We start from the raw sequence: 456,834 nt of genomic DNA, 5'->3' as shown, positions 1-456,834 counted from the left end.
ACGGGATGGGCGAGTCCGGAGACACGGCGGTCATGCCCCTATCGTGTCAAAGGTCGGGGCGTCGTGAGCGGGCCGCCCGCAGCGCTTCCGGGGAACGTCCGCATCCGCCCTCCGGGCACGTCCGCATCCGGCGTCCGGGCAGGTTGGCCTCGGCCCTCCGCAGTCCCGTACACTGGCGGCCCTGGGGTGGTCGACCCCGCCACCGGCGTGCCCCGGAACCTCCCGAGGTCGTGGCTGCCGTGGTGAGGTGGACGGTCCCGGGTCCGGTCCGGGCTCTCGATGTCCCGGGGGCCGGGCTCTAGGGGTGTAGCTCAATTGGCAGAGCAGCGGTCTCCAAAACCGCAGGCTGCAGGTTCAAGTCCTGTCACCCCTGCCACGACAGACCAGGCACGGCCGACCGCCCCCGCCGGGGACGGCACCCACCACGAGGCGAGCGAGGCGCAGTGAGCGAGAAGCCGGAACGCGGGGACGACACCCCCGACGTCCCCGACGCCGAGCTGACCGACGAGCAGCTCGACCGCGAGGCTCCGGGCGTCGACGACGCCGCCGAGCTCGAGGCGGCCGAGGATGCCGTGGCTGCCGACGCCGCGTCCGACGAGGACAAGGTCGTCACGACCCCGGCCCGCCGCCGGGGCGGTCGGATCACCGCCGGCGAGGACGACGACGAGCCCGCGGAGGCCGGTTCACGCCGCGCCGCCCGCACCGCCGCGGGCGTCGGTGGAGGCACCCGCTCGCGCGCCGAGGCCGAGCGGGCCCGCGCCGAGCAGATCCGCCAGAAGCGTTCCATCGGCCGCTTCCTGCGGGAGGTGATCGCCGAGCTGCGCAAGGTCATCTGGCCGGGCCGCCGTGAGCTGATCACCTACACGACCGTGGTGATCGTCTTCATGGCGGTCATGGTCGCGCTGGTGGCCGGGATGGACCTGCTCTTCTCCCGGGGCGTGATCGCCGTCTTCGGCTGACCTCCGCCCCGCCCGCCCATCCGACAAGGAAGAGATCTCTGTGACAGACCCCCGCGAGCCCGACGAGCGCGACAGCTCGGTCGAAGGCATCGACCTGGACGACGCCCGCCTCGAGGCGCGCGGCACCGCCGACGTCGAGACCGGCGCCGGTGAGACCGGCGCAGCCGAGGGCTCCAGCGACACCGCCGACCTCGAGCTCGACGCCGAGAACCCGGAGGCCGACGCCGCCGAGGAGTCCCCCGTCGCCGCCGAGGAGCCGGTCGCCGCCGAGGAGCCCGTCGCGGCCGAGGAGCCGGAGGACGAGGACCCGGCCGAGGCCATGAAGAAGGCGCTGCGGATCGCCCCCGGCGACTGGTACGTCGTGCACAGCTACGCCGGCTACGAGAACAAGGTGAAGACCAACCTCGAGGCGCGCATCCAGTCCCTCGACGTGGAGGACTACATCTACCAGATCGAGGTGCCCACCGAGGAGGTCACCGAGATCAAGAACGGCAAGCGCGCGCAGGTCAACCGCAAGGTGCTGCCGGGCTACCTGCTGGTGCGCATGGAGCTCAACGACGAGTCGTGGGGCGCCGTGCGCAACACCCCCGGCGTCACCGGGTTCGTCGGCGCGACGTCCAAGCCCTCGCCGCTGACCCTCGACGAGGTCGTCAAGATCCTCGTCCCGGCCACCGCCCCGCAGGCCGCCCGCACCGCCGGCGGCGACGCGGCACCCGCTGCCGCTGCGCCGGCCGCTCTCGTGGACTTCGAGGTCGGCGAGTCGGTCACCGTGATGGACGGGCCGTTCGCGACCCTGCCCGCCACGATCAACGAGATCAACGCCGAGCAGCAGAAGCTGCAGGTGCTGGTCTCCATCTTCGGCCGCGAGACGCCCGTCGAGCTGTCGTTCAACCAGGTCAGCAAGATCTGACGCCCAGCGGCGCCAGCTGATCCACCACCGATAGAAGGAAGTCATGCCCCCCAGGAAGCGGTTGACCGCGGTCATCAAGCTCCAGATCAAGGCCGGTGCGGCCACCCCCGCCCCGCCCGTCGGTCCGGCGCTCGGCCAGCACGGCGTCAACATCATGGAGTTCTGCAAGGCCTACAACGCCGCCACGGAGTCGCAGCGCGGCGACGTGGTCCCGGTCGAGATCTCGGTCTTCGAGGACCGGTCGTTCACCTTCGTCACCAAGACGCCGCCGGCCGCGCGCATGCTGCTCAAGGCCGCTGGTGTCGAGAAGGGCTCGGGCGAGCCGCACAAGACCAAGGTCGCCACGGTCACCCGTGACCAGGTCCGCGAGATCGCCACCACCAAGATGGTCGACCTCAACGCCAACGACCTCGACCAGGCCGAGCGGATCATCGCCGGCACCGCCCGTTCGATGGGCATCACGGTCGTCTGACCGAGCACCACCCCAGCACCTGTGGGAGGGCCACGCCTGGCCCGGCAACCACACCATCCCCGGCGACGTCCGGGGGAGAGGAACCACCATGGCGAAGCACGGCAAGAAGTTCCGGGCCGCGGCCGAGAAGGTCGACCGGGACAACCTGTACTCCCCGCTCCAGGCCGCCGCGCTGGCGAAGGAGACGTCGACGACGTCCTACGACGCCACCGTCGAGGTCGCGATGCGCCTCGGCGTCGACCCGCGCAAGGCCGACCAGATGGTCCGCGGCACGGTCAACCTGCCGCACGGCACCGGCAAGACCGCCCGCGTCATCGTCTTCGCGACCGGCGACAAGGCCGCCGAGGCCGAGGCCGCCGGCGCCGACGTCGTGGGCTCCGACGACCTGATCGAGAAGATCCAGGGCGGCTTCCTGGACTTCGACGCCGCCATCGCGACGCCGGACCAGATGGCCAAGGTCGGCCGGATCGCCCGCATCCTCGGCCCCCGCGGCCTGATGCCGAACCCGAAGACCGGCACCGTGACCCCCGACGTCACCAAGGCCGTCAACGACATCAAGGGCGGAAAGATCAACTTCCGCGTCGACAAGCAGGCCAACCTGCACCTGGTGATCGGCAAGGCCTCCTTCGACCAGGACAAGCTGGTCGAGAACTACGCGGCCGCCCTGGACGAGGTGCTCCGCGCCAAGCCGTCCTCGGCCAAGGGTCGCTACGTCAAGAAGGTCACCATCTCCACGACGATGGGCCCCGGCATCCCGGTGGACCCGAACCGCACCCGCAACATGCTGGTGGACGAGCCCACCAACTGATCCACCGCACTCCCGGAGGCCCCGCAGCGCACGTCGCTGCGGGGCCTCTGTGCGTCCCGGGGCCGGCATCGCGTACTCTTGGCCGCGTTCCCCCCAAGACCGTTGGTCGTCGCACGTCCGCGTGCGATCGAAGGTCCCGGAGATCCGGGCGACCCGCGCAGGAGGACGGTTCGATCAGCGGTGCCGCGGCACGAACAGCGCGCATCCCGCTCCTCGCCCCGTGCGCCTGCGCCGGGGCGTTCCTCGTCTCCGGGGCCACCCGATCGCCCGCGTTCGCGCGATGGCCAGTGGTCGCCCGACAGACGAGAGGAGGCCCATGCCCACGCAGGCGAAGGCCGCGGTGATCGACGAGATCACCGAGCGGTTCCAGAGCTCGAGTGCGGCGGTGCTCACCGAGTACCGCGGGCTGACCGTGGCGCAGCTGACCCAGCTGCGTCGTTCCCTCGGTGCGGGCAGCACGTACGCCGTCGTCAAGAACACCCTGACGAAGCGGGCCGCGGACTCGGTCGGTTACTCCGACCTGGCCCCGCTGCTCAACGGCCCCACGGCGATCGCCTTCATCGAGGGCGACCCGGTCGAGGGTGCCAAGGCGCTCCGCGACTTCGCGAAGGCCAACCCGCTGCTCGTCGTCAAGGGCGGCGTGGTCGACGGCCGCACGGTCGACGCCTCCGAGGTCACCCGCCTCGCCGACGTCGAGCCCCGTGAGGTCCTGCTGGCCAAGCTGGCCGGCGCGATGAAGGGCAACCTGACCAAGGCTGCCGGGCTGTTCCAGGCCCCGCTGTCGCAGGTCGCCCGCCTCGCCGCCGCGCTGCAGGAGAAGAAGGCCGCCGACGCTCCGGCTGCCGAGGCTCCTGCCGCTGACGACGCACCTGCTGCTGACACCACCCCCGAGACCGACGCTGCCGCCGCCGACGCGGCCAGCGACGACTGACCCAGAAGGAGATCGACATGGCGAAGCTTTCCAGCACGGAGCTGCTCGACGCGTTCAAGGAGATGACGCTCCTCGAGCTGTCCGACTTCGTGAAGCAGTTCGAGGAGACGTTCGACGTCACCGCCGCTGCCCCCGTGGCCGTCGCGGCTGCCGGCCCCGCCGGTGGCGGCGCTGCCCCCGAGGCCGCTGCCGAGCAGGACGAGTTCGACGTCATCCTCGAGGCTGCCGGCGACAAGAAGATCCAGGTCATCAAGGAGGTGCGCACGCTGACCTCCCTCGGCCTCAAGGAGGCCAAGGACCTGGTCGACAACGCGCCGAAGCCGGTCCTGGAGAAGGTCGCCAAGGACGCCGCGGAGAAGGCCAAGGCCGCCCTCGAGGGCGCCGGCGCCACCGTCACCGTCAAGTAACACCTTCCCCGGCCTGGCGCCGGGGACAGCACCACCAGCACGGCAGCAGGGGCCGTCCTCCTCCGGGAGGGCGGCCCCTGTCGCGTCCCCTGAGCGGGGGAACGCGGCGCACCGCAGGAGGAATGCATGGAGACCGGGGTCACGTGAAAGCCGTGACACTCGTAACCTCTTGGCCGCGTGGTCGTTACCGACGAGTAGTCAGTGTGCGCACGGCTTCTCCGGATGCGGAGGTGGCGGTGAGCCAGCACACTGCCGGGGCTCGTCGATGCGGCGGGACGGGGACCCGGTACCAGTACCGGAGCGGGAGGCGGGGAACGTGGGCGTCGCAGTCGAGGTCGAGGGTCTGTCGAAGTCGTTCGGCAGCCAGAACATCTGGAGCGATGTCACCCTGACCCTGCCGCCAGGGGAGATCTCCGTCCTGCTCGGTCCCTCCGGCACGGGCAAGTCGGTGTTCCTGAAGTCGCTGGTGGGCCTGCTGAAGCCCGAGCGGGGCTCCATCGTCATCAAGGACACCGACATCGTCCGGACCAGCGAGCACAAGCTCTACGAGATCCGGAAGCTCTTCGGCGTGCTGTTCCAGGACGGCGCCCTGTTCGGGTCGATGAACCTGTTCGACAACATCGCCTTTCCTCTGCGCGAGCACACGAAGAAGAGCGAGTCCGAGGTCAAGTCCATCGTCCTCGAGAAGATGGACATGGTCGGTCTGCAGGGGGCCGAGGGGAAGCTCCCCGGCGAGATCTCCGGCGGCATGCGCAAGCGCGCCGGGCTCGCCCGTGCCCTGGTGCTCGACCCCGAGATCATCCTGTTCGACGAGCCGGACTCCGGTCTCGACCCGGTCCGTGTGGCCTACCTCAACCAGCTGATCGTCGACCTGAACGCGCAGATCGACGCCACCTTCCTGATCGTCACCCATGACATCGGCACGGCGCGGACGGTCCCCGACAACCTCGGCCTGCTGTTCCGCAAGAACCTGGTGATGTTCGGCCCGCGCGAGCAACTGCTCACGTCGCAGGAGCCGGTGGTCCGGCAGTTCCTCAACGGCCGCCGCGAGGGGCCCATCGGGATGAGCGAGGAGAAGGACGTCGCCCAGGTCGAGGCCGAGATGGCCGCCCTGGAGGCCCGTGGCGGCGACTCGCACAACGGCGTCGGCCCCAAGGGTGCCAGCGGTGGTGAGGCCGTCCCGCCGCAGCTGACTCCCTCCGAGGGGCTGCCCGAGCGCCAGGCCGAGCGGCGCCGGCAGGAGCGTGTCGCGCGCATGCTGCACGAGTTCGACGACACCACGCAGGCCGCCATCCGTCAGTCGCTGCCCGAGGAGCTGCTGGCGCAGGCGGACGCGGGCGTCTTCGCTCCCACGCGGGGCGAGGGTGGGCGGCACTGGGCGCCGGAGGCGGGTTCCTCCGCCACGACTGTCCTGCCTCGGTCGGGCGGCAGCTCGTGAGCACCGGTGAGGAGCCGAAGGCGCCCGGCCTCCTGGACGGGCGCTTCTCGCCCACCCGACCGTTGGCCGCCAGCGGCAACCTGTTCGCCTTCGCGCTCGACGTCCTCAAGGCACTGCCCAAGCGGCCGTTCCAGCTGCGCGAGTTCATCCAGCAGGCCTGGTTCGTCGCGAGCGTGACGATCATCCCCACCGCGCTGGTCGCGATCCCGTTCGGCGCGGTGATCGCCCTGCAGCTGGGGTCGCTCACCCGGCAGCTGGGTGCCCAGTCGTTCACCGGCTCGGCATCGGTCCTCGCCGTGCTCCGCGAGGCCAGCCCCATCGTCACCGCCCTGCTCATCGCCGGGGCGGGTGGCTCGGCCATCTGCGCCGACCTGGGGGCCCGCAAGATCCGCGACGAGATCGACGCGATGGAGGTCCTGGGCATCAGCCCGATCCAGCGCCTCGTCGTCCCCCGGGTGCTGGCCGCCATGCTGGTCGCGACCCTGCTCAACGGGCTGGTCAGCGTCGTGGGGGTCGCCGGCGGCTACTTCTTCAACGTGGTGCTCCAGGGCGGGACACCGGGCGCCTACCTCTCCTCGTTCAGCGCGCTGGCCCAGATCGAGGACTTCTGGGCCTCGGAGTCGAAGGCGCTGGTCTTCGGGCTCATCGCCGGCATCGTCGCGTCGTACAAGGGGCTCAACGCAGGCGGTGGCCCGAAGGGCGTCGGTGACGCGGTGAACCAGTCCGTCGTCATCACCTTCATCCTGCTGTTCGCCGTGAACCTCGTCATGACGGCGATCTACTTCCAGCTCGTCCCGCCGAAGGGGTCGTGATGGCGCTCTTCTCCCCGGTGGACCGGGTCAAGGTCGGCCTGCGACGGCTCAAGCGCGTGGGCAGTCAGCCGCTGGACACGCTCGAGAACCTCGGCGACCAGCTCGGCTTCTACGGCCGCGCGCTGGCGTGGACCCCCCGCACTCTGCGGCGCTACAAGAAGGAGGTCATGCGGCTGCTGGCCGAGGTGACCTTCGGGACCGGCGCACTGGCGGTCATCGGCGGAACGGTCGGCGTCATCGCCGCCCTGTCCTTCTTCACCGGCTCCGCCGTCGGCCTGCAGGGCTACGCCGCCCTCGACCAGCTGGGCACGTCGGCGTTCACCGGCTTCCTGTCGGCCTACTTCAACACCCGCGAGATCGCCCCGCTGGTCGCCGGGGTGGCGCTCTCGGCGACGGTCGGCTGCGGATTCACCGCGCAGATCGGCGCCATGCGGATCAACGAGGAGATCGACGCCCTCGAGGTCATGGGCGTGCCCTCGCTGCCGTTCCTCGTGACCACCCGCATCATCGCCGGCTTCATCGCCGTCATCCCCCTCTACGTGCTGGGTCTGCTGACCAGCTACTTCGCCACCCGCACCGTCGTCACGCAGGTGTACGGGCAGTCGGCGGGGACCTACGACCACTACTTCAACCTGTTCCTGCCCCCGGAGGACGTGCTCTGGTCGTTCCTCAAGGTGATGGTCTTCGCCGTGGTGGTCATCCTGACCCACTGCTACTACGGCTACCGGGCCAGCGGGGGCCCGTCGGGCGTCGGCATGGCGGTCGGCCGGGCGGTGCGCTTCTCCATCGTGGCGATCAACGTCATCGACCTCTTCCTGTCGCTGGCCATCTGGGGCTCGACCACGACCGTCCGGATCGCGGGGTGACCGGCCGATGAGCAGGAGCAAGGTGATCCGCACGCGCCTGCAGGGCGTGGCGTTCCTCGCCGTCCTCGTGCTGCTCCTCGGCCTGGCCGTGGCGCAGTACAACAAGGCGTTCGCCGACGTCGTCCGGGTGACGCTGGAGGCGGACACGGCCGGCAACCAGCTCCAGGCGGCCTCCGACGTGAAGGTGCGCGGCGTCATCGTCGGCGAGGTGCGCGACGTGGAGGCCAGTGCGGACGGCGCCGTGATCGAGCTCGCGATCGATCCGGAGCACCTCGAGCAGATCCCCGCCGACGTGACCGCACGGCTGCTGCCCAAGACCCTCTTCGGCGAGCGCTTCGTGTCCCTCGAGCTGCCGGAGAACCCGAGCGCGGAACGGCTGGCCGACGGCGACGTCATCGGCCAGGACCGGACGAGCAACGCCATCGAGCTGCAGCGGGTGATCGACGACACGCTGCCGCTGCTCCAGGCGGTGCAGCCCGAGGACCTCGCCTTCACCCTGGGTGCCGTCGCGGACGCCGTCCGCGGCCGCGGTGACCAGCTGGGCGCGAACCTGGCCGCGACCGGCGAGTACATCGGGGAGCTCAACACCGTGCTGCCCGAACTGCAGGCGGACATCTCCGGCGTGGCCGACTTCGCCGAGACCTACGAGGGCGCCGCCGACGACCTGCTGGCCGTGCTGGACAACCTCGCCGTCACCAACACGACCGTGGTCGACCAGGAGGAGCAGCTGCGCCGCACGTTCACCGTGGGGACCAGCTCCTCCAACGTGGCCGCGGGCTTCCTCGAGCGCAACGAGCGCAACCTCATCTCGCTGGCGGAGACGTCCCGGCCGGTGCTCGGGCTCTTCGCCCAGTACTCGCCGGTCTACCCCTGCCTGCTCGACGGGCTGGCCTCCTCGGTCCCCCGCATCGGCGAGACCTTTGGCACCGACGGCGACCCGGCGCTGAACCTGAACATCGTGTTCACCCTGCCGCCGCGCAACCCCTACGTCCCGGGCGACCAGCCGATCTACGCCGACACGGCGGCGCCCGACTGCCGCGGCCTGGACGACATCGAGGGAGAGATCGCGCAGGCGCAGGCGGGGGAGTACTACTGCCCCTACCCGCCCCTCGACGGCATCGAGTCGCCGGAGAGCGAGCTGCGCGAGGAGCCGGTCTGCTACGAGGGCGGCGCCGACGACGGCGGCAACCCGAACAACGTGCCCGGTCGCGCGCGGGCGGGGAAGTCGCTGCCGGACGTGCTCGCCGGGTCCTCGGCCGAGCTCGACTTCGTGCGCAACATCCTCGCGGTCCAGACGGGCGACGCGCCCGGTGACGTGTCCGACCTCGGTGCCGCGACCCTGGCGCCGGTCCTGCGGGGGAAGAACGTGATGTTCCGATGAGGGGTCAGATGAGAGGCCTCGGCGCACCGCTGATCAAGCTGATCGCGTTCGCGCTCGTCACGACCATGGCGGCCTACGTGCTGATCACGACCATCACGAACGCCGGCTACGGGGAGCAGCTGACCTATCGGGCCCAGTTCACCGACGTCGCCGGGCTGGTCGAGGGCGACGAGGTGCGCATCGCCGGCGTCCGCGTCGGCCAGGTGGTGGGCATCGGGCTGGCGGAGGAGACCGAGCGCCCGGTCGCCGAGGTGGAGCTGGAGGTGGGCGAGTCGGTGCCGCTCCCCAGCAGCGTCGAGGCGACCATCCGCTTCCGGAACCTCGTCGGCCAGCGGTACATCGCACTCACCGAGGGCGAGGGCGCCGGTGGGGACACGCTCGAGTCCGGAGCGGTGATCCCGGTCGCGCAGACGACGAACGCCCTCGACCTGACGATCCTGTTCGGGGGCTTCCAGCCGCTGCTGCAGGCGCTCTCGCCGGAGGACGTCAACCGGGTGTCGTTCGAGATCATCCAGGTCTTCCAGGGGGAGGGCGGGACCGTGGAGAGCCTGCTCGGGCACGTCGGCTCGCTCACCAACAGCCTGGCCGACCGAGACCAGGTGATCGGCAGCGTCATCGACAACCTGACGACCGTCATGGGGACCCTGGCCGCCCGCGACGAGCAGCTGTCGGGGCTGGTGGTCAGCCTCCAGGAGTTCGTCACCGGTCTGGCGGGCGACCGCGAGGTCATCTTCGACTCCCTGGCCACCATCGACCAGCTGGCCACGGCCACCAGCGGCTTCCTGGAGGACGCGCGCGCTCCGCTGACCGCCGACATCAAGGCGCTGGACGACCTGTCCCGCAACCTCGGCGACACCGGCGACGTAGTCGAGCGCTTCCTGCAGACCGTGCCGGCCAAGCTCGACCTCACCACCCGGACGGCCATCAACGGCAGCTGGTTCAACTTCTTCCTGTGCCGGGCCGGCGGCACCGTGACGCTGCCCGCGACCCCGCTCGGCGGGGCACCGGTGGCCCAGACGTTCGAGTTCGAGAGCGGCGCGGAGGGGTGCAGCTGATGGCTCGCCGGTCCACGAACTTCCGAGACCGCAACCCGGTGATCGTCGGGGCGGTCAGCCTCAGCGTGATCGCCGCCGTCGTGCTCCTCACGTTCAACGCGCAATCGCTGCCGCTGATCGGCGGAGGAACCGTCTACGAGGCGCAGTTCTCCGAGGCCGCCGGCCTGCAGGCCGACGACCCGGTCCGGGTCGCCGGGGTCAAGGTGGGCAACGTCGAGAGCCTCGCGCTCGAAGACGGGGCGGTCACCGTGGAGTTCCGGGTGAAGGACGCCTTCGTCGGAGACCGCTCCGAGGCGGCGATCAAGATCGAGACCGTCCTCGGCGCCAAGTACGTCGCGCTGGTGCCTCGGGGATCGCAGGAGCTGGACCCCGACGAGCGCATCCCCCTGGAGCGGACGGCGTCGCCCTACGACGTCATCGAGGCCTTCGCCGACCTCTCCACGACGGTGCAGGACATCGACACCGGTCAGCTCGCGGCCAGCTTCGAGGTGCTGGCGGACACCTTCGCCGAGACCCCCGAGGAGGTGCAGACCTCGCTCCAGGGTCTTGCGCGCCTCTCGGACACCATCGCCTCGCGGGACGCCGAACTGCGCCAGCTGCTCTCCTCGACCCGCCAGGTCACCCAGGTCCTCGCGGACCGCAACGGGGAGTTCACCCAGTTGATCCTCGACTCGAACACGCTGCTCACCGAGGTGCAGGAGCGGCGCGAGCTCATCGACTCCATCCTGGAGACCACCCAGGAGCTCGCCGGCCAGCTCTCCGGCCTCGTGGAGGACAACCGCGAGGTGCTCACGCCGGCCCTGCAGCAGCTCTCCCGGGTCACCGAGATCCTGTCCCGCAACCGGGCCGCGCTGGCCGAGACGGTGAAGGAGCTGGCGCCCTTCGTCCGCGTCTTCACCAACACCCTCGGCAACGGCCGCTGGTTCGACAGCTTCGTCAACGACCTCGTCCCCACCGTCGTCGGCGCTGCCGTCTGCGGCGCGGCCAGCACCCCGCTGGCCGGCTGCACCCCGACCGAGGGAGGTCGCTGATGAGCGGCAGCCTGCAGCGCGCCGTGGCCCTGACTGCGGCGTTCGTGCTCCTCGTCGCCGTCGGGTGGACCGTCCTGCGCCCGGGCGGTCAGTACCGGGTGACCGCCTTCTTCGACGAGACGGTCGGCCTGTACCCGGGCTCGGACGTCCGGGTGCTCGGCATCGCCATCGGCACGATCGACGACGTGGTGCCCCTGGGCGACCAGGTACGCGTCGAGATGAGCATCGACGAGGACTACGACGTCCCCGCCGACGCCAACGCGATCATCCTGGCGCCCTCGCTGGTCTCCGACCGCTACGTCCAGTTCTCCCCGGTCTACGACGGGGGCGCCACGATGCAGGACGGCGCGGAGATCCCGCTGGACCGCACTGCCATCCCGGTCGAGCTCGACGCGGTGTACGGCGCGCTCGACGAGCTGTCGGCGGCCCTCGGCCCGACCGGCGCCAACGCGAACGGAGCGCTGTCCGACCTCGTCGACGTCGGGGCGGCCAACCTGGAAGGCAACGGTGACGAGCTGAACCGCACCCTCACCGGCTTCTCGCAGGCGGTCGAGACGCTCGCCGAGAACCGCGACGACCTGTTCGGGTCCCTGGAGAACCTCCAGACGTTCACCAGTGCGCTGGCCACGATCGACGCGCAGGTGGGCCAGTTCAACGACAACATGGCCGCGGTCGCCGACCTGCTCGAGGGGGAGCGCGCCGACCTCCAGGAGGCGGTCGCCCTGCTCAGCGATGCCCTGGGCGACGTGGCCGGCTTCGTGCGGGACAACACCGCGCTGCTGACGACCAACGTCGACCGCCTCGCGGACGTGACCCTCGTGCTGGTGCAGCAGCGCGCCAAGCTCGCCGAGGTGCTCGACGTGGCTCCGGCGGCGCTGAGCAACCTGGCCCGCGCCTACAACCCCGACTTCGGCACGCTGGACACGCGGGACAACGGGCTCGGCTCCCTCAACGCCGAGGTGGTCGTGTGCGGTCTGCTGGCACAGGCCGGCCGGATCGAGCTGCAGCCGCCCTTGCCGCTCCCCGACCTCACCGGTCCGCTCCGCGACACCGTCCAGGACGTCTGCTCGCGGCTGCTGTCCGGTGACGCGGACGCCAACGGCACCATCGACGACCTCAACGGCAACGGCGTCCCCGATTACGAGGAGCTGCGCAACGCGCTCCTCGGCGGGGGTGGCGGCGGCGGCGGAGGCGGCGGCGTCCTCCCGGGCCTGCCCTCGGTCCTCCCGGCGGGTGCCCCGTGACCGGCCGGTGGCAGCGGGCCGGCGCGCTCGCGGTCGGGGTGCTGCTCCTCGGCGGCTGCGGCTTCCGCGGCGCGTACTCGGTGAGCCTGCCGGGCGGTGCCGACCTCGGTGACGACCCGTACTCGGTGGAGGTCGAGTTCCTCGACGTCCTCGACCTCGTGCCCCAGTCCGGCGTGCGCGTCGCCGACGTGCCCGTCGGCCGGGTGGACGACATCGAACTGGACGAGAAGAACTGGACGGCGGTCGTCACCATCAAGGTCAACGGTGACGTGGACCTGCCGGCCAACGCGGTGGCGGCGATCCAGCAGTCCTCGCTCCTCGGCGAGAAGTACGTGGAGCTGGCCGCTCCGGGCAACGAGGAACCGCAGGGCCGCCTGGACGACGGGGCGCGGATCACGCTGGACCGCACCAACCGCAACGTCGAGGTCGAGGAGCTCCTCGGGGCGCTCTCGCTGGTGCTCAACGGCGGTGGGCTGACCCAGCTCCAGACGATCAACCGCGAGCTCGGGAACGCGCTGGAGGGCCGCGAGGCCGAGATCAAGGACACCCTGGACCAGCTGGACACCTTCATCGGGGGTCTGGACGAGCAGCGGGCCGAGATCAACCGCGCCCTCGACCGCGTCGACGAGCTCGCGGCCACGCTCGCGGAGCGGACCGCGACCATCGAGACGGCCCTCGACACCATCGGCCCGGGGCTCGACGTCATCAACGAGCAGCGCGGGCTGCTGGTGTCGATGCTCGAGGGCCTGGCCCGGCTCGGCGACGTCGGCACGCGGGTCATCGACGCGTCGGCGGTCAACACCATCGAGGACCTGAAGCTTCTGCAGCCGATCCTCAGCCAGCTCGCCGCGGCCGGCCCGGACCTGGCGAACTCGCTGGAGCTGCTGCTGACCTACCCGTTCCCCGACAGCTCCCTGTCGGCGCTGAACTACCGCCAGGCGCAGTCCGGTGGCATGGCGCTGTTCACGAACATGACCGCGACGGTCGACCTGGACCTCACCCAGCTCCTCTGCCGGTACGTCGTCGACCAGAGCGGCGCGCTGCGCGAGCTCCCGCTGACGGAGGCGCTGGGGCAGGGGAAGTGCGGTGCCGAGGGCGGGACGGCCTCGCCGGCCGGTGGCGGTCCCGCCCCGGCGCCCGCGCCGTCCCAGGGCGGCCTGCCCGGGCTCGGCGACCTCCCCGGCCAGGTCCTGGACCAGTTGCCGCAGGCCGACCAGGCGACCGGTCGCCCGGGTCTGCCCCTCGTCACGGAGGTGGGACCGTGATCGCCCGCGCGACCAGGATCAGGCTGATCGCCTTCGTCACGCTCTCCGTCGTGTCGATGGCCTACCTCGGCTTCACCTACGTCGGCCTCGACCGCGTCCTCTTCGGGGGCAGCTACGAGGTGGCGGCCGACTTCGAGCAGTCCGGCGGGATCTTCGTCAACGCCGAGGTGACCTACCGCGGCGTCGCCGTCGGCCGGGTCACCGACATGCAGGTCGTGGAGGACGGCGTTCGCGTGGTCCTCCGCATCGACCCGGACGCCGAGCCCATCCCCGCCGACACCGAGGCCGCGGTCGCCACCCGCAGCGCCGTGGGGGAGCAGTACGTCATCCTGCGGCCCACCGGCGAGGGGAAGCCCTACCTCGAGGACGGCGCGGTCATCCCCAAGGAACGCACCAGCACCCCCGTGCCGGTGGAGCAGATGCTGCTCAACCTCGACGGGCTGGTCGGGTCGATCGACCAGGACAACCTCCGGATCGTGGTCGAGGAGCTCGGGCGGGCCTTCGAGGGCGCCGGGGACGACCTCGGGCGCCTCATCGCCAACGGGGACCTGCTCCTGGCCCGGGCCACCGAGTCCCTCCCGCAGACCCTGGCGCTGATCACCGACGGCCAGACGGTGCTGGACACGCAGCGGGACAGCCGGTCGGCGATCCGCGCGTGGGCGGCGGACCTGCGCCTGGTCACCGACACCCTGGTCGACATGGACCCCGACCTGCGCGAGATCCTGGTTAACGCGCCCGACGCGGGGGAGTCCCTGCAGACGCTCGTGGAGGACGCCGGTCCGGGCCTCGGCTCGCTGGTCCGCAACCTCGACATCCTCAACGGGGTGACGATTCCGCGCCTCGACGGCGTGCGCCAGATGCTGGTCACCTACCCGGACGCGGTGACCGGAGGCTTCACCGTCGTCCGCCGCGACGAGGACGGCGTGCTGCGCTCGCACTTCGGGTTCGTGCTGAACGCGGGGGACCCGCACGCCTGCACCACCGGCTACGTGCCGAGCTCGTCCACCCCGACGCAGGGGGCGGTCGAGTCCGTCGACACCGACGCCGTCCGCTGCGGCGTCGTCAACGGTGTCGACCCCGCGCCCGGGGACGGCTACGACGAGAACGGGTCTAACATCCGCGGCGAGCAGAACATCGGCCGCGACGGCGGCCAGACCGGCGCCCCGCAGGAGGGTCCGGGCGGAGCCGGGGGCCTTCCCGCTGCGCCCGGTCCGCTTGCGCCGCTCACCGACCTGCTGGGCGGACTGGTCTCGGCCAGTCCCTTCTCCAGCGTCGCGGGGTGAGCAGGATGCCGACGCCCGACACCGCCCACCGACCTGGAGGAGTGCCCGCGTGACCAGCGATGCGCGGACCGGCGCGCGGGCCGGGGGAGCGACCGCTCCCGTTCCCGGCGACGGCGCCTCCGGCGTTCCGGCCGACGACCTCACCACGCGCGCGGCCGCCGACGAGCAGGGGACGGACGAGGCGGCAGGCGGCGGCGGGCCGTCGCGGACCGGACGGCTCGCCCGGCTGTCCATCCCGCTGCTGCCCGCACTCGCGGTCCTCCTGGTCCTGCTCCTCGCCGGGGTGGCCTTCCTCTGGTTCACCCGCCCCGGGGACTCCTCCGTCCGCACCGGCGAGTACGGGGCGGCGCTGCAGGCGGCGCGCTCCGGCATCGTGGACCTGACGTCGTTCGACTACCTGACCCTGGACGACGACATCGAGCAGATCCGCCGGATCGCGACCGGCGACCTGCGCGACGACTCGGTGTCCGAGCTCGAGGACCGGCGGCAGGAGATCACCGAACTGGAGGCCGTCGTCAACACCGAGATCATCGGTGCGGGCGTCACCCGTGCCGACACCGAAGACGCGACGGTCCTGCTGGTGATCCAGGCGACGCAGGAGAGCGCGGCGAGCGAGCAGGTGCAGGTCTCGCGGTACCGCCTCGAGGTGAACCTGGAGAAGTCCGGCGACCGGTGGCTCCTGTCCGGGATCACGGGAACGGGGTCCGCAGGCGATGAGTGACGACCGCATCCCCGACGAGCGCCCACGGTCCACGCCGCGCGCCCGCCCCACGGCCCCGCGCCCCAGCCCTGCTCCCCGGGCCCGCGTCGCCGGCAGCCGCCGCGACCGCGAGGACGCCGTGGAGCCGGCCCGTGCCGCGACGGCGGAGCTCCCGGCGACCGCCGGCGCGCCGGTGCAGGAGGACGCAGCGCCTGCGCCGACGCCGCGGGCCCGCTCGAGGCGCGCCCCGTCGTCCGCCGGCGCGGACGCCGCTGCCGGCACCGCCCGGCGCCGACTGCCGGCCGCCCTGCTCGTCCTGGCGCTGCTCTGCGTGGCGGCGGCCGCCGGTGCTGGTGTGCTGCTCTGGCAGAGGCTGAACCCCACGCACGTCGACCCGGAGATCGTCGCTGCGGCCCGCAGCGGCATCCAGGCGGTCTACGCCTACGACTACGAGGACTCCGAGGGCAGCGTGCAGGGCAAGCTCGACGCGCTCACCGGCGACCTGCGCGACCAGTACGAGCAGGACCTCACCGACGGCGGCATCATCAGCTCCTACGAGCAGGTCTCGGCCACGACCCGGTACGAGGTGCTCGACGTCGGCGTGCAGCAGGTGGACGACTCGCAGGAGTCCGCGACGGTGGTGGTCTTCGGCCAGTACGTGCTGAAGTCGGTCAACAGCGGCACCCAGCCGGCCCCCGAGGGTTCCGAGTGCCAGGTGACGCCCGAGGGGGCCCAGTCCTGCGTGCAGACGGTCCGGGCGACGCTCGTCGACGTCGACGGCGACTGGAAGATCAGCGAGCTCACGGTGCTCACCACGAGCTGAGCCCTCGGCGTGGCGGTCGGACACGGTCGGGCCGGCTGGCATCATGAGCGCACCGCCCCGGTGCGCGGACCGTGTCGCGCCTGCTGTGGCGCCGGTCGCACCGGTACCCCTGGCGTGGACATCACGCAACAGCAGGGGTAGGGTCTCCTGTTGCGCTGCCCTCTGACTGCCTGCCCGTTGAGACGGGTCACGACGGGTGCCCGGGAACCTACCGGGTGAACCCTCGCTGACCGTCGATCCGGGCGTCGCGGCCGTCGCGGACAGCCTCGCCATCACCGACGACGACCCAGGACGACCCGCACTCCCGCCCGCACGTCGTGAGGTCCTTGGAAGGACGCATCTTGGCAGGCTCTCGCCCCACCAGCATCAACCCCAGCACCACCGAGTCCGGCACCATCAGCACCGCCCCGCAGGACGGCCCCCGCACCGGCGAGGCCGACCAGCAGAAGATCCCCGGCGCCCCGCTGCGCGTCTCCTTCGCCAAGATCTCCGAGCCGCTCGCGGTCCCGGACCTGCTGGCCCTGCAGACCGCGTCGTTCGACTGGCTGATCGGCAGCCCCGAGTGGCGAGCGACGCTCTCCCCCGAGGAGCAGGAGGCCGCCGTCGGTGGTCTGGCCGAGATCCTCGAGGAGATCTCGCCGATCGAGGACTTCAGCGGCTCGATGTCGCTGTCCTTCTCCAACCCGCGCTTCGAGGACGTCAAGGCGTCCCTCGAGGAGTGCAAGGACAAGGACATGACCTACGCGGCGCCGCTGTTCGTCACCGCCGAGTTCATGAACAACACCACCGGCGAGATCAAGAGCCAGACGGTGTTCATGGGCGACTTCCCGATCATGACGAACAAGGGCACGTTCGTCATCAACGGGACCGAGCGCGTCGTCGTCTCCCAGCTCGTCCGCAGCCCCGGCGTCTACTTCGACAAGTCGCTGGACAAGACCTCCGACAAGGACGTCTTCAGCGCCAAGGTCATCCCCAGCCGCGGTGCGTGGCTGGAGTTCGACGTCGACAAGCGCGACACCGTCGGTGTCCGCATCGACCGCAAGCGCCGCCAGCCGGTCACCGTGCTGCTCAAGGCGCTCGGGTGGGGCGAGGACCGGATCCGCGAGCACTTCCAGTGGTCGCCCACAGTCCTGGCCACGCTGGAGAAGGACCACATCGCCGGGCAGGACGAGGCGCTGCTGGACATCTACCGCAAGCTGCGCCCGGGCGAGCCGCCGACGCGTGAGTCCGCGCAGGCGCTGCTGGAGAACCTCTTCTTCAACCCGAAGCGCTACGACCTCGCGAAGGTCGGCCGCTACAAGGTCAACAAGAAGCTGGGCGTCTCCGTGGCGCAGGGCACCAGCACGCTGACCGAGGACGACATCGTCGCCACCATCGAGTACGTCGTGCGTCTCCACGCCGGCGAGCCCGACCACGGCGTCGACGACATCGACCACTTCGGCAACCGTCGCCTGCGCACCGTCGGCGAGCTGATCCAGAACCAGATCCGGGTCGGCCTCTCCCGCATGGAGCGCGTGGTCCGCGAGCGGATGACGACCCAGGACGTCGAGGCGATCACGCCGCAGACCCTGATCAACATCCGGCCGGTCGTCGCCTCCATCAAGGAGTTCTTCGGCACCAGCCAGCTGTCGCAGTTCATGGACCAGACCAACCCGCTCGCGGGCCTGACCCACAAGCGTCGTCTGTCGGCGCTGGGCCCGGGCGGTCTGTCGCGTGAGCGCGCCGGCATGGAGGTCCGCGACGTCCACCCGAGCCACTACGGCCGCATGTGCCCGATCGAGACGCCGGAAGGCCCGAACATCGGCCTGATCGGCTCGCTGTCCTCGTTCGGCCGGGTCAACGCCTTCGGCTTCATCGAGACGCCGTACCGCAAGGTCGAGAGCGGCACCGTCACCGACCAGATCGACTACCTGACCGCCGACGAGGAGGACCGCTTCGTCGTCGCCCAGGCGAACTCCGTCCTCGACGGCAACCGGCTCTCCGAGGACCGCGTCCTGGTCCGTACCAAGGGCGGTGAGGTCGACTACGTCGCCCCCGAGAACGTGGACTACATGGACGTCTCGCCGCGGCAGATGACCTCGGTCGCGACCGCGATGATCCCGTTCCTCGAACACGACGACGCCAACCGCGCGCTCATGGGCGCCAACATGCAGCGTCAGGCGGTGCCGCTGCTGCGCAGCGAGGCCCCGCTGGTCGGCACCGGCATGGAGCTGCGTGCCGCCGTCGACGCCGGCGACGTCGTCGTGGCGGAGAAGGCCGGTGTGGTCGAGGACTCCACCGCCGACTACGTGACGGTCATGGCCGACGACGGCACCCGGCAGACCTACCGGCTGCTGAAGTTCCGTCGCTCGAACCAGGGCACCTCGATCAACCAGAGCCCCGTCGTGGACGAGGGCCAGCGGGTCGAGGTCGGCCAGGTCATCGCCGACGGGCCGTGCACCGACCAGGGCGAGATGGCGCTGGGCAAGAACCTGCTCGTCGCCTTCATGCCCTGGGAGGGCCACAACTACGAGGACGCGATCATCCTGTCGCAGCGCCTCGTGCAGGACGACGTCCTGTCCTCGATCCACATCGAGGAGTTCGAGGTCGACGCCCGCGACACCAAGCTCGGCGCCGAGGAGATCACCCGGGACATCCCGAACGTCTCCGAGGAGGTCCTCGCCGACCTCGACGAGCGCGGCATCATCCGCATCGGTGCCGAGGTCGTCCCCGGCGACATCCTCGTCGGCAAGGTCACGCCCAAGGGCGAGACCGAGCTGACCCCCGAGGAGCGGCTGCTGCGCGCGATCTTCGGCGAGAAGGCCCGCGAGGTCCGCGACACGTCGCTCAAGGTCAAGCACGGTGAGTCCGGCAAGGTCATCGGCGTCCGCGTGTTCTCGCGCGAGGACGGCGACGAGCTCCCCGCCGGCGTCAACGAGCTCATCCGGGTCTACGTCGCCCAGATGCGCAAGATCTCCGACGGCGACAAGCTCGCCGGACGCCACGGCAACAAGGGCGTCATCTCGAAGATCCTGCCGCAGGAGGACATGCCGTTCCTCGAGGACGGCACCCCGGTCGACATCGTCCTGAACCCGCTCGGCGTGCCCGGCCGCATGAACGTCGGCCAGGTGCTCGAGATGCACCTCGGGTGGATCGCCAAGCAGGGCTGGGACGTCGAGGGCACCCCCGACTGGGCGGCCAACCTGCCCGAGGCGGCCCGTTCGGCCGGACCGGGCACCCGCACCGCGACCCCGGTGTTCGACGGCGCCAAGGAGGACGAGCTCATCGGTCTCCTCGGCTCGACGACGCCGAACCGCGACGGCAACCGGATGGTCAAGGAGACCGGCAAGGCCCGGCTGTTCGACGGTCGTTCCGGGGAGCCCTTCCCCGAGCCGATCGCCGTGGGCTACGTCTACATCCTGAAGCTCCTGCACCTGGTGGACGACAAGATCCACGCCCGTTCCACCGGCCCGTACTCGATGATCACGCAGCAGCCGCTGGGTGGTAAGGCGCAGTTCGGTGGCCAGCGCTTCGGTGAGATGGAGTGCTGGGCGATGCAGGCCTACGGCGCGGCCTACGCGCTGCAGGAGCTGCTCACCATCAAGTCCGACGACATCCTCGGCCGCGTCAAGGTGTACGAGGCGATCGTCAAGGGCGAGAACATCCCCGAGCCGGGCATCCCCGAGTCGTTCAAGGTGCTGCTCAAGGAGCTCCAGTCGCTCTGCCTGAACGTGGAGGTCCTCTCCAGCGACGGCAACGCGATCGAGCTGCGCGACACCGACGACGAGGTCTTCCGGGCCGCGGAGGAGCTGGGCATCGACCTCAGCCGCCGCGAGCCGTCGTCCGTCGAAGACGTGTGATCGGCGGTCGGCCGGCCCCGCTGAGGCGGGGCCGGCCGACCTCTCCACCACAGCCATAGAAGCGAAGCACTAGCCCCTGAAAGGGGTCACCACCTTGCTCGACGTCAACTTCTTCGACGAACTGCGCATCGGGCTGGCCACCGGCGACGACATCCGCCAGTGGAGCCACGGTGAGGTGAAGAAGCCCGAGACCATCAACTACCGCACCCTCCGCCCGGAGAAGGACGGTCTCTTCTGCGAGAAGATCTTCGGTCCCACCCGGGACTGGGAGTGCTACTGCGGCAAGTACAAGCGCGTGCGCTTCAAGGGCATCATCTGCGAGCGCTGCGGCGTCGAGGTCACCCGCGCCAAGGTGCGTCGTGAGCGGATGGGCCACATCGAGCTGGCCGCGCCGGTCACCCACATCTGGTTCTTCAAGGGCGTCCCGTCCCGCCTGGGCTACCTGCTCGACCTGGCGCCCAAGGACCTCGAGAAGATCATCTACTTCGCGGCCTACATGATCACCTCGGTCGACGACGAGGCGCGCCACCGCGACCTCCCGACCATCGAGGCCGAGATCAGCGCCGAGAAGTCGAACCTGGAGGGCCAGCGCGACGCCAACGTCGAGGCCCGCCAGCAGAAGCTCGAGGCCGACCTGGCCGAGCTCGAGGCGGAGGGCGCCAAGTCCGACGTCCGCCGCAAGGTGCGCGAGGGCGGTGAGCGCGAGATGCGCCAGCTGCGCGACCGCTCCCAGCGGGAGATCGACCGCCTCGACGAGGTGATGGACACCTTCCGCAAGCTCGAGGTCAAGCAGCTCATCGCCGACGAGGGCCTCTACCGCGAGCTGCGCGACCGCTTCGGTGAGTACTTCGAGGGCGGCATGGGCGCCGCGGCGCTGCAGAAGCTGCTCGCCGGCTTCGACCTCGACGCCGAGGCCGCCTCGCTGCGCGAGACCATCCGCAGCGGCAAGGGTCAGCGCAAGCTGCGCGCGCTCAAGCGGCTGAAGGTCGTCGCGGCGTTCCAGCAGACCCGGAACTCGCCCATGGGCATGGTGCTGGACTGCGTCCCGGTCATCCCGCCGGACCTGCGCCCGATGGTGCAGCTCGACGGTGGCCGCTTCGCCACCAGCGACATGAACGACCTGTACCGCCGCGTGATCAACCGGAACAACCGGCTGAAGCGTCTGCTGGACCTCGGCGCGCCCGAGATCATCGTGAACAACGAGAAGCGGATGCTCCAGGAGTCCGTGGACGCGCTGTTCGACAACGGCCGTCGCGGCCGGCCGGTCACCGGCCCGGGCAACCGCCCCCTGAAGTCCCTGAGCGACCTGCTCAAGGGCAAGCAGGGCCGGTTCCGCCAGAACCTGCTCGGCAAGCGCGTCGACTACTCCGGCCGTTCGGTCATCGTCGTCGGCCCGCAGCTGAAGCTGCACCAGTGCGGCCTGCCCAAGCAGATGGCCCTGGAGCTCTTCAAGCCCTTCGTCATGAAGCGGCTGGTCGACCTCAACCACGCCCAGAACATCAAGTCCGCCAAGCGGATGGTCGAGCGCGCGCGCCCGGTCGTGTGGGACGTGCTGGAAGAGGTCATCACCGAGCACCCGGTGCTGCTGAACCGCGCGCCGACGCTGCACCGTCTGGGCATCCAGGCCTTCGAGCCCCAGCTGGTCGAGGGCAAGGCCATCCAGATCCACCCGCTGGTCTGCACCGCGTTCAACGCGGACTTCGACGGTGACCAGATGGCGGTGCACCTGCCGCTGTCGGCCGAGGCGCAGGCCGAGGCCCGCATCCTCATGCTGTCGAGCAACAACATCCTGAGCCCGGCCGACGGTCGTCCGATCACCGCGCCGACCCAGGACATGGTGCTGGGCCTGTACCACGTGACGACCCTCGTGCCGAGCCGGCACGAGGTCGACGGTGGCAAGCCGGCGGCCTTCTCGTCCGCGTCGGAGGCCCTCATGGCCTACGACATGGGCGCGCTGGGCCTGCAGGAGCGCGCGCTCATCCGTCTCGACGAGGTGTTCGGCGTCGACAACGGCAAGGCCAACGAGGCCTGGGTGCAGCCCGAGGACTGGACGCCCGGCGCTCCCGCGCTGGTCGAGACCAGCCTGGGCCGGGTGCTGTTCAACGAGGCCCTGCCCGAGGACTACCGCTTCGTCAACTACCAGGTGCCGAAGAAGGAGCTCGGGGCGATCGTCAACGACCTCGCCGAGCGCTACCCCAAGGTGCAGGTGGCGGCGACGCTGGACGCCCTCAAGGCGGCCGGCTTCCGCTGGGCGACCCGTTCGGGCGTCACGATCGCCATCGACGACGTCGTCACCCCGCCGGCCAAGCGCGAGATCATGGACCGGCACGAGGCCGAGGCCGCCAAGATCGAGAAGCAGTACGAGCGCGGTGTCATCACCGACTCCGAGCGTCGTGGCGAGCTGATCGAGATCTGGACCCGCGCGCGGGCCGAGGTCTCCCAGGCCATGGTGGACAACTTCCCGACCACCAACCCGGTCTGGGTCATGGTCAACTCGGGTGCCCGAGGCAACATGATGCAGATCAGCCAGATCGCCGGTATGCGTGGTCTGGTCGCCAACCCCAAGGGCGAGATCATCCCGCGGCCGATCAAGGCCAACTTCCGGGAGGGTCTGTCGGTGCTGGAGTACTTCATCTCCACGCACGGCGCCCGCAAGGGTCTCGCGGACACCGCCCTGCGGACCGCCGACTCCGGGTACCTCACCCGTCGTCTGGTGGACGTCTCGCAGGACGTCATCATCCGCGAGGAGGACTGCGGCACCGAGCGCGGCGTCGTCATGCCGATCGGCACCGTCGTCGACGGCAAGGTCACGCGTGACGCACACGTCGAGACCAGCGTCTACGCCCGCGCCCTGGCCGCCGACGTGGTGGCCGAGGACGGGACGGTCATCGCCCCGGCGAACGCCGACCTGGGCGACGTGCTCATCCAGACGCTGATCGACGCCGGCGTGGCCGAGGTCAAGGTCCGCTGCGTGCTCACCTGCGAGTCGCTGCTGGGCACCTGCGCGACCTGCTACGGCCGCTCGCTGGCCTCGGGCAAGCTCGTGGACGTCGGCGAGGCCGTCGGCATCATCGCCGCCCAGTCCATCGGTGAGCCCGGCACGCAGCTGACGATGCGCACCTTCCACACCGGTGGTGTGGCCGGCGCGGACATCACGCACGGTCTGCCGCGTGTGGTCGAGCTCTTCGAGGCCCGTGTCCCCAAGGGCAAGGCGCCGATCGCGGAGCTCGCGGGCGCCGTCCGGATCGAGGACAGCGAGCAGTTCCGCAAGCTGACCATCACCCCGGACGACGGCTCGGACGAGGTCGTCTACGAGAAGCTGTCGCGTCGCTCGCGGCTGCGGGTCGAGGACGGCGCGCACGTCGAGGTGGGCGAGCAGCTCACCGAGGGTGCGGTGGACCCGCACGAGGTGCTGCGGATCATGGGCCCGCGCGAGGTGCAGCTGCACCTCGTCCGCGAGGTCCAGGAGGTCTACCGCTCGCAGGGCGTGTCGATCCACGACAAGCACATCGAGGTGATCATCCGCCAGATGCTGAAGCGGGTGACCATCATCGACTCGGGCGCCACGGAGTTCCTGCCGGGTGCGCTGGTCGAGCGGACGCTGTTCGAGACCGAGAACCGCCGCGTCGTCGCCGAGGGCGGCGAGCCGGCCTCGGCCCGTCCGGTGCTCATGGGCATCACGAAGGCCTCGCTCGCGACCGAGTCGTGGCTGTCGGCCGCCTCCTTCCAGGAGACGACCAAGGTGCTCACCGACGCCGCGATCCAGGGCAAGAGCGACAGCCTGCTCGGGCTCAAGGAGAACGTGATCATCGGAAAGCTGATCCCGGCGGGTACGGGCATCAGCCGCTACCGGAACATCACGGTCGAGCCGACCGAGGAGGCGCGTGCCGCGGTCTACACGATGGCCGGCTACGACGACGGGCAGTACTACAGCCCCGACGTCTTCGGTCAGGGCACCGGCGAGGCCGTGCGTCTCGAGGAGTACGACTGGCGGCAGTGATGCCACCTAGCACGTGACGAAAGGGCCCCCAGATCCGAGTACGGATCTGGGGGCCCTTTTCGTGTGTGCGGACTTTCGGTGCAGAAAGTCCGCCGTGGGATCAGCCGGCCAGCTTCTTCATGGTCTCGACGGTCTTCAGCCGGCCCTCGCGGCTGCCGTCGAGGGGCTGGAGCATCAGCGTCGTGACGCCGGCCTCGGCGAAGGCGGCAACCCGCTCGGCGACGTGCGACTCGGGGCCGATCAGCGAGGTGGCGCGCACCAGCTCGTCGGGCACCTTGGCCGCGGCCTCGTCCTTCCTGCCGTCGAGGTAGAGGTCCTGGATCTCCTTGGCCTCGGCCTCGAAGCCGTAGCGGACGGCCAGGTCGTTGTAGAAGTTCTTGCCGCGGGCGCCCATCCCGCCGATGTAGAGGGCCAGGCCGGGACGGACCCGGTCCATCAGCTGCGCCTCGTCCAGGCCCTCGCCGATGGCCACCGGCACACCGGTGATGACCTGCAGGTCACCCAGCAGCGGGTCGCGCTTCGCCTTGCCCGCGGCGAGGGCGTCGCCCCACACCGACTGCGCCCGCTCGGGCATGAAGAAGATCGGCTCCCACGCCTCGGCGATCTCGGCGCACAGCTCCACGTTCTTCGGGCCGAGCGCGGCGAGCATCACCGGGATGCGCTCGCGCACGGGGGTGTTGATGAGCTTCAGCGGCTTGCCCAGACCCGTGCCCTGGTCGGCCGGCAGCGGAATGTCGTACTTCTTGCCGTGGTGCTCGACGCGCTCGCGGCGCCAGACCTGGCGGCAGATCTCGACGATCTCCCGGGTGCGCTGCAGCGGCGCGTCGTAGGGGACGCCGTGCCAGCCCTCGATCACCTGCGGGCCCGAGGCGCCGAGGCCGAGGGTGAAGCGGCCGTTGGAGACGTAGTCCAGGCCGGCGGCGGTCATGGCGGTCAGCGCCGGCGTGCGGCTGTAGAGGGGGAAGATGGCGCTGAGCAGCTCGACCCGCTCGGTCACCGCCGCCAGGTAGCCCAGCTGGCTGACCGCGTCGAACGTGTAGACCTCGGCCACCGCCGCGACGTCGAGCCCTGCGGACTCGAGGTCGCGGATCTCGGACGCGGTCTGGGTGAACCCACCGCTGTAACTGGCTTGGGTGCCGATGCGCACGTGCCCTCCTCAGGTGTACGGGCCCGCTGCGGTGCGGCCCCTGAGGGCACGCTATCGGCCCGCTACAACGGGCGGACGGCGCCGATGACCGCGGTGACCACCCGGACGCCGTCGACGACGCCGGGCACGCGGGTCCCGACGGCGGGATCGGTGAGCTCGACGGTCAGCACGTAGCCGTCGTCGCGCCGGGCGAGGCCGATGCCGACGACACCGGGATCGCCGGAGAGGCGCTCGACGAGCACGCTCTTCGCGGCGCGTGCCGCCGCCCGGTCGGTCATGACCCCATCGTGCCCCTCCCGGCGTCCGGAGGACACCGGCCGGCGCCGCGGGAGGTCAGCCGGAGAGCCACTCCCCGCCGAGCAGCCGGAGGACCGTGGCCAGCGGGTTGGCGAAGGTGACCCCGGAGCCGTCCACGCCGCCGGTCGTGCTTCCCGCGAACAGCAGCGCCAGAGGGGCGCGGTCCCGGCTGCGCCAGATCACCGACCCGCTGTCGCCGCCCGCGCTGAACCCGCCGGCCCCCTGGATCTCGATCTGGTCGTCGAAGCGGTGCACTCCCTGGGGGGACGACGGAGCGTCGTACTGCACGGCCACCGCGTCCACCTCGACCGCGGTCACCACGCCGCGGGTGTGCCCCGTCGTCCTGCCGACCTTCTCCACGGCCTCGTCCGGGTCGACGTCCGTGGTCGCCACCACGGGGCCCCCTAGGGGCCCGCCGGGCAGATCCCGGGGGCAGGTGTCGACGCCCGGGTCCAGCAGGGCCACAGCGGCGTCCACGAGGTTGGGGCGACCCTCGACGAAGCGCTGGAAGGCGGTCAGCGAAGCCACCCGGTCGCCCGGGACGCCGCCGTCCGCCGGCCCGGGCTGCAGGACGGCGTCGCCGGGCCTCGCGGCGTCGCTCGCCGCGAGGACGTGGTTGTTGGACAGGATGGCCCGGCCGCCCGCGATGCGGACGAACCCGCCCAGCGTCCCGGCCGTGACGTCGGTGTGGGCCACGGAGAGGCCGGGACGGAGCGGACGCACCCGCCGCTGCAACTCCTCGGGTGTGGGCCAGCTCAGTGCCCGCACCGGGCCGATCACGCGGATCTCCACCTCGGCCGCGGCCGCCCGCCCCAGGTCGGGGAGCAGCGCCCGGTCACCGTCGCGCTGGAGCCGCACAGCGACCCGGGCGCCCGAGGGGCCGGCCGGGGTGAGCCCGACAGCGACCCAGGGCCACGGCGCGTCGGTTCCGGCGTCGGAGGCGACCACGGGGGCCGAGGGCAGCCGGTCGAGGATGCGGGCCTTGAGCTCGCGGGCGGAGTCGGGGTGCACGGGGTCTCCTGGCGCGGGGAGCGGGACGGGCGGGACGCTAGGTGCCGGGTACGACAGATCCCGGCGCCGAACCGCTGCCCGGCGCAGCGAGTCCGCTCCCGCGGCCGCGGTGCAGCAGGTACCGTCCGAGCCGCTCCAGCGGTGCATCCGGACGACGGTGCGCCCGGGAGGAAGAAGACCGGGCGGCCCGCCGTTGCCCGGATGTCACCCGCCTCCGGTGGGTGGCGGCCGGCCTCCGGCCGTGCGTGTGAGGGACCCGGCTTTGACCGGTCCTCCAGGCGCGGGTATCGTGGTCAGCCGTGCCCAGGGTGCCCTGGGCCAGCTCCCGTTCGCGGTGCGCCTGGGCGACGAATTCGGTCGCCTGGACCGCCCTCCGGCCCCCGGCCGGAAGGTGGCGGCGCCGAGTCGCGAGGGGCTACCGAGTTCGGTCCGACCACGGACCGGTCCCGGATCGGGCGACACGCCCGACCGCGGGGGCCGGACAGTGGCTGGTGGCCGGGATCGGGTGGGCTTCCGCAGGGCGGCCCGGCACCCGTGCACGACCAGCAAGCACCACACCCAGAGCACGACCCCAGCGCAGGTAGGAGATCCAGGCCACCCATGCCCACGATCAACCAGCTGGTCCGCAAGGGCCGCGAGGACAAGGTCGAGAAGACCAAGACTCCGGCGCTGAAGGGTTCGCCCCAGCGCCGCGGAGTCTGCACGCGCGTCTACACGACGACGCCGAAGAAGCCGAACTCGGCGCTGCGCAAGGTCGCCCGTGTGCGCCTCACCAGCGGGGTCGAAGTCACCGCCTACATCCCCGGTGTCGGCCACAACCTGCAGGAGCACTCGATGGTGCTCGTGCGTGGCGGCCGGGTGAAGGACCTGCCGGGCGTGCGCTACAAGATCATCCGCGGCTCGCTGGACACGCAGGCCGTCCGCGGCCGCAAGCAGGCCCGCAGCCGCTACGGCGCCAAGAAGGAGAAGAGCTAATGCCTCGCAAGGGCCCCGCGCCGAAGCGGCCGCTGGTCATCGACCCGGTCTACCAGTCGCAGCTGGTCACCCAGCTGGTCAACAAGGTGCTCGTCGACGGCAAGCGCTCGATCGCAGAGGCGATCGTCTACGGCGCCCTCGAGGGTGCCCGCGCCAAGAACGACACCGACCCGGTCGTGACGCTCAAGCGCGCGCTGGACAACGTCAAGCCGAGCCTCGAGGTCCGCAGCCGCCGCGTCGGTGGCGCGACCTACCAGGTCCCGGTCGAGGTCCGCGCCTCGCGCAGCACCACCCTCGGTCTGCGCTGGCTCATCCAGTACAGCCGGGCCCGTCGCGAGAAGACGATGACCGAGCGCCTGATGAACGAGCTCCTCGACGCCAGCAACGGCCTCGGTGCCGCCGTGAAGCGCCGCGAGGACACGCACAAGATGGCCGAAGCGAACAAGGCCTTCGCGCACTACCGCTGGTAACGCACGCGACCAGCGCCCGCCGTCGGCGGGAATCCCGGGACGCACTCACGAGGTCGTAGTCCCGGCACCCGCACACGGACCTGAACCAAGAGGAGAAGCAATGGCCAGCAACGAGGCCCAGCTCCGCAAGACCCGGAACATCGGGATCATGGCGCACATCGACGCCGGCAAGACGACCACCACCGAGCGCATCCTCTTCTACACCGGTATCACGTACAAGATCGGTGAGGTCCACGACGGCGCGGCCACGATGGACTGGATGGAGCAGGAGCAGGAGCGCGGCATCACCATCACGTCCGCCGCGACGAAGTGCTCCTGGAACGACCACGACATCAACATCATCGACACCCCCGGGCACGTCGACTTCACCGTCGAGGTGGAGCGCTCGCTCCGCGTGCTCGACGGTGCGGTCGCGGTGTACGACGGTGTCGCCGGCGTCGAGCCCCAGACCGAGCAGGTCTGGCGCCAGGCCGAGAAGTACGGCGTCCCGCGCATGTGCTTCGTCAACAAGCTCGACCGCACCGGTGCCGACTTCTTCCGCTGCGTCGACATGATGGTCGAGCGGCTGGCGGCCAACCCGCTGGTGCTGCAGCTGCCGATCGGGGCCGAGGCCGACTTCATCGGCGTCGTCGACCTGGTCCAGATGCGCGCGCTCACCTGGCGCGGTGAGACCAAGCTGGGCGAAGACTACGAGATCGAGGAGATCCCGGCCGAGCTCGCCGACCAGGCCGCGGAGTACCGCGAGAAGCTGCTCGAGAACATCGCGGACTTCGACGACTCGCTGATGGAGGACTACCTCGCCGGCGAGGAGATCGCGGTCGACCGCCTCAAGGCGGCCATCCGGAAGGCCACCATCGGCGGCCAGGTCAACCCGGTCCTCACCGGCACCGCGTTCAAGAACAAGGGTGTGCAGCCCCTGCTCGACGCCGTCGTCGACTACCTGCCCAGCCCGCTGGACATCGAGGCGATCGTCGGCACCGCGCTGGACGGCGAGACCGAGGTCCTGCGTCACGCCGACGAGGACGAGCCGTTCTCCGCGCTGGCGTTCAAGATCCAGACCGACATCCACCTGGGCAAGCTGACCTACGTCCGCGTGTACTCGGGCCGGCTCGACTCCGGGACCGCGGTGCTGAACAGCACCAAGGACCGCAAGGAGCGGATCGGCAAGATCTACCAGATGCACGCCAACAAGCGCGAAGAGCGCGCCGGCGTCGGCGCCGGTCAGATCGTGGCGGTCAACGGCCTCAAGCAGACGACGACGGGTGACACCCTCTGCGACCCGCAGAACCCGGTGATCCTCGAGTCGATGTCCTTCCCCGCTCCCGTCATCTCGGTCGCGATCGAGCCGAAGACGAAGAGCGACCAGGAGAAGCTCGGCACCGCGATCCAGAAGCTGGCCGAGGAGGACCCGACCTTCCAGGTCAAGCTGGACGAGGAGACGGGCCAGACGGTCATCTCCGGCATGGGCGAGCTCCACCTGGAGATCCTCGTCGACCGCATGCGCCGCGAGTTCAACGTCGAGGCCAACGTCGGCAAGCCGCAGGTCGCCTACCGCGAGACGATCCGCAAGGGCGTCGAGCGCTACGACTACACGCACAAGAAGCAGACCGGTGGCTCCGGCCAGTTCGCGAAGGTGCAGATCGCTCTCGAGCCGCTCGAGATGAGCGCCGACTCGGCGACCTACGAGTTCGAGAACAAGGTCACCGGTGGTCGCATCCCGAAGGAGTACATCCCCTCGGTCGACCAAGGCATGCAGGACGCCATGCAGTACGGCGTCCTGGCCGGGTACCCGATGGTCGGCGTCAAGGCGTCGCTGCTGGACGGCCAGTACCACGAGGTCGACTCCTCGGAGATGGCCTTCAAGATCGCCGGATCGATCGCCTTCAAGGAGGCGGCACGCAAGGCCAGCCCGGCCCTGCTGGAGCCGCTCATGGCGGTCGAGGTGACCACGCCCGAGGAGAACATGGGCGACGTCATCGGCGACCTCAACTCCCGCCGCGGCACCATCCAGGCGATGGAGGAGCGCTCCGGCGCCCGCATCGTCCGGGCCCTGGTCCCGCTGTCGGAGATGTTCGGCTACGTGGGCGACCTGCGCAGCCGCACCCAGGGACGGGCGAGCTACTCGATGGTCTTCGACTCGTACGCCGAGGTCCCGGCCAACGTCGCCAAGGAGATCATCGCCAAGGCGACCGGCGAGTAACGGCAAGACCGGACGCGGGCCCAGCCCGCGGCCGGCGGGCCCCGCCCGAAACCCCAGAGCACGCACCACCTGCGTAACCACGAGGAGAGGAACCCAGTGGCCAAGGCCAAGTTCGAGCGGACCAAGCCGCACGTCAACATCGGCACCATCGGGCACATCGACCATGGCAAGACGACGCTGACCGCGGCGATCACCAAGGTCCTGCACGACAAGTACCCGGACCTCAACGAGGCGTCTGCGTTCGACCAGATCGACAAGGCGCCCGAGGAGAAGGCCCGCGGCATCACGATCTCGATCGCGCACGTCGAGTACCAGACGGAGAACCGTCACTACGCGCACGTCGACTGCCCCGGGCACGCCGACTACATCAAGAACATGATCACCGGTGCCGCGCAGATGGACGGCGCGATCCTCGTGGTCGCGGCGACCGACGGCCCGATGCCGCAGACCAAGGAGCACGTCCTCCTGGCCCGCCAGGTCGGCGTCCCCTACATCGTGGTGGCCCTCAACAAGGCCGACATGGTGGACGACGAGGAGATCCTGGAGCTCGTCGAGCTCGAGGTCCGCGAGCTGCTCAGCGAGTACGAGTTCCCGGGCGACGACCTCCCCGTGATCCGCGTCTCGGCGCTCAAGGCGCTCGAGGGCGACAAGGAGTGGGGCGACAAGCTCATGGAGCTGATGAACGCCGTCGACACCGCGATCCCGGAGCCGGAGCGCGACATCGACAAGCCGTTCCTCATGCCCGTCGAGGACGTCTTCACGATCACCGGTCGTGGCACGGTCGTCACCGGCCGCGTCGAGCGTGGCATCGTGAAGGTCTCCGAGGAGATCGAGATCGTCGGCATCCGCGAGAACTCGACCAAGACCACGGTCACCGGCGTCGAGATGTTCCGCAAGCTGCTCGACCAGGGTCAGGCCGGCGACAACGTGGGCCTGCTGCTGCGCGGCATCAAGCGCGAGGACGTCGAGCGCGGCCAGGTCGTCGTCAAGCCCGGCTCGATCACCCCGCACACCAACTTCGAGGGTTCGGTCTACATCCTCTCGAAGGACGAGGGTGGCCGTCACACGCCGTTCTTCAACAACTACCGTCCCCAGTTCTACTTCCGGACGACGGACGTGACCGGCGTGGTGACCCTGCCCGCCGGCACCGAGATGGTCATGCCCGGTGACAACACCGAGATGACGGTGGAGCTCATCCAGCCCATCGCCATGGAGGAGGGCCTGAAGTTCGCCATCCGTGAGGGTGGTCGGACCGTGGGCGCCGGTCGCGTCGTCAAGATCCTCAAGTAACACCCCCGGTGGGTGGCGGCCGCTGGCCGGCCGCCACCCACTCCGGGTCCGGAGTTGAACTCGCCGGACCCACCCCGGGTCAGCAGACCCACTCGAACTTTCACAACCGATCGGCAGGAGCAGAAGACAGCGATGGCGGGACAGAAGATCCGCATCCGGTTGAAGGCCTACGACCACGAGGCGATCGACGCTTCGGCGCGACGCATCGTCGAGACGGTCACCAAGACCGGAGCGCGAGTGGTCGGCCCGGTGCCGCTGCCGACGGAGAAGAACGTGTACGCGGTGATCCGTTCGCCGCACAAGTACAAGGACTCGTTCGAGCACTTCGAGATGCGCACGCACAAGCGGCTCATCGACATCCTCGACCCGACGCCGAAGACGGTCGACGCGCTGATGCGCATCGACCTCCCGGCCTCGGTCGACGTCAACATTCAGTAAGGGCAGTCAGCAGACATGGCGAGCACATTTCGCGGTCTCCTCGGCGAGAAGCTGGGGATGACCCAGGTATTCGACGAGAACAACCGCCTCGTGCCGGTGACCGTCGTCAAGGCGGGCCCGTGTGTGGTGACCCAGGTGCGCACCCCCGAGGTCGACGGCTACTCAGCCGTCCAGCTCGGGTTCGGTGAGATCGACCCGCGGAAGGTGAACCGCCCCGAGGGCGGGCACTTCACCAAGGCGGGCGTGACGCCGAGGCGGCACCTGGTGGAACTGCGCACCGAGGACGCCGGCGACTACACGGTCGGCCAGGAGCTGAACGCCGACGTCTTCGACGGCGTGGCCAAGGTCGACGTCATCGGTACGAGCAAGGGCAAGGGAACCGCCGGTGTCATGAAGCGTCACGGCTTTAAGGGCCTCGGCGCGGGACACGGCGTCAAGCGCAAGCACCGCCACCCCGGTTCCATCGGTGGCGCGTCGACCCCCGGTCGCGTGTTCAAGGGCCTCAAGATGGCCGGCCGCATGGGCCACGTGAAGACCACGACGCTGTCGCTGGTCGTCCACAAGGTCGACACCGAGCGCGGCCTGCTGCTGATCAAGGGCGCCATCCCCGGCCCGAAGGGCGGGCTCCTGCTCGTTCGTTCGGCCGTCAAGGGCGGCCCCGTGGGGAGTGACAAGAAGTGACCACGACCATCAACGGCGGGGCACCCGAGCGCACCGACCGTCAGGTCGACGTCCGCACGCCGGCGGGGGAGACCTCGGGCAGCGTGACGCTGCCCGGCGCTCTCTTCGACGCCGACGCGAACGTCTCCCTGATGCACCAGGTCGTCGTGGCGCAGCTCGCCGCGGCCCGCCAGGGCACGCACTCGACCAAGACGCGGGCCCAGGTCAGCGGTACCGGCGCCAAGCCGTACCGCCAGAAGGGCACCGGTCGCGCCCGCCAGGGTTCGCTGCGCTCGCCGCAGTTCTCCGGCGGTGGCGTCGCCCACGGCCCGGTGCCGCGTGACTACACGAAGAAGACGCCCAAGAAGATGAAGGCTGCCGCGCTCCGCGGTGCCCTCTCCGACCGGGCACGCGAGGGCCGGGTCCACGTCGTCTCGGCGTTCGTCGACGGCGACGCCCCGAAGACCAAGTCCGCCATGGCGACGCTCAACGCGATCACCTCGGCCAAGCGGGTCCTCGTGGTCCTCGACCACGACGACGTCCTCAACTGGGTGAGCCTGCGCAACCTGCCGCAGGTGCACCTGATCGAGGCCGGCCAGCTCAACACGTACGACGTGCTGGTGTCCGACGAGGTCGTCTTCACCGAGACCGCGCTGGCCGAGTTCGTCTCCGGGCCCGCCAAGGGGAAGCGCTCCGGCGCCGACCTGCCCGACCTCGCCACCCGCGAGATCTCCGGTGGCGTCCCGTCCATCGCCCCCGCCGCCGGCGAGGGCACCGTCGAAGAGACCACCGAGGAGAAGGCATGAGCGTCCGCGACCCCCGGGACGTGCTCCTCTACCCGGTCATCTCCGAGAAGAGCTACGGGCTCCTCGACAGCAACCAGTACACGTTCATCGTGCTGCCCGAGGCCAACAAGACCCAGATCAAGATCGCGGTCGAGCAGATCTTCAACGTGAAGGTTCTCGGCGTGAACACGATCAACCGCCAGGGCAAGCGCAAGCGCAGCCGTGGCACGCAGATGGGCAAGCGCAAGGACACCAAGCGCGCCATCGTCTCCGTCGCCCCCGGCGACCGCATCGAGATCTTCGGCGGACCGGGCGCCTGACGGCACCCGACCACCGACCGGACCAGAGAGAACAGACAGGGACTCACGACCCATGGCTATCCGCAAGTACAAGCCGACGACGCCGGGCCGCCGCGGCTCCAGTGTCGCCGACTTCGCCGAGGTCACCCGCGACCATCCCGAGAAGTCGCTGGTCCGGCCGCTGCACGGCCGCGGTGGACGCAACGTCCACGGCAAGGTCACCGCTCGCCACCAGGGTGGTGGTCACAAGCGCGCCTACCGGCTGATCGACTTCCGCCGGGCGGACAAGGACGGCGTGCCCGCCAAGGTGGCGCACATCGAGTACGACCCGAACCGCACCTCGCGGATCGCGCTGCTGCACTTCGCCGACGGCGAGAAGCGGTACATCATCGCGCCGGCGAAGCTGAAGCAGGGCGACACGGTCGAGTGCGGCCCCGCGGCCGACATCAAGCCGGGCAACAACCTGCCGCTGCGCAACATCCCCGTCGGTACGGTCATCCACGCCATCGAGCTCCGGCCCGGTGGCGGCGCGAAGATCGCCCGGTCGGCGGGCACGAGCGTCCAGCTGGTCGCGCGTGAGGGCCGCTTCGCCCAGCTGCGCATGCCGTCGGGCGAGATCCGCAACGTCGACGTGCGCTGCCGCGCCACCGTCGGCGAGGTGGGCAACGCCGAGCAGTCGAACATCAACTGGGGCAAGGCCGGCCGCATGCGGTGGAAGGGCAAGCGCCCGACCGTCCGCGGTGTCGCCATGAACCCGGTCGACCACCCGCACGGTGGTGGTGAGGGCAAGACCTCCGGTGGTCGTCATCCGGTGAACCCCAAGGGCAAGCCGGAAGGCCGTACGCGCAAGCGCAAGGCCAGTGACGCCCTGATCGTGCGCCGCCGGCGCGCCAACAAGAAGCGCTGAGCGGGATAGGAGCCGACAGACATGCCACGCAGCCTGAAGAAGGGCCCGTTCGTCGACGACCACCTGCTCAAGAAGGTGGACGCCCAGAACGAAAAGGGCACCAAGAACGTGATCCGTACCTGGTCACGCCGCTCGACGATCATCCCGGACATGCTGGGTCACACCCTCGCGGTGCACGACGGCCGCAAGCACGTCCCGGTGTTCGTGACCGAGGCGATGGTCGGGCACAAGCTCGGCGAGTTCGCCCCCACGCGCACGTTCCGTGGGCACATCAAGGACGACCGCCGCTCGCGGCGGGGCTGACCAGGTAGAGAGAGATTCAGATGACTTCCCAGTTGGGACAGGAGGCACCGGTCGCCCGGGCTACGGCCCGGTTCGTCCGCGTGACCCCCATGAAGGCCCGTCGGGTGGTGGACCTGGTCCGCTACCTGCCGACCGACGAGGCGCTGGCGCTGCTGCGCTACGCCCCCCAGAGCGCCAGCGAGCCGGTCGCCAAGGTGGTCGCCAGCGCGGTGGCCAACGCCGAGCACAACCTGCAGCTCGACCCGGCCGCGCTGGTCGTCAGCGCCGCCTACGTCGACGAGGGCCCCACGCTCAAGCGGATCCGTCCGCGTGCGCAGGGTCGTGCGTTCCGCATCAACAAGCGGACCAGCCACATCACCATCGAGGTGAGCGAGGTCGCCTCCAGCGCCGACCTCGCGCAGAAGTCGCGCAAGGCCCGCCGGGACACCGGCATGGTCGGCCCCGCGACCCAGCAGTCCACCAGCAACTCGAAGGGAGGGACCCGCTAGTGGGTCAGAAGGTCAACCCGCACGGGTTCCGGCTCGGGATCACCACCGACTACAAGTCCCGGTGGTACGCGGACAAGCTGTACGCCGACTACGTCAAGGAAGACGTCGCGATCCGCAAGCTCATGTCCAAGGGCATGGAGCGGGCCGGCATCTCCAAGGTGGAGATCGAGCGCACCCGTGACCGGGTCCGCGTCGACATCCACACCGCCCGCCCGGGCATCGTCATCGGTCGCCGTGGCGCCGAGGCCGACCGCATCCGTGGCGAGCTCGAGAAGCTCACCGGCAAGCAGGTGCAGCTGAACATCCTCGAGGTCAAGAACCCCGAGTCCGACGCGCAGCTGGTCGCCCAGGGCGTGGCGGAGCAGCTCTCCTCCCGCGTGAGCTTCCGCCGTGCCATGCGCAAGGCGATGCAGTCGGCGCAGCGCAGCCCGCAGGTCAAGGGCATCCGCGTGCAGTGCTCGGGTCGCCTCGGCGGCACCGAGATGAGCCGCTCGGAGTTCTACCGCGAGGGTCGCGTCCCGCTGCACACGCTCCGGGCCAACATCGACTACGGCATCTACGAGGCCCGCACCACCTTCGGTCGCATCGGCGTCAAGGTGTGGATCTACAAGGGTGACGTCAGCGGATCGCGCGCCGAGCGCGCCGCCCTCGAGGCCCTGGCCGAGCGTCAGGGTCAGCGCCGCGAGCGCCCCCAGCGCCCGCGCCGTTCGGGCTCGTCGGGCACCACCGCCGGCGGCACCGAGGCCGGCCGCGCTGCCGCGACCGAGGGGACCGGCCCCGCGGCCGAGGCTCCCGAGGCCGTCGTCGCGCAGACCTCCGGTGAGGTCGCTCCCGAGCAGACCGTCGCCGAGGCTGCCGGCCCCGAGGCCACCGCCGCCGTCGAGACCGCGGCTGCCGAGAACACGGCGGCCGAGACCACCACGGCTACCAGTTCGGAAGAGGGGGCCTGACGCCATGCTCATCCCACGGCGCGTCAAGCACCGCAAGCAGCACCACCCGAGCCGTTCGGGCAAGGCCAAGGGCGGTACCGAGATCAACTTCGGTGAGTTCGCGATCCAGGCCCTCGAGCCCGCCTACGTGACCAACCGTCAGATCGAGTCCGCTCGTATCGCGATGACGCGGCACATCAAGCGTGGCGGAAAGGTGTGGATCTCGATCTACCCGGACCGTCCGCTGACCAAGAAGCCGGCCGAGACCCGCATGGGTTCCGGTAAGGGTTCGCCCGAGTGGTGGGTGGCCAACGTCAAGCCCGGCCGCGTCCTGTTCGAGCTGTCCGGCGTCGCCGAGCCCGTGGCCCGCGAGGCCATGCGCCGCGCGATCCACAAGCTGCCGATGAAGTGCCGCTTCATCACGCGAGAAGGAGAAGTGTGATGGCCGCCGGTCTGACCGCTCCCGAGCTGCGCGAGCTCTCCGCCGACGAGCTGGCCTCGCGGCTGCGTGAGTCGAAGGAAGAACTGTTCAACCTGAGGTTCCAGGTGGCCACCGGCCAGCTGGACAACAACCGGCGACTGCAGACCGTCCGCCGCGACATCGCCCGGATCTACACGATCATGCGCGAGCGCGAGCTGGGTCTCTCGGTCGCCCCGAACGAGGGTGTGGCATGAGCGAGACCCAGGAAGCGTCGGGCCCCGGCCTGGCCGGTCGTGGGTACCGCAAGGTCCGTGAGGGCCTGGTGGTCAGCGACAAGATGGAGAAGACCATCGTCGTCGAGGTGGAGGACCGCGTGAAGCACCCCCTCTACGGCAAGGTCATCCGCCGCACGAACAAGCTCAAGGTCCACGACGAGCAGGGGGTCGCCGGCATCGGTGACCGCGTGCAGATCATGGAGACCCGGCCGATGTCTGCCACCAAGCGGTGGCGCGTCGTCTCGGTCATCGAGAAGGCCAAGTAAGAGGCGGCCCTCCGGGGCCGTATCGGGTAGGAGTACCCTGGACCATCGGCGCGCATCTCACCGCTCAGCGGTTCGCGCGCCGCATCCCGGTACCCGTGCGACGGTGCGCACCGGCGGCTCACGCCGCCGGTGCGTCCGCACGCGGTACCGGACAGCCGGTTCACCGTTCCGGCCCGGCTGTCACCACAAGTATTTGGGAGTAGCACGTGATCCAGCAGGAGTCGCGACTGCGTGTCGCCGACAACACCGGTGCGAAGGAGATCCTCTGCATCCGGGTTCTCGGGGGCTCCGGGCGACGCTACGCGGGAATCGGCGACATCATCGTCGCCACCGTGAAGGACGCGTTGCCGGGTGCCGGTGTGAAGAAGGGTGACGTCGTCAAGGCGGTCATCGTCCGCACCGTGAAGGAGCGCCGTCGTCCCGACGGTTCCTACATCCGCTTCGACGAGAACGCCGCGGTCATCATCCGCGACAGCGGCGACCCGCGCGGGACCCGCATCTTCGGGCCGGTCGGCCGGGAGCTGCGCGACAAGCGCTTCATGCGGATCATCTCGCTCGCCCCGGAGGTGCTGTGATCATGGCTGCCACGAGCAACGGCAAGACGCCGTCCATGAAGGTCAAGAAGGGTGACACCGTCCTGGTCCTCGCGGGCCGCGACAAGGGTGCCAAGGGCCGCGTCATCGCTGCCTACCCGAAGCTCCAGAAGGTCCTGGTCGAGGGCGTGGGGCGGGTCAAGAAGCACACCCGCATCAGCTCCAACCAGCGCGGCGCCCAGCAGGGCGGGATCGTCACGCAGGAGGCTCCCATCCACGTGAGCAACGTGATGGTGATCGACTCCGAGGACAAGCCGACCCGGGTCGGTTACCGCAAGGACGAGGAAGGCCGCAACATCCGGGTCTCGCGGCGCACCGGTAAGGACCTCTGATCATGAGCGCACCCTCCCGCGAGCTGCCCCGCATGCTCGCCAACTACCGCGAGACCATCGTGCCGGCGCTGCAGAGCGAGTTCGGCTACGAGAACGTCATGCAGATCCCGCGTCTGACCAAGATCGTGGTCAACATGGGTGTCGGCGAGGCGACCCGCGACGCGAAGCTGATGGACGGCGCGGTCCGCGACCTCACCGCCATCACCGGTCAGAAGCCGGCCGTCGTCCGGGCCCGCAAGTCCATCGCGCAGTTCAAGCTGCGCGAGGGCATGCCGATCGGCGCCAAGGTGACCCTCCGCGGCGACCGCATGTGGGAGTTCCTCGACCGCCTGCTGTCGCTCGCCCTGCCCCGCATCCGTGACTTCCGCGGCCTGAACTCCAAGCAGTTCGACGGCCACGGCAACTACACGTTCGGGCTGAACGAGCAGTCGATGTTCCGCGAGATCGACGTCGACAAGATCGACCGGCCGCGCGGTATGGACATCACGCTGGTCACCACTGCCACGAACGACGAGGAGGGTCGCGAGCTGCTCCGCCAGCTCGGCTTCCCCTTCGCCGGGTCGCCCGTCATCACGACCGTCCGCTGAGTCGGGCAGGAGAGAAGCAATGGCCAAGAAGGCGCTGATCAACAAGGCGGCCCGCAAGCCCAAGTTCGCGGTCCGTGGCTACACCCGCTGCCAGCGGTGCGGTCGTCCGCACTCGGTGTTCCGCAAGTTCGGCCTCTGCCGGATCTGCCTGCGGGAGATGGCCCACGCCGGGGAGCTCCCCGGCGTGAAGAAGTCCAGCTGGTAACTGCACCACCCCCCTGCACCACTCACGGCTCCACCGATCGCCGAAAGGCCCACGCGCCAAGTCCCGGAGACCCGGCGCATGAGGAACCGCGGCGAGAGAGGCACCACCACCCATGACCATGACCGACCCGATCGCGGACATGCTGACGCGTCTGCGGAACGCCAACCAGGCGTACCACGACTCCGCGGCGATGCCGTCCTCGAAGCTGAAGACGCACATCGCACAGATCCTCCAGGAGCAGGGCTACATCGCCGGCTGGAGCGTCAAGGAGATCGAGAAGGACGGCAGCACGTTCAAGCAGCTCGTCATCGACCTCAAGTACGGCCCGAACCGCGAGCGCAGCATCGCCGGTGTCCGGCGCGTGTCGAAGCCCGGTCTGCGGGTCTACGCGAAGTCCACCTCGCTGCCCAAGGTGCTCGGCGGCCTGGGCGTGGCGATCATCTCCACGTCCACCGGACTGCTCACCGACAAGCAGGCGAACAAGAAGGGCGTGGGTGGGGAAGTCCTCGCCTACGTCTGGTAAGGGAGCGAGCGAAGATGTCACGGATCGGACGACTCCCGATCGCCGTGCCCGGTGGCGTGGACGTCGCCATCGACGGTCAGACGGTCAGCGTGAAGGGGCCCAAGGGCGAACTCCGCCACACGGTCGCCGCGCCGATCACCGTCGAGCACGACGAGGACGGCACGCTGCGGGTGCAGCGCCCCAACGACGAGCGACAGAACCGCGCCCTGCACGGGCTCTCGCGGACGCTCATCGCCAACATGATCACCGGCGTCACCGAGGGCTACACCAAGACCCTCGAGATCGTCGGCGTCGGCTACCGCGTCCAGGCGCGCGGCTCGGACCTCGAGTTCGCCCTGGGCTTCAGCCACCCGGTGCCCGTCAAGGCACCGGACGGCATCACCTTCGCCGTCGAGACCCCGACCCGTCTGCGGGTCACGGGAATCGACAAGCAGCTCGTCGGTGAGGTCGCAGCCAAGATCCGCAAGATCCGCAAGCCCGACCCGTACAAGGGCAAGGGCGTGCGGTATCAGGGCGAGGTCGTCAAGCGCAAGGTCGGGAAGACGGGTAAGTGATGGCTCAGGCAGAGAAGGCCGCTCGGGTCCACAAGCCCGTCGGAACCGACATCAGTACGGCGCGCCGCACGTCGCGGCTGCGTCGCCACAACCGGCTGCGCAAGCGCGTCTCCGGTACCGCCGAGCGTCCGCGCCTGGTGGTCAAGCGGAGCACGCGCCACATCCACGTGCAGCTGGTCGACGACACGCTCGGCCGCACGCTGGTCAGCGCCTCCACGATGGATGCCAGCCTGCGCGGCGCCGAGGGCGACAAGTCCGCCCTCGCCCGTCAGGTCGGTGCCCTGGTGGCGGAGCGGGCGAAGGCCGCGGGCGTCACGGCGGTCGTGTTCGACCGTGGTGGCAACCGGTACGCCGGGCGGATCGCCGCTCTGGCCGACGGTGCCCGCGAGGGTGGGCTGGACTTCTGATGACCACCCACACCAGCAGCACGAGCGAGCAGATCGAGAGGGACGTCTGATGCCAGGACCACAGCGACGCGGCGGCGGCGCCGGCGGTGCCGGTGGCGCCGGCGGTGCCGGCGGCAACGACCGTCGGGACCGTCGTGACGGCGGCCGGGGCCCCGGTGGCGCGCCCGCCGAGAAGAGCAACTACATCGAGCGCGTGGTCGCCATCAACCGCGTCTCCAAGGTCGTCAAGGGTGGTCGTCGCTTCAGCTTCACCGCCCTGGTGATCGTGGGCGACGGTGACGGCACCGTGGGCGTCGGCTACGGCAAGGCCAAGGAGGTGCCCGCGGCGATCGCCAAGGGTGTCGAGGAGGCCAAGAAGCACTTCTACAAGGTGCCTCGCATCGCCGCCACCATCCCGCACCCCGTGCAGGGTGAGGCGGCGGCCGGTGTCGTGCTGCTCAAGCCGGCCAGCCCGGGTACCGGTGTCATCGCCGGTGGTCCGGTGCGCGCCGTCCTCGAGTGCGCCGGCATCCACGACGTGCTCTCCAAGAGCCTCGGGTCCTCGAACCCGATCAACATCGTGCACGCCACGATGCAGGCGCTGAAGGACCTCGTCCGTCCCGAGGAGATCGCGGCCCGCCGCGGTCTGCCCCTGGAGGACGTCGCCCCGGCGGCCATGCTCCGTGCCCGTGCGGGCCAGGGAGTCTGAGATGGCGCAGCTGAAGGTCACCCAGATCAAGTCGGGGATCGGCACCAAGCCGAACCAGCGTCAGACGCTGCGTTCGCTGGGCCTGAAGCGGATCCACGACTCGGTCGTCCAGGAGGACCGTCCCGAGATCCGCGGGATGGTCGCGACGGTGCCGCACCTGGTCACCGTCGAAGAGGTCTGAGGAAAGACTCGCTATGACTCTGAAGGTCCACCACCTGCGTCCGGCCCCGGGCGCTCACACCGCCAAGACCCGTGTGGGTCGCGGTGAGGGCTCCAAGGGCAAGACGGCCGGTCGCGGCACCAAGGGCACCGGGGCGCGCGGCAATACCTCCGCCCGGTTCGAGGGTGGGCAGACCCCGCTGCACATGCGGCTGCCCAAGCTCTCGGGCTTCAAGCCCCCGAACAAGATCGTGTTCCAGGTCGTCAACCTCGACCGGATCGCGGCGCTGTTCCCCCAGGGCGGCACGGTCAACCCGGACACCCTCGCCGAGGCCGGCGCGGTCCGCCGCAACCAGCCGGTGAAGGTGCTCGGCACCGGCGAGCTCGGCGGCGTCAAGGTCGACGTCTCGGCCCACGCCTTCTCCTCGGCCGCGGCCGAGAAGATCGGCGCAGCCGGGGGCAGCACGACCCGCATCTGACCCGGGTCCCGGCTCCCGCCGCGAGTGCGCTCGCGGCGGGAGCACGCCGGGATCCACCATTCGGCCCGCCCCTGCACATGTGCGGGGCGGGCCGATTGCTAATGTCGTCCGACCGAGAAGGGGAGGGCACGTGCTGCAGGCGTTCGCCGCGGCGTTCCGGACGCCAGATCTCCGGCGCAAGCTGCTGTTCTCCCTGGCGATCATCGCCGTCTACCGGCTGGGCGCCCAGGTGCCCGGTCCGGGGGTGTCGGTCGAGGCCATCAACAACTGTCTCGACATCGCCCAGTCGGGCTCCCAGCGGGACATCTACTCGCTGGTCAACCTCTTCTCCGGCGGCGCACTGCTGCGCCTGTCGGTCTTCGCGCTCGGCATCATGCCGTACATCACCGCGAGCATCATCGTCCAGCTGCTGGTCGTGGTCATCCCGCGCTTCGAGCAGCTGAAGAAGGAAGGGCAGTCGGGTCAGGCCAAACTGACCCAGTACACCCGGTACCTGACGATCGCCCTCGCGGTGCTGCAGAGCACCGGCATCATCGCCCTGGCCCGCAGCGGCCAGCTCTTCCCGGGCTGCTCCGAGCCGATCATCCCGTCGGACTCGGTCTGGACGACGATCGTCCTGGTCATCGCCCTGACCGCCGGCACCGCGCTGATCATGTGGCTCGGCGAGCTGCTGACCGAGAAGGGGATCGGCAACGGCATGTCCGTGCTGATCTTCACCTCGATCGCCGCGCGCATCCCGGCCGAGGGCGGCGGCATCCTGCAGAGCCGCGGCGTGCTGGTCTTCACCGTCGTCTGCGCCTTCGCAGTGCTGATCATCGGCGCGGTCGTGTACGTGGAGCAGGCGCAACGGCGCATCCCCGTCCAGTACGCGAAACGCATGGTCGGGCGGCGCATGTACGGCGGGACGTCGACCTACCTGCCGCTGAAGGTGAACCAGGCCGGCGTCATCCCGGTCATCTTCGCCTCGTCGCTGCTGTACCTCCCGCAGCTGATCAGCCAGCTCCAGGGTGACGAGTCGGGCTCGGTCCGCCAGTTCTTCGAGACGTACATCATCGACCAGAGCAGCCCGGTGCACGTGGCGCTCTACTTCGCGCTGATCGTCTTCTTCACGTACTTCTACGTGTCGATCACGTTCAACCCGGAGGAACGGGCCGACGACATGAAGCGCTACGGCGGCTTCATCCCCGGCATCCGCCCGGGTCGCCCGACGGCGGAGTACCTGCAGTACGTGCTGTCCCGGATCACGCTGCCGGGCGCGCTCTACCTCGGCATCGTCGCCGTGCTGCCGAACTTCTTCCTCGCGGTGACGCAGGAGGGGCAGAACCAGAACTTCCCGTTCGGCGGGACCGCAGTGCTGATCATGGTCGGAGTGGGGTTGGAGACGGTGAAGCAGATCGAGACGCAACTGAACCAGCGCAGCTACGAAGGGTTCCTGAAGTAGTGCGCATCGTCCTGCTGGGGCCCCCCGGAGCGGGCAAGGGCACCCAGGCGCAGTTCATCGCGGGCCGCCTCGCCGTCCCGGCCATCTCGACCGGGGACATCTTCCGGGCGAACGTGAGCGGGGCGACCGAGCTCGGCCAGAAGGCCAAGGTCTACATGGACGCCGGCGACCTCGTCTCCGACGAGATCACCGTGGCCATGGTCAAGGACCGCCTCGCCGAGCCGGACGCCGAGGGCGGCTTCCTGCTGGACGGCTTCCCGCGGACCATCGCGCAGGCCGAGCAGCTGGCCGCGTCGCTGGCCGATCTGGGTCACGGCCTGGACCGCGTGCTCGAGCTCGTCGTCGACGAGGAGGAGCTGGTCCGCCGGCTCTCCGGTCGCCGCATGCTCGTCGACGGCGAGATGGTGCAGCGGGACGACGACAAGCCCGAGACGGTGCGGCACCGCCTCGAGGTCTACCGGGAACAGACCGCGCCGCTGTCGGGGTTCTACGAGGGCGAGGGCCTGCTGTCCCGCATCGACGCGATCGGTGCGGTGGACGAGGTCACGGCCCGGGCGCTGCGCGCGCTCGGCGTCGACCCCGAGGACACGCACGCGAGCGCGGCCCCGGCCGACGCCTGAGGTCGGTCGGCAGTGCACGGCGATCGCCGCGAGGCGCTGCTGGCCCGGGTGCCGCTGCTGGCGAAGTGGAGTGGACGGATGATCCAGATCAAGACGGCGCACGAGATCGAGCTCATGCGCGCCTCCGGGCTCGTGACGGCCGGGGCACTGGCGGCGGTCAGGGCCGCCGTGCGGCCCGGTGTCACCACCGGTGAGCTCGACGCGGTCGCCGAGGACCACATCCGCTCGGAGGGCGCCGTGCCGAACTTCCTCGGCTACCACGGCTTCACCGGCACCATCTGCGCGTCGATCAACGACGAGGTGGTCCACGGGATCCCGAATCCCGACCGGCAGCTGGCCGAGGGCGACAACATCTCGATCGACTGCGGGGCCATCCTGGCGGGCTGGCACAGCGACTCCGCGATCACCGTGACGGTGGGGGAGGCCTCTCCGGAGGACGCCGCCCTCATCGAGGTGACCGAGCGCTCGATGTGGGCCGGCCTGGCGCGGGCCGTGGCCGGTGGCCGGCTCACCGACATCAGCGCAGCCGTGGAGGAGTCGATCCGGTCGCACGCGCACCCGTACGGGATCGTCGACCACTACGGCGGGCACGGCATCGGTACGGAGATGCACCAGGACCCGCACGTGCTCAACTACGGCCGGGCCGGCCGCGGACCGAAGCTGGTGCCGGGGCTCGCCCTGGCGATCGAGCCGATGGTCACCGTGGGCGATCCGGCGACGGTCGAGCTGGACGACGGCTGGACCGTGGTCACCAAGGACGGCTCCCGGGCCGCCCACTTCGAGCACTCCGTGGCGATCACGCCCGAGGGCCCGTGGGTGCTGACGGCGGAGGACGGCGGGGTGGCCGGACTGGCTCCCTTCGGGATCACGCCGCGATCCTGATCGGCACCGCTGCCGATCGGCCGCCGTGGGCTGTAGCGCAGCCCTCATGGGGGCCGGTTGGGAACCGGCGGGTCGTCAGGTACGATTCCCTGTGGCGCTAGCGCCGTTCTTTCGTCGTGCTGTGGCCGCGTGACGGGGAGCGCCCTCGCGAGAGCGCCAGCACCACCTGTTCTGCGACATCACCGAGTCCGTCGTCCCGGGTACACCCGTGGGCGCGGACGAGGACCGAGTACCACCGAGTCAAGGAGTGCGTGTAGGGCATGGCGAAGAAAGACGGGGCCATCGAGGTCGAGGGTCGCGTCGTCGAGCCGCTGCCCAACGCGATGTTCCGGGTCGAACTGCAGAACGGGCACCGGGTGCTCGCCCACATCAGCGGCAAGATGCGTCAGCACTACATCCGCATCCTGCCCGAGGACCGCGTGGTCGTGGAGCTCTCGCCCTACGACCTGACGCGCGGTCGCATCGTCTACCGCTACAAGTAACCGCTCGGTCAGCGACTGCCCACCGGCAGAGACGCGGCCGGCACACGATCGAGGAATGAGGGGCGGCACCGGTGAAGGTCCAGCCGTCGGTGAAGAAGATCTGCGACAAGTGCAAGGTGATCCGCCGGCACGGCCGGGTCATGGTCATCTGCGACAACGCCCGGCACAAGCAGCGCCAGGGCTGAGGGAGTACCAGAACATGGCACGACTGGCAGGCGTCGACCTTCCCCGCGAGAAGCGGATGGAGGTCGCCCTCACGTACATCTACGGCATCGGCAAGACCCACGCCAAGGAGACCCTGGCCGCGACGGGCGTCAGCCCGGACCTGCGCGTCAAGGACCTCGGTGACGAGGATCTGCTGAAGCTCCGCGACTACATCGACGAGCACTTCCGCGTCGAGGGTGACCTCCGCCGCGAGGTGGCCGCCGACATCCGCCGCAAGGTGGAGATCGGTTGCTACCAGGGGCTGCGTCACCGTCGTGGACTCCCCGTCCACGGCCAGCGCACCAAGACCAATGCGCGCTCGAGCAAGGGCCCGCGCAAGACCATCGCGGGCAAGAAGAAGGCCCGCTGACCCACAGCACGTCGACGTGCGGTCGCAGCTACCCGTGAGGGCGGGAGCGATGGCGCGACACGTGTGCTGCCTCGCGGCAGCAACCCCAGGCCACAGCAACTGAAGGAAACCGGAGAGACATGCCTCCCAGGGCTCGCACCGCGGCTGGTGCCAAGAAGGTCCGCCGCAAGGAGAAGAAGAACGTCGCCCACGGCGCCGCGCACATCAAGAGCACGTTCAACAACACGATCGTGTCGATCACCGACCCGGCCGGGAACGTGATCAGCTGGGCCTCCGCCGGCCACGTCGGCTTCAAGGGCTCGCGCAAGTCCACGCCGTTCGCGGCGCAGATGGCTGCCGAGAACGCCGCGCGCAAGGCGCAGGAGCACGGCATGCGCAAGGTCGACGTCTTCGTGAAGGGCCCTGGCTCCGGTCGCGAGACGGCCATCCGCTCCCTGCAGGCCACGGGCCTCGAGGTCGGGCAGATCCAGGACGTGACGCCGCAGCCGCACAACGGCTGTCGCCCCAAGAAGCGCCGCCGGGTCTGACCGGTCACTGACGAGACGATCTAGGAGTATTTGACGTGGCCCGTTACACCGGAGCCGACTGCCGCCTCTGCAGGCGCGAGAAGATGAAGCTGTTCCTCAAGGGCAGCAAGTGCGAGTCCGCGAAGTGCCCGATCGAGATCCGGCCCTACCCGCCGGGCGAGCACGGCCGTGGCCGCACCAAGGACAGCGAGTACCTGCTCCAGCTTCGCGAGAAGCAGAAGGCCCGCCGCATCTACGGCGTGCTGGAGAAGCAGTTCCGCGGTTACTACGAAGAGGCCAACCGCAAGAGCGGCAAGACCGGCGAGGTCCTGCTCCAGATCCTGGAGTCGCGCCTGGACAATGTGGTCTACCGGGCCGGCTTCGCCGAGTCCCGCGACATGGCCCGTCAGCTGGTCCGCCACGGGCACATCCGGGTGAACGGCCGCAAGGTCGACATCCCGTCGTACCGGGTGACCGACAACGACATCGTCGAGGTGGCTGAGAAGTCCCGCACGATGCTGCCGTTCGAGATCGCCCAGGCCCGCGCCGGCGAGCGCCCCGTGCCCCCGTGGCTCGAGGTCATCAGCAGCCAGCTGCGCGTGCTCGTGCACAGCATCCCGGCCCGTCAGGTGATCGACACCCCGGTCCAGGAACAGCTGATCGTGGAGCTCTACTCCAAGTAAGCGCAGCACCTGCACGACGGCGGGGCGGGCGGACCGATGTCCGCCCCGCCGGCACCACCCCCCTCACGGCGTCATATGGCGGTCGCCGGAGGACCTCAAGGAGACACCATGCTCATCGCACAGCGCCCCACCCTCACCGAGGAGACCATCTCGGAGCAGCGCTCGCGGTTCGTCATCGAGCCGCTCGAGCCGGGCTTCGGCTACACCCTCGGCAACTCCCTGCGCCGCACCCTCCTGTCGTCGATCCCCGGCGCTGCTGTCACCAGCATCCGGATCGAGGGCACCCTGCACGAGTTCACGACCGTGCCGGGGGTCAAGGAGGACGTGACCGAGCTCATCCTCAACCTCAAGGGCCTGGTCGTCAGCTCCGACTCCGACGAGCCGGTGACGATGTACCTGCGCAAGCAGGGCCCCGGTGAGGTCACCGCCGCGGACATCGCGCCGCCGGCCGGCGTCGAGGTGCACAACCCCGACCTCCACATCGCCACGCTCAACGGCAAGGGCCGCCTCGAGGTCGAGCTCGTCGTCGAGCGCGGCCGCGGCTACGTCCCGGCCCCGCAGAACAAGCAGCCCGGCCAGGAGATCGGCCGCATCCCGGTCGACTCGATCTACTCGCCGGTCCTCAAGGTCACCTACGCCGTCGAGGCCACCCGCGTCGAGCAGCGCACCGACTTCGACCGCCTCGTGGTCGACGTCGAGACCAAGCCCTCCATCGCCCCCCGGGACGCCATCGCGTCCGCCGGGTCGACGCTGGTCGAGCTCTTCGGTCTGCTGCGCGAGCTGAACATCGACGCCGAGGGCATCGAGGTCGGGCCCAGCCCGTCCGAGGCCGCCGACATCGCCAACTTCTCGATGCCGATCGAGGACATGGACCTCACCGTCCGGTCCTACAACTGCCTCAAGCGCGAGGGCGTGCACACCGTCGGTGAGCTCGTCACCCGCTCCGAGGCCGACCTGCTCGACATCCGCAACTTCGGCGCGAAGTCGATCGACGAGGTCAAGATGAAGCTCGCGGCGATGGGTCTGGCCCTCAAGGACAGCCCGCCCGGATTCATCCCGACCTCGGTCGAGAGCTACGACGAGGGCTACGAGACCGACGCCTACCAGGGCACCGGCGAGTTCGCCCCCGGCTTCGAGCAGCAGCCCCAGTACGACGAGGGCTCCTACCAGGAGACCGAGCAGCTCTGATCCACACCGGGCGGCGGGGGAGACCCCGCCGTCCGGACGGGCTCCCGGGCCCGGCACGCTGATCAGCAACGACAGCACCACCATGGAACGCAGCCGCCCCTCGCACCGGCCGGCAGCCTGAGGAAGGACCGACATGCCCACCCCCACCAAGGGTCCCCGTCTCGGCGGATCCCCCGCGCACCAGCGGCTGATGCTGGCCAACATGGCCACGTCGCTGTTCGAGCACGGGCGGATCACCACCACCGAGGCCAAGGCCAAGCGGCTGCGCCCCTATGCCGAGAAGCTGGTGAGCTTCGCGAAGCGGGGTGACCTGCACTCCCGTCGCCAGGTGATGACCGTCATCCGGGACAAGGACGTGGTGCACACCCTGTTCGCCGAGATCGGTCCGCGCTTCGCGAACCGGCCGGGTGGCTACACCCGCATCACGAAGGTCGGCCCCCGCAAGGGCGACAACGCCCCGATGGCCGTCATCGAGCTCGTCGAGGCGCTCACCGTCGGCCAGCAGGCCGTCGGCGAGGCCGAGCGGGCCCGCGGCACGCAGTTCGCCACCGGGGCCGGTTCTGCCGCTGCCGCCGGCGAGGTGACCGCGGACGCCGCCGAGGAGTCCGCCGACTCGGCGGACAGCGCGGACTCGGCCGACAGCGCTGACTCCGCCGACTCGGCGGACAGCCCGGACGAGGCCGACGACGCCTCCGCGGAGGCGGAGACCGAGACGGGGACCGAGTCCGACACGGACGGCACCAAGTGACCAGCGGCGGCCGCGACGAGGCGCAGGAGATCGTCACCGACGTCTTCGTGCCCGACGGCGAGCGTCAGGACGACGGGAACGTCGAGCGCGAGCCCACCGCGGAGAACGGCATCGTCGTCGACGGCGACAACGTCTCCCCGGAGCTCGCCGACGCGGCCGCGGCCGAGCTCAACGCCGCGGAGCAGGGCGACGCGGCCACCGCGAGCCTGCACGCTCCCGGCGGCGAGTCGGCTCCCGACCCGCGCTGACGCTCCGAGCACGCTGAACACCGAACACCCGGACGAGCCCGCCACCCACGACGGTGGCGGGCTCGTCCGTCTTCGTCTGGCGGTGAGCTACGACGGGACGGCGCTGCACGGCTGGGCCCGCCAGCCCGACCAGCGCACCGTGCAGGGCGACCTCGAGGAGGCGCTCGGCACGGTCCTCCGCACCCCCGTCCAGCTGACCGTCGCCGGCCGCACGGACGCCGGGGTGCACGCCACCGGGCAGGTGGCGCACTGCGACGTCCCGCGGGCGCTGTGGGACCGGCAGCGCGACCGGCTGGTGCGGCGGTTGCGCGGGATCCTGCCGCCGGACATCGCCGTCCCGTCGGTGGTGGAGGCGCATCCGGACTTCGACGCCCGCTTCGCCGCCCTCGGCCGGCACTACGTGTACCGGCTCACCGACGCCGACTGGGGTCCGCCGCCGCTGCGCCGGTCCGACACCGTCGCCTGGGGGCGCGCGCTCGACACCGACGCCATGGCGGTGGCCGCGGCGCTGCTGCTGGGCGAGCACGACTTTGCCGCCTACTGCCGGCGCCGCGAGGGCGCCACCACGATCCGCGCCCTGCTCGCCCTGCAGGTCGTCCGCACCGGTGAGCTGGTGACCATCTCGGCGTCGGCCGACGCGTTCTGCCACTCGATGGTGCGCAGCCTGGTCGGTGCGCTGACGGCGGTGGGCGAGGGACGGCGCACGCCGGACTGGCCGGCCACCCTGCTCGCCCGCGACGAACGGGCCAGCGAGGTGCCGGTGGCGCCGGCCGGCGGGCTGACGCTGGTCCGCGTCGACTACCCGCCCGACGACATGCTGGCCGACCGCGCGCTCCTCACCCGGGCCCGGCGCGGCTGACCTCGCCGGGGCCGCTCACGGCAGGGCGGTGACCGCCTCGGCGATCGGCGTCTCCCCGCTGACGAGCTCCACGACCGCGCCGTCGCGTCCGGCGTCGAGCAGCGCGACGAGCACCGCGGCCACGTCGTCCCGGGGCACGCTGCCGTAGCCGATGCCGTGGCCCAGCGTCACCCGGCCGGTGCCCGGGTCGTCGGTGAGCCCGCCGGGCCGCAGGATCGTGGTCGCCAGGGCCTCGCGGGGCAGGACGTCGTCCTCGGCGCGGAGCTTGGCCTGCAGGTAGACCGCCATGACCGGGTCGACGCCCTGCGGCGTCCCCGCGCGGGCCTGCTCGACGCCCATCGAGGACACCAGGACGTACCGGCGGACGCCGGCCTTCTCGGCGGCATCGGCGAGGAGCACGGCGGCGCCGTGGTCGACGGTGTGCTTGCGGGCCTCTCCGCTGCCCGGGCCGGCCCCCGCGGCGAAGACGACGGCGTCGGCGCCGCGGGCCAGGTCGGCGAGCTCGTCGACCGACGCGGACTCGAGGTCGAGCACGGCGGGCTCGACCCCGTCACCGCGCAGGTCGGCCGCGTGGTCGGGGTTGCGGATGAGGCCGACGACGGTGTCGCCGCGGGCGGAGAGCAGGCGGCCGAGGCGGCGGGCGACCTGCCCGTGGGCCCCGGCGAGGACGATGCGCATGACCGGCCCCTACCCGCCGAGGCCGGCGGCTACCGCCCGGGCGCGGGCGAGATCGGCCGGGGTGTCGCAGTCCAGCCAGGGCGGGGGCGTGCCGGGCGGCACGAGGGGGCGGAGCCGGTCCACCCGCAGCGGGGCGAGCACCCGGCGCAGGGAGGTGGGGCCGTCGTCCTCGGGGAGCGCCGCCCGCAGGGCGTCGGTGCGCCACACGCCGAGCAGGTACTGGTCCCGGCCGCCGTCGTCGACGACGAGCACGCCGTCGGCTGCCAGGGCGCTCCGGAGCAGGGCGATCACGGTGGCGTCGAGGAAGGGCAGGTCGCCGGCCAGGACGGCGACCACGCCGGTGGGAACCGACGGCAGACCCGCGCGCAGCGCCGCCACCGGCCCGCCCCCGGGCGGCTGCTCGCGGACGACGACGACGTCGTCGGGCACCGGCTGCGGCGGACCGACGACGATCCGCCGCTCGGCGTCGGCGACGGCGGCGAGCACGGTGCCGAGCATGGTGCGCCCGCCGACCTGCAGCTGCGGCTTCGCCTGCCCGCCGAGCCGCGCGGCGCGCCCGCCGGCGAGCACCAGGGCGGAGTACGGCGGCAGCTGATCCACGGCGTCACCGTAGAGGCGTGGGTACCGTCCCTGCCGTGGGACGAGTCACCAGCCGGACGCCGGTGCTGCGCATCCGCGGCGCGCAGCGCACCACCCGACCAGACACCGTGGCCGCGGAGGAGCCGCTGGAGATCCGCCTGGCCGGCACGCCGCTGGCGGTCACCATGCGCACGCCCGGCGACGACTTCGACCTCGTGCACGGCTTCCTCGCCACCGAGGGCGTCATCGCCGGCCCGGACGACGTCGCGGGCCTGCGCTACTGCGACTCCGTCGACGCCGACGGCCGCAACACCTACAACGTGGTGGACGTCGACCTCGCCCCCGGCGTGCCGATCCCCGACACCGGGTTGGAGCGGAACTTCTACACCTCCAGCTCGTGCGGGGTGTGCGGCAAGGCCAGCATCGACGCCATCCGCACGAAGACCGCGTTCGACGTCGCCGCGGACGAGGTCCGGCTGCCGCTGGCCACCCTGCTCGCGCTGCCCGACCGGCTGCGGGCGCAGCAGGAGGTCTTCGAGAAGACCGGGGGGCTGCACGCCGCCGGACTGTTCACCGCCGACGGCGAGCTGGTGGCGCTGCGCGAGGACGTCGGCCGGCACAACGCGGTGGACAAGGTGATCGGCGACGGCGTGCGGGCCGGGCGGCTGCCGCTGGCCGGCCACGTGCTGATGGTGAGCGGCCGGGCCAGCTTCGAGCTGACCCAGAAGGCGGCGATGGCCGGCATCCCGGTGCTGGCCGCGGTCTCCGCCCCGTCGTCCCTCGCGGTGGAGCTGGCCCGCGAGGTCGGCATCACCCTGGTCGGCTTCCTCCGCGGCGACGGCTGCAACGTCTACACCCGCACGGAGCGGATCGAGCTGGACTAGTGGTCGCCGCCGCGGAGCTGGCTGATCACGTGGGGGAGCAGCGGGCCGAGCACGGCCAGGCCGTCCTTCACGCCGCCGGTCGAACCGGGCAGGTTGACGATCAGCGTGCGCCCGGCGGTGCCGGCCAGCCCGCGGGAGAGCACCGCCGTCGGCACCCCGTTCTCGGCGCCGTACCGGCGGACCGCCTCGGCGATGCCGGGCGCCTCGCGCTCGAGCACGCGGCGGGTCGCCTCCGGCGTCACGTCGGTGGGGGAGAGCCCCGTGCCGCCGGTGGTGAGGACCAGCTCGATGCCGGCGTCGACGGCGGCGCGCAGCACGTCCTCGATCTCGACGGCGTCGTCCGGGAGCACCTTGGGCCCCTCCACCTGGAAGCCCAGCTCGGCCAGCCCCGCCGCGAGCGCCTGCCCGCTGCGGTCGGCGTAGACGCCGGCGGCGGCGCGGTTGGAGGCGGTGACCACCAGCGCCCTCGCGCCGGCCGGGAGCTCGCTCACCGGGTCCACAGCCCGCTCTTGCCGCCGGACTTCCGCAGCAGCCGGACGTCGGTGATCGAGGCGCGCGGGTCGACCGCCTTCACCATGTCGATCATCGTCAGACCGGCGACGGTGACGGCGGTGAGCGCCTCCATCTCCACGCCGGTCCGGTCGGCGGTGCGCGCGGTCGCGGTGATCTCGACGGCGTCGTCGGCCACCTCGATGTCCACGGTCACGCCGTGCAGCGCAATGGGGTGGCACAGCGGCACGAGGTCCGGCGTCCGCTTGGCCCCGGCGATGCCGGCGATCCGCGCGACGGCGACCGCGTCGCCCTTGGGCACCCCGGTGCCGCGCAGCAGGCCGACGACCTCGGGGCTCACCAGCACCCGCCCGGCGGCGGTCGCCTCCCGGGCGGTCACCTCCTTGGCGCTGACGTCGACCATGCGCGCCGCGCCGGTCTCGTCGACGTGGGTCAACCGGTTCATCGCAGAGCTCCTTCGATCAGCACGACGTCGACCTCGGCGCCGGCGGCCAGTTCGGTGACGTCCTCGGGGACGACGACCAGGCAGTTGGCCCGCGCCAGGTGCGCGACCAGGTGCGAGCCGGGCCCGCCCACCTGGGAGACCTCGCCGCCCTCGACGTACCCGCGCAGGAACTGACGGCGGCCCGCGGGCGAGCGCAGCGGGCCGGCCAGCCGGGCGGGGACGCGCAGCCGGTGCGGCGCGGCGTAGCCCAGGGCGCGGCGCAGCGCCGGTCGCACGAAGACCTCGAAGGAGACGAAGGCGCTCACCGGGTTCCCGGGCAGCGTGATCACCGGGACGCCGTCGACGGTGCCGGCGCCCTGCGGGCCGCCCGGCTGCATCGCGACCTTGCCGAACTCGACGGTGCCCAGCCCGGCGAAGGCGTCCTTGACCACCTCGTAGGCGCCCGCGCTCACCCCGCCGCTGGTGATCAGGAGGTCGGCCCCCGCGAGCTCGGCGCGCACCGTGGTGAGGAACTGGTCCACGTCGTCGGGCACGAAGTGCAGCCGGCGCGGCAGACCCCCGGCCTCCTCGACGGCGGCGGCGAGCAGCAGGGAGTTGGACTCGTAGATCTGCCCGGGCGCCAGCGGCTCCCCGGGGGCGACCAGCTCGCTGCCGGTCGAGAGGACCAGCACCCGCGGCCGGCGCCGGACCGGCAGCTCGGTGACGCCCACGGCGGCGGCCAGGCCGAGCTGCGCGGCACCCAGCGGCGACCCGGCGGACAGGGCGACGTCGCCGGCGGCGATGTCCTCCCCGGCCCGCCGCAGGTGCGTGCCGGCGGCCGGGCAGTCGCGGATCTCCACCACGTCGACGCCGCCGTCGGTCAGCTCGACGGGGACGACGACGTCGGCGCCCGGGGGGAGCGGTGCGCCGGTCATGATCCGGTGCACCGTGCCCGGCGACAGGGGGACGACGTCGGTGCGCCCGGCCGGGATGTCCTCGGCCACCGGCAGCCGGACGGCGACCTCCGCGGCGGCGCCCACCTCGGCCCAGCGCGCGGCGTAGCCGTCCATCGCGGAGTTGTCGAAGCCGGGCAGCGCGACCGCGGCCACGACGTCCCGGGCGAGCACGCGGCCGTGCGCGGTGGCCAGCGGCACGGACTCCTCCGGCAGCTGGGGCAGCAGGGCGTCGACCGCCGCCTGGTGTTCCTCGACCGTCCGCACGGGCCCATCCTCGCCGGTGTCCGGCCGGCTCGGGCCGCGGCCCCCCGGCTCCCCGGTTAGTGTCCCAGTCGATCAACGACGGCAGAGGAGGACGCGTGGCCGAGATCGACCGGATGCTCGAGGCGAACGAGCGGTGGGCGGAGAGCTTCCCCGGCAGCAAGCCGGTGCGCCCGGGCCGCAAGGTGGCCGTGGTGGCGTGCATGGACTCCCGCATCCCGCTGTTCGGCGTGCTCGGGCTGGAGATCGGTGACGCGCACGTCATCCGCAACGCCGGCGGCGTGATCACCGAGGACGTCATCCGCTCCCTGACGATCAGCCAGCACGCACTGGGCACCCGGGAGATCGTGCTGGTCCACCACACCGAGTGCGGCCTCCAGTCGACCGACGACATCTCCTTCGCCGACGCCGTCGAGGCGGCGACGGGCCGGCGCCCGCCGTGGGCCGCCCGGGCCTTCACCGATGTCGACCAGGACGTGCGCGAGTCGATGCGGCTGATCCGGGAGAGCCCGTACCTGCTCTCGCGCGAGGTGCGCGGCACGGTGTTCGACGTGACCACGGGACGGCTGCGCGAGGTCCAGGAGGCCTGACCCGCCCGCACGGCGAGGCCGCGTCCCCGCGGCTGGTATCGTGACCGGCTGGCGCGCGTCAGCTGGTTGGTGCCCGCGCGTCGCGACGTCTCCCGTACTCGGTGAGGCGATCCCACCAGCCTTCCCGACAACGACGGAGGACACGAGCGCCGTGCGCACGTACACCCCCAAGCCCGGCGAGATCGACCGGGCCTGGCTCGTCATCGACGCCACCGATGTGGTGCTCGGCCGACTGGCCAGCCAGACCGCGCAGATCCTGCGCGGCAAGCACAAGCCGCAGTACGCCCCGCACGTCGACGTCGGTGACTTCGTCGTCATCGTCAACGCCGGGAAGGTCGCCCTCACGGGCAACAAGCGTGAGAACAAGGTGGCCTACCGCCACTCCGGCCACCCGGGTGGCCTGAAGACCATCAACGTCGGCGACCAGCTGCGCACCCACCCGGACCGCGTCATCGAGCGCGCGGTCAAGGGCATGCTGCCGCACAACAGCCTGGGCCGTCAGATGCTCAAGAAGCTCAAGGTCTACGCGGGCCCCGAGCACCCCCACGCTGCGCAGCAGCCCCAGAACTACGAGATCAAGCAGGTGGCCCAGTGACCAGCGCTCTGACCGTGACCGACGCCGACGGGCGTCCGATCCAGACCGTCGGTCGCCGCAAGGAGGCCATCGTCCGCGTGCGCCTCCTCCCCGGCACCGGCCAGTTCAAGCTCAACGGCCGCACCATCGAGGACTACTTCCCGAACAAGGTGCACCAGCAGCTCATCCGCGAGCCGTTCGTCATCCTCGAGAAGGCCGACCAGTACGACGTCGTCGGCCTGCTGCACGGTGGCGGCGTCTCCGGCCAGGCCGGTGCGCTGCGCCTGGGCATCGCCCGCGCGCTGATCGAGATCGAGCCCGACGACCGTCCGGTCCTCAAGAAGGCCGGCTTCCTGAACCGTGACCCGCGGGTCGTCGAGCGGAAGAAGTACGGACTCAAGAAGGCCCGCAAGGCGCCTCAGTACTCCAAGCGCTGACCGGTACGTCCGTGGGTCGCCTGTTCGGGACCGACGGCGTCCGGGGTCGTGCCAACGCCGACCTCACGCCGGAGCTGGCGCTCTCGGTGGCTCGCGCCGCCGCAGGCGTGCTCGCCGACCGCGACGGGACCTCGTGTCCCGTCGCGGTCGTCGGCCGTGACCCCCGGGCCAGCGGGGAGATGCTCGAGGCCGCCGTGGTGGCGGGGCTGACGAGCGCGGGGGCCGAGGTGCTCCTCGCCGGCGTCGTCCCGACGCCGGCACTGGCGCACCTCACCGCCTCGACCGGCGCCGACCTCGGCGTCATGATCTCGGCCAGCCACAACCCGATGCCGGACAACGGCATCAAGCTGTTCAGCCGGGGTGGGCACAAGCTGCCCGACGCCGTCGAGGTCGCGATCGAGGCCGCGGTCGCCGATGGCCACCAGCACGGGCTGCGGCCCACCGGCGCCGCCATCGGCCGCGTCCGGGAGCTGACCGGCGCGGTCGACGAGTACGTCACCCACCTGCTGTCCACCGTCGACCAGCCGCTGAGCGGGATCTCGGTCGTCGTCGACGGGGCACACGGTGCGGCCGCCGGCGTCGCGCCCGAGGTCTACCGGCGCGTCGGTGCGACGGTGCACGCCATCGGCTGCGCGCCCGACGGTTGGAACATCAACGACGGGATCGGCTCGACGCACCTGGAGCCGCTGATCGAGGCGGTCCGGGCCCAGGGTGCCGACCTCGGTCTCGCCCACGACGGGGACGCCGACCGCTGCCTGGCGGTCACCGCCGACGGGCACGTCGTCGACGGCGACGCGATCCTCGCGATCTGCGCGCTGGCGCTGCACGAGCGCGGCGCCCTCAGGGACGCCACCGTCGTCGCCACCGTGATGAGCAACCTCGGCTTCCACCTCACGATGCGCGACGCCGGCATCGCCGTCCAGACCACCGCCGTGGGGGACCGCTACGTCCTCGAGGCGCTCCGCGCGGGCGACCTGAGCCTCGGCGGGGAGCAGAGCGGCCACCTGGTGTTCCTGGACCACGCGACCACCGGCGACGGCGTGCTCACCGGCCTGGCGCTCATGTCACGCATGGCGGTGACCGGGAGGTCGCTGGCCGAGCTGGCCGGGGTGGTACAGAAGCTCCCGCAGGTGCTGATCAACGTGCCGGTGCGCGACCGCATCGCCGTGGTGGAGAGCGACTCGGTCGCCGAGGCGGTCAACGCGGTGGAGGCGGGGCTGGGCAGCACCGGCCGGGTGCTCCTGCGGCCCTCCGGCACCGAGCAGCTCGTGCGCGTCATGGTCGAGGCGCCCACCCAGGAACAGGCCGACCGGGTGGCGCAGCGCCTGGCGGGCGTGGTCGCCGCCGTCGACTGACCCGACGGGTGTGACGACTGGGGCCCACGGGTGCCCCTGAGGCGCTGCCCTGCGCCGTTCGCGCGTGGTGGACGGATCGGTCCGCCACTGCCGGTAGCCTGGCTCAAATGTGCGGAATCGTTGGTTACGTCGGTCCTCAGGACGCCACGGAGGTGGTCCTGCAGGGTCTGCGGCGCCTGGAGTACCGGGGCTACGACTCGGCGGGCATCGCCGTCGTCGCCGAGGGTGAGCTGAGCTCGGCGAAGAAGGCCGGCAAGCTCGCCAACCTGGAGAAGGTGCTCGCCGACCGGCCGCTGCCGGCCGCGACCGTCGGCATCGGCCACACCCGGTGGGCCACCCACGGCGGGCCGACCGACCGCAACGCCCACCCCCACGTCTCCACCGGCGGTGACGTCGCGGTCGTCCACAACGGGATCATCGAGAACTTCGCCTCGCTGCGCGCCGAGTGCGAGGCCGCCGGCATCGAGTTCAGCTCGGACACCGACACCGAGGTGGCCGCGCACCTGCTGACCGCCGCCTACGCCGACGCGCCCGAGGGCGAGGGCCGGCTGGCCGAGGCCATGCGTGCGATCTGCCGCCGGCTGGAGGGCGCCTTCACCCTCGTCGCCACGCACGCCGCGGAGCCCGACACCCTGGTCGCGGCCCGGCGCAGCAGCCCCCTGGTCGTCGGCGTCGGAGAGACAGCCGACGGGACTGCCGAGTACTTCCTGGGTTCCGACGTCGCCGCCTTCATCGGGCACACCCGCAACGCCCTCGAGCTCGGGCAGGACCAGATCGTCCAGATCGACCGGACCGCCGGCGTCACCGTGACCGATTTCGCGGGCGCCGCCGTCGAGCCCACCGCCTACACCGTCGACTGGGACGCCGCGGCCGCCGAGAAGGGCGGCTACGACTGGTTCATGCTCAAGGAGATCGCCGAGCAGCCGAAGGCCATCGCCGACACCCTGCTCGGCCGGCTCGGTGACCACGGCAACCTGATCCTCGACGAGGTCCGCCTCTCCGACCAGGAACTGCGCGACATCGACAAGATCTTCGTCGTGTCCTGCGGCACCTCCTTCCACGCCGGGCTCATCGCCAAGTACGCCATCGAGCACTGGACGCGCATCCCGGTCGAGGTCGAGGTGGCCAGCGAGTTCCGCTACCGCGACCCCGTCCTGGACCGCTCCACGCTGGTCATCGTCATCAGCCAGTCGGGCGAGACGATGGACACCCTCATGGCGTTGCGGCACGCCAAGGAGCAGAAGGCCCGCGTCCTGGCCATCTGCAACGCCAACGGGTCGACCATCCCGCGGGAGTCCGACGCCGTCCTCTACACCCACGCCGGCCCCGAGATCGCCGTCGCCTCGACCAAGGCCTTCCTCAGCCAGATCGTCGCCTGCTACCTCGTCGGCCTGTTCCTGGCCCAGGTGCGCGGGATGAAGTACGAGGACGAGGTCGCCGCCATCGTCGAGGACCTGCGCAAGCTCCCGGACGCCGTCGCGCAGGTGCTGACGGGCATGGACGAGGTCCGCGCCCTCGGCCGCTCGCTGGCCGACGCGGACACGGTCCTCTTCCTCGGCCGGCACGTCGGGTTCCCCGTCGCGCTGGAGGGAGCGCTCAAGCTCAAGGAGCTGGCCTACATCCACGCCGAGGGCTTCGCGGCCGGCGAGCTCAAGCACGGGCCCATCGCCGTCATCGACCAGGGGACGCCGGTCGTCGTCATCGTGCCCTCACCCCACAGCCGCGAGTCGGTGCACGGCAAGGTCGTCTCGAACATCCAGGAGGTGCGGGCCCGGGGTGCGCGCACCATCGTGATCGCCGAGGAGGGCGACGAGGACGTCGTCCCCTACGCCGACCACCTGATCCGCGTGCCGCGCACCCCGACGCTGCTGGCCCCCGTGGTCACCACCGTGCCGCTGCAGGTGCTGGCGTGCGAGATCGCCACCACCCGGGGTCTGGACGTCGACCAGCCGCGCAACCTGGCGAAGTCGGTCACCGTCGAGTAGGTCGCGCCGGGATCAGGTGACCTGATCCCCGAGCGTCCTCCCTCGTGGTGTGCGGTGAGGGAGGACGCGCTGCGGTGAGGGAGGACGGCGTGCGGCGGGCCGGACGGCGGCGCGGCAGACTGGTCGCGTGATCATCGGGGTCGGGATCGATGTGGTGCCGGTCGAGCGGTTCGCCATGTCGCTCGAGCGCACCCCGGGTCTGCGCGACCGGCTGTTCACCGCGGCCGAGCAGTCCACCCCGTCGGGGGCCCCCCGCAGCGGTGAGTCGCTGGCCGCGCGGTTCGCCGCCAAGGAGGCGCTGGCCAAGGCCCTCGGCGCCCCGGGTGACCTGCACTGGCACGACGCCGAGGTCACCGTCGGCGATCACGGCCGCCCGCACCTCGAGGTGCGCGGCAGCGTCGCCGGCCGTGCGGCCCAGCTCGGCGTGACGAGCTGGCACCTCTCGCTCAGCCACGACGGTGGGATCGCCTCGGCGATCGTCGTCGCCGAGGGAGTCGTCCGCGGGGACGCCGGATGATCGGGCTGTTCACCGCCGACGAGGTGCGCGCCGCCGAGGCGCCGCTGCTGGCCGCCACCCCGCCCGGCACCCTCATGCAGCGGGCTGCCACCGGCCTCGCGACGGTCTGCGCCCGGCTGCTCGGCTCCACCTACGGGCGCCGGGTCGTCCTGCTGGTCGGGGGCGGCAACAACGGCGGCGACGCGTTGTTCGCCGGCGCCTCCCTGGCCGGCCGCGGTGCCCGGGTGACCGCCGTCCTGCTCGACCCCCAGCGCGCGCACCCGGCCGGGCTGGCCGCGCTCCGCCGCGCCGGTGGGCGCGTCGCCGCGGCGGGGGACAGGGGCACGGATCAGCTCATCGCCCGGGCCGACCTCGTGCTCGACGGGATGCTCGGCATCGGCGGCCGCGGGGGGCTCCGTCCCGACGCAGCCGAGCTCACCCGGGCGGCGGCCGAGGGCGCGGGCATCACGGTCGCGGTCGACGTCCCCAGTGGCGTGGACGCCTCGACCGGGGCGGTGGACGGCGTCGCGTTCCCGGCGATGCACACGGTCACCTTCGGGGCGGTCAAGCGCGGCCTGGTCGTGGGGGAGGGGCGGGGGCACGCCGGGCGGGTGCACCTGGTCGACATCGGTCTGGCTCCGCACCTGCCCCCGCCGGGCGTCCGGCAGCTCACCGACCCCGACGCGGCCGCCCGCCTGGAGCCGCCGTCGGCCGGCGACGACAAGTACTCGCAGGGCGTCGTCGGCGTGGTCGCGGGCTCGGCCACCTACCCGGGCGCCGGGGTGCTGTGCACGGGCGCTGCGCTGCGCACCCGGCCCGGGCTGGTCCGCTACGCCGGAGCCGCGGCCGAGGGCGTGCGGGCGGCGTGGCCGGAGGCCATCGTCACCGCGGGGCGACCCGGCGAGGCCGGACGGGTGCAGGCGTGGGTGGTCGGCCCCGGGATGGGCACCGACGACGCGGCGCGCGACGTGCTCGCCGAGGTGCTGGCCACCGACGTGCCGGTGCTCGTCGACGCCGACGCCCTCACCCTGCTGGCCCGTGAGCCGGGGCTGGTGCGGCGGCGGAGCGCTCCCACCGTGCTCACGCCGCACGACCGCGAGTTCGAGCGGTTCGGTGCGCCCGTCGGCGCCGACCGGATCGGCGCCGCCCGCCGGCTCGCCGCCGAGCTCGGCGCCGTCGTGCTGCTCAAGGGCGACGGCACCGTCGTCGCCGATCCCGACGGGACGGCGTTCGTCAACGGGACGGGTACCGCGGACCTGGCCACCGCCGGTACCGGCGACGTCCTGAGCGGCATCGCCGGCGCGCTCCTGGCCACCGGCTTGCCCGCGGCAGAGGCCGCCGCGGTCGCCGCGCACCTGCACGGCCGGACCGGCCAGCTCGCCGCGCGGCGCGGACCGCTGATCGCCGGGGACCTGGTGCGGCGGTTGCCGGAGGCCGTCGGGCGTGTGCGCGGGATCCCGGTGGACGGGCTGGGAGACTCGGGCGCGTGACCTCGACCCCTGGATCCGGCCGCGCCGAGGTGGTGGTCGACCTCGACGCCATCGCGGCGAACACCGCCGTGCTGCGCGCGCGCGTCGATCGGCCGCTCATGGCCGTGGTCAAGGCCGACGGCTACGGGCACGGTCTGGTTCCCGCCGCCCGCGCGGTGCTGGCCGGGGGCGCGGACGCGCTCGGCGTCGCCGTCGTCGACGAGGCGCTCGCCCTGCGGGCAGCGGGAGTGACCGCGCCGGTCCTCGCCTGGCTCAACGGCCCCGGCGCGGACGTCGCCGCGGCCCTGGCGGCCGACGTCGAGCTCTCCGTCAACGCGGGCTGGGGCCTGGACGAGGTCGTCGCCGCCGCGCAGGCGGCCGGGCGGACCGCACGCGTGCACCTGGCCATCGACACGGGGCTCTCCCGCGAGGGCGCCACCCCCGGCGAGTGGCCCGGGCTGGTCGCCGCCGCGGCGCGCGCGCAGGCCGACGGCGACGTCGCCGTCGTGGGGCTGTGGAGCCACTTGGCCTACGCCGACGCGCCCACCCATCCCACGATCGGTGCGCAGGTGCGGGTCTTCGAGGAGGCGACCGCGGTCGCCCGCGACGCGGGACTCACCGACGCCCGGCGGCACCTGGCGAACTCGGCCGCCACCATCGCGCTGCCCGAGACGTGGTTCGACCTGGTGCGCCCCGGCATCGCCCTGTACGGCCTGGACCCGCTGGGCGGTGACCCCCTGCAGTACGGCCTCCGCCCCGCCATGACCGTGCGCGCGCAGGTGGCGCACACCAAGCGCGTGCCCGCCGGCTCGGGCGTCTCCTACGGCCACACCTACGTCACGGAGCGGGAGACGACCCTGGCGCTCGTGCCGGTCGGCTACGCCGACGGCATCCCCCGCGCTGTGGGCAACCGGGCGCCGGTCCTGGCCGCAGGCGCGCAGCGGCGCATCGCCGGCCGGGTGTGCATGGACCAGTTCGTGCTCGACGTCGGGGACGACGCCATCGGCGCCGGCGACGACGTGGTGCTGTGGGGCCCCGGCGACGACGGCGAGCCGACGGCGCAGCAGTGGGCCGACGCCGCCGACACCATCCACTACGAGCTGGTCACCCGGGTCGGGGGCCGCTTCACCCGCCGCTACGTCGGCACGGCCGGCACGCGCTGATGGCCCGCGAACCGCACCACCTCCCGCACCCCTCCGCGCACACCGTCGGCGTCGTCGGCGCGGTCGTCGGGCTCGCCGCGGCCGGCACCGCGGCGGGCGTCGCCCTCACCCGCATCGCCCGGCGCCGGCTGGACGTCGGCTGGCCCCGCGCGGCCGATCTGGCGGAGGTGCCCGAGGCGGAGCTGCGCGCGAGCGACCCGCTCGGTCCCGACGCCCGCCGCGCCGACCGCACGGCGTTCGTCCGCGCCGACGACGGCGTGCTGCTCAACGTGGAGGAGGTCGGCCCGCACGACGCCCCGCTGACCGTCGTCTTCGTGCACGGCTACGCGCTGTCGCTGCACTCCTGGGCCTTCCAGCGCCGGACCCTCGGGGCGCAGCTGGCCACGGCGAACGGGCACCGGCCCACGGCCCGGCTGGTCTTCTACGACCAGCGCGGGCACGGGGCCTCGGGCCGCGGGGCCAGCGAGAACTCGACCATCGCGCAGCTGGCCGGCGATCTGGCCGCCGTGCTCGAGGCGCGGGTGCCGCGTGGCCCGGTCGTGCTGGTCGGTCACTCCATGGGCGGCATGACCGTCATGGGGCTGGCCTCGCTGCGGCCGGACCTGTTCGGCACCCGGGTCGTCGGCGCGGCACTGATCTCGACCTCCAGCGGCAACCTGGCCGAGCTGAACTTCGGGCTGCCCGAGTTCCTCACCCGCGTCCGGGCGGCGGTGCTCCCGGTCGCGGCGTGGACGATGCGGCGGCGTCCCGCCTTCGCCGAGCGCACCCGCCGGGTGACCGCCGACCTCGTCTCGATCGTCACCCGGTCGCTGTCCTTCGCCTCGGCCGACGTCGACCCGGCGCTGGTGCACTACGTCGACGCGATGATCGCCGGGACGCCGGTCGAGGTGATCGCGGAGTTCTACCCCTCGCTGGCCGGCCTGGACGAGACCGGCTCGCTGGACCCGCTGCGCCGCGTCCCGACCCTGGTGCTCACCGGCGATGCGGACCGGATGATCCCCAAGGAGCACAGCGAGCTGCTCGTGGAGCGACTCGGGCCGGAGGGCGACGGCAGGGTCGAGTTCGTCGTCATCCCCGACGCCGGGCACATGGTGCTGCTGGAGAAGCCCGGCGTGGTCGGCGATGCGCTCACCGCCCTGCTGCGCCGGGTCACCGCCGTGCAGGCGGGGAGCTGACGATGGCCGCACCGCGCCCCCCGCGGCTGGACGCGCCCGCCGAGGAGGTGGCGCGCACCGCGGCCGCGGCGCCCGACTGGGCCGCGCTGGCCACCGCCGCCCGCGGGTGCGTCGCCTGTCCCGAGCTGGCCGCCACCCGGCAGCACGTCGTCGTCGGCGACGTCCCGGCGTCGGGCCGGCCGCGCCTCGTCCTCGTCGGCGAGGCGCCGGGCGCGACCGAGGACGAGACGGGCCGGCCGTTCGTGGGGAGGTCGGGTCAGCTGCTGGACCAGCTCCTCGGCGAGGCGGGACTGGACCGGGCGGAGGTGGCCGTGCTCAACATCGTGAAGTGCCGGCCGCCGGCCAACCGGACGCCGAAGGCCCCGGAGGTGGCGCGCTGCAGCGGCTGGCTGCGCCGCCAGCTCGAGCTCCTGGACGCCCGGGTGGTCGTCGCGCTCGGCCTGTCGTCGGCGAAGTGGTTCCTGGGGCCGCGGACCGTGCTCGCCACCGTCCGCGGCCGCCCGCACGACGTCGACGGGCGCGCCGTCTGGGCCACCTACCACCCGTCGGCGGCGATCCGGTTCGGCCCGAAGGGGGCGCCCCGGGCCGGGCTGCTGGCCGACCTCACCGCCGTCGCGGCGTCGTCGGAGGGGACCGCGTGAAGCCTGAGCACCTGCTGCCCACCGTCGAGGACACCGAGCGGCTGGGCGCCGAGCTGGCGGGGATCGTCGTCCCCGGTGACCTGGTGATCCTGGTCGGACCGCTGGGGGCGGGGAAGACCGCCTTCACCCGCGGCTTCGGCCGCGGTCTGGGGGTGACCGAGCCGGTCACCTCCCCGACCTTCGTCATCGCCCGCGTGCACACCGGCGGCCGGCTGCCGCTGGTGCACGTGGACGCCTACCGGCTGGGCGGAGCCGCCGACGTCGACGACCTGGACCTCGACGTCACCGTGGCCGACTCGGTGACCGTCGTGGAGTGGGGACAGGGCCTGGTCGAGCAGCTGGCCGACGAGCACCTCGAGGTGCGGCTGGCCCGCCGTGACGACGACGTCCGCACCGCGCTGCTCGTGCCGCACGGCCCCGGCTGGGAGCAGCGGATCGGCTGAACGGCCGGCCCGCTCAGTGCCGGAAGACGACCAGCCGCAGCATCACGAAGTTCCAGGCGGTGCCCAGGCCCTGGGAGATCGCCCAGGCCAGCGTGATCTTCCAGGACGACTCGGGCAGCACCACCAGCGCGAGCGCGTTCACACCCAGGATCAGGAAGAACGTCGTCCCGTAGAGCAGCGCGAAGCCGCCGGCCCGCCGCGCGCCGCCCTCCACCTGGAAGGCCCAGCGCCGGTTGAGCGCGTAGGCCGTCGTCGTGCCGACGACGAAGCTGAGCGCGCGGGCGACGTAGGTGGACAGCCCGAGGTGCAGCCCGAGCGAGTAGACGGACAGGTCGACGACGGCGCTGAAGCCACCGACGAGCGCGAAGCGGACGAGCTGGCCCACCAGCCCCGGGCGTGCCGCTGCCGCCGCGTCGTCCCGGGCCGCGTCGTCCCGGGCCACGTCGTCCTGGGCCACGACCACGTCCTCCCGATGCGTCCGGCCCGTCGCCGGTCCCGGGCATTCTCACCCACCCGGTTCCGCGCACTACCCTGGCCTCCCGTGCTCGTCCTCGCGCTCGACACCGCCACCCCGACCCTCGTCGCGGGCGTGGCCCGGTGGTCGCCCGAGGCGACCGAGGTGCTCGCCGAGCGGGCGGTGCCGTCGGGCACGAAGCACGCGGAACTGCTCACCCCCGCGATCCGGGCGGCCCTGGACGACGCCGGGGTGGCGCTCGCCGAGATCGACGCCGTCGTCACCGGGCTGGGCCCGGGTCCGTTCACCGGGCTGCGGGTCGGGATCGTGACGGCCGCCGCGCTGGCCGACGCCCGCGGGCTGCCCGTGGTGGGCGTCTGCTCGCTGGACGCCGTCGGCTCGGGAGCGCGCACGGTCGTCACCGACGCGCGACGCAAGGAGATCTACTGGGCCGCCTACGACGCGGCGGGGGTCTGCGTCGAGGGGCCCGACGTCGTCCGCCCCGCCGAGCTCGGCCGGCCGGGACCGTTCGTCGGCGACCCTGCGTTCGCGGAGCGGCTCGGGGCCGAGGTGGTCGAGGCCCAGGTGACGACGGCGGGACTGCTGCGCGCGGCGTCGGCCCAGCTGGCCGATCCGGCTCTGTTCGACGGCCCGACCCCGCCCGCGCCGCTGGTGCCGCTGTACCTGCGCCGCCCGGACGCCGTGCCGCCGACGACGATCAAGGCGGTGACGCAGTGATCGCGCTGCGGCCGATGCGCCTGACCGACCTGGCCGCGGTCATGGAGCTCGAGGAGGAGCTCTTCGCGCCCGACACGTGGACGGCGGCGATGTACCGCGAGGAGCTGGCGCTGACCGACACCCGCCACTACCTCGTCGCCGAGGACGACGGCGCGGTCGTCGGGTACGCCGGCCTCATCGCCTACGACGACGAGGCCCATGTCGCCACCATCGGCGTCACCGGCACCCGCCAGGGCGAGGGCATCGGTGCCCAGCTGCTCGACGCGCTGCTCGCCGAGGCCGACCGGCGCAGCCCCGTGGTGCTGCTCGAGGTGCGGGCGGACAACGAGCACGCCCAGGAGCTCTACCGGCGGCGCGGGTTCGCCGAGATCGGCCGCCGACGCGGCTACTACCAGCCCAGCGGCACCGACGCCGTCGTGATGAAGAGGACGAAGCCGTGAACGAGCCGCTGGTCCTGGGGTTCGAGACCTCGTGCGACGAGACCGGGGTCGGGATCGTGCGCGGGCACACCCTGCTGGCCGACGCCCTGGCGACCTCCATGGCGGAGCACGAGCGCTTCGGGGGCGTGGTGCCCGAGATCGCCTCGCGGGCGCACCTGGAGGCGATGGTGCCGACCGTGCACCGTGCCCTGGCCGAGGCCGGCATCGCCGCCTCCGACATCGACGCCGTCGCGGTCACCAGCGGCCCGGGGCTCACCGGCGCGCTGCTGGTCGGGGTCGCCGCCGCCAAGGCCTACGCGCTGGCGCTGGACAAGCCGCTGTACGGCGTCAACCACCTCGCCGCGCACGTCGCCGTCGACGAGCTGCAGCACGGGCCGCTCGCCGAGCCCTCGATCGCGATGCTGGTCTCCGGCGGGCACAGCTCGCTGCTGCTCGTGCCCGACCTCGCGCAGGACGTGCAGCCGCTGGGCCGGACGATCGACGACGCGGCGGGGGAGGCCTTCGACAAGGTGGCCCGCGTGCTCGGGCTGCCCTTCCCCGGCGGACCGCCGATCGACAAGGCCGCCCGAGAAGGCGATGCCTCGGCGATCGCGTTCCCGCGCGGGCTCACCGGGCGCGGGGACGCGCCCTACGACTTCTCGTTCTCCGGGCTGAAGACCGCCGTCGCCCGCTGGGTGGAGGCGCGGCAGCGCGCCGGGGAGCCCGTTCCGCTGGCCGACGTCGCGGCGTCGTTCCAGGAGGCGGTCGCCGACGTGCTGACCGCCAAGGCCGTGCGGGCCTGCCGCGACCACGGCGTCGACCACCTCGTGCTCGGCGGGGGAGTGGCGGCCAACTCGCGGCTGCGCGCCCTGGCCGAGGAGCGGTGCGCTGCGGCCGGCATCGTGCTGCGGGTGCCCAGCCCGAAGCTGTGCACCGACAACGGCGCCATGGTGGCCGCGCTCGGCTCGCGGCTGGTCGCCGCCGGCGTCGCGCCGTCGGCCCCGGACCTGGGCGCCGACAGCGCCCTGCCGATCACGACCGTCAGCCGCTGACCCCCAGGGCAGGAATGGCCGTCTCTGCCCTCAGGGGGTGACGTCGCAGACCAGCACGGTGGGCGCACCGGCGACGCGGGTGACGACGACGGTCGCCGTGCCGCGGGCGTCGGTGCGCAGCTGGCGGGCGAGCTGCTCGGGCTCGATGGGGGAGCCGCGCTTCTTCACCACCACGCGGCCGACGCCGCGCGCCCGCAGCAGCGCCTTGAGCTTCTTGAGGTTGAACGGCAGCACCTCGTCCACCCGGTACGAGCTCACCCAGGGGGAGTCGGTGGGGGCGTCGGAGCAGAGGTAGGCGATCGTCGGGTCGACCAGCGTCGCGCCGAGGTCCGCCGCGACCAGCGACATCAGCCCGGAGCGGATCAGCGCCGGGTCCGGCTCGTGCAGCCAGTCGCGGACCGGGCCGGCCTCGGCGTGCCCGGGGTCGGCGTCGGCGGTCAGCTCGTGCACGACGCCGTCGCGCACCTGGGCGGCCCGCCGCCAGGTCGTCGCCACCGCCGGGCCCCAGAGCAGCGCCTCGACGATCGAGCCGCCGACCGACACCCACTCCGCCTCGATGCCGGGCGGCACGCGGTCGTGGTCCAGGCCGGGCGCCACCTTCACCACCGACGTCGGCACCTTGGCGAGCAGCATCGCGACCGTCGACCACGGCGGCGACCAGCGGTCGGGGTCCAGCTGGCGCCGGCCGCCCGCCCGTCGCGCGGGATCGAGGACGGCGGCGCCGCAGCCGGCCACCTCGCCGCCGCGCGCCGCCTCGACCAGCTCGACGGCATCCCCGGCGACCACCCACACGTCGTCGGCGACGCCGAGCGCCTCGACGTTGGCGGCGGTCAGCTCGCGGGCGACCGGGTCGCGGTCGACGGCCAGCACGCGGGCGCCGGCGCGAGCGAGCGCGATCGTGTCCGTGCCGGCGGCGCAGCCGAGGTCGGCGACGGAGTCGGCGCCGCCGGCCAGGAGCCGGGCGGCGCGGCGGGCGGCCAGCTCGGGGCGGCCGGCCTGCTCGAGGGCGTCCGCGGTGAACAGCAGCCGGTCGGCGTCCTCTCCGAAGGTGGATCGGGCCTTGAGCCGCTGGCGCGCGATGCCCCATGCCGGCCCGGCCAGGTCCGCGCCGACCTCGGCGCGCAGCCGCGTCAGGCCGGCGACCGCATCGGTCCCGGCGTCGAGCAGCGCCCCGGCCCGGGTCAGGGCCGCCGCGCCCTCGGGCGTGGCCAGGGCGCGCAGCTGGCGCACCGTCTCGGCGGCCTGCGCGTCGGTGTCCGGGTCCACGGGCACAGCGTGGCGCACGGACCGAGCCGCTCCGCCGTCACCCACCCCGGGGACCGGGTTGAACGGCTGGCACTCTCGTAGGTAGAGTGCCAACCGACACGGGCTGGCGCCCGACCCCCGCGACGGCGGGTGCCCGGATCCCGTGCCACAGCATCAGCACCACCAGCACCTGCCACCTGCCGTCCTACACCGAAGGGGGCGCCACATCGTGACGACCGCTACCAAGGTCAACATCAAGCCGCTCGAGGACCGCGTCGTGGTCCAGGCCAACGAGGCCGAGACCACCACGGCCTCCGGCCTGGTCATCCCGGACACCGCCAAGGAGAAGCCCCAGGAGGGCACCGTCGTCGCCGTCGGCCCCGGCCGCATCGACGACAACGGCAACCGCGTCCCGCTCGACGTGAACGTGGGTGACGTCGTCATCTACTCGAAGTACGGCGGCACCGAGGTCAAGTACGCCGGTCAGGACTACCTGGTCCTCTCGGCGCGCGACCTGCTCGCCGTCGTGGAGAAGTGACCTCCTAGTCACCGGCTCCACCAGCACTCCGACCGCCCCGGGCGACCCGAACTCGGGTCCCGGGGCGGTCGTCTTTTCGGGTGCCTCGTACCCGCCCGACCCACCCACTGATCGAGAGGCTCCTTCATGGCCAAGATCATCAAGTTCAACGAGGACGCCCGGCGCGGCCTCGAGCGCGGCGTCGACAAGCTCGCCGACGCCGTGCGCGTGACCATCGGCCCGCGCGGCCGCAACGTGGTCATCGACAAGAAGTTCGGTGCGCCCACCATCACCAACGACGGCGTGACCATCGCCCGCGAGATCGACCTCGAGGACCCCTTCGAGAACCTCGGGGCCCAGCTCGCCAAGGCCGTCGCCACCAAGACCAACGACGTCGCCGGCGACGGCACCACGACCGCCACGGTGCTGGCCCAGGCGCTGGTCCACGAGGGCATGCGCAACGTCGCGGCCGGGGCCAACCCGATGGCGCTGGGCCGGGGCATGCGCGCCGCCCTCGAGGCCGTGCACGGCGCGCTGGACGCCGCCGCGATCCCGGTCGTGGACCGCGCCGCGATCTCCGGCGTCGCCACCATCTCCGCCCAGGACGCCACCGTCGGCGAGCTCATCGGCGAGGCCATGGAGCGGGTCGGCAAGGACGGCGTCATCACGGTCGAGGAGAGCAACACCCTCGAGACCGACCTGGACGTCACCGAGGGCGTGCAGTTCGACAAGGGCTACCTCTCGCCGTACTTCGTCACCGACCAGGAGGCCATGGAGGCCGTCCTGGACGACACCCTCGTGCTGCTGGTCAACGGCAAGATCGGCGCCCTGGCGACCCTGCTCCCGCTGCTGGAGAAGGTGCTCGGCGCCGGTGCGCGCCCGCTGCTGATCGTCGCCGAGGACGTCGAGGGCGAGGCGCTCTCGACCCTCGTCGTCAACTCGATCCGCAAGACGATCAAGGTCGTCGCGGTCAAGTCGCCCTACTTCGGTGACCGCCGCACCGCGTTCATGACCGACCTCGCCGTCGTCACCGGCGCGCAGGTCGTCAGCGAGGACGTCGGCCTGTCGCTGGAGTCCGTCGGCCTGGAGGTGCTCGGTACCGCGCGTCGGGTCACCGTCACCAAGGACACCACCACGATCGTCGACGGCGGCGGTGCCTCCGACACGATCGCCGACCGGGTGGCCCAGATCCGTCGCGACATCGAGAACACCGATTCCGACTGGGACCGCGAGAAGCTGGCCGAGCGGCTCGCCAAGCTCGCCGGTGGCATCGGCGTCATCCGCGTCGGCGCTGCCACCGAGGTGGAGCTCAAGGAGCGCAAGCACCGCATCGAGGACGCCATCGCGGCCACCCGCGCGGCGGTCGAGGAGGGGGTCATCCCCGGCGGTGGCTCGGCTCTGGTGCACGCGGCCGAGGCGGTCGACGCGCTGTCCCTCGAGGGTGACGAGCTGACCGGTGCCCGCGCCGTCCGCACCGCCCTGGACGCCCCCGCGGTGCAGATCGCGGAAAACGCCGGCTTCGAGGGCCGCGTCGTCGTCAGCAAGATCCGCGAGGCCGGCAAGGGGCAGGGCTTCAACGCCGCGACCGGCGAGTACGGCGACCTCTCCGCGCAGGGCGTCATCGACCCGGTCAAGGTCACGAAGGCCGCGCTGGAGAACGCCGTCTCGATCGCGGCGATGATCCTGACCACCGACTCCGCCGTCGTCGAGGCGCCGGAGGAGGACGACGAGCACGACGGTGGGAACCACACCCACGGCCACTCGCACGGCGGCCACGGTCACTCGCACTGACCTGAGCCCCGCTGGGATCAGGTGACCTGATCCCAGCGCGTCCTCCCTCACCGCACACCGTGAGGGAGGACGCGCTGCGGTGAGGGAGGACGCCGTCCCGCACCGCACCGAGCACGCGAGAGGGCCCGGTCCAGGAATCCTGGACCGGGCCCTCTCGGCGTTCGTGGGGTGCCGGCTAGACCCCGGCGGCGACGGCAGCCGGCTCGGCGGCGATCAGCCGGGCCCGCTCCTCCTCGCTCATCCCGCCCCAGACCCCGTAGGGCTCGCGCACCGAGAGTGCGTGCTTGAGGCAGGCGTCGAGGACGGGGCACCGCCCGCAGACGGCCTTGGCCGCGGCCTGACGACGAGCCCGGGCGGGCCCGCGTTCACCGTCGGGGTGGAAGAAGAGGGACGTGTTCTCGCCACGGCAAGAACCGTGGAGCTGCCAGTCCCAGACCTCGGCTACGGGAGTCGGGAGTCTGCGGATGTCGGCCATGTCTCCTCCAGGCGTCGATCGAGCCGGAGGACTGTCCGGCTGCAAGGGGCCGGTGCCCGAGGCCCTGGATGGTCAAACACGTCGTGATCGCAACTTTTCGCGCGAACCACCCGTCCGTGGCCCTCACCCCCGGGGGTGAGGGGTGCTGTTGCCCGCCTCGGAAGGCGCTCAAGGTGGAACAGCGTCGTACCGGAAACGGGAGGGGGACCAGCCCGGATCCGGTGCGCGCAGCGCGGAGGCGCGGGGTTCCCCGGACGGGGAGCCCCCGCCCGAGCGGAACCCGGCCGGGGTCAGCCCCGGCCGGTACGGACCCGGCACCGACCGCCGGGCGGAGCGAGGAGCAGGCCTTGATCGACGACAGGATGCGCGCCACCGGCAACCCCGGTGCGACCGTGTGGGTGTACGACGAGCGCCGCCGGGTCCGGGACGACGTCGCCTCGCGGCTGGTCGCACTGTCCTTCGTCGGCCGGGTCGAGGTGGTGGGTGACCCCGCCTCGCTGATGTCGCGGCTGGACACCCGCACCCCCGACGTCCTCATCGTCGGCACGCAGCGCGCCGTCGACACCGGGCTGACCGCCGCCACCCAGGCGCTGCGCGCCCACCCCGGCCTGCCGGTGCTGGTGCTCGGAGCGCCGGACGACGCCGAGAGCGTCCGCGCGGCCGTCGCCTTCGGTGCACGCGGCTACCTGCGCTGGGACGCCAGCCCCATCGAGATGGGCCTGGGCCTGTCCCGCGTCGGTCTGCGTCCCGAGGGCGCCCGCATCCCGCAGCAGCACAACGGCAACGGCTCGCTGGTCAGCGCGTCGGCGTGGAGCGGCGCCGCCCCACTGGCGGGCTCCGCCCCGACCACGGTGCGCTCGACCGTCCGGGACGCCGCGCCCCCCGCCGCGCTGTCGATGCGCGAGATGCAGGTGCTCACCGGCATGAGCCAGGGCAAGAGCAACGCCCAGATCGGCCGCGAGCTCTACCTGTCCGAGGACACGATCAAGACCCACGCCCGCCGGTTGTTCCGCAAGCTCGGCGCCAAGGACCGCGCCGAGGCCGTCGCCATCGGCTTCCGCCGGGGGGTCATGTCCTGAGAGCGTGATCGCGCCGAGTGGGGCCCGGAGGGTCCCGCGCAGGCGTGATGGACGCGCTCAGCTCAGCAGGGGTACGGCACGTGGTCGCGGTGCGATCCGGAGGATCGCAGTGTCACGGCCCCACTCGGCGTGATCATGCCGGGTGGGGGTCACTCCTCGCGGGCGGCGGCCGCGGCCACGCCGTCGGCGTAGCCGCTGGCGTAGTCCCAGCTGACGTAGTCGTCGGGGTCGGGGTCGAACGGCGGCTCGTGCCGGCCGGTCTGCCCCTCGTCGAGGAGCTGGCGCAGGTTGGCCTGCATGAGCGGCCAGTCGACGTGGTGCTCCTCGTCGCAGTCGGGGCAGTCGACGACGATGCCCTTGACGCCCGTGGGCTCCAGCAACGTGCGGAACACCTCGAGCTCGGCGAGGTCGTCGAGGACGCCGGCGCGCTCCTCGATGGTCAAGGGCGGCGGACCCCCGTCGCCCGGACCGAAGTCCGGGTCGTGGGCCCCGAAGTCGAGGCCGGAGCCGTCGTCGAACGCAGACACGAGGCCAACGGTAGCCGCCTGGCAGGCGGAGCACCGCCCGCCCGGCGGTGCCGCCTACGATCGAGCCTGGACTTCCTGCGCCCGGTCGGGGTGCCGGCCGGAGTCCGTTCCCGATGGTGGAGGGGTGGCGGCCCACATGCAGCCCGATTACGTGCCCGAGCTGCCGGCGAAGTTTGCCCCGCTCGGACTGACCTACGACGACGTGCTGCTGGTACCCGGCGCCTCCGACGTCGTCCCCGCCGAGGTGGACACCAGCAGCCGGGTGACCCGGCGCATCCGGCTCGCCGTGCCGCTGCTGTCCAGCGCCATGGACACCGTCACCGAGTCGCGCATGGCGATCGCCATGGCGCGCGTCGGCGGCATGGGCGTGCTGCACCGCAACCTCTCCGCCGAGGACCAGGCCAGCCAGGCCGACCTGGTGAAGCGCTCCGAGGCCGGCATGGTCACCAACCCGGTCACCTGCTCGCCCGAGAACACCCTCGCCGAGGTCGACGCGCTCTCCGCGCGGTACCGCATCTCCGGCGCCCCGGTCGTCGACGCCGACGGCGTGCTGGTCGGCATCGTCACCAACCGGGACATGCGGTTCGAGACCGACTACAGCCGCCTCGTCCGCGACGTCATGACCCCGATGCCGCTGATCACCGCCCCGGTCGGCGTCGACGCCGACACGGCCCTGCAGCTGCTCTCCAAGCACAAGGTCGAGAAGCTGCCGCTGGTCGACGAGGCCGGCCGGCTGCGCGGGCTGATCACCGTCAAGGACTTCGTCAAGCGCGACCAGTACCCGCTCTCCACCAAGGACGCCAACGGCCGCCTCGTCGTCGGCGCCGCCCTCGGCGTGGGCGAGGACGCCTACAAGCGGGCCGGCCTGCTGGTCGACGCCGGCGTCGACGTGCTCGTCGTCGACACCGCGCACGGCCACCAGCGCGCGGTGCTCGAGATGGTCGCCCGGGTCAAGAAGGACTTCGGTGGTGACGACGGCATCGAGGTCGTCGGCGGCAACATCGCCACCCGCGCGGGCGCGCAGGCGCTCATCGACGCCGGTGCCGACGCGGTCAAGGTCGGCGTCGGGCCCGGCTCCATCTGCACCACCCGCGTGGTCGCCGGCGTCGGCGTCCCGCAGGTCAGCGCCATCTACGAGGCCTGGCTCGCCGCCGGTCCGGCCGGCGTCCCCGTCATCGCCGACGGCGGCCTGCAGTACTCCGGCGACATCGCCAAGGCCCTGGTCGCGGGTGCGGACACCGTGATGATCGGTGGCCTCTTCGCCGGCGTCGAGGAGGCGCCGGGCGAGCTGGTCTTCATGAACGGCAAGCAGTACAAGACCTACCGCGGCATGGGCTCGCTGGGCGCGATGCAGAAGCGCGGCAGCCAGTCGTTCAGCCGCGACCGGTACTTCGCCGACGACGTCCTCTCCGACGACAAGCTCGTCCCCGAGGGCATCGAGGGCCAGGTGCCCTACCGGGGCGCGCTCTCCGGCGTCGCCCACCAGCTCGTCGGCGGGCTGCAGGCCTCCATGGGCTACGCGGGCGCCGCCACCATCGACGACCTCAAGGAGCGCGGACAGCTGACCCGCATCACGTCGGCCGGGCTGGTCGAGAGCCACCCGCACGACATCCAGATGACCGTCGAAGCCCCGAACTACCGGGGGCGCTGACCATGAGCGCACGCGACACCGTCGAGATCGGGCTCAACCGCTTCGCCCGCCGCGGCTACGACCTCGACGAGGTCTCGATCGTCCCCTCCCGGCGCACCCGCGACGTCGACGACGTCTCGACCGCCTGGCAGATCGACGCCTTCCGCTTCGGCATCCCGCTGGTCACCAGCCCGTCGGACGCCGTGGTCAGCCCGGCGGCGGCGATCGCCGTGGGGGAGGCCGGCGGCCTGGGCGTGCTCAACGCCGAGGGTCTGTGGGCCCGCTACGAGGACCCGCTGCCGGTCTACCGGAAGCTGCGCGAGGCCGCCGACGGTGGGGCGCCCCCGGTGGCGCTGCTCCAGCAGGTCTACGCCGAGCCGGTGCGGCCCGAGCTCATCGCCGACCGGATCCGGGAGATGCGCGACGCCGGCGTCACCACCGCCGTCCGCGTCTCGCCGCAGCACACCGTGCAGCTCGCGCCGACGGTGCTCGCCGCCGGCGTCGACCTGCTGGTCATCCAGGGCACGATCGTCTCGGCCGAGCACGTGACCAGCAACGGTGACGCCCTCAACCTCAAGGAGTTCATCGCCGACCTCGACGTCCCGGTGATCGTGGGCGGCGCGGCGAACTACACGACCGCGCTGCACCTCATGCGCACCGGAGCGGCCGGCGTCATCGTCGGCGTCGGCGCCGACAGCTTCTCCACGACCGACGCCGTCATGGGCATCCGCGTGCCGCTGGCCAGCGCGATCGCCGACGCCGCCGCGGCCCGGCGGGACTACCTGGACGAGACCGGCGGCCGCTACGTGCACGTCATCGCCAACGGCCGGATCGAGACCAGCGGGGCGATCGCCCGCGCGCTGGCCTGCGGTGCCGACGCCGTCCAGCTCGGCGAGCCGCTGCGGGTCGCGGCGGAGGCGCCCGGCGGCGGCATCTGGTGGGACTCGGTGGCGGCGCACCCGCGGCTGCCGCGCGGGACGACGTCGGCCCCGGTCGAGCCGGTGGGATCGCTGCACGACGTGCTGCACGGGGCGGCGGAGTCGGCCGACGGCCGGACCAATCTCTTCGGTGCGCTGGCCCGCACGATGGCCAAGACCGGCTACCGCGACCTCAAGGAGTTCCAGCGCGTGGACCTCGTGATCGGTGGGTCCGAGGACTGATGGACTTCCCGACCGTCCTCGTCGTCGACTTCGGCGCCCAGTACGCGCAGCTGATCGCCCGGCGGATCCGGGAGGCCGGGGTCTACTCCGAGATCGTCTCCTGCGAGGTCCCGGCCGAGGAGATCGTCGCCCGCAAGCCGGCGGCGATCGTCCTGTCCGGCGGGCCCTCCAGCGTGTACGCGCCGGAGGCCCCGCAGGTCGACCCGACCTTGTTCGAGTCCGGCGTCCCGGCCTTCGGCATCTGCTACGGGTTCCAGGCCATGGCCGCCTCGCTCGGCGGCACCGTGGCCCGCACCGGCGACCGCGAGTACGGCGGCACCCCGCTGACCGTCACGACCGGGGGCCGGCTGTTCGGCGACCTGCCGCTGGAGCAGAACGTCTGGATGAGCCACGGGGACGCCGTCAGCGCCGCCCCACCCGGGTTCACCGTCACCGCGACCTCCACCGGCGCCCCGGTCGCGGCGTTCGAGGACGTCGACCGCAGGCTCGCCGGGGTCCAGTTCCACCCCGAGGTGCGGCACACCGCGCACGGGCAGACCGTGCTCGAGCACTTCCTCTTCGACATCGCCGGCCTCGAGCCCACCTGGACGATGGCCAACATGGTCGAGGAGCAGGTCGAGCGGATCCGCACCCAGGTCGGCGAGGGCCGGGCGCTGTGCGCGCTGTCCGGTGGGGTGGACTCCGCCGTCGCCGCCGCGCTCGTGCAGCGCGCCATCGGTGACCGGCTCACCTGCGTCTACGTCGACCACGGGTTGATGCGCGAGGGTGAGACCGAGCAGATCGAGCGGGACTTCGTCGCGATCACCGGGATCGACCTGCGGGTGGTCGACGCCCGCGAGCAGTTCCTGGACGCGCTGGCCGGGGTGTCCGACCCCGAGCAGAAGCGGAAGATCATCGGCCGCGAGTTCATCCGCGTCTTCGAGCAGGCGGCGCTCGACGTCGTCGGTGACGCGAAGGAGCACGGCGACCAGGCCGACTTCCTCGTCCAGGGCACGCTCTACCCCGACGTCGTCGAGTCCGGCGGCGGCTCCGGGACGGCGAACATCAAGAGCCACCACAACGTCGGCGGCCTGCCCGAGGACCTGCAGTTCACCCTCGTGGAGCCGCTGCGCACCCTGTTCAAGGACGAGGTGCGCGAGGTCGGCATCCAGCTCGGGCTGCCCGAGTCGATGGTGTGGCGCCAGCCCTTCCCGGGCCCGGGCCTCGGCATCCGGATCGTCGGCGAGGTGACCCAGGAGCGGCTGGACATCCTGCGCAAGGCCGACGCGATCGTCCGCGCCGAGCTCAGCGCGGCCAAGCTGGACCGCGAGATCTGGCAGTGCCCGGTCGTGCTGCTGGCCGACGTGCGTTCGGTCGGCGTGCAGGGCGACGGCCGCACCTACGGGCACCCGATCGTGCTGCGGCCGGTGTCCAGCGAGGACGCCATGACCGCGGACTGGACCCGGCTGCCCTACGACGTGCTGGCGAAGATCTCCACGCGGATCACCAACGAGGTGGCCGAGGTCAACCGGGTCACCCTGGACGTCACCAGCAAGCCGCCGGGCACCATCGAGTGGGAGTGAGTCACCCGGCCCGGTAGACCAGGCCGCGCCCGTCGGGAGCGGTGAGGGTCAGCCGGTCCTCGGTGATCTCGACGGCGGGACCGGCCTGCAGCACGGCGGTGACGTGCGCGTCCTGGCCCACCAGGTCCGGCGGGCACGCCGCGCCGTCGGGGAGCAGGTCGTCGAGGACCAGCGCCTCGTCCTCGAGCAGCCAGGTGGCGGTGAGCGTTCGGCAGCCGGTGGTCGCCTCGGCCCGGCGGTCGGCGCCCAGCACCAGGACGGCGGGGTCCCCGGTCGTCGACGACGCCGTCTCCCCGTCGACCAGCGACTCGAGCAGCCAGCGGGCGCCCTCGAGCGGGCTGTCCGGCACGGCCGGGACCGGCCCGAACCGCAGTTCGACGCCCGCACCGGTGAGCAGCAGGTCGGCGCCGTCCAGCACCGCGGTGTCGACGGCGGCCAGCGCGGCCAGGTAGGTGCTCTCGGCGGACATCACGTCCGGCTCGCAGCCCATCTCCGTCTGGCCGATGTCGCCGATCGAGAAGGTCGCCCCGTCCAGCTCGTAGGAGGCGAAGAAGCGGTTGCAGAACGCCACCCCGTCCGCCTTCCCGCCCGAGAGCGCCAGGGTGGCGGTCGTTCCGGGAGGGATGGGCAGCTCCGCGCCGAGGGCCGTCCCGGACGTCAGCTGCCACTCGCCGGTGACGTCGGGATCGTCCGAGGCGGAGTCCGTCCCGCAGCCGGCGAGCACCAGCACTCCGGCGAGGAGCAGCACGAGGCGGCGCATGCCTGCTCGACGCCCGGGCGCCGGACCTGGTTCCCGCGACGCGGCGAGGGCCCGGGGAGCGGATCGCTCCCCGGGCCCTCGACCCTGCCCGTCCGCGGACGAGCGGATCCTCAGCGGCGGCGGCGCGACCGGCGCAGCTCGCTCACCATCAGCGCGATCCCGGCGACGATCACCACGATCCACGCCAGCACGCCGTCGAACAGCTCCTCCGGCAGGTCCGCCGGCGACATGAGCACGATCGCCAGGGCGATGAACACCAGCCCGGGGATCAGGGCGCCGAGGTCGGGGCGGCGACGCGGAGGTGTGCCGTCCTCGGTCTCCAGCGGGGTCACTGCTTGCCAGTCAGCCACGGGTCACCTCCACGTTCCCGACGCCGGCGTCGACGTCCAGGATGATCTCGAACTCGTCGTCGCCGACCCACGAGCCGGTTCCGGTGCCGTCGAACGTGCCGTCGGTGAGCCCGTCGCGGCCGAAGATGCTCACCTCACCCATCCCGGAGTCGACGGTCACCTGCACGTCGGCGTCGCGGGGCAGGACGATCTCGACGTCGCCGAGCCCGTGGTCGACTCTCGTGCGGATCGGCCCGTCCAGGTCGCTGACGTCGACGTCGGACAGGTCGACGGTCATGTCGCCGACCCCGCCCTCGTAGACCGGGCGCACCTCGGCGGCGCTGCTGGGCGCGAAGGTGCGGTCACCGAACCCGCCCCCGGCCTTGTCCCACGGCACCGACTCCGCGGCGATCAGCGCCAGCGAGAGGACGGCGCCGAGCGCGATGAGCCCGCCGCGGGCGGTGCGGCCCCCCGTGAACGACGCGGCGACGAGCCCGGCGCCGACGACGAGCAGCCCGCCGCCGAGGAAGACGGTGGCGTCGAGGTCGAGGTCGGTGAACCGGGCGACCAGGGCCAGCGCGCCGACCACGATGAGCACGCCGGCGAGGGTCATGCCCGGCACCGGGGAGCGCGGCCCCGCCGGCGGGCGGGGCGTCGCCGCCTCGGCGCCCGCCCGGCCGGCGTCGGCAGGCATGAGCAGCCACAGCAGCAGGTAGACGAGGACGCCGGTGCCGCCGGCGAGCGCCAGCGCGACGAAGCCGACCCGCCACAGCAGCGCATCGATGCCGCTGTACTCGGCCAGCCCCCCGCCGACGCCCCCGATCACCTTGTCGCTGCGACTGCGGCGCAGCTGGGGGCGGTCGACGGGGCCGGGGGGCGGCGGAGGCGGTTGCCAGGCCGGCGGCTCGAGCGGCGGCGCCGGTGGCGGAGGAGGGGTTGCCGATGTCATGGCACCGAGACTGCCGACCGTCGCGTCCCTGGACCATCAGGGAAGGCCCCCAACCGACCCTGGTTCCTCTCCGGGGGTGATCACCGGTACCGGTCGCCCACGACGCGGTGCGACGATTCCCGGCGTGACCACCACCCTGTCCGCACCACCGCGGCGCCCGCCGCTGGTGCGCCCGCGGTCGGGGCGGGCCATCGCCGGGGTCGCGGCGGGCACGGCCACCCACCTGCGGCAGGACCCGCTGGTGGTGCGGGTGGCCTTCGCCCTCCTCGCGACGACGGGCATCGGCATCGTCGCCTACGGGCTGCTGTGGTTGACCATGCCGGTGGCCGCGCCCGGCGACGAGCACGACGCGCCGCCGCCGATCCCCGGCTGGCGGCCGAGCGGCGCCCGCCAGTGGATCGCCACCGTGGTCCTCGGCCTGGTCGCGGCCAGCCTGCTCGGCCAGCTGACCCGCTGGACGAGCTCCGACGTCGTCCTGCCGCTGGTGCTGGTCGGGGCAGGGCTGGCGGTCATCTGGCGGCAGCTGGACACCGATCGCACGCTCGCCGTCGCCGGAACCCGCTGGACCCTGGCCGGAGGCGTGCTGCTGGCCGGCGCCGGGCTGGTCTTCCTCCTGGCGACGACGGGGCAGCTGGCCAACGCCCGCAACGGGTTCGCCGCCACCCTGGTGCTGCTCACCGGCCTGGTCCTGGCCACCGCCCCGCTGTGGCGGCGGCTGCTCGACTCCCGCGACGAGGAGCGCGCGGCCCGGATCCGCTCGGAGGAGCGCGCCGCGGTCGCCGCCCACCTGCACGACTCGGTGCTGCAGACCCTCGCGCTGATCCAGCGGCACGCCGAGGACCAGCAGGCGGTCAGCCGGCTGGCCCGCAGCCAGGAGCGGGAGCTGCGCGCCTGGCTCTACGACCCGAAGGTCGTCCGCGAGGGCGGCACCTGGGCCGGCCTGGTGGCGGCCATGGTGGCCGAGGTGGAGAGCGACCACGCCCTCGTCGTCGACCACGTCGTCGTCGGCGACGCCCCGGTCGACGACGCGCTGGCCGCGCTCGGTGCGGCCACCCGCGAGGCGCTGGTCAACGTGGCCAAGCACTCGGGGGTGACCGCCGCGGACCTGTACACCGAGGTCACGCCGCAGCGGGTGTCGGTGTTCGTGCGCGACCGCGGGGTGGGCTTCGACGCCGACGCGGTGCCGTCGGACCGGCGCGGCCTGCGCGACTCGGTGACCGGCCGCATCACACGCCTGGGCGGGACGGCGCACATCCGCTCCGCCCCCGGAGAGGGGACCGAAGTGGAGCTCGAACTGCCGGTGGGGACCTCATGACGCGGGTGTTCCTGGTCGACGACCACGCGATGGTGCGCGCCGGCGTGCGCGCGGAGCTCGGCGACGACGTCGACTTCGTGGGCGAGGCGCCGGACGTGCCGACCGCCGTGGAGGGCATCCGCGCCACCCGCCCCGACGTCGTCCTGCTCGACGTGCACCTGCCCGGGGGCGGTGGCCGCGCCGTACTCGAGACGCTGCGCGCCGAGCTGCCGGACGTGAAGTGGCTGGCGCTCTCGGTGTCCGACGCGGCGGAGGACGTCATCGCCGTGATCCGGGCGGGCGCCAAGGGCTACGTCACCAAGACGATCTCCGGCCCCGACCTGCTCGACGCCGTGCGGCGGGTGGCCGACGGCGACGTCGTCTTCAGCCCCCGGCTGGCCGGGTTCGTGCTGGACGCCTTCTCCGCCGCCGGTGCCGCGCCCGTTCCCGCGGAGGAGGCGACCGACCCCGGCCTGGACCTGCTCAGCGCCCGCGAGCGCGAGGTCATGCAGCTGCTCGCCCGCGGCTACACCTACCGGGAGATCGGCTCGCGGCTGTTCATCTCGGTGAAGACCGTGGAGTCGCACGCCTCGAACGTGCTGCGCAAGCTCCAGCTGTCCAACCGCAACGAGCTCACCCGCTGGGCGGCGACCAACCGGTTGTTGTGAATGCGGCGGAGCGGAACGCGTCGAACAGCGGCGGGGGCTGCGGGGAGGCCCACATCTGGTTGGTGAGCAGCACGGCGGTCACCCCGGTGACCGGGTCGGTCCACCACGAGCTGCCGAGGCCGCCGTCCCAGCCGTAGGAGCCGGCGTGCCGGCCACCGGGCTCGTCGGTGATCCGCACGCCGATGCCCAGCCCCCAGCCGCCACCCTCGTCGTCGACCGGGCCCACCTGCTCGGTGGTCATCGCGCGCACGGCGTCCCCGGTCAGCACGCGACGCCCGTCCGGAGCGCATCCGCCGGTCTGCAGCATCCGCGCGAAGGCGGCCACGTCGTCGACGGTGGACACCAGCCCGTCGCCGCCGTCGGGGAAGGCGGGCGGCCGGGCCCACTGGCCGTCGGCGGCGTCGTAGACCTCCCGCCGGCCGTCGGGGCCGGGCGGGGTCCAGTGCGGACCCAGCCGGTCGCGGGCCGACGGTGGCACCCCGAAGCCGGTGCCGTCCATGCCCAGCGGTCCGAGCACCCGCTCGGCGAGGACCTCGGGCAGCAGCCGGCCGGCGGCGCGGGCGATCAGCACGCCCAGGACGCCGGCGCCCAGGTGGTAGAGCCAGCGCTCGCCGGGCTGGGCGGCCAGCGGGACGGTGCCGAGCAGCCGCAGCCACTCGTCCGGCGGTGGAGCGGCCTGCGGTGCCGGCGGACCGACGGGCAGCCCGGCCCCGGCGAGGGCGGTCATCGTGGGGGAGGGCCACGGCCCCGTGAAGTCCAGCCCCAGCCCGAGCCGGAAGGTGAGCACGTCCCGCACGCTGATCGACCGGGCGGCGGGCACCGTGCCGGCGGCCGCGTCGGTCGGGTCGAGGAGGACCCGCCGGTCGGCGAGCTCCGGCAGCAGCTCGTCGACCGGCTGGTCCAGCTCGAGCAGGCCGTCGTCGACCAGCGCCATGGCGGCCGCGGCGACGATCGGCTTCGTCGTCGAGGACAGGCGGAAGACCGTCTCCGGGTCGATCCCGTCGCCCGCCGCGCCCCGGGACAGCACCTCGCCGTGCCGGTCCACCCGCCAGGCCGCGCCGGGCACCTGCCCCTCGGTCACCGCCTCGGTCACCGCCGCCGCGATGCGCTCCACCTGACCCATGCCGCCTCCTCGCCGTCCTGTCGGGGAAGGGACCGCCGGGCCGGCCGGATCTGAGCGGTCAGGCGGTGTGGACCACGTGGAAGGCCTCGGCCAGGCGGCCCTCCGGGAGGCCGAACCGCTGCGCCGTCTGCCGCATCCACCCGCCGACGAACTCCTCGAGCTGCCCCGCGGGCTGGTGGCTCACCTGGGTGACGTGCGACCGGAGCGCGGCGAACTTGCGGTCGACGACGTCGGTGACGTCGACGGCGTGGTCGGCGCGCGGGCTGGCGCCCAGCCACACCTCGGGCACCGTCCAGGCCTCCAACCCCTCGTCGGCGAGCAGTTCGGGGAAGGCGAACGGGTTGCGGGCGTCGGGGTAGACCGCCCGCAGCGTCGTCTCGCCGACGGTCATGTGGTCGGGGTGGCTGGCGCCGATGCGCTCCCAGAACCGCTCGGGCGAGCTGGTGAGCACCCGCTGCGGACGCACCTGCCGGATCACCCGGCTGATGGCGCGGCGCAGGTCGAGCGTCGGCTCCAGCCGGCCGTCGGGATAGCCGAGGAAGCGGACGTCCTCGACCCCGACCTCCTTGGCGGCGGCGCGCTGCTCGGCCCGCCGCAGCGGGCCCATCTGGTCGCGCGGCGTCTCGTCGAACCCGCCGGCGTCGCCGTCGGTCACGATGCAGTAGGTGACCTCGGTGCCGGCGGCCGTCCAGGTCGCCACCGTCCCGGCGGAGCCGAAGTCGACGTCGTCGGGATGCGCCAGGACGCAGAGCACCCGCTCGACGTGCGTGGCGGGCAGGGGTCCGGTCATGGGCGCTCCAGGGTCAGCTCGGGTCGGTACCGGGCCGCAGGGCCAGCAGCGCGATGTCGTCGTCGTTCGCTCCGGGCGCCACGTCGGCCAGGATGCGGTCGCACAGCTCCTCCGGTGCGAGGTCCCCGTGCCGGGCGAGGGCGTCCGCGAGCCGGCCGATGCCCTCGTCGAGGTCGGCGGTCCGGGTCTCGACCAGGCCGTCGCTGTAGAGCAGGACGGTGCTGCCGGGCTCCAGGTCGAGCACGCGCTCGCTGCGGCGCGCCTGGGGGTCCAGGCCCAGGAGCAGCTCGGGTCGGCCGTCCAGGACCTCGACGGTCCCGTCCGCGTGGCGCAGCAGCGGTGGGAGGTGGCCGGCACTGGACCAGCGCAGCCGCCAGGTCGGTCGCTGCGCCGAGCCGGACTGCTCGAGCCGCCCCAGCACCGCGGTCGCCAGCGCGCCCACGTGCAGCCCGTCCATGGCCGCGTCGAGCCGGGCGAGCAGCGCGGCCGGGCTGTCGTCGGAGTCGTAGGCCATGCCGCGCAGCAGGTTCCGCAGCTGTCCCATGGTGGCCGCGGCCTCCACGTCGTGACCGGTCACGTCACCGACGACGAGCATGGTGGCGCCACGGGTCGTGACGAACGCGTCGTACCAGTCCCCGCCGACGTGGGCGCCCTGGGACGCGGGCTGGTACCGCACCGCCAGCTGCAGGGAGCCCGTCGTCGGCGGCTGCTGGAGCAGGCTGCGCTGCAGCGTCTCGGACATCACCTGCGCCGCGACCGCCGCCGCACGCTGCGCCGCCGTCGCCCGGATCCGCACCAGCACCTGCGCGCACTGGGCGGCGAACACCCGGAGAAGCTCCAGCTCGTCACCGCTGAACGGGTGCTCCTCGGCCCACGCCACCGCCAGGCTGCCGACGCAGGTCTCGCTGACGGTCAGCGGGAGGAAGGCCCAGCCGTACCGGCCGATGTCGGTGTAGACGTCGCTCATCGAGTCGTCGAACGCCAGCCCCGACTTCTCGGTGGGGAGGAGCAGCTCCCGTCCGGTGCGCGCCACCCACGGTGCGGGGAGCGGGCTGTCGTAGGGCACGTTCCCGTAGCCGAGCTGCACCTGCTCCCCGAGGGCCGCGCTGAGCGTCGCCCGCCAGCCCCCGCGCCCGTCGGGGGAGATGATCCCGCCGCCGTCCGCGCCGAGGACGGCCAGCCCCCGGCTGACCACGATGCGCTCGAGGTCCTCGACCGTCTCGGCCGTCGTCAGCTGCAGCGCCACCTCGGCGAGGCTGGACAGGCGTCGGGCGGCGGTGTCGCGGGCCTCCTGGGCCGCCGCCAGCTCCCGCACGCGGGCGTACAGGTCGGCCTCCACGGCCTCGAGGGCGCGGCCGTCCCGGCCGGGCGGCGGCCCGGACCGCAGGGCCGACCGTTCCCGGACGTAGGCCGTCACGTCCTCCACGCGCTGCAGGACCAGTGCGGTGCGGCCGTCCGGATCGAGCACCGGAGCGCTGATCAAGGACCAGAAGCGCTCGCCGAGCTCGCCGGTGGCGGGGTCCAGCACGTCGTACTTAGCGATCGGCATCGGATCGAGCTGGCCGGTGTCGCGTGCCCGCTCGAAGGAGGCCTGGACCGGGTTGCGGCCGTCCTCGTCGAGCGCGTCCGGTGCTGGTGGGAACGCCTCGAAGACCGGCCCGCCGACGAGCTCGTCCCGCCGGCGCCCGAGGAGCTCGAGGTAGGCGGCGTTGGCGTCGACGATGACGAGATCCGGGTCCATCACCAGGAACGCCGTGGGCAGGGCACCGAACAGCAGCTGGAAGTCGATCGGCACCGTGAGGAGCGCCGCCTCGACTGCCGACATGCACGCCTCGCATCCCTGGGAGCCCGGTCGGGGGAGTAGCACCGGCCGTGGTCGCGCGCGCCGACGTGATCCGAATGTTACCGAGCGCCGGGACCGGCTGCCCGTGGAGGACGGGAAGAGGTGCGCCAGATCACGTCGTGTGCCATCTGGTGGGAAGCCAGGCCGGACAGCTTGTCGGGGTTGCGCACCACCAGCACCTGCTCGACGCGGCCGCCCGCCACCACCAGCGACATCGTCAGCTCCGGCTCGTCCGCGGACCAGACGACGACCGCCGGCGCGCCGTTGACGTCGAGGATCTCGATCCGGAGATCGGGCAGCGCCAGGCCCTGCGCGGCGATGCCGAGCGAGAAGCGGGCCACCTTGTCCGCGCCGGTGATCGGCCGGAGCGCGGCCGAGACCTTGCCGCCGCCGTCGCTGATCAGGACCGCGTCGGGAGCCAGCACGTCGAGCAGCGCCGCCATGTCCCCGCCGGCGCACGCGGCCAGGAACCGCTCGGTGACCTCCCGCTGCGCGCGCCGGTCGGCGTCGAACCGGGGGCGGCGGGCCTGCACGTGCTCGCGCGCGCGGTGCGCCATCTACCGGACGGCGGACTCGGTGCGGCCCAACGCCTCGGCGACCTCGGCCACCGGCAGCCCGAAGACCTCGCGCAGCACGAAGACCGCGCGCTCGGCGGGGGTGAGGGTCTCGAGGACGACGAGCACGGCCATGGACACCTGCTCGCCGAGCTCCGCGGCGTCCGTGGGATCGGTCGGGGCGGGGGCGGCGGCGACCGTGTCGCGGCCGGTGATCAGCGGCTCGGGCAGCCACGGGCCGACATAGCTCTCGCGCCGGGCCCGCGCCGTCCCTGACCGGTCGATCGCGAGCCGGGTGATCACCTGCACCAGGTATGCGCGGGGGTCCGTGACATGGTCGCGGTCGGCCGCCGACCAGCGCAGCCAGGCGTCCTGCACGGTGTCCTCGGCGTCCGCGACGCTGCCGAGCATCTGGTAGGCCACGGAGAACAGCAGCCTCCGGTGCCGGTCGAAGGCGTCGAGGGGATCGCTCGTCGCGTCCGGATCCGGGGAGTCGTCCACGGAGATCATCATGACCCGGCAGACTCGCCACGTGCCGACCTACACCGTCTACGCCGTGCTGCGGGCCACCACCGCCGTGGACGACGCCACCGTCGAGACCGTCGCCGCGGGGCTGCGCCCCGGCGACGAGGAGCTCCGGGTCTGGCGCGAGCCCGACCGTGCCGCCCTGCGTGCGTCCACCGAGTGCGAGGCCGCGGACCTGGAGGCGGCGCTCGAGCTGGCGCACGCGCTCGGCGAGGACCTGCGCGAGCGCTGCCCGGGTGACGTGCTGGAGGCCGCGGCGCTCAGCGACGACGACTCGCTGGTCTGGCGCGCCTGGCTCTGACCGACGGCGGCTCTGACCTGACGGCCGGCTCAGAGCCGTCCGCGGCCCTGCCGGAGCAGCAGCATGCCGAGCGTCGCGCCGTCGGCGCCGAGGGCGGTCTGGAACCGGGCGAGCACCTGCTGCTCGCGGGCCAGGTTCAGCCGGGTGCCGCCGGAGGCCTTGCGGACGACGCCGATCTCCTGCGAGACGGCCAGCCGCCGCTGGACGAGCTCGATGATCGCGGCGTCGCAGGCGTCGATCTGCTGGCGGAGCTCGCCGATCCGGTCGACGTCGGAGCCGGTGACGGCGGCGGGGGAGGAGGAGGTGGTGCTCATCGGTCGTCCTTCGGGGGTTCGGTGGACCGGCCCGGAACGACGAAACGCCCCGGAGCCTGTGGCCCGGGGCGTCTGGTGCGGCTGTGCTCAGCCAGCGGTGACGGCGACCGGAACCCGGTGGCCGTAGGCAAAATCAACCGCGAGGGGGCTGATCGTCGTGGCGAGCACGTCGAGGAGTCTGCCACAGCGGTCGGGAAGCGTCACCCGTCCGGCTTACAGTGAGGTGGCTATGAGCAGCGTCCAGCAGGCCCTCCCCGGTACAGCCGCACTCCAGCGTTCCACCCCCGGGTCCCTGGGCCGGGAGCTGGACCGCATGCTCGCCGGGCTCAACGGTCCCCAGCGGCAGGCAGTGGTCCACGAGGGCGGCCCGCTGCTCATCGTCGCCGGCGCCGGCTCGGGCAAGACGCGGGTGCTGGCGCACCGCATCGCCTACCTGCTCGGCGCCCGGCACACCCAGCCCGGCGAGATCCTCGCGATCACCTTCACCAACAAGGCCGCGGGCGAGATGAAGGAGCGGGTGGCGCACCTCGTCGGCCCGCGCGCCCGGGCGATGTGGGTGTCGACGTTCCACTCGATGTGCGTGCGCATCCTGCGCGCCGAGTCGGCCAAGCTGGGCCTGAAGTCGTCGTTCACGATCTACGACCAGGGCGACTCGGTCCGGCTGATGACGATGGTGGCCCGGGACCTCGATCTCGACGCCAAGCGCTTCCCGGGCCGCAGCCTCGCCGCGCAGGTCTCGAACCTGAAGAACGAGCTGGTCGACGAGGAGAGCTTCGCCCCGGTCACGCCGCCGGAGAAGGTGCTCGCGCAGGCCTACACGCTGTACCAGCAGCGGCTGCGCCAGGCGCACGCCATGGACTTCGACGACCTGATCATGAACACCGTCCACCTGCTGCAGGCGTTCCCCGACGTCGCCGAGCACTACCGGCGCCGGTTCCGCCACGTGCTGGTCGACGAGTACCAGGACACCAACCACGCGCAGTACATGCTGGTCCGCGAGCTGGTCGGCACGGGCGACGGCCCGGTCCCGATGGCCGAGCTGTGCGTCGTCGGCGACGCCGACCAGTCGATCTACGCCTTCCGCGGCGCGACGATCCGCAACATCGACGAGTTCGAGCGCGACTACCCGCAGGCGACGACGATCCTGCTCGAGCAGAACTACCGCTCCACTTCTCGCATCCTCAAGGCCGCGAACACGGTCATCGCCAAGAACACCGGCCGCCGTCCCAAGAACCTCTGGACCGACTCCGGCGACGGCGAGCTCATCGAGGGCTACGTCGCCGACAACGAGCACGACGAGGCGGCGTGGGTCGCCGAGCAGATCGACGCGCTGGTCGACGAGGGCGCGGCCCAGCCGAAGGACATCGCGGTCTTCTACCGGACCAACAACGCCTCCCGCGTGTTCGAGGAGGTGTTCATCCGGGTCGGCATGCCCTACAAGGTCGTCGGCGGAGTGCGCTTCTACGAGCGCAAGGAGGTCCGCGACGCGCTGGCCTACCTCAAGGTGGTGGCCAACCCGACCGACATCGTGAGCCTGCGCCGGGTCATCAACACGCCCAAGCGCGGGATCGGCGAGCGGGCCGAGGCGTGCATCGAGAACTTCGCCGACCGCGAGCGGATCCCGTTCGCCTCGGCGCTGCGCCGCTGCTCCGAGGTGGGCGAGCTCGCCACCCGCTCGCTGAAGTCGATCCAGGAGTTCGTGGCGCTGCTCGAGGAGTTCGAGCAGCTCGTCGAGACCGGCTCCGGGCCGGCCGCGCTGCTGGAGAGCATCCTCGACCGCACCGGCTACCTCACCGAGCTGCAGGCGAGCACCGACCCGCAGGACGAGGGCCGGGTCGACAACCTCAACGAGCTCATCTCGGTGGCCGCCGAGTTCGAGGCGGCCAACCCGGAGGGGACGGTCACCGACTTCCTCGAGCAGGTCTCGCTGGTGGCCGACGCCGACCAGATCCCGGTCACCGGTGACGACGCCGGCGTGGTCACGATGATGACGCTGCACACCGCCAAGGGCCTGGAGTTCCCGGTGGTCTTCCTGACCGGCCTGGAGGACGGCGTCTTCCCGCACCTGCGCGCGCTCGGCGATCCCCGCGAGCTCGAGGAGGAGCGCCGGCTGGCCTACGTGGGCATCACCCGCGCCCAGCAGCGGCTGTTCATCTCCCGGGCCACGGTGCGCACCAGCTGGGGGCAGCCGGCCTACAACCCGCCGTCCCGGTTCCTGGACGAGATCCCGGCCGAGACCATCCACTGGGAGCGCCTGGACCCGGCGCCCGTCCCGTCCACCGGCTACAAGTCGGCGCAGACGCGGGTGGCGGCCACCGGCCTGTCCACCGGCGGGCTGCGCGGCGGCGCCGGGAACCGGCCGATCATCTCGGTGGACGTCGGCGACCGGGTCAGCCACGACGCCTTCGGCCTCGGCACGGTGGTCGAGGTGACCGGCGCGGGCGACAAGGCCCAGGCCACCGTCGACTTCGGCTCCGGCGGCACCAAGCGACTCGTCCTGCGCTACGCCCCGCTCGTCAAGCTCTGAGCCCCGGAGGGGCTCAGAGACTCACTCCTCTGTCGGCGAGCCAGACCTTGGGGTCGGTGGGCTTGCCGGTCATGCCCCCGCGGTGGATCTCGTAGTGCAGGTGCGGGCCGGTGGACTGGCCCTCGTTGCCGACCTTCGCGATCTGGTCGCCGGCGTGCACGATGTCGCCGGCCGTGACGCTGTAGTAGCGCATGTGCCCGTAGATGTGCACGTTGCCGTCGGCGTCCTGGATGTAGACGGCGTTGCCGTAGCCGGAGGCGCGGCCGGCCTTGAGCACCACGCCGTCGGAGGCCGCGTAGATCGGCGTGCCGAGGGGGGCGGCCAGGTCCAGGCCGTAGTGCATGGTGCCCCAGCGCTTGCAGAAGCAGGTCGTCAGCCGGCCGCTGACCGGCAGGACCGTCGTGGGCTGGCGGGCGGCGCGGGAGGCGGCCAGTTCGCCGAGGCGGGCCTGGGCCTCGGCCTCGGTGATCCCGCGGCGGACGCCGGCGTCGTCGAGCCCGCCGCTGAAGCTGTGGTCCGGGGCGGTACCCAGGCCCAGGTCGGAGGCGGTGACGCTGACCTGCTCCGGGTCGCCGCCCAGGGCCGACGGGGCGCCGGCGACCAGCGCGCCGATCACCAGGGCCGCGAACCACATCGGGGCGCGGCGGCCGGGCGGGTGGGGGAGCCGGCGGACCGCGGCCAGGCGGGGGGTGCGGGCGGGCGCAACGGTCTCGGCGGGGTCGGGCGGCTCGAGGGCGGTGGCGGAGCTCTCGTCGACAGCGGCGGTCTCGCGGGCCTCGGCGTCCGCGGCGGCGGCCCGGACCAGTGCGGCGGTCGTGCCGCGGGGGACGGGGATGACCGGGGTCCGGCGGCCGTCCGGCAGCTCGATCCGGCCGGTGGCCCCGTCCGCGACACCGGGCCGCCCGAGCAGCGGAGGTGCACTGGGAGCGGTCACGGCGCACCTTTCCGGACGACTGGTTGGCGCCGGTGGGTACCAGCGCCGTGACCGAACCGTAACGACCAGTGAGGGCGCGACAGCGGATTGAACGGGTCGTGTCGCTACCTGTGCCGCAGGTAACGGATCGAGACCGGCTGCCGGCTCAGGCGACGGCGCGTACCGCTTCGTGACCCGCGACCGGGGAGCCGGCGAGCGTCAGCGCCACCTCGTCGAGGATGCCCCGGTGGATGGGCAGCGACATGTGCCCCACGCCCCGCACGAGGACGTTCCGCGCGCCGAGGTCCGGGTGGTCGCAGCGGCCGGCCGACGTCGGCAGCACCAGCTGGTCGAGGTCGCTGTAGACGGCGGTGATCCGGGTGGCGCACCGGTCCACCGGCTCGGCCAGCTCCCGGAGCACCGCGGACCCCGGCCGGAGCTGACGGACCAGCGGCGTCGGGAGGGCGTGCGCGAGCAGTGACCCGCCGTGCGGCGTGCCCAGGGTGACCAGGGAGTCGACGCGCTCGTCGCCACCCATCCGCTGCACGTAGTAGCGCGCGATGAGCCCGCCGAGGCTGTGCCCGACCACGTGCACGCGGTCGTGGCCGGTCTGCGCGCAGATGCGCTCGACGTGCGCGCTCAGGTCCTCCGCCGCCCGGGAGACGTCGCGCAGCAGCGGGCTGTAGTTCCAGGAGCACACGGAGGCGAAGCCGCGCCGGCGCAGGCTGCGGCGCATCACGGCGAAGATGGAGCGGTTGTCGATCAGGCCGTGGACCAGCAGGACCGGCGTGCGCGCGGCCAGCGGATCGGCGGCGAACAGCGCCCGGACGGCCGGCGACTGGCCGGGCCGGGAGCCCGGGTCGGTCTGCAGCTGCTCGGCCCGCGCGCCCAGCGGGTACAGGAGGACGTGTGCGCCGACCCAGGCCAGCTCGGTGAGGCTGCCGCTGAGGGCGGCGGGGCTGCAGAGGCTGCGCAGCGCACTCCGTGGCGCGCCTTCCGGGGCGGCGGACGTGTGCGACGCTGGATCGGAGACCGGAACGCTCGTCGGTCGCATGGCCTTCGTCTCCCGTGTGTTCTCCGCCGGCGGTGCCGGGGCTCGGCCGAGCCGGTGGCGGTGCACGCTCAGTGCTCCGTTCACCCGACGGTAATGCGCATGTGTGGTGCTCGTCACACCAACGTCTCCGGAACGCGGCCGATCGAGGCCGGTTCGTGACCTGATCCGAAGGGAGACCCGTGCCTGCCCGCGACGCCCGGACAGGGGCATCCCGGAACGCCCGCACCCGGCCGCCCCGCACGACCCGCGCCACGCCACCCGTCGACGGCGAGGGGCTGGTGATCGGCACCGTGCCGCCCGGCGCGCGGCTGGCCGGCGTGCTGCTGGTGCTCGCCGGCGTCGCCGGGGCGCTCTCGGCCTTCCCGACCTACCTCGAGGTGGACGGCCGGGACCTCGTGCTGGGCTCCAGCGTCGCCGGCGCGGTGGTCGCCCTGCTCGGCCCGCTGGTCACCGCGGCGGTGGGCGTGCAGCTCGCCCGCTCCGCCGTCCCCAAGTTCGGGCTGGCCTACGCCGCGGTCGCAGGCGCGCTCTCGGTCGGGCAGCTGCTCATCGAGCTCTACCGGGGCCGGGGCTCCGTCACCCGCCCGGGGGTGGAGGTGCTCGCGGGCGAGCGGGTGCTCACCAGCGACATCCACGTCGGTCCGGGCTGGGTGGCCGGCGTCGTCGCGCTCGTGCTGACCGTGCTGGCCGGGGGCGTCGCCGCGGCGGTCTGGGGGCGCACGGTGATGGACGACGCCGGTGCGCTGGAGGCCGTCCGCGGGCCGCTGGCCGGCGCCACCGTGCTGCTGGGCGTGGGCACGGTGCTCTGCCTGACCCTGCCGGCCGCCGACGTCCCCGACGACCTGGTCACCGACCCGGCCACCGGGCTGCAGGTGGTGGTCCCGCGCGAGGGACCGCAGGCGCTGCTCGAGCGGCCCGGCCTGGCGCTGCTGGGCGGACTGCTGCTCGCGGGTGCCCTGGTGCTCTGCTCGGTGACCGCGCCGTCCCTGCGCCCCCGCCTGGCCGCCGTCGGCGGCCTCCTGGCCATCTCGGTCGCGGTGCTCGGCGCGGGGCTCGCCGGGGTGCGCGACGCCGTCGTCTCCGAGGACCTGGAGTGGACGGTGCCGGGGGCCGGGCTGCTCGTCGCCGGCCTCGGCTTCTGTGCCCTGACCGCGTTCGCCTGGCGGCTCCGCCGCCGGCCGGTGCGGGCCGGCTCCTAGGCTCCGCGGCGTGGAGGAGCGCATCAGGGTCGTCGTCGCCGGGCCCGGCCCGGCCGACGAGGACCGGGTGGCCGAGATCCTGGCCCGCGCGCTGCGCGACGCCGGTGTGGAGGTCGTCTACACCGACCGGCCGCAGACGCCGGAGCAGCTCGTCGCCACGGTCGTGCAGGAGGACGCCGACGCCGTCGGGATCGTGCTGGCCGAAGGGGACGTGGCGCCGCTGGCCCGGGTGGCGGGGCTGATGGCCGAGCGGGGGATCGACGACGTCCTGGTGTTCGCGGGTGGCGTCGCCCCGGCCGACGCCCCGACGGCGGCCGGGGACGGCGTCGCACGGGTCTTCCCGCGCGACGCCGCACCGGACGAGGTCGTCGACTGGGTGTGCGACCGCCTCAGGGGCTGACGACCGGCAGGGTCAGCTGCTGCACGCGCCCCGGCCCGGTCGCCAGCGCGACCTGCTGGGGGAGCGTCGACCCCCGGTAGGCGAGGTCGCCGCCGGCCAGCACGACCGCCAGCCGGTGGCCCGGGGCGAAGCGGTGCACGATCCCCGGCAGCTCGATGGTGACCGGCTTCGTGACGTCGGTGACGCGCGCGGGGGAGATCAGCCGGTGCGGCAGCTCCACCGCGCCGTCCGGGCCGACGTCGTAGACCTTCGCGTAGACCACCAGCTGGCCGCCCGGCCCCAGGCCCTGCGTCGCGGCGACCGCCGGCGCGTCGAGCTGCACGGTCAGCCGGGGGGAGCCCACGACGTCCAGCGGCTGGGTCAGCGGCGGCGTGGAGAACCGGATCGCCGTCCCGGGCGGGTCGGTGACCGGGCCGGACTGGTCGAGGAACGCCGTCTCGGTGTAGTTCGGCCCGATCGGCGCGACGCTGCCGTACGCGCTGACCCCCGGGACCACCTGCGCCGGGCTCTCGACCAGGGAGCCGCCCAGCAGGCCGCCGCCGGACAGGTGCAGCGTCCGCTCGGTGCCGGCGGGGTAGGACGGCGCCGACGCGTACGCCTGCTCGACGTCGCCGGTCTCGGCCATGACCCAGTCGCGGTAGTACTCGAACACCGGCTCGGGCGCCGGGCCGCGGTCACGCACGTAGTGGTCGAACCAGGCCAGCGCCTTGCGGCCCTGGTAGGAGTTCTCCGGGTTGCGCTCGTCGAGCTCGCCGGCCTGCGGGTCCAGGCCGCTGTGCCCCCAGGACTGCCACATGAGCGAGACCGGGGTGCCCTGCGCCTCCAGGGCCGCGTACGTGGCCACCGACTCCTGCAGGTTGAACAGCGTGTCGGCCTGCCCCTGGGCGATGAGCGTCGGCACGCGGACGTCGGAGGTGTAGCTGCCCACGGAGTTCGACCGCAGGAAGTCGACCGAGCCCTGGCCGGCGTAGCCGGTCGCGGCGACCTCGGCGAGCGCAGTGCACACCGGTGCGTCGAAGTTGAGGCAGTTGTCCTGCGCGAGGTTGCGCACCTGGGCCGGGTCGGCGAGCGCCGGGAGGTCCTGCAGGCCGCTGGCCAGCCCGAGAGCGGTGAACAGCAGCGACCACTGGTACTTGAAGACGCCGGTGTTCGGCGAGGCGAGCGAGCCGCTGAGGGCGGAGCCGCCGGGGATCGCGCTGTTGTCTGGGTTGAGCGAGTAGGAGAGGTCGTTCCAGGTGATCATCGGGACGATCGCGTCGAGCCGGTCGGTGCCGGCCGCGTGCTCGACCGCGGCCGCGGCGAACTGGATCTGGCCGCCGTAGGAGCCGCCGACCATGCCGACGGCGGGATCGTGGGCGACCTTCGTGCGCCGGTCCTCGCGGACGACCTGGTCGACCCGCACCCGCTCGCCGGTCGCGTCGTCGACCGCGACGATCGAGGAGTCCCCGCCGAGGAAGCGCAGCAGCTGGGACGCCGCGGCGCCGTCGTGCTCGCGGTCGTCGAGCGTGATCGGGCAGAGGTCGCCGTCGACGAAGCCGAGCCCGGTGTAGGAGAGCGTCACGTAGCCGTGCTCACCGAAGCCCTGGGCGAAGTCGGCCTGGTCGGCCTTGGTGCCGCCGAAGCCGTTGGTCGCCAGGAGGGCGGGGCCGGGCCTGCGGGCGGTGACGCCGGCGGGGACGTACAGATCGGCGTCGATCTGGCAGGTCCGGTTCTCCGGCCCGAGGCCCGTCACGGTGATCGTCAGGTCGCGCGGGACGATCTCGGTGGCGGCGGCCGGAGGGGCCAGGGCGACCGTTCCTCCGGCGGCCAGCAGAGCGGTGAGCAGGGCAGTCGTGGCGCGGCGCACGGGGGCTCCTCGTCGGTCGGCGATCGGGCGGCGGTGCGTCGGGCCGGCTCGATCGCTGACGCGATGGGGTGAGGAACCCTGTGATGCGCCCCACGCCGTACCCGTCTCCTCAACGCCCGGGGCAGCGTTCGGGTTACGGGCGGGCTACGGTCCCTGTTCGTGGATCTCTTCGAGTACCAGGCCCGTGACCTGTTGGCCTCGCACGGCGTCCCCGTGCTCCCCGGCGGAGTCGCCGAGACGCCCGAGCAGGCGGAGGCGATCGCCCGCGAGATCGGGCAGACCGTCGTCGTCAAGGCGCAGGTGAAGGTGGGCGGCCGCGGCAAGGCCGGTGGCGTCAAGCTCGCCGACAACCCCGAGGACGCCCGGGCGCGCGCCCAGGACATCCTCGGGCTGGACATCAAGGGGCACATCACCCACAAGGTGATGGTGGCTCAGGCCAGCGACATCGCCGAGGAGTACTACTTCTCCTACCTCCTCGACCGCTCCAACCGCACCTTCCTGGCCATGGCCAGCGTCGAGGGCGGCATGGAGATCGAGCAGCTCGCCGTGGAGCGCCCCGAGGCGCTGGCCCGCATCCCCATCGACGCCAGCGTCGGCGTGGACGCCGCCAAGGCGGCCGAGATCGTGGACGCCGCCGGGTTCGCGCCCGAGGTGCGCGACCAGGTCATCGCCATCGCCATCTCGCTGTGGGACGTCTTCACCAAGGAGGACGCCACCCTGGTCGAGATCAACCCGCTCGCCAAGGCCCCCGACGGCACCGTCCTCGCGCTGGACGCCAAGGTCACCCTCGACGAGAACGCCGCCTTCCGGCAGGCCGGGCACGCCGCGCTCGAGGACACCGCCGCCGCCGACCCGCTGGAGGCGGCGGCCAAGGAGAAGGACCTCAACTACGTCAAGCTCGAGGGCGAGGTCGGGATCATCGGCAACGGTGCCGGCCTGGTCATGAGCACCCTGGACGTCGTCGCGTACGCAGGCGAGGAGTTCGGCGGCGTCAAGCCGGCCAACTTCCTCGACATCGGTGGTGGCGCCTCGGCCGAGGTCATGGGCAACGGCCTGCACATCATCCTGTCCGACCCGGCCGTGAAGAGCGTGTTCGTCAACGTCTTCGGCGGCATCACCTCCTGCGACGCCGTCGCCAACGGCATCGTGTCGGCCCTGCAGCACCTCGGCGACGAGGCGACCAAGCCGCTGGTCGTGCGTCTCGACGGCAACAACGTCGAGGAGGGCCGGCGCATCCTCGCCGAGGCCAACCACCCGCTGGTCACCGTCGTGGACACGATGGACGGCGCCGCCCGACGGGCCGCCGAGCTCGCCGCCGCCTGACCTCCCCGACTCCCGACAGGACACCAGACAGATGTCGATCTTCCTCAACGAGAACAGCAAGGTCATCGTCCAGGGCATGACCGGCTCCGAGGGCATGAAGCACACGTCGCGCATGCTCGCCTCGGGCACCGCGATCGTCGGCGGCGTCAACCCCCGCAAGGCCGGCACCAGCGTGGACTTCGACGGCACCAGCGTGCCGGTGTTCGGCTCGGTCGCCGACGCCATGAAGGAGACCGGCGCCGACGTCAGCGTCATCTTCGTGCCGCCGCCGTTCGCCAAGGGCGCCGCGATCGAAGCCGTCGACGCCCAGATCGGCCTCGCGGTGATCATCACCGAGGGCATCCCGGTGCACGACTCGACCTTCGTCTGGGCGCACGCCCAGGGCGGCGCGACGCGCATCATCGGCCCGAACTGCCCCGGCCTGATCAGCCCCGGGCGCAGCAACGCCGGCATCATCCCGGCCAACATCACCAAGCAGGGCAAGATCGGCCTGGTGTCGAAGTCGGGCACGCTGACCTACCAGATGATGTACGAGCTGCGGGACCTCGGCTTCTCCACCGCCGTCGGCATCGGTGGCGACCCGGTCATCGGCACCACGCACATCGACTGCCTGGAGGCCTTCGAGGCCGACCCGGAGACCGAGGCGATCGTGATGATCGGCGAGATCGGTGGCGACGCCGAGGAGCGGGCCGCGGACTTCATCAAGGCCAACGTCACCAAGCCCGTCGTCGGCTACGTCGCCGGCTTCACCGCGCCCGAGGGCAAGACCATGGGCCACGCCGGCGCCATCGTCTCGGGCTCGGCCGGTACCGCTCAGGCGAAGCAGGAGGCCCTCGAGGCCGCCGGCGTCCGGGTGGGCAAGACCCCGTCGGAGACCGCTCGGCTCATGCGCGAGATCATCGCCGGCTGACGCCTCCTGCACGTCCCACTGCCCGGTGGCCGCTCTGCGGTCGCCGGGCAGTGGCGTTTCCGGGCCCGGGGCTTCCCCGAACGGGGATACTCGTGACGATGCGGTTGCTCTCGCCCCGCGACTGCTCGACCATGCGGTCAGTGATCGACCGACTACTGAGGAGTGGCTCGAGATGACCGGTCAGCCTCCGCAGCCACCGCCCGGCGGGTACGGGCAGCAGCCCCCGCCGCCCTGGGGGCAGCAGCCGCCGCAGCCCCACGGCCAGCCTCAGCCGTCGCCCTGGGGGCAGCAGCCTCCGCCCGGCCCGCAGTGGGGCCCGCCGCCGCAGCAGCCGTGGGGGACGCCGCCGCAGGATCCCTACGGCCGGCCGCCCTATGGCCCGCCCGGTCAGCCGGGCCGCGGCACGACGTCGGTGGACTTCTCGAAGGTGGGGCTGCTCGAGCGGATCATCGCCGGGTGCGCCCTGCTGTTCACGCTGTTCATGGTGCTGCCCTGGTACGGATTCGACGGCGCAGGCCTCGACGGCTTCGACACCTCGACCAACGGGTTCAGCGACGCGGTCGGCGGGCGTGGGCTGTTCACCTTCGAGATCGGCTACACGACCGGGCCGGCGGTGCTCGCCTGGTTGCTGCTGCTGGCCACCGCCGTCTGGGTCCTGCTGCCGGCGTTCACGACGGTGCACGTCCCCGTGCCGCGCGCGGTCGTCACGGCGGGGCTGACCGGGCTGGCGCTGCTGCTCTTCCTCATCACCTGGATCGACCAGCTCGCCCTGGCCGACGGACCGGACGACGACGTCGGCTTCAGCGTCGTCGCGTTGCTGGCGCTGCTCAGCGTGCTCGCCGCCGTCGTCCTGGCCGTGCTCGCGCTCCTGCCGGACCTGCGCGCCCGGAAGGCGTCCGGTGCCGCGCCGGACGACGGGAACGGTCCGCCGCAGCACGGGAACCAGCCCTACGGCCGGCCGGCGCAGCAGCCCGCCGAGCCGCAGCCGTACCAGCCACAGCCGTACCAGCCACAGCCGTACCAGCCACAGCCCTACCAGCCGCCGCCCTACCAGTCCCAGCCACAGCCGTACCAGCCGCAGCCGTACCAGCAGGCGCCGCCTCCTCCGCCGCCGCCCGCTCGGCCCGACACGCCGCCGCCGGCCGATCCGGGCGGGCCCGACCGCGAGGTCTGACGGGCCCGCAGGCCGCTTTGTCGCGCTCCCGGGCGCGTGCGCCGACCACCGGCGGGGCGGACTTGGGAGAGTGGACCCGTGGTCTCGTTGCTGGCACGTCTTCCCCGCTGGGGTCCGGGCGGCGGGACGACGGCCCGTCCGCTGCCGCGGGCGGGCCTCGCGCTCGCCGGGGCCGGGACCGTGTCGGCCGCCGGCCTCCTCGTCCTGGCGCTCGCCGTCGGCGTCGTCGCCACCCTGGATCCCACGGGCGGGCAGGGGGCCGGCGGATCGCTCGTGCTCGCCGGCCGGTTGTGGCTGCTGGCGCAGGGCGCGGAGATCACGGTCGACTCCGGCCCGATCGTGCTCGCGCCGCTGCTGCTCACCCTGGGCATCGCCTGGTGCCTCTCCGGCGCCGCCCGCGTGGTGGTCCGGATCGCCGGGGTCACCGGCGCACGGGACGCCGCAGGGATGACGGGGCTCCTGGTGGCGGCGCACGTCGTCCTCACGGCGGTGCTCGCGCTGCTGCTCGACGGGCCCGGCGCCGAGGTCGGCCTGCTCCGCGCGCTCCTCGGGAGCGCCCTCCTGGCGGTCGCGGCGGCCGGGTGGGGAGCGGGGCGGGAGTCCGGCGCGCTGGACTCCGGGCTGGACCGGCTGCCTCCCCAGACCCGCCCGCTGCTGCGCGCGGTCCTCGCCGGCGTGCTGACCGCGCTGGCCCTCTGCCTCGCGGTCGTGGCGATCGCCGTGGCCGCCGACGCCGACGGGTACGCCGCCGTCTCCGGTGGGCTGGGGGGTGCCGGTGCCGGCGCGCTCGGCCTCCTCGGGCTGTGCGTCCTGCTGCTCCCCAACGCCGCCGGCGCCGTCCTCGGGCTGGCCGCCGGACCGGGCTTCGCGGTGGGCAGCGGCACCTTCGTCTCGGTGCACGGCGTCACGCTCGGCTCGGTGCCGGCGCTCCCGCTGCTCGCGGCGCTGCCGGACACCCAGGCGGTGCCGCTGCTCGCGTTCGCCTCCCAGGCGGTGCCCGTGCTGGCCGGCCTCGCTGCCGGCCGCACCCTGGCCCGCCGGCTCGCCCCGGGCGACGGCGGTTCGGTGGTGGCGGGGCTCGGAGGCGTGCTGGCCGGGGTGCTGACCGGGGTGGGCTGCGGCCTGCTCGTCTGGATGGCCGGTGGCTCGCTCGGCGACGGCGCCCTCGCCGACGTCGGGGCGCCGGCGATCGCCACGGGCGTGGCCATCGCGGCGCAGGCCGGCATCGCCGGGGCGCTCGCGGCCGCGTTCACCCGCTGGCGCACCGCCTCCTGACCCTCCCTTATAGGGTCGCGGGGTGGGCGACCCGGGGCGATCGATGTCGCGGGCCCGGGTCGTCGTCCTGCTGTCGGGCACCGGCTCGCTCTGCGCGGCACTCCTCGACGCGACCGACGACCCCGCCTACCCCGCGGACGTCGTCGCCGTGGGGGCCGACCGCCCGGCCGCCGGCCTCGAGCACGCCGCCCGGCGCGGGATCCCCACGTTCGTCTCCGCGCTGGGCGACCACCCCGACCGCGCCGCCTGGGACCGGGCGCTCGCCGCGTCGATCGCCGCCTTCGAGCCGGACCTGGTCGTCTCGGCCGGCTTCATGAAGATCGTCGGGCCGGCGGTGCTGGACGCGTTCGGCGGCCGGCTGATCAACACCCACCCGGCGCTGCTGCCCGCCTTCCCCGGCGCCCACGCCGTGCGGGACGCGCTGGCCGCCGGCGCCACCGTGACCGGCTCGTCCGTCCACGTGGTCGACGCCGGGGTGGACACCGGCCCCGTGCTGGCCCAGCGCGAGGTGCCGGTGCTCCCCGACGACGACGAGCCCCGACTGCACGAACGCATCAAGGCCGTGGAGCGCGAGCTCCTGGTGGAGACGGTGGCCCGACTCGCGGCCCCCGGAACGAGAGGAACCAGCTCGCCATGAGCGACCGCAGCCCGATCCGTCGCGCCCTGCTCGGCGTCTACGACAAGACCGGCATCGAGGAGCTGGCCCGCGGGCTGGCCGGTGCCGGGGTGGAGCTGGTCAGCACCGGTGCCACCGCCCGCCGCATCGCCGACGCCGGCATCCCGGTCACCCCGGTCGAGGAGGTGACCGGCTTCCCCGAGTGCCTGGACGGGCGGGTGAAGACCCTGCACCCCGCCGTGCACGCCGGCATCCTGGCCGACCGCCGCCGGCCCGAGCACGTCGCCCAGCTCGACGAGCTCGGTATCGCCGCCTTCGACCTGGTCGTGGTCAACCTGTACCCGTTCACCGAGACGGTCGCCTCGGGCGCCTCGCCGGACGAGTGCGTCGAGCAGATCGACATCGGTGGCCCGGCAATGGTGCGGGCCGCGGCCAAGAACCACCCGTCGGTCGCCGTCGTCGTCGATCCGGCGCGGTACGCCGACGTGCTGGCCGCCGTCTCCGGGGGCGGCTTCACCCTCGAGCAGCGCCGCCGCCTGGCGGTGGCCGCCTTCCGGCACACCGCCTCCTACGACATCGCCGTGGCCTCGTGGATGGGCAGCGTCCTGGCGCCCGACGAGACGTCCGACTTCCCGGAGTGGGTGGCGGCGAGCTGGGAGCGCGCCGACGTGCTGCGCTACGGCGAGAACCCGCACCAGGGCGCCGCCCTCTACCGCGGCAGCGTGCAGCCCGGGCTGGCGCACGCCGAGCAGCTGCACGGCAAGGCGATGTCCTACAACAACTACGTCGACACCGACGCCGCCTGGCGGGCCGCGCACGATCACACCGAGCCGTGCGTGGCGATCATCAAGCACGCCAACCCGTGCGGGATCGCCGTGGGCACCGACATCGCGGCCGCCCACCGCAAGGCACACGCGTGCGACCCGCTCTCGGCGTTCGGCGGGGTCATCGCGGCCAACCGCGAGATCGACCTGACGATGGCCGAGCAGGTCGCCGAGGTGTTCACCGAGGTCGTCGTCGCGCCGTCGTTCACCGACGACGCGGTCCGCGTGCTGACCGGGAAGAAGAACATCCGGCTGCTGCGTCTGCCGCACCTGCCGGGAGCGCCCGTGGAGCTGCGGCCGGTCAGCGGCGGGCTGCTGCTGCAGGCCACCGACCGCATCGACGCCCCCGGCGACGACCCGACCACCTGGACCCTCGCGACCGGCGAGCCGCTGGACGCCGCCGGCCTGGACGACCTGGTCTTCGCCTGGCGGGCGGTCCGCGCGGTGAAGAGCAACGCGATCCTGCTGGCGCACGACCGCGCGACGGTCGGCGTGGGCATGGGCCAGGTCAACCGGGTGGACTCGGCGCGGCTGGCCGTGGCGCGCGCGGGGGAGCGGGCGGCCGGGTCGGTCGCGGCCTCGGACGCGTTCTTCCCGTTCGCCGACGGCCTGCAGGTGCTGCTGGACGCGGGCGTGCGCGCCGTCGTCCAGCCCGGCGGGTCGGTGCGCGACGAGGAGGTCGTCGCGGCGGCCGCCGCCGCCGGTGTGCCGCTCTACCTGACCGGTACGCGCCACTTCGCGCACTGATGGTCTCCTCGCGGCCGCACGCCGGTCCGCCGGAGGCGGGGGCGGAGGTGGAGGGCGAGGACTTCGCCCGCGTCGACTGGTGGGGCGCGGAGCTCGACGGCGTCACCTTCACCCGTTGCCGGTTCGACGACGCCTTCCTCGAGGAGGTCGTGACCCGGCGCTGCGTCTTCGACCAGTGCGTGCTCACCGGCGTCCGGCTGAGCGGCTCGCGGCACTCGGGGACGGCGTTCCTGTCCTGCCGGTTCGACCGGGCCCGGCTCATCGACGTGACGTGGGACGGCTGCAAGCTGACCGGCTCGCAGTTCCCGGGCGCGCAGCTGCGGCCGATGACCTCGACCGAGTGCGACTGGAGCTACGTCAACCTGCGAGCCGCCGACCTGTCCGGCCTGGACCTGTCGGGTCAGCGGTTCCGGGAGACCGACTTCACCGACGCCGACCTGCGCGAGTGCGACCTCACCGGGGCGGTCCTGGACCGGGCGCGGCTGCAGGGCACCAAGCTGCGCGGCACCGACCTGCGCGGGGCGTCCATGGACGAGGTCAACTGGCTCGCCTTCGAGCTCACCGGCGTCCGCGTCGACCTGGTGCAGGCGGTTCAGTTCACCCGCGCCCACGGCGCCCTCGTCGCTGATTGACGGCTCGCCTCGGGGCGGTCACGCCGAGTGGGCCCGGAGGGTCCGCGCAGGCGTGACGGGTCCGCTCAGTGCGACAGGGGGACGGCACCTGGACGCGGTGCGGTCCGGAGGACCGCAGTGTGATGGCGGTGTCGTCCGGAGGACGACGGTGTCACCGGTAGCGCCGACCGGTGAGCAGGGCCTTGAGGCTGCCGAGCACGCCGAGGACGGCGACGGCGATCGCGCACCAGAAGCCCGGGCCGAAGGTGTCGAGCTCCCAGTTCGCGTCGTCGAGCGGCACGATCAGCGCCCAGACGATCACGCCGCTCACGATCAGCCCGAGCAGGCCGAGGAAGCGGTGCGAGCGCGCCGGCAGCCACATCAGGATCCCGAGCACGAGCAGCACGCCGCCGCCGAGGACGACCGCCATCGGCTGCCACAGCCCGTTGTCGACGATCGCGTCGAGGTCCTCGAAGCCGTCGCGCACGAGGTCCAGGCCGGTGCCGTCGACGTCGGCCAGCCAGTCGAGCACCAGGCTGAGCGCGGCAGCGATGCCGGCCAGGATCAGCAGCAGCCCGCCCAGGCTCTCCGGGCCGCGGAACGCCACGGGCTCGGCCGAGTAGGCCGGCGTCGTCGTCCCGTAGCTGGTGGTCGCCCCGGTGGGGCTCTCGTCGCGTTCGGTCACGTCGCACCTCCGGCATGGGCGGGCGAGGAGGCCCACCACGACGGAGCCTAGGGCGGCGCCCCGGGTCGTGGGGGCTTTCGGGCACACTGTCCGGGTGCCCGCGACGATCCTGGACGGCAAGGCGACGGCGGCGGCGATCCGCTCCGAACTGACCGGGCGGGTGGCGGCGCTGACCGCCGCGGGCCACCGGCCCGGACTGGGCACGCTGCTGGTGGGCGACGACCCGGGCAGCCGCTGGTACGTCAACGCGAAGCACTCCGACTGCGCGCAGGTCGGCATCGCCAGCATCCAGCGCGAGCTGCCGGCCACGGCGACGCTCGCCGAGGTGCTCGCCGTCGTCGAGGAGCTCAACGCCGACCCGGCCTGCACCGGCTACATCGTCCAGCTGCCGCTGCCCGCCGGCATCGACGAGAGCGTCGTCCTCGAGGCGATGGACCCGGCCAAGGACGCCGACGGCCTGCACCCGGTCAACCTGGGCCGGCTGGTGCTGAACGTCCCCGGACCGCTGCCGTGCACGCCGGTCGGGATCGTCGAGCTGCTGCGCCGCTACGAGGTGCCGATCGCCGGCGCCGAGGTCGTCGTCGTCGGCCGCGGGATCACGGTCGGCCGCCCGCTGGGGCTGCTGCTGACCCGCCGGACCGAGAACGCCACCGTGACGCTGTGCCACACCGGCACGCGGGACCTCGCCGCGCACCTGCGGTCCGCCGACATCGTGGTCGCCGCCGCCGGTGTGCCCGGCCTGGTCACGGCCGACCTGGTCAAGCCGGGGGCCGCCGTGCTGGACGTCGGTGTCAGCCGGGTCGACGGGAAGATCGCCGGCGACGTCGCGAAGGACGTCCTCGAGGTGGCCGGGTACGTGGCCCCGAACCCCGGCGGTGTGGGCCCGATGACCCGCGCGATGCTGCTGCAGAACGTCGTCCTGGCCGCCGAGCAGGCAGCCGCCGCCGAGGCTCTTCGCGCGTGAGCGGGAGCCGGCCGCCGCTCTACGTCCGCCGGCCGTTCGTGGCCGGTCTGGTCCGGCAGCTGCCGCTGCTGGCGGTGCTGGCGGCGGTGGCGATCGGCCTGCTGCTGGTCACCGTCGAGCACTGGCGGACGGGGCTGGTCGTGATGGGCCTGGCGCTGGTGGGGGCCGCGCTGCTGCGGCTGTTCCTGCCCGAGCGCCGGGTGGGCTTCCTCGCCGTCCGCAGCCGGCCGGTGGACGTCCTCCTGCTGACCGCGGCGGGTCTCGCGCTCGCCGTCGCGGCCGCCGCCGTTCCCGGACCGTGAGACGGCGGAGCGCCCCCGCTGGCGCGCGACGGCGTTCGCGGCACTAGGTTGGCGGCCATGGCAGAGAAGCCTCGGAACGGCAAGGTCACCGTGGTGGGCGCCGGGTTCTACGGCTCCACGACCGCTCTCCGTCTCGCCGAGTACGACATCTTCGAGACAGTCGTCCTCACCGACATCGTCGAGGGCAAGCCCGAGGGCCTGGCCCTCGACATGAACCAGTCGCGGCCGATCGAGGGCTTCGAGACCCGGGTGGTGGGCATCGGGGGCGGCTCCTACGAGGGCACCGAGGGCTCCGACGTCGTCGTGATCACCGCGGGCATCCCGCGCAAGCCGGGCATGAGCCGGATGGACCTCATCGAGACCAACGCGAAGATCGTCCGCGAGGTCGCGGAGAAGGTCGCCGCCGGCTCGCCCGACGCCGTCCTCATCGTGGTGTCCAACCCGCTGGACGAGATGACGGCACTGGCGCAGCTGGCGAGCCAGTTCCCGAAGCACCGGGTGATGGGGCAGGCGGGGATGCTCGACACCGCCCGCTTCACCAACTTCGTGGCCGAGGAGGCGGGCGTCCCCGTCTCGTCGGTGCGGACGCTGACCCTGGGGTCGCACGGCGACACCATGGTCCCGGTCCCGTCCCGGTGCACGGTCGACGGCAAGCCCCTCACCGAGGTGCTCGCCGCCGACCGCATCGAGCACATCGTCGACCGCACCCGCAACGGCGGCGCGGAGGTCGTGGCCCTGCTCAAGACCGGCTCGGCCTACTTCGCACCGTCGGCGGCCGCGGCCCGCATGGCCCGCGCGGTCATGGAGGACTCCGGTGCGGTGATGCCGGTGTGCGCGTGGGTCGACGGCGAGTACGGGATCAACGGCGTCTACCTGGGCGTCGAGGCCGAGATCGGCCGAGAAGGAGTGCGGAAGGTCGTCGAGGGCGACCTGTCCGAGAGCGAGCTGGCCGGGTTGCGGGAAGCCGCCGAGGCCGTGCGCGCCAAGCAGGCTGACATAGCCGACCTCTGAGCGAACGCTCGGAGAAGCAAGCAGAGAGAAGGAACGTGCACGTGGCGAAGATCAAGGTCGAGGGCACCGTCGTCGAGCTCGACGGCGACGAGATGACCCGGATCATCTGGCAGTTCATCAAGGACCAGCTGATCCTCCCGTACCTCGACGTGAACCTGGAGTACTACGACCTCGGCATCGAGTCGCGCGACGCGACCGACGACCAGATCACCATCGACTCCGCCAACGCCATCAAGAAGCACGGCGTCGGCGTCAAGTGCGCGACCATCACGCCGGACGAGGCGCGGGTCGAGGAGTTCGGCCTGAAGAAGATGTGGCGCTCCCCGAACGGGACGATCCGCAACATCCTCGGCGGCGTCATCTTCCGCGAGCCGATCATCATGCAGAACGTGCCGCGCCTGGTGCCGGGCTGGACCAAGCCGATCATCGTCGGCCGCCACGCCTACGGCGACCAGTACCGGGCGACGGACTTCACGTTCCCCTCCGCCGGGCGGCTCACCGTCACCTTCACCCCGGAGGACGGCTCGCAGCCGATCGAGCACGAGGTGTTCCAGGCGCCGGGCGCCGGCGTCTCGCTGTCGATGTACAACCTCGACGCGTCGATCTTCGACTTCGCCCGCGCCTCGCTGAACTACGGCCTGGACCGCGGCTACCCGGTCTACCTCTCCACGAAGAACACGATCCTCAAGGCCTACGACGGCCGGTTCAAGGACATCTTCGAGGAGGTCTTCCAGGCCGAGTTCAAGGAGAAGTTCGACGCCGCCGGCATCACCTACGAGCACCGGCTGATCGACGACATGGTCGCCGCCTCGCTCAAGTGGGAGGGCGGCTACGTCTGGGCCTGCAAGAACTACGACGGTGACGTGCAGTCCGACACCGTGGCCCAGGGCTTCGGCTCGCTGGGCCTGATGACCTCGGTGCTCGCGACCCCGGACGGCCGCACGGTCGAGGCCGAGGCCGCCCACGGCACCGTGACCCGGCACTACCGCCAGCACCAGCAGGGCAAGGAGACGTCGACCAACCCGATCGCGTCGATCTTCGCCTGGACCCGGGGCCTCGCGCACCGCGGCAAGCTGGACGGCACCCCCGAGGTCACCCGCTTCGCGGAGACCCTGGAGCGCGTCTGCATCGACACCGTCGAGAGCGGCCAGATGACCAAGGACCTCGCGCTGCTCATCTCCAAGGACAGCCCGTGGCTGACGACCCAGGACTTCCTGGGCGCGATCGACACCAACCTCAAGAAGGCCATGGCCTGACGGCCCGAGCCGACCGACGGCCCCCTCACCCGCTCCGGGTGAGGGGGCCGTCGGCTTCCCGGCGCACCCACGAGTCGCACCCGTCCCGTGACGCGCACCCGACACCCGGCGTCCGAGAGATCAAGCCGAACTCTGTCACGATTCGTACATGGCTTCTCTACGGGCAGTGCGCTTCATCGGGGGTGAGACGAAGCAGTCCCTGCGGGAGCGCCTCGTCGCCTGGGGCGCGCTGCTGGTCGTCGGATTCTTCGGGCTGGTGTCGTACGGGCAGTTCGAGCGCGATGCGCGCGCGGGCGCCTTCGGCGATGCCCTGAACTACATCGCGATGTCCGAGCGGACCTTCGCGCCCGTCGACGCCCCCTTCTCCTTCCGGCTCCTGACGCCGTGGCTGGTCCGGCACGCCTCGGCGCTCACCGGCATCGCGCCGGACACGGTGTGGCTCGCGCTGACGTTCGCCGCGACGACCGGCGCGCTCGTCGTCGTCTACGAGTGGATGCGGGGCCCGCTGCGGGTCAGCCCGTCGACCAGCCTGTTCGTCACCCTGCTGCTCTCGGTGACCTTCTACTACACGTCCTACAGCTACGGGAACTTCTGGTTGGTCGACCCGCTGAACAACCTCGCCTGCGCCCTGGCCCTGTACTTCGCCTTCCGCGGCAGGCTGGTCCTGTTCGGTCTGGTGATCGCCGTCGGTTTCCTCAACAAGGAGGCCGTCCTGCTGATGGCCCCGCTCTACCCGCTGGTCGCGTGGGGCCGGGCCGGTCGGCTGCGCGATCGCGCCGTGCTGTCCGGCGGCGGCGTGGCAGGCGCGCTCGTCCTGGCGTACCTCGGCTTCCGGGCGTGGGCCGCAGCCCAGATCGGCCCGCACGGCACCCACCTGGACGGCGACGTCGTGGCGCTGGCCCGCGAGGTCCTCGGGTCGAGGGCGGGGCAGGAGCACCTGGCGGTGTTCGGGGTGTTCGGCTTCCTGTGGGTGGTCTTCGCCTACGGGCTGCACCAGCAGTTCCAGCGCGCGGGGATGCGCAGTGAGCTGCTGCTGGCCAGCGGGTACGTGTTCGCCATCTGCGCGGCGAGCCGGCTGCAGGCCACGGACACCGAGCGCGTCTTCGTCATGCTGGCGCCGGTGGTCGCGGGCGTGGCGGCCACCGTCTTCGACTCGTGGCGGGGCGAGGCCCGGACGCTGTGGCTGTACGTGCTCGGTGCCTTCTACGCCGCCCTGAACTTCTCGTGGGTCACCGGTCAGACCGCCGTCCTGGTCTCTCTCGGCACCGTGGTCGGCTTCGCGTACCTCGTGCACACGCAGTCCGCCCGATCCGGCACGGACGACACAAACGACGCGGACGGCACGGACGGCACGGACGACGCGGACGACCGGAGCAGCCGGGCCGACCTCGCGGCAGTGCTGGGTGCCCGGACGACGCGTCCGGCGCCGGTGCACCACCGCCCCCGGACTGCCGACAGCCTGGTTCCCCAGGTCTAGCGCGGGCGGCCTCCCGGCTGCCCGCGAGGGGGGCGGCCGCTCAGCCGAAGAGCTGGGTCCACCAGGGGCCGCCGCCGCCGTCGGCGATGCCGACGCCCAGGCGGGTGAGGCTGCAGTCGAGGATGTTCGCCCGGTGGCCGGGGCTGTTCATCCACGCGGTCATCACGGCCGCGGGGTCGGCCTGGCCGCGGGCGATGTTCTCGGCCCGGGCGGACACCCCGGCGGCGGAGGCCCGGTCGAACGGGCTCTGTCCCGCGAGGTTGGTGTGGTCGAAGTAGCCGCGGTCCCGCATGTCGGCGCTGTGCGCGGCGGCCACGGCAGCCAGGCCGCCGTCGGCGCTCAGCGGTCGGCAGCCGGCGTCCGCGCGCTCCTGGTTGACCAGCGCCAGGACCTGGGCGGCACGGTCCGAACCGGCCGGGGCCGGGGCCGGGGGAGCGGGGGCAGCCGCCTGGGTCGCCTTGGGAGGAGAAGCGGGAGCGGGGGCGGGAGCCGGCGCGGGCGCCGGAGCCACGGGCTCCTCGACGGCGGCCGGCGGGGCCTCCGCAGGCGCGGGCGTCGTCGAGGACGGCGCAGCGGCCGGAGCGGCCTCCGCGGCGGGCGTCGCGGCGGGCGCGGGCGCGGGCACCGGTGTGCGCGCGGAGCGGCTCGCCGGCTCCTCCACCCGCACGCCGTCCGGGCCCATCGACAGCCGTGCGGAGGTGCTGGCGAACGACGCGGAGGTCGCGCGGCCGTCGACCCCCATGACCACGAGCGAGTCGTCGGCCCGCTCGGTGCCGGCACCGGACCCGGAGACGACCGGCGCGGCGAGCACGAAGCCGGTGACCAGGGCCAGCACGAGCAGGGTCAGCCCCAGCCGGCCGCGCCGGGCGGGCGCGGCGGCGGTGCTGCGGAGGCGCGCGCGTGCGGCGGCCCCCGCGAGGCGGGCGGACAGCGGCGGACGGGTCTGACGGTGGTGCACGGGACTCCCCGGGTGATCACGATTCGTTATCAACTCGAGACTAACCGTAAGCGCTCGAAAACCGACAGTTCACTCGAAAACCGACAGTTCACGAGACGCAGGTCACGTGCAGCAGTTCCCGAGCGTGCGAGGCCCGGGGGCGCTCCCGCCCGGCGGCCGGGAGCAGGCACCATGGGGCCCGCACCCTGCACCGCACCCCGCACCGCACCCCGCACCCGAGTTCCCGAGGAGTACGCCGCCGGTGAGCGACGTCTGGCTCAGCATCGTCATGGTCGTCGTCTTCATCCTGATCGGTGGGGTGTTCGCGGGAGCGGAGATCGCCCTGGTCTCGCTGCGCGAGTCCCAGGTCCGCGCGATGGCCGAGACCGGCCGCCGGGGCAAGGCGGTGCAGAAGCTGCTCAGCGACCCCAACCAGTTCCTGGCGGCGGTCCAGGTCGGCGTCACTTTCGCGGGCTTCTTCTCCGCGGCGTTCGGTGCCAGCACGCTGGCCCAGCCCTTCGCCGACTGGCTCGAGGGGCGGGGCGTCTCGGAAGGACTCTCCGGCACCCTCGCCCTGGTGCTGGTCACCGTCGCGATCAGCTACGTCTCCCTGGTCGCCGGGGAGCTGACCCCCAAGCGGCTCGCGCTGCAGCGCGCCGAGGGGTTCGCCTTCCTCGTCGCCGCGCCGCTGAACGCGATCGCCAAGCTGTTCCGCCCGATCATCTGGCTGCTGTCGAAGTCGACGAACGCGCTGGTGCGGCTGTCCGGTGGTGACCCCACGCAGAGCGGTGAGGCGATCAGCCAGGAAGAGCTGCGCGACCTGGTGGCCGCCCACGAGTCGCTCAGCAGCGACGAGCGCCGGCTGATCGACGAGGTGTTCCGCGCCGGCGAGCGCGAGGTGCGCGAGGTCATGACGCCGCGCACCGAGGTCACCTTCCTCGACGCCTCGATGACCGCCAGCCGGGCGGCGAAGCTCGTCGTCGACAGCAACTACTCGCGGTACCCGGTCGCCGGCCGCGACCAGGACGACGTCGTCGGCTTCGTGCACGTCCGGGACCTGTTCCTGCCCAGCCATCCCGCCGGCCGGGCCGCGACCGTCGGCGACCTCGCCCGTGAGGTCAAGCGCCTCCCCGGCACGGCCGGCGTGCTGACCGCGCTGAGCGAGATGCGGCGGGAGAACCACCACCTGGCGATCGTCGTCGACGAGTACGGCGGCACCGACGGCATCGTGACCCTCGAGGACCTCATCGAGGAGGTCATCGGGGAGATCTACGACGAGTACGACGCCGAGGTGGAGCCGGAGGCGCGCCAGTCGCCGGACTCCCCGCGCGAGGTCGACGGGCTGCTCAACCTGGACGACTTCACCGAGGCCACCGGGCTCGAGCTGCCGGAGGGCCCCTACGAGACCGCCGCCGGCTACGTGCTGGCCGGCCTCGGCCGGCTGCCCGAGGTCGGCGACGCCATCGAGGTGGAGGGGCGCGCGGTCACCGTCGTCGAGCTCGACGGACGGCGGATCGCCCGGCTCCGGGTCGACCCGCCGCCGCCCGCACCCGACGACGACGGGGCCGGCGACGGCCCGCTGCCCGCCTAGCGGGCCTGCGCGACCGTCCAGGCGTCGGAGACGATGCCGACCAGGTCGGGATGCCGCGGCGTCCAGCCCAGCTCGGCGCGGATCCGGTCGCTGGAGGCCACGAGCTGCGCCGGGTCGCCGGCCCGCCGTGGCCCGTCGGTGGTCGGGATCGCGTGCCCGGTGACCTCGCGGGCGGCGTCGAGGACCTCCTGCACGGAGAAGCCGGTGCCGTTGCCCAGGTTGTAGACGCGGTGCTCGCCGGCCGACGGCGCGGGCAGTGCCAAGAGGTGCGCGTCGGCGAGGTCCGCCACGTGCACGTAGTCGCGGATGCAGGTGCCGTCCGGCGTCGGGTAGTCACGGCCGAAGACGGTCAGCGAGCCCCGCTGCCCGGCCGCGACCTGCAGTGCGAGCGGGATCAGATGGGTCTCGGTGGCGTGCCGCTCGCCCAGCCCGAACGCCGCCCCGGCCACGTTGAAGTAGCGCAGGCTGACCGCGGCGAACCCGTGCGCCACCGCGTACGAGGTGAGCATGTGGTCGACGGCGAGCTTCGAGGCGCCGTAGGTGTTGGTCGGCCGGGTCGGTGCGTCCTCCCGGATGGGGAGGGCGTCCGGTTCGCCGTACGTCGCCGCGGTCGAGGAGAAGACGATGCGGCGGCAGTCGACGGCGCGCATCGACTCCAGCAGCGCCAGCGACCCCCCGACGTTGGTCGACCAGTAGTCCTCGGGCTGCTGCTGGGAGACCCCGACCAGCGACCGGGCGGCGAAGTGCAGCACCGCCTCGGGCCGGACGTCGGCCAGCACCGGCGCCGAGTCGTGCAGCGACACCTCCGCCAGGGCCGCTCCCTCGGGCACGGCGTCGGCGTGGCCCGTGGAGAGGTCGTCGAGCACCGTGACCTCGTGGCCGTCGGACAGCAGGGCAGCGGTCACTACGCTGCCGATGTAGCCGGCTCCGCCGGCGACCAGGACGCGCATGCCGCCACCCTAGGGCGGACGAGGAGGTCCCTGCCGTGGTGAGTTGCCCGTGGTGAGCCCGCGCCCCGCGGTCCAGGCGCTGCCGGCCTACCGGCCCGGCCGCAATCCGGCCGACCTCGCCCGGGAGATCGGCGTCGAGCGCGCGGTCAAGCTGGCCAGCAACGAGGTGGCCTTCCCGCCGCTGCCCGCCGTCGTCCGGGCGATCGCCGCCGCGGCGGCCGAGACCAACCGCTACCCCGACAACGGGGCGGTCGTCCTGACCGCCGCGCTGGCCGAGCGCTACGGCGTCGACCCCGCCCAGATCTCCACGGGCTGCGGCGCGGTGACGCTGTGCCAGGAGCTGGCCCAGGCCTACACCGAGCCCGGCACGAGCATCGCCTTCGCGTGGCGCTCGTTCGAGATGTACCCGCTGCTCGCCCAGGTCGCCGGCGCCCGCGCGATCCAGGTGCCGCTGGTCCCCGGCCGGGAGGGCGGCCCGGCCGACACCCACGACCTCGACGGCCTGCTCGCGGCGATCGACGACACGACCCGGCTGGTCTTCGTCTGCAACCCGAACAACCCCACCGGGACGGCGGTCCGGCGGGCGGAGCTGAAGCGGTTCCTCGACGCGGTGCCGGCGACGACGCTGGTCGTGCTGGACGAGGCCTACCGCGAGTTCGTCAGCGACCCCGACGTCCCCGACGGCGTCGAGCTCATGCGCGGCCGGCCCAACGTCGCCGTCCTGCGCACCTTCTCGAAGGCCTGGGGGCTGGCCGGGCTGCGGGTCGGCTACCTGATCGCCGAGGACCCCGCGGTCGCCGAGGCGGTGCGCAAGACGCACGTCCCGTTCAGCGTCTCGATGCTGGCGCAGGCCGCCGCCGTCGCCGCGCTGGCCAGCGAGGACGAGGTGCGGGACCGCTGCGCCGCCGTCGTCGCCGAGCGCGCCCGGCTGACCGCGGCGCTGCGCGAGCGCGGCCTGGACGTCGCCGACAGCCAGGCGAACTTCGTCTGGCTGCCCCTGGGGGAGCAGGCCGGCTCGCTGGCCGCCGGCCTCGAGGCGCGCGCGGTCATCACCCGGCCCTTCGCCGGCGAGGGGGTGCGGGTGAGCATCGGCGCACCGGAGGAGAACGACGCCTTCCTCGCCGCGCTGGACGCCGTGCGCGGCCGGCAGCCGGACGACGCCCCGCTCCGCTGAACTCGCGGGCTGGTTTGATGGGAGTCGTGCCTCTTCCGCGTGTGCTCTCCGGTATCCAGCCGACCGCGGGCTCGTTCCACCTCGGCAACCACCTGGGCGCGCTGCGGCAGTGGGTCGCCCTGCAGGACACGACCGAGGCGTTCTACTGCGTCGTCGACCTGCACGCGATCACGATGGACTGGGATCCCGAGGAGCTGCGGCGCAACTCCCTGGCTTCCGCCGCGCAGCTGCTGGCCCTCGGCGTCGACCCGGCCCGCAGCACGCTGTTCGTGCAGAGCCACGTGCCGGAGCACCTCCAGCTGTCGTGGGTGCTGGAGTGCATCGCGCGGTTCGGCGAGGCGAGCCGGATGACGCAGTTCAAGGACAAGAGCCAGCGCGAGGGGGCCGACGGCTCGTCGGTCGGGCTGTTCACCTACCCCGTGCTCATGGCCGCCGACATCCTCGTCTACCAGGCCGACCAGGTGCCGGTGGGCGACGACCAGCGGCAGCACCTCGAGCTGACCCGGGACGTCGCCACCCGGTTCAACAACCGCTTCGGGGAGACGTTCACCGTGCCCACCGGGTTCATCCCGGAGGCCGGCGCCCGGGTCATGGACCTGCAGACGCCGGAGAAGAAGATGAGCAAGAGCCTTCCGCCGGCCGGCTGCGTCTTCCTGCTCGACGACCCGAAGGTGACGGCGAAGAAGATCCGCTCCGCGGTCACGGACACGGGCCGCGAGGTCGTGGCCGACGCGCAGAACAAGCCGGGGGTGACGAATCTGCTCGCCATCCACAGCGCCCTGTCCGGCCGCACGATCCCCGAGCTCGAGGCGCACTTCGCCGGCCGCGGCTACGGCGACCTGAAGAAGGAGCTGGCCGAGGTCGTCACCGACTTCCTGGAGCCGGTGCGGCAGCGCACCGCGGAGCTCCTCGACGACCGCGCCGAGCTCGAGCGCATCCTGGCCGGCGGTGCCGAGCGGGCCCGCGAGGTCGCGAGCCGGACCGTGGCCGACGTCTACGAGCGGGTCGGCTTCCTCGCCCCGGGCGCGCGCGCATGACCGAGGGGGCCGGAACGGAGGAGGCCGAGGCCGGCGGGACGGCCATGATCGGCGTCGTCGTCCCGGTGCCCGAGCCGTGGGCGCAGTTGCTGGTCGACTGGCGGACCAAGGTGGGGGACCCCCAGGCCGCGCTCGTGCCGCCGCACGTCACGCTGCTGCCCCCGACCGAGGTGCCGGTCGCCGACCGGGCCTCGGTCGCCGAGCACCTCGCCGGCGTGGCCCGGGCGCACCCCGCGTTCCCGATGCACCTGGCGGGCACCGGCACCTTCAGCCCGGTCACCGAGGTGGTGTTCGTGACCGTGGCCCGCGGCATCGGCAACTGCGAGCTGCTCGCCACCGACGTCCGCCAGGGCCCGCTCGCCCGGCCCCTGGCCTACCCGTACCACCCGCACGTGACCGTGGCCCACGACGTGGCGCCGGACATGCTCGACCTCGCCTACACCGGGCTGGCCGAGCTCTCCGCCGAGTTCCGGGTGGAGCACTTCACCGAGTTCGAGCAGCTGCCCGACGGGTCGTGGGCCGTCGCCCGCGAGTACCCGCTCACCGGCTCTCCTCGCTGACCGGCACGCGGCGCACCGCGCGCCGCCGGCCGATCGCCGTGGCGGCCACGACGAGCACGGCGGCCACGGCCAGCCCCGCACCGACCAGCGGCGAGGGTGCGTCGTCGTCCGGTCCGGGTGCGACCGCGGCGGCGGGCTCGGCGGCCCGCGGCTCCGGCCGGGGCGCCCGGGTCGGCCGGGCCGGGACGACCAGGTCGGCGGGCTGCACCAGCCGGCCCACGCCGGGAGTTCCGGACGGGACGGTGAAACCCCAGTCGAGCAGCAGCGCGGCCTGGTCGGCGGCGCGCAGCGGCTGGTTCTCGGTGTCCAGCACGCTCACGACCAGCCGGCGGCCGTCCCGCTCGGCCGCGGTGACGAACGCGTGCCGGGCGGCGTCGGTGAAACCGGTCTTGCCGCCCAGCGTGCCTGGGTAGCCGGCGAGCGGGTTCTGGTTCTGGATCTGGAAGCCCGGGGCGCGGCCCGGCACCTCCGGCACCTGGACGGTCGGCGTCGTCAGCACCGCCGCGGTGACCGGGTCCGACACGAGCTCGCGGAAGATCAGCGCCAGGTCGTAGGGCGAGCTGGACTGACCGGCGACGTCGAGCCCCGACGGCCCGCCGACGACGGTGTCGAACGCGCCGATGGATTCAGCCGTCTCGGTCATGGCGGCGACGGTGGCCGCCGTGCCGCCGGCGGCCCGGGCCAGCGCGGTGGCGGCGTCGTTGCCCGACTGCAGCATCAGCGCCCGGAACAGGAACTCGACGGGGTACTGGCCACCCGTGACCAGGCCGACCCGGCTGCCCTCCGCCTGCTCGTCCTCCGGGGTGCCGGCGACGACCTGGGCCGGGTCCAGCCGGGGTGCGAGGGCGAGCAGCGTCAGCGCCTTCAGCGTGCTGGCGGGGTAGTAGCGGCCGTGCGGATCGCGGGCGGCGAGCACGGCCCCGGAGCCCGCGTCCGCCACCAGCCAGCCCGACGCCGCCAGCGGCACCGGCAGCGGTGGGGCGTCCGCGGCCACGACGAGACCACGGGTGTCCAGGTCCTCGCCGCCGACGGTGGAGCCGTCGGGCGCACTGCCCTGCGGTGGCCGCTCGGTGCGGGGCGCCGTCGGTGTGGGTGCGGTGGGGTCCGCGGTCGGCCGCGGCGCCTCCGCGGAGGCCGCCGCCGCGGGCAGCAGGACCAGACCCACGCCCAGGCCCACGGCCAGCAGCACGGCCAGCAGCGCGCCCAGCAGCCCGCGCGCGCCGCCCCGTCGTGCCATGCGCCGAACCGTAGAGCGCGCCGGCGCCGGTGTCGCGCGTGACCCAGGACACCGATCCGGCCGGGCGGCGCCGTCCTTCGCAACGATCGGGTCTCAGTCCTCCCCGCGGCCGGTGGAGGTCCGCGGCAGCGCGGTTAGCGTTCTGCGTCGTGCTCCGCCGCGGTGCGCTCCGGCGTCCCGGGAGGAGCACGCGGAAGAACCCATCGGGACGCGTGGCCTCCGGGCCGGCGGGTCCCCCCAGAGAGGAGATCGTCTTGCGCCGAGCGCGGATGACGAAGGCTGCGGCACTGCTGCTGGCCGGCGGCCTGGCCCTGTCGGCCTGCGCCAGCGACGAGGACGACAACGGCAGCAGCGCCAGTGGCGGGAGCGACGGCGAGCTCAAGATCGGTGTCGCCTACGACACCGGCGGCCGCGGCGACAAGTCCTTCAACGACTCGGCGATCGCCGGCGTCGAGGCGGCCGTGGACGAGCTCGGCGGTGAGATCGAGGAGCTCTCGCCCAACGACGACGGCTCCAACCGCGAAGAGCTGCTCACCCAGCTGGCCGACGCCGGCTACAACCCGGTGATCGCGGTCGGCTTCGCCTACGGCGACATCATCGGCGACATCGCCGCCGAGTACCCCGACACCGAGTTCGCGATCGTCGACACCTCGGTCGAGGAGCTGGGCGCGGACAACCTCACCGGTCTGGTCTTCGCCGAGGAGGAGGGCAGCTTCCTCGCCGGCGTGGCCGCCGCGTCGAAGAGCGTGACCGGTCACATCGGCTTCGTCGGCGGCTCGCAGAGCCCGCTGATCGAGAAGTTCGAGGCCGGCTACGTGGCCGGTGCGCAGGCCGTCAAGCCGGACATCATCGTCGACGTCACCTACCTCTCGCCGGCGGGCGACCCCTCCGGCTTCGGTGACCCCGAGGGCGGCAAGGTCGCGGCGCAGGGCATGTACCAGGCCGGTGCGGACATCGTGTTCCACGCCGCCGGCGGTTCGGGCGAGGGCGTCTTCGAGGCGGCCGTCGAGGCCGGCCAGCGCGCCATCGGCGTCGACTCCGACCAGTACCTGACCGCGTCCCCGGACCAGCAGGCCGTGATCATGACGTCGATGCTCAAGCGCGTCGACAACGCGGTGGAGACCTTCGTGACCGACTTCGCCGAGGGCGACCTCGAGGGCGGCACGGACATCCTCAACGACCTCTCCACCGAGGGCGTGGGCCTGTCCGACTCCGGCGGCTACATCGACGACATCAACGATGTCCTCGAGGACTTCCGCCAGCAGATCATCGACGGTGACATCGAGGTCCCGACCTCCCCGTGATCCATGCGCGGGCCCGCTCCGGCGGGCCCGCGCTCACGGGCGGTCCCACGGCGGGCCCGGGCGCACTCCGCCCGGGCCCGCCGTTGCCGTGAGGCCTGCCGCACCGGCCGGCCCCGGCGTGCGGAATCATCCGCACAGCACCAGCCGTGCCCCCGCCACCCGCGGGAGCACCGGAAGAGAGAGGCCCACCCATGGCCGAGCAACCAGCGGGCGCGCCCGCCGACACGGGCACCGGGAACGTCCCGTACGCGGTGGAGCTGCGCGGCATCACCAAGCGCTTCCCGGGGGTCGTCGCCAACCGCGACATCGAGCTCCGGGTCCGCCGCGGCGAGGTGCACGCGATCGTGGGCGAGAACGGCGCCGGCAAGTCGACGCTGATGAAGACGCTCTACGGCATGCACCGCCCCGACGAGGGCACGATCCTGCTCGACGGCCGCGAGACGACGCTGCGCAGCCCGGCCGACGCGATCGCCGCGGGCATCGGCATGGTGCACCAGCACTTCATGCTGGCCGACTACTTCACCGTCCTGGAGAACATCGTCCTGGGCAGCGAGCCCACCCGGGGCGGCCGGCTGGACCGCGCCACCGCGCGCCGCCGGATCAGGGAGATCTCCGAGCGGTACGCCCTGAACCTGGACCCCGACGTCCTGGTCGAGGACCTCGGCGTCGGCGACCGCCAGCGCGTCGAGATCGCCAAGGTGCTCTACCGCGGGGCGACGACGCTGATCCTCGACGAGCCCACCGCCGTCCTCGTCCCGCAGGAGGTCGACGAGCTGTTCGGCAACCTCGCCGAGCTCAAGCGCGAGGGCCTCACGGTCATCTTCATCTCGCACAAGCTCGACGAGGTGCGCAAGGTCGCCGACTCGATCACCGTCATCCGCCGCGGCACCACCGTCGGCACCGCCGACCCGCGGACGACGACGTCGCGCCAGCTGGCCGAGATGATGGTCGGCTCCGAGCTGCCCTCCCCGCAGACCCGCACCTCCACCGTGCGCGAGACGCCCGTGCTGCAGCTGCGCGGGCTCACCGTCGCCTCGCCCGGCGGCCGGCTCGTCGTGCAGGACGTCGGCCTCACCGTCCACGAGGGCGAGGTCGTGGGCATCGCCGGCGTCGAGGGCAACGGCCAGGCCGAGCTCGTCGACGCGATCATGGGGCTCCGGCCGCTGTCCGGTGGAACGGTCCTCCTCGGCGACCAGGACATCACCGCCTGGAGCACCCGCGCCCGCCGCGAGGCCGGAGTCGGGTTCGTCCCCGCGGACCGGCACCGGCAGGGGATGCTGCTCGAGGCACCGCTCTGGGAGAACCGCATCCTCGGCCACCAGACCCGCCCGCCGGCGGTCAAGGGCCCGTTCATCGACCGCGCGGGGGCCCGCGCCGACACCGCGCGCATCATGCGCGAGTACGACGTCCGCGCCCCCGGGCCGGACACCCTCGCCGTCGCACTGTCCGGCGGCAACCAGCAGAAGCTCATCGTCGGGCGCGAGATGAGTTCCAGCCCCCGCCTGCTGATCGCGGCCCACCCGACCCGCGGGGTCGACGTGGGTGCGCAGGCGGCCATCTGGGAGCTGCTCAAGGATGCCCGCGCCGAAGGGATGGGGATCCTGTTGATCTCGGCCGACCTCGACGAGCTGATCGGCCTGTCCGACACGCTGCAGGTCATGCTCCGCGGCCGGCTGGTCGCCACACTGGATCCGGGGTCGCTGACCCCGGAGCAGCTGGGTGGGCACATGACCGGCGCCCACGACGCGGCCGGAGACGCCGCGTGACCGTCCTCCGCCGCATCGGCTCGGCGCTGTTCGCGCCGGCCATCGCCGTCGTGTTCGCCGCGGTCATCACCACGCTGGTGATCCTCGCGATCGGCGAGAACCCCTCGACCGCCGTGCGCGTCCTGTTCGACTTCGGGGACACCCCGGCGCAGCAGACCCAGGCGATCGTGGTGATCCTCAACCGCGCGGTGCCGCTGTTCCTGGCCGGCCTGGCCGTCTCGGTCGCCTTCCGCATGGGCCTGTTCAACATCGGCGTCGAGGGCCAGTACCGGATGGCGACCGTGCTGGCCGCCGGCGCGGGCGCCGCCGTCTCGCTGCCCGCCCCGCTGCACGTCGTGTTCGTGATCGTCGTGGCGATGCTGGTCGGTGCGTTCTGGGCCGCGATCGTGGCCGTCCTCAAGGTCACCCGCGGCGTGAGCGAGGTGATCAGCTCGATCATGCTCAACTTCATCGCCCTGGGGACGGCGTCCTGGCTGCTCACCGGCCCGCTCCGCGGCAGCGAGGAGGGCGCGGCGATCATCACGACGAAGGACCTGCCGGAGTCCGGCCAGTTCCCCGGCCTCAACGGACTCTTCGACCTGGTCGGCCTGGCCCAGCCGCGCGGCGAGCTCTACGGCTTCCTGGTCGTCGCCCTCGTCGCCGGCATCGCGATCTCGGTGCTGCTCAAGCGGACCCGGTTCGGGTTCGACCTGCGCGCGACCGGCCTGTCGGCCTCGGCGGCCACGGCCAGCGGTATCGACGCCCGCGGCATGGTTCTCAAGACGATGCTCATCTCCGGGGCCGTCGCCGGGCTGATCGGGCTGCCCGACCTGATGGGCAACACCCACCACTTCGGCACCGAGTTCACCGCCGGGCTGGGCTTCCTCGGGATCGCGGTGGCGTTGCTCGGCCGCAACAGCCCGCTGGGCATCGCCTTCGCCGCGCTGCTGTTCGCGTTCCTCGACCGGGCCGCCGTGCCCCTGCAGTTCGCCGACATCCCGGCCTCGGTTGTGACGATCATCCAGGGCACGATCGTGCTCGCCGTGGTCATCGCCAACGAGATCGCCCGGCAGCTCACCCGCCGCCGCGCGGAGGGCGAGACCGGCCAGGCCGCATCGCCCGCTCCGGAGAGCCCACCCACCGGCCCGGCGGGCACCGCCGGCAGCCGCATCGACGAGCACCAGGGGGCCGGGGCATGAGCGCCGCGACGACCACCGGGCCCACCCGGACCCGCGGGCCGCTGGCCGAGCTGTTCCTCGGCGGAGGCGCCGCCCGCCGGGCCCTGTGGATCCTCGTCGGCCTGATGCTGCTGCTGTCGGTCGTCCGGGTCATCTCCGGCGAGCAGGCGCTGACCTCGGCATCCACGTTCTCCACCGCGCTGCTGCTGGCGGTCCCCATCGGACTGGCCGCCCTCGGCGGGCTGTTCTCCGAGCGCGCGGGCGTCGTCAACATCGGCCTCGAGGGCATGCTGATCCTGGGCACCTGGGGCGCCGGCTGGGCCGGCTACCAGTGGGGCTGGGCCGGCGCGATCGTCGGCGGCATCCTCTTCGGCGTGGCCGGCGGGCTGGTGCACGCCATCGCGACGGTCACCTTCGGCGTCGACCACGTGGTCTCCGGCGTGGCGATCAACATCCTCGCCGCCGGGATCGTGCGCTTCCTCTCCGAGCTCGTCTACGTCGGCAACGAGCTCGGCGGTGGCGCGACGCAGTCGCCGGCCCTGTCCAGCCGGCCACCGAGCTTCTCCCTGCCCGTGCTCTCCGACGGCCCCGACCTGCTCGGCGACCTCGCCGACCAGGGTTGGTTCCTGATCTCGGACGTCGCCGGGCTGCTGCGCGGCGTCACCAGCGGCGTCGGCGTCCTCACCCTCATCGCCGTCCTGCTGATCCCGATCAGCTACGTGGTGCTGTGGCGGACGGCGTTCGGCCTGCGGCTGCGCTCCTGCGGCGAGAACCCGGCGGCGGCCGACTCGCTCGGTGTGCCCGTCTACCGGATGAAGTACATCGCGGTGCTCATCTCCGGCGGGCTGGCCGGCCTCGGCGGTGTGGCGCTGGTCTTCGTCGCCAACATCTTCAAGGAGGGCCAGACCGGCGGGCGCGGCTTCATCGGCCTGGCCGCGCTGATCTTCGGCAACTGGCGGCCCGGTGGGCTGGCGGCCGGCGCGGGGCTGTTCGGCTTCGCCGACGGGCTCCAGCTGCGCAGCCGCACGGCCGTCGTCGCGCTGCTCCTGCTGCTCGCGCTCCTCCTGCTGGCCGTGGCGGTGTTCCAGACCGTCCGCGGCAGGTACCTGCAGGCGGTGCTGGCCGCGGCGTTCGCGGGACTGAGCCTGGTCGGGTTCCTCACCATCGACGAGCTGCCCACCGGCATCGTCTCGTTCACGCCGCACCTGACCACGCTGCTGGTGCTGTCGCTGGCCTCGCAGCGGCTACGGATGCCGAAGGCCGACGGACTGGTCTACCGGCGAGGGGAGAACTAGTGGGCGACGGCGCAGCCGCTGCGGTGAACTGGGACGTCCTGCGGGCCGCGGCCCGCGCGGCGATGACCCGCGCGTACGCGCCGTACTCCAGGTTCCCCGTCGGCGTCGCCGGCCTGGTGGACGACGGCCGGCTCGTCACCGGGTGCAACGTCGAGAACGCCTCGTACGGGCTGAGCCTGTGCGCCGAGTGCGGGATGGTGAGCGACCTCGCGCGCTCCGGCGGCGGCCGGCTGGTCGCGGTGGCCTGCGTCGGTGGGGACGGGCAGCCGCTCATGCCGTGCGGCCGGTGCCGGCAGCTGCTGTGGGAGTTCGGCGGCCCGGAGATGCTCATCGAGACGGTCTCCCTGGGGATCGTCCCGATGCGCGAGGTGCTCCCGGACGCCTTCGGTCCCGACGACCTGGTGGCGGCGGCCGAGCGGGAGCAGGGCTGATGGCCGGGTCCTCGCCCCCGGCGCACGACGCGATCGACGTCCTCCGGGCCAAGCGGGACGGCGTCGAGCTGACGTCGGACCAGATCCGCTGGATCATCGACACCTACACCGCGGGCAGGGTGCCCGACGAGCAGATGAGCGCGCTGCTCATGGCGGTGTTCTTCCGCGGCATGACCCCCGCCGAGCTGGCGGTCTGGACGCAGTCGATGATCGACTCCGGCTCCCGCAAGGACCTCTCCTCGCTCGGCCGCCCGACCGCGGACAAGCACTCCACGGGCGGGGTCGGGGACAAGATCACCCTCCCGCTCGCGCCGCTGGTCGCGGCCTGCGGGGTCGCCGTACCGCAGCTCTCCGGCCGCGGGCTGGGGCACACCGGCGGCACGCTGGACAAGCTCGAGGCGATCCGCGGCTGGCGGGCCGACGTCGACGAGCGGGCCTACCTGGCCCAGTTGCGGGACGTCGGCGCGGTGATCTGCGCGGCCGGCGACGACCTCGCCCCGGCCGACAAGCTGCTCTACGCGCTGCGCGACGTCACGGCCACCGTCGAGTCCATCCCGCTGATCGCCAGCTCGATCATGAGCAAGAAGATCGCCGAGGGCGCCGACGCGCTGGTGCTGGACGTGAAGACCGGCTCCGGTGCCTTCATGAAGGACGCCGACGCCTCGCGCGAGCTCGCCCGCACGATGGTCGGCCTGGGGGAGGCGGCCGGGGTCCGGACGGTCGCCCTCGTGACGGCGATGGACCGCCCGCTGGGCCGGGCGGCGGGCAACGCCGTGGAGGTCGCCGAGTCGGTGGAGGTGCTCGCCGGCGGCGGGCCGGCCGACGTCGTCGAGCTGACGCTGGCGCTGGCCCGCGAGATGCTCGCCGGGGCCGGGCGCCCCGACGTCGACCCCGCCGCGGCCCTGGCCGACGGGCGCGCCATGGACGTCTGGCGCCGGATGATCGCCGCGCAGGGCGGCGACCCCGACGCGCCCCTGCCGCAGCCGGCCGAACGGCACGTGGTGACCGCCCCGGCCACCGGGACGCTGACCCGGCTCGACGCGTTCTCCCTCGGCGTCGCCGCCTGGCGGCTGGGGGCCGGCCGGGCGCGCAAGGAGGACCGCGTCTCGGCGTCGGCCGGGATCGTCTGGACCGCCGGCGTGGGGGAGCAGGTGACCGCCGGTCAGCCCCTGCTCGAGCTGCACACCGACGACGCCGGCCGCATCCCGCGTGCCCTGGAGGCGCTCGAGGGTGCGATCGGGGTCGACACCGACGACCGCCCCCTGCCGCTGATCCTGGACCGGATAGAGGTGTGACTCGTCACGGGAGCACACTGTTCTCCCGTGACGAGTCCTCCTGCGGTGGCCCCCGTGGCCGACCGTCCGCGTCCCGGTGACCCGCTGGACCCGGACGCCGCGATCTCCGTGCGCGGCCTGGTCAAGCGGTACGGCGACTTCGTCGCGGTCGACGGCCTGGACCTCGACATCCGGCGCGGGGAGATCTTCGCGCTGCTCGGCCCCAACGGTGCCGGCAAGACGACGACGGTGGAGATCTGCGAGGGCTACCGGTCCCGCGACGCCGGCGAGGTGCGGGTGCTCGGCGAGGACCCGGCCGACGGCGCCCGCGCGTGGAAGGCCCGGCTGGGCATCGTGCTGCAGTCCGGCTCGGGCGACAGCCAGCTGACCGTGCGCGAGCTGGTCACCGCGCAGGCCTCGTACTTCGCCGATCCGCGGGACGTCGACGAGGTGCTGGCGCTCGTCGGCCTCACCGAGAAGGCCGGGCTGCGCGGGCGCACGCTCTCCGGCGGTCAGCGCCGCCGGCTCGACGTCGCCCTGGGCATCGTCGGCCGGCCGACCCTGCTCTTCCTCGACGAGCCGACCACCGGCTTCGACCCCGAGGCCCGCCGGCAGTTCTGGTCGCTGATCCGCTCGCTGCGCGACCTGGGCACCACGATGCTGCTCACCACCCACTACCTGGACGAGGCCGAGGCGCTGGCCGACCGCGTCGGCGTCATCGCCCGCGGCAAGCTGGTCGAGGTCGCCGTCCCCAGTGCCCTGGGTGGGCGGGAGACCGCGCCGGCGACCGTCACCTGGACCGAGGACGGCGCCCGCCGCACCGAGGCGACGTCGACCCCCACCGCGTTCGTGGCCGACCTGGCCACCCGCTTCGACGGCGAGGTCCCCGACCTCGCCGTCACCCGCCCCACGCTCGAGGACGTGTACCTGCAGATGATCGGCGACGACCGATGACCGCGACCCGCGAGTCCACGCAGCTCCCGTCGCTGGCGTCGGTGTACCGCTCGCGCAGCTCGGTGGAGCTCAAGGAGTTCTTCCGCCAGCGGGAGTCCGTCGTCTTCACCCTGCTGCTGCCGGTGCTGCTGCTGGTCGTGTTCGGCGCGGTGCTCGACTTCGACCTGGGGTCCGGCGTCAGCTTCACCCAGTACTTCATGGCCGGGATCATCGCCGCGGGCATCCTCGGCGCCAGCCTGCAGAACATGGCGATCAACATCGCGACCGAGCGGTCCGACGGGACGCTCAAGCATCTGGCCGGCACCCCGATGCCGCGCAGCGCCTTCTTCGTCGGCAAGGTCGTGCAGGTCCTCGCGGTGACGCTGGCCAGCATCGTCGTCCTGCTGCTGATCGGCGTCGTCTTCTACCGGATCGACCTGCCCTCGGGCACCGACTGGCTGACCTTCGCCTGGGTGGCGGTGCTGGGCGCGTCCGCCTGCACGCTGCTGGGCATCGCGATCTCCAGCATCGCGAAGAACGGCCGCTCGGCCTCGGCCACCGTGACCCCGTTCGCGCTGCTGCTGCAGTTCATCTCCGGTGTCTTCTTCCAGTTCAGCGAGATCCCGAGCTGGATGCAGACCTTCGCCGCGCTCTTCCCGCTGAAGTGGATGGCGCAGGGGCTGCGGTCGGTGTTCCTGCCCGACGTCCTGGCCGCCGACGAACCGGCCGGGTCGTGGGAGCTGGGCCGGGTCGCGCTCGTGCTCGGCATCTGGTGCGTCCTGGGCCTGATCCTCTGCGTGCGCACGTTCCGCTGGCAGGACAGGTGAGTGCGCCGCTGGACGCCGACGCCGTCCGCCGGGCTCCGAAGGTGCTGCTGCACGACCACCTCGACGGCGGGCTGCGGCCGCAGACGATCCTCGAGCTGGCCGACGAGACCGGCTACCGGGGGCTGCCCGAGAGCGAGCCGGAGCCCCTGGCCCGCTGGTTCCGGCAGGCGGCCGACTCGGGTTCGCTCGTGCGGTACCTGGAGACGTTCGCGCACACCGTCGGCGTGATGCAGACCGCGGATGCCATCCACCGGGTGGCCCGCGAGTGCGCGCTCGACCTCGCCGCCGACGGCGTCGTGCACGCCGAGGTGCGCTTCGCGCCCGAGCTGTCGACGGCGGGTGGGCTGCCCATCGAGGCCGTCGTCGAGGCGATGGTCGCCGGCTTCGCCACCGGCGGCGCCGAGGCAACCGCGGCGGGCACCCCGATCCGAGTCGGGGCGCTGCTGTGCGCGATGCGCCAGGAGGACCGCTGGGCGGAGGTGGCCGGGCTCGTCGTGCGGTACCGCGACGCGGGCGTGGTCGGCTTCGACCTGGCCGGGCCGGAGATCGGCTTCCCGCCCGACCGCATCCCGGCCGCGATCGAGCTGCTCGACCGGGCCGGCGCGCACCGCACGATCCACGCGGGCGAGGCGGCCGGCGTCGACAGCATCCGCGCCGCCCTGGACGGGGCGCGGGCCGAGCGGCTCGGGCACGGCATCCGGATCGCCGACGAGGTCGCGCCGGACGGCACCCTGGGCCCGGTGGCGCAGCGGGTCCTCGACGAGCAGGTGCCGCTGGAGGTCGCGCCGTCGTCGAACGTGCAGACCGGCGCCTACCCGTCGCTGGCCGAGCACCCGGTCGACCGGCTCCACCGGCTCGGCTTCGCCGTCACCGTCAACACCGACAACCGGCTGATGAGCGGGGTCTCGACGAGCAGCGAGCTGGCCGCCGTGGCGGCCGCGTTCGGCTGGGGCTGGGACGACGTCCGGACGGTCACCGAGCGTGCGGTGGCGGCGGCCTTCCTGGACGACGCCGAGCGCGCGCGCCTGCTCACCGACGTCGTCCGCCCCGGGTACGCCGACCTGCAGGGCTGACGGAGGGTGACGGTCCCCACCCCCTCGCGGGGAATCGTTGGGGGGCCGACGCTGCTAACCTGGGAGTACCGGCACAACGCCGGTCATCCTCCCGGACGGTTTGTCCGGGCATGAGCGCATCCGTGCAGATCACGCGTTCCACCCCTGGGCGCACACGATCGCCAGTGAGGACGCCGGTACCTGCGGCGCTTCCTTCTTCCACGGGACGCGCTCCGAGCAGTATCGGAGCCCCACCCCGCATGACTTTGGTCAACCCTGTCTCGTTCGAGTCGAACGACGCCGACACCACCATCGAGAACACCGTCCCGGACACCGCTGCGGCGGAGACCGAGACCACCGTGGAGGTCGCCCCCGAGGCGGCCGAGGAGCCCACCGGCCCCACGTTCGGCCAGCTGGGCCTGCCCCAGCCCCTGGTCACCGCGCTCGAGCGGCGCGGCATCCGCCGCCCGTTCGCCATCCAGACCTCCGCCCTGCCGGACGCCCTCGCCGGGCGCGACGTGCTCGGCAAGGCCGCCACCGGCTCGGGCAAGACGCTGGCCTTCGGCCTGCCGCTGCTCGCCCGCATCGGCAACGAGGTCAAGCAGGGCCGCCGCGCCCCCCGCGGGCTGGTCCTCGTGCCGACCCGTGAGCTGGCGCAGCAGGTGCACGACAACCTGGCGCCGCTCGGCCAGGCCACCGGCGTCCAGCTGGCGACCGTCTACGGCGGCGCGCCCATGTACCGCCAGATCCAGCAGCTCCGCCGTGGCGTCGACGTCATCATCGCCACGCCCGGCCGCCTGCAGGACCTGATCAGCCAGGGCGAGGCCACTCTCGCCGAGGTCGTCATCACGGTCCTCGACGAGGCCGACTTCATGGCCGACCTGGGCTTCCTCCCGGTCGTCAAGGAGCTGCTCGACCAGACCGCCCGCGACGCCCAGCGCCTGCTGTTCTCGGCGACGCTGGACGGCGAGGTCGACTCGCTGGTCCGCCGCTACCTCAAGGACCCGGCCCGGCACGAGGTCGTCCGCCCCGGCGGCGAGGCCCCGCCGGCCGAGCACCTGGCCTTCACGCTGGCGTTCCGCGACAAGCTGCAGGTGGCCACCGAGCTGGCCTCCCGTCCGGGCCGCACGATCATCTTCGCCCGCACCCAGCTGGGTGTGGACCGGCTGGCCGACAACCTCAAGGCTGCCGGCATCAAGGCCGAGGCGATCCACGGCGGACTGCCCCAGGCGGCGCGCAAGCGTGCGCTGGAGGAGTTCACCGACGCCCGCTCGCCGGTCCTCGTCGCCACCGACGTCGCCGCCCGCGGCATCCACGTCGACGACGTCTCGCTGGTCCTGCACTACGACCCGCCGACGGACGCCAAGACCTACCTGCACCGCTCGGGCCGCACCGCCCGCGCCGGTGCCGCCGGTGTCGTCGTCTCGCTGCTGCTGCCCGACCAGGTCGGCCAGGCCAAGCGCCGGTTCCGCACCGCCAAGGTCGACCCGCCCATCGACCGGACCCGCCCCGGTGACAAGCCGATCCTCGAGCTCGTCGCCGCCGGCATCCCGGTCGAGCCCAAGGAGCGCACGCAGCGCGACATGCGCCGCGGCGGTGGCGGCCCCGGCGGCCGTCCGCGTCGCGACGGCGACCGCCCCACCGGCGGTTCGCGTGGCGGCCCGCGTCGCTCCTTCGGTGACCGTCCCCGGCCCGCCGGCGAGCGGCCCGCGGGTGAGCGGTCCTACGGCGGCGGCGAGCGCTCGGCGTCGTCCGGCGAGCGCTCCTACGGCGACCGCGGTCGCCCGGGTGGGCGGCCCAGCCGCCCCTCGCGCTACGGCGCGTAAGCACACCTGAACGACGAAGCGGCCGGCCCCGGGAACTCCCGGGGCCGGCCGCTTCGTCGTGCGGGTCAGTCGCGGAAGACGAGCTTCCCGCTGATCAGGGCGACGACCTCGTCCCACGCGGGGCGGACGGCGGCGGCGTCGGCCTGGTGCAGGGTGGCGTCGGGCTCCCGCTCGCCCCGGGCCACGGCCTGGCCCAGCGGCGCGGACGGGGCGAGCAGCTCCTCGACCCGCGGCAGCCGCCCGTACTCGGCGAGGTCGCGGGCGCCCTCCACGGGCTGGGCGAGCGCGGCGTGGGTGACCAGCCCGGCGGCGCCGTCGGCCACCTCGCCCAGCACCTCGGCGAGCGCGGCGAGGTCGTAGCGGTCCTGGTCGGCGGGCAGGGGCCGCGTCCCGGTGGTGGCGACCTCGGGCCAGGAGGCGATCTCGCTCAGGTCGTGGGGCTCGGAGCCGGCGCAGAAGCGGGAGAGCTGGGCCGGGGTGTCGAAGAGGAAGACCTCGCCGTCGCGGCCCAGGAAGCGGGCGACGTCGTCGACGTAGCAGCGCAGGGTCACCCCGGCGCCGTCGGGGACGACGACCTCCACGGGGAGGATGCCGACGGCCTCCCAGAACTCGGCCGCCGCGGCGACCTCGGCGGGGTCGTGGGTCAGCCGTCCGCCGCCGCCGTCGATCGTCCGCACGCCGGCGGTCGCGGCGGCCGGGGTGCCGACGTCGACCGGCTCGATGTCGTCGTCGTCCTCGTCGTCGCTCTCGTCGACGACGATCGGGGCCGACTCGGAGGCCGACGGGTAGTCGGCCACGGCCACGGTGCCCGCGCCGGTCCAGTCCAGGTGGTCGCCGAGCTCCTCGACGACGTCCTCCCACAGGTCGTCGAGGACGCCGCCGACGCCGGCCCAGGCGTCCTCGCCGGAGCGGCCGATGAACGCGTCGGGGCCGAGGCCCAGCGAGCCGATCTCGGGCTTGCCGACCAGCTCGGCGACTGCCTCGAACTCGGTCTCGTCGTCGAGGTCGTCCTCGTCCTCGTCGTCGGCGTCGGCGTCGAGGCACTCGGCCAGCCGGCTGACGATGTCGATCGTGGCGGCGAGCTCCTCGACCGCCCAGCGGTCGGGGTCCTCCGCGGCGATGTCGTAGACGCCGTCGAGGTCGAAGCGGTGGTCGTCGTCGGGGGTCAGGTCGGCGGCACCCAGGCCCGCGACGACCGGCCAGACCGGGTGGTCGGCGAGGTCGTGATCGGTGTTGGCGCGGCAGAAGGCGGCGAGCGCGGCGGGGGAGGGGAAGAGGTGCACGACCGCGGTGGGGACCGGGGCCTCGGGGTCGTCGTCGTTGATGTCGGCGCGCACCTCGACGGTGGTGCCGAGGAACGCCTGCCACTCCTCGCCGTCCTCCTCCCACGGAGGAGCCCACAGCGTGTAGCCCGTGCGGTCGTCGAGGGTCAGTGCGATGGGAACGATGCTCGGCCTGGCCACGGGGTGACTCTGCCAGATGGAGCGCCGTGCGCTCCCCACCCTTTCGGCTCAGGCGCCCGCGGAGGGCGTGCGCCAGACCAGGGCCACCAGCGCGGCGGCGGCGAGCATCACGGCGACCCCGATGCCGGCGGTCAGGTCCATGCCGGCGGTGAACGCCTCCCGGGCGCTGTCGGTGAGCGCCGTCGCGGCAACCGGGGGCAGCCGGTCGGCGACGTCGAAGGCGCCGCCGAGGGTGCCCGCGGCCTCCCGTTCCCCGGCGTCCAGGTCTGCGGGCAGCACCAGGTGCGCGGTGTAGACCGCGCTCAGGACGCTGCCGAGCACCGCGACGCCCAGGCCGGTGCCCAGCTCGTAGGCCGTCTCGCTGACCGCGCTGGCCTGGCCGGCGCGCTCCGGGGGAGCGGCGGTGAGGATGGCGTCGTTGGTCAGGGTCTCGGCGAGGCCGGCGCCGGTCGCGACCAGGCCGAACGCCACGACGACGAGCGCGGCCGAGCTGCCGGTGCCCAGCCGGGTGGCGACGACGTAGCCGAAGGCGGCGAGCAGCAGGCCGGTGAGCACCAGCCCGCGCACCGGGAACCGCCGCGCCAGGGGCACCGCGGCCAGCCCGCCCGCGACCGAGGCGAGCAGCCCCGGGACGAGCAGCAGGCCGGCGTCCATCGGGCTGCGGCCGAGCACCAGCTGCAGGTACTGCGAGGTGAGCAGCAGCAGGCCGGAGAGCGCGGCGATGATGAGCAGGTTGGCGCTGATGGCCGCGGTGACGACCCGGTCGCGGAAGAGCCGGAGGTCCAGCAGCGGGGCCGGGCGGGTGAGCTGGCGGCGGACGAAGGCGACGCCGCTGCCGAGCCCGAAAACGGCGGCCGCCGCCACGACCGGGCCGGGCGATCCGCCGGCGAGGGTCTTGATGGCGTAGACCAGCGGCAGCATCGTGGTCAGCGACAGCGCGACGCTGGCGAGGTCCAGCGGCCCGGGTGCGGGATCCCGCGACTCCGGCAGCAGGCGGCCGGCCGCGAGGAGGACCGCCAGCACCGGCACGTTCACCAGGAACACCGAGCCCCACCAGTAGTGCTCGAGCAGCGCCCCGCCGAGGACCGGGCCGAGCGCGGCGCCGCCGGCGAACCCCGACGCCCAGATGGCGATCGCCAGCCGGCGCTGCTGCTGGTCCAGGAACAGGTTGCGCAGCAGGGAGAGCGTCGAGGGCATGAGCGCCGCGCCGAAGACGCCCTGCAGGGCGCGCGCGGCGATCAGCCACCGGATGTCCGGCGCGTAGGCGGCGAGCACCGAGGCGGCGCCGAAGCCGGCCGCCCCCAGCAGCAGCAGGCGGCGTCGGCCGAAGCGGTCGCCGAGGCTGCCGGCGGTGACCAGCAGCCCGGCCAGCAGCAACGGGTAGATGTCGACGGCCCAGAGCAGCTCGGTGCCGCTGGGCGCCAGGGCCCGGGTGATCGACGGGACGGCGAAGGTGAGGACCGTGCCGTCGACCGAGACCAGCAGGACCGGCAGCATGAGCACCGCCAGGCCGAGCCACTCCCGCCGCCCGGCGCGGACCTGGGCCGGGGCGGTCACAGGCCGATCGGGTGCCAGACCGTCTTCGTCTCGAGGAACGGCGTCATCCGGGCCAGGCCGGGATCGGCGGTCCAGTCCGGCTCGGTCACCGGCGGACGCAGGACCCGCTTGATGGTGCCGGCCGCCTCCCGCTCGAACTCCATGGCGCGGTGCGACGGGGCGCCCGTGAGGTCGATGGCGTCGACGTCGGCGTGCTCGGCCAGCCAGGTGCCGAGCTCCCCGGCGTCGCCGGTGAGCAGGTTGACCACGCCACCGGGGACGTCGCTGGTGGCCAGCACCTCGCCGAGGGTGACGGCGGGGAGCGGTCGCTCCTTCGAGGTGACGACGACGGCGGTGTTGCCGGTGGCGAGCACGGGTGCGAGGACGCTGACCAGGCCGAGCAGGCTCGACTGCTGCGGTGCCAGCACCGCGACGACGCCGGTCGGCTCCGGCGTGGAGAAGTCGAAGTACGGGCCGGCCACGGGGTTGGCCCCACCGAGGACGGCGGCCAGCTTGTCGGTCCAGCCGGCGTACCAGACCCAGCGGTCGATGGCGGCGTCCACGGCGGCACGGGCCTTCGAGGCGCTGAGCCCCTCGCCGGCGGCGACCTCCTCGCAGAACTGGACGTGCCGGCCCTCCATGACCTCGGCCACGCGGTAGAGCACCTGGCCGCGGTTGTAGGCGGTCGCGCCCGACCACTTCGCGAAGGCGCCGCGGGCGGCGACGACGGCGTCGCGGGCGTCCTTGCGGCTGGCCTCCGCGGCGTTGGCGAGGAAGTGCCCCTTGGCGTCGGTGACCTCGTAGGTACGGCCGGACTCCGACCGCGGGAAGGCGCCGTTCACGTACAGCTTGTAGGTCTTGCGGACGGCGAGCCGGTCGTTCCCGATCACTTGCTGTCAGCTCCCGTCAGGTAGGCGGCCAGCCCGTGCCGGCCGCCCTCGCGGCCGTAGCCGGACTGCTTGTAGCCGCCGAAGGGCGACGTGGGGTCGAACTTGTTGAACGTGTTGGCCCACACCACGCCGGCGCGCAGATGGCTCGCGATCTTCAGGATCCGGGAGCCCTTCTCCGACCAGATCCCGGCCGACAGGCCGTAGGTGGAGTTGTTCGCCTTGGCGACCGCCTCGTCCGGCGTGCGGAAGGTGAGCACGCTGAGCACCGGGCCGAAGACCTCGTCGCGGGCGATGCGGTGGGCGGAGGAGACGTCGGTGAAGACGGTCGGGGGGAACCAGAAGCCGCGCTCGGGCAGCTCGCCGGCCGGCTGCCAGCGCTGCGCGCCCTCGGCCTCGCCGATGTCGGAGAGCTCCCGGATCCGTTCCAGCTGCTCGCGGGAGTTGATCGCGCCGATGTCGGTGTTCTTGTCCAGCGGGTCACCGACGCGCAGCGTGCCGATGCGCCGCTGCAGGCTCGCGACGACCTCGTCGTGGATCGACTCCTGCACCAGCAGCCGGCTGCCCGCGCAGCAGACGTGGCCCTGGTTGAAGAAGATGCCCTGGACGATGCCCTCGACGGCCTGGTCGATCGGGGCGTCGTCGAACACGATGTTCGCCGCCTTGCCGCCGAGCTCCAGCGTGAGCTTCTTGCGCGTACCGGCCACGGCGCGCGCGATCGACCGGCCGACGTCGGTGGACCCGGTGAACGCGACCTTGTCGACGTCGGCGTGCTCGACCACCGCGCGGCCGGTGTCGCCGGCGCCGGTGACGATGTTGACGACACCGGCGGGGAGGTCGGCCTGCCGGCAGATCTCGGCGAAGAGCAGCGCGGTGAGCGGCGTGGTCTCGGCCGGCTTGAGGACGACGGTGTTGCCGGCGGCCAGCGCCGGGGCGACCTTCCAGGCCAGCATCATCAGCGGGAAGTTCCACGGGATGACCTGGCCGGCGACGCCGAGCGGGCGCGGCTGGGTGCCGAGGCCGACGTGCTCGAGCTTGTCGGCCCAGCCCGCGTAGTAGAAGAAGTGCGCCGCGGCGAGGGGCACGTCGACGTCGCGGGACTCGCGGATCGGCTTGCCGTTGTCGAGGGACTCCAGGACGGCGAACTCGCGGGCGCGCTCCTGCAGCAGGCGGGCGATGCGGAACAGGTACTTGCCGCGGTCGGCCGGGCGCATGGGGCCCCAGGTCTTCTCGAACGCGCGGCGGGCGGCCCGCACCGCGCGGTCCACGTCGGCCTCGCTGCCGGCGGAGACCTCGGTGAGGACCTCCTCGGTGGCGGGGTTGATCGTCGGGAACGACTCACCGGTGCCGTCGACGAACTCGCCGTCGATGAACAGGCCGTAGGACGGCGCGATGGTGACGATCGACCGGGACTCGGGTGCCGGGGCGTACTCGAACAGGCTGGTCATCAGTCCACGCTCACGTAGTCGGGGCCGGAGTAGTGGCCGGTGCGCAGCTTCTGGCGCTGGAGCAGGAGGTCGTTGAGCAGGCTGGAGGCGCCGAAGCGGAACCAGTCGGCGTGCAGCCAGTCCGGGCCGACGGTCTCGTTGATCAGCACGAGGTGCTTGATCGCATCCTTCGTCGTCCGGATGCCGCCGGCGGGCTTGAAGCCGATCTGGCGGCCGGTGGCGGCGCGGAAGTCGCGGACCGCCTCCAGCATCACCAGGCCGACCGGGAGGGTGGCGGCGGGGCTGACCTTGCCCGTGGAGGTCTTGATGAAGTCGCCGCCGGCGAGCATCGCGATCCAGCTGGCCCGGCGGACGTTGTCGAGGGTGACCAGCTCGCCGGTCTCGAGGATGACCTTGAGGTGGGCGTCTCCGCAGGCTTCCTTGACCGCGACGATCTCCTCGTAGACCTCGAGGTACCGGCCGGACAGGAAGGCCCCGCGGTCGATGACCATGTCGATCTCGTCGGCGCCGTTCTGCACGGCGTCGCGCACGTCGGCGAGCTTGACCGCGCGGCTGGCCCGGCCGCTGGGGAAGGCGGTGGCGACGGCGGCGACGTGCACGCCGCTGTCGCCCAGCGCCTCGCGGGCGACGCCGGCGAGGTCGCCGTAGACGCAGACCGCGGCGACCCGCGGGCACGTGGGGTCCGTCGGGTCGGGGCTCTTCGCCTTGGCCGCGAGGCTGCGCACCTTGCCGGGGGTGTCGGCGCCCTCGAGCGTGGTGAGGTCGACCATCGAGATGGCGGTGTCGATCGCCCACGCCTTGGACGTGGTCTTGATCGAGCGGCTACCGAGCTGGGCCACGCGGGCCTCGGCGCCGACCTGGTCGACACCGGGGAGGCCGTGCAGGAAGGCGCGGAAGGCGGAGTCGGAGCGGGTGACGTCGCGGTACGGGGGCAGCGGCACGGACAGCGCCCGGGCGTCGTCCGACAGTGCGTCGGGGTCGAGCACGTGGGTCATGCCGGCCATTCTCCCCTGTCCTGCGACAGGTGTTCCCTCCCGTCCACCCCGATCGGGTGCGTGCGTTCGCGCACGGCCGCCCGCGCGTGGCTGCCCGATGCGCTCCCGCGGGAGTGTCGATCCCCGTGCGAGTGGCGATCGGCGCCCCTCCCGGGGGGCAGGGGTCGGGACGCTCCCGCGGGAGCGTCCCGTCGTCGTTCTCCGTGTGCGGGCCCTTCGTGAGCCACCCGGATCTGTCAGACCCTCTCGCTAGCTTCGATCATACGTTCGAAGGAGGTCGTCCATGCCCGCAAGACCGCTGCCCGAGCTGGCGCGTGACATCACCGCCGGTGCCGTCCGCCTCGCCGCCGCCACCGCCGCCTGGCTCCAGCTCGTCGCCGAGTTCGATCGCCGCGACGGGTGGGCCGCACACGGGATCAAGTCCTGCGCGCACTGGCTCGCCTGGCAGTGCGGCATGTCGCCGACCACGGCCAGGGAGCACGTCCGCGTCGCCCGCGCGCTGGTCGATCTGCCGCTGCTGTCCGCGGCCTTCGCCGAGGGCCGGCTCTCGTACTCCAAGATCCGCGCGGTCACGCGGGTCGCGGAACCGGAGACCGAGCAGATGCTCCTCGAACTGGCCGTCGAGGCGACTGCCTCGCAGCTCGACCGGGTGGTGCGGGGCTGGCGCCGCAGTGACCGCGTGGACGACGAGGTCGTGGCCGAGAAGCGGCAGTTCCAGCACTGGTGGGACGACGACGGGATGCTCGTCGTCCGCATGCGCCTCGGGCCCGAGGAGGGCGCCGACTTCCTCGCGGGGGTCGAGTCGCGGGCCGAGGCACAGGCCCGCCGCGACCGGGCGGAGGCCAAGCGCGCAGCCTCTGCCGGCGCACCCCCGGCTGGAGCCGCGACGGAGACCGCGGGCGACGAGGCGGTCGAGCGGGAGGAGATCGCCTGCGCCCGGGAGCGCACGTCGGCTCGGCGCTGCGCGGCCGTGGCCGCCCTGGCCCGTGCGGGCGACGGTGCCGACCGCCGACCGGGGGACCCGCCGTCGCGGGAGGTCGTCGTGCACGTCGACGCGGCCGTTCTCGCCGACGACGCCGCGGCGGGGCAGGCGTACCTCGAGGGTGGTCCGGCCCTCCACCCGGCGCAGGTGCGGCGGATGCTCTGCGGCGCGACCGTCGTGACGATGCTCGAGCGGGACCGGGAGGTCCTCGGAGTGGGGCGCACCCGGCGGCTCGCCACCCGGGCGCAGCGGCGCGCACTGCTGCGGCGGGACGGTGGTTGCGCGCGGCCGGGGTGCACCGAGACCAGGATCGAACGGCTGCACGCACACCACATGCGGCACTGGCTGTTCGGGGGCGGCACGGACATCGACAACCTCGTGCTGCTGTGCGACGTCGACCACGGCCTGGTGCACGACCACGACCACGACCACGACCTCGTCATGTCCCGTCGCGACGGGCGGCTGATCGTCCTGGCCCCGGACGGACGCCGCGTGTGGGGTGCCGGCGACGCTGCCTTCGTCGCAGGACTGGCCGGCCTGCCCGGCACCGGTGAGTCGGTGGGTGACGTCTTCGTCGGCGTCCAGCCGATCGACGAGCTCGCCGCCCGGAGACCGACGAGCGCGGCGGGGGCCGGCGCCCGAGGGGCGGTCGAGGACCCGCTGGACGGCGACCTGACGCGGCTGCTGTTCCCGGACGGCCCACCGGTGCTGTCGGAAGCGATGCACGTGAACGGTGAGCGGATGAACCTCGATCACGTCGTCTGGGTGCTCCTGCACCAGCGGGATCTCCAGCGGCGCCTGGCGGCCGAGGCGCGCGGTCGTCCGCTCGCCGCCGCGTGAGCGGTGGCAGCGCGGGGCGGGCGGGCGTGTGGCCGGTCCGGGCGGGGCCGCTACCGTTCTGGCGTGCAGCTGACCGTCGTCGACCATCCGCTGGCCCGAGCCCGGCTGAGCCGGATGCGCGACGAGCGCACCGACAACGCCGCGTTCCGCGCCGCCCTCCGCGAGCTCACCCAGATGCTGGTCTACGAGGCCACGCGCGAGCTCACCGTCGCCGAGGAGACGATCCGCACGCCGGTCGTCGAGACCACCGGCTTCCGGCTGGCGGCCCCGCCGCTGCTCGTGCCGGTGCTGCGGGCCGGCCTGGGCATGGCCGACACCGCGCACGGCATGCTGCCGGAGTCGCAGATGGGCTTCGTCGGCCTGGCGCGCAACGAGGAGACCTTCCAGCCCGAGGCCTACATGGCGTCCCTGCCGGAGTCGCTGGTCGACCGGCACGTCTTCGTGCTCGACCCGATGCTGGCCACCGGCGGCTCGCTGGTGCACTGCTGCCGCTTGCTCACCGCCCGCGGCGCCACGCAGATCACCGTGCTGTGCGCGCTGGCGGCGCCGGAGGGCATCCAGCGCCTCGAGGAGAGCGGGCTGCCGCTGCGCGTCTTCACCGCCAGCGTCGACGAGGGGCTCAACGAGAACGCCTACATCGTCCCGGGTCTCGGCGACGCCGGGGATCGCCAGTTCGGCTCGGTCTGACGGTGCGCTTCGGGCTGCTCGGCACCGGCCCGTGGGCGCGGGGCGTGCACGCCCCGGCACTCGCCGCGCACCCGGCGACGGAGTTCGTCGGCGTCTGGGGACGCGACCTGGCCAAGGCCAAGGCGGTGGGCGCCCGGTTCGAGGTGCCGGGCTTCGCCGACGTCGAGGAACTGCTCGACCAGGTCGACGCGGTGGCGATCGCGCTGCCGCCCGACGTCCAGGCGCCGCTCGCCGAGCGGGCCGCGGCGGCGGGCAAGCACCTGCTGCTGGAGAAGCCGGTCGCGCTCACCACGGCCGCGGCCGACCGCGTGGTCGACGCCGTGGCAGCAGCCGGAGTGGCCTCGGTCGTCTTCCTCAAGTTCCGCTTCCAGACCGCGACCTCCACCTGGCTGACCCAGGCCGGGCGCACCCACCTCGCCGGCGGTGCCGCCTCCTGGCTGTCGTCGGTGGCCGGGACGCCGTTCGCCGGCTCGACCTGGCGGCAGGAGCACGGCGCGCTGTGGGACCTGGGCCCGCACGCGCTCTCGGTGCTCGTGCCCGCCCTGGGCCCGGTCGTCGAGGTGCAGGCCACCGCAGGTCGCGGCGACACCGTGCACCTGGCGCTCGTCCACGAGTCCGGCGCCGCGTCGACGGTAACGCTCTCGCTGACGGTGGCGCCGATGTCGGCCGGCACCGAGTTCTTCGTGCACGGGGACGCGGGCCGCCTGGTGCTGCTGCCCGACGGTGACCGGCCGGTGGACGACCTCACGGTCGCCGTCGACGAACTGCAGGCGGCCGCCCTGACCGGCGGGACGCACCCCTGCGACGTCGGGTTCGGCCGCGAGCTCGTCGTCGTGCTGGAGACCGCCGCGCGGGCGTTGGGCTCCGGATGCCGGGAGCCCGTCCCGCACTGAGCCCTCGGGTCAGCGCTCCACCTCGTACCGCAGCATGACGACGCCGTTGCCGAAGACCCTCGTCTCGACCAGCCGCAGGTCGGCGGGCGGGCCCTCCTCGAACAACCGGCGTCCGTGCCCCAGCAGGACGGGGGTCACGAAGATCCGGTACTCGTCGATCAGGTCGTGCCGGCGGAACGCCTCGGCGAGCGCGGGGCCGCCGACCACCATGTCCCCGCCGGGCTGCGCCTGCAGCGCCCGCACCTCCTCGGGGACGACGTCGCGCACCAGCGTGGCGTTGGGGCCGGGGGCGTCGAGCGTGCGCGAGTAGACGACCTTCGGCATGCGCCGCCAGATCGCGGCGAACTCGGCGACGGCGGGCTCGACGTCGGGGCCCTGGTCGGCGTCGGGCCAGAACGCCTCCATCAGCTCGTAGGTGACCCGGCCCTCGAGGAAGGCGCTGCTCTCGGCCAGCAGCTGGTTGAAGAAGGTGTGCAGCTCGTCGTCAACGCGGTGCCAGCTGATGTCGGCGTCCGGACCCTCGAAGTAGCCGTCCAGGGAGATCCCCAGGTGCATCACGATCCTGCGCATGGCCGTCCTCTCACGGGCCCCGCGGCCCTCGGGTCTCTGACCGCGGACGGCCGCCGCAGTCATCGGTCAGTCGAAGGGGTTCGTCAGGACCGGCCGGGCCTGGAGGACGGCGAAGGTGACGGGGGTGCCGTCGGTGGTGGTGCTGCCGGGCACGGGGGCGGTGATCCCTCCGTCGACGCTGAAGGTGGCGGTCCAGGTGGTGGTGAGCGCGGCGGTGTAGGTGCCGGTGGCGTAGTCGTGGCTGATCGTGTGGCGGGGGTAGGGCGCGCCGGGAGTCGTGGTGGTGAGGTCGGTGCCGTCGCCGGTGTGCCAGGTGAAGCCGGTCGCGGTGGCGGTGATGTCGACGGTGAACCCGCGGATGTCGAGGGTGAAGGTCTGGGTGGTCGGGCCGTCGGTGAAGAAGATGACGGGGAGCCCGACCAGCGCGTTGCCCGGTGGCTGCTGCCTCGTGGGGAGCTGGGGGAGCGGGAGCGTCTGGAAGTAGCGGAACACCTCGCCCGGCGACGGCGGCGGGTTGAGCGCGGTGATGTCGACGCACCCGCGGTCGAGACGTTCCCACGGGCCGATGGGGGAGCCGGGCGGCGTTCCCGCGGGAACGCCGAGGTCGCCTGCGGTCCCATCCTGCTGGACCAGTCGTTGCCGCTCGATGACCAGGTCTTGCACCACGCGGTCGGGCGGCGCAGGGCAGGAATCGAAGTCGAGCCCTTGGCACGCTCCGGTTTCTCGGTCATCGACTACGCATGGGTGCGACAGCTGATAGCGAAATTCAGAGACGGCCAATGCGGCATTGGTCGCGACCCACGGGCCACTACCCGGACTTCGATCTACGGCTGCGGCGGTCAGCGTCCCGGGGGAGAAGCCAACTGAGGCGCAGGAGCGCCTCGAGCACCCGGCCTCGTCCGCCCCTGCCTGCAGATGACCGATGGTGAGCAGAAGGAGGGCGCCCAGGACCGAAATGACAAATCGGCGCATCTGTCAGCCGAGCGTGAGTGTGGTCATGAGCCATGTGCTGCGAGTGGAGTTCCAGGTAGTAAGCGCCCCGCCGGTGAGATCGGTCAGGGCGCTGGAACTGAGATCCGCATTTCGTGCTCCACCAGCATCGACCACCATCAGCGGGGCTTGGTCGACTGTGAATGCGATGCGGGCCTCCTCGCCCGTAACCGTTACTGACCCTGCCGCTTTGATCACGAGGTCGCCGCCCTCGTAGTGGTAGCCAGCGTCGGCGTCGGCGTCGGTGTTGTCGGCGATGCGGTCGCAGTCGCGGCAGCCGTCGCTGAGGTCTCGGAGCGGCTGGGCGTCCATGACCGTCGACGTCCGGTTGATCAGCTCGATGTAGTAGCGGACGAAGGCTTCCGCGCCGGCGGCGTCCTGGGTGCGGGCCTCGGCGGGCATCGGCAGGTCCGCGGGGCCGAGGGGCGGGAGCGCGTCCTCGGTCGGCGCGGCGCTGCTGCTCGACGGCAGGGTCTGCGCGGCCTCCTGCTTCTCCGAGCACCCGGTGAGCACCGCCGCCCCGGTGACGAGGCAGGCCGCCAGGCGCAGGGTCCAGCGTCGCGTCATGTCGTCACTCCCCGTGCTGATCACCGGTCGCCGGGAGACTACGCAGATCCGGAATCCGGCCGCAGCCCCGCTGTGGACAACCACCCGATCGCTGCACGGGCGCTACAGCCCGAGCGCCGTCGACATCTCCGCGCGCAGCTGGTCCAGCTCGTCCTCGCCGCGGCCGCGCGCGGCGATCAGGCCGGCGTCCTGGTGCACCGGCACCACGGTCTCCAGGTAGGCCTTCAGCTTCGGCTCGGTCCCGCTCGGCCGCACGATCACCCGCACCCCGTCGCCCAGCAGCCGCACCGCGTCCACCGGCGGCGACTCCAGCGCCAGGTCCGCGAACGCGACCGGACGACCCAGCAGCGAGGTCGGCGGCACAGCGCGCACCCGCGCCATCGCGTCGGAGATGACCGAGAGATCCTCCACGCGCACCGACAGCTGCCCGGTGACGAACAGCCCGTGCTCCACCGCCAGCTCGTCGAGCCGGTCCAGCAGCGTCCGGCCCGACTCCTTCAGCTCCGCGGCCAGCAGGGCCACCGCCAGCGCGGCGGAGATGCCGTCCTTGTCCCGCGCCACGGACGGCGACACCGAGTACCCGAGCGCCTCCTCGTAGCCGTACACCAACGGCGCCGCGTCGGACCCTGCTCGCATGATCCACTTGAACCCGGTCGGCGTCTCCTCCGACGGCACCCCGTGCGCAGCGGCGACCACGTGCATCAGCGAGCCGCTCACCAGCGACGACGCGTACGTCCCGCGCACCCCCCGGCGCAGCAGCCAGTCGGCCAGCAGCGCACCGACCTCGTCGCCGGTCAGCTGCCGGCCGTCGCAGACCACGGCGCACCGGTCGGCGTCCGGGTCCTCGGCGATCGCCACGTCGGCGTGGACGCGCACCGCCAGTGCCTTCAGCAGGTCGGTCGCCCCCGGCTCCTCGGGGTTCGGGAAGGCCACCGTGCGGAACGTCGGGTCCGGCTCGTCCTGCTCGGGCACGCTCACCGGCTCGGCCAGCCCCGCGGCGGCGAACACCGCCCGCGTCGTCTCCGCGCCCACCCCGTGCATCGCGGTGTAGGCCACCCGCAGCGAACCGCGCGAGGCCACCCGCGCCGGCTCCAGCGCGCGGACCACCGCGGCCACGTAGTCGGCGGCGACGTCGTCGTCGAGGGTCAGCCACTCGTCGGACAGCGGCACCTCGCGGGCCGGTCCGACCGCGGCGATCGCGGTCTCGATCTCGCCGTCGGCCGGCGGCACCAGCTGCGCACCGTCGCCCAGGTAGACCTTGTAGCCGTTGTCGTCGGGCGGGTTGTGGCTCGCGGTCACCATGATCCCGGCGGCGCAGCCGAGGTGCCGTACCGCGAAGGACAGCACCGGCGTGGGCAGCGCGCGTGGCAGCACCTGCACCGCGAAGCCGGCCGCGGCGAGCACCGACGCGGAGATGCGGGCGAACTCGTCCGACCGCCGCCGGGCGTCGAAGCCGATGACGATCCCGCCGCCGGCCGAGCCCGACGCAGTCAGCCAGGCGCCCAGCCCGGCAGCGGCGCGGGTCACCACCGCCGCGTTCATCCCCGCCGGCCCCGCGCGCAGCGGGCCGCGCAACCCCGCCGTCCCGAAGGTCAGCGGGCCGGCGAACCGGCGGCCGAGCTCCGCGACGTCCCCGGCCTCGATCAGGGCGAGGATCTCGGCGCGGTCGCCGTCGTGCGGATCGGCCCCGGCCCAGTCGCGGGCGGCGGGAAGCAGGTCGTCGGTCATGCCAGGAGGTTCCCGTTCACACGTCGAAGTTGTCGGAGTCGAACTCGGCCGTCGCGTACTCGCCGCCCACCCGGGCGTGCACCGGATCGGTGAGGTCGGGCTCGCCGTGCACTGCGACCAGCGCCGGGGCGTAGACCTCGGCGTCGTCCTCCGGCTCGTAGCCGAGCGCCCGGGCGGCGGTGAGGTCCCACCAGCGGCGCGTGTTGGCCGACACGCCCCAGACCACGGCGAAGCCCGGCGACGGCGTCCGCAGCGCGGCGTCGACCAGCCGCACGGTGTCGCCGGGGGAGAGCCAGGTGGAGAGGTGCCGGGTCGTGGTCGGCTCGGGGAACGCGCTGCCGATCCGCAGGCACACGACGTCGAGGCCGTACCGGTCCGCGTAGAGCGAGCCGAGCGCCTCCATCGTCACCTTCGAGACGCCGTAGTAGGTGTCCGGCCGGGGCGGGGCGTCCACCTCGCGCAGCAGGCCGCCGTCCGGGCGCGGGGTGTACCCGGTGGCGTGGTTGCTGCTCGCCAGCACCACCCGGCCGACGCCGGCCCGGCGCGCGGCCTCGAGCGCGCAGTACGTGCCGTCGATGTTGGTGTGCGCGATCGCCGGCCAGGTGGACTCGGTGGCGATGCCCGCCAGGTGCACGAGCGCCCCGGCGCCCCGAGCGGCCTCGGTCAGCGCCGCCAGGTCGGTCGTGTCGGCGACGACGTGCTCCTCGCCCGGCCGCGGCTCCGGCACCGGGACGACGTCCAGGCTGCGCAGCGACCACCCGCGCTCCGGCAACCCGCCGCGCAGGACCGTCCCGATCAGCCCCGCCGCGCCGGTCACCAGGACCGGCCCGGTCACGAGGGCAGCTGCCCGATGAAGCGCACCAGGAACTCCCCGAGCCGGCCGGCTGCCTCGCGGCCGGCGGCGATGACCTCGTCGCCGTCGAGCTTCTCGCCGGTGACGCCCGCCGCGGCGTTGGTGACCAGCGACAGCCCGAAGACCTCCAGGCCCTCGGCCTGGGCGGCGATCGCCTCGAGCGCCGTCGACATGCCCACGAGGTCCGCGCCCATCGTGCGCAGCATCCGGATCTCGGCCGGCGTCTCGTAGTGCGGGCCGGGCAGCGCGGCGTAGACGCCCTCGACCAGCGTCGGGTCCAGCTCGCGAGCCAGGGCCCGCAGTCGCGCCGAGTAGAGGTCGGTGAGGTCGACGAAGTTCCCGCCCACCAGCGGTGAGCGCGCGGTGAGGTTCAGGTGGTCGGAGATGATCACGGCCTGGCCGACCCGGTGGTCGGCCGCCAGCCCGCCGGCGGCGTTGGTGAGCAGGACCGTCTTCACGCCGGCGGCCGCCGCGGTGCGCACCCCGTGCACGACCGGTTCCACCCCGCGGCCCTCGTACAGGTGCGTCCGGCCGAGGAAGAGCAGCACCTTCCGGTCGCCGACCCGCACCGAGCGCACCTCGCCGCCGTGGCCCATCGCGGTCGGGGCGGCGAACCCGGGCAGCTCGCCGATGGCGACGCTGTACTCGGCGGGGCCGAAGGCGTCGGCCGCGGGAGCCCAGCCGGAGCCCATCACGACCGCGACGTCGTGCGGCCCGCCGAGGGCGGTGGTGAGGTCGTCGGCCGCGAGCGCGGCGATGGACTGGGGGTCGGTGCCGGGGCGCTGGTCCACGTAGGGACGCTAACGGGTGACGGTGCTCCGTCGCCGGGTGGCCGCCGACGCGGCTCCCTAGACTCCGGCAGGTGGAGATCCCCTTCCGGTCGTCCGAGCGGTCCAGCCTGGGCGTGGAGTGGGAGCTGCAGCTGATCGACCTGTCGAGCCGGGAACTGGCACCCGGCGCGATCGAGATCCTCGAGCAGCTGCGCCCCGACGGCGCCGAGGAGCACCCGAAGGCCAAGCACGAGCTGCTGCAGTCGACCGTCGAGATCATCACCGGCATCTGCACCACCGTCGCGGAGGCCAAGGCCGACCTCGCCGGCACCCTCGCCGAGGTGACGGCCGCCGCCGAGCAGCGCGGCCTGGGCGTGATGTGCGCGGGCACGCACCCGTTCACCGACTGGCAGAGCCAGCTGATCTCGCCCAAGGAGCGCTACCTCGAGCTGGTCGAGCGGATGCAGTGGATGGCCCGCCGCATGCAGATCTTCGGCGTCCACGTGCACGTCGGCGTGCGGGCGCCGGAGAAGGCGATGCCCATCGTCAACGCGCTGTGCCAGTACATCCCGCACTTCCTCGCGCTCTCGTCGTCCTCGCCGTACTGGGTCGGCTGCGACACCGGCCTGGCGTCGTCCCGCACCAAGATCTTCGAGGGCATGCCGACGGCGGGGCTGCCGTACCAGCTGGCCGACTGGGCCGAGTTCGAGGAGTACATGGAGACGCTGATCTCCACGAAGTCGATCGAGAGCGTGCGCGAGGTGTGGTGGGACGTCCGCCCGCACCCCGACTTCGGCACCGTCGAGCTGCGCATCTGCGACGGCCTGCCCACCCTCGACGAGATCGGCGCGGTCGCCGCGCTCGCCCAGTGCCTGGTCGAGCAGTTCGACACCCAGCTCGACCGCGGCTACACCCTCCCCACCCCGGCCTCCTGGGTGCTGCGGGAGAACAAGTGGCGCGCCTCGCGGTACGGCCTCGACGCCGACATCGTCGTCGACGACAAGGGCACGGTGCAGCCGGTGCGGCAGGCGATCCTGGACCTGGTCGAGGAGCTGATGCCCACGGCCAAGCGGCTGGGCTGCGAGGCCGAGCTCGGCGACGTGCTGCGCGTCCTCGACGTCGGCGCCTCCTACCAGCGGCAGCGGGCGGTCGCGGCCGCCTCGGGCGGCGACCTGAAGCCCGTCGTCGACAGCCTGCTCGCCGAGATGCGGGACGGGCTGCCCGCGACCGGGCCGGTGGGGCGGCCGACCGAGCCGTCGCCGGGTCCGGGCGACTGCGCCGGGGGGCATGCGGCGTGACCCCCGTCGTCGAGAAGCTCGGCGCCGCGGTGGACGAGTGGGTCGCGACCCACGCACCGCGGCTGGTCGCCGTCCGCCGGCACCTGCACGCCCACCCCGAGCTGGCCTACGCCGAGGTGGAGACGACGTCCTTCCTGGAGCAGCGGCTGCGCGAGGCCGGGCTGTCGCCGGTGCGGCTGCCCAGCGGCACCGGGCTGGTGGTCGAGGTGGGGGAGGGCCCCGGCCCGACGGTCGTGCTGCGCGGCGACATCGACGCACTGCCGCTGGCCGACCTCAAGGACGTCCCGTACGCCTCCACGACGCCGGGCATGTGCCACGCCTGCGGTCACGACGTGCACACCACCGTGGTGCTCGGGGTCGCCCTGGCGCTGGCGACCGTCGACGGGCTGCCCGGGCGGGTGCGCTGCATCTTCCAGCCCGCGGAGGAGACCGTCCCCGGGGGCGCGACGCAGGTGGTGGCCTCCGGCGTGCTCGACGGCGCCACCCGGGCCTTCGCACTGCACTGCGACCCCTCGGTCCCGGTGGGGCAGGTCGGGCTGCGCACCGGCGCGATCACGGCGGCCTGCGACCGCATCGACGTCACGCTCACCGGCCCCGGCGGGCACACCGCGCGGCCGCACCTGACCGTCGACCTCGTCGACGCCCTCGGCCGGCTGATCACCGAGCTGCCGGGGCTCCTCTCCCGGCAGGTCGACCCGCGCGCCGGGATGTCCCTGGTCTGGGGCTCGGTGGACGCCGGGGTCGCGGCCAACGCCATCCCGCAACGGGGCACGCTGCGCGGCACCGTCCGGGTGCTCGACCGGGACGCCTGGCAGGGCGCGGAGGAGATCATCCGGGCGCTCGTCGCCAAGGTCGCGGCCGCCACCGGCGCCGCCGTCGAGGTCGACTACATCCGGGGCGTGCCGCCGGTGGTCAACGACCCCCGCTCGGTCGCGCTGCTGCGCTCCGCCGCCCTGGAGACGGTGGGGCCCGAGGGCGTCGTGCTCTCCCCGCAGAGCATGGGCGGGGAGGACTTCGGCTGGTTCGCAGACGTCCTGCCGATCGCCCTGGCCCGGCTCGGCACGCACGGCGGGGGAGCGGAGCTGGACCTGCACCGCGGCACCTTCGACGTGGACGAGCGGGCGCTCGAGGTGGGCGTCCGGCTGCTCGCCCGCGCCGCGCTGCACGCGCTCGAGGCCGACGCCGCCTCCCCCGCAGGGGTCGGCCTACCGGCACCCGGCCGCACGGGGCGGCACGCCCCCGGAGACACTGCTGCGCGACGATCCGACGAGGAGTCCCACCGAGCATGAGTTCCACCGAGCAGCACAGCAGCGACGCGGCGCCGGCGCCGGCGGACGCGCAGGTCCCCAGCGAGCACGAGGTGCCCGAGGACCTCGGCCTCGCCGCCGAGTTCCCCGCGGTCACCCGCGACCAGTGGCGCGACCTGGTCGCCGGTGTCCTGCGCAAGGCCGGTCGGGAGGACCTGCCCGAGCCGGTCGAGGAGGCCCTGCGCCGTCCCGTCGCCCCGGGCGTCACCGTCGCCCCGCTGTACACCGCCGAGGACGCGACGGACCTGCCGACGACGGCCGGCGTGCCCGGGCTCCCGCCCTTCGTGCGCGGCTCCCGGGCCGGCGCGACCGGCGCCGCCGGCGGTGCGGACGGCGACGTGCCCGCCGGCTGGGACGTCCGCCAGCGGCACGCCCACCCCGACGCCGCCGCCACCAAGGAGGCGATCGCCGCCGACCTGGAGAACGGCGTCACCTCGCTGTGGCTGGTCGTCGGCGACGGCGCGGTGCCGGCCGACCGGCTGGGCGACGTGCTCGCCGACGTCTACCTCGACCTCGCCCCCGTCAGCGTCTCGGGCGTGGGGGAGGGCGGGGGAGTCAGAGCCGCCGAGGCGTTCCTCGACCTCCTGGACGCACGCAGCGACACCGACGAGCCGATCGCGCCCGGCGGCTCGCTCGGCCTCGACCCGCTCGGCGCGCACGCCGCCTCGGGGCAGGCGCAGGACCTCTCCGGGCTGGCCGGCCTCGCCCGCCGGGCCGCGGCGTACCCGGACCTGCGCAGCGTCGTCGTCGACGGCACGGTCTTCGCCGACGCCGGGGCCTCCGCCGTCGAGGAGCTGGGCTGCTCGCTGGCCGCCGGCGTCGCGTACCTGCGGGCGCTCACCGATACCGCGGACGGGCAGCAGGGCCTGAGCGTCGACGAGGCGTTCGGCCAGCTCGAGTTCCGCTACAGCGCCACCGCCGACCAGTTCACGACCATCGCCGCGCTCCGCGCCGCCCGCCGGCTGTGGGACCGCGTCGGCGAGGTGAGCGGCGCCGCCCCGGAGGTGCGCGGCCAGCGCCAGCACGCCGTCACCTCCTCGGTGATGACGACGAAGCGCGACCCGTGGGTCAACATGCTGCGCACCACCGTCGCCTGCTTCGCCGCGGGCGTGGGCGGCGCCGACGCCGTCACCGTGCAGCCCTTCGACGCCGCCCTCGGCCTGCCCGACTCCTTCGCCCGGCGGATCGCGCGCAACACCCAGAGCCTGCTCGTGGAGGAGGGTCACCTGGCCCGCGTCCTCGACCCCGCCGGCGGCTCCTGGTACGTCGAGTCGCTGACCGACGAGCTGGCCCGGGCGGCCTGGGACTGGTTCACCGAGATCGAGCGGGCCGGCGGCCTGGCCGCGGCCCTGGACTCCGGTCTGGTCCGCGACCGGATCGCCACCGCCTGGGACGCGCGGGCGAAGCGGCTGGCCACCCGCGCCGACGCGATCACCGGCGTCAGCGAGTTCCCCAACCTGACCGAGAAGCTGCCCGAGCGGCAGCCCGCGGCCGCGCTGCACCCCAGCGGCGGGCTGCCCCGCGTCCGCGCCGCGCAGGAGTTCGAGTCGCTGCGCGACGCCGCCGACACCGCCGGTGAGCGGCCGACCGTCTACCTGGCCACGATCGGCCCGATCGCCCGGCACACCGCGCGGGCGAGCTTCGCCGGCAACCTGTTCCAGGCCGGTGGGCTGGCCACGCCGGCCGGCGACCTGGCCGAGGGCCTCCGCGAGGCCGGCACGATGGTCGCCTGCATCTGCGGGACCGACAAGGACTACGCCGAGCAGGCGGCCGGCCTGGCTGCCGCGCTCAAGGACGCCGGCGCCACGCAGGTGTGGCTGGCCGGCAAGCCCGACCTCGCCGTCGACGGCGTCGACGGCTACGTGTACGCCGGGTGCGACGCCCTGGACGTGCTCCGCACCGTCCACGCGCAGCTGGGCCTCGAAGGAGTGCAGGCATGACCGCCATCCCCGATTTCAGTGGCGTCGAGCTGGGCCGCCCGACCGGCGCCGGCTCGGCCGACGAGTGGGCCAAGGCGTTCGAGGAGACGACCGGCCGCAGCGTCCAGGAGGCGACCTGGGAGACCCCCGAGGGCATCGCCGTCCCGCCGCTGTTCACGCCGGCCGACCTGGACGGGCTCGACTTCCTCGAGACGCTGCCGGGCCTCCCGCCGTTCCTGCGCGGGCCCTACCCCACGATGTACACGACCCAGCCGTGGACCGTCCGGCAGTACGCCGGGTTCTCCACCGCCGCGGAGTCCAACGCCTTCTACCGGCGGAACCTGGCCGCGGGCCAGAAGGGCCTCTCGGTCGCCTTCGACCTGCCGACCCACCGCGGCTACGACTCCGACCACCCGCGCGTGGTGGGCGACGTCGGCATGGCGGGCGTCGCGATCGACTCGATCCTGGACATGCGGCAGCTCTTCGACGGCATCCCGCTGGACAAGATGAGCGTGTCGATGACGATGAACGGCGCCGTGCTGCCCGTGCTCGCGCTCTACATCGTCGCGGCCGAGGAGCAGGGCGTGTCGCCCGCGCAGCTCACCGGCACGATCCAGAACGACATCCTCAAAGAGTTCATGGTGCGGAACACCTACATCTATCCGCCCAAGCCCTCGATGCAGATCATCAGCGACATCTTCTCCTTCACCTCGAAGGAGATGCCGCGCTACAACTCCATCTCGATCTCCGGCTACCACATCCAGGAGGCCGGGGCGACGGCCGACCTCGAGCTGGCCTACACCCTCGCCGACGGCGTCGAGTACCTGAAGGCGGGCAAGGACGCCGGGATCGACGTCGACGCGTTCGCGCCGCGGCTGTCGTTCTTCTGGGCCATCGGCATGAACTTCTTCATGGAGGTCGCCAAGCTCCGCGCCGGGCGGCTGCTGTGGGCCCGGCTGGTCAAGGAGGCCGGCGCGCAGAACCCGAAGTCGCTGGCGCTGCGCACCCACTCGCAGACGTCGGGCTGGTCGCTGACCGCGCAGGACGTCTACAACAACGTCGTGCGCACCTGCCTGGAGGCCATGGCCGCCACGCAGGGGCACACCCAGTCGCTGCACACCAACGCCCTGGACGAGGCGCTGGCGCTGCCGACCGACTTCTCCGCCCGGATCGCCCGCAACACCCAGCTGCTGCTGCAGCAGGAGTCGGGCACCACGCGGGTCATCGACCCGTGGGGCGGCTCGGCCTACGTCGAGAAGCTGACCTACGACCTGGCCCGCCGCGCCTGGGCGCACATCCAGGAGGTCACCGAGGCCGGCGGCATGGCGCAGGCCATCGACGAGGGCATCCCGAAGCTGCGCATCGAGGAGGCCGCCGCCCGCACCCAGGCCCGCATCGACTCCGGCCGGCAGCCGGTCATCGGCGTGAACAAGTACCGGGTCGACGCCGACGAGGCCATCGAGGTGCTCAAGGTCGACAACGCCGACGTGCTGGCCCAGCAGAAGGCCAAGCTCGAGCAGCTCCGGGCCTCCCGCGACGCGGGGGCGGTGCAGGACGCGCTGCGCCGGCTCACCGGCGCCGCCCGCGCCGCGGCCGAGGGGCGGCGGGAGAGCGGGCTGGAGCACAACCTGCTCAAGCTCGCCGTCGACGCCGCCCGCGCCCAGGCCACCGTCGGCGAGATCTCCGACGCCCTGGAGGAGGTCTACGGCCGGCACGCCGGGCAGGTGCGCACCATCTCCGGCGTCTACCGCGACGAGGCGATGGCCGGGCACAAGGCCGGAGAGGACAGCCCCATGGAGGAGACCCGCCGCATGGCGGCCGAGTTCGAGGAGGCCGAGGGGCGCCGTCCCCGCATCCTGGTCGCCAAGATGGGCCAGGACGGCCACGACCGCGGCCAGAAGGTCATCGCCACCGCCTTCGCCGACCTCGGCTTCGACGTCGACGTGGGCCCGCTGTTCCAGACGCCCGACGAGGTCGCCCGCCAGGCGGTGGAGGCCGACGTGCACGTCGTCGGCGTCTCCTCGCTCGCGGCCGGTCACCTCACGCTCGTCCCGGCGCTGAAGACCGCGCTGGCCGAGCTCGGTGCCGACGACGTGCTGATCGTCGTCGGCGGCGTCATCCCGCCCGACGACGTCCCCACGCTCAAGGAGATGGGTGCCGCGGCGGTCTTCCCGCCCGGCACGGTCATCGCCGAGGCGGCGCAGGAGCTGCTGCGGACCCTGTCGCAGCGCCTGGGTCACTGATGGCGAGGGACGTCGACGTCCCCGCGCTCGTCGAGGGGGTGCTCGCGGGCGACCGGCGGGTGATGGCGCGCGCCATCACCCTGGTCGAGTCGCGCCGCGGGGATCACCGCGAGCGGGCGCAGGAGCTGCTCGTCGAGCTGCTGCCGCACGCCGGGGGAGCGCGCCGCGTGGGCATCAGCGGCGTCCCCGGCGTGGGGAAGTCGACGTTCATCGACCAGCTCGGCGTGACGCTGACCGCGGCCGGTTCGAAGGTGGCCGTGCTCGCCGTCGACCCGTCGTCGGCTCGCTCCGGCGGGTCGATCCTCGGCGACAAGACCCGCATGTCCCGGCTCTCGGTCGACCCGGCCGCCTTCATCCGCCCGTCGCCGACGTCGGGGACGCTCGGCGGCGTCGCGCAGGCGACCCGCGAGTCGATGGTCGTCGTGGAGGCCGCCGGCTACGACGTCGTCCTGGTGGAGACCGTCGGCGTCGGGCAGTCGGAGATCACCGTCGCCGAGATGGTCGACTCCTTCCTCTTCCTCACCCTGGCCCGCACCGGCGACCAGCTGCAGGGCATCAAGCGCGGCATCCTCGAGATCGCCGACGTCATCGCCGTGAACAAGGCCGACGGCGACGGTGCGCCGGGCGCGCGCAAGGCCGCCCGCGAGCTGGCGCAGGCGATCCGGATGCTGCGCGGCCACGGCGAGACCTGGGACGTGCCGGTGCTCACCTGCGCCGGGCTCACCGGGGAGGGCCTGGACGAGGTCTGGGCCGAGCTGGTCGAGCACCAGGACCGCATGAAGGCCTCGGGGGAGTTCGACGAGAAGCGCCGCAACCAGCAGGTGCGCTGGACCTGGCAGCTGGTCCGGGACGGCCTCGAGCACGCGCTGCGGGCGCACCCCGGTGTCCGGGCGATGGCGCCGACGCTGGAGAAGGCGGTGCTCGCCGGCGAGCTCACGCCCGCGCTGGCCGCCCGGCAGATCCGCGACACGTTCCTGGCGGCACCCGGCGCGTAGCCGGCCGGCCCGCCCCGCCGCCGTGCCCGGAAGAGCCGACGACCGTGTCGACTCTTCGGCACATCTCGCCCAGCAATGATGCGGTGACACGCAGTTCCGAGGGTGACCGTTCCGTCTCGCCGCTGGTACTTTCTGCACCTAGAACGTAGCGCTGAGTAACGCTTTCTCGTGCGCCGCTGGGTGCTCCGTTCCGTCGCCACACGAGTCACAGGCCCGCGTGTCCGGCCCTCGGAACGAAAGCGTTCCGGCAATCATGACGGCGGGCAACGGCGCCGTTACACAACAACACCGGCTGCCCGCACTGCGGACGGTCGGGCAAGGGGGACAAGTGGGTCACAGCGAGCGCGAGCTCCCCGACCTCAGCGTCGTGATCCCGTCCTACAACTCCGCCGAGTGGCTGCCCTCCACCCTGGAGGCCTGCGCCACCGCGCTCGCGGCCACCTCGTGGACCGCCGAGATCCTCGTCGTGGATGACGGGTCGACCGACGGCACCGCGGACCTGATCACCTCGATGGCCGCCGGCTTCCCGGTCGCCCTGCGCGTTCTGCGCCAGGAGAACAAGGGCCGGTTCCTCGCCCGCTGGGCCGGACTGCAGGAGGCCCGGGCCGAGCAGGTGTTCCTCCTGGACAGCCGCGTCCTCATGGGCCCGGGCAGCCTCGCCCACGTCGAGGCGGTCATGACCGCGGACCCGCGGAAGACCGTCTGGAACGGCCACTGCGTCACCGATCCCGAGGCGCCCCTCGTGGGGCACTTCTGGGAGGTCCTCACCCACGTCTTCTGGGGCAACTACCTCGGTGCGCCGCAGCCGGTCGAGTTCGGCCTCGAGACCTTCAACCAGCACCCCAAGGGCACGGGCGTCTTCATCGCCCCGCGCCAACTGCTGGTCGACGCCTGCCGCGTGGCGTGGCCGACCGGCGACGCCGCCCTGGCCAGCGACGACACCAAGCTGATCCGCCACATCGCCGTGCAGATCCCGATCCGCCTGGACCCGGGCTTCCTCGCCGTCTACCGGCCGCGCGGCAACGTGCGTGACTTCGTGCGGCACAGCTTCGGTCGCGGCACCTTCCTGGTGGACAGCTTCGCCGGCACGTCGGCCGGCTGGAACGCCGCGCTCGTCGGCCTGGCCGCCGCTCCGGTCGTCGGGCTGGCCCTGCTCGCCGGCCTCGTGGCCGCCCAGGCGTGGACCGTGCTGGGCGTGCTCGCCGCCGTCGCCGTCCTCGGCCTCGCCGCGCCGGCCGCCCTGGCCGCGCGCCGGCACTGCCCCGCGAAGGGGCTCCGGGCCTACCTCGCCTACGTGCCGGTCTTCGCCGGCCCGTACTGGGCCGGGCTGCTGCGCGGCCTGGCCGTGCACGGGCACCTGCTGCGCTCGACCCGCCGCAACCTGCCCGTCCGCGCGGAGGTGGCGGCGTGATCGTCTTCGTCTACGGCACCACGGCCGAGGCCATCAAGCTGGCCCCGGTCGCCCGGCGGCTCGCCGACCAGGGCGTCGACTACGAGCAGTGGCTGACCCTCCAGCAGTCCGACACCGTGCTGCGCGCGCTGCCCGGCCTGGGGCTGCCTGCCCCGGACCACGTGCTGGCCAACGGTCGCGGCGGCAAGCCCCTCGCCGGGCCCGCCGACGTGGTCGTGTGGCTCGGCCAGATCCTCGCCTGGGTGGTGCGCTCCGGGTGGTCCGCCCGGCGGCGGCTGCGCAGCGGCGGCGGGCGCAGCGTGCTCGTCGTCCACGGCGACACGATGACCAGCGTCGTCGGGGCCGTCCTGGCCAAGCTGCTCGGCGCGGACTGCGCGCACGTCGAGGCCGGGCTCCGCTCGGGCAACTGGCGGCACCCGTTCCCCGAGGAGCTGGACCGGCGCATCGTCGGCCGGCTCGCCGACGTCCACTACGCCCCCTCGGACGCCGCGGCCGCGGTGCTCGCCGGCCGCCGCGGTGTCGTCCCCACCGGCGCCAACACCGTCGTCGACGCCGTCCTGGACCGGGCTCCCTCCGCCCGGCCGTCGGAGACCGACCCCTACGGGCTGGTCCTCCTGCACCGCTTCGAGTTCCTGACCGCCGCCGGGCTGACCGACCGGACGCTCGCCGCGCTGCAGCAGCACGCGCCGCACCGGATGGTCCTCGTGGCCGACGACCAGGCGCGGCACGTCCTGGGCAGCCGGCTCGACGCGCTGCCCCCGGAGCTCTTCACCGTCCTCGACAAGGTCCCGCACGCCGAGTTCACCGACCTGCTCGCCGGCGCCTCGTTCGTCGTCACCGACAGCGGCGGCGTCCAGGAGGAGGCCGCGCTGCTCGGCGTCCCGACGCTGGTGCACCGCAAGGAGACCGAGCGGCAGGACGGGCTGGGCGAGAACGCGGAGCTCTCCGGGTGGGACGTCGACGTCCTCCAGCGCTTCCTGCGGTCCCACGCCGAGCGGCGCCGCCCGCCCCAGACCCTGCGCATCTCACCGTCGGACATCGTCGTGAAGGACCTGATGACCCGTGAATACCACTGAGCTCACGGCGGTCTCCGTCGTCGTCCCCGCCTACCAGGAGGCCGCCAGCATCGGCCCCGCGGTGACGCGCCTGGCCGAGGTCCTCGACGGCACGGGCCGGCCCTACGAGATCCTCGTCGTGTCCGACGGGAGCTCCGACGGCACCGCGGACGAGGCCCGCGCGCTGAACCTGCCGCAGGTCACCGTCCTGGAGTACTTCCCCAACCAGGGGAAGGGGCACGCGCTCCGGTACGGCTTCCGGCACGCGACCAACCCGCTGGTCGCGTTCATGGACGGCGACCTGGACCTGCACCCCTCGGTGCTCCCCGGCTTCTTCGACCGGCTGGACGCCGACGTCGCCGACGTCGTCGTCGGTTCGAAGGTGCACCCGGAGTCGGCCGTCAGCTACCCGCCGGTCCGGCGCGTGGCCAGCCGCACGTTCCGCCTGCTCACCCGCCTGGCGCTCGGGATGGACCTCGGTGACACCCAGACCGGCATCAAGGCGATGCGCCGGTCGGTCGCCGCCCCGGTGATCGCCGACCTGCGGGTCACCGGCTTCGCCTTCGACCTCGAGATGATGTGCTGGCTCGCCGAGACCGGCGCCCGCATCCAGGAGGCCCCCGTGGTGCTGGACTACGAGTTCACCAGCCGGATCGGCGCCGGCTCGATGTGGGAGGCGCTGCGCGACCTGCTCGCCGTCGCCTCGCACAGCCGGGCCCGCCGCCAGGCCGCCGCCCGCGCCACCACCGCACCGGCCACCGTTCCCGTACCCGCCCCGGCCCTCGCCCTCGTCGAGCCGCTCGCGCCGGCCGGCCCGGCCGCGCCGGTCGGGCAGATCGCGCCCGTCGTGCCGCTGCCCGTCCCGCGCGCCCGCGCGGAGCGTTCCGACGAGCGGCTGCCCCGGGCAGCGACCCGGTGACCACCGTGCAGTCGGAGGTCGCAGCCCTCCGGGCGCCCGTGACCCTGGAGGCGGTCCGGGCGGAGGGCGTGTCGGCCGAGGCCGCGCCGTCCGCCGAGGAGTCGCCCGTGTCGTCCCGCCAGATGTCGCTGGGCTACCTCCGCCGGCACGCCTGGCCGCTCATCTCGGTCGGGGGCCTCGCGGCCATCGGCATCGCCTCCACGTCGGGCTTCCACGTCGTCACCGGCCGCGGCCTGGGCCCGGCCGGGTTCGGGCTGCTGGCCGCCTTCCTGGCCATCGTCAACATCGCCAGCATCGGTGCCTCCGCGCTGCAGAACTCCGTCGCGGTGGTCACGGCGGCCGCCCTCGCCTCGCCCGCGGACGCCGCCCCGCGCCGTCGTCTGGACGGCGCGACGGTCGAGGCCCTCGTGCTCGGCAGCGGCTTCGCCGGGGCCGTGGTGCTGGCGTCCCCGCTGCTCGCCGACGCCCTCGACACCAGCCGGCTGGCGGTGAACCTCGCGGCCGCGACGATCGTGCCCAGCTTCCTGTTCAGCGTCGCGCTCGGCCGCCTGCAGGGCGCCGGCAAGGCCCGGCTCGTCTCCGGCTACTCCACCGCCTCCCAGGTGCTCCGGCTGCTCCTGGCCGTCGCCGCCCTGGCCGCGGGGCTCGGTGCGGTGTCCGTCGTGGTCGCGGTGCTCGTCGCGATCGTCGCCGTCGCGGTGCTCGCCGGCTGGCACACCCGGGACGTCCAGGTCCAGGGCAACGGCGCCTTCTCGCGCAAGAGCACCGTCCTCATGCTCATCACGCTGTCCTTCGCGTGGCTGACGAACATCGACGTCGTGCTCGTCCGCATCTACAGCGTCGACGACGCCTCCGGCGCCTTCGCCGCGGCGGCCGTGCTGGCCAAGATGGGCCTCCTCGTGCCCACCGTGCTGTCGCTCTACCTGCTGCCGCGGTTCGTGTTCCGCGGCGCCGACGCCGGCGCGGTGCGCTTCGGGGTCAACATCGTGCTGGCCACCGTGCTCGCCAGCGGCCTGGTCCTGGCCGCCGTGGTCGCGCTCGTCGGCGACCTGCTCGTCTCGATCCTGTTCGGCTCCGGCTCGGGCTACGGTCCCGCCGCGGCGCTGCTGCCCTGGATGACCGTGGCCTACCTGCCGTGGGCCCTGGCCCAGGGGCTGCTCATCAACCACACCGCACGCGCGTCCTCCCGCGCCGTGCTCGTGCTCCTCGTGGCCGGCGTGCTGCAGTGGGCCGCGGCCACGATGCTGCTCCCGGACCTCCGCGCGATGATCGTGGCCATCGGGATCATCGGCGTGGGAACGGCCGCGGCGCTGTTCGTCCTCGACCGCGCGGACGTCGCCCGGGAGGCCAGGCGTGGATGAGCGTGCCGGCTCCACGGCCGTCCTGGGGGACCATCCCGAGGTGACCGACGAGCTCCTGCGCACCACCGGGCCGGACGAGCCGGAGACGCGCGGGCGCGGGCTGCGGAACGCGGGCTGGGCGCTCTCCGGAGCCGCCGTCCTCGGCGTCGGCTACATCCCGGCCGCGCGGGTGCCGATCATCGCCGACGACTTCCAGGCCCTCCAGGAGACGTTCGCGATCACCGACGGCAGCCTCTGGGAGGCGCTGACCTTCGGGTTCTCGGCGGGGCAGCAGGCCGGCCACTCGAACCCGGTCGGTCAGACGCTCGGTGCGCTGTACCACTACCTGGCGTACTGGGTCAGCGCCTCGTTCGGCGTCTCGCCGCAGTACTTCGACGTCCTGGCCACCCTCGCGATGATCGCGCTCGGCGTCGCCGGCGCCGCCTCGGCGGTCGTCTGGAGCCTGGCCCGGCTGCCGGCGCTCCGGGTGTCGTTCTGGCCCACGTTCGCCCTGCTGGCGGCCGTCACCGCGGCCACCCTCCAGCTGCACGTGCCGTGGTCCGACGACCCGGTCGTCTCCTACGGGCCCGCGGGCTGGGGCTCCACCGCCATCGGTTTCTGGATGATCGCCTGGGCGCTGCGCGCGATCGCCCCCGGCGTGCGTGACACGCGCTCGATCGTGATCTGCTCGCTGCTCGGCGTCGTGGCGGTCTGGTACTACGAGATGCTCGTCGGCGCCGTCGCGGCGGTCGCCGTCGCGCTGGTGCTCACCGCGCTCACCGCGGTCGACCGCGCGCAGATCCGGCGGCGCTGCCTGGTGCTGATGGGCACCGCCGTCGTGCTGCCCGCGGTGATGTTCGTGGCCGGCCGCGTGCTGCTCGCCGTCCCGTCCGAGGAGGCCGGCTACGGCGGGACGACGCTGGCCCTGGGCCGGGCCGGGGTCTCCGCGTGGGGCAACGGCATGCTCAGCGCCCTCCCCGGCGGCGGCTGGGGATACCTCACCGAGACCGCCGGTGCGCCGGCCCTCGACTGGGACTCCCTCCACCTGGGGGCCGGACTGGTGCTGCTCGTCGGGGCCATCGGCTTCGCCTGGGTGCGCTCCACCGGGCTCGACGTCCTCCGGGGCGACGTCGTCGCGCCGGCCTCCGACGAGCCGCTGCCGGCGTGGCGGAGCCCCTGGCTGGTGCCCGTCGCCACCCTGCTGACCTTCTGGGCCGGCGCCACCGCGACCCACGCGATGACCGTCAAGTACAGCGAGAAGATGGCCCGCCCCGGCCAGGTGTACCTCTCCTACGCGGTCGGCATCATCTGCGTCGCGGCCCTGATCGTGCTGGCGCTGGTGGCCCTGCGACGCCACCGCTCGGCCCGGCTGCTCGTCGTCGGACTCCCGCTGGTCGGCGCCTTCGTCCTCGGCCAGGTCACGCTCAACATGACGCTGGCCGAGATCACGCAGACGCACTACCCGATCAACGCCCAGCTGGTGGCGCAGTCCGCCGACGGGGACGTCTCCGAGGTCGTGCGCTGCGGGACGCTGTTCGACTGGATGACCAAGCAGGGCTGGCCGGAGTACTACCTGGTGGCCGTCCGCGACGGCGTCCAGGAGAACTACGAGCGCATGTACGGCGAGCCCTTCTGCGCGGACCTGGACGAGCGCGTCGACTGAGCCGGCGGGGGCCCGGACGGCGGCGCTGCCGGGCCCCTGAGCCCGGACACCGCTCAAGTCGGTGCCCGCTCCGGCCGATGTAGGGAGAGTTCCCGGCAATCTGGAGTTCTCCTGTGGCGCTCGCCCCCCTGTCCCGTCGTGCCCGGGTCGTCGTCCTCGCGGTGGTCGCGGTGCCCGTCCTGGCGCTCGCGTCCCCGGCACGGAGCGAGGACGCCCCCGTCCGACCCGACGGTGACACCGTCGTCGGTGAGCTGGTGCAGGCGTGGCCCGAGCACGCCGAGCCCGCCGAGCACGCCGAGAACGGCCCGCTCAGCTGGGTCACGACCGAGGACGGCGGCAGCGTCCGGATCGACACCGAGGCCGCCGCGGACCTGCCGCTGGGTGCCACGGTCGAGGTCACCGTCGGGGCGGAGGTGCAGGACGAGGCCTCCGAGGAGCTCGGCCTCGCCCCGGCCCGCGAGCTGCTCGAGGCGGAGGTCCTCGATCCGGACGGCCCGCCGGCCGCGGCACCCGCGGTCGGGCCGTACACCAACGAGGTCACGGTGGTGCTGGTCCAGCCGCCGGGCACCACCCCCGACGGCATGACGGCCGCGCGCGTCGTGGACGCGCTCAACGGTCCGGTGGCCGGCTTCTGGGAGAGCGAGAGCAACGGCGCCGTCCGGCCGCACGGTTCCGCCCCGACGCCCGACTGGATCCCCACGACCGCCGGCTGCGACGATCCGTTCGCCCTGTGGGCGGAGGTGGCCGCCCACCCCCTCGTCGGGTTCACCCGGGGCGCCGGCCGGCACCTGCTGCTCTACGTCCCCGGCTACCCGGGGCAGCAGCCGGGCTGCAGCTACGGGCTCGCGGAGCTGGGCTCCACCCCGGGGACCGGCGGGTACCTCCTGGTGCGCGCCGCCGAGCTGTCGGTGATGGCCCACGAGCTGGGGCACAACTTCGGTCTCGGGCACTCCTCGGCGTACCAGTGCGACGGGGCGCTGGACTCCGGCACCTGCCGGATCCGCGCCTACTACGACCTGTACGACGTCATGGGTGTGTCCTGGGAGCAGACCGGCTCGCTCAACGCCGTCCAGGCCGCCCGGCTCGGCGTGCTGCCGCCGGCCTCGCGGGCCGACGTCGCCGTGGACGGCGCCGCGCAGACGATCACGCTCTCCCCGACGTCGGGCCGTACCGGCACCCGGGCGGTCCGGCTCACCGACGCCGGGGGCGGGCAGCACTGGCTGGAGCTCCGGACGGCGAGTGGACGGGACGGCTGGCTGGGGACGTCGGCGAACGGGCCGGGGCTGCAGACCGGGGTGCTGCTGCGGCGGGCCGGCCAGCGGTCGGACAGCTCGCTGCTCCTCGACGGCACCCCGTCGCCGGCGGCCGGCTGGGACGGCGACCTCAAGCAGGCCCTGCCGCCCGGCGTCCCCGTCCGGGTGGCCGGCGGCGACTTCGTCGTGACGGTGGAGAGCCAGACCTCCTCGTCCGCCGTGGTCCGGATCGCGACCCGTGCCTCGCAGTTCAGCCCCGTGGCGGTCGCCTACCGGGACGCCGGTGGGTCCGGCGGCCCGCTGGGCCCGGCCGCGGGGGCGGAGGCCTGTGGCCTGGCCGGCGGGGGCTGCTACCAGGTGTTCCGCTACGGCAGCATCTTCTGGTCACCGGCGACCGGTGCCCACATCGTCCAGGGGGCCATCGCCGGGCGGTGGGTGTCGCTCGGTGCCGAGAACGGGATCCTGGGCTACCCCGTGCGGAACCCGACCTGCGGCCTGCTGTCCGGCGGGTGCGCGCAGTCCTTCCAGGGCGGGGACGTCTACTGGTCCGCCGGCACCGGCGCCAGGATGGTCGGGGGGGCCATCGCCGCCCGGTGGGACGCCTACGCCCGGGAACGTGGCGCGCTCGGCTACCCGGTCATGGACCGCGCCTGCGGGCTGGCCGGCGGAGGCTGCTACCAGGTGTTCCAGTACGGCACCGTCTACGACTCGCCCGTGGCCGGCACGACCGTGGCGAAGGACGGCATCGGGTACACGTGGATGAGCCGGGGCGCGGAGAACGGGCTGCTCGGGTACCCGGTGGCCGACCAGGTGTGCGGGCTGCCCGACGGTGGCTGCGCGCAGGCCTTCGAGCACGGCCGCATCTCGTGGTCGAGCCGGACCGGCGCGCGGCTGGTCACCGGAGCCGTCGAGGACCGGTACGACGCGCTGGCCGACGAACGGGGGCACATGGGGTACCCGGTCACGGACACCATCTGCGGCCTGGCCGGCGGTGGCTGCTTCCAGGTGTTCCAGTACGGGTGGCTCTACTGGTCCCCGGCCACCGGCGCGCACGCCGTCAAGGGCGGGATCGGCTACACCTGGCTCGTCTCCGGGGCCGAGAACGGCGCGCTGGGGTACCCGGTGAGCGACGAGGTCTGCGGGTTGCGCGACGGCGGGTGCTCCACCCACTTCTCCGGCGGCTCGATCTACTGGTCGCCGGCCACGGGCGCGGGCATCGTCAGCGGCGCCATCCGCGACGCCTGGGCGGCCGAGGGCTCCGAGGCCGGCAGCCTCGGCTACCCCGTGGGTCGCGAGTACGCGGTTCCCGGGGGACGCGCCCAGCGCTTCCAGGGCGGGACGCTGACGTGGCACCGGGAGACCGGAGTGGTCGACCGCGTCTGACGCCGCGCGGCCGGTCGGCGGTCAGCCCAGGAGCGGGGCCAGCTCGTCGGAGACCATCGAGCCGAGGCTGCGGGCGTAGGTGGCCGTGAGGTGGTTGCCGTCGCGGTAGACGACCACGCCGCCGATCACGGCCGGGCAGGTGTCGTCGGGGCAGATCCACCGCGTCAGGTCCAGCAGCTCGACGCCGGGGGTGCCGGTCGCCGCGGTCACCTCCGGACCGTCCGCCCACAGGATCTCGTCGCGGTCCATGGCGCACCGGCTCAGCTCGTCCTCGTGCTCCGCGATGCACTCGGGGACCAGCACGTCCGGGCGCGGGGTGTCGCGGATGGACACCACCGGGATGCCGGCGGCCACGAACGGCGCCCAGGCGTCCCGGTAGCCCTCCGCGAGCAACGGCTTGCTCTCCTCGAGGGACGGGACCGGGCGGTCGGGGAGGGAGACCGCGTAGCGGCTCCCGGTGACCAGCAGGGCGTCCGGCGGATCCGCGAGCAGCGCGGCGGTGACGTTGATGTTGTGGGCGTCGCACGGGATGTTCGGGGCGCCCTCGTTGTCGACGGTCAGGGCGTTGAACGGGCAGGAGCCACGGGTGTAGACGTCGAGCCGCCAGCCGCGCTCGATCGCCGCCACCTCGATGGCCGGGACGTACTGGTCGGCGTGCGAGTCCCCGACGAGCGCGATCGTCGTCTCGCCGTCCAGGTTCCCGAACGAGCAGGGGTTCGCCGCGACCGACCCGAGGTCGACGACGCACTCGTGCCCGTCCAGGACGGGCACGTCACCGAACGCCACGGTCGGGGCCGGGAAGATCACGGGGAAGGAGTCCCGCGGGGTGCCGTTGGCCGGGTCCCAGCGCAGCGCGTTGGCCCCGGGCGTCACCGACGGGTCGAAGGCGGGGGTCACGACCTCCGCGGCGGTGACCTGCTGGTGGTTCCGCAGGCCGAAGCCCGCCAGGAGGGCGACCAGGGTGCACACAGCTCCCACGAGCAGGGCCTGGCTGCTGGAGCGGCGCAGCGCGGGGGAGGAGAGCAGGGGGCGCTCCACCAGCCGGAGGCTCAGCCACGCCGGCACGACGGAGGCCGTGACCAGCAGCAGACCCCAGCGGAGCCGCAGGTCGCCGTCGACGGTCTGGGCCGCGGCGATGATGAGCACCGGCCAGTGCCAGAGGTAGAGCGAGTAGGAGAGGCTCCCGACCCAGGTCATCGGGCGCGTGCGCAGCAGCGGGTTCTGGCGGCGGGCGTCCCCGGAGAGCGCGGACCACAGCACGGCGACGGCCCCGAGGGTGGGCAGGAGCGCCGCCGAGCCGGGGAACACGGTCGCGTCGTCGAACGTCGCCGCGGCATAGACGATCGCGGCCAGCCCGGCCCAGCCCACGGCCTGGCTCAGCCGGGCGCTCGCGGGCGCGACGACCGGGACGACGGCGAGCGCCGCCCCGAGCGCGAGCTCCCACATGCGCGTCGTCGTCACGAAGTACGCGCGGCCGGGGTCGGTCGCCGACAGGGAGACCGACCAGGCGAGCGAGGGCACCGCGATGAGCAGCAGCGGCACCACCAGGTGCAGCCGCGACAGCCCGGCGGATCCGGCGGGCCGGGGGCGGCCGCGGCGGGCCAGGCGCACGAGGCCCACGACGGCGAGGATCGCCAGCGGCCAGACGAGGTAGAACTGCTCCTCCACGGCCAGGGACCAGAAGTGCTGCAGCGGCGAGGAGGCCTGGTCGCGCGCCGAGTAGTCGACCGCCCGGTCGGCGAGGTCCCAGTTGACCAGGTAGATCGAGCTCTGGATGAGGTCCTGGGCCACCTGCAGCCACCGCTGCTCCGGCAGGAACGCGACGGTGAGCGCCGCGGTCCCGGCGAGTGCCACGGCCGCCGCCGGGAGGATCCGCCGGGCGCGACGGGCGTAGAAGCCGGCCAGCGAGATGGTGCCGCGGCGCTCCAGCTCGGCCACGAGTCCCTGGGTGATGAGGAAGCCCGAGAGGACGAAGAAGACGTCGACGCCGACGAAGCCGCCCGGCAGCCAGGGGAGACCTGCGTGGTAGAGGACGACCAGGCCGACCGCCACCGCGCGCAGGCCCTGGATGTCGGCGCGGAAGGAGGTGTCCCCCGTCCCGGCCGTGGACGGGAGTCCGGGGAGCCCGGAGATCCGCGCGGTGCCGCGCTCGTCCAGGATCTGTGCAGTCATCGACTTCCTCAGCAGCTGTGCGGACGCCACCCGCAGCGCGGGACCGGCGGTCGCGCGCGGAGGGCGGCTGACGGCGCGGTGCGACTCGTGCGACCCCCGCGCCACTCACCGTGCGTCACGACGAGTGTGCGTCGAGTGTGACACGAGGGCGCCGTTCTCCGGCAGCGCGCGAGGACGCGTCGGACCCCTCCGTCACACCTGCACCAGCAGCCCGTCGACGGCGGCTGGTGCAGGTGCCGGCGGCCTCAGCCGAAGGTCACCGTGCCGGTGCTGGTGGTCCAGGTGGCCGTGCCGCGCTCGAAGCGCTGGGTGGTCCCGTCCGCGGTGCCCTGGGGCTTGCCGGTGGGGTAGCCCCACCAGCCGTTCTCCGCGCCCTGGGCCAGCCAGGCGTCGCGGATGGGCCCGTCGACGGGGAAGGCGCCGAAGGCCGGCGCGTAGTACACCGAGCCGTTCTCGAACACCTGGAAGCAGCCGTTCTCGCGCAGGCCGCAGAACTCGTCGGCCACCGGGTACCCCATCGAGCCGTTCTCCGCGCCCAGCAGCATCCAGGTGTGGCCGAGGCCGCCCTTGGCGATGTAGGTGCCGACGGGTGACTGGTACGTGGTCCCGTACTGGAACACCTGGTAGCAGCCGCCGCGGACGAGCCCGCACGCCATCTCCGTGGTGGGGTAGCCCAGGAAGCCGCGCTCCCGGCCGACGGCGTTGTACTTGTCCCGGGTGAGGCCGCTCACCACGTGGGCGCCGGTGGGAGGGGACCAGAAGACGCTGCCGCGCTCGAAGTCCTGGGCGCAGCCGCCTCCGGGGAGCCCGCACGTCTCGTCGGCGACCGGGTAGCCCAGCGGACCGTTCTCGGCGCCTCCTCGCATCCAGGTGTAGCCGATGCCGCCCTTGGCGACGTACGTGCCGGTGGCGGGAGCGGAGTACAGGGTGCCGAACTGGAAGATCTGGTAGCAGCCGCCGGCGACCAGACCGCAGGCGCGGTCCATGACCGGATAGCCGAGCGCGCCGTTCTCGCGGCCGAGCGCGCTCCACTTCGCGCCCATGTCACCCGCCACGACGTGCGCCCCGGTCCCGGAGGTCCAGTGGACGAGGCCGTACTGGAAGGCCTGGTAGCAGCCACCGTCGCGCAGCCCGCAGCCCTGGTCGCCCACGGGATAGCCGAGCGTCCCGTTCTCGGCCCCGGTCGAGATCCACTTGCTCCCGACGAGGCCGTGCACCGCGAAGGCGCCGGTCGTCGCGGTCCAGTACATGGTCCCGCGCTCGAAGACCTGGTAGCAGCCGCCGCCGCCCAGGCCGCAGTTCGCATCGGAGCGGGGATAGCCCAGCGTTCCCCATTCCCGGCCGAGCCCACCCCACTTGTCCTGGATGGCGCCCGTGACGCTCCAGGCGCCGGTGCCCGGGGTCCAGTAGATGACGCCCTTCTGGAACACCTGGTAGCAGCCGCCGTTCGCCAGGCCGCACAGGTAGGGGGACTGGACGGTGCCGAGGCTGCCGCTCTGGCCGCCGAGGCTCTGGTACTTCGCGTACAGGGCCGCGCCCTCCGAGGACTGCGTCGACCCGAACCAGTCGGTGAAGTAGTTCCAGAAGTTCCGGTTGCCGTACGAGGAGCAGCCGTCGCCGGTGCCGTACCCGGCGTTGAGCGCCGCCTGGTTCGGGCGGTAGGGCGTGTAGATGTAGAGGCCCGCGGTCGCCTGGTTGGCGATGTAGACCGTCGAGCTGCCGCACCCGCTGTTGGGGTGCCACCCGATGATGTTGTTGCGACCGGCCTTGTACTGGTAGTTGCCCGGGACGGCGGCGTACCGCTGGTACTGCCAGGCCGAGCGGTACAGCTGGTTCTGCAGTCCGGCGTAGGTCGGGTCGCACCCGCCGTTGGCGGTGTCGGGGCAGGCGTAGCCGGCGGCGCGCTCGTACTTCTTGGCGGTCGGGTTGGTGGTGGTGACCAGCCCCATCTCCTTCTGGAGGAGGACGAGCAGCACCCGCGGGTTGACCTGGCAGGTGGCGGCCACCCGTGCGATGACCGTCGCTGCGCTCTCGTTGTAGGCACCCCGGTAGCCGCCGCACAGGCTGTCGGCTGCGCGGTCGGTGGTGTTCATCCGGTAGTTCTTGAGGCACGGGCTGCCGTCGGCGCCGACGGTGCAGCCGGCGCCCCGCAGGTTCAGGAAGTCCTGGATCGCGCCGGCGTCCATGGCGAGCCCGTCGAAGAACACCGCGTCGCTGATGATGTTGCCCGGGTCGAAGTACCGCGTGTCCGCGGCCTGCGCGGGTGCGGTCGGGGAGCTCGTGGCCACCGGGGCCACGAGCACCGCGCCGACGACGGCGGCGATCAGCCCCAGCGTGACCAGCAGACGGGAGAGTGCGGCGGTCACGGGACCTGCACCTCGACCGCCTCCGTGGCACCCGTGGAGCTGTCCGACTCGTAGGCCAGGACCGCGCTCCAGGTGCCGGGGGCCAGCTGGTCGCCGGGCACGACCAGCTCACCGCACGCGGTGTTGCTGACGTTGGGCGTGGCCTCCCGCGTCACGGTGGCGCTCGCCGATCCCTGGGTCAGGGTGAGCGTGCAGGTGCCGCCGTCCTCGACCAGGAAGGGGACGAAGCCGCCGACCTCCACCACGCTGCTGCCGGGGTTCCAGCCGTAGTAGGTGATCTGGACCGTGGCCTCCCCGCGCGCGCCGTCGGTCGGCGTGGGGGCGGTGCTCGGCGCCGGGTCGGTGGCGACCTCGGTCGGGTCGGGCGCCGTGGTGTCCAGCGGCACCCCGTAGGTGCCGGGAGGAGCCGTCGAGAGCGGCGACCCGGAGGAGGCCTCGTCGGACGAGGAGGAGCAGGCGGCCAGCAGCGTGAGGGAGGCGCAGATGGCGAGGCGGCCGGCGCGTCGACTGGTGAGCATGAGCGAAGTCCTTGTCAGATCGTGACGCCGACCTGTGCGTACGCGGCGCCGGAGTCAGGTGGCGAGGCACCCGCGACCACGGTCAGGAGTTAGGTTCTCACGCACTGTTATGCACACCGGGGCGACACGCTCGTACGGCGTACCTGTGCCGGGGGCCACCGACCGACGCTGGGATGACGGGACCCCGCTGCCGCGCGTTAGTCTCAGCGCTCCTGCCTCCGTCGGCGGGCCGACGTGGTGTCGGGGCAGAGTCGGTCCAACGGGAGCAGTCGGGAGATGACCGTCAGCACGAGCGTGGCCGGTGCGGCGTCGCCCGCAGCGACGACCGCCGCTCCCGAGCGGCCGGCGCGCGCCGGCGTCGGGACCGTCGTCCTCCTCGTGGCCGGGGCGCTGCTCGGCCTGGCGGGCACGACCTACCTCGCCGTGGCCGGCAACAGCCTGGGGCAGCACCTCCGGGCACCGCACCTGTGGTTCTACGACGACAACCCCGACCTCACCCCCGCCGCGCTCGGTTTCGAGGCGGCGCGGTGGTGGAGTTCCGCGGCCCTGGGGGCGTGGGCGGTCGCCTGGCTGCTGGTCGGGCTGGCGCTGCGCCGCGGGGTCCGCGCCCGGTGGTTGCTGGTCGTCGGCCTGGTCTGGTCCGTGCCGCTGGTGATCGGACCGCCGCTGTTCACCGGGGACCCGTGGTTCTACACCGCGATCGGCGCCGCCGTGCAGGCAGGCGTCGACCCGTTCGAGTACGGCCCCGGGGTGCTCGGGAACGTCGAGTCGGTGCGCGGCGCCGAGGATTTCTGGCGGTTCAGCCCGACGCCCTACAGCCCGCCGTTCGTCGCCCTGCTCAGCGGCCTGTCGTGGCTCTTCGACGAGCGGATGCTCCCGGTGCTGGTCGCCGTGCGGGCGCTCTGCGTCGCCGGCTGGGCCGTGTGCGCGCTGATGGTCTGCCGCATCGCCGCACGCCTGGGCGGCAGCCCCGCCGTCGCCATGTGGCTGGGTGCGATCAACCCGCTGGTGCTGCTGCACCTGGTCTCGGGCAACCACAACGACGCCCTGATGCTCGCCCTGCTGCTCCCGGGGCTGCTGCTCGCGCTCCTGGACCGGCCGTTGCTGGGCATCCTGCTGTGCGTGGCCGCGGGTGGCATCAAGGCCACCGCGCTGCTCGCCGTCCTCGTGATCGGGGTCGACTGGGCGCAGCGGCAGGACGGCTGGCCCGCCCGGATCCGGGCTCTCGTCCTGGCCGGCGCACTCGGCGCGGGGACCTTCGCCCTGTCGGTCCAGCTCTCGGGCTGGGGATGGGCCTTCCTCGGCAACCTCGACACCCCGGGGCGCGCGCTGGAGGCGCTCACCCCGACGACGGCGCTGGCGTTCACGCTGGACGTCGACGACCCGCCGATCGACGGCGCCCGGCAGGCCGGGATCGTCGTCGCCGTCGTCCTGAGCCTGCTCTTCCTGACCCGGCTGCGCCGCTGGGGGCTGGTCCGCGTCACCTCGTGGATCGCCCTGACGGTGATCCTCACCGGCTCGGTGGTCTGGCCCTGGTACCTGATCTGGCCCACGATGCTGTTCGCGGCGGCCGGGGTCGCGGCCGAACGCCTCGTCGTGGTGCTCTGGTCGGTGGTGCTGCTGTTCACCGTGCTGCCCGGCGGGCACCCGGTGCTGGCCCTGTACGAGCGGCCGGGCCCGGACCAGATCGTCCTCGTCGTCGTGGGGGTGGCGGTCGCGGCCGGGCTGGTCCACGTGCTCGTGCGCCGGCTCCGCCGTCCGCAGCCCGCCGAGGTCACCCCATGACATCCGCCCCCGCTCCGGGAGAGAAGAGGCAGACCGTGCGCGTCCTGGTCGTCACGCCGACGTACAACGAGGCGGACAACGTGCGCCAGCACGTCGAGGCCGTCCTCGCCCGACCCTCCGCGCCCGACGTCCTCGTCGTCGACGACGGCTCCCCGGACGGCACCGGCGATCTCGTGCGGGCTCTCGCCGAGGAGCACCCCGGACGGGTCGAGCTGCTCGAGCGCTCGGGCAAGCTGGGCCTGGGCACCGCCTACGTCGCCGGCTTCAAGCAGGCGCTGGCCGCCGGGCGGTGGGACGTCATCGTCCAGATGGACGTCGACGGCTCGCACGACCCGCGCGCCATCGACGCCCTGCTGGCCGCGATCGAGGACGCCGACCTGGTCCTGGGCTCGCGGTACGTGCCTGGCGGCGAGGTGGCCGACTGGCCGTGGAGCCGCCGGACCGTGTCCTGGATCGGCAACCTCTACGCCCGGACCGTCCTGCGCACCCGGACCCGTGACCTGACCGGCGGCTTCAAGGCCTGGCGGACCGAGCTGCTGGCCCGCCTGGACGTCGACTCCTTCGAGGCCAACGGCTACGGCTACCAGATCGAGACGACCTACCGCGCGCTGCAGGCCGGCGCCCGCGTCGTGGAGGTGCCGATCACCTTCCGCGACCGCGAGCTCGGCGAGTCCAAGATGAACACCGGGATCGCCGTGGAGGCGGTCTCCGCGGTCTGGCGCATCCGCCGCGAGCCCGCGCCCTCGGCCAGGCCGGTGAACCCCGGGGGCGACGCCGCCGGGCGGCGCTGACGCCGGACCGCTGCCGGGCGGGGACAATGACTGCGACGTCCGTCCGACACCCGAAGAAGGATCCATGACCCGCATCGTCATCATCGGCGGTGGACCGGCCGGCTACGAGGCCGCACTGGTCGCCGCACAGCTCGGTGCCCAGGTCACCGTGATCGAGCGCGACGGCATCGGCGGCGCCAGCGTCCTGACCGACTGCGTCCCGTCCAAGACCCTGATCGCCGCCGCCGGCGCCATGACGTCGGTGCACGACTCCGCCGTCCTCGGCGTGCACGGCGCGGAGCCCGCCGCCGTCGGCCTGGACCTCGCCGCGGTGAACCAGCGGGTCAAGGGCCTCGCCGTCGCCCAGTCCGCCGACATCCACTCCCGGCTGATCGCCGAGGGCGTCCGCATCGTGGCCGGGCAGGGCCGGCTCACCGATGACGTGCGCGGTCTCGCCGCGCACCGCGTCCAGGTGCTCGACACCGACGGCGGGGTCGCCGAGGAGCTCGAGGGCGATGTCGTCCTCATCGCCACCGGCGCCGACCCGCGCGTGCTGCCCGGCGCCGAGCCCGACCACGAGCGCATCCTCGACTGGCGCGACGTCTACGAGCTCGTCGCGATGCCCGAGCACCTCGTCGTCGTGGGCTCGGGCGTGACCGGGGCGGAGTTCGCCTCGGGCTACCTCGAGGCCGGCGTGCCGGTCACCCTCGTCTCCTCCCGTGACCGGGTGCTTCCGGGCGAGGACTCCGACGCCGCCGAGGTGCTGGAGGAGGTCTTCCAGTCCCGCGGCGGGCGCCTGGAGCGCGGGCGGGCGGCCGCGGTCCGGCGCAGCGAGAAGGGCGTCGTCGTCGAGCTCACCGACGGCCGGGCGGTCGAGGGGTCGCACGCCCTGATGACGGTGGGCACCGTGCCGAACACCGGTGGCCTGAACCTGGAGAACTGCGGCGTCGAGCTCACCGAGGCCGGTCACGTCGTCGTCGACCGGGTGTCGCGGACGTCGGTGCCGGGCGTGTACGCGGCCGGCGACGTCACCGGCGTGTTCCAGCTCGCGTCGGTGGCGGCCATGCAGGGGCGGATCGCCATGTGGCACGCGCTCGGCGAGGCCGTCACGCCGATCAAGCTCAAGACGGTCGCGGCGAACGTGTTCACCCACCCGGAGATCGCGACCGTGGGCGTGCAGGAGCAGAGCCTGCCCGAGTACACCGATGTGGACGTCGTCCGGCTGCCGCTGGCGACGAACGCCCGCGCGAAGATGAGCGACCTGCGGGACGGCTTCGTGAAGCTGTTCGCCCGCCGCTCGACCGGCGTGATCATGGGTGGGGTCGTCGTGGCGCCCGGTGCCTCCGAGCTGATCCTCCCCATCGCCCTGGCGGTGACGAAGGGGCTGACCGTCGCCGACCTGGCCCAGACGTTCGCGATCTACCCCTCGCTCTCGGGGTCGATCACCGAGGCGGGACGCCGGCTGATGGGCGCCGACCACCTGGCCTGACCCGCGGCTGCGGGTGCGCGCGAGGGCTGCGGGGCGGCCGGGACGGGTGTGACGCCGGATTCGGCTTGATCCGTCGCTGACGGTGCCGACGCGCGCGGGTCCCGCCGATGAACGGGGGGATGTCCGCTCCCCGTGCTCCCCGCCGTCCCGCCGCCCTGCTGCGCACCCTCCTGGTCGCCGGCGTGGTCGCCGGGACGACGGCCGGCCCGCTCGCCGCGGTCGCGCACGCCGACGAGCCGGCCGGCACGGCCGTCGTCGGCCGGCTGGTGCAGGCCTGGGCCGAGGAGGGCCCGGAGGGGGAGCACGATGCGCACGACGCGGCGGCCGCCCCGCTGAGCTGGGTGCAGACCGCCGACGGCGCGGTGCGCGTGCCGACCGCGGACCTGACCGGCGTGCCCGCCGGTGCGACCGTCGAGCTCACCGTCGGTGGCGACGTGCGCGACGAGGGCGTCGTCGAGCACGGGCTGGACCCGGCCCAGAAGGTGCTGAGCACCGGCTCGGTCACGCCGGCCGAGATCGCGCCGCCGGTGCGCGGGACGGTCACGAACGCGGTCACCGTCGTCCTGGTCGCGCCGGCCGGCACGCAGCCGGATGCCGGCGTCACGGCGCAGGACGTCGCCGGCCTCGTCGACGACGCCGTCTCGGCGTTCTGGTCGGAGCAGACCGGCGGCGCCGTGCGGTTCGGGGTGGCCGCCGCCCACGACTGGATCAGCACCGCCGCGGGCTGCGCGGACCCCACCGCCCTCTGGGACGAGGCGGCCGCCGCCGTCGGCTTCGAGGCCGGCCCCGGCAAGCACCTGATGCTGCACCTGAGCAGCCGGACGGCGGACCAGCCCGGCTGCTCCTACGCCCTCGCCGAGGTCGGCAGCGGTCCCTCCTCGGGTGGCCGGCTGTACGTCCGCGACCGCCTGGCGTCGGTCATCGCCCACGAGCTCGGGCACAACCTCGGGCTCAGCCACTCCTCGGCCCTGCAGTGCGACGGAGCGGTCGAGGCCGGCGACTGCCGCACCGCCGGCTACCGCGACCTGTACGACGTCATGGGCGTCTCCTGGCGGGAGCTGGGCTCGCTGAGCGCTCCCCAGGCGGCGCTGCTCGGCGCGCTGCCGGCCGGCTCGACCCACGACGTCGGCGTGCTCGACGGCCCGCTCGACGTCGTCCTGGCGCCGATGGCGGGCCGCACCGGCACCCGCGCGCTCCGGCTCGTCGACGCGGAGGGCACCGCCTACTGGGTCGAGTACCGCACCGCGACCGGCCGGGACGCCTGGCTCGGCCGCCCGGAGGACAACCGGTACCGCCTGGAGACCGGCGTGCTGCTGCGCCGCGCCGCCGAGTTCCCCGACACCGCGGTGCTGCTCGACGGGACGCCGACGGCGGCGGCCGGCTGGGACGCCGACCTGCAGGCCGCGCTGCCCGTCGGCGTGCCGGTGGAGCTGTCCGGCGGGGACTTCACGGTCACGGTCCGCTCGCTCGACGACGGCGGCGCCGCGATCTCCGTGCTGCCCGTCGCCCCGGCGGCGGAGACCGCTGCGGCGGCTCCCCGGGAGCCGGGCGCGGGCCGTGTCCTGGCCGGCACCGCCCGTCGTGCCGGCGGGAGCATCGTCGGCTCGGCCGTGGAGGCCACGGCGGCCGGAACCCCCGCGGTGCCGCCGGCCCTGCCGCAGACGCCCGGCCCGGGCTCGGTCCAGCCCGCCGCCGCGACGCTGGCGCCGGCGTCGGGTTCGACGCCCACCGGGACGCTGATCGTGGCGGTGGCCGGCGCCGGGCTGGCCGGCGCGACGCTGCTGGTGGTCCGGCGGGCTCGTCGGCTCCGCCTGCGCTGAGCCCCCGTACGACGACAGGAGGCCGGATCCGCGAGCGCGGATCCGGCCTCCTGGTGCGTGCTGGGGTCTACTCGGCGGCGTCGGCGATGGTGCAGATGACCGCACCGCTGGTGACCGAGGCGCCCACCTCGGCCGACAGGCCGGTGACGGTGCCGGCCTTGTGCGCGGTGATCGGCTGCTCCATCTTCATCGCCTCGAGGACGACCACCAGGTCACCGGCCGCGACGGTGGCGCCGTCCTCGACCGCGACCTTGACGATCGTGCCCTGCATCGGCGAGGTGAGGGAGTCGCCCGAGGCACCCGAGCCGCCGCCACCGCCACCGCGCTTGCGGGGCTTGGCCGGGGCGCCCGCGGCAGCACCGCCACCGGCGGCCAGCCCGGCGGGCAGCGACACCTCGAGCCGGCGGCCGCCGACCTCGACGACGACGGTCTGCCGCGGAGCGGCCTCGTCGGCCTCCGACGGCGCGGCGTCGTACGGCGGCACCTGGTTGTCCCACTCGGTCTCGATCCACCGCGTGTGCACGGTGAACGGCTCCGAGGTGAACGCCTCGTCGCGGACGACGGCGCGGTGGAAGGGGATGACCGTGGGCATGCCCTCGACGACCAGTTCGTCCAGCGCGCGGCGGGCCCGCTGCAGGGCCTCCTCGCGGGTGGCGCCGGTGACGATGAGCTTGGCCAGCATCGAGTCGAACGCGCCGGCGACCTCGCCGCCGGTCTCCACGCCCGAGTCCCAGCGGACGCCGGGTCCCTGCGGGACCTCCAGCCGGTCCACCGGTCCGGGGGCCGGCATGAAGTTGCGGCCGGCGTCCTCGGCGTTGATCCGGAACTCGATGCTGTGACCGCGCGGCTCGGGGTCCTCGGTGATCTCCAGCGGCAGGCCGTCGGCGATGCGGAACTGCTGGCGCACCAGGTCCAGGCCGCTGGTCTCCTCGGAGACCGGGTGCTCGACCTGCAGGCGGGTGTTGACCTCGAGGAAGGAGATCGAGCCGTCGGTGCCCACGAGGTACTCGACGGTCCCGGCACCGTGGTAGCCGGCGCCCTTGCAGATGGCCTTCGCCGACTCGTGGATGCGGGCCCGCTGCTCGTCGGTGAGGAACGGCGCGGGCGCCTCCTCCACGAGCTTCTGGTTGCGCCGCTGCAGGGAGCAGTCGCGGGTGCCGACGACGATCACGTTGCCGTGGGTGTCGGCCAGCACCTGCGCCTCGACGTGCCGGGGCTTGTCCAGGAACCGCTCGACGAAGCACTCGCCGCGACCGAAGGCCGAGACGGCCTCGCGCACGGCGGAGTCGAACAGCTCGGGGATCTCCTCGATGGTGCGGGCGACCTTCAGACCGCGACCGCCACCGCCGAACGCGGCCTTGATGGCGACGGGGAGGCCGTGCTCCTTCGCGAAGGCGACGACCTCGTCCGCGCCGCCGACCGGGTCCTTGGTGCCGGGCACCAGGGGAGCGCCGGCCTTCATGGCGATGTGGCGGGCGGCGACCTTGTCGCCGAGGTCGATGATCGCCTGCGGGGAGGGGCCGATCCAGGTCAGCCCGGCGTCGATGACGGCCTGGGCGAAGTCGGCGTTCTCCGACAGGAACCCGTACCCGGGGTGGATCGCGTCGGCGCCGGACTGCTTGGCGGCGTCGAGGATCTTCTCGATGACGAGGTAGGAGTCGCCGGGCGTGGTGCCGCCCAGCGCGAACGCCTCGTCCGCGACGCGCACGTGCAGCGCGTCGCGGTCCGGCTCGGCGTAGACGGCCACGCTGGTGAGACCGGCGTCCTTGCACGCACGCGCCACTCGCACCGCGATCTCACCGCGGTTGGCGATCAGGACCTTCTGCACCGGACTCTCCTTCGTCTGTGGACCGGTCGGACTGTAATGGGGGTGGAACGGTGGTTCAGCGTCGCCACAGGTCGGTGATGGCCAGGCCGCGCTTGGCCAGCTGCGTGCGCAGCACGGTGAGCGAGAGCCCGACGACGGCGGCCGGGTCGCCCTCGACGCGGCGGACGAACGGGGCGCCCAGACCGTCGAGGGTGAAGGCGCCGGCCACGGCGAGCGGCTCGCCGGTGGCGAGGTAGGCCTCGATCTCCGGCTGCGTGGGTTCGGCGAAGTAGACGACGGTCGAGGCGACCGCGATGTCCCGGCTGGTGACGGCGCCGTCGCGGACGTCGAACAGCGCCTGGCCGGTGTGCAGGACGCCGGAGCGGCCGGACATCCGGCGCCAGCGGTCCCGCGCGTCGGCGGCGTCGGCCGGCTTGCCCAGCGGCTTGCCGCCGAACTCCAGCAGCGAGTCGGCGCCGATGACGAGCGCGTCGGTCTCCCGCTTCGCCACGGCGGCGGCCTTGGCCGCCGCGAGCAGCGCGACCTGCTCGGCCACCCGCGGAGCGGCATAGGCGGACTCGTCGACGTCGCTCACCACGACCTCCGGCGCGAGACCGGCCTGGCGCAGCAGCGACAGCCGGGCCGGGGACGCCGAGGCCAGGACGAGCCGGCGGTCGACGCTCATGCCGGGCTCCCGGCCGCGCGCCAGCCGCCCGGACCGGCCTGGACGGGACGGCGGTGGCTGCGCCCGTAGGACGCCCACGCACCGACCGGCACCGGGCGCTTGCGCTCCCGGCGCTGCGAGAGCGCCGCGACGACGACGGTCAGCGCGGCGAGCTCCTCGGCGGAGGGCTCGCCCCTGACGACGCGCAGCAGAGGAGGAACCTGGTCCTGTCGTCCGGAGTGGAGGCCCGAAGGGTCTCCGGGATCGGACGACGGGCTCGCTCCGCCTTCAGGGGACGGCAGTTGGCCGCGGTGCGGCCCGGAGGGTCGCGATGTCATAGCGGGATGTTGCCGTGCTTCTTGGCCGGCAGGGTCTGGCGCTTGTTGGCGAGCACGCGCAGCGCCTTGGTCACCTGGACGCGGGTGTGCGAGGGCGGGATCACGGCGTCCACGTATCCGCGGTCGGCGGCGATGTAGGGGTTGGCGAGGGTGTCCTCGTACTCCGCGATCAGCTCTGCGCGGCGGGCGTCCGGGTCCTCGGCCTGCGCGAGCTCCTTGCGGTACAGGATCCCGACCGCGCCCTGCGCGCCGACGACGGCGATCTGCGCGCTCGGCCAGGCCAGGTTCACGTCCGCGCCCAGGTGCTTGGAGCCCATGACGTCGTAGGCACCGCCGTAGGCCTTGCGGGTGATGACGGTGACCAGCGGGACGGTGGCCTCGGCGTAGGCGTAGATCAGCTTGGCGCCGCGCCGGATGATGCCCTCCCACTCCTGCGAGGTGCCCGGCAGGAAGCCCGGGACGTCGACGAAGGTGAGCACCGGGATGTTGAAGGCGTCGCAGGTCCGCACGAAGCGGGCGGCCTTCTCGCTGGCGTCGATGTCCAGCGTGCCGGCGAACTGGGTGGGCTGGTTGGCGACGACGCCGACCGGCCGGCCCTCGACCCGGCCGAAGCCGATCAGCAGGTTGGGCGCGAACAGCGGCTGCACCTCGAGGAACTCGCCGTCGTCGAGGACGTGCTCGATGACGGTGTGCATGTCGTAGGGCGAGTTCGCCGAGTCCGGGATGAACGTGTCGAGCTCGAGGTCCTCCTCGGTCAGCGCGTCCGGCAGGACGACGTCGACCGGGGGTACGTCCAGCGCCGGCAGCGGGTCGAGGTTGTTGCTCGGGAGGTAGGAGAGCAGCGCCTTGACGTAGTCGAGCGCGTCGGCCTCGTCCTCGGCCAGGTAGTGCGCGACACCGGACTTGGTGTTGTGGGTGCGGGCGCCGCCGAGCTCCTCGAGCGTGACGTCCTCGCCGGTCACGGTCTTCACGACGTCGGGGCCGGTGATGAACATCTGGCTGGTCTTGTCGACCATGACGATGAAGTCGGTGAGCGCGGGGGAGTAGACGTGCCCACCGGCGGCGGGGCCCATGATCAGCGAGATCTGCGGGATGACACCGGAGGCGTGCACGTTGCGCTGGAAGATCTCGCCGTAGAGGCCGAGGGAGACCACGCCCTCCTGGATGCGCGCGCCGCCACCCTCGTTGATGCCGATGACCGGGCAGCCGTTCTTGATCGCGAAGTCCTGGACCTTGACGATCTTCTCGCCGTAGACCTCGCCGAGCGCGCCGCCGAAGACGGTCACGTCCTGGCTGAAGATCGCCACGGGGCGGCCGTCGACCGTTCCGTAGCCGGTCACGACGCCGTCGCCGAACGGGCGCTTGGCGTCCATGCCGAAGTTGGTGGAGCGGTGCCGGGCGAACTCGTCGAACTCGGTGAACGAGCCCGGGTCCAGCAGCGCCTCGATCCGCTCGCGGGCGGTCATCTTGCCGGCGGCGTGCTGCTTCTCGACCGCGCGCTCGGACCCCGCGTGCTGGGCCTCCTGGACGCGCCGCTCGAAGTCGGCCAGCTTCCCGGCGGTGGTGTGGATGTCGATGTCGTCGGGGACCTGCTCCCCGGCGTTCTCGAGTTCAGCCGCGCTCACGTTTCCTCCTCGCAGACGCACCCCGGCCGCGGTCGCGGACCGCCGTGCTCATCCCTGACCGGGCGCGCCCGGTCACGGGTTACGTAGCGTAGGGGAGTGCCCGACGACTCCTCACCTCGATGGTCGGATCTCGGCCGCCCGCCGCTCGATGCGGCGGTCCTCGGAGCTGCCCTCACCCGCGACAGCGCGCTCTGGCGCTCGCTCGAGGTGGTGCCGGAGGCGGGCTCCACCAACGCCGACCTGATCGCCGCGGCCGGGCGGGACGCCCCCGAGGGCGCGGTGCTGGTGGCCGAGCACCAGGTCGCGGGCCGCGGCCGGATGGACCGGGTGTGGACCTCCCCGCCCCGCGCCGGGCTGACCGTCTCGGTGCTGCTGCGCCCCGACGTGCCGGCCGCGCGCAGGGGCTGGCTGCCGCTGCTCACCGGCGTCGCGCTGGCGGAGGCCGTGGGGGAGTCGACCGGCGTGCTGGCCTCGGTCAAGTGGCCCAACGACCTGCTGGCCCGCGACGGGCGCAAGCTGGCCGGGATCCTGGCCGAGAGCTCGGGTCAGGCCGTCGTCGTCGGCACCGGGCTGAACGTCTCCACGACCGCGGCCGAGCTGCCGGACACCGGCACGTCGCTGGCCGAGGTCACCGGCGGCACCGTCGACCGGGGGCCGGTCCTGCTGGCCTTCCTGCGGGCGCTCGAGCAGCGCTACCGGCGCTGGGTCGAGCACCTCGGCGACCCGGTGGCCTCGGGGCTGGCGACGGACTACCTGCGCTGGTCGTCCACGGTCGGGTCGGCCGTGCAGGTGCACCTGCCCGACGGCTCGCTGCTCGACGGCGTCGCCGAGGGCGTCGACTGGGACGGCCGGCTGGTCGTGCGGACCCCCGCCGGCACGGTCGAGCTGGCCAGCGGCGACGTCCGACACGTGCGGACCAGAGCCGCGGAGGCATGACGCCGGCGGCGGCGTCCACCATCCTGTCCCGATGCCCTACCCGGACAAGCTGCTCGCGGACGACGAAGAGGTCGTCCGCCACCTGCACCCGCACTGGCTCACGGTCTTCTGGCCGGTGGTGCGCTTCCTGCTGATCGTCGGCGCGACGTCGTTCGGTCTCGCGGTGATCCCCGACGGACGGCAGCAGGGCATCTACCGGATGCTCGTGCTCGCGGTCGCCGTGGTCCTGCTGGCCGTCACCGTGGTCGTGCCGCTGGCGCGCTGGCGGGCGACGCACTACGTCGTCACCACCCACCGGCTGCTCTTCCGCGAGGGAATCCTCGCCCGCCGGGGCCGCGACCTGGGCCTGGCGCGGATCACCGACGTCTCCTACACCCAGACGCTCTGGGACCGGATCACCAACTCCGGCACGCTGACGATCGAGACGGCCGGCGACAGCGGCGCGACGGTGCTCCGGCAGATCCCCGACAGCGACGGCGTCCAGCAGCTGCTCAACCACATGATCGAGGAGGACGCGGACCGCCGGGCGCAGGAGAGCGCGAGCTACATCCGCGACGACCCGGCGACGTAGTCGGGCGCGGAGGAAGAGCCGGCGCCGCAGAGCTCCCGATGGCGGCGGTCCGGCCGGCGCTGAGAGCCCCCAGTCCGACGCGCCCCCGGCCGCACCACGCGGCCCTCCCGCCACGTGCGGCGCGGAACTGTCAGCGGCCCCGCCTACGGTCGGGGCATGCGGCTGCTGCACACCTCCGACTGGCACATCGGCCGGACCCTGCACGGCACCGATCTGCTCGCCGAGCAGGAGGCGGTGCTCGGCGGGCTGGCCGAGGTCGTGGCCGCCGAGTCGGTCGACCTGGTCGTCGTCGCCGGTGACGTCTACGACCGTGCGGTGCCCTCGGCCGACGCGACGGCGGTGCTGGACCGGGTGGTCGGGCGGCTGCTCCGGGCGGGCGCGCAGGTCGTCCTCACGCCCGGCAACCACGACTCCGCGCGCCGGCTCGGCACCTTCTCCGGGCTGCTGTCGGCCGCCGGCCTGCACGTCCGGGCCGCCACGCCGGCGCTCGACGAGCCGGTGCTGCTGGCCGACGAGCACGGCGAGGTCGCCGTCTACGGCATCCCGTACCTGGAACCCGAGGTGGCACGGCACGAGCTCGGCCTCACCGGGCGCGGCGAGGCGGCGGTCCGAGGGCACGAGGGAGTGCTGACCGCCGCGATGGAGCGGATCCGGGCGGACCTCTTCCTGCGGCCGGGCGTCCGGTCGGTGGTGCTCGCCCACGCGTTCGTCGGTGGTGGTGTGCCGACCGAGAGCGAGCGCGACATCTGCGTCGGCGGGGTGGACCTCGTGCCGGCAGGGGTCTTCGGCGGCGTCGACTACGTGGCGCTGGGGCACCTGCACCGGCCGCAGACGCTCAGCCCGCGGCTGCGCTACAGCGGTTCCCCACTGGCCTACTCGTTCGGGGAGGCCGGTCAGCAGAAGCAGGCCTGGCTGGTCGAGCTCGGCGCCGACGGCCTCGGCGAGGTCACGCCCGTGCCGCTGCCGGCTCCCCGTCAGCTCAGCGTGCTCACCGGCGAGCTCGCCGAGCTGCTGGCCGCACCGGAGCACGCGGCAGCCGAGGGCCACTTCGTGTCGGCGCGGCTCACCGACACCGTCCGCCCATCGGACCCGATGCGCCAGCTGCGCGAGCGCTTCCCGCACTGCGTGCACCTGGAGTGGGCCGGCGCGGGCGCCACGGCCGACGGGCGGAGCTACCAGGAGCGGCTGCGCGGGCGCAGCGACCTGGAGGTGGCCGAGGAGTTCGTCGACCACGTCCGCGGCGCCGGCGCGAGCGAGACCGAGCGGGAGCTGTTTGCCCGCGCGCTCGCCGCCGCCGCCCGCGAGGACGCCGCGTGAGGGTCCACCAGCTCGCCCTGACCGCCTTCGGCCCGTTCGCGACGAGGGTCGACGTCGACCTGGACGACGTCGGCCGCGACGGGCTCTTCCTGCTGTGGGGGCCCACCGGCGCGGGCAAGACGACCCTGCTCGACGCGGTGGTCTTCGCCCTGTACGGCACCGTGCCCGGCGCGCGCGGCGAGGAGAAGCGGTTGCGCAGCGACCACGCCGCCGACGACGTCCGCACCGAGGTCGAGCTCGAGCTGACCCTCGGCGGCGAGCGGCTGAGCGTGGTCCGCCGGCCGGAGCAGCAGCGCCCCAAGCGCCGCGGCGAGGGCTGGACGACCGAGCAGGCCCGGCTGACCGTCCAGCGGTGGGTCGGGGAGAGCTGGGAGCCGGTCAGCACCCGTATCGACGAGGGCTCGGAGTACCTGCGCGCGCGCCTGGGGCTCTCGGCCGAGCAGTTCTGCCAGGTGGTCCTGCTGCCGCAGGGCGACTTCGCGCGGTTCCTGCGCGCCGAGCCGGAGGACCGCGGCCGCCTGCTGCGCACGCTGTTCGACGTCGGCCGGTTCGCCCGTGTCGAGGACTGGCTGGCGGGGGAGCGGACGGCCGCCCGCGAGAGCCTCGACCGGCTCCGCGCGCGCACCGGCACGCTGGTCTCCCTGGTGGCCTCCGCCGCCGACGTCACCGTGCCCGAGGAGTTCGCCCCCGAACTGGTCGGGGCGGCTCCAGGTACGCCGGTCACCGCGTGGGTGCGCCGCGTCCGGTCCGAGGCGGCGCAGGCCGCGGTGCGTGCCGAGGCGGCCGCCGATGCCGCGGGGGAGCGGGCCCGGGCCGAGGAGGCGGCGCTCGTGGCGGCGCGGGCGGAGGAGGAGTGCCACCTCCGCCGGGACCGGGCGCGGGTCGAGCGGGCCCGGCTGGAGTCGGCCGCGCCGGAGCTCGAGCCGGTGCGGGCCGCCCTGGACGCCGCCCGCCGCGCCGAGCCGGTGCGCGACGTGCTGGAGGCCGCGGGCCGCGCGGCGCTGGAGGCGGAGCGGGCCTCGGCGGCGCTCGCGACGGCGCGCGCCGCCTGGGCATCGGTCGCCGCCGGCCGCGAGGCCGAGGTCTCGCTCGCCCGCGGGCTGCGCGACGAGGCGGCCGCGCTGCGGGCCCTGCTGCCGGAGGTCGCTCGCGCCGCCCGCCTGGAGCGGGACGTGGCGGCGGGCGAACGGGCGCTCGACACCCTGACCGCACGCTGCGCGGCGGCCGAGGAGGCCATGGCCGGCCGGCCGGCCCTGCTGCAGCAGCACCGCACGGCGCTGGACGCGGCCGCGGAGGCGGCCGCCCGGCTGCCGGGCCTGCGCACCGCCGCCGGGCACCGCCGGAACGCCCTGGAGGCGGCCCGCGCAGCGGTCTCGCTCGAGGCGGCGCTGACCGTCGAGCGCGCCGCCGCCGACGTCGCGCGGGTGGCCTGGCTGGACGCCCGGGAGCACTGGAACGACCTGCGCGCCCAGCGGCTCGACGGCATGGCGGCCGAGCTGGCCGCTGGCCTGGCCGCCGGCGACTCCTGCCCGGTGTGCGGGTCGGCCGAGCACCCGGCGCCCGCGCGGCCCGGGACGACGGTCGTGACCCGCGCCCAGGAAGATGCCGCCCGCGTCGCGGCCGAGCAGGCGGAGGTCCGCTGGTCCGGGGCCCGGGACGCCTGCGCCGGGACCGAGCGCGAGCTCGCCGCCCGGCGGGCGCAGGCCGGGCCCGAGCCGGTGGCGGCGCAGGAGACCGACCTCGCCGGCCTGGTCGCCGCGCAGCGTGCGGCGGAGGTGCTCGCCGACGGTCTGGAGGCTGCTCGCGCGGCTCTCGAGGGCGCGCTGGCCGAGCAGGAGGCGGCCTCGGCGGCGCTCGCGGCGGACCGCGAGGAGCTGGGCCGGCAGGAGGCCGCGCTGGCCGCCGTCCGGTCCGCCCTCGCCGATGTGACCGGGCAGCTCGCCGCCGCCTGCGGGATCGACGCGGACCTGCCGGCCAGGATCGAGCGGCTGACCGGCGAGGCCGAGCGCTGCGAGGCGCAGGTGGAGGCCGCCGCCACCGAGGGCCGCGCCCGGCTGGCGGAGGAGGCCGCCCTGGCGGTGGCCCGCGCGCGCGTGCAGGCAGCCGGGTTCCCCGACCTCGACGCGGCCGCGCAGGCGCTGCTGCCGCCCGGCCGGGCCGACGAGCTGGGCCGCCGGGTCGAGCAGCACGACCGGGCGCTGGCCGTCGTCATGGGCGTCCTCGCCGAGCCGCAGCTCGCGGAGCTCGGTGCCCGCCCCGACCTCGCGGCCCTCACCGACGCGTGCCGGTCGGCGACCGCGGCTCGGGAGGCCGCCGTCGCCACGCTGGAGCACGCCCGCCGCCGGGCGGCCCGGCTCGAGGAGCTCTCCGGCGAGCTCACCGCCGTGGAGGTGGAGCTCGACGAGCAGCGCGCCGTCACCGAGCAGGTCACCTCGCTGGCCGACCTCGCGACCGGGCGCGGCGCGAACCGGCTGAAGATGCGGCTGCAGTCCTTCGTGCTGGCGGCGCGCCTCGAGCAGGTGTCCGAGGTGGCCAGCCGGCGGCTGCAGGACATGTCCGGCGGGCGTTACACCTTCCTGCACAGCGACGCGCAGGGCCGCCACGGCGCCCGCGGCGGCCTCGGCCTGGAGGTGCTCGACGAGTACACCGGCACCCGGCGACCGACCAAGACCCTGTCCGGCGGGGAGAGCTTCATGGCCTCGCTGGCCCTCGCGCTCGGCCTGGCCGACGTCGTCACCGCGGAGAGCGGCGGCGTGCAGATCGACAGCCTCTTCGTCGACGAGGGCTTCGGCACGCTGGACCCGCAGGCCCTGGACGCGGTGATGAACGTGCTCGACGACCTGCGCCGAGGAGGGCGCACCGTGGGTGTGATCAGCCACGTCGAGGAGCTGCGGACCCGCATCACCAGCCGGCTCGAGGTGGTCCCGGGCCGGAACGGCTCCCGGCTCGCCGGCTGATCCGGGCGGGGAGCGGTCAGGCGCCGCGGGTGCCGCTCGGCAGGACGGGATCGGCCCCGGCCGGGTCGGCGGCCGGCGCGGCCTCGCCGCCGGCGAGCGCAGGGAAGACCCAGCGCCGGTAGGCCAGGTAGCGCACGACGCTGTTCAGCCCGATCGAGCCGATGTTCGCGATCTGGATGATCAGCAGGCGCTCCTGGTCGAGCGGGTACCGCACGAACCAGATGATCGCCGCGCCCAGCACCAGCGTGGCCAGGTTGATGAGCGTGAAGAGCGCGAACGACCGACGGATCGTCGTCCGGTCGCGGTGGGCGAAGGCCCAGTTGCGGTGCCCGAGGAAGGCCACCGTCATGGAGACCAGCGTGGCCAGCGTCTTGGAGGTGACGGCGCCGACGTCGAGGTAGCCGTAGAGGAGCTGGAACAGGCCGACGTCGACGACGAAGGCGAAACCGCCGACGACACCGAACGCGCCCAGCTCCTTCAGCCGCCGGCGCGCGCGGCTGCCGGAGAGGGCCGAACGGCCGCGGGGGGAAGGCACCCCGCGATTCTAGGCAACTCGTTCTCGGTCCGGGTGTGCGTCGTTCCGCGCCGATCCCCGGATCAGCGCATCTCGGGGCGGTGTCGCGGGCCGGTTCGGCGGTGACCGCTAGGCTCGACGGGCCATGCCCGGTCCCGCGCCCCTCTCCGCCGTCACCGGCCTACCCGTGGTCGCGATGGTCGGGGGCGGGCAGCTCGCCCGCATGACGCACCAGGCCGCGGTTGCGCTTGGCCAGTCGCTGCGGGTGCTCTCCGCCGGTCCCGACGAATCGGCCGCGCAGGTCACCGGGGACGTGCGGATCGGCGCGCACGACGACCTCGCCGCGCTGCTGGACCTCGCCGAGGGCGCCACCGTGGTCACGTTCGACCACGAGCACGTGCCGACCGACCACCTGCACGCCCTCGAGCGGGCCGGTCACCGGGTGGCCCCGGGCCCGGCGGCCCTCGTCCACGCCCAGGACAAGCTGGTCCTGCGCGAGGCGCTGGCCGCCGCGGGGGAGCCGCAGCCGGCGTGGGCCCGGGTGTCCACCGTCCACGGCGTCACCGCGTTCGCGGACGAGGTCGGCTGGCCGGTCGTCCTCAAGACCCCGCGTGGCGGCTACGACGGCAAGGGGGTCTTCGTCGTGCACGGTCCCGACGAGGTGGCCGACCTGCTGGAGCGGCACGGCGTCCTCCTGGCGGAGGAACGGGTGGGCATGGTCCGCGAGCTGTCGGCGCAGGTCGCCCGCTCGCCGTTCGGGCAGGTGGCCGTCTGGCCCGTGGTCGAGACCGTGCAGCGCGACGGCGTCTGCGCCGAGGTGATCGCGCCCGCCCCGGACCTCGCCGAGGAGCGGGCGGCCCTCGCCCAGGAGCTGGCCGTGCGCATCGCCGACCGGCTGGGGGTGGTCGGCATGCTGGCCGTCGAGCTGTTCGAGACCGCGGACGGCGTCCTGGTCAACGAACTGGCGATGCGCCCGCACAACTCCGGGCACTGGACCATCGAGGGCTCGCGCACCAGCCAGTTCGAGCAGCACCTGCGCGCGGTGCTGGACTACCCGCTGGGCTCCACCGCGATGACGGTGCCCGTGGCGGTGATGGCCAACGTCCTCGGCGGGGCGGCCTCGGAGCCGGAGTGGACCGGACCGGGCCTCGACGAGCGCATCCACCACCTGATGGCGCACTGGCCGGACGTGAAGCTGCACTGGTACGGCAAGGCCCAGCGGCCCGGTCGCAAGCTCGGCCACCTCACCGCCCTGGGGGACGACCTCGCCGAGGTCCGCGCCCGCGCCGTCGCCGCGGCCCGGTACCTCGCCGACGGCGTCGTGGATCCCGCATTCGCCTTCGCAGAGGAGCACTGACGTGGACAGCGACGAACCAGCGGTCGGCATCGTCATGGGCAGCGACTCCGACTGGCCGACGATGCAGCCGGCCGCGGAGGCGCTCGAGGAGTTCGGCGTCGTCTACGAGGCGCACGTCCTCTCCGCCCACCGCACGCCCCGCCGGATGCTGGACTACGCCGAGGTGGCGGCCGGCCGCGGGCTCCGCGTGATCATCGCCGGCGCGGGGGGTGCGGCCCACCTGCCCGGCATGGTCGCCGCCGCCACGCCGCTGCCCGTCATCGGCGTCCCGCGGGCGCTGGGCCGGCTCGACGGGCTGGACAGCCTGCTGTCGATCGTGCAGATGCCGGCCGGTGTGCCGGTGGCCACGGTCGGCATCGACGGCGGGCGCAACGCCGGGCTGCTCGCCGTCCGCATCCTGGCCGCGGGGGATCCGGACCTCCAGGCCGCGGTGGTCGCCTTCCAGGCCGACCTCGCCGCGTCCGTCGTCGCCCGCGACCTCACCCTCCAGGAGCGGCTCGCTTCCGAGGGATAGTGGGGCGCCCTACGATCTACTCGTGGGTAACAACGCCGCCGGGCTCTACGCGCTGACCGAGGAACACGACGCGATCCGCGAGGCGGTGCGGGACATCGCCGAGCGCGAGATCGCTCCGTACGCCGCCGAGGTGGATGCGGACGCCCGCTTCCCGGCCGAGGCGCAGAAGGCGCTGACCGCGGCCGGTTTCCACGCCACGCACATCCCCGAGGAGTACGGCGGCGAGGGCGCCGACGCGATCGCGACCTGCATCGTCATCGAGGAGGTGGCGCGGGTCGACGTCAGCGCCTCGCTCATCCCGGCGGTCAACAAGCTGGGCTCGATGCCGATCATCCTGTCGGCGTCGGACGACGTGAAGCGGGCGGTCCTGCCGTCGATCGCGTCGGGCGAGGCGATGATCAGCTACGGCCTGTCCGAGCGCGAGGCCGGCTCCGACGCCGCTGCCATGCGGACCCGGGCCCGGCTCGAGGGCGACAGCTGGGTGCTCGACGGCACCAAGGCCTGGATCACGAATGCCGGCATCTCCGAGTGGTACACGGTCATGGCCGTCACCGACCCGGAGAAGGGTGCCAACGGCATCTCCGCGTTCGCCGTCCACCGCGACGACCCGGGCTTCGCCGTCGGCCCCAAGGAGCGGAAGATGGGCATCAAGGGCTCGCCGACCTGCGAGCTCTACTTCACCGGCTGCACCATCCCGGCGGACCGCATCATCGGAGCACCGGGCACCGGCTTCAAGACGGCGCTGCGCACGCTGGACTTCACCCGCCCGACCATCGGGGCGCAGGCCGTCGGTGTCGCCCAGGGTGCGCTGGACGCGTCGGTGGCCTACGTCAAGGAGCGCAAGCAGTTCGGGTCGAGCATCGGCAGCTTCCAGGGCGTGCAGTTCATGCTCGCCGACATGGAGATGAAGATCCAGGCCGCCCGGCACCTGGTCTACGTCGCGGCCGCCGCCGGCGAGGCCGGCCGGCCCGACGTCACCCGCGTCTCCGCCTCGGCCAAGGCGTTCGCCTCCGACGTCGCCATGCAGGTGACCACCGACGCCGTCCAGCTCTTCGGCGGCGCCGGCTACACGCAGGACTTCCCGGTCGAGCGCATGATGCGCGACGCCAAGATCACCCAGATCTACGAGGGCACCAACCAGGTGCAGCGCATGGTGATCGCGCGGAGTCTCCTCAGGTAGGACGTCGAGCGGAGGCAGGCGGACGCCGACCGCACCTCCGCGTCGGACTCGGTGCCGGCCGCCGGCTCGACAGTGCGGCGCTCTCACCGCACTCGGTGACAGCGGGGTCACGCTCACGGCGCTGCTGCCCCCCGAGCCCACCGGCCGGTGGCCGTCGGGCCCGGATGTCCTCGTACCCCCGGGGGTACCGTCGACGACGGGGCCCCCGCAGCGGCTGCGTCGGCGTCGACCTGACGGACGAGACGAGAGGCAGGGGCCGTGGGATACGACATGGACATGGGCATGGGCTGGATGTGGCTGTTCTGGCTGCTGCTGATCATCGGGGTCGCGCTGCTGGCCGTGGTCGCCGTCCGAGCGGCGGGCGGCGGTGTCACCCGGGGTGGCGGCAGGGAGGTGCCGCGGGAGCAGAGCCGCGCGCGGCAGGTCCTCGACGAGCGCTACGCGCGGGGTGAGATCAGCACGGAGGAGTACCAGGAGCGGCTGCGGGTGCTGGGCGGGGACGCCTAGTGCGGCCGATCACCCGGCGCGGGGCCCTCCAGCTGGGCGGGCTCGGACTGCTCAGTGCCGCGGTCGGCGGTACCGGCCTGGCGCTGGGGGGCGGGTCGCGGCTGGATCCCGACGTCGGCGTGGAGCTGACCGAACCGGAGACCCTGCGCAGCGCGGACGGCGCCTTGCGGGTGCAGCTCGAGGCGGTCGTCGGCCGGGTGCGCATCGCGGGTCGCGAGGCGACCGCCTACGGCTACAGCGGTGGGGTCCCCGGTCCCACGCTGCGGCTGCGCCCCGGTGACCGGCTGCAGATCCGGCTGGTCAACCGGCTGGACGCCCCGACCAACCTGCACGTGCACGGACTGCACGTCTCCCCGGAGGGCAACGGCGACAACGTCTTCGTCACCGTGGCGCCGGGGGAGTCCTTCGACTACGACTACCGGTTGCCCGAGGATCACCCGACCGGGGTGTTCTGGTACCACCCGCACCATCACGGAACGGTCGCCGACCAGCTCTTCGGCGGCCTCTACGGCGCCATCGTGGTCGAGGACGCCGAGGAGCTGCCGGTGGCCCGGGAACGTGTGCTGGTGGTCTCCGACATCAGCCTCGATGCGGCCGGGCGGCTGCGGCAGCCGTCGGCGATGGAGCGGATGATGGGCCGCGAGGGCGAGCTGGTCCTGGTCAACGGTCAGGCGCGACCGGCGTTCGCCGCCCGCCCGGGGGAGCGGGAGCGGTGGCGGGTGGTCAACGCCTGCACCTCCCGCTACGTCCGGTTGCGCCTGGACGGCCAGCAGCTGGATCTGCTCGGTATCGATGGCGGTCGCTTCGCCGAGCCGCGTCGCGTCGAGGAGGTCGTGCTGGCCGCGGGCAACCGTGCCGATCTGCTGGTCACCACGGCCGCCGGGACCAGCAGATTGCGGGCGCTGAGGGTCGACCGCGGCGGTATGGGCGGCATGATGGGCGGCTCGGTGAGCGGGGACGTCGTACCGCTGGCCACGCTCGACGTCGCCGGCGCGGAGACGGGCGCGCCACCGCCGCTCCCGCAGCAGCCCCGGCCTCGCGACCTGCGCGGGGCCGAGGTGACCGAGCGACGTCGGCTCACGTTCGCCATGGGCATGGGCATGGGCGGCGGGATGGGCGGTGGCAGGGGGCCCGGCGGGATGACCTTCACCGTCGACGGCCGGGAGTTCGACCCCGACCGGGTCGACCAGTCGGTTGCGCTCGGGGCGGTGGAGGAGTGGACGATCACCAACACCTCCCCGATGGATCACCCGATGCACCTGCACGTGTGGCCCATGCAGATCGTCGCCGAGAGGGGCCGGCCGGTGGACGACATCCGGTGGCAGGACGTCGTCAACGTCCCCTCCGGCGGCGAGGTCGCCGTCCGGGTCGCGTTCGACGACTTCGGAGGCCGGACCGTCTACCACTGCCACATCCTCGATCACGAGGACAACGGCATGATGGGCGTCGTCGAGGCCGGCCGAGCCGGCTGACGAAGGGCGAGGAGGGGGCGGCAGGGGGCCCGTCCGTGGTGCACGGGTGGTCGCGGATCATCGGCGATGGGTCTCGTACATGCGCACGGCCACGACGACGGCGGAGGCGGCGCTGATGCAGGCGGCGGCCCAGACGGCGGCGTGCAGGCCGAGGAGATCGGCGACGATCCCGCCGAGGACGGCTCCGACGGCGTAGCCGAGGTCGCGCCAGACCCGGTAGACGCCCACGGCCCGCCCGCGCCAGGCCGGGTGCGCGACGTCGCCGATGACGGCGAGCAGGGTCGGGTAGACCAGCGCGGTGCCGGCACCGAGCAGCACCGTGCCGGCCGCCCAGCCGCCGAAGCTGTCGGAGGCGGCGATGACGGCGAGGGCGGCGGCCTGGGTGGCCATGCCCGTGGTGACGAGATGCTTGCGCCCGACCCGGTCGGACAGGGCGCCGGTGATCAGCTGGCCCACCCCCCACACCCCCGGGTAGAGGGCGAAGAGCAGGCCGATCTGGCCGACCGCCAGGTCGGCGGTGGCGAACAGCAGCGGGAACAGGCCCCAGGAGAGGCCGAAGTTGAGGTTGTTCACCAGCCCGGCCTGACTGGCCGAGGACAGCGCGGGCTCCCTCAGGCTGGTCTGCGCCCAGATCTGGCGATCGGTCAGCCCGGCGTGCAGGTGGTCGTGCAGACCGTCGGCCCGGGGCGTGTGCTGCCCCGCCTCGAGGTGGGCGTGGGCGCGGGTCTCCCGCACGAACGCGCCGGAGAGCAGCAGGGCCAGGGCGATGTAGAAGAGGCCGAGCAGGAAGGGCGCCGGGCGCAGGCCGAACTCGCCGGCGAGGTAGCCGGCGATCAGCGAGGTGACCGCGACCGCGCCGTAACCGGCTGCTTCGTTCAGTCCCATCGCCAGCCCGCGCCGGCGAGGACCCACCAGGTCGATCTTCATCACCACGGTGGTGGACCAGGTGAGCCCCTGGTTGATGCCGAGCAGCACGTTCGCCGCCACGACCCAGCCCCAGTTCGGAGCGGCGATCAGCATCAGCGGCACGGGGACGGCGAACAGCCATCCGGCGAGCAGCACGGGCTTGCGGCCGTAGCGGTCCGACAGGGTGCCGGCGAACCAGTTGGCGGCGGCCTTGGTGACCCCGAAGGCTGCGACGTAGGTGAAGATGACGGTGTAGCCGGTCAGCCCGAACTCGTCCTCGGCGAGCAGCGGCAGCACGGTCTGCTGCTGGCCGACCATGCCGCCGACCAGGGCGTTGACGGCGACCAGCAGCGCGAACTGGGCGGCGTTCTCGCGCAGCCCCAGCCGGATCGGCGACGGTGGTGAGGTCGCCGCCCCACCACCGTCGCCGGCCTCGTCGTCGCCGATGGTCACCGCTCGTCCGCCTGGTGCACCTGGCTCAGGCCGTGCGGCGCTGCTCGGTCAGGTCGGCGCGCACCTGGTCCATGTCCAGCGCACGCACCGCGGTGACGAGCTCCTCGAGCGACTCGGCGGGCAGAGCGCCGGGCTGTGCGAACACGAGGACCCCGTCGCGGAAGGCCATCAGCGTCGGGATCGACCGGATCCCGGCCGCGGCGGCCAGGTCCTGCTCGGCCTCGGTGTCGACCTTGCCGAAGACGATGTCGGGGTGGCGCTCTGCAGCGGCCTCGAAGACGGGCGCGAATGCCCGGCAGGGACCGCACCAGCCGGCCCAGAAGTCGACCAGCACGATGCCGTCGCCGCTGACGGTCTCCTGGAAGGTCGATGCGGTGAGAGCGGTCGAGCTCATGATGGGGTCCTTTCGTCGGCTGATACCCACGGGGGTATTAACCGGATACGGGGTGCGTCCTGTTCCCGGGTCAACCGAGGAGCGAGATCAGGCTCGACGTGCCGGTGTAGACGGCCACGGCGAGCAGGAGGACGGCGAAGGCGCGGGTGAGGGTCGTGCCGGAGACGCGGTCGGCGACCATCTTCCCGCCCAGAGAGCCGGCGACAGCGGCCAGCGTGAACGGGACGATCACCGCCCAGTCGAAGTGCGCAGTGCCCGCGCGGGCCAGCAGTGCACCTGCGGAGTTGATCGAGATGACGACCAGCGACGTGGCGACCGCCTGTGGCATGGACAGGCCCAGGGCGAGGGTGAGTGCCGGGACGATCACGAAGCCGCCGCCGACGCCGAAGAAGCCGGTCATGAAGCCGACGAGCAGGCCGGCACCGGCGATCCGGCCGACCCGCCCGGCTGTCCAGCGGCGAGCGGGCTGCGGTGCGTCGCCCTCCTGTGGTGCGGGCTCCTCCTCGTGTCGGCTGTTCAGGAGCATGCCCACAGCGGCGACGACGATCACCGCGGCGAAGGCGAGCAGGAGGACGTCGGGGTCCACGAGCCGGTTGACCGCGGTCCCGGCGAAGCCGGCCGCGATGCCGGTGACGCCGAAGACGATGCCGATGCCCCAGCGCACCCGTCCACTGCGGGCGTGGCCGAGCGCGGCGATGACCGAGGTGATCCCGACGATGAACAGGCTGCTGGTCGTGGCGGCCCGGGCGTCCTGGCCGATGACGTAGACCAGGGCGGGCACGGTGAGGATGGAGCCGCCGCCGCCCAGTGCGCCCAGGCTCAGGCCGATGACCAGTCCCAGCCCGAGCGTGGCGGCGAGCATCACGCGACGGTGCCGGGCTTCCCGTCGTCCGTGACGACCGGGAGACCGGTCCGTGTCCACGCCTTCATGCCGCCGGCCAGGTTGTGCACTCGCCTGCCGGCTGCGGCCAGGGTGTCGGCGGCCTGGCCCGAGCGGTTGCCCGACCGGCAGACGGCGATCACCGGGCGGTCCTGCGGGACCGCCTCCGGGGTGAGCAGACCGAGCGGGAGGTGTCGGGCCTGCGGGGCGTGGCCCGCTGCCCACTCCGCCGGCTCCCGGACGTCGAGGATCACGGCCTCGCCCCGCTCGAGCAGTTCGGCGGCCTGGCCCGGGTCCAGGTCGGGGAGCCGGGTGGTGGAGGACGGCTCGGTCATCGTCGTTCCTTCCGGTGGGTCAGCCGAAGCTCGGCGTGAGCGCTGAGGTGGGGGTGTCACCGTTGCGCGGCTCGGTGGCTCCTGGCCGAGGGTCCAGCGTGCTGGTCAGGGTGAAACGGTCGGCCCGGATCAGGGTGTGCCGCCACTCGACGGGGACGCCGGAGCTCGTGCCCGTCCGCTCGACGGAGAACACCGCCGACGGCGGCTGCAGGTCGAGGGCGTCGTGCTCGGCCCTGCCCGGGATGACCGCTCGGACGGTCTCCTGGCCGCCAGTGACCGGGATGCCGGTCCGGGCGAGCTCCTCGTACAGGCTGGTGCGGCGGAAGTCGACGCCCAGCAAGGGCTCGCCGATCGAGGCAGGGAGCCACACGCGGTCGAGCGCCAGTGGCCGCCCGTCGGCCAGGCGCAGGCGCTCGAGGTGGACCAGCGGCGTCGACTCCTCCAGCCCCAGTCGTGGGGCGATGACGCCGTCCGCCCGCACGGTCAGCACCCGCACCACCGACGTCTGCACCAGCCCGCAGGCCTCCACGGAGGAGAAGAGCGAGTAGGCGATCCCCGTGGGCTGGGCGATGACCGGGTCGGGCGCGGCGAGCCGGGGTCGCCGTCCGCGCCCGGTGCTGATCACGCCGTCGGCACGGAGCTGGCGCAACGCCTCGCGCACCGTGTGCCGGCTGACCGAGTACCGGAGACCGAGCTCGACCTCGCCGGGGAAGCCCCCGGCGAACTCACCCTCGTCCAACCGGTCGCGGAGATCGACGGCCAGCTGGCGCCACAGCGGTGTGCTCGCACGGCGGTCCAGCCGCGCTGCCGGTGGGGTGCGCGGGAGCTCCGGCATGGCTCCTCCAGATCGGGTCGCGGGGAGGCGGTCGCCGGCCTCCGGACTTCTTGTACGGTCAACTGTAGCCGAGTTGTCCGGACAACCATCGGTGCCATCGACGCTCCAGGGGGAAGTACTCGTGCCCAGCTCTGCTCCATCTCCGCGGTCGAAAGCCGAGGCCGGTCGATCCTCGACGGCGCAGGCCCTGCGCGGACCGCTCATCGCCCTGGCCGTGGTCGTCGCGCTCGCCGTCGTCGCCGTCGTCTGGGGTGTCGGTCGCGGCGGGAACGACGGCGGCGGCCCGGTCGCGGACGTGAGCCAGGAGGGTGGGACGGCGCAGCCGTCGGACACCCTCGCCCGGCGGGTCCCTGGCGACCCGCTCGCGCAGGGGGACGCCGATGCGCCGGTCGTGCTGGTCATGTGGGAGGACTTCCAGTGCCCCTTCTGCGCGAAGTTCGCCCAGGAGACCGAACCGGTGCTGGTCGAGCGGTTCGTCGAGGCCGGCATCCTGCGGCTGGAGTGGCGGGACTTCCCCTACTTCGGTGAGCAGTCGGTGCAAGCGGCACGTGCCGCACGCTCGGCGGGCGAGCAGGGTGCTTTCTGGGAGTTCCACGACGCGGTCTACGCGCTGGGCTTCCCGCCGAACAGCGGTCAGCTGACCGACGACGTGCTGATCGGGCTCGCCCGCGATCTCGACCTCGACGTCGAGCGGTTCACCGCGACCATGCAGTCGCAGGAGACCCTCGACGCGGTCACCGCCGACTTCCGGGAGGGGCAGCAGCTCGGCATCTCCGGTACGCCCGCCTTCCTCCTGAACGGCCGGCCGATCATGGGCGCGCAGCCCACCGACACGTTCGTCGCGGCGATCGAGCAGGCGGCCGACGCGGCCGGGGACGATGGGTGAGCTGGGGCTCGCGGCGGCGTTCCTCGGCGGCGCGCTGACGCTCATCAGCCCCTGCAGCGCGCTCCTGCTGCCGTCGTTCTTCGCCTACGCGTTCGCCCACCCGCGCGAGCTGCTCGCCCGCACGGTCGTCTTCTGGCTCGGGCTCTGCCTGACCCTGGTGCCCCTCGGGGTGGGGTCGGCGCTGGTCTCGACGCTCTTCTACGGCCACCGCGAGGTGCTGATCGCCGTCGCCGGCTGGACGATCATCGCCCTCGGCGTGGTCCAGATCCTCGGTGGTGGCTTCGGCCTGCCCGGAGCCGACCGGCTCCGGGCCCGGGTCGCCACCCCGGGCCGGGCCCGCGGGTGGGCGGGGACCTTCGCGCTGGGTGCGGTCTACGGCCTCGCCGGGTTCTGCTCGGGACCCATCCTCGGCGCCGTCCTCACCCTCGCCGCGACCGACGGCGGCGTCGTGGGCGGAGGGGTTCTGCTGGCCGTCTACGCACTCGGGATGGCGGCGCCGATGTTCGTCCTCGCGCTGCTCTGGGACCGGTTCGACCTCGGCCGCCGCCGGTGGCTCCGTGGCCGCCCGCTGCGCATCGGCGGCCGGCAGCTGCACACGACCCAGCTGATCTCCGGCGGGCTGTTCGTCGTCGTCGGCTGGCTCTTCCTCCGCTTCGACGGCACCGCCGGCATCACAGGGGTCCTCGGGTTCGGGGACACCGCGGACCTCGAGTTCGAGGCGCAGAGCTGGATCACCGAGATGTCCGCGCGCCACCTCGACGTCTGGGTGCTGGCGGCCGCCGCGGCCCTCCTCCTCGGCGTCATCGCGCGCCGCCTGCACCGGCTCCGCACCCAGGCCCCCGCTGCCCGGCCGGACGACGACATCATCGACGCGCTCGACCGACAGGAACCCCGATGACCTCGATGTACCTGGCGCTCCGGTCCTGGGACCGCCGTCGCGGGCTCACCGCGCTCGCGATGACCGTCGTCGGCGTGCTGGTGGTCGCCGTGCCGACCGACCTCATCGACACGCCCGTCTTCGGCCGGGAGGTCCCGCCCACGTGGTGGTCCTGGCCGGCGCTGCTCGTGAGCGCGGCGCTCGCCGGGTTGCTCGTGGCCACCTACGTGCGGGAGCCGGGCTCGCCCGACCCGGCGCCGGCCGAGGAGGAGCGCCGATCGCGGCTGTGGGGCGGTGCCGGCGGACTGCTGACCTTCTTCGCCGTGGGCTGTCCGGTCTGCAACAAGCTCGTCCTCCTGGCGCTCGGGGCCAGCGGCGCGATGACGTACTTCGAGCCCGTCCAGCCGGTGCTGTCGCTGCTCGCTGTCGTGCTGCTCGCCTGGGCGCTGGCTCGCCGGCTGCGGGGGCAGATCGCCTGCGCCGTGCCGGCGCTGCCGTGCGCTGGATCACACGACTCTTCTACGCCGTGTGGAACTCCACCGTCGTGCGGGACGACTTCTACGACATGAGAGTCCGCGCGCTGTTCGGCGTGCCGCCGATGGCGGTGGCCCTCGTCCTGGCCGTCGCTGCGCCCGCGTTCGCGCACGTCGAGGTGACGGCCGGCGGCGCGGAGGCCGGTGATCCGGCGACCCTGCGGTTCTCCGCGGCCGCGGAGCACCCGTCCTCCGGGATCGTCGAGGTCGCGACGCGGTTCCCCCGAGGGATGCCCGGCGATGGTCTCGTCCTCGAATCGGGCCCCCCGGGATGGAGGCTGACGGTCGCTGACGACGTGGTCACCGTCGGCGGGAAGCCCCTGCCGGTGGGCCGGGACGCGGAGTACTCGATCGCAGTCCCTGCCCTGCCCACGACGGACGGGGAACTGCTCCTCCCCACCGTCCAGCGGTACGCCGACGGCCGGGAGGACGCCTGGATCGAGCCGGCGACCGCAGCAGTCCCCGATCCTGCGATGCCTGCCCCCGTGCTGGTGCTCGGCGTCGGTCGCGGGGCCGGCGACGCCGAGTCCGACCGTGGTCCGGTGGCCGTCCCCTCGGACCGCGCCGACAGCCGATCGGGTGCCGGGGCTGCCTGGTACGCGGCAGCCACCGCCCTGGGGGTGCTCGCCCTGGCGGGCGGAACCGTGTTCTGGCGGCGCCTCGCCGGCCGGGCGGAACGGTGACTGCCCGCCGGCGCCGGCTCGCAGCGGTTGCCGTCGCCACCGTCCTCGTCGTGCTGGTGTCCGCCGGCTCCGCGCGGGCGCACGACGACGTCCTGGCCTCGAGCGCGCCGGCTGCCGGTCAGGCACTGGACAGCCCGCCGGCCGAGGTCCGACTCCACGTCACGCGCGGACTCGCCCCCATCGACCCGCTCGTGGTCGTCCGTGCCGCCGACGGCACCTCGGTCGTCGATGGCCCGCCGCAGGCGGCCGACGGTGTCGTCGTCCAGGCGCTGGTGCCGGACATCTCCGACGGCAGCTACACCGTGAGCTGGCGCGTGGTGGTCGATGACGGTCATCCCGCCTCCGGGACGTTCGCCTTCACCGTCGGGGGTGCGGCGCTCGCCACTCCCACTGCGGCGGCTGCGCCAGGAGCGACGGAACCGTCGTCCACCTCGTCCGGCCGGCCCGGAGCGGCCTGGTTCGCCGTCGCCGCTGCCGTCCTGGCCGCCCTGTTCCTCCTGCCGGCGCTGGTCTGGCGCCGTCGCAGGTCCGCCGTCCCGACCACGGTCACGGCGTCCCCCCGCCCCGATCCCGGAGAACTTCGATGACCTCCTCGTCCCGGTCCCGCCGCCCCGTCGTCCAGCTCGCCGTCGGCGGCATGGCCCTGGCTCTCGCACTCGTCGGTTGTGGCGCCGACACCGCGACGAAGGACCCGTCCGCTCCGGCGGCGCAAGCCGACGCGGCCACGCCGGAGGTGTCGGTGGCCCTGGCGGACGGCTGGGTGAAGGCGGCGGACACCGGGATGACCGGGGTGTTCGGGACGCTGACCAACCGCGGCGACGAGGACGTGACGCTGGTCGCCGCGAGCTCGCCCGTGGCCCGGACGGTCGAGATGCACGAGACGGTCATGGGTGCCGACGGCGCCATGGTCATGCAGGAGAAGGCCGGCGGCATCGTCGTCCCCGCCGGCGGCGAGTACGAGCTGAGGCCCGGCGGGGACCACATCATGCTGCTGGGCCTGGACGCGCCCGTGACCGTGGGGGACGACGTGACCGTCACCTTCGAGACCGCCGGCGGCGGGACGATCGAGATCACCGCGAACGGGCGGGAGTTCTCCGGTGCCGAGGAGTCCTACACCCCCGGGAACGGCGCGGAGGACGACGGCTGATGGTCTCGCAGCTGAGTCGACGGGGGTTCCTCGTCGGCGGGGGAGCCGTGGCGGGCGGCGCCACCGTCGCCCTGGCCGGGGCGGCGCTGGGAGCTGACCCCGGCCGGCCGGCGACGCCGCCCGAGGACGCCGTCGGACGGGCGACGGTGCCGTTCCGCGGTCTCCACCAGGCCGGCGTGCGGACGCCACCGCAGGCGGCGGCGACGCTGGTGGCCGTGGACCTCGCCGAGGGCACCGGTCCCGCCGACCTCGCCCGCCTGCTGCGGGTCTGGACCGAGGACGCCGAGCGGCTGACCGCGGGGGCGCCCGCGCTCGGGGACACCGAACCCGAGCTGGCCGCCGTACCGGCCAACCTGACGGTCACCGTCGGGCTGGGGCCGGGTGCGTTCGACCGCATCGGGATGGCCGGCCGCCGGCCGGACTGGTTGGCGCCGCTGCCCGCCTTCGGCATCGACCGGCTGGAGCAGCGCTGGTCGGGTGGTGACCTGGTCGCTCAGGTGTGTGCCGACGACGCGCTCACCGTCGCGCATGCGGTGCGGACGCTGCTGAAGCAGGCCCGGCCGTTCGGCTCGCTGCGGTGGGTGCAGCACGGATTCCGCAACAGCGCCGGATCACTGCCCGGCGGCTTCACCCAGCGCAATCTCATGGGCCAGGTCGACGGCACGGTGCAACCCGTCGACGGCGCCGAGGACGACCTCGTGTGGATCGGGGACGACGGGCCCGGGTGGCTGCGCGGCGGCACCGGGATGGTGGTGCGCCGCATCGCCATGCACCTGGACACGTGGGACGAGCTGGACCGGCCCGCGAAGGAGCGGGTGATCGGCAGACGGCTCGCCACCGGAGCACCGTTGACGGGCAGCGAGGAGCAGCACCCGGCGGACCTCACCGCGGTCGGCCCGGACGGACTGCCCGTCATCGACCCTGCCTCCCACATCGGCCGAGCAGCACCGCTCGACCGCAGGGAGCGGATGCTGCGTCGCCCGTACCACTACGACGTCCCCCCGCCACCGGGGCAGCTCAGCGACAGCGGGCAGGTGTTCATCTCCTTCCAGGCCGACGTGCGCACCCAGTTCGTGCCCGTGCAGCAGCGGCTGGCCGAGGTCGACCTGCTCAACCGGTGGACGACGCCGATCGGATCGGCGGTCTTCGCCGTCCTGCCGGGGTCGCTCCGGGAGAGCACCTGGGGCAGGTGCTCCTGGAGAGCTGATCCGGGTTCCGGGGAACCCGACGCGCACGGTCAGAACGGGACGGCAGCCCGGTGCGTGTCCACGACGGCGGAGGCCAGGCGCCGCAGCCGCGATCCGCGGGCCGGGGCGGAGCTGTTCGCGGCCGACGTGGTCGGCGTGACCGCGTCGGTCACCCGGGCGGACGGCAGGGCTGCGGGAACGGGCGCGGCGATCTCGGTCAACGGGAATCCTTCGACGGACGTGCGGGCGGACACGGGGCCGCTGAGCGTTCGCTCAGCGGGAGGGCGTGCCGCCGGGACAGAGTCGGTCGTCGACCAGCAGTGGGGTCACCCCGAGGAGGCACACGCAGAACGCGGGCCTGCTCGGTCGATTACCCCAGTACACAGGTCGAGATTACGCAGAAATCCAGGACGGGGGCAACGTCCCAGTTCAGGTGGGCAGTCGGGACACTTCCCGGACCGGACAGGGTCGGCGGTACGAGGCCGGCGCTGCGGGTACCGGGAGGGAGACCTCGCCGCTCCGACCTGCGGTCCGACCTGGAGGGCCGCTGCGCAGCGTCGGGCGACGGACCGGAAGGAACTGCGCATGGAGTACCGACGCACCCTCGACCTCGCCGTCCCGTTCGCGGAGGCGGTGGCGCGCACCAGGGAGGCCCTGGCCGAGCAGGGCTTCGGCATCCTCACCGAGATCGACGTGCAGGCAACCCTGCGGCAGAAGCGGGGTGTGGAGATGGAGCCCTACCTGATCCTGGGCGCCTGTGCCCCCGACCTCGCGCAGCAGGCGCTGGAGGTGGACCGCGGCGTCGGCGTCCTGCTGCCGTGCAACGTCGTCGTCAGCCAGGCCGGCGATGGCTCGACGGTGCAGGTCCTGGATCCGCAGACCATGGTGTCGATGACCGGGCGGCCCGAGCTCCAGCCCATGGCCGACGAGGCCGGACGCCGTCTCGACGCGGCGCTGGCCGCACTGGGGAGCTGACATGTTCGAGGTGCAGACGATCGAGACCTCCAGCCTGGGCGACCGCAGCTACCTGATCGACGACGGCGAGGTGGCCGTCGTGATCGATCCCCAGCGCGACATCGACCGCGTGCTGGAGGTGGTGGCCGGCCGAGGGGTGCGGGTGACGCACGTGCTCGAGACGCACGTGCACAACGACTACGTGACCGGTGGCCCGGAGCTCGCCCGGGAGACCGGCGCCGACTACGTCCTGCCGAGTGGGAGCGATGCCGAGGTCGAGCACGTGGCGGTCTCGGACGGCGACGTGGTCGAGGCCGGCCGGCTGCGCCTGCGGGTGCTGCACACCCCGGGCCACACCCACCACCACGTCAGCTACGCGCTCGCCGACGGGGATGGAGAGGTCGAGGCGGTGTTCACCGGGGGATCGATGCTCTACGGCGCCACGGGCCGCACCGACCTGGTCAGCCCGGAGGCCACCGACGAGTTGACCCACGCCCAGTACCACTCGGTGCGGCGGCTGGCCGGGGAGCTCCCGGACGGGGCGCAGGTGTTCCCGACCCACGGCTTCGGCAGCTTCTGCTCGGCCACCCCGACCAGTGGGACGTCGTCGACCATCGGTGAGCAGCAGCGGGTCAACCCGGCGCTGACGCAGGACGAGCAGGACTACGTCGACACCCTGCTCGCCGGGCTGGACGCCTACCCGGCCTACTACGCACGCATGGCACCGATCAACCGGCGCGGCCCGGCACCGGTCGACCTCTCCATGCCCGAGAAGGTCGACCCCGCGGAGCTGCGCCGGCGTATCGAGGCGGGGGAGTGGGTGGTCGACCTGCGGGAGCGCACGGCGTTCGCGGCCGGCCACCTGACCGACTCGATGAACGTCGAGCTCGGCACCAACTTCGTGACCTACCTGGGCTGGCTCTACCGCTACGGGGAGCCGCTGACGCTGATCGGCGAGAGCGAGGAGCAGGTGGCCGAGGCCCGTCGCGAGCTGGTGCGGATCGGCGTCGACGAGCTGGCCGGTGCTGCGATCGGGGACATCGAGGACCTCGCCGACGGGCGGCCCCTGCGGTCCTACCCGGTGTCCGACTTCGCCGGCCTGGCCGAGGCGATGGAGCGCGGGCCGGTGCAGGTCCTCGACGCCCGGCGCAACGACGAGCGGGCGAACGGCTTCGTCCGCGGCTCGCAGCACATCCCGCTGCACGAGCTCGCCGACCGGCTCGACGAGGTCCCGCAGGGCGAGGTGTGGGTCTACTGCGGCTCCGGCTACCGGGCGTCGATCGCCGCGTCGGTGCTGGACCGGCCCGGCCGGTCCGTCGTCCTCGTCGACGACTCCTACGAGTCGGCCGGGAAGGCCGGACTCGAGGTGCGACCCGCCGACGGCTAGGGGTCAGGCGAGGGAGAGGAACAGCTTCTCGAGACGGGCGCGGTCGAGGGCGGCGTTGCCGTCCTCGCCGGCGGTGATGCACTGCTCGAGGCCGGTGGCGATGATGGCGAACCCGGCCTTGTCCAGTGCGCGGGACACCGCGGCCAGCTGCGTGACGACGTCCTCGCAGTCGCGGCCGGCCTCCAGCATGCGGATCACGCCCGCCAGCTGACCTTCCGCGCGCCGGAGCCGCTTGATGACGTCTCCGACGACCTGGGTGTTCTCGAGCTGCATGTTCCTCATCCTCTCGCGTCCACCGGGTCATACCCCGGCGGGTACTGCGTCCTGGAGCGCCGCGCGGTGCGTGGGCATTCCCGGACGCACCGCGCGGCCGTCTGGGTCAGGCCCCGGCGGGGCGCGGGCCGACGATCCCGGCGTGGCGGAGCGGGCAGCGGGGCACGAACGCCGTGCAGGTCCCCATCGCGCCGGCCACGCCGAGCACGGCGACCAGAGCCGGCAGCCGCGCGCCTTCGGGTGCCTCCTGGACGAGGACGAAGGCGCCCATGGTCAGGACGAACCACCCGAACGCCCGGCGCAGCGCGTCGGCCGGGATGCGGTCGACCAGTCGGGCCCCGAGCAGGCTCCCGACGACGGCGGCGGCGGTGATCGCACCCACGAGGGCCCAGTCGATCGACACGGTGGCCAGGTAGCCGGTCAGCCCGGCGAAGGACTTCATGGCGATGACCAGCAGCGAGGTGCCCACGGCGACGCCCATCGGCAGCCCGCCGAGCAACGCCAGCGCGGGGACGACGAGGAATCCGCCACCCGCGCCGACCAGGCCGGTGACCAGGCCGACGACGACGCCGTCCAGCAGGACCCGGCCCACGGGCAGCTCGGCGTGCGCCTTGGCCGGGTCGACGTCCCGGCGGCCGCGCAGCATGGCCACCGCCGTGGCGACCATCATGAGGGCGAAGGCGATCATCAGCAGCTGCCCGGGAAGGTGGCCGCCGACGAACCCGCCGGCCAGCGCGCCGGCCATGCCGGCAGTCCCGAAGAGCAGCCCGGTGCGCCAGCGGACGCGCCCGGCGCGGGCGTGGCCGACCACGCTCACCGCCGCGGTGACGCCGACGACCACGAGCGAGGCGGCGATCGCCTCCTTGGCGTCCATGCCGGCCACGTAGACCAGCAGCGGCACCATCAGGATCGACCCGCCACCGCCGAGAAGACCCAGGGTCACCCCGACGACGACGGCCAGCGCGACGGTGAGCGCGATCAGCATGCCCGTCACCTCTCCCTGGTCAGCTGGTCCAGAGCAGAGCCGGTGGGGCGGGCGCCGCGCCTGTTCCACGGCATCCGCGCCAGCACCATGCCCATGGCGCAGGTGTCGGTCAGGGCGGCGACGGCGAGCCCGCCCCCGACGGCCCCGGACAGCCACTTCGCCTTCGGCGCGACCGTGCTGGCCAGGACCCCGGCGGCGACGAGCGACCCGGCGGCCAGGCGGACCTGGCGCTCGAGCTCCCAGCTCTGGCGGCCACGGTTCACCGCGCCGCCGGTCCTCTCCCAGTTCACGATGCCGCCGGAGAGGACGGTGGGGGAGGTGAGGCCGGCTGCCTGCAGAGCCTCCTGCGCCTGTCCCGCCCGGGCGCCGGAGCGGCAGACCAGGACGACGTCGTGGTGATCGTCCAGGACCGTGCGGAGCTGGTCGAGCGAAGCCTTCAGCTCGTCGAGGGGGACGTTGACGGCGCCCGCGATGTGGCCGGCCTCGAACTCCGCCGGAGTGCGGACGTCGATCAGCGTGGGGTCGGAGCCGTTGCCGAGGCGCTCGGCGAGGGTGGGGGCGTCGACGGTGGGAGTGCTCATGCGGGGATCTCCTGCCTGACCGCGTCGGTGGAGAGGTGGAGACCGGCGGGGCCGGCGTTGTCGAAGGAGTCGTCGATGGCGACGACGTCGATGCCGTGGGCGTCGAGCAGGGCGGCGACGACGCCGGCGCGGTAGCCGCCGGCGCAGTGCACCCACACCGGCCCGGCCGGGACCTCGTCGAGGCGCTCGAGCACCTCGTGGATCGGGATGTGCAGCGAACCGGCGATGTGCCGCTCGGCGCGCTCCTGGTTGCGCCGCACGTCGAGGACGACGGGGCCGCGGCCGGCGGCGCCCTCGGCGGCGAGGTCGGCGAAGGTGGCGGTGCGGTAGGCCCGCAGCGGCTGCCCGCCGGACCAGTCCTCGACGCTGCCGGTGGCCATCGCGGCCGGCCGGTCGATGCCGACGCGGACCAGCTCGCGCTGCGCCTCGGCGACGTCCTCGGCGGTCTCGCCGAGCAGGGTCACCGGGGTGCCCCACGGCATGAGCCAGGCGAGGTAGGTGACGAACTGGCCGTCCAGGCCGAAGTTGACCGTCCCGCCGACGTGCCCGGCGGCGAAGGCGGTGCGGGTGCGCAGGTCGACGACCCACTCGCCGGCCTCGATGCGCCGGCGCAGCTCGTCCGGGTCCGCCTCGGTCGGCAGGGAGAGGTCGGCCTCCCCGGGTCCGGCGGAGTTGGCCGGGCCCATGTGCGCGTAGTAGGCCGGGTAGGCATCCAGGCCGGCGAGGAGGTCCTCGACGTAGCGGGCCTCGTCGGTGGTCAGCGCGGGGTTGGCGAGCTTCTCCTGCCCGATGGTGCTGGCGGTGCCGCCGGACTGGGTGGCCGAGCAGAAGCTGCCGAAGCCGTGCGTCGGGTAGACGGCGGTCTCGTCCGGGAGCTCGGCGGCCAGCCGCTGGGCGGAGTGCCACTGGGCGTGGGCAAGGGTCTGGGTGTGATCCGGACCGAGCAGGTCCGGGCGCCCCGTGGAGCCGAAGAGCAGCGAGCCGCCGGTGAACACCGCCACCGACTCGCCGTCGGCCTCCAGTGCGAACGACAGGTGGGTGTGCGTGTGACCGGGGGTGAGCAGCACCCGCACGCGCATCCGGGCCCCCACCTCGACGACGTCGCCGTCGGAGACCCCGGTCCGTTCGAAGGAGACCGGGTCGTCGGCGTTCAGCAGGTACCGGGCGCCGACCTCGCGGGCCAGTTCCAGTCCGCCGGTGACGTAGTCGTTGTGGATGTGGGACTCGAAGACGTGGGTGATGCGGACACCGGCCGCCTCGGCGATGCCGAGGACGCGGTCGTAGTCGCGCTGCGGGTCGACCACGAGCGCGACCTCCCCGTCGTGGGCGAGGTACGTGCGGTCACCCAGGCCGGGGGTGTCCAGGGGGAGGACGGTGATGGTCATCGGGTTTCCTCTCGGGGCCGTGGTGTCGTGGTCGGGGTCAGGCGGCGGTGGCGACGGGCCGGCCGGACTCGATCCAGGCGCCGGTGCCGCCGGTGACGCTGGTGGCGTCGATGCCGACGGCGCGCATCAGCTCGGTGGCCTGGGCGCTGCGACCGCCTGCCTGGCAGATCACGTAGACCGGCCGGTCCTTCGGCAGCTCCGGCAGCCGGGCCGGCAGCACGCTCAGCGGAAGGTTCTGTGCGCCGGGGACGTGGCCGGGGCGGTACTCGCGCGCCTCGCGCACATCGACGACGTGGGCGTCGCCCTCGGCGAGCCGGGCCGCGAAGGTGTTCTGGTCGATCTCGGGGATCACGTCAGCTCCTGAAGGTCGGTGGCTATACCCGGGGGGGTATGCACGGACCAACGGTAGCCCCATCGAAGGCATTCCCCCGGGGGTATGCCGGGGGAGTGGTGAGGCTCACCAGGCCGGCGCTGCCTGCACGCCGTCCTGCGCGACCACGTGGGCCGGCCGCGGTCCTACGAGGGCACCGACCAGGTGCAGGGCACGGCGAGCGCCGGCGGCCTCCTGCCCTGACCGCGGAGGTCCTCCCTCAGTCCTCCTCCGGCGACGGGCCCGGGCCGGCCTCCGGCCACCAGCCCCAGCCGGCGATGGTGCGGCTGCCCTCCTCGACGCGGAAGGCACCGGTCGGCAGCTCGTAGTCCAGCGCCACGAGCCGGCCCCACTCGACGTCCGGGGAGGTGCCCGGGAGGAAGCCGCGGTACGTGGTGAACCGCGCGACCTCCTCCACGGTCCCGTACGCCCCGCCCCGGTCGTCGATGATCGTGATGTCGGGGGAGTCGGCGAAGGTGTCGCTGAAGACCAGCCAGTTGACGGGTTCGACCATGCCGTCGGCGACCCTCGGGGGATCGACGCACGGCATGTTGAACCCGATCGGCCAGTCGAGCCCGACCGCCGTCCCGTCGAACAGCTCGCTGAGCGGCTGCCCGACCACCAGGTAGGGCGCCGTCACGGTCAGCCATCCCTCGGCCGTCAGGTTCCGGTCGGTCAAGCGGAACCGCACCAGGGACGCGTCCGCGGGGAGTTCCTGCCGCGCGCCGAGGTTCTCCCGGGTCCACGCGCCCGCTGCGAGGTCCTCGACCTCGTCCGGGTCCACCGCGAACACCTCGGGCAGCACGCGGACCTCGGCGTCGGCGTACTCGGCGACGACCGTCGTCCCGCCGTCGGGGTTCCCGGCGATGCCCATCGCCAGCACGTCCCGCACGGTCATCTCCGCCAGGTCGAACCACGGTGTCACCAGCTCGACGGTCTGATCGACCGGCTCGTCGGTCCGTGTGGTCCACCGGTCGACGTCCTCCGGGACCACCTCGCGGTTCTCGAACGAGTTCTGCAGCGAGGTGTCGTCGTCGGACGGCGGTGCGGCCGGGTCGCCCACGTCGGTGCTGGGCAGCCGGGCCGTGCCGGTGAGCGCGACGGCGTCGTCGGCGAAGCCGCACCCCGGGTCCCCGCGCAGGACCGACGTGGTGTCGCCGACCATCGACCAGGTGTCCCGCAGCAGGATGTTGGACGCCGAGGCGCTCGCGGTCTGCACCAGGACCGACGCGACCAGCGCCGTCACCACGACGGTGATCGCCGCCTCGGGCCACGGGCGGTAGGCAGCGGCACCCGGCTCGGAGGAGCGGCGGGCGCGCCACCAGAGCGCCCCGATGACCGCGAGGGTTCCCGCGACCCAGGCGGCCGGGTTCCCGAGCACCCCGGGGACGTCGCGCAGCACCCGGTAGGCGGAGTACTCGACCTGGTGGTTGCCGGCGTGGAACGCGGTCGTGGCGGCCAGGAGCAGGCCGACCGCGAGAGCGGCCGCCGCCCATCGGTCGGGGCGGCGGCGGACGAGCACCGCGACGCCGACGGTGAGCAGCAGCGCGCCCGGTGCCGCCAGCGCTCCGAAGTGGTGGGTCCACTTCGTGGGCGAGGGCAGGAAGGCGAGGTTGGCGGCGACGTAGGCCAGTGCCGGCACCGCCCACGTGGTGCGCAGCGCCCCGGGACGGGTGGTCCGCGTCAGGGTCACCGAGACGCCGATGAGCACGGCGAGGGTGAGCACCACGGCGAGCTGGCGGCCGAAGGTGCGCTGCGCCGGGTCGTCGCCCAGCGTCAGGTAGTAGTAGCGCAGCACCTCCTTGTACCAGGGCTCGACCGGCGGCACCTCGCGGTGCACCCGCAGGGCGGTCAGCGCGCTGGCGAGGGTGGCGTCGGAGAAGACGATCGTGGCCGCGACGCTGGCCGAGGCCACCATCAGCGCGAGCGTCGCCCACAGGCCGAGCGCCGAGCGGCGCAGCAGCGGCCACAGCCGGGGGAGCAGCACGACGAGGGTGGCCGCGCAGGACAGGCCGGAGGCCGTGATGGTCACGGCCGTGCCGGCGACGAGCGCGGCCGCGCCGAGCAGCCACACGCGCTCGCGGCGGATCGCCTGCAGGGCCAGGGTGAGCGTGGCCGCCCAGGCGAGCGTGATCAGGAACTCGGGCCGTGCGCCGATGTTCCACGGCAGCCACCAGGCCAGCAGCGCGACGCCGGCCACGACCCGCAGGGCCGGGTGCGGCCGGTCGACCAGGAGCGGCACGAGCTGACGGGTGAGCAGCCACCAGACCAGCAGGCCGGCGGCCAGGGAGGGCAGCCGCAGCACCAGCGGCTGGGTGGAGAGCTCGGTCAGGGGGGCGAGCAGCGTCTGGTGGAGGATGAACGGGATCTCGGGGACGTTGAAGAAGCGGAACTGGTTGCCGACGTACCCGGCCGAGTCCAGGGTCCGGGCCTCGGCGCTGTAGTAGTAGTCGTCGGTGTTGATGAACCCGATGAGGGTCCACACCACGAGCGTGACCACGACGCCGACGTCCGCGAGCAGGGCCCAGGTCCGCCCGCCACGCCCGGTCGGGGGCTCCACCAGCGCGGGCAGCGGCTCCCGGCGCCGGCGGGGGGCGGCCGGGCCGGCCCGCCACAGCAGCCAGAGGCAGCCGAGCAGCGCGGCGACGTGGGCGACGACGAGCGCCGTCTTCCACGCCGTCGGCGAGGTCTGGAACCGCGCGTCGGGATGCGCGGTGACCGACGGAGACGAGCCGTCAGCGGCCGTGAGGTCGGTGGTGAACGCGGTGACCTCGGGGACCCCGAGGCCCGGCCGGTCGGCGAGCACCTCCGGATCGGAGCCGGGCCGCTCGAGCGTCACGGTCGTCCCGGACTGGAGCGCCGCGATCACGAAGGTGCAGTCCGAGGATGCCGGGAGGCCGCCGCTGTAGAGCTCCTCGCCCGAGGAGAGGATGCGCATGTTCGTCTCGGTGACCGTCGCACGCAGCCCTCGCGCGCTGCCGCGCTCGGACCCGGGCAGTGCCGTGGCGAGCAGCACCGCCGGGGCCGCGCCGGGCTCCTGCCGCCCGGCCAGGGCGGTGACCGCCGCGCACGGGATCTCGGCCTGCAGGTCGATCGGCCGGTAGGGCATGAACAGGGCGACGGTCGACTGCGGATCACCCGGGTCCAGCGGCCACTGGACCTCCGGCGTGTCCACCCGCACCGGCGCGAGGGGCAGCGTCACCGCGAGCAGCAGGGTGAGCCCGGCGAGCACCCAGGCCAGGACCCGCCGTCGGTCGCGCCCCCCGGGCGCCGCGTCGGTGTCCGCGGGGGTCGTCACGCGGGGGAGTGTAGGTGTGACGCGCGCGACCATCCGTCAGCCGCGGCGACCGAGCTCGCGGACCCCCTCGACCCGTATCCCGAGGGTGGCCGTCACCCGTTCCGCCGCCGCGCGGGACGCCAGCCGGTCGGGTGCGGCGTTGCGGCACAGGACCAGCGAGGCGCCGGCGGCCAGCGGCGCGAGCAGCCACGCCACCGGGCCGGCCTCGGCGGCGGTCCGCTCGTCGACCAGGATGCGGTCGCCCTCGGTCAGGCCGAGCCGGCCGGCGAGCTCCGCGGCCGCCGAGGTCAGGCTGCCGAGGCTCAGCGACGCCTCGCCGACCAGCAGTCCGGGACCGGCCGGGTCGGGCTCCCGGTAGGGGAAGAAGACGTCCCCGTGCGTGCGCACCTCGACGGCGAAGTCACGGGCGGCGCCCGAGTACCCGGTCATGCCCAGGCCCAGGGGGTGCAGCGACAGCCCCCAGAGCTCGGTCGCGGAGGCGTCGTCGTGCGCCTCCTCCAGGGCTGGGAGCCGGTCCTGGGCGGCGAGCACGACGTCCGCGCCCGCCGCCCGGCCCTCGTCCTCGAGCGCGGTGTCGAGCACCGCCGCCCCGCAGCTCCAGGCGCCCAGCAGGACCGCCGCCGTCTGCCAGTGGACCGGCAGGGCCAGCGCCACCGTGCTGCCCGGGCCGACGTCGCACTCGTCCTGCAGCAGGTTGGCCGTCTTGGCCACCCAGTTGGCCAGCGTCGCCGCCGAGAGCTCGACCCGCTCGTCGGTCGCGTCGTCGTAGGAGGTGAGCAGCGGGGTGGCCGAGGACCGGCGCAGCGCGGCCGCCAGGAGGCCCGCCGGCATCGTCTCCTGCGGGCGTCCGGCGTCGGCGGCAGGCGAGGGGGTGGTGGGCACGGGACAAGAGTGGCAGGGCGGGTTGCGACGGATCGGTCCGCCCCGCGTCGTCCCGGCGACGGCGCAGGTGCCCGTCTACAGTCGGCACCCGATGACCGCACCGAGCGCTGCCCTCACCCGATTCGACCACGCGGTCCTGCGCTCGACGCGCCGCACGCTCGGCGGCACGCCGGCCGTGCCGGTCGCACGGGGGCTGTCGCACTTCGGCGAGCACGCCCTCGGCTGGCTGGCGCTCGGCGCTGCCGGCTGGGCCACCGGCCGCCGTCGCGACGAGTGGGTGTCCGGGATGGTCGGGGTCGTGGCCGCGCACGCGGCCGGCGTGGCGGTCAAGCGCGTCGTGCGCCGGGTCCGGCCCTCGCTGGAGGACGTGCCGCCGCTGGTCGGGACGCCGAGCCGGCTGTCCTTCCCGAGCGCGCACAGCTGCTCCACCGCCGCGGCGGCCGTCGGGTTCGGGCCGATGGTCGGCGGGCCGCCGATGGCGGCGGTGACCGTCGTCATGCTGGTCTCCCGGGTCCTCCTGGGCGTCCACTACCCGTCGGACGTGGTGTCGGGCGCCGCCCTCGGCGCCGGCGTGGCCACGGTCGTGCGGCGTCGCACGACCGGAGACGCAGGGAGGAAGGCGTGACCGTGCACCCCCAGTCGACCCCCGCACCGGCACCCTCGACGATGTCGGGGGAGCTCGTCGAGGAGTCCCCGCCGCCGCTCGCTCCCCGGCTCCCCGGCTTCCGGGGCACCTTCGCCTGGGGCCTGGTCCGGGCTCTGCGGCCGCGGCAGTGGGTCAAGAACGTCCTGGTGCTGGCCGCGCCGCTGGCCGCCGGGGAGATCTTCAACGCCGAGGTGATGCGGCCGACCGCCGTCGCCTTCGTGCTGTTCTGCCTGGCCGCCTCCGCCGTCTACCTGGTCAACGACACGATCGACGTCGAGGAGGACCGCCGGCACCCGCGCAAGCGGTTCCGGCCGATCGCCGCCGGGATCGTGCCCCGCTGGCTGGCGCTGGCGATGGCCACCGTGCTCTGCACCGTCGCGCTCGTCGCCGCCGTGCTGCTGACCCGGCCGGAACTGGCGTTCGTGCTGGCCAGCTACGTGGTGATCCAGCTGGCCTACTGCGTGTTCCTCAAGAACCAGCCGGTCATCGACCTCGCCGTCGTGGCCTCGGGGTTCCTGCTGCGCGGCATCGCCGGCGGTGTGGCCGCGGGCCTGCTGCTCTCGCAGTGGTTCCTCCTGGTGGCGGCCTTCGGGTCGCTGTTCATGGTGGCCGGCAAGCGGTACTCCGAGCTCGTGCTGGTGGGTGACGCCGCCGCGACGCGCAAGACGCTCAAGGAGTACTCGGCCAGCTACCTGCGGTTCGTGTGGAGCCTGTCCGCCGGCGTGGCCGTGACCGCCTACAGCCTGTGGGCGTTCGAGATGGGCGAGACCCAGGACGGCGTCCCGTGGTCGACCATCTCCATCGCCCCGTTCGTGATGGCGATCCTGCGGTACGCCGTCGACGTCGACAAGGGCGCCGCGGGTGCGCCCGAGGAGATCGTCCTGCACGACCGCGTCCTGTTCTGCCTGGGTGTGCTGTGGGTCGTGACCATGGCGTTGGGAGTCTTCGATGTCTGAGACCACGCTGCTCAACGGCTGGGGCCGCACGGCGCCCACACCCGCCGTGCTCACCCCCGTGCACGACGACGCCGAGGTGCGCGCCGTGGTCCAGGCCGCGGCCGCCGCCGGGCGCGGCGTCGTGGCCCGGGGCCTGGCGCGCAGCTACGGCGACGCGGCGCAGAACGCCGGCGGCCACGTGCTCGACATGACCGCGGCCGACGCGGTGCTGGCCTTCGACGCGGAGACCGGCCTGGTCGACGTCGAGGCGGGCATCTCGCTCGACGAGCTCATGAACCGGTTCGTCCCCCAGGGCTTCTTCGTGCCGGTGACCCCGGGCACGAGGCTGGTGACGGTCGGCGGGGCGATCGGCGCGGACATCCACGGCAAGAACCACCACGTGGCCGGCAGCTTCGCCCAGCACGTCCGCTGGCTGGACCTCCTCACCGCCGACGGCGAGGTCCGCCGGGTCGGCCCCGAGTCCGACCCCGACCTCTTCTGGGCCACCGCCGGCGGCATGGGCCTGACCGGCGTCATCCTGCGCGCGCAGGTGCAGCTGAAGCGGATCGAGTCCTCGCGCTGCCTCGTCGACACCGACCGCACGCCGGACCTCGACTCGCTCATGACCCTGCTGGCCGAGACCGACCACCTGTACGAGTACTCGGTGGCCTGGATCGACACCCTGGCCAAGGGGAAGCGCATGGGCCGCTCCGTGGTGACCCGCGGGCGTTTCGCGACGCTCGACGAGCTGCCGGCCAAGCGGCGGGCCGACCCGCTCAAGTACCACGGCTCGATCAAGATCTCGGTGCCCGACGTCTTCCCGCCGGGGCTGCTCAACCTGGCGACCGTGGCCGCCTTCAACGAGGTCTGGTACCGCAAGGCGCCCACGCGCAAGCGCGACCAGCTGCAGAGCATCCCCACGTTCTTCCACCCGCTGGACGCGGTGGGTGGCTGGAACCGCATCTACGGCCCGCGCGGCTTCGTGCAGTACCAGGTCACCGTGCCCTTCGGGCAGGAGGAGGCCATGCGGGAGGTGCTGGACCGGCTCAGCTCGTTCGGGACGGCGTCCTTCCTCGCGGTGCTCAAGCGCTTCGGTCCCGGCAACCCCGGCATGCTGTCCTACCCCTCGCCCGGCTGGACGCTGGCGCTGGACATCCCCGTGATGAAGGGCCTGGCCGGCCTGCTCGACTCCCTCGACGAGGTCGTCGTCGCCGCCGAGGGGCGCACCTACCTCGCCAAGGACTCCCGGGTCCGCCCCGAGACCTTCGCGGCGATGTACCCCCGGCTCGACGACTTCCGCGCCATCCGCAGGCGCGTCGACCCCGACGGCGTCTTCACGTCCGACCTGGCCAGGAGGCTCTCCCTGTGATCGACGCCCTCGGATCCCCGAGCTCGCTGCTGCTCGTCGGCGGCACGTCCGACATCGCCGTCGCCACCGCCCGCCGGTACCTGCAGGAGCGGCCGCTGCGCGTCGTCGTCGCCGCCCGGGACACCCCGCGGCGGGCCGCCGTCGCCGACGAGCTGACGGCCGCCGGTGCCGCGGTCGAGGTCGTGGACTTCGACGCCGACGACGCGGGCTCGCCCGAGCGCGTGGTCGCCGCCGCCGCGGCCGGCGGCGACATCGACGTCGCCGTGGTCGCCTTCGGCCAGCTCGGCGACCAGGACGCCCTCGCCACCGACCCCGCCGCGGCCGCCGCGCTCGGCCAGGTCAACTACGTGGCGCCGGTCGTCGTCGGCACGGTGCTGGCCAACCGGATGCGCAGCCAGGGGCACGGGGCGATCGTCGCGCTGTCCTCGGTCGCCGGGGAGCGGGCCCGCCGGTCCAACTACGTCTACGGCTCGACCAAGGCCGGCGTCGACGCCTTCTACTCCGGCCTGGCCGACTCGCTCGTGGGCACCGGGGTCTCCGTGCTCGTCGTCCGCCCGGGGTTCGTCCGGTCGAAGATGACCGAGGGCCTGCCCGAGGCGCCGCTGTCCACGACGCCCGAGGCGGTGGCCGAGGCGATCGTGACCGGCGTCCGCAAGGGCCGGCACACCGTCTGGGTGCCGGGCGCGATGCGCTTCGTCATGAGCGGGCTGCGGCACACGCCGCGCGCGGTCTTCCGCCGCCTGCCCTTCTGAGCCCGGCACGACGGGAGAGGCCCCGACCGCTGCTGCGGTCGGGGCCTCTGCCGTTCCGGTCGGCGCCCGGGGCGCCGGCGCTCAGTTGATGCAGTCGGTGTTCGCGGCGGTGAACGTGTCCTCGGGCACGGCGGGCGCCGTGGGCTCGGGGGCGGTGACCGGCTGCCCGACACCGTTGAAGTCCGCACCGAGCACGAGGTGCACGGTGCCCTCCGCCGGCTCGTCGGACTCGACGACGACGGCGCCGGGGATGGCCGCGGCCAGGGTGGCGGCCAGCGTCTCGTCGCCGGCGGCGTGGCGGATCTCGGTGGCCTCGTAGTCCCGGCTGTCCGCGTTCCCCGTGGTGACGATCGGGAAGCCCTGTTCCTCGAGCTCCGCGGTGGTGGTGGCCGCCAGACCCGAGGTGCCCGAGCCGTTGTAGACCGCCACGGACACGTCGGCGGCCGGCACCGGCTCGGCGGCGGGCTCGGCCGCCGGGGGAGTCGTGCCCGGAGCGGGCTCCGGCTCGGCGGAGAGGTCGGCGAAGAAGGCCTTCAGCGCCTTCGGGTCCTCCAGCCGGACGATGGAGCCGGCGTCCGGGTCCCGGTCGGTGCCGAGGTTGGGCACCGTCTGGAACTGGATGCTGTCGGGCTTCACCGACTGCATCTGTGCCGCCAGGTCGAGCAGCTTGAGGTTCTCGTCCACGGTCAGCGAGTCGGCGGCGGCCTCGACCAGCCGGCGCTGCTTGCCGAGGTCCAGCAGCACGTTGTCCGACATCATCTTGCGGATCATCCCGGCCATGAACGTCTGCTGGCGGACGATCCGGTCGAAGTCGCCGCCCGGCAGCCCGTGCCGCTGCCGGACGAAGGCCAGCGCCTGCTCACCCTGGATCGTCTGCACGCCGGCGGGCAGGTCGACGCCGGAGTTGGGCTCCTTGGCCGGTGCGCAGAGGTTGACCTCCACGCCGCCGACGACCTCGGAGAGCTTGAAGAACCCGAGCAGGTCGACCTCGGCGTAGTGGTCGATCGACAGCCCGGTCAGGCCGCTGATCGTCTTGATGAGCAGCTGCGCGCCGGAGGCCTGGCGCTCGCTGTCCGTCGCGTCGTCGCCGGCCTCCTCGTAGTAGCCGTAGGCGTAGGCGGCGTTGAGCTTGTGCTCGCCGTAGCCGGGGATCTCCACGAAGGAGTCGCGCGGGAACGAGACGAACGACGCCTCCGACCCGTCGGCCGGCACGTGCACCAGGATCATCGTGTCGGTGTTGACGCCGTCGTTCGCCTCGGTGTTGAGCTGGGTCAGCTCCTCCTCGCTGGCGCTGGCCCGGCTGTCGCTCCCGACGAGCAGCATGTTCATCGCGTCGCCGATGCCCTCGTTGCCGCTGGTCGGGATGGCGTCGGTGCGGTTCATGCTCGCGTCGGCGACCTGGCCGAGGTACCAGCCCCAGCCGCTGCCGGCCAGCAGCACGGTGGAGGCCAGCGCGGTGACGACCCGCCCGGCCGTGACGGCCCGGCGGCGCCCGCCGCCGCCCCGCTCGGCGCGGGCGTCGGCCCGGCGCTCGCGGCGCGAGGGCACGCCGGCGCGCGGGTCCAGCCGGGCCGGGAGCGGGCGGCCGGTCCCGGGGCGGTCGGCGTTGTCCGTCATGCACGTCCTCACGTCGGGCGGGCCGGCTCGGTGGAGCATTCGGGAGCCAGGGTCCCGCGGCGAAGTCCTTCCCAGGGTAGGGCCGCGGGGGCGGGGAACCGTGGAACGGAGCTGTCGCGGCGCCCACCGTCGGGGACCACCTGACCGTTCCGTCACGCTCCGCCACAACCGTCCCGGTGCTGCGGCCCCGGTGCGCTAGCGCGACACGCGGAGCAGGACCGAGGTGGGCCCCCACTCCGTGGGCGCCGTGCCGACGTCGGTGACGCCGGCCTCCCGGAGGAGCCGGTCGTGCGCCCGGGAGCCGGTCGTCACGAACACCAGGTCCACGGGCTCGTCGCCGGCGCTCACCCGGTCCGCGCCGAAGAGCTCCTCGGAGCCCCGGTCCACGGTGACGTCGAGGCCGTCGGCGACCAGCTCGTTGACCACCCCGGCCGCGACCGGCCAGAGCGCCGGCGTCTCGATGTCCACGTGCACCGTGCTCGTGTCGACGTCCCCGAGGGCGTCGTCGACCAGCCGGGACGCCTCGACGACGCCGTAGTCCGACGGCAGCTCCTCGGCCGCGTCGCCCAGCGACATCGCCGCCACCACCGACCCGGCCACCACGACCACCGCGAGGGGCAGCAGGACCGGTGCACGGTCGAGGGCGAGCCGGGGGCCCGGAGCGCCGGCCCGACCCGCGGCCACGCGGTCGAGGACCAGGTGCAGCGCGCCGATCGCGGTGGCTGCGGGCAGCACCGCGACCCAGACGATGAGGTACCAGTACAGGACACCGGTGACGGTGACGGCGGAGACGACCGCCGCCGCCAGGGCAGCGCACAGGACGGCACCCCACCAGGTGCCGGCGCGCGATCCCCAGCGACGGCCGAGCAGCACCAGGGTCACCGCGGCGAGCGCCTGCGCGGCCAGCGCGAGGCCCACCGGTGCCGGCAGGGTCGAGACGTCCATCTCCCACGGGCCGGGGCCCCAGTCGTACGGCGTCATGGCGAGGATCCGGCCCACGGCGATCAGGGCCTGGGGTGGCGTCGGGCTGCCGCCGGGGTCCTCGTGGTTCAGGAAGAAGCTCACCAACCGGACCAGGTTGCCCTCCCGCACCGGCGACGAGAGCTGCTCGACGACCGGCGGGATCCAGACCGCGACGAGCAGCACGCCCAGCACCACTGTCCAGCGGCCCGGCCGTGCGCGCGGTGGCTCGCCGGCGTCGGTCCCGGGCTCCGTGGTCGCGCGGCGGGCGCGGCGGGCGAGGACGAACGAGACGCCACCGGTCGCGCTGACGAGCGCGACGAGAGGTGCGGTGCCGACGTGGGTCTGCGCCAGGAAGCTGCCGGCGAGCAGCATGCCCAGCAGCGCCGGCCAGCTGCCCGAGTGCACCCGCGCCGCGAGCACGAGGAAGAGCAGCGTCCCCATCAGCAGCGCGTAGGGGCTCCACACGTCGACGAACATCTCCGCGGGCATGCGCAGGACGAACGCCAGCAGCACGGCCGACACGCCCAGGGTGAGCAGCGGGCGGCCGGCCCGGTGGACGGCGAGCACGACGGCCACCGCCAGCAGCCCGTTGATCAGCACGCCGGCGGCCATGAGCGCGATGTCGTCGCCGCCGAGGAGCCGCATCGGCGGGGCCAGCAGGTAGAACCAGAGCGGCCCCGGGTGCGACCAGCCGTAGCGCGAGTACGGGCCGAGGTCCCGGTCGAACGAGCTCGCCTCGTGCACCGACAGCCCGGTCAGCGCCTGGTCGCCGCCGAAGCGGAAGGAGTCGTCCACGTCGCCCAGGACCCGGGCGACCGTGACGCCGAAGGCGGCCGCGACGGCCACCGCGGCCACCAGGAGCGCCCAGAACCCGTGCCGCGACCGGCGCACGGTCGCTCCCTCCGCCGACGGGGGGACGTCGACGGCCGTCGAGCTCCGGGTGGCCACGGGTGCGCCGGTCAGGACTCGGGGGCCGGCGGTGTCCGGGCGATCACCGCGTAGTCCTGCGGGCCGAAGAGCACCTCGTTGAGCGTCGAGAAGCCCTTGTTCACCGACTCGGTGAGCTCCCGGGCCCACGCCGGGGCGTCCTCGTCGACCGCGGTCATCGGCAGGTGGTAGTCCTCCGCCGGGCTGTAGAACCGCAGCCGGACGTCCCGGAAGCCGGCCTTCTCGCAGAGGAACGCCAGCAGGCTCGGGTGCAGCGGCCGGACGTGCGTCGGGTCGAGCAGGTAGGAGTTGCCCAGCACGATCAGCGAGGCCGGGTTGGGCGTCTCGCTGATGAAGACCGAGTCCGGCCCCAGCTTCACCGCCGCCAGCTCCAGCAGCTCGATCATGTCGTCGAGCTCGAGGTGCTCGAGGACGTGCGTGGTGATGATCGCCCCGAGCGAGCCGTCCGGGACCGAGCGCAGCCAGTCGCCGGCCAGCTCCTCGTGCACGGTGATGCCGCGCGCCTGGGCCTCCGCGGCCATCCCGGGGTCGGGCTCGACGCCGATGACGTCGATCCCGCGCTCGGCGAGCATCCCGAGCAGCTCGCCGCGGCCGCACCCGACGTCCACGACCGGCTGGTGGTCCTGCAGCAGGTCGGCGTAGCGGTCGACGAGGGTGGTCAGGATGGCGTCCGGGTCGCCCCGGAACCGCCGCTCGAAGCCGACGTAGTCGAACAGGGTCGAGGACAGCACCGCCGGGGTGCCCTCCGCCGGCGTCGCCCGCGCGATCGGCGCGGCCGCCGGGGCCGCCGGGTCCGGGGGAGTCGTCGGTGCGTTGCCGGCGGTCCGCAGCCGCCGCTCCAGCGCGTACACCGATTCCCGCAGCTCGGCGTAGCGGGCTCCCGCGCCGGCCAGGCCGGTCCCGGGCGCGAACGCCATGCCGAGCTCGTCGAGCGTGGTCTGCACGTGCCGCAGCTCGCCCTTGAGCAGCTCCAGGTTCACGTGGGCGCTGTGCACCGTCGCGTCGCGCTCGCGGATCAGCTGGGGGTCCAGCCCTCCGCGTTCGGACACCTCGCGCAACTGGGCGAGAGCGGGATCCCCGTCGAGGGCCTCGGTGACCATCCGCTGCACCCGGGAGCCCACCTCGACCTCGGCGCGGCGCAGCACGGGCTTCAGGCCCCGCCGGGCCAGCCCGGCGGCGGCGCGCCGGCCACGACCGGCCACGCGGGCGGCGGTGCGCTCCCACCGGCGGGGAGCCGGAGCCGGTTCCGGCGCCGCCGGGGGCGCGTCCACGGCGCGGAGCCGCTCGACGGCCTCGGCGCTGGTCGGGTCGGGGGTGCTCACGAGTGCTCCTCTCGGTGGGGTCGCCAACCGGCGGTCACGGCGCCCGGCAGAGCGGCGGTCGCAGCCCGGGCGCGGCGGCGGACGAGGCTGTGCGGTGGGGTGCCCAGCGCGTCCAGGGCCGCGGTCAACCCTGACACGGAGCTGTGCGGGGCCGTCCGGACGCCCAGGCGGCGGCACAGGTCCGCGGCCACCCCCGGAGGCAGGTGCGACCGGGCGGTCTGCCAGCCGCTGCGTGCCAGCCGGGCGGCACGGAGGTCGTCGTCGGCCAGCTCGGCGGCGAGCCGGGACCGGGCGGCCGGGTCGTCGCCGACCAGCACGTCCTCGTCCGGCGTCAGACCGAGCAGTCGGGCACCGGCGGCGTCGGTCACCGCGGGCGCGGCCCAGGCGAGGGCGGTCCACAGCTCCTCGCCGGTGGCGACCACGGCCGAGGACAGGGCGGCGAGCGTCGGCCAGGTGTCCAGCGGTGCCGCGGCCGGTTGCCCGCCGGGGACGCCCCACCAGACGCCGTCGGGTCGTGCCTCCCCGACGAGGCGGCCGGGCAGGTCGCGCACGCGGCGCAGGCCGGCGCGGGTGAACGGCAGGATCGGCCGGGCGGCCTCGGGCCAGGCGCGGAGGGACACCTGCAGGTCGCCGGGGCGGACGTGCTCGGCCCCCGCGTCGGCGAGCACCGGGACGTCGCCGAGGTCGCCGGCATCCGCCCCGGGCACGCGCCAGACGGCGTACGGGGTCGCCGGGCGACGGGGCAGGACGTCGCTGCAGTAGAGGTGCGCCACCGTGCCCTCCGGCAGCGCCTCGCGTTCGGAGGCGGCGACCGGCTGCACGTCCGGGGGAAGCGCGGCCAGCACCGCGGTGAGGCCCTCGGGGACGTCGCGGCCGACGTGGACGGCCAGGCGGACGGGGGCGGTCACGGCGCCGTGAGCCGCGCCACGACGTCGGCCCAGGACAGGTCGGCGATGCGTTCGCGGCCGGCCGCGCCGAGCCGCTGCGCCAGCGCCGGGTCGTCGGCCAGCCGGCGGATCGCCGCGGCGAGGCCCGCGGGGGTCCCGTCGCAGACCAGCCCCGTCACGCCGTCCTCGACCCAGTCCAGCACCGCCCCCGAGTCGGCTGCGCAGATCACCGGCTTGCCCGCGTAGAAGGCCTGCAGCGTGGTGTAGCCGTAGTCCTCGTCCTCCGGCACGTACACGACGGCGAGCGCGCCCGCGTACAGCTCGACCAGGTCGGCGTCGGGCACGAAGCCGGGGAGCTCGACCTTCCCGGCGAGGCCGGCGTCCTCGACGTGCCGGCGGACCTCGTCGAGGAGCTCGCCCCGGCCGGCCATGACGGCGCGGACCGGCGACGGGACGTGGGCCATCGCCTCGACGAGGAGGTGCGGCCGCTTGTTCTCCTCCTGCCGCTGCACGGAGAGGACGTAGTCGCCGAACTCCCCGGGGTGCAGGACCTCGTGCAGCGGCGGGGGATGGGCGAGGGGGGTGCTGTCCAGGCCGTTGAAGCGGGCCAGCCGCCGGCTGACCACCCCGGAGTTGCTGAACACCGTGCGCGCCTCGGACAGGGCGGCGACGTCCCACTCCGTCAGCAGCCGCTGCTCCTCGAGGCTGACGTCGTCCCAGGCGAAGTCCGACCACGAGGCGCCGGCCTCGAAACCGTCGTAGGCGCCCCGGTGCTGGTGCAGGAGCCAGACGACCTTGTTCGGGTGCTGCACGAAGTACGACGGGAAGTTGGTCGCGATGACGAGGTCGGCGTCGATCGGGACCATGCGCCAGGCGAGGGGGGAGTCGAACAACCGGCCCTTCTCCCAGGCCACGGGCAGCCGGACCAGGTCGACGCGGTGGCCGGCGGTCTCGAGCGCGGCCACCAGGTTCTCCTGGTGCTGCTCGGCGCCGCCTCGCACGAAGGGCTTCTGCGCCCCGCACACGACGATGTCCACGTGACCGCCCTCCGCACCCGGGGCGTCCCCCCGCATCTGTCCCGGACCAGAACCCTAGCCGCTGCGGCGTGGGGCCCGCGGGACGGGCGAGGGGTCTGAGCCCGCTGTTCTGTGGCGCATCCCCCAACCGGCAACGCGCCTCCCTCGGCGCGGTCGTGCGAGGGGGACCGGTACGTACGATCGCTGCCATGCCACATCAGGAACGGGGTGCCGCCGCCCCGGCCGTAGCGACGCGGACCATCGGGCCCGCCGTCGGAGCCGGCGAGGCGCCCCTGGAGGACCAGCCGCTGGAGCGCGTGAACCAGCCGGTGTCCTTCTGGCGGGGCTTCGTGCCGACCGTCCGCGACATCTGGGCCTACCGCGAGCTGCTCGGGCAGCTGATCCGCAAAGAGCTGAAGGTCAAGTACAAGGACAGCGTCCTCGGGTTCGTCTGGACCCTGCTGCGGCCGCTGCTGTACCTGCTGGTCTACGCGGTCGCGATCGGCGTCTTCCTCGGGTCGGGCAAGGTCATCCCGCAGTTCGGCATCTACCTGTTCACCGGGCTCCTGGCCTGGACGCTGTTCACCGACATCATCGGCGGCTGCACCGGGTCCATCGTCGGCAACGCCGGCCTGGTGAAGAAGGTGTACTTCCCGCGCGAGCTGTTCCCGCTGTCGGTCGTCGGCGCGGCGCTGGTGAACGTGCTGCTGCAGGCGGTCATCCTGATCCTCGCCTACATGGTGACCTGGAGCTTCCCGTCGCCGGGGAACCTGGGCCTGATCCCGCTGGCGCTCCTGGCCCTGATCTTCTTCTCCGTCGGGCTGGGCCTCATCCTCGCGGCCAGCAACGTCTTCCTCCGCGACGTCACCCACCTCGTCGAGGTCGGCCTGCTGCTGTGGTTCTGGATGACGCCGATCGTCTACGACTGGACCAAGGTCCGGACCACGCTGACCGTCGACAACGACCTCGCCTGGCTGTTCCAGGTCTACCTGGCCAACCCGATGGCGAACATCGTGCTGGCCTTCCAGCGGGCGCTGTGGCCCGGTGGCCAGACCGAGGCCGGCGCGGCGTTCTACTACGACGGCAACCTCTACCTCCGCCTCGGGGTGCTGATCGCGGCGGGGCTGGTCTTCGTCTGGGTGGCCCAGCGGCTCTTCGCCCGGTCCCAGGGCAACTTCGCGCAGGAGCTCTGACCGCCATGACCGACGTGATCCGCGTCCACGACGTCTCCAAGCAGTTCGCCCTGCGCAAGGACAAGTCGCTCAAGGAGCGGCTGGTCAACGCCCGCCGCTCCCGCGAGAACGCCGAGGCCTTCTGGGCGCTGCGCGACATCGACCTGACCTTCGCCTCGGGCAGCACGACCGGCCTGATCGGGCACAACGGCTCCGGCAAGAGCACCCTGCTCAAGATCATCGGCGGCATCCTCACGCCGTCCAGCGGGTACGTCGAGCGGCGTGGCCGGCTGGCCGCGCTCCTCGAGCTCGGCGCCGGGTTCCACGGCGACCTCACCGGCCGCGAGAACGTGTACCTCAACGCCGCGATCCTCGGTCTCACCCGCAAGCAGACCGACGGGTACTTCGACGAGATCGTCGACTTCTCGGGCATCGAGAACTTCATCGACACCCAGGTCAAGTTCTACTCCAGCGGCATGTACGTGCGCCTGGCGTTCGCCGTCGCGGTGCACGTCGACCCGGAGATCCTGCTGGTCGACGAGGTGCTGTCGGTCGGCGACGAGCCGTTCCAGCGCAAGTGCCTGGACCGGATCCGGCGCTTCCAGCGCGAGGGCCGCACCATCGTCTTCGTCAGCCACGGCCTGGACCAGGTGCGCCAGCTCTGCGACCGGGCCGTCCTGCTCGACCACGGCAACCAGCTGGTCGACGGCACTCCCACCGAGGCGGTCCGCGCCTTCCGCGACCTGAACCAGGCCGTCGAGGAGGCGGACGAGGAGAAGAACGTCGACCTCGCCGCCCAGGGCACCCGCCGGGTGACGATCTCCGACGTGTCGGTGGCCGACCTCGACGGGCGGCCGGTGCGCACCCTGCCGTCGGGCGCCGGCCTCCAGGTGCGCTTCCGGGTGGACCCGGGAAGCCGGCTGGACGACTGGATCGTGGGGGTCGCGCTCGAGGACAGCGGGGGTCAGGTGGTCTGGGGAGCCAACAGCGACATGCAGGGCTTCTCGCTGCCCGAGCTGACCGGCGCACCGGAAGAGGTCACGGTCGAGTTCCCGGAGGTGCCGCTGTCCGAGGGCGTCTACCAGGTCAGCATCGCCGTCGCCTCGACCGGCAACAAGACCGTGTACCACCGCGTCAACCGGCTGGCGACGTTCCGGGTCGTGACCGACGCCTACGAGGACGGTGCCGTGCACCTGCGGCCGGGGTACCGGGTCGGCGACCAGGCCGTCCCGCGCGGTGGCGTGCCGCTCGAGAGCGCCGCGGGTGAGCGCTGACGTGCCTGCTGCAGCAGCCGACCGACCGACCGAGGGAGACGACGACATGAGCTCGATCGAGCCGATCGACCGTCGCGGCCGGATCGCCGTGGTGCCCGCCCGCTACGGGGAGGGGATGGTCGGCGGCGCGGAGATCGTGCTGGCCGAGATGGGCCGCCGCCTCGCTGCCCGCGGGTGGGACGTGGAGGTCCTGACCACCTGCGCACTCGACCACTTCGGCTGGAAGAACGTCCTGCCGGCGGGGGAGTCCGTCGAGGGCGGTCTGAAGGTGCGCCGCTTCCCCGCGGTCTTCGAGGACGACCCGGAGCGGGGCTGGCTCGACCACGCCGTCGCCACCGGCCAGCCGCTGGGCCTGGTCGAGCAGCAGCGGTGGATCAACGCGGGCATGCGGTCCCCGGAGATGTACCACCACCTGCTCGACCACGGCGAGGACTACCGGGCCCTGATCTACGGGCCCTACGTCTTCTGGCCCGCGTACGCCGGCAGCCAGCTGCTGCCGGAGAAGAGCGTGCTGTGGACCTGTCTCCACGACGAGCCGGCCGCCTACCTCGACGTCTTCCAGCCGGTGCTCTCCGGCATCGCCGGGCTGTTCTTCCAGACCGAGCCCGAGCACGAGCTGGCGCACCGCGTGTCGCGCAAGCTGGCGCCGCACGGGGTCGTCGGCTGCGGCGTCGAGGTGCCCGAGAGCTACGACCCCCAGGGCTTCCGCGAGCGCTACGACCTGCCGGAGCGGTTCGTCCTGTACGCCGGGCGGCGCGAGGGGGCCAAGGGCTGGGAGGAGATGCTCGCGGCCTTCGGCCGGGCGGTGGAGGGCGGCCTGCCCCTGTCGCTGGTCACCTTCGGCTCGGGCGAGGTCAACCCGCCGCCGTCGCTGGAGGGCCGGGTGTTCGACCTGGGCTTCCTGCCCGACGCCGAGCGTGACAACGCCTTCGCCGCGGCAGAGGCCTACATCCAGTCGAGCCGGTTCGAGGCGTTCTCCCGCACGGTCATGGAGGCCTGGCTGGCCGGTACCCCGGTCATCGCGAACGGGGGCAGCGACGTGGTGCGCTGGCACTGCGAGCGCTCCGGGGCCGGCCTGGTCTACGACGACGAGGCCGAGTTCGTCGAGTGCCTCCGGCTGGTCGCCGAGGCGCCGGACATGGCGCGCCGGCTGGCGAAGGGCGGGCGCGACTACGTGCTCGAGAGCTACACGTGGGACCGCGTCCTCGACGGGGTCGAGAAGGGACTGAGCACGTGGACGACGCCGTGACCGCCGAGCGCCGCGAGCGGGTGCTGATGATCTCGCCGTACCCGCCGGTGAGGGACGGCATCGCGTCCTACGCCCTGCAGACCGTGCGGGCGCTGCGCCGCGAGGGCCTCGACGTCGAGGTGCTCTCACCCGGGCCGAGCGCCGCCCACCACCACCTGGACCTCCGGGGACCGCGGGGCGCGCTGGCGCTGGCCAAGCGGATCCGTGAGTACGACCGGGTGATCGTCCAGTTCCACCCCGACTTCTTCTACACCGATCCGGGGAGTGCCTCGGCGCGGTTGGCGGAGAGCACGGCCCTCATGGTGCCGTTCGCCCTGGCCCGGCGTCTGGAGGTCGTCATCCACGAGATCGACGGCCGGTTCGGCGACCCCCGCCGGCCCGACGGGCAGGTCGCCCGCCGGCTGTGGCACCTGCCGCAGTCGATCAAGGTGCACACCGCCTCCGAGCGGACAGCCTTCATCGCCGACTTCGGCGTGGACCCCGCCCGGGTCCAGCTGATCCCGCACGGCGCGGACTTCCGCCCGCACACCCGCATGGACCGGGCGGCCGCCCGCGCGTCCCTGGACATCGCGGAGGACGCCTTCGTCTTCCTGGGCATCGGGTTCGTCCAGCCGTCCAAGGGCTTCGACCGCGCGATGGAGGCCTTCGACGGGCTGGCCGCCGCCGGCGCCCGGCTCGACGTCGTCGGGTCGGTCCGCACCGACGACCCGGACATGGTGCGGCACGCGAGCGACCTCGCCGACCTCGCCGACAGCGTGGACGGCGCGACGCTGCACCTCGGCTACGTCAGCGACGAGCTCTTCGACCGGTGGATCGTCGCCGCCGACGTGGTCGTCCTGCCCTACCGCAACATCTGGTCCTCCGGGGTGATGGAGCGCGCCGCGCTCTTCGGCCGGCCGGTGATCGCCACCCGCGTCGGTGGGCTGGCCGAGCAGGCGGCGGGCCAGGCCGACGTGCGTTTCGTCGACGACGACGACGAGCTGCGCCGGGCCATGATCGAGCGTCTTCCCCTCGCCGACGTGCCGGAGACCCCGAACTGGGCCGAGGAGCTCCCCGAGGGTGGTGACCTGCGCGCCGAGCTGCAGGACCGCGTGCGGCTGCGCGCCTCGAGCCGCCCCTCGCTCAGCCGGTCCACCCGCCCGGGCATGGCAGGCGCCGCCTCGGCCGCGACCGTCGCCGAGGTGGGGCTCCGGTCGGCGCCGCTGCGCCGGCTCCCGCGCGTGGGGCCGCCCGACACCAACCACGGCCGGCGCTCGGTGCGCCTGGTGAAGAAGATCCTGCGCAAGGCGACGGCGTTCCAGGTGGACCCGATCGTGGCGCGGCTCAACGAGCTGCAGGACGCGACCATCAAGGCGCTCGAGGCGGAGGCCCGTGCGGTGCAGACGCGGGCCGCCGGGACCGGTCCCGAGGGTGCGGACCCGGCGGCCCCGAGGTCAGCCGGGTAGCTCGTCGGCCAGCGCCGCGACGTCGGCGGCGACCATGGCCGCGACCATGCCGTCGAAGTCCACCGTCGGGGCCCAGCCGAGCCGCGTCCGCAGCCTCGTCGAGTCGCCCACCAGCACCTCGGCGTCGGCCGGGCGGATCAGCGCGGCATCGGAGACCACGTAGGGCCGCCAGTCGGTAATCCCGACCTGGGCGAACGCGGTCTCCACCAGGTCGAACAGGCTGTGCGCCCGCCCGGTCGCCACGACGTAGTCGTCGGGCGTCGCGGCGGCGGCCGCGAGCACCATCGCCCGCGTGTAGTCCGGCGCCCAGCCCCAGTCGCGGTGGACCGCCAGGTTGCCGAGGGTGAGCCGGTCGGCCCGGCCCGCGGCGATGGCGGCGACCCCGGCGGTGATCTTCCGCGTGACGAAGCGCGTCGGGCGACGGGGCGACTCGTGGTTGAACAGCACCAGCGAGCTGGCATGCAGGCCACGCGCCCGGTACATCCCGACCGACTGGTGCGCCAGCGCCTTGGCCGAGCCGTAGGGGTTCAGCGGGGTCACCGGGCAGGACTCGTCGATCGGCGTCCGGCCGCAGCCGGCGAACACCTCGGCGCTGGACGCCTGCACGAAGCGGGTGGGTGGCGCGCCCCGCTCCGAGCGCCGGTGCAGGTGCTCCAGCAGCCCGAGGACCGGGCGGGCGTTGACCTCCAGGGCGCCCACCGGGTCCTCCCAGGAGGCGGCGACGCTGGACATCCCGGCCAGGTTGAACAGCCGGTCGGGCTCGACGTCGTCGACCAGCGCTGTGAGCGCGGTCAGGTCGCGCAGATCGGCCTCGTGGACGACGAGCGCGTCGCCCAGGTCGCGCAGGTGGCCGGGCACGCCGTCGGGGTCCTGCGCGGACGAGACGACGCCGTGCACGACGTCGCCGGCCGCGACCAGCTGCTCGGCGAGGTAACCGCCGTCCTGACCGGTCAGGCCGGTCACCAGTGCGGTGCCCACCTCAGGCGGCCGGACCGCGCTGCTCTGCGAGGTCGGCGTCCACCATCATCGTGATCAGCTCCTCGAACCCGACCTTCGGCGTCCACCCGAGCACCCTCCGGGCCTTGGCCGCGTCGCCGATGAGCAGGTCGACCTCGGCCGGCCGCATGAAGGCCGGGTTCTGCACCACGTACTTCGACCAGTCGTCGATGCCGACGTGCCGGAAGGCGACGTCGAGGAGCTCCCGGATCGAGTGCGTCTCGCCCGTGGAGATGACGTAGTCGTCGGCCCGCTCCTGCTGGAGCATCAGCCACATCGCCTCGACGTAGTCGCCGGCGAAGCCCCAGTCCCGGCGCGCGTCCAGGTTGCCCAGCTCGACGGTCTCCTGCAGGCCCAGGTGGATGCGGGCCACCGCGCGGGTGACCTTGCGGGTGACGAACTCCGGTCCGCGGCGCGGCGACTCGTGGTTGAACAGGATCCCCGAGGACGCGTGCATCCCGTACGACTCGCGGAAGTTGATCGTCATGTAGTGCCCGAAGACCTTGGCCACGCCGTAGGGGGAGCGCGGCCACAGCAGCGTCTCCTCCGTCTGCGGGACCTGCTGCACCTTGCCGAACATCTCGGAGCTGGACGCCTGGTAGAAGCGGACCCGGTCGGGGTCGTCGCCGCAGTACAGCCGGGTCGCCTCGAGCATGTTGAGCACACCCATGCCGGTGACCTCCGACGTCAGGTGGGCGTTCTCCCAGGAGTAGGCGACGTAGGAGATCGCGCCGAGGTTGTAGATCTCGTCCGGCTGCGCGGTGCGCATCGCGCGCAGCAGGCTCGGCAGGTCGGTCAGGTCGCCGAACAGCAGCTTGAGCCCGGGGATCCGCTGGACGATGTCGACCTTCGGGTTGTTCTGCCCGCGGACCAGGCCGTAGACCTCGTAGCCCTTGCTGAGCAGCAGCTCGCTCAGGTAGAGCCCGTCCTGACCGGTGACGCCGGTGATCATGGCCGTCGGCATGCGAGTCCCTCGTCTTCCTCCCCTGCGGCGGGAAGCCGCAGCAGCCAGAGGTTAGCCAGGCCGGCCGCCGGTGTCCGGGAATCGGGGCGGTTCCTCACCCCGTCGGAAGAGCCAGCGCGTAGGCGGCGCGGGTGCGCTCGGCGCACCGCGTCCACGTGAACGCGGCCGCGTGGGAGCGGTGGGCGGCCTCCGCCGCCTCGTCCCGGTCGCGCGGCAGCCGGCCGATCGCGTCGGCGAGGGAGTCCACGTCCCCGACCGGTACGTAGCGGCCGTGCTCGCCCAGCACCTCGTGCATCACCGGGAGGTCGCTCACCACCACCGGCCGGCCGCAGGCCAGCGCCTCCAGCGGCGGGAGGCCGAACCCCTCGTAGCGCGAGGGGAACGCCAGGCCCCGGCTGCCGGCGACCACCTGGCGGAGCTCGTCGTCCCCGAGGAAGCCGGTCAGGTGGACCCGGTCGGCGGGCAGCCGGCTGAGGTCCAGCGCGGTACCCCACCCCTGGGGCCCGACGAGGACGAGATCGGGGGCCGCCGGATCGCCGGCGAGGAGGGGGACGAAGGCGTCGACGAGGGTCTGCAGCCCCTTCCGCGGCTCGAGCGTGCCGACGGCGACGACGTAGTCCTCGGGCAGCCCCCGGGCGGCCAGCCACGCGGCCTCCGGGCGCTCGGCGCGCAGCCAGTGGGGGGCGACGCCGAGCGGGGTGGCCAGGACGCGGGCCGGATCGGTGCCGTACTCGGCCGTGACCTCGTCGGCGACCGCCTGGCTGGGGGTGAGCACCACCGCGGCGCGCTCGATGCTGCGCGGCACGAGCTCCCGGTAGGCGCGCGAGGCGGCGTCGACCGCGTCCCGGGTGCGCAGGAAGGAGAGGTCGTGGACCGTCACGACGCCGGCCGCCCGGCCCACCGGCGGCAGCACGAAGTTGGTGCCGTGGAAGAGGTCGACCCGGCCGGCGGACCAGGAGACGGGCGGGAGGTCGGTCCGCCGCCACAGCTCGCGCAGCAGGCGGGCCGGCATGCGGCGCGCCCGCACCTGCACCGACGCGGGGACGGCGTCCCGGAGCCGCTCGGTGCCGCGGAAGGTGAAGGCGGTGGCGACGACCTCGTCCTCGCCGGTGGCGGCCAGCTCGCGCACGAGTTCTCCGGTGTACCGGCCGACGCCGGTGCGGGGGCCGAGCAGCGGGGTGGCGTCCAGTCCTATGCGCACCGCCGCATCGTCCCGCACCTAGGGTCGGGGGGTGCGGGTAGGAGTGGTCGTCGAGCAGTTGCTGGCCCCCGTGCCGGGCGGGACGGGCCGGTACGCCGCCGAGGTGGCCGAGGCCCTGGCGGCCACCGCCGGCCCCGGCGACTCGGTCGCCGGCTGGACGGCCTGGCACCGGGATGCCGCGGCGGCCCGGGTGCCGGGGGTGCTAGGACCCGCGCGGCTCCCGCTGCCGCGCCGGGCCCTGGTCGCGGCCTGGGAGCGGTCCGCGCGGCCCCGCCCGCGGCAGGTCGACCTGCTGCACGCACCCACGCTGCTCGCGCCGCTGGGGAGCCGGCTGCCGGTGGTGGTGACCGTGCACGACGCGGTGCCGTGGACCCATCCGGAGACCCTCACCCCCCGCGGCGCCCACTGGCACCGCCGGATGGGCGAGCGGACCGCGGCGTCCGCGGCCGCCGTCGTCGTCCCCACCGAGGCGGTCGCCCGCGCGCTGGCCGAGCACCTCGACCTGCGCTGCCCCGTGGTCGTGGTGGGGGAGGGCGTCTCCGGGCGGCTCGCCCTGCCGGCCGACTCCGCCGACCGGCTGGCCGCGCTCGGCGCCGTCCCGGGCGGCTACCTGATGACGACGGCGACCCTCGAGCCGCGCAAGGGGCTCGACGTCCTGATCGCCGCCCTCGGGCGACCGGGTGCCCCCGACCTCCCGCTGCTGGTGGCCGGTCAGCCCGGGTGGGGCGACGTCGACCTCGCGGGCCTGGCGGCCGGCGCGGGCCTGCCGACCGGCCGGGTCCGCGCGCTCGGCCGGATCCCCGACGCCGACCTGGCCGCCCTGCTGCACGGGGCCGCGGCGGTGGTCGTGCCGAGCCGGGCGGAGGGCTTCGGGCTGCCCGCACTCGAGGGCATGGCCGCGGGCGTGCCGGTGGTCACCTCCGACGACCCGGCACTCGTGGAGGTCGGGGGCGGGGCGACCGCGGTCGCGCCGGTCGGTGACGCCGCGGCGCTGGCTACCGTGCTGGCACGGGTGGTGGGCGCCGACGACCTGCGCCGCGACCTGGTGCGCCGGGGCCGGGCCCGGGCCGCGGAGTTCTCCTGGACCGGCGCGGCCGGCCGGCTGTGGGAGCTCTACCGGGAGCTGCGCCCCTAGTCCGCCCGGACGCCCTCCGCCGCGACGGGCCGCGCCGCCAGCCGGGCCCGCCGGGCGGCGATGACCCGGCGGCCCAGCGCGATGCCCGGCCGCTCGACGAACCGGTAGGTGAGGGCCGCCCCGACCACGGTGACCGCCATCAGCAGGGCGAAGTTCGCCCAGGCGCCGCCGGGCACGCGCGGGAGGACGAGCAGCAGCACCAGCGCGTGCAGCAGGTAGACCGAGTAGCTGATGGTCCCGAGGTAGACCAGCGGGCGGGGCCAGCGGAACCGGCGCAGCATCAGCGCGGCACCGAACACGGCGTACGCGCCGAGGAACGTCGCGGTCTGGGTGAGCCAGCTGGGGGTCTCCCCGCTGATCGGCTCGAGGTAGCCGACGTGCCAGGTGTACTGGCACAGGACGATGACGACCACGCCGAGGGCGTACACGGTCGCGGCGGTCCGGCCGCTCAGCTGCCCCGCCGTCCAGCGGTAGAGCACGGTGCCGACGAACATCGACCCGAGCAGGAGCAGCGAGAAGTACATCGCGTGCGGCCGGTTGGCCAGGGCCACGACCACGACGCTCCCCATGGCCAGCAGCGCCGCGCGCGAGGCGAGGCCGGGCACGCGTCCGGCGACCACCAGGAGCAGCAGGAGGCCGGCGACCGGGAAGGTCCACCAGTGGTCCGGCCGCTGCTGGATCATGAACGCGGTGGTCGTGCCGCCCAGCGCGAGGGCCGAGACCAGCAGCAGCACCGCCGTCGCCGCCGAGCTCCGGTGCACGTTGAGCAGGAAGAGCACGGACACCAGCAGGTAGAAGACGAGCTCGTAGCCCAGCGTCCAGGAGGCCCCGATCACCAGGGGCCGGGTGGTGAAGACCTGCAGCATGGTGGTGTTCAGCAGCGAGTCCTCGACGAGGCGGTAGCCGCCCGGCGCGGTCAGCCGGTCGGAGACGGCCCAGGCGCCGATGGCCACGGCGAGGACGGCGAGGTAGAGCGGCCACAACCGGAAGAACCGGCCGATCCAGAACTCGACGAGGTCGTTCCGGCGCTCCAGCGACGCCGGGATGATGAACCCGCTGCAGAGGAAGAAGACCAGGACGCCGAACTCGCCCAGCCGGAACCAGTGGTGCGACCAGCCCAGCAGGCCGACCCACTGGGTCTCCCCGAGGTGCTGCACCGCCACGACCAGCGCGGCGATGCCGCGCAGCGCGTCGAGGAACTCCAGCCGGCCCTTCCGGGTCGTGGCCGCGTCGCTGGAGGCGGGCGTGCCGGCGGCGGGCGCGGCGGCGTCGACGAGGGCGGTCGTCGCGGCACCGTCACCGGTGGTCTGGGGCAGCATGGGATGTCCTTCGACTGGGCGCGGCCAGGTGGAACGCGACACGGCAGCTCGCACGGGAGGGGGCCGGAGGCCGGGCACCCCCATCGTGACACAGCGGCCGCGGTGCTCCCGGCGCCGCGGGCGGGCATCGGCTCCGGCGCTAGGCTCCACCGGTGTCCGAGGCCATGCCCCGCGTCCTGGTCGACGCCACGGCGGTACCCGAGGACCGGGGCGGTGTGGGGCGGTACGTCGACCAGCTGCTGCCCGCGCTGGCCGAGCTGGGCACCGACCTCGCCGTGGTCTGCCAGCACCGCGACGAGGCGTACTACCGGGAGCTGCTGCCCGGCGCCCGCGTCGTCCCCGCGCCGGAGGCGATCGCGCGCCGGCCCGCCCGGCTGGCCTGGGAGCAGGTCGGTCTGCCGCGGGTGGCCCGCGAGGTGGGCGCCCAGGTCCTGCACTGCCCGCACTACACGATGCCGCTGGCCGCGGGCCTGCCCGTGGTGACCACGCTGCACGACGCCACCTTCTTCACCCACCCCGAGGTCCACCAGCGGGTCAAGCGCACCTTCTTCCGGGCCTGGACGACGGCGTCGCTGCGCCGCGCCGCCCGATGCGTGGTGCCCTCGCAGGCGACGCTGGACGAGCTGAGCCGGGTGACGCGGGGCGTGCACGGCCAGGTGGAGGTCGCCCACCACGGGGTCGACGCCGCCCGCTTCCACGTTCCCTCGGAGCAGGAGGTCGCGGCGGCCCGCCGGCACCTGGGGCTGCGCGCCGGCCGCTACGTCGGCTTCCTCGGCACGATCGAGCCGCGCAAGAACGTGCCCGCGCTGATCGAGGGGTGGCAGCAGGCGGTGGCCGGGCTGCCCGACCCGCCGGCGCTCGTGCTCGCCGGCGGCCGCGGCTGGGACGAGCGGGTGGACGAGGTGCTCGCCCGCGTGCCCGACGGGCTGGAGGTGGTCCGGCCGGGGTACCTGCCGCTGGAGCTGCTCGCCGGGTTCCTGGGCGGCGCGGAGGTGCTGGCGTACCCGAGCCTGGCCGAGGGGTTCGGGCTGCCGGTGCTCGAGGCGATGGCCTGCGGCGCGCCGGTGCTCACCACCCGGTCGCTCGCGCTGCCGGAGGTGGGCGGGGACGCCGTGGCCTACACCGGGTACGACGCCGGGTCGATCGGGCAGCGGCTGGGGGAGCTGCTCGCCGCGCCGGAGGAGCGCGCGCGGCTGTCCGCCGCGGCGGTGGCGCGGGCCGCCGGTTTCACCTGGCAGGCCTGCGCGGAGCAGCACCGGCACGCCTACGCGGCCGCCGCGAGACCCTCCCTGGGGCGCCGCGGGCCCGACGTAGGGTGACCTCCGTGCACAGCGCCCCGGTCGACGCGCCGCTCCGGGTGGTGGTGGTGACGTACTCGCCGGGCGAGACGCTCCAGGGGTTCCTCGACTCCCTCTCCGAGGCCACGGACCGGCCCTACGAGGTCGTCCTCGCCGACAACGGCTCGACCGACGGCGTCCCCGAGCGGGCGGCGCGGCAGCGCGCCGAGGTGACGCTGCTGCGCACCGGCGGCAACGTCGGCTACGGCGCCGCCGCGAACGCCGCGCTGGCCGGCGCCACCTCCGGGTACGCCATCGTGGCGAACCCCGACGTCCGCTTCGAGCCGGGTGCGGTCGACGAGCTGCTCGAGGCCGCGGAGCGCTGGCCCCGCGCGGCGACGCTGGGCCCGGCCATCCGCACCCCCGAGGGGACGATCTACCCCTCGGCCCGCGACCTCCCGTCGCTGTCGACCGGCATCGGGCACGCCCTGCTCGGCTGGGTCTGGCCGGCCAACCCGTGGACGGCGCGCTACCGCCGCGAGCGCGACGAGATCACCGAGCGCCCCGCGGGCTGGCTCTCGGGCAGCTGCCTGCTCGTCGACCTCGCCGCGTACGCGTCGGTGGGCGGCTTCGACCCCGGCTACTTCATGTACTTCGAGGACGTCGACCTCGCCCGCCGCCTCGGCCAGCGGGGCTGGCTGCACGTCTACGTGCCCACCTCGGTGGTGACCCACGAGGGCGGCCACGCCACCCGGCGCTCGGCCCGCCGCATGCAGCGGGTGCACCACACGAGCGCGCTGCGGTACCTCTCCGCCGACTTCCCGCGGCGTCGCCACGCGCCGCTGCGGGCCGCCCTCCGGGCCGGTCTCGGCGCCCGGATGCTGCTCTCCTACGCCAGCAGCCGGGTGGACGCCGGCGCGCAGCCGCAGCAGACCGTCGACCAGCTGCCGCACGACCACCCCGGCCACCCCGGCACCGGCCAGTAGGAGGACACGCGATGCGACACGCCGTGATCATGGCGGGCGGCTCCGGCACGCGGCTGTGGCCGCTGTCCCGCGCCCAGCGCCCCAAGCAGCTGCTCGACGTCGTCGCCGACGAGGACGGCGGCGCGCACAGCCTGCTGGAGGAGGCGTTCACCCGCCTCGAGGCGGTGCTGCCGGCCGAGCAGATCTGGGTGTGCACCGCCGCCCGCTACGCCGACATGGTGCGCGCCGCCCTGCCGCGGCTGCGCGCCGACCGGCTGGTCCTCGAGCCCATGGCGCGGGACACCGCCAACGCCGTCGGCCTCACCGCCGCGCTGGTGGCCGACGTCGACCCGGACGCCGAGCTCGCCGTCGTCAGCGCCGACCACGTGATCCGCCCGGTCGAGCGCTTCGTCACGGCGCTGACCACCGCTTACGACCTCCTCGGCGTGCGCCCCTCGGCGCTGGTGACGCTCGGCGTCACGCCGACCTCCCCGGCGACCGGCTTCGGCTACGTGCAGAAGGGCGCGCCGACCGAGGTCGCCGGCGCGTCGGAGGCGGCGTCCTTCCGGGAGAAGCCCGACCGCGCCACCGCCGAGGCCTACCTGGCGTCGGGGGAGTACGTCTGGAACTCGGGCATGTTCGTCTGGCGGGCGCAGACGGTGCTCGACGCGCTGGCCGACCACCTGCCCGAGAGCGCCAAGGGCCTGGCCCGCATCGTGGCCGCCCCGGCGGGTCCGGAGCGCGACGCCGTCCTGGCCGAGGTCTTCCCGACCCTGCCGAAGATCAGCGTGGACTACGCCGTGCTCGAGCCCGCGGCCGCGGAGCCGGGCCGGGTCGCCGTCGTCGACCTGGACGTGGAGTGGCTGGACATCGGCTCGTGGCCGGCGCTGGCGAACACCCTGGAGACCGACGACGCGGGCAACGCCGGCCGGGGCCTGAGGGTGCTGCTCGACAGCTCGGGCAACGTGGTCCTCTCCGACGACCCGGAGCACCTCGTGGCGCTGCTCGGGGTGCGCGACTGCGTCGTCGTGCACACCGCCGACGTCACGATGGTCTGCCCCGTGGGCGACGCGGAGCGGGTCAAGCAGTTGCTCGCCGAGGTGGAATCCCGGCACGGGGCGCGCTTCAGCTGATGTGACGCATCCGGACCGGCGCAGCCCGCACGGGGCTCCGACATCGCGGAAGATGGTCGTCGTGCGTCTCTCCCGCGACCTGCGCCCGGCCGGCGGACCGACCGACGAGCAGCCGCCGGCCCGCCTCCCCGGACGGGTCCGGGCCGTGGGCGCCACCGTCGTCCTCGCCGTGACGACGGCGGTGGTCCTGGCCCAGCTGTTCGTGAGCGGGACGGTGGGGCTCGCGGACAACGGGGACGCCGACCGGCTGGTCTGCCGGCTGGGCCTCGTCATCGGCCCGGCCTCCTCGCAGCAGGGGTTCGAGAGCGACTACGACGCGGGCAACCGCTGCCCGGGTGAGAACTGGCAGTACGCCACCTCCTGGCGGCCCCTGCTGCGGCTCACCTACTGGGTCACCCGGCTGGTGACCGGCGACGACGGCTTCGACATGTCGGTCATGGCCGGAGTCGGCGCGGTGCTGCTCGGCTTGGGGGCCGCGGCGCTGTTCCTCGCCCTGCCCGGCGGCGCGGGTGCGCGCTGGCCGCTGGTCGCCCTGGTCGTGGTGGCCGTCAGCGACATCGGGTTCGTCACCTACCTCAACTCCGGCTACACCGACCAGGGCGGCTTCATCGGGCTGCTGTGGGTGTGCGCCGCGATCGTCGGGCTGGTCGTGCACCGGACGTGGCCGTGGCTGCTGTTCCTGGGGCTGGCCGTCGTGTTCACCGGGGCCGCCAAGACCGCGCTGATCACCGTCCTCCCGGCCGTCGGGCTCGCCCTGCTGCTCAGCCGCCGGTACCGGAGCCGGCCCGCGCAGCCGGGCCGGTGGAGCCTCCGCCGTCCGATCGCGGCCCTGGTCGCGGTGCTGGCGCTCGGCGGGGGAGTGCTGGGCCTGACGGCGATGAGTCAGGGCGAGGGGCTGAGCAACGGCAACAAGTACAACCTGCTCTTCCACACCCTCCTGGTGGAGTCCGACGACCCGGAGGCGGACCTGGCGGAGATGGGGCTGCCGCCCGAGCTGGCCCGCTTCGCCGGCACGAACGCGTGGGAGGAGGACACGCCGTGGAACGACCCGGACATCGAGGACAACGCCTGGACCGTCTTCTCCTGGAAGACCTACCTGGAGTTCTTCGCCACCCATCCCGACCGGTTCCTCGAGCTGGTCCCGCGGTCGTTCGACGCCGTCGCCGACGCCCGGGTCGACTACCTGGCCAACCTCCCCGGTGAGCCCGGGGACGAACCACGGCTCGCCGAGCGCCCGAGCCCGGTGTTCTGGGTGCTCGGCCTCCTGCCGCAGGGCTGGCCGGTACCGGCGATCTCCTTCCTGTGGCTGGGTGCGGCCGTGTTCGGGGTGCGCTGGGCCCGGTCGGAGGAGGCGGGCCGCGCTGTGCGCGGCGTCCTGGCCCTGCTGCTGACGGGCTACGCGGGAAGCCAGTCGCTGCTGGCGCTCAGCGACGGCTACTACGAGCTGGCCAAGCACAACGTGCACGCCGCCTTCGCCACCGGACTGCTGATGGCGGTCCTGCTGGAGGCCGGCATCCGGACGGCCGCGGGCGCGGTCCGTCGCCGCCGTGCGGCGGAGCGCGACGGGGGTGCACCGCCCGCCGAGGAGGACTCCGTCGAGGCGGGCGTGCCGGCCGCCGGCGGCGCCCGGTGAGCAGTCCCGGCGCGACCACCACGGCCCGCTACGAGGCGACGTGGGAGCCCGACTGGCCGCTGGACCTGCGGCGGGCGCTCGCACCGCACAGCCGCGGGGCGGCCGACCCGGCGCTGCGCGTCACCCCCGAGGGCATCTGGTGGACCACCACCACGCCCGACGGCCCGGCCACGGCGCGGGTCAGGTACGTCGCCGGCCGGGTCTCGGTCGCCGCGTGGGGCCCGGGTGCGGAGCGGGCCGGCGCCATGGTGCCCCGCGCGCTCGGCGCGGAGGACCCCGTCGCGGCCTTCGACCCGGGCGACCACCCGCTGGTGGCCGACCTGCACCGCCGCACCCCCTGGCTGCGGCTGGGGAGCACGGGCCGCACGTGGGACGCGCTGGTGCCCGCCGTCCTCGAGCAGAAGGTGACCACGGTCGAGGCGCACCGGGTCTGGCGGGAGCTGCTGCGCCTCGCCGGGGAGCCCGCTCCGGGGCCGGCGCCGGACGGCATGCGCGTCCTGCCCGCAGCGCGGCGCGTCCTGGAGATCACCGACTGGCAGTGGCACGCCTGCGGGCTGGACGGCGCCCGGCGCCGGGCCCTGCGCGCGGTGGCCACGGTCGCCGACCGGCTCGAGCCGCACGACGGCTGCGACTCACCGACGTTGCAGCGGCGGCTGTGCTCGGTGCCGGGGATCGGCGCCTGGACGGCGGCCGAGGTGGTGCAGCGGACGCTGGGGTGCCCGGACACGGTGAGCGTCGGCGACTACCACCTGAAGAACCTCGTCGGCTTCGCGCTGACGGGGGCCCGGGTCACCAGCGACGACGACATGCTCGCCCTGCTGGAACCGTGGCGGGGGCACCGCCAGCGGGTCGTGCGCCTGCTGCTGGCCGGCGGCCCGCGGCGACCCCGCCGGGGGCCGCGCTTCGCGCCGACGGACCACCGCCGGATCTAGCGGTCGCCGAGCAGGCCCAGCAGGTAGTCGCCGTAGCCGCTCTTGCCGAGCGGGCCGGCGGCGGCGACCAGGCCGTCGTCGTCCAGCCAGCCGTTGCGCCAGGCGACCTCCTCGATGCAGCCGATCTTGAGGCCCTGCCGCTCCTCGACCACGGAGACGAACTCGGTGGCCTGGCGCAGCGAGGCGAAGGTGCCGGTGTCCAGCCAGGCGGTGCCGCGGTCCAGGGCCGTGACGGTGAGCCGGTCCTCCCGCAGGTAGTGCTCGTTCACCGCGGTGATCTCCAGCTCGCCCCGCGCGCTCGGGGTGATCGCCCGGGCCACCTCGACGACGTCGCCGGCGTAGAAGTACAGGCCCGGGACGGCGTAGGAGCTGCGCGGCTTCTCGGGCTTCTCCTCGATCGACAGCACCCGGCCGTCGGGATCGAACTCCACAACGCCGTACTCCTGCGGGTTGGCGACGTGGTATGCGAAGACGTGCCCGCCCGCGGGCTCGGGCAGCCGCGCCAGCGCCGTGCCGAGGCCCGCGCCGTAGAAGATGTTGTCGCCCAGCACCAGCGCCGCCGCCTCGCCGTCGAGGAACTCGGCGCCGATGAGGAAGGCCTGGGCCAGGCCCTCCGGCCGCGGCTGCACCGCGTACTCGATCCGCATGCCCAGCCGGCTGCCGTCGCCGAGCAGGTGGCGGAAGGCCTCCTGGTCGCCGGGGGTGGTGATGATCAGCACCTCGCGGACGCCGGCCATCATCAACGTCGAGAGCGGGTAGTAGATCATCGGCTTGTCGTAGACCGGCATGAGCTGCTTGCTCACGGCCTGGGTGATGGGGAAGAGCCGACTTCCCGTGCCACCGGCCAAGATGATCCCGCGCATGGGCGGGAACGGTAACGGACCGCGACGGGTCAGGCGGGCTCTGTGCCCAGCCACAGCCTCCCGACGAGTGAGGTGCCGCCAGCCGTGGTCGCCGGCTCCCAGCGGGTCGCCCACCCCTCGGCGTGCAGCTGCACGATCGCCGCGCCGAGCAGCGCGCCGAGGTTGACCGCCGTCGTGGTGGTGACCGCGTCGGTGAGGTGCACGTCGACGGCGCCGTCGCCCTCGCCGCCGTAGCGCAGCACCACGGGGAACTCGGGCAGCGAGGCGCTGGCGGTGCGGAAGGCGGCCGCCACCGCGTCCAGCTCGCCGGCCCGCGGCACGAGCTCTGCGGCGGGGGAGCGCGAGCCCACCACATCGCGGGAGCCGTAGGGGAAGAGGTCGTCGCCGGGCAGTCGCACCAGCGGTCGGGTGCCCTCGTCGTGCTCGGGCCGGTCCAGGGGCAGGCCGCGCACCACCGCGACCGGCACGCCGTCGAGCTTGCCCTTGACCAGGTCGGCGGCCGAGGCCAGCTCGTCGACGACGGCGATGCGGGTGGTCTCCAGCCGGTTGCCGTGGGCGTCGACGGCGCCCCGGTGGTCCACCAGGGCGGTGATCCCGGCGGAGCCGACGGCGACGTCGGTCAGCCCCTCCCGCCAGGTGCGCCCGAAGGTGTCGCTCACCACCACGGCGACGTCGACCCCGAGCAGCTCCGCAAGCCGGGCCCGCAGCCCGCGGGCCGAGGCGTCGGAGTCCTCCGGGAGCAGCACGAGCGAGCCCTGGTCCACGTTGGAGGCGTCGATGCCGGCGGCGGCCACCACCCAGCCGTGCGGCGTCTGCACGATCTTGAGCGGTCCGCGGCGGGCGACCACCCGCACGGTCTGCCCGTCGATCGCCGCCTGGCGGGCGGCCTCGCGGTCGGCGCCCGGCGGCACCCGCACCAGCGAGCCCTCGACCTTGGAGACCACCTTCGAGGTGACGACGACGACGTCGCCGTCGGCCAGCCACGGAGCGCGCCCGGCGATCGCGGCCGCCAGGTCGTCACCCGGCGCGAACTCCGGCAGGCCGGCGACCGGCAGCACCGAGACGCCGGGCGGCGGCTCAGACACCCGCGGCGTCCAGCGCGGCGCGGGCCAGCGCCGCCGTCGTCTCCGGGTCGGACATGAGCAGCGGCACCTGCCGGACGTCCACGCCGGCGACGTCGGCCGGGTCGCCGGGCGCGACGAGCCAGGCGTCGAGCAGGCCGCCGTCCGATCGGGCGCCGTAGTGCCGGCCCACGCCCTCGGCGCTCACCTCGATGTCCAGCACCGGCAGGCAGCGGTCGGCCATGCCGCGCACGACGGCGCCACCGACGATCGGCGAGACGCCGGCGATCCGCGCGGGCGTGGCGAGCAGCGCCTCGCGCAGGCCCGGGACCCCGAGGATCGTGCCGATCGAGACCACCGGGTTCGACGGCGCGACGAGCACCGCGTCGGCCGTGGCGAAGGCCTCGACGACGCCGGGCGCGGGGCGGGCGGCGTCCACGCCGACCTGCACGAACGCCGAGGCGTCCAGGGCGGCCCGGTGCCGCACCCACCACTCCTGGAAGTGGATGGCGCGCGGGCGGCCGGTCTCGGGGTCGTCGACGACCACGTGGGTCTCGACCCGCTGGTCGCTCATCGGCAGCACGGTGACGCCGGGCTGCCAGCGGTCGGCGAGCGCCGCGGTCACCGCCGAGAGGGGGTAGCCGGCGTCGAGCATCCGGGTGCGGATGAGGTGCGTGGCCAGGTCGCGGTCGCCGAGGCCGAACCAGTCGGGGTCGGCGCCGTAGGCGGCGAGCTCCTCCTTGACCGTCCAGCTCTCGCCCGCCCGGCCCCAGCCGCGCTCCTCGTCGATGCCCCCGCCGAGGGTGTAGACGACGGTGTCGAGGTCCGGGCAGATGCGCAGCCCGTGCATCGTCACGTCGTCCCCGGTGTTGACCACCGCGGTGATCTCCGCCCCGGGTTCAGCGGCCCGCACCCCCCTCAGGAATCGAGCCCCTCCGGTCCCACCAGCCAGCACCACGATCTGCACGAAACACATCGTGCCCGATAGGCAGTTGTGCACTGTTCCACGGGCGTGTCGAGGTAGCAGACGAGATGTGACGAACGGGGTGTGACCCCTGGGGCGTGTGTGGCGTGTCGCTTACACCGAGCAAAGTTGACGGCTGGGCAACGACACGCGTGTAATTCCGACGATGTCATCGAGTGCTGAGCGGATCGGGAGCCTCCCGGAAGCCACGCACCGGGACGAGAGCGAGAGGGGACGCATCGTCATGGCCGAGGTGTCGTGGTTGAGCGATTACGTCAACGGGAGCGACCGCGCGACCGACCGATTCGGGTCGGGCGCCGGCCAGAGCCTCGGTGCACCCGCCGGCTCGGGGATCTCCGGACTGCTGGGCATCGGCCTGGAGGCCGAGGGGCAGTCCTGGCAGGAGCGCGCCCTGTGCGCCGAGACCGACCCGGAGGCGTTCTTCCCCGAGAAGGGCGGCTCCACCCGCGAGGCGAAGAAGATCTGCACGGGGTGCGAGGTCAAGGCCGAGTGCCTCGAGTACGCGCTGTCCAACGACGAGCGCTTCGGCATCTGGGGCGGGCTCTCCGAGCGCGAGCGCCGTCGCCTGCGCCGCCGCGCCGTCTGACCACCCGCGCTTCCAGCTGCGCCCCCGGGACGGGGGCCCACTCCAGCCGCCGACGACCCCCGTCGGCGGCTGTGGTGCTATTCGGGGCATGCGCACCCGGGTCGCCGTCGGCCGGGACCGGGTGGTCCCCGAGGTCCGCGCCGCCACTCCGCTGGCCCGCCGGCTGCGTGCCCCGGTCACCGCCCGCGCGCCCTGGCTGACCGCCGTCCTCGACGTGCAGGCCGCCCGGCGCCGGGCCGGTCGCCCGGTGGCCGTCGTCGTCGGGGCCGACGGGCAGCCGCCGGCGGCCGCCGCCTTCCTGCAGCTGCGCCGCCGCGGCCTCACGACGGCGGTGACGATGCTCGGCGACGGCGTCCCGGCGCCTCCCGGTGGGCCGACCGCGCGGCTGCTGGCCGCCGACGACGACGCCTCCGCCGCGCTGGCCGAGGGCGTCCTGGAGCTGCTGGGCGGCCTGCACGGCCCGTGGTCGCTGCACCTCGCGGGCCTGCCGCTCGGCGACCGGACCGCCCGCCGGCTGGCCGAGCGCTTCCCGATGGCCCGCATGGCGAACGAGCGGACCGCGGCGCTCGTCGACGGCCTCGACGACGTCGGTCCCGTCGCCCGCAGCACCGATCCCCGCGCGCTCGAGCGGGTGCTGCCGGCCCTCCTGGCGCAGGCGCCCGACGCCGGTGCCCGCGCGTTCCTGCGCGCCGCCGCCCGGCTGCACGCCGCGGCCGGCCGGCTCGAGGTCGCCGTCCCGGCCGACCGGGACGGTGCGCTGCTGACGCTCCTCGACGGCCCGGACCGCCGGCCGTGGTGGGCGACGCCGGGCCTGCCGGGGATGCGGTCCGAGCGCGGTGCGCCCGCGGCGGCGGTCACCGTCCCGGCGCGGTCCTGGCTGCCGGCGCCGGACGTGGCCCGGCGGCTGGGCGGCCGCCGCTCCTAGCGGGGAGGGACGAGCCGGTCGCCCCAGGTCAGCTCCGGGTCGGACCGCCCGTCGCCCGTCGGGTCGAGGGTGACGGAGACGTCGTAGCTCCGCCCGGTCGGTTCCGCCGCACGGCCCGGTGGGTGCAGCTCGGTGGCGAACCGGCCGGAGAGGGTGAGCTCGTCGCCGTTCCGGACCACGTCGAGGTCGGGGGTGGCGAGCTCCGCGTACTCGGTGCGCGCCTCCCGGCAGGCGGCGTCGCCGGGCTGCGGGGGAGCGGTGGCGGCCAGGCAGTTGGCGGCAGGGAGCCGCAGCCGCGCGACGGTGCGTCCGTCGTCGGAGGTCAGCTCCAGCTCGGGATAGGCGACGGTGACGCCCACCGCGTGCTCCTCCAGGACGACGCCGCCGAAGGCGAGCCGGGCGGTGACCTCCTCGTCGCCGGAGGAGGCCGGCGGATCGGGAGGGGACGGCGCCGGCGCCGCGGCGGGCGCCGGTTCGGGGGAGCGGGCCGCGGCGGCCAGCGCGGCCGCGGCGCCGACGAGGAGGAGGGCGACGACGGCGAGCGCCGCCAGGGTCGTCCCCGGACGCGTGCCGGGGACGGCGGGGGCGGGCTCCTCCCGCGCGGGCGCGACCGGTGCGAGCACCGCCCATCCCTCGTCCGGAGTCTCCGGTGCACCCGGCGTGCCGGGGGGACGGGCCAGGAAGTCGGCCAGGTCGTCCCGGGGCTCACCGGCCGGAGGGAGGGCGTCCGGGGTTCCGGGCGGGACGCGGGTGCGGAGCCGCAGCGCGACCGCGCCGGCCGCGAGCAGCAGCAGCAGCCCGAGGGCGGCGCCCAGCGCGATCCAGGGCCCGGCGGCCATCGCGGGAACGTCCATCCCGCCCAGCATCGCAGGGGCCTCGGGACGGTCCGCTCAGCCGGTGGGGTCGATCTCCTCCGGATCGCGGCCGAGCAGGACCGCCACCTGGTCGACGACGACGTCGCGCACCAGGTCGGCGAGGTCGTCCCGGTCGCCGGCGCGGAGCTCCAGCGGGCGGCGGTAGACGATGATCCGCGGCGCCACCTCGCGGCCGTCCTCCCGGTGCGCGGGGAGGATGCGGGCCAGCGGCACGCTGGCGTCGTCGAGCACGTCGGAGTCCAGCACCACGTCGTCGGGGCTGGTGTGGTCCACCCACGGCACGTCCTCGACGGCGAACTCGACGCCGGCGAGCTCGCGCTCCCAGCGGCGCTCGAGGTCCTCGACCGCGTCGAGCACGAGGTCGTCGAACTGCTCGGCGCGGCTGCGGGCCAGCGGCACCTCGGCCGGCACCAGGCGGCCGCGCAGGCCGCGGCCGTGGCGGTCGCGACGGGAGCGGGCGGGGCGGCGGGAGAGACCGGTCATGACGGCGCAGAGCCTACGGCGGCCGACGCGCTCACCGTGGCAGCCGGCGCCAGACGGCCCGGGGGAGCAGCCGCATGAGGAAGAAGACCGGCCGCAGCACCCCGGGCACCCAGACCTCGCCGCGGCGGCCGCCCAGGCCGGCGACGACGGCGTCGGCCACCTGGTCGGGCGTGCTCGAGAACGGTGCGGGGGACATGCCCTCGGTCATCCGGCCGACGACGAAGCCGGGGCGGACCAGCAGCAGCCGCACGCCCGAGCCGGCCAGGGCGTCGGCCAGCCCGCTGGCGAACCCGTCGAGCCCGGCCTTGGCCGAGCCGTACACGTAGTTGGCCCGGCGGACCCGCACGCCGGCGACCGAGGAGAAGACGACCAGCGTGCCGCGCCCTGCCGCCCGCAACCGGTCGGCCAGCAGGGTGAGCACGTGCACCTGCGCGGTGAAGTCGGTGTGGACGACGGCGACCGCGGCGGCCGGGTCGCGCTCGGCGAGGGCCTGGTCGCCGAGCACGCCGAAGGCCACGACGACAGTGGTCGGCACGCCGAAGCGCCGTTCCACCTCGTCGAGGGCCGCGGCGTGACCGGTGAGGTCGTCGGCGTCGAACTCCACCCGGCCCACCGTGGTGGCGCCGGCCGCGCGCAGCTCGGCCTCCTGCTCGTCGAGGTCTCCCGCCCGCCGCGCGGCCAGCACGACGGTGCCGCAGCCGCGCGCGGCGAGCCGGACGGCGACGGCCGTGCCGATCTCGCTGCGCCCGCCCAGGACGAGGACCGGACCTGTGTCGATGCCCACGGGGTCATCGTGCAGGATGGGACGCCCTCCCCGAATTCCCGGTGCGCCTGCTGCGGTCGACCCGCAGGCGGGTTTACGGTGCATGCGTGAGGAACCGGTGGTGAGGCAGTCACGTCGCTGCTCGCGCAGCGGCTGCGCGCAACCGGCAGCGGCGACTCTGACCTACGTGTACGCGGAGTCCACGGCCGTTGTCGGGCCGTTGGCGACCTTCTCGGAGCCGCACAGCTACGACCTCTGCGAGTTCCACGCCGAGCGGCTGACCGTCCCCCGCGGCTGGGAGGTCGTCCGGCACGAGATCGACCTGGACGACGTCGGCCCGACCGGCGACGACCTGCTCGCCCTGGCCGACGCCGTGCGCGAGGCCGCTCGCCCCGAGCCCCCGCGCGATCCGCTGGACGACGGTCGCGGCACCCGGCGCGGGCACCTGCGCGTCCTCCCCGACCTGCCCTGACGAGTGGCCGTACGAGCGGCCGGTCGTGGGCGCCGATAGGGTCTCGGCGTGGCTGACCTCTCATCGATCATCAAGGCCTACGACGTGCGGGGGATCGTCCCCGACCAGTGGGACGAGGCCGTCGCCCGGTCGATCGGCGCCGCGTTCGCCGAGTTCGTGCACGCCGACAGCGGGGCCACCTCGGTGGTCACCGCCCACGACATGCGCGACTCGTCGGTCCCGCTCTCGCGGGCCTTCGCCGAGGGCGTGATCAGCCGCGGTCTGGACGTCGTCGAGGCCGGTCTGGGCTCGACCGACATGCTCTACTTCGCGGCCGGCTCCCTGGGCATCCCGGGTGCGATGTTCACCGCCAGCCACAACCCGGCGCAGTACAACGGCATCAAGATGTGCCGGGCCGGCGCGGCCCCGATCGGGCAGGACTCCGGGCTCGCCCAGATCCGCGCCTCCGCCGAGGCCGACAGCTACGACCGCGTCCCGGGCCGGGTCGGCTCGGTGAGCCAGCGGGACGTCATCCACGAGTACGCCGCGCACCTGCGCGGCCTCGTCGACCTCTCGGGGATCCGGCCGCTCAAGGTGGTCGTCGACGCCGGCAACGGCATGGGCGGGCACACGGTGCCGGTGGTCCTGGCCGACCTGCCGCTGGACGTCGTCCCGATGTACTTCGAGCTGGACGGCTCCTTCCCGAACCACGAGGCGAACCCGCTGGACCCGGCCAACCTGGTCGACCTGCAGGCCGGCGTGCGCGAGCACGGCGCCGACATCGGCCTGGCCTTCGACGGCGACGCCGACCGCGTCTTCGTCATCGACGAGCGGGGCGAGCCGGTCAGCCCCTCGGCGATCACCGCCCTGGTCGCCGTCCGCGAGCTGGCCAAGGGCCGCGGGACGACGATCATCCACAACCTCATCACCTCGAAGGCCGTACCCGAGATCGTGCGCGAGCACGGCGGCGAGCCGGTGCGCACCCGGGTGGGCCACTCGTTCATCAAGGCCGAGATGGCCCGCACCGACGCCGTGTTCGGCGGGGAGCACTCGGCGCACTACTACTTCCGCGACTTCTGGCGCGCCGACACCGGCATGCTCGCGGCCATGCACGTGCTCGCCGCCCTCGGCGAGCAGGGCGGCACGCTCTCCGAGCTCACCGCCGCCTACTCGCGCTACGCCGCCTCGGGCGAGATCAACTCCACCGTGGACGACGCCGCGGCGCGGACGGCCGACGTGCGGGCGGCCTTCGCCGACCAGGAGGGCACGCGCATCGACGAGCTGGACGGGCTGACCGTCGAGCTGGCCGACGGTGCGTGGTTCAACCTGCGCGCGAGCAACACCGAGCCGCTGCTGCGGCTGAACGTGGAGGCGCCGGACGAGGCGCGGATGACCGAACTCACGAATCAGGTACTGGGGATGGTGCGGGCATGACGACGAACGCGACGACCGGTGGACCGCTGGGGCTGGACCCCGAGCTGCTGTCCATCCTGGCCTGTCCGGACACCCACCACAGCCCGCTGACCGTCGACGAGGCGGCCGGCGAGCTGCTGTGCACGACGTGCGACCGGGCCTTCCCGGTGCGCGACGGCATCCCCGTGCTGCTGCTGGACGAGGCGCGTCACCGCAACTCATGATCCCGCCCGAGCTCGCCGAGGAGGTCCTCGACGACCTCGAGGTCATGCGCGCACGGGATCCCCGCGGTCTGCTGCCGGCCGTGGCCGGAGCCGGTGCCCAGGTGCGGGAGACCGCGCGGCTGACCGCGGAGGCCGGCCTCGGGCGGGTCACCGGCGGGGGCCGGCCCCGGGGGCTGGTCATCGTGGCCCGTCGCGAGGGAGCGGTGGCCGCGTCGGTGCTGCGCGCGCTGCTCGGCGCCGGCAGCCCGGTGACCGTGGACGTCGTCCCCGGCCCGGCCCTGCCCGTGTGGACCGGGCCCAGCGACGTCGTCGTGGTCGCGACCCGCACCGGAGCCGGCAGCTATGCCGTCGGCCCCGCGTACGAGGCCGCCCGCCGCGGGGTGTCGCTGCTGGGCATCGGGGCGGAGGATGCCCCGCTGCACGCGGCCTGCTCGACCGGCCGCGCGCCGTACGTGGCCCTCCCGGCGAGCCGGGTGCGGCACACGACGCTGTGGTCGCTGCTGACCCCGATGCTCCTGCTGGCCGCCGAGCTCGGGCTGCTCCCGGGGGAGGTCGCCGATCCGGAGTCGATCGCGGCCGCGCTCGACGCGACCGCCGAGGAGTGCGGCCCCGCGAAGGAGACGTTCGCCAACCCGGCGAAGACACTGGCGCTGGAGCTGCTCGACGCGCTGCCGGTCATTGCCGCCGAGGGCCCGCTGGCCGGCGCGGCGGCGACCCGGATCGCCGACCAGCTCGCCACGCTCGCCGGCCTGCCCGCCGCCGGATTCCGGCTGCCCGACCAGCGCGTCGCGGCCTGCGCCGTCCTCGGTGGGCCGCTGGCGCCGCACGACGGCGTCGACTTCTTCCGCGACCGGGCCGACGACGCCGGCCGGCGGCTCCGGCTGCTCACCATCCGGGACTCCGCGGCCGGCGGCCACGACGGTGCCGGGGAGCGCGACCCGCGCTCGGCCGGCGAGGCGATGGACGAGGTGCTGCGCACCGCCGCGGCGCGCAACGTCCCGGTCAGCGCCCTGGCCGAGCAGGGCCAGGCGGCGTCCGCCGGCCGGCTGCCGCGGCTGGCCCGCCAGCTCGCCGTCGCCGACTTCACCGCCGTCTACCTCGCGCTGGCGCTGGACGCCGAGCGGGGCCGGCTGCCGTGACGGGTTCCGGGACGGCCTCATCATGGGTAGGGCGCACGTGCTGACCGACGGAAAGGACCTCCCGTGGCGGGTGGACTCGTAGCCCTGCTGGACGACGTGGCGGTGCTGGCCAAGGCCGCGGCCGCCTCTCTCGACGACATCGGTGCGGCGGCCGGGCGGGCCAGCATGAAGGCTGCCGGCGTCGTGGTGGACGACACGGCGGTGACGCCGCAGTACGTGCACGGGCTCAACGCCGAGCGCGAGCTGCCGATCATCCGCAAGATCGCGCTGGGCTCGCTGCGCAACAAGCTGCTGATCATCCTGCCGGCGATCCTGCTGCTCAGCGAGTTCCTGAACTTCCTGCTCACCCCGATCCTCATGGTCGGTGGCGCCTACCTCTGCTACGAGGGCGCGGAGAAGATCTGGCACCGGTTCAGCGGCCACGCCGAGGAGCACGCGACGGTGGAGGACGCGCTCCCGGACGAGAAGACGATCGTCTCCGGGGCCGTGCGCACCGACTTCATCCTGTCCGCGGAGATCATGGTCATCTCGCTCAACGAGGTGGCGAGCGAGGGCTTCGTCTCGCGGGCGGTCATCCTGGCCGTCGTCGCGGTCGGCATCACCGTGCTCGTCTACGGCGTCGTGGGACTCATCGTGAAGATGGACGACGTCGGCCTGAACCTGGCGCAACGGTCGGGCAAGCGCGTGGCCGCGATCGGGCGGAGCCTGGTCAAGGGGATGCCGAAGCTGCTCAGCGTGCTGACGGTGGTCGGCACCGCGGCCATGCTGTGGGTCGGCGGCCACATCATCCTGGTCGGCACCGACGAGCTCGGCCTGCACGCGATCTACGACGTCGTCCACCACCTCGAGGAGGCCGCGCACGACGCGACCGGGGCGCTCGGCGGGGTCGTGGGCTGGATCGTCAACACCATCGGCAGCGCGCTGCTGGGGCTGCTCATCGGTGCGCTCATCGTCGTCGTGATGACGCTCACCGTGCACCGGAAGAAGGCCGGGAGCGACGCAGCCGCCCACTGAGCGGGGGACAGTAGGGCCATGCACACGGGGACGACCGACCGCACGCTGCTCTCGCCCGCCCGCCGACGTGCCGACCGCGCGCGCCTCGAGCGCGAGGTCGTCGACGTGCTGGTCATCGGTGGCGGGGTCACCGGCGCCGGGGCCGCGCTCGACGCCGCCAGCCGCGGGCTGACGGTCGCGCTGCTGGAGGCCCGCGACTTCGCCGCGGGCACCTCGAGCCGCTCGAGCAAGCTCATCCACGGCGGGCTCCGCTACCTCGAGCAGTTCGCCTTCCCGCTGGTGCACGAGGCGCTGCAGGAGCGGGCCCGGCTGGTGCAGACGATCGCGCCGCACCTGGTGCGGCCGCTGCCGTTCCTGCTGCCGCTCACCGCGCCGGTCTGGCAGCGGGCCTACTTCGGCGCCGGGGTGGCGCTCTACGACGTCCTCGGTGCCGCGTTCACCGCGCACCGACCGATCCCGCGCCACCGGCACCTCTCCCGGACCGCGACCCTGGCGGCCTTCCCCGGGCTGCGCCGCGACGCCGTCCACGGCGCGATCCGCTACTGGGACGCGCAGGTGGACGACGCCCGCCACACCCTCGCCGTCGTCCGCACCGCCGCCGGGTACGGCGCCCGGGTGCTGTCCAGTGCGCGGGTCACCGGCCTGCTGCGAGAGGGGGACGGCGGGGCGGGTGGGGAGGACGCGGCGGTGGTCGGCGTGCACGCGGCCGACCTCACCGACGGCTCGTCGTTCACCGTGCGCGCCCGCAGCGTGATCGCGGCCACCGGCGTGTGGAGCGACGACATCGGCACGATGCTCGGGGACGCCGCGCCGAGCCTGCGGGTGCGCGCGTCCAAGGGCGTGCACCTCGTGGTGCCGCGGTCGGCGATCGACGGCGGTTCGCTCGCCGCCGCGGGCGGGACGCCGGACGGCCTCATCCTGCGGACGCCGACCAGCGTGCTGTTCGTCATCCCCTGGGGCGAGGAGTGGATCGTCGGCACCACCGACACGCCCTGGAAGCTCGACCGCGACCACCCCGCGGCCAGCAGCGCGGACATCGCCTACCTGCTGGACCAGGTGAACCGGGTGCTCACCCGCCCGGTGACGACCGACCAGATCCTCGGCGTCTACGCCGGCCTCCGGCCGCTGCTGGCCGGTGAGTCCGACGAGACCAGCCGGCTGTCCCGCGAGCACGCCGTCGTCACCCCCGTGCCGGGCCTGGTGCTGGTGGCCGGCGGCAAGTACACGACCTACCGCGTCATGGCCGAGGACGCCGTCGACGCCGCCGTCGAGGGGCTTCCCGGCGTGCCGCCGTCCCGCACCGCGCACCTGCCGCTGGTGGGGGCGCACCGCTGGACCGAGGTGCGCGACGGCGCCGTGGCCCTCGCCGCCGGCGCCGGGCTCCCCGAGGACGCGGTCGAGCGGCTGCTGCACCGGCACGGGGACCGGACCGTCGACGTGCTGGCCCTCGCGGCGGCCGATCCGGAGCTCGCCGAGCCGCTGCCGGGCGCACCGGACTACCTCGCCGTCGAGGTGGTGCACGCGGTCACCGCCGAGGGCGCGCTGCACCTCGACGACGTGCTCACCCGGCGCACCCGGATCTCCATCGAGACCGCGCACCGCGGCGTCGAGACCGCGCCGCGGGTGGCCGACCTGATGGCCCGTGAGCTCGGCTGGGACGAGGAGCGCACCGGCCGGGAGGTGGCGCACTACACCGCCCGCGTGGACGCCGAGCGCGAGTCGCAGCGCATGCCCGACGACCGCACGGCCGATGCCGCGCGGCTCGGCGCGCCCGACGTGCGCGCCGGAGTGGCACGCGCGGCGTGGGCGGGTCGTTAGCCTGGAGCCCATGTGGCAGCTTCAGAACGCGGTGCGTCACTACCCCTGGGGTTCGCACACGGTGATCCCGGAGCTGCTGGGGCTGCCCTCCCCGGCCGATGAGCCGCACGCCGAGCTCTGGATGGGCGCGCACCCCGACGAGCCCAGCGTGCGCTCCGACGGCGTCCCCCTGGACAAGGCCATCGCCGCGGAGCCCGAGCTGCTGCTCGGCCGCGAGGTCGTCGGCCGGTTCGGTGCCCGGCTGCCGTTCCTGATGAAGGTGCTCGCCGCCGACCAGCCGCTGTCGCTGCAGGCGCACCCCACGAACGAGCAGGCCGCGGCCGGGTTCGCCGCCGAGGAGGCCGCCGGCGTGCCGCGCGACTCCCCGACGCGCACGTTCAAGGACCGGTCGCACAAGCCGGAGATCCTGCTGGCGCTGACGCCGTTCGAGGCGCTCTGCGGCTTCCGGCCGGTCGAGGAGTCGCTGCACTGCCTGGCCAAGCTGCAGGTGCCCGAGCTGAAGCCGACGATCGCCGCACTGGCCCGTGGCGGCCTGCGCGCCGCGATCCCGCAGCTGATCGCGCTGTCCCCGGAGACCCGCGACGTGCTCGTGAGCGCCGTCGCCGAGGCCGCGTCCGGCTTCGTCGCCGCGCACGACCCGGAGTTCATCAACACCTACCGCTGGGCCGCCTCGCTGGCCGAGACCTACCCGGGCGACCCCGGCGTGGTCATCTCGCTCATGTGCAACCACCTCAAGCTGGAGCCCGGCGAGGCGGTGTTCATGCCGGCCGGCAACCTGCACGCCTACCTGTCCGGCGCCGGCGTCGAGGTCATGGCCAGCTCGGACAACGTGCTGCGCGGCGGCCTGACCGGCAAGCACGTCGACCTCGCGGCGCTGATCGAGGTGCTGGACTTCACCGACGGGCGGGTGCCCGTGCTGCACCCGGTCCTCGGGCCCGGCGGGCTGCGCTACCCGGTCCCGGTCGAGGACTTCGACCTCACCCGCTGCCAGCTCGACGACCAGGCCGGCACGCTCACCACCCGCGGCCCGCAGCTGCTGCTCTGCACCGAGGGCACCGCGGTGCTGTCGTCGGCCGAGGAGTCGCTGACGCTGCGCAAGGGGGAGTCGGCGTTCGTGCCGGCGGGGACGCCGGTCAGCGCCCGCGGCCCGGCGGTGCTCTACCGCTCCACCACCAACATCAGCTGAGGCTGCGCCGCGACCTGCGTGTCGCGGCACCGGGGGAGCGGCGGGCCTGCCTACGGTCCGGGCGCTGCTGTCTCGCCCTGGGGGAATGTCCGTGCCCGCTCGTCCGCTCGTCCGCACCCGACGGCTGGCGCGGGCGACGGTCGCTCCGCTGCTGGCGCTCGCCCTGCTCGGCGGCTGTGCGGTGGAGGCGACGTCCGGCGACGAGACGTCCGCCGAGGCTCCCGTCGAGGCGGCTGCCCCGTCCGACGGGCCGCCCGGCACCGCGCTCGCGGCCCTCGCGGAGCTGGCGGTCAAGGGCCGTGCGCCGCGCACGGGGTACGACCGGGACCTGTTCGGCAACGGCTGGGTGGACACCGACCGCAACGGCTGCGACACCCGCAACGACGTCCTCGCCCGCGACCTGACCGGCGAGACGTTCAAGCCGGGTACCCGCGACTGCGTCGTCCTCACCGGCTCGCTGGCCGATCCGTACTCGGGCCGCACGATCGCCTTCCAGCGCGGCGAGGGCACCAGCGAGGCCGTGCAGATCGACCACGTCGTCGCGCTCTCCGACGCCTGGCAGAAGGGCGCCCAGCAGTGGGACGCCGACGCGCGCGCCCGGTTCGCCAACGACCCGCTCAACCTGCTCGCCGTCGACGGCCCGCTGAACATGCAGAAGAGCGACGGCGACGCCGCCACCTGGCTGCCGCCGGCGACGTCGTTCCGCTGCACCTACGTCGCCCGCCAGGTGGCCGTGAAGGTCGGCTACGGGGTCTGGGTGACCCAGGCGGAGAAGGACGCCATGGCCACGGTGCTCAGCGCCTGCCCCGACGAGCCGCTGCCCGCCGGTGCGGTCGCCGCGGTGCCGCCGGCACCCGCCCCGGCGGTCCTCCCGGACGCGTCGGCGTCCTACGCGAACTGCGCCGAGGTGAAGGCGGCCGGGGCCGCGCCGATCCGCGTCGGCGACCCCGGGTTCTCGCCGTCGTTCGACGGCGACGGGGACGGCGTCGGCTGCGAGTCCTGACCCGCGCGGGTGGTCGCGGGGCGACGGGGTTGCATCCGCCGCCTATCCTGGGCAACGGCACGAGCCCCGCCGAAGCCTCGGCATGCTCGCTCTCCCCGGTTCCCGGGGATCGAAGCGACCCTGCATCCGACTGCACCGCCCGGCTCCGCGCCGGGCACACCCTGGAGCTTTCATGACCGCCAGCACTGGCACCCGCACGCTGACCACCCCCACCGGCGAGGCCGACTACAAGGTCGCCGATCTCTCCCTCGCCGGCTTCGGCCGCAAGGAGATCCAGCTCGCCGAGCACGAGATGCCCGGCCTCATGGCGCTGCGCGCCGAGTACGGCGACGCCCAGCCCCTGGCCGGCGCCCGCATCGCCGGCTCGCTGCACATGACGATCCAGACCGCCGTCCTCATCGAGACGCTGACCGCGCTCGGCGCCGACGTCCGCTGGGTCTCCTGCAACATCTTCTCCACCCAGGACCACGCCGCCGCGGCCATCGCCGTCGGCGACGGCACCCCCGAGCAGCCGAACGGCGTCCCCGTCTTCGCCTGGAAGGGCGAGACCCTCGAGGACTACTGGTGGTGCACCCAGCGCCTCTTCGAGTTCCGTGACTCCTCCGGTGCGGTCGTGGGCCCGAACATGGTGCTCGACGACGGCGGCGACGCCACCCTGCTGGTCCACCTCGGCACCCGCTTCGAGGCCGACGGCGTCGTCCCCGACACCACCGACGCGGACTCCGAGGAGTACGCGGTCATCCTCGACACCCTCCGCAGCACGATCGCCGAGGACAGCTCGTACTGGACCCGCATCGGCCAGGGCATCAAGGGCGTCACCGAGGAGACCACCACCGGCGTCATGCGGCTCTACGAGCTCGCCCGCGACGGCCGCCTGCTCTTCCCGGCGATCAACGTCAACGACTCGGTCACCAAGAGCAAGTTCGACAACCTCTACGGCGTCCGGCACTCGCTGATCGACGGCATCAACCGCGCGACCGACGTGATGATCGGCGGCAAGGTCGCCGTCGTCTGCGGCTACGGCGACGTCGGCAAGGGATCCGCGGAGTCGCTCCGCGGCCAGGGCGCCCGCGTGATCGTCACCGAGATCGACCCCATCTGCGCGCTGCAGGCCGCGATGGAGGGCTACGAGGTGACCACGCTGGACGAGGTGATCGGCAAGGCCGACATCATCATCACCACGACCGGCAACAAGGACATCATCACGGCCGAGCAGCTGGCCGCGACCAAGCACCAGGCGATCATCGGCAACATCGGTCACTTCGACAACGAGATCGACATCGCCGGCCTGGCGAAGACCCCGGGCGTCGTCCGGACCACGATCAAGCCGCAGGTCGACGAGTGGCGCTTCGCCGACGGCCACACGATCATCGTGCTCTCCGAGGGCCGGCTGCTGAACCTTGGCAACGCCACCGGGCACCCCAGCTTCGTCATGAGCGCCTCGTTCTCCAACCAGACGCTGGCGCAGATCGAGCTGTGGAACAACCGGGCCGCCTACGAGGGCAAGACCCCCACCGTGACCGTGCTCCCGAAGCACCTCGACGAGCACGTCGCCCGGATCCACCTGGACGCCCTCGGGGTCAAGCTGACCGAGCTCACCAAGGTGCAGGCCGACTACATCGGCGTGCCGGTCGAGGGTCCGTACAAGAGCGACCACTACCGCTACTGACCCGGTAGAGCACCCGGCTGCACCCCATCCGCCCCACCCGGGCGGGTGGGGTGCACCCATGTTCGGCGCCGGTCAGCGCAGAATGGTCGCCGTGCCACCCACCGCTCCGCAGAACGGGCCCAGCCGCGGCCGTGTCCTCGTCGTCGACGACGACGCCGCCCTCGCCGAGATGCTCGGCATCGTGCTGCGCCGGGAGGGCTACGAACCCGCCTTCGTCTCCGACGGCAACCGCGCTCTCGGGGTCTTCCAGCAGACCCGGCCGGACCTCGTCCTGCTGGACCTGATGCTGCCCGGCCGCAACGGCCTGCAGATCTGCCAGGACATCCGCACCCAGTCGACCGTCCCGATCGTGATGCTCACGGCCAAGGGCGACACGATCGACGTCGTCCAGGGGCTGGAGGCCGGCGCCGACGACTACGTCACCAAGCCGTTCAAGCCCGTCGAGCTGGTCGCCCGCGTGCGGGCGCAGCTGCGCCGCGGCGAGACCGGTCAGGCGGAGAGCCTGGCCATCGGCGACGTGCAGATCGACGTGCCCGCCCACCAGGTCAGCCGGGACGGCGTGCCGGTCGCGCTCACCCCGCTGGAGTTCGACCTGCTCGTGGCACTGGCCCGCAAGCCGCGCCAGGTGTTCACCCGCGAGCTGCTGCTCGAGCAGGTGTGGGGCTACCGGCACGCGGCGGACACCCGGCTGGTGAACGTCCACGTGCAGCGGCTGCGCGCCAAGATCGAGAAGGATCCCGAGCGGCCCGAGGTCGTCCTCACGGTGCGGGGTGTCGGCTACAAGGCCGGGCCTCCCTGACAATGGGTGCGTGACGGCCACCCGCACGCCTCCGGCGGACACCGGCACGTCCGGGCCGCCGGGGCCGCGGAGCCCCCGCGCGCAGGAGCTCGCGCGGCTCCGCCGTGGGTTGCGCCGGAGAGCCGGTGCCGCCCGCCGACGTGTCCGGTCGACGACCCGCCGCTGGGCGAGCCGCGCGGTGCACGCCTGGCGTTCCTCGCTGCAGGTCCGCATCGGCGCCATCACGATGGTCGTGGCCGGCACCGTGGTGATCATCGTGAGCCTCGTGCTGTTCAGCCAGATCCGCGACCAGCTGCTCTCGGTCAAGCGGCAGGCGGCGATCGACCAGGCCCAGTCCGGTGTCCTCGACGCGCAGAACGAGGTGGACGGCATCGCCACCGGCGACGCCTCGAGCGTGCGCGCAACCCTGGCCAGGACGGTCACCGCGCTGCAGCAGAGCGGTGGCGCGGCCGGTGACTTCGACGTCGTCATGATCTACCGGAGCGGGGACACGGAGGTCCCGGGAACCAGCCGGGCGTTCATCTACCAGGCGCTGCCCGCGGACCTCCGGGCCGACGTCGATGCCGGCAACCAGTCCTACCGGTACGCCGAGATCCCCGACGACACCGGTGAGCCCCGGGCGTCCCTGGTCATCGGGGCGCCGGTGCAGGGCGACACCGCCAGCACCGAGCAGATCGAGCTCTACTACGTGTTCCCGCTGACGCAGGAGGCCGAGAGCCTGGCGCTGATCCGGAGCACGGTGGTCATCAGCGGGCTGGCGCTCACCATGTTCGTCGTGGGCATCGGCGTCCTGGTGACCCGGCTGGTGGTCGATCCCGTGCGCCGCGCGGCCGGGACGGCGCAGCGGCTGGCCGAGGGCCAGCTCGAGGAGCGCATGATCGTGCGCGGCGAGGACGACCTCGCCCGGCTGGCGACGAGCTTCAACGCGATGGCCGACAGCCTCCAGCGGCAGATCACCCAGCTGGAGGGGCTCTCCCAGCTCCAGCAGCGGTTCACCTCGGACGTCTCGCACGAGCTGCGCACCCCGCTGACGACCGTGCAGATGGCCGCGGAGGTGCTGCACGAGGCGCGCGGGGACTTCGCGCCGCACGTCGCCCGCTCCGCGGAGCTGCTCAGCGCCGAACTGGACCGGTTCGAGCGCCTGCTCACCGACCTGCTCGAGATCAGCCGGTACGACGCCGGGGTCGCGACCCTGGAGGCCGAGTCGACGAACCTCGGAGCGCTGGTCGCCCGGGTCGCCGCCGGGATGTACTCCCTGGCGGAGCGGCACGGCTGCGAGCTCACCGTGGACCGGCCCGAGGAGGGGGTCTTCGCCGAGGTCGACGCCCGCCGGGTGGAGCGGATCCTGCGCAACCTCGTCGGCAACGCGATCGAGCACGGCGCCGGCCGGCCGGTGGAGATCACCCTCGCCGCCAACCGCACCGCGGCCGCGGTGACGGTGCGCGACCACGGCGTCGGCCTCAGCTCGGCGGACGCCCAGCACGTCTTCGACCGGTTCTGGCGGGCCGACCCGTCCCGGGTGCGGAGCGTCGGCGGCAGCGGTCTGGGGCTGTCCATCAGCCTCGAGGACGCCCGGCTGCACGGGGGCTGGCTGCAGGTGTGGGGGCAGCCCGGAGCCGGCGCACAGTTCCGCCTGACCCTGCCCCTGACCGACGGCGGCGAGCTGACCAGCTCCCCGCTGCCGCTGCGCCCGCTCGTCATCCGCAGCCCGGGGAGCCCGGCGTGAGGCGCCGGGCGGGCCTGCCGGCGCTGGCCGCCGTGCTGCTGGGGCTCTCGGCCTGCTCCATCGTGCCGACCAGCTCACCGACGGTGCAGATCACCCAGGCGCCGGACCGGCCGTCCCAGGGCGTGGGCATCGAGCCGCTGCCCCCGGCCCCGGGCGCGACCCCCGAGGAGATCGTGCGGGGGTTCGTCGACGCGGCGGCCAGCAGCGTCCGGGAGCGTCCCGTGGCGAAGCAGTACCTCACCCCCGACGCGGCGGACGCGTGGTCCGACGCCGGCGCCATCACGATCATCAGCCCCGGCTACGCGACGGTCGCGACCGAGGCCGGCTCGGTCGGGATGACCGCCGAGCTCGTCGGCACCGTCGACACCCGCGGAAGCTTCACCGTCGCCGGGGACGACGACTTCACCTACGTGTTCCCGCTGGCCGAGGTGGACGGCGAGTGGCGGATCACAGACCCGCCGGACGGGCTGGTCATCCTCGAGACGGACTTCGAGCGGCTCTACGACCCCGTCGATGCCTACTTCCTCGACCCCACCCTCCAAGAGCTCGTGCCCGATCCCCGCTACCTGATCAGGGGCGAGGCGCAGCCCACGGCGGTGGTGGAGCGGCTGATCGAGGGTCCGTCGTCCGGGCTGGCCTCCGGGGTGCGCAACCCGCTCCTCGGCGCGCAGCTGGCGCGCCGGATCACCGTCGAGGACCAGACCGCCCAGGTCGACCTGACCAACGTGGTGCTCGACCCGAGCGCACCGCTGGAGGAGCTCTGCGCCCAGCTGGTGTGGAGCCTCAGCCAGCTGGACGGCCAGGGCATCCGCTCGGTGGCGATCAGCGTCGACGGCGAGCCGCTGGAGCTCGACGGCGTTCCCCCGCAGCAGACGACCGACGACTGGCCCGCCTTCGACCCCGATGCCGCCTCGCTGGAGACCGTGGGCCACTACGTCGACGGATCCGGCGCCCTGCGCACCGTTGCCACCGGGGACCCCGCGCCGGGACCGGCCGGGTCCCCGGGGTACGGCCTCTCGTCGGCCGCGGTCAAGGCCGACGTCCGGGACGGCAGCCTCACCTCCGTGGTCGGTGTGCGCCCGGAGCCGGACGGCGCGACGCTGCTGACCGGGCGCTACGGCCAGGAGCTCACCCCGCTGCTGCGCGGAGCGACCTTCAGCGCACCGACCGTGGCCGCGACCCGCTCCGAGGCCTGGGTCGTCCTCGACGGGAACCAGATCCTCCGCGTCCAGCCCGGGGTCCCGGCGCAGGCGATCAGCGCACCCACGCTGGGCAATCTCGGCCGGGCGCAGGTCATCGAGCTGTCCCCGGACGGCACGCGCGTCGCCATGGTCGTGGCCGGCCCGCTGGGGCCGCCCACGCTGCACGTGGGCACCGTGGTGCGCTCCGAGGACGAGGGCGGCGTGGTGGCCGTCCGCGACCTCCCCGAGGTGGCTCCCTCGCTCTCGCGGGTCGTCGACGTGGGGTGGCGCTCCAACGGCCAGCTGTGGGTGCTGGCCGGCGAGCCGGGGGAGGAGATGCCGTACTCGGTCGGCGTCGACGGCTGGGGGCTCACCACGCTCCGCACCTCGGGCCTGCCGGGCCCGCCCACGTCGCTCGGGGCTGCCCCCGGCCGCCAGCCGCTGGTCGTGGCCGGCGGCACGCTCTGGCAGTGGTCCAACGGCACCTGGCTGACCATCGTGCGCGGCCAGGAACCGCTGCAGGGATCGGCGCCCTTCTACCCGCTCTGAGCCTGCGCACCGGCCGGCCGGGGCCGCCGTCCACAGATCGTCCGCCGGGACGCCGCAGCGGGTGCCGAGGCGGCAGGGTGGACGGGTGGGCGGTGCCGCGTGGTCCGCGCTGACCGACCTGGTGCTGCCGCGCACCTGTGCGGGCTGCGGCCTGCCCGGTCCCTCGCTCTGCCGCCGCTGCGCCGCGTTGCTCGCCCGCCCGCACCTGGCCACGCCCCGCCGCTTCCCCGAGGGGTTCCCGCCCACGGTCGCCGCCGGCGCCTACGACGGGGCGGTGCGGCCGGCGGTGCTCGCCTTCAAGGAGCGCGGCCGGGCCGAGCTGGCCCGCCCGCTGGGGACGGCGCTGGCGCTGGCCGTGGCCGCGGTCCTGGCCGCCGTCCCCGGGCCGCCGCGGCAGGTGCTGCTCGTGCCGGTGCCGAGCTCCGCCGCCGCGCTGCGGGAACGGGGGCGGGACCACGTCCGGGAGCTCGCGGGCCGGGCCGTCCGCGAGCTGCGCGCCGCGGGGCTGCCCGCGGCGGAGGCCCGCCTGCTGCGCCGCCGCGGCCGGGTACGGGACTCCGCCGAGCTCTCGGCCGGGCAGCGGCGGGCCAACCTCGCCGGCACGTTCGCCCTCGCGCCGGGCGCGGGCGCCGTCGAGGGCCGGCTCGTCCTCGTCGACGACGTCGTCACCAGTGGCGCGACCCTCACCGAGGCCGGTTCGGTGCTCGCCGCGCTGGCCGGGCCGGGCGGTCCGCCGGTGCTCGCCGCGGTCGTCGCCGCGACCCCGCGGCAGCGGCGGACGGGATCGGCGGATCGACTGTCGGGACCGCGACGGAGCGACTAGCGTCGAAGCGACCCAACGCCGGATTTCTACCGGGAGGTCTCATGGAGATCGTCGTACGTGGTCGTAATGTCGAAGTCCCCGAGCACTACCGCCAGCTCGTCGAGGACAAGGTCGGGTCCACCGACCGGTTCGACCGGAAGCTGAAGATCCTGCGGATCGACGTGGAGCTCTTCCACGAGAAGAACCCCCGCCAGGCGGCCAGCGCCCAGCGCGTGGAGATCACCCTGCGCGGCAAGGGCCCCGTGGTCCGCGCCGAGGCCAACGGCGCCGACTTCTACGCCGCCCTGGACGTCGCGGTGACCAAGCTGGACGCCCGGTTGCGCCGTGCGGCCGACCGGCGCCGCGTCCACCACGGCCGGCGGACCCCCGCCAGCGTCCGGACGGCCGACAACGCCGCGCTGGGCCCGATCGTCGACGCCTCCTTCGGGGCCGACGTCCTGCCCGACCTGGACCAGGCCGGCGAGGCGCCCGCGACCGATCTGGACGAGCACCTGCCCGGGCAGATCGCCCGGGAGAAGGTCCATCCGGCGACACCGATGCACGTCGACCAGGCCCTCCACGAGATGGAGCTGGTCGGCCACGACTTCTACCTGTTCCAGTGCGCCGACACGGGTCAGCCGACGGTGGTCTACCGCCGGCACGCCTACGACTACGGGCTCATCCGGCTCGCCCCGGTGTCGCAGGACGGCGCGGCGGCCGAGCACGTCGCCGAGGCGCAGGCCGCCGGCGTCTGACCAGGGGAGGGGGTGCGCTCCGCGGTGCGCCCCCTCCCGCTCAGTCCTCGGGCAGCCGCCCGAAGAGCACCGCGTCCCCGCGGCTGCCGTCCCGGTAGTCCAGGCACGAGCGCACCACGCCCTCGCGGGTGAAGCCGGCCCGCACCGCGACCGCCTGCGAGGCGGTGTTGCCGACGTCGGCCATCAGGTGCACCCGCGGAGCGCCCAGCCCCAGGGCCCACTCGGCCAGGGCGTGCGCCGCCTCCGCCGCGAAACCGCGCCCCCGCCCCCAGGGGGCGAGCCAGTAGCCGACGGCGGGCCCGAGATGGCCGGGTGTCAGGTGCAGACCGGCCGATCCGACGAACTCCCCGTCGGCCTCCACCGCCGTGAGCAGCCCTCGGCCCTCGGCGCGCGCCGACACCGAGGTCTCGGTGACGAACTCGGCGGCGTCGGTCTCGGTGTAGGGGGACGGCACCCTCAGCCAGCGCTGGATGTCGGCGTCCTGGCAGGCGCGGTGCACCGCGGCGACGTCGTCGGCCCGGTAGGGGCGCAGCACCAGCCGCTCGGTGCGCACGACCTCGGTGGGCAGGTCGATCAGGGTGAGGTCCACCGCGGCATCCTCACGCGTTGCCGAGCACCCGGTCCACCGAGATCTCGATGACCACGCGGGCCGCGTTCTCCCGCGGCTGGCGGTAGCGCCGGGCGTAGCGCTCCACGGCGTCGGCCACCGAGGCGGCGTCGTCCTTCACCACCGCCGTCCCCTCGAGCGTCAGCCAGCGGGCGCCCTCGACCTGGCAGACGGCGACGCGGGCCTGCCCCGCGCGCACGTGCCGGACCTTCGCCGAGCCGCCCGAGGTGATCACCCGGGCGGTGGCGGTGGCGGGGTCGAAGGTGACCCCGACGGGGACGACGTGCGGGCTGCCGTCGGCGCGCAGCGTGGTCAGCGTCGCCAGGTGCCGCTCGGTCAGGAACTCGAGCGTGGCGGGGGCGAGGTCTGCGGGGTTCCTGGACACCCGCGGGAGGCTAGAGCAACGGAGCGGGCGGTTCGGACCGCGCAGGGGCCGCGTTCCCAGGTGGCACGCCTACGCTGGGGTCGTGGTGTTCCAGAAGATCCTCCGCGCCGGCGAGGGCAAGCAGGTCCGACGACTCTCCAAGATCGCGGACGCGGTCGAGTCACTGGCCGACGACTACGTCGATCTCAGCGACGCGGAGCTGCGGGCGCAGACCGACGAGTTCAAGGCTCGGTACGCCGACGGGGAGTCCCTCGACGCGCTGCTGCCCGAGGCGTTCGCCGTCGTCCGGGAGGCCGCGACCCGCACCCTGGGCCAGCGGCACTTCCGCGTGCAGCTCATGGGCGGCGCGGCGCTGCACCTCGGCAACATCGCCGAGATGAAGACCGGTGAGGGCAAGACCCTCACCGGCGTGCTGCCGGCCTACCTCAACGCCCTGACCGGCAAGGGCGTGCACGTGGTCACCACCAACGACTACCTCGCCTCCCGAGACGCCGAGTGGATGGGCCGGGTGCACCGGTTCCTGGGGCTCACGGTCGGCACGATCGTCTCCGGGCAGCCGCCGGTCACCCGTCGCGAGAAGTACGCCTGCGACATCACCTACGGCACGAACAACGAGTTCGGCTTCGACTACCTGCGCGACAACATGGCCTGGAGCAAGGCCGACCTGGTGCAGCGCGGCCACCACTTCGCGATCGTCGACGAGGTCGACTCGATCCTCATCGACGAGGCGCGCACCCCGCTGATCATCAGCGGCCCGGCCGAGACCAGCGCCAAGTGGTACGGCGAGTTCGCCCGCATCGTCCCGCTGATGAAGCGCGACGTGCACTACGAGGTCGAGGAGTCCAAGCGCACGGTCGCCGTCACGGAGGAGGGGGTGGAGTTCGTCGAGGACCAGCTCGGCATCGACAACCTCTACGAGGCGGTCAACACCCCGCTGATCGGCTACCTGAACAACGCGCTCAAGGCCAAGGAGTTGTTCAAGAAGGACCAGCAGTACATCGTCACGAACGGCGAGGTCCTCATCGTCGACGAGTTCACCGGTCGCGTGCTCTCCGGGCGCCGCTACAACGAGGGCATGCACCAGGCCATCGAGGCCAAGGAGAAGGTGAAGATCAAGGACGAGAACCAGACCCTCGCCACGATCACCCTCCAGAACTACTTCCGGCTCTACGAGAAGCTCTCCGGGATGACCGGCACGGCCCAGACCGAGGCCGCCGAGCTGCACCAGACCTACAAGCTGGGCGTCGTCCCCATCCCGACGAACCGGCCGATGGTCCGCGAGGACCGCGCCGACGTCATCTACAAGACGGAGACGGCGAAGTTCGACGCCGTCGTCGACGACATCGCCGACCGGCACGAGCACGGGCAGCCGGTCCTGGTCGGCACCGCGAGCGTCGAGAAGTCCGAGGTGCTGGCGAAATTCCTGCTGCGCCGGGGCATCCCGCACGAGGTGCTCAACGCCAAGAACCACGCCCGTGAGGCGGCGATCATCGCCATGGCCGGACGGGCGGGTTCGGTCACGGTGGCCACCAACATGGCCGGCCGAGGCACCGACATCCAGCTCGGCGGCAACGCCGAGTTCATCGCCGACGAGGTGCTGCGCGCCCGCGGGCTCTCCCCGGCGGAGACGCCGGAGGAGTACGAGGCGGCCTGGGACGACGCGCTCGAGTCCGCGCAGGCGCAGGTGAAGGCCGAGCACGAGGCGGTCGTCGAGGCCGGCGGCCTCTACGTGCTGGGCACCGAGCGGCACGAGAGCCGCCGCATCGACAACCAGCTCCGCGGCCGCTCCGGCCGGCAGGGCGACCCGGGGGAGTCGCGGTTCTACCTCTCCCTGGGCGACGACCTGATGCGCCGGTTCAACGGCCCGATGCTCGAGTCGATGATGACCACCCTCCGGGTGCCCGACGACCAGCCGATCGAGTCGAAGATGGTCAGCCGGGCGATCAAGTCCGCGCAGACCCAGGTGGAGCAGCAGAACTTCGAGGTCCGCAAGGACGTCCTCAAGTACGACGAGGTGCTCAACCGCCAGCGCACGGTCATCTACGACGAGCGCCGCAAGGTGCTCGAGGGCGCCGACCTGCACGAGCAGCTCCGCTCGATGGTCGACGACGTCGTCGCCGCCTACGTCGACGGCGCGACCGAGGCCGGCTACGCGGAGGACTGGGACCTCGACCAGCTCTGGACCGGGCTCAAGGCGCTCTACCCGGTCGGCGTCACCGTCGAGGAGGTCGTCGAGCGCCTGGGCGGTGGCGAGCAGGCGGAGCTCTCCGCCGAGGCGCTCAAGAGCGAAATGCTCGAGGACGTGGCCCGCGCCTACGAGGCGCGGGAGGCCGCGCTCGGCTCCGAGGTCATGCGCGAACTGGAGCGGCGGGTGCTGCTCAGCGTCATGGACCGCAAGTGGCGCGAGCACCTCTACGAGATGGACTACCTGCGGGCCGGCATCCACCTGCGCGCGATGGCCAACCGCGACCCGGTCGTGGAGTACCAGCGCGAGGGCTACGACATGTTCATCGCGATGCTCGACGGCATCAAGGAGGAGTCGGTCGGCTTCCTGTTCAACCTCGAGGTGAAGACCAAGGAGGAGCAGGACGCCGAGGCCAAGGCCAAGCAGGACGAGGCGGAGGCCAAGGCCCTCGCCGCGGCGCAGGAGGGGACGGCGCGGGTGCTGGCCCGCCAGGCCGCCGAGGCCAAGGCCGCCGAGGCCGCCCACGCCGGGCACACCCACGCGGGCGCGACGCCGGCGGCTGCTCCGACGGCGCGGCGTTCCGGCACCGCGCGGAAGGCCCAGCCGGCCGCCGCCTCCGCCGCTCCCGTCGTCAGCACGCCGTCCCCGTCGGGGACCGGGCCGGAGCTGCAGGTCAAGGGCCTGGACGAGGTTCGCCCGCCGGAGAACCTGACCTACTCCGCGCCGAGCCTGGACGCCTCGGCCAAGGACGCCGGCCGGGCCAAGGCCGCGAAGACGGCGACGGTCAGCGGCACCAAGGAGACCCCGCGCAACGCGCCCTGCCCCTGCGGCTCGGGCAAGAAGTACAAGCAGTGCCACGGGGCTGCGGGCGCCTGATCCGCTGACCTGACGACGCCCCGCCGACCTCCGGGTCCGCGGGGCGTCGTGCTGTCCGGGCTGCTCCTGGGGCTCAGCCGATCTGCAGGGCGGTGCAGCGCCAGCGACCGTCGATGCCCTCCAGCCGGGCGGCGACCGCGTGCGGGCGGCCACCCCGGTGGGCGACCGCGCTGACCTCGGCCACGCCGTCGACCGGCTCGCAGACGTGCACCGGGCCGACGAGGAGCGGAGCGGTGCCCTCGGTGCACCAGCGGGGCCGGCGGCCTCCGGCGAGCGCCGCGAAGACCCCGGGCGACGTGAGGGCCTGGAGCTGACCGATCGGCCGCCGGCCGGCCAGCACCTCGAGCGTGAGCGTCACCATCCGCCGCCCGGCCTCGCCCGCGGCGGGGAGATCGGCACGCACTGACCAGGTGGGCCCGAACTCGTCGTCCCGGAACGCGCCGCCGGTGAGCCGGGGACGCGGACCGGGCCGGTGCGGCGGCCGCGGCACGGCGACGCCGGGGACCACCAGGCGGACCGGCAGGCGCCGGTCCTGCAGCGGGGGTTGGGGCGTCGGCACGCGGACCAGCCGGAGGGACGGCGGCGCCGGGACGGACCGGGCGGCGGCGGCACCGGGGGACGGGTGGACGGGTGCGGTCATGGGGACTCCCGGGTCAGGGGCGGTCGGGGGAGGGTCGGAGGACGCGGCGCCTCACGGCGGCGGGCGAAGCACCTGTCCGGGCAGGAGGTGGTCCGGATCGGGCCCGATGACGTCGGCGTTCGCGGCCCACCAGGAGTGCGTGGCCCGGGCGATCTCGGCTGCCGACGGCGTCCGGCCGGACCCGTCGGACAGGCCTGCGGCGGCGATGTCCCACAGGCAGTCGCCGCGCACGACGACGTGGCTGCCGGCCGCGGGCGCGGCGAGCGCCTCGGGCCAGTCCGGGAGTCCGCCGGCCGGGGCGGCGGGCACCGGGGCGGGCCAGTCGGGGACGCCGGCCGGCGTCGGCCCGGCGGCGGCTGCCGGTGCGGTCGCGACCAGGAGCGTGGTGCCCGCGAGCGGACCGGTGAGACCGAGACCGAGGCCGAGCGCGAGGGCGGCTGCGCGACGTGCTGCGCCGGGCAGGACGACCCGCACCAGCACGAGAGAGACCCGACCGACCGCGCCGGGGAGCGCGGCCACGGCGGTGAGGACCAGACCGAGCGCTCCCCATCCCCACACGCCCCAGGCCAGCAGCCCGGCGGCGGCGGTCAGCACCGTCTCCGCGCCCGTGGTGTCCACCGTGTCCTGGGCGGCCAGCACCGCCGCGGTCATCTCCCGGAAGGGCGGCGTCAGCACGGCCAGCACTCCGGCGATGGCGGCCATGGCCATCGCCGTCCCGGTCAGTCGTCGGCCCGACATGTCGCTCCTCGCGCTCGGTGAGTGCTCACTAAAACAAGCAAATGCACGCAAACGCAAGTGAACGAGTTGATCTAGGCTGCGATGCGGAGGTGGCGCCGGTGCGGTGGCAGCAGCTGTTCGCGGATCTGGAGGCACGGTTCGAGGCCGAGCAGGACGCGGCCGACCGGGCCGAGACGGCGTCCCGGGTGCGGCACGAGGTCGGTGCCCTGCGGTGGGCGGACCGGGTGGCGGGCGCCCTCGGCGCACCTGTCGTGCTGCAGTGCCGGGGAGCCGGCCCGGTGGCCGGGACGCTGGGCGACGTGGGCAGCGACTGGCTGCTCCTGGTGGACGACCAGGGGCGGGAGAACCTGGTGGCGAGCGCTGCGGTGCGGGCGATCGGTGGCCTCGGGCGGCGCACGGCGCCGGCGGAGGAGGTCGGTCCGGTCCGGGGCCGGCTGGATCTGCGGCGTGCCCTGCGAGGTCTCGCGCGCGACCGCGCCGCGGTGCAGATCGTCCTGGACGACGGCACGTCGCTCGTGGGCACGATCGACCGGGTGGGCGCCGACTACGTGGAACTCGCCGAGCACGCCGCCGACCTGCACCGGCGGGCGGAGGCGGTCCAGGGGGTGCGCACCGTCGTCCTGGACGCCGTGGTCGTGGTGCGCTCGGTGCTGCCCGGTCCGGGCTGAGCCGGGGGAGGCGCGGTCAGGCCGAGGGGGTGGCCCCGGAGCTGTCGGCGGTGGCCTCGGCGGCCTCGTCCGGCTCTGCGGGCGGCGGCACCGTGCCGGCGCGCGCCTCGGCGTACTTCTGCTGGATGAAGCGCTCGAGCTCGTCGACCTCGACCCGCCACTGGCCGCGCCCGCCGATCTGGATGGCGATGAGCTCCTTGCGCCGCACGAGGGCGTACGCCTGGGACCACGAGACGTTGAGGATCTCGGCGACGTCGTCCAGCGTCAGGAAGCGGGGCGTGGGCATGGGGTCCTCTCCATCCGGTGCCGCCAGTCTGTCAGCCGCACCGGTGACCTGTGAGAGCCGTCCACACCCGAACGTGTGGATGACGGGAGCGGGCAGGCGCACTCCTGACGCACCATCTGCACCGTGACCGCCGTCCGGCCCGCCCCGCCACCCACGAGCCCGCTTGCCGCCGGCCCGGCACCGCGCCGGGTCCGCCCGCCGCGGTGGCTGGACCTGCGGCTGCTGCTCGGGATCCTGCTCGTCCTGGGGTCGGTGCTGCTCGGTGCCCGGATCGTGGGTGGCGCGGACGCCACCGTGCCGGTCTGGGCCGCGGCCGGGGACCTGGCCGCCGGCACCGAGCTCGGCGCGGACGACCTGGTCGCCGTCGACGTGCGCCTCGACGAGGCCGCGGACGCCTACCTGTCCACGGCGACGCGTCCGGCGGGCCGCGCCCTCGCGCGCGCCGTCCGGTCGGGTGAACTGCTCCCCGCCTCGGCCCTCGAGGAGCCGGCCGACCTGGTGCAGGTGGCGCTGCCGGTCCAGGCCGGATTCGTGCCGCCCGGCCTCCGGCGGGGCGGGCTGGTCGACGTCTACGCGGTGGCCGACCCCGCGGTCGGCGCCACGACGACCACGGGCGGGAGCGTGACGCCGGTCGTCGTGCGGGCGCCGGTCCAGGCCCTGTCCGGCCGGACCGACGGCGTCCTGTCGACCCCGACCGCGACGGTCCAGGTGGTGGTGTCGGTCGCCGAGGACGAGGCCGCCGCGGTGCTCGCCGCGATCGCCGGCCGGCCGCTCGTGGTCGTGGTGCACGAGTCGGTGGAGGGGAACGCCGACGAGGCCGGCCGGGCGCCGTCGGCGGCGGGACCGAACGGCTGATGGCCGTGCAGGTGTTCACCGCGGTCACCGGTGCCGCATGGGAGTCCGCGCTGGTGGGCGCGCTCGACCGGGCCGACCACGGCGTCACCGTGGTGCGGCGCTGCGTGGACGTGTCCGAGCTGCTCGCTGCCGCGGCGACCGGGACGGGGCAGGCCGCGCTGCTCTCGGCCGAGCTCCGCCGCCTGGACGGCGACGCGGTGGCCCGGCTCACCGCCTCCGGTGTGGCGGTCGTCGGTCTGGTGGAACCCGGCGACGACCGGGCGGCCGACCGGCTGCGCCAGCTGGGCGTGGCGCACGTGCTCCCGGCCGACGCCGAGGCCGGGGTCATCGCACAGGCGCTGCGGGAGGCGGTTGCGGGCGCCCCGGCGGCGCCCCGCGACGTCGCAGACCCGCAGGCGGCGCTGCCGGCGCTGGGCGCGCCGTCGGCGGATCGGGAGCGCCCGCTGGGGTCGGGCCGGCTGGTCGCCGTGTGGGGCCCGACGGGTGCTCCCGGCCGCACGACGGTCGCGGTCGGTCTGGCGGACGAGGCGGCGCGGCTCGGAGTGTCCGCCCTGCTGGTGGACGCCGACGTCTACGGCGGGGTGGTCGCGCAGGTCCTGGGACTGCTCGACGACTCGCCAGGGCTGGCCGGCGCGGCCCGCCAGGCGAGCGCGGGCACCCTCGACGCGGCGGCTCTGGTGCGCCTGGCGTGGGCGGTGCGGCCCGAGCTGCGCGTGCTCACCGGGCTGGCCCGGGCCGATCGATGGCCGGAGCTCCGTCCGCGTGCGGTCACGACGGTGCTCGAGGAGGCGCGCCGGCTGGCCGAGCTGACCGTCGTCGACTGCGCCTTCAACCTGGAGGACGACGAGGAGCTCTCCTTCGACACCGCGGCGCCCCGCCGCAACGGGGCGACGCTGGCGGTGCTGGAGGCCGCCGACACCGTGCTGTGCGTCAGCGGCGCCGATCCCGTCGCCCTGCAGCGCAGCGTGCGGGCGCTCGACGAGCTGCGCGAGGTGCTCCCGGACGTGGATCCGGTGGTGGTCGTCAACCAGGTGCGGCGCGGCCCGGTGCCGGGTGATCCGCGTCGGGAGATCGCGACGGCGCTCGAGCGGTTCGCCGGCCGGCAGGTCGCGTTCTTCCTCTCCGCCGACCGTCGGGCCACGGATGCGGCGCTCGCCGCGGGACGGACGCTCGCCGAGGTGGCGCCCGGATCGGCGCTGCGCGAGGAGCTGCGGGCGATGGCGGCCGTCCTCGTCGAGGTGCCCGAGCCGGCGTCGGGGCGGCGCGGGTTGCGTGGGGCCCGGAAGACGGGCTGACCGGTGGAGTGTCCGCGGACCGTCTGCCGTCGTAGCGTGACCTTCCGTCCCTACCCGTGAGGAGTGCCATGGTCGAGCGGCTGAGCCCGCTGGACGCCTCGTTCCTCTACCTGGAGGAGCCGGCCACTCCCATGCACGTGGGCGGGGTGCTCGTGCTCGAGACGCCACCCGGCGGGCTGGACGCGCTGGAAGCGCTGGTCGCGGCCCGGCTGGCGCTGGTGCCCCGCTACCGGCAGCGGGTGGTCGAGGTGCCCGGCCACCTCGCCGATCCGGTGTGGGTCGACGACCGCGAGTTCGACCTGGCCTACCACCTGCGGCGTTCCGGGCTGCCGCGGCCGGGCACGGAGGCGCAGCTGCTGGACCTCGTGTCCCGGCTGGCGTCTCGGCCGCTGGATCGGAACCGGCCCCTGTGGGAGGCGTACCTGATCGACGGGCTCAGCGGGAACCGGGTGGCGGTCATGACGAAGACGCACCCGGCGCTGGTGGACGGGCTGAGCGCGATCGACATCGGGCAGGTGCTGCTCGACGTCGATCCGGCGGCCGCGGCGCCCGAGCCGGCCGACTGGCAGCCGGCCCGCGCGCCCGGCGGGGCCGAGCTGGTCCTGCAGGCGCTCGACGAGTACGTCCGCCGCCCCTCGTCGATGGTGGGCGCTGCGCGGGCCGCGGTGACCGACGTCCGGTCCACGGCGGCGCGGGTCGGGGGAGTGGCGGGCGGGCTGCTCCGGGCGGTGCGGTCCACGGTGCTGCCGGCCCCGCACAGCCCGCTGAACGCGCCGGTCGGGCGGGCACGACGCGTGGTGGTGGCCCGCGCCCGCATCGACGACCTGGACCGGGTGCGCGCGGCGCACGGTGGCACCGTCAACGACGTCCTGCTGACCGTGCTCACCGGTGCCTTGCGGGAGTGGCTGCTCTCCCGTGGCGAGCCGGTGGTCGCGGGCACCTCGGTGCGGGCGCTGGTGCCGGTGTCGCTCCAGGACGACGAGCCGGGCTGGGGAAACCGGGTGACCTCGCACCTCGTCGACCTGCCGGTGGGGGAACCCAACCCGCGGGTCCGGCTGGCCCGGCTCGGATACGCGATGCGCGGCGTCGGCGTTCCCGGCCGCTCCGTGACCGCCGACGGTCTCATCGCGCTGACCGGCTTCGCGCCGCCCACCCTGCACGCCCTCGGCGCGCGTGCGGCGCGGGGTCTCTCCCGGCGGCTGTTCAACCTCGTGATCACCAACGTGCCCGGCCCCCAGGTGCCGCTCTACGCCGCCGGGGGCCGGATGCTCGAGGTCTTCCCCGTCGTGCCGCTGGCGCGGGGGCAGGGGCTGTCCATCGGGATGACGAGCTACAACGGCACGGTCTTCTTCGGGTTCAACGCCGACCGGGACACCGTCGGGGACGTGGACGTCCTCGCGGACCTGATCGGGCAGCAGGTGGCGGAGCTGGTCGAGACCGCCGGCTGACGGTCGCGACCGGAGCCGGACTCCACCGGACCACGTCGTGGACCACGTCGTGGACCGCCCGCCGGGGCTGCCGGCGCACGCTCCGGGATACCGTCGTCCTCCCATCGTCGACAGGAGGGATCCGGCGTGCGCGTGTACCTGCCGGCCACCACGACCGTGCTGCGGACGCTGGTGGACGAGGGGCTGCTGGCCGGCCCGCACACGGCGTTCGCGGTCACTCCGCAGCTCCGCGAGTTCTACGAGCGCAGCGACGCCGAGGCCGACCAGGAGGAGCTGGAGTACGCGGCGCTGCTGACCGCGGCCCGCGCGAGCCTCCGCCTGCTCGACGTCGACCCGACCGCTCCCCGGCGCCGGGTGGTGCTGGCCGCGGACGTGCCGGACGACCAGGTGAGCCCGATGGACGATCCGCACGTGGAGCGCGGCGCGGTACGGATCGGCGTCGACGTCCGGATGCGGGACGTCGCCAGCGCCCACATCGACGGCAGCGACGCCGAGGAGGACGTGCGGGCCGCCACGAACGTGGTCCTCGAGGCCGACCTGGGCAGCGAGGACGCGCAGTTCGTCGTCGACCAGGCGGAGGGTCACGAGCTGGGCTGGTACGCCACGCAGGAGCTGGGCGCGGCACTCGAGCTGCTCTGAGGCGCGCACCGTCAGCCCGCCGGCACCGTCGCGGGCGGAACCCGGGCGACCTGGACCCGCTCGGCGCGGCCGTCCGTGACCAGCCAGCCGCTGCCCGGCCGCGCGGGCAGCGGTAGGCGGGGCAGCCGGATGCCGAGCGTCTCGGCGTCCGCGGGGCTCGCGCAGAGCAGCAGGCCGGTGCGCGCGCGGCGGAGCGCGGCCACCGGCCCCTGGTAGTGGCTGATCAGCTGGGCCGGGCTCCCCGCCGCCAGGAGGGCGAGCCCGCTCCGGGCGCCCAGCGGCGGCAGCCCCGCCAGTCCGCCGCACTCCGGTCCGGAGCCGAGGTCGTCAGCGACGAGTACCCCGCGGCGTCCGTCGAGCCCGTCGACCCAGGCGGCGACGGCCCGGGCATCGGCCGGATCGAGGTACCCACCCGGCGCGTCGGTCGGACCCCCGGGCCGGGGCGGCGCCAACCAGGCGACCTCCGCCCCCGCGTCGGCCAGCCGTCGCGCCCATGCCTCGACCGCGGACGTGCGGCCGCTGCCCGGCGGGCCGACCACCAGGAGGCCGCCGCTGCGGCCCAGGTCGACCTCGAGCGGTGTCCCGTCGTCACCGCCGGGGCCGATCGGCAGGAGCCACCGCCCGGGGTCCGCGGCCGCGACCGGCCCGGGTGCCGGCGGCAGTGCCGGGTCGGCCGGCAACTCGACGATCCGGACGGGTGGCGCCCCGTCGGCGACGGGGCCGTCGATCCGCGGGGCGGGCGGGCCGGGGAACGCCAGCTGGCACTCCCGCGCGTCCTCGCCGAGCAGCGCCCGGCCGGGCGGCCGGGACGCCGGGACGGATCGGCCCGGCACCCCGGCGACGGCGTAGTCGGCCCGGTCGGGGAGAGGGAGGAGCAGGCGCATCCGTGCGGCCGAGGCCAGTCGCCCGCCGGGCGCGGCCCGGTCCGCGGTCAGCACGCAGGTCAGCCCGACCGCGGCACCGTCCCGGAGCAACCGCAGCAGTCCATCGGACCCGCGCCCGGGCTCGGACTCGTCCAGCAGGGACCCGACGGCCTCCAGCCCGTCCACGAGGAGGAGCAGGAGCGGACCGGGTCGTGCCGCCGGCGTGGCCCGTCGCACGTCGATCTCCCGGTTCAACCGGTCCACCAGCCGGACGGTCCGGAAGGCATCGGCGCCGCCGACCGCGGTGCCGGTGTGGGAGAGCGCGGCCGCCTCGGCGGAGAGGCCGCCGCCTCCGGCGTCGAGCACGTGGACGTGCAGCTCTCCGGGCCCGAGCCGGGCCGTTGCGGACCGCAGCACGGTGCGCAGGAGCGTGCTCCGGCCGCTGCGCGGACCGCCCACGGCCAGCACTCCACCTCCGTCGGCGAGATCGAGCTCCAGGGGCTCGCGGGACTGCCGGTCGGGCCGGTCGACCAGGCCGATCGTCAGTCGGCTGGGTGGTCCCTCCGCGGACCGCCCGGCCGTGCGGCCGTCGACGTCCTGAGGGGGGAGCAGGTCCGGCAGGGGTGGTTGCCAGGGTCTGTGCGGGGCCGGCGTGCCGCGCACCTCCGCCGCCCGGGACAGCGCCTCGACCAGTCGGGACAGGTCCGTGGTGCCGGTGGCAGCGGGCCGCCGGGCGGGCGGATTCCCCAACGGCCAGGACCAGCGCCGCACCTCGGCCGCGTTCCGCGCACCCGGGCCCGGGAGGGCCACCCGCGCCACCTGCAGGACGCGCGGCTCGGCGCTGCCGGTCCGCAGGATCGCCCGGCCGGGGAGGTGGACCGGCAGGTGGGCCGCGGCAGGAGTGCCCACGACGTCGCGGGAATCCGACTCGTCCGTCGTGCGCAGGCAGATGCGCAGCGTGCTGTTGGCCCGGATCTCGGGGGAGACGACCCCGCCGGGGCGCTGCGTCGCCAGCACGAGGTGGATCCCGAGCGAACGACCGCGCTGCGCGATGCCGACCAGACCGGGTATGAATCCGGGCAGCTCCTCGACGAGGGTGGCGAACTCGTCGACCACGATCACCAGCCGGGCCAGGTCGACGGATGCGGGCAGCGCCGCGAGGTCCGGAACGCCGTGCGCGGCCAGGAGGGCCTCGCGCCGGGAGAGCTCCGCGGTCAGGGACCGGAGGGCGCGCGCGGTGGCCGACCCGTCCAGATCGGTGAGCAGCCCGACCGTGTGCGGCAGCCGGGCCGCCTCGGCGAAGGCGGCACCGCCCTTGTAGTCGACGAGCAGGAAGGAACAGCGTTCCGGGGGATGGTTCAGCGCCAGCCCGGCGATGAGTGACTGCAGCAGTTCGGACTTCCCCGATCCGGTGGTCCCCGCGACGAGGGCGTGCGGCCCGTCGCGGCACAGGTCGATCTCCACCGGCCCGTCGACGGAGCGGCCCAGCGCGGTGCGCAGGGCGTTCCGGTCGTCCGGCCACCGACCTCCGGCGACGCCCCGGGCGTCCGGACGCATCGCCCACCCGGGGAGCTCGAGCAGCCGGACGTCGGCAGGGAGCGTGCCCGCCGAGGTCGCGGGCACGAGGTCGGCCAGCCCGCGGGACAGCTCCGCCGCCAGCTCGGCCGCCATCCGGTCGACGAGCACGGCGGTCCGGTCGGTGGCGCCGTCCTGGGCGAGGACGGCGGAGCTCGCGGTCTCGCCGGTGAGGGTCAGCGTGGCGTCGACCGCGACGGGGACCTCGCCGGACCGCTCCGCCGTGGTGAGGACCGCCACGCCCGCGCCCCGGGCGGCGCGGAGCAGTGCCGCCGTCCGCCCGTCGACCCGCCGGTCCACGACGACCAGCGGGCGGCCCGCGGTGCCGGCCAACGCCGCCGCAGCCCACGCATGCGGGGCCGTGTCGTCCCCGGGCCGACCGGGCGGGACATCGGGGACCACGTGCACCGCGCCGGCCGGCAGGTGGGGCAGCCACCGGGCCCAGGTCCAGTCGGCGAGGTGCTCGGGGCAGGTCAGCAGGAGCAGGCGCACGCCGTCCGGCGGATGCAGCGCGCCCAGCTGCGCGAGCACCGCCCGCAGCACACCGAGCGACTGCGCCCGCGGGCCGACGAGCGCCAGACCTCCGGTGGCCGCGAGGTCCACCGTCACGGGCAGGTGCTCTGCGACCGCACGCTCCCGCCGGCCGTCGTCCTCGATCCGGGTGACCCGCACCGGGCCCGGCCCCGTCCCGACCCGGACCACCAGCGGTCCACCGGCCTGCGGGCGACCGCTCCAGACCAGGGCGGTGCGGCGGCGCACGGCGGCCGCGATCGTCGCCGGGTCGGGGTGTTCCTGCTCGGCGGCCCGGACGTCGTCGGCGACCGCGTCGTCCAGCTCCCGGTGGGCCGCCGCCAGCTCCTCGCGGTAGGCGGCGCGCTCGCGCCTGCTGCTGCGCCGTCCGGACCACCGTTCCGACGCCCACGTGCCCAGCGCCACCAGGGGGCTGAGGAGAGCGAAGAACAGGAACGTCGGCGTGCGCAGGAGCCAGGCCAGCAGGATCCCGCCGACAGCCGGCAGCAGGACGGCGACCCACGCCAGCCGGCGTCGGGGCGCGTCGGCCGGAGGACGGGGGAGAGTCACCTCCCGCTCCTCGCGCAGCACGCGCAGCCGGTGCGGGGGTCGGACCCGGGTGCGCCCGCCGGCGGTCGGTTCGAGCACCGCCGGTGGCTCCGAGGAACTGCTGATCGCGAGGGTCGAGGCGCCCAGTCGCAACCGGGCCTCCGGCGGCCACCGCCGGAGCCGGTCGTCCAGCGGGACGCCCGCCAGCAGGCTGCCGTTGGTCGAGCCGACGTCGCGCACCTCGACCTCCCCGTCGCCGACCCGGATCTCCAGGTGCTGCCGCGAGACGTCGGGATCGGCGAGGCGGACGCCGCACGCCCCGTCCCGCCCGACGAGGTGCAGCCCCCGGCCGAGCGGGAGACCGCGGCCGGCATCCGGTCCACCGAGCACCCGCAGCTCCAGGGGGCTGGCGTCGGGCGAGGGTGGTGCGGACGGTCCCGCCACCCCGAGGAGGGCACCGTGCCGCAGGGGCGGTGAGCCGAGGGACGTCTCCCCGCCGAGGGGCGACGACCCGTCCCACAGCTCGGCGACCGGCACGCCCAGGGCCCGCCGCAGCAGCGGGAGCACATCGGCCAGCCGCTGGTCGTCGGCGGCGACGACCTCGACGTCGACAGCGCCCTCCTCGCCACGCAGCGTCCAGCACCGGGAGGTACGCGGGGGCCGGGAGCCCGCCGGAGGTGTGGTCACCGGCGCATGGTGCCGGTTCGGCCGGGCTCGGCGGGCCGTGCCGGCCGGGTCTGTGGACAACGGGGCGGGTTGTGGACGAGCGGGCTCGTCGGCGAGCTCGCCGACCTACCGTTCGCCGCGACCGGGACGGTCCCGGGACGGAGGAGGAAACGCCATGAAGGTCGACATCGCCACGCTGCAGTCGATGGCCGGGCAGTGCCGCAGCGAGGCCGCGGAGAGCACCGCTCGCCAGGCCACCCTGTCGGGGAACATCAACTCGTCCGTGCTCGACGGCTGGACCGACTCCCAGGCGGCGGTGCAGTTCACCCAGCTCTACGAGCAGTGGCGTCGCTCCGCCCAGAGCCTCAGCGACGCCCTCAACGGCATGGGCGGGCTGCTCAGCAGCGTGGCCGGCTCCTACCAGCAGCACGAGGCCGACATGGCCGCCCGGATCGGTGCCCTGCTCTGACCGGCCGGGCTCCCGGCGACGCCCGCGCGGGGCTCTCGGCGTGCGCGGCCGAGGGGCGTCCGTAGGATCACGACCCGTCCACGCGCGCGTCGAGTCGGGAGCGGTCCATGCAGTTCGGTCGGTACTACGAGGAGTTCGAGGTCGGGGCGGTCTACAAGCACTGGCCCGGGAAGACCGTCACCGAGTACGACGACCACCTCTTCTGCCTCATCACGATGAACCACCACCCGCTGCACATGGACGTGAACTTCGCGGAGAACACGACCGAGTTCGGCAAGAACGTCGTCGTCGGCAACTACATCTACTCGCTGCTGCTCGGCATGAGCGTCGCCGACGTCTCGGGCAAGGCCATCGCCAACCTCGAGGTCGAGTCGCTGCGGCACGTCGCCCCGACGTTCCACGGCGACACGATCTACGGCGAGACGACGGTCCTCGACAAGACCGAGTCCAAGTCCAAGGACGACCGCGGCGTCGTCTACGTCGAGACCATCGGCTACAAGCAGGACGGCACGATCGTCTGCATCTTCCGCCGCAAGGTCATGGTGCCCAAGCGCTCCTACGGCGAGGCCCGGGGCGGCGAGCAGCCCGGCCGCCCGACCCCGATCCCGCGCGGCTGAGCTCCCGGGCGCGCAGCCGGCCGGCGGTCAGGAACCTCTGGCCGGCAGCGCGCCCCACGCGCGCAGCGTCTCCAGCAGGCGCGGCGTGCACGGCAGCCGGTCCAGGGTGGCGGCGTCGGCGAACTGCACGTCCGCCGCGTCGTCCCCGGCCACCGGCTCCGCCGGGGGTCCGAGCAGCGTGCACACGAAGTCGGTCACCTCGTAGACGACGCCGTCCCCGGGGATCGAGAGCCGGCCCACGACGGCGCCCGGCCGGACGTCCAGGCCGGTCTCCTCCCGCACCTCCCGCACGACCGCCTCCGGGAGCGTCTCGCCCGGCTCGACGCGCCCACCGGGGACCGACCAGAGCCCGGCCGACGGGGCGTGGCCGCGCTGGATCAGCAGCAGCCGCCCCGCGTCGTCCACGACGACCGCACCCACGCACGGCACCACCGGGAGATCCGCAGGCATGACCGGCACGCTACGGGGCTGCTCCCGCGCTTGACGATTGCCGCCGGTCACAGGACGGTTATGCCCGATGAGCGTCTCGCCGGTCTGCCCCCGCTGCGGCGAGCCGTTGAAGGTCCGGCCTGGGGCCAGCGCGCAGGCCTGGTGCCATCTGCACGGCGCCGTCACGCCGCTGCACCACACCGTGCTGGTGGCGCACGACGCCATCGCCGCCGTCACCGCGGACGCACGGGTGCCCGCCTGGGTGCCCGATCCGATGCCCGCCGGCTGGTCGGTGACCGGGCTGGCGTGGGGCGGTGAACCGGGCGCCCGCGCGATCGTCGTCGACACCGCCGGTCCCGCTCCGCTGGGCGGCTCCGCCGAACTGGTGCTCGTCGCCGAGGAACCGGGGACCGGGGTGGGCTGCGGCTACGCCGGGCTGCCGGGGCTCGACCCGGGGGACGTCATCTCCGGACCGTCGTCGGTTGCCGTGCAGGCAGCCGGCCAGCGGGCCCCGCTGTGGGCCGTCCCCACCACCGACGACCGTGCCGCCTTCGTGGGCGAGGCCTACGGGGTCTGGCTGTGGCTGGTCACCTGGCCGATGAACGCTGCGTGGTTGCTGGCGGAGGAGCCGCGGCTGCTCGACCTGCGCGAACGCATCTACCCCGACCTCCCGCTGGGCCCGCCCAGCGAGCACCTCCTGCCGGGGACCTGACGCGCGGCCGGCCGGACCGGGCCGCCTCGGTTCATGATCGGCGCGTCGCGACCGGTGCCCGTGAGGTCTGTGTTACCCATGGGACGAACGCGTCCGCCGCATGTCCGGCGGGTCTTCCCACGCAGACCGGAGCTCCTTCCGGCCTGCCCGTTCGAGCCCCCTCGGAGGTGGCGGTGAACCTGAAGAAGGTCCTCACCTGGCTCCTGGTCGCCTTCGTGGTCTGGTACGTCATCCAGAACCCGGAAGGCTCCGCGGAGATGGTCCGCAACGCCGGCAACGCCCTCGGGGACGCCGCGACGTCCCTCTCCGAGTTCGTCGGCTCGCTCACCTGAGGCCAGGCGTGAACGCGCCCCCGGTCCTCCCGACCCGCGCCGGCAAGGACGCCGACAAGTACCTGCTGCCCGGCGAGGACGTCGTCCTGGCCACCCGGCGCCACTGGGCCGTGCTCGTCGAGCCCACGGTGCGCTTCCTGCCGGTGTTCACCCTCGGCGGCTGGCTGCTCCTGCTCGACCCCGACAACGCGGTGACCAGCGTCGTCGGGCTGGTCGTGGTGCTGGGCGCGCTCGTCTACTACGCCCTGCGCGTCGGCGAGTGGTGGATGCGGCACTTCATCGTCACGAGGCGGCGGGTGCTGCTGACCTCGGGCGTCATCGTGCGCACCGTGACGCTGCTGCCGCTGCGCCGGATCACCGATCTGACCTGGGAGGAGACCTTCTTCGGCCAGATCCTCGGCTACGGCAGCTTCCGGTTCGAGTCCGCCGGCCAGGACCAGGCGCTGCGGCACATCACCTTCATGCCCGACGCCAAGCACGTCTACAAGGAGGTCAGCGGCCTGCTGTTCAGCGCCGACTGGGGCGGCGCGGCGGCCGGCGACGACGAGGGCAACCCGGACAGCGAGCGATCGCCGCAGGCCCCGGCCCCCCGGCGCGACACCGAGCCGATCCCGCCGCTGAGGCCACCGGAGTGAGCGCCCTCCGCCGGGTGCGCCGGCCCCGTGTGCGGCAGGCTGGGCGCTGATGCGCATCGACCTGCACACCCACTCGTCGGTGTCCGACGGCACCGAGTCGCCGGCCGAGCTCATGCGCACCGCGCGGGCCGCCGGGCTGGACGTCGTCGCGCTCACCGACCACGACACCGCCGACGGCTGGGCCGCCGCGCGGGAGGCCCGCCCGGCCGGGCTCACCGTCGTCCCGGGCATGGAGCTCTCCTGCCGGTGGTTCCCGGACGACCAGCCGCCGATCAGCGTGCACCTGCTGGCCTACCTGTTCGACCCGGACTCCCCAGCGCTGTCCGCAGAGCGGGCCCGGCTGCGGGAGGAGCGGCTCAGCCGCGGGGAGCGGATCGTCGACGCGCTGGCCGCGGACGGCTACCCGGTGGTGTGGGCCGAGATCGTCGCGGCCTCCGCCGGCGGCGTGGTCGGCCGCCCGCACGTCGCGCGGGCCCTGGTGCGCGCCGGCGTCGTCGCGTCCGTCGACGCCGCCTTCGCCACCCTGCTGCACCACCGCAGCCCCTACTACGCGAGCAAGGCCGACACCGACGTCCGGCACGGCATCGCGCTGGTGCGGGCCGCCGGGGGAGTGCCGGTGTTCGCGCACGGGCTGGCCACCAAGCGCGGCCGGGTCGTCGACGACGCGGCCATCGCGGTGATGGCCGAGGCCGGCCTGCTCGGCCTGGAGGTCGACCACCCCGACCACAGCGACGACGAGCGGCGGCACCTGCGCGGCCTGGCCGCGGACCTCGGGCTGATCGTCACCGGGTCCAGCGACTACCACGGCACCAACAAGACGACGCCCATCGGCGCCTGTACCACCGCGCCCGAGCAGTTCGAGGCACTGATGGCCGCCGGTACCGGCGTCGCACCGTTCCGCGACTGACCGCCCGGCTCAGGCGCTGAGCCGCTGCGCGCCCACCCGCTCGTACCCGGCCCACACGATCGGCGAGCGCTGCGCCCGCTGCGGCAGCAGGAGCAGTCCCTGCCGGAACGCCCGCAGCGCGGGGGTGGCCGCGGCATCGGTCAGCCCCAGGCCCGGGAGCGAGTAGAGCCGCCGGGCCCAGGCCGGCAGCAGTGCGACGGCCAGCGAGGCGAGCCCGCCCCACGCCGGCTGGGCGGGGGTCAGGTAGCGCACCCACGTCGGCATCGGCGGCAGCACGACCAGGCGGTAGGCGTCCCGGGCGGCCGGGGTGGCGGACAGTTCGGGGCGCATCCGCTCGAAGTAGGCGGCCAGCTCGGCGACCGAGGCGGGCGCGTCGTCCGGGTCGGCGCCCACCAGCGCCGCCGCGGTGACCTGCTCGGCGACGTACCGGTCGGCGTCCTCGTCGGTCAGCGGCAGGCCGGCACGTCGGGCGACCGTCAGAAGCGAGTCGACCTCGCAGCAGTGCACCCAGAGCAGCAGGTCCGGATCGTCCACCCGGTAGCTGCGGCCGGTGGTCTCCTCGGTCCCGCCGAGCCGGCGGTGGATGCCGCGCACCCGGGCCACCGCGCGGACCGCCTCGGTGCGGGTGCCGAAGGTGAGCGTGTCGACGTAGGTGGCGGTGCGGATCAGCCGCGGCCACGGCTCCTCGGTGAACCCCACGGAGTTGCGCGCGACGCCGTCCATCGCCACCGGGTGCAGCGCCTGCAGCAGCAGGGCGCGCAGCCCGCCGACGGAGAACGACGGGTCGGCGTGCACCCGCCAGGTGACGCTGTCCGGGCCGAAGAAGCCCAGCCGGTCCTCCTCGGCCGTCCACTCCGTCCGCGGGGGCAGCCGGGTCATCGACCGACCGGCACGCTCGACCAGAAGTCGCACAGGATCTCGACCGTGCGCGGTGGGTTCTCGACGGCGGGGGAGTGGATCGAGTCGTCGATGACCTCGTGCCGCGCGCCCAGCCGCTGGGCCATCTCCGCCTGCACGTGGGGCATCCACGCGTCGTCGGCCTCGCCGTGCGCCACCAGCACCGGCAGGCCGGTCGCCTTCAGCTCCTCGACCCGGTCCGGTTCGGCGAGCATCGCGTCGGCCATGCCCCGGAGCCCCGCCCCGGAGTTGCGCAGGAAGCGGCGCGCGTAGAACTCGCGGGTGGGCGCCGGCACCGCCTGCGCCTTGGGGTCGGTCATCGCCAGCTGCTCCATGGTCTCGTGCACCAGTTGCACGCCCCCGGACTCGAGCAGCGGGGCGAGGTGGTCCAGCAGCTCCGCGCGGCCGCCGGTGAGCTGCGCGGGACCCGAGCCCAGCAGGGTGAAGGAGCAGAACAGCTCGGGCACGGTGAGGACCGCGGCGCGGGTGACCAGGCCGCCGAAGCTGTGGCCGAGCAGGTGCACCGCTCCGCCGGTCTCCGTCGCGAGCACGCGGGCCACGGCGACGACGTCCTCGGCGAGCTCCGCCACCGAGTAGCGGTCCGGGTCGTCCGGGCCGGGCGACTCGTACTGGCCGCGCTGGTCGATCGCCACGACCTGGTAGCCGGAGGTGGCCAGCGGCGCGAGCAGCGGCGCGAAGTCCTCCTTGCTCCCGGTGTAGCCCGCGACCATGAGCACCGTGCCCTCGGACGCCGGCCCGGTGTCCAGCGCGGCGAGCGGGCCCGCGCCGCCCTCGAAGGTGCGGGCGGCCGCGCCGTGATCGGCCAGCTGGCGCAGATCCGTGGGCGCGACGGAGGGGGACGGGTCGGGACCGGAGGGCAGGGCCATGTTCCCCAGTGAACCGCGCTCCGCCGGTCCCCGTCACGCGGGGTCACCGGTAGGTGCGGACCTCGTCGGCCAGCCGGAGGACGACGGCGGGCCCGACGACGGTCGCCGTCCCGTCCGGGGGCACCTCGCCGGCCGCCCAGCGGCCGAGTTCGTCCCCGGTCCGCGCGTCCCGGCGCACGAACCCGTCGGCCGTCGGCACGACCACCTCCGGTCCGTCGGCGCCGGTCGCGGCGGGCAGCCCGTCGGCCGGGGCGGTCCAGCGCACCGCGCCGCCGGCCGGGTCGACCGCCGAGAGCGTGCCCCCGACGCGGACGAGCACGAGCCCGGCCGCCGTCGTCTGCTGCACGGTGTCCCCGGGCGCCGCCGGGAGGGTGGCCCGCAGCGCAGCGCCGTCCGGCGCGAAGAGCCGGACCTCACCGCCCACCCGCAGGCCGACGAGCGCGTCGGCACCGAGCAGGGCGACGTCGACGTCCTCCGGCACGGGGACGTCGACGGTCCAGTGCTCGGACCCGTCGAAGCCGTCGTAGAGCCGGAGCTGGACCACCTGGGCGCCCGCGCAGCGCTGCAGGACCGCGACCCCGGTGTCCCCGGCCACGGCGGACAGCCACGTGCAGCCCCCTGGCGCCCCGGCCCGCCAGCGCACGTTGTTGCCGACCGGGTCGAAGGTCAGCACCCCGGTGGGGCTGGTGGCCAGCACGATCGAGGCGGTCGAGGTCAGGACGGCGTCGCCGCGCAGGCTGAGGTTGCGCGTCCAGGTCCGCACCCCGGTGGCCGCGTCCAGGGCGACCGCCTCGTCGCAGCGGTCGGCGGTGCGGAACACCGCGACCGCCACGCCGTCGGTGACGGTCAGCCCGCAGAGCCGGGCGTTGCTGCGCGTGTAGTGCCAGGCCTCGTCGCCGGTCAGCGGATCCAGGGCGCGCACGCCGGAGTCCGAGCCGAGCAGCACCCGGCCTTCCTCGACGACGTCGGCAGGCGGACGGCCGCCGGCGGACCAGGCAGGGGAGAGGTCACCGGCCGGCGCCCCCGCGGGGACGCCGGCCGGTGCCGCGGTCGTGCTGTCGGTGGCCGCCGCCTCCGAGCCGCGCCACAGCAGCGCGGCGACCACGACGACGGCCAGGGTGGCCGCGATCCAGACCCACACCCGCAGGGGCGGGCGGACCGTCGACCGCTGCATCAGGCGCCGGCGGCCGGCTCCGCGCCACCGCGCCCGGCGCCGCCACGACGGCGACGACGGCGGCGCGGCTTGGCGTCGCCACCGGCGGCGCCGTCGGCTCCACCCTCGGCGCCGGCCTCGGCGCCCTGCGGAGCGGCGGACCCGGCCGGGGCCGTGGTCTCGCCGTCGGCGCCCGTGCCGCTGCGGGTGCGGCGACGCGGCCGGCTCTTCCCGGCGCTGGAGGAACCCTCGTCGCCGGCGGGGCCGTCGCCCTCGGACCGGCCGCGGGGGCCACGGTCGGAGGAGCCGCGGTCGGCGGCGGTCGTCGGACGGTTGCGCTTGCCGGTCTCGCCGAGGTCCTCGAGCACCTCGGCCTCCAGCCCCTCGCGGGTGCGCTGCGAGCGCGGCAGCCGGCCCTTGGCGTTCTCGGGGACGTCGAGGTCGGTGTAGACCCACGGCGAGGTGGAGTAGGTCTCCGGCGGGTCGTCGAACCCGAGGTCCAGCGCCTTGTTGATCAGCTGCCACCGCGGGATGTCGTCCCAGTCGACCAGCGTGACCGCGACACCCGTGCTGCCGGCCCGGCCGGTGCGGCCGATCCGGTGCACGTAGGTCTTCTCGTCCTCGGGGCACTGGTAGTTCACGACGTGGCTGACGCCGGTGACGTCGATGCCACGGGCGGCGACGTCGGTGGCGACGAGCACGTCGACCTTGCCGCTGCGGAAGGCGCGCAGCGCCTGCTCGCGGGCGCCCTGGCCCAGGTCACCGTGCACGGCGGCCGCGGCGAACCCGCGGTCGACCAGCTCGTCGGCGACCTTCTGCGCGGTGCGCTTGGTGCGGCAGAACACCATCACCAGGCCGCGGTCGCGCGACTGGAGCACGCGCGAGAGCAGCTCGGGCTTGTCGAGGTTGTGCGCCCGGTAGATGAACTGCGTGGTCTGCGGGACCGTCGAGCCCTCGTCGTTGCCGTGCGCGCGGATGTGCGTCGGCTGCGTCATGAACGAGCGGGACAGCGTCACGATCGGGCCGGGCATGGTCGCCGAGAAGAGCATCGTCTGGCGCTTGTCCGGGACCATCGCGAGGATCCGCTCGATGTCGGGCAGGAAGCCCAGGTCGAGCATCTCGTCGGCCTCGTCGAGGACGAGGACCTTGACCTTGCCCAGGATCAGGTCGCCGCGCTGGGCCAGGTCGAGCAGCCGCCCGGGGGTGCCGACGACGATCTCGACGCCGGCGCGCAGCGACTCGACCTGCGGCTCGAACGCGCGCCCGCCGTAGATGGCCTGCACCCGGATGCCGCGCTTGGTTCCGGCGGTCGCGAGGTCGCGGGACACCTGGACGCACAGCTCACGGGTGGGGACGACGACCAGCGCCTGGGGCACGCCGTCGCCGCCCTCGGCCGGCGGGACGACGCGCTGCAGCATCGGGACGCCGAAGCCGAGGGTCTTGCCGGTACCGGTGCGGGCCTGGCCGATCAGGTCGTGCCCGGCCAGCGCCAGCGGGAGGGTGAGCTCCTGGATGGCGAAGGTGCGGTGGATCCCGGCGTCGGCCAGCGCGGCCACGATGTCGGGGTGCACGTCGAAGTCGCTGAACAGCGGGCTGTCGGGCGCCACGGGGGCGCCGCCCAGCTCCTCGACCTGCGACTCGAGCTCCTCGGGAGCGGGAGCGCCGGTCTCGGCGTGCTCGAGGGCGGTCACCTCGGCGACGGCCGGGGACGTGGGGGGAGTGTTCTCGGTGGAGGTCAGCGGTCTCGCCTCTGGTCTGCTGGGGGCCGGCTCCGGCGGCGGGGATCCGCAGCGTCGGACCTGCCCCGCGTCGGTTGTCGCGGGATCGGTTCCAGCGCCGACGCGGCCAGCATGACCGGGCGTCCCTGCGGGACCTGCCCGGGAGACGGCCCCGGCAGGGGCGTCGTCCGACGGTCGTCAGCGCACGTGTTCACGGTGAACCGTGTGGTCCACCGGCGCCCATGGTAGCGCGGGCACGGGTTAGCCTCTGCGGCGCCGCACGCATGATGTGGTCTGCCCCACTCGCCCGGGACGGCGTGCCGCCCCGCCCACGTCGAGCCCCGAGTCCCAGGAGACCTGTGTGAGCCAGCCCGAGCCCGGAGCCGTCGTCGACCTGCTGGGCGTGCTGGCCTACGCGGAGCTGACCGCCTTCGACCGGCTGGCCGAGGACGCCCGCCTGGCGCCCACCCTCACCGGCCGTGCCGCGCTGGCCCGGATGGCGGCCGCGGAGATCGCCCACCACGTGCGGCTCACCGACCGCCTGGTGGAGCTGGGCGCCGACCCGGCCGCGGCCATGGCCCCGTTCACCTCCGCCCTGGACACCTTCCACGAGAGCACCCGGCCGAGCACCTGGCTCGAGGGCCTGGTCAAGGCCTACGTCGGTGACGGGCTGGCCGCGGACTTCTACCGCGAGATCGCCGCCTTCCTGCCCGAGCCCGACCGGCTGCTCGTGCTCGAGGTGCTCGACGACACCGGGCACGCCGACTTCGCCGTCCGCGAGGTCCGCGCCGCGATCGTCGCGGACCGCCGGCTCGCCGGGCGGCTGGCCCTGTGGGGACGGCGGCTCGTGGGCGAGGCGATCAGCCGGTCGCAGGCGGTCATCGCCGAGCACGACGGGCTGGCCGACCTGATCATCACCGGGACCGGCGACCTGGCCGGCGTCGGCCGGCTGATCGAGCGGATCACCAGCGCGCACACCGAGCGCATGACCACCCTGGGTCTGAACCCGTGACGAAGGGGACGTCTCCGCGGTAGCGGAGACGTCCCCTTCTGTCGTTCGGTTCTGTCGTGGCGAGTGGGGCCCGGAGGGTCCCGCGCAGCCGCGACGCAGCGGCTCAACGACCGTCGGGGACGGCCATTGGTCGCGGTGTCGGCCGGAGGCCGACAGTGTTACTGCGCGCCGGCGATGAAGCCGACCCGCCGCTGGTCGGGCTGCGCGATCTCGACGTAGGCGATGCGGTCGACGGGGACGACGACGCGACGACCCCGCTCGTCGACCAGGGTCAGCAGGCCGTCCTTGGTCGTGCCGGACATGGCTGCCGACACCTCCGCAGCGATCTCGTCAGGGGTCTTGGGGCTGTCGATGACCAGCTCCCGGGGGGAGTGCTGGACGCCGATCTTGACTTCCACGTGGGCGATGCCTCCTCGGTTCGCGCGACTGGGACCAACGCTAGTCCAGCCGCAGGGTGACGGGCCGCCGGAGCGGGTGCGCCGACAGCGAACGTCAGTCGAGCGGCAGGCCGCCATCGACCCGCGGGAAGCCGGAGATGCCGCGCCACGCCAGCGAGGACATGAGGGCGACGGCCTCGTCGCGCGAGACCGTGCCCTTGCGGGGCAGCCACCAGCGGGCGCTGGCCTCGGCCAGCCCGGTGAGCCCGGAGGCCAGCAGCAGCGCCCGCTCCGCGTCGGCGCCGGTGTCGGCGGCGATGACCTCGGCGATCGCCTCGACGCACGCGCCGGTGCCGCGGTCGACGATCGCCCGGACGTCGGCGTCGTTGCGCAGGTCGGACTCGAAGACCAGGCGGAACGCCTCGCCCTCGGCGTCGATGAAGTCGAAGTAGGCGCCGACGGCGGCGTCCACGCGGGCCCGGTTGTTGTCGGTGGCGGCCATCGCCTCCGCGACGCGGTCGGCCAGCTCGGAGACCTGCTCCTCCAGCAGCGCCAGGTACAGCTCCCGCTTGCCCGGGAAGTGCTGGTACAGCACCGGCTTGCTCACCCCGGCGCGGTCGGCGATGTCGTCCATGGCGGCCGCGTGGAAGCCCTGGGCGACGAACACGTCCTGCGCCGCGCGCAGCAGCTGGATGCGCCGGGCCCCCCGCGGCAGTCGGGCGGTGCGCCGGTTGGCGGCGGGGGCTGGGCGTGAGGGCTGCATGGCACCGGGATGCTACCGGCGGCTCGCTCTCCGCCATCGCGCGATCGGCGCTGGATTACCGTCGAGGTGATGTCCGAGATGACCAGCGCCGACGGCGACGGCGCCCTGGCCGCCGCCGATCCCGCCGTCGACTCCTCGACCGCCCTGCCCGGGCTGGGCACCCTGCTGCCGCCGTGGCCGGGCGGGCAGCTGCCGGTCGGCGGCGGGGACGTCTTCGTGCGGTGCACGCCGTGGACCGGGCCGGTCGACGGCGGCCGGGACGGCGCCCCGCGCGAGCGCGCCCTCTACGTGCACGGCCTGGGTGGCGCCTCGACGAACTGGACCGACCTCGCCGCGCTGCTCGCCGTCCGCCTCGAGGGCTGGGCGCTCGACCTGCCGGGGTTCGGGCAGTCCACGCCGCCGCCGCGGGGGCGGTACTCCATCCGCGGCCACGTGCGGGCCGTCGTCGACGTCCTCGAGCACATCCGGCAGCAGCCGGGCGATGCCCAGGGCCAGCCGGTGCACCTCCTCGGCAACTCGCTCGGAGGGCTGGCGAGCCTGCTGGTCGCCGCCCGGCGGCCGGACCTCGTGGGCTCCCTGACGCTGATCTCCCCGGCGATGCCGGTCTACCGCGTGCCGCCGGCGTTCAGCCGCGCGCTGCTGCTCCTGCTGCTGCCGGGAGCGACGTCGCTGGCCGAGCGCCGCCTGGCCGGGATCACCCCGGAGCAGAACGTCCGGTCCATGATCCGCATGTGCTTCGGGCAGCCCGACCGGGTGCCGAGGGAACGGGTCGAGCAGGCCGTGGCGGAGATGCGCGCCCGCGCCGAGCAGCCGTGGGCCGATCGTGCGCTGGCCGGCACGATGCGCGGGCTCATCACCTCCTACCTGCGGGTCGGCCGGGCCAACGCGTGGCGGATGGCCGGCTCGCTGCAGCGGCCGGCGCTGGTGGTCTGGGGCGACCGCGACCGGCTGGTCGACCCGGCGATGGCCCCGCGCCTCGCGGCGGCGATCCCCGACTCGCGGCTGCGGATCCTCGAGGGCATCGGCCACGTCGCGATGCTCGAGGCGCCGGAGCCGACCGCGCGCGCCGTGCTCGGCATGCTCGAGGCCCTGCCCGCCGGCTGAGCCCGACCGGCGTCTCCGGCTGCGGCCGCCACGCCACGCAGCGTGAGACCCTGACTCCGGACATCGGAGCAGAGCCAGGAGGTCGGAGTGTCGGGACGCCGCACCGACGGCCGGGTCGACCTCTCCGGTGGCCCGGGCCGGCCGGTCCGCGTCCGCCCCGCGCCGCTGGCCGCTGCGGCGGACCCCGTCCGTGGCCGGGCGCGCGCCCGGACGCCCGAGGGCCCCGTCCGCGGCTTCGTCCGCCGGTACGGCTGGCGGGCCTACGCCATCCCGTTCCTGACCCTGGTCACCCTGTTCGCCCTGGTCGACGTCGCGGTCGACGCGACGCCCGGCGCCGAGGTCGGCGCGACCAGCAGCGAGGCAGGGCTGTCGAGCAGTCAGGACGCCCCGGCCGCCGTGGCACTGCCCGATCCCGGCACGCCCCCCGCGGCTCCTGCCCAGGGAGACGCCGAGCCGAGCGAGCAGCCGGCCCGCGCGGAGGCCGACACCTACGTCGAGCAGGGCGCCGGCACCGTCTCGGTCGTCGACGGCAGTTCCCCGGTGTACGGCAGCGGCCCGCTGCGACGCTTCGTCGTCGAGGTCGAGGACGGCATCGAGGTGGACGGCGCCGTCTTCGCCCAGGCCGTCGAGGGAACGCTCGCCGATTCTCGCTCCTGGGGAGGGCGCGGTGACATGTCCTTCCAGCGGGTCGGGGTCACCGCGGCATCGGCGGGGGAGTTCGACTTCCGGGTGTCGCTGGTCAGCCCCGGCAGCATGGAGACCTACTGCCCCGGCGTGGGCACCGGCGGCTACACCTCCTGCCGCTACGGCGAGCGCGCGGTCATCAACCTCGCCCGGTGGATGACGGCGGTGCCGCACTACGAGGGCGACGTCGAGACCTACCGCCGCTACGTCGTCAACCACGAGGTCGGGCATGCGCTCGGGAACCGGGCGCACCCACCCTGTCCCGGCCCGGGGCAGCTCGCCCCGGTGATGCAGCAGCAGACCCTCGGCCTGGAGGGCTGCACGAAGAACGCCTGGCCTTACCCCTAACCCCGACCCCCAGCCCCGCGCTCGGCGCCGACCGCGGGGAACTGCACCCCTCCGCTGTCCGTCAGGCGTGTCGATCCCCGCGCTCGGCGAGCACCGCGCGGATCGTGACCAGGATGGTGTCGGGCCGGTGCATGTCGGCCGCCGTCACGTGCACGACGCGCCAGCCCGCGGCGACCAGCCCGTTCAAGCGTCTCCGGTCCCGGGCCAGCTGCCCGGGCTGTCCGTGCCAGGCGCCGTCGTACTCCACCGCCACTCGCTCGGCCACGAACGCGAGGTCCACCCGCGCCAGGAACCGGCCGTCGGCGTCGCGGACCACGAACTGCGGGACCGGCGTCAGTCCGGCCAGGCGCAGGAGGACCCGCAGCACGCTCTCCGGCGGGGATTCCGCCCGCTCGTCGGCGAGCTCCGCTGCCCGGCGCGCCCGGCGGCACCCTCGCCCGGTCGGGAGCGCGGTCACCGCCTCGTCCAGTTCGCCGGGCGTCAGGAGACCGCGCCCCAGGAGCACGTCGAGTGCGACGACCGAACCGGGGAGCGGTTCGGAGCGCGCGATGTCGAGCGCCGTCCTTGACGGTGTCGTGCACCGGTACCGGCCGGCGGTGCGGACCGACGACGGCGGCAGGGGGGAGCGGCGGATGCGCAGACCCGTCACGGGTCCGAAGCGGTCGCCCTCGGGCACGGTCACCTCGACGGGCATCCCGTCGTCCACCAGCGTCTCGGCGCCCAGCAGGAAGGCGGCGGACCGGCCGCTGAAAGCCGCGCTCGACGGCACGAGGAGAGCGGCGCCCGCGAGGGCGACGGCGTGGTCGTGCGGCAACCCGGCATCGGCGTAGACCCCCCGGTACAGCCGGCGCCAGGCGCGCGAGGACAGCTGGCGCCGGGTGAGCAGGCCGGCCGCAACGGCGTCCCGACCGCGGAAGACCCGGCCACGGAGCGGGGTGGGCCGGGCAGGGTGCACCGGGAGAGCCTGGCGCGACCGCGCCTCGCGCCGCTTCGCTCGTCCACAGCCCCGCCGAGCGCGGGGAACCGCACCTCTCGGCAGGCCGTCAGGCGTGCCGGACCCCGCGCTCGGCGCCGGGACGACGGGGCTGCGTCGGGCGGGAAGGTTCCCGGCTGTCACGCTGTTGGGAAGCGTGAACGACGGCCCCGTCGCGGGCCGCTGTCGACCGAACGAGGAGCAATCGTGTCCCTGCCACCTCTGGTGGAGCCCGCCGCCGACCTGTCCATCGACGAGGTCCGCCGCTACAGCCGCCACCTGATCATCCCCGACGTGGGCATGGACGGGCAGAAGCGGCTCAAGAACGCCAAGGTGCTCGCCGTGGGCGCCGGCGGTCTCGGGTCGCCGGTGCTCATGTACCTGGCCGCGGCCGGCGTGGGCACCCTCGGCATCGTCGAGTTCGACACCGTCGACGAGTCCAACCTGCAGCGCCAGATCATCCACGGGCAGTCCGACATCGGCCGGTCCAAGGCCCAGAGCGCGCGGGACTCCATCAAGGAGATCAACCCGCTGATCGACGTCCGGCTGCACGAGACGCGGCTGGACAACGAGAACGTGATGGAGATCTTCAGCCAGTACGACCTCATCGTCGACGGCACCGACAACTTCGCGACCCGCTACCTGGTCAACGACGCGTGCGTGCTCCTCGGCAAGCCCTACGTGTGGGGCTCGATCTACCGCTTCGACGGCCAGGTGTCGGTCTTCTGGAACGAGCACGGCCCGAACTACCGCGACCTCTACCCGGTCCCGCCGCCGCCCGGCATGGTGCCCAGCTGCGCCGAGGGCGGCGTGCTCGGCGTGCTGTGCGCCACCGTCGGCGCCATCCAGGCGACCGAGGCGGTCAAGCTGATCACCGGCATCGGCGACACGCTGCTCGGCCGGCTGATGGTCTACGACGCCCTGGAGATGACCTTCCGCACGATCAAGGTGCGCAAGGACCCGGAAGGCGAGCCGATCACCGAGCTCATCGACTACGACAACTTCTGCGGCGTCGTCTCGGTCGAGGCGCAGGAGGCGGCGGCCGGCTCGACGATCACCGTCGACGAGCTCAAGGACATGATGGACTCCGGCAAGGAGTTCGACCTGATCGACGTCCGCGAGCCCAACGAGTACGAGATCGTCTCGATCCCGGGCGCGCGGCTGATCCCGAAGGACGAGATCCTCTCCGGGCGGGCGCTGTCCGAGCTGCCGAACGACAAGCCGATCGTGCTGCACTGCAAGACCGGCGTGCGCTCGGCCGAGGTCCTGGCGGCGATCAAGGCCGCCGGCTTCAAGGACGCCGTCCACGTGCAGGGCGGCGTGACCTCGTGGGCCACGCGCATCGACAAGGCGCTGCCCACCTACTGAGCCCCTCCTGCTCAATCTGACGGCCCGGTCCGCCCTCCCCCGGGGAGGCGGGCCGGGCCGTCGGCATGTTCACTGGCGGCATGGCCGACTTCTCCCATGTCGAGCTGCTCGAGCTCTTCCAGCGTGCGCAGGCGCAGTTCACCGACCGGGTGGACGCCGTCGAACCCGGCCAGTGGGAGGACGAGGCGCTCCCTGGCTGGACGGTCGCCGACCTGGTCGCGCACCTGATCAGCGAGCAGCTGTGGGCGGTGCCCCTGCTGGCCGGGGAGCCCTACGCCGAGGGGCGCTTCCCCGACGACACCGGTGACCTCCTGGGCGACGACCCGCTCACCGGGTGGGAGACCGCCGCCGACGGGGCGCTGACCGCCTTCGCCCAGGACGACGCCCTGCGGCACACCGTGCACCTCCAGCGCGGCCCCACGCCCGCCGGGCAGTACATCCTCGAGATGACCGCGGACCTCACGGTGCACGCCTGGGACCTGGCCCGGGCGACCGGCGGCGACACCGAGCTCGACGGCGAACTGGTGACGGCGGCGCTGATCCTGGGCGAGCAGCTGCCGGAGGACGGCCTGCCGGGGTTCTTCGACCCGCCGCTGGACGTGTCGGCGTCGGCTCGGCCGCAGACCCGCCTCCTGGCCCGCTTCGGCCGCAAGGACTTCTGAGCCGCCCGTCGGGCGGGCACGATGCGCGGGTGGACGACGCCGTGCTCGACGTGGACGAGGCCGTCTTCGACGTCGTGGAGCAGATCCCGCGCGGGCGGGTCAGCACCTACGGCGCGATCGGCCGGCTGGTGGGGGTTGGCCCGCGCCGGGTGGCGCGGGCGCTGAGCTCCGGCGGGGGAGCGGTGCCCTGGTTCCGGGTGGTGCGGGCCGACGGCACGGTCGCCGAGCCGGTCCGGGTCCGGCAACTGGAGCTGCTCGCGAGCGAGGGCGTGCCGATGCGCAACGGCCGGATCGACCTCGCCGCCGTCGGCTGGCCCGACCGCGACACGGACGTCGTCCCCAGGGATGACGCGGCGTCGAGCACGATCATCAACCGGGACGACGCGGGAGGAGGGCCCCGCGCGATCGGATGAGGGGGTGCAGAACCTGAGCTCGCAGCGCAGTGCTCCCTCCGCCCGTCCCGTCCGCTGGGTGCGGCGCGGCCGCCGGCTGGTCGTGACCCTGGTCGTGGTGGTCGCGGTCGCGCTGGGCGCCGCCTGGTCGGCCACCCCCGGAGTGGGCGACGCCCGGGCGCGGGTGGACGCGCGGCTGGCCGCCTTCGCCGGGACGCCGGTGGCAGCCGAGGTGCCCCCGCGGATAGCCGCCGCACTGCTGGCCACCGAGGACAGCCACTTCGCCGATCACATCGGCATCGACTGGCGGGGCGCGCTGCGGGCGCCGCTGGGCTTGGTCAGCGGGCGCGACCGCGGCGGTTCCACGCTGCACCAGCAACTGGCCCGGATCCTGTACGAGGACGGCGCCACCGATCCGCTGGCCAAGGCGCGGGCCGTCGTCCTGGCGGTCAAGATCGACCGCGGGTGGAGCAACCTCGACATCCTGCGGATGTACCTCGACGCCGCCTACTTCGGGCACGGCTTCTACGGCGTGGGAGCCGCGGCGCGCGGCTACTTCGGGCTCGCACCGGACGAGCTGGACTGGGCGCAGGCGACGGTGCTCGTCGGCCTCGTGCAGGCGCCCAGCGCCTACGACCCGCTGGTGCACCCGGAGCTGGCGAAGGCTCGCCAGGCGCACGTGCTGGACCGGCTGGTCGCGGTCGGCACGCTCGCGCGCGCCGACGCCGAGGCGATCGCCGTCCAGCCCTGGCGGCTGGCCGAGGAGTGACCGGCGGGAGGTCACCGCTACAGCTCCGGCCCGGATCTGCCGACTTCCGGCCCATGAACGCGATCGCATGCCGAGCGGTGGCCCAGGCCGGGCTCGTCGCGGCCACGGCGTCCCTGGACGACGAGGGCCCCTGGCCGCTCCTGCAGGTCGCCGGCTGGCTGACCACCGCGGCGGGCCTGATGGTCGAGGCCGCGCTCCGCGAGGCCGCGCTCGCCTGAGCCGGGACGGGCGCCCCCCGCCCGTCCCGTCCGCACCGGAACTGTCGGTGCGGCGTGCTTCCATCGAGAGGTGGCACAGGGGGGAGCGCCGGTCTACCGGCTCGTGCAGGGGGAGCGGCCGCGCGTCGCGCCGCCGTCGCTCGACCCGACGCAGCAGGCCGTCGTCGACCATCCGGCGGGGCCGCTGCTGGTGCTTGCCGGGCCGGGCACGGGCAAGACCACCACGATCGTCGAGGCGGTGGCGACGCGGATCGAGGCCGGCGTCGATCCCGAGCAGATCCTGGTCCTGACGTTCAGCCGCAAGGCCGCCGCCGAGCTGCGCACGCGGATCACCACCCGCGTCGGGCAGACGATCCGCGAGCCGCTGGCCCGCACGTTCCACTCCTACGCCTACGGCGTGCTGCGCCGGGCGGCCCTGCTGCGCGGCGACGTGCCGCCCCGGCTGCTCACCTCGGCCGAGCAGGACGCCGTCATCGCCGAGCTGCTGCGCGGCGACGTCGACGAGGAGGGCGCGGTCCGCTGGCCGGCGGACCTGGCGCCCGCGCTGGGCACCGAGGGCTTCCGCACCGAGCTCCGCGAGCTGCTGCTGCGGGCGGTCGAGCGCGGCGTCGCCCCCGATCAGCTGGCGGCGTGGGGGCGGGAGACCGGCCGCGAGCACTGGGTGCACGCTGCCGCCTTCCAGGAGCAGTACGAGGCGGTCACCGCCTTCTCGACCTTCGGGCGGGGGGACGCGTCCGGGTTCGACCCCGCCGAGCTGGTGCGGCAGGCCATCTTCGAGCTGGACGGCGATGCCGAGCTGCTCCGGCAGGAGCGCGAGCGCGCCCGCTGGCTGTTCGTCGACGAGTACCAGGACACCGATCCGGCGCAGGTCGAGCTGCTCGCGCTGCTCGCCGGCCGCGGCGGCAACCTGGTCGCGGTCGGCGACCCCGACCAGTCGATCTACGCCTTCCGCGGCGCCGAGCCGCGGGGCATCAGCGAGTTCCCCGACCGCTTCCTGCACACCGACGGGCGGCCGGCCGGCCGGGTGTCGCTGGGGGTGTCCCGCCGGTCCGGCGCGGAGCTGCTGCGGATCAGCCGGCAGGTCGCCGACGGGCTGCCCGGCCCGTGGGAGCATCGTCGCCTGGCGGCGGGGGAGTCCCCGGACCCGGGCGCCGCCGAGGTGCACGTCTTCGGCTCCGCCGCGATCGAGGCCGTCTACCTCGCCGACCGGCTGCGCCGCGCCCACCTGCTCGACGGCGTGCCCTGGTCGCAGATGGCCGTGATCGTGCGCACCGCCGCGGCGCTCGGTCCGCTGCGCCGGTCCCTCGCGTCCGCGGGCGTGCCGATCGGGGTGTCCTCCGACGACCTGCCGCTGGCCGGGCAGCCGGCGGTCGCCCCGCTCCTCGGCGCGCTCCGGGCGCTGCTGCCCCGGCCCGGCACCGAACCCGCGGACGGCGTCCCGACCGGGCTGGACGAGCCGGCGGCCGAGGCGCTGCTGGCCTCGCCCCTCGGCGGCGCCACCGTGCTCGACCTGCGCCGGCTGCGCCGCGCCGTCCGGATCGAGCTGGCCCGCCGGGGCGTCGACGCCGCCGAGCGCGGCGCCCCGCTGGCGATGGCGCTGGAGGACGACGCGCTGCTGGAGGCGCTGCCCGACCACGTCGCCCGCCCGGCGCTGCGCGTCTCGGCGGTGCTCGGCGCCGGCCGGTTCGCGCTGGCCCAGGACGGCACCGCCGAGGACGTGCTGTGGGCGATGTGGCAGGCCAGCGGGCTGGCCGCGAAGTGGGCCCGCGCGAGCGCCGCCGGCGGGCCGCCCGGAGCGGTCGCCGACCGCGACCTCGATGCCGTCGTCGCGCTGTTCGACGCCGCGGCGGGCTTCGTCGACCGGCTGCCGAAGGCCGACGTCCGTGCCTTCCTCGCCCACCTCTCCGCGCAGGAGCTGCCCAGCGACACCGGCGCCGCCCGCGCCGCGGCGGGGGAGACGGTGCGGCTGCTGACCGCGCACGCCTCCAAGGGCCTGGAGTGGGACCTGGTCTGCATCGCCGGGGTGCAGGAAGGCGTGTGGCCCAACCTGAGCGAGCGCTCCTCGCTGCTGGGCGCCGAGGTGCTCGTGGAGCGGGCCGCCGGTATCGACGGGGCGTCGGTCGACCGGCGTGCGCTGGCGCTGGCCGAGGAGCGGCGGCTGTTCTACGTCGCGGTCACCCGCGCCCGCAGCCGGCTGCTGGTCACCGCGGTGCAGGGCGCCCTGGACGGCGCCGACGCCGGGGCCACCGCCTCGCGCTTCCTCGACCTGGTGGAGCCGGCGCCGGAGGACGGACGGGCGCTCACCGAGCTGCCCCGCTCCCTGACGCTGCCGGCGCTGGTCGCCGAGCTGCGCCGCGCGGTCACCGACCCGGCCACCGCTGCCACCCGACGGTCCGCGGCCGCGTCGGTGCTGCGCCGGCTCGCCGACGAGGGCGTGCCCGGCGCCTCGCCCCGGCACTGGTGGGGCCTGGCCCCGCTGTCGGACGACGCCCCGCTGGTCCCCGAGGAGGCCGACGTGCGCGTCCGCCCCTCCCACATCGAGACCTTCCAGCGCTGCCCCCTGCGCTGGGTGCTCGGCGCCGTGGGGGCCGAGGCTTCGCCCGACTCGACCCGGACGGTGGGCACCGCGGTTCACGCGATCGCCCAGCAGGTCGCCGAGGGGCTGCCGCCCGCCGAGGCGCCCGCCGCGCTCGACGGCGAGCTCGACCAGCTCGACCTCGGTCCCGGCTGGGCCGACCAGCGCCAGCGCCAGTCGGCACAGGACATGCTGGCCCGGTTCCTGCGGTGGCACGCCGCCAACGACCGCGAGCTGGTCGGCGTGGAGGAGAACTTCGACGTGCTCGTCGGCCGGGCCCGGCTGCGCGGCCAGGTCGACCGGCTCGAGCGGGACGCCGACGGGCGGCTCGTGGTCGTCGACCTCAAGACCGGCAAGACCGTCGCCAAGAACACCGAGGAGCACGGGCAGCTGGCCGCCTACCAGGTGGCCGTGGCGGCCGGGGGCTTCGGCGAGCACGGCGCGGTGCCCGGCGGTGCGGCGCTGCTGCAGGTCGGCAGCGGGGCGAAGGCCAAGGAGCAGCACCAGCCGCCGCTCCCGGCCGACGTGCCGGTGGAGACCACGTGGGCGGGCGAGCTGATCACGGAGATGGGCGAGGGCATGGGGGCGGCGACGTTCGAGGTGCGCACCGGCAGCCACTGCGCGCGCTGCCCGGCGCGACGCAGCTGCCCCATGCACGAGCGCGGCCGGCAGGTGACCGGATGAGCCAGCTCTCCTTCGACGACCTCCTGGGCGACGCCGCTCCCGACCCGGTCGAGCCGCGCCGGATCCTCACCCCGGCGGAGGTCGCGGCCCGCTGCGGCCTGTCGTACGCGCCGTCGGCGGAGCAGGCCCGCGTGGTCGAGGCGCCCGCCGACCGGCCGCTCGTGGTCGTCGCCGGCGCGGGCTCCGGCAAGACCGAGACGATGGCCGCACGGGTCTCGTGGCTGGTCGCCAACCGTGTGGTCGAGCCCGAGGAGATCCTCGGGCTGACCTTCACCCGGAAGGCCGCCAGCGAGCTCAACGAGCGGGTGCACCTGCGGCTCGGGGCGCTGGCGCGGCACCCCGACACCGAGCCCGGGCTGCGCGACCGCCTCGCCATCGCCCAGCCGACCGTCGCGACCTACCACGGCTACGCCGCCGCGCTGGTCGCCGAGCACGGGCTGCGGATCGGCGTCGAGCCCGGCGCCGGCGTGCTCGGCCCCGCGATGTGCTGGGGCCAGGCAGCCACCGTCGTCTCGGCCTGGACCGGCGACATGAGCGACGTCCCGCTCACCCCGCTCACCACGGTCGAGGACGTGCTGGCGCTGGCGGGCGAGATGGGCGAGCACGACGTGACTCCTGAACGGCTGCGCAGCTGGACGGCGCGGCTCGAGGCGCAGATCGCCGGCTACGCCGACGCCCCCAAGAAGCGCGGGCCCTACGCTGCGGTGAACGAGATGCTCGCCCGGCAGCGGGCCCGGGTCGCGCTGCTGCCGCTGGTGGAGGCGTTCGAGGCGCGCAAGCGGGCGATGGGCTCGATCGACTACGCCGACCAGGTGGCCCACGCCGCGCGCATCGCCGTCGCCGCGCCCGAGGTGGGTCGCCGCGAGCGGGCGCGCTGGAAGATCGTGCTGCTCGACGAGTACCAGGACACCAGCGTCGGGCAGCTCCGCATGCTGGAGGCGCTGTTCGGGGGGAGCACCGGGCACCCGGTGCTCGCCGTCGGTGATCCCCGGCAGTCGATCTACGGGTGGCGCGGGGCCTCGGCCGGCACGATCGAGCGCTTCGACCGCACCTTCCCCGGGCGCGGACCGTTGCGGGCCCAGCGGCTCACCCTGGCCACGAGCTGGCGCAACGACGAGACCGTCCTCGCGGTCGCCAACGCGGTCTCCGGGATGCTCCCGCCGCCCAAGCAGTCCCTGCCCGACCTGGCACCGGCGCCGACGGCCGGCCGGGGGGCGGTCACCGTCGGCCTCTACGACACGATCGCCGACGAGACCGTGGCGCTCGCGGACCGGCTGGCCGCCTGCTGGCGGAACGAGGACCCGCTCGTCGCCCGCCCCGACGGCGCGCACCCCACCGTGGCCGTGCTGGCGCGTACCCGCAAGCAGCTGCCCGGCATCGCTGCAGCACTGCGCGAGCGCGGCCTGCCGGTGGAGGTCGTGGGCCTCGGCGGGCTGCTCGAGGTGCCCGAGGTGTCCGACGTGGTGGCCACCCTGACCGTGCTGGTCGACCCGACGGCGGGCGACGCGCTCGGCCGGCTGCTCACCGGTGCCCGCTGGCGGATCGGGCCGCGGGACCTCGCCGCCCTGGAGGCACGGGCCCGGGCACTCGTGCACGCCCGGCGCCCGGCGCCGGCGGACGGCGAGGGCGCCGGGCCGGTCGTCGAGGCGCCGGTCGAGCGCGGCTCGATCGTGGAGGCGCTGGACGACCTCGGCGAGGCGGGCGACTACTCACCCGACGGGCACCGCCGGCTGCGCCGCCTGGGCGCCGAGCTCGCGCACCTGCGCAACCGGCTGGGGGAGTCGCTGCCCGACCTGGTCGACGAGGTCGCCCGCACGCTGGGCCTGGAGACCGAGCTGGCCAGCGCGCCCGAGGCCAGCCCGGCCGGTGCGCGCGCCCACCTGGACGCGCTGCACTCCGTCGCGGCGGAGTTCACCGAGCTCGCCGACCTGCCCTCGCTGCCGGCGTTCCTCGGTTACCTGCGGGACGCCGAGGAGCGCGAGCGCGGCCTGGAGCCCGGCGAGGTGGCGGTCAACCCCGAGGCGGTGCAGCTGCTCACCGGCCACTCCGCCAAGGGCCTGGAGTGGGACGTGGTCGCCGTGCCGGGGATGACCGTCGACCAGTTCCCCTCGCGGAGCAACGCCAGCGACTCCTGGATCAAGGACCCGGGCGCGGTCCCGGCCGACCTGCGGCTCACCGACCGCGCCGAGCTGCCGGAGCTCGTGCTCCCGGTGCCCGGCTCCGGCGACCAGGCCGCCGTGCGGGACGCGCTCGAGCAGTACGTGCAGGACTGGAAGGACTTCGGCCGGGACGAGGAGATCCGGCTGGGGTACGTCGCGGTGACCCGCGCCCGGCACCTGCTGCTGTGCTCGGGCAGCTGGTGGCGCGACGGCGTCAACCCCTGCGGCCCGTCGGTGCTGCTGCACACCGCGAAGGAGGCCTGCGAGGCAGGCGCGGGTGAGGTCGTGCACTGGGCGCCCGCGCCCCCCGACGGCGCCACCAACCCGGCGCTGGAGGAGTGGCCGATCGGGAGCTGGCCCACCGACCCGCTGTCGGCCCGCCGGCGCCGCGCGCTCAGCGCGGCCGCCGAGCTGGTGGAGGCCGCGGCTCCGCACCCGCTGGACCCGGAGCTGTCCCTCGGCGACGACGACCCGCTGGTGGCCTCCTGGGTGCGCGACGCCGACCTGCTGCTCCGCGAGCGCGCCCGGCACGCCGGGTCGACCGTCGACGTCCCGTTGCCCTCGCACCTGTCGGTGTCCGCCCTGGTGACGCTGCGCCGCGACCCCGGCGAGCTGGCCCGCCGGCTGCGCCGGCCGATGCCCGCTGCGCCGGCACCCCAGGCCCGGCGGGGAACCGCGTTCCACACCTGGCTGGAGGAGCGTTTCGGCGCCGCGCGGCTGGTCGACCTCGACGAGCTGCCCGGCTCCGGGGACGAGTTCGCCGCCCCCGACGCCACGCTGGCCCAGCTGCAGGAGGCGTTCCTGGCCGGCGAGTGGGCCGACCGCCAGCCCGTCGAGGTCGAGGTGCCCTTCGAGACGCCGCTGGGGCCGCTCACGCTGCGCGGGCGGATCGACGCGGTGTTCCGGCGCGAGGACGGCGGCTACGAGGTCATCGACTGGAAGACCGGCCCGACGCCGACCGGCGCGGAGCTCGCCGCGGCCGGCGTCCAGCTCGCCGCCTACCGGCTGGGCTGGTCGCGGCTCACCGGCGTCCCGGTGGAGCAGGTGAGCGCCGGGTTCCACCACGTCGCCGCCGGGCTCACCGTCCGCCCGGTCGACCTGCTCGGGGAGCAGGCGCTGCTGGACCTGGTCACCGGGGCCGGCACCTGAGCCGGTCACAACCCGGTGACCGGCCCGGGACAGTGACCCTCTGACCGGTCAGCTGGCGGCGATCCGGTCCAGGATCGCCGCGGCGAGCTGCTCGGGTGCCTGCTCCGGGATCCAGTGCGTGACGCCGGGGAGCGTCACCATCCGGTAGTCGCCGGTGACGAACCCCGCGCAGGCGTCGGCGGCGGTGGCGCCGATGGCGACGTCGCGGTCGCTCCACACGTAGGTGGTCGGCACCTGCACCTCGTCCAGTCGGACGCCCGAGCTCATCGCGCGGTACCAGTTGAGTGCGGCGGTGAGCGCTCCCGGCGCGGACAGCGCGCTCACGTACTCGTCGACCGTCTCGGCGGAGATGCCGCTGTTCTCGACGTCGTACATGCCGCGCAGCCGGCGGGCGCCGTCGGCCAGCAGGACCTCCTCGGCCTTGCCCTCCTGCCAGAACAGCCGGATGTAGGCCGAGCGTTCCTTCTGCTCCGGGTCCACGCGGAAGGCGGCGGTGTAGGCGGCCGGGTGCGGCACCGACACCGCGGTCAGCGACCGCACGCGATCGGCGTGCCAGGCGGCCAGCGTCCACGCGACGTTGGCGCCCCAGTCGTGGCCGACGACGTCGGCGACCGGGATCTCCAGCGCGGTCATCAGGTCCGCGGTCACCTGCGCCAGGTTCTGCATCGAGTAGGCGTCGACGTCGGCCGGGCGGGCGCCGGGGGAGTAGCCGAGCTGGTCGGGCGCGTAGGTGCGCAGCCCGGCCTGGGTGAGCAGCGGGGTCACCGCGGCCCAGCACGCCGACGTCTCCGGGAAGCCGTGCAGCAGGAGCACCGGCCGCCCGTCCTCGGGACCGTCGACGCGCACGTCGAAGGTCAGGTCGCCGACATCGGTGCGCAGCAGTTCTCCGGCCATGCCCCGGACGCTAGCCGGGAGCCGGTGATGCCGCGCACGGCACTACGGTCGGATGCCGTGACCAGCAGTCCGGAACGCGCCTTCGTCTCCGCCCACCTCGACGACCTGCACGCCGATCTGGGCGCCTGGCTGCGCATCCCGTCGATCTCGGCCGACCCGGCGCACGCCCCCGACGTCGCTGCCAGCGCCGAGTGGCTGGCCGACGCGCTGCGCCGCACCGGCTTCCCGACGGTCGAGATCTGGCCCACCGCCGGGGCGCCGGCCGTCTTCGCGGAGTGGCCCAGCGCCGACGCCGGGGCACCGGTCGCGCTGGTCTACGGCCACCACGACGTGCAGCCGGTCGACCCGCCCGAGCTGTGGGTGCACCCGCCGTTCGAGCCCACCGTGGTCGAGGGCGAGGACGGGCCCGAGCTGCACGCCCGCGGCGCGATCGACGACAAGGGCAACGTCGCCTTCCACCTGCTCGGCATCCGGGCGCACCTCGCCGCGACCGGCCGGGACACTCCGGCGGTCACCGTGAAGCTGTTGATCGAGGGCGAGGAGGAGTCCGGGTCCCCGCACTTCGCGGCGCTGCTGCAGGAGCGCCGCGACCGGCTGGGCTGCGACGTCGTCGTCGTGTCCGACACCGGCATGGCCGCCCCCGACGTGCCGAGCGCGGTCACCGCCATGCGCGGCCTGGCCGACGCCGAGATCACCCTGCGCGGCCCGGCGGTCGACCTGCACTCCGGCTCCTTCGGCGGTGCGGTCCCCAATCCGCTGCACGCGCTCGCCGAGCTGCTGGCGAAGCTGCACGACGAGCACGGGCGGGTCACCCTGCCCGGCTTCTACGACAAGGTCCGCCCGCTGTCCGACCGCGAGCGCGCGCTGATGAGCCGGGTGCCGTTCGACGAGCAGGCGTGGCTGGCCGGCCCCGCCGCCTCCCGCGCCACCTACGGGGAGGCCGGCTACAGCACCCTGGAGCGCACCGGCGCGCGGCCGACCGCCGAGGTCAACGGCATGTGGGGCGGGTACACCGGCCCCGGCCACAAGACGATCATCCCGGCCGAGGCGCACGCCAAGGTCACCTTCCGGCTGGTCTCCGACCAGCGCCCGGAGGACGTCGGGCCGCAGCTGCGTGCCTGGGTCGAGGCGAACGTCCCCGACGGCATCGTGGCCGAGGTGCACACCCCGCCGGGCGGCGTCGCGCCCTGCGCCAGCGATCTGGACTCCCCGGCGATGGGCGCGCTCCTGAGCGCGATCGGGCAGGCGTTCGACACCGACCCCGCGGACGTGCTGTTCACCCGCGAGGGCGGCAGCGGCCCGGAGGCCGACCTGGTCGAGGCGCTCGGCGCACCGCTGCTGTTCCTCGGCGCGGGGCTGCCCACCGACCGGATCCACTCGCCGAACGAGCGGGTGCTCCTGTCGATGGTGCACCGGTGCGCCGAGGCCGCCGCCCACCTGTGGCGGGAGCTGGCCGGCCTTCGGCGGCAGCCCTCCGGGGTCAGCCGCTAGCCCTCCGGGGTCAGCGGATCCACCCGGCGGAGGAACGACCGGCTCGCCAGGTGGTGCGACAGCTGCTCGCGGTGCTCCGCGCAGGCCAGCCAGACCTTCTCCCGGTCGGGCGTGTGCACCTTCGGGTTGTTCCAGACCAGCGCGTAGCCGGCCAGCGCCCGGCAGCCCTTGGCCGAGCAGATCGGCGCGTCGTCGTCCACCCGCCCAGTCTCGACCCCGCGGCCCCCGACCACGACGGTCGCCCCCCGCTCGTCGTCGTTCACCACCCGCGGCCGCAGCCCGGCGGCGGTCAGGGCGGCGACCGCCGCGGGGAGCTGCGCCTCGCCCGCCTCGAACAGCAGCGAGCCTCCGGGAGCCAGCCACTCCGCGGCGCCGCCGACGACGCGCCGGGCGACGGCGAGCCCGTCGTCCCCGCCGTCGAGGGCGGTCCGCGGCTCGTGGTCCCGCGCCTCCGGCGGCATCAGGGCCAGCGCGAGGGTGGGCACGTAGGGCAGGTTGGCGGCCAGCACGTCCACCCGCCCCCGCAGGCCCGCGGGGAGGGCGGCGAACAGGTCGCCCTCGTGCACCGGGACAGCCGGCAGGTTGCCCCGGGCGCAGCGCACCGCGACCGGATCGACGTCGGCGGCGTGCAGGTCGATGCCCGGGTGCCGGGCGAGCAGTGCCGCGCCGACCGCACCCGATCCGCAGCACAGGTCGACGACGACGGCGCCCGGCCGGACCAGTGCGGCTGCCTCGCGCACCAGCAGCTCGGTGCGCCGGCGCGGCACGAACACGCCCGGCCCGACGGCGATCCGCAGGCCGTCGAAGGCAACCCAGCCGACCAGGTGCTCCAGCGGCTCCCCGGCCACCCGGCGGCGCACCAGCTCCTCGAGCCGGCCGGGCGGACCGGCCTCGGCGACCAGCAGCTCCGCCTCGTCCTCGGCGAAGACGCAGCCGGCCGCCCGCAGCCGGTCGACGACGAGCGCGACGTCCACGGCGTCCTCCTCGAATCGTCGACGGCACGGTACGCGCGCCGCCTAGGGTTGGAACGTGACCTCCTCCGGCCAGCCGACCCCGCCGCCGGGCTGGTACGCCGACCCCGATGGCACGCCGGGCATGGTCCGCTGGTGGAGCGGGTCGGCGTGGTCGGACGTCGCCACCCCGGCCGGCCCGGGCGTCGCCGTCCAGAGCTCGCCCTCGGCGCCGCAGCGCACCGCCGTCCAGGCCCCCTGGACGCCGGCTCCCGGGCCGGCGCCGAGGCGTCCGCGCCGGGCGGCGTGGGTGGCCGCCGGCGTCGTGGGCCTCGTGCTCGCGGTGGTGCTGGCGCTCGTCGTCGGGACCGGGGGAGAGGACGACGCCGTCGCGGGGCGCGACCCGCTGCCCTCGACCGGCCAGTCGCCGTCGGGGCCCTCCTTCGCGCCGGGCACGGTGCGGATCGTCGACGAGGAGGCGGGGATCGCCTACCCCTACCTCGGCACCGGCTGGCTCGAGTACGGCCTCGCCGCCATGCCCGAGACCACGGCGGTCGCGGGCCAGTACTTCACGACCCAGGAGGACACCCCGGTCGGGCAGTTCATCGCCCAGGTGACGTCGGGACCGGTCGCCGAGGGCTACGGCTGGTCCGGGCCGGGCACGCAGGCCACCACGGTCGCCGCCCTCGCCGACAGCGTCCGCGGCAACTACTACCCGCAGCCCAACGAGCGCCGGATCCTCCGCGACGAGGCGACCACCGTCGACGGGCGCGCCGCGCACGTCCTCGAGTTCCAGCTCGCCTGGGACGTCGAGGGGTACGACGCCTCGGGGGAGCGGGCCGCGCTGCTGCTCATCGACGTCGGCCGCCCCGCCCCGGCGCTGCTCTACATCTCGATCCCCAACACCCACGCCGAGCTCTACGGCGTCATCGACCGCCTCATCGCCGCGGTCGAGGTGCTGTAGGAGCCGCTCGACGATCAGGTGACCTGATCGTCGAGCGTCCTACCTCAGCGCAGACCGTGAGGGAGGACGCTCCACGGTGGAGGAGGACGGCGGCGACGCCCACCGCACGGGCGGTCCGGGGGCGCCCGCGATTACTGTCGAGAGCGTGACAGCAGCCGGAACCGAACTGATCCTCAGGCATCCGGTCGAGCGGTTCACGCTGGACAACGGGCTGCGCGTCGTGCTGGCGCCGGACCGCAGCGTGCCCGTCGTCGCGGTGAGCGTCTTCTACGACGTCGGCATGCGCAACGAGCCCGAGGGCCGCACCGGGTTCGCCCACCTCTTCGAGCACCTGATGTTCCAGGGTTCGGCGCACGTCCCGAAGATGGAGCACGCCCGCCTGGTGCAGGCCGCCGGTGGCACCTTCAACGGCTCGACGCACCAGGACTACACGAACTACTTCGAGGCGCTGCCCGCCGAGGCGCTCGAGCGCGCGCTGTTCCTCGAGGCCGACCGCATGGCCGCCCCGGCCATCACCGAGGAGAACCTCCGCAACCAGATCGACGTGGTGAAGGAGGAGATCCGGGTCAACGTGCTGAACCGGCCCTACGGCGCCTTCCCCTGGCTGCAGCTGCCTCAGGTCGCGTTCGAGAGCTTCGCGAACACCCACGACGGCTACGGCTCGTTCGTCGACCTGGAGTCCTCCACCGTCGACGACGCCGCCGACTTCTTCTCCACGTACTACGCACCGGGCAACGCCGTCCTCTGCATCGGCGGGGATCTCGACGTCGCCGAGACCGAGCGGCTGGTGCAGCGCTGGTTCGGCCCGGTCGCCACCCGCGACGTGCCGCCCACCCCGCGCACCGGTGAGCCGATGCCGACGTCGGTGCGCTCCGTCGTCGTCGAGGACCGGCTGGCCACCGCGCCGGCCGTGGCGCTGGGCTGGCGGGTGCCCGACCCGGTCGCCCGGTTCGACGAGTACCTCGGCACCGTCCTGCTGGCCGAGCTGCTCAGCGAGGGCGACGCCTCGCGGCTGGAGCGCCGGCTGATCCACGACGACCGCACCGCCATCGCGCAGAGCAGCTACGTCGGCCTGTTCGGCGACCCCTTCGACGTCCGGGACGCCACGTTGTTCACCACCCAGGTGCACCACCCGGCCGGCGTGCCGGTCGAGCGGGTCACCGCCGCGGTGCACGAGGAGATCGCGCGGATCGCCTCCGACGGCGTCCCGGCCGACGAGTTGCGGCGGGTGCAGGCCCGCACCGAGGCGCAGCTGCTCCGGCAGGCCGACTCCGTGCTCGGCCGCACGCTGGCCTTCGCCGCCGCCGAGCTGGTCCACGGTCGGGCCGAGCTGGCCGGTGAGCTGGCCGCGCGGCTGGCCGCCGTCACCCCCGAGCAGGTGCAGGCCGCGGCCCGCGGGCTGGATCCCGGCACCGTCGCCGTGCTCGAGCTGCGCCCGGCGGGAGGACGGCAGTGACCGCGACCCTGGACCTGTCCCTCATCCCGCCGCTCGGCGAGCCCCGGCCGCAGCCGGTCCCGGCCGCCACCGAGACCACCCTGGACAACGGCCTGAAGCTGGTCGTCGTGCCGCGTCCGGGCGTCCCGCTGATCGAGCTCCGCCTGCGGGTGCCGTTCGCCCCGGCGGACGCCGGCGCCGCCGAGGGGCACACCGCCGAGGCTTCCGTCCTCTCCGGCGCGGTGCTGCTCGGGACGGCCTCGCACGACCAGGCGGGTCTCGCGCAGCTGCTGCAGGGCCACGGCGCGGAGATGTCCGTGTCCGCCGACAGCGACCGCCTGCTGTTCGGCACCACGCTGCTGCCCGGCGGCCTGCGGCCGGTCCTCGGCGTGCTCGCCGAGCTGCTCACCTCCGCCACCTACCCGGCCGACGGCGTCGAGGGCGAGCGGGACCGGCTGGCCGAGCGGATCACGATCGCCCGGTCGCAGCCCGCCGTCATCGCCCGCGCGGCCCTGGGTGCCCGCCGATACGCCGGGCACCCGTACGCCATCGCGCTGCCCGACCCGGCGCTGGTCTCGGCGGTCACCGGTGCCGACCTCCGCGCGCTGCACCACGGCCGGGTGCTGCCCGCCGGCAGCACGCTCGTGCTCGTGGGCGACCTCGACCCCGCGGACGCCACCGGCGCCGTCGCCGAGGCGCTGGCCGGCTGGACCGGCACGGAGCGGGCCACCGAGTCGGCCCGCGCGACCTCGCTGCACGCCCCGGTGCTCGACCTCGTCGACCGGCCCGGTGCCGTGCAGTCCAACATCCGGCTGGGCGGCCCGGCGCCGGGCCGCACCGACCCGGACCTGCCCGCCGTGCGGCTGGCGGCGATGGTGTTCGGTGGCTACTTCTCCTCCCGGCTGGTCGAGAACATCCGGGAGCGGCGGGGCTACAGCTACAGCCCGCGCAGCTCCGTGGAGCACCTGGCCGCCGCCTCCTCCGTCCTCGTCGAGGCCGACGTCGCCACCGAGGTCTCCGGCCCGGCGCTGATGGAGACCGTCTACGAGCTGGGTCGGATGGCGCTGACCCCGGTGACCGAGGCAGAGCTCGACGCCGCCCGCCGGTACGTCCTGGGCAGCATGGCGCTGTCGACAGCCACCCATGCCGGCCTGGCGAGCACCCTGTCGGCGCTGGTCGGTGCGGGCCTGCCGGTCGGCTGGCTGGCCGCGCACCAGAAGGCGCTCGAGGCGGTGACCGTCGAGCAGGTGCAGGACGTCTCGCGCCGCTACCTCGCCCCCGGCGCGCTCACCGGCGTCGTCGTCGGCGACGCCGGGGTGGCCGAGGCCCAGCTGGCCGCGCTGGGGCCGGTCACCGTCCGACGGGACGTCGAGTCGTGACCGTTCCGCCTCCCGGGGACCCGGACCGCATGCGGCGCCCCTCGTCGGCCTGGCCGGACGGCGCGACCCCGTCGTCCGGCTCGGTCCCCGTGCTGTCCCGCGTGGCGCACGACCGGGCCCACCTGGCCCGCGCGCTGCCCGACCCGACCGGCGGCCGGCCCGTCCTCGTCCTGACCGTGGACATCCAGCGCACGGTGCCCGTGCGCGAGGCGTCCGACGGGCCGCAGCTGGTGTGGGACGAGCAGCCGGCGCTGCCGCTCGGCGCGGTCTTCCTCGGCGAGGCCGACGGCGTCCCGTACGCCGCGGTCAGGGGAGAGCGCTCGCTCACCGTGAACGGGCAGCCGGTCGACTCCTGGGCCCACCTGCGCGACCTGGGCACCGTGCTCGGCGACCTCGACGCCGGCCTGCTGGTGCAGGCCATCGGCATCCTCGAGTGGCACGAGCGGAACCGGTTCAGCCCCCTGACCGGCGCACCCACCACCATCGAGCGGGCCGGCTGGGTGCAGCGCGACCCCACCACCGGCACCGACATCTTCCCGCGCACCGACCCCGCGGTGATCATGCTGGTCCACGACGGGGCCGGGAACGTCGTCCTGGGCCGCCAGGCGATCTGGCCGCCCGGCCGCTACTCCGTCCTCGCCGGGTTCGTGGAGCCGGGGGAGTCCCTCGAGGCCGCGGTCGCCCGCGAGGTCGCCGAGGAGGTCGGGCTGGAGGTCACCGACGTCCGCTACGTGGGCAGCCAGCCGTGGCCGTTCCCGCAGTCGCTCATGCTGGGTTTCGTCGCCCGGGCGGAGCAGGGCGGCGAGCTGGTCCTCGACCCGACCGAGATCGAGGAGGCGCACTGGTTCTCCCGCGACCAGCTCCTGGCCGGCGACGGGCTGTCCGCCCTGCCGCCGGCGGTGTCGATCGCCCGGAACATCATCGACCGCTGGCTGGCCGGCGAGTTCGACGACTGAGCAGGGTCAGCCCCAGCGGCCGCTGAGCACGAGGGCCGGGCGGTCGGCGTGGTCGGTGAGCACGACCGCGTCGGCGAGCGCGACCGGGTCCACCTCGTCGTCGTAGCGGTCGAACGCGGGCAGCACCCACGCCTGGTCGGCCGGGATGCGCCGCCGGCGGGCGGCCGGCGCGACGCGCAGGTGGACGACGACGTCGAAGGCCAGCCCGATGCCCTGCAGCAGCGTGCCCGGGACCAGCAGGATCCCGCCGGGCGGCGCGGGCTCGGGGCGGGTGCGCACGGCGCGGTCCCGTTCCAGGTCCCAGAGCACCGGCAGGTAGCTGCCCGGCCCCCCGGGCCCCACCGGTGCGAGCACCTCGCGGGTCAGCGCGCCGGCGTCCAGCCAGTCGGTGTACCGGGCGTCCGGATCGGTGCGGCCGTGCTCCAGCCGCAGCGACGCGGGCCGGTAGAAGCCCTCCGCGGGGACGACGACGGCACCCCGGCCGCGCGCCGGCAGCCGCTCGGCGATCGCGGTGGCCAGCGTGCCGGGAGCGGCCAGCTCGGGGCCGTCGACGGCGACGCGCAGGGCGGTGGCGCCGGGCTCGGGCGGCGTTCCGGCGAGCAGGTCGGCGAGCCGGTCGGCCAGTGCGGCGGGGCTGAGCGGAACGGGGGAGGTCAGGACCGGCCGTCCGCCGCGGCCAGCGGGACCACCGGCTCGGCGGCGGCGGGAGCCGGCGCGTCGACGGCCAGTCCGTCGAGGACCGTCCGGGCGAGCTCGGCGACGGGCCGTCCCGAGGAGCGGGCGTCGCGGCGCATCGTCTCGAAGGCGGCGCGGGCGCTCACGCCCAGACGCTCGGCCAGCACGCCGATCGCCCGCTCCGTGGCCACCCGTGCGGCCAGCGCGTGCTCGAGCTGGGCGACCGTGCGCTCCAGCGCGGCGATGCGGAGGGTCGCCTCGTCGACGACGGGCGCGGCGGGGCCGTCCACGGCGCCGCGGGCCGACCGGCGGGCGGAGCGGTCGGGCTCGGGCAGCAGCCCGAACTCCTCGGCGATCAGGTCGGCGAGCGACATGCCCTCGACGACGTCGCCCACGACGTCGTCACCGGCGGCCGACCGGACGACCCACCCCGCCGGGGTGCGGGTCAGCGCCACGGCGGCGGGCGGGGCGGTCACGGGAGGATCGACGGCGTTCCCCGACCCCGCGAGCAGGCGGAACTGCCCGTCCGAGGGGCGGGGACCGGGGATCACGGCTGCGTCACGCCTCCGCGGCCGCGGCGAGCTGCGCCTTGACCTGGTCGATGCTCGGGTTGGTCAGCGCGCTGCCATCGGCGAAGATCAGCGTCGGGACGGTGCGGTTGCCGCCGTTGGCGTTCGCCACCAGCTCGGCGGCGGCGGGGTCGGTCTCGATGTCGACCTCGCCGAAGGAGATGCCCTCGATCTGCATGAGCTTCTTCAGCCGTACGCAGTAACCGCACCACGTGGTGGTGTACATCGTCACGGCGGTGCTGTCGGTCGTGGTCATCGGGTCGATTCTCCCTGGTCGGTCCTGGCCGGTCCACCCCCCGAGAGGGCGTACCTCGGTGTGTCGGTGAACGCGGCCGTCCTGGGGATGCTTCCCCACCACGTCGGTGGAGGCTGGGAGGATCGCCCTGTGACACGAGCGCGGAGCACCCGATGAGCGCGGCGACCCGGTCGGGATCCCGCGCGGAGGACGTGCTCGCCGGGCTCGACGAGGAGCAGCGGACCGCGGCGCAGGCCGTCACCGGCCCGGTCTGCATCCTGGCCGGTGCCGGCACCGGCAAGACCCGGACCATCACCCACCGCATCGCCTACGGCGTGCACACCGGCGTCTACGTGCCCGAGCAGGTCCTCGCGGTGACGTTCACCGCCCGTGCGGCCGGCGAGCTCCGCACCCGGCTGCACGCCCTCGACGTCGGCGGGGTGCAGGCCCGCACGTTCCACGCCGCCGCGATGCGGCAGCTGCGCTACTTCGCGCCGCGGGTGCTCGGCGGCCCGATGCCGGCGCTGATCGAGAACAAGCTGCGCGTGGTGGCCACCGCCGCCGCGCGGAACCGGCTCACCACGGACCGGACCAGCCTGCGCGACCTCGCCAGCGAGATCGAGTGGGCCAAGACGACGCTGGCGACGCCGGAGGACTACCCGGCGCGCGCCAAGGCCGCGGGCCGGGAGACGCCGTTCGAGGCCGCCGCGGTCGCCGCCGTCTACGCCAGCTACGAGTCGGCGAAGGAGCGGGACGGAGCGCTGGACTTCGAGGACCTGCTGCTGGTCACGGCCTACGCCCTGGAGGGTCACCCCGACGTGGCCCGCACGGTCCGCGACCAGTACCGGCACTTCGTCGTCGACGAGTACCAGGACGTCAACCCGCTGCAGCAGCGGCTGCTGGACGCCTGGCTGGGCGGTCGCGCCGAGGTCTGCGTCGTGGGCGACCCGAACCAGACGATCTACTCCTTCACCGGCGCCGACCCGGACTACCTGCTCGGCTTCGCCGACCGCTACGCCGACGCCGAGGTGGTCAAGCTCGAGCGCGACTACCGGTCCACGCCGCAGGTGGTCGGGCTGGCCAACCGGCTGATCGGCATGGCGCCGAAGCGCAAGGGGCTGCCGGGCCTGCGCCTGCTCGGTCAGCGGGCGGACGGCGTCGAGCCGCGGTTCGAGGAGCACCCCGACGAGCCGGCCGAGGCCGCGGCCGTCGCCAAGCGCTGCCGGGCGCTGATCGACGAGGGCCTGCCGGCGAGCGAGATCGCCGTCCTGTTCCGGATCAACGCGCAGTCCCAGGTGTACGAGTCGGCGCTGGCCGATGTCGGCGTCCCCTACGTCCTCCGGGGTGGGGAGCGGTTCTTCGAGCGGCCCGAGGTGCGCGAGGCGGTGCTGCTGCTGCGCGGCGCGGCCGCGGGCGGCAGCGAGCCCGGGATGCTCGTGCCCACGGTGCGCGACGTCCTGGCCTCCACGGGCTGGGCCGAGCACCGCCCGCCGGCCGGGGGAGCGGCGCGGGACCGCTGGCAGTCGCTCTCCGCGCTGGTCGACCTCGCCGTCGACCTCGTGGAGGAGACCCCGTCGCTGGACCTCGCCGGCTTCGTGTCGCACCTGGCCCAGCGCGCCGATGCCCAGCACGCCCCGACCGTGCAGGGCGTGACGCTGGCGTCCATGCACGCGGCCAAGGGCCTGGAGTGGGACGCCGTCTTCGTCGTCGGGGTGGTCGACGGCGTCCTGCCCATCGCGCAGTCGCTGTCCCGGCCCGATGCGGTGGAGGAGGAGCGGCGCCTGCTCTACGTCGCCATCACCCGCGCCCGCGAGCAGCTGACCCTCTCCTGGTCGCTGTCCCGCAACCCGGGGGGTAAGCGGGCCCGGCCGCGCAGCCGGTTCCTCACCGGCCTGGCTCCCGATTCCGGCCCCACGGCGCCGCACGCCCGCAAGACGGCGAAGCGGCCCAAGGTGGTGCTCGAGGGCGAGGCGGGCGAGCTGTTCGAGCGGCTGCGCGCCTGGCGCAGCCAGGCCGCGCAGACGCAGTCGGTGCCCGCGTACGTCGTGTTCACCGACGCGACCCTGCAGGCGATCGCCGAGACCCGCCCCGCCAACCTGCGCGAGCTGTCCGCGCTGCCCGGCATCGGGTCGCGCAAGCTCGAGCTCTACGGCGAGGACGTGCTGGCCGCCGTCACCGGCTGAGAGAAGTCCCGGTTAATTCGATTGACCGCCCCGTCGCCCCCTTCTAATGTCCTGAACCACACGAGCTGCACCCAGCCCGAGCGCCGCCACCCGGCCTCGCTCGCTACCCGGAAGGAGGGGTGAACGTGAACAGCACGACGTGGACCGACGCCCCCGCCGGGTTCTCCGGCCCGGGCAGCATCGGCATGCCTCTCTCCGCCTGCTCCTCCGCCGTCGGCGGCACCCGGGTCCTCACGGCCCCCACCGCAGCTCCGATCCACGGGAGCGATCTGCCCGTCGCCGTCCGCCTGCGCCCGATCGATGAGCGCGGCGGAACCGTCGAGTCCTACCTCGTGCAGGCACTCGCCATCGCCGGCACCGCTCCGCTGAGCGCCACCGACAACTTCGACACCACCCTCGGGATCCACTCCCCGGGGAGACCGCAGAGCTAACCGCTCGCCGGTCCTCCTCGAGGCCGCGGAACCCGAACCCCGGGATCCGCGGCTTCTTCGTTTTCGCCGCGGCACCCGGCCCCGACTTCGGTCGGCGGGCCCCCGCCGGCCGTCAGACGACGAACACGAGGAGGAGCGGCAGTGCTGCAGACGATCGACCGCCCGGCGTCCCTCCGCCGGACCCCGCCCGGGTCCGGTGGCACGACGCCGCGGCGGCCGCAGCCGCCTCTGTCACCCGCACCGGTACGGCATCCCGTGCCGTGCCGCGAGGAGGACCCGGAGCTCTGGTTCGCCGAGAGCCCCACCGATCTCGAACTGGCCAAGACCCTGTGCGCTCAGTGCCCGGTCCGCGACGCCTGCCTCGCCGGCGCCCTGGACCGCGCCGAGCCCTGGGGCGTCTGGGGCGGCGAGATCTTCGACCGCGGCGTGGTCATCGCGCGCAAGCGGCCGCGTGGCCGTCCCCGCAAGGTGACCGCCGCATGAGCACCCGAGGGCAGTCCGTGCCCGCCGCACCGGCGCGGGCCACCACAGCACCGACCACAGCACCACTGACTCCAGAGGAACCCGTCATGCTCATGTACGAACACGCACTGGCGCAGAGCCGGATGCAGGAGATGCGCGAGGAGGCGCTGGCCGCCTCCCGCGCGCACCGGCTGTACGTGGCCCGCCGGGCCGCCCGTCGCGCCGAGCGGGCGGTGCGCCGTGCCGCTCGTCTCAGCGCCTCGGTGTACTGATCACATCGCGACCCTCCGGGCCGCACCGCGGCGATGACACCGTCATCCTCCGGATGACACCGCGGCCCGGAGGCGTCCCCCTGCTGCGCTGAGCGTGTCGGTCGTCCCTACGCGGACCCCTCCGGGGTCCACTCGGGACGACACGGCCTCACTTCGCGAAGCCGGGGAGCCACTCCTCGAGGACGCCGCGGAACCCGCCGGCGGCGTCCAGCTGGCACAGGACGCCGATCGACCCGATCGTCACCCGGTGGATGAGCAGGTAGGCCGGGGGCAGGTTGAGCTGGCGGCCCAGCCTGCTGGCCTCGAGACGCGGGTCGGCGATCCGCGCCGCCTGCTCCTGCATCCAGGCGCGGGTGAAGTGGAACCGGGTCTCGGCGATCGGGTCGAGCATCGGCCGCAGGAAGTCGTGCACCCCCTGCGCGTCGATCTGCGCGTTCGGCAGCACGAAGCCCTCGGCGCGCAGGTCGGCCAGCACCTCCTCCGCCTTGCCGTCCAGTGCCCAGCGCAGCAGCCGGCCGATCGGCTCGGGGTGGCCGTCGGGCAGCCGCGCCGTCGCCCCGAAGTCGATGACGCCCAGCCGGCCGTCGGCCAGCAGGCGGAAGTTGCCCGGGTGCGGGTCGGCGTGCAGCAGGCCGGCGCGCTGCGGGGCGGAGAAGTGCAGCAGCGCCATCAGCATGCCCGCACGGTTGCGCTGCTCGGGCGTGCCGCCGGCGATGATGCGTGACAGCGGGGTGCCGTCGAGCCACTCGGAGACGATGACCTTCGGCGCGCTCGCCACCACCCGCGGCACCACGATCTGCGGGTCGTCCGCGAAGGCCGCGGCGAAGCCGCGCTGCGCGTCGGCCTCCAGGCTGTAGTCCAGCTCCTCGACCACCCGGGCCTTGAGCTCGGCGATCAGCGGCTTCACGTCCATGCCCGGGAACAGCACGGCGAACATCCGGGCGAACCGGCTCAGCTGGTTGAGGTCGGACATCAGCGCGGTCGCCGCGCCCGGGTACTGGATCTTCACCGCGACGTCGCGACCGTCCCGCCAGGTCGCACGGTGCACCTGGCCGATGCTCGCCGCCGCGGCCGGCTGGTCGTCGAACTCCCTGAACCGCTGGCGCCACGTGCCACCGAGCTGCTGGGCCAGCACCGCGTGCACGGTGCGCACCGGCATCGGCGGGGCCTCTTCCTGCAGCTTGACCAGCGCCTCGCGGTAGGGGGCAGCCATCTCCTCGGGCACCGCGGCCTCGAAGACCGACAGCGTCTGGCCGAGCTTCATCGCCCCGCCCTTGAGCTGCCCCAGGACGGCGAACAGCTGCTCGGCGGTGCGCTGCTGCAGCTCCGCGGAGACCGCATCCGCCGACTGGCCGGACAGCCGCTTGCCGATGCCGAGAGTGGCTCGACCGGCGGCGCCCAGCGGAAGGGATGCCAGCCGCGCGGTCCGGGAGACCGAGCCCCGCGGCATCACCGGTCGGTCGTCGCTCACGCGGCCTCCTCGCTGGCGCTCGTCAGCCGCGTTCGCGGAGCTGCTGTGCCCATTGGTGAGCTCGCGAGCTCGCTCACAGATCCTCCTCGTCGGCGCCGTGCCCGCCCCCGCGGCGGCGCGGAGACGTCTCGGGCGAACCCGCGAGCGCGCTCACGGGCCATTGTCCCCTGTCGTTCGGTCCTCCCGCTGGGCGCAGCCGCACTCCGGGTGTGCCGTCCAGCGCCGCACCCGGGGGGCCAGGTCGGGAGGGACCAGCTCCAGGGTCGCATCCAGGGCGGCCGGGGCGGCGCTGCCGTCGAGGTAGGCGAGCACCTGCACGGCGGCGGTCGCGGCGGTGAGCAGGCAGGTGACGGTCGCGCCGCTGGGTGGCGGTTCGGCGGCCGTCAGCTGGGCGGCGAGCTGCGGCCAGCGCGGATCCGCGTCGCGGCGGTGCAGATCGGCGCAGCGCAGGCAGCTGGTGACCCCCGGCAGGACCAGCGGCCCGACCACGCCGGTCGAGCCGCGGACGGTGGCCACCAGGTGCGGCACACCGGCCCGGAACCAGCCCGCGGCCGTGGGATCGGACGCCGCCCACGGCCGGGCGAGCACCACGAGGTCAGGGGTGGTGCCCCCGGTCGGCGGACGCAGGTCGGCCAGCGGGTTCGCCCGGCGCACGGCGTCGGCGGCGGCCAGCGACCGCGGGCGCCCCTCGTCGGCGGCGGTGGCTCCGCCCACGACGACATCGCCGGCCGCGGTCAGCCCGGCGTCCCGGACGCTCACCCGGCCGACGCCGCTGGCCGCCAGCACCGCCGCCAGCGGGGTGCCGACGCGGGTCGCCCCGTCGACCACGACGACGGCGGCCCGCCGGGCCCCCCACCCGCCGGACGGCGGCGTCTCCACGGCGTGGCGGGCGGTCGCGGCCGGCCCCGCGTCCGTGGCCAGCAGGTCGACGGCGTCGACATCGACCAGCAGGCCCGCGGCGCGCAGTCCCTCGAGGACGGCCGCCACCGCACCGGCGTCCGCCCCCTGGCGCGCGGCGTCGGCCACCACCGCGCGCTGCGCCCGCCGCCCGTCGAGGCCGCGGAGCACGGCGGCGAGCCCCTCGGGCTGGGGGCTCACCAGCAGACCCTCAGCGGTGTCCACGCCACCCACCTGGAGGTCGACGGCGTCGCTGCGCAGCAGGGGCGTGCCCGCGGGGAGCAGGGGATGGGCGGTGTCGCTCACCGGGGGAGCGTGCCAGCGCCGGGCCGGTGGTGGGAGCTCCGTCCACAGGGGACCCCGGGACGACGACGGCGGCGCCCCGAGGGGAACGCCGCCGTCGTCGGCCCCTCAGCGGGGCCCGGGTCTCACGCCTTGCCGAGGATCCGGTTCATCTTGGTGCCGCACACGGGGCAGGTGCCCTGCGCCATGCGGCGACCGGACTCGCTGACCTTGACCTCGCCGTCGAAGTCGCGCTTCTCCTTGCACTTCACGCAGTAGCCGTTGTAGCTCTCAGCCACGGGATCTCCTCGTCTCGGGGGGCGTCCCGGCACGCACGCCGGGCGCCGTTGCGCAGGAACGCTACCCGTGTCGGCGTGTCCCGATACCGGGGGCGGGCCCCGGGTGCAGGACCCCTGCCCACAGCCTGTGGACAACGTTGTGGAGCAGGTGGGGAACCGTCGGCGTGTCCCTGTGCGTGGACGGGGGGCGGAGCCGGGGACAACGCGGCTCGGTGACCGCTTCCACCCCGGTCCACCTGCGCGGATACCCCCGCTGGGGTTGTGGAACGGCACGGTCGGACGCGGAGGTGACCGATCCGGAGCACGCCGTGTCCACCGTCCGTGCGACGTGTACCCGAGAGGGTGGCCTCGGGCAGGCGCAGGAGCGCCCGGGTGCCTTACGGTTCCCCCGTGCACGGAACGCCCCCCGACGCCTCCGCACACCCAGGTCCCCGCGGCGTGCCGCCGGCGCCCACGGGTGCGCCTCGTGCCGTGCCGATGGCGCGGAGCAGGGCGGCGGGCGACGGCGCGGAACCGCTGCCCGGCGGGAACGGCGAGTCCCTCGTCGAGGTCCGCCGAAGTGCCCGGCGCCGGCGCACGGTGACCGCCTACCGGGAGAGCGGGCGCACCGTCGTGCTCATCCCCGCGGCGTTCAGCCCGGCCGAGGAGCGGCGCTGGGTGGCCCAGATGGTGGCCAAGCTGCAGACCCGCGAGGAGCGGCGCCGCCGCTCGCTCGGCGGGGACGACGAGCTCATGGCACGGGCCCGTGCGCTCTCGGCCGCCCACCTCGACGGGCTCGCCGAGCCCGCCTCGGTGCGCTGGGTGGACAACCAGCAGCGCCGCTGGGGCTCGTGCACCCCGGCCGACCGCAGCATCCGGCTGTCCAGCCGGCTGCGCTCGATGCCCGAGTACGTCGTCGACTACGTGCTCGTGCACGAACTGGTGCACCTGCTCGAACCCGGCCACGACGAGCGCTTCTGGACGCTGGTCGCCCGCTATCCGCGCGCCGAGCGGGCGCGCGGGTTCCTCGAGGGCGTCGAGCTGGCGAACACCGCCGGCGCGGCCGGCGCCGCGGACGAGCCGGACGCCGACGTCGTCGACTAGTCCTGGGGCTCGTCCGGCTCGGCGTCGTCCGCGGTGAGCGCCCGCAGCTCGTCGTCCATGCCCTGACGGGCGACGAAGTCCATCGGCTCGTCCAGGTCGTCCGACGTCGGCAGCAGGTCGGGGTGGTTCCAGAGCCGGTCGCGGTCCTCGGCGCCGTGCTGCTGGGTCATCGCGGCCCAGACCGTGGCCGCGTCGCGCAGTCTCCGGGGACGCAGCTGCAGCCCGACCAGGGTGGCGAAGGTCTGCTCGGCGGGGCCGCCGGTGGCGCGCCGCCGCCGCATCGTCTCGGCCAGGGCCGAGTGGCCCGGCAGCCGGTCCTTCGCGGCGGCGGCGACGACGGTGTCGATCCAGCCCTCCACCAGTGCCAGCAGCGTCTCCAGCCGCCGCAGCGCCATCGCCTGCTCGGGGGTCTCCTCGGGCTCGAGCAGCCCGCTGCCGAGCAGTCGCTGGATGCTCTCCGGGTCGCTGGGGTCCAGGCCCTCGAGCCCGCCTCCGGACATGGCCTCGGAGATGCCGCGCTCGATGGCGTCGCGGTCGATGGTGATGCCGCGGGCATAGGCGTGGACGGCGTCCTGCAGCTGCTGCCGCAGCCAGGGGACGTGCGCGAACAGGCGCTGGGCGGCGGCCTCGCGCAGCGCGAGGAACAGTCGGACCTCGTCCGCCGGGCGGTCCACGCCCGCGGCGAACTCGGCCACGTTCTGCGGCACCAGCACGGCGGTGCCGGCCGGGGCGAGCGGCAGGCCGACGTCGGTGCTGGTGAGCACCTCGTCGGCGAGCTTGCCGAGCGCCGAACCGACCTGGGCGCCGAACATCAGCCCGCCCATCCGGCCCATGATCCCGGCGATGGGGCCGAACGACATGGCCGCTTCCTGCGGAAGGGCGCTGGTCATGGCGGCGACGACGCGCTCGGCCAGCGGATCGATCAGCGCGCCCCACGCGGGCTGGGTCTGCTCCACCCACTCGACCCGCGACCAGGCCGCCGTCCGCTCGATGCCCGACGGCAGCTCGGTCACCTGGTCCAGCCACAGGTCGGCCAGCCGCAGCGCCTCGGCCACGGCGGTGCGCTCGCCGTCCGAGGAGGGCTGGTGACCGACGCCGAGCTGGCTGATGGCGCTCTGCCGGGCGAGGTCCCAGTTCACCGGGCCGCCCGACCAGCTCATCAGCTTCTGCAGCTCGGCGAAGAGCGGCATCTTGCCCAGCACGTCCTCGGGGTTGCCGCCACCGGCGACACCCCCGAACAGCGCGCCCAGCCCGAACGGGTCACCGCCGGGGTTGCTCCCGCCGCCGTCACGGCGCTCGGGATCGCGGTCGGAGGGACCGAAGCCGAAGGGGACGTCGCTCATGGGTCCACGGTAGACGCGTGATCTTCGACGGGGGGCCGGGAGCGCTCCGCCGACAGCGCATCCTCCGTCGCAGGGTGCGGGGCGGGCCCTAAGCTGGCCCGTCGTGACCCGTCGCATCGCCGTCCTGAGCGCCGGTGGCTTCCTCCTGGTGCTGTTCGGCGTGCTCGGCACGACGCTGCCCGTGCCGTACGTCGCCCAGGTGCCCGGGCCGACCTACGACACGCTGGGCGACATCGACGGCGAGCCGATCATCGCCGTCGAGGGCCGCGAGCGGAACGACGTCGAGGGCAACCTCAACCTCACGACCGTGGGGGTCAGCCGGGGCGGGCTGAGCCTCGTGCAGGCGGTCCGCGGCTGGTTCGACGACGAGGTCGCCGTCGTCCCGGAGGAGTCGGTGTACCCGCCCGACCGGACCGAGGAGGAGACCCGTCAGCTCAACCGCCAGGCGTTCGTCACCTCCGAGCAGGCGGCCGAGTCGGTGGCGCTGGGTCACCTGGGCTATCCCGTGAAGGTCGTCGTCCGGGCGGTTCCGGAGGGCTCGCCCTCGGAGTCCCTCCTCGAGGAGGGCGACGGGCTCGACTCGGTCGACGGCCGCCCCACCCCCGACTTCGCCGCCCTGGACTCGGTGCTCACGTCGATCCCGCCGAAGACCCCGGTGACGGTGGGCTACACGCGGCTGGGCCGGCCGGGCACCACCACGGTCACCACCCGTGCGGCGGAGGAGGGCGAGGGCTCGGCGCTGGGGGTCAGCGTGCTCGAGCAGCCGCTCGCGCCGTTCGACGTCGACATCCAGGTGGAGGACGTCGGTGGCCCCTCGGCCGGGCTGATGCTGACCCTGGGCATCCTCGATCTCGTCGGGGACCAGGACCTGACCGGGGGCGCGCTCGTCGCCGGCACCGGCACGATCGACCTCGAGGGCGAGGTGGGCCCCATCGGTGGGATCCCGCTGAAGATGGTGGCCGCCCGCGACATCGGCGCCGATCTCTTCCTCGTGCCCGCCGCGAACTGCGACGAGGCGCTGGCCGCCGCGGACCCGGGCTTCCCGCTCGCGCGGGTCGCCACCCTCGACGACGCGCTCACCGCCCTGGCCGACCTCCGCGCCGGGCGGACCCCCGCCGGCTGCTGAGCCGCGACCCCCGGGAACCCCGGGGCCCGTGGCGCGTTGTGCTGGGATGAGCGGGGGAGCGCCGAGGGTCGGGCGTCTCCCCGTCATCGGTGCCGCGGTCGTGACTGCTGCACCGGAGCATCCGCACCTGACGACCCGTAACTGAAGGAGACCGCTCGTGGCCATGCGGCCCCCCGTGCCGGTGCCGACGCTGTCGCGGCGCGCGAAGTTGGCCCTCGGCGCCATCGCCGTGCTGCTCGTGCTCTTCACCGCGATCGGCACGCTGACCAACGTCTACGTCGACTACCTGTGGTTCGACGAGACCGGCTACACCGAGGTCTTCTGGACCGAGCTGCAGAGCCGGGCCCTCCTGTTCGCCGTGGCGGGGGTGGCGACCGGCGGTCTCACCGCGCTGGCCATCTACCTGGCCTACCGTTTCCGGCCGACCTTCCGGCCGATGTCGCTCGAGCAGCAGAACCTCGAGCGCTACCGCCAGTCGCTGGAGCCGCGCGCCGGGCTGGTCCTCACCGCCGTCGCCGTCGTCCTCGGGCTGTTCGCGGGCTTCGCCGCCCAGGGCAGCTGGGAGACCTGGCTGACCTTCCGCAACAGCACCGACTTCGGGCAGACCGACCCGCAGTTCGGCCTGGACCTGTCCTTCTTCGTCTTCGAGTACCCGTTCTACCGGCTGGTGCTCGGCTTCGGGTTCGCCATCGTGATCCTGGCGCTGATCGGCTCGCTGCTGACCCACTACGTGTTCGGTGGCCTGCGGCTGCAGACGCCGGGGCAGAAGCTGACCGCGGCGGCGCGGGTCCAGATCTCGGTCCTGCTGGGCGTCTTCGTGGCGCTCAAGGCGATCGCGTACTGGCTGGACCGCTACGGGCTCGTCTACTCGAACCGCGGTGACGTGTTCACCGGCGCCAGCTACACCGACGTCAACGCGCTGCTGGTGCCCAAGACGATCCTGGTCTTCGTCGCCGTGGTCTGCGCGATCGCGTTCTTCGCCAACATCGTCGTCCGCAACTTCCTGCTGCCGGCCGCCGCGCTGGTCCTGCTGCTGGCCTCGAGCCTGGTCATCGGCGTGGCCTACCCGGCGATCGTGCAGCAGTTCGTGGTCAAGCCGAGCGCGAACGAGAAGGAGGCGCCCTACATCGAGCGCGCCATCGAGATGACGCGGCAGGCCTACGGCCTCGACGAGATCGAGTACGTGAACTACGCGCAGGAGACGACCGGCGAGGAGGCCGACCCGGAGGTCGCCCTGGCCGAGCTCCGCGGGGACACCGAGACGATCCCGAACGCCCGTCTCCTGGACCCGAACGTGCTGGCCGACACCTTCACCGCCCGCCAGCAGATCCGGAACTGGTACGGCTTCCCGGAGAAGCTCGACGTCGACCGCTACACCGTCGACGGCGAGCTGCGGGACTACGTCGTGGCGGTGCGCGAGCTCGACAGCTCCGCGCTGTCGGAGAACCAGAGCACCTGGATCAACCGGCACACCGTCTACACGCACGGGCACGGCTTCGTCGCCGCGCCCGCGAACCAGGTCGTGGCCGGCTCCGACGGTGGGGAGCCGAACTTCACCACCCTCGACCTCCCGGTCCGGGGTGACATCGAGGTCGAGCAGAGCCGGATCTACTACGGCGAGCTGATCGAGGACTACTCCGTCGTCGGCGCCCCCGACGGCACCGCACCCCGCGAGTCCGACCTGCCTGAGGGCGGCTCCGAGGACCGGCAGCTCAACAACACCTACGACGGCGAGGGCGGGGTGTCGGTCGGCAGCTTCTTCCGCCAGCTGACGTTCGCGACCTACTTCCGGGAGCGCAACTTCCTGCTCTCCAGCGCGGTCAACGACGAGTCGAAGGTCCTCTACGTCCGCGACCCGCGGGACCGGGTGGAGAAGGCGGCTCCGTTCCTGGAGGTCGACGGCGACCCGTACCCCGCGGTCCTCGACGGCCGGACGGTCTGGATCCTCGACGGCTACACCACCTCGGACTCCTACCCCTACTCCGAGCAGATGGAGCTGGGCGAGGCCGCGGCCGACGCGCTGACCGGCACCGGCACCACCGCGCTGCCCAACGACACGTTCAACTACATCCGGAACTCGGTGAAGGCCACGGTCGACGCCTACGACGGCACCGTGACGCTCTACGAGTGGGACCGCGAGGACCCGGTCCTCCAGACGTACATGAAGGCGTTCCCGGGTGTGGTCCAGCCCTACGAGGACATCCCCGACGAGCTGCGCGAGCACGTCCGCTACCCGGAGGACCTGTTCAAGGTGTAGCGGGACATCCTGACCCGCTACCACGTCGACGAGCCGATCTCGTTCTACGAGGGCAGCGACCGCTGGCAGATCCCGGACGACCCCACGCAGGACGTCGAGGAGGACCAGCCGCCGTACTACATCCTGGCCCAGCGGCCGGGTGACCCGGAGGCGAGCTTCCAGCTGACCAGCGCGCTGAACGCGTTCCAGCGACCGAACCTGTCGGCGTTCGTGTCCGCCTCCAGCGATCCGGACCCGGAGCGGTACGGGAAGATCCAAGTGCTGCAACTGCCGGGGAGCACTCCCTTCCGCGGTCCGCAGCAGGTGCAGCAGTCGTTCAACACCTTCGACCAGGTCGCCCGGGACCTCACCCTGTTCAACAGCCAGAACAGCCAGGCGGTCTTCGGCAACCTGCTCACGTTGCCCATCGGCGAGGACGGGCTGCTCTACGTCCAGCCGCTCTACGTGGAGGGGACGTCGGACAACTCCTTCCCGCTGCTGCGGAAGGTGCTGGTCAACTTCGGTGGGCAGGTCGGGTACGCCGACACGCTGGCCGAGGCGCTGGACCAGGTGTTCGGCGCAGGCGCCGGTGAGGTGGCGACCGACAGCGGGGAGACGCCGGCCACGACCCCCGAGGACGACGGCGAAGAACCTGCTCCCGAGGAGCCCGCGCCGACTCCGGAGGGCGGGGACGGCGCCGCGCCCAGCCCGGATCTCGAGCAGGCGGTGACCGATCTGGACGCCGCCCTGGACGCCCTGGCCGACGCGCAGCGCAGCGGCAGCTTCGCCCAGCAGGGCCAGGCGCTCGAGGACCTGGAGACCGCGGTCGAGGCCTACCGCGCGGCTCAGCAGGCCGCCGGCGCCACGGCGACACCCGGCGGCTGAGCGAGGGGGAGGGGGCGGCGCCCACCGGCGTCGCCCCCTCCCGCCCGCCTGGTAAGGTGGTCCTGCCGACGCGGGGTGGAGCAGCTCGGTAGCTCGCTGGGCTCATAACCCAGAGGTCGCAGGTTCGAATCCTGCCCCCGCTACTCACACGTCGGGCCCGGTCACCACGGTGACCGGGCCCTTCGTCGTTCCCGGCCCCGTCGCCGCCCGTGGTCGGATACGGTCCGCCTCGACCTGCCGGCACGCGCATCGGACCTCCGGGAGCAGCAATGGCGCTGACGCGAGACGCAACGATCGAGGAAGCCGTCGAGGCCGTGGACCGTGACGGCTACGTGCTCATCGAGGGACTGATGGACGCCGAGTGGGTGGCCGGCGCCCGGGCGGACCTCCAGCGGGTGCTCGCGGAGACGTCGACGGGGCGCAACTCCTTCGAGGGCTTCTCCACGCAGCGCATCTACGCGCTGTTCGCCAAGACCCGCTGGTTCGACGCGCCCGGCACCCATCCGCTGGTGCTCGGCGTCCTCGACCACGTGCTGGGCCACTACCAGTTCAGCGCGCCGGTCGGCATCCAGATCGGACCGGGCGAGGTGGCGCAGGTGCTGCACCGCGACGACGACGTCTACCCGCTGCCCCGGACGGGGAAGGACGTCGTCGTCAACACCATGTGGCCGCTCGACGACTTCACCGTCGAGAACGGCGCGACGAGGTTCGTGCCCGGGAGCCACCGCTGGGAGGCGGGCCGCACCGCCACGGAGGAGGAGACGACGGCGGCGGTCATGCCGGCGGGCTCGGTGCTGATCTACGTCGGGAACCTCATCCACGGCGGGGGTGCGAACAGCACGGACCGGCCGCGGCTCGGCGTCATCCTCGAGTACGCCGCCTCCTGGCTCCGACCGCAGGAGAACCACACCCTGGCCGTGCCCAGGGAGATCGCGAGCGAGCTGCCCGAGCGGCTGCAGGAGCTGCTGGGCTACAACATCCACCCGCCGTTCCTCGGCTACGTGGACGGCCGCCACCCGCGGCGGGTGCTCTCCTCGTCCTAGCCGGGGTTGCGGCGCTCCGGCACTGCCGGCAGGGGCCCTTCGACCCGGTCGTCCCGGCCGGACCACGGGCAGGCTCGGTCCGTGACGAGCCCAGCCCCCGCCGCGGGCCGGCTGCCGCTCCGGGCGGCCGCCCCGGCGCTGGCGCGGTCGGTCGTCGTCACCGCCTGGCTGCTGGTGCGCGGCCGCGTCCACCACCCGCGCCACGCGGTGGGTACCCGGCTGCGGTTCGCCGGCGGGTCGTCGTCCTGGGTGTACCGGGAGACCGTGATCGAGCGCCCGCCGGCCACCGACGTGTGCGTGCTGGTCGTGGAGTTCCGGTTGCGGTGGGTACGCGGCCGGGCGCACGCGCTGTTCCGGGCCGAGAGCTGGCTCAACCTGCCGTTGTTCGCCGGCTTCCCCGGGCTGGTCACCAAGTGGTGGATCGCGGCGGACGAATGCGGCGTCTACCGCGGCGTGTACGAGTACGACGGGCCGGAGCGGGCGGATGCGTACGCGCGGGCGCTGTGGTGGGTGCTGGCAGCGGTCAGCGAGGGTGGCTCGATCCACCACCTCGTCGTCCCGGGAGTGCGTCGGGCCGACGTCGTCGTCCCCCCGGCCGACGGGAGCGGCCCGTCCGTCCTGCGGCCGCCGTCGCGCGCCGTGGCATGAGCACCGACGTCGCGGTCGTCGGAGCGGGGCCGGTGGGGCTGGCGCTCGCCCTCCAGGCGGCCGATCACGGTGCGGCGGTCCGGATCGTGGAGCGGCGCACCGAGCGGTTCCGCCCCTCCCGCGCCCTGATGGTGCACGCCCGCACGCTCGAGCTGCTCCGTCCGCTGGGCGTCACCGCGGCCCTGCTGGACCGGGCCGACACCGCCCCGCGCGCCCGGCTGCACCTCGGCGCTCGCGCCGTGCCGGTGGAGCTGGCCTCGCTCGACCTGCCCGACACCGCATTCCCGCACCTGACCCTGGTGCGGCAGATGGACGTGGAGACCGTGCTCGAGGAGGCGCTGGCGGCCCGGGGTGTCCGCGTGGAGCGGGGGGTCGAGGTGCGGGCGGTCCGCGACGGGCGGGACACCGCCGTCGTCGAGCTCGGCGGCCCGTCCGGCCACGGGGACCTCCGGGCGGCGGCGGTGGCGGGCTGCGACGGCGTGGACAGCACCGTCCGGGAGGCCGCCGGGATCGGCTGGCGCGGCGGCACCTACGACCGGGAGGTCGTGCTGGCCGACGTCGACCTCGACGGGGATCTCGAGCCCGGTGTGGCGCACGTCGTCGCCGGACGGCGCGGGCTGGTGTTCGTGTTCGCGCTGGGGGAGCGGGCCCCGTGGCGCCTGCTCGCCACCCGCCCGTGCTCGGCGACGACACCGGAGCCGGGCCGGCCCGGCCCGCCCGTGCCGCTGCCGGAGCTGCGGCGGCTGCTCGCGGATGCGGGGCTCGCCGCGCGCATCACCGCGGTCGCCTGGTCGAGCAGCATCCGGCTGCAGCACCGCACGGCCACCCGGTTCCGGAGGGGCCGGCTGTTCCTGGCCGGCGATGCCGCGCACGCCTCGTCGCCGGCGGGCGGCCAGGGCATGAACGCCGGACTCCACGACGCGACGAACCTCGGCTGGAAGCTGGCGCTGGCGCAGGCGGCGACCGCGTCGGAGTCGCTCCTGGGGTCCTACGACGTCGAGCGCCGGCCGGCCGTCGAGCAGGTGCTGGCGCTGACCCACCTGCTGTTCTGGGCCGAGTCGTCGACGGGCCGCACGGCGGCACTGCTGCGGGGGCGGGTCGCGCCCCTGGGGGCGCCGCTCGTGCCGTTCCTCCTGCGCCGGCGCCGGCTCGTGGCCGAGGGTGCCCGGCTCCTGGCCCGTCTGGACGCCGGATACCGCGGCAGCCCGGTGTCGGCTGTCGGCGACCCGCCGCGGCGCGGTCGTCCCCGCCCGGGCGACCGGCTGCCGGACGCGACCGTCGTCAGTGGCGGCCGCGAGGTGCACCTGCACGCTCTCATCGCTCGGCCGGGTGTCCACCTCCTGCTGGACCGGGACGCTCCCGAGCCGGCGTGGGGCTCCCCGCTGGTCCACGTCCACCGGGTGGACAGCTCGCCCGGCACCGGCGCACTGGCGCTGCGGCCCGACGGGCACGTCGGCTGCTCGGTCGGGGACGCCGGCGACCCGGCCCTGACCGGCTGGCTGCGACGGATCGGGGCCGGCCCGGTCACCCGCCCGGAGGTGGGCATGCGCGAGCAGCGCTCGGGGGGCGAGCTGATCTAGGTTGGCGCGGTGGCTACCGAGACGGTCGAGAAGCAGGTCGAGGCCGGCGGCCTCTCGTTCACCTATCTGACGGCGGGGCCGGAGGACGGGCCGCTGGCGCTGTGCCTGCACGGGTTCCCCGACACCGCGCACACCTACCGGCACCTGCTCCCGGAGCTGGCGGCGGCGGGTTTCCGGGCGGTGGCGCCGTTCTCCCGTGGCTACGCGCCGACCGCAGTCCCCGCCGACGGGCGGTACCAGACCGGCGCGCTCGCCCGGGACGCCGTCGCGCTGCACGAGGCGCTGGGGGGCGACGAGCGGGCGGTCCTGATCGGCCACGACTGGGGCGCCCAGGCGACCTACGGCGCGGCGGTCGGCGCCCCGGAGCGCTGGCGGAAGGTCGTGGCGATGGCCGTCCCGGTCGGCCCCGCGCTGGCCGGCTCGTTCTTCACCTACGACCAGATCAAGCGGTCGTTCTACATGTACTTCTTCCAGAACCCGCTCGCCGACGTCCTCGTCGCGGCCGACGACCTCGCCTTCATCGGGCGGCTGTGGGCGGACTGGTCACCGGGCTACGACGCGACCGAGGACCTCGCGTTCGTCCGCGCCGCCCTCGGGACGCCGGAGAACCTGGCCGCGGCGCTCGGGTACTACCGGGCGCTCTTCGACCCGAGCCGGCAGTCGCCCGACCTGGCCGCGGAGCAGCAGGCCGTCAGCGGGGTCCCCCCGCAGCCGACGCTCTACCTCCACGGCGCCCAGGACGGGTGCATGGGTGCCGACGTCGTCGACGCGGTGCGTGCCGCGCTCTCGCCGGGCTCGGAGGCCGGAGTGGTCGACGGCGCCGGCCACTTCCTGCACCTCGAGCAGCGGGCCGAGGTGAACCGCCGGATCCTCGGGTTTCTGAGGGCCTAGCAGCCCTGATCAGACCGGACTGAGCTCGTCGCTGTGCCGCCGACGGTTGGGGTTCGACGACAGGGCCGGGCGCGGAACCGCCGCGAGCCCGATGCCGGTCGCGCGGGCCGGGGGAGGGGTCCGGGCGTAGCGAGGCTTCTGCGGGCGGGCGTGCTGTCCGGCCAGCAGGGCGTGCGGACGGGTGGCGTCGTCGTCCCGGTCGTCGGCCCCGGACGGCGAGGCAGCAGCCGGGAAGCTCTCGCGGCGCGGCGGGTGCGCCGGGTCCGGCAGCCGCAGCTCGTCGAGGTCCTTCCACGTCGAGTGCCGCAGCCCGTCGACGACGCAGCGGACGCGGGCGAGCACGCGGCCCTCGACGTGCGTCCAGCCGAGCAGCGAGCCTGCGAACCACAGGCCGCGGTGGTGGATCTCCACCGGCTGGGGGTCGCCGGCGAAGAGGATCACCTCCGGGTTCCCGGTCACGAGCGGACTGTAGGTCTGGAGAACGATCCCGGCCGGAAGGCGCGCGTGCACCCCGGGGGCGGGCGCGACGGGCCCGTCCCACCACTCACTCCGGTGCCTGCCGCCACCCCCGGAGCCGGACCGCCGGGACGCGTGTACAGTGACAACTACCGACGCGGGGTGGAGCAGCTCGGTAGCTCGCTGGGCTCATAACCCAGAGGTCACAGGTTCGAATCCTGTCCCCGCTACCACGTTGGAACGGCCCTCACAGTCGCACTGTGGGGGCCGTTCTTCGTTCGGCCGACGTCGGCACCGCCTCGGCGCGCGCTCTCCTGCGCGCTCCGCCGGGGCGAGCGTGCCGGCAGTCACGAGGAGGAGCAGTGGCTCGACGAGGCCAGCCCCAGACGGGGGCTCGCCGCACGCCCGCGCGCAACCAGCGGCGTGCCCGCGGTCCGGAGGACGTCATCGCCGTGCTGGCCCGCGCCGTGCGCGAGGTCGAGGCGGCCGTCCAGCGGGGCTCGGTGACGGCGAGCGTGCGGACCAAGTTCCAGGCCGTCGCACTGGTCGCCCGCGAGGAGCGCGCCCGGGTGCGCTCCGACCAGGAGGGCAGCCCGAGCCACCGGACCGAGCAGCTCAAGCGGCTGGACGGCATCGCGACGATCCTGGCGCGCACCGCGGTCCGCGACGCCGGGCTCCTGGCGCTGCTCGGCGAGGACGCGGTCGTCTCCGACTCCGCTCGTGCGCTCCGGCTGGAGATGCTGCGTGCGGCCGGCATCGAGCCGGAGCCCGTGGAGGCCCCGGTCGCGGCGCCGGTCGAGACGCCCGCGGCTCCCGAGCGCCGCGTCGTCCCCCAGTCGGTGGTGTCCCGGCAGCTGGCCAACCCCTTCCTGGCACCGGACTTCGAGGCCGCGCGGCAGAGCGCGCCCCGCCCGCACCGGCTCGCCGGGTGGGAGCTGATGGCTCCGCTGCTCAACTCCTTCGAGCGCGCCGGCGGCGGAGCTCCGGCGTGCATGGACCTGCCGTTCCCGACCGACCGCTTCACCCCGGCGGGCTCGGAGCTGATGCCGCACCAGGGCCAGCTCGTCGCCGGCGCCGCGGCCGGCCACCGCACGTTCCTGCTCGCCGACGAGCCCGGCCTGGGCAAGACCGCGCAGGCGCTGCTCGCCGCCGAGGCCGCGGACGCCTATCCGCTGCTCGTCGTGGTGCCCAACGTGGTCAAGACCAACTGGGCCCGCGAGGCCGGCCGCTGGACGCCGCACCGCAAGGCGACCGTCGTGCAGGGCAACGGGGACACCGTCGACGGCTTCGCGGACATCGTCGTCGTCAACTACGAGGTGCTCGACCGGCACGTGGGCTGGCTCGGGGAGTTCGGGTTCCGCGGCATGGTGGTCGACGAGGCGCACTTCATCAAGAACAAGACCTCGCAGCGGTCCCAGCACGTGCTGCAGCTCTCCGAGCGGATCCGCTCGCGCACCGCGCGGCCGTTGCTGATGGCGCTCACCGGCACCCCGCTGATCAACGACATCGACGACTTCCGGGCCATCTGGCAGTTCCTCGGCTGGATCGACGACAGCAAGCCGCTGGGCGAGCTGATGGACGCGCTCGAGGCGACCGGTCTGACGCCGGCCGACCCGGGCTTCTACCCCGCGGCACGGAAGTGCGTGATCGACCTCGGCATCGTCCGCCGTCGCAAGGTCGACGTCGCCGCCGACATCCCGGCACGCCGCATCGCCGACCTCCCCGTCGAGCTCGACGACAAGGCCGGCCGCTCGATCCGCGCCGCCGAGCGCGAGCTCGCCCGCCGGCTGGTGAAGCGCTACGAGAGCGCGCTCGCCGCCCGCGAGTCGGCCACCGTGGTGGAGGGCATCGACGCCGACCTGGTGCGCAAGGTGGCCGGGTGGGAGCTCAAGGACGCGTCGTCGTCCACGACCGGCGAGAACGTGTTCGGCATGATGCGGCGCATCGGCCAGGCGAAGGCCGGACTCGCCGCCGACTACGCCGCCCAGCTCGCACGCAGCGCCGGCAAGGTCGTCTTCTTCGCCAAGCACGTCGACGTCATGGACGTGGCCGAGGAGTCGTTCGCCGGTCAGGGCATCCGGTACGCGTCCATCCGCGGGGACCAGACGCCGTCGGCCCGCCAGCGGAACATCGACGCCTTCGTCAACGACCCCGAGGTCTCGATCGCGGTGTGCTCGCTGACCGCGGCGGGCGTGGGGCTGAACCTGCAGGTGGCCTCCAACATCGTGCTGGCCGAGCTCTCCTGGACCGACGCGGAGCAGACGCAGGCGATCGACCGCAGCCACCGCATCGGGCAGACCGAGCCGGTCACCGCGTGGCGGATCATCGCCGCGCAGACCATCGACGCCCGCATCGCCGAGCTCATCGACAGCAAGGCCGGGCTCGCCGCCCGGGCGCTGGACGGCTCGGACGAGGTGTCGTCGTCGACCGACGTGCAGCTCGAGGCGCTCGTGGCCCTGCTCACCGCGGCCCTCTCGGAGCCGTCCGCCCGCTGAGCAGCCCGGGGGTGACGCACAGCACTTCGGGTGCCCCGAGTGTTGTGCGTCACCCCTCCGCTCATTTAGCGTCAGCGCTGACCGTTTTTCTCTGCCCGACAGTGAGGCGCCCCGTGTCCGTGAACACCCCCGCCGGCCCCGTCGACTCCCCGGAGCTCGACATCGAGGCGATCGACCTCTCCGACCGCGATTTCTGGGCGGAGCCTCCGGCGGTCCGGCACGCGGTCTTCGACAAGCTGCGCGCCGAGCGCCCCTTCGCCTGGTTCGCCGAGCCGACCATGGAGGGGATGGAGGCCGGGCCCGGCTACTGGGCCGTCACCCGGCTCGCCGACCTCGACGCCATCAGCTCCGAGCCGGCGATCTTCTGCTCGGGCCAGGGCGCGGTCTCGATCCAGGACATCCCGGCCGACCTCAGCGAGTTCTACGGCTCGATGATCAGCATGGACGACCCCCGGCACGCCCGGATCCGGCGGATCGTCGCCAAGACCTTCACCCCGCGGATGCTGGAGCAGGTCGTGGACTCCGTCGTCGGCATCGTCGACGACGTGCTGGCCGAGGCGCGGGCCAAGGCCGAGGCGGGCGACGGGACCCTCGACGTCGTCGCCGACATCGCCGCCCCCATCCCGCTGCGGATCATCTGCGACATGATGGGGGTCCCCGAGGAGGACCGCCTCCTCGTGCTGAACGCCTCGAACACGATCCTCTCCGGTGGTGACCCCGAGCTCACCGACGAGGCCGACCCGCTGACCGCGCTGCTCGAGGCCGGCATGGCGATGGCCGAGCTGATGGGCCGCCTGGCCGCCGAGCGGATCGAGAACCCCACCGACGACCTGACGACGGCGCTGGTGAACAGCGAGGTCGAGGGGGAGAAGCTCACCCACCAGGAGATCGCCTCGTTCTTCATCCTGCTGCTGGTGGCCGGCAACGAGACCACCCGCACCGCGATCGCGCAGGGCCTCCTCGCGCTGTCCGAGAACCCGGAGCAGCGCGCCCGCTGGATGGCCGACCCGTCGATGGACAAGACCGCGGTCGAGGAGATCGTCCGCTGGGTCAGCCCCGTCACCTGGATGCGCCGCACCGCCACCCAGGACGGCGAGCTCAACGGCCACTCCTTCAAGGAGGGTGACAAGTTCCTGCTCTTCTACGCCGCGGCCAACCGCGACGCGGAGGTGTTCGAGAACCCGCACCAGCTGGACCTGAGCCGCAATCCCAACCCGCACGTCGGCTTCGGTGGCCACGGCCCGCACTTCTGCCTCGGCGCGCACCTGGCCCGCCGGGAGCTCGCGGTGACCTTCCGCCGGTTGTTCGAGATCTGCCCCGACCTGGAGATCACCGGCGAGCCGGCCCGGCTGCGCTCGTCCTTCGTCAACGGCCTCAAGCGGCTGCCGGCGCGGCTCACGGGGCAGCGATGAGCCGGGTGCAGGTCGACCGGGACCGCTGCGTGGGCTCGGGGGTGTGCGAGTCGCTGGCCCCGGAGGTCTTCGAGCTCGACGACGACGGCGTGCTGCAGGTGCACCGGGAGGAGCCCGGCCCCGACGACCTCGACGCCGTGCGCGACGCGGTGCAGTCCTGCCCCGCTCGGGCCCTGGCCCTGGCCGAATGATCGAAGCGGCCGCGCGCGGGTAGGGGCTGACCATGGAACCCACGGTCACGAACGCCCCGGACGCCAGCCGCTACGAGATCCGCGACGGCGACCGGCTGCTCGGCCACGCCGACTACCAGCGGGACGGGTCCACCTTCGTGTTCACGCACACGGAGGTGGACCCGGACGCCGGGGAGTCCGGTCTCGGCAGCACCCTCGTCCGCGCCGCCCTGGACGACGTGCGCGGGCAGGGTGGGTCGGTCGTCCCGCAGTGCTCGTTCGTGCGCGGCTGGATCGGCAAGCACGAGGACTACGCGGACCTGGTCGCCGGCTCCGAGAACTGAGCCACCCCGTCCCCGCACCGCGAGCCGTACCGTCGGCGCCGTGATCCTGGAGCACGCGCTGCTGACGGTACGGCCGGCGGAGCAGGCGGCCTTCGAGTCGGCCTTCGCCCGCGCCCGGCAGCTGATCGCCGCCTCGCCCGGCTTCCGCGGGCTGCGGCTGTCGCGATGCCTGGAGCGCGACGACGGCTACCTGCTCCTCGTGGAGTGGGACCGGCTGGAGGACCACACCGAGGGCTTCCGCGGCAGTGCCGCCTACCAGGAGTGGAAGGCGCTGCTGCACGGTTTCTACGACCCGTTCCCGGTCGTCGAGCACTTCACCACCGTGCTGACCGCCGAGCCGCCGGCCTGACTCAGGCGGTCAGTGCCGTCCGGTCGGCGGGGTCGGCCAGTTGCCCGACCAGCTCGTCCAGCGGGAGGCCGAGCGCGTTCGCGAGCGCGGCCACGGTGAAGAACGTCGGCGTCGGCACGCGCCCGGACTCGATCTTGCGCAGCACCTCGAGGCTCACGCCCGAGCTCGCCGCCACCTCGGCCGGCGTCCGGTCGGCACGGGCCTGTCGCAGCAGGGCACCGAGCCGGCGGCCGCGCTCCCGTTCCTCGGGTGTCAGGGGCGGTCGGACCATGCCGTGATAGTAATACCGGGACAGTGTTGACCGGAAGCTGCTGCGAGGAGAACACCGTGATCGAGCTGCGCACGCCCGGCGAGATCGAGGCCATGCGTGCCGCCGGCGCGGTCGTCGCCGACATGCACGCCGCCGTGCGGGCCGCGGCCGAGCTCGGCGTCCGGCTCACCCAGCTGGACGCCATCGCCCGGGACGTCCTGGCCGACGCCGGGGCGACCTCGCCGTTCCTCGGGTACGCGCCCCTGTCCACGACTCCGCCCTTCCCGGGGGTGCTCTGCCTGTCGGTGAACGACGTGGCCCTGCACGGCATCCCCACCCCCGAGGTGCTCGAGGACGGCGACCTGCTCAGCGTCGACGCCGGCGCGGTGCTGGACGGCTGGGTCGGTGACGCGGCGACGACCTACCCGATCGGCACCCCCCGGCCCGAGGACGTCGCGCTGGTGGAGACCACCGAGCGGGCGCTGGCGGCCGGCATCGCGGCCGCCGTCGTCGGCAACCGGATCGGCGACATCTCCGCCGCCATCGGCGCCGTCGGCCGGGCCGGCGGGTGCGGCATCAACACCGACCAGGGCGGGCACGGGGTCGGGCGTTCGATGCACGAGGCGCCGTCGGTGCCGAACGAGGGGCGGGCCGGCCGTGGCGTGAAGCTGCGGGCGGGTCTGGTCATCGCGATCGAGCCGTGGTTCCTGGCCGGGGGCAGCGACGACTACCGGGTCGACGCCGACGGCTGGACGCTGCGCAGCGCCGACGGCAGCCGTGCCGCCCACGTCGAGCACACCGTCGCCGTCACAGAGGACGGCCCGCGCATCCTCACCGCTCCCCGCTGAGGTCCCTCTCCATCTCGCGCTCGGTGCCCGCCACGGTCGTGATCAGCGTGCCCGTGGAGCGGAAGCCGCACTTCTCGTAGGCCCGCTGCGCCCGGGCGTTGTCGACGTGCACGAAGAGCCGGGCGCGGGGGAGCCCCTGACCGCGCAGCCAGTCGGTGGCCGCCGTGAACAGCTCGGCCAGCAGCCCCTGCCCGCGGTGGCCGGGCGCCACGTGGACGGCCACGACGTGGCCGACCGGCTCGGTCACCGCCGCGCCGCCGATGTCGACGTCGCCCACGCGCTCGACGAGCGCCACGGCGGTCCCCACCCAGGTGCCGTCGTCGGCGACCGCCACGAACTGGCGGGCGGAGGCGTCCTCGCCGGCGTCGAGCGAGGACCGCCGGGCACGGTCCTGCCAGAACTCGTCCGGCCTCGTCGCGGCGTCGGCGTACGACTCGAGGAACGCCATCGCCGCCACCTCGTCGGACAGGGCGGCCAGCCGGACCGTCCTGACCTCCCGCCACTCGTGCGCCCGGACGGGGCGGACGACGTACCCCGGCGTCACGGCGTCAGCCGAGGGCGCGCTCGAGGTCGGCGAGCAGGTCGTCGACGTCCTCGATGCCGACGGAGAGGCGCACCAGGTCGTCCGGCACCTCCAGCGGCGAGCCGGCGGCGCTGGCGTGGGTCATCCGGCCCGGGTGCTCGATGAGCGACTCGACGCCCCCCAGCGACTCCGCGAGCGTGAACAGCTCGGTCCGCTCGCAGACCCGCAGGGCCGCCTCCTCGCCGGCGCGCAGCCGGAAGGAGATCATCCCGCCGAAGCCGGACATCTGGCGTGCGGCGACCTCGTGCCCGGGGTGGTCGGGCAGGCCGGGGTAGAGCACCGTGGCGACGGCGTCGTGCGCCACGAGGAACTCGGCGATCCGGGCGGCGTTGGCGCAGTGCCGGTCCATCCGCACGCCGAGCGTCTTGAGGCTGCGCAGCACCATCCACGAGTCGAAGGGCCCGGCGACGGCGCCCATCGCGTTGTGGTTGTAGGTCAGCCGCTCGCCGAGGCCGGCGTCCCGGGTGACCAGCGCCCCGCCGACGACGTCGGAGTGCCCACCCAGGTACTTCGTCGTGGAGTGCACGACGACGTCGGCGCCGAGGGTCAGCGGCCGCTGGAGGTAGGGGGAGGCGAAGGTGTTGTCCACGACCAGCAGCGCGCCGGTCTCGTGGGCGATGGCCGCCGTCGCCGCGATGTCGGTGATGTTCAGCAGCGGGTTGCTGGGCGTCTCGCACCAGACCACGCGGGTGGTCGGGCGGATCGCGGCGCGCAGCGCATCGGGGTCGGACAGGTCGACGGGGGTGTGCTCCAGCCCCCACTCCGACAGCACCCGGGAGATCAGCCGGAAGGTGCCGCCGTACGCGTCGCCGCCCAGGACGACGTGGTCGCCGGGCCGGCACGTGGTGCGCAGCAGGGTGTCCTCGGCGGCGAGGCCCGAGGCGAACGCCAGCGCCGTCGTGCCCTCCTCGAGGGCGGCCAGCGCAGCGTGCAGCGTGTCGCGGGTCGGGTTGCCGCTGCGCGAGTACTCGTAGCCGCCGCGCAGTCCGCCGACGCCGTCCTGCTTGTACGTCGTGGTCAGGTGCAGCGGGGGGATGACCGCGCCGGTCGCCGGGTCGGGGTCCTGGCCCGCGTGGATCGCGCGGGTGTTGAAGCCGTGCTCGATGGCTCGACTCCGCCCTCGTTCCGCTCCTCGCTCGCCGGCGCTCGCTGCGATGCTCGCTCGGGCGTCGTTCTCGCGGCTCATCGCTCGACCGTAGGCGCGCCGACCGGGGCCAGCCCGGCCAGGTGACCCAGCACGTCCTGCCGCGTGACGACGCCCGCGGGCTTGCCGTCGACGTGCACGAGCAGCGCGTCCGCGCCGCCCAGCTGGGCCACCGCGGCACTGACCGCCTCGCCGGAGCCGACGATCGGCAGGGGAGGGGACATGTGCTTCTCGACCCGGTCGGCCAGCGAGGCCTTGCCGGCGAACAGCGCGTCGAGCAGCGTCTTCTCGTCGATCGAGCCGACGACCTCGCCCGCCGTCACCGGCGGCTCCGCGCGGACGACCGGCAGCTGGCTCACGCCGTACTCGCGGAGGATGTCGATGGCGTCGCGGACGGTCTCGTTGGGGTGCGTGTGCACCAGCGTCGGCGTCTCGCCCGACTTGGCGCGCAGCAGCTCGCCGACGGTCTCGCCGGCGGAGGCCTCGAGGAACCCGTAGTCGGCCATCCAGGCGTCGTTGAAGATCTTGTTGAGATAGCCGCGGCCGCCGTCGGGCAGCAGCACGACGAGGACGTCGTCCTTGGTCAGCCGCTCGGCCACCCGCAGCGCCGCCACGACCGCCATGCCGCAGGAGCCGCCGACGAGCAGGCCCTCCTCGCGGGCGAGCCGCCGGGTCATGGCGAAGGAGTCGCCGTCGGAGACGGCGATGATCTCGTCGGCGACGTCCCGGTCGTAGGTGGTCGGCCAGAAGTCCTCGCCGACGCCCTCGACCAGGTACGGGCGGCCGGTGCCGCCGGAGTAGACCGAGCCCTCGGGGTCGGCGCCGATGATCTGCACCCGGCCGCCGGAGACCTCCTTGAGGTAGCGGCCGACGCCGCTGATCGTCCCGCCGGTGCCGGCCCCGGTGACGAAGTGGGTGATCCGGCCGTCGGTCTGCGCCCAGATCTCCGGCCCGGTCGTCTCGTAGTGCGAGCGCGGGTTGTTCGGGTTGGAGTACTGGTCGGGCTTCCACGCGCCGGGGGTCTCGCGGCTGAGCCGGTCGGAGACCGAGTAGTAGGAGCGCGGGTCGGCGGGATCGACGGCGGTGGGGCAGACGACGACCTCGGCGCCGTAGGCCCGGAGCACGTTGACCTTCTCCTGCCCGACCTTGTCGGGGCAGACGAAGATGCACTTGTAGCCGCGCTGCTGGGCCACGAGGGCCAGGCCGATGCCGGTGTTGCCGCTGGTGGGCTCCACGATCGTGCCGCCCGGCTTCAGCTCACCGCTGGCCTCCGCGGCGTCGACCATGCGGACCGCGATCCGGTCCTTCACCGAGCCGCCGGGGTTGAGGTACTCGACCTTGGCCAGCACCAGCGGTGCGTCGGGGCCCAGGTGCCGGGTGACCGACGACAGCCGCACCAGCGGGGTGTTCCCGACCAGGTCGATGACGGACTCGGCGTACTGCACGGCGTGCCTCCTCGGCGGGCCCCGACCACCGCGGCCCGTCGTCCACCATCCCATCAGAGGTGCTCGCGCTGGTCACCGGGACGAAGATGCGGTCATGACCTCTCCCGCACCCGGCACCCGCACCCTCGGCGGCCTGACCGTCTCCGCCCTCGGCCTCGGCTGCATGGGCATGAGCCAGAGCTACGGCGCCGCCGACCGGACGGAGTCCGTCGCGACGATCCACCGGTCCCTCGACCTCGGGATCACCTTCCTCGACACCTCGGACGTCTACGGCGACGGGCACAACGAGGAGCTCGTCGGCGAGGCGATCGCCGGCCGCCGGGACGAGGTGCAGCTGGCCACCAAGTTCTCCATCTCGCGGGACGACCGCGGCCGGATGCGCATCGACGGCCGGCCCGAGAACGTGCACGCCCGCGCCGAGGCCAGCCTGCGGCGGCTGGGCGTCGACGTCATCGACCTCTACTACCAGCACCGGGTCGACGCGAAGGTGCCGATCGAGGACACCGTGGGCGCGATGGCCGAGCTCGTGCAGCAGGGCAAGGTCCGGTACCTCGGCCTGTCCGAGGCCAGCGCGGCCTCGATCCGGCGCGCGGCGGCCGTGCACCCCATCGCGGCGCTGCAGAGCGAGTGGTCGCTGTGGACCCGCGACCTGGAAGGTGAGGTGCTCGGGGTCGCCCGGGAGCTCGGTATCGGCATCGTGCCGTTCAGCCCGCTGGGCCGCGGGTTCCTGACCGGGGCGATCACCAGCCCCGACGACTTCGACGACGACGACTTCCGCAAGAACCAGCCGCGCTTCCAGGGGGAGGCGTTCCAGGCCAACCTGCGCCTGGTCGAGGCGGTCCGGGAGATGGCCACCGAGAAGGGGGTCTCGGCCGGCCAGCTGGCGCTGGCGTGGGTCATGGCCCAGGGGGACGACGTCGTCCCGATCCCGGGGACCAAGCGGCGCAGCTACCTCGAGGAGAACGCGGGCGCCGCGGCCGTGCAGCTCACCGCCGACGACCTGGCGCGACTGGACGCGATCGCGCCGCCCGGGGTGGCCGAGGGCACTCGATACCCCGACGGCGGCTACGCCTACGGCGACAGCCCGGAGCGCTCCGCGTGAGCCCGCCGGCGACCAGCCGGGTCCGCGGCCGGGACGGCGTCGAGTTGGCCGTGCACCGCTGGGGCGCGCCGGGGGACCGGCCGCCGGTCGTGCTGCAGCACGGGTTCGCGGCGGACAGCCTGCGGAACTGGGAGCAGAGCGGTGTGGTGGCCGCGCTGCTGGCCGACGGCCGCGAGGTGGTCGCCGTCGACGCCCGCGGGCACGGCGCCTCGGACAAGCCGCACGACCCGGACCGCTACGGGGAGCGGGCCATGGCCGGGGACCTCGGGTCCGTCGCCGACGCCCTGCAGCTGGACCGGTTCGACCTGGCCGGGTACTCCATGGGCGGGATCGTGTCGCTGGTGCTGGCCGGCACCGACCCCCGGGTGCGCCGGCTGGTGGTCGGCGGCATCGGGGCCGGCGTGGTGGAGCGGGGCGGCCTGGACACGCGGGCCGTCCGCACCACGGCGCTGGCGTCCGCGCTCGAGACCGAGGACCCGGCGTCGATCCCCGACCCGATGGCGGCGGCCTTCCGCACCTTCGCCGACAGCACCGGTGCCGACCGGCTGGCGCTGGCCGCGCACGTCCGCGCGGTCAACACCGAGCCGCTGCCGCTGGGCGACATCGCGGCGCCGACGCTCGTGATCGCCGGCGTCGCCGACCCGCTCGCGGCCCGGCCGCAGGTGCTCGCCGACGCCGTCGCGGGCGCCCGGCTGGTGACGGTCCCGGGCGACCACCTGGGCGCCGTCCGGACGCCGGAGTTCACCGGTGCCCTCGTCGGCTTCCTGGGGGACGACGGCGGCTCGTGACGGGCCGGTCGTGACGGAGGCGGTGTTCCTCGGCGCCGACGTCGGCACCAGCGGGCTGAAGCTGGTCGCGCTCGACGGCGCCGGGCTCGTCGTGGCCCAGGCCGAGCGGGAGTACGCCTACGACCGCCCGGAGCCGGGCCGGGCCGAGATCGACGTGCGCGTGTGGCGGGCGGCCCTCGACGCGGCGCTCGCCGAGGTCGGAGCGGCGCTCTCCGGGCGGCGGGTCCGGGCGCTCGGCCTGTCGGGGCAGATGCACGGCACCGTGCTCGTCGACGCGGCGGGACGGCCGGTGCGCCCGGCGGTGCTGTGGCCCGACGCCCGGGCCGCCGCCGAGCTGGACCGCTGGCGGGGCCTGCCGGACGGCGAGCGGGCGGCGCTGGCCAACCCCCTCGCGGCCGGCATGACCGGGCCGGTGCTCGCCTGGCTGGCCGCGCACGAGCCGGGAGCCGTGGCCGGCGCCGCCGCCGTGCTCCTGCCCAAGGACGCGCTGCGGGCGGATCTCCTGCCGGGCGGCCCCCTGGTGACCGACCGCAGCGACGCCTCGGCCACGCTGCTCTGGGACGTCGTCGCCGACCGCTGGTCGGGCGCGGCGACGGAGGCCGCCGGGGTGCCGGCGGACCTGCTGCCCGACGTGCGGCCGGGCACCGAGGTGGTCGGGACGACGCCGATCGCCGGCGCCGAGGTGCCCGTCGTCGTGGGCGGTGCCGACACCCCGCTGGCGCTGCTGGCGGCCGGGACGACCGCCGGGCTGCAGGTCAACCTGGGCACCGGTGCCCAGGTGCTCCGGCCCGGGGCGGCGCCGCGACCGGCCGCCGACGCCGTCACGCACACCTACGCCGACGTGACCGGCGGCTGGTACGCGATGGCGGCGCTGCAGAACGGCGGCTCGGCGTGGGCCTGGGTCCGTGGCGTGCTGGGGCTGAGCTGGGCGGAGCTGTTCGACGCCGCGGCGGCCGCCGCCCCCGGCGCCGGGGGAGCGCTGTTCCGGCCGTTCCTCACCGGTGAGCGCGGGGGCGTCGCCGGAGCCGACGACCGCGGCGGCTGGACCGGCCTGGGCGCCGGCACGACCCGGGCCGAGCTGGCCCGGGCGGCGGTCGAGGGGGTGGCGTTCGCCGTCGGGGCCGCGGCGCGGTCCCTCGACGTCCCCGGCGGGGTCGAGCACGTCGTCCTCACCGGGGGAGGAGTGCGGGCGCCGGTGGTGCAGCAGGTGCTGGCCGACGTCCTGGGCCGCCCCGTCCGGCACCTGCCCCTGCGCAGCGCGTCGGCGATCGGTGCCGCGGTGCTCGCCGCCTGCGGGGTGGGTGCCGACGTCGAGCCGCAGCGACCGGCCGGTCCGCTCGTGGAGCCGCGTCCCGACCCCCGGCTGGCCGAGGCCGCCCGGCGGTGGGCCGACGGGAGCCGCTGACCCGGCGGAACGGGTCCGGTGCTGCGACCGTTGGACCACGAGACGGGCCGGTCCACCGGCCCGCAGGCACGGAAGAGGAGGCGGGCCGTCATGGCGTCGCTGTTCAACAAGGTCGTCCAGCTCGCGAACAGCCCCAAGGGCAAGCAGGCGATCAAGCAGGCCACCGAGAAGGCCCAGCAGTTCGCCAACGACCCGAAGACGAAGGCGAAGATCGACGAGGCGCGCCGCCGGCTCCAGGGCGGCGGCAAGGGCGGCACGGGCACCGGGACCGGCACCGGCCTCTGATCCGGCCGCCCCGCGGTCCGGCCGCGGGGCTCAGCCGGTCGCGGTGCCGAGGGTGCGCAGTGAGGCGTCGTGCAGCGCGCCGTTCGTGGCCAGCGCGCTGCCGCCCGCGGGCCCCGGGGTGCCGGAGAGGTCGGTGAACCGGCCCCCGGCCTCGCGGACGATGACGTCGACGGCGGCGAGGTCCCAGAGCGACACCTCGGGCTCGCAGGCGATGTCGACCGCGCCCTCGGCGAGCAGCATGTAGCTCCAGAAGTCCCCGTAGGCCCGGGTGCGCCACACCGACCGGGTCAGGTCGAGGAAGCCGTCGAGGGCGTTGCGCTCCTCCCAGCCGGACAGGCTGGAGTAGGACAGGCTCGCGTCGCCCAGCGTGCTGACCCCCGAGACGGTGCAGCGGGTGGCGTTCTCCAGCCGGCGGCCGGTCCACGCGCCGACGCCCTTCGCGGCCCACCAGCGCCGGTTGAGCGCCGGCGCCGAGACCAGGCCCACGACCGCCTCGTCGCCGTCCATGAGCGCGACCAGGGTCGCCCACACCGGCACGCCCCGTACGAAGTTCTTGGTGCCGTCAATCGGGTCGAGCACCCACTTGCGGGAGCCGTGCCCGGTGGTGCCGAACTCCTCGCCCATGACCGCGTCACGGGTGCGCGCGCGGCTCAACGAGATCCGCAGCTGCTCCTCGATCGCCCGGTCGGCGTCGGTCACCGGCGTCAGGTCGGGCTTGGTCTCGACCTGCAGATCCTGCGCCTTGAAGCGCTCCATGCTGATCGAGTCGGCCTGGTCGGCCAGCACGTGTGCCAGCCGCATGTCCTCTGAGAAGCCCCGGCCCGATGTCATGAGCACCGAACCTAGTGGGGAGGCAGGGGGTCCCGCTCACCGCGCGCCGTCGGAGGCGTCGTTGTCGCACGGCTGGATACGGTCGGGACGTGGACGCCGCGACGATCGCCGGGCTGCTGGCCGACCCCGCGCGGCTGAAGGTGGTCGCCGCGCTGGCCCTGGGCGCCGAGACGATCGAGCAGGTCGCGGCGGCCTCCGGGCTCCCGCTCAAGGATGTCGCCCTGGCGGCCCGACGGCTGGCCCGGGGCGGGCTGGTGCTCCGCGACGGGCACGCGCTCGCGCTGCGCACCGAGCAGTTCGGCGTCGCCGCCCGGGCCGCTGCCGAGGCCGCCCCGCCCCCGGAGCCGCTGTCCGACGACCCGGCCCAGGACGCCGTCCTGTCGGCGTTCGTCCGCGCCGGCCGGCTCACCTCGATCCCGGCGCAGCGCAGCAAGCGGCTGGTCGTCCTCGACCACCTGGTGCGCGTGTTCGAACCCGGGGTCCGCTACCCCGAGCGCGAGGTCAACGTGCTGCTGGCCGTCTGGCATCCCGACACCGCAGCGCTGCGCCGCTACCTCGTCGACGAGGGCTTCCTGACCCGCGAGGCCGGCGTCTACTGGCGCAGCGGGGGCACCGTCGAGGTCTGAGGTCAGTAGCCGGGGCCGACCTGACCGACGGCGCCCAGCAGCACCCGCAGCGCGGCGAGCTGCTCCTGGCGTTCCGGAGGACCGGCCGCGGCCCAGGCGTCCAGCGCGCAGTCGGGGTCCTCGGCGGTGTGGCCGCAGCCGGGCGGGCAGTCCGCGGCGACGTCGGCCATCTCGTCGAACGCCGACAGGACGTCCTTGGCCGTCACGTGGGCCAGGCCGAACGACCGGATGCCCGGGGTGTCGATGACCGTGCCGCCGCCGGGCAGGTCGAACAGCACGGCCGAGGACGACGTGTGCCGCCCCTTGCCGATCTTGCTGACGTCGCCGACGGCCCGCAGCGCGTCCGGGACGAGCCGGTTGACCAGCGTCGACTTGCCCACCCCGGACTGACCGACGAACACGCTCATCCGGTCGCGGATGTGGCCGAGCAGCTCGTCCAGCGGCTGCTCACGCGACATGGGCACCGCGTCCAGCCGCAGGCCGGCGTACCGGTCCAGCAGCGGCTGCGCGGACGCGAGGTCGGTCTTGGTCAGGCACAGCAGCGGTTCCAGGCCACCGGCGTACGCAGCGACGAGGCAGCGGTCCAGGAATCCCAGCGCAGGCTCGGGGTCGGTGACGGAGGTGACGATCACCAGCAGATCGGCGTTGGCGACCACGATGCGTTCGGTGGGGTCGGTGTCGTCGGCGGTGCGGCGCAGCGACGTCGTCCGCTCCTGGATGGTGACGATCCGCGCCAGGCTGTCGGTGCGCCCGCTGGTGTCGCCGACCACCCGCACGCGGTCGCCGACCACGACCCCGTGCTTGCCGAGCTCCCGGGCGCGCATGGTGGTCACGTCCACGGCGCCGTCCGGGCCGTCGACGCGCACGGTCATCCGGCCGCGGTCGACGGCGATGACCAGCCCCGGAACGGCGTCGTCGTGGGCGGGCCGCGTGCGTGTGCGCGGGCGGGAACCCCGCCGGCCCGGGCGGATGCGGACGTCGTCCTCGTCCATCCGCCGGGCGTCGCGCTGGTGGCCGCTCAGCGGTGCGCTCCGACCGCGTCGCCGAGCAGCCGCGCCCACCGCTCGCGGAAGTCGGGCAGCGTCTTGGTCACCGCTCCCGGGTCGGCGACCTCGACGCCGTCGATCGCGAGGCCCAGCACGGCGGCGGCCATGACCATGCGGTGGTCGGCGTAGGAGTCCAGGCGGGCGGGTCGCCGCGGGCCGGGTTCGATCTCCAGCCCGTCGGGCAGCTGGCGCACGGTCGCCCCGACGGCGGTGAGCACCTCGTCGAGGGCCTGGAGCCGGTCGGTCTCGTGCCCGCGCATGTGGGCGACACCGGTGAACCGAGAGGGGCCGTCCGCGAGGGCGGCGAGCGCGGCCAGTACCGGCACCAGCTCGCTGACCTCGCCGAGATCGGCGACGAGGGGCCGGATCGAGCCGGTGCCGGTGACCCGCAGGCCCTCGGGGGTCCGCTCGGCCTCGGCTCCCATCAGCGTCAGCAGCCGGTCGAGCTGGGCGCCGGGCTGCGTGGTGACCGCGGGCCAGTCGGGCACGGTCACCCGCCCGCCGCACACCAGGGCCGCGGCCAGGAAGGGAGCGGCGTTGGAGAGATCGGGTTCGAGGACGCGGTCGAGCGCGGCGATCGGCCCGGGGGCCACCCGCCAGCCGCGGTCCGTGGCGGCCACCTCCACGCCGTGCTCGCGCAGGGTCGCCACCGTCATGTCCACGTGCGGCAGCGACGGCAGCGCGCCCGCCAGCGTCAGGTCGATGCCCTCGTCGAAGCGGGCGGCGGCCAGCAGCAGGCCGGACACCATCTGCGAGGACTCGCTGGCGTCGACCTCCACCGCACCCCCGCGCACCCGGCCGGTGCCGTGCACGGTGAACGGCGCTCGGCCGCGGCCGGCGTCGTCGATCCGGACGCCGAGCCCACGCAGCCCGTCGAGCAGGCCGGCGTTGGGGCGGTCGTGCAGGCGGGGGTCGCCGTCGACGGTGACCGGGCCGTCGGCGAGCGCGGCCACCGGAGGGAAGAACCGCAGGACGGTGCCGGCCAGCCCGGCGTCCACCGTGGCCGGACCCCGCATCGGGGCCGGGGTGACCAGCCAGTCGTCGCCGTCGTCTTCGATGCCCACCCCGAGGGCGCGCAGCGCGCCGGCCATGAGGTCGGTGTCGCGCGCCCTCAGGGGGTGCACCAGACGGCTGGGCCCGTCGGCGAGCGCGGCGAGCACCAGGGCCCGGGCGGTCAGCGACTTGGACCCGGGCAGGGGGACGACGGCGTCGACGGGCGCCGGGTGGTGCGGCGCGGACCAGACATCACTCACGTGATCAGTCTGCCCGCCCGCGCCGCACCTCCGTGCACGTGCTCAGCCGGCCTGCGGCTTGTCCGTCTTCTTGACCGGCACCGTGCGCAGCAGACGCCGGTTGGCGAACTCGAACATGGCCAGCTCGGAGAGCTCGCGGCCGTAGCCGGACCGCTTGATGCCACCGAAGGGCAGCTCGGGGGAGGAGCCGGTCGGCTGGTTGATCCAGACCATGCCCGCCTCGAGCTGCTCGGCCACCGACCGCGCCTGCTCGGGGTTGCTGCCCATGACGGTGGCGCCGAGGCCGAAGTCGCTGTCGTTGGCCAGGGCGACCGCCTCGGCGGCGTCCTTCACCTTGTAGACGACGGCCGCGGGGCCGAAGAGCTCCTCGCGGTAGGCCCGCATGTCGGGGGTGACGTCGGTGAGGATCGTGGCCGACACGAACGCGCCCGCGTGCTCGGGGCGCTGGCCGCCCGCGACGACGGTGGCGCCCTTGTCGATGGCGTCCTGGATCTGCGCCTGCAGGTCCTGGGCAGCCTTCTCGCTGGACAGCGGCGCGAGCGACGTCGCCGGGTCAGCGGGGTCGCCGGGGGCGAAGATGCCGAATGCCTGCTTGAGGCCTTCGACGAAGGGCTCGTAGGCGTCTTCGGTGACGATCAGCCGCTTGGAGGCGGTGCAGGCCTGCCCGGTGTTGCCCATGCGCCCGGCGGTGGCCGCCTTGACGGTCGCCTCCAGGTTCTCACCGTCGAGGACGATGAACGGGTCGCTGCCGCCGAGCTCCAGCACCGACTTCTTGAGGTGCTTGCCCGCCAGCGCGGCGACCGAGGAGCCGGCCCGCTCGCTGCCGGTCAGCGTCACGCCCTGGATGCGGGGGTCGGCGATGACCTGCTCGACGTCCTCGATCTTGAGGAAGGTGTTGATCAGTGCGCCCTCGGGGGCGCCGGCGTCACGGAAGAGCTGCTCGATCGCCACGGCGCACTGCGGGGTGATCTCCGAGTGCTTGAGGATGACGGTGTTGCCCAGCACCAGGTTCGGGCCGGCCACGCGGACGACCTGGTAGAAGGGGAAGTTCCACGGCTCGATGGCCAGCAGCACGCCGACGGGGCGCGTCTCGATGACGGCCTCTCCGCCGCCCATCATCGGCTCGATCGAGGTCGGCTCGAGGAACTTCGGGCCGTTGCCGGCGTAGTACTTCAGGATCATCGAGCAGAGGAACAGCTCGCCGACGGCCTCGTCGCGGCGCTTGCCCATCTCCTTGGTGATGAGGGCGGCGAAGTCCATGATCCGCTCGTCGAGCAGCTCGGCGGCCTTCTGGACGACGGCGGCGCGCTCCTCGACGGAGCGGTCACGCCACTCCTGGTAGGCGCTGTGCGCCTTGCCGATGATGCCGTCGATCTCCGACGTCTCGGTGAAGGGGAACTCCTTCTCCGTCTCGCCGGTGAAGGGGTTGACGGTCGCGTAGCGCCGGGAGGCGCTGGTGGTTGCGGGGGCGTTCTGCGTCACGGTCACGCGGTGATCCTCGTCTCTCGTCGGCTGTTCGACCAGAGGGGTACCCCAAACGCCGCCCGCTGTCACGGTCGGGCGCGGTGTCAGGGGACGGACCTAGAGTGCGGGAGGTCAGCAGATCCGGTTCGAGGAGACGCCCGTGTGCGGTCGCTACGCCGCCAGTCGCAAGCCCGAGGACCTGGCGCTGGAGTTCGAGGCGGTGCCCGCCGGCGGGCAGCCGCCCGTGCCCGCGGACTACAACGTCGCGCCCACCAAGGACGTGCACGTCGTCCGCTGGAAGAAGGAGCGCGACGCCGAGGGAGCGCTCACCGGCGGCGGCCACCGCGAGTTGCGCGCGGTGCGCTGGGGCCTGGTCCCGTCCTGGGCCAAGGACGTGTCGATCGGCAACCGCATGATCAACGCCCGGGTGGAGTCGCTGACCGACAAACCTGCCTTCCGGACGGCGGCCCGCACGCGGCGCTGCCTGGTGCCGGCCGACGGTTGGTACGAATGGGCCAAGCGGCTGGACCGCCCCGGCAAGCAGCCGTACTTCATCACCCCGCAGGACGGTTCGGTGCTGGCGCTGGCCGGGTTGTGGGAGGTGTGGGGCCGGGGCGAGGACCGGCTCTACACCTGCACGGTCGTCACCTCGCCCGCCGTCGGGGCGCTGCACGAGATCCACGACCGGATGCCGTTGGTCCTGCCGCGTGACCGCTGGGCGGACTGGCTCGACCCCGCCCGGGAGGATCTCGAGCAGCTGGTGGAGCCCACGCCGCCCGAGGTGGTCGAGGGCCTCGAGCTGCGTCCGGTGAGCACCGCGGTGAACAACGTCGCGAACAACGGGCGCGCGCTGACCGAGCGGGCCGAGACGGTGGCGGAGCCGGCCGACCAGCCGGCGCTCTTCTGACGTGTCCCGAGTCGAGACGACCACCGGACCGGCCGCCACGGGGTCCCCGGCGGGGGGCCCGCTGCCCGCGTGGGTGGCCGCATCCGTCACCTTCCTGAGCTCCGGCGCCGTCCTCGTGATGGAGATCGTGGGGCTGCGGCTCATCGCGCCCTACGTCGGCGTGACACTGCAGACGAGCACCGCCGTCATCGGCTTCGCCCTGGCCGCGATCGCGCTCGGGGCGTGGACCGGTGGTGCGATGGCCGACCGCGTCGACCCGCGGCGGCTGATCGCCCCGCTGATGGTGGCCGGCGGCGCACTGGTCATCGCCGTCCTGCCGCTCGTGCGCTTCACCGGCTCGTGGGTGAACGGAGCGGACGCGGGCGCGGTGCTCCTGCTGGCCGCGGTCGCGATCGTGGTGCCTGCAGCGCTGCTCTCCGCCGTCCCGCCGATGGTGGTGAAGCTGCAGCTGTCGAACCTCGACGAGACCGGCGCGGTGGTCGGCCGCCTGTCCGGCATCGGCACGCTCGGCGCGATCGCGGCCACGTTCGTCACCGGGTTCCTGCTGATCGCGATCCTCCCGAGCAGCGTGATCCTGGTCGGCACCGGCGCGGTCACGGTCGTCGCCGGCCTCGTCCTCGGGCTGCGGCTGCGCCGGGGGGGCGGCCGGGTGCCGGTGGGCCTGGCCGTCCTCGCGGTGGCCGGTGCGCTGCTCGCGGCGGTCGCGCCCACCCCGTGCGAGGAGGAGACGGCCTACCACTGCGCCCGGGTGGTGGCCGATCCCGAGCGGGAGTCGGGCCGGGTGCTGATCCTCGACACCCTCCGGCACTCCTACGTCGACCTCGAGGACCCCACCCACCTGGAGTTCGAGTACGTGCGGGCCATCGCCGCGGTCGCCGACGCCTCGTTCCCGGACGGCGAGCCCGTGTCGGCGCTGCACGTCGGCGGCGGCGGTCTGACGCTGCCGCGCTACCTGGCCGAGGTCCGCCCCGGCACGCGCAGCCTGGTGCTCGAGGTCGATCCGGGGGTCGTCGCGATCGACCGGGAGCAGCTGGGCCTGGAGACCTCGGCGGACCTGCAGGTGCGGGTGACCGACGGCCGGGTCGGGCTGGCCGACGAGCCGGAGGGGGAGCGCGACCTGGTGGTCGGGGACGCCTTCGGCGGTCTGTCCGTGCCGTGGCAGCTGACCACCCGGGAGGCGCTGCGGCTGGTCGACCGCGCGCTGGCCGACGAGGGCGTCTACGCGGTGAACCTGATCGACCACCCGCCGCTGGGCTTCGTCCGCGCCGAGCTCGCCACCCTGCGCGCGGTGTTCGAGCACGTGGTCCTGCTGGCCCGGGTGCCGGTCCTCACGGGGGAGGACGGCGGCAACGTCATCGCGGTCGCCTCGCAGCAGCCGCTGGACACCGAGGCGATCGCCGCCGCGATGAGCGACCACGACCTGGCCTGGCGGGTTGCCTCGGGCGCCGACCTGGACGACCTCGTCGGCGACGCCGACGTCCTCACCGACGACCACGCCCCGGTCGACCAACTGCTGACGCCGTACGGCCGCCCCTGACCCTCGTGCGTCGCCCCCGTCGGTCGCGAGGTCAGTGGCCGATCGGGGCGGTGCGGGCGCGGGTCAGCCGGACGAGGTCGGCCGGCGGCAGCTCCACCTGGAGCCCCCGCCGACCGGCGCTCACCAGGACGGTGGCGAAGTCCAGCGCGCGCTCGTCGACGACCGTCGGGAGCGCCTTCCGCTGGCCGAGCGGGCTGATCCCGCCGCGCACGTAACCGGTGGCGCGCTCCGCATCGGCGGGCTCGGCCATGACGGCCTTCCGGCCGCCGGCGGCCGCGGCCAGTGCCTTGAGGTCGAGGCTGCCGCTCACCGGGACGACGGCGACGGTGAGCGCTCCGTCGACGCGGGTCACCAGCGTCTTGAGCAGTCGCCGGGGATCGGCTCCGAGCGCCGCGGCGGCCGCCTCGCCGTAGCCCGCCTCGCCGACGTTCCCGACCTCGTAGGGGTGGAGGGTGTGCGGCACGGCAGCCTTCTCCAGTGCCCGCACCGCGGGGGTGGACGCCACGGCCGGGAGCCTAGGTGGCACGACCTTTCCGGCAGTGGCCGGGAATCGGGGCGCAGTCGGTCGGCGTTGCACCGGCCGTGAGCAGCACCGTCTCCAACGTCCGCCCGCGGGTCGCGCCCCGACGGCCGCCAGGCCGCCCGGATGCGGCGCGGCTAGGATCGACCGATGTGGCGCCCCGTGTCCGGGGAGCCCAGAGAGGACGGTCGGTGCCCGAGGAGCCCGTGATCGACGAGCCCGGTCAGATCCCCGCCGCGCCGGTGGAGGTCCCCGAGGCGCGCGAGGGCGGCAGCCGCACGGAGGTCGCCGAGACCCGTGCCGAACGGGACGCCCGCTTCGAGCGCGACGCCCTGCCGTTCCTCGACCAGCTCTACCCGGCCGCCCTGCGGATGACCCGCAACCCGGCCGACGCCGAGGACCTGGTCCAGGAGACGTTCGTGAAGGCCTACTCGGCCTTCCACCAGTTCGCCGAGGGCACCAACCTCAAGGCGTGGCTGTACCGGATCCTGACCAACACCTACATCAACAGCTACCGCAAGAAGCAGCGTCAGCCGCAGCAGTACCCCACCGACCAGGTGCAGGACTGGCAGCTGTACGCCGCCGAGGAGCACAGCTCCAGCGGGCTGCGGTCGGCCGAGATCGAGGCGCTGGACCACCTGCCGGACTCCGACATCAAGGAGGCCCTGCAGCAGTTGCCGGAGGACTTCCGGCTGGCCGTCTACCTGGCCGACGTCGAGGGGTTCGCCTACAAGGAGATCGCCGAGATCATGGGCACGCCCATCGGCACGGTGATGTCCCGGCTGCACCGCGGTCGCCGCGGGCTGCAGAAGCTGCTGGCCGACTATGCCCGCGAGCGCGGATTCGTCCGTGCCGGAGCCGGTGAGGAGGCGAGCTCCTGATGGCCGACGACGTCTCTCGGGCCGGCGAGCCGATCGAGATCAACTCCTGCGACGACGTGCTGACGCACGTGTTCGAGTTCCTCGACCACGAGACGCACGACGACCGCCGCGCGGTCATCGCCGAGCATCTCGAGGACTGCTCCTCGTGCCTGCGCGAGTTCGGCATCGAACAGGAGTTCAAGGCCCTCGTCCGCCGCCGCTGCGGTGGCGACGTCCCGCCTCCCTCGCTCCGCGAGCGGATCAAGATGCAGCTGACCAGCGTCTCCTTCGAGGAGGACGGCACGCAGGTCACCGTCGAGCGGATCACCGTGGAGCGCTCCGGCGACTAGCACCGCCCGGGCAGGAATGGCCATGTCTGCCCTCCTGACGACGACGAAGGCCCCGTACCCGCAGCAGCGGGAACGGGGCCTTCGAGCGTTCGCAGCTCTCGACGAGAGCGCGAGCTCAAGCGTTGGGGCGCTTGCCGTGGTTGGCGCCGCTCTTCTTGCGAGCGCGACGCTTGCGTCCACGCTTGGACATCGCTGCCCTCCTCTCTCTGCCGGTGGGCCGCGGGACCCGGGGATTCGTGGCCCGGCGCGACGGCGCACGTATCGTGCGCGGCGTAGCCGGAGCCGCCAAGCTGACGGCTCCAGCCTCTCACGGGGCGGCGGTGCGCATGCGCCGGGCGGGGGGAACGCAGGAGGAGCCGTGGCACACCTGGGGATCGAGAGCGTGCTCGTCGCGGGCCGGGGGCCGGCCGCGTGCGGGGTCATCGCCTCGTGCGCGCGCCTGGGCGTGAAGGCCGTCGCGGTGCACTCCGAGGCCGAGCGCTCGGCCCGGCACGTGCGGCTGGCCGACGAGGCCGTCCTGCTGGGTCCCGCGCCCGCCACCGAGTCCTACCTCGCCGTCGACCGCATCGTCGAGGCCGCGCGGCGCAGCGGCGTCACCGCCGTCCTGCCGGTGCCGCCGGCGCTGGCGGGCAACGCCCGGCTGGCCGCCGCGGTGCGCGAAGCGGGCCTGCTCTGGGTGGGCCCCGACCCCGACGTCCTGGAGCGGCTGGGCGGCGACGGCGTGGAGCCGGCCAGCGAGCGCGGTCTGCTCGCCTGGGTGACCGCCGACGGACTCCGCTTCCCGACGCCGGTCTCGCGCGACCGGGCCGCAGGCATCGCCCGGGTGTCCTGGACCCCGGACGGGCGGGCGACGGTCCCGGCCGCGGCCGGCCGGCTGGCCGAGGTCGGCTGGCGCGGGCTGGTCACGGTCGGCATCTCGCCCGACGGCGAGCTGGCCGAGGTGGCCGCCGGCTTCTCCCTCGACATCGCCGTCCTCGAGCGGGCGCACGGCGTCGACGCCGTCGAGCTGGCCCTGCGCAGCGCGGTCCCGGCCCGGAACGACGCCGGCGATCCGGCGTCGTCGCCGTGGCGGTCCGCGGTCGCGGTGCAGTTGCGCTCCACGCTGCCTCCCGGGGAGGCGGGCCGGATCGCCGGACGGCTGCCGGGAACGGGACGTCCCGAGCCCCGCCCGGAGGCGGGGGTGGACCTCGTGGCCGTCGGCGGCTACGAACCGGGCGACCGGCTGGACGGCTGGTACGACGCGCTGCTGGCCACGGTCAGCGCCGCCGCCGACGACACCGCGACCGCGGCCCGCGCCGCGAGCCAGGTGCTGTCAGGGCTGCCGGAGCTCGGGGTGCCGCACGACGGGTCCGACGTCCGCGCCGTGCTGCGGCGGCTCGCCGCCGGTGAGGCCGTGCCGGGCACCTGAGCCGCACGTCGTGCCAGGATGACCGCAGCCCCCGGGATCCCGGTGCGGCCCGCGCGAGAGGAGGCCCGGTGGCGGTCGAGGAGATCCACGCCGAGATGGTCTCCAGCGTCTGGAAGGTGCTGGTCACCGCCGGCGCGCAGGTCGCTGCCGGTGACACGCTGGTCATCCTCGAGTCGATGAAGATGGAGATCCCCGTCCTCACCGAGCTCGCCGGCACCGTCGAGGCGATGCACGTCGTCGAGGGCGAGGTCCTCCAGGAGGGCGACCTCATCGCCACCGTCGCGTTCGACTGACGGTGCCCCGGCGGGTGCAGCGCCGGGACGTGCTCGATGCGTCTTCCTGTCGACGGACGACTGACGGGAGCGCGACGTGACGATCGAGGGGTCCGGGAGCCGCCGGCGGGCGGGAGGCGTCCTCGTGACGCTCGCAGTCCTGGCGCTGACTGCGTGCACGTCCTCGGACGGGGAACGCGAGGAGGCCGCCGAGGCCCCGGCGGAGTGCCTCGACGCGGCCGACGCCACGCGGGACGGCGTCGACGGGACGCCGGTGTGGGCCCGGTTCTGCCCCGGACCGGAACGGGCCACGATCCCCGCCGAGGTGCCCTCCGATGCGCTGACCACGCACCTGGATCTCCTCGCCGGTCTCGCGGAGCGGGAGGCCGAGGACGCCCCCGTGGGCTGGCCGTGCGCGGCGTTGGCGGGGGGCCGCAGCTACGAGGTCCAGATCGGCTACGCCGACGGCGCGGTCGCGACGATCACCGGCCGCACCGATCCCGACTGCACCGGGTGGTTCGGAGCCGGCCAGGGAATCGACGGGCCCGACGGGCTGGGCGTGTACGACGGCCAGGGGGTCGGCGGGCCCGACGGGCTCGGGGTGTACGGGCTGCTCATGGCCGCATTCGGTCGCCAGCACGCCGATGCGTTCGAGGACGCCCCGAGCAGCGCACCGCTCGTCTGCCCGGACGACCCGGGTGATCCCGACAGCGTCTCGGTCGACGGGCCGTCGGCCGAGGTCGACACCGGCTACCTGCTGGGCGAGCGCTCGCCGATGGTCATGCCGCTCACCGCGGAGCGGGGGATCGTCTGCACCTGGCCGGCCGGAGTCGCGGGCGGCGAGCCGGAGGTCCGGCAGCTGACCGGCGAGGAGGCCGAGCGGGTCCGCATCGGCGTGCACGCGATCACGGGCGGCGTCGCCGAGTGCGTCGCCGGCCCCGCACCCGTCCGCACCGCGGTCGTCGAGGACCGCACCGGCACCCGCCGCGCGGTGACCGTCGACGACGCGGCGTGCTCCGTCGTGCGCAGCGACCGAGGACCGTTCGGGTCGGGGAGCGGCAGCGGGGGCTTCGGGTTCGCCTGGCTGGACCGGTGAGTCAGAGGTCGAGCGCGTAGACCAGCAGGTCGACGCCCTGCACCGGGGACCAGTCGCGCTCGGGCAGCCGGGTGAAGCCCAGCCGCTCGTAGAGCCGGTGCGCCGCGGTCATGACCGTGCTCGTGGACAGCACCATGCGGTGCTTGCCGGCAGCCCGCGCACGCCGGAGGCACTCCGTCATCAGCAGCGCCCCGATGCCCTGCCCCTGGGCCGCCGGGTCGACGACCAGCATGCGCACCGCGGCCTCGTCGTCGGACTCGGTCACCTCGCCGAACTCGCCGTCGAGGACCAGGGCGACGCTGCCGACGAGGCGCCCGTCCCCGTCCCGGACGACGAGCAGCTCCGCCAGCTCCGCCCGGCGCGCCACGTCGGCGAGCTCCGCCCCGTAGTCGGGGCCGGCCAGGCCGCCCCCCACGTAGACCGCGACGGTCAGCTCGGCGATGTCGGCGTGGTCCGCCGGGGTGGCGGGCTCGATCCGGACGGCGGGCGGGGCGGGGACGTCGACCACACCGAGCAGCGTAGGAGCCCGCCGCTGGTCTCTACGCTCGGCGGCACCATGAACAGCCTCTCCGAGCGCCTCACCCGTGGCACTGCCTCCGGTCCCGCGCAGATCGACCACTGCCGCCGGCTGGTGGCCGACTGGCAGCTGCTGGCCGACCTCTCCTTCGCCGACCTGACGCTGTGGGTGCCGCTGCCGCAGCCGGGCGGCTCGTGGTGGTGCGTCGCCCAGGTGCGGCCGCTCACCGCGCCCACCAGCCGCCCCGAGGACCTGGTGGGGGTGGAGGTCGCCGGCGAGGACGCCCATCCCTTCGAGGTCGCCTACCTCGAGGGCCGGCCGGTCACCGAGGGTGCTCCCGACTGGTCGGGGCCCGCGCCCCGCCGCCGCGAGGTCGTCCCGGTCCGCCACGACGGCGTCGTCGTCGCCGTGCTGGCCCGGGACACCAACCTCGCGGTGACCCGCGCGCCCTCCACCCTCGAGCACACCTACCTCGACATCGCCGCCGACCTCTGCCTGATGGTCTCCGCGGGCACCTTCCCGCCGGAGAAGCTGCAGGACGCGGAGATGAGCCCCCGGGTCGGGGACGGGCTGGTGCGCCTGGACGGCCGAGGACGGGCGGTCTACGCCAGCCCGAACGCGCTGTCGGCCTACCGGCGGATCGGCGTCGCCGGCGACGTCGTCGGCCGCGACCTGGGCGAGGTGACGCGGGCGGCGGCGCGGGAGCGGGTGGCGGGGGAGGAGGTCGCGGCCGGGATCGCGGCGGCCGTCGCCGGGCGCTTCCCCGGCCCGATGGACGTCGAGGCGGCGTCGGCCACGATGCTCGTCCGCGCCCTGCCCCTGCAGGCGCCCGGCGGCGAGGCGGGCGCGCTGGTGCTGGTCCGGGACGTGACCGACGTCCGCCGCCGCGACCGCGCCCTGCTGAGCAAGGACGCGACGATCCGCGAGATCCACCACCGGGTGAAGAACAACCTGCAGACCGTCGCCGCGCTGCTGCGGCTGCAGGCCCGCCGCATGACCGTGCCCGCCGCGCGCGACGCCCTGGAGGAGTCGGTGCGCCGGGTGGCCTCCATCGCCGTGGTGCACGAGACGCTGGCCGGCAGCCGGGAGGACGTCGTCGACGTCGACCAGGTGCTCGACCAGGTGCTGCCGATGCTGGGCGACCTCACCTCGGTGGGGCCGGCCGCCCGCACCCGGCGCACCGGCTCGTTCGGCGAGCTGCCGGCGGCCACGGCCACACCGCTGGTGCTCGCGGTCACCGAACTGCTGCACAACGCCGCCGAGCACGCGTTCCCCGAGGGCGAGCCGGGGGTGATCGAGCTGCTCGCCGAGCGCACGGGGGACGACCTGCTCGTCCGGGTGCGCGACGACGGCCGAGGGTTGCCGGTGGGGTTCGACCCGTCGGTCAGCGAGGGGCTCGGCCTGCAGATCGTCCGGACGCTCGTCGTGAGCGAGCTCGGCGGCAGCCTGCACATGGGCGTGCCGCCGGGCGGGCGGGGGACCGAGGTGGTGCTGACGCTGCCCGGAGCGGGGCTGCCGCGGCGCTGATCCCGGGAACGCGCCGAGGCCGGTCCGGGAGATCCCGGACCGGCCTCGAGGCGATCGGTGTGGCCGCGATGCGGCCGGATGGTGCTCTGCGGTCAGGCGGTGCGGACCCGGGTGCGAGCCTGGCGGCGCTTGAGGGCCCGCCGCTCGTCCTCGGAGAGACCGCCCCAGACGCCGGAGTCCTGGCCAGAGCTCAGCGCCCAGTCCAGACACGACTGGACGACGGGGCAGCGCTGGCACACGGCCTTGGCCTGTTCGATCTGGACGACGGCGGGGCCGGCCGTCCCGATCGGGAAGAACAGCTCCGGATCCTCGTCCCGGCAGAGCGCGCGGTGGCGCCAGTCCATGGCGGTGTTCTCCTCGGTGTCGTCTACGGTTTCTACGTCAGTCGCTGAACCCGGTCCGGCCTGCGGCCGGGCCGACGCGGCCGGGATGACACCGGGATTCCCAGCGCCTCGACGGCAGCGACTGCCTGCTGTGTGTTACCGGCAGGTTGCGTTCCTGCAGCGATGCTTTCACGCGGGGAGCGCCTGTCAAGCGAAACCAGGCCAGCGCCGACCCCCGCGTGAGCAAGCTCACCACGGTCGTGATAGGCCCGCCACTCGGCAGGGCGAGGGGCCTTGCATTCGCCGGCCTTTCCTGCGACGCGAGGTCAGGAGACGACGCGCAACGCGTACGGCACCGACCGCAGGCGCAGGCCGGTCGCCGTGCCCAGGTGCTCGCCGTCGACCTGCCATCCCTGAGGGCGGTCGGCGGTCAGCTCGAGCTCGGCCAGGTCGTGCCTGCGGTACAGCCCACGGCCGCGGAGCCGCGGCTGGGCGGCGAGCGCCTGCCGCAGCACGCGCAGCATCGCGACAGGGTCCGTGCGACCGAGCGCGAAGACGTCCAGGCCGGTGTCGAACGACGCCTCGGGGGACGGGTTCACCGGTCGCGCACCCAGGTAGGTCCACGGGCTGACGTTGGACACCAGGCAGAGGAACAGCTCCTCGACCGCGGCCTCACCGGGAGTCCGCAGGGTCATCGCCGGGCGACGCCGCTCCCGGCCCCGGAGGAACGCCGTGGTCGCCTCCCGCACGTACAACGCCCCCGTCGACCGGTGTCCGCGGGCGCGCTGCGCCTCCACCCGCGCGATCACCTCGGCGTCGAACCCGAGCCCGGCCGCGAAGACGAACCAGCGGGGCGCCGTCCACCCGGCCTCGGTGCCGGTGCCGGTGGCGCTGGCCGTGCCCAGGGAGACCGTCCGGGTCCGGCCGGCCCGCACCGAGGCGAGGATCTCCGCGGTGGCCTCCACCGGGTCCCGGGACCGGCCCAGCGCGCGGGAGAAGACGTTCGTGGAGCCACCCGGCACGACGGCCAGCGTGGGCAGATGCCCGCCGGGCCCGTTCTCGAGCAGGCCGTCGACCACCTCGTTCACCGTGCCGTCACCGCCGAGGGTGACCACGAGGTCCAGGCCGTCGGCCGCCGCGAGGGCGCCGAGCTGCCGGCCGTGGCCGCGGTGCGTGGTCTCGGCGACGTCGACCTTGAGCTCGCTGGCGAGCGCGCCGACGAGGACGTCGCGCATCTTGGCCGTGGTGCTCGTCGCCGCCGGGTTGACCACCACGAGCGCGCGCATGAACTCCAGGCTAACTGCGGACCCCGGGCCGGCGTGGGAGGTGCACCCGGCAACGGGGCGGACCGGCCGGCGGCGCCGCGTAATCTCGCGGGCGTGACCGAGCAGACGCCGCAGCCGCGCCGGCTGGCCGACCGACTCTTCGGCGCGGTCACGCCCGCGCCCGCGGCCCGGCCGCAGGCACCCCGCCCGGTCGCGCCCCGATCCGTGCGGCAGGCGGCCGCGCTGGTCGCCGTCGAGGCCGCCGGGTTCGTCGTCCTGGCGCTCGTGCTGCTGTGGCTCACCGTCACCGGCGACCCGGAGAGCGTGCCCCGTGCGCTGGCCGAGGTCGTGCTCGTCGGGCTCGTCGCGGGCGTCCTCGGCGCCGCGGCGGCCGGGCTGCGCCGGCTGGCGGGCTGGGCGCGCGGCCCGGTGATCGCCCTGCAGGTCTTCTTCGGCGCCTCGGGCATCGTCGCGGCGTTCCAGGCCGGCCGCCCGGACATCGGCGTCCCCGTGCTGGCGCTGGTCGCCGCGGTGCTCTACCTGCTCATGACGCCCGAGGCCCGGCTGGCCTACCTCGACCGCTGATCAGACCAGGTCGATGACGTCGGCGATCGAGTCGAGGATCCGGCCGGGACGGAACGGGAACCGGGCGACGTCGGCGGCCGCGGTGGACCCCGAGAGCACCAGGATCGTGTCCAGCCCGGCCTCGATGCCGGCGACGACGTCGGTGTCCATGCGGTCGCCCACCATGACCGTGGACTCCGAGTGGGCCTCGATCCGGTTCATCGCGCTGCGGAACATCATCGGGTTCGGCTTGCCGACGAAGTAGGGCTCGGCCCCGGTGGCGCGGGTGATCATCGCCGCGACCGACCCGGTGGCCGGCAGCGGGCCCTCCGGCGAGGGTCCGGTCACGTCCGGGTTGGTGGCGATGAAGCGTGCCCCGCGGCCGACGAGGCGGATCGCCCGCGTGATCGCCTCGAACGAGTACGTGCGCGTCTCGCCGAGGACGACGTAGTCGGGATCGGTGTCGGTCATGACGTAGCCGACCTCGTGCAGGGCGGTGGTCAGGCCGGCCTCACCGATGACGTAGGCGGACCCGCCGGGGAGCTGGGTGTGCAGGAAGTCCGCGGTGGCCAGCGCGGAGGTCCAGAGCGACTCCTCCGGGACGTGCAGCCCGGTGCGGGCCAGGCGGGCGGCGAGGTCGCGCGGGGTGAAGATCGAGTTGTTGGTCAGGACGAGGAAGCGGCGGCCGCGGTCGACGAGCCGTTCCAGGAACTCGGCCGCGCCGGGCAGCGCCTTCTCCTCGTGGACCAGGACGCCGTCCATGTCGGTCAGCCAGCACTCCGCGGGCACGCGCTCGGTGGTCACGCCGGCAACGCTATGCCGGGGGGAGCCGCCCGGCCCGCGGAGCGGCACCTACCGCGGGCGGGCGAAGGTCGCCAGGGCGTCGTCGGTCAGCCGGAAGACCGTCCAGTCGTCCATCGGGGTGGCGCCGGCCGCCCGGTAGAACTCGATCGACGGGGTGTTCCAGTCCAGCACCGACCACTCCAGGCGCGAGTAGCCGCGCTGCACGCAGACCGCGGCCAGGGTGCGGAGCAGCTCGCGGCCGAACCCCCGTCCCCGGTGCCCGGGCTGCACGTAGAGGTCCTCGAGGTAGATGCCGTGGGTGCCCCGCCAGGTGGAGAAGTTGAGGAACCACAGCGCGACGCCGACGACCCCGGCCGTCGTCGTCCTCGGCGACGTGGCCGAAGAGCGCGGGCGCCTCGCCGAACAGGCAGGCGGTGAGCTGCTCCTCGGTGAGGCGCACCTCGGACAGGGCGCGCTCGTAGTCGGCGAGCTCGCGCACCAGCCCCACCGCCGCGGGGACGTCGTCGGGACGGATCGGCCGCACGCTCATGACAGCGCCTCCTTCAGGGCGGCCGGCACGAGCCGGGCCAGCGGGGACAGCGCCGGCACGAGGACCGGCGCGAAGAGGTAGCCGTAGGCCAGGACGATCCCGGTGACGACGGGGGTCCACGCGAAGGCGACGACGAGCAGCACCGCGACCGCGATCGGGCCGTAGGGCCGGCCGCTGCGCGGGCTGACCAGGGAACGGAAGGACCGGTACCGGACGTTGCTGACCATCAGCAGCGCCGGCACGGCCATGACCAGCAGCACCCAGAGCCGGTCCCGGCCCTGCATCTGGTCCCCGAACGCGAACACCGACGCCAGCACGACCCCTGCCGCGCCGGGGCTGGGCATGCCGATGAAGTACCGCTTGTCGGCGGTCGGGTCGATGGTGACGTTGAACCGGGCCAGCCGGATCGCGGCGCACGCCACCCACAGGAAGCAGGCCACCCAGCCCAGCACGTCCCACTCGTCCCGGCCCTCCGAGAACAGCGTGAAGGCCACGAGTGCGGGAGCCAGGCCGAAGGAGACCAGGTCGGCCAGCGAGTCGAACTGCAGGCCGAACGGGGTGACGGCGCCGACCTTCCGGGCCACCGCGCCGTCCAGGATGTCGAAGAGCACCGACAGGCCGATGAGGACGGCGGCCAGCCCGTGCTCGCCGCGGATCGAGACGAGGATCGCCCCGAAGCCGCAGCCCATGTTGGCCAGGGTGAACAGGCTGGGGAGGGTCGCCAGCGCGCGTCGGCGGGATCCCTTGACCGAGCCCCGGACGAACTCGACGGTGGCGGTGCGCCGCGTCGGCACCGGTGGCCTCAGCGGGAGGCGGGCCAGCGCGCGATGACGGTCTCGCCGCCCCGCACGCGCTGGCCCTTCGTCACGGTGAGCTCGCACTCGGGGGGAACGAAGACGTCCATCCGCGAGCCGAACTTCATCAGGCCCATGCGCTCGCCGGTGGCCAGCTGCCGGCCGACCCCGGTGCGGGTCACGATCCGGCGGGCCAGGACGCCGACGATCTGCCGGAAGACCACGGTGCGCTCGCCGTCGCGCAGCCAGAGCTCGCTGCGCTCGTTGCGGTGCGCCGACTCGCGCCGGTAGGCGGCCAGGAAGCTGCCCGGGCGGTAGGAGCTCTCGACGACCTCGCCGCGGTAGGGCGACCGGTTGACGTGCACGTCGACGACGGAGAGGAAGACGCTGACCTGCTGCCAGGCTCCCTCCGGGGCCACGCCCTCCTGCGGCTCGCCGGCGACCATCACGACGCCGTCGGCGGGGGAGAGCACCTCGTCCGGCCCGGCGGGCTCGTGGTCGCACCGCCGGTCGGGGTCGCGGAAGAACAGCGCCATGTAGGCGGACAGCCCCAGCAGCGGCCAGGCGGCCGCACGGAGGCCCCGTCGTCCGGTGCGGCGTCCCAGGGCCGCGAGAGCGGCGGCGGGGATCAGCGGTCCGGTGAGGAAAGGCCACCCGGCCCGGTCGATGCGCATCGTGGCTGAACGGTACCGGCCGCGCACCGGGTCAGTCCGTGCGCGCTGCGGATCCGGGCGCCGAGGCCCGCGCGGGGTCGGCGCCGTACTCGGTGCGGCGCTCGCGGGGCGGCCCGCCGTACCAGTCGAGGCAGACCATCGTGGCGTCGTCGCGCAGGTCGTTTCCCGTGGCCCGGAGCACAGCCGCCCCGAGGTCCTGCACCACCTCGCGGGGATGGAGGGCGGCGCTGTGGGCCAGCGCGGCCGCCACGTCGAAGGCCGCGGCGTTGCGCTCCAGCATGCCGTCGGTCAGGAAGACGATCCGGTCCCCGGGCTCGAGCGGGAACGGCTGCACCTCGAAGGTCTTGCCCGGGAGGACACCGAACGGCGCCTCGACCCGGAGGTCGACCTCCTCGACCGCCCCGTCGCGCAGCCGCAGCGGGAGGGTGTGCCCGGCGTTGACGACCAGCGCGGTGCCCGTGCGGAGGTCGATGTCCATCAGCTGACCGGTCACGAACCGGCCCGGCGGGGAGTTCTCGGCCAGCGCGTCGTTGGCGTAGGCGGCCTGGGCGCCGATGTCCAGCCCCCGCCGGCGGCCGTTGCGCAGGCTGCCCACCAGCAGGGTGGCCAGCAGCGCGGCCTCCACCTGGTGGCCGACGGCGTCGGTGATCGAGATCTGCAGCCGGTTGCGCTCGAGCGTGTAGTCGAACGTGTCGCCGCCGACGGCGCTGGCCGGCTCCAGCCAGCCGGCGAGGGTGAACTGGCCGGCCTCGCAGGTGTAGGAGGCCGGCAGCAGGCGGCGCTGGATCTCCGCTGCGAGGGCGAAGGGCGCCGAGCGCTGCCCCCACTCGAAGACGTCGGTGTACCGGCGGGCGGCGATGACCACGTACGCGAGGGCGTGGCCGGCGCCGCAGATGTCGACGACCTCCGCCTCCGACGGGATCTTCGGCAGCTCCATCTCCAGCAGGCCGATGGCGTCCCCGCGGTCGGTGACCGGGACGATCATGCGGGCGCCGTCGTCCACCACCTCGACGTCGGCGCGCTGCGTGCGCAGCACCTGCTCGTACCGGGTGCCTTCCAGCGGGAGCGTCTCGGCCTGCTCGACGCCGTGGCTGCGGGCTCCGGAGACCGGGTCGGCGGAGGTGAGGCGGACCACGGCCCGGCCGGTGAAGTCGGTGATGAGCAGGGCGACCGTGCGGGCGCCCACCATGGCGCCGAGCTCGGCCGCGACCACCTCGACGGCCTCGATCGGGGGCGCCGCCTCCACCTTCTGCAGCAGTGCGCCGACGTCGATCACCATGTCCTCCGACCCGCGCATGGGCAGACCCTAGGCGCACGCGCGATTGCGCCGAGGGGCGGAGGACAGACGACTGCCGGGCCACCCGCGAGGGCGGCCCGGCAGCGGTGTCTTCGCGGCGAGCTTACGGCGTAAGCGGCGCGAGCGTCAGGTGGAGGTGGACCGCGTCAGGCAGCCTTGGTCTCCCAGAAGATCTTGTCGATCTCGGCGATGTAGTCGAGCAGCTTCTGGCCCTCGGCCGGGTCCATGCTGCCCTTGCCGCCCGCGGCGCCGGCCTGCTTGGTCGCCTTGTTGAACAGGTCGTGCAGGTGCGGGTACTTCTCGAAGTGCGGGGCCTTGAAGTAGTCGGTCCACAGCACCCACAGGTGGTGCTTGACGAGCTCGGCGCGCTGCTCCTTGATGAGCACGCAGCGCATCTTGAAGACCTCGTCGTCGCTGCCCTGGAACTTCTCCTGGATGGCCTTGACGGACTCCGCCTCGATGCGGGCCTGGGCCGGGTCGTAGACGCCGCAGGGGAGGTCGCAGTGCGCGGTGGCCTCCACGGCGGAGAACATGCGGAACAGGCGCATGGAATTGCCTCCGGTGTCGTGGGTCGGTTCGTCTGCGACCCTACTCCGGGTGACGACGGGCGACAGCGGGGACGACCTGGGGGTTCAGGCCCTGGACGCGGTGTGGACACGGATCCGGGTGCGCGGACCGTCCATGTCGCCGACCCTGCGCGACGGCGATCAGGTGCTGGCCCGGTGGGTGCGGGATCCGGCGCGGGTCCGGTCGGGGGACGTCGTCGTCGCCCGGTTCCCCGCCCGGCCGGGGCTGCTGGTCGTGAAGCGGGTGCACCACGCCGTCGAGGGCGGCCACTGGGTGCAGGGCGACAACCCGTTCGTCACCGACGACAGCCGGGCGTTCGGCCCCGCGGTGGTCGTGGGCCGCGTGGTGGCCCGGCTGTGGCCGCGACCGGGCCGGCTGCCGCCGGCGCCCCCGGGCGGGTGAGTCAGGCGCCGCGCAGCGCGGCGTAGCGGGCGGTGCTCTCGGCGTAGGTGGGCAGCAGGCCCTGCGCCTGCGCCTCCGCGAGCGTGGGTGCCGCGCGGTCCTTCGCGGACAGCTCGAACTCGAGGTCGGCCGGCCAGGGCAGGCCCAGCGCCGGGTCCAGCGGATGGATGCCGAACTCCCGCGTGGGGTCGTAGCCGCTGGACACCAGGTAGGTGAGCGAGCTCCCGTCGGCCAGGGAGACGAACGCGTGCCCGAGGCCCTCGGCGAGGTAGACGGCGCGCGGCTGTGCGCTGTCGAGGACCACTGCGTCGTGCACCCCGAACGTGGGCGAACCGACCCGCACGTCGACGACGACGTCGAGCACCCGCCCGGCCGGGCAGTACACGTACTTGGCCTGCCCCGGCGGGACCAGGGCGAAGTGGACGCCGCGCAGCACGCCCCGCGCGGAGACGCTGTGGTTGGCCTGCGCCAGGGTCAGCGGGTGTCCCACTGTCTGGGACAGGACGTCGGCGCGGTACCACTCGGTGAAACTGCCGCGCTCGTCCCCGTGGGGGACCAGGTCGAAGGCGAAGCTGTCGGGCACGGCGAGTTCGCGGGTCTCCACGGAGGGCACGGTAGCGAAGAGAGCTCCTGCGGCCCCCGTTACGCTTCTGCACCCATGAGCGGCAATGGGCGTGGGCACGACGACCGGACCGACCGCTTCGCCGACGACCCGGCGTTCGCGGTGCACGAGGGCGGCAAGCTCTCCGTGGTGCCGACCCGCCGGATCGAGTCGATCGCCGACCTCTCGCTGACCTACACGCCCGGCGTCGCGCGGGTCTCCAGCGCCATCGCCGCCGAGCCGGAGCTCGCCCGCCGCTTCACCTGGGCATCCCGGGTGGTCGCGGTCGTCTCCGACGGCACCGCCGTCCTGGGGCTGGGGAACATCGGCCCCAAGGCCGCCCTGCCGGTCATGGAGGGCAAGGCCTGCCTGTTCGCCGAGTTCGCCGGCCTCGACGCGGTGCCGATCGTGCTGTCGACCACCGACGTGGACGCGATCGTCGAGACCGTCGTCGCGATCGCCCCCTCCTTCGGCGGCATCAACCTCGAGGACATCAGTGCGCCCCGGTGCTTCGAGATCGAGGCGCGGCTCCGCGAGCGGCTGTCCATCCCGGTCATGCACGACGACCAGCACGGGACGGCGATCGTCGTGCTCGCCGCGCTGCGCAACGCGGCGAGGGTGACCGGGCGGACGCCGGGTGACCTGCGGGTGGTCGTCTCCGGTGCGGGGGCCGCGGGCGTGGCCTGCACGAAGATCCTGCTCGAGGCGGGCGTCGGGGAGCTCGTGGTGGCGGACTCCCGCGGCGTGCTGCACGCCGGCCGGAGCGACCTGACCGCGAGCAAGCAGTGGCTGGTCGAGCACACCAACCAGTCCGGTCACGCCGGGACGATGGCCGACGCGCTCGCGGGCGCCGACGTCTACCTGGGGCTCTCCGGTGGCACGGTGCCGGAGTCGGCGATCTCGGACATGGCCGACGACTCGATCGTCTTCTCCCTGGCCAACCCGATCCCGGAGGTGGACCCGACGATGGCCGCCCGGCACGCCGCCGTCGTCGCCACCGGGCGCAGCGACCTGCCGAACCAGATCAACAACGTGCTCGCGTTCCCCGGTGTCTTCCGCGGGGCCATCGACGCCGGGGCCACCAGCATCACCGAGGAGATGAAGCTGGCCGCCGCCGGCGCGATCGCCGACGTCGTCGGGGACGACCTGCGGCCGGACTACATCGTGCCGAGCCCCCTGGACCGCCGGGTGGCGACCGCCGTCGCCGAGGCCGTTGCCGCCTGCGCCCGGGAGCAGCACGTCACGGTCTGACGCGGCCGGCGCTCAGCCGGCGCTGACGAACCGGTCGACGATCGGGTCGAAGGTGTCCCGGATGTCGGTGTTGATCCAGATGAACGCCACCGTGGCCGCCAGGAACAGCGGCACGAGCACGACCTTCTCGAACACGGTGCCGGTGCGCATCGGCGAGAACGCGATCCGGGTGCGCCGGAGCAGCCAGAGCACCGGGAAGGGGACCCCGGCCGTGGTGAGGGCGTCGCCGGCGATGTGGGTGAGCACCCCGAGGGCCACCGCCCAGGGCAGCCAGGTAGGTGCGGGGCTGTGCTCCAGCAGCCACCAGGCGCCCGCCCAGGACAGGACGATGTTGCCCACGATCGTCGTCTCGGTGGTGCCTGGGATGACGAAGTGCAGCGCGCGCAGGGCCAGGCCGATGGCCAGCGCCATGAGCAGCAGGCTCGACCAGTAGGCGTCCGCCGCCAGGATCGCCAGCCCGCCGAGGGCCAGCGGCGCCAGCACGGCGTCGTGCGTGCCCCAGCGGTGCCCGCCGGTGACGTTGCCGACGAGCCCGGAGGGGACGTCGGTGACCGGGCCCCACATGTCCGAGACGGTCGACCCGCGGTGGTCGAGGTCGGGGAGCATCGCGAAGCCGCCCGCCGCGGCGATCCAGGACATCTGCGCGACGGTGCCGTGGACCGGAGCCCACGGCAGCGTCGCGGCACCCGCCGCCAGGCCGGAGAGCGCGTGGGAGTGACCGAGCATCCACCCAGCGTGCTTCGCCGAACGCGACCTGTGACGGAGGCGCGCCCGGCGGCGGTGCTACCTCAGTCGTCCTCGGCGTCGGGGTCCGCGCCGCCGCGGGCCAGCCAGGTGGCCAGCCGCTCGACGGGCACCTCGAAGTCGGGGTGCTGGTCGACGAACGCCTGGAGCTGGTCGGCCAGCCAGGCGAGGGTGACCTCCTCCTCGCCCCGCCGCTGTGCCAGCTCCTCGAGCCCCCGGTCGGTGAAGTACACGGTCGGCTACTTCGCGAGGGCCTCGGCGACCAGCTGACGCTGCTCGACGTCGTGCACCTTCGCCGAGCCGACCGCCGGGCTGGCCGACGCGCGCCGGCTGACCCGCCGGAACGTCCGGCCCGAGGGCAGGTGCTCGGGGAGGTTCACGGCCATGAACTGCCAGGCGCCCATGTTGGCCGGCTCCTCCTGCACCCACACCACGTCCTCGGCGTTCGGGTACTGCTCGAGCGCCTCGGCGATCTGCCCGGCAGGCAGCGGGTAGAGCTGCTCGACCCGGACGACGGCCACGTCCGCGGAGCCCTCGGACTCCCGCTGGGCCATCAGGTCGTAGGCGACCTTGCCGCTGCACAGCAGCACCCGGCGCACGGCCGAGCCGTCCAGCGCCTTGCCGCCCACGCCCGGGTCGGGCAGGACGGGCCGGAAGCCCTGGTCGGTGAAGTCGGAGACCGGGCTGACCGCCACCTTGGCCCGCAGCAGCGACTTCGGGGTGAACACCACCAGCGGCCGGTGCACGTCCGAGAGCGCCTGACGGCGGAGCAGGTGGAAGTAGTTGCCGGGCGTCGTGCAGTTGGCGACGGTCATGTTGTTCTCCGCCGACAGCTGCAGGAACCGCTCGATGCGACCGCTGGAGTGGTCCGGGCCCTGGCCCTCCAGGCCGTGCGGCAGGAGCATGACGACGCCGGAGCGCTGGCCCCACTTCGCCTCGCCGGAGCTGATGAACTCGTCGATCACCATCTGGGCGCCGTCGACGAAGTCGCCGAACTGCGCCTCCCACAGCACCAGGGCCTTCGGGTCGGCCACCGAGTAGCCGTACTCGAAGCCGAGTGCGGCGTACTCGCTCAGGAGCGAGTCGTAGACGAAGAACTTGGCCTGGTCGTCGGAGAGGTTGGCCAGCGGCGTGTACTCCGCGGCGGTCTCCCGGTCGATGAGGACCGAGTGCCGCTGCACGAACGTGCCGCGGCGCGAGTCCTGCCCGGCCAGCCGGACGGGCACGCCCTGCATGAGCAGCGACCCGAAGGCCAGCAGCTCGCCCATCGCCCAGTCGACGCCGCCCTCGGTCACCATCGCCGCCCGCCGCTCGAGCATCTTCTTGAGCTTGGGGTGCGGGGTGAAGTCCGGCGGGAAGGATACGTGGGCGTCGCCGATCGCCTTGAGCACCTCGGGGGTGATCGCGGTGGGGAGCTGCGACTCGTGCGCGGTGCGCGGGTCCATGACCGGCTCGGGGCCGGAGGAGTCCTTCGAGTCGTGCGTCTCGGCGAAGGCCCGCTCGAGCTGTCCGCGGTAGTCCTTGAGGGCCTCCTCGGCCTCCTCGAGCGTGATGTCGCCCCGGCCGACCAGCGCCTCGGTGTAGAGCTTCCGGACGGAGCGCTTGCGATCGATGATGTCGTACATCAGCGGCTGGGTCATCGAGGGGTCGTCGCCCTCGTTGTGCCCGCGGCGGCGGTAGCAGACCAGGTCGATGACGACGTCCTTCTTGAACGTCTGGCGGTAGTCCACGGCCAGCCGGGCCACCCGCACGCAGGCCTCGGGGTCGTCGCCGTTCACGTGGAAGACCGGAGCGCCGATCATCCGCGCGACGTCGGTCGAGTAGAGGCTCGACCGGGCCGACGCCGGACTGGTGGTGAAGCCGACCTGGTTGTTGACGACGACGTGCACGGTGCCGCCGGTGCGGTAGCCGCGCAACTGGGAGAGGTTCAGCGTCTCCTGGACCACGCCCTGGCCCGCGAACGCAGAGTCACCGTGCAGCAGGACCGGCAGCACGGTGAAGCCGTGGTCGCCCTTGTCGATCATGTCCTGCTTGGCGCGCACGACGCCCTCGAGCACGGGGTTGACCGTCTCCAGGTGGCTGGGGTTGCTGGCCAGCGAGACGGAGATCTCGGCGCCGTCCTTGAACGGGTTCTTGAAGGTGCCCTCGGCGCCGAGGTGGTACTTCACGTCGCCGGAGCCCTGGACCGTGCCGGGGTCGATGTTGCCCTCGAACTCGCCGAAGATCTTGGCGTAGCTCTTGCCGAGGACGTTGGCCAGCACGTTGAGCCGGCCGCGGTGCGGCATGCCGATCGCGACCTCGTCCAGGCCGTGGTCGGTGCCGGCGATCAGGACCTCGTCGAGGACCGGGATCAGCGACTCACCGCCCTCGAGGCTGAAGCGCTTCTGGCCGACGTACTTGGTCTGCAGGAAGGTCTCGAACGCCTCGGCGGCGTTGAGCCGGCCGAGCACGTGCTTCTGCTTCTCGCGGTCGGGCTGCTCGTGCGCGACCTCGACCCGCTCCTGGAGCCACTCGCGCTCCTCGGGGTCGGTGATGTGCATGTACTCCACGCCGACCGTGCGGCAGTAGGAGTTGCGCAGCACGCCGAGGATGTCCCGCAGCGCCATCATCCGCTCGCCGGCGAACCCGCCGACCGGGAACTTGCGGTCGAGGTCCCACAGGGTCAGGCCGTGCTCGCGGATGTCGAGGTCGGGGTGGGTGCGGACCTTGAACTCGAGCGGGTCGGTGTCGGCCATGAGGTGGCCGTTGCGCCGGTAGGACTCGATGACCTCGATGACCCGGGCTTCCTTGTCGATCTGCCCCTCGGTGCTCACCCGCGCGTCCGGCATCCAGCGCACCGGCTCGTAGGGGATCCGCAGCGAGCGGAAGACGTCGTCGTAGAAGCCGTCCTCGCCCAGGAGCAGCGCATGCAGTCGACGCAGGAAGTCGCCGGACTCCGCGCCCTGGATGACGCGGTGGTCGTAGGTCGAGGTGAGCGTGATGATCTTGGAAATGCCGAGCTCGGTGAGCGCCTCGGGGCTCATCCCCTGGAACTCGGCCGGGTACTCCATCGCACCGACGCCGAGGATCGCGCCCTGGCCCGCGGTCAGCCGCGGCACCGAGTGGTTGGTGCCGAGGGTGCCGGGGTTGGTCAGGCTGATCGTGGTGCCGGAGAAGTCCTCCATCGTCAGCTTGTTGGCGCGCGCCCGGCGGATGATGTCCTCGTAGGCGGCCCAGAAGCCGGCGAAGTCCATCTCCTCGGCGGCCTTGATCGAGGCGACGACCAGCGACCGCGAGCCGTCGGGCTTCGGCAGGTCGATGGCCAGGCCGAAGTTGACGTGCTCGGGCTGGACGTGGACCGGCTTGCCGTCGACCTCGGCGAACGCGCTGTTCATGTTCGGGAAGTCGTCCAGCGCCCGGACCAGCGCGTAGCCGATGAGGTGCGTGAAGGAGATCTTGCCGCCGCGCGCCCGCTTGAGGTGGTTGTTGATGACGATGCGGTTGTCGGCCAGGAGCTTGGCCGGCACCGCGCGCACGCTCGTGGCCGTCGGCACGGTCAGCGAGGCGTTCATGTTCTTCACGACCGCCGCGGCAGCGCCGCGCAGCGGCGACTGCTTCGCGCCCGTCGCCGGTGCGGGGGTGGACGGCTTCGCCGGCTTCGGGGCGGGGGCGGCCGGCTGCTGCTGGTCGGCCCGGTCCGCGGCGCGCGCGACGACGGTCCCCTCGGACTTCGGCTCCGGCCGGGACGGCGTGGGGGCGGCGGGAGGAGCCGCCTGCGGTGCCTTCGCGGCCGGTGCGGGCGCAGCCGCGGCGGGCGCCGGGGCGCTCTCGCGGACGCCGCCGTCGACCGGGCTGCCCGGCCGGTAGTCGGCGAAGAACTCGTGCCAGGCCTGGTCCACGCTCGACGGGTCGGACTGGTACTGCTGGTACATCTCCTCGACCAGCCACTCGTTGGTACCGAAGCCCGTCACCGGGGACTGGGCGGAGGGCCGGGTTGAGTTCTCGCTTGACACGGGGTCGAGTGCCTTCTTCGTCTCTGGGCTGCGTCTTCGGGGCATGAACGGCTGAACGGGCAGTCTACGCCCGTGCGGGTGAGGCGACCGGGTGTGACGGCGGCCGCGTCGGGCGCCCGCCGGAGCCGCCGGGCGGGTCAGACGATGTCGCGCCGGACCGCCAGGAGGGTGCCGAGCAGCGCCGCCAGGAGTCCGTAGCCGATCAGGAGCAGGCCGCCCTGCCAGGCGCCCAGGAGGTCGGGCCCGTCGAACGTCGCGGTCATGGCCTCCAGGCCGCCGCCCGGCAGCCACTTGTAGGCGCCGGAGGTGGCCGGGATGGACCGGATGACGCCCTCCACGACGAACAGGTAGACCAGGGCGGCCACGATGGCGCCGACCTGGTTGCGCATCAGGGCGCCCAGACCCACTCCGATCACGGCGTAGATCACCAGCGCGAGCCCGGAGGTGGTCATCACCTCGAGGTTGTCCCCGGTCAGCGAGGGAGCAGCGCCGCGCGCACCGGCGTACACCGCGACGACGAGGTAGTTGACCGCGACCACGACGACGGCGAAGGGCACCGCGGCGAGCGCGTAGGCGATCAGCTTGGCGACGATGACCGAGCCGCGGCGGGGGGTGGTGAGGAAGGTCGGCGTCGCCGTGCGGTGCCGGTACTCCTGCGTCGCCCCGATGATCCCGAGGATCAGCGTGAGGATGGTGGCGCCCGAGGCCTGGGCGAGGGCCGTCTGCTCGAACTCCGCCGTGCCGACGGGAGCGATCCCGCTGTCGGCGTTGCCGGCGAAGGCGGTCATCAGCACCGCGAACCCGGCGGTGAGCAGGACGCCTGCCGCCAACATGCCGATCCAGACGCGGGTGGTGAACAGCTTGGTCCACTCGGCGCGGACGAGCCGGGTCATCGGGAAGCCCCTTCGGGGTCGGTGGTGCCGGGGGAGGGGGCGGCGAACTGGCCCTGCCCCGCGGTGAGCTGGAAGTAGATCTCCTCGAGGCCGCTGGTGTGCGAGCGCAGCTCGTGCAGCTCCACCCCCGCGGCGAAGGCGCGTGCGCCGATCTCGTCGGTGGTCCGGCCGGTGACGGTCAGCGCCGCGCCGTCGAGGGTGAGCGGCACGCCGTCGGCCCGCAGCAGCTCGGCCAGCCGGGCCACCTCCGGGCTCCGGACCAGGACGGTGCCGGCGCCGTCGGCGCCGGCGCGCAGGTCGGCCATCGACCCCTCGCGCACCAGCCGTCCGGCGCCCACGATGACGACGCGGTCGACGGTCTGCTCGACCTCGGAGAGCAGATGGCTGGACACCAGGACCGTGCGTCCCTGGTCGTGCGCGAGGTGGCGCAGGAAGCCGCGCAGCCACTGGATGCCCTCGGGGTCCAGGCCGTTGGCCGGCTCGTCGAGCACGAGCACGCCCGGATCACCGAGCAGGGCGGTGGCCAGCGCCAGCCGCTGCCGCATGCCGAGGGAGTAGCTGCCGGCGCGGCGGCCGCCGGCGTCGGCGAGGCCGACCTGGAGCAGCACCTCGTCGGCGCGCTCCACCGGCAGCCCGGCGGCGCGGCAGTACACCCGCAGGTGGTTGCGGCCGGAGCGGGCCGGGTGGAAAGCGGTCTCCAGCACCGCGCCCACGGTGCGGATCGGGTCCGGCAGCGCCGCGTAGGGGACGCCGTCGAAGGTGGCCGTCCCCGAGTCGGGGGTGATGAGCCCGAGCACCATGCGCAGGGTGGTGGTCTTGCCGGCGCCGTTGGGGCCGAGGAAGCCGGTCACGGACCCCGGTTCGACCGTGAACCCCAGATCGGTCACGGCGCGGACGGCGCCGAACGACTTGGTCAGTCCGCGCACGTCGACCCGTACGGGGCCGGTGGCGACGGGTGATCCGGTGCTGATGGCGTACTCCTCGTCGTCGGGGAAGGCACCCCATCCAATCGCACCGGACGCCTGCGACCAGGACTATCCCGGCCCGGTGGCGTGCCGCCGAGGTGCGTCGACCGCCGGGCGGGGCAGCGACCGGGCGAGCAGCGCCGTGCCCAGCCCCGCCACGACGACGGCCAGCAGCGCGACGCGCAGGCTCGTCGCGTCGGCGACGACGCCGATGAGCGGCGGGACGACGAGGGAGCCGATGCGCAGCAGCACGTTCACCAGCGCGAGGCCCAGACCCGGCCGCAGCCCGGGCAGCTCGTCGGCCGCCGAGTACGCCGCCGGCACGAGCGTGGCCACGCCCAGCCCGGCCAGCGCGAAGCCGGCCAGCGTGGCGGGCACCGACGGCAGCGCCAGCGCCGCACCGAGCCCGACGGCCGACAGGAGCCCTCCGGCCTGCACGACCCGGCGCCGGCCGAAGCGGTCGACGGCGCGGTCGCCGGTGAACCGGCCGAGGGTCATGGCCAGCGAGAGGGCGACGAAGCCGAGCCCCGCCACGGCCGGTGCGGCGTCCAGCTCGACGCGCAGGTAGAGGGCGCTCCAGGAGCTGCCCGCGTCCTCCACGACGACGGCGCAGGCCGCCAGGGCGCCGAGCGCCGCGAGGCCGACGCCGGCCCGCGCTCGCGCGCGGGGACGCCGTGTCGCGCCGGGGGAGGGGGTCGCCCCCGGGCCGTCGTCGGAGCCGGGGAGCAGCAGGCGGGCACCGAGCAGCGCGGGGGCGCCGAACAGCACGGCCACCACCCCGAGGTGGAGGGACAGCGGGACGCCGAGGCCGGCAGCGGCCGCCCCGACCAGCCCGCCGGCGAGCGAGCCGACGCTCCAGGTGCCGTGGAAGGCGTTGATGATCGAGCGGCCGTAGCGCCGCTGGACGCGCAAGCCCTGCGCGTTCTGGGCGACGTCGACGGCGGCGTCCACCGCGCCGGCCACCAGCAGGGCGCCGGCGAGCACGCCCCACTGCGGAGCTGCCGCCGCCGTCCAGATCGCCGCCGCCAGGACCGGAAGCCCGACGCCGGCCACGCGCGCCGAACCGAGGCGGGAGATCAGCGGCGCGACGGTCAGCCCGGCGAGCAGCGCGCCCAGCGGCTGGGCGGCGAGCGCGGTACCGAGCGCCGTGTTGCTGAGACCGAGCTCCGCCTTGAGCTCCGGGAGGCGGGGGACCAGGTTCGCGTAGAGGACGGCGTTGACGAAGAAGCAGGCACCGACCGCTGTCCGGGCGCGCCGCAGCCGCGCGTCGGGCCCGTCGGTGCTCGTCGCGGGCACGCGGCGTCGTCCCCTCCCGCTCGAGTGCAGTCCCCGGTTCCGGGTGACCCCCGGCACACGGTCACATAGAGTGCGCGCCGTGAGCGAGAGCGCCTACCGCACGGTCGTCGTCGGCACGGACGGTTCCGAGTCGTCCCTGCGAGCTGTGGCACGGGCGGGTGCCATCGCCGGTGCCACCGGGGCGACCCTGGTGATCGCCTGCGCCTACCTGCCGACCGAGGCCGACGACCGCGAGCTCTCCCGCGCGCAGGACGTGCTGCGGGACGAGGCCTACCAGGTCGTCGGCTCGCACCCGGCCGAGGACACCGTGCGCACCGCCGCCGAACGGGCCGGGGCGGCCGGGGCGAAGGACGTGCGCACCGTCGCGGTCCAGGGCTCGCCGGTGGAGGCGCTGCTCGACGTCGTCCGCCGCGAGGACGCCGACCTGCTCGTCGTCGGCAACCGCGGCCTGAACGGGATCAAGGGCCGGCTGCTCGGCTCGGTGCCGGCCGACGCCACCCGCCGCTCGACGTGCGACGTGCTCGTCGTCCACACCACCGGCTGAGCCAGGGCTGGTCATGGACGAGCCCGGCCCGCCCCCCGGCACCGACGCCCGGGACGCGCTGGAGCGGCTGCTGCTCGACGGTCCGCGCCGGTACACCCGGCTGCAGGTCGCCGCGATGTCCGGGATCGCGCCGGAGCGGACGCAGCGGCTCTGGCGGGCGCTGGGCTTCCCGGACGCAGCCGACGACGACCCCGCCTTCACCGACGCCGACGTCGAGGCGCTGGCGGTGCTCACCACCCTGATCGACTCCGGCTTCGTCGACCCCGCGACGGAGGCCTCGATCGCGCGGGCGATGGGGCAGTCGCTGTCCCGGCTGGCCGACTGGCAGACCGACATGCTCGCCGACTCCCTGGCCCGCAGCGCCGGTCCCGGCGGGCGGGCGGTCTCCCCGGACGACGCCGTCGAGGCCGCCCGGGCGCTGCTGCCCAAGCTCCGCCAGGTGCAGGACTACGTGTGGCGCCGGCACCTGGCGGCCAACGCCGGACGGCTGGCCACCGCCGTGGGCCAGGGCGACCGCCGGGAGCTGACCGTGGGCTTCGCCGATCTCGTCGGCTACACCTCGCGCAGCCGGGGGATGGGCGGGCGGGAGCTCGGGGCGATGGTCGAGGACTTCGAGAGCATCGCCGCGGAGGTCATCGCCCGCCACCACGGCCGGGTGGTGAAGACCGTCGGCGACGGCGTGCTGTTCACCGCGGCCTCCCCGGCGGACGCCGCCGGGATCGGCCTGGCGCTGCCGGACGCGTGGACCGCGCCCGAGCGCCCCCTGCTCCGGGTCGGCGCCGCCTACGGAGCGGTGCTCACCCGGCTCGGCGACATCTACTCGCCGGTGGTGAACCTCGCCAGCCGGCTCACCTCGATCGCGCGGCCCGGCACCTTCCTCGTCGACCGGGAGCTCGCCCAGCGGATCCGCGACCTGCCCGAGTACCGGGTGCGCCCGTTGCGGCGGGTGTCGGTGCGCGGGTACGACCACCTGCAGCCCTGGCTGGTCCGCCGGCGGCGGGCGGACGATTCCCCCGACGACTTCGCCCCCGACGACTTCGCCCCCGACGAGAGCGGCTACGACGAGGACTCCTTCGACCTGGAGTGACCCCGCGCGAGCGGATGGCACCCTGGGCGGCGTGAGTGCCACCCTCGTCGCGCGCGGCCTGGCCGCCGGTCACGGCGCCCGCGTCCTGTTCGCCGACCTCGATCTCGTCGTCGCCCCCGGTGACGTCGTGGGCCTGGTCGGGGTCAACGGCGCCGGCAAGTCCACGCTGCTGCGCACGCTGGCCGGCGAGCTGCCCGCCGAGTCCGGCAGCATCGTCGTCAGCCCGCCGGCCGCGACGCTGGGCTACCTGCCGCAGGAGCACGAGCGGCACCCCGGGGAGAGCGTGCTCGGCGCGCTGGCCCGGCGCACCGGGGTCGCCGTCGCCCAGGCCGCCCTCGACGACGCGACCGAGCGCCTGACCGCCGGGGAGGACGGCGCCGACGACGCCTACGGCGAGGCGCTGGAGCGCTGGCTCGCCCTCGGCGGCGCCGACCTGGAGGAGCGCGCGGCCGAGGTGGTCGCCGAGGTCGCGCCCGGTGTCGCTCTCGACGCCCCGATGACCGGTCTCTCGGGCGGGCAGGCGGCACGCGTGGGCCTGGCCTCGCTGCTGCTCTCGCGGTACGACCTGCTGCTGCTCGACGAGCCCACCAACGACCTCGACCTCGGCGGCCTGGACCAGCTGGAGCGCTTCGTGGCCGGCTCGCGGGCCGGGATCGTCGTGGTCAGCCACGACCGCGAGTTCCTCTCCCGCACCGTCACCCCGGTCGTGGAGCTGGACCTCGCCCAGCAGGTCGTCCGGGTCGTCGACGGCGGCTACGAGGCGTACCTGGCCGAGCGCGAGGTCGCCCGCCGGCACGCGCGCGAGGAGTACGAGGAGTTCGCCGACACCAAGGCCGGTCTGGAGTCCCGGGCCCGGATGCAGAAGAACTGGATGGCCAAGGGCGTCCGCGACTCGATCAAGAAGTCGAAGGACGGCGACAAGCACATCAAGGCCGCCAACCGGGCGTCGTCGGAGAAGCAGGCGGCCAAGGCGAAGCAGACCCTGCGGATGATCGAGCGGCTCGACGTCGTCGAGGAGCCCCGCAAGGAGTGGGAGCTGCGGATGGAGATCGCCGCCGCTCCCCGTGCCGGCGCGGTGGTCGCGACGCTGAGCGGCGCCGTCGTCCGCCGCGGCGGCTTCACCCTGGGCCCGCTGGACCTGCAGGTGGACTGGGGCGACCGGGTGGCGATCACCGGGGCCAACGGCTCCGGGAAGTCCACCCTGCTGGCCGCCCTGCTGGGCCGGGTGCCGCTCGACGAGGGGACGGCGTCGCTGGGCCCCTCGGTGCGGATCGGGGAGATCGACCAGGCCCGCGGGCTGTTCTTCGGCGCCCAGCAACTGCTCGACGCCTTCGGGGCCGAGGTGCCCGACTGGCCGACGGCGGAGGTGCGCACGCTGCTGGCCAAGTTCGGGCTGACCGCCGAGCACGTGCTGCGCCCCGCCGAGACGCTGTCGCCGGGGGAGCGGACGCGGGCGGCGCTGGCCCTGCTGCAGGCCCGCGGCGTCAACGTGCTGGTGCTCGACGAGCCGACCAACCACCTCGACCTGCCCGCGATCGAGCAGCTGGAGCGGGCGATGGCCGAGTACCAGGGCACCCTGCTGCTGGTCACCCACGACCGCCGCATGCTCGACGCGGTGCACACCACCCGGCGCCTCGAGGTGACCGCCGGGCAGGTCGCCGAGGCCTGAGCTGGGTTAGGTTCGCCCGGTGACCGACCGGACGATCCTGGACATGTTCCGCCTCGACGGCCGCGTCGCCGTCGTCACGGGGGCCTCCTCGGGCCTGGGGGCGGTGTTCGCGCGGGCGCTGGCCGAGGCCGGTGCCGACGTCGTCCTCGGTGCGCGCCGGGTCGACCGGCTGGCCGAGACTTCTCAGGCCGTGGAGGCCACGGGACGGCGCGCGCTCGCCGTCCGCACCGACGTCTCCGTGCCGGAGGACTGCACGGCCCTCGTCGAGGCCGCCATGGCCGAGTTCGGGCGGGTCGACATCCTGGTCAACAACGCCGGGATCGGGACCGCGTTCCCGGCGACCCGCGAGACCCCCGAGCAGTTCCGCTCGGTGATCGACGTCAACCTCAACGGCTGCTACTGGATGGCCCAGGCCTGCGGGCGGGTGATGCAGCCGGGCAGCTCGATCGTCAACATCTCCAGCATGCTCGGCCTGACCACGGCCGGGCTGCCGCAGGCCGCCTACGCCGCGAGCAAGGCGGGCCTGATCGGCCTGACCCGAGACCTCGCCCAGCAGTGGACCGGACGCAAGGGCATCCGGGTGAACGCGCTGGCCCCGGGCTTCTTCGTCTCGGAGATGACCGAGCAGTACCCCGACGAGTACATCGACTCGCAGATGCACCGCATCCTCGTGGGCCGCAAGGGCCACCCCGAGGAGCTCGCCGCCGCGCTGATCTTCCTGGTCAGCGACGCCGGCGGCTACGTCACCGGCACGACCATCCCGGTCGAGGGCGGGATGCTCACCAGCTGAGCCCTCGTGCGGTCAGACCCGCCCCTCGACGCGGCTGATCAGGGCGGTGATCCGGTCGGTGATCTCCGGCCACAGCGGGCGCGGCAGGTCGTGGCCCATGCCGTCGATGACCACCAGCTCGGCGCCCGGGACCGCGGCCGCGGTGGCCCGGCCGCCCGAGACGTTCACCAGGGCGTCGTCCGAGCCGTGGATCACCAGGGTGGGGACGGCCACCCGGCCGAGGTCGGCGGTCCGGTCGGGACTGGTGACGATGGCGGCCATCTGGCGCGCCACCCCGGCCGGGTCGTGCCCCCGGTCGTAGGCGAGGCCGGCCCGGGCGCGAACCGCCTCCTCGTCGAGCGGGAAACCGGGGGAGCCGATGACCCGTGAGGTCTCGAGCTGGCGCTGGATCGCTCCCTCCCGGTCCTGTGCCGGCGGTGCGTACAGGACGCCCTGGGCCGCCTCGGACGCGCCGCCCACCGACCGGTCCCCGGTGGTGGACATGATCGAGGTGAGGCTGCGGACCCGCTCCGGGTACGTGATGGCGACCCGCTGGGCGATCATGCCGCCCATGGAGACCCCGACCAGGTGCGCCGAGTCCAGACCGAGGGCCTCGATCAGCCCGGCGGCATCGGCCGCCATGTCGGCCAGCTCGTAGTGGACGCTCGACCGGTCCCCGCGGCGGACGTCGCCGAGGCGGGGGATGCCGGCGGAGTGCAGGTGGGTGGACAGGCCGACGTCCCGGTTGTCGAACCGGATGGCGAACAGGCCGCGCGCGGCCAGGCCGGCGCAGAGCTCCTCGGCGTAGCTGATCATCTGCGAGCCCAGCCCGCTCACCAGCAGCAGCGGGGTGTCCGCCGGGTCGCCGAAGGTCTCGTAGGCCAGCTCGATGTCGCCGACGGTGGCCTTCTCGATGCCGTTGCTCTCCATGCCGCGGAACCTAGTGCAGCGGGAGGAGATGTCCGTCACTGCCCCGCGGTGGAAGTGGAAGAGAGAGTGCCCCCGGCAGGATTCGAACCTGCGCCCCTGCCTCCGGAGGGCAGTGCTCTATCCCCTGAGCTACGGGGGCTCGTCTCGTTCGGTGGAGAACCTATCAGCCGCGGACGAGCGGACGGGCGGAGGGCCTCAGGGCGCCGGGAGGGGAGTGCCACCGCGGGCGGTGAGCATCGCGGCCATCGTCCGCGTCTCCGCCGACTGCGCCCCGGCGATCGCCTGGGCCAGGCTGCGCACGGCCGGCAGGCCGGCGTGCTCGTCGGCGTACTCGGCCATCTCGAACCCGCCCTGGTGGTGCCGGATCATCAGCCGGAGGAACTCGACGTCGAACGCGGTGCCGGTCAGCCCGCGCAGGTTCGCCAGCTCCGCCGAGGTCGCCATGCCCGGCATCAGGCCGCCGTCGGCCATGTCGTGGCCGTGTGCGCCGGTGTCGCCGGACGACATCCACGCCATCGTGTCCCCGCCGCTCTGCGGCACGCCCCAGAGGGCGAGCCAGCCCTGCATGCGGCCGGCCTGGTTGGTCTGCGTGGCGGAGATGTCGAAGGCGATCTGGCGGACCTCGGGATCCGTGCTGCGCTCGGCCACCATGTTCGCCATCTCCACCCCCTGCAGGTGGTGCGCGCCCATGTCGCGGGCGAAGCCGGCGTCGACCGAGTCGGCCGACGGCGTGTCCGGGCCGCCGCCGATGCCGAGCGCCACCGCCAGGCCGCCGCCGAGCAGGAGCAGCCCCACGCCGATGACGGCGAGCAGGGCGGTGCGCAGCGCGCGGCCTCCGGAAGGGCCCGTCATGTGCTCAGCCCTGGTCCTCGGTCGGCATGTCGCTCGGGCCGATCGGGGTGCTGACCTCGCCCTCGACGAGCGGCGCGGCGGCGAACGCCGGGTTCTCGCAGGAGGCGCCGGGCTCGGGGAAGGCGAGCGCGTTGCGGTCGTCACCGTCGCCGTAGGGGGAGCGCTGGTAGGTCATGAAGTCCGCGAACTGCTCGATCCGCTCGTCGGAGGCGCTGTCCACGGTCAGCGAGTGGTTCCAGGCCTGCAGGCTGATCGGGGTCCCGAGACCGGCGTACGGCGACAGCATCCGGCCGGACTCGCCGTCCACCAGGTCGGCCAGCGTGTCGACGTCGGCGTCGGACAGCGCCTCCGGGTCGTAGGTGATCCAGACCGCGCCGTGCTCCAAGCTGTGCACCGCGTTCTCGTGCCGGATGTCGACGTCGTAGACGGTGCCCGTGCAGTCGGCCCAGTTGCCGTCGTGCGGGCCGCCCACCGGAGGCGTCTCGGTGTAGTCCACCTCGGTGGTGACGTGGTCCTGGCCGGGGGAGTACTCGGCCGCCTCGACGCCGGAGATCTCCTCGATCGAGGCCAGCTTGTCCGCGTTCGCCTCGTTGACCTGCACCACGGCGTAGGTGATGACGGCCGCCGCGAAGACGACCACCGCCACGGCCCCGGCGATCAGGGCCCACGGGCGCTTGTGCGCGTTGGCCACCACCTGTGTCGGCGGGCGCGTCCGGCCGCTCTTGCCGGTGGGACGGGCGCGGTGGGGGTTGCCGCCTCCGGACCGGGTGGCGCCGCCGCTGGGGCGGGCGTCGTCGGGCTTTCGGTCCTTGGCCAAGGCCACTCCTCTGGTGCGGGTGCACGGTGCGGCCGCGAGTCTAGGTCGCGAACCTGGGCGTTCCCTGCATCCGGCGGGCAGGGGCGGCGAGCGCCGCGGGCGCGGTCAGTACGCTCGTGCGGTGACACCGGAGCAGCTGCAGGACGTCGTCCGTACCGCCGTGGGCGCGGTCGTCGACCGCGGCGCGCTGCCCGTCGAGGTGCCCGACGAGGTCGTCATCGAGCGGCCCAAGAACCCCGAGCACGGCGACTACGCCACCAACGTCGCCCTCCGGCTGGCCAAGCCCGCCGGCCGGCCGCCCCGCCAGGTCGCCGAGGTGCTCGCCGAGGAGCTGCGGGCGCACGAGGGCATCGCGACGGTCGACGTCGCCGGTCCCGGCTTCCTCAACATCACCCTGGCCAAGGGTGCGCTGGGCGGCCTCGCGGTGCGGGCGGTGACGGCGGGCGCTGCCTACGGCCGCACCGACGCCTTCGCGGGCCAGAAGCTCAACCTCGAGTTCGTCTCCGCGAACCCCACCGGCCCGGTCACCCTCGGCTCGACCCGGTGGGCCGCCGTCGGTGACGCCCTGGGCCGGCTGCTCGAGGCCACCGGCGCCCAGGTCAGCCGCGAGTACTACGTCAACGACGCCGGCGCGCAGATCGAGCGGTTCGGCCGCAGCCTGCAGGCCGTCGCGCACGGCCGCCCGGTGCCGGAGGACGGCTACCAGGGCGACTACGTCGAGACCGTCGCGCAGCAGGTCGTGGCGGAGAACCCGGGCCTGCTCGAGCTCCCCGACGACGAGCAGCTCACCGTCTTCGCCGACCGGGGCGTCGCCGCCATGGTCGCCGAGATCCGCAGCACCCTGGACGGCTTCGGCGTCCACTACGACCGGTTCTTCTCCGAGCGGACCCTGCACGAGTCCGGAGCGCTGGAGAAGGCGGTCGGCCGGCTGCGCGAGCAGGGGCACGTCTTCGAGGCCGACGGCGCCGTCTGGCTGCGGACGACGACGTTCGGCGACGACAAGGACCGCGTGCTGGTGAAGGCCGGCGGGGAGCCCACCTACTTCGCCGCCGACTGCGCCTACTACCTCGACAAGCGCGCGCGCGGGTTCGAGCGGGTCGTGATCATGCTGGGCGCCGACCACTCCGGCTACGTCGGCCGCTACAAGGCGCTGGTGGCCGCCACCGGCGACGACCCCGAGCACCACCTCGAGATCCTCATCGGCCAGCTGGTCAACCTGGTCAAGGACGGCGAGCCGGTCCGGATGAGCAAGCGCAAGGGCAACTTCGTGCTGCTCACCGACCTGGTCGACGCCGTCGGCATCGATGCGGCCCGCTACGCGCTGGCCCGCGCCTCGGTGGACCAGCAGATCGACATCGACGCCGACCTCTGGAGCCGGAAGACCAACGACAACCCGGTCTTCTACGTCCAGTACGCGCACGCGCGCATCTCCTCGCTGCTGCGCAACGCCGCCGATCTGGGCCTGCCCCTCGGCGAGGCCGCGGACGTCGACGTCGCGGCGCTGGCACACCCGCGGGAGAGCGACCTGCTCCGCGCGATCGGCGAGTTCCCCCGGGTGCTCGCCTCCGCCGCCGAGCTGCGCGCACCGCACCGGGTGGCCCGGTACCTCGAGGAGCTGGCCGGCACCTACCACCGCTTCTACGACTCGTGTCGCGTGCTGCCGCGCGGTGACGAGGAGGCGACGTCGCTGACCACCGCCCGCCTGTGGCTGTGCGCCGCCACCGCGACGGTGCTCCGCAACGGCCTCGACGTGCTCGGCGTGACCGCCCCGGAGCGGATGTGAGAGCGCACCCGGCCGGTCCGCTGCACGGCAGCATCCAGCAGCCGACGGGCGCCGGCGCACCGCCGGCGGAGCTGGGCGCCCTCGACGCGCACGTCTGGCCGCGGTCGGCCACCCGGGTGGACGGCGAGCTGCACCTGGCCGGCCGCGCGGTCACCGACCTGGCCCGCGAGCACGGCACGCCGCTGTTCGTCCTCGACGAGGGCGACTTCCGGAGCCGCGCGGCCGACTTCGCGACCGCGTTCCACGGCGCCGACGTGCACTACGCCTCCAAGGCGTTCCTCTGCGGCCAGGTGGCCCGGTGGATCGCCGAGGACGGCCTGCACCTCGACGCCTGCAGCGGCAACGAGCTGGCCCTGGCGCTGGCGGCCGGCTTCCCGGCCGAGCGGATCGCGCTGCACGGCAACAACAAGTCGCTCGTCGAGCTGCGGCTCGCGGTCGACTCGGGGATCGGGCACGTGGTGCTCGACTCCTTCGACGAGATCGACCGGCTGGCGCCGCTCGCCGCCGCACGCGTCGCCGCCGGCGGGGCGCCGGTGCCGGTGCTCATCCGCGCCACGGTCGGCATCGAGGCGCACACCCACGAGTTCATCGCCACCGCGCACGAGGACCAGAAGTTCGGCTTCTCGCTGGCCACCGGCGACGCCCTGACCGCCGCGGTGCGGGTCATCCGCGAGCCGGCGCTGCGGTTGGCCGGCCTGCACAGCCACATCGGCTCGCAGATCTTCGACACCGCGGGCTTCGAGGCGGCCGCGCACCGCGTCGTCGGCCTGATGGGCCAGATCCACCAGGCGACCGGCGAGCTGCTGGGGGAACTGAACCTCGGCGGCGGCTTCGGCATCGCCTACCTGGCCGACGACGACCCGGTCAGCCCCGGCGACGTCGCGGCGAAGCTCCGGACCGTCGTCGCTGCGGAGTGCGCCGCACTCGGGCTGCCGGTGCCGCGACTGGCGGTCGAGCCGGGTCGCGCGATCGCCGGCCCGGGCACGGTCACGCTGTACGAGATCGGCACGATCAAGCCTGTCCGCCTCGGTGCCGGCGGCGGCCCGGGCACCCCGCCGGTGCGCAACTACGTCTCGGTCGACGGCGGGATGAGCGACAACATCCGCACCGCGCTCTACGACGCCGACTACACCTGCGTGCTGGCCAACCGCACCTCCGACGCCCCCCCGGCGCTGTGCCGGGTCGTCGGGAAGCACTGCGAGAGCGGCGACATCCTCGTGCGCGACCTGTGGCTGCCCTCCGACGTCGCCCCCGGCGACCTGCTGGCGGTCGCCGCCACCGGCGCGTACTGCTGGTCGATGGCGAGCAACTACAACTACCTGCTCAAGCCGCCGGTGGTCGCGGTACGGGACGGCGTTGCGACGGAGATCGTGCGACGGCAGACACTGTCGGACGTGTTCGCCCTCGATGCCGTCCTCGCAGACAGGCCCGCGCCGTCCCCGGCGCCCGACCAGCCGGCCCCCGAGCACGCCGCGGGAGCCCGTTCGTGACCGCCGCCCCGCCCGTCCCCCTGCGGGTCGCGCTGCTCGGCTGCGGCACCGTCGGCAGCGCCGTCCTGCGGTTGATCGAGGACCAGGCCGATGACCTGACCGCCCGCATCGGCCGGCCGGTCGAGGTCGTCGGCATCGCCGTCCGCCGCCCGGCGCACCACCCCGACGTGCCGCAGCACCTGCTGACCACCGACGCCGCCGCGCTGGTGGCCCGGGACGACGTCGACCTCGTCGTCGAGGTCATCGGCGGCATCGAGCCGGCCCGCAGCCTCATGTACGCGGCCTTCGCGTCGGGCAAGTCCGTGGTGAGCGCGAACAAGGCGCTGCTGGCCGAGGACGGGCCCGCGCTGCACGCCGCGGCCGCCGAGGCCGGCGTCGACCTCTACTACGAGGCCGCCGTCGCCGGCGCCATCCCGCTGCTGCGGCCGCTGCGCGAGTCGCTGGCCGGCGACCAGCTGCGCCGGGTCGTCGGCATCGTCAACGGGACGACCAACTACATCCTGTCGCGCATGGCCGAGACCGGCGCGGGCTTCGCCGAGGCGCTCGCCGAGGCCACCGAGCTGGGCTACGCCGAGGCGGACCCGACCGCCGACGTCGACGGCTTCGACGCCGCGGCGAAGGCGGCGATCCTCGCGTCGCTGGCCTTCCACACGCCGGTGTCCTCCGCCGACGTCTACCGCGAGGGCATCTCCGCGGTGTCGGCGACCGACGTCGCCCGCGCCGCCGAGATCGGCTGCACCGTCAAGCTGCTGGCCATCTGCGAGCGGGTGCCCAACGGCGCCGGCACGGACACCGTGGCCGTCCGGGTGCACCCCGCGATGATCCCCACGACCCACCCGCTCGCCGCGGTCGGCGGCGCCTTCAACGCCGTCTTCGTCGAGGCCGAGGCCGCCGGGCAGCTGATGTTCTACGGCCAGGGCGCCGGGGGAGAGCCCACCGCGAGCGCCGTCCTCGGCGACCTCGTGGCCGTGGCGCGCAACCGGGTCGCCGGAGCCTCCGGCCAGGGCCCGACCGGGTACGCCGACCTCGCGATCCGCCCGATGGCCGAGACCCCGACGCGGTACCACGTGAGCCTCGACGTGGCCGACCGCCCGGGCGTGCTCGCCGCCGTCGCGCAGGAGTTCGCGCGGCAGGACGTGAGCATCTCCACGGTCCGCCAGACCGGCCGGGGCGACGCCGCCACGCTGGTCATCGTCACCCACAGCGCGCCCGACGCGGCGCTGTCCGCCACCATCGCCGCCCTGCGGGACATGCCCGCGGTCCGCGGCGTCACCAGCGTCCTGCGCGTGGAAGGTCTCTCATGAGCGTCACCAAGGCGAACGTCTCCCCGGGGTGGCCGGGGCTCATCGAGGCCTACCGGTCGCGGCTGCCCGTGAGCGAGGCGACGCCCGTGGTCACCCTCCAGGAGGGCAACACCCCGCTGCTGCCCGCGCCCGAGCTGTCCCGCCGGACCGGCTGCGACGTCTACCTCAAGGTCGAGGGCCTCAACCCGACCGGGTCGTTCAAGGACCGCGGCATGACGATGGCCATCACCAAGGCCGTCGAGGAGGGCGCCAAGGCGGTCATCTGCGCCTCCACCGGCAACACCAGTGCCAGCGCCGCCGCCTACGCCGCCCGCGCCGGCATCACCTGCGCCGTGCTCGTGCCCCAGGGCAAGATCGCGATGGGGAAGCTGGCCCAGGCGCTCGTGCACGGCGCTCAGCTGCTGCAGGTCGAGGGCAACTTCGACGACTGCCTGGCGCTGGCCAGCAAGCTCGCCATCGACTACCCGGTGAGCCTGGTCAACAGCGTCAACCAGTACCGCATCGAGGGCCAGAAGACGGCGTCGTTCGAGATCGTCGACGTGCTCGGCGATGCTCCCGACATCCACTGCCTCCCGGTCGGCAACGCCGGCAACATCACCGCCTACTGGCAGGGCTACCGCGAGTACCGCACCGATTCCGCGGCCCCCGGCCCTGCCACCCGCACCCCGCGGATGTGGGGCTTCCAGGCCGCGGGCGCCGCACCGATCGTGAACGGGGCCGTGGTCGAGAACCCGAGCACGATCGCCACCGCGATCCGGATCGGCAACCCGGCCTCCTGGACCAAGGCGCTCGCCGCCCGGGACGAGTCCGGCGGCCGGATCGACGCCGTCACCGACCGGGCGATCCTCTCGGCCTACCGGCTGCTGGCCCGCAGCGAGGCGGTCTTCGTCGAGCCCGCGTCGGCGGCCTCGGTGGCGGGTCTGCTGCAGGTGCACGCCGCGGGCGAGCTCGAGCCCGGCCAGCGGATCGTCTGCACGGTCACCGGCAACGGGCTCAAGGACCCCGAGTGGGCCATCTCCGGCGCACCTGCTCCGGTCACGATCCCCGTCGACGCGGCCGCGGCGGCTGCCCAGCTCGGCCTGTGACCTCGCCGCGCGGCGCCTCGGTCCGGGTCCGCGTGCCCGCGACCAGCGCGAACCTCGGACCGGCCTTCGACTGCGCCGGGCTGGCGCTGTCGGTGCACGACGAGCTCGCGTTCTCCGTCACCGACGGCGGGCTCGTGGTCGAGATGACCGGCGAGGGGGCGGACACGCTCCCCACCGACGAGTCCCACCTGGTCGTGCGCGCCTTCCGTGCCGCGTCCGCCGAGCTCGGCTGGACGCCTGCCGGGCTGCGGATCGTCACGGAGAACGGCATCCCGCAGGGGCGGGGGATGGGGTCCTCCGCGGCCGCCGTCGTCGCCGGGGTGATGGGCGCCTGGGCGCTGTGCCCCGACGTCGCCGCCGTCGACCTGGACGCGGTGCTCCGGCTGGTCACCGAGATCGAGGGGCATCCCGACAACGTCGCCGCGTGCCTCCTCGGCGGGGCGACGCTGAGCTGGATGGCCGCCTCCGGTGCGCGCGCGGACCGGCTCGCCGTCTCCGACGAGGTCCTGCCGGTCGTGCTCGTCCCGGAGGCGACCCTCTCCACGCACGTCGCGCGCGGGCTGCTGCCGGAGCTGGTGCCGCACGGTGACGCCGCCTTCAACGCCGGCCGGTCGGGCCTGCTGGTGCACGCGCTGACCGCGCGACCGGCGCTGCTGCTCGAGGCGACCGAGGACCGGCTGCACCAGGCGCAGCGCGGCGCGGCGATGCCGGGCTCGCGGGACCTGCTCGCGCTGCTGCGCGCCGAGGGGCACGCGGCGGTCGTGTCCGGCGCCGGACCGAGCCTGCTCGTCCTCACCCGCTGGCACCCCGACGACCGGCCGGGACAGCCGGCCGCGGCGGCCCGCGTCGGCGAGATCCGGGCGCTCGTCCCGGACGGCTGGCGGGTGCTGCCGCTCGAGATCGATCGCAGGGGCGCGTCGGTGCTGGACGAGCCTCAGGTATCGTCTCGGTAACGAGGAACACGCTGGAAACAACCGGTGTTGTCCAGTCAGTGAGCTGCGTCTAGGCTCACGGCGTAGCCGCCCACTCGGGCGAGCCTCGCGTGGGGGCGAAGCCGGCGATTCCGCCGCTGATCCGCTCCGCTTTTCACCCCGCTCCTCATCACGACCCCCGCCTCATGCCCGGGTCCGCATCGGAGCGGTGCACCCCCTGCGCTGGAACGCGCAGGTCACCGCAGGGAAGGACCTGTACGTGAGCGAAAGCACCGACCTCGCCATGACCGGCGCGCAGGACGCCGCCGGCTCGAGCGAGGCACCCGCCGCTCCCGAGACGGCGGGCCGCGCCCGCCGCCGCGGCGCCGGCCTGTCCGGGATGCTGCTGCCCGAACTGCAGCGACTGGCGGCCGAACTCGGCATCTCCGGCACCGGACGCATGCGCAAGGGCGATCTCGTGGCCGCCATCTCCGCGCGCCAGGTCGGCGGCGACAGCAGCACCCCGGCGCCCCGCGTCGAGAGCCAGGCCGACGGAGCCGACGGCGCCGACCGCGCCCGCGGCGTGGCCGCGACGGCCGCCCCCCTCGAGGCGCCGATCAGCGGTGGCGCCAACGGCGGACCCGTCACCACGACCGACGCCGACGCCGACACCCGTCCGGCCCGGTCCCGCCGCGGCGCCAGCCGTCCGGCCGGCTCCCCGACCGCCGAGTCGGCCGGCAAGCCCGTTCCCGCGAACGACCGGTCCACCGAGGCGCCCGCGGCGGAGGTCGCCGCGCCGGCCGAGCCGGCGCAGCGGGACGCCGAGCCGCGCGATGCCGAGCAGGCCGACGGCGAGCAGCGCGACGGCGACCGGCCGCAGCGCAACCGCGACCGGAACCGCAACCGCGCCGACCGGGACGCCAACCGCGAGAACAACCGCGACACCGCCAACCGCGACACCGCCAACCGCGACGGCGCGAGCCGCGACGGTGCCGACCGCTCCGAGCGGGGCGACCGCCCGGAGCGGGCCAACCGCGACGGCAACGAGCGCACCGACCGCGGCGACCGGCCCGAGCGCGGCAACCGCGACGGTGCCCGCGAGACCAACCGCGACACCAACCGCGACGGTGCCCGCGAGGGCAACCGGGACGGCAACCGCGGCCCCGACCGCAGCGAGCGCGGCGACCGGGACGGCCGTCCGGGCAACCGGAACGACAACCGCACCGAGGCCCCTCGCGGGCCCAACGCCGACGAGGACGACGACGACTTCGAGGGCGGCCGCGGCCGTCGCGGGCGTCGCTACCGCGATCGCAACAAGCGCGGGGGCGCCGTCGGAGGCCGTGAGCGCTTCGACCAGGGCGAGCCCACGATCAGCGAGGACGACGTCCTGCTGCCCGTGGCCGGCATCCTCGACGTGCTCGACAACTACGCGTTCGTGCGCACGTCGGGCTACCTCACCGGCCCGAACGACGTCTACGTCTCGCTCTCGCAGGTGCGCCGCTACGGCCTGCGTCGCGGTGACGCCATCACCGGCGCCGTCCGCCAGCCCCGCGAGGGCGAGCGCAAGGACAAGTACAACGCGCTGGTCCGGCTGGACACGGTCAACGGCCTGGACCCGGAGCAGGCGAAGAACCGCCCCGAGTTCACCAAGCTGACCCCGCTCTACCCGCAGGACCGCCTGCGGCTGGAGACCGAGCCGCACCTGCTCACCACCCGGGTCATCGACCTGGTCATGCCGATCGGCAAGGGGCAGCGCGCGCTGATCGTCTCGCCCCCCAAGGCGGGCAAGACGATGGTGCTGCAGGCGCTGGCCAACGCGATCACGACGAACAACCCCGAGTGCCACCTGATGGTCGTCCTCGTCGACGAGCGGCCCGAAGAGGTCACCGACATGCAGCGCTCGGTGAAGGGCGAGGTCATCGCCTCCACCTTCGACCGGCCGCCGTCGGACCACACCACGGTCGCCGAGCTCTCCATCGAGCGGGCGAAGCGTCTGGTCGAGATGGGCCACGACGTCGTCGTCCTGCTGGACTCGATCACCCGGCTGGGCCGCGCCTACAACCTGGCGGCTCCCGCCAGCGGGCGCATCCTCTCCGGCGGCGTCGACTCCACGGCGCTCTACCCGCCCAAGCGCTTCCTGGGTGCTGCCCGCAACATCGAGAACGGCGGCTCGCTCACGATCATCGCCTCGGCGCTGGTCGAGACCGGCTCCACGATGGACACGGTCATCTTCGAGGAGTTCAAGGGCACCGGGAACGCCGAGATCAAGCTCGACCGCCGGCTGGCGGACAAGCGGGTCTTCCCGGCCGTCGACGTCAACGCGTCGGGCACGCGCAAGGAGGAGATCCTCATGTCGCCCGACGAGCTGGCCATCGTCATCAAGCTGCGCCGGGTCCTCGGTGCGCTGGAGCCCCAGCAGGCGCTGGAACTGCTCCTGGACAAGCTGAAGAAGACGCGCAACAACGTCGAGTTCCTCATGCAGATCCAGAAGACGACGCTCGGTCCCGACAAGGACTAGCAGGGGGCCACGGTCGGCCGGTCTCCCGATCTGGGAGACTGGTCGACCGAGCCCCGCCGTCGCACCGGAAATAGCCGTCCGGTCCTCGGCGTTCACAGCACTGAACGACCCAGACTTCGTAGAAGAGGCAGCAGCCATGAAGCCCGACATCCACCCGGCCTACAACGTCACCACCGTGACCTGCGGCTGCGGCAACACCTTCACCACCAAGAGCACCTCGCCCACGGGCACGCTCACCGTCGAGACCTGCTCGGCCTGCCACCCCTTCTACACCGGCAAGCAGCGCATCCTCGACACCGGTGGCCGCGTGGCCCGCTTCGAGAAGCGGTTCGGCAAGCGCTCCGCCGGCGCGCCCGCCGAGGCGCCCGCAGACGCCAAGTAGCACCTCCGACGGCGCCCGTCCCACCTCTCGGTGGGGCGGGCGCCGTCGTCGTGTCCGGACCCGACCGCAGGCAGGAGGAACCCGATGAGCAGCCCCGCACCCGACATGCTCTCCGGCCTGCTCGCCGAGCACGCGTCCCTCGAGCAGGAGCTCGCCGATCCGGCGGTGCACGCCGATCAGGCGCGTGCCCGCCGGCTGAGCCGTCGCTACGCCCGGCTGGCCCCGCTCGTGGAGACCGCCCGCGCCCTCGACGAGGCCCGCGGCGATCTCGGCACCGCCCGGGAGCTCGCCGCCGAGGACGCCTCCTTCGCCGCCGAGGCGAGCGCTCTCGAGCGCCGGATCGAGGAGCTCACCGGCCGGCTGAACGAGGAGCTGCTGCCGAAGGACCCCGACGACGACAAGGACGTCATCCTCGAGATCAAGGCGGGGGAGGGCGGCGCGGAGTCCGCGCTGTTCGCCGGAGACCTGCTGCGGATGTACCTGCGCTACGCGGAGCGGCGCGGCTGGTCGACCGAGGTGCTCGACGCCCAGGACGCCGAGCTCGGCGGGTACAAGGACGTCGCGGTGGCCATCAAGAGCCGCACCGACGAGGGCATCTGGTCGCGGCTGAAGTTCGAGGGCGGCGTGCACCGGGTGCAGCGCGTGCCCGCCACCGAGAGCCAGGGCCGCATCCACACCTCCGCCGCCGGGGTGCTGGTGCTGCCCGAGGCGGAGGAGGTGGACGTGACGGTCGACCCGAACGACCTGCGCATCGACGTCTTCCGCTCGTCCGGGCCCGGTGGGCAGAGCGTGAACACCACAGACTCCGCCGTCCGCATCACCCACCTGCCCAGCGGGATCGTGGTGAGTTCGCAGAACGAGAAGAGCCAGCTGCAGAACCGCGAGTCGGCGCTACGGGTGCTGCGCTCCCGGCTCCTGGCGGCCGCCCGCGAGGAGGCCGCGGCCACCGCGAGCGACCAGCGGCGCAGCCAGGTGCGCACGGTCGACCGCAGCGAGCGGGTGCGGACGTACAACTTCCCGGAGAACCGGATCTCCGACCACCGGGTCGGCTACAAGTCGCACAACCTGGACGCCGTGCTCGACGGCGAACTGGACGCGGTCATCGACGCGCTGAGCAGCGCGCACACCGCCGAGCTGCTGGCGGCCGGCTCCTGAAGGGCGGGTCCGGGGTGAGGTGCAGAACGCTCCTGGGCGACGCCGCCCGGCGGCTCGCCGAGGCCGGGGTCGAGTCGCCGCGGGTGGACGCCGAGCTGCTGCTGGCCCACGTGGTCGGCCGGTCGCGCGCGGGGCTGCTCACGCTGACCGACGTCCCCGACGACGACGCGGCCCGGTTCGCGGCGCTGCTCGACCAGCGCGCCGACCGGGTGCCCCTCCAGCACCTGACCGGCCGGGCGCCGTTCCGGCGGCTCGAGCTCGCCGTCGGCCCGGGGGTGTTCGTGCCCCGCCCGGAGACCGAGCTGCTGGCCGAGTGGGCGCTCGAGCGTCTCGCCGGGCTCGACGGGCCGGTCGTCGTGGACCTCGGCAGCGGCTCCGGTGCCCTCGCGCTGTCCATCGCGCACGAGCACCCCGGCGCACGGGTGACCGCCGTCGAGCACGATCCCGGCGCCATCGCCTGGACCCGGCACAACGCGCTCGACCGGGTCGGCGCCGGCGACACCCCGGTCGGCGTCGTCGCCGGCGACATGACCGACGCAGGCCTGCTGTCCGAGCTCGACGGGCGGGTCGACGTCGTCGTCTCCAACCCGCCCTACGTGCCCGACGGCGCGCGGATCCCGCGCGAGGTCGCCGACCACGACCCGCCGTTGGCGCTCTGGGGCGGGCCGGACGGGCTCGACGTGGTGCGCGGGATGCTCGGCGTCGCCGCCCGGCTGCTCCGGCCCGGCGGCTGGCTGGGCATCGAGCACGCCGACCAGCAGGGGACGGCGCTGCCCGCGGTCGTCCGGTCGCACGGCGGCTTCACCGACGTCGAGGACCATCCCGACCTGGCCGGGCGCCCGCGCTTCACGACCGCGCGGCGAGGCGGGCGGGAGGACCGGTGACGGCACCGCAGGCGCTGCTCGCGAACCGCTACGTGCTGGCGTCGCTGATCGCCGGCGGCGGCATGGGCCAGGTCTGGCGCGGGCGCGACACCCTGCTCGACCGCCCGGTCGCGGTCAAGGTGCTGCGCGACCAGTTCGCGGCGGACCCGACCTTCCGCGCCCGGTTCCGGGCGGAGGCGCAGCACGCCGCCACGCTCGTCCACCCGCACATCGCCGCGGTGTTCGACTACGGCGAGCAGCCGGTCGGTCCGGGGGCGCCGCCGGTGGCCTACCTCGTGATGGAACTGGTGGAGGGGGAGTCGCTCGCCGACGTGCTCCGTCGCGAGGGGCGGCTGGACGAGCGCCGCACCCTGGACGTCCTCCGGCAGGCCGCGGACGGCCTGGGTGCCGCCCACGCGGCCGGGGTCGTGCACCGCGACATCAAGCCGGCGAACCTCCTCGTCGCCCGCGACGGCCGGGTGAAGCTGACCGACTTCGGCATCGCCCGCTCGACCGGCGGCGTCGCCGTCACCGCCACGGGGGAGGTGATGGGGACGGCGCACTACCTCTCCCCGGAGCAGGCGTCCGGCCGGCCGGCGACCCCGGCGAGCGACGTCTACGCGCTCGGGGCGGTCGGCTACGAGTGCCTGGCCGGTCGGCGGGCGTTCGAGGGCGAGAGCGCCGTCCAGATCGCGGTGATGCAGATCCGGGAGCAGCCCGACCCGCTCCCGGCGGACGTCCCGCTCGCCGTGCGCGGGCTGGTGGAGCGCGCGATGGCCAAGGATCCCGCCGCCCGGTTCCCGGACGGATCGGCGCTGCGCGACGCGGTCGACACCGTGCGGGCCGGCGGCGTCCCAGCGGGCGCACCCCGGACGGCCGTCCTGCCGCGGACCGGAGCCCCGCCCGCGACCGCGGTCCTCCCGGTCGTGCCGGCGCCGTCCCCGGCCGACGCCGGACCGGTGCGCCGACGGCGCCGCCGCAGGTGGCCGGTGGCGGTCCTGCTGACCGCGCTCCTGCTCGCGGTGGGTGGAGCCGTCGTCGCGACGGCGCTCCGCGACGGCTCGACGTCCACGGCGGCGCCGGCCTCCGAGACGCCCGAGCCGACGGGAGCCGCGCCGAGCCTGCCCGCGGGCGTCGACGTCGTCGCCGCCGACCTGCTCGGCCGTCCGGTCCGCGAGGTGCAGGCGGAGCTGGTCGCCCGCGGGCTCCGCGTCGAGCTGCTCCCGGTCGAGACCGCGGACGTGGCCGCCGGACAGGTCACCGCCGTCGACCCCTCCGGCACCCTGCCGCCGGATGCGCTGGTCCAGCTCGGCTACGCCGTGCCCCCGGTGCCCGCCCCGGCCCCCGCGCCCGCCCCGGTCGACGAGGGCGACGGCGGCGACGGCGGCGACGGCGACGGGAACGGCAAGGGTTCCGACGAGAAGAAGCCGGGCAACGGCGGCAACGGCAACGGGCGCGAGGGCAGGGACCGGGACGACGACTGAGCCACCGGGCCGGGGGAGCGGTCGGCGACGGTGACAGACTTCCTCCCCGTGGCCCAGATCTACGACTGCAGCGACCCGGAGGCGCGCGCCGCCGGCCTGGACGCCGCCGCGGCGGCGCTGAGCACCGGGAGGCTCGTCCTGCTGCCGACCGACACCGTCTACGGGGTCGCGGCCGACGCGTTCACCCCGTCGGCGGTGACCTCGCTGCTGGCCGCCAAGAACCGCGGCCGGACCATGCCCGTCCCGGTGCTGATCGGCGAGGCCTCCACGCTGGCCGGGCTCGTGACGGACCTGCCCTCGACCGCGACCGCGCTGGCCCAGGCCTTCTGGCCGGGTGGGCTGACCCTCGTCGTCGAGCACGCGCCGTCGCTGGCCTGGGACCTGGGTGACGCGGAGGGCACGGTCGCCGTCCGGCTGCCCGACGACGACCTGACGAGGGACCTGCTCCGGCGCACCGGCCCGCTGGCCGTGTCCAGCGCCAACCGCTCGGGCCGGCCGGCCGCCACGACGGCCCAGGAGGCGGCCGCCCAGCTGGGGGAGCACGTCGCCGTCGTCCTGGACGGCGGGCCGCGCAGCAACTCGGCCGCCAGCACCATCGTCGACTGCACCGGCGCCACGCCTCGTGTGCTGCGGGTGGGGGCGATCCCGGTCGACCGCCTCCGCGACGCCGTCCCGGAGCTCACCGACTGACCACCGCGTGCCCCGGGCCACGGCGCCGGTCGGCGATGCGTCGCACGGCGTTGCCAGGAGCTCGCGCTACCGTGGACCGATCGCGGCCCCGCTCACCGGCGCCGCGGGTGATCACGAGGTTCGGGAGGGCGGCTGGATGAGCACGCCTGTCGTCCGGACCCGTCCCGCTCCGATCCGCGCCGGCTGAGCCGATGCGCGAGTACGCCGTCGTCATGCTCACCGCCGCGCTGGTCACCTTCCTGACCACCCCGGTGGTCCGGATGCTGGCGATCCGCTTCGGGGTGATGTCGGCCCTCCGGGCGCGCGACGTGCACGCCATCCCGACTCCACGCGGCGGCGGCGTGGCCATGTACCTCGGGGTGGCCGCCGCGATCCTGGTCGCCACCCGGTTGCCGGCCCTGCAGCGCACCTTCGACGACTCCCAGACCTACGCCGTCCTCGTGGCCGGCGGGCTGATCTGCGCCCTGGGGCTGATCGACGACAAGTGGGATCTGGACTCCCTGACGAAACTCACCGGGCAGATCGCCGCCGCGGGCGTCATGGTGCTGCTGGGCGTCCAGCTGGCCTTCCTCTTCCTGCCGGTGGCCGACATCGGCACGATCTCGCTGGGCCCCGACCTCGGGGTGCCGCTGACGGTCCTGCTCACCGTGCTGGTGGTCAACGCCGTCAACTTCATCGACGGCCTGGACGGGCTGGCGGCCGGTGTCTCGGCGATCGCGGCGCTGGCCTTCTTCGCCTACAGCTACCACCTCGGCCTGGTCGGGTACGACGACGTCGCCAGCGCCCCGGCGCTGATCACCGCCGTGCTCGCCGGCGCCTGCCTGGGCTTCCTGCCGCACAACTTCAGCCCGGCGCGGATCTTCATGGGCGACTCCGGGGCGATGCTGGTGGGCCTGATGCTGGCGGCCGCCGCCGTCACGGCGACCGGGGGAGTGGACCCGCAGTCGTTCGACTCGGCGGCCACGCTGCTGCCGCTGACCCTGCCGCTGCTGGTGCCGGTCGCGGTGCTCTTCATCCCGTTCCTCGACCTGGTGATGGCGGTGATCCGCCGCACCCGGCGGGGGCGCTCGCCGTTCGCCGCCGACAAGATGCACCTGCACCACCGGCTGCTCTCCATCGGCCACTCGCACCGGCGTGCGGTGCTGGTCATGTACTTCTGGGCCGCGCTGCTGTCCTTCGGGGCGGTCGCCCTGTCGATCACCGGTGGGACGGCGGAGCTGCTGGTGGCGATCGCCGTGCTGCTGGTCGTGGGGCTGGTCGTCGTCCTCAGCCCGCGTGCCCGTCGCGCCGCCCGCGAGGCCCGCGCGGCCGAGCTCGCCGCGCAACGGGAGCGCAGCCGTGCCGACCATCCCACCGCCCGGGCGGTGCGCACCCGGGGCAGCGAGGCGCGCGCCAACCGGGCCGCCGCCCGCGCGGCCGAGACCAGGAAGGTCCTGAGATGACCGCCGCACCGAGCCCCGCCACGGACCGCGCCCCCTGGGACCTCGCCTTCCTCCGGGTGGGATCGCTGGTGTCCCTCGCCGTGACCGCCGTGGCGGCCCCCGTCGCCGGCATCCTCGGCGGCTGGGGGAGCGCGGTGGCGGTCCTCGTCGGCGCGGCCACCGTGGTCGGCTTCTTCGTCGTCAGCGGCGTGGTCATCGCGTGGGCCGGCGGGATCGACGACGCGTTCGCCCTGCCCGCGGCGCTGGGGACGTTCCTGGTCAAGCTGCTGGTCCTCTTCGCCCTGCTGGGCTCGCTGCCCGAGGACGGGTGGCTCGACCGGCTGGTGCTCGCCTGGACGGTCATCGCCGGGGCCCTGCTCTGGAGCGGGGTCCAGATGCGCTGGGTGTGGACCCGGCAGGTGTTCTACGTGCCGCCGCCCGCACCGCCGGCCGCTGCCCCCGCGGACACCCGTGCGGGTGGACCTGACGACGGTGCTCCGGACCCGGCCCGCCCGGCGTCCGCGGGCTGAGATAGTGTCCCGAGTGATGGCCGAGAACACCCCTGCAGGCTGGGAATCTCGACCGCGCACCGCAGATGCCGAACGTCATCCCTCCGGGGCCGACGTCGGCTGGGGCATCACCGGGACCATGCTCTCGGGGATGCTCGTGTGGGGCGGGGCCGGGTGGCTGCTCGACCGCTGGTTGGAGACGCGAGTCTTCACCCTCGTCGGCGTCCTGCTCGGTCTGGGAGTGGCCATCTACCTGGTGGTCGTCAAGTACGGTGCCGTCGAGCCGCCCTCCGGGGCCCGGCCGCACACACGCACGACCCCGGGCGGGCAGCGGAGCTCGCCCCGGACACAGGGCCCGACGCAGAAGGGACAACGGTGACCTCCAGCGCCTCAGCGCTCGGCAGCGTGCTCGCAGCCGAAGGATCCGGCGGAGATGGGTTCAACGCTCCGACGATTGCGGAGTTCTACCCGGAGCCCATCGCGGAGTTCTCGCTCCTGGGCGTCGATTTCGCGATCACCCGCATCACGATCATCTCCTGGATCGCCACCGCAGCGATCCTCGCGTTCCTGGTCCTCGCCTCGCGCAAGGCCTCGATCGTGCCGAGCAGGCTGCAGTTCCTGGGCGAGAGCGGTTACTCCCTCGTCCGCGACGGCATGGCCCGTGACGTGATCGGCCCCAAGGGGCTTCCGTTCGCGCCGTTCCTGGCCTCGCTCTTCTTCTTCATCCTGGCGAACAACGCGATGAGCATCATCCCGTTCGCGCAGATCTCGCCGATGTCGAAGTTCGCCCTGCCGCTGGTCCTCGCGGTGCTCGTGTGGATCCTCTACAACTGGGTCGGCATCCGGGAGCAGGGCGCCGGCAAGTACTTCAAGGACGCCGCCATCCCGCCGGGCGTGCCGATCGGTGCGCTCATCCTGGTGACCCCCATCGAGCTGCTGCAGGTCTTCGTGATCCGGCCGTTCACCCTGGCCGTCCGACTCTTCGCCAACATGTTCGCCGGGCACATGCTGCTCGTCGTCTTCTCCCTGGGCACCGTCTACCTGCTCCAGGTGGGCAACTTCTCGATGATCTTCAGCCCGTTCGCGTTCGCCATGGCCCTGGCCATGACGTTCTTCGAGGTGCTCGTGATCATCCTGCAGGCCTACGTCTTCACCGTGCTGACCGCCACGTACCTCAACGGCGCCGTCGAGCCCGCCCACTGACCGCTCCACCCCCGCCAGCCGTCCGGAACGATCCGGGCGACCGACACAGGAGGAAGACCCCCCAATGATCGAGGTTCTCGCAGAGCTCGAGGGCAACATCGGCGCTGTCGGCTACGGCCTCGCCGCCATCGGCCCCGGTATCGGTGTCGGTGTCGTGTGGGCCGCCTACATCCAGGCGACCGCGCGTCAGCCCGAGTCGGCCGGCCTCACCCGGACCTACGCCTTCCTCGGTGCCGCCCTCTCGGAGGCGCTGGCGCTCATCGGTCTGGTCGCGCCCTTCATCTACGGCTGACCCAGCCGGTCCGGTCCAGCTGACGTAGGGACGTGCAGAGCATGAACATCCTGGCTGCGGAGAGCGCCAACCCGCTCCTCCCACCCGTGGGCGAGATCATCGTCGGCCTGATCACCTTCGCGATCCTCGCGTTCGTGGTGATCAAGTACGTGGTGCCGAGCTTCGAGAAGGCGTTCGTCGCCCGCCGTGAGGCGATCGAGGGCGGGCTCGAGCGGGCCGAGGCCGCACAGGCCGAGGCCAAGGCGGCCCTCGAGCAGTACCGCGCGCAGCTGGCCGAGGCACGTGGCGAGGCCGCGCAGATCCGCGACGCCGCTCGCGCCGAGGGCCAGCAGATCCTCGAGGAGCTGCGCACCCAGGCTCAGGAGGAGTCGGCTCGCATCGTCGCCCGCGGCGAGGAGCAGCTGACCGCGCAGCGGCAGCAGATCGTCCACGAGCTCCGTGGTCAGATCGGCACGCTCGCCGTCGACCTGGCCGGCCGTGTGGTCGGCGAGTCGCTGGCGGACGACGCCCGTCGCAGCGGCACCGTCGACCGGTTCCTCGCGGAGCTCGACGGCATGGCCGCGTCGGGCGACGGTCGGGGCGCCGTGGCGGAGAGCAACCGCTGATGGAGGCCTCCACCCGCGCGGCCACCGTCGAGGTGCGCGAGCGCCTCGAGCAGCTGACACGTCCCACCGCCGGCCTCCTGGAGAAGGCGCGGGACCGGATCACCGGCCAGCCCGCGCGTGCCGCCACGGGCCCGGAGCTGCTCTCCCTCGCGGACGAGCTCTTCGCGGTGTCGCGGGTGCTGGACAGCCAGCTCACCCTGCGACGTGCCATGGCCGACCCGGCCGGGAAGCCGGAGGAGCGCGCCGCCCTGGTGCGCCGCCTCTTCGCCTCCCAGCTGTCGTCGACCGCGCTGGACCTCGTCGAGACGATCGCCCGGCAGCGCTGGTCGCGGCCGCTCGACCTGGTCGAGGCCACGATCACCGTGGCCACCGAGGCGGCGCTGGATGCCGCCGACGTGAACGGTCAGCTCGACAGCGTCGAGGACGAGCTCTTCCGCTTCGGGCGCATCGTCGCCGGGGACCGGGAGCTCAACCGCGTGCTCAGCGACCGCAAGGCGTCCGTGGAGGGCCGCAAGGCGCTCCTGGACCGGCTGCTGTCCGGCCGGGTGAACCCGGTGACCGAGCAGTTGCTGCGCAACCTCCTCACCGGTTCGCACGTCGGCACCGCCGAGATCGCCATCGAGCGCCTGTCGGAGGCGGCCAGTCGCCGCCGCGGGCAGTCGGTCGCCCGGGTGACCACCGCGGTCCCGCTCACCGGAGCCCAGGAGCAGCAGTTGAGCGACGTGCTCGGCCGCCTCTACGGACGTCCGGTCGGACTCCAGGTCACCGTCGACCCCGACGTGCTGGGCGGCCTGATCGTCCAGGTGGGCGACGAGGTCATCGACGGCAGCATCGCCCATCGGCTGGAAGCCGCCCGCCGGCGGCTGGCCGGCTGACCGCCCCCTCCGCACCCCACAACGACACGACCCCCGCAGGGAAGAGGACCAGAGCCATGGCCGAGCTGACGATCTCCGCAGACGAGATCCGCAGTGCCATCCAGAACTACGTCACCGAGTACCGGCCCGACGTCTCCCGCGAGGAGGTCGGAACGGTCACCGAGGCCGGCGACGGCATCGCCCGTGTCGAGGGCCTGCCCTCGGTCATGACCAACGAGCTGCTCGAGTTCGAGAGCGGCGTCCGCGGACTGGCCCTGAACCTCGACGTGCGCGAGATCGGCGTCGTCGTCCTGGGCGACTTCTCCGGCATCGAGGAGGGCCAGCAGGTCCGCCGGACCGGCGAGGTCCTCTCGGTCCCCGTCGGCGACGGCTACCTGGGGCGCGTCGTCGACCCGCTGGGCAACCCGATCGACGGTGGCGGCCCCATCGCGACCACCGGCCGCCGCGCTCTCGAGCTGCAGGCGCCCACCGTGGTGCAGCGCCAGTCGGTGCACGAGCCGATGCAGACCGGGATCAAGGCCATCGACGCCATGACCCCCGTCGGCCGCGGCCAGCGCCAGCTGATCATCGGTGACCGCCAGACCGGCAAGACGGCCGTGGCGACCGACACGATCATCAACCAGAAGGAAGCCTGGGCCACCGGCGACCCGGCCCAGCAGGTGCGCTGCATCTACGTGGCCGTCGGTCAGAAGGGCTCCACGATCGCGGCCCTCAAGACCGCCCTCGAAGAGGCCGGCGCGATGGAGTACACGACCATCGTCGCGGCTCCCGCGTCCGAGGCCGCCGGCTTCAAGTACATCGCCCCCTACACCGGCTCGGCCATCGGCCAGCACTGGATGTACGAGGGCAAGCACGTCCTCATCGTGTTCGACGACCTGTCGAAGCAGGCCGAGGCTTACCGCGCCGTCTCCCTCCTGCTGCGCCGCCCGCCGGGCCGCGAGGCCTACCCCGGCGACGTCTTCTACTTGCACTCCCGCCTGCTGGAGCGCTGCGCCAAGCTCTCCGACGAGCTGGGTGCCGGCTCGATGACCGGTCTGCCCCTGGTGGAGACCAAGGGCAACGACGTCTCGGCGTACATCCCGACCAACGTCATCTCGATCACCGACGGCCAGATCTTCCTCGAGACGGGTCTGTTCAACTCCGGTGTCCGCCCCGCCATCAACGTCGGCATCTCGGTGTCCCGCGTCGGCGGCTCCGCGCAGGTGAAGGCGATGAAGTCGGTCGCCGGCCGCCTGCGTCTGGACCTCGCGCAGTTCCGCGAGCTGGAGGCCTTCGCCTCGTTCTCCTCCGACCTCGACGCCACCAGCCGCGCGACGCTGGACCGCGGCATGCGCCTGGTGGAGCTGCTCAAGCAGGGCCAGTACTCGCCCTACCCGGTCGAGAAGCAGGTCGTCTCGCTGTGGCTCGGCACCACCGGCAAGCTCGACCGCGTGCCGGTCTCCGACGTCCGTCGCTTCGAGTCCGAGTTCCTCGACTTCATCGGCCGCGGTGACAACGGCGTGTTCGACGCCATCCGCAGCACCAAGAAGCTCGAGGACGACACCGTCGCGAGCCTCGAGCGTGCGGTGGAGACCTTCTACGGGCAGTTCACGACGGGCGACGGCGAGTCGCTCCAGCTGAACGAGCCCGAGGCCGAGGCCATGGACGCCTCGGAGCGTGGCCAGGAGCGCGTCCAGGTCAAGAAGAAGGCCTGACCCATGGCCGCCTCTCTGCGCGCCCTGCGGCGCCGCATCCGCTCCACCCAGTCGACGAAGAAGATCTTCTCGGCTCAGGAGCTGATCGCCGGTGCCCGCATCGTGCGCGCCCAGGCCCGGGTGGAGGCGTCCAAGCCCTACGCCCGGGAGATCACGCGTGTGCTCTCCGCCCTGGCGTCCTCGGCGTCGCTGAACCACCCGCTGCTCACCGAGCGGGAGAACCCGCGGCGCGCGGCCGTCCTGGTCATCACCTCCGACCGCGGCTTCGCCGGCTCGTACAACGTGAACGTCCTCCGTCGCACCGAGGAGCTGCTCTCGCTGCTCCGCCAGGAGGGCAAGGAGCCGGTGCTCTACGTCGTCGGCCGCAAGGGGGAGACGTACTACTCCTTCCGCGACCGCGAGATGGCGCAGACGTTCACCGGCTTCTCCGAGCAGCCCCGCTACGAGGACGCGCAGGAGATCGGCTCCGCGCTGATCGACGTCTTCACGGCCGGGGCGGACGACGACGAGCAGGGCGGCGCCGGCGACGACGGCGTCCTGGGCGTGGACGAGCTGCACATCGTCTACACCGAGTTCCGCTCGCTGCTCGCCCAGGTGCCGGTGGCCAAGCGCATGGCGCCGCTGGAGGTGGAGGAGGTCGAGGAGTTCGACTACGAGCGGGAGGATCGCGAGAGCGGTGCTGCCGGCGACTCGGGCGTCCCGACCTCTTACGAGTTCGAGCCGTCGGCCGAGGGCCTGCTGGACGCCCTGCTGCCGAAGTACATCACCACCCGGATCTACGCGGCGATCCTCGAGGCGGCAGCCTCGGAGTCGGCGTCGCGCCGCCGGGCGATGAAGTCCGCCTCGGACAACGCCGAGGAGCTCGCGAAGAACCTCTCCCGGCAGGCGAACCAGGCCCGCCAGGCGGAGATCACCCAGGAGATCAGCGAGATCGTCGGCGGCGCCGACGCGCTGGTCTCGGCCAATGCGGGCGACTGACCCGCTCACCACCGTTCCATCACGCAGCACGAGCCCGAGGGCAGGAGAGCAGCACAGATGACCGTCACCGAGGACCGTCCGACCAGCTCGCAGACGCAGGCCAGCACCGGCCGCGTCATGCGGGTCACCGGGCCGGTCGTCGACGTCGAGTTCCCGCGCGACGCGATGCCCGACCTGTTCAACGCCCTGAAGGTCGACGTCACGCTCGCCGACCTGAGCAAGACCCTGACCCTCGAGGTCGCCCAGCACCTGGGCGAGAACGTGGTCCGGACCATCTCGATGGCCCCGACCGACGGCCTCGTCCGCGGGTCCGAGGTCACCGACACCGGCAGCGCGATCAGCGTGCCCGTCGGCGACGTCACCACCGGCCACGTCTGGAACACGCTGGGCGAGTGCCTGGACGAGCCCGGCTACGGCCTGGACGCGCCGCGGTGGACCATCCACCGGAGCGCGCCGCGGTTCGACCAGCTCGAGGGTCGCACCGAGATGCTGGAGACCGGCATCAAGGTCATCGACCTGCTCACGCCCTACGTGGCCGGCGGCAAGATCGGCCTGTTCGGCGGTGCCGGCGTCGGCAAGACGGTGCTCATCCAGGAGATGATCCGTCGCGTCGCCCAGGAGTTCGGTGGTGTGTCGGTGTTCGCCGGTGTGGGTGAGCGCACCCGTGAGGGCAACGACCTCATCACCGAGATGACCGAGTCCGGGGTCATCAACTCGACCGCCCTGGTGTTCGGCCAGATGGACGAGCCGCCGGGCACCCGTCTGCGGGTCGCGCTCTCCGCGCTGACGATGGCGGAGTACTTCCGCGACGAGCAGAACCAGGACGTGCTGCTCTTCATCGACAACATCTTCCGGTTCACGCAGGCCGGGTCCGAGGTGTCCACGCTGCTGGGCCGCATGCCCTCGGCCGTGGGTTACCAGCCCACCCTGGCCGACGAGATGGGTCAGCTGCAGGAGCGGATCACCTCGACGCGGGGTCGCTCGATCACCTCGCTGCAGGCGATCTACGTGCCCGCCGACGACATCACCGACCCCGCACCGCACACCACGTTCGCCCACCTCGACGCGACGACCGTGCTCTCGCGGCCGATCTCGGAGAAGGGCATCTACCCGGCCGTGGACCCGCTGGACTCCACCAGCCGGATCCTCGACCCGCAGTACGTGGGCCAGGAGCACTACGACACCGCGCAGCGGGTCAAGCAGGTGCTGCAGCGTTACCAGGAGCTGCAGGACATCATCGCGATCCTCGGCATCGACGAGCTCGGTGAAGAGGACAAGGTCACCGTGAACCGGGCCCGTCGTGTCGAGCGGTTCCTGTCGCAGAACATGTTCGTCGCCGAGGCCTTCACCGGTCAGCCCGGCTCGTTCGTGCCGCTGGCCGAGACGCTGCAGTCGTTCAAGGCGATCACCGAGGGCGAGTACGACCACGTCCCGGAGCAGGCCTTCTTCATGTGCGGTGGACTCGAGGACCTCGAGGCCAACGCGGCCAAGCTCAAGAAGGCCTGAGCACCCGCTCAGCCCTGACCGACGGCCGGGTCTCCCTTCGGGGAGGCCCGGCCGTCGGCGTTCCGTCACCCGTCCGTGTGCTCTTCTGCGGGCGGGGCTCCAGTTCCGTCGCCGCAGTGCCGACCATCAGGACGGAGCGCCCGACCGGCGGGCGCCGTCGCAGGGGTTCGGCGTGGACGCGATCAGCAGACTGGACGGGCGCACCGGTGACGGCGGCGACCCCGACTGGACCTGGGCGCCGTTCGCGCCCGAGGAGCCGGTGGACATCGCCCGCTTCCGCATCGAGGAGTGGGCGCCGGCGTCCACCGTCCGGCACCCGTGGGTCCGCGTCGGCCGGTTCACGCTGCTCTACCGCCGCGCCGCCTGACGCCCTCCGAGCAGGGGGGCCGGGCAGCCGCCCGCCCCTCGACGCTAGGGTGGAGACCCGTCCGCAAGAACCGAGGAGTGTCGTGGCGACCCTGCAGGTCGAGTTGGTGGCCGTCGAGCGCAAGATCTGGTCCGGCGAGGCCACGATGGTCATCGCCCGCACGACCGAGGGCGAGCTCGGCGTCCTGCCCGGTCACGCGCCCCTGCTGGGCCAGCTGGCCCCCGGCGGTGTCGTCACCATTCGCACCGAGACCGGTGAGGACCTCACCGTCGCCGCCCACGGTGGCTTCCTCTCGGTGAGCGAGAAGGGCGTCTCCATCCTCGCCGAGACGGCCGAGATCTCCACGGAGATCGACGTGGAGCGCGCTCGCACGGCGCTGTCCCGCGCCGAGGACGCCGGGGACGACCCGGAGGCGCTCGACGCCGCGCGTCGCGCGATCTCCCGGCTGCGTGCGGCCGGCGAGACCGTCTGATCTTCCCGGCACCACCCGGCCCGGCTCCGAACCGCCCGTGACCACGGCCCTGCTGGTCCTGCTGGGACTGCTGCTCGTCGTGGTGGCCGTCGTGTTCCTGCTGCGCCGCCGGTTCCTGCTCTCCGGGCTCGGTGCGGTCACCATGTGGCTGCGCACCCCGAGCTCGTCGCGGTGGTCCGTGGGCGTCGCCTGGTACGGGGGCGACGCCCTGCTCTGGTACCGGGCACTGTCGCTCTCGGTGCGGCCGCAGCACCGGCTGGAGCGGTCGGGCTTCACCGTCGAGTCCCAGCGCCGTGCCGGCCGGGCCGACCTCGCGCTGCCCGAGGACGTCGTCGTCCTCTCCTGCGCCACCGCCGAGGGGCACCGCGACCTGGCGATGGACCCCTCGACGGTGACCGGCTTCCTGTCCTGGCTGGAGTCGGCCCCGCCGGGTCGCTGACCGCGGGAACTACCCGGCCGTGGGGCCGCCGGGCACCCAGAGGATGTCGCCGCCCGGGTTGGCCACCCGCGACAGGATGAACAGCAGGTCCGAGAGCCGGTTGAGGTAGCGCGCGGTCTCGGTGTTGGTGACCCCGGTCCGGCCGTTCGCCTCGTCCGCCTCGAGCAGCGCCCAGACGCTGCGCTCGGCCCGCCGGGCCACGACCCGGGCCTGGTGCAGCAGGGCGGCCAGCGGCGTGCCGCCCGGCAGGATGAAGCTGTTCAGCTTGGGCAGCGTCTCGTTGTACTCGTCGCAGGCCGCCTCGAGCCGCTCGGTGTAGGCCGCGGTGATGCGCAGCGGCGGGTACTCCGGGTCCGGCGTGATCGGGGTGCAGAGATCGGCGCCGACGTCGAACAGGTCGTTCTGGATGCTGCGCAGCAGGTCGGCGAGCGCCGGCTCGGGGGAGCCGAGGGCCACCGCCGTCCCCAGCACGCTGTTGGTCTCGTCCACGTCGGCGTAGGCGACCAGCCGCGGGTCGGTCTTCGCCACCCGGCTCATGTCGCCCAGGTGGGTCTGACCGGCGTCGCCGGTCTTCGTGTAGATGCGCGTGAGCCGGACGGTCATGGGCGCGAGCCTAGGACGTGCCGCCGCCGACGACCGGCCGGAGGGTCCCTTCGACCCTGCCGCGAAGGACCGTTCAGCCGGTGCGCGGACCACCGCAGGGACGGCACGGTCGCTGCATGGCCCAACCGGTGCGGGACGACGCGAAGCCGGTCGTCGACGCCTCGCGCGCGGCCGCCGGGACCCGCGTCGACCTCGACGGCGTGAGCCGGCGCTACCGGATCGGCGACGTGACGGTCACCGCCCTCGAGCAGGTGGACCTGCACGTCGACGAGGCGGCGTTCGTGGTGATCCTCGGCCCGTCCGGCAGCGGCAAGACCACGCTGCTCAACCTCATCGGTGCGCTCGACGTCGCCACGGAGGGGCGCGTCCGGGTCGGCGGGCAGGACGTCACTGCCGCCTCCAGGTCCGAGCGGGCCAGGCTGCGGCGGCACACGGTCAGCTTCGTCTTCCAGTCCTTCAACCTCTTTCCCGGGCTGACCGCGCTGGAGAACGTGCAGTTCGGTGCCGACGTCGCCGGGCGCGCGCAGGCGCGGCAGACCGCCGAGAGCACGCTGGCCGGGGTGGGGCTGGCGGGCCGGGCGAACCACTTCCCGCACCAGCTGTCCGGCGGCGAGCAGCAGCGGGTGGCCATCGCCAGGGCGCTGGCCACCGGCAACCCCGTCCTGCTGGCCGACGAGCCCACGGGTGAGCTGGACTTCCGCACCGGGGTGGCGATCCTCGACCTGCTCCGGAAGCAGGCCGAGGCAGGGACGACGGTCCTCGTCGTCACCCACAACCGGGAGATCGCCCGGGTGGCCGACCGGGTCATCGAGCTCTCCAGCGGGCACATCGTCGCCGACGGGCCGCCGCCCGGCGGGCGGGCTCCGGTGTCCGAGCTGCACTGGTAGCCGGCCGTGCGGACCCGGGGACTGCTGCTGCGCTGGGCCCTGCGTGACCTGCGCCGGCGCTGGGTGCTGGTGACCGCGATCGCCCTGGTGCTCGCCCTGGGCACCGGCACCTACGCAGCCCTCCTCGGCACGTCCGACTGGCGGCGGGCGTCCAACGACCGCAGCTTCGAGCTGCTGCGGATGCACGACGTGCGGGTCACCCTCAGCGAAGGACTGACCGCCGAGGCCGGAACGCTGGCCGCCGCGGTCGGCCGGATCCCACAGGCCGCGCAGGTGCAGGCTGTGGCCGAGCGGCTGATCCTGCCCACGCTGGTCGACGTCTCCAGCGCCGGGCAGCAGGTGTTGGTGCCGGGGCGCATCGTCGGGATGCCGGTGGACGCCCCGGTCGACCGGCTGTCGGTGAGCAGCGGCCAGGGACTGCGGGCGGGCGATCCCGCGGTGGTCCTCGAACGGTCCTTCGCCGACTACTACGACCTGCCCGACGCGGGGACGCTGCGGGTGGCGGGCGACCGGTCGCTCTCCTACGCCGGGCACGGCCAGCTGCCCGAGTACTTCGCCATCGCCGGGGGCGGGGGTGGTGCGTTCACCACCGAGGCGGGCTTCGGTGTCGTCTTCGCGCCCCTGGAGACCGCCCAGGCCCTGGCCGACGCGCCCGGCCGGGTGAACGAGGTGGTGCTCCGCCTGGCGTCGGGGGCTGACGACGGCGCCGTCGCGGCGGCGCTGCAGCAGGAGCTGGACGCCGAGCAGCTGGCCTCGACCGCCGTGGTCAAGGGCGAGGAGATCGTCTACCGCACGCTCTACGAGGACATCGAGGGCGACGCGCAGTTCTGGCGGATCATCGCCGGCCTGCTGCTCGCCGGCGCGGCCTTCGCCACGTTCAACCTGACCACCCGCGTGGTGGAGTCCCAGCGGCGGGAGATCGGCGTCGCCATGGCGCTGGGGCTGCCGCGGCGGCAGCTGGCGATCCGGCCCCTGGCGCTCGGCGTGCAGATCTCGGTGCTCGGCGTGCTGCTCGGCATCGGGGTCGGCGTGGTCACCGGCAGGCTCTTCGGCGGGCTGTTCCGGACGCTGCTGCCGCTGCCGGTGTGGGAACAGCCGTTCCCGTACGCGACCTACCTCCAGGCCGCTGCGCTGGGCTTCCTGCTGCCGCTGCTGGGCGTCGCCTGGCCCACCTGGCGGGCGATCCGGGTGGAGCCGGTGGAGGCCATCCGCGTCGGGCACCTGGCGGCCCGGCAGGTGCGGTTCACCCCCCTGCTGCGGCGGCTCGCCCTCCCGGGGCGCTCCTACTCCCGGATGCCGCTGCGCAACCTGGTCCGCACGCCGCGCCGGACGGTGCTCACCTCGCTGGGGGTCGGCGCGGCCATCGCGACGCTGGTCGCCGTCTTCGGCATCCTCGACTCCTTCACCGGAACCCTCGACGACTTCGACGCGGAGGCCACCCGGTCGGCTCCCGACCGGGTCACCGTCCAGTTCGCCGACGTGTTCCCGGAGGACGCGCCGCAGGTCGCCGCGGTCACCGGTGCGCCGCAGGTCGGCGACGCGGCGACGACGCTGCTGGTGGACGGGACCGCCCGCAGCGCAGGCGAGGAGATCCCGCTCGCGGTCTCGATCCGGGACCTCGGCGGCGGGCTGTGGCGGCCCACGATCGATGGCGGTGGCGCGGACGCCGCGCGGTCCGGGATCGTCCTGAGCCAGGTCGCAGCGCGGGACCTCGGGGTGCAGCCGGGCGACCGGATCGAGCTGGACCACCCGCAGCGCACCGCCGCTGGGTTCACTCGTGCCACCACGACGATCGTCGTCGGCGGCATCCATCCCGGACCGATCCGGGCGGTCGCCTACCTCGACCGCTCGCAGGCGGCGGCCTTCGGGACGTCCGGCCTCGTCAACGCGCTCGAGGTGACACCGGCGGCGGGAGTGAGCCGGGACGAACTGACCCGCGCGCTGTTCGCCGTGCCCGACGTCGCCTCGGTGCAGGCGGCCACGGCCGTGACCGACAGCTTCCGCGACGCGCTCGGCGCCTTCACCAGCGTCCTCGGCGTCGCGGCCGCGGTGACGCTGCTCCTCGCGCTGCTCATCGCCTTCAACGCCACGAGCATCGCCACCGACGAACGAGCGCGGGAGAACGCGACGATGTTCGCCTTCGGCCTGCCCCGACGCGCCGTCGTCACGATGGGCGTGGTGGAGAACGCGTTCATCGGACTGCTGGGCACCGCGGTCGGGCTGGGGCTGGGCTACCTGTTCACCCGGTACACGGTCGAGGTGCAGCTGCACCGGACGCTGCCGGAGTTCGGCATGCCGGCCAGCGTGTCGCCGACGACGGTGGTCGTGGCGCTGGCCCTCGGCGTGGGCGCGGTCGCCCTGACGCCGCTGGTCACCCTGCGGTCGCTCGGCCGGATGGACATCCCGGCCACGCTGCGCGTCGTGGAGTGAATCCGGCGCTCTCGTAGGGTGGCCCGGTGGAGTGCTTCGAGGTGTCCGGTGGAGCGGCGTTGTCCGGCCGGGTGCGGGTCACCGGGGCCAAGAACAGCGCGCTGAAGCTCATGGCTGCCGCCCTGCTGGCGCCGGGGCGCACCGCGATCGACGAGGTGCCCGACATCCTCGACGTCTCGATCATGAGCGAGGTGCTCCGCCGGCTCGGCTGCGGGGTCACCTACACGCCCACGCCCGGCAGCGGTGGCGGTGGCCGGGTCGTGGTCGACGTGCCCGAGCAGCCCTCGACCGAGACCGACTACGACCTCGTGCGCCGCATGCGCGCCTCGATCAGCGTGCTCGGCCCGCTGGTCGCCCGCTGCGGCAGTGCGCGGGTCGCCCTTCCGGGCGGCGACGCCATCGGCTCCCGCGGGCTGGACATGCACATCGCCGGCCTGGAGCGGCTCGGCGCCACGATCATCAGCGAGCACGGCTTCCTCGTCGCCACCGCGCCGCGGCTGCGCGGCACCTCCATCTGGCTGGACTTCCCGTCGGTGGGAGCGACCGAGAACCTGGTCATGGCCGCGGTCCTGGCCGAGGGGACGACGGTGATCGACAACGCGGCCCGCGAGCCGGAGATCGTCGACCTCTGCGCGATGCTCACCGCGATGGGGGCGCGGATCGACGGCGCCGGCACCTCCACCCTCACCGTGGACGGCGTGGAGAACCTCTCGCCGGTCACCTACACGACCGTGCCCGACCGGATCGTGGCCGGCACGTGGGCCATCGGGGCGGTGATGACGCGCGGCGACGTGGTCATCGAGCGCGCGGTCGCCGGGCACCTGCGGGTGGCACTGGACAAGCTCGTCGACGCCGGCGCCACGGTCGAGGAGCTGCCCGACGGGCTGCGCGTCGCGATGGCCGACCGGCCGCGCGCCGTCGACGTCGTCACCCTGCCCTTCCCCGGGTTCCCGACCGACCTGCAGCCGATGGCGGTGGCACTGGCGGCGGTCTCCACCGGCACCGCCCTGATCACGGAGAACGTCTTCGAGGGCCGGTTCATGTTCGTCAACGAACTCGTCCGCCTCGGTGCCGACGTGCGCATCGACGGCCACCACGCCGTCGTCCGCGGCCGGGAGCGGCTCTCCAGTGCGCCCGTCGTGGCCACCGACATCCGCGCCGGCGCCGGCCTGGTCCTGGCCGGCCTGCTCTCCGACGGCGTGACCGAGGTGCAGGAGGTGCACCACGTCGACCGCGGCTACCCGCACTTCGTCGAGCAGCTGCGCGGCCTGGGCGCCCAGGTCGAGCGGACGCAGCGGCCGGGCTGACTCAGCCGGAGAAGGACGCCGCCAGCATCCGGGCGCGGGCAGCGTCGTCGGGGAAGACCAGCACGTCGGTGCGATGCGGCGCCGGTGAGCGCTGGGTGGACCGGATGCCGGCGTCGGAGAGCACGGCCCGCAGCGCCCGCGCGGTCTGCGGCGCGGTCACCGTGGCCACGAGCACGAGCAGCCCGTCGCCGGCGGGCGCCGCGGGGGCGGCCGTCCGGCCGTAACCGGGGCCGAAGGCCCATCGCGTCACGAGTGCCAGCAGGCCCACGACGAACAGGATGACCACGATCGGTCCGAGCCCTCCGGACACCGGCGTCCCCCTTCGATGCGACCCGATCGAGTGTGCCACCGGACACCGTTGCCCGGGCGGGGCTGCTGCTGTACCGGGACCGCCCTAGACTCCGCCGGTATGCCGTTCCCGTCATCGCCGGAGGAGCGTGACCGTCCCTGGGTCATGCGCACCTACGCCGGCCACTCCTCGCCGGCCGAGTCCAACGCGCTGTACCGGCGCAACCTGGCCAAGGGCCAGACCGGCCTCTCGGTGGCCTTCGACCTGCCGACGCAGACCGGGTACGACCCCGACGACGAGCTCGCCGTCGGCGAGGTCGGCAAGGTCGGCGTCCCGGTCACCCACATCGGCGACATGCGCGCCCTGTTCGACGGCATCCCGCTCGACGAGATGAACACGTCGATGACGATCAACGCCACCGCGATGTGGCTGCTCGCGCTCTACCAGGCGGTCGCCGAGGAGCACGGGCACGACGTCAGCAAGCTGGCCGGCACGACGCAGAACGACATCATCAAGGAGTACCTGTCGCGGGGGACCTACGTCTTCCCGCCGGCTCCGTCGATGCGGCTGATCACCGACATGGTCGCCTACACGGTGACGACCATGCCGAAGTGGAACCCGATCAACATCTGCAGCTACCACCTGCAGGAGGCCGGGGCGACGCCGGAGCAGGAGATCGCCTACGCGATCAGCACCGCGATCGCCGTCCTGGACTCGGTCCGCGACTCGGGCCAGGTGCCGCAGGAGAAGTTCGGCGAGGTCGTCGCCCGCATCTCCTTCTTCGTCAACGCGGGCGTCCGCTTCGTCGAGGAGATGTGCAAGATGCGCGCCTTCACCCAGCTCTGGGACGAGCTGACGCAGGAGCGCTACGGCGTGCAGGACGCCAAGCAGCGTCGCTTCCGCTACGGCGTGCAGGTCAACTCCCTCGGCCTGACCGAGGCGCAGCCGGAGAACAACGTCCAGCGCATCGTGCTGGAGATGCTGGCGGTCACCCTGTCCCGCGACTCCCGCGCCCGCGCGGTGCAGCTGCCGGCCTGGAACGAGGCACTGGGCCTGCCCCGCCCGTGGGACCAGCAGTGGTCGCTCCGGCTCCAGCAGGTGCTGGCCTACGAGACCGATCTGCTCGAGTACGAGGACCTGTTCACCGGCTCGGTCGTCGTGGAGAAGAAGGTCGCCGACCTGGTCGAGGGCGCCAAGGCCGAGATGGCCCGCGTCGAGGAGCTCGGCGGCGCGGTCGCGGCCGTCGAGTCCGGCTACATGAAGAGCGCGATGGTGGGTTCGCTCGCCGAGCGCCGCCGCCGGATCGAGAGCGGTGAGGACGTCGTCGTCGGCGTCAACAAGTTCCAGACCACCGAGCCCAACCCGCTCACCGCCGACCTCGACGCCGCGATCATGACCGTCGATCCGGCCGTGGAGGCGTCCGCGCAGGAAGCCGTCCGGACGTGGCGGGCCGAGCGCGACCAGGCCGCCGCCGACACGGCGCTCGACGCCCTCCGCGCGGCGGCGGCGACCGACGTCAACCTGATGGCCGCCACCCTCGACTGCGCCCGTGCGGGCGTGACGACGGGGGAGTGGGCCGGGGTGCTGCGCGAGGTGTTCGGCGAGTACCGCGCACCCACCGGCGTGGCCGCGGCCAGCAGCGGCGGCGAGGCCGACGCGACGCTGATCGACATCCGCGAGCGGGTGCGGTCCACGGGCGAGGAGCTCGGCGGGCGGCTGCGCTTCCTGGTCGGCAAGCCCGGCCTGGACGGTCACTCCAACGGCGCCGAGCAGATCGCCGTCCGCGCGCGCGACGCCGGCTTCGAGGTCATCTACCAGGGCATCCGCCTGACCCCGGCGCAGATCGTCTCGGCCGCGGTCGAGGAGGACGTGCACGTCGTCGGTCTGTCGGTGCTCTCCGGCTCCCACCTGCAGGTGGTGCCGGCGGTGCTCCGCGGGCTCAAGGAGGCCGGCCTGGACGACGTCCCGGTGGTCGTCGGCGGGATCATCCCCGACAGCGACGCGCGCCGGCTGCGCGACCAGGGCGTGGCCCGCGTCTTCACCCCGAAGGACTTCGGCCTGACCGAGATCATGGGGTCGGTGGTCGACGTGATCCGCGAGGCGAACGACCTCCCCGCCCACGAAAAGGTCCCCACTCCGGCCTGAGGTCGCTAGCGTCGTCGCATGGCTGACGGCGCACCCCGGGTCGAACGCGACGGCGACGCCGTCCGCATCACGATGGTGCGGGCGGCGCGCCGCAACGCGCTCTCCCGCGAGCACCTCACGCAGCTGCTGGCTGCCGTCACCGAGGCCGGCTCGAGCGACGCCACCGGCATCGTCCTCGCCGCCGAGGGGCCGGTGTTCAGTGCCGGCCACGACTTCGCCGATGTCGCGGGCAGGCCGGTCGCCGAGGTGCGCAGCCTCCTGCTGCTGTGCACCGAGCTGATGCAGACCGTCCAGGACGTGCCGCAGGTGGTCGTGGCCCGCGTGCACGCGCTGGCGACCGCCGCGGGCTGCCAGCTGGTCGCGTCGTGCGACCTCGCGGTGGCCGCGGAGTCCGCCGGCTTCGCCGCGCCCGGCGGCAAGGGCGGGTGGTTCTGCCACACGCCGATGGTCGCGATCGCGCGCAACGTCGGGCGCAAGCGGGCGATGGAGCTCGCGCTCACCGGCGACGTCATCGACGCCCGGACGGCGCTGGACTGGGGACTGGTCAACCGCGTCGTCCCCGACGCCGAGCTGGACGCGGCGGTCGACGACCTCCTGGCCCGGGCCACCCGCGGCTCCCGGGCCAGCAAGGCGTGGGGCAAGCAGACGATGTACGCACAGCTCGACCGCCCGGAGCGGGACGCCTACACGACGGCCGTGGAGGTGATGGCCGCTGCGAGCCAGCTCGACGGCGCCCGGGAGGGCATGGCGTCGTTCCTGGAGAAGCGCCGGCCGGTCTGGACCGACTGAGTGAACCCGGACACACGCGGGCATGGCCGCGCCGCCGCGTGCCTTGACCCCTCCGTGCACAACGTGTGGGGCCTGACGCGCAGGCGTGCCCTCGACTACGGGCGGATGACGACCGCGAGCTGTTGACGCTCACCGTTCCCGTCGTCCTCCCTCCCACCCGTAGATCGGTCGTCCCCTCGTGCTCGCTCGTCTCCGCCGCGTGCCCTTCGGCGCGCAGGTCCTCCTCGCCCTCGTGGTCGGCGTCGCCCTCGGCTTCGTCGCCCGCGAGATGGGCACCGTCTCCGACGGCTCGCCCAACTGGCTGACCAGCACCCTCCAGACCATCGGCAGCAGCTTCGTCACGCTTCTCAAGGCACTGGTCCCGCCGCTGATCGTCACCGCGGTCATCGTCTCGATCGCCAACCTCAAGCAGGTGTCCAACGCCGCGCGGCTGGCCGGCCAGACGCTGCTCTGGTTCGCCATCACCGCGCTGATCGCCGTCGCGATCGGCATCGGCCTGGGCCTGCTCACCGAGCCCGGCCGCAACAGCTCGGTCGACGCGTCGTCCGCGACCGACCCGGCCACCACCGGCGGCTGGTGGGACTTTCTCACCGGCCTGGTGCCCGGCAACGTCCTGGGCCTGCAGGCCTCCGCGGGGAGCGACGGCTCGATCGGCCTGTCGTTCAACGTGCTGCAGCTGATCGTCATCTCGGTCGCCATCGGCATCGCCGTCCTCAAGGTCGGCGAGCCGGCCGAGCCCTTCCTCGGCCTCGTCCGCTCCGCGCTGGCGATCGTCCAGAAGGTGCTCTGGTGGGTCATCCTGCTGGCCCCGATCGGCACCGTCGGCCTGATCGGCAACGCCGTCGCCAGCTACGGCTGGGGCTCCCTCGGCTCGCTCGGCGTCTTCGCCGGCGCGGTCTACGCCGGCCTGGCCCTGGTGCTCTTCGTCGTCTACCCGGTGCTGCTGAGGGCGCACGGCCTCTCGCCGCTGCGCTACTTCGCCGGTGCGTGGCCCGCGATCCAGCTGGCCTTCGTGTCCCGCTCCTCGATCGGCACCCTGCCGGTGACCGAGCGGGTGACCGAGCAGAACCTCGGCGTCCCGCGGTCCTACGCCTCGTTCGCCGTGCCGCTGGGCGCGACCACCAAGATGGACGGCTGCGCCGCGATCTACCCGGCCCTGGCCGCGATCTTCGTCGCCCAGTTCTTCGGCGTGGACCTCGGCGTCACCGACTACCTGCTCATCGCGCTGGTCTCGGTCATCGGCTCGGCCGCCACCGCCGGCGTCACCGGCGCGGTGGTCATGCTGACCCTCACGCTGTCGACCCTCGGCCTGCCGCTGGCCGGCGTGGGCCTGCTGCTGGCGATCGACCCGATCCTCGACATGGGCCGCACCGCGGTGAACGTGGCCGGCCAGGCGCTGGTGCCGACGATCGTCGCCAAGCGGGAGGGCATCCTCGACCTCGAGCGGTACAACTCGACCTCGCCGGTCGAGCCGCTCGCGAAGGCCGACGAGCACGGCGGCGTGGACGCCGACCTGCGGACACCCGCCACGGTCTGACCTCTGCACCGCCCGACGGGCCCGGTCCTCTCCTCGAGGGCCGGGCCCGTCGCCGTCTCAGGCCTGGAGGTCGGCGCAGCCGGTCTCGTCCGGCAGCAGCGGCCGGAAGGCCACCGACCACAGCGCGCCGTCGGGCGTGGCCCAGGGGGTGAGCATGTTCGCGCCCTGAGCCGCCGTGACGACGGCGCCGGCCACCTCGCCGGTGGCGACGACGCAGCTGATCCCCGGGCCGATCGGCTCGCCGGGCAGCGGCGGCCCCGGCCACGGCAGGGGCTCGGGGGACAGGCCCTGGGCGGTGTCCTCCTCCCGCGCCGTCCACGGCTCGACGACGGCGGCCACCGCGGCCGGCGTCCACGACTCCGGGACGTCCTCGGGGGTGGAGGCGGACGACAGGTCCTGGACCTCCGTGAGCAGTTCCAGCAACCTCTCCCGGGCGGCCAGCTGGTCCTCGGTGAGGCCCGTGCCGGTGGTCTGGGTGAGGGCGTACACCTCCCGGACGTGCGTCCCCTCGGCCGTGCGCAGGGTGAACCGGGTGGAGGGCATGTCGGTCACGTGTGGGGCGCCCAGGTCGCCCTGCTCGGCGACGCCGGCCGCCAGTGCGTGGTCGACCAGCTCCTGCACGCCGTCGGCACCGAGGTCGAGCACCTGGATGTTCGGCCAGGCGAAGGCCGGATAGATGGCCGGCACCGGTCCCTGGAGGATCGCCTGCCCGTCCGCGTAGACGCTGACCACCGGGAGGCGCGCGGCGAGGTCCTGCGGCGTGGTGTACCCGCCGACCTGCTCGACCCGGAGCACCAGGGCGTCCGGATCGGCCGGCGGCTGAGCGTGCGGCGGGGGAGCGCTTCCGGGGGACGGTTCGGCGCACGCGGCCACCAGAAGGACGGCCAACAGGACTGAGGCGGTGCGGACTGGACCCACGGGCCGCATGCTCCCAGCCCGACGGGGGCGCCGGGGCGGTTGCCGCGCCGGGTACCGTCGGCGCCCGTGCGTCTGGTCATTGCCCGCTGTTCCGTGGACTACATCGGGCGGCTCACCGCCCACCTGCCGATGGCGACCCGGCTGCTGCTGGTCAAGGCCGACGGCTCGGTGTCCATCCACGCCGACGACCGCGCCTACAAGCCGCTGAACTGGATGACGCCGCCCTGCACGCTGCGGGACGAGGTCGCCGACGGCACGGGCACCTGGACGGTCACCAACAAGGCCGGCGAGCAGCTGATCATCACCATCGAGTCGGTCGAGCACGACCACGCCCACGAGCTCGGCGTCGACCCCGGCCTGCAGAAGGACGGTGTCGAGGCCGAGCTGCAGCGGCTGCTGGCGATGCACGTGGAGACCTTCGGCGCGGGCTGGTCGCTGGTGCGGCGCGAGTACCCCACGGCGATCGGCCCCGTGGACCTGCTCTGCCGGGACGCGGCCGGGACCACCGTCGCGGTGGAGATCAAGCGCCGCGGGGAGATCGACGGCGTCGAGCAGCTGACCCGCTACCTCGAACTGCTCAACCGGGACCCGCTGCTCGCCCCGGTGAAGGGTGTCTTCGCCGCCCAGGAGATCAAGCCGCAGGCCCGGGTGCTCGCCGCTGACCGTGGCATCGACTGCGTGACCGTGGACTACGCCGTTCTGAAGGGCACCGACGACCCCTCCCAGCGCCTGTTCTGAGGCGTCACCTCGGGGTGCCGGTGGTGCGGATGAGAGACTGCCCACCGATCACCGACGGTGGAGGGACTGCAACGTGGCCAGGGAATTGAACGAGGTCGGCATCGTGGGGCTGGGCACCGCGGGTGCCGCCATCGCGGAAGCATTCGCCCGGGCGGGCCTGTCGGTCACGGCCGTCGAGGTCAGCGACGAGGCGGCCGCGCGCGGCCGCGCCGCGATCGAGCGCTCGGTCGCCGCCGGTGAGGCCGACGACGCCGCACTCGGCCGCATCCGCTACACCACCGCGCTGGAGGACCTCTCCGCCGCCGAGCTGGTCGTCGAGGCCGTCCCCGAGCGGGCCGGGCTGAAGGCGGAGATCCTCGCCCAGCTCGACAAGATCACCGGACCGGACGCGATCCTGGCGACGAACACCTCGAGCCTCTCGGTCACCGAGCTCGCGGTGGGCACCGGCCGGCCGAGCAAGGTCGTCGGGCTGCACTTCGCCAACGCCGTGCCGACGGCGACGCTGGTCCAGGTCGCCCGCACCGCCGTCACCGACCCGACGGTCGTCGAGGACGCGGTGGCCCTGGTCGAGCGCCTGGGCAAGGTCGCGGTGACCGTGGGCGACAACCCCGGCTTCATCACCGACGCGCTGCTGTTCGGCTACCTCAACCATGCCGTCTCGATGTTCGAGAACGGCTACGCCAGCCGCGAGGACATCGACGCCGCCATGCGGTTCGGCTGCGGCCTGCCCATGGGCCCGCTGCAGGTCCTGGACCTCATCGGCATCGACACCGCCTACGACGTCCTCGACTCGCTGCACGCGGTCTCGGGCAAGCGGCTGCACGCGCCCAGCCCGGTCCTCAAGCAGATGCGGACCGCCGGTCTGCTCGGCCGGAAGTCCGGCCGCGGCTTCTACACCTACGCCGAGGCCGGCTCGGCCGAGGTCGTGGCCGACGCCGCGACCCCGACTCCCGGCGGTGCCGCCGAGGGCGCCCGCCCGGTGCAGACCGTCGGCGTCGTCGGCTCGGGCACGATGGCCACCGGCATCATCGAGGTCGTCGCCAAGGCCGGCTACGACGTCACCTTCATCGCCCGCTCGGACGAGAAGGTCGCCGGCGTCGAGAAGGCCCTGGCCAAGTCGCTGGACAAGCAGGTCGAGCGCGGCCGGCTCGAGCAGTCCGTCCGCGACGAGGTGCTCGGCCGCGTCACCGGCGCCAGCTCCGTCGAGGCGCTGGGCGACGTCGACCTGGTCATCGAGGCCGTCGTCGAGTCGCTCCCGGTCAAGGAGGCGCTCTTCGCCGACCTGGGCCGGATCGCCAAGCCGGGCGCAGTGCTCGCCACCACGACCTCCAGCCTGCCGGTGATCAAGTGCGCCCTGGCCAGCGGTCGCCCGGCCGACGTCGTGGGCATGCACTTCTTCAACCCCGCGACGGTCATGAAGCTGGTCGAGGTGGTCTCCACCGTCTCCACCGCGCCGGACGTCGCCGCCACGGTGCACGCGGTGACGGCGAAGCTCAAGAAGGTCGCGGTCTCCTGCAGCGACCGGGCCGGCTTCATCGTCAACGCGCTGCTCTTCCCGTACCTGAACGACGCGGTGAGCATGCTGGCGGCGCACTACGCCTCGACGACGGAGATCGACACGGCCGTCAAGGCGGGCCTCGGCTACCCGATGGGCCCCTTCGAGCTGCTGGACGTGGTCGGCAACGACGTGTCGCTGGCCATCGAGCAGGAGCTGCACACCGAGTTCCGCGACCCGGCCCTGGCGCCGGCGCCGCTGCTCGAGCACCTGGTGACCGCCGGCTACCTGGGCCGCAAGACCGGTCGTGGCTTCCACGACTACGCCCGCCGCTGACGATTGCCCCGTAGGCGCCCACGGCCCGGTTCCCGACCAGCAGGTCGGGAACCGGGCCGTCGCGCTGAGCAGGTCGAGGAAGCCGCGGACGGCGACTGGGTGGTCCGGCCCCTCACGGGCGCCGGTACCGGCAAGACCTACCGCTGCCCGGGCTGCGACCAGGAGATCCGTCCCGGCACGCCGCACGTGGTGACCTGGCCGGCGTACGCCCGCGACTCGGACCTGGATCCCTGGGACACCGACTCGGCAGCCGATCGGCGGCGGCACTGGCACACCGCCTGCTGGCGGGCCCGCGACCGGCGGCGCTAGCCGATCAGCCGCGCGAAGACGACGACGTCGTCGGCATAGCTCCCGACGACGGGGTCGAACGACCCGCCGCAGGTGATCAGCCGGAGCTCCGACCCGGGCGCCGGCCCGTAGACCTCTCCGGTCGGGAACGCGCTCTTCGACACCCGCGCCACCCGGTCGACGGCGAACCGCGCGCTCGTGCCGTCGGCGTGGTCGACGACGACCACGTCCCCGGGCGCGAGCCGGTCCAGCCCGGCGAACGCTCCCGGGGCGCCGGCCCAGTCGACGTGCGCGGTGAGCACGGCCGGCCCCGGCTGCCCCGGTGACGGGCCGGCGACGTACCAGCCGGCCACGGAGGCGTCGGCCGGCACCGCCAGGCCGCCTCCGGCGTCCAGGCCGGTGCCGGTCACCGGGGCGTCGACACCGGCTGCGGGCGCGCGGACCCGGACCGGGGGCACCGCTCCGGGAGCCGGGGGCGCAGGGGTGGCGACGAGCCGCGGGAAGCGGGCTGGCGGCGGGGCCGAGCCGCCTGCCTCCACGGCGCCGGCGGGCACCACCGCCGGGGCGGTCGCGTCGATGAGCGGGCGCACGGTGAGTCCGCCCCCGGGGGTGTCGAGCACGAGCAGGCTCACGACGGTGCCGGCGACGACGTCCACGGGCACGTCCGTCGCCCCGGTCGCGCCCGCCAGCCGCAGCACGACGGAGCCGGCCGGGACGGGGGTGTAGTCCGACACGGCGGGGAGGGAGAGCCCGCTCGCCAGGACCGGGCCACCGACGACGGCCACGTCCAGCGCCGCCGCACCGCCGGCCGCGGCCACGACCCGGACCCGTGCGGTCCCGGTGGCCGGCGCGGTCGGGTCGTCGGGCAGGGGAGAGAGCGTCAGATCGGCGAAGCCGCCCGACAGCGCGAGCGTGCGGGCGCCCTCGGCCGGCACCTCCACCCGGGCCGAGAGGGCGGGTGCCGTGGCGGGCGAGGAGCCTGCCGGGCGCACGCTGACCGCGTAGCTGCCGGCGGCGAGGTCGCCGAACCCGCTCACGTCGCCGTAGCCGAGGCCGGTGGCCACGTCCGTGCCGGCGTCGACCGCGGGACGCCCCGCCGGCGCCGCCGTCACGGCGACGTCGACGGCCGGCGAGTCGGGGGAGAGGTGGGCGATGCGCAGCCGGCCGGTCTCGCCGTCCGCGTGCGCGTGCGGGCTCGCGACGGCCAGCAGCGCGGTCCAGAGCAGGCCGGCCAGGAGGCCGGCCCACGCCCGCCGACGAGCCGTCAGGAGCGGCCCTGCCCGACCGGCTGGTCGATCGACTGCGTGGCCGGACCGGCGACCGGTGCCGCGGTCGACCCGCCGGCCGTCTGGGACGGCCGCGGGGGCAGCGGGAGCTGGCGGGTGGTCGGGCCGGACGTCGCGGGGGCCTGGGCAGGCTGCGCGGGTGCGGTCTGCTCCGTGGTCGCAGGAGCGGCCGCGGCAGGGGCGGCCGTCGTCGCCCGCGGAGTGGGCTGCGGCCGCTGCTCCGCCTCGGGGCGCTGACCCTCCGGACGCTCGGCCTCCGAGCGGGCGGCCTCCGGGCGCGCGGGTGCGGCCTGCTCGGCCTCGGGGGCTGCCGGCTGCTCCGGGCGGTCGCCGAGGTCGGGCAGGTTGTCCAGCAGGCGGCGGGCCTGGAGCAGCCGGCCGGTGAGCTCGTCACGGACACCGCGGATGGCCTCGGCCTTCGCCTCGCCGTCGGCGACCAGCGCGGCGGCGTGCTGCTCGGCGGCGGCGACCCGCTGGCGGGCGGCCTGGGTGGAGATGCGCTCGCGCTCCTCCTCGGCCCGGGCGGCCTCGGCCCGGCGGGCGCGCTGGGCGATGTCGAAGTCCTCCTCGACCTTGGCCCGGCGGGCCTGCGACTCGGCGTCGAGGCGGGCCACCCGCTCCTGGGCCTTGGCGACGAGCTCGTCGGCCCGCAGCTGGGCCTTCTGCATGATCTGCTCGGCGGCCTGCCGCGCCTCGGCGATCATCCGCTCGACCTCGGCCTGCCCGGCGGCGTGCCGCTCGAGCAGGGCGCGCTCCTCGGCGTCGGTCTGCTCGCGGACGGCCTGGGCGTCGAGCTCGGCGGCGCGGCGGATCTCGCCGGCCTCCTCCTCGGCGAGCTGCAGCATGTGCTGGATGCGCTCGCTGATGTTCTCGAAGGTGGGAGCCGAGGCGGTGGCGGCCTTGCGGCGCAGCGCCTCGATCTCGTTGTGCATCGCCGACAGCTGGCCGACCATGTCCGCCGAGCGGGCGACGGCGGCGTCGCGGTCGGCCAGCGCGATGCGGAAGTCCGCCTCGAGCCGCTCGATGGTGTCGGCGACCTGGCTGCGGTCGTACCCCCGCAGCACCACGTCGAACGAGTGCTGGGCCTCGTGCATCGGCAGTTCGTGGCGGGGGTCGCTCATGTCCACATCCTCGCAGAAGGGGATCGGTCGGTCACCGTCTCGGGTGCGCCGGATCCCAATGGTCCCGGACGCCCCGGCAGTCACCGTAGGCCGGTCGATGCACCGAGGGCCCGGCCCCCCGGAACGGGAGGCCGGGCCCTCGGGCGCGGAACGGGGAGGTCAGACGCCGCGGAAGCGGTTGATCGCCTCGAGGTGCTGCGCGCGCTTCTCGGCGTTCTTCACACCGAGCCCCTCCTCGGGGGCGAGGGTCAGCACGCCGACCTTGCCCTGGTGGGCGTTCTTGTGGACGTCGAGGGCGGCCTGGCCGACCTCCGCCATCGGGTAGACCTTCGACAGGGTCGGGTGGATGAGGCCCTTGTCGATGAGCCGGTTGGCCTCCCACGCCTCCTTGTAGTTGGCGAAGTGGGAGCTGAGGATCTTCTTGAGGTTCATCCAGAGGTAGCGGTTGTCGTACTCGTGCATGTAGCCGCTGGTCGAGGCGCAGGTGATGATCGTGCCGCCCTTCTTGGCGACGTAGACGCTGGCGCCGAAGGTCTCGCGGCCCGGGTGCTCGAAGACGATGTCGACGTCCTCGCCGCCGGTCAGCTCACGGATCTTCTTGCCGAAGCGCTGCCACTCCTTGGGGTCCTGGGTGCGCTCGTCCTTCCAGAACTTGTAGCCCTCGGCGGAGCGGTCGATGACCAGGTCGGCGCCCATCTTGCGGACGATCTCGGCCTTCTCGGGGCTGCTGACGATGCAGACCGGGATCGCGCCGCCGTTGAGGGCCATCTGCGTGGCGTAGGAGCCCAGGCCGCCCGAGGCGCCCCAGATCAGGACGACGTCACCCTGCTTCATGTTGGCGCCGTTCTTGCTCACCAGCTGGCGGTAGGCCGTCGAGTTGACCAGGCCCGGGCTGGCGGCCTCCTCCCAGGAGAGGTGGCCGGGCTTCGGCATCAGCTGGTTGCTCTTGACCAGGGCGAGCTCGGCGAGCCCGCCGAAGTTGGTCTCGAAGCCCCAGATCCGCTGCTGCGGGTCCATCATCGTGTCGTCGTGGCCGGCCGGGTCCTCGAGCTCCACCGAGAGGCAGTGCGCGACGACCTCGTCGCCCGGCTTCCACTTGTTGACGCCCGGGCCGACCCGGAGCACGACGCCGGCGAGGTCGGAGCCGACCACGTGGTAGGGCAGGTCGTGCCGCTTGGTGAGCTCCGACAGGCGGCCGTAGCGCTCGAGGAAGCCGAAGGTCGAGACGGGCTCGAAGATCGACGTCCAGACGGTGTTGTAGTTCACCGAGGACGCCATGACGGCGACGATCGCCTCGCCCGGGCCCAGCTCGGGGGTGGGGACCTCGTCGATGTGCAGGGACTTGCGGGGGTCCTTCTCCTTGGTCGGCACCCCCTCGAACATGTTCTGCTCGTCCTTGCGCACCACGACGGCGCGGTAGGACTCCGGCACGGCGAGGCCGCCCAGCGCGTCCAGCTGGTCGGCGAGGATGGCGTCCCTGATCTCGTTCACGCGAACTCCTGGGTCGTTGAAGGCCGTCGTCGGCCGGGCTCGGAGGGCGGTACTGGGGCAGTGCGGTGGCGGAGGACGTTACCGATGGGTAACGGCCCCGCCGGAGAGGTGGTGGGGGGTCAGTGCGCCGGGGTCGCCGGCTGCACGAGCTCGACGAGCACCCCGCCGGCGTCCTTCGGGTGGATGAAGTTGACCCGGCTGTCGGACGTGCCGCGCTTGGGTACGTCGTAGAGCAGCCGCAGGCCGCGTTCGCGGAGGGTGGCGCTGACCGCCTCGACGTCGTCGACCCGGAAGGCCAGCTGCTGCAGGCCGGGGCCGGACCGGCCGATGAACTTGGCGATCGTGGACTCCGGGGTCAGCGGTGCGAGCAGCTGGATCCGGGTGTCGCCGTCGCCGACGGCGAGCATCGCCTCGCGGACGCCCTGCTCCTCGTTGGTCTCCTCGTGCACCGAGCGCACGCCGAAGGCCTGGGCGTAGAAGGCGATCGCCTCGTCCAGGTCGGGCACGGCGATGCCCACGTGGTCGATGGTGGTGAACAGCCCCTCGGGCAGACCGGTGGCCGCAGCGTCGTTGGTGGTCACGTCGGCATCCTGCCGTGCCCCGGCCCGGGACGACACTCCGGGGGCCGCTGGGAGGCCCCGGTCGGGTGACGGGAGGGGGCCGGGAGTGGGCCACGCCACGTCCGCCGGCGGGTGGTTCTAACATGGTGGGCAGCCCGACGCCGCGCGAACAGCGCGGTCTGCTCTGTCTTGAACGGTCGCCGGCGTCGGCGGCCCGGCACTGGAGGCCCCCCATGAGTGAGAACAACAGAGTCCGCTCGGTCATCGTCAGCGGTGCGCGTACCCCGATGGGTCGCCTGCTCGGCGGGCTCAAGGATTTCTCGGCCGCGGACCTCGGTGGCGTCGCGATCAAGGCCGCCCTGGAGCGCGCCGGCATCACCGGCGACCAGGTCGAGTACGTGATCATGGGCCAGGTCATCCAGGCCGGCGCCGGGCAGAACCCCGCCCGCCCCGCGGCGGTGGCCGGCGGCATCCCGATGTCGGTGCCCGCGCTGACCATCAACAAGGTCTGCCTGTCGGGTCTGTCCGCCATCGCGCTGGCCGACCAGCTGATCCGTGCCGGCGAGTTCGACATCGTCGTCGCCGGTGGCCAGGAGTCGATGACCCAGGCGCCGCACATCCTGGCGAACTCGCGCACCGGCACGAAGTACGGCGACACCAAGCTCATCGACTCGATGGCCCACGACGGCCTCTCCGACACCTTCGACCAGGTGGCGATGGGCGAGCTGACCGAGAAGGCCAACTCCCGCTACAACCTGACCCGCGAGGAGCAGGACGCGTTCGCCGCGGCCAGCCACGAGAAGGCGGCGCGCTCGCACAAGGACGGCGTCTTCGCCGAGTCGATCACCCCGGTGCTCATCCCGCAGCGCAAGGGCGACCCGATCGAGTTCACCGAGGACGAGGGCATCCGCCCCGACACGACCGTGGAGAGCCTCGGGAAGCTGAGGCCCGCCTTCGCGAAGGACGGCACCATCACCGCCGGCACCGCCTCGCAGATCTCCGACGGCGCCTGCGCCGTCGTGGTCATGAGCGCGGCGAAGGCCGCCGAGCTGGGCATCACCCCGATCGCCGAGATCGGCGCGCACGGCGTCGTCGCCGGGCCGGACGCCTCGCTGCAGAGCCAGCCGGCCAACGCCATCAAGAAGGCGTGCGAGCGCGAGGGCATCGACCCCAAGGACCTCGACGTCGTCGAGCTCAACGAGGCCTTCGCCGCCGTGGGCATCGTCTCCACGCGCGAGCTGGGCATCGACCCCGAGAAGGTCAACCCCAGCGGTGGCGCCATCGCCCTGGGGCACCCGATCGGCATGAGCGGCGCCCGCCTCGTCCTCGACGTCGCGCTGGAGCTGCGTCGCCGGGGTGCCAAGGTCGGTGCCGCCGCGCTGTGCGGCGGCGGTGGCCAGGGCGACGCCCTGATCCTGCACGCGCCCTCCCAGGCGTGACCCAGGTCCCTGCGGGGACCGCGGTGCAGACCTCCGCCCCCGCCGCCCCTGGGCGGCGGGGGCGGAGGTCTGTCGACGTCCCCACGCTGGTCGAGCGGGCCCGCGAGGGCGACCCGCGATCGGTGGCCCGGCTGATCTCGCTGGTGGAGGACGCCAGCCCGGCGCTGCGCGAGGTCGCGGCCGCACTGGCGCCGCACACCGGCTCGGCCCAGGTGCTGGGGCTTACCGGCTCACCGGGCGTCGGCAAGTCCACGACGACGACGGCCCTGGTCCGGGCCCTGCGGCAGGCCGGCAAGCGCGTCGGGGTGCTGGCGGTCGACCCGTCGTCGCCGTTCTCCGGCGGCGCCCTGCTCGGGGACCGGGTGCGGATGCAGGACCACGCCGGCGACGGCGGGGTGTTCATCCGCTCCATGGCCTCGCGCGGGCACCTCGGCGGGCTCTCGTGGGCGACCCCGCAGGCGCTGCGGGTGCTGGACGCCGCGGGCTGCGACGTCGTCCTGATCGAGACGGTCGGGGTGGGTCAGTCCGAGCTGGAGATCGCCTCGCTCGCCGACACCACCCTGGTGCTGGTCGCACCGGGGATGGGTGACGGCATCCAGGCGGCCAAGGCGGGGATCCTCGAGGTCGCCGACGTCTTCGTCGTCAACAAGGCCGACCGGGACGGGGCGGACCAGACGGTGCGCGACCTCCGGTACATGCAGTCCCTCGGTGGCCGGCACGACCTGACCGGCCGCTGGCGCCCGCCGATCTGCCGCACGGTCGCCGCCCGGGACACCGACAACGGCATCGACGACGTCCTGGCGAAGATCGAGGAGCACCGGCTGTGGCTGGAGTCCTCCGGCGAGGGCGAGCGGCGGCGCACGGCGCGCGCCGCCCGCGAGATCGAGGCGATCGCCCTGGCCGAGCTGCGCACGCGGATCGGCGACCTGCGCGACGGCGCCGCGCTCGACGCGCTGGCCGCCCGCGTGGTGGCGGGGGAGACCGACCCCTACAGCGCCGCCGACGAGCTGCTCGCCCGGCTCTGAGCCGGTCGCCGTCCCGAACGGGCGGTCAGCCGCTCCCACGGCAGGATCGACAGGATCGCGATGCAGTGCGGCAGGAAGATGATCTGCACGCCCGCGTAGGTCATCACGTGGAAGCCGATGAGGAACAGCGCCAGGGCGATCCGGGCCCGGTCGCTGCGCACCAGCAGCATCAGCGGCGCGGCGAACTCCAGGATCAGCATCAGCCACTGCGCCGCCGGCAGCAGGCCGGGGACGTCGAGCGTCCAGTCCGACAGCGGCGTGCCGCGGCGCACCACCGCGCGGGTCAGCGTGGAGCCGGTCGGCCAGTCCCAGCCGCCGAACCGCACCTTGGCCCAGGCGGCGAGAAAGTAGGTGAGCATGACGGTGACGAACACCGCGGCCATCGCCCAGCCCGCGGACTCCGACAGCCGCCGGTCGCGGAACCTCGCCCGCCCGATGGTCGGCAGCACGGCCAGCGCGACCAGGAAGGCGATCCGGTCGTGGTCGACCTTCCCGTAGCTCATCGCGATCACCATCCACTCCGCGTAGAGGAGGAAGACGGCGGCGCCGAGCAGCCGGGGCGCCCGGCCGGTGGCGGCGGCCACGGCGGCCAGGACCAGCGCCCACTGCACGACGAGCACCAGCGTGTGCGTCGGGGAGGGCAGGTGCAGGATCCGGCCGACGAGCAGCGGGGCGTACCACTCGGTCGGGACGTCGGCGTGCGCTCGCACCCAGGCGGTGGTCAGGAAGACGTCGACCGGGATGAACAGGTAGGCGATCGTGCGGAACACCGCGATCCGTGCCAGCGGAACGGGGGCGAACCACCAGCGGGGTGTCATGGGGGCAGCGGGGGCGCTCACGGGTTCCCGTCCTCGTCGTCGAGGTCGAGGTGGACGACGACGGTGTCGGTGTAGCCGCCCGTGGGGCGGCCGTCGGACAGCTCGAACTTGCGGTGCACCATCTGCACGGCCACCAGCTCCGGCGCCCCGGGGTTGTCGTCGGCGAAGGCGTCGGCCAGCAGGCCGAGCAGCTCGGGGTGCTCGCGCAGCCGCTGGATCTGGCCCTCGAACTCCGCCCGGCGCAGCCCGACCTGCCCGCCCGACAGCTTGATCTCCTCGCCGGCCGCGGTCACGCCCACCGCCCGGGTGGAGATCACCGGGGCGTTCGGGTCGTTGCGCGTGGAGTACATGCGGAACGGGCCGAACGGGAACGCGTCGTCGTCGCCCCAGACGGTGCCCGCGAGCAGCAGGGCCAGGACGATCAGCACGGCGGAGAGGCGGCGCCGGCGCCCGGCCGGTGTCAGCCGGAGCGGCTCCGGCTCGATCGCGGGCGGATGGTCGAGGGAGGACTGCACCGGCGAAGGCTAGATCCGGTACGCGATCGGTGGCCATGAGCCCCGGCGCGACGCGCCCCAGGCGTACGGACCGACTCACCTGCCCCGGAACTTGCGGATCCGGCACCCCGTCGTGAGGATCACCGGGTGAGCGGGCGTGCTGGACGACCGGATGCCGTCGTCGTCGGGGCGGGGCCCAACGGGCTGGCCGCTGCACTGCGGCTGAGCGCCGCCGGCCTGCGTGTGCAGGTGGTCGAGGCCGCAGACCGGCCGGGTGGCGGGATGCGCACCGAGGAGCTGATGCGCTCCGGCTACCACCACGACGTCTGCTCGACCGTGCAGCCGATGGCAGCCGCGGCGCCGTTCTTCCGGGAGTTCGACCTGGCCAGCCGCGGGGTCCGGCTCGTCCAGCCGGAGATCAACTTCGCCCACCCGCTGGACGGCGGCCGGGCGGCGCTGTCCTATACCTCGCTGGAGCAGACCGCGGCGGGACTGGGCGACGACGCCGCCGCCTACCGCCGGCTCTTCGGGCCCCTGGTGGAGCACGGCACCGACGTCGTCGACTTCTTCCTGACCAGCCGGCTGCGGCGGCTGCCCACCCGCAGCCCGCTGCAGATCGCCCAGTTCGGGCTCACCGGGCTGCCGAACGTGAGCTGGCTGGCGCGCCGGTACTTCGACACCGAGGGCGGCCAGGCGCTGCTCGCCGGGGCGGCGGCGCACGGGATGCTCGACCTGAACCAGCCGCTGACGTCCGCGCTGGGGATGCTGCTGGCGATGCTCTCCCACCACGCCGGGTGGCCGCTCGTGGAGGGCGGCTCGCAGCAGTTGGCCGACGCGATGGTCACCGCGCTCGAGGAGCAGGGCGGCGAGGTGATCACCGGCCACGAGGTCACCGACCTGCGGGAGTTCGAGGGTGTGCCCGCGGTGCTGCTGGACACCACGCCGGAGGCGTTCGTGTCGATGGCCGGCGACCGGCTGAACGAGGGCTACCGCCGCTGGGTCCGCCGGTACAAGCACGGCGCCGGCGTGTTCAAGATCGACTGGATCCTGTCGGACCCGGTGCCGTGGACGAACCCCGAGGTCCGCCGGGCCGGGACCATCCACGTCGCGGGCGACCTGCAGGAGACGCTCGCGGGGGAGCGCGCCCCCAACCAGGGCCGGCTCACCGACAAGCCCTACGTGCTCGCCGTGCAGCCGACGGTGCCGGACCCGACGCGGGCGCCCGAGGGCGGGCACATCTTCTGGGCCTACGTGCACGTGCCGCACGGCGCGGACGTGGACATGACCGCGGCGATCGAGAACCAGGTCGAGCGGTTCGCCCCCGGTTTCAAGGACACCGTGCTGGAGCGGCACACGAAGACCGCCGTCCAGATGGAGCAGTGGAACATCAGCTACCTGGGCGGCGACATCTCCAACGGCCAGGCCACCCTGCGCCAGATGCTGGCCCGGCCCGTGCCCCGGTGGAACACCTACCGGACGCCGGTGCAGGGCGTGTACCTCGCGTCCGCGGCGACGCCGCCCGGGCCGGCGGTGCACGGCGCCTGCGGCGACAACGCGGCCCAGGTCGCGCTGCGGGACGTGTTCGGGGTCCGCGCGGTCCCGCCGCTGCGCCCGGCCCTGCGCTGAGGAACGAGGGAAGAGGCGGGAGGAGGGGTGCTCGGCCACCGGTAGCGTCCGGGCCATGGTGCGACCGCTGGGGCTGCCCTTCGACCCGATCGAGCGCGCCGCCCAGACCTGGGAGGAACGCTTCGGGCCGGCCGCGGCGATGCGGGCCGCGACGTCGGTCTTCCGCGTGCAGCAGATCCTGCTGGCCCGCTTCGACGAGGCGCTCAAGCCGCACGGGCTGACCTTCGCCCGCTACGAGGTGCTCGTGCTGCTCACGTTCAGCCGCACCGGGGAGCTGCCGCTCAAGGTCATCGGCAGCCGGCTGATGGTGCATCCGACCAGCGTCACCAACGCGATCGACCGCCTGGCCGCGGCCGGCCTCGTGGACCGCCGGCCCAACCCCGCCGACGGCCGTGGCGTGCTGGCCGTGATCACCCAGGAGGGGCGCGAGGTGGTCGAGCCGGCCACCCGGGGGCTCACCGGGCTCGACTTCGGCCTGGGCGACCTGCAGGAGTCCGAGCTCGACACGATCTTCGGCGTCCTGCGCCGGGTGCGCCTGGGTGCCGGCGACGTGGCCGGGCCCGATTCCTGACGGACCCGCGCGGCACCATGCCGGCATGACCGACTCCAGCGCCGCCCGGCACCACTCCATCGACTACGTCGAGCTCACCGTCACCGACCTCGCCGCCGCGAAGCGGTTCTACGCGGAGGCCTTCGGCTGGACGTTCACCGACTACGGCCCGGCGTACGCCGGCATCCGGGCGGTCACCGACGGAGCACCGGAGGTGGGCGGCCTCCGACTCGACGAGCAGCCTCTCCGCCCCGGCGGGCCACTGGTCCTGCTCTTCTCCGCCGATCTCGACCGGACCCTCGCCGCGGTGGAGGCGGCCGGTGGGCGCGTGACCGACGGTCCGTACCCGTTCCCCGGCGGCCGCCGGTTCCACTTCGCCGACCCGAGCGGCAACGAGCTCGGCGTGTGGTCGGAGCACTGAGGGCGCCGAGCGTGTGACGTAACCCACGGGCGCCCGTGTCGTTGCACCCGGCACCATCCCCGGACCCGGAGGTTCGCGTGCGACTCGCAACCGTGCTGGTGGCGGGCGCCGTGGCGCTCGCCGGACTGGCGGTCCCGACCGCCGCATCGGCGGAGGAGGACCCCGCCGGGTACGGCGGCGTGCGGAACGTCCTCCCGCCCGGTCAGTCCGGCGGCATGACGCTGCCCGGGACGGTCGGCGCGGTGCTGGGCGACCCGCTCGGCCGGCAGGCGGTGGACGGCCGGAACGCGCCGCGCAACTTCTCCGACCAGCTCGAGATGTACGACGCGCTCAACGCGGCCGACCTCGGCACGCTCACCGACGACTCGCTGGACGCCTTCTACAAGGACGCCCCGCTCACGATCTCCGACGCCGAGGCGGTGCGCATCGAGCGGCCGCGCGAGGGCGTCGTCGTCCGGCGGGACGCGTTCGGCGTCCCTTACATCGAGGCCGAGACGCGGGAGCTCGCCGCCTGGGCGTCGGGATGGGTGGGCGTACAGGACCGGATGTTCCTCATGGACGTCCTCCGGCACGTGGGTGCGGGGCGCGCCTCGGAGTTCCTCGGCCCCAGCCCCGAGAACATCGCCATGGACCGGGAGCAGGTGCGCACCGCCTACTACACCGAGGAGGAGGCGACGGCCCAGGTCGAGGACGTCGCCGCCCGGTTCGGCGAGGAGGGGCAGGCGCTGCTGCGCGCCACCGACGCCTACCTCGCGGGCATCAACGCCGGTCAGCGGGCACTGTGCCCGGGACTGGTCGTGGGCGCCGACTGCCCCGTCGAGTACGTGGCGCTGCAGAAGCTCCCCGAGGACTGGGACCGCGCGGACGTCGTCTACATCGCCTCGCTGGTCGGCGGCATCTTCGGCAAGGGCGGCGGCGCCGAGTTCGCCAACGCACGGTGGCTGCAGCAGCTGGAGGACCGTTTCGGTCCCGCGGAGGGACGGCGGATCTTCGACGACCTGCGCTCGGCGGACGATCCACAGGCGCCGACCACCTCGACGGTCCGCACGCCGAACGGCGGAGGTGCGCCCGTGGACCCGACGCTGCCCGGCGTCGCGCTGCCCGACCTCGACGGGCCGACGGCGCCCGGCTCCGGCTCCGACGTCGCGGGCGGGCTCCCGACCCCGCTCGCGGGCCTGCCGGCGCCGGAGCAGGTCACCGGACCCTTCGGCACGCTGGACCTCGGCTCCATGGCCGACGGGCTGAGCAACGCCGCCCTCGTCTCCGGCGAGCACACCGAGGACGGCCGCCCACGGGCGGTGTTCGGGCCGCAGACCAGCTACTACGCACCGCAGCTGCTCACCGAGCAGGCGGTGGTGGCACCGGGCATCCAGGCGCGGGGCGTCTCGTTCGCCGGCACCAACTTCGTCGTCCAGCTCGGCCGCGGCGTGGACTACGCGTGGTCGGCGACCAGCGCCAACCACGACAACGTCGACACCGTCGTCGTCCGGCTGTGCGACCCCGAGGGCGGGACCGCCACGGTGGAGTCGACCGGGTACCTCGACGGCGCCGAGTGCGTGCCGATGGACCGGCACGTGCACGAGCAGCTCGCGCTGCCCACCCTGGGCGGGGTGGGTGCGCCGCAGGAGCTGCGCTTCCTGGTCCTGCGCACCGAGCAGGGCATCGTCCAGCTGCGGACCACCGTGGACGGCGAGCCGGTGGGGATCGTGGCGCAGCGCAGCACCTACCACCGGGAGCTCGACTCGGTGGTGGGCTTCGAGCGGTTCGGCGACCCGGACGCCGTCCACGACGCGGCGAGCTTCCAGGAGGCCGCGGCCGCCGTCGACTACACGTTCAACTGGTTCTACGCCGACGACCGCGACATCGCCTACTACTCGTCCGGGCTGCTCCCGGTCCGCGCCGAGGGCACCGATCCGCACCTGCCGCGCTGGGCCGACGAGGAGTTCGCCTGGCAGGGCTGGCTCTCCCCGGACCGGCACCCGCAGGAGATCAACCCGCCCACCGGCTCGCTCGTCTCCTGGAACAACAAGCCGGCACCGGGCTGGGCGGCGGCCGACGACGTGTGGGGCTGGGGGCCGGTCCAGCGCAGCCTGGCGATCTCCGACCGGGTCGACGCCCTCGTCGCCGAGGGCGGGGTGGGCACCGCGGACCTCGTCGCGCTCGTGCAGGACGCAGCGACCGTGGACGTCCGGGCGGACTACACGCTGCCCGCGCTGCTCGACGCGGTCGGTGACGACCCGCAGCTGGCGGCGGCGACCGGGCTGCTGCGCGACTGGCAGGCCCGGGGCGCGCACCGCATCGACGCCGACCGGGACGGCGCCTACGACGACCAGGCCGCGATCGCGCTCTTCGACGCCTGGTGGGAGAGCACGGCCGAGGACGGCGCCCTCGGCGGGTCCGTCGCGCACGACGTGCTGCGCGGCACCCTCGGCGATCTGGTGACCGAGCTGCCGCAGCGGCTGGACGACCACCCGCGGCAGGGTCTGGGCTCGGCCTGGAACAACGTCGCCTGGTACGGCTACGTCGTCCGCGCGCTGGGCAGCGGGGATGCGGCCGAGGAGGAGGGCGGCTGGTCGCGCGCCTACTGCGGCGGTGGTGAGGAGGTGCGGTGCACCGGCGCGCTGCGGGCGTCCCTCCGCGCCGCCGTCGACCGGCTCCTCGCCGAGCAGGGCGTGGCCTCGGTGGCGGAGCTGACCTACGACAAGCACGCCGACGACATCCGGTCCACGGCCACCGGCGTCATCGGGGTGCGGGACATCGACTGGCAGAACCGGCCGACCTTCCAGCAGGTGGTGAGCTTTTCCGGGCACCGCGACCGCTGACCGACCCGCACCCGACACGCCCGTCCGCGCGGTGGGATGATCGAGGTCATGCAGCCGACCCGCCCCGGACGCCCCGACCCGCGCGCGCAGGCCCAGATGGCCGCCACCATGGCCGGGGCCGTCGATCTCGCCGCCGTCAAGGCGCGATCGGAGGCGGCCGCGCGGGCCGCGGCCGCTCCGCCGCCGAGCGCCGCGGCCCCCGCCGGGGCCCCCGGCAGCGCCGTCGTCGACGTCACCGAGGCGACGTTCCAGACCGAGGTGCTGGACCGCTCCTTCCAGGTGCCGGTGGTGCTGGACCTGTGGGCCGAGTGGTGCGGGCCGTGCAAGCAGCTCTCCCCGGTGCTCGAGCGGCTGGCCGCCGAAGGCGGCGGTTCCTGGGTGCTGGCCAAGGTCGACGTCGACGCCAACCAGGCGCTCGCCCAGGGGCTGCGGGTGCAGGGCATCCCGGCGGTGAAGGCCGTGTGGCAGGGGCAGCTGATCGCCGAGTTCAACGGCGCCATCCCCGAGGAGCAGGCGCGGGAGTTCGTCGCGGAGCTGCTCCGCGCGACCACCGGCGGCGCCCTGCCCGCCGACGGCGAGACCGAGCCCGAGGTCGAGGACGACCCGCGCCTGGACGCCGCCGAGGCGGCGCTCGAGCGCGGTGACCTCGCCGCCGCGGAGGCCGCCTACGAGGCGATCCTCGCCGAGGAGCCCACCCACCCCGACGCCGGCATCGCGCTCCAGCAGGTGCGGCTGTTCCGCCGGGCCGAGGAGGCCGGGCCCGACGCCCTGGCCGCGGCCGACGCCGCACCGGACGACATCGCGGCGCAGACCCGGGCGGCGGACTTCCTTCTCGGCACCGGCGACGTCGACGGCGCCTTCGAGCGGCTGCTGGCCGTCATCCGCCGCACCGCGGGGGAGGAGCGCGACCAGGCCCGCAAGCACCTGGTGGAGCTGTTCGCCGTCGTCGGCGACCAGGACCCGCGGGTCGGCCCCGCCCGCCGCGCGTTGACCACCGCCCTCTACTGAGAGTCGACGCCGCAGGCGTCGATGCCGTCCACGTAGCCGTTGCGGAACAGGTCGACCAGCTGGAAACCGGAGAGGTCGGCGTCCGGCACGACCGACGGCTCGCGGCCGAAGGTCAGCAGGAACTGCACGCTCTCGTCCACGTCACCGGGTGAGATGGAGGTGTCGCCGGCGCCCGCCCGGGCGAACTGCCCGGCGTACAGGCCGGTGAGGCAGACCGCCGAGCGCACCGCCTCCTCGTCGTCGATCGACAGCCCGAGCTGATCCCGAACGGCGAGGGCGTACGGCAGCGCGACGGCGGTGGCGACGGCGAAGTCGCCGATCTCCTCGTACGCCGGCCCGGCGAGGTCGGTCGCGTCGAAGCCGATCAGGTTCTCGTCGGCGCAGTAGACGAGGTCGAGGTCGGGATCAGCCGCGCAGCCGGGGGCGTCGCCGTCGAAGGACTCGATGGTGGGCGGATCGAAGTCGTCGCCCAGGACCTCCTGCCACACCGTGGGGAGAGAGGTCTCGATGATGGTCAGCAGCTGACCGGGGGAGGCGTTGCCCCCCGTCGCGATCTCCGCGTCCGTGAACTCCGCCTGGGTGAACTCGCGGTTCGGCCCGAAGTCGTCCCGGCAGGCCTCGGCGCCGCCGTCGAAGCCCTCCTGGAAGGCGGCCACCCGGTCGAAGTAGGAGCCGTGCGCCTGCTCCTCGCCGGCTCCGGTACCGACCGGATCGCGCAGCAGGAGGTAGCCGCGCAGTAGCTCGTCGAGCTCGGGCGTGCGCAGGACCGAGTGCTCGGCCTCGCCCTCGGCGACCCAGCGGGTCCAGGTGCCGGCGAAGCAGTCGGCCTGGGTCTCGGCCGCGATGGAGGCCGCCGGCCCGCCCACCCGGGCCTGCACCGCGTGGCCGAACTCGTGCGCCATCACCAGCGCCGGGAGGAAGCGGCCGAACTCCGCGCCGAGGTCGGCGAGGAAGGTGCGGTCGTAGCTGATCGAGTCGGAGTTCGGGGCGTCGGGGGCGACGCAGTAGAAGGCGTTGTCCTCGACGTCGCCGGCGACGCTGCCACAGCCGATGCCGCGCGGGTAGACGGCGGGGTCGGCGTTGCCGGGGTCGACGCTGAAGTAGCCGCCGGTGAGCGGCTCGAAGGGGGTGCCGAACACCGCGGGGAACTGCTCGCCCCAGTACGTCTCGAGGTCGGCGAGCGCGTTGCGGGCCAGCACGTCGACCTCCTCGTCGGTCGCGCCGACGACGCCGGTGTCACCGACCCCGACGTCGGTCACCGGGGGCCGTGCGGGGCTGGCCAGGCCGGTGACGACCACCGAGCAGCCGGTCAGGGAGACGAGGGAGAACGCGGCGGCGGTGAGCTCCGCCCACCGCCGCCGTCGTCGTCCTCTTCCCGTTTGCACGTGCGGACCGTTACCCCGTCGCCGCCGGGTCAGGCCTCGTGCAGGAACCAGACGGTCCCGAGCGGCGGGGCCGCGATCGTGGCCGAGTACGGCTGCCCGTGCCACGGCTCGGCGACCGCCTCGACGCCGCCGAGGTTGCCCACCCCCGAACCGCCGTAGAGCTCGGCGTCGGAGTTGAGCACCTCGCGCCAGAAGCCGGCCCGGGGGAGACCGATCCGGTACTCGTGGTGCGGCGCGCCGGAGAAGTTGACCACGCAGGCCAGCGCGGAGCGGCTCTGGTCGTCCACCTGTGCGGCGTCCTCGCCGTCCTCGCCGACGGCGGCCGGACCTGCTGCCTTCCCGTACCGCAGGAAGGACAGCGTGTTGCCGCCGGCGTCGTTCGCGTCGATCCACTGGAACCCCGAGCGGTCGACGTCGTGCGCCCAGAGCGCGTCCAGCTCCCGGTACCGGCCGTTGAGGTCGGTGACCAGCTGCAGGATCCCGCGGTGGGCGGGGTCGTCGAGGTGCCACCAGTCCAGCGAGCGGCTCTCGGCCCACTCGGAGTCCTGGGCGAACTCCGAGCCCATGAACAGCAGCTGCTTGCCGGGGTGGGCCCACATGTAGGCGTAGTAGGCGCGCAGGTTGGCCAGCTGCTGCCAGCGGTCCCCAGGCATCTTCCGCAGCATCGAGCCCTTGCCGTACACGACCTCGTCGTGGCTGATCGGCAGCACGAAGTTCTCGGAGTAGGCGTAGTGCATCGAGAACGTGAGCTGGCCGTGGTGGAAGCTGCGGTGGACCGGCTCCCGCTCCACGTAGGCCAGCGAGTCGTGCATCCAGCCCATGTTCCACTTGAAGCCGAAGCCCAGACCGCCCAGGTGGGTGGGGCGGGTGACGCCCGGCCACGCGGTCGACTCCTCGGCGATCGTGACGACGCCGGGGATCTCGCGGTAGACGGTGGCGTTGAACTCCTGGAGGAACGCGACCGCCTCGAGGTTCTCCCGGCCGCCGTACTTGTTCGGCAGCCACTCGGTGCGCGAGTAGTCCAGGTAGAGCATCGAGGCGACCGCGTCGACGCGGATGCCGTCGATGTGGAACTCCTTGCACCAGAACAGCGCGTTGGCGACGAGGAAGTTGCGGACCTCGGAGCGGCCGAAGTCGAAGACCAGCGTGCCCCAGTCGAGCTGCTCGCCGCGGCGAGGGTCGCCGTGCTCGTACAGCGGGGTGCCGTCGAAACGGGCCAGCGCCCACTCGTCCTTGGGGAAGTGCGCCGGCACCCAGTCGACGATGACGCCGATGCCGGCCTGGTGGGCGCGGTCGATCAGGTAGCGCAGGTCGTCGGGGCTGCCGAAGCGCGAGGTGGGCGCGTAGTACGAGGTGACCTGGTAGCCCCACGACCCGCCGAACGGGTGCTCGGCCAGCGGCATGAACTCGAGGTGGGTGAAGCCCGCCGCGACGACGTAGTCGACGAGCTCGTCGGCCATCTCCCGGTACGACAGGCCCTGCCGCCAGGAGCCGGCGTGCACCTCGTAGACGCTCATCGGCTTCTCGTGCCAGCCGGCCTCGGCCCGCTGGGCGAGCCAGGCGTCGTCGTTCCACTCGTGGGTGCTCTCGCTGACGACCGAGGCGTTGAGCGGGGGCACCTCGGTGGCGAAGGCCATCGGGTCGGACTTCTCCCGCCACACGCCGTCGGCACCGAGCACGTGGTAGCGGTACCGGCTCCCCACCGGGACGCCGGGCACGAAGATCTCCCACACGCCGGAGGAGCCCAGCGAGCGCATCGGGTAGGCCCGCGCCTCCCAGTAGTCGAAGTCGCCGGTGACCTTCACGCCGCGGGCGTTGGGCGCCCAGACGGCGAAGGACACGCCCTCGACGGCGCCGCGCGGGGTGTCGTATCGCCGCACGTGCGCGCCGAGCACCTCCCACAGCCGCTCGTGCCGTCCCTCGCGGATGAGGTGCTCGTCCAGTGGCCCGAGGGTGGGCAGCCAGCGGTAGGGGTCGTCGACGACGTAGCGGGACGTGCCGCCCTCGCTGTCGGGGTACTCCACCTCGATGCGGTAGTCGCCCGGCTGGGCGGGGAGCGCGGCCTCGTGGATGCCGCCGTCGTGCACCCGGCGAGCCTCGGCGCGGCTGCCGTCCTCGGCGATCACCGTCACCGAGACCGCGTCGGGGCGCAGCGTCCGGACGACCCAGCCCTCGGCGGCCTCGTGCGCGCCGAGGACGCGGTGCGGGTCGTGCGACCAGCCCTCGACGATCGCGCGCAGATCCTCCTCGCCGACCTCGGCGAGGGAGGGCTGCTCGCCCGCAGCGGAGGGCCCGCCGGCCGCGGATCCCTCGGGGGCCTGCGGCGTGCTCGGCTCGGCCGGGTCCCGGTCGGGCGCCTCCGGCGGTCCGGCCGGGCTGCCCGTCGGGTCGCCGGGTTCGGCGATCGGGGCCGGCGCGACCACCGGCGGCACCGTGGTGGGGCCGCCCTCGGGTGCGGTCGAGGCGGTGGTCGGCTGCTCGTCGGTCGTCGTCTCCCCGGGAGGGGCGACGTTTCCGGTGGCGACGGCCTTCTTCGCCGGAGCGCGCTTCGCGGTCCTGCGGGCCGGGGCCTTCGTCGCGGGAGCGGTCTCGCCGGCCGCGGCGGCCTTCTTCGCCGGCGCCTTCTTCGCGGCCGCCTTGCGGGCCGGGGCCTTCTTCGCCGGGGCGTTGATCACCGGCTCGTTGCCGGCGGCCGCCTCCACGTCGGCCACCCGCTTCTCCACGGCGCGCTGCAGGTCGTCCTTGTCGGCCACCGGGTCCTTCCGGTCATCGCTGCTCATCGTTGCGTTTCCTCCGGTGCCCTGCTCGTCGATGTGATGGCCTCGGGTTCGTGCGTCAGTCGCGGCCGGTGAGCCGGGACAGTGAGTCGAGCGGGATCATCAGCCAGTGCGGACGGTTCCGTGCCTCGTAGACGCACTCGTAAACCGCCTTGTCCGCCTCGAACGCCCGAAGGAGTGGTGAGTCGCCGCACGGGTCGAGGCCGCTGGCCTCGGAGTACCCGGCGCAGAAGGCGGCCCGGTTCCGCTCGGCCCACTCCTGCGCGCGGTAGGCGCGCTGCGAGTCGTCGGGCTGCTCGACCAGCATGTGCCGTGCCGCGTAGTCGAAGCTGCGCAGCATCCCGGCGACGTCCCGGAGGGGGCTGTCGAGCTCCCGGCGCGAGGCCAGCGGCCGGGCGGGCTCGCCCTCGAAGTCCAGCACGATCCAGCCGGTCGCCGTCCGCAGCACCTGGCCGAGGTGCAGGTCGCCGTGCACCCGCTGGCGGACGAGGGGCTCGGTGCTCCCGGCCACGGCCGCGTAGACCTGTCGGAGGCCGTCGACGTGCTCGGCGAGCTGCGGCACGATCTGGACGGCGGCGTCCAGGCGTTCGTTCATCTGCCGCGCCACGTCGGCGTACCAGCCGCTGTCGGCCGGCTCCGTGGGCAGCACGGCGGCCATGTCCCGGTGGACCAAGGCCGTGGCCGCCCCGAGCCGCTCGCTGTCGGCCGCGAAGTCGCCGCCCACCTCGTCGGCGTGCAGGTCGCCCTCGGCGTAGAGGTCGCGCACGCTCGCGGTGGCCAGCCGCCAGCCGTCGCTGGCGTTGGGCACGAAGGTCTGCAGCATCGCGACCGTCGCCGGCTCGTTCGCCGGGTCGGGGTCGTCGATCTCGATGTGCCCGAGCAGCGGCGCGATGTGCGGGTTCTCCGACCGGCGCAGCGCGTCGTGCACCTCGACGTCGGGGTTGAGGCCGGGCTCGAGCCGCCGGAACAGCTTGAAGATCGCCTCCGACCCGTACACCAGCGAGGTGTTGCTCTGCTCGGTCGAGACGATGTCGCCGGGCAGGCCCTCGGGGATGTAGGCGACGCCCGCCGGGTGGAAGTGCATCGGCCCGACGGTCGAGGCGTTGACCAGGTGGATCAGCCAGGGGGTGGTCGCGTCCCGGTCGCGCATCCCGTCGTAGGCGTGCGACGCGCGGCCCTCGTCGCCGATCACGACGCCGATGTAGGCGCTGGCGAGCTCCTCGACCTCGGAGTCCCGCCAGGAGATCGGGACGAGGTAGGTGTCGGCGCCGCCGTCGGCGTACGTGACCCGCACCCGGTGCACGGAGAGCACCGGGTCGCTGCGGTCGAGGAAGAAGCCGTCCTCGGTCACGTCGGCCCACTCGCGGCCCTTGCTCCCGAACCAGCGCTGCACCGGCATCCAGTCGCGGAGCAGGTCGGCCAGTGCCTTCATCGGGATCCTCCCGCGGAGTCGTCGGGGGCGGGGAGGTTGTCGCCGGGCCGCTCCTCCGCCGCGCTGACCACCCCCGCGGCGAGCAGGGAGTCGGCGATGGCGCTGCTGCCGGTGCTCTCCCAGTCCTCGGTCTCGTCGGCGGCGGGCTCGGCCGGCTTCGAGAGCTCGAACCAGTAGAAGCCGTGCCCGGCCAGCGTGAGCATGTACGGCAGGACGCCGATCTGCGGGAACTCGACCCGGCCGGTCAGCTCGACCGGGGTGTAGCCCTCGAACTCGCGCAGGTCCAGCTCCACCGGCTGCGGGAACCGGGACAAGTTGTTCACGCACAGCACGATGTCGTCGCCGAACCTGCGGACGAAGGACAGCACGGTCGGGTTGCGCGAGCCGATCTCCTCGAAGGTGCCGAGGCCGAAGGTCGGGTGCTGGCCGCGCACCTGGATCATCCGGCGCACCCACTGCAGCAGCGAGTTGGTGTTGCGCAGCTGGGACTCGACGTTGGTCACCTGGTAGCCGTAGACCGGGTCCTGGTTCAGCGGCAGGTACATCCGCTGCGGGTCCGCGGTGGAGAAGCCGCCGTTGCGGTCCGGTGTCCACTGCATCGGGGTCCGGACGCCGTCGCGGTCACCGAGCCAGATGTTGTCGCCCATGCCGATCTCGTCCCCGTAGTAGAGGACCGGCGACCCGGGCAGCGACAGGAGCAGTGCGTTGAACAGCTCGAGGGTGTTGACGTCGTTGTCCAGCAGCGGCGCGAGCCGCCGCCGGATGCCGATGTTGGCCTTCATGCGGGGGTCCTTGGCGTACTCGTCCCACATGTAGTCGCGCTCCTCGTCGGAGACCATCTCGAGCGTGAGCTCGTCGTGGTTCCGCAGGAAGACACCCCACTGGCAGTTGTCGGGGATGTCCGGCGTCTGGGCCATGATCTCCGAGATCGGGAAGCGCTGCTCCCGCCGCACGGCCATGAACAGGCGCGGCATCACCGGGAAGTGGAACGCCATCTGGCACTCGTCGCCGTTCTCGCCGAAGTACTCGACGACGTCGGCCGGCCACTGGTTCGCCTCGCAGAGCAGCACGACGTCCTGGTAGTTGGCGTCGACGACCTTGCGCACCTCCTTGAGGAACTCGTGGGTGCGCGGCAGGTTCTCGCAGTTGGTGCCCTCCTCCTCGAAGAGGTAGGGCACGGCGTCGAGCCGGAAGCCGTCGATGCCGAGGTCCAGCCAGAAGCGCAGGGCGTCGATGATCGCCTCGCGCACCTTCGGGTTCTCGAAGTTGAGGTCGGGCTGGTGGGAGAAGAACCGGTGCCAGAAGTACTGCTTGCGCACCGGGTCGAAGGTCCAGTTCGAGCTCTCGGTGTCGACGAAGATGATGCGCGCGTCGGCGTAGCCGGTGTCGTCGTCGGCCCAGACATAGAAGTCGCCATAGTCGCCGTCCGGATCGCTGCGGCTGGCCTGGAACCAGGGGTGCTGGTCCGAGGTGTGGTTCATGACGAAGTCGATGATCACCCGCATGCCGCGGGAGTGCGCGGCCTCGAGGAACTCCTTGAAGTCCTCGATGTCGCCGAACTCGGGCAGGACGGCGGTGTAGTCGCTGACGTCGTACCCGCCGTCGCGCAGCGGCGAGGCGAAGAACGGGGGCAGCCACAGGCAGTCGACGCCGAGCCACTGCAGGTAGTCCAGCTTGTCGATCATGCCGCGGATGTCGCCCACGCCGTCGGAGTTGCTGTCGGCGAAGCCGCGGACGAGCACCTCGTAGAAGACGGCGCGCTTGTACCACTCGGGGTCGGTGCCCGGAGGGGGCAGTGCCGAGTGCTTCGGGGCGGACTCGGGAACGGGAACGGTCATCGGTGCGGAGAGCCCTCGGTGAGTCGCGGATGGGCGGTCGGGACGTCCCTGGTCAGGAGACCGGGGGCGGGAACTGCACGGGGCGGGGGAACGTGACCGCGAAGACGTGCGCGGGCTCGCGGAAGGGATCGAGCTCCACGTAGTTGAACTGGCCCCAGTCGTAGCGGGCGCCGCTGAGCTCGTCGGTGACGGCGAAGCGCTCGTGCCAGTCCAGGCCGAGAGCGGACAGGTCCAGCGCCGTCGTCCCGATCTGGGTGTCGCGGCTGGACAGGTTCACCACGACGATCACCGCGTCGTTCGAGCCCGGGTCGGTCTTGGAGAAGCAGAGGAGGTTCGGGTTGTCGACCGGGTGGAAGTGCAGCGTGCGCAGCTGCTGCAGGGCCGGGTGCGCGCGGCGGGCCTCGTTGAGGCGGCGCAGGTAGGGCGCCAGGCTGCGGCCGGCGGCCTCGGCGCCGGCCCAGTCACGCGGGCGCAGCCGGTACTTCTCGCTGTCGAGGTACTCCTCGCTGCCCGGCTTGACCGCGACGTGCTCGAACAGCTCGAAACCCGAGTAGACGCCCCAGGTCGGGCTCATCATCGCGGCGAGCACGGCCCGGATCTTGAACATCGGCGGGCCGCCGAACTGCAGCGACTCGTGGAGGATGTCCGGGGTGTTCACGAAGAAGTTGGGCCGCATGTAGTGCGCGTTCTCGGCGAGTTCGCGGCCGTAGTCCTCGATCTCGCCGCGCTCGGTGCGCCAGGTGAAGTAGGTGTAGGACTGCGTGAACCCGATCCGCGCCAGTTGGTGCATCATCGGCGGCCGCGTGAACGCCTCGGCCAGGAACAGCACGTCCGGGTCGGTCTTCTTGACCTCCCAGATCAGCCAGTGCCAGAAGTTCAGCGGCTTGGTGTGCGGGTTGTCGACCCGGAAGATGCGAACCCCGGCGTCCATCCACACCCGGACCACCCGCAGGCACTCGGCGTAGATGCCCTCGGGGTCGTTGTGGAAGTTGACGGGGTAGATGTCCTGGTACTTCTTCGGCGGGTTCTCCGCGTAGGCGATGGTGCCGTCCGGCTTGGTGGTGAACCATTCCGGGTGCTCGGCCACCCACGGGTGGTCGGGCGCGGCCTGCAGCGCGAAGTCCAGCGCGACCTCCATGCCCAGCTCGCGGGTGCGGGCCACGAAGGCCTTGAAGTCGTCGAGGGTGCCCAGCTGCGGGTGCACCGCGTCGTGGCCGCCCTCGGCGCTGCCGATCGCCCAGGGGGAGCCGACGTCGTCCGGCGCGATCTCGTGCGGGTTGCCACCGGGGAACTGCGCGGTGTTCGGGCCCTTGCGGTTCACCGTGCCGATGGGGTGGATCGGCGGCAGGTAGACGACGTCGAAGCCCATGTCGGCGATGGCCGGCAGCCGGTCGGCGGCGGTCGTGAAGGTGCCGTGCGTCGGGACGCCGGCGACGACGGAGCCCTCGGAGCGCGGGAAGAACTCGTACCAGGCGCCGTACAGGGCGCGGGGCCGGTCGACGAACACCTCGAAGCGCTCGGTGGTGGTGACCAGCTCGCGCACCGGGTGCTCGTGCAGGTACCGCTGCAGGCCCGAGGCCAGCGCGGGGGCCACCCGGACGGTGAGTTCCTGGGTGTCGTCACGGAGCGCCGCGGCCGCGGCAGCCACCCGGTCGCGCCAGTCGGCGTCGGCGTCGGCCTCGGCCGCGACCTGGTCGAGGAGGCGAGCGCCCTCCTCGAGGTCGTTGGCCAGCTCGTCGGCGCCCTGGCCGGCCTCGATCTTCACCTCGACGGCGTGCCGCCAGGTGGCCAGCGGGTCGCTCCACGCCTCGATGCGGAAGGTCCAGGGCCCCTCGCGATCGGGGACGACTGTCGCCAGCCAGCGGTCGGGCTCCTCCCCGAAGCGCGCCATGCGGCGCAGCGGGGGAGTCGCGTCCTCCTCGCCGGGAGGACTCCAGACCACGTTCGCGGCGACCGCGTCGTGTCCCTCGCGGAACACGGTGGCGGTGACCGGCAGGTGTTCGCCGACGACCGCACGGGCCGAGAAGGACCCGCAGGAGACGACGGGGGAGACATCGGTGATGCCGAGGCGGAGGTCAGCGCGGCCATTCATCCCCGTCACGCTATCGAGGTACCGGGGTGTGGGCACCTCGGCGAGTACCCGTACGGGTGGGGGACGGGCGTGGTACGCGTGGGGCGGAGGTGACGGAGTGGTCCGTCCCCTCTGGCGGTGGCGCTGTAGCTGGATAGTCTCGACCGGGTGAGAGCCCTCCGCCGTTTCACCGTCCGCGCCGCCCTCCCGGAGCCGCTGCTCCCGCTCTCCCAGCTGGTGATGAACCTCCGCTGGTCGTGGCACCCCGAGACCCGGGACCTGTTCGAGACCCTCGACCCGGCGCTCTGGAAGCGCTGCGGGGGCGATCCGGTCAAGGCCCTCGGGGAGGTCTCGGCCGAGCGGCTGGCCGCGCTGGCCGCGGACCGCAAGTTCGTCCGCCGCCTGCAGGACGCCGTCGACGACCTGGAGGAGTACCTCTCCACCCCGCGCTGGTACCAGTCGCTGGGCGCCGATGCGCCCGCGAGCATCGCCTACTTCTCCGCCGAGTTCGGCATCACCGAGGTGCTGCCGCAGTACTCGGGCGGGCTGGGCATCCTGGCCGGGGACCACCTGAAGGCGGCCTCCGACCTCGGTGTCCCGCTGATCGGTGTCGGGCTCCTCTACCGGGGTGGCTACTTCGAGCAGGGGCTGTCGGCCGACGGCTGGCAGCTCGAGCACTACCCCTCCCTCGACCCGCACGGCCTCCCGGTCAAGCTGCTCCGCGAGCCCGACGGCACCGCCGTGGTCATCAACGTGCCGCTGCCCGAGGGACGCACCCTGTTCGCGCACGTCTGGCGCGCCCAGGTCGGCCGCGTCTCGCTGCTGCTGCTCGACAGCGACATCGAGGAGAACGCGCCGGCCGAGCGCGGCGTCACCGACCGGCTCTACGGCGGCGACGAGGACCACCGCCTGCGCCAGGAGATGCTGCTCGGCATCGGCGGCGTCCGGGCGCTGCGGGCCTACTGCCTGCGCACCGGCACCCCGGCGCCGGAGGTCTTCCACGCGAACGAGGGCCACGCCGGCTTCCTCGGCCTGGAGCGCATCCGCGAGCTGATGGAGTCGCACGGGCTGGCGTTCCCCGAGGCGCTGCAGGCGGTGCGCGCGGGCACGGTGTTCACCACCCACACGCCGGTGCCGGCCGGCATCGACCGCTTCCCGAAGGCCCTCATCGAGCGGTACTTCGCCGGGTTCGGCGTCCCGCTGCACGACCTGCTCGCGCTCGGCGCCGAGGAGGACCCGTCGAAGTACAACATGGCTCACATGGGCCTGCGGCTGGGCCAGCGCGCGAACGGCGTGAGCGAGCTGCACGGCCACGTGAGCCGGGGCATGTTCAGCAACCTGTGGCCGGGCTTCGACGAGCGCGACGTGCCGATCGGCTCGATCACCAACGGCGTGCACGCGCCGACCTGGACCGCGCGCGAGCTGGTCGAGATGGGCACCCAGACCTCGAGCCAGGGCGACCCGGTCGTCGTCGACGGGCCGGTGCACTTCGACGGCGTCGACAAGATCCCCGCGGGTGACCTCTGGGCGATCCGGCGCACCCTGCGCGGCCGGCTGGTCGACGAGGTGCGCCGCCGGATCCGCGAGACCGCGCTGTCCCGTGGCGCCACCGAGGCCGAGGTCGGCTGGACCGACACCGCCTTCGACCCCGACGTCCTCACCATCGGGTTCGCCCGGCGGGTGCCGAGCTACAAGCGGCTGACCCTGATGCTGCGCGACCCGGCCAAGCTCAAGGCGATGCTGCTGGACCCGGCCCGCCCGCTGCAGCTGGTCATCGCCGGCAAGAGCCACCCCGCCGACGACGGCGGCAAGAAGCTGATCCAGCAGATGGTCGAGTTCGCCGACGACCCCGAGATCCGGCACCGCATCGCGTTCCTGCCCGGCTACGACATCGGGATGGCCCGCTACCTGTACTGGGGCTGCGACGTCTGGCTGAACAACCCGCTGCGGCCGCTGGAGGCCTGCGGCACCTCGGGGATGAAGTCGGCGCTCAACGGCGGGCTGAACCTCTCCATCCGCGACGGCTGGTGGGACGAGTGGTTCGACGGCCAGAACGGCTGGGCGATCCCCACGGCCGACGGCGTCGCGGACGCCGACCGCCGCGACGAGGTGGAGGCGCGGGCGATCTACGACCTGCTGTCCACCCAGGTGCTGCCGCGGTTCTACGAGCGCGACGCCGAGGGCGTGCCGGCGCGCTGGGTGGAGATGGTCCGCCACACGCTGCGCGAGACCGGCCCGAAGGTGCTGGCCACCCGCATGGTGCGCGACTACGTCCAGGCGCTCTACGTGCCGGCGGCGCAGTCGGCACGCGTGATGGCGGGGGAGGGCTACGCCCCGGCGCGCGCCGAGGCGCAGTGGCGGGCGCACCTGCTGCACAACTGGTCGACCGTCCGCGTCGCGCACGTCGAGGCGACGGGCGCCGGCGACACCCCCGAGATCGGCTCGACCCTGGCGCTGCGCGCCGAGGTGGAGCTGCCCGGGCTGGAGCCGGGTGACGTCGAGGTGCAGGCCGCCTACGGGCGGGTCGACGACGCCGACGGGCTGCACGAGGTCACCTCGGTGCCCATGGCGCACGAGCAGACCGAGGGCTCCCGGCACTGGTTCACCGCCACCGTCCCGCTGGAGCGCACCGGCGCGTTCGGCTACACGGTGCGCGTGCTCCCGCACTCCGAGCACCTGGCCGATCCGGCCGAGCTCGGGGTCGTGACGACCGCCTGATCACCCGTCGCGACGCTCCCGTCACGCTCGTCCCACCCGTTCGCTGTGACGTGGTCCGGGTACGGCGTGGCGGGGGCGGCCGGGCGACGAAGTCGGTTGGGCATCACTAGGCTGGCCGCCATGCCCGACCGCTGTGAAGTCCTGCCCGGAGACGCCGTCGTCGCCCGCCGCGACGGCGGTCTGCTGTGGGTGGACGCGCCAGGTTCCCCCGCCCTCGTGGCGGCCCTGCACGCATGCCTCGGGGTCACCGGCCCCGGCGCCGAGCAGGTGCTGACCGCCGTCGCCGCGCAGGCGGGGTCGCTCGGCTCCGGCAGCGCGTCCTTCGCCCTCGTCCTGACCGACGCCGGTGCGGGCACCGGTGTCGCGCTGTGGTCCGGCAAGGGTCAGCTCTCCGTCGACGGTGTGCCGGTCTCCGGCTCCTCGGTCGACGGCGGGACCCTCGCCTCCGGGTTCGCGCTCGGCCGCACGCTCTACGTCGGCCCCGGGTCCGCCGCCTCGCAGGCCGCCTCCGGTGTGACGTTCGACCTCGTCGAGGGCACCGTGCCCGGTTCCGGGGCGACGCTGCACGGAACCGCTGCCGCTGCGGCGCCGGTCGCTGCGGCCGCGCCGTCCTCGCCTGCGGCGTCGTCGTTCCTCGCCGGGTCCGACGCCGGCTTCGGCTCGGGTGCGGCCAGCGGCTCCAGCCGGGTCGGCGCGCCCGCCGAGTCCGGCGAGCAGACCGCGTTCTGGCGGCCGGACGCCGACTCCGACGCGCCCGCGGGATCCGTGCCGCTGCTCCGGTTCGACGACGGACTGGTCGTCACCGTGGACGAGGACCTCGTGCTGGGGCGCCGTCCCGACAACCACGAGATGGTCACCGCCGGCACCGCCCGTCCCGTGCCGATCGCGGACACCCAGAACGTGCTCTCCTCGGCGCACGCCGCCCTGACCCGCTCGGGCACCGAGGTGTCGCTGGTCGACCTCGGGTCGCTCAACGGCACCCACGTCGCCGGCCCCGAGGCCACCGAGTGGACCCAGCTCGAGCCCGGCCAGCCGCACCCCCTCTCCGACGGCGACCGGCTGCTCCTCGGCTGGACCGTCATCACCTTCGAGCAGCCCGAGTAGCCGGGGCCTCGGCGCACTCTGCGGGTGTTGTGCGTGCATTGCGGGTGCTGCAGGGCCCGCAATGTGCGAACAACGCCCGCAATGCGGCGGCGGGCGCGTCGAGCGGTCAGGGGCGGCGGAGCACCTTGAGCACCCACACGCACCGGCCCGGTAGCTCCACAGGGCTGGGCGCCACGACCGCCGTCGCCGGCGGGGCTCCGGTCGCGTACTCGGTGGAGACGACGAGTTCGTAGCCATCGGCCCACGGCGCGGCCGGCAGCTCGAGGGTCACCGGCTCGGCGCCGGCGTGCAGCCAGATCAGGTACGAGTCGTCGACCACCGGCCGGCCGAGGGCGTCGCGCGCCCGGATGCCGCGGCCGTCGAGGTACATGCCGATCGTCTGCAGGCCGGTGTCGAACCAGTCGGTCGTGGTGAGCTGCTTGCCGTCGGGGGCGAACCAGGCCAGGTCGCGGGTGCCGCCGGTCCCGGGCAGCTCGTGGCCCTCGAAGAACGCCTCCTGCCGCAGCACCGGCGCCGACCGGCGGAGCGCCAGCACGTGGGCGACGAAGGCGCGCAGCTCCTCGTCGACCTGCGACCAGTCCAGCCAGGACAGCTCGGTGTCCTGGCAGTAGGCGTTGTTGTTGCCGCGCTGGGTGCGGCCGAGCTCGTCACCGGCGGTGAGCATGGGCACCCCGGTGGAGAGCAGCAGCGTGCCGAGCAGGTTGCGCACCTGTCGGCGGCGCAGCGCGGTGACGGCGACATCGTCGGTCTCGCCCTCGACGCCGCAGTTCCACCCGCGGTTGTGGCTCTCGCCGTCCCGGTTCTCCTCGCCGTTGGCCTCGTTCCGCTTGTCCTGGTACGTGACCAGGTCGCGCAGGGTGAAGCCGTCGTGGGCGGTGACGAAGTTGATGCTGGCGAAGGGGCGCCGGCCGTCGGAGCGGTACAGGTCCGAGGAGCCGGTGAGCCGGTAGGCGAGGTCGCGGACACCCACGTGCGCGCCGGACCACACGTCGCGCACGGTGTCCCGGTAGGCGGCGTTCCACTCCGTCCACGGCGGCGGGAAGTTGCCCACCTGGTAGCCGCCGGGGCCGACGTCCCACGGCTCGGCGATCAGCTTCACCTGGCTGACCACCGGGTCCTGGTGCACCACGTCGAAGAACCCGGAGAACCGGTCGAAGTCCTCCGTGGAGCGGGCCAGCGCCGGCGCGAGGTCGAACCGGAATCCGTCCACGTGCATCTCGGTGACCCAGTAGCGCAGCGAGTCCATGAGCAGGGCCAGCACCGGTGAGCGGCGGACGTCGAGGGTGTTGCCGCAGCCGGTGAAGTCGGTGTACCGCGCCGGGTTCGCCCCGTCCACGCGGTAGTAGCCGGCGTTGTCGATGCCCTTGAGCGACAGCGTCGGGCCGGTCTGGTCGCCCTCGGCGGTGTGGTTGTAGACGACGTCGAGGATCACCTCGATGCCGGCGGCGTGCAGCGCCTTCACCATCGTCTTGAACTCGGTGACCTGCCCGCCGCTGCTGCCCGAGGCGCTGTAGCCGGCGTGCGGGGCGAAGAAGCCGAGGGTGTTGTAGCCCCAGTAGTTGGTCAGCCCGCGGCGCAGCAGGTGCGGCTCGCTGACGAAGGAGTGCACCGGCAGCAGTTCCACCGCGGTCACGCCCAGGGACTGCAGGTGCTCGACGAACGCCGGGTGGGCCAGCCCCGCGTAGGTGCCGCGCAGCTGCGCGGGGACGCCGGGGTGCCGCATGGTCGCGCCCTTGACGTGCACCTCGTAGATGACGGTGTCCGACCAGGACGTGCGCAGCGCGCGGTCGCCGTCCCACGGGAAGGTGTCGTGGACGACGACGCCGCGCGGCACCGACGGCGCGGAGTCCTGGCCGTCGGGGACCGGGCTGTCGACGGCATCGACCGGGTGCCCGAACAGCGCGGGGTCCAACCGCAGCTCGCCGTCGACGGCGCGCGCGTAGGGGTCCAGCAGCAGCTTGGCCGGGTTGTACCGCTGTCCGGCCGACGGCTCGTAGGGCCCGTGCACCCGGTACCCGTAGCGCTGACCAGGGCCGATGCCGCCGACCCGGCCGTGCCAGATCTGGTGGGTGCTCTCGGTCAGCCGGTGCCGGTGCTCGGTGCCGTCGGCGTCGAAGAGGCACAGGTCGACGGCGTGCGCGCCGGCCGACCACAGGGCGAAGTTCGTGCCCGTGCCGTCCCAGTGCGCGCCGAGCGGAGTGGGGGAGCCCGGGAGGACCTCGACGGCAGGGGATGCGGTCACGCGGTGATGGTGCCAACTCCGGGGGTGTGGGGGTGCAGGTGGCATGCGCGAGGTTGGTTGGATGGGGGCGTGTCGAGCTCAGACGCCTCTGACGGGGCCGTCGTACGGATGACCGGGGTCGACGTCGTGCGCGGGGAGACCTACCTGCTGCGCGGCGTCGACTGGCGTGTGGAGGCCGACGAGCGCTGGGTGCTGCTGGGGCCCAACGGAGCGGGGAAGACGACGCTGCTCCAGCTCGCCGGGGCGCTCCTGCACCCCACCCACGGCGAGGTGCGGCTGCTCGGCGAGACGCTCGGCGCCGTCGACGTCTTCGAGCTGCGCCCCCGCATCGGGCTGACCAGCGCGGCGCTCACCCAGCGGATCGCGCCGTCGGAGAAGACGGGCGACGTCGTCGTCTCGGCGGGGTACGCCGTCGTCGGCCGGTGGCGGGAGCGCTACGACGTCCACGACCTGACCCGTGCCGGGATGCTCATGGAGCAGTGGGGCGTGGCCCAGTTCGCGCACCGGGCATTCGGGACGCTCAGCGAGGGCGAGCGCAAGCGGACCCAGATCGCCCGCGCGCTCATGCCCGACCCGGAGCTGCTGCTGCTCGACGAGCCGGGTGCCGGCCTGGACCTGGGTGGCCGGGAGGACCTGGTCTCCCGGCTCTCCGACCTCGCCCGCTACCTGTACGCACCGGCGCAGGTGCTGGTCACCCACCACGTCGAGGAGATCCCGCCCGGCTACACCCACGCCCTGCTGCTGCGCGGCGGGGAGATCGTCGCCTCCGGCGCGGTCGACGACGTGCTGACCGCCGGGAACCTGTCGGACACCTTCGGGCTCCCGCTGGAGCTGACCCGCACCGACGGCCGCTTCACCGCGCGCAGCGCTCGCTAAGGTGCGGCCATGGCGCAGACCCCGGAGTTCGTGACCCTGCAGGTGGAGGACGGGGTGGGCACGATCCGCCTCGACCGGCCGAAGATGAACGCGATCGACGAGCAGCTGCACCTCGAGGTGCGCGCCGCGGCGATCGAGGCGGGCGAGCGCGCCGACGTGCGCGCGGTCGTGATCTACGGCGGGGAGCGGGTGTTCGCCGCCGGCGCCGACATCAAGGCCATGTCCCAGCTGGACGGCACGGGCATGCAGGCCTGGGGCCGCGAGCTGCAGGACTCCTTCCGCACCGTCGCCCGGCTGCCCAAGCCGGTCATCGCCGCGATCACCGGGTACGCGCTCGGCGGCGGCTACGAGCTGGCGCTGTGCGCCGACTTCCGGGTGCTCGGCAGCCGCGCGAAGATCGGCCAGCCGGAGATCCAGCTCGGCGTCATCCCCGGCGCCGGCGGCACCCAGCGGCTGGCCCGCCTGGTCGGCCCGGCCAAGGCCAAGGACCTCGTGTTCACCGGCCGGCACGTCGGCGCCGAGGAGGCCCTGGAGATCGGGCTGGCCGACGCCGTCGTCCCCGACGCCGAGGTCTACGAGACCGCGCTCGCCATGGCGCGCAAGTTCGCCGCCGGCCCGCCGCTGGCCCTGGCCGCGGCCAAGCGCGCCATCGACGAGGGGCTCGAGCTGCCCATCGACGAGGGTCTGGCGCTGGAGAGCCGGCTGTTCGCCGAGCTGTTCGACACCGAGGACCAGGCGACCGGCATGCGCTCGTTCCTGGAGAGCGGCCCGGGCAAGGCGGAGTTCACCGGACGCTGAGGGTTCACGCGCCGTTCGGCGCGGGCGGGCGGTCCGGTCGGTCACAATGCGCCAGGCCGTCGGTGCCGGGGTCAGAGGGATCCGGGCGCGACGGCACCACACCAGGAGGACACGTGCGACGAAGCACCCTGCGGACCGCGGTCGCGGTCGTGACCGCGGGACTCACCCTGACCGCCTGCGGTTCGGACGACGGCGACTCCGGCGGTGGCAGCGGCTCGGACTGGGCCACCGCCACCTCCGTCGAGGACGGCGGCGGGATGGACGCGCTCGTCGAGGCCGCGCAGGCCGAGGGCGAGCTCAACGTCATCGCGCTGCCGCCGGACTGGGCCAACTACGGCGAGATGCTCGAGACCTTCAGCGAGAAGTACGACATCGAGATCAACAGCGCCAGCCCCGACGGCTCCAGCCAGGACGAGCTCAACGCCGTCACCAGCCAGCGCGGCCAGGACCGGGCCCCCGACGTGCTCGACCTCGGGCTCTCCTTCGCCCGCCAGGCGAAGGCGCAGGACCTCACCGTCCCGTACCAGGTGGAGACCTGGGAGGACATCCCCGAGGACCAGAAGGACCCCGACGGCCACTGGTACAACGACTACGGCGGCTACCTGTCGATCGGCTGCAACGCCACGATCGTCGAGGTGTGCCCGACGACGATGAAGGAGCTGGCCGACCCGCGCTACGCCGGTCAGGTCGCGCTCAACGGCAACCCGACGCAGGCGCAGGCCGCCTTCGCCGGTGTCTGGGCCGCCGCGCTGGCCAACGGCGGCGACCTCGACGACATCGGCCCGGGCATCGACTTCTTCGTCGACCTCAAGGCCGGCGGCAACTTCAACCCCGTCGAGTCGACGCCGGCCACCGTGCTCGCCGGTGAGACCCCCATCTCGCTCGACTGGGACTACGTGAACGCCGCGCAGACCGACGAGCTGGAGGCCGCCGGGTCCACGTGGGAGGTCCACGTGCCCTCCGACGGGCTGATGGGCGGCTACTACAGCCAGGCGATCAGCAAGTTCGCCCCGCACCCCGCCGCGGCCCGGCTGTGGCAGGAGTTCCTCTACAGCGACGAGGGCCAGAACATCTGGCTGGAGGGCGGCGCCCGCCCGGTCCGGCTCCCGAAGATGGAGGCCGCGGGCACCGCCGACGAGGCGGCGCGCAGTGCGCTCCCCGAGGTCGAGGGCGAGGCCGACTTCCCGAGCGAGGAGCAGGAGGCCGCCGCCAAGGAGGTCGTCACGTCCCGCTGGAACGAGGAGATGTCCGGCTGAGTACGTCAGCAGCGGACGCGCCCGCGCCGGCCCCCCGTCGTGGGGGCCGGCGCGGGCGCGTGCTGACGGCGCTGGGGACGGCGCCGTTCTTCCTGTACGTGGCGGTGTTCCTGCTGCTCCCCATCGGGGTGCTCGGGGTCGAGGCGTTCCGCGCGACCGACCCGGTCACCTTCGAGGAGACCTGGTCCACCGACTCGATCACCACCATCACCGGCGGGGTCTACCGCCGCGCCTACCTGGGCAGCCTGCAGCTCTCGCTGATCACCGCGGTGCTGTCGGCCGTGCTCGGTCTGGCGCTGGCCGTGGCCATCCTGCGGGCCCGCCGCGGGCTGCTGCTGCGCCGGCTGGTCCTCACCGCCTCCGGGGTGCTCGCCAACTTCGGTGGCATCCCGCTCGCCTTCGCCTTCATCGCCACCATCGGCAGCCAGGGCGTGGTCACCGCGATGCTCCAGGACACCCTCGGCATCGGGCTGGGCGGCTTCTCGCTGTACTCGATGACCGGCCTGGCCCTGGTCTACCTCTACTTCCTCGTGCCGCTGATGGTCCTCACGATCATCCCGGCGCTCGAGGCGCTGCGCCCGCAGTGGCGGGAGGCGGCGGACAACCTCGGCGCCAGCGGCTGGCAGTACTGGCGGCACGTCGGCGGGCCGGTGCTCCTGCCGCCCGTGCTCGGCGCCACGATGCTGCTGTTCGCCTCCGCGTTCGCCGCCTACGCGACCGCCAAGGCGCTCGTCGGCAGCAGCGTCCCGCTGGTCACCCTGCAGATCGCCGACGCGCTGTCGAGCAACGTCGTCGTCGGCGCGGAGAACCTGGGCAAGGCACTGGCCCTGGGCATGGTCGTCGTCGTCGGCCTGGTCATGGCGTTCTACGCCTGGGTCCAGCGGCGCACCCAGCGGTGGCTGGCATGACGGCGCTCGCCGAGGGTATCGCCGGCGCCGGGGGAGTGGCACCCGAGACCCCGGCCCGGCCCGGACGACGGGGCGGCGGCGCGTGGCGGTTCGCCGTCCTCGGCCTGCTGGGGCTGTACTTCCTGGTGCCGATCGCGGCGTCGGTGTGGTTCACCGTGCGCAACCGCGGGACCGGGGAGTTCACCGCCGAGCACTACACCGGCATCCCGGGCGCCGACGGCTTCGCCGAGTCCTTCACCCGCTCGCTCGTCCTGGCCGGGCTGACCGTGCTCATCGCGCTCGCGCTCATGGTGCCGACCGTCGTCCTGGTGGACCTGCGGCTGCCCCGCCTGCGGACGACGGTCGAGCTGCTCACCCTGATGCCGCTGGTCGTGCCGCCGATCGCCCTCGTGGTGGGCGTGCGCAGCGTGCTGTCCTGGGCGCCGGACTACTTCCTCGACACCTGGCTCGCCGAGGCGTTCTTCGCCATCCAGGAACCCGACCTGCCCTGGATCCTGGTCTTCGCCTACGTCGTGCTGGCGCTGCCGTTCGTCTACCGCGCGCTGGACTCCGGCGTCCGCGGGGCGGACCTGCGCACGCTGACCGAGGCCGCGCGCAACCTGGGCGCCTCCTGGCCGCGGGTGCTGGTCTCGGTGGTCCTGCCGGTGCTGCGCACCTCGGTGCTCAACGCCGCGTTCCTCACCCTCGCCCTCGTGCTGGGCGAGTTCACGTTCGCCAACATCCTCGGGTTCGAGACCTTCCCGACCTGGATCCTGCGGATCTCGGGCTCGGCGCCGCAGCTGTCGGTGGCGGTCTCGGTGCTCTCGCTGGTCGTCACCTGGATGCTGCTGCTGATGATCTCCGCGCTGGACCGCCGGCGCGGCACGAAGGAGAGCGCATGACCGCCGTCTCGCCGCGGACCGCGGACGCGGCCCCGGACGCCCGTCCCGGCGTGCCCATCCGGCTCGAGGGGCTGACCCGCCGGTACGGCTCGGTCGTCGCCCTCGACGGCCTGGACCTGGAGATCGTCGGCGGTGAGTTCCTCGCCCTGCTGGGCCCCTCCGGCTGCGGCAAGACGACCGCGCTGCGGGCCATCGCCGGGTTCGACCGGCCCGACGCCGGCCGGGTGCTCCTCGACGGCCGCGACGTCACCGGGACGCCGGCGAACAAGCGGGACATGGGCATGGTGTTCCAGGCCTACTCCCTGTTCCCGAACCTGACCGTCGCCGAGAACGTCGCCTTCGGGCTGCGGGTGCGCCGCCGGAGCGGCGCCGAGCAGCGCAGCCGCGCCGCCGAGCTGCTCGAGCTGGTCGGCCTCGCCGACCGCCGCGACCGGTATCCCCACCAGCTCTCCGGCGGCCAGCAGCAGCGGGTGGCGTTGGCACGCGCGCTGGCGGTGGCCCCGAAGGTGCTGCTGCTGGACGAGCCGCTCTCGGCGCTGGACGCGCAGGTCCGCGTGCAGCTGCGCGAGGAGATCCGCCGCATCCAGCTGGAGCTCGGCATCACCACCGTCTTCGTCACCCACGACCAGGCCGAGGCTTTGTCGGTGGCCGACCGGGTCGGCGTGATGCGGGCCGGACGGCTGGAGCAGGTCGCCAGCCCCGACGAGCTCTACGAGCGCCCGGCGACGGCGTTCGTCGCCGAGTTCGTCGGCACGATGAACCGGCTTCCGGCGACGCTGGCGGACGGCGCGGTCGAGCTGCTGGGCGTACGTCGGCCGGTCGCCGGGGCCACCCCGGCCGGGCCGGTCGAGGCGCTGGTCCGGCCCGAGGCGCTGGTGGTCTCCGCCGGTGGCCCGGGGCGCGTCGTCACCCGCACCTTCTCCGGCGCGAGCACCCGGCTGCTGGTCGCGCTGCCCGGCGGCGTCGAGGTGCGGGCGGACCTCGCGAGCGCCGACAGCCAGCACCTCACCCCGGGGGCGGCGGTGTCGGTCGTGCCCGCCGAGCGGCCGGTGCTGGTGGTGCCGCAGGAGTAGCGTCCGGGGCGTCCTGGGTCTCCTCGCGCACCGGCTGCCCGCCGCCGCTGCCAGGTCCAGGAGAACACCGCGGGCCGGTCGTCCGGCCCAGTCAGGTTCCTCATGACCTCCGCACCGTCCGCCACGCCCACCGTCGAGCACGCACCCGCCGACGCCTGCGGGAACTGCCCGCACCCGCTCAGCGCCCACGACGCGATCTCGCTGCGGTTCTGCCGCGCGACCCAGGCCGGCGACCTGCCGCGAGGATGCGCCTGCCCTCCGTCCTGACCGACGCGGTACGGGATCATCCGGGGATGAGCGCTCCCCGGGACCCCGCCGTCGTCGACCGGTCCGACCCGGGGGGTCGCGCCTGGGTCGACCGGGCGGTCGCCCTGGTCGAGGCCGACGCCCGGCGCAGCGCCGACACGCACCTGCTGGTCTACCCGCTGCCGCCGGAGTGGGGGGTGGACCTGTACCTCAAGGACGAGTCGACCCACCCCACCGGCAGCCTCAAGCACCGGCTGGCCCGGTCGCTGTTCCTCTACGGGCTCTGCTCGGGCCAGATCACCGAGGGCAGCCCCGTGGTGGAGGCCTCCAGCGGGTCGACGGCGGTGAGCGAGGCCTACTTCGCCCGCATGCTGGGCCTGCCGTTCGTGGCGGTCATGCCGCGCTCGACCAGCCCCGAGAAGATCGCGCTGATCGAGTTCCACGGCGGCCGGTGCCACTTCGTCGACCGCGCCGCGGAGATGTACGGCGAGGCCCGCCGGCTCGCCGACGAGTGCGGAGGGCACTACCTCGACCAGTTCACCCTCGCCGAGCGGGCCACCGACTGGCGGGGCAACAACAACATCGCCGAGTCGATCTTCGACCAACTCGCCGCCGAGCGGCATCCGGTGCCCGAGTGGGTGGTGGTCGGCGCCGGCACCGGCGGGACGAGCGCGACCATCGGCCGGTACCTGCGCTACCGGCGGCACCCCACGCGCCTCGCCGTCGTCGACCCGGAGAACTCCGCCTTCTTCCCGGGGTACGCCGAGGGCGACCCCGACGCGACCACCGGGACGCCGTCCCGGATCGAGGGGATCGGCCGGCAGCGGGTGGAGCCCTCGTTCGTGCCGACGATCGTCGACCGGATGATCCAGGTGCCCGACGCTGCGTCGCTGGCTGCCATGCGCCACCTGGCGGAGGTCACCGGGCGGCGGGCGGGCGGCTCCACCGGCACCAACCTGTGGGGCGCCTTCACCCTGGTGGCCGAGATGGTCGCGGCCGGCCGCACGGGCAGCGTGGTCACCCTGCTGTGCGACGGCGGGGAGCGGTACGCGCACACGTACTACTCGGACGAGTGGGTCGCCGGGCAGGGGCTGGACCTGGCGCCGCACGCGGCCACGCTGCGGCGATTCGCGGCGAGCGGGGCGTGGCGCCACGGAGCGTGACGTGGCTCACCCCGCCCTCGTTCCTGACAGCCTTAACGTGCAAGTAACCTCCAAGGTCGGAGCTGGCGGGCTATCTGCCCGCGCCCCATGACCCCGTCGCGGAGGTAGGTCTGGCGTGAACATCGTCGTTCTGGTCAAGCAGGTCCCGGATTCCGGGAGCGAGCGCAAGATGGATCCGGCGGACAACACCGTCGCCCGCGCCGCTGCCGACAACGTCGTGAACGAGATCGACGAGTACGCCATCGAAGAGGCGCTCGTGGTCAAGGAGGCCCAGGGCGGAGAGGTCACCGTGCTGACCGTCGGCCCGGACAGCGCCACCGACGCCATCCGGAAGGCGCTCTCCATGGGCGCCGACAAGGCGGTGCACATCTCGGACGAGGCCATCAAGGGCTCGGACGCCGTGCAGATCAGCGCCGTCCTGGCTGCTGCCCTGGGTCAGCTCGAGTACGACCTCATCATCTGCGGCGCCGAGGCGACCGACAGCCAGATGAGCGTCATGCCCGCACTGCTGGCGGAGCGGCTGGGTCTCCCGCAGCTCTCCGGCGCCCGCAAGCTCACCGTGGACGGCGGCGTCGCCAAGATCGAGCGGCAGACCGACGGCGGCTACTGGGCCGTCGAGGCCCCGCTGCCCGCGATCGTCTCCACCTGGGACACGATCAACGAGCCGCGCTACCCCTCGTTCAAGGGGATCATGGCCGCCAAGAAGAAGCCGGTCGAGACCAAGTCGCTGGCCGACATCGGCGTCGACGCCTCGACCGTCGGCCTGGCCAACGCCACCACGCAGGTGGTCGACTTCGCCGGCCGTCCCCCCAAGGGCGAGGGCGTCAAGGTCACCGATGAGGGCGACGGCGCACAGAAGTTCGTCGACTTCCTCGCCGGCCAGAAGATCGTCTGAGCCCGGTCCGGATCGAAGGAAGAGGAGAAGCTACCCATGGCAGAGGTCCTGGTCCTGGCCGAGCTCAACCCGGCCGGTGGAGGAGTCCGCAAGACGACCCTCGAGGCGCTGACCGCGGCGCGTGCGCTCGGTGAGCCGTCCGCCGTCGTCATCGCCGCCCCCGGCACCGCCGCGGGCATCAAGGACGCGCTGGCCGAGTACGGCGCGGCCACCGTCTACGTCGCCGAGGCCGCCGAGGTCGACGAGTTCCTCGTCGCCCCCAAGGCCGAGGTGCTCGCCCAGCTGGTGCAGGAGAAGTCGCCCGCTGCGGTCGTCATCCCCTCCTCGCCGGAGGGCAAGGAGATCGCCGCCCGTCTGGCGATCAAGATCGGCAGCGGTTTCCTGACCGACGTCACCGAGATCGCCGCCGACGGCACCGCGACCCAGGTCGCGTTCGCCGGATCGGTGATCGTCCACTCGAAGGTCACCGCCGGCACCCCGATCTACACGCTGCGCGGCAACTCGGTCACCCCGGAGCCGGCTGCGGCCGCGGGCGCCGAGCAGGCCGTCTCGGTCTCGGTCTCGGACGCCGCCAAGGGCGCCAAGGTCACCGACCGGGTCGTCGAGCAGAAGAGCAGCCGCCCCGAGCTCACCGAGGCCGCGATCGTGGTCTCCGGTGGTCGCGGTGTCGCCAGCGCCGAGAACTTCTCGGTCATCGAGGGTCTCGCCGACTCGCTCGGTGCCGCCGTGGGCGCCTCGCGCGCCGCGGTCGACTCCGGCTTCTACCCGCACAGCTTCCAGGTCGGGCAGACCGGCAAGACCGTCTCGCCGCAGCTCTACGTGGCCGTCGGCATCTCCGGTGCCATCCAGCACCGCGCCGGCATGCAGACGTCGAAGACGATCGTCGCCATCAACAAGGACCCGGAGGCGCCGATCTTCGAGCTCGCCGACTTCGGTGTCATCGGTGACCTCAACACCGTCGTCCCGCAGGCGACCGAGCTGATCACCGCTCGCAAGTAGCAGCACCCGTTCCACCCGTCGAGCGCCGGTCCCCCAGGGGGTCGGCGCTCGATGCGTTCCCGGGTCCGGGAAGCAGGAGCGCCGGCGGGCGGTTGGGGCGTTCGTGGAGAGGACCGTGGCACCCGGCATCTGGGACGCCGACCACCGCCGGACCACCATCGGACTGCTCACCCTCGTCACCCTCGTCGCCTTCGAGGCGATGGCCGTGGGAACGGCGATGCCCAGCGCGGTGGGCGAGCTCGACGGCGTGGCCTGGTACGCGTGGGCCTTCAGCGCCTTCCTGATCACCTCGGTCGTCGGCATGGTCGTCGGCGGCGAGGTGGGGGACCGGCGCTCGCCGCGGCCCGGCGTGATCGCCGGCGTGCTGCTGTTCGCCACCGGCCTGCTGATCGCCGGCCTCGCCCAGCACATGGCCGTGCTCGTCCTGGGCCGGGCGGTGCAGGGCCTGGGGGCCGGCGTCGTGATCGTGCTGCTGTACGTCATCGCCGGGCAGGGGTACTCCTCGGAGCTGCGCCCCCGGCTGTTCGGCGCCTTCGCCGCGGGGTGGGTGCTGCCGGCGCTGATCGGGCCGCTGGCCGCGGGCCTGATCACCACCCACCTGGGCTGGCGTGGTGTCTTCCTCCTGCTGCTGCCCCTGGTCGGTGCCGGGCTGGTGCTGCTGCTGAGCGCCGGCGCCGACGAGCCGCCCGCGGGGCCGGCGGCCGCGCGGCGCAGCAACGCGCCGTGGGCGCTGCTGGCCGGTGCGGGCGTCGCCGGGCTGCAGTACGCCTCCCAGCGCCTCGACCTCGTCGCCCTCGGCCTCGCCGTCGTGGGCCTGGCCGCCCTGGCCGGCGGTCTGCGCCGGCTGCTGCCGGCGGGCACGGTCCGCGCCCGGCCCGGCATCCCGGCGGTCGTGGCCTGCCGCGGCCTGGCAGCGGGTGCCTTCTTCGGCATGGACGCCCTGCTCCCGTTCGTCCTCACCGAGCAGCACGGGTGGAGCGCGGCCACCGCGGGGCTGCCGCTGACCGCGGGAGCGGTCGGCTGGGTGGTCGCCGCGCAGCTGCAGGGACGGCGGGCGGAGGTGCCGCGGCAGCGGGTGCTGCGGGCGGGCTTCGTCCTGCTCGCTCTCGGCCTGGCCGCCACGGCGTCGGTCGCGGTGCCCGGGCTCGGCGGGTGGCCGGCCTACCTGAGCTGGTTCGTGGCGGGCATCGGGATGGGTCTGGCCATGCCGAGCGTCGGCGTGCTGCTGCTGGACCTCTCGCCCGAGGCCGAGCGCGGCGCCAACTCCGCGGCGCTGCAGATCTCGGACGTCACCGCATCGGCGCTCTGCATCGGTCTCTCCGGCGTGCTCGTCGCCGGGGCGGCCGACGGGGGGAACGCGCTGTGGCCCGCCGTGCTCGCCGCGGTGGCCGTGCTGTCGGTCCCCGCGCTGCTCGGCGTCCGGGTGGCCGGGCGCACCGTCCCGCCGGGCCAGGTGGCCCCGGCGCCCGCGACTACCCTGGCGGCGACATGACCTACCTGGACCACGCGGCGACGACGCCGATGCTGCCCGAGGTGCTCGCGGCGATGACCGAGCAGCTCGGCCGCGTCGGCAACGCCTCCTCCCTCCACGCGAGCGGCCGCGCCGCCCGCCGGGTGGCCGAGCAGTCCCGCGAGCGGCTGGCCGAGGCGCTGGGGGCGCGGCCGTCGGAGGTCTTGTTCACCGGTGGTGGCACCGAGAGCGACAACCTCGCCGTCAAGGGCATCTTCTGGGCCCGGCGCGAGGCCGACGCGCAGCGCCGCCGGCTGGTGGTGAGCCCGGCCGAGCACCACGCCGTCCTCGACAGCGTGGAGTGGCTGGTCAAGCACGACGGCGCGGAGGTCACCTGGCTGCCGGTCGAGCCCAGCGGGCGGATCCGCCCCGAGGTGCTCGCCGAGGCGCTCGGCGACGGCCGCGACGTCGCCCTGACCAGCGTGATGTGGGCGAACAACGAGATCGGCACGGTGAACGACATCGCCGCCCTGGCGGCCGTCTCGCACGCCGTCGGCGTCCCGATGCACACCGACGCCGTGCAGGCGGTCGGCCAGGTGCTCGTGGACTTCGGCGCCAGCGGCGTCGACGCGCTGACGATGACCGGGCACAAGCTCGGCGGCCCCATGGGCGCGGGCGCGCTGCTGCTGCGCCGCGATGCCGAGTGCACGCCGCTGCTGCACGGCGGGGGGCAGGAGCGCGACGTGCGCTCCGGCACCCTGGACGTCGCCGCGATCGTCGGGCTCGCCGTCGCGACGGTCACCGCCGTCGGCCGCCGGGAGCAGCGCGCGGCGCAGGTGGGCGCGCTGCGCGACCGCCTGGTGCGCGAGGTCGTCGCGCAGGTGCCGGACGCCCGGCTCAACGGCGCCGCGCTGGACGACGTCCTCGCGGACGGCCCCGGCCGGCTGCCGGGCAACGCGCACCTGTCCTTCCCCGGCGCCGAGGGCGACGCGCTGCTCATGCTGCTCGACGCCCGTGGCATCGAGTGCTCCACGGGCTCGGCGTGCAGCGCCGGCGTCGCCCGGCCCAGCCACGTGCTGCTGGCCGTCGGCGCCGACGGCGAGCGCGCCCGCAGCTCGCTGCGGTTCAGCCTGGGCCACACCTCGACCGAGGCCGATGTCGACGCCGTCGTCGAGGTCATCGGGCCGGTCGTGGAGCGGGCCCGCCGGGCGGGGCTGGGCCGGCGATGAGGGTGCTCGCCGCGATGAGCGGGGGCGTGGACTCCGCCGTCGCCGCCGCGTTGGCCGTCGACGCCGGGCACGACGTGACCGGGGTGCACCTGGCGCTGTCGCAGAACCGGCAGACGCTGCGCAGCGGCTCGCGCGGGTGCTGCAGCGTCGAGGACTCCCACGACGCGCGCCGGGTGGCCGACGAGCTGGGCATCCCGTTCTACGTCTGGGATCTCGCCGAGCGGTTCACCGAGGACGTCGTCGACGACTTCGTGGCCGAGTACGCCGCCGGGCGCACCCCGAACCCGTGCCTGCGCTGCAACGAGAAGATCAAGTTCTCGGCGGTGCTCGACCGGGCGCTGTCGCTGGGCTTCGACGCCGTCGTGACGGGGCACCACGCGCGGCTGTCCGGCGGGGAGCTGCGCCGCTCGGTCGACGCCGCCAAGGACCAGTCCTACGTGCTCGGCGTGCTGACGCCCGAGCAGCTGGCTGCCGCGTGGTGCCCGCTCGGGAGCATGACCAAGGACCGGGTGCGCGAGATCGCCGCCGAGCGCGGGTTCGCCGTCGCCACCAAGCCCGACTCGCACGACATCTGCTTCATCCCCGACGGCGACACCCGCGGCTTCCTCGCGCGCCGGCTGGGCAGCCGCCCCGGTCCGGTCGTGGACGCGGCGACGGGGGAGACCGTCGGCGAGCACGACGGCACCTACGGGTTCACCATCGGCCAGCGGCGCGGCCTGGGCGTGAGCGCCGGCGATTCCGAGCCGCGCTACGTGCTGGGCATCGAGCCGGTCAGCCGGACGGTCACGATCGGCACCGCGGAGCAGGCGGCGGTGGACGAGGTGCGCACCGGCGTCCCGACCTGGACCGGCGCGGCGCCGGTGCTGCCGGCCCACGTCGAGGTGCAGCTGCGGGCGCACGGGCGCCCCGTGCCGTGCGAGGTCACCGCCGTCGACGGCGGACTGCGCATCGAGCTGGCCGACGCGCAGCGCGGTGTGGCCCCGGGCCAGTCGGCCGTGCTGTACGAACCCGACGCCGAGCGCGGCGACCGCGTCGTCGGCCAGGCGCCCGTGGCCGGCGCCCGGTGACGGGGCCCTGGGGACCGGTCACCGGCATCGGGTCGCTGCCCGGCACCGACCCGGCCGAGGCCGTGCGGCTCGTGCTCGGCGAGCTGCCCGGCATGGCGCACCTGCCCGAGCTCCCCGGCCGGGGAGCCGGCGCGGACATGATCGGCCGGACGGCAGCGCTGCTCGTCGACCTCGCCGTGGACATCACCCCGGCCGGCTGGCGGCTCGTGTCCCGCTCGGGCGTCGAGCAGCGCAGAGCGCAGGAGTTCCTCGCGCGCGATCTCGACGCGCTGCACGACGAGGCCGACGGCTACGTCGGGCCGCTCAAGGTGCAGGCGGCGGGACCCTTCACGCTGGCCGCGTCGCTGGAGCGCACCCGGGGCGAGCGGGCGGTCGTGGACGCGGGCGCGCGGCGCGACCTCGCGCAGTCGCTCGTCGAGGGGCTGCGTACGCACGTGGCCGCCGTCGCCGCGCGGGTGCCGGGTGCGCAGGTCGTGGTCCAGCTGGACGAGCCGAGCATGCCGGCGGTGCTGCAGGGCGGCCTGCCGACGTCGACCGGGTTCGGGCGGCTGTCGGCCGTGCCGGTGGAGACGGTGGAGCAGGAGCTGCGCGCGGTCGTCGCGGCGGTGCCCGTGCCGGTGGTCGTGCACTGCTGCGCGCCCCGCATGCCGCTCGGGCTCTTCCGCGCCGCCGGTGCCGCCGGGCTGTCGTTCGACCTCGGGCTGGTGCAGGACCTCGACGCGGTGGGCGAGGCCGTGGATGCCGGCAGCCACCTGCTGGTCGGCGTCGTCCCGGGCACCGACACCGCTCTCCCGGCCGCCACGGCGACCGCCTCGCGGGTGCGGGCCTGGTGGAGCGAGCTGGGCTTCTCGGCCGAGATGCTCCCGGACGCCGTCACCCTGACCCCCTCGTGCGGCCTGGCCGGCGCGACTCCCGCCTATGCGCGGGCCGCGATGACGCACCTGCGCGAGGCCGCGAAGTACCTGCAGCCGGAGTAGCCCCTCAGCGCAGCTCGCCCACCCGGCAGACGGTGGCGCCCGACAGGGGGCAGGCCCAGACGACGTCGTCCCCGGCGCTCCGGACGACGAGCGGGTGGCTGCCCGGGTGCTCGGGGCAGGGAGGCCAGTTCGTGCGGGTCGTGCCCCAGAGCTCCTCGACCGCCCAGTCGTGCACCTGGTCCGCGACGTGGGCGAGTTGCTCCGGCAACGGTGCCCCCAGGACGACCGACGTACCGGTCCCGCTGCCGTCGGCGGACCACAGCCACACCGAGGCGACCCCTTCCTCGTCGGCCCAGTCGTGCTCCCCGATCCGGGGTGGCGGCGGCCCGCCGGCCCGGAGGTCGCGGAGCACGGGATCGAGGGCACGGGCGAGCTCGGGGTGCACGCCGGCATCGTCGCAGGCCGGACGGACCCGGGGCGGGGTCGCTGCCGCGGGTGACGTCCGGTTGACGGTCGTACCCGCCGGATACCGTGCCCGCGTGAGCACCGACCCCGCTGCCCTGGACGAGCCGGTCGTCGAGGCGGCGACCGACCGGGAGGACCTCACCGAGGTCCCCGACGACGCGCGCACCCGGCACCGCGACCTGTCCGAGGAGCTGGACCGGTACGCCTTCGCCTACTACGTGCGCGACGAGCCGCTGGTCAGCGACGGTGAGTACGACGAGCTGATGGGCGAGCTCATGGCGCTCGAGGCGGCGCACCCCGCCCTGATCACGCCCGACTCGCCCAGCCAGAAGGTCAACGGCGGGTTCACCGCGACCTTTGCGCCGGTGCAGCACTTGGAACGGATGCAGAGCCTGGACAACGCGTTCAGCAGCGACGAGCTGTCGGCCTGGGCGGCGCGGGTGGAGCGCGAGGGCGCCTCCGGCGCGGCCTACCTGTGCGAGCTGAAGGTCGACGGCGTCGCGGTGGCGATCGTCTACGAGGACGGCCGGCTGGTCCGCGCCGCCACCCGCGGGGACGGGACGACGGGGGAGGACGTCACCGCCAACGTCCGCACCATGGGGAACGTGCCGCAGCAGCTCACCGGGGACGACGTGCCCCAGCTGCTCGAGGTGCGCGGCGAGATCTACTTCCCGATCGCCGGCTTCGCGGACGTCAACGCCGGCCTGGTCGAGGCCGGCAAGGCGCCGTTCGCCAACCCGCGGAACGCCGCCGCGGGCTCGCTGCGGCAGAAGGACCCGAAGGTCACCGCCTCCCGGCCGCTCCGGCTGGTCGTGCACGGCGTCGGCGCGCACCGCGGCTTCGAGGTCGACCGGCAGTCGGGCGCCTACGAGCGGCTGCGCGAGCTCGGGCTGCCGGTCAGCGACCGCTCGCAGGTGGTGGACGACCTCGAGGCGGTCTGGGCGTTCATCGAGCGGACGAAGGAGCAGCGGCACTCGGTCGAGCACGAGATCGACGGCGTCGTGGTGAAGGTCGACCAGTACGCCCTGCAGCGCCGGCTCGGCTCGACGTCGCGGGCCCCGCGCTGGGCGATCGCCTTCAAGTACCCGCCGGAGGAGGCGACGACGAAGCTCCTGGACATCAGGGTGAACGTGGGCCGCACCGGCCGGGTGACGCCGTTCGCCTACATGGAGCCGGTCAAGGTGGCCGGGTCGACGGTGCAGCTCGCGACGCTGCACAACGCCAGCGAGGTGGTCCGCAAGGGCGTGCTGATCGGGGACACGGTCGTCATCCGGAAGGCGGGTGACGTCATCCCCGAGGTGCTGGGCCCGGTGGTCGCCGCCCGCACCGGCGACGAGCGCCCGTTCGTCATGCCGACGGTGTGCCCCGAGTGCGGCACCGAGCTGCGCCCGGAGAAGGAGGGCGACGCCGACATCCGCTGCCCGAACTCCCGGTCGTGCCCGGCGCAGCTGCGGGAGCGGGTGTTCCACGTCGCCGGCCGTGGTGCCTTCGACATCGAGAACCTGGGCTACGAGGCGGCGATCGCACTGCTGGAGGGCGGCCTCCTGCAGGACGAGGGCGACCTGTTCTTCCTCGACGAGGGCGCGCTGAAGCAGACGGCGTTCTTCACGCGGAAGAAGGACGGCGCGCTGTCGGCGAACGGCACCAAGCTGCTGACCAACCTGCAGGGCCGCAAGGACGTGCCGCTGTGGCGGGTGCTGGTGGCGCTCTCCATCCGGCACGTCGGGCCGACCGCCGCCCAGGCGCTGGCCCGGGACTTCCGCTCGCTGGACCGGATCGCCGAGGCGAGCGAGGAGGAGTTGGCCGCGGCCGACGGTGTCGGGCCGACGATCGCGCGATCCATCCGCGACTGGTTCGAGGTCGACTGGCACCGCGACGTCGTCGAGAAGTGGCGGCGGGCCGGGGTGCGGATGGTCGACGAGGGCAGCGACGCCGGCCCCGGGCCGCTGACCGGGGTCACCGTCGTCGTGACCGGTTCGCTGCGGGACTACAGCCGCGACCAGGCGACCGCGGCCATCCAGGAGCGCGGCGGCAAGGTCACCGGCTCGGTGTCCAAGAAGACCGGCTTCGTCGTGGTGGGCGCCGACCCCGGGAGCAAGTACGACAAGGCCGTGCAGGTGAAGGCGCCGGTCCTGGACGACGACGGCTTCCGCGTGCTGCTCGCCGACGGCCCGGACGCCGCCCGGGCGGTCGCGACGATCGGCGACGGGAGCGAACCGCCGGCGGAGTGACGGTGGTGGTCGCGGGTAGGGGCGGGGGTCCACCCTCCGGAAGGACCCCGCGTGTCCCTGCCCGACGCCCTGCTCGACCTGCTCCGCCGTCCGAGCCCCTGCTTCCTCTCGACCCTCATGCCCGACGGCTCCCCGCAGATGACCCAGACCTGGGTGGACACCGACGGGCACGACGTCCTGATCAACACCGTCCGGGGGCACCAGAAGGTCCGCAACGTCGAGCGCGACCCGCGGGTGGCCCTCAACGTGGCCGATCCCGACGACCCGAGCCGCTACTTCGAGGTGCGCGGCCGGGTCACCGAGGTCACCGAGGACGGCGCCCGCGAGCACATCGACGAGTTGTCCCAGCGCTACATCGGCCGTCCGTACCCGTGGTTCGGCGGCCGGGACCAGGTCCGCCTGCTGGTCCGGATCGCCCCGGAGAAGGTGACGTCACCGCGCGGCTGAGCCCTCGGCGCGCCGTCAGAACGGGGGCGGCGTGGTCGTCGCGACCAGGCCCGTCGGCGTGAGGACGGTGAGCGTGCCGTCCTCCGCCAGGGAGTGCTGCCATCCGGGTGCCTGGTGCTTGCCGCGGTGGTGCCCGGTGCAGTAGCCGGCGAGGTTGCCCGCGCTGGTCGGCCCGTCGGGCCAGGGCCGGTCGTGGTCGAGCTCGCCTCCCAGCGGCACCCGCCGGCGGCAGCCGGGCTGACGGCAGCGACGGTCGCGGGCACGGACGTACCGGTCGAGCGCCGCACCGGGTCGGTAGCCGTCGCTCGGGGGCGGAGGACCGAGGCCCGGGCGGTCGCCGAGGTCGTGGCCGCAGCCCGCCGGATGCCGGCGACAGGCGGCCGCACCGCAGGTGGCGTACCGGCGCAGTTCCGTGCTGTCGGTCAGTGCGAGCAGCGCGCCGGTGAGCTCGTCGACGATCGCGATGCGCGGCCGGTCGAGCAGCCCACCACCGGCGGTGCGCCCCAACAGGTCGGCCAGTTCCTCCCGCTGACGGGCGGTCCCCTCGAGGAGCGCGTCGAGCGCCCCCCGGGCCCGGGTCATCCGGCCGGCCGCGCTGTCCTCCCAGGCGTCCTCGTCGTCCGCCGCGGCGCGTCCAGCGGCGGAGACCGCCCGCCCCGCGGCACCCACTGTTCGCTGGAGGTCCAGCAGCGCGGCACCGGCCCGGTCGAGCGCTCGATCGGCCGTCGCCCACTCGCCGGCGGCGGGGTCACGATCGGGGGCCTCGCCGGAGCGCGCGGGAGGTGTGACGCGGTCGTGCTGCGACTGCGGTCGTGGCTCGGCGTCGGACGGAGATCCTGGGTGGGGACCGGGAGACGGCCCGGCCTCGGGCGATGCCGATCCGGCCCA

440 protein-coding genes, 4 tRNA genes and 2 pseudogenes (2 of these 446 cut by a window edge) are annotated in these 456,834 nt (G+C 73.8%); 299 read left to right on the top strand and 147 right to left on the bottom strand.

Going from position 1 to position 456,834, the window contains the following annotated elements; all coding sequences use genetic code 11:
* On the bottom strand, window positions 1-34 hold the 5' portion of the coding sequence (locus CRP29_RS09020; protein ID WP_097194668.1) for a pyridoxal phosphate-dependent aminotransferase. It extends 1,223 nt beyond the left edge of the window; 34 of the gene's 1,257 nt are visible here — the first part of the coding sequence; its start codon is at window positions 32-34; its stop codon lies beyond the left edge, outside the window.
* A gap of 266 nt (window positions 35-300) precedes the next feature.
* On the opposite strand from CRP29_RS09020, the gene CRP29_RS09015 reads away from it, so the two are divergent.
* From CRP29_RS09015 to CRP29_RS08920, 20 genes are all read left to right on the top strand, one after another.
* Window positions 301-376: transfer RNA gene (locus tag CRP29_RS09015), tRNA-Trp, on the top strand.
* Between the two features lie 67 nt (window positions 377-443).
* Window positions 444-959 (top strand): preprotein translocase subunit SecE, encoded by a 516-nt coding sequence (gene secE / locus CRP29_RS09010; protein WP_097194667.1) that lies wholly within the window; start codon window positions 444-446, stop codon window positions 957-959.
* Window positions 960-999: 40 nt separating this feature from the next.
* Window positions 1,000-1,869, top strand: a complete 870-nt coding sequence (gene nusG, locus CRP29_RS09005; RefSeq protein ID WP_097194666.1) for a transcription termination/antitermination protein NusG — start codon at window positions 1,000-1,002, stop codon at window positions 1,867-1,869.
* 43 nt (window positions 1,870-1,912) lie between these two features.
* Window positions 1,913-2,341: a 50S ribosomal protein L11 gene (gene rplK, locus CRP29_RS09000; RefSeq protein ID WP_097194665.1), complete on the top strand. Its 429-nt coding sequence runs from the start codon at window positions 1,913-1,915 to the stop codon at window positions 2,339-2,341.
* Window positions 2,342-2,429: 88 nt separating this feature from the next.
* Window positions 2,430-3,149 carry a 50S ribosomal protein L1 gene (rplA, locus tag CRP29_RS08995; protein WP_097194664.1) on the top strand — a complete coding sequence of 240 codons (720 nt, stop codon included), beginning with the start codon at window positions 2,430-2,432 and terminating at the stop codon, window positions 3,147-3,149.
* 316 nt (window positions 3,150-3,465) lie between these two features.
* The gene (gene rplJ, locus CRP29_RS08990) at window positions 3,466-4,080 is read left to right on the top strand and encodes a 50S ribosomal protein L10 (protein ID WP_097194663.1); all 615 of its coding nucleotides are present in this window, start codon (window positions 3,466-3,468) and stop codon (window positions 4,078-4,080) included.
* 17 nt (window positions 4,081-4,097) lie between these two features.
* A complete protein-coding gene (gene rplL, locus CRP29_RS08985) occupies window positions 4,098-4,487 on the top strand; it encodes a 50S ribosomal protein L7/L12 (RefSeq protein WP_097194662.1) in 390 nt (129 codons plus the stop codon).
* 316 nt (window positions 4,488-4,803) lie between these two features.
* The gene (locus tag CRP29_RS08980) at window positions 4,804-5,925 is read left to right on the top strand and encodes an ABC transporter ATP-binding protein (RefSeq protein WP_097194661.1); all 1,122 of its coding nucleotides are present in this window, start codon (window positions 4,804-4,806) and stop codon (window positions 5,923-5,925) included.
* Window positions 5,922-6,737: an MlaE family ABC transporter permease gene (locus CRP29_RS08975; RefSeq protein ID WP_245852660.1), complete on the top strand. Its 816-nt coding sequence runs from the start codon at window positions 5,922-5,924 to the stop codon at window positions 6,735-6,737. The genes CRP29_RS08980 and CRP29_RS08975 overlap by 4 nt, the downstream gene beginning before the upstream one ends.
* On the top strand, window positions 6,737-7,603 hold the full coding sequence (locus tag CRP29_RS08970) for an MlaE family ABC transporter permease (protein ID WP_097194902.1): 867 nt from the start codon (window positions 6,737-6,739) through the stop codon (window positions 7,601-7,603). Before CRP29_RS08975 ends, CRP29_RS08970 begins: the two co-directional genes overlap by 1 nt.
* A gap of 7 nt (window positions 7,604-7,610) precedes the next feature.
* Entirely contained in the window at window positions 7,611-8,984 is a 1,374-nt protein-coding gene (locus CRP29_RS08965; RefSeq protein WP_097194660.1) for an MCE family protein, read from the top strand.
* Between the two features lie 8 nt (window positions 8,985-8,992).
* Window positions 8,993-10,039 (top strand): MCE family protein, encoded by a 1,047-nt coding sequence (locus tag CRP29_RS08960; protein ID WP_097194659.1) that lies wholly within the window; start codon window positions 8,993-8,995, stop codon window positions 10,037-10,039.
* On the top strand, window positions 10,039-11,070 hold the full coding sequence (locus CRP29_RS08955) for an MCE family protein (protein WP_097194901.1): 1,032 nt from the start codon (window positions 10,039-10,041) through the stop codon (window positions 11,068-11,070). Before CRP29_RS08960 ends, CRP29_RS08955 begins: the two co-directional genes overlap by 1 nt.
* Window positions 11,070-12,314, top strand: a complete 1,245-nt coding sequence (locus tag CRP29_RS08950; RefSeq protein WP_097194658.1) for an MCE family protein — start codon at window positions 11,070-11,072, stop codon at window positions 12,312-12,314. The genes CRP29_RS08955 and CRP29_RS08950 overlap by 1 nt, the downstream gene beginning before the upstream one ends.
* Window positions 12,311-13,579 carry an MCE family protein gene (locus CRP29_RS08945; protein WP_097194657.1) on the top strand — a complete coding sequence of 423 codons (1,269 nt, stop codon included), beginning with the start codon at window positions 12,311-12,313 and terminating at the stop codon, window positions 13,577-13,579. Before CRP29_RS08950 ends, CRP29_RS08945 begins: the two co-directional genes overlap by 4 nt.
* Complete coding sequence (locus tag CRP29_RS08940) at window positions 13,576-14,862, top strand: MlaD family protein (protein ID WP_097194656.1); 1,287 nt, start codon at window positions 13,576-13,578, stop codon at window positions 14,860-14,862. The genes CRP29_RS08945 and CRP29_RS08940 overlap by 4 nt, the downstream gene beginning before the upstream one ends.
* A gap of 49 nt (window positions 14,863-14,911) precedes the next feature.
* Window positions 14,912-15,583 carry a hypothetical protein gene (locus tag CRP29_RS08935; protein ID WP_097194655.1) on the top strand — a complete coding sequence of 224 codons (672 nt, stop codon included), beginning with the start codon at window positions 14,912-14,914 and terminating at the stop codon, window positions 15,581-15,583.
* Window positions 15,576-16,385, top strand: a complete 810-nt coding sequence (locus CRP29_RS08930) for a hypothetical protein (RefSeq protein WP_141437093.1) — start codon at window positions 15,576-15,578, stop codon at window positions 16,383-16,385. Before CRP29_RS08935 ends, CRP29_RS08930 begins: the two co-directional genes overlap by 8 nt.
* A gap of 341 nt (window positions 16,386-16,726) precedes the next feature.
* Window positions 16,727-20,224 (top strand): DNA-directed RNA polymerase subunit beta, encoded by a 3,498-nt coding sequence (gene rpoB / locus CRP29_RS08925; protein WP_097194653.1) that lies wholly within the window; start codon window positions 16,727-16,729, stop codon window positions 20,222-20,224.
* A 94-nt stretch (window positions 20,225-20,318) separates the two neighbouring features.
* The gene (locus tag CRP29_RS08920) at window positions 20,319-24,224 is read left to right on the top strand and encodes a DNA-directed RNA polymerase subunit beta' (RefSeq protein WP_097194652.1); all 3,906 of its coding nucleotides are present in this window, start codon (window positions 20,319-20,321) and stop codon (window positions 24,222-24,224) included.
* A gap of 100 nt (window positions 24,225-24,324) precedes the next feature.
* Here the strand turns inward: CRP29_RS08920 and CRP29_RS08915 are convergent, their stop codons facing one another.
* The 3 genes from CRP29_RS08915 to CRP29_RS08905 all read right to left on the bottom strand — a co-directional run bounded on the left by CRP29_RS08915 (window position 24,325) and on the right by CRP29_RS08905 (window position 26,679).
* The gene (locus CRP29_RS08915; RefSeq protein WP_097194651.1) at window positions 24,325-25,371 is read right to left on the bottom strand and encodes an LLM class F420-dependent oxidoreductase; all 1,047 of its coding nucleotides are present in this window, start codon (window positions 25,369-25,371) and stop codon (window positions 24,325-24,327) included.
* Window positions 25,372-25,433: 62 nt separating this feature from the next.
* Window positions 25,434-25,649, bottom strand: a complete 216-nt coding sequence (locus CRP29_RS08910) for a hypothetical protein (protein WP_097194650.1) — start codon at window positions 25,647-25,649, stop codon at window positions 25,434-25,436.
* A 55-nt stretch (window positions 25,650-25,704) separates the two neighbouring features.
* Complete coding sequence (locus CRP29_RS08905) at window positions 25,705-26,679, bottom strand: chymotrypsin family serine protease (protein WP_097194649.1); 975 nt, start codon at window positions 26,677-26,679, stop codon at window positions 25,705-25,707.
* A 600-nt stretch (window positions 26,680-27,279) separates the two neighbouring features.
* On the opposite strand from CRP29_RS08905, the gene rpsL reads away from it, so the two are divergent.
* The 37 genes from rpsL to truA all read left to right on the top strand — a co-directional run bounded on the left by rpsL (window position 27,280) and on the right by truA (window position 50,143).
* Window positions 27,280-27,654: a 30S ribosomal protein S12 gene (gene rpsL, locus CRP29_RS08900; protein ID WP_029340027.1), complete on the top strand. Its 375-nt coding sequence runs from the start codon at window positions 27,280-27,282 to the stop codon at window positions 27,652-27,654.
* Window positions 27,654-28,124 (top strand): 30S ribosomal protein S7, encoded by a 471-nt coding sequence (gene rpsG, locus CRP29_RS08895; protein WP_091770163.1) that lies wholly within the window; start codon window positions 27,654-27,656, stop codon window positions 28,122-28,124. Before rpsL ends, rpsG begins: the two co-directional genes overlap by 1 nt.
* Before the next feature lie 100 nt (window positions 28,125-28,224).
* A complete protein-coding gene (gene fusA, locus CRP29_RS08890; protein WP_097194648.1) occupies window positions 28,225-30,324 on the top strand; it encodes an elongation factor G in 2,100 nt (699 codons plus the stop codon).
* A gap of 96 nt (window positions 30,325-30,420) precedes the next feature.
* The gene (gene tuf, locus CRP29_RS08885) at window positions 30,421-31,614 is read left to right on the top strand and encodes an elongation factor Tu (RefSeq protein WP_097194647.1); all 1,194 of its coding nucleotides are present in this window, start codon (window positions 30,421-30,423) and stop codon (window positions 31,612-31,614) included.
* A gap of 132 nt (window positions 31,615-31,746) precedes the next feature.
* Window positions 31,747-32,052, top strand: coding sequence for a 30S ribosomal protein S10 (gene rpsJ / locus CRP29_RS08880; protein ID WP_014377994.1), 306 nt, complete (start codon window positions 31,747-31,749; stop codon window positions 32,050-32,052).
* A 15-nt stretch (window positions 32,053-32,067) separates the two neighbouring features.
* Entirely contained in the window at window positions 32,068-32,733 is a 666-nt protein-coding gene (gene rplC / locus CRP29_RS08875) for a 50S ribosomal protein L3 (protein WP_097194646.1), read from the top strand.
* Window positions 32,730-33,518, top strand: a complete 789-nt coding sequence (gene rplD, locus CRP29_RS08870) for a 50S ribosomal protein L4 (RefSeq protein WP_176522882.1) — start codon at window positions 32,730-32,732, stop codon at window positions 33,516-33,518. Before rplC ends, rplD begins: the two co-directional genes overlap by 4 nt.
* Window positions 33,515-33,817 (top strand): 50S ribosomal protein L23, encoded by a 303-nt coding sequence (gene rplW, locus CRP29_RS08865; protein ID WP_097194645.1) that lies wholly within the window; start codon window positions 33,515-33,517, stop codon window positions 33,815-33,817. The genes rplD and rplW overlap by 4 nt, the downstream gene beginning before the upstream one ends.
* A 52-nt stretch (window positions 33,818-33,869) precedes the next feature.
* A complete protein-coding gene (rplB, locus tag CRP29_RS08860) occupies window positions 33,870-34,703 on the top strand; it encodes a 50S ribosomal protein L2 (protein ID WP_091981769.1) in 834 nt (277 codons plus the stop codon).
* A gap of 21 nt (window positions 34,704-34,724) precedes the next feature.
* A complete protein-coding gene (rpsS, locus tag CRP29_RS08855) occupies window positions 34,725-35,006 on the top strand; it encodes a 30S ribosomal protein S19 (protein WP_029340037.1) in 282 nt (93 codons plus the stop codon).
* A gap of 20 nt (window positions 35,007-35,026) precedes the next feature.
* The gene (gene rplV / locus CRP29_RS08850; RefSeq protein ID WP_097194644.1) at window positions 35,027-35,494 is read left to right on the top strand and encodes a 50S ribosomal protein L22; all 468 of its coding nucleotides are present in this window, start codon (window positions 35,027-35,029) and stop codon (window positions 35,492-35,494) included.
* Window positions 35,494-36,444, top strand: a complete 951-nt coding sequence (gene rpsC, locus CRP29_RS08845) for a 30S ribosomal protein S3 (RefSeq protein ID WP_097194643.1) — start codon at window positions 35,494-35,496, stop codon at window positions 36,442-36,444. Before rplV ends, rpsC begins: the two co-directional genes overlap by 1 nt.
* Window positions 36,445-36,448: 4 nt before the next feature.
* Window positions 36,449-36,865 (top strand): 50S ribosomal protein L16, encoded by a 417-nt coding sequence (gene rplP / locus CRP29_RS08840; protein ID WP_091770143.1) that lies wholly within the window; start codon window positions 36,449-36,451, stop codon window positions 36,863-36,865.
* Window positions 36,865-37,098 (top strand): 50S ribosomal protein L29, encoded by a 234-nt coding sequence (gene rpmC, locus CRP29_RS08835; RefSeq protein ID WP_097194642.1) that lies wholly within the window; start codon window positions 36,865-36,867, stop codon window positions 37,096-37,098. The genes rplP and rpmC overlap by 1 nt, the downstream gene beginning before the upstream one ends.
* A complete protein-coding gene (rpsQ, locus tag CRP29_RS08830) occupies window positions 37,095-37,385 on the top strand; it encodes a 30S ribosomal protein S17 (RefSeq protein WP_097194641.1) in 291 nt (96 codons plus the stop codon). Before rpmC ends, rpsQ begins: the two co-directional genes overlap by 4 nt.
* A gap of 206 nt (window positions 37,386-37,591) precedes the next feature.
* Complete coding sequence (rplN, locus tag CRP29_RS08825; RefSeq protein WP_091770139.1) at window positions 37,592-37,960, top strand: 50S ribosomal protein L14; 369 nt, start codon at window positions 37,592-37,594, stop codon at window positions 37,958-37,960.
* 2 nt (window positions 37,961-37,962) lie between these two features.
* Entirely contained in the window at window positions 37,963-38,310 is a 348-nt protein-coding gene (gene rplX, locus CRP29_RS08820) for a 50S ribosomal protein L24 (RefSeq protein ID WP_425427069.1), read from the top strand.
* A gap of 2 nt (window positions 38,311-38,312) precedes the next feature.
* Entirely contained in the window at window positions 38,313-38,897 is a 585-nt protein-coding gene (gene rplE / locus CRP29_RS08815) for a 50S ribosomal protein L5 (protein ID WP_097194640.1), read from the top strand.
* Window positions 38,898-38,916: 19 nt separating this feature from the next.
* Window positions 38,917-39,102, top strand: a complete 186-nt coding sequence (locus tag CRP29_RS08810; protein ID WP_091981751.1) for a type Z 30S ribosomal protein S14 — start codon at window positions 38,917-38,919, stop codon at window positions 39,100-39,102.
* 118 nt (window positions 39,103-39,220) lie between these two features.
* Window positions 39,221-39,625 (top strand): 30S ribosomal protein S8, encoded by a 405-nt coding sequence (gene rpsH, locus CRP29_RS08805; RefSeq protein ID WP_425427068.1) that lies wholly within the window; start codon window positions 39,221-39,223, stop codon window positions 39,623-39,625.
* 14 nt (window positions 39,626-39,639) lie between these two features.
* Window positions 39,640-40,179: a 50S ribosomal protein L6 gene (gene rplF, locus CRP29_RS08800; RefSeq protein ID WP_097194638.1), complete on the top strand. Its 540-nt coding sequence runs from the start codon at window positions 39,640-39,642 to the stop codon at window positions 40,177-40,179.
* Window positions 40,179-40,586 (top strand): 50S ribosomal protein L18, encoded by a 408-nt coding sequence (gene rplR, locus CRP29_RS08795; RefSeq protein ID WP_097194899.1) that lies wholly within the window; start codon window positions 40,179-40,181, stop codon window positions 40,584-40,586. Before rplF ends, rplR begins: the two co-directional genes overlap by 1 nt.
* Window positions 40,587-40,635: 49 nt before the next feature.
* The gene (gene rpsE, locus CRP29_RS08790) at window positions 40,636-41,274 is read left to right on the top strand and encodes a 30S ribosomal protein S5 (RefSeq protein WP_097194637.1); all 639 of its coding nucleotides are present in this window, start codon (window positions 40,636-40,638) and stop codon (window positions 41,272-41,274) included.
* Window position 41,275: 1 nt separating this feature from the next.
* Window positions 41,276-41,455: a 50S ribosomal protein L30 gene (gene rpmD, locus CRP29_RS08785; protein ID WP_091770124.1), complete on the top strand. Its 180-nt coding sequence runs from the start codon at window positions 41,276-41,278 to the stop codon at window positions 41,453-41,455.
* Window positions 41,456-41,468: 13 nt separating this feature from the next.
* Complete coding sequence (gene rplO, locus CRP29_RS08780) at window positions 41,469-41,912, top strand: 50S ribosomal protein L15 (RefSeq protein WP_091981733.1); 444 nt, start codon at window positions 41,469-41,471, stop codon at window positions 41,910-41,912.
* A 130-nt stretch (window positions 41,913-42,042) separates the two neighbouring features.
* Complete coding sequence (gene secY, locus CRP29_RS08775) at window positions 42,043-43,353, top strand: preprotein translocase subunit SecY (protein WP_097194636.1); 1,311 nt, start codon at window positions 42,043-42,045, stop codon at window positions 43,351-43,353.
* Window positions 43,353-43,973 (top strand): adenylate kinase, encoded by a 621-nt coding sequence (locus CRP29_RS08770; protein ID WP_097194635.1) that lies wholly within the window; start codon window positions 43,353-43,355, stop codon window positions 43,971-43,973. The genes secY and CRP29_RS08770 overlap by 1 nt, the downstream gene beginning before the upstream one ends.
* Before the next feature lie 12 nt (window positions 43,974-43,985).
* Window positions 43,986-44,855, top strand: a complete 870-nt coding sequence (gene map, locus CRP29_RS08765) for a type I methionyl aminopeptidase (RefSeq protein WP_245852658.1) — start codon at window positions 43,986-43,988, stop codon at window positions 44,853-44,855.
* A gap of 260 nt (window positions 44,856-45,115) precedes the next feature.
* Window positions 45,116-45,337, top strand: coding sequence for a translation initiation factor IF-1 (infA, locus tag CRP29_RS08760; protein WP_012950459.1), 222 nt, complete (start codon window positions 45,116-45,118; stop codon window positions 45,335-45,337).
* 71 nt (window positions 45,338-45,408) lie between these two features.
* Window positions 45,409-45,522, top strand: coding sequence for a 50S ribosomal protein L36 (gene rpmJ, locus CRP29_RS08755; RefSeq protein WP_012950458.1), 114 nt, complete (start codon window positions 45,409-45,411; stop codon window positions 45,520-45,522).
* Between the two features lie 14 nt (window positions 45,523-45,536).
* Complete coding sequence (rpsM, locus tag CRP29_RS08750; RefSeq protein WP_097194634.1) at window positions 45,537-45,911, top strand: 30S ribosomal protein S13; 375 nt, start codon at window positions 45,537-45,539, stop codon at window positions 45,909-45,911.
* 119 nt (window positions 45,912-46,030) lie between these two features.
* On the top strand, window positions 46,031-46,438 hold the full coding sequence (rpsK, locus tag CRP29_RS08745) for a 30S ribosomal protein S11 (protein ID WP_040338531.1): 408 nt from the start codon (window positions 46,031-46,033) through the stop codon (window positions 46,436-46,438).
* Window positions 46,439-46,473: 35 nt separating this feature from the next.
* Entirely contained in the window at window positions 46,474-47,100 is a 627-nt protein-coding gene (gene rpsD / locus CRP29_RS08740) for a 30S ribosomal protein S4 (protein WP_097194633.1), read from the top strand.
* A 108-nt stretch (window positions 47,101-47,208) separates the two neighbouring features.
* Window positions 47,209-48,288, top strand: a complete 1,080-nt coding sequence (locus CRP29_RS08735) for a DNA-directed RNA polymerase subunit alpha (RefSeq protein ID WP_097194632.1) — start codon at window positions 47,209-47,211, stop codon at window positions 48,286-48,288.
* Window positions 48,289-48,421: 133 nt separating this feature from the next.
* On the top strand, window positions 48,422-49,036 hold the full coding sequence (gene rplQ / locus CRP29_RS23710) for a 50S ribosomal protein L17 (RefSeq protein WP_097194631.1): 615 nt from the start codon (window positions 48,422-48,424) through the stop codon (window positions 49,034-49,036).
* Window positions 49,033-49,284 (top strand): hypothetical protein, encoded by a 252-nt coding sequence (locus tag CRP29_RS08725; RefSeq protein WP_097194630.1) that lies wholly within the window; start codon window positions 49,033-49,035, stop codon window positions 49,282-49,284. Before rplQ ends, CRP29_RS08725 begins: the two co-directional genes overlap by 4 nt.
* A gap of 82 nt (window positions 49,285-49,366) precedes the next feature.
* A complete protein-coding gene (gene truA, locus CRP29_RS08720; protein WP_245852655.1) occupies window positions 49,367-50,143 on the top strand; it encodes a tRNA pseudouridine(38-40) synthase TruA in 777 nt (258 codons plus the stop codon).
* A gap of 15 nt (window positions 50,144-50,158) precedes the next feature.
* Here the strand turns inward: truA and CRP29_RS08715 are convergent, their stop codons facing one another.
* Together CRP29_RS08715 and mobA are read right to left on the bottom strand one after the other, a co-directional pair.
* The gene (locus CRP29_RS08715; protein WP_097194628.1) at window positions 50,159-50,821 is read right to left on the bottom strand and encodes an SDR family oxidoreductase; all 663 of its coding nucleotides are present in this window, start codon (window positions 50,819-50,821) and stop codon (window positions 50,159-50,161) included.
* Between the two features lie 9 nt (window positions 50,822-50,830).
* Window positions 50,831-51,421 (bottom strand): molybdenum cofactor guanylyltransferase, encoded by a 591-nt coding sequence (gene mobA / locus CRP29_RS08710; protein ID WP_097194627.1) that lies wholly within the window; start codon window positions 51,419-51,421, stop codon window positions 50,831-50,833.
* A gap of 35 nt (window positions 51,422-51,456) precedes the next feature.
* Here mobA and fdhD point away from each other — a divergent pair, with 35 nt between their 5' ends.
* Window positions 51,457-52,284 (top strand): formate dehydrogenase accessory sulfurtransferase FdhD, encoded by an 828-nt coding sequence (gene fdhD, locus CRP29_RS08705; protein ID WP_097194626.1) that lies wholly within the window; start codon window positions 51,457-51,459, stop codon window positions 52,282-52,284.
* Here the strand turns inward: fdhD and CRP29_RS08700 are convergent.
* The 3 genes from CRP29_RS08700 to moeA are packed head-to-tail and all read right to left on the bottom strand — an operon-like array spanning window position 52,281 to window position 54,438.
* Entirely contained in the window at window positions 52,281-52,775 is a 495-nt protein-coding gene (locus CRP29_RS08700) for a MogA/MoaB family molybdenum cofactor biosynthesis protein (RefSeq protein ID WP_097194897.1), read from the bottom strand. The genes fdhD and CRP29_RS08700 overlap by 4 nt on opposite strands.
* A complete protein-coding gene (gene moaC, locus CRP29_RS08695) occupies window positions 52,772-53,239 on the bottom strand; it encodes a cyclic pyranopterin monophosphate synthase MoaC (protein WP_097194625.1) in 468 nt (155 codons plus the stop codon). Before moaC ends, CRP29_RS08700 begins: the two co-directional genes overlap by 4 nt.
* Window positions 53,236-54,438 carry a molybdopterin molybdotransferase MoeA gene (moeA, locus tag CRP29_RS08690; protein WP_097194624.1) on the bottom strand — a complete coding sequence of 401 codons (1,203 nt, stop codon included), beginning with the start codon at window positions 54,436-54,438 and terminating at the stop codon, window positions 53,236-53,238. The genes moaC and moeA overlap by 4 nt, the downstream gene beginning before the upstream one ends.
* A 95-nt stretch (window positions 54,439-54,533) precedes the next feature.
* Here moeA and CRP29_RS08685 point away from each other — a divergent pair, with 95 nt between their 5' ends.
* From CRP29_RS08685 to tsaE, 11 genes are all read left to right on the top strand, one after another.
* A complete protein-coding gene (locus CRP29_RS08685; RefSeq protein ID WP_097194623.1) occupies window positions 54,534-55,025 on the top strand; it encodes a beta-class carbonic anhydrase in 492 nt (163 codons plus the stop codon).
* Window positions 55,026-55,176: 151 nt separating this feature from the next.
* Window positions 55,177-55,620: a 50S ribosomal protein L13 gene (rplM, locus tag CRP29_RS08680; protein ID WP_097194622.1), complete on the top strand. Its 444-nt coding sequence runs from the start codon at window positions 55,177-55,179 to the stop codon at window positions 55,618-55,620.
* The gene (gene rpsI / locus CRP29_RS08675; protein ID WP_091981690.1) at window positions 55,617-56,036 is read left to right on the top strand and encodes a 30S ribosomal protein S9; all 420 of its coding nucleotides are present in this window, start codon (window positions 55,617-55,619) and stop codon (window positions 56,034-56,036) included. Before rplM ends, rpsI begins: the two co-directional genes overlap by 4 nt.
* Window positions 56,037-56,047: 11 nt before the next feature.
* On the top strand, window positions 56,048-57,391 hold the full coding sequence (gene glmM, locus CRP29_RS08670) for a phosphoglucosamine mutase (RefSeq protein ID WP_097194621.1): 1,344 nt from the start codon (window positions 56,048-56,050) through the stop codon (window positions 57,389-57,391).
* Between the two features lie 107 nt (window positions 57,392-57,498).
* A complete protein-coding gene (glmS, locus tag CRP29_RS08665) occupies window positions 57,499-59,376 on the top strand; it encodes a glutamine--fructose-6-phosphate transaminase (isomerizing) (RefSeq protein ID WP_097194620.1) in 1,878 nt (625 codons plus the stop codon).
* Window positions 59,377-59,503: 127 nt separating this feature from the next.
* Window positions 59,504-59,893: a holo-ACP synthase gene (locus tag CRP29_RS08660; protein WP_097194619.1), complete on the top strand. Its 390-nt coding sequence runs from the start codon at window positions 59,504-59,506 to the stop codon at window positions 59,891-59,893.
* Window positions 59,890-61,362: an NAD(P)H-hydrate dehydratase gene (locus CRP29_RS08655; RefSeq protein ID WP_097194618.1), complete on the top strand. Its 1,473-nt coding sequence runs from the start codon at window positions 59,890-59,892 to the stop codon at window positions 61,360-61,362. The genes CRP29_RS08660 and CRP29_RS08655 overlap by 4 nt, the downstream gene beginning before the upstream one ends.
* Window positions 61,359-62,504 (top strand): alanine racemase, encoded by a 1,146-nt coding sequence (gene alr / locus CRP29_RS08650; protein ID WP_097194617.1) that lies wholly within the window; start codon window positions 61,359-61,361, stop codon window positions 62,502-62,504. The genes CRP29_RS08655 and alr overlap by 4 nt, the downstream gene beginning before the upstream one ends.
* Window positions 62,504-63,679 (top strand): alpha/beta fold hydrolase, encoded by a 1,176-nt coding sequence (locus CRP29_RS08645; protein ID WP_097194616.1) that lies wholly within the window; start codon window positions 62,504-62,506, stop codon window positions 63,677-63,679. The genes alr and CRP29_RS08645 overlap by 1 nt, the downstream gene beginning before the upstream one ends.
* A gap of 2 nt (window positions 63,680-63,681) precedes the next feature.
* Entirely contained in the window at window positions 63,682-64,320 is a 639-nt protein-coding gene (locus CRP29_RS08640) for a uracil-DNA glycosylase (protein WP_097194615.1), read from the top strand.
* A complete protein-coding gene (gene tsaE / locus CRP29_RS08635; protein WP_097194614.1) occupies window positions 64,317-64,763 on the top strand; it encodes a tRNA (adenosine(37)-N6)-threonylcarbamoyltransferase complex ATPase subunit type 1 TsaE in 447 nt (148 codons plus the stop codon). Before CRP29_RS08640 ends, tsaE begins: the two co-directional genes overlap by 4 nt.
* Before the next feature lie 13 nt (window positions 64,764-64,776).
* Here tsaE and CRP29_RS08630 read toward each other — a convergent pair whose 3' ends face one another.
* A complete protein-coding gene (locus CRP29_RS08630) occupies window positions 64,777-65,220 on the bottom strand; it encodes a GtrA family protein (protein ID WP_245852653.1) in 444 nt (147 codons plus the stop codon).
* 84 nt (window positions 65,221-65,304) lie between these two features.
* Here CRP29_RS08630 and tsaB point away from each other — a divergent pair, with 84 nt between their 5' ends.
* From tsaB to tsaD, 3 genes are read left to right on the top strand one after another with little or no spacing between them, the layout of a single operon-like run.
* Window positions 65,305-65,955, top strand: coding sequence for a tRNA (adenosine(37)-N6)-threonylcarbamoyltransferase complex dimerization subunit type 1 TsaB (tsaB, locus tag CRP29_RS08625; protein ID WP_097194613.1), 651 nt, complete (start codon window positions 65,305-65,307; stop codon window positions 65,953-65,955).
* Window positions 65,952-66,395: a ribosomal protein S18-alanine N-acetyltransferase gene (rimI, locus tag CRP29_RS08620; protein ID WP_245852652.1), complete on the top strand. Its 444-nt coding sequence runs from the start codon at window positions 65,952-65,954 to the stop codon at window positions 66,393-66,395. The genes tsaB and rimI overlap by 4 nt, the downstream gene beginning before the upstream one ends.
* Window positions 66,392-67,426 carry a tRNA (adenosine(37)-N6)-threonylcarbamoyltransferase complex transferase subunit TsaD gene (tsaD, locus tag CRP29_RS08615; protein ID WP_097194612.1) on the top strand — a complete coding sequence of 345 codons (1,035 nt, stop codon included), beginning with the start codon at window positions 66,392-66,394 and terminating at the stop codon, window positions 67,424-67,426. Before rimI ends, tsaD begins: the two co-directional genes overlap by 4 nt.
* A gap of 30 nt (window positions 67,427-67,456) precedes the next feature.
* Here the strand turns inward: tsaD and CRP29_RS08610 are convergent, their stop codons facing one another.
* Window positions 67,457-68,692 (bottom strand): class I SAM-dependent methyltransferase, encoded by a 1,236-nt coding sequence (locus CRP29_RS08610; RefSeq protein WP_097194611.1) that lies wholly within the window; start codon window positions 68,690-68,692, stop codon window positions 67,457-67,459.
* A 208-nt stretch (window positions 68,693-68,900) separates the two neighbouring features.
* Between CRP29_RS08610 and groES the strand changes: the two genes are divergently transcribed.
* Both groES and groL read left to right on the top strand, forming a co-directional pair.
* On the top strand, window positions 68,901-69,209 hold the full coding sequence (groES, locus tag CRP29_RS08605; RefSeq protein WP_097194610.1) for a co-chaperone GroES: 309 nt from the start codon (window positions 68,901-68,903) through the stop codon (window positions 69,207-69,209).
* A gap of 126 nt (window positions 69,210-69,335) precedes the next feature.
* Window positions 69,336-70,979: a chaperonin GroEL gene (gene groL / locus CRP29_RS08600; protein ID WP_097194609.1), complete on the top strand. Its 1,644-nt coding sequence runs from the start codon at window positions 69,336-69,338 to the stop codon at window positions 70,977-70,979.
* A gap of 175 nt (window positions 70,980-71,154) precedes the next feature.
* Here the strand turns inward: groL and CRP29_RS08595 are convergent, their stop codons facing one another.
* The gene (locus CRP29_RS08595) at window positions 71,155-71,454 is read right to left on the bottom strand and encodes a WhiB family transcriptional regulator (RefSeq protein WP_097194608.1); all 300 of its coding nucleotides are present in this window, start codon (window positions 71,452-71,454) and stop codon (window positions 71,155-71,157) included.
* A gap of 347 nt (window positions 71,455-71,801) precedes the next feature.
* Between CRP29_RS08595 and CRP29_RS08590 the strand changes: the two genes are divergently transcribed.
* A complete protein-coding gene (locus CRP29_RS08590) occupies window positions 71,802-72,533 on the top strand; it encodes a response regulator transcription factor (protein ID WP_097194607.1) in 732 nt (243 codons plus the stop codon).
* A gap of 149 nt (window positions 72,534-72,682) precedes the next feature.
* Here the strand turns inward: CRP29_RS08590 and CRP29_RS08585 are convergent, their stop codons facing one another.
* Entirely contained in the window at window positions 72,683-73,060 is a 378-nt protein-coding gene (locus CRP29_RS08585) for a DUF5319 family protein (RefSeq protein ID WP_097194606.1), read from the bottom strand.
* A 136-nt stretch (window positions 73,061-73,196) separates the two neighbouring features.
* Between CRP29_RS08585 and guaB the strand changes: the two genes are divergently transcribed.
* Genes guaB through guaA form a run of 3 tightly spaced genes read left to right on the top strand, consistent with a single transcriptional unit; the run spans window position 73,197 to window position 77,412 of the window.
* Entirely contained in the window at window positions 73,197-74,711 is a 1,515-nt protein-coding gene (guaB, locus tag CRP29_RS08580; RefSeq protein ID WP_097194894.1) for an IMP dehydrogenase, read from the top strand.
* A 2-nt stretch (window positions 74,712-74,713) separates the two neighbouring features.
* Entirely contained in the window at window positions 74,714-75,850 is a 1,137-nt protein-coding gene (locus tag CRP29_RS08575) for a GuaB3 family IMP dehydrogenase-related protein (RefSeq protein ID WP_097194605.1), read from the top strand.
* Entirely contained in the window at window positions 75,850-77,412 is a 1,563-nt protein-coding gene (gene guaA, locus CRP29_RS08570; protein WP_097194604.1) for a glutamine-hydrolyzing GMP synthase, read from the top strand. Before CRP29_RS08575 ends, guaA begins: the two co-directional genes overlap by 1 nt.
* 1 nt (window position 77,413) lies before the next feature.
* Here guaA and CRP29_RS08565 read toward each other — a convergent pair whose 3' ends face one another.
* From CRP29_RS08565 to CRP29_RS08555, 3 genes are all read right to left on the bottom strand, one after another.
* The gene (locus CRP29_RS08565) at window positions 77,414-78,172 is read right to left on the bottom strand and encodes an META domain-containing protein (RefSeq protein WP_097194603.1); all 759 of its coding nucleotides are present in this window, start codon (window positions 78,170-78,172) and stop codon (window positions 77,414-77,416) included.
* Window positions 78,173-78,282: 110 nt separating this feature from the next.
* Entirely contained in the window at window positions 78,283-78,522 is a 240-nt protein-coding gene (locus tag CRP29_RS08560; RefSeq protein WP_091981615.1) for a hypothetical protein, read from the bottom strand.
* Window positions 78,515-79,450 (bottom strand): PspC domain-containing protein, encoded by a 936-nt coding sequence (locus tag CRP29_RS08555; protein WP_097194602.1) that lies wholly within the window; start codon window positions 79,448-79,450, stop codon window positions 78,515-78,517. Before CRP29_RS08555 ends, CRP29_RS08560 begins: the two co-directional genes overlap by 8 nt.
* 124 nt (window positions 79,451-79,574) lie before the next feature.
* Here CRP29_RS08555 and CRP29_RS08550 point away from each other — a divergent pair, with 124 nt between their 5' ends.
* Together CRP29_RS08550 and CRP29_RS08545 are read left to right on the top strand one after the other, a co-directional pair.
* On the top strand, window positions 79,575-80,765 hold the full coding sequence (locus tag CRP29_RS08550; protein ID WP_097194601.1) for an ATP-binding protein: 1,191 nt from the start codon (window positions 79,575-79,577) through the stop codon (window positions 80,763-80,765).
* On the top strand, window positions 80,762-81,412 hold the full coding sequence (locus CRP29_RS08545) for a response regulator (protein ID WP_097194600.1): 651 nt from the start codon (window positions 80,762-80,764) through the stop codon (window positions 81,410-81,412). The genes CRP29_RS08550 and CRP29_RS08545 overlap by 4 nt, the downstream gene beginning before the upstream one ends.
* Here the strand turns inward: CRP29_RS08545 and CRP29_RS08540 are convergent.
* The 5 genes from CRP29_RS08540 to CRP29_RS22995 form a co-directional block, all read right to left on the bottom strand.
* On the bottom strand, window positions 81,378-82,535 hold the full coding sequence (locus tag CRP29_RS08540; protein ID WP_097194599.1) for a serine hydrolase domain-containing protein: 1,158 nt from the start codon (window positions 82,533-82,535) through the stop codon (window positions 81,378-81,380). The two genes, CRP29_RS08545 and CRP29_RS08540, sit on opposite strands and share 35 nt — an antisense overlap.
* Window positions 82,536-82,593: 58 nt before the next feature.
* Window positions 82,594-83,325 carry a PIG-L deacetylase family protein gene (locus tag CRP29_RS08535; protein ID WP_097194598.1) on the bottom strand — a complete coding sequence of 244 codons (732 nt, stop codon included), beginning with the start codon at window positions 83,323-83,325 and terminating at the stop codon, window positions 82,594-82,596.
* A gap of 13 nt (window positions 83,326-83,338) precedes the next feature.
* Window positions 83,339-85,150 (bottom strand): SpoIIE family protein phosphatase, encoded by a 1,812-nt coding sequence (locus CRP29_RS08530; RefSeq protein ID WP_097194597.1) that lies wholly within the window; start codon window positions 85,148-85,150, stop codon window positions 83,339-83,341.
* Between the two features lie 77 nt (window positions 85,151-85,227).
* Entirely contained in the window at window positions 85,228-85,725 is a 498-nt protein-coding gene (locus CRP29_RS23000) for a nuclear transport factor 2 family protein (protein WP_217991506.1), read from the bottom strand.
* Window positions 85,726-86,223 carry a sigma-70 family RNA polymerase sigma factor gene (locus tag CRP29_RS22995; protein ID WP_217991505.1) on the bottom strand — a complete coding sequence of 166 codons (498 nt, stop codon included), beginning with the start codon at window positions 86,221-86,223 and terminating at the stop codon, window positions 85,726-85,728.
* Between the two features lie 10 nt (window positions 86,224-86,233).
* Between CRP29_RS22995 and CRP29_RS08520 the strand changes: the two genes are divergently transcribed.
* Window positions 86,234-86,548, top strand: coding sequence for a hypothetical protein (locus CRP29_RS08520; protein WP_097194596.1), 315 nt, complete (start codon window positions 86,234-86,236; stop codon window positions 86,546-86,548).
* 29 nt (window positions 86,549-86,577) lie between these two features.
* On the opposite strand, the gene CRP29_RS08515 is transcribed toward CRP29_RS08520, so the two are convergent.
* Window positions 86,578-86,862 (bottom strand): chorismate mutase, encoded by a 285-nt coding sequence (locus tag CRP29_RS08515; RefSeq protein ID WP_097194595.1) that lies wholly within the window; start codon window positions 86,860-86,862, stop codon window positions 86,578-86,580.
* Between the two features lie 229 nt (window positions 86,863-87,091).
* Here CRP29_RS08515 and pcrA point away from each other — a divergent pair, with 229 nt between their 5' ends.
* Window positions 87,092-89,389, top strand: coding sequence for a DNA helicase PcrA (gene pcrA / locus CRP29_RS08510; protein ID WP_097194594.1), 2,298 nt, complete (start codon window positions 87,092-87,094; stop codon window positions 89,387-89,389).
* Between the two features lie 13 nt (window positions 89,390-89,402).
* Here pcrA and CRP29_RS08505 read toward each other — a convergent pair whose 3' ends face one another.
* Both CRP29_RS08505 and CRP29_RS08500 read right to left on the bottom strand, forming a co-directional pair.
* The gene (locus CRP29_RS08505) at window positions 89,403-90,323 is read right to left on the bottom strand and encodes a M23 family metallopeptidase (protein WP_245852651.1); all 921 of its coding nucleotides are present in this window, start codon (window positions 90,321-90,323) and stop codon (window positions 89,403-89,405) included.
* Window positions 90,324-90,468: 145 nt separating this feature from the next.
* A complete protein-coding gene (locus tag CRP29_RS08500) occupies window positions 90,469-91,356 on the bottom strand; it encodes an alpha/beta fold hydrolase (RefSeq protein WP_097194892.1) in 888 nt (295 codons plus the stop codon).
* 179 nt (window positions 91,357-91,535) lie between these two features.
* Here CRP29_RS08500 and CRP29_RS08495 point away from each other — a divergent pair, with 179 nt between their 5' ends.
* A complete protein-coding gene (locus CRP29_RS08495; RefSeq protein WP_245852650.1) occupies window positions 91,536-92,555 on the top strand; it encodes a hypothetical protein in 1,020 nt (339 codons plus the stop codon).
* 10 nt (window positions 92,556-92,565) lie between these two features.
* On the top strand, window positions 92,566-92,955 hold the full coding sequence (locus tag CRP29_RS08490) for a cobalamin-dependent protein (RefSeq protein ID WP_097194593.1): 390 nt from the start codon (window positions 92,566-92,568) through the stop codon (window positions 92,953-92,955).
* On the opposite strand, the gene CRP29_RS08485 is transcribed toward CRP29_RS08490, so the two are convergent.
* A complete protein-coding gene (locus tag CRP29_RS08485; RefSeq protein WP_097194592.1) occupies window positions 92,945-94,801 on the bottom strand; it encodes a CocE/NonD family hydrolase in 1,857 nt (618 codons plus the stop codon). The genes CRP29_RS08490 and CRP29_RS08485 overlap by 11 nt on opposite strands.
* A gap of 159 nt (window positions 94,802-94,960) precedes the next feature.
* Here CRP29_RS08485 and sucC point away from each other — a divergent pair, with 159 nt between their 5' ends.
* The 7 genes from sucC to CRP29_RS08450 all read left to right on the top strand — a co-directional run bounded on the left by sucC (window position 94,961) and on the right by CRP29_RS08450 (window position 102,302).
* Window positions 94,961-96,124, top strand: a complete 1,164-nt coding sequence (gene sucC / locus CRP29_RS08480) for an ADP-forming succinate--CoA ligase subunit beta (RefSeq protein WP_097194591.1) — start codon at window positions 94,961-94,963, stop codon at window positions 96,122-96,124.
* 31 nt (window positions 96,125-96,155) lie between these two features.
* Complete coding sequence (gene sucD, locus CRP29_RS08475) at window positions 96,156-97,034, top strand: succinate--CoA ligase subunit alpha (protein WP_097194590.1); 879 nt, start codon at window positions 96,156-96,158, stop codon at window positions 97,032-97,034.
* 172 nt (window positions 97,035-97,206) lie between these two features.
* A complete protein-coding gene (locus CRP29_RS08470) occupies window positions 97,207-98,208 on the top strand; it encodes a hypothetical protein (RefSeq protein WP_141437092.1) in 1,002 nt (333 codons plus the stop codon).
* Between the two features lie 78 nt (window positions 98,209-98,286).
* Complete coding sequence (locus CRP29_RS08465; protein WP_097194588.1) at window positions 98,287-99,483, top strand: cell division protein PerM; 1,197 nt, start codon at window positions 98,287-98,289, stop codon at window positions 99,481-99,483.
* A gap of 22 nt (window positions 99,484-99,505) precedes the next feature.
* Window positions 99,506-100,120 (top strand): phosphoribosylglycinamide formyltransferase, encoded by a 615-nt coding sequence (gene purN / locus CRP29_RS08460; RefSeq protein ID WP_245852649.1) that lies wholly within the window; start codon window positions 99,506-99,508, stop codon window positions 100,118-100,120.
* Window positions 100,117-101,670, top strand: coding sequence for a bifunctional phosphoribosylaminoimidazolecarboxamide formyltransferase/IMP cyclohydrolase (purH, locus tag CRP29_RS08455; protein WP_097194586.1), 1,554 nt, complete (start codon window positions 100,117-100,119; stop codon window positions 101,668-101,670). Before purN ends, purH begins: the two co-directional genes overlap by 4 nt.
* The gene (locus tag CRP29_RS08450) at window positions 101,670-102,302 is read left to right on the top strand and encodes a pentapeptide repeat-containing protein (protein ID WP_097194585.1); all 633 of its coding nucleotides are present in this window, start codon (window positions 101,670-101,672) and stop codon (window positions 102,300-102,302) included. The genes purH and CRP29_RS08450 overlap by 1 nt, the downstream gene beginning before the upstream one ends.
* Before the next feature lie 151 nt (window positions 102,303-102,453).
* Here CRP29_RS08450 and CRP29_RS08445 read toward each other — a convergent pair whose 3' ends face one another.
* The gene (locus CRP29_RS08445) at window positions 102,454-102,966 is read right to left on the bottom strand and encodes a hypothetical protein (protein WP_097194584.1); all 513 of its coding nucleotides are present in this window, start codon (window positions 102,964-102,966) and stop codon (window positions 102,454-102,456) included.
* Window positions 102,967-103,060: 94 nt separating this feature from the next.
* Between CRP29_RS08445 and CRP29_RS08440 the strand changes: the two genes are divergently transcribed.
* The 5 genes from CRP29_RS08440 (at window position 103,061) to CRP29_RS08420 (ending at window position 107,976) form a co-directional block, all read left to right on the top strand.
* Window positions 103,061-103,930: a bifunctional methylenetetrahydrofolate dehydrogenase/methenyltetrahydrofolate cyclohydrolase gene (locus CRP29_RS08440; protein ID WP_097194583.1), complete on the top strand. Its 870-nt coding sequence runs from the start codon at window positions 103,061-103,063 to the stop codon at window positions 103,928-103,930.
* Entirely contained in the window at window positions 103,927-104,232 is a 306-nt protein-coding gene (locus CRP29_RS08435) for a DUF3017 domain-containing protein (RefSeq protein ID WP_097194582.1), read from the top strand. Before CRP29_RS08440 ends, CRP29_RS08435 begins: the two co-directional genes overlap by 4 nt.
* A 57-nt stretch (window positions 104,233-104,289) precedes the next feature.
* Window positions 104,290-105,243 (top strand): malate dehydrogenase, encoded by a 954-nt coding sequence (gene mdh, locus CRP29_RS08430; protein ID WP_097194581.1) that lies wholly within the window; start codon window positions 104,290-104,292, stop codon window positions 105,241-105,243.
* A 41-nt stretch (window positions 105,244-105,284) separates the two neighbouring features.
* Window positions 105,285-106,499 (top strand): NADP-dependent isocitrate dehydrogenase, encoded by a 1,215-nt coding sequence (locus CRP29_RS08425; protein WP_097194580.1) that lies wholly within the window; start codon window positions 105,285-105,287, stop codon window positions 106,497-106,499.
* 148 nt (window positions 106,500-106,647) lie between these two features.
* Window positions 106,648-107,976, top strand: coding sequence for a glycosyltransferase family protein (locus CRP29_RS08420; RefSeq protein WP_141437091.1), 1,329 nt, complete (start codon window positions 106,648-106,650; stop codon window positions 107,974-107,976).
* Window positions 107,977-108,016: 40 nt separating this feature from the next.
* Here the strand turns inward: CRP29_RS08420 and CRP29_RS08415 are convergent, their stop codons facing one another.
* Window positions 108,017-108,934, bottom strand: a complete 918-nt coding sequence (locus tag CRP29_RS08415; protein WP_245852647.1) for a CAP domain-containing protein — start codon at window positions 108,932-108,934, stop codon at window positions 108,017-108,019.
* 241 nt (window positions 108,935-109,175) lie between these two features.
* Between CRP29_RS08415 and CRP29_RS08410 the strand changes: the two genes are divergently transcribed.
* A complete protein-coding gene (locus CRP29_RS08410; RefSeq protein ID WP_097194578.1) occupies window positions 109,176-110,504 on the top strand; it encodes a hemolysin family protein in 1,329 nt (442 codons plus the stop codon).
* Here the strand turns inward: CRP29_RS08410 and galE are convergent.
* On the bottom strand, window positions 110,501-111,454 hold the full coding sequence (gene galE / locus CRP29_RS08405; protein ID WP_097194577.1) for a UDP-glucose 4-epimerase GalE: 954 nt from the start codon (window positions 111,452-111,454) through the stop codon (window positions 110,501-110,503). The two genes, CRP29_RS08410 and galE, sit on opposite strands and share 4 nt — an antisense overlap.
* Before the next feature lie 52 nt (window positions 111,455-111,506).
* On the opposite strand from galE, the gene hisC reads away from it, so the two are divergent.
* The 3 genes from hisC to CRP29_RS08390 are packed head-to-tail and all read left to right on the top strand — an operon-like array spanning window position 111,507 to window position 114,225.
* Window positions 111,507-112,628, top strand: coding sequence for a histidinol-phosphate transaminase (hisC, locus tag CRP29_RS08400; protein WP_245852645.1), 1,122 nt, complete (start codon window positions 111,507-111,509; stop codon window positions 112,626-112,628).
* A gap of 17 nt (window positions 112,629-112,645) precedes the next feature.
* Window positions 112,646-113,665 carry a tryptophan--tRNA ligase gene (gene trpS / locus CRP29_RS08395; RefSeq protein WP_097194575.1) on the top strand — a complete coding sequence of 340 codons (1,020 nt, stop codon included), beginning with the start codon at window positions 112,646-112,648 and terminating at the stop codon, window positions 113,663-113,665.
* Window positions 113,662-114,225, top strand: coding sequence for a 2'-5' RNA ligase family protein (locus tag CRP29_RS08390; protein ID WP_097194574.1), 564 nt, complete (start codon window positions 113,662-113,664; stop codon window positions 114,223-114,225). The genes trpS and CRP29_RS08390 overlap by 4 nt, the downstream gene beginning before the upstream one ends.
* Here CRP29_RS08390 and CRP29_RS08385 read toward each other — a convergent pair.
* A complete protein-coding gene (locus tag CRP29_RS08385; protein ID WP_097194573.1) occupies window positions 114,206-115,462 on the bottom strand; it encodes a D-alanyl-D-alanine carboxypeptidase family protein in 1,257 nt (418 codons plus the stop codon). The genes CRP29_RS08390 and CRP29_RS08385 overlap by 20 nt on opposite strands.
* Window positions 115,463-115,731: 269 nt before the next feature.
* Between CRP29_RS08385 and CRP29_RS08380 the strand changes: the two genes are divergently transcribed.
* The 10 genes from CRP29_RS08380 to CRP29_RS08335 all read left to right on the top strand — a co-directional run bounded on the left by CRP29_RS08380 (window position 115,732) and on the right by CRP29_RS08335 (window position 127,327).
* Complete coding sequence (locus CRP29_RS08380; RefSeq protein ID WP_097194572.1) at window positions 115,732-116,766, top strand: BMP family lipoprotein; 1,035 nt, start codon at window positions 115,732-115,734, stop codon at window positions 116,764-116,766.
* 191 nt (window positions 116,767-116,957) lie between these two features.
* Window positions 116,958-118,532: an ABC transporter ATP-binding protein gene (locus CRP29_RS08375; RefSeq protein ID WP_097194571.1), complete on the top strand. Its 1,575-nt coding sequence runs from the start codon at window positions 116,958-116,960 to the stop codon at window positions 118,530-118,532.
* On the top strand, window positions 118,529-119,710 hold the full coding sequence (locus CRP29_RS08370; RefSeq protein ID WP_097194570.1) for an ABC transporter permease: 1,182 nt from the start codon (window positions 118,529-118,531) through the stop codon (window positions 119,708-119,710). The genes CRP29_RS08375 and CRP29_RS08370 overlap by 4 nt, the downstream gene beginning before the upstream one ends.
* Complete coding sequence (locus CRP29_RS08365) at window positions 119,707-120,984, top strand: ABC transporter permease (RefSeq protein ID WP_097194569.1); 1,278 nt, start codon at window positions 119,707-119,709, stop codon at window positions 120,982-120,984. Before CRP29_RS08370 ends, CRP29_RS08365 begins: the two co-directional genes overlap by 4 nt.
* Window positions 120,984-121,415 carry a cytidine deaminase gene (locus tag CRP29_RS08360; protein ID WP_097194568.1) on the top strand — a complete coding sequence of 144 codons (432 nt, stop codon included), beginning with the start codon at window positions 120,984-120,986 and terminating at the stop codon, window positions 121,413-121,415. The genes CRP29_RS08365 and CRP29_RS08360 overlap by 1 nt, the downstream gene beginning before the upstream one ends.
* Window positions 121,415-122,710 (top strand): thymidine phosphorylase, encoded by a 1,296-nt coding sequence (locus CRP29_RS08355; RefSeq protein WP_097194567.1) that lies wholly within the window; start codon window positions 121,415-121,417, stop codon window positions 122,708-122,710. The genes CRP29_RS08360 and CRP29_RS08355 overlap by 1 nt, the downstream gene beginning before the upstream one ends.
* Before the next feature lie 27 nt (window positions 122,711-122,737).
* Window positions 122,738-123,643, top strand: a complete 906-nt coding sequence (locus CRP29_RS08350) for an ABC transporter ATP-binding protein (RefSeq protein WP_245852643.1) — start codon at window positions 122,738-122,740, stop codon at window positions 123,641-123,643.
* Window positions 123,640-124,449: an ABC transporter permease gene (locus tag CRP29_RS08345; protein WP_097194566.1), complete on the top strand. Its 810-nt coding sequence runs from the start codon at window positions 123,640-123,642 to the stop codon at window positions 124,447-124,449. The genes CRP29_RS08350 and CRP29_RS08345 overlap by 4 nt, the downstream gene beginning before the upstream one ends.
* Window positions 124,446-125,522 (top strand): adenosine deaminase, encoded by a 1,077-nt coding sequence (locus CRP29_RS08340; RefSeq protein WP_097194565.1) that lies wholly within the window; start codon window positions 124,446-124,448, stop codon window positions 125,520-125,522. Before CRP29_RS08345 ends, CRP29_RS08340 begins: the two co-directional genes overlap by 4 nt.
* A 239-nt stretch (window positions 125,523-125,761) precedes the next feature.
* On the top strand, window positions 125,762-127,327 hold the full coding sequence (locus CRP29_RS08335) for a DEAD/DEAH box helicase (RefSeq protein WP_097194564.1): 1,566 nt from the start codon (window positions 125,762-125,764) through the stop codon (window positions 127,325-127,327).
* A gap of 65 nt (window positions 127,328-127,392) precedes the next feature.
* Here CRP29_RS08335 and CRP29_RS08330 read toward each other — a convergent pair whose 3' ends face one another.
* The 5 genes from CRP29_RS08330 to deoC are packed head-to-tail and all read right to left on the bottom strand — an operon-like array spanning window position 127,393 to window position 133,656.
* The gene (locus CRP29_RS08330; RefSeq protein WP_097194563.1) at window positions 127,393-128,790 is read right to left on the bottom strand and encodes a hypothetical protein; all 1,398 of its coding nucleotides are present in this window, start codon (window positions 128,788-128,790) and stop codon (window positions 127,393-127,395) included.
* Window positions 128,791-128,838: 48 nt separating this feature from the next.
* On the bottom strand, window positions 128,839-130,347 hold the full coding sequence (locus tag CRP29_RS08325) for an MFS transporter (protein ID WP_217991504.1): 1,509 nt from the start codon (window positions 130,345-130,347) through the stop codon (window positions 128,839-128,841).
* Window positions 130,344-131,216, bottom strand: coding sequence for an aldehyde dehydrogenase family protein (locus CRP29_RS08320; RefSeq protein ID WP_245852641.1), 873 nt, complete (start codon window positions 131,214-131,216; stop codon window positions 130,344-130,346). Before CRP29_RS08320 ends, CRP29_RS08325 begins: the two co-directional genes overlap by 4 nt.
* Window positions 131,213-132,661 (bottom strand): aldehyde dehydrogenase family protein, encoded by a 1,449-nt coding sequence (locus tag CRP29_RS08315; protein WP_217991503.1) that lies wholly within the window; start codon window positions 132,659-132,661, stop codon window positions 131,213-131,215. The genes CRP29_RS08320 and CRP29_RS08315 overlap by 4 nt, the downstream gene beginning before the upstream one ends.
* Complete coding sequence (deoC, locus tag CRP29_RS08310; RefSeq protein WP_097194885.1) at window positions 132,661-133,656, bottom strand: deoxyribose-phosphate aldolase; 996 nt, start codon at window positions 133,654-133,656, stop codon at window positions 132,661-132,663. The genes CRP29_RS08315 and deoC overlap by 1 nt, the downstream gene beginning before the upstream one ends.
* Before the next feature lie 283 nt (window positions 133,657-133,939).
* On the opposite strand from deoC, the gene CRP29_RS08305 reads away from it, so the two are divergent.
* The 3 genes from CRP29_RS08305 to CRP29_RS08295 all read left to right on the top strand — a co-directional run bounded on the left by CRP29_RS08305 (window position 133,940) and on the right by CRP29_RS08295 (window position 137,058).
* The gene (locus CRP29_RS08305; RefSeq protein ID WP_097194562.1) at window positions 133,940-135,478 is read left to right on the top strand and encodes an HNH endonuclease signature motif containing protein; all 1,539 of its coding nucleotides are present in this window, start codon (window positions 133,940-133,942) and stop codon (window positions 135,476-135,478) included.
* Between the two features lie 63 nt (window positions 135,479-135,541).
* Window positions 135,542-136,165 (top strand): uracil phosphoribosyltransferase, encoded by a 624-nt coding sequence (gene upp, locus CRP29_RS08300; RefSeq protein ID WP_097194561.1) that lies wholly within the window; start codon window positions 135,542-135,544, stop codon window positions 136,163-136,165.
* Between the two features lie 2 nt (window positions 136,166-136,167).
* Window positions 136,168-137,058, top strand: coding sequence for a Gfo/Idh/MocA family protein (locus CRP29_RS08295; protein ID WP_097194560.1), 891 nt, complete (start codon window positions 136,168-136,170; stop codon window positions 137,056-137,058).
* 9 nt (window positions 137,059-137,067) lie between these two features.
* Here the strand turns inward: CRP29_RS08295 and CRP29_RS08290 are convergent, their stop codons facing one another.
* From CRP29_RS08290 to CRP29_RS08265, 6 genes are all read right to left on the bottom strand, one after another.
* Window positions 137,068-137,628, bottom strand: a complete 561-nt coding sequence (locus CRP29_RS08290; protein ID WP_097194559.1) for a dihydrofolate reductase family protein — start codon at window positions 137,626-137,628, stop codon at window positions 137,068-137,070.
* A 66-nt stretch (window positions 137,629-137,694) separates the two neighbouring features.
* Window positions 137,695-138,291 (bottom strand): hypothetical protein, encoded by a 597-nt coding sequence (locus tag CRP29_RS08285; protein WP_245852639.1) that lies wholly within the window; start codon window positions 138,289-138,291, stop codon window positions 137,695-137,697.
* Window positions 138,292-138,603: 312 nt separating this feature from the next.
* A complete protein-coding gene (locus CRP29_RS08280; protein ID WP_141437090.1) occupies window positions 138,604-139,185 on the bottom strand; it encodes a DUF6318 family protein in 582 nt (193 codons plus the stop codon).
* Between the two features lie 102 nt (window positions 139,186-139,287).
* Complete coding sequence (locus CRP29_RS08275; RefSeq protein WP_097194556.1) at window positions 139,288-140,913, bottom strand: phospho-sugar mutase; 1,626 nt, start codon at window positions 140,911-140,913, stop codon at window positions 139,288-139,290.
* A 16-nt stretch (window positions 140,914-140,929) separates the two neighbouring features.
* A complete protein-coding gene (locus CRP29_RS08270) occupies window positions 140,930-141,748 on the bottom strand; it encodes an NAD-dependent epimerase/dehydratase family protein (protein WP_097194555.1) in 819 nt (272 codons plus the stop codon).
* Window positions 141,745-142,557: a purine-nucleoside phosphorylase gene (locus CRP29_RS08265; protein ID WP_097194554.1), complete on the bottom strand. Its 813-nt coding sequence runs from the start codon at window positions 142,555-142,557 to the stop codon at window positions 141,745-141,747. The genes CRP29_RS08270 and CRP29_RS08265 overlap by 4 nt, the downstream gene beginning before the upstream one ends.
* A 71-nt stretch (window positions 142,558-142,628) precedes the next feature.
* On the opposite strand from CRP29_RS08265, the gene CRP29_RS08260 reads away from it, so the two are divergent.
* The 11 genes from CRP29_RS08260 (at window position 142,629) to CRP29_RS08210 (ending at window position 159,322) form a co-directional block, all read left to right on the top strand.
* Window positions 142,629-143,834 carry a glutamate--cysteine ligase gene (locus tag CRP29_RS08260; RefSeq protein ID WP_097194553.1) on the top strand — a complete coding sequence of 402 codons (1,206 nt, stop codon included), beginning with the start codon at window positions 142,629-142,631 and terminating at the stop codon, window positions 143,832-143,834.
* On the top strand, window positions 143,831-145,123 hold the full coding sequence (locus CRP29_RS08255) for an amidohydrolase (RefSeq protein WP_097194552.1): 1,293 nt from the start codon (window positions 143,831-143,833) through the stop codon (window positions 145,121-145,123). Before CRP29_RS08260 ends, CRP29_RS08255 begins: the two co-directional genes overlap by 4 nt.
* A complete protein-coding gene (locus CRP29_RS08250; protein ID WP_097194551.1) occupies window positions 145,120-147,081 on the top strand; it encodes a methylmalonyl-CoA mutase subunit beta in 1,962 nt (653 codons plus the stop codon). The genes CRP29_RS08255 and CRP29_RS08250 overlap by 4 nt, the downstream gene beginning before the upstream one ends.
* Entirely contained in the window at window positions 147,078-149,303 is a 2,226-nt protein-coding gene (scpA, locus tag CRP29_RS08245) for a methylmalonyl-CoA mutase (RefSeq protein WP_097194550.1), read from the top strand. Before CRP29_RS08250 ends, scpA begins: the two co-directional genes overlap by 4 nt.
* A complete protein-coding gene (gene meaB, locus CRP29_RS08240; RefSeq protein WP_097194549.1) occupies window positions 149,303-150,298 on the top strand; it encodes a methylmalonyl Co-A mutase-associated GTPase MeaB in 996 nt (331 codons plus the stop codon). The genes scpA and meaB (CRP29_RS08240) overlap by 1 nt, the downstream gene beginning before the upstream one ends.
* A gap of 328 nt (window positions 150,299-150,626) precedes the next feature.
* Entirely contained in the window at window positions 150,627-151,709 is a 1,083-nt protein-coding gene (locus CRP29_RS08235) for a glycosyltransferase family 2 protein (protein ID WP_217991502.1), read from the top strand.
* Window positions 151,706-152,785 (top strand): UDP-N-acetylglucosamine 2-epimerase, encoded by a 1,080-nt coding sequence (locus CRP29_RS08230; RefSeq protein ID WP_097194547.1) that lies wholly within the window; start codon window positions 151,706-151,708, stop codon window positions 152,783-152,785. Before CRP29_RS08235 ends, CRP29_RS08230 begins: the two co-directional genes overlap by 4 nt.
* The gene (locus tag CRP29_RS08225; protein WP_097194546.1) at window positions 152,772-153,683 is read left to right on the top strand and encodes a glycosyltransferase family 2 protein; all 912 of its coding nucleotides are present in this window, start codon (window positions 152,772-152,774) and stop codon (window positions 153,681-153,683) included. The genes CRP29_RS08230 and CRP29_RS08225 overlap by 14 nt, the downstream gene beginning before the upstream one ends.
* Window positions 153,680-155,044 carry a polysaccharide biosynthesis protein gene (locus CRP29_RS08220; RefSeq protein WP_097194545.1) on the top strand — a complete coding sequence of 455 codons (1,365 nt, stop codon included), beginning with the start codon at window positions 153,680-153,682 and terminating at the stop codon, window positions 155,042-155,044. Before CRP29_RS08225 ends, CRP29_RS08220 begins: the two co-directional genes overlap by 4 nt.
* On the top strand, window positions 155,037-156,686 hold the full coding sequence (locus tag CRP29_RS08215) for a hypothetical protein (RefSeq protein WP_097194544.1): 1,650 nt from the start codon (window positions 155,037-155,039) through the stop codon (window positions 156,684-156,686). The genes CRP29_RS08220 and CRP29_RS08215 overlap by 8 nt, the downstream gene beginning before the upstream one ends.
* Window positions 156,687-156,799: 113 nt before the next feature.
* The gene (locus CRP29_RS08210; RefSeq protein ID WP_097194543.1) at window positions 156,800-159,322 is read left to right on the top strand and encodes a reprolysin-like metallopeptidase; all 2,523 of its coding nucleotides are present in this window, start codon (window positions 156,800-156,802) and stop codon (window positions 159,320-159,322) included.
* A gap of 21 nt (window positions 159,323-159,343) precedes the next feature.
* On the opposite strand, the gene CRP29_RS08205 is transcribed toward CRP29_RS08210, so the two are convergent.
* The 3 genes from CRP29_RS08205 to CRP29_RS08195 form a co-directional block, all read right to left on the bottom strand.
* Window positions 159,344-161,494, bottom strand: coding sequence for an acyltransferase family protein (locus CRP29_RS08205; protein WP_141437089.1), 2,151 nt, complete (start codon window positions 161,492-161,494; stop codon window positions 159,344-159,346).
* Window positions 161,495-161,739: 245 nt separating this feature from the next.
* Window positions 161,740-163,860, bottom strand: a complete 2,121-nt coding sequence (locus CRP29_RS08200; protein ID WP_097194541.1) for a hypothetical protein — start codon at window positions 163,858-163,860, stop codon at window positions 161,740-161,742.
* On the bottom strand, window positions 163,857-164,378 hold the full coding sequence (locus CRP29_RS08195) for a hypothetical protein (RefSeq protein ID WP_097194540.1): 522 nt from the start codon (window positions 164,376-164,378) through the stop codon (window positions 163,857-163,859). Before CRP29_RS08195 ends, CRP29_RS08200 begins: the two co-directional genes overlap by 4 nt.
* Before the next feature lie 276 nt (window positions 164,379-164,654).
* Here CRP29_RS08195 and mptB point away from each other — a divergent pair, with 276 nt between their 5' ends.
* The 4 genes from mptB to CRP29_RS08175 all read left to right on the top strand — a co-directional run bounded on the left by mptB (window position 164,655) and on the right by CRP29_RS08175 (window position 170,242).
* Window positions 164,655-166,163: a polyprenol phosphomannose-dependent alpha 1,6 mannosyltransferase MptB gene (mptB, locus tag CRP29_RS08190; protein ID WP_097194539.1), complete on the top strand. Its 1,509-nt coding sequence runs from the start codon at window positions 164,655-164,657 to the stop codon at window positions 166,161-166,163.
* Entirely contained in the window at window positions 166,160-166,954 is a 795-nt protein-coding gene (locus tag CRP29_RS08185) for a polyprenol monophosphomannose synthase (RefSeq protein WP_097194538.1), read from the top strand. The genes mptB and CRP29_RS08185 overlap by 4 nt, the downstream gene beginning before the upstream one ends.
* A gap of 64 nt (window positions 166,955-167,018) precedes the next feature.
* The gene (locus CRP29_RS08180; RefSeq protein ID WP_097194537.1) at window positions 167,019-168,422 is read left to right on the top strand and encodes an NAD(P)H-quinone dehydrogenase; all 1,404 of its coding nucleotides are present in this window, start codon (window positions 167,019-167,021) and stop codon (window positions 168,420-168,422) included.
* A 119-nt stretch (window positions 168,423-168,541) separates the two neighbouring features.
* Window positions 168,542-170,242 (top strand): reprolysin-like metallopeptidase, encoded by a 1,701-nt coding sequence (locus tag CRP29_RS08175; protein ID WP_097194536.1) that lies wholly within the window; start codon window positions 168,542-168,544, stop codon window positions 170,240-170,242.
* A gap of 67 nt (window positions 170,243-170,309) precedes the next feature.
* Here the strand turns inward: CRP29_RS08175 and CRP29_RS08170 are convergent, their stop codons facing one another.
* The 4 genes from CRP29_RS08170 to CRP29_RS08155 are packed head-to-tail and all read right to left on the bottom strand — an operon-like array spanning window position 170,310 to window position 174,676.
* A complete protein-coding gene (locus tag CRP29_RS08170) occupies window positions 170,310-172,070 on the bottom strand; it encodes an acetyl/propionyl/methylcrotonyl-CoA carboxylase subunit alpha (protein ID WP_097194535.1) in 1,761 nt (586 codons plus the stop codon).
* Window positions 172,071-172,125: 55 nt separating this feature from the next.
* Window positions 172,126-172,734, bottom strand: a complete 609-nt coding sequence (locus CRP29_RS08165; protein ID WP_097194534.1) for a Maf family protein — start codon at window positions 172,732-172,734, stop codon at window positions 172,126-172,128.
* A complete protein-coding gene (locus tag CRP29_RS08160) occupies window positions 172,731-173,051 on the bottom strand; it encodes an acyl-CoA carboxylase subunit epsilon (RefSeq protein WP_097194533.1) in 321 nt (106 codons plus the stop codon). The genes CRP29_RS08165 and CRP29_RS08160 overlap by 4 nt, the downstream gene beginning before the upstream one ends.
* The gene (locus tag CRP29_RS08155; RefSeq protein WP_097194532.1) at window positions 173,048-174,676 is read right to left on the bottom strand and encodes an acyl-CoA carboxylase subunit beta; all 1,629 of its coding nucleotides are present in this window, start codon (window positions 174,674-174,676) and stop codon (window positions 173,048-173,050) included. Before CRP29_RS08155 ends, CRP29_RS08160 begins: the two co-directional genes overlap by 4 nt.
* Window positions 174,677-174,772: 96 nt before the next feature.
* On the opposite strand from CRP29_RS08155, the gene CRP29_RS08150 reads away from it, so the two are divergent.
* The 4 genes from CRP29_RS08150 to CRP29_RS08135 all read left to right on the top strand — a co-directional run bounded on the left by CRP29_RS08150 (window position 174,773) and on the right by CRP29_RS08135 (window position 180,457).
* A complete protein-coding gene (locus tag CRP29_RS08150; RefSeq protein ID WP_097194531.1) occupies window positions 174,773-175,612 on the top strand; it encodes a biotin--[acetyl-CoA-carboxylase] ligase in 840 nt (279 codons plus the stop codon).
* Window positions 175,613-175,643: 31 nt separating this feature from the next.
* Window positions 175,644-176,183: a PH domain-containing protein gene (locus tag CRP29_RS08145; protein ID WP_097194530.1), complete on the top strand. Its 540-nt coding sequence runs from the start codon at window positions 175,644-175,646 to the stop codon at window positions 176,181-176,183.
* Between the two features lie 156 nt (window positions 176,184-176,339).
* A complete protein-coding gene (locus tag CRP29_RS08140; RefSeq protein WP_097194529.1) occupies window positions 176,340-177,500 on the top strand; it encodes an exonuclease SbcCD subunit D in 1,161 nt (386 codons plus the stop codon).
* Entirely contained in the window at window positions 177,497-180,457 is a 2,961-nt protein-coding gene (locus tag CRP29_RS08135; protein ID WP_097194528.1) for an AAA family ATPase, read from the top strand. Before CRP29_RS08140 ends, CRP29_RS08135 begins: the two co-directional genes overlap by 4 nt.
* 16 nt (window positions 180,458-180,473) lie before the next feature.
* Here the strand turns inward: CRP29_RS08135 and CRP29_RS08130 are convergent, their stop codons facing one another.
* Window positions 180,474-180,992, bottom strand: a complete 519-nt coding sequence (locus CRP29_RS08130) for a GtrA family protein (protein ID WP_097194527.1) — start codon at window positions 180,990-180,992, stop codon at window positions 180,474-180,476.
* A 124-nt stretch (window positions 180,993-181,116) separates the two neighbouring features.
* On the opposite strand from CRP29_RS08130, the gene CRP29_RS08125 reads away from it, so the two are divergent.
* The 5 genes from CRP29_RS08125 to CRP29_RS08105 all read left to right on the top strand — a co-directional run bounded on the left by CRP29_RS08125 (window position 181,117) and on the right by CRP29_RS08105 (window position 186,001).
* Window positions 181,117-182,328 (top strand): 5-(carboxyamino)imidazole ribonucleotide synthase, encoded by a 1,212-nt coding sequence (locus tag CRP29_RS08125; RefSeq protein ID WP_097194526.1) that lies wholly within the window; start codon window positions 181,117-181,119, stop codon window positions 182,326-182,328.
* A 1-nt stretch (window position 182,329) separates the two neighbouring features.
* Window positions 182,330-182,842, top strand: a complete 513-nt coding sequence (gene purE / locus CRP29_RS08120; RefSeq protein WP_245852637.1) for a 5-(carboxyamino)imidazole ribonucleotide mutase — start codon at window positions 182,330-182,332, stop codon at window positions 182,840-182,842.
* Between the two features lie 22 nt (window positions 182,843-182,864).
* Window positions 182,865-184,022 carry an acyl-CoA dehydrogenase family protein gene (locus tag CRP29_RS08115; protein WP_097194525.1) on the top strand — a complete coding sequence of 386 codons (1,158 nt, stop codon included), beginning with the start codon at window positions 182,865-182,867 and terminating at the stop codon, window positions 184,020-184,022.
* 258 nt (window positions 184,023-184,280) lie between these two features.
* Window positions 184,281-184,529: an SHOCT domain-containing protein gene (locus CRP29_RS08110; protein WP_245852635.1), complete on the top strand. Its 249-nt coding sequence runs from the start codon at window positions 184,281-184,283 to the stop codon at window positions 184,527-184,529.
* Entirely contained in the window at window positions 184,529-186,001 is a 1,473-nt protein-coding gene (locus CRP29_RS08105) for a multicopper oxidase family protein (protein WP_097194523.1), read from the top strand. The genes CRP29_RS08110 and CRP29_RS08105 overlap by 1 nt, the downstream gene beginning before the upstream one ends.
* A gap of 57 nt (window positions 186,002-186,058) precedes the next feature.
* On the opposite strand, the gene CRP29_RS08100 is transcribed toward CRP29_RS08105, so the two are convergent.
* The 5 genes from CRP29_RS08100 to CRP29_RS08080 form a co-directional block, all read right to left on the bottom strand.
* Window positions 186,059-187,360: an MFS transporter gene (locus CRP29_RS08100; RefSeq protein WP_217991501.1), complete on the bottom strand. Its 1,302-nt coding sequence runs from the start codon at window positions 187,358-187,360 to the stop codon at window positions 186,059-186,061.
* 25 nt (window positions 187,361-187,385) lie between these two features.
* Entirely contained in the window at window positions 187,386-187,754 is a 369-nt protein-coding gene (gene trxA, locus CRP29_RS08095) for a thioredoxin (RefSeq protein ID WP_097194522.1), read from the bottom strand.
* A gap of 70 nt (window positions 187,755-187,824) precedes the next feature.
* Window positions 187,825-188,616 (bottom strand): sulfite exporter TauE/SafE family protein, encoded by a 792-nt coding sequence (locus tag CRP29_RS08090; RefSeq protein ID WP_097194882.1) that lies wholly within the window; start codon window positions 188,614-188,616, stop codon window positions 187,825-187,827.
* Entirely contained in the window at window positions 188,616-188,969 is a 354-nt protein-coding gene (locus tag CRP29_RS08085) for a rhodanese-like domain-containing protein (protein WP_097194521.1), read from the bottom strand. Before CRP29_RS08085 ends, CRP29_RS08090 begins: the two co-directional genes overlap by 1 nt.
* Window positions 188,970-188,988: 19 nt before the next feature.
* Window positions 188,989-189,804, bottom strand: a complete 816-nt coding sequence (locus CRP29_RS08080; protein ID WP_097194520.1) for a GntR family transcriptional regulator — start codon at window positions 189,802-189,804, stop codon at window positions 188,989-188,991.
* A 121-nt stretch (window positions 189,805-189,925) separates the two neighbouring features.
* Here CRP29_RS08080 and CRP29_RS08075 point away from each other — a divergent pair, with 121 nt between their 5' ends.
* From CRP29_RS08075 to CRP29_RS08035, 8 genes are read left to right on the top strand one after another with little or no spacing between them, the layout of a single operon-like run.
* A complete protein-coding gene (locus CRP29_RS08075) occupies window positions 189,926-190,690 on the top strand; it encodes a DsbA family protein (RefSeq protein ID WP_217991500.1) in 765 nt (254 codons plus the stop codon).
* Complete coding sequence (locus CRP29_RS08070) at window positions 190,683-191,588, top strand: cytochrome c biogenesis CcdA family protein (protein ID WP_097194519.1); 906 nt, start codon at window positions 190,683-190,685, stop codon at window positions 191,586-191,588. The genes CRP29_RS08075 and CRP29_RS08070 overlap by 8 nt, the downstream gene beginning before the upstream one ends.
* A complete protein-coding gene (locus tag CRP29_RS08065) occupies window positions 191,585-192,136 on the top strand; it encodes a hypothetical protein (protein ID WP_176522881.1) in 552 nt (183 codons plus the stop codon). Before CRP29_RS08070 ends, CRP29_RS08065 begins: the two co-directional genes overlap by 4 nt.
* The gene (locus CRP29_RS08060) at window positions 192,094-192,783 is read left to right on the top strand and encodes a DUF1775 domain-containing protein (protein WP_097194518.1); all 690 of its coding nucleotides are present in this window, start codon (window positions 192,094-192,096) and stop codon (window positions 192,781-192,783) included. Before CRP29_RS08065 ends, CRP29_RS08060 begins: the two co-directional genes overlap by 43 nt.
* The gene (locus tag CRP29_RS08055; RefSeq protein WP_176522880.1) at window positions 192,780-193,370 is read left to right on the top strand and encodes a copper resistance CopC family protein; all 591 of its coding nucleotides are present in this window, start codon (window positions 192,780-192,782) and stop codon (window positions 193,368-193,370) included. Before CRP29_RS08060 ends, CRP29_RS08055 begins: the two co-directional genes overlap by 4 nt.
* Window positions 193,367-193,930, top strand: a complete 564-nt coding sequence (locus tag CRP29_RS08050) for a copper chaperone PCu(A)C (protein WP_217991499.1) — start codon at window positions 193,367-193,369, stop codon at window positions 193,928-193,930. Before CRP29_RS08055 ends, CRP29_RS08050 begins: the two co-directional genes overlap by 4 nt.
* On the top strand, window positions 193,930-196,092 hold the full coding sequence (locus tag CRP29_RS22990; protein WP_217991498.1) for a Dyp-type peroxidase: 2,163 nt from the start codon (window positions 193,930-193,932) through the stop codon (window positions 196,090-196,092). The genes CRP29_RS08050 and CRP29_RS22990 overlap by 1 nt, the downstream gene beginning before the upstream one ends.
* Before the next feature lies 1 nt (window position 196,093).
* The gene (locus tag CRP29_RS08035) at window positions 196,094-197,458 is read left to right on the top strand and encodes an MBL fold metallo-hydrolase (protein WP_097194515.1); all 1,365 of its coding nucleotides are present in this window, start codon (window positions 196,094-196,096) and stop codon (window positions 197,456-197,458) included.
* A 3-nt stretch (window positions 197,459-197,461) separates the two neighbouring features.
* On the opposite strand, the gene CRP29_RS08030 is transcribed toward CRP29_RS08035, so the two are convergent.
* The 7 genes from CRP29_RS08030 to CRP29_RS08000 form a co-directional block, all read right to left on the bottom strand.
* Window positions 197,462-197,731, bottom strand: coding sequence for a metal-sensitive transcriptional regulator (locus tag CRP29_RS08030; protein ID WP_097194514.1), 270 nt, complete (start codon window positions 197,729-197,731; stop codon window positions 197,462-197,464).
* Window positions 197,732-197,837: 106 nt separating this feature from the next.
* Window positions 197,838-198,716, bottom strand: coding sequence for a sulfite exporter TauE/SafE family protein (locus CRP29_RS08025; protein WP_097194513.1), 879 nt, complete (start codon window positions 198,714-198,716; stop codon window positions 197,838-197,840).
* Between the two features lie 5 nt (window positions 198,717-198,721).
* Window positions 198,722-199,297: a rhodanese-like domain-containing protein gene (locus CRP29_RS08020; protein ID WP_097194512.1), complete on the bottom strand. Its 576-nt coding sequence runs from the start codon at window positions 199,295-199,297 to the stop codon at window positions 198,722-198,724.
* Window positions 199,294-200,682, bottom strand: a complete 1,389-nt coding sequence (locus CRP29_RS08015; RefSeq protein ID WP_097194511.1) for an MBL fold metallo-hydrolase — start codon at window positions 200,680-200,682, stop codon at window positions 199,294-199,296. The genes CRP29_RS08020 and CRP29_RS08015 overlap by 4 nt, the downstream gene beginning before the upstream one ends.
* Before the next feature lie 37 nt (window positions 200,683-200,719).
* On the bottom strand, window positions 200,720-201,034 hold the full coding sequence (locus CRP29_RS08010; protein WP_245852633.1) for a rhodanese-like domain-containing protein: 315 nt from the start codon (window positions 201,032-201,034) through the stop codon (window positions 200,720-200,722).
* A 238-nt stretch (window positions 201,035-201,272) separates the two neighbouring features.
* The gene (locus CRP29_RS08005) at window positions 201,273-204,350 is read right to left on the bottom strand and encodes an arabinosyltransferase domain-containing protein (RefSeq protein ID WP_176522879.1); all 3,078 of its coding nucleotides are present in this window, start codon (window positions 204,348-204,350) and stop codon (window positions 201,273-201,275) included.
* Window positions 204,351-204,386: 36 nt separating this feature from the next.
* The gene (locus CRP29_RS08000) at window positions 204,387-205,232 is read right to left on the bottom strand and encodes a TIGR03089 family protein (RefSeq protein ID WP_245852631.1); all 846 of its coding nucleotides are present in this window, start codon (window positions 205,230-205,232) and stop codon (window positions 204,387-204,389) included.
* A gap of 91 nt (window positions 205,233-205,323) precedes the next feature.
* Here CRP29_RS08000 and CRP29_RS07995 point away from each other — a divergent pair, with 91 nt between their 5' ends.
* The 4 genes from CRP29_RS07995 to dprE2 (CRP29_RS07980) are packed head-to-tail and all read left to right on the top strand — an operon-like array spanning window position 205,324 to window position 208,934.
* Window positions 205,324-205,857, top strand: a complete 534-nt coding sequence (locus CRP29_RS07995) for a phosphatase PAP2 family protein (RefSeq protein WP_097194508.1) — start codon at window positions 205,324-205,326, stop codon at window positions 205,855-205,857.
* A complete protein-coding gene (locus CRP29_RS07990; RefSeq protein WP_245852629.1) occupies window positions 205,854-206,834 on the top strand; it encodes a decaprenyl-phosphate phosphoribosyltransferase in 981 nt (326 codons plus the stop codon). Before CRP29_RS07995 ends, CRP29_RS07990 begins: the two co-directional genes overlap by 4 nt.
* A complete protein-coding gene (gene dprE1, locus CRP29_RS07985; RefSeq protein ID WP_097194507.1) occupies window positions 206,827-208,182 on the top strand; it encodes a decaprenylphosphoryl-beta-D-ribose oxidase in 1,356 nt (451 codons plus the stop codon). Before CRP29_RS07990 ends, dprE1 begins: the two co-directional genes overlap by 8 nt.
* On the top strand, window positions 208,179-208,934 hold the full coding sequence (gene dprE2 / locus CRP29_RS07980) for a decaprenylphospho-beta-D-erythro-pentofuranosid-2-ulose 2-reductase (protein WP_097194506.1): 756 nt from the start codon (window positions 208,179-208,181) through the stop codon (window positions 208,932-208,934). Before dprE1 ends, dprE2 (CRP29_RS07980) begins: the two co-directional genes overlap by 4 nt.
* An 81-nt stretch (window positions 208,935-209,015) precedes the next feature.
* Here dprE2 (CRP29_RS07980) and CRP29_RS07975 read toward each other — a convergent pair whose 3' ends face one another.
* From CRP29_RS07975 to CRP29_RS07955, 5 genes are all read right to left on the bottom strand, one after another.
* The gene (locus tag CRP29_RS07975; protein ID WP_097194505.1) at window positions 209,016-210,551 is read right to left on the bottom strand and encodes an LCP family protein; all 1,536 of its coding nucleotides are present in this window, start codon (window positions 210,549-210,551) and stop codon (window positions 209,016-209,018) included.
* Between the two features lie 195 nt (window positions 210,552-210,746).
* The gene (locus CRP29_RS07970) at window positions 210,747-212,405 is read right to left on the bottom strand and encodes a hypothetical protein (protein WP_141437087.1); all 1,659 of its coding nucleotides are present in this window, start codon (window positions 212,403-212,405) and stop codon (window positions 210,747-210,749) included.
* Window positions 212,406-212,473: 68 nt separating this feature from the next.
* Window positions 212,474-213,784, bottom strand: a complete 1,311-nt coding sequence (locus CRP29_RS07965) for a class I SAM-dependent methyltransferase (protein ID WP_097194503.1) — start codon at window positions 213,782-213,784, stop codon at window positions 212,474-212,476.
* A complete protein-coding gene (locus tag CRP29_RS07960) occupies window positions 213,781-214,692 on the bottom strand; it encodes a serine/threonine-protein kinase (RefSeq protein WP_097194502.1) in 912 nt (303 codons plus the stop codon). The genes CRP29_RS07965 and CRP29_RS07960 overlap by 4 nt, the downstream gene beginning before the upstream one ends.
* Window positions 214,689-215,708 carry a glycosyltransferase family 4 protein gene (locus CRP29_RS07955; protein ID WP_097194501.1) on the bottom strand — a complete coding sequence of 340 codons (1,020 nt, stop codon included), beginning with the start codon at window positions 215,706-215,708 and terminating at the stop codon, window positions 214,689-214,691. The genes CRP29_RS07960 and CRP29_RS07955 overlap by 4 nt, the downstream gene beginning before the upstream one ends.
* Window positions 215,709-215,896: 188 nt before the next feature.
* Between CRP29_RS07955 and CRP29_RS07950 the strand changes: the two genes are divergently transcribed.
* From CRP29_RS07950 to CRP29_RS07935, 4 genes are read left to right on the top strand one after another with little or no spacing between them, the layout of a single operon-like run.
* Window positions 215,897-216,880 (top strand): ABC transporter permease, encoded by a 984-nt coding sequence (locus CRP29_RS07950; RefSeq protein ID WP_097194500.1) that lies wholly within the window; start codon window positions 215,897-215,899, stop codon window positions 216,878-216,880.
* Between the two features lie 5 nt (window positions 216,881-216,885).
* Entirely contained in the window at window positions 216,886-218,133 is a 1,248-nt protein-coding gene (locus tag CRP29_RS07945) for an ABC transporter ATP-binding protein (protein ID WP_097194499.1), read from the top strand.
* Window positions 218,134-218,179: 46 nt separating this feature from the next.
* Complete coding sequence (locus tag CRP29_RS07940; RefSeq protein WP_097194498.1) at window positions 218,180-219,382, top strand: glycosyltransferase family 4 protein; 1,203 nt, start codon at window positions 218,180-218,182, stop codon at window positions 219,380-219,382.
* Entirely contained in the window at window positions 219,367-220,827 is a 1,461-nt protein-coding gene (locus tag CRP29_RS07935; protein WP_097194497.1) for a glycosyltransferase family 4 protein, read from the top strand. Before CRP29_RS07940 ends, CRP29_RS07935 begins: the two co-directional genes overlap by 16 nt.
* On the opposite strand, the gene CRP29_RS07930 is transcribed toward CRP29_RS07935, so the two are convergent.
* The 3 genes from CRP29_RS07930 to CRP29_RS07920 all read right to left on the bottom strand — a co-directional run bounded on the left by CRP29_RS07930 (window position 220,816) and on the right by CRP29_RS07920 (window position 223,988).
* Entirely contained in the window at window positions 220,816-221,790 is a 975-nt protein-coding gene (locus tag CRP29_RS07930; protein WP_217991497.1) for a GDP-mannose 4,6-dehydratase, read from the bottom strand. The two genes, CRP29_RS07935 and CRP29_RS07930, sit on opposite strands and share 12 nt — an antisense overlap.
* A gap of 16 nt (window positions 221,791-221,806) precedes the next feature.
* Window positions 221,807-222,787 carry a GDP-mannose 4,6-dehydratase gene (locus tag CRP29_RS07925; protein WP_097194495.1) on the bottom strand — a complete coding sequence of 327 codons (981 nt, stop codon included), beginning with the start codon at window positions 222,785-222,787 and terminating at the stop codon, window positions 221,807-221,809.
* A gap of 94 nt (window positions 222,788-222,881) precedes the next feature.
* Window positions 222,882-223,988 carry a glycosyltransferase family 4 protein gene (locus CRP29_RS07920; RefSeq protein ID WP_097194494.1) on the bottom strand — a complete coding sequence of 369 codons (1,107 nt, stop codon included), beginning with the start codon at window positions 223,986-223,988 and terminating at the stop codon, window positions 222,882-222,884.
* 31 nt (window positions 223,989-224,019) lie between these two features.
* Between CRP29_RS07920 and CRP29_RS07915 the strand changes: the two genes are divergently transcribed.
* Window positions 224,020-225,123 (top strand): glycosyltransferase family 4 protein, encoded by a 1,104-nt coding sequence (locus tag CRP29_RS07915; RefSeq protein ID WP_097194493.1) that lies wholly within the window; start codon window positions 224,020-224,022, stop codon window positions 225,121-225,123.
* Here CRP29_RS07915 and CRP29_RS07910 read toward each other — a convergent pair.
* Window positions 225,120-226,442: an acyltransferase family protein gene (locus tag CRP29_RS07910; protein WP_176522878.1), complete on the bottom strand. Its 1,323-nt coding sequence runs from the start codon at window positions 226,440-226,442 to the stop codon at window positions 225,120-225,122. The genes CRP29_RS07915 and CRP29_RS07910 overlap by 4 nt on opposite strands.
* 152 nt (window positions 226,443-226,594) lie before the next feature.
* Here CRP29_RS07910 and CRP29_RS07905 point away from each other — a divergent pair, with 152 nt between their 5' ends.
* From CRP29_RS07905 to CRP29_RS07885, 5 genes are all read left to right on the top strand, one after another.
* The gene (locus CRP29_RS07905; protein WP_245852626.1) at window positions 226,595-227,761 is read left to right on the top strand and encodes a glycosyltransferase family 4 protein; all 1,167 of its coding nucleotides are present in this window, start codon (window positions 226,595-226,597) and stop codon (window positions 227,759-227,761) included.
* A gap of 5 nt (window positions 227,762-227,766) precedes the next feature.
* A complete protein-coding gene (locus CRP29_RS07900; protein WP_097194877.1) occupies window positions 227,767-228,705 on the top strand; it encodes a glycosyltransferase family 2 protein in 939 nt (312 codons plus the stop codon).
* A gap of 11 nt (window positions 228,706-228,716) precedes the next feature.
* Window positions 228,717-229,817 (top strand): mannose-1-phosphate guanylyltransferase, encoded by a 1,101-nt coding sequence (locus CRP29_RS07895; RefSeq protein ID WP_097194490.1) that lies wholly within the window; start codon window positions 228,717-228,719, stop codon window positions 229,815-229,817.
* Window positions 229,818-229,878: 61 nt separating this feature from the next.
* The gene (gene wsfD, locus CRP29_RS07890; RefSeq protein WP_141437086.1) at window positions 229,879-231,450 is read left to right on the top strand and encodes a glycan biosynthesis hexose transferase WsfD; all 1,572 of its coding nucleotides are present in this window, start codon (window positions 229,879-229,881) and stop codon (window positions 231,448-231,450) included.
* A complete protein-coding gene (locus CRP29_RS07885; protein WP_097194488.1) occupies window positions 231,447-232,382 on the top strand; it encodes a DNA-3-methyladenine glycosylase family protein in 936 nt (311 codons plus the stop codon). The genes wsfD and CRP29_RS07885 overlap by 4 nt, the downstream gene beginning before the upstream one ends.
* Here the strand turns inward: CRP29_RS07885 and rfbA are convergent.
* The 3 genes from rfbA to cofD are packed head-to-tail and all read right to left on the bottom strand — an operon-like array spanning window position 232,379 to window position 235,282.
* Window positions 232,379-233,245 carry a glucose-1-phosphate thymidylyltransferase RfbA gene (rfbA, locus tag CRP29_RS07880; protein ID WP_097194487.1) on the bottom strand — a complete coding sequence of 289 codons (867 nt, stop codon included), beginning with the start codon at window positions 233,243-233,245 and terminating at the stop codon, window positions 232,379-232,381. The two genes, CRP29_RS07885 and rfbA, sit on opposite strands and share 4 nt — an antisense overlap.
* A 29-nt stretch (window positions 233,246-233,274) precedes the next feature.
* Entirely contained in the window at window positions 233,275-234,330 is a 1,056-nt protein-coding gene (locus CRP29_RS07875; protein ID WP_097194486.1) for a coenzyme F420-0:L-glutamate ligase, read from the bottom strand.
* Window positions 234,323-235,282 (bottom strand): 2-phospho-L-lactate transferase, encoded by a 960-nt coding sequence (gene cofD / locus CRP29_RS07870; RefSeq protein ID WP_281256788.1) that lies wholly within the window; start codon window positions 235,280-235,282, stop codon window positions 234,323-234,325. The genes CRP29_RS07875 and cofD overlap by 8 nt, the downstream gene beginning before the upstream one ends.
* A 340-nt stretch (window positions 235,283-235,622) precedes the next feature.
* Here cofD and CRP29_RS07865 point away from each other — a divergent pair, with 340 nt between their 5' ends.
* The gene (locus CRP29_RS07865; protein WP_170977979.1) at window positions 235,623-235,877 is read left to right on the top strand and encodes a WhiB family transcriptional regulator; all 255 of its coding nucleotides are present in this window, start codon (window positions 235,623-235,625) and stop codon (window positions 235,875-235,877) included.
* Window positions 235,878-235,965: 88 nt separating this feature from the next.
* A complete protein-coding gene (locus tag CRP29_RS22665; RefSeq protein WP_097194484.1) occupies window positions 235,966-236,802 on the top strand; it encodes a hypothetical protein in 837 nt (278 codons plus the stop codon).
* Here CRP29_RS22665 and CRP29_RS07855 read toward each other — a convergent pair.
* Genes CRP29_RS07855 through dprE2 (CRP29_RS07845) form a run of 3 tightly spaced genes read right to left on the bottom strand, consistent with a single transcriptional unit; the run spans window position 236,799 to window position 238,944 of the window.
* Window positions 236,799-237,656: a hypothetical protein gene (locus tag CRP29_RS07855; protein ID WP_141437085.1), complete on the bottom strand. Its 858-nt coding sequence runs from the start codon at window positions 237,654-237,656 to the stop codon at window positions 236,799-236,801. The two genes, CRP29_RS22665 and CRP29_RS07855, sit on opposite strands and share 4 nt — an antisense overlap.
* Window positions 237,657-237,692: 36 nt before the next feature.
* Window positions 237,693-238,160: a metallopeptidase family protein gene (locus tag CRP29_RS07850; protein ID WP_097194482.1), complete on the bottom strand. Its 468-nt coding sequence runs from the start codon at window positions 238,158-238,160 to the stop codon at window positions 237,693-237,695.
* A 31-nt stretch (window positions 238,161-238,191) separates the two neighbouring features.
* Complete coding sequence (gene dprE2, locus CRP29_RS07845; protein ID WP_245852622.1) at window positions 238,192-238,944, bottom strand: decaprenylphospho-beta-D-erythro-pentofuranosid-2-ulose 2-reductase; 753 nt, start codon at window positions 238,942-238,944, stop codon at window positions 238,192-238,194.
* On the opposite strand from dprE2 (CRP29_RS07845), the gene CRP29_RS07840 reads away from it, so the two are divergent.
* From CRP29_RS07840 to hpf, 14 genes are all read left to right on the top strand, one after another.
* Window positions 238,937-239,395: a DUF3499 domain-containing protein gene (locus CRP29_RS07840; protein ID WP_342745217.1), complete on the top strand. Its 459-nt coding sequence runs from the start codon at window positions 238,937-238,939 to the stop codon at window positions 239,393-239,395. The genes dprE2 (CRP29_RS07845) and CRP29_RS07840 overlap by 8 nt on opposite strands.
* 48 nt (window positions 239,396-239,443) lie before the next feature.
* Window positions 239,444-240,808: a phosphomannomutase/phosphoglucomutase gene (locus CRP29_RS07835; protein WP_097194480.1), complete on the top strand. Its 1,365-nt coding sequence runs from the start codon at window positions 239,444-239,446 to the stop codon at window positions 240,806-240,808.
* Complete coding sequence (locus CRP29_RS07830; RefSeq protein ID WP_217991496.1) at window positions 240,805-241,011, top strand: Trm112 family protein; 207 nt, start codon at window positions 240,805-240,807, stop codon at window positions 241,009-241,011. The genes CRP29_RS07835 and CRP29_RS07830 overlap by 4 nt, the downstream gene beginning before the upstream one ends.
* The gene (locus CRP29_RS07825; RefSeq protein WP_097194479.1) at window positions 241,008-242,150 is read left to right on the top strand and encodes an SIS domain-containing protein; all 1,143 of its coding nucleotides are present in this window, start codon (window positions 241,008-241,010) and stop codon (window positions 242,148-242,150) included. Before CRP29_RS07830 ends, CRP29_RS07825 begins: the two co-directional genes overlap by 4 nt.
* Before the next feature lie 63 nt (window positions 242,151-242,213).
* Window positions 242,214-243,164 carry a DUF808 domain-containing protein gene (locus CRP29_RS07820; protein WP_097194478.1) on the top strand — a complete coding sequence of 317 codons (951 nt, stop codon included), beginning with the start codon at window positions 242,214-242,216 and terminating at the stop codon, window positions 243,162-243,164.
* Between the two features lie 18 nt (window positions 243,165-243,182).
* Window positions 243,183-244,982 (top strand): glycerol-3-phosphate dehydrogenase/oxidase, encoded by a 1,800-nt coding sequence (locus CRP29_RS07815; RefSeq protein ID WP_097194477.1) that lies wholly within the window; start codon window positions 243,183-243,185, stop codon window positions 244,980-244,982.
* Between the two features lie 10 nt (window positions 244,983-244,992).
* Window positions 244,993-246,168 carry a mannose-6-phosphate isomerase, class I gene (manA, locus tag CRP29_RS07810; protein WP_097194875.1) on the top strand — a complete coding sequence of 392 codons (1,176 nt, stop codon included), beginning with the start codon at window positions 244,993-244,995 and terminating at the stop codon, window positions 246,166-246,168.
* A gap of 91 nt (window positions 246,169-246,259) precedes the next feature.
* A complete protein-coding gene (locus tag CRP29_RS07805) occupies window positions 246,260-247,171 on the top strand; it encodes a GmrSD restriction endonuclease domain-containing protein (protein WP_245852620.1) in 912 nt (303 codons plus the stop codon).
* A gap of 172 nt (window positions 247,172-247,343) precedes the next feature.
* Window positions 247,344-248,840, top strand: coding sequence for an adenosylhomocysteinase (ahcY, locus tag CRP29_RS07800; RefSeq protein WP_097194475.1), 1,497 nt, complete (start codon window positions 247,344-247,346; stop codon window positions 248,838-248,840).
* A gap of 91 nt (window positions 248,841-248,931) precedes the next feature.
* Entirely contained in the window at window positions 248,932-249,639 is a 708-nt protein-coding gene (mtrA, locus tag CRP29_RS07795; RefSeq protein WP_281256787.1) for an MtrAB system response regulator MtrA, read from the top strand.
* A 10-nt stretch (window positions 249,640-249,649) separates the two neighbouring features.
* On the top strand, window positions 249,650-251,365 hold the full coding sequence (gene mtrB / locus CRP29_RS07790; protein ID WP_097194473.1) for an MtrAB system histidine kinase MtrB: 1,716 nt from the start codon (window positions 249,650-249,652) through the stop codon (window positions 251,363-251,365).
* Window positions 251,362-253,095, top strand: coding sequence for an LpqB family beta-propeller domain-containing protein (locus CRP29_RS07785; protein WP_097194472.1), 1,734 nt, complete (start codon window positions 251,362-251,364; stop codon window positions 253,093-253,095). Before mtrB ends, CRP29_RS07785 begins: the two co-directional genes overlap by 4 nt.
* Window positions 253,096-253,180: 85 nt before the next feature.
* Window positions 253,181-253,918 (top strand): ComF family protein, encoded by a 738-nt coding sequence (locus tag CRP29_RS07780; RefSeq protein ID WP_097194471.1) that lies wholly within the window; start codon window positions 253,181-253,183, stop codon window positions 253,916-253,918.
* Window positions 253,919-253,959: 41 nt separating this feature from the next.
* Complete coding sequence (gene hpf / locus CRP29_RS07775; protein ID WP_097194470.1) at window positions 253,960-254,652, top strand: ribosome hibernation-promoting factor, HPF/YfiA family; 693 nt, start codon at window positions 253,960-253,962, stop codon at window positions 254,650-254,652.
* Between the two features lie 40 nt (window positions 254,653-254,692).
* On the opposite strand, the gene CRP29_RS07770 is transcribed toward hpf, so the two are convergent.
* The gene (locus tag CRP29_RS07770; RefSeq protein ID WP_097194469.1) at window positions 254,693-255,241 is read right to left on the bottom strand and encodes a GNAT family N-acetyltransferase; all 549 of its coding nucleotides are present in this window, start codon (window positions 255,239-255,241) and stop codon (window positions 254,693-254,695) included.
* A gap of 10 nt (window positions 255,242-255,251) precedes the next feature.
* Entirely contained in the window at window positions 255,252-255,644 is a 393-nt protein-coding gene (locus tag CRP29_RS07765; protein ID WP_097194468.1) for a pyridoxamine 5'-phosphate oxidase family protein, read from the bottom strand.
* 82 nt (window positions 255,645-255,726) lie between these two features.
* Between CRP29_RS07765 and secA the strand changes: the two genes are divergently transcribed.
* Complete coding sequence (gene secA / locus CRP29_RS07760) at window positions 255,727-258,705, top strand: preprotein translocase subunit SecA (protein ID WP_097194467.1); 2,979 nt, start codon at window positions 255,727-255,729, stop codon at window positions 258,703-258,705.
* 73 nt (window positions 258,706-258,778) lie between these two features.
* Here the strand turns inward: secA and CRP29_RS23550 are convergent, their stop codons facing one another.
* Entirely contained in the window at window positions 258,779-259,345 is a 567-nt protein-coding gene (locus CRP29_RS23550; RefSeq protein ID WP_097194466.1) for an Rv3235 family protein, read from the bottom strand.
* Between the two features lie 51 nt (window positions 259,346-259,396).
* Complete coding sequence (locus CRP29_RS07750) at window positions 259,397-260,083, bottom strand: LysM peptidoglycan-binding domain-containing protein (protein WP_097194465.1); 687 nt, start codon at window positions 260,081-260,083, stop codon at window positions 259,397-259,399.
* A 98-nt stretch (window positions 260,084-260,181) separates the two neighbouring features.
* Here CRP29_RS07750 and CRP29_RS07745 point away from each other — a divergent pair, with 98 nt between their 5' ends.
* Window positions 260,182-260,751, top strand: coding sequence for a hypothetical protein (locus tag CRP29_RS07745; RefSeq protein ID WP_097194874.1), 570 nt, complete (start codon window positions 260,182-260,184; stop codon window positions 260,749-260,751).
* 16 nt (window positions 260,752-260,767) lie between these two features.
* On the opposite strand, the gene CRP29_RS07740 is transcribed toward CRP29_RS07745, so the two are convergent.
* Complete coding sequence (locus CRP29_RS07740; RefSeq protein ID WP_097194464.1) at window positions 260,768-261,037, bottom strand: helix-turn-helix domain-containing protein; 270 nt, start codon at window positions 261,035-261,037, stop codon at window positions 260,768-260,770.
* A gap of 123 nt (window positions 261,038-261,160) precedes the next feature.
* Here CRP29_RS07740 and CRP29_RS07735 point away from each other — a divergent pair, with 123 nt between their 5' ends.
* The 4 genes from CRP29_RS07735 (at window position 261,161) to CRP29_RS07720 (ending at window position 265,274) form a co-directional block, all read left to right on the top strand.
* Window positions 261,161-261,892 carry an SAF domain-containing protein gene (locus CRP29_RS07735; RefSeq protein WP_097194463.1) on the top strand — a complete coding sequence of 244 codons (732 nt, stop codon included), beginning with the start codon at window positions 261,161-261,163 and terminating at the stop codon, window positions 261,890-261,892.
* The gene (locus CRP29_RS07730) at window positions 261,892-263,187 is read left to right on the top strand and encodes a CpaE/TadZ family protein (protein WP_097194462.1); all 1,296 of its coding nucleotides are present in this window, start codon (window positions 261,892-261,894) and stop codon (window positions 263,185-263,187) included. The genes CRP29_RS07735 and CRP29_RS07730 overlap by 1 nt, the downstream gene beginning before the upstream one ends.
* 68 nt (window positions 263,188-263,255) lie before the next feature.
* On the top strand, window positions 263,256-264,635 hold the full coding sequence (locus CRP29_RS07725; protein WP_097194461.1) for a WS/DGAT/MGAT family O-acyltransferase: 1,380 nt from the start codon (window positions 263,256-263,258) through the stop codon (window positions 264,633-264,635).
* A gap of 126 nt (window positions 264,636-264,761) precedes the next feature.
* Window positions 264,762-265,274 (top strand): DUF6912 family protein, encoded by a 513-nt coding sequence (locus CRP29_RS07720; protein WP_097194460.1) that lies wholly within the window; start codon window positions 264,762-264,764, stop codon window positions 265,272-265,274.
* 11 nt (window positions 265,275-265,285) lie between these two features.
* On the opposite strand, the gene CRP29_RS07715 is transcribed toward CRP29_RS07720, so the two are convergent.
* Window positions 265,286-269,458, bottom strand: coding sequence for a type VII secretion EssC family protein (locus CRP29_RS07715; RefSeq protein ID WP_176522877.1), 4,173 nt, complete (start codon window positions 269,456-269,458; stop codon window positions 265,286-265,288).
* Window positions 269,459-269,612: 154 nt separating this feature from the next.
* Here CRP29_RS07715 and CRP29_RS07710 point away from each other — a divergent pair, with 154 nt between their 5' ends.
* Together CRP29_RS07710 and CRP29_RS07705 are read left to right on the top strand one after the other, a co-directional pair.
* A complete protein-coding gene (locus tag CRP29_RS07710; RefSeq protein ID WP_097194458.1) occupies window positions 269,613-269,906 on the top strand; it encodes a WXG100 family type VII secretion target in 294 nt (97 codons plus the stop codon).
* A 95-nt stretch (window positions 269,907-270,001) separates the two neighbouring features.
* A pseudogene (locus CRP29_RS07705) lies at window positions 270,002-270,523 on the top strand (MaoC family dehydratase); the annotation flags it as partial.
* A gap of 27 nt (window positions 270,524-270,550) precedes the next feature.
* Here the strand turns inward: CRP29_RS07705 and CRP29_RS07700 are convergent.
* The gene (locus CRP29_RS07700; RefSeq protein WP_097194873.1) at window positions 270,551-270,973 is read right to left on the bottom strand and encodes an NUDIX hydrolase; all 423 of its coding nucleotides are present in this window, start codon (window positions 270,971-270,973) and stop codon (window positions 270,551-270,553) included.
* A gap of 67 nt (window positions 270,974-271,040) precedes the next feature.
* Between CRP29_RS07700 and CRP29_RS07695 the strand changes: the two genes are divergently transcribed.
* The 4 genes from CRP29_RS07695 to CRP29_RS07685 all read left to right on the top strand — a co-directional run bounded on the left by CRP29_RS07695 (window position 271,041) and on the right by CRP29_RS07685 (window position 273,538).
* On the top strand, window positions 271,041-271,664 hold the full coding sequence (locus CRP29_RS07695) for a DUF6758 family protein (protein WP_097194457.1): 624 nt from the start codon (window positions 271,041-271,043) through the stop codon (window positions 271,662-271,664).
* A 173-nt stretch (window positions 271,665-271,837) separates the two neighbouring features.
* Window positions 271,838-271,996 (top strand): hypothetical protein, encoded by a 159-nt coding sequence (locus CRP29_RS22660; RefSeq protein WP_176522876.1) that lies wholly within the window; start codon window positions 271,838-271,840, stop codon window positions 271,994-271,996.
* 8 nt (window positions 271,997-272,004) lie between these two features.
* Window positions 272,005-272,631, top strand: a complete 627-nt coding sequence (locus CRP29_RS07690) for a PH domain-containing protein (protein WP_097194456.1) — start codon at window positions 272,005-272,007, stop codon at window positions 272,629-272,631.
* 49 nt (window positions 272,632-272,680) lie between these two features.
* Entirely contained in the window at window positions 272,681-273,538 is an 858-nt protein-coding gene (locus CRP29_RS07685; RefSeq protein WP_097194455.1) for a PHP domain-containing protein, read from the top strand.
* A 9-nt stretch (window positions 273,539-273,547) separates the two neighbouring features.
* Here the strand turns inward: CRP29_RS07685 and CRP29_RS07680 are convergent, their stop codons facing one another.
* From CRP29_RS07680 to CRP29_RS07665, 4 genes are read right to left on the bottom strand one after another with little or no spacing between them, the layout of a single operon-like run.
* Window positions 273,548-274,417, bottom strand: coding sequence for an oxygenase MpaB family protein (locus CRP29_RS07680; protein ID WP_097194454.1), 870 nt, complete (start codon window positions 274,415-274,417; stop codon window positions 273,548-273,550).
* A complete protein-coding gene (locus CRP29_RS07675; protein ID WP_097194453.1) occupies window positions 274,414-275,322 on the bottom strand; it encodes an alpha/beta fold hydrolase in 909 nt (302 codons plus the stop codon). Before CRP29_RS07675 ends, CRP29_RS07680 begins: the two co-directional genes overlap by 4 nt.
* A 43-nt stretch (window positions 275,323-275,365) precedes the next feature.
* Window positions 275,366-276,496, bottom strand: a complete 1,131-nt coding sequence (locus CRP29_RS07670) for an outer membrane protein assembly factor BamB family protein (RefSeq protein ID WP_097194452.1) — start codon at window positions 276,494-276,496, stop codon at window positions 275,366-275,368.
* A complete protein-coding gene (locus CRP29_RS07665) occupies window positions 276,496-278,166 on the bottom strand; it encodes a DEAD/DEAH box helicase (protein WP_245852618.1) in 1,671 nt (556 codons plus the stop codon). Before CRP29_RS07665 ends, CRP29_RS07670 begins: the two co-directional genes overlap by 1 nt.
* Before the next feature lie 388 nt (window positions 278,167-278,554).
* Between CRP29_RS07665 and CRP29_RS07660 the strand changes: the two genes are divergently transcribed.
* Window positions 278,555-279,205, top strand: a complete 651-nt coding sequence (locus CRP29_RS07660) for a ferritin-like fold-containing protein (RefSeq protein WP_217991495.1) — start codon at window positions 278,555-278,557, stop codon at window positions 279,203-279,205.
* A 158-nt stretch (window positions 279,206-279,363) separates the two neighbouring features.
* Here CRP29_RS07660 and CRP29_RS07655 read toward each other — a convergent pair whose 3' ends face one another.
* Both CRP29_RS07655 and CRP29_RS07650 read right to left on the bottom strand, forming a co-directional pair.
* Window positions 279,364-279,603, bottom strand: a complete 240-nt coding sequence (locus tag CRP29_RS07655) for a DUF3107 domain-containing protein (RefSeq protein WP_097194450.1) — start codon at window positions 279,601-279,603, stop codon at window positions 279,364-279,366.
* A 94-nt stretch (window positions 279,604-279,697) separates the two neighbouring features.
* Entirely contained in the window at window positions 279,698-280,345 is a 648-nt protein-coding gene (locus CRP29_RS07650; protein ID WP_097194449.1) for a TetR/AcrR family transcriptional regulator, read from the bottom strand.
* 69 nt (window positions 280,346-280,414) lie between these two features.
* Between CRP29_RS07650 and CRP29_RS07645 the strand changes: the two genes are divergently transcribed.
* Both CRP29_RS07645 and CRP29_RS07640 read left to right on the top strand, forming a co-directional pair.
* Window positions 280,415-281,449: an alpha/beta fold hydrolase gene (locus CRP29_RS07645; RefSeq protein ID WP_245852616.1), complete on the top strand. Its 1,035-nt coding sequence runs from the start codon at window positions 280,415-280,417 to the stop codon at window positions 281,447-281,449.
* An 87-nt stretch (window positions 281,450-281,536) separates the two neighbouring features.
* Window positions 281,537-282,481 (top strand): DUF3152 domain-containing protein, encoded by a 945-nt coding sequence (locus tag CRP29_RS07640; protein WP_097194448.1) that lies wholly within the window; start codon window positions 281,537-281,539, stop codon window positions 282,479-282,481.
* Between the two features lie 61 nt (window positions 282,482-282,542).
* On the opposite strand, the gene CRP29_RS07635 is transcribed toward CRP29_RS07640, so the two are convergent.
* A complete protein-coding gene (locus CRP29_RS07635; protein ID WP_097194447.1) occupies window positions 282,543-283,436 on the bottom strand; it encodes a hypothetical protein in 894 nt (297 codons plus the stop codon).
* 225 nt (window positions 283,437-283,661) lie between these two features.
* Between CRP29_RS07635 and moeZ the strand changes: the two genes are divergently transcribed.
* From moeZ to CRP29_RS07605, 7 genes are all read left to right on the top strand, one after another.
* Window positions 283,662-284,822, top strand: a complete 1,161-nt coding sequence (moeZ, locus tag CRP29_RS07630; RefSeq protein ID WP_097194446.1) for an adenylyltransferase/sulfurtransferase MoeZ — start codon at window positions 283,662-283,664, stop codon at window positions 284,820-284,822.
* 80 nt (window positions 284,823-284,902) lie between these two features.
* A complete protein-coding gene (locus CRP29_RS07625; protein WP_097194870.1) occupies window positions 284,903-285,484 on the top strand; it encodes a TIGR03086 family metal-binding protein in 582 nt (193 codons plus the stop codon).
* A 29-nt stretch (window positions 285,485-285,513) separates the two neighbouring features.
* Window positions 285,514-285,897, top strand: a complete 384-nt coding sequence (locus tag CRP29_RS07620) for an MGMT family protein (RefSeq protein ID WP_097194445.1) — start codon at window positions 285,514-285,516, stop codon at window positions 285,895-285,897.
* Between the two features lie 4 nt (window positions 285,898-285,901).
* Window positions 285,902-286,645 carry a biosynthetic peptidoglycan transglycosylase gene (locus CRP29_RS07615; RefSeq protein WP_141437084.1) on the top strand — a complete coding sequence of 248 codons (744 nt, stop codon included), beginning with the start codon at window positions 285,902-285,904 and terminating at the stop codon, window positions 286,643-286,645.
* 53 nt (window positions 286,646-286,698) lie between these two features.
* Window positions 286,699-286,863: a hypothetical protein gene (locus CRP29_RS22655; RefSeq protein WP_176522875.1), complete on the top strand. Its 165-nt coding sequence runs from the start codon at window positions 286,699-286,701 to the stop codon at window positions 286,861-286,863.
* A 70-nt stretch (window positions 286,864-286,933) separates the two neighbouring features.
* Window positions 286,934-290,122, top strand: coding sequence for an ATP-dependent helicase (locus tag CRP29_RS07610; protein WP_245852615.1), 3,189 nt, complete (start codon window positions 286,934-286,936; stop codon window positions 290,120-290,122).
* Window positions 290,119-293,430, top strand: coding sequence for an ATP-dependent helicase (locus CRP29_RS07605; protein WP_097194442.1), 3,312 nt, complete (start codon window positions 290,119-290,121; stop codon window positions 293,428-293,430). Before CRP29_RS07610 ends, CRP29_RS07605 begins: the two co-directional genes overlap by 4 nt.
* Window positions 293,431-293,478: 48 nt before the next feature.
* On the opposite strand, the gene CRP29_RS07600 is transcribed toward CRP29_RS07605, so the two are convergent.
* Window positions 293,479-294,324, bottom strand: coding sequence for an alpha/beta fold hydrolase (locus CRP29_RS07600; protein ID WP_097194441.1), 846 nt, complete (start codon window positions 294,322-294,324; stop codon window positions 293,479-293,481).
* 57 nt (window positions 294,325-294,381) lie between these two features.
* On the opposite strand from CRP29_RS07600, the gene CRP29_RS07595 reads away from it, so the two are divergent.
* Entirely contained in the window at window positions 294,382-295,815 is a 1,434-nt protein-coding gene (locus CRP29_RS07595) for a M20/M25/M40 family metallo-hydrolase (protein ID WP_245852612.1), read from the top strand.
* Here CRP29_RS07595 and CRP29_RS07590 read toward each other — a convergent pair.
* The gene (locus CRP29_RS07590; protein WP_097194439.1) at window positions 295,812-296,789 is read right to left on the bottom strand and encodes a putative protein N(5)-glutamine methyltransferase; all 978 of its coding nucleotides are present in this window, start codon (window positions 296,787-296,789) and stop codon (window positions 295,812-295,814) included. The two genes, CRP29_RS07595 and CRP29_RS07590, sit on opposite strands and share 4 nt — an antisense overlap.
* A gap of 55 nt (window positions 296,790-296,844) precedes the next feature.
* Here CRP29_RS07590 and CRP29_RS07585 point away from each other — a divergent pair, with 55 nt between their 5' ends.
* From CRP29_RS07585 to nudC, 4 genes are all read left to right on the top strand, one after another.
* The gene (locus CRP29_RS07585; RefSeq protein ID WP_245852610.1) at window positions 296,845-297,729 is read left to right on the top strand and encodes a DUF2510 domain-containing protein; all 885 of its coding nucleotides are present in this window, start codon (window positions 296,845-296,847) and stop codon (window positions 297,727-297,729) included.
* Window positions 297,730-297,874: 145 nt separating this feature from the next.
* Window positions 297,875-299,185, top strand: coding sequence for a M16 family metallopeptidase (locus CRP29_RS07580; protein WP_097194868.1), 1,311 nt, complete (start codon window positions 297,875-297,877; stop codon window positions 299,183-299,185).
* Complete coding sequence (locus CRP29_RS07575; protein WP_097194438.1) at window positions 299,182-300,543, top strand: M16 family metallopeptidase; 1,362 nt, start codon at window positions 299,182-299,184, stop codon at window positions 300,541-300,543. The genes CRP29_RS07580 and CRP29_RS07575 overlap by 4 nt, the downstream gene beginning before the upstream one ends.
* Window positions 300,540-301,499, top strand: a complete 960-nt coding sequence (nudC, locus tag CRP29_RS07570) for an NAD(+) diphosphatase (RefSeq protein ID WP_245852608.1) — start codon at window positions 300,540-300,542, stop codon at window positions 301,497-301,499. The genes CRP29_RS07575 and nudC overlap by 4 nt, the downstream gene beginning before the upstream one ends.
* Before the next feature lie 6 nt (window positions 301,500-301,505).
* Here nudC and CRP29_RS23235 read toward each other — a convergent pair whose 3' ends face one another.
* The 3 genes from CRP29_RS23235 to CRP29_RS07555 form a co-directional block, all read right to left on the bottom strand.
* Window positions 301,506-301,841 (bottom strand): nucleoside/nucleotide kinase family protein, encoded by a 336-nt coding sequence (locus CRP29_RS23235; protein ID WP_245852606.1) that lies wholly within the window; start codon window positions 301,839-301,841, stop codon window positions 301,506-301,508.
* Window positions 301,842-302,152: 311 nt separating this feature from the next.
* Window positions 302,153-302,650, bottom strand: a complete 498-nt coding sequence (locus tag CRP29_RS07560) for an ANTAR domain-containing protein (protein ID WP_245852604.1) — start codon at window positions 302,648-302,650, stop codon at window positions 302,153-302,155.
* Window positions 302,651-302,732: 82 nt separating this feature from the next.
* Window positions 302,733-302,999 carry a mycoredoxin gene (locus tag CRP29_RS07555; protein ID WP_097194435.1) on the bottom strand — a complete coding sequence of 89 codons (267 nt, stop codon included), beginning with the start codon at window positions 302,997-302,999 and terminating at the stop codon, window positions 302,733-302,735.
* Window positions 303,000-303,151: 152 nt separating this feature from the next.
* On the opposite strand from CRP29_RS07555, the gene CRP29_RS07550 reads away from it, so the two are divergent.
* The 4 genes from CRP29_RS07550 to CRP29_RS22645 all read left to right on the top strand — a co-directional run bounded on the left by CRP29_RS07550 (window position 303,152) and on the right by CRP29_RS22645 (window position 306,326).
* Window positions 303,152-305,161, top strand: coding sequence for an ATP-dependent helicase (locus CRP29_RS07550; RefSeq protein ID WP_097194434.1), 2,010 nt, complete (start codon window positions 303,152-303,154; stop codon window positions 305,159-305,161).
* Between the two features lie 125 nt (window positions 305,162-305,286).
* Window positions 305,287-305,592, top strand: a complete 306-nt coding sequence (locus CRP29_RS07545) for a hypothetical protein (protein WP_141437083.1) — start codon at window positions 305,287-305,289, stop codon at window positions 305,590-305,592.
* A gap of 141 nt (window positions 305,593-305,733) precedes the next feature.
* Window positions 305,734-306,075, top strand: coding sequence for a WhiB family transcriptional regulator (locus CRP29_RS07540; protein ID WP_281256784.1), 342 nt, complete (start codon window positions 305,734-305,736; stop codon window positions 306,073-306,075).
* A gap of 86 nt (window positions 306,076-306,161) precedes the next feature.
* The gene (locus CRP29_RS22645; RefSeq protein ID WP_176522874.1) at window positions 306,162-306,326 is read left to right on the top strand and encodes a hypothetical protein; all 165 of its coding nucleotides are present in this window, start codon (window positions 306,162-306,164) and stop codon (window positions 306,324-306,326) included.
* A 148-nt stretch (window positions 306,327-306,474) separates the two neighbouring features.
* Here the strand turns inward: CRP29_RS22645 and CRP29_RS07535 are convergent, their stop codons facing one another.
* From CRP29_RS07535 to CRP29_RS22640, 3 genes are all read right to left on the bottom strand, one after another.
* Window positions 306,475-307,797 carry an ABC1 kinase family protein gene (locus tag CRP29_RS07535; RefSeq protein ID WP_217991494.1) on the bottom strand — a complete coding sequence of 441 codons (1,323 nt, stop codon included), beginning with the start codon at window positions 307,795-307,797 and terminating at the stop codon, window positions 306,475-306,477.
* Between the two features lie 150 nt (window positions 307,798-307,947).
* Window positions 307,948-309,000, bottom strand: coding sequence for a ThiF family adenylyltransferase (locus tag CRP29_RS07530; RefSeq protein ID WP_097194432.1), 1,053 nt, complete (start codon window positions 308,998-309,000; stop codon window positions 307,948-307,950).
* A gap of 122 nt (window positions 309,001-309,122) precedes the next feature.
* A complete protein-coding gene (locus CRP29_RS22640; RefSeq protein ID WP_012950213.1) occupies window positions 309,123-309,275 on the bottom strand; it encodes a DUF5679 domain-containing protein in 153 nt (50 codons plus the stop codon).
* Between the two features lie 390 nt (window positions 309,276-309,665).
* On the opposite strand from CRP29_RS22640, the gene CRP29_RS07525 reads away from it, so the two are divergent.
* Entirely contained in the window at window positions 309,666-310,358 is a 693-nt protein-coding gene (locus tag CRP29_RS07525; RefSeq protein ID WP_245852602.1) for a M48 metallopeptidase family protein, read from the top strand.
* Here the strand turns inward: CRP29_RS07525 and CRP29_RS07520 are convergent.
* On the bottom strand, window positions 310,355-311,701 hold the full coding sequence (locus CRP29_RS07520; RefSeq protein ID WP_097194431.1) for a zinc-dependent metalloprotease: 1,347 nt from the start codon (window positions 311,699-311,701) through the stop codon (window positions 310,355-310,357). The genes CRP29_RS07525 and CRP29_RS07520 overlap by 4 nt on opposite strands.
* Window positions 311,702-311,804: 103 nt before the next feature.
* On the opposite strand from CRP29_RS07520, the gene CRP29_RS07515 reads away from it, so the two are divergent.
* The 7 genes and pseudogenes from CRP29_RS07515 (at window position 311,805) to CRP29_RS07485 (ending at window position 320,110) form a co-directional block, all read left to right on the top strand.
* Window positions 311,805-312,827: a YlbL family protein gene (locus CRP29_RS07515; protein ID WP_097194430.1), complete on the top strand. Its 1,023-nt coding sequence runs from the start codon at window positions 311,805-311,807 to the stop codon at window positions 312,825-312,827.
* Between the two features lie 163 nt (window positions 312,828-312,990).
* Window positions 312,991-315,948, top strand: a pseudogene (locus CRP29_RS07510) (UPF0182 family membrane protein).
* A 69-nt stretch (window positions 315,949-316,017) separates the two neighbouring features.
* Window positions 316,018-316,091, top strand: a tRNA-Met gene (locus tag CRP29_RS07505).
* 126 nt (window positions 316,092-316,217) lie between these two features.
* Window positions 316,218-316,991, top strand: coding sequence for a phytanoyl-CoA dioxygenase family protein (locus CRP29_RS07500; RefSeq protein WP_097194429.1), 774 nt, complete (start codon window positions 316,218-316,220; stop codon window positions 316,989-316,991).
* A gap of 81 nt (window positions 316,992-317,072) precedes the next feature.
* Window positions 317,073-317,639 (top strand): YdhR family protein, encoded by a 567-nt coding sequence (locus tag CRP29_RS07495; protein ID WP_217991493.1) that lies wholly within the window; start codon window positions 317,073-317,075, stop codon window positions 317,637-317,639.
* Window positions 317,636-319,219: an FAD-dependent monooxygenase gene (locus tag CRP29_RS07490; protein WP_097194428.1), complete on the top strand. Its 1,584-nt coding sequence runs from the start codon at window positions 317,636-317,638 to the stop codon at window positions 319,217-319,219. Before CRP29_RS07495 ends, CRP29_RS07490 begins: the two co-directional genes overlap by 4 nt.
* 9 nt (window positions 319,220-319,228) lie before the next feature.
* Window positions 319,229-320,110 (top strand): alpha/beta fold hydrolase, encoded by an 882-nt coding sequence (locus CRP29_RS07485; RefSeq protein WP_097194427.1) that lies wholly within the window; start codon window positions 319,229-319,231, stop codon window positions 320,108-320,110.
* A gap of 9 nt (window positions 320,111-320,119) precedes the next feature.
* On the opposite strand, the gene CRP29_RS07480 is transcribed toward CRP29_RS07485, so the two are convergent.
* Entirely contained in the window at window positions 320,120-320,569 is a 450-nt protein-coding gene (locus CRP29_RS07480) for a hypothetical protein (RefSeq protein WP_141437082.1), read from the bottom strand.
* 153 nt (window positions 320,570-320,722) lie between these two features.
* Between CRP29_RS07480 and CRP29_RS07475 the strand changes: the two genes are divergently transcribed.
* The 6 genes from CRP29_RS07475 to CRP29_RS07450 all read left to right on the top strand — a co-directional run bounded on the left by CRP29_RS07475 (window position 320,723) and on the right by CRP29_RS07450 (window position 325,336).
* Window positions 320,723-320,799, top strand: a tRNA-Met gene (locus CRP29_RS07475).
* A 129-nt stretch (window positions 320,800-320,928) separates the two neighbouring features.
* Window positions 320,929-323,061 carry a DEAD/DEAH box helicase gene (locus tag CRP29_RS07470; RefSeq protein ID WP_097194425.1) on the top strand — a complete coding sequence of 711 codons (2,133 nt, stop codon included), beginning with the start codon at window positions 320,929-320,931 and terminating at the stop codon, window positions 323,059-323,061.
* A gap of 113 nt (window positions 323,062-323,174) precedes the next feature.
* Window positions 323,175-324,473: a cytochrome P450 gene (locus CRP29_RS07465; protein WP_097194424.1), complete on the top strand. Its 1,299-nt coding sequence runs from the start codon at window positions 323,175-323,177 to the stop codon at window positions 324,471-324,473.
* The gene (locus CRP29_RS07460) at window positions 324,470-324,664 is read left to right on the top strand and encodes a ferredoxin (protein ID WP_097194423.1); all 195 of its coding nucleotides are present in this window, start codon (window positions 324,470-324,472) and stop codon (window positions 324,662-324,664) included. Before CRP29_RS07465 ends, CRP29_RS07460 begins: the two co-directional genes overlap by 4 nt.
* Window positions 324,665-324,696: 32 nt before the next feature.
* Window positions 324,697-324,987: a GNAT family N-acetyltransferase gene (locus tag CRP29_RS07455; protein ID WP_097194422.1), complete on the top strand. Its 291-nt coding sequence runs from the start codon at window positions 324,697-324,699 to the stop codon at window positions 324,985-324,987.
* Window positions 324,988-325,027: 40 nt separating this feature from the next.
* Window positions 325,028-325,336, top strand: coding sequence for an antibiotic biosynthesis monooxygenase family protein (locus tag CRP29_RS07450; protein WP_097194421.1), 309 nt, complete (start codon window positions 325,028-325,030; stop codon window positions 325,334-325,336).
* A 1-nt stretch (window position 325,337) separates the two neighbouring features.
* Here CRP29_RS07450 and CRP29_RS07445 read toward each other — a convergent pair whose 3' ends face one another.
* Window positions 325,338-325,607: a helix-turn-helix domain-containing protein gene (locus CRP29_RS07445; RefSeq protein ID WP_097194420.1), complete on the bottom strand. Its 270-nt coding sequence runs from the start codon at window positions 325,605-325,607 to the stop codon at window positions 325,338-325,340.
* Between the two features lie 56 nt (window positions 325,608-325,663).
* Here CRP29_RS07445 and map (CRP29_RS07440) point away from each other — a divergent pair, with 56 nt between their 5' ends.
* Entirely contained in the window at window positions 325,664-326,434 is a 771-nt protein-coding gene (map, locus tag CRP29_RS07440; protein ID WP_097194419.1) for a type I methionyl aminopeptidase, read from the top strand.
* Here map (CRP29_RS07440) and CRP29_RS07435 read toward each other — a convergent pair.
* From CRP29_RS07435 to CRP29_RS07425, 3 genes are read right to left on the bottom strand one after another with little or no spacing between them, the layout of a single operon-like run.
* Complete coding sequence (locus CRP29_RS07435; RefSeq protein WP_097194418.1) at window positions 326,418-326,978, bottom strand: GNAT family N-acetyltransferase; 561 nt, start codon at window positions 326,976-326,978, stop codon at window positions 326,418-326,420. The two genes, map (CRP29_RS07440) and CRP29_RS07435, sit on opposite strands and share 17 nt — an antisense overlap.
* A gap of 4 nt (window positions 326,979-326,982) precedes the next feature.
* Window positions 326,983-328,203, bottom strand: coding sequence for a cystathionine gamma-synthase (locus CRP29_RS07430; RefSeq protein WP_097194417.1), 1,221 nt, complete (start codon window positions 328,201-328,203; stop codon window positions 326,983-326,985).
* Entirely contained in the window at window positions 328,200-329,606 is a 1,407-nt protein-coding gene (locus tag CRP29_RS07425; RefSeq protein WP_097194416.1) for a cystathionine beta-synthase, read from the bottom strand. Before CRP29_RS07425 ends, CRP29_RS07430 begins: the two co-directional genes overlap by 4 nt.
* 94 nt (window positions 329,607-329,700) lie before the next feature.
* Here CRP29_RS07425 and CRP29_RS07420 point away from each other — a divergent pair, with 94 nt between their 5' ends.
* The 4 genes from CRP29_RS07420 to CRP29_RS07405 all read left to right on the top strand — a co-directional run bounded on the left by CRP29_RS07420 (window position 329,701) and on the right by CRP29_RS07405 (window position 333,186).
* A complete protein-coding gene (locus tag CRP29_RS07420) occupies window positions 329,701-330,708 on the top strand; it encodes an aldo/keto reductase (protein ID WP_097194415.1) in 1,008 nt (335 codons plus the stop codon).
* Entirely contained in the window at window positions 330,705-331,496 is a 792-nt protein-coding gene (locus CRP29_RS07415) for an alpha/beta fold hydrolase (RefSeq protein WP_097194414.1), read from the top strand. Before CRP29_RS07420 ends, CRP29_RS07415 begins: the two co-directional genes overlap by 4 nt.
* Entirely contained in the window at window positions 331,456-332,901 is a 1,446-nt protein-coding gene (locus CRP29_RS07410; RefSeq protein WP_245852600.1) for an FGGY family carbohydrate kinase, read from the top strand. The genes CRP29_RS07415 and CRP29_RS07410 overlap by 41 nt, the downstream gene beginning before the upstream one ends.
* A gap of 90 nt (window positions 332,902-332,991) precedes the next feature.
* On the top strand, window positions 332,992-333,186 hold the full coding sequence (locus CRP29_RS07405) for a hypothetical protein (RefSeq protein ID WP_097194413.1): 195 nt from the start codon (window positions 332,992-332,994) through the stop codon (window positions 333,184-333,186).
* Between the two features lie 30 nt (window positions 333,187-333,216).
* Here the strand turns inward: CRP29_RS07405 and hisN are convergent, their stop codons facing one another.
* Complete coding sequence (gene hisN / locus CRP29_RS07400) at window positions 333,217-334,017, bottom strand: histidinol-phosphatase (protein WP_097194861.1); 801 nt, start codon at window positions 334,015-334,017, stop codon at window positions 333,217-333,219.
* 89 nt (window positions 334,018-334,106) lie between these two features.
* On the opposite strand from hisN, the gene CRP29_RS07395 reads away from it, so the two are divergent.
* Window positions 334,107-334,643: a DUF2087 domain-containing protein gene (locus CRP29_RS07395; RefSeq protein WP_097194412.1), complete on the top strand. Its 537-nt coding sequence runs from the start codon at window positions 334,107-334,109 to the stop codon at window positions 334,641-334,643.
* Window positions 334,644-334,645: 2 nt separating this feature from the next.
* Here CRP29_RS07395 and rsgA read toward each other — a convergent pair whose 3' ends face one another.
* The 3 genes from rsgA to CRP29_RS07380 are packed head-to-tail and all read right to left on the bottom strand — an operon-like array spanning window position 334,646 to window position 338,430.
* Entirely contained in the window at window positions 334,646-335,635 is a 990-nt protein-coding gene (gene rsgA / locus CRP29_RS07390) for a ribosome small subunit-dependent GTPase A (protein WP_097194860.1), read from the bottom strand.
* A 26-nt stretch (window positions 335,636-335,661) separates the two neighbouring features.
* Window positions 335,662-336,942, bottom strand: a complete 1,281-nt coding sequence (aroA, locus tag CRP29_RS07385; protein ID WP_097194411.1) for a 3-phosphoshikimate 1-carboxyvinyltransferase — start codon at window positions 336,940-336,942, stop codon at window positions 335,662-335,664.
* A 42-nt stretch (window positions 336,943-336,984) separates the two neighbouring features.
* On the bottom strand, window positions 336,985-338,430 hold the full coding sequence (locus CRP29_RS07380; protein ID WP_217991492.1) for an NAD-dependent succinate-semialdehyde dehydrogenase: 1,446 nt from the start codon (window positions 338,428-338,430) through the stop codon (window positions 336,985-336,987).
* 136 nt (window positions 338,431-338,566) lie between these two features.
* On the opposite strand from CRP29_RS07380, the gene CRP29_RS07375 reads away from it, so the two are divergent.
* Together CRP29_RS07375 and CRP29_RS07370 are read left to right on the top strand one after the other, a co-directional pair.
* Window positions 338,567-339,313: an SOS response-associated peptidase gene (locus tag CRP29_RS07375; RefSeq protein ID WP_097194410.1), complete on the top strand. Its 747-nt coding sequence runs from the start codon at window positions 338,567-338,569 to the stop codon at window positions 339,311-339,313.
* A 1-nt stretch (window position 339,314) separates the two neighbouring features.
* Window positions 339,315-340,850 (top strand): fused MFS/spermidine synthase, encoded by a 1,536-nt coding sequence (locus CRP29_RS07370; protein ID WP_097194409.1) that lies wholly within the window; start codon window positions 339,315-339,317, stop codon window positions 340,848-340,850.
* Window positions 340,851-340,881: 31 nt separating this feature from the next.
* On the opposite strand, the gene ybaK is transcribed toward CRP29_RS07370, so the two are convergent.
* Window positions 340,882-341,355 carry a Cys-tRNA(Pro) deacylase gene (ybaK, locus tag CRP29_RS07365; RefSeq protein ID WP_097194408.1) on the bottom strand — a complete coding sequence of 158 codons (474 nt, stop codon included), beginning with the start codon at window positions 341,353-341,355 and terminating at the stop codon, window positions 340,882-340,884.
* 206 nt (window positions 341,356-341,561) lie between these two features.
* Here ybaK and CRP29_RS07360 point away from each other — a divergent pair, with 206 nt between their 5' ends.
* Together CRP29_RS07360 and rsrA are read left to right on the top strand one after the other, a co-directional pair.
* On the top strand, window positions 341,562-342,251 hold the full coding sequence (locus CRP29_RS07360; RefSeq protein ID WP_091980889.1) for a sigma-70 family RNA polymerase sigma factor: 690 nt from the start codon (window positions 341,562-341,564) through the stop codon (window positions 342,249-342,251).
* Window positions 342,251-342,580: a mycothiol system anti-sigma-R factor gene (gene rsrA / locus CRP29_RS07355; RefSeq protein WP_097194407.1), complete on the top strand. Its 330-nt coding sequence runs from the start codon at window positions 342,251-342,253 to the stop codon at window positions 342,578-342,580. The genes CRP29_RS07360 and rsrA overlap by 1 nt, the downstream gene beginning before the upstream one ends.
* A 115-nt stretch (window positions 342,581-342,695) precedes the next feature.
* Here rsrA and CRP29_RS23795 read toward each other — a convergent pair whose 3' ends face one another.
* Entirely contained in the window at window positions 342,696-342,770 is a 75-nt protein-coding gene (locus CRP29_RS23795) for a 50S ribosomal protein bL37 (protein WP_014742531.1), read from the bottom strand.
* 168 nt (window positions 342,771-342,938) lie between these two features.
* Here CRP29_RS23795 and CRP29_RS07345 point away from each other — a divergent pair, with 168 nt between their 5' ends.
* From CRP29_RS07345 to CRP29_RS07335, 3 genes are all read left to right on the top strand, one after another.
* The gene (locus CRP29_RS07345) at window positions 342,939-343,988 is read left to right on the top strand and encodes a biotin carboxylase N-terminal domain-containing protein (protein ID WP_097194406.1); all 1,050 of its coding nucleotides are present in this window, start codon (window positions 342,939-342,941) and stop codon (window positions 343,986-343,988) included.
* A gap of 68 nt (window positions 343,989-344,056) precedes the next feature.
* Window positions 344,057-344,281 (top strand): biotin/lipoyl-binding carrier protein, encoded by a 225-nt coding sequence (locus CRP29_RS07340; RefSeq protein WP_097194405.1) that lies wholly within the window; start codon window positions 344,057-344,059, stop codon window positions 344,279-344,281.
* A 124-nt stretch (window positions 344,282-344,405) separates the two neighbouring features.
* A complete protein-coding gene (locus CRP29_RS07335; protein ID WP_141437081.1) occupies window positions 344,406-345,356 on the top strand; it encodes a hypothetical protein in 951 nt (316 codons plus the stop codon).
* A 1-nt stretch (window position 345,357) separates the two neighbouring features.
* Here the strand turns inward: CRP29_RS07335 and CRP29_RS07330 are convergent, their stop codons facing one another.
* Entirely contained in the window at window positions 345,358-345,864 is a 507-nt protein-coding gene (locus CRP29_RS07330; RefSeq protein WP_097194403.1) for a GNAT family N-acetyltransferase, read from the bottom strand.
* Between the two features lie 48 nt (window positions 345,865-345,912).
* Here CRP29_RS07330 and CRP29_RS07325 point away from each other — a divergent pair, with 48 nt between their 5' ends.
* The gene (locus CRP29_RS07325) at window positions 345,913-347,400 is read left to right on the top strand and encodes a sensor histidine kinase (RefSeq protein WP_097194402.1); all 1,488 of its coding nucleotides are present in this window, start codon (window positions 345,913-345,915) and stop codon (window positions 347,398-347,400) included.
* 92 nt (window positions 347,401-347,492) lie between these two features.
* On the opposite strand, the gene CRP29_RS07320 is transcribed toward CRP29_RS07325, so the two are convergent.
* Together CRP29_RS07320 and CRP29_RS07315 are read right to left on the bottom strand one after the other, a co-directional pair.
* Window positions 347,493-347,744 carry a WhiB family transcriptional regulator gene (locus tag CRP29_RS07320; protein WP_091765497.1) on the bottom strand — a complete coding sequence of 84 codons (252 nt, stop codon included), beginning with the start codon at window positions 347,742-347,744 and terminating at the stop codon, window positions 347,493-347,495.
* Window positions 347,745-348,049: 305 nt separating this feature from the next.
* On the bottom strand, window positions 348,050-349,009 hold the full coding sequence (locus tag CRP29_RS07315) for a diacylglycerol/lipid kinase family protein (protein WP_097194401.1): 960 nt from the start codon (window positions 349,007-349,009) through the stop codon (window positions 348,050-348,052).
* Between the two features lie 93 nt (window positions 349,010-349,102).
* Between CRP29_RS07315 and CRP29_RS07310 the strand changes: the two genes are divergently transcribed.
* The gene (locus CRP29_RS07310; RefSeq protein ID WP_097194400.1) at window positions 349,103-349,573 is read left to right on the top strand and encodes a hypothetical protein; all 471 of its coding nucleotides are present in this window, start codon (window positions 349,103-349,105) and stop codon (window positions 349,571-349,573) included.
* Here the strand turns inward: CRP29_RS07310 and CRP29_RS07305 are convergent, their stop codons facing one another.
* The 6 genes from CRP29_RS07305 to sodN form a co-directional block, all read right to left on the bottom strand.
* Window positions 349,574-350,356 carry an HAD-IIA family hydrolase gene (locus CRP29_RS07305; protein ID WP_245852597.1) on the bottom strand — a complete coding sequence of 261 codons (783 nt, stop codon included), beginning with the start codon at window positions 350,354-350,356 and terminating at the stop codon, window positions 349,574-349,576.
* Between the two features lie 48 nt (window positions 350,357-350,404).
* Entirely contained in the window at window positions 350,405-350,647 is a 243-nt protein-coding gene (locus CRP29_RS23230; RefSeq protein WP_245852699.1) for a GNAT family N-acetyltransferase, read from the bottom strand.
* 234 nt (window positions 350,648-350,881) lie between these two features.
* Entirely contained in the window at window positions 350,882-351,679 is a 798-nt protein-coding gene (gene pssA, locus CRP29_RS07295; RefSeq protein ID WP_097194399.1) for a CDP-diacylglycerol--serine O-phosphatidyltransferase, read from the bottom strand.
* 8 nt (window positions 351,680-351,687) lie between these two features.
* Window positions 351,688-352,353, bottom strand: a complete 666-nt coding sequence (locus CRP29_RS07290; protein ID WP_097194857.1) for a phosphatidylserine decarboxylase — start codon at window positions 352,351-352,353, stop codon at window positions 351,688-351,690.
* Window positions 352,354-352,384: 31 nt separating this feature from the next.
* Entirely contained in the window at window positions 352,385-353,650 is a 1,266-nt protein-coding gene (locus CRP29_RS07285) for a PP2C family protein-serine/threonine phosphatase (protein ID WP_097194398.1), read from the bottom strand.
* A gap of 146 nt (window positions 353,651-353,796) precedes the next feature.
* Entirely contained in the window at window positions 353,797-354,198 is a 402-nt protein-coding gene (gene sodN, locus CRP29_RS07280; protein ID WP_097194397.1) for a superoxide dismutase, Ni, read from the bottom strand.
* Window positions 354,199-354,247: 49 nt separating this feature from the next.
* Here sodN and sodX point away from each other — a divergent pair, with 49 nt between their 5' ends.
* The gene (gene sodX / locus CRP29_RS07275; protein WP_245852595.1) at window positions 354,248-354,619 is read left to right on the top strand and encodes a nickel-type superoxide dismutase maturation protease; all 372 of its coding nucleotides are present in this window, start codon (window positions 354,248-354,250) and stop codon (window positions 354,617-354,619) included.
* Window position 354,620: 1 nt separating this feature from the next.
* Here the strand turns inward: sodX and CRP29_RS07270 are convergent, their stop codons facing one another.
* Entirely contained in the window at window positions 354,621-355,223 is a 603-nt protein-coding gene (locus tag CRP29_RS07270) for a dTDP-4-dehydrorhamnose 3,5-epimerase family protein (protein WP_097194395.1), read from the bottom strand.
* 54 nt (window positions 355,224-355,277) lie between these two features.
* Between CRP29_RS07270 and CRP29_RS07265 the strand changes: the two genes are divergently transcribed.
* A complete protein-coding gene (locus CRP29_RS07265; protein ID WP_097194394.1) occupies window positions 355,278-356,471 on the top strand; it encodes an NAD(P)-dependent malic enzyme in 1,194 nt (397 codons plus the stop codon).
* A gap of 12 nt (window positions 356,472-356,483) precedes the next feature.
* On the opposite strand, the gene CRP29_RS07260 is transcribed toward CRP29_RS07265, so the two are convergent.
* From CRP29_RS07260 to CRP29_RS07235, 6 genes are all read right to left on the bottom strand, one after another.
* Window positions 356,484-357,197 carry a metal-dependent hydrolase gene (locus CRP29_RS07260; RefSeq protein WP_097194393.1) on the bottom strand — a complete coding sequence of 238 codons (714 nt, stop codon included), beginning with the start codon at window positions 357,195-357,197 and terminating at the stop codon, window positions 356,484-356,486.
* A gap of 62 nt (window positions 357,198-357,259) precedes the next feature.
* Complete coding sequence (locus CRP29_RS07255; protein WP_097194392.1) at window positions 357,260-357,448, bottom strand: DUF6104 family protein; 189 nt, start codon at window positions 357,446-357,448, stop codon at window positions 357,260-357,262.
* 6 nt (window positions 357,449-357,454) lie between these two features.
* Entirely contained in the window at window positions 357,455-361,165 is a 3,711-nt protein-coding gene (locus CRP29_RS07250; RefSeq protein ID WP_245852593.1) for a multifunctional oxoglutarate decarboxylase/oxoglutarate dehydrogenase thiamine pyrophosphate-binding subunit/dihydrolipoyllysine-residue succinyltransferase subunit, read from the bottom strand.
* 179 nt (window positions 361,166-361,344) lie between these two features.
* On the bottom strand, window positions 361,345-362,100 hold the full coding sequence (locus tag CRP29_RS07245; RefSeq protein WP_097194390.1) for an ABC transporter permease: 756 nt from the start codon (window positions 362,098-362,100) through the stop codon (window positions 361,345-361,347).
* The gene (locus tag CRP29_RS07240; RefSeq protein ID WP_245852591.1) at window positions 362,097-363,026 is read right to left on the bottom strand and encodes an ATP-binding cassette domain-containing protein; all 930 of its coding nucleotides are present in this window, start codon (window positions 363,024-363,026) and stop codon (window positions 362,097-362,099) included. Before CRP29_RS07240 ends, CRP29_RS07245 begins: the two co-directional genes overlap by 4 nt.
* Before the next feature lie 108 nt (window positions 363,027-363,134).
* The gene (locus CRP29_RS07235; protein WP_097194388.1) at window positions 363,135-364,361 is read right to left on the bottom strand and encodes an MFS transporter; all 1,227 of its coding nucleotides are present in this window, start codon (window positions 364,359-364,361) and stop codon (window positions 363,135-363,137) included.
* Window positions 364,362-364,440: 79 nt separating this feature from the next.
* Here CRP29_RS07235 and CRP29_RS07230 point away from each other — a divergent pair, with 79 nt between their 5' ends.
* Genes CRP29_RS07230 through CRP29_RS07215 form a run of 4 tightly spaced genes read left to right on the top strand, consistent with a single transcriptional unit; the run spans window position 364,441 to window position 368,451 of the window.
* Window positions 364,441-364,905: a universal stress protein gene (locus CRP29_RS07230; protein ID WP_097194856.1), complete on the top strand. Its 465-nt coding sequence runs from the start codon at window positions 364,441-364,443 to the stop codon at window positions 364,903-364,905.
* 13 nt (window positions 364,906-364,918) lie between these two features.
* Window positions 364,919-365,992: an adenylate/guanylate cyclase domain-containing protein gene (locus CRP29_RS07225; protein ID WP_097194387.1), complete on the top strand. Its 1,074-nt coding sequence runs from the start codon at window positions 364,919-364,921 to the stop codon at window positions 365,990-365,992.
* A 31-nt stretch (window positions 365,993-366,023) separates the two neighbouring features.
* The gene (locus tag CRP29_RS07220) at window positions 366,024-367,661 is read left to right on the top strand and encodes an ABC-F family ATP-binding cassette domain-containing protein (RefSeq protein WP_097194386.1); all 1,638 of its coding nucleotides are present in this window, start codon (window positions 366,024-366,026) and stop codon (window positions 367,659-367,661) included.
* A gap of 19 nt (window positions 367,662-367,680) precedes the next feature.
* Entirely contained in the window at window positions 367,681-368,451 is a 771-nt protein-coding gene (locus CRP29_RS07215; RefSeq protein ID WP_217991490.1) for an SDR family NAD(P)-dependent oxidoreductase, read from the top strand.
* 12 nt (window positions 368,452-368,463) lie between these two features.
* On the opposite strand, the gene CRP29_RS07210 is transcribed toward CRP29_RS07215, so the two are convergent.
* The 4 genes from CRP29_RS07210 to CRP29_RS07195 form a co-directional block, all read right to left on the bottom strand.
* A complete protein-coding gene (locus tag CRP29_RS07210; RefSeq protein ID WP_097194385.1) occupies window positions 368,464-369,360 on the bottom strand; it encodes an alpha/beta fold hydrolase in 897 nt (298 codons plus the stop codon).
* Window positions 369,361-369,427: 67 nt separating this feature from the next.
* Window positions 369,428-369,499 (bottom strand) — tRNA-Arg (locus CRP29_RS07205).
* Window positions 369,500-369,555: 56 nt separating this feature from the next.
* Entirely contained in the window at window positions 369,556-370,212 is a 657-nt protein-coding gene (locus tag CRP29_RS07200; protein WP_097194384.1) for a DUF305 domain-containing protein, read from the bottom strand.
* 4 nt (window positions 370,213-370,216) lie between these two features.
* Window positions 370,217-371,029 carry a thioredoxin-like domain-containing protein gene (locus CRP29_RS07195; protein WP_097194383.1) on the bottom strand — a complete coding sequence of 271 codons (813 nt, stop codon included), beginning with the start codon at window positions 371,027-371,029 and terminating at the stop codon, window positions 370,217-370,219.
* A 121-nt stretch (window positions 371,030-371,150) separates the two neighbouring features.
* Here CRP29_RS07195 and argS point away from each other — a divergent pair, with 121 nt between their 5' ends.
* The 24 genes from argS to CRP29_RS07075 all read left to right on the top strand — a co-directional run bounded on the left by argS (window position 371,151) and on the right by CRP29_RS07075 (window position 395,055).
* The gene (gene argS / locus CRP29_RS07190) at window positions 371,151-372,812 is read left to right on the top strand and encodes an arginine--tRNA ligase (RefSeq protein WP_097194382.1); all 1,662 of its coding nucleotides are present in this window, start codon (window positions 371,151-371,153) and stop codon (window positions 372,810-372,812) included.
* On the top strand, window positions 372,809-374,302 hold the full coding sequence (gene lysA / locus CRP29_RS07185; RefSeq protein WP_097194381.1) for a diaminopimelate decarboxylase: 1,494 nt from the start codon (window positions 372,809-372,811) through the stop codon (window positions 374,300-374,302). The genes argS and lysA overlap by 4 nt, the downstream gene beginning before the upstream one ends.
* Window positions 374,299-375,606, top strand: a complete 1,308-nt coding sequence (locus CRP29_RS07180) for a homoserine dehydrogenase (RefSeq protein WP_097194380.1) — start codon at window positions 374,299-374,301, stop codon at window positions 375,604-375,606. Before lysA ends, CRP29_RS07180 begins: the two co-directional genes overlap by 4 nt.
* Window positions 375,603-376,691 carry a threonine synthase gene (gene thrC, locus CRP29_RS07175; RefSeq protein WP_097194379.1) on the top strand — a complete coding sequence of 363 codons (1,089 nt, stop codon included), beginning with the start codon at window positions 375,603-375,605 and terminating at the stop codon, window positions 376,689-376,691. Before CRP29_RS07180 ends, thrC begins: the two co-directional genes overlap by 4 nt.
* On the top strand, window positions 376,688-377,644 hold the full coding sequence (gene thrB, locus CRP29_RS07170) for a homoserine kinase (RefSeq protein ID WP_097194378.1): 957 nt from the start codon (window positions 376,688-376,690) through the stop codon (window positions 377,642-377,644). Before thrC ends, thrB begins: the two co-directional genes overlap by 4 nt.
* A 238-nt stretch (window positions 377,645-377,882) precedes the next feature.
* Entirely contained in the window at window positions 377,883-380,120 is a 2,238-nt protein-coding gene (gene rho / locus CRP29_RS07165) for a transcription termination factor Rho (RefSeq protein WP_097194854.1), read from the top strand.
* Between the two features lie 136 nt (window positions 380,121-380,256).
* The gene (gene rpmE, locus CRP29_RS07160; RefSeq protein ID WP_097194377.1) at window positions 380,257-380,502 is read left to right on the top strand and encodes a 50S ribosomal protein L31; all 246 of its coding nucleotides are present in this window, start codon (window positions 380,257-380,259) and stop codon (window positions 380,500-380,502) included.
* A gap of 84 nt (window positions 380,503-380,586) precedes the next feature.
* On the top strand, window positions 380,587-381,657 hold the full coding sequence (gene prfA, locus CRP29_RS07155; RefSeq protein WP_097194376.1) for a peptide chain release factor 1: 1,071 nt from the start codon (window positions 380,587-380,589) through the stop codon (window positions 381,655-381,657).
* 14 nt (window positions 381,658-381,671) lie between these two features.
* Complete coding sequence (prmC, locus tag CRP29_RS07150) at window positions 381,672-382,541, top strand: peptide chain release factor N(5)-glutamine methyltransferase (RefSeq protein WP_097194375.1); 870 nt, start codon at window positions 381,672-381,674, stop codon at window positions 382,539-382,541.
* Window positions 382,538-384,004 carry a protein kinase domain-containing protein gene (locus CRP29_RS07145; protein WP_245852589.1) on the top strand — a complete coding sequence of 489 codons (1,467 nt, stop codon included), beginning with the start codon at window positions 382,538-382,540 and terminating at the stop codon, window positions 384,002-384,004. The genes prmC and CRP29_RS07145 overlap by 4 nt, the downstream gene beginning before the upstream one ends.
* 48 nt (window positions 384,005-384,052) lie before the next feature.
* On the top strand, window positions 384,053-384,694 hold the full coding sequence (locus CRP29_RS07140) for an L-threonylcarbamoyladenylate synthase (RefSeq protein WP_097194852.1): 642 nt from the start codon (window positions 384,053-384,055) through the stop codon (window positions 384,692-384,694).
* Window positions 384,695-384,885: 191 nt separating this feature from the next.
* Complete coding sequence (locus CRP29_RS07135) at window positions 384,886-386,136, top strand: glycosyltransferase family 4 protein (RefSeq protein ID WP_097194374.1); 1,251 nt, start codon at window positions 384,886-384,888, stop codon at window positions 386,134-386,136.
* Window positions 386,133-386,645 carry a Cg1360 family ATP-synthase-associated protein gene (locus CRP29_RS07130; protein WP_245852586.1) on the top strand — a complete coding sequence of 171 codons (513 nt, stop codon included), beginning with the start codon at window positions 386,133-386,135 and terminating at the stop codon, window positions 386,643-386,645. Before CRP29_RS07135 ends, CRP29_RS07130 begins: the two co-directional genes overlap by 4 nt.
* A 16-nt stretch (window positions 386,646-386,661) precedes the next feature.
* The gene (locus tag CRP29_RS07125; RefSeq protein ID WP_097194851.1) at window positions 386,662-387,003 is read left to right on the top strand and encodes an AtpZ/AtpI family protein; all 342 of its coding nucleotides are present in this window, start codon (window positions 386,662-386,664) and stop codon (window positions 387,001-387,003) included.
* A complete protein-coding gene (gene atpB, locus CRP29_RS07120; protein WP_097194373.1) occupies window positions 387,000-387,827 on the top strand; it encodes a F0F1 ATP synthase subunit A in 828 nt (275 codons plus the stop codon). Before CRP29_RS07125 ends, atpB begins: the two co-directional genes overlap by 4 nt.
* 64 nt (window positions 387,828-387,891) lie before the next feature.
* The gene (gene atpE, locus CRP29_RS07115) at window positions 387,892-388,119 is read left to right on the top strand and encodes an ATP synthase F0 subunit C (protein ID WP_217991489.1); all 228 of its coding nucleotides are present in this window, start codon (window positions 387,892-387,894) and stop codon (window positions 388,117-388,119) included.
* Window positions 388,120-388,160: 41 nt separating this feature from the next.
* Window positions 388,161-388,724 carry a F0F1 ATP synthase subunit B gene (locus CRP29_RS07110; protein WP_097194372.1) on the top strand — a complete coding sequence of 188 codons (564 nt, stop codon included), beginning with the start codon at window positions 388,161-388,163 and terminating at the stop codon, window positions 388,722-388,724.
* Window positions 388,724-389,599, top strand: coding sequence for a F0F1 ATP synthase subunit delta (locus tag CRP29_RS07105; protein ID WP_097194371.1), 876 nt, complete (start codon window positions 388,724-388,726; stop codon window positions 389,597-389,599). The genes CRP29_RS07110 and CRP29_RS07105 overlap by 1 nt, the downstream gene beginning before the upstream one ends.
* 56 nt (window positions 389,600-389,655) lie before the next feature.
* Entirely contained in the window at window positions 389,656-391,293 is a 1,638-nt protein-coding gene (gene atpA / locus CRP29_RS07100) for a F0F1 ATP synthase subunit alpha (protein ID WP_097194370.1), read from the top strand.
* A gap of 3 nt (window positions 391,294-391,296) precedes the next feature.
* Entirely contained in the window at window positions 391,297-392,271 is a 975-nt protein-coding gene (locus CRP29_RS07095; protein ID WP_097194369.1) for a F0F1 ATP synthase subunit gamma, read from the top strand.
* A gap of 57 nt (window positions 392,272-392,328) precedes the next feature.
* Window positions 392,329-393,777 carry a F0F1 ATP synthase subunit beta gene (gene atpD / locus CRP29_RS07090; RefSeq protein ID WP_091980735.1) on the top strand — a complete coding sequence of 483 codons (1,449 nt, stop codon included), beginning with the start codon at window positions 392,329-392,331 and terminating at the stop codon, window positions 393,775-393,777.
* Between the two features lie 172 nt (window positions 393,778-393,949).
* A complete protein-coding gene (locus tag CRP29_RS07085) occupies window positions 393,950-394,144 on the top strand; it encodes a hypothetical protein (protein ID WP_097194368.1) in 195 nt (64 codons plus the stop codon).
* A gap of 82 nt (window positions 394,145-394,226) precedes the next feature.
* Window positions 394,227-394,616, top strand: a complete 390-nt coding sequence (locus tag CRP29_RS07080) for a F0F1 ATP synthase subunit epsilon (RefSeq protein WP_097194367.1) — start codon at window positions 394,227-394,229, stop codon at window positions 394,614-394,616.
* Between the two features lie 37 nt (window positions 394,617-394,653).
* Window positions 394,654-395,055: a DUF2550 domain-containing protein gene (locus CRP29_RS07075; protein WP_097194366.1), complete on the top strand. Its 402-nt coding sequence runs from the start codon at window positions 394,654-394,656 to the stop codon at window positions 395,053-395,055.
* A gap of 9 nt (window positions 395,056-395,064) precedes the next feature.
* Here CRP29_RS07075 and CRP29_RS07070 read toward each other — a convergent pair whose 3' ends face one another.
* Window positions 395,065-395,658 carry a cob(I)yrinic acid a,c-diamide adenosyltransferase gene (locus tag CRP29_RS07070; protein WP_097194365.1) on the bottom strand — a complete coding sequence of 198 codons (594 nt, stop codon included), beginning with the start codon at window positions 395,656-395,658 and terminating at the stop codon, window positions 395,065-395,067.
* Between the two features lie 116 nt (window positions 395,659-395,774).
* Here CRP29_RS07070 and CRP29_RS07065 point away from each other — a divergent pair, with 116 nt between their 5' ends.
* Genes CRP29_RS07065 through murA form a run of 3 tightly spaced genes read left to right on the top strand, consistent with a single transcriptional unit; the run spans window position 395,775 to window position 400,282 of the window.
* A complete protein-coding gene (locus CRP29_RS07065; protein ID WP_097194364.1) occupies window positions 395,775-396,545 on the top strand; it encodes an ABC transporter ATP-binding protein in 771 nt (256 codons plus the stop codon).
* Between the two features lie 6 nt (window positions 396,546-396,551).
* On the top strand, window positions 396,552-398,975 hold the full coding sequence (locus tag CRP29_RS07060) for an ABC transporter permease (protein WP_097194363.1): 2,424 nt from the start codon (window positions 396,552-396,554) through the stop codon (window positions 398,973-398,975).
* A gap of 26 nt (window positions 398,976-399,001) precedes the next feature.
* A complete protein-coding gene (murA, locus tag CRP29_RS07055) occupies window positions 399,002-400,282 on the top strand; it encodes a UDP-N-acetylglucosamine 1-carboxyvinyltransferase (protein WP_097194362.1) in 1,281 nt (426 codons plus the stop codon).
* A gap of 1 nt (window position 400,283) precedes the next feature.
* On the opposite strand, the gene CRP29_RS07050 is transcribed toward murA, so the two are convergent.
* Window positions 400,284-400,592 (bottom strand): hypothetical protein, encoded by a 309-nt coding sequence (locus CRP29_RS07050; protein WP_245852584.1) that lies wholly within the window; start codon window positions 400,590-400,592, stop codon window positions 400,284-400,286.
* A gap of 99 nt (window positions 400,593-400,691) precedes the next feature.
* Here CRP29_RS07050 and CRP29_RS07045 point away from each other — a divergent pair, with 99 nt between their 5' ends.
* The 3 genes from CRP29_RS07045 (at window position 400,692) to CRP29_RS07035 (ending at window position 405,042) form a co-directional block, all read left to right on the top strand.
* Complete coding sequence (locus CRP29_RS07045; RefSeq protein ID WP_097194361.1) at window positions 400,692-402,716, top strand: protein meaA; 2,025 nt, start codon at window positions 400,692-400,694, stop codon at window positions 402,714-402,716.
* An 18-nt stretch (window positions 402,717-402,734) separates the two neighbouring features.
* Entirely contained in the window at window positions 402,735-403,505 is a 771-nt protein-coding gene (locus tag CRP29_RS07040) for an enoyl-CoA hydratase-related protein (protein ID WP_097194360.1), read from the top strand.
* A 178-nt stretch (window positions 403,506-403,683) separates the two neighbouring features.
* Complete coding sequence (locus CRP29_RS07035) at window positions 403,684-405,042, top strand: dicarboxylate/amino acid:cation symporter (protein WP_097194359.1); 1,359 nt, start codon at window positions 403,684-403,686, stop codon at window positions 405,040-405,042.
* Between the two features lie 57 nt (window positions 405,043-405,099).
* Here CRP29_RS07035 and CRP29_RS07030 read toward each other — a convergent pair whose 3' ends face one another.
* The gene (locus tag CRP29_RS07030; RefSeq protein WP_217991488.1) at window positions 405,100-405,960 is read right to left on the bottom strand and encodes a hypothetical protein; all 861 of its coding nucleotides are present in this window, start codon (window positions 405,958-405,960) and stop codon (window positions 405,100-405,102) included.
* Window positions 405,961-406,026: 66 nt separating this feature from the next.
* Between CRP29_RS07030 and nucS the strand changes: the two genes are divergently transcribed.
* From nucS to CRP29_RS07015, 3 genes are all read left to right on the top strand, one after another.
* Window positions 406,027-406,698 (top strand): endonuclease NucS, encoded by a 672-nt coding sequence (gene nucS / locus CRP29_RS07025; RefSeq protein ID WP_097194357.1) that lies wholly within the window; start codon window positions 406,027-406,029, stop codon window positions 406,696-406,698.
* A gap of 73 nt (window positions 406,699-406,771) precedes the next feature.
* Window positions 406,772-408,529, top strand: a complete 1,758-nt coding sequence (locus CRP29_RS07020) for a 3-hydroxyacyl-CoA dehydrogenase family protein (RefSeq protein ID WP_097194356.1) — start codon at window positions 406,772-406,774, stop codon at window positions 408,527-408,529.
* Between the two features lie 99 nt (window positions 408,530-408,628).
* Window positions 408,629-408,838, top strand: coding sequence for a hypothetical protein (locus CRP29_RS07015; protein ID WP_245852581.1), 210 nt, complete (start codon window positions 408,629-408,631; stop codon window positions 408,836-408,838).
* Here CRP29_RS07015 and CRP29_RS07010 read toward each other — a convergent pair.
* The 4 genes from CRP29_RS07010 to mce form a co-directional block, all read right to left on the bottom strand.
* Window positions 408,835-409,971, bottom strand: a complete 1,137-nt coding sequence (locus tag CRP29_RS07010) for a DUF4397 domain-containing protein (protein ID WP_281256794.1) — start codon at window positions 409,969-409,971, stop codon at window positions 408,835-408,837. The two genes, CRP29_RS07015 and CRP29_RS07010, sit on opposite strands and share 4 nt — an antisense overlap.
* 110 nt (window positions 409,972-410,081) lie before the next feature.
* Window positions 410,082-411,224, bottom strand: coding sequence for a coiled-coil domain-containing protein (locus CRP29_RS07005; RefSeq protein WP_097194353.1), 1,143 nt, complete (start codon window positions 411,222-411,224; stop codon window positions 410,082-410,084).
* Between the two features lie 159 nt (window positions 411,225-411,383).
* Window positions 411,384-412,715, bottom strand: a complete 1,332-nt coding sequence (gene ccrA, locus CRP29_RS07000; RefSeq protein ID WP_097194352.1) for a crotonyl-CoA carboxylase/reductase — start codon at window positions 412,713-412,715, stop codon at window positions 411,384-411,386.
* A gap of 119 nt (window positions 412,716-412,834) precedes the next feature.
* Window positions 412,835-413,296, bottom strand: coding sequence for a methylmalonyl-CoA epimerase (gene mce / locus CRP29_RS06995; RefSeq protein ID WP_097194351.1), 462 nt, complete (start codon window positions 413,294-413,296; stop codon window positions 412,835-412,837).
* Between the two features lie 212 nt (window positions 413,297-413,508).
* Between mce and CRP29_RS06990 the strand changes: the two genes are divergently transcribed.
* Entirely contained in the window at window positions 413,509-414,714 is a 1,206-nt protein-coding gene (locus CRP29_RS06990; protein ID WP_097194350.1) for an acetyl-CoA C-acetyltransferase, read from the top strand.
* Window positions 414,711-415,739 carry a methylmalonyl Co-A mutase-associated GTPase MeaB gene (meaB, locus tag CRP29_RS06985; RefSeq protein ID WP_217991487.1) on the top strand — a complete coding sequence of 343 codons (1,029 nt, stop codon included), beginning with the start codon at window positions 414,711-414,713 and terminating at the stop codon, window positions 415,737-415,739. The genes CRP29_RS06990 and meaB (CRP29_RS06985) overlap by 4 nt, the downstream gene beginning before the upstream one ends.
* Here the strand turns inward: meaB (CRP29_RS06985) and CRP29_RS06980 are convergent.
* On the bottom strand, window positions 415,703-416,578 hold the full coding sequence (locus tag CRP29_RS06980) for an MFS transporter permease (RefSeq protein WP_245852580.1): 876 nt from the start codon (window positions 416,576-416,578) through the stop codon (window positions 415,703-415,705). The genes meaB (CRP29_RS06985) and CRP29_RS06980 overlap by 37 nt on opposite strands.
* A complete protein-coding gene (locus CRP29_RS06975; RefSeq protein ID WP_097194348.1) occupies window positions 416,575-417,072 on the bottom strand; it encodes a hypothetical protein in 498 nt (165 codons plus the stop codon). Before CRP29_RS06975 ends, CRP29_RS06980 begins: the two co-directional genes overlap by 4 nt.
* 126 nt (window positions 417,073-417,198) lie before the next feature.
* Between CRP29_RS06975 and CRP29_RS06970 the strand changes: the two genes are divergently transcribed.
* From CRP29_RS06970 to CRP29_RS06950, 5 genes are all read left to right on the top strand, one after another.
* Window positions 417,199-418,677: a phytoene desaturase family protein gene (locus CRP29_RS06970; protein ID WP_097194347.1), complete on the top strand. Its 1,479-nt coding sequence runs from the start codon at window positions 417,199-417,201 to the stop codon at window positions 418,675-418,677.
* Window positions 418,678-418,732: 55 nt separating this feature from the next.
* Window positions 418,733-419,248 carry a MarR family winged helix-turn-helix transcriptional regulator gene (locus CRP29_RS06965; RefSeq protein ID WP_097194346.1) on the top strand — a complete coding sequence of 172 codons (516 nt, stop codon included), beginning with the start codon at window positions 418,733-418,735 and terminating at the stop codon, window positions 419,246-419,248.
* A 25-nt stretch (window positions 419,249-419,273) separates the two neighbouring features.
* Window positions 419,274-419,648: a VOC family protein gene (locus tag CRP29_RS06960; RefSeq protein WP_097194345.1), complete on the top strand. Its 375-nt coding sequence runs from the start codon at window positions 419,274-419,276 to the stop codon at window positions 419,646-419,648.
* 77 nt (window positions 419,649-419,725) lie between these two features.
* Entirely contained in the window at window positions 419,726-422,470 is a 2,745-nt protein-coding gene (locus tag CRP29_RS06955; protein WP_141437080.1) for a penicillin acylase family protein, read from the top strand.
* A gap of 48 nt (window positions 422,471-422,518) precedes the next feature.
* On the top strand, window positions 422,519-423,478 hold the full coding sequence (locus CRP29_RS06950; protein WP_097194848.1) for a tetratricopeptide repeat protein: 960 nt from the start codon (window positions 422,519-422,521) through the stop codon (window positions 423,476-423,478).
* Here CRP29_RS06950 and CRP29_RS06945 read toward each other — a convergent pair.
* The 5 genes from CRP29_RS06945 to CRP29_RS06925 are packed head-to-tail and all read right to left on the bottom strand — an operon-like array spanning window position 423,472 to window position 433,002.
* Window positions 423,472-424,863: a neutral zinc metallopeptidase gene (locus tag CRP29_RS06945; protein ID WP_097194343.1), complete on the bottom strand. Its 1,392-nt coding sequence runs from the start codon at window positions 424,861-424,863 to the stop codon at window positions 423,472-423,474. The two genes, CRP29_RS06950 and CRP29_RS06945, sit on opposite strands and share 7 nt — an antisense overlap.
* A gap of 29 nt (window positions 424,864-424,892) precedes the next feature.
* Window positions 424,893-427,643 (bottom strand): 1,4-alpha-glucan branching protein GlgB, encoded by a 2,751-nt coding sequence (gene glgB / locus CRP29_RS06940; protein ID WP_097194342.1) that lies wholly within the window; start codon window positions 427,641-427,643, stop codon window positions 424,893-424,895.
* 55 nt (window positions 427,644-427,698) lie between these two features.
* Window positions 427,699-429,072 carry a maltokinase N-terminal cap-like domain-containing protein gene (locus CRP29_RS06935; protein ID WP_097194341.1) on the bottom strand — a complete coding sequence of 458 codons (1,374 nt, stop codon included), beginning with the start codon at window positions 429,070-429,072 and terminating at the stop codon, window positions 427,699-427,701.
* Window positions 429,069-430,910 (bottom strand): maltose alpha-D-glucosyltransferase, encoded by a 1,842-nt coding sequence (gene treS, locus CRP29_RS06930; protein WP_097194340.1) that lies wholly within the window; start codon window positions 430,908-430,910, stop codon window positions 429,069-429,071. Before treS ends, CRP29_RS06935 begins: the two co-directional genes overlap by 4 nt.
* Before the next feature lie 52 nt (window positions 430,911-430,962).
* Window positions 430,963-433,002, bottom strand: coding sequence for an alpha-1,4-glucan--maltose-1-phosphate maltosyltransferase (locus CRP29_RS06925; protein WP_097194339.1), 2,040 nt, complete (start codon window positions 433,000-433,002; stop codon window positions 430,963-430,965).
* 147 nt (window positions 433,003-433,149) lie between these two features.
* Between CRP29_RS06925 and glgP the strand changes: the two genes are divergently transcribed.
* Window positions 433,150-435,699 carry an alpha-glucan family phosphorylase gene (gene glgP, locus CRP29_RS06920; RefSeq protein ID WP_097194338.1) on the top strand — a complete coding sequence of 850 codons (2,550 nt, stop codon included), beginning with the start codon at window positions 433,150-433,152 and terminating at the stop codon, window positions 435,697-435,699.
* Between the two features lie 120 nt (window positions 435,700-435,819).
* Window positions 435,820-436,803: an FHA domain-containing protein gene (locus CRP29_RS06915; RefSeq protein WP_097194337.1), complete on the top strand. Its 984-nt coding sequence runs from the start codon at window positions 435,820-435,822 to the stop codon at window positions 436,801-436,803.
* 106 nt (window positions 436,804-436,909) lie between these two features.
* Here CRP29_RS06915 and glgX read toward each other — a convergent pair whose 3' ends face one another.
* Window positions 436,910-439,045 carry a glycogen debranching protein GlgX gene (gene glgX / locus CRP29_RS06910; protein ID WP_217991486.1) on the bottom strand — a complete coding sequence of 712 codons (2,136 nt, stop codon included), beginning with the start codon at window positions 439,043-439,045 and terminating at the stop codon, window positions 436,910-436,912.
* 108 nt (window positions 439,046-439,153) lie between these two features.
* On the opposite strand from glgX, the gene CRP29_RS06905 reads away from it, so the two are divergent.
* From CRP29_RS06905 to CRP29_RS06845, 14 genes are all read left to right on the top strand, one after another.
* A complete protein-coding gene (locus CRP29_RS06905; protein ID WP_245852578.1) occupies window positions 439,154-439,921 on the top strand; it encodes an ABC transporter ATP-binding protein in 768 nt (255 codons plus the stop codon).
* 9 nt (window positions 439,922-439,930) lie between these two features.
* The gene (locus tag CRP29_RS06900) at window positions 439,931-440,719 is read left to right on the top strand and encodes an enoyl-CoA hydratase/isomerase family protein (protein WP_097194334.1); all 789 of its coding nucleotides are present in this window, start codon (window positions 439,931-439,933) and stop codon (window positions 440,717-440,719) included.
* Between the two features lie 113 nt (window positions 440,720-440,832).
* Complete coding sequence (locus CRP29_RS06895; RefSeq protein WP_097194333.1) at window positions 440,833-441,975, top strand: ABC transporter substrate-binding protein; 1,143 nt, start codon at window positions 440,833-440,835, stop codon at window positions 441,973-441,975.
* Window positions 441,976-442,034: 59 nt separating this feature from the next.
* Window positions 442,035-442,883, top strand: a complete 849-nt coding sequence (locus CRP29_RS06890; RefSeq protein WP_245852576.1) for an ABC transporter permease — start codon at window positions 442,035-442,037, stop codon at window positions 442,881-442,883.
* On the top strand, window positions 442,880-443,764 hold the full coding sequence (locus CRP29_RS06885; protein WP_217991485.1) for an ABC transporter permease: 885 nt from the start codon (window positions 442,880-442,882) through the stop codon (window positions 443,762-443,764). The genes CRP29_RS06890 and CRP29_RS06885 overlap by 4 nt, the downstream gene beginning before the upstream one ends.
* Window positions 443,761-444,837, top strand: coding sequence for an ABC transporter ATP-binding protein (locus tag CRP29_RS06880; RefSeq protein ID WP_097194332.1), 1,077 nt, complete (start codon window positions 443,761-443,763; stop codon window positions 444,835-444,837). Before CRP29_RS06885 ends, CRP29_RS06880 begins: the two co-directional genes overlap by 4 nt.
* Window positions 444,838-444,939: 102 nt before the next feature.
* On the top strand, window positions 444,940-445,104 hold the full coding sequence (locus CRP29_RS22635; protein WP_176522873.1) for an RGCVC family protein: 165 nt from the start codon (window positions 444,940-444,942) through the stop codon (window positions 445,102-445,104).
* A 26-nt stretch (window positions 445,105-445,130) separates the two neighbouring features.
* The gene (cds1, locus tag CRP29_RS06875) at window positions 445,131-446,246 is read left to right on the top strand and encodes an L-cysteine desulfhydrase Cds1 (RefSeq protein WP_097194331.1); all 1,116 of its coding nucleotides are present in this window, start codon (window positions 445,131-445,133) and stop codon (window positions 446,244-446,246) included.
* Window positions 446,247-446,361: 115 nt separating this feature from the next.
* On the top strand, window positions 446,362-447,141 hold the full coding sequence (locus CRP29_RS06870) for an electron transfer flavoprotein subunit beta/FixA family protein (RefSeq protein ID WP_097194330.1): 780 nt from the start codon (window positions 446,362-446,364) through the stop codon (window positions 447,139-447,141).
* A gap of 36 nt (window positions 447,142-447,177) precedes the next feature.
* On the top strand, window positions 447,178-448,140 hold the full coding sequence (locus tag CRP29_RS06865) for an electron transfer flavoprotein subunit alpha/FixB family protein (RefSeq protein WP_097194329.1): 963 nt from the start codon (window positions 447,178-447,180) through the stop codon (window positions 448,138-448,140).
* Between the two features lie 115 nt (window positions 448,141-448,255).
* Window positions 448,256-449,632, top strand: coding sequence for an MFS transporter (locus CRP29_RS06860; protein WP_245852574.1), 1,377 nt, complete (start codon window positions 448,256-448,258; stop codon window positions 449,630-449,632).
* On the top strand, window positions 449,629-450,819 hold the full coding sequence (locus CRP29_RS06855) for a cysteine desulfurase family protein (protein ID WP_097194327.1): 1,191 nt from the start codon (window positions 449,629-449,631) through the stop codon (window positions 450,817-450,819). Before CRP29_RS06860 ends, CRP29_RS06855 begins: the two co-directional genes overlap by 4 nt.
* Window positions 450,816-451,886, top strand: coding sequence for a tRNA 2-thiouridine(34) synthase MnmA (gene mnmA / locus CRP29_RS06850; protein WP_097194326.1), 1,071 nt, complete (start codon window positions 450,816-450,818; stop codon window positions 451,884-451,886). The genes CRP29_RS06855 and mnmA overlap by 4 nt, the downstream gene beginning before the upstream one ends.
* Window positions 451,883-452,863: a methionine synthase gene (locus CRP29_RS06845; RefSeq protein WP_097194325.1), complete on the top strand. Its 981-nt coding sequence runs from the start codon at window positions 451,883-451,885 to the stop codon at window positions 452,861-452,863. The genes mnmA and CRP29_RS06845 overlap by 4 nt, the downstream gene beginning before the upstream one ends.
* 4 nt (window positions 452,864-452,867) lie before the next feature.
* On the opposite strand, the gene CRP29_RS22405 is transcribed toward CRP29_RS06845, so the two are convergent.
* A complete protein-coding gene (locus CRP29_RS22405) occupies window positions 452,868-453,248 on the bottom strand; it encodes a hypothetical protein (protein ID WP_097194324.1) in 381 nt (126 codons plus the stop codon).
* Between the two features lie 94 nt (window positions 453,249-453,342).
* Here CRP29_RS22405 and ligA point away from each other — a divergent pair, with 94 nt between their 5' ends.
* Window positions 453,343-455,499 carry an NAD-dependent DNA ligase LigA gene (ligA, locus tag CRP29_RS06835; RefSeq protein WP_217991484.1) on the top strand — a complete coding sequence of 719 codons (2,157 nt, stop codon included), beginning with the start codon at window positions 453,343-453,345 and terminating at the stop codon, window positions 455,497-455,499.
* A gap of 51 nt (window positions 455,500-455,550) precedes the next feature.
* Window positions 455,551-455,946 (top strand): PPOX class F420-dependent oxidoreductase, encoded by a 396-nt coding sequence (locus CRP29_RS06830; protein WP_097194323.1) that lies wholly within the window; start codon window positions 455,551-455,553, stop codon window positions 455,944-455,946.
* Window positions 455,947-455,961: 15 nt separating this feature from the next.
* On the opposite strand, the gene CRP29_RS23225 is transcribed toward CRP29_RS06830, so the two are convergent.
* Entirely contained in the window at window positions 455,962-456,528 is a 567-nt protein-coding gene (locus CRP29_RS23225) for an HNH endonuclease signature motif containing protein (RefSeq protein ID WP_245852570.1), read from the bottom strand.
* Window positions 456,525-456,834: the 3' portion of a DUF222 domain-containing protein gene (locus CRP29_RS06825; RefSeq protein WP_245852568.1), read on the bottom strand. Its footprint extends 1,127 nt past the window's final position; the window shows 310 of its 1,437 coding nt (coding positions 1,128-1,437); the start codon falls outside the window, past its right edge; it ends in the stop codon at window positions 456,525-456,527. The genes CRP29_RS23225 and CRP29_RS06825 overlap by 4 nt, the downstream gene beginning before the upstream one ends.

Source organism: Blastococcus aggregatus (assembly GCF_900221005.1).
Classification (GTDB): domain Bacteria; phylum Actinomycetota; class Actinomycetes; order Mycobacteriales; family Geodermatophilaceae; genus Blastococcus; species Blastococcus aggregatus.
The sequence above is the reverse complement of the archived record's forward strand: the minus strand, read 5'-3'. Positions and strand labels throughout refer to the sequence as shown.

Bases quoted from the DNA above. Each gene is read 5' to 3' on its own strand.
- CRP29_RS07750 (WP_097194465.1), bottom strand. From the start codon at position 260,083: ATGTCGGGCCGACGACTGACCGGGACGGCGATGGCCATGGCCGCCATC.
- CRP29_RS07405 (WP_097194413.1), top strand. From the start codon at position 332,992: ATGGCGTCGCTGTTCAACAAGGTCGTCCAGCTCGCGAACAGCCCCAAG.
- CRP29_RS07135 (WP_097194374.1), top strand. From the start codon at position 384,886: ATGCGCGAGTACGCCGTCGTCATGCTCACCGCCGCGCTGGTCACCTTC.
- atpA (WP_097194370.1), top strand. From the start codon at position 389,656: ATGGCCGAGCTGACGATCTCCGCAGACGAGATCCGCAGTGCCATCCAG.
- CRP29_RS07695 (WP_097194457.1), top strand. From the start codon at position 271,041: ATGAGCGTCTCGCCGGTCTGCCCCCGCTGCGGCGAGCCGTTGAAGGTC.
- CRP29_RS07725 (WP_097194461.1), top strand. From the start codon at position 263,256: ATGGTCGAGCGGCTGAGCCCGCTGGACGCCTCGTTCCTCTACCTGGAG.
- CRP29_RS08070 (WP_097194519.1), top strand. From the start codon at position 190,683: ATGGGTGAGCTGGGGCTCGCGGCGGCGTTCCTCGGCGGCGCGCTGACG.
- CRP29_RS07740 (WP_097194464.1), bottom strand. From the start codon at position 261,037: ATGCCCACGCCCCGCTTCCTGACGCTGGACGACGTCGCCGAGATCCTC.
- CRP29_RS08810 (WP_091981751.1), top strand. From the start codon at position 38,917: ATGGCCAAGAAGGCGCTGATCAACAAGGCGGCCCGCAAGCCCAAGTTC.
- CRP29_RS07910 (WP_176522878.1), bottom strand. From the start codon at position 226,442: ATGCTGCCCCAGACCACCGGTGACGGTGCCGCGACGACCGCCCTCGTC.
- rpsH (WP_425427068.1), top strand. From the start codon at position 39,221: ATGACCGACCCGATCGCGGACATGCTGACGCGTCTGCGGAACGCCAAC.
- CRP29_RS06915 (WP_097194337.1), top strand. From the start codon at position 435,820: ATGCCCGACCGCTGTGAAGTCCTGCCCGGAGACGCCGTCGTCGCCCGC.
- CRP29_RS08165 (WP_097194534.1), bottom strand. From the start codon at position 172,734: ATGAGCGTCGACCGCCGGCTCGTCCTGGCCTCGGCGTCCCCGGCCCGG.
- CRP29_RS07325 (WP_097194402.1), top strand. From the start codon at position 345,913: ATGAACAGCCTCTCCGAGCGCCTCACCCGTGGCACTGCCTCCGGTCCC.
- CRP29_RS06885 (WP_217991485.1), top strand. From the start codon at position 442,880: ATGACGGCGCTCGCCGAGGGTATCGCCGGCGCCGGGGGAGTGGCACCC.
- CRP29_RS07830 (WP_217991496.1), top strand. From the start codon at position 240,805: ATGACGACGAACGCGACGACCGGTGGACCGCTGGGGCTGGACCCCGAG.
- CRP29_RS08645 (WP_097194616.1), top strand. From the start codon at position 62,504: ATGGCCCGCGAACCGCACCACCTCCCGCACCCCTCCGCGCACACCGTC.
- CRP29_RS08555 (WP_097194602.1), bottom strand. From the start codon at position 79,450: ATGACATCGGCAACCCCTCCTCCGCCACCGGCGCCGCCGCTCGAGCCG.
- CRP29_RS08205 (WP_141437089.1), bottom strand. From the start codon at position 161,494: ATGACTGCACAGATCCTGGACGAGCGCGGCACCGCGCGGATCTCCGGG.
- rplA (WP_097194664.1), top strand. From the start codon at position 2,430: ATGGCGAAGCACGGCAAGAAGTTCCGGGCCGCGGCCGAGAAGGTCGAC.
- mdh (WP_097194581.1), top strand. From the start codon at position 104,290: ATGGCAGAGAAGCCTCGGAACGGCAAGGTCACCGTGGTGGGCGCCGGG.
- rplL (WP_097194662.1), top strand. From the start codon at position 4,098: ATGGCGAAGCTTTCCAGCACGGAGCTGCTCGACGCGTTCAAGGAGATG.
- CRP29_RS08125 (WP_097194526.1), top strand. From the start codon at position 181,117: ATGCCCGGTCCCGCGCCCCTCTCCGCCGTCACCGGCCTACCCGTGGTC.
- purH (WP_097194586.1), top strand. From the start codon at position 100,117: ATGAGCGACCGCAGCCCGATCCGTCGCGCCCTGCTCGGCGTCTACGAC.
- CRP29_RS06905 (WP_245852578.1), top strand. From the start codon at position 439,154: ATGACCGGGGTCGACGTCGTGCGCGGGGAGACCTACCTGCTGCGCGGC.
- CRP29_RS08050 (WP_217991499.1), top strand. From the start codon at position 193,367: ATGACCTCCTCGTCCCGGTCCCGCCGCCCCGTCGTCCAGCTCGCCGTC.
- CRP29_RS08315 (WP_217991503.1), bottom strand. From the start codon at position 132,661: ATGACCAGCCTGTTCGAGTACGCCCCGGCACCCGAGTCCCGGTCGATC.
- CRP29_RS08545 (WP_097194600.1), top strand. From the start codon at position 80,762: ATGACGCGGGTGTTCCTGGTCGACGACCACGCGATGGTGCGCGCCGGC.
- CRP29_RS08335 (WP_097194564.1), top strand. From the start codon at position 125,762: ATGACTTTGGTCAACCCTGTCTCGTTCGAGTCGAACGACGCCGACACC.
- rpmC (WP_097194642.1), top strand. From the start codon at position 36,865: ATGGCCGCCGGTCTGACCGCTCCCGAGCTGCGCGAGCTCTCCGCCGAC.
- CRP29_RS08715 (WP_097194628.1), bottom strand. From the start codon at position 50,821: ATGCGCATCGTCCTCGCCGGGGCCCACGGGCAGGTCGCCCGCCGCCTC.
- CRP29_RS08035 (WP_097194515.1), top strand. From the start codon at position 196,094: ATGTTCGAGGTGCAGACGATCGAGACCTCCAGCCTGGGCGACCGCAGC.
- hpf (WP_097194470.1), top strand. From the start codon at position 253,960: ATGGAGATCGTCGTACGTGGTCGTAATGTCGAAGTCCCCGAGCACTAC.
- CRP29_RS08375 (WP_097194571.1), top strand. From the start codon at position 116,958: ATGGCCGAGCAACCAGCGGGCGCGCCCGCCGACACGGGCACCGGGAAC.
- CRP29_RS08950 (WP_097194658.1), top strand. From the start codon at position 11,070: ATGAGCGGCAGCCTGCAGCGCGCCGTGGCCCTGACTGCGGCGTTCGTG.
- rplP (WP_091770143.1), top strand. From the start codon at position 36,449: ATGCTCATCCCACGGCGCGTCAAGCACCGCAAGCAGCACCACCCGAGC.
- CRP29_RS08955 (WP_097194901.1), top strand. From the start codon at position 10,039: ATGGCTCGCCGGTCCACGAACTTCCGAGACCGCAACCCGGTGATCGTC.
- deoC (WP_097194885.1), bottom strand. From the start codon at position 133,656: ATGACCCACGTGCTCGACCCCGACGCACTGTCGGACGACGCCCGGGCG.
- rplQ (WP_097194631.1), top strand. From the start codon at position 48,422: ATGCCCACCCCCACCAAGGGTCCCCGTCTCGGCGGATCCCCCGCGCAC.
- CRP29_RS08355 (WP_097194567.1), top strand. From the start codon at position 121,415: ATGGCCGGGTCCTCGCCCCCGGCGCACGACGCGATCGACGTCCTCCGG.
- CRP29_RS22635 (WP_176522873.1), top strand. From the start codon at position 444,940: ATGACCTCCGCACCGTCCGCCACGCCCACCGTCGAGCACGCACCCGCC.
- rplV (WP_097194644.1), top strand. From the start codon at position 35,027: ATGACTTCCCAGTTGGGACAGGAGGCACCGGTCGCCCGGGCTACGGCC.
- CRP29_RS08380 (WP_097194572.1), top strand. From the start codon at position 115,732: ATGACGAAGGCTGCGGCACTGCTGCTGGCCGGCGGCCTGGCCCTGTCG.
- CRP29_RS07895 (WP_097194490.1), top strand. From the start codon at position 228,717: ATGCGACACGCCGTGATCATGGCGGGCGGCTCCGGCACGCGGCTGTGG.
- CRP29_RS06865 (WP_097194329.1), top strand. From the start codon at position 447,178: ATGGCAGAGGTCCTGGTCCTGGCCGAGCTCAACCCGGCCGGTGGAGGA.
- CRP29_RS08520 (WP_097194596.1), top strand. From the start codon at position 86,234: ATGACCCGGCAGACTCGCCACGTGCCGACCTACACCGTCTACGCCGTG.
- CRP29_RS08090 (WP_097194882.1), bottom strand. From the start codon at position 188,616: ATGCTCGCCGCCACGCTCGGGCTGGGACTGGTCATCGGCCTGAGCCTG.
- rplE (WP_097194640.1), top strand. From the start codon at position 38,313: ATGAGCGCACCCTCCCGCGAGCTGCCCCGCATGCTCGCCAACTACCGC.
- CRP29_RS08575 (WP_097194605.1), top strand. From the start codon at position 74,714: ATGAGCGCACGCGACACCGTCGAGATCGGGCTCAACCGCTTCGCCCGC.
- CRP29_RS08145 (WP_097194530.1), top strand. From the start codon at position 175,644: ATGCCCTACCCGGACAAGCTGCTCGCGGACGACGAAGAGGTCGTCCGC.
- rsrA (WP_097194407.1), top strand. From the start codon at position 342,251: ATGGCCGACGACGTCTCTCGGGCCGGCGAGCCGATCGAGATCAACTCC.
- rpsK (WP_040338531.1), top strand. From the start codon at position 46,031: ATGCCTCCCAGGGCTCGCACCGCGGCTGGTGCCAAGAAGGTCCGCCGC.
- CRP29_RS08020 (WP_097194512.1), bottom strand. From the start codon at position 199,297: ATGAGCACTCCCACCGTCGACGCCCCCACCCTCGCCGAGCGCCTCGGC.
- rpsQ (WP_097194641.1), top strand. From the start codon at position 37,095: ATGAGCGAGACCCAGGAAGCGTCGGGCCCCGGCCTGGCCGGTCGTGGG.
- CRP29_RS07815 (WP_097194477.1), top strand. From the start codon at position 243,183: ATGCACACGGGGACGACCGACCGCACGCTGCTCTCGCCCGCCCGCCGA.
- rpsJ (WP_014377994.1), top strand. From the start codon at position 31,747: ATGGCGGGACAGAAGATCCGCATCCGGTTGAAGGCCTACGACCACGAG.
- CRP29_RS07600 (WP_097194441.1), bottom strand. From the start codon at position 294,324: ATGGCCGGAGAACTGCTGCGCACCGATGTCGGCGACCTGACCTTCGAC.
- prfA (WP_097194376.1), top strand. From the start codon at position 380,587: ATGAGCAGCCCCGCACCCGACATGCTCTCCGGCCTGCTCGCCGAGCAC.
- CRP29_RS22990 (WP_217991498.1), top strand. From the start codon at position 193,930: ATGGTCTCGCAGCTGAGTCGACGGGGGTTCCTCGTCGGCGGGGGAGCC.
- CRP29_RS07945 (WP_097194499.1), top strand. From the start codon at position 216,886: ATGACCGACGTGATCCGCGTCCACGACGTCTCCAAGCAGTTCGCCCTG.
- CRP29_RS07500 (WP_097194429.1), top strand. From the start codon at position 316,218: ATGGCGCTGACGCGAGACGCAACGATCGAGGAAGCCGTCGAGGCCGTG.
- rplB (WP_091981769.1), top strand. From the start codon at position 33,870: ATGGCTATCCGCAAGTACAAGCCGACGACGCCGGGCCGCCGCGGCTCC.
- fusA (WP_097194648.1), top strand. From the start codon at position 28,225: ATGGCCAGCAACGAGGCCCAGCTCCGCAAGACCCGGAACATCGGGATC.
- CRP29_RS08470 (WP_141437092.1), top strand. From the start codon at position 97,207: ATGACCGGTCAGCCTCCGCAGCCACCGCCCGGCGGGTACGGGCAGCAG.
- CRP29_RS07125 (WP_097194851.1), top strand. From the start codon at position 386,662: ATGGCCGAGAACACCCCTGCAGGCTGGGAATCTCGACCGCGCACCGCA.
- CRP29_RS07105 (WP_097194371.1), top strand. From the start codon at position 388,724: ATGGAGGCCTCCACCCGCGCGGCCACCGTCGAGGTGCGCGAGCGCCTC.
- rfbA (WP_097194487.1), bottom strand. From the start codon at position 233,245: ATGCGCGGGATCATCTTGGCCGGTGGCACGGGAAGTCGGCTCTTCCCC.
- trpS (WP_097194575.1), top strand. From the start codon at position 112,646: ATGGGAGTCGTGCCTCTTCCGCGTGTGCTCTCCGGTATCCAGCCGACC.
- CRP29_RS07825 (WP_097194479.1), top strand. From the start codon at position 241,008: ATGATCCCGCCCGAGCTCGCCGAGGAGGTCCTCGACGACCTCGAGGTC.
- rplO (WP_091981733.1), top strand. From the start codon at position 41,469: ATGACTCTGAAGGTCCACCACCTGCGTCCGGCCCCGGGCGCTCACACC.
- CRP29_RS08065 (WP_176522881.1), top strand. From the start codon at position 191,585: ATGACCTCGATGTACCTGGCGCTCCGGTCCTGGGACCGCCGTCGCGGG.
- CRP29_RS08540 (WP_097194599.1), bottom strand. From the start codon at position 82,535: ATGGGTCAGGTGGAGCGCATCGCGGCGGCGGTGACCGAGGCGGTGACC.
- thrC (WP_097194379.1), top strand. From the start codon at position 375,603: ATGAGCGTCACCAAGGCGAACGTCTCCCCGGGGTGGCCGGGGCTCATC.
- moaC (WP_097194625.1), bottom strand. From the start codon at position 53,239: ATGAACCGGTTGACCCACGTCGACGAGACCGGCGCGGCGCGCATGGTC.
- rplF (WP_097194638.1), top strand. From the start codon at position 39,640: ATGTCACGGATCGGACGACTCCCGATCGCCGTGCCCGGTGGCGTGGAC.
- CRP29_RS08160 (WP_097194533.1), bottom strand. From the start codon at position 173,051: ATGACATCGCGACCCTCCGGGCCGCACCGCGGCCAACTGCCGTCCCCT.
- CRP29_RS23000 (WP_217991506.1), bottom strand. From the start codon at position 85,725: ATGGCGCACCGCGCGCGCGAGCACGTGCAGGCCCGCCGCCCCCGGTTC.
- CRP29_RS08535 (WP_097194598.1), bottom strand. From the start codon at position 83,325: ATGACCGGACCCCTGCCCGCCACGCACGTCGAGCGGGTGCTCTGCGTC.
- CRP29_RS07045 (WP_097194361.1), top strand. From the start codon at position 400,692: ATGCCGTTCCCGTCATCGCCGGAGGAGCGTGACCGTCCCTGGGTCATG.
- CRP29_RS08250 (WP_097194551.1), top strand. From the start codon at position 145,120: ATGAGTTCCACCGAGCAGCACAGCAGCGACGCGGCGCCGGCGCCGGCG.
- CRP29_RS07200 (WP_097194384.1), bottom strand. From the start codon at position 370,212: ATGACGGGCCCTTCCGGAGGCCGCGCGCTGCGCACCGCCCTGCTCGCC.
- CRP29_RS07005 (WP_097194353.1), bottom strand. From the start codon at position 411,224: ATGAGCGACCCCCGCCACGAACTGCCGATGCACGAGGCCCAGCACTCG.
- rpsG (WP_091770163.1), top strand. From the start codon at position 27,654: ATGCCTCGCAAGGGCCCCGCGCCGAAGCGGCCGCTGGTCATCGACCCG.
- rplW (WP_097194645.1), top strand. From the start codon at position 33,515: ATGAGCGTCCGCGACCCCCGGGACGTGCTCCTCTACCCGGTCATCTCC.
- CRP29_RS07710 (WP_097194458.1), top strand. From the start codon at position 269,613: ATGAAGGTCGACATCGCCACGCTGCAGTCGATGGCCGGGCAGTGCCGC.
- CRP29_RS07855 (WP_141437085.1), bottom strand. From the start codon at position 237,656: ATGGACGTTCCCGCGATGGCCGCCGGGCCCTGGATCGCGCTGGGCGCC.
- CRP29_RS07650 (WP_097194449.1), bottom strand. From the start codon at position 280,345: ATGCAGCCCTCACGCCCAGCCCCCGCCGCCAACCGGCGCACCGCCCGA.
- CRP29_RS06965 (WP_097194346.1), top strand. From the start codon at position 418,733: ATGGTGCGACCGCTGGGGCTGCCCTTCGACCCGATCGAGCGCGCCGCC.
- CRP29_RS07730 (WP_097194462.1), top strand. From the start codon at position 261,892: ATGGCCGTGCAGGTGTTCACCGCGGTCACCGGTGCCGCATGGGAGTCC.
- CRP29_RS07130 (WP_245852586.1), top strand. From the start codon at position 386,133: ATGACCGCCGCACCGAGCCCCGCCACGGACCGCGCCCCCTGGGACCTC.
- CRP29_RS08080 (WP_097194520.1), bottom strand. From the start codon at position 189,804: ATGCCGGAGCTCCCGCGCACCCCACCGGCAGCGCGGCTGGACCGCCGT.
- dprE1 (WP_097194507.1), top strand. From the start codon at position 206,827: ATGTCTGAGACCACGCTGCTCAACGGCTGGGGCCGCACGGCGCCCACA.
- CRP29_RS07700 (WP_097194873.1), bottom strand. From the start codon at position 270,973: ATGCCTGCGGATCTCCCGGTGGTGCCGTGCGTGGGTGCGGTCGTCGTG.
- CRP29_RS08970 (WP_097194902.1), top strand. From the start codon at position 6,737: ATGGCGCTCTTCTCCCCGGTGGACCGGGTCAAGGTCGGCCTGCGACGG.
- ahcY (WP_097194475.1), top strand. From the start codon at position 247,344: ATGACCGCCAGCACTGGCACCCGCACGCTGACCACCCCCACCGGCGAG.
- CRP29_RS07040 (WP_097194360.1), top strand. From the start codon at position 402,735: ATGGCTGACGGCGCACCCCGGGTCGAACGCGACGGCGACGCCGTCCGC.
- CRP29_RS08390 (WP_097194574.1), top strand. From the start codon at position 113,662: ATGACCGAGGGGGCCGGAACGGAGGAGGCCGAGGCCGGCGGGACGGCC.
- CRP29_RS23550 (WP_097194466.1), bottom strand. From the start codon at position 259,345: ATGACCGCACCCGTCCACCCGTCCCCCGGTGCCGCCGCCGCCCGGTCC.
- glmS (WP_097194620.1), top strand. From the start codon at position 57,499: ATGTGCGGAATCGTTGGTTACGTCGGTCCTCAGGACGCCACGGAGGTG.
- rplR (WP_097194899.1), top strand. From the start codon at position 40,179: ATGGCTCAGGCAGAGAAGGCCGCTCGGGTCCACAAGCCCGTCGGAACC.
- CRP29_RS07680 (WP_097194454.1), bottom strand. From the start codon at position 274,417: ATGACCCGGCTGCCCCCGCGGACGGAGTGGACGGCCGAGGAGGACCGG.
- CRP29_RS08175 (WP_097194536.1), top strand. From the start codon at position 168,542: ATGTCCGCTCCCCGTGCTCCCCGCCGTCCCGCCGCCCTGCTGCGCACC.
- manA (WP_097194875.1), top strand. From the start codon at position 244,993: ATGTGGCAGCTTCAGAACGCGGTGCGTCACTACCCCTGGGGTTCGCAC.
- CRP29_RS07550 (WP_097194434.1), top strand. From the start codon at position 303,152: ATGAGCGCGGCGACCCGGTCGGGATCCCGCGCGGAGGACGTGCTCGCC.
- CRP29_RS07850 (WP_097194482.1), bottom strand. From the start codon at position 238,160: ATGACCGGTCTCTCCCGCCGCCCCGCCCGCTCCCGTCGCGACCGCCAC.
- atpE (WP_217991489.1), top strand. From the start codon at position 387,892: ATGATCGAGGTTCTCGCAGAGCTCGAGGGCAACATCGGCGCTGTCGGC.
- CRP29_RS06960 (WP_097194345.1), top strand. From the start codon at position 419,274: ATGACCGACTCCAGCGCCGCCCGGCACCACTCCATCGACTACGTCGAG.
- CRP29_RS07605 (WP_097194442.1), top strand. From the start codon at position 290,119: ATGAGCCAGCTCTCCTTCGACGACCTCCTGGGCGACGCCGCTCCCGAC.
- mnmA (WP_097194326.1), top strand. From the start codon at position 450,816: ATGAGGGTGCTCGCCGCGATGAGCGGGGGCGTGGACTCCGCCGTCGCC.
- CRP29_RS07320 (WP_091765497.1), bottom strand. From the start codon at position 347,744: ATGGACTGGCGCCACCGCGCGCTCTGCCGGGACGAGGATCCGGAGCTG.
- CRP29_RS07110 (WP_097194372.1), top strand. From the start codon at position 388,161: ATGAACATCCTGGCTGCGGAGAGCGCCAACCCGCTCCTCCCACCCGTG.
- CRP29_RS08500 (WP_097194892.1), bottom strand. From the start codon at position 91,356: ATGCGACCGACGAGCGTTCCGGTCTCCGATCCAGCGTCGCACACGTCC.
- CRP29_RS07645 (WP_245852616.1), top strand. From the start codon at position 280,415: ATGTCCGAGATGACCAGCGCCGACGGCGACGGCGCCCTGGCCGCCGCC.
- trxA (WP_097194522.1), bottom strand. From the start codon at position 187,754: ATGAGCTCGACCGCTCTCACCGCATCGACCTTCCAGGAGACCGTCAGC.
- CRP29_RS08910 (WP_097194650.1), bottom strand. From the start codon at position 25,649: ATGACCGACCGGGCGGCGGCACGCGCCGCGAAGAGCGTGCTCGTCGAG.
- CRP29_RS07940 (WP_097194498.1), top strand. From the start codon at position 218,180: ATGAGCTCGATCGAGCCGATCGACCGTCGCGGCCGGATCGCCGTGGTG.
- CRP29_RS08025 (WP_097194513.1), bottom strand. From the start codon at position 198,716: ATGCTGATCGCGCTCACCGTCGCGCTGGCCGTCGTCGTCGGGGTGACC.
- CRP29_RS07925 (WP_097194495.1), bottom strand. From the start codon at position 222,787: ATGCCGACGGCCATGATCACCGGCGTCACCGGTCAGGACGGGCTCTAC.
- groL (WP_097194609.1), top strand. From the start codon at position 69,336: ATGGCCAAGATCATCAAGTTCAACGAGGACGCCCGGCGCGGCCTCGAG.
- guaA (WP_097194604.1), top strand. From the start codon at position 75,850: ATGGACTTCCCGACCGTCCTCGTCGTCGACTTCGGCGCCCAGTACGCG.
- CRP29_RS07455 (WP_097194422.1), top strand. From the start codon at position 324,697: ATGGAACCCACGGTCACGAACGCCCCGGACGCCAGCCGCTACGAGATC.
- CRP29_RS08195 (WP_097194540.1), bottom strand. From the start codon at position 164,378: ATGCTCACCAGTCGACGCGCCGGCCGCCTCGCCATCTGCGCCTCCCTC.
- rpsL (WP_029340027.1), top strand. From the start codon at position 27,280: ATGCCCACGATCAACCAGCTGGTCCGCAAGGGCCGCGAGGACAAGGTC.
- CRP29_RS06855 (WP_097194327.1), top strand. From the start codon at position 449,629: ATGACCTACCTGGACCACGCGGCGACGACGCCGATGCTGCCCGAGGTG.
- CRP29_RS07555 (WP_097194435.1), bottom strand. From the start codon at position 302,999: ATGACCACGACCGACAGCACCGCCGTGACGATGTACACCACCACGTGG.
- CRP29_RS07975 (WP_097194505.1), bottom strand. From the start codon at position 210,551: ATGACGGACAACGCCGACCGCCCCGGGACCGGCCGCCCGCTCCCGGCC.
- CRP29_RS08565 (WP_097194603.1), bottom strand. From the start codon at position 78,172: ATGCGCCGCCTCGTGCTGCTCCTCGCCGGAGTGCTGGTGCTCGCCGGC.
- CRP29_RS08140 (WP_097194529.1), top strand. From the start codon at position 176,340: ATGCGGCTGCTGCACACCTCCGACTGGCACATCGGCCGGACCCTGCAC.
- rplJ (WP_097194663.1), top strand. From the start codon at position 3,466: ATGCCCACGCAGGCGAAGGCCGCGGTGATCGACGAGATCACCGAGCGG.
- glgB (WP_097194342.1), bottom strand. From the start codon at position 427,643: ATGAGCAGCGATGACCGGAAGGACCCGGTGGCCGACAAGGACGACCTG.
- galE (WP_097194577.1), bottom strand. From the start codon at position 111,454: ATGCGCGTCCTGGTCGCCGGCGGAGCCGGCTACATCGGCAGCGTAGTG.
- CRP29_RS22655 (WP_176522875.1), top strand. From the start codon at position 286,699: ATGAACGCGATCGCATGCCGAGCGGTGGCCCAGGCCGGGCTCGTCGCG.
- cds1 (WP_097194331.1), top strand. From the start codon at position 445,131: ATGAGCGCTCCCCGGGACCCCGCCGTCGTCGACCGGTCCGACCCGGGG.
- infA (WP_012950459.1), top strand. From the start codon at position 45,116: ATGGCGAAGAAAGACGGGGCCATCGAGGTCGAGGGTCGCGTCGTCGAG.
- CRP29_RS08015 (WP_097194511.1), bottom strand. From the start codon at position 200,682: ATGACCATCACCGTCCTCCCCCTGGACACCCCCGGCCTGGGTGACCGC.
- rpmE (WP_097194377.1), top strand. From the start codon at position 380,257: ATGAAGCCCGACATCCACCCGGCCTACAACGTCACCACCGTGACCTGC.
- CRP29_RS08735 (WP_097194632.1), top strand. From the start codon at position 47,209: ATGCTCATCGCACAGCGCCCCACCCTCACCGAGGAGACCATCTCGGAG.
- CRP29_RS06900 (WP_097194334.1), top strand. From the start codon at position 439,931: ATGGCGCAGACCCCGGAGTTCGTGACCCTGCAGGTGGAGGACGGGGTG.
- CRP29_RS07070 (WP_097194365.1), bottom strand. From the start codon at position 395,658: ATGACCGTCCGGCTCACGCGCATCTACACGAAGACCGGCGACGCCGGT.
- CRP29_RS07430 (WP_097194417.1), bottom strand. From the start codon at position 328,203: ATGAGCCGCGAGAACGACGCCCGAGCGAGCATCGCAGCGAGCGCCGGC.
- sucD (WP_097194590.1), top strand. From the start codon at position 96,156: ATGTCGATCTTCCTCAACGAGAACAGCAAGGTCATCGTCCAGGGCATG.
- CRP29_RS08365 (WP_097194569.1), top strand. From the start codon at position 119,707: ATGAGCGCCGCGACGACCACCGGGCCCACCCGGACCCGCGGGCCGCTG.
- CRP29_RS07245 (WP_097194390.1), bottom strand. From the start codon at position 362,100: ATGACCCGGCTCGTCCGCGCCGAGTGGACCAAGCTGTTCACCACCCGC.
- CRP29_RS06925 (WP_097194339.1), bottom strand. From the start codon at position 433,002: ATGAATGGCCGCGCTGACCTCCGCCTCGGCATCACCGATGTCTCCCCC.
- CRP29_RS07315 (WP_097194401.1), bottom strand. From the start codon at position 349,009: ATGCGCGCGCTCGTGGTGGTCAACCCGGCGGCGACGAGCACCACGGCC.
- CRP29_RS08290 (WP_097194559.1), bottom strand. From the start codon at position 137,628: ATGCGCAGGATCGTGATGCACCTGGGGATCTCCCTGGACGGCTACTTC.
- CRP29_RS07950 (WP_097194500.1), top strand. From the start codon at position 215,897: ATGCCACATCAGGAACGGGGTGCCGCCGCCCCGGCCGTAGCGACGCGG.
- CRP29_RS07670 (WP_097194452.1), bottom strand. From the start codon at position 276,496: ATGCAGCGGTCGACGGTCCGCCCGCCCCTGCGGGTGTGGGTCTGGATC.
- CRP29_RS07625 (WP_097194870.1), top strand. From the start codon at position 284,903: ATGGCCGACTTCTCCCATGTCGAGCTGCTCGAGCTCTTCCAGCGTGCG.
- CRP29_RS08930 (WP_141437093.1), top strand. From the start codon at position 15,576: ATGAGTGACGACCGCATCCCCGACGAGCGCCCACGGTCCACGCCGCGC.
- CRP29_RS08180 (WP_097194537.1), top strand. From the start codon at position 167,019: ATGACCCGCATCGTCATCATCGGCGGTGGACCGGCCGGCTACGAGGCC.
- CRP29_RS06880 (WP_097194332.1), top strand. From the start codon at position 443,761: ATGACCGCCGTCTCGCCGCGGACCGCGGACGCGGCCCCGGACGCCCGT.
- CRP29_RS07445 (WP_097194420.1), bottom strand. From the start codon at position 325,607: ATGGTCCGACCGCCCCTGACACCCGAGGAACGGGAGCGCGGCCGCCGG.
- guaB (WP_097194894.1), top strand. From the start codon at position 73,197: ATGCAGCCCGATTACGTGCCCGAGCTGCCGGCGAAGTTTGCCCCGCTC.
- CRP29_RS07260 (WP_097194393.1), bottom strand. From the start codon at position 357,197: ATGCTCGGTCACTCCCACGCGCTCTCCGGCCTGGCGGCGGGTGCCGCG.
- CRP29_RS08085 (WP_097194521.1), bottom strand. From the start codon at position 188,969: ATGACCGAGCCGTCCTCCACCACCCGGCTCCCCGACCTGGACCCGGGC.
- CRP29_RS23225 (WP_245852570.1), bottom strand. From the start codon at position 456,528: ATGACCCGGGCCCGGGGGGCGCTCGACGCGCTCCTCGAGGGGACCGCC.
- CRP29_RS07490 (WP_097194428.1), top strand. From the start codon at position 317,636: ATGAGCACCGACGTCGCGGTCGTCGGAGCGGGGCCGGTGGGGCTGGCG.
- treS (WP_097194340.1), bottom strand. From the start codon at position 430,910: ATGACCGTTCCCGTTCCCGAGTCCGCCCCGAAGCACTCGGCACTGCCC.
- meaB (WP_097194549.1), top strand. From the start codon at position 149,303: ATGGCGAGGGACGTCGACGTCCCCGCGCTCGTCGAGGGGGTGCTCGCG.
- scpA (WP_097194550.1), top strand. From the start codon at position 147,078: ATGACCGCCATCCCCGATTTCAGTGGCGTCGAGCTGGGCCGCCCGACC.
- CRP29_RS08595 (WP_097194608.1), bottom strand. From the start codon at position 71,454: ATGGCCGACATCCGCAGACTCCCGACTCCCGTAGCCGAGGTCTGGGAC.
- CRP29_RS08515 (WP_097194595.1), bottom strand. From the start codon at position 86,862: ATGAGCACCACCTCCTCCTCCCCCGCCGCCGTCACCGGCTCCGACGTC.
- CRP29_RS07420 (WP_097194415.1), top strand. From the start codon at position 329,701: ATGACCTCTCCCGCACCCGGCACCCGCACCCTCGGCGGCCTGACCGTC.
- CRP29_RS07210 (WP_097194385.1), bottom strand. From the start codon at position 369,360: ATGGAGAGCAACGGCATCGAGAAGGCCACCGTCGGCGACATCGAGCTG.
- rsgA (WP_097194860.1), bottom strand. From the start codon at position 335,635: ATGGACGAGGACGACGTCCGCATCCGCCCGGGCCGGCGGGGTTCCCGC.
- CRP29_RS08450 (WP_097194585.1), top strand. From the start codon at position 101,670: ATGGTCTCCTCGCGGCCGCACGCCGGTCCGCCGGAGGCGGGGGCGGAG.
- CRP29_RS07995 (WP_097194508.1), top strand. From the start codon at position 205,324: ATGACCGCACCGAGCGCTGCCCTCACCCGATTCGACCACGCGGTCCTG.
- CRP29_RS07095 (WP_097194369.1), top strand. From the start codon at position 391,297: ATGGCCGCCTCTCTGCGCGCCCTGCGGCGCCGCATCCGCTCCACCCAG.
- rplK (WP_097194665.1), top strand. From the start codon at position 1,913: ATGCCCCCCAGGAAGCGGTTGACCGCGGTCATCAAGCTCCAGATCAAG.
- cofD (WP_281256788.1), bottom strand. From the start codon at position 235,282: ATGTGTTTCGTGCAGATCGTGGTGCTGGCTGGTGGGACCGGAGGGGCT.
- CRP29_RS07225 (WP_097194387.1), top strand. From the start codon at position 364,919: ATGGACGAGCCCGGCCCGCCCCCCGGCACCGACGCCCGGGACGCGCTG.
- rplC (WP_097194646.1), top strand. From the start codon at position 32,068: ATGGCGAGCACATTTCGCGGTCTCCTCGGCGAGAAGCTGGGGATGACC.
- rpmD (WP_091770124.1), top strand. From the start codon at position 41,276: ATGGCGCAGCTGAAGGTCACCCAGATCAAGTCGGGGATCGGCACCAAG.
- CRP29_RS06935 (WP_097194341.1), bottom strand. From the start codon at position 429,072: ATGAAGGCACTGGCCGACCTGCTCCGCGACTGGATGCCGGTGCAGCGC.
- pcrA (WP_097194594.1), top strand. From the start codon at position 87,092: ATGAGCAGCGTCCAGCAGGCCCTCCCCGGTACAGCCGCACTCCAGCGT.
- CRP29_RS08280 (WP_141437090.1), bottom strand. From the start codon at position 139,185: ATGACGCGACGCTGGACCCTGCGCCTGGCGGCCTGCCTCGTCACCGGG.
- CRP29_RS07675 (WP_097194453.1), bottom strand. From the start codon at position 275,322: ATGGCCCTGCCCTCCGGTCCCGACCCGTCCCCCTCCGTCGCGCCCACG.
- CRP29_RS07460 (WP_097194423.1), top strand. From the start codon at position 324,470: ATGAGCCGGGTGCAGGTCGACCGGGACCGCTGCGTGGGCTCGGGGGTG.
- rplX (WP_425427069.1), top strand. From the start codon at position 37,963: ATGGCTGCCACGAGCAACGGCAAGACGCCGTCCATGAAGGTCAAGAAG.
- CRP29_RS08965 (WP_097194660.1), top strand. From the start codon at position 7,611: ATGAGCAGGAGCAAGGTGATCCGCACGCGCCTGCAGGGCGTGGCGTTC.
- CRP29_RS07285 (WP_097194398.1), bottom strand. From the start codon at position 353,650: ATGCGCGGGTCGGAGGACATGGTGATCGACGTCGGCGCACTGCTGCAG.
- sodN (WP_097194397.1), bottom strand. From the start codon at position 354,198: ATGCGCCTGTTCCGCATGTTCTCCGCCGTGGAGGCCACCGCGCACTGC.
- atpD (WP_091980735.1), top strand. From the start codon at position 392,329: ATGACCGTCACCGAGGACCGTCCGACCAGCTCGCAGACGCAGGCCAGC.
- CRP29_RS06990 (WP_097194350.1), top strand. From the start codon at position 413,509: ATGAGTGAGAACAACAGAGTCCGCTCGGTCATCGTCAGCGGTGCGCGT.
- CRP29_RS08640 (WP_097194615.1), top strand. From the start codon at position 63,682: ATGGCCGCACCGCGCCCCCCGCGGCTGGACGCGCCCGCCGAGGAGGTG.
- rpsM (WP_097194634.1), top strand. From the start codon at position 45,537: ATGGCACGACTGGCAGGCGTCGACCTTCCCCGCGAGAAGCGGATGGAG.
- CRP29_RS07520 (WP_097194431.1), bottom strand. From the start codon at position 311,701: ATGAGCGACGTCCCCTTCGGCTTCGGTCCCTCCGACCGCGATCCCGAG.
- CRP29_RS08275 (WP_097194556.1), bottom strand. From the start codon at position 140,913: ATGACCGACGACCTGCTTCCCGCCGCCCGCGACTGGGCCGGGGCCGAT.
- CRP29_RS08655 (WP_097194618.1), top strand. From the start codon at position 59,890: ATGATCGGGCTGTTCACCGCCGACGAGGTGCGCGCCGCCGAGGCGCCG.
- rpsE (WP_097194637.1), top strand. From the start codon at position 40,636: ATGCCAGGACCACAGCGACGCGGCGGCGGCGCCGGCGGTGCCGGTGGC.
- hisN (WP_097194861.1), bottom strand. From the start codon at position 334,017: ATGACATCGGGCCGGGGCTTCTCAGAGGACATGCGGCTGGCACACGTG.
- CRP29_RS22665 (WP_097194484.1), top strand. From the start codon at position 235,966: ATGCGCACCCGGGTCGCCGTCGGCCGGGACCGGGTGGTCCCCGAGGTC.
- CRP29_RS08185 (WP_097194538.1), top strand. From the start codon at position 166,160: ATGACATCCGCCCCCGCTCCGGGAGAGAAGAGGCAGACCGTGCGCGTC.
- CRP29_RS07265 (WP_097194394.1), top strand. From the start codon at position 355,278: ATGAGCGGCAATGGGCGTGGGCACGACGACCGGACCGACCGCTTCGCC.
- mptB (WP_097194539.1), top strand. From the start codon at position 164,655: ATGACCGTCAGCACGAGCGTGGCCGGTGCGGCGTCGCCCGCAGCGACG.
- CRP29_RS06950 (WP_097194848.1), top strand. From the start codon at position 422,519: ATGCAGCCGACCCGCCCCGGACGCCCCGACCCGCGCGCGCAGGCCCAG.
- CRP29_RS08385 (WP_097194573.1), bottom strand. From the start codon at position 115,462: ATGGCACGACGGGGCGGCGCGCGCGGGCTGCTGGGCGCGCTGCTGGCC.
- CRP29_RS07685 (WP_097194455.1), top strand. From the start codon at position 272,681: ATGCGCATCGACCTGCACACCCACTCGTCGGTGTCCGACGGCACCGAG.
- CRP29_RS07065 (WP_097194364.1), top strand. From the start codon at position 395,775: ATGGCCCAACCGGTGCGGGACGACGCGAAGCCGGTCGTCGACGCCTCG.
- CRP29_RS08345 (WP_097194566.1), top strand. From the start codon at position 123,640: ATGACCGCGACCCGCGAGTCCACGCAGCTCCCGTCGCTGGCGTCGGTG.
- CRP29_RS08030 (WP_097194514.1), bottom strand. From the start codon at position 197,731: ATGCAGCTCGAGAACACCCAGGTCGTCGGAGACGTCATCAAGCGGCTC.
- CRP29_RS22645 (WP_176522874.1), top strand. From the start codon at position 306,162: ATGCTCATGTACGAACACGCACTGGCGCAGAGCCGGATGCAGGAGATG.
- CRP29_RS08305 (WP_097194562.1), top strand. From the start codon at position 133,940: ATGCCCGCAAGACCGCTGCCCGAGCTGGCGCGTGACATCACCGCCGGT.
- rpsS (WP_029340037.1), top strand. From the start codon at position 34,725: ATGCCACGCAGCCTGAAGAAGGGCCCGTTCGTCGACGACCACCTGCTC.
- CRP29_RS08530 (WP_097194597.1), bottom strand. From the start codon at position 85,150: ATGTCGGCAGTCGAGGCGGCGCTCCTCACGGTGCCGATCGACTTCCAG.
- CRP29_RS08960 (WP_097194659.1), top strand. From the start codon at position 8,993: ATGAGAGGCCTCGGCGCACCGCTGATCAAGCTGATCGCGTTCGCGCTC.
- CRP29_RS07290 (WP_097194857.1), bottom strand. From the start codon at position 352,353: ATGCGCATCGACCGGGCCGGGTGGCCTTTCCTCACCGGACCGCTGATC.
- CRP29_RS07840 (WP_342745217.1), top strand. From the start codon at position 238,937: ATGCCCACGGGGTCATCGTGCAGGATGGGACGCCCTCCCCGAATTCCC.
- CRP29_RS08420 (WP_141437091.1), top strand. From the start codon at position 106,648: ATGGCTTCTCTACGGGCAGTGCGCTTCATCGGGGGTGAGACGAAGCAG.